Origin of the sequence: Microbulbifer sp. TB1203 (genome assembly GCF_030997045.1) — a bacterium.
Lineage (GTDB): Bacteria > Pseudomonadota > Gammaproteobacteria > Pseudomonadales > Cellvibrionaceae > Microbulbifer.
The window spans coordinates 4,668,789-5,130,161 of the sequence record NZ_CP116899.1 but is presented as its reverse complement, the minus strand read 5'-3'; the positions used below and the strand labels follow the sequence as shown (position 1 = coordinate 5,130,161).

Genomic DNA, 461,373 nt, shown 5'->3' with positions numbered 1-461,373 from the left:
TGGCAAACTTATCCCGCTGTTCAATGCGCAGCTTGATGCGCGCATCCAGCTCGCGGAACTTGTGGTCGATACCCGGCAGCAGCGGCTCGTAGTAGGAGCGACGCAGCTCGATAATATCCTCGTAAGCGGTCAGGCTGCCGAGCCAGCTCTCGTTGCGCTCGAACAGGTCGTTGAGATCGTGGTAATTGCGCAGGAACTCCTGGTAGTCGTTGGACGCCATCAGATCCAGCAGGTAATGGGTTTCCGGTGCACCGGGCAGATTGCGCAGGGCCACCACCCAGTTCTGCACCTGGTCCGCCTCCTTGCGGCGCAGCGCCTCAAGAAATTTGCCCTCGCGAATACTGATGATGGAGTTGCTCAACACATCGATTTCATGGCTGAAGGTTTCCAGCGCGCGTCCGTAGTTGATCGCCGCTGTACTGTGCACGTCCAGCTTGCCGTAGGCATAGGGCACGGCGAGCAGCGCCTCCTGCACCGCTTCGTTGGTAGACTGGCGATCCTGCAGCAACTTCCAGGGCACCAGCGCGCGATCAAAACGGCCGGCCCGGGCCTCGACCCAGCCGGCCCCCAGCAGCGCCTTATTGGAAAAAGGCCCCTCCAGGTGCACCCGGTCGAAATAGGGCCTGGCCAGTTCCAGCTCGCCCGTCTCCATCAGGTGATAACCCAGCAGCAGGTTGGTCTTGTCCGACAGTGCCTGTCTGGCCGGATCGGAGCTGCCGGTCTTGCCCAGCGCGGTGAGTTCAAGCACACCCCGCTCCTCCTGGCCCGCTTTCATCTGCGCAATGCCCAGGTTGTACTCCACGAAGCCTGCCAGGGAGGGCTCGCCCTTCAGGTCCTTCAGCAACTCCACTGCTTCCTCGAAACGGCCCAGCTCCATATACACCCGCGCGCGCAGGAATTGCTCTTCCGCACGCACGCGCTCGGGCACCCGCCCCTCGATCATCTCCAGGGCATGCAGGGCATTTTGCGGCTGCTGTTTGTGGTACTGGATTTTCGCCAGCCGATAGGCCGCTTCGTTGCGCACCGGCTGGGGCACATTGCCCTTCAGCACAGCTTCGATTGCGCGACCGGCCTCGCGGTGCATACGGTAGGAGAGTTCCAGGTCACCGACGGAGAACTCCGCCTGGCCGTAGTGGGTGGTAAAAGGGTCCAGTTCCGGCTCATCCAGCCGGCGGTACTGGTTCAGCTCGGTGTCCAGAGCGACGATGGCATCGAAGTAGTTTTCCTGATAGGCCTGGAATAGCGCCTGGCCGAAAAACAGATCCCGGAGGTTTTCCTTCTCGCGTACAGGAGCGGCTGCTGCGGAGGAGGTCCACAACGCAAAGGAAAGCGTGCACAGCGAAGACAGCGCGACGCCGAGCGGAGTCGAAACCAGACGCGGCAGCATTGTTTACCAGTCCTTGAAATTGATCGCGGACTCGGCCCCGGCAATTTTGATTTCGACAAATTTGGGCCCAACCTCCTTGTCTACAGTGTAATCAGCACTGGCCCGATACTCCTTCCCTGACGCCGACTTGCCGATAAAGCTCACCTCCAGCGGGTGGCTGCCGGTCTGTACATTGCCGGTGTAAATACGCTGTACACCGCCTTTCTGCAACGCTTCGATTTCCCGAAAGGTATACAGGTGGTGGGCGACAATTTCGTTATTCAATTTGAGTTCCACAGCTTCCAGGCTGAAAGCGGCATCGCCCGCCAGGGAGACAAAGAAGGAAGCCTGGGTATTGGAGGGGAAGAGCAATTTCTCTTCCAACTGCGCCAACTCCGCAGTGAGGTCGATCACATCTTTTTTGACGTCCTGAATCTGTTCATCGAGCCCGCGGATCTCGTCACGGCTCACACCTTGGGCAAAACAGACAGACGCCAGCAGCATCAGGATTGTTATTTGTAGAATTCTACCCATATCGCCTACCTCTAACAATGAACGCCCTTGCCCCCTATAGCCGTTCCGGGGTGTATAAAAGGGCTTTTGATCCCCATCGCTGCCTGCGGGATTGTATTGCAATCGGGGCACAGCCAAATGTGAGGCAGGTCAAATCTTACGCAATCCGGCGCGCCAAATTGTTCCCCGCCCGAGCAAAAAAACTTGTAGCGGCGGTTTATTTCAGCCGAATGTTAGCTGCCGCAGCATGGCACCTGCTGCAACCTTAAAAAGTGATGGCGTGCGCAATTGGATGGAACAAACTTCCAAAAATATGAAGTTATGTAGAAAGAAAAAGAGAAGTCCGAAGGGCTTGTTGCAACATGCCCACAAGCAGGATGGGAGAGAGCGGTGCGTCCGCTGGTCCGGCTCTGTGTTTTGGTGGCTGGCTTAGCCGTAGGGCGCACCCTGCGCACCGAATACAATCCGGAGCCGCCGCAAAAAAAAAGCCGGCTCTCGGAGCCGGCTTTTCAAGATGGTGCCCAGGGCGGGACTTGAACCCGCACGAGCTAGGCTCACTACCCCCTCAAGATAGCGTGTCTACCAATTCCACCACCTGGGCAAAAACTGTTACTGCTGCTGGTCGTCAGCCTCAGGGGCCTCCTCTTCAGCGGCCGGAGCCTCCTCTTCAGCGGCCGGAGCCTCCTCGGCACTCGGCACCTCATCCGCCGGCTGGGCATCCAGTTGCGGAATATCAGCGCCGGTTTCCGGCGCATTCGCCTCCGGCACTTCCGGCACGTCGCCGGGCTGTTCCACCACCACCGCGGGAATCTCCGGCAGGTCTTCGTCGATATTGGCGTCCGCACTCTGCCGCGCCAGTATAGCGAGACCAAAACTGGTCACAAAGAATACGGTGGCCATAATGGCGGTCAGGCGGGAGAAGAAGTTACCGCTGCCCGCGCTGCCGAATACCGTGCCCGAGGCCCCTCCACCGAAAGAGGCTCCCACTTCCGCGCCTTTGCCCTGCTGCAGCAAAATCAGACCGATAATGCTGAGCGCGGTCAGGACGTGTACGACTAAAACCAATTTTTCCATTGACAGGAAACCTGTTTTCCCCGGGTTCTATCAACCCTGTTGTTCAAAGTTCTGTTTCCGCCGCGGCCTCATTGTGCGGCGCGGCAGATCCTGGAGAATTCTTGCGCATCCAGCGAGGCCCCCCCCACCAGTGCGCCGTCGATATCCGCCTGACCAAAAAGCGCTGCGGCATTGCTGCTCTTGACGCTGCCGCCATAGAGTATTTGCACTTTGGTCCCGGCCCTGCCCAGACGGTCGCGAATAAACCGGTGGACCTCCTGCGCCTGTTCCGGAGTGGCTGTCATCCCGGTACCGATGGCCCAGACCGGCTCATAGGCGACCACGGCATTTTCCCAGCAGTCACCGCCATTGAACGAGGCAACCGCTTGCAGCTGCGCATCGATCACTTCCAGAGTGCGCTCCTGCTCCCGCTCTTCCAGGGACTCGCCCACACAGAGAATCGGAATCAGACCCGCGGACCGGGCGGCGCCGAACTTGCGCGCCACCAGCTCACTGCTCTCTCCGTAGAGGGAGCGTCGCTCCGAGTGACCCACGATTACATAGCGGACACTCCAATCCTCCAGCATGGACGCGGATACCTCCCCGGTGAAGGCGCCGCTGGCCCGCTCACTGAGGTTTTGCGCTCCTACTGCGACCCGCTCTCCCGCCTTCTCCGCCAATAGCGGCAGGTAGGGGAAAGGAGGACAGATAGCCACCTGGGCACCGACCCCTTCCAGGTCGAGGCCCTTGAAAAACTGTTCGGCGAACTCGCGGCTGCCGTTCATTTTCCAGTTGGCTGCTACCAGCGGCGTACGCATACGTGCTCCTTCCAAGGGGCGCAAATCTTAGCGGCATTGGCGGGGGATGTAAATGATGAATGCGCGGTAGAACTCAGTTCTGTAGGAGCGGCCCATAGCCGCGATGAGAGTCCGCTGCCCGCAAGGGGCCGGGATCGCGGCCATAGGCCCGCTCCTACTAGATAGAAGACGAATTCGCACTCATATCATTCATTTACCACCTGCCCGCTCAACCGCCGTGGCGATCTGCATGGCCAACTGCTCCACCTGAGCGGCTTTCTCTCCCTCCACCATGACGCGGATCAGGGGTTCGGTGCCGGAGGGGCGCAACAGTACGCGACCGCGGTCCGCCAGCTCCCCTTCCACAGAGGCAACGGCGGCGACCACATCCGGGTGTTCGAGCACACCGTCGCGGCTCACCAGACGGACATTGATCATGTGCTGGGGCAGCATTTTCATGCGCCCCTTGAGCTGGTGCAAGGGTTCATCAAAATCGCGGATCGCGCGCAATACCTGCAGCGCGGAAACGATGCCGTCACCGGTGGTGGTGGCGTCGGCGCAGATGATGTGTCCGGAAGATTCGCCGCCCAGGGCCCAGCCGTTGTCGCGCATCATCTCCAGCACATAGCGGTCACCCACTTTCGCGCGGGCAAAAGGGATCCGCCGTTCCCTGAGCGCCAATTCGAATCCGTAGTTGCTCATTTGGGTACCCACCACACCGTTGCAGCCGCCCAGGAATTGCTGGCGGTGCATGGCAATGGTGAACAATAACTGGTCGCCGTCCACCAGTTCGCCATTTTTGTCCACAAAGAGTACCCGGTCGCCGTCGCCATCGAAGGCGATACCCAGGTCGGCTCCCTGTTCCAGCACCGCCTTCTGCAACTGCTGCGGCTTGGTGGAACCGCAATCCAGGTTGATATTGATCCCGTCCGGGCTGACACCGATGGAGGAAACTTTGGCCCCCAACTCACGAAACACCTTTGGGGCGATATGGTAGGTGGCGCCATTGCCGCAATCCAGGACCAGACTGATCCCCTCCAGGGAGAAGCCCCAGGGTGTAGAGGCCTTGCAGAATTCGATGTAGCGGCCGACGGCGTCGTCGATCCGCCAGGCTTTGCCCAGGTCCTCAGAGGTGATCATCGGGAGCTCAAGCGCCGCTTCGATATCCAGTTCCACACAATCCGGCAGTTTGCCGCCCTCGGCACTGAAGAACTTGATGCCATTGTCCTGGTAGGGGTTGTGGGAAGCGGAGATCACGATACCCGCCTGGGCGTGGAAGGTACGGGTCAGGTAAGCGATGGCGGGGGTGGGCATGGGCCCCAGCAGCCCCACGTCGACGCCGGCACTGATCAAGCCCGCCTCCAGCGCGGCCTCGAACATATAGCCGGACACGCGGGTATCTTTGCCGATCAGGATGCGCGAGCGGCCGCCGCCTTTCTGCACTCCCAGGACCTTGCCGGCGGCGTAGCCGAGGCGCAGCATGAATTCCGGAGTGATGACTCCCTCACCCACCCTGCCGCGGATGCCGTCGGTGCCGAAATATTGTCTTGCCATCAATTACTTCTCTCTCATCCTTTTCCGGCGTGCACAGCACACCGTGTAGCTACCCTGTTTTAAATCAACTTTTCATTTGCTCGTCATGCCGGCCATCCAGTCCGGTAGCGCCTGGATTCCGGCCTGCGCCGGAATGACGAAGCGCGTACACGAGCCGCGCCCCAGGAATTATTGCGGATTGTCCACCAGTTGCTGCAGGCGCAATACGTCCACCGTGGCCGCCACGTCGTGCACTCTCAGTATCCGCGCGCCTCGCTGGGCGGCGAGCATAGCCAGGGCCAGGCTGCCGGGCAGGCGCTGGTCCACTTCCCGGTCCAGCAGGCGGCCGATCATCGACTTGCGCGATAATCCCACCAGCAACGGGATATCCGATGGCGCCAGTTCGGACAGGTTCCGCAACAGGGCCAGATTGTGTTCATCGGCCTTGCCAAAGCCGAATCCGGGATCGAATATCAGCCGCTGCCTGGCAATGCCCGCCGCTTCACAGGCTCTCTGGCGTTCCCGCAGGTAAGCGGCCACTTCCTCCACCACGTCACCGTAGCGGGGGTCTCTCTGCATGCTGCCCGGCTGGCCGCGCATATGCATCAGGCACACCGGCAATTCGGTGGCCGCCGCCGCCTCCAGGGCGCCGGAGCGCTCCAGGGCGCGCACGTCGTTGATCAGCCCGGCCCCGACCGCCGCAGATTCGCGGATGACTTCGGGGGTACTGGTGTCCACGGAAATTACCACATCCAGCTCAGCGCCGATGGCCTCCACCACCGGCACTACCCGCTCCAGTTCTTCCGCTCCGCTGACCGGCGCGGCGCCGGGGCGCGTGGACTCGCCACCTACGTCGATGATCGCCGCGCCCTCGCGCATCATCTGCTCGGCGCGTCTGAGCGCCAGATCCATATCCAGGGCGCCGCCGGCATAGTAGGTGCCGCCGTCGGAGAATGAATCGGGGGTGGTGTTGAGTACGCCCATGACGACCGGGTGGGACAGATCCAGGGTGTGTTTGCCGCAAATTATTTTCATAAGCAGATACAAAAAACGGAACGCTGAATGCGGAGTGGATTATCCCATTCCGCATTCCGCATTCATCATTTATTGATCAGTGTCCGGAGAGGGGACCACCCACGGGGTTGCCCTTGTCGGCGGCGGGGTTCTTGTCGGTTTCCTCTGCGGGGCCACTGCCGCCGCTGAAATCGTTGTCGTGCCAGTCCCGCGGCGGGCGCACCTTGCGCCTCGCCATCAGGTCGCTCACCTGCTCGGCATCGAGAGTCTCATATTCCATCAGCGCATCTTTCATCGCCTCGAGGATATCCCGGTTCTCCTCAAGCAGGTTTTGCGCCCGCTCGTAGCAACTGTCGATAATGCGGCGTACCTCGGCCTCGATCTCATAGGAGGTCTTGCCGGATACAGGGTTGCCGGCGCCGGGCTGACCCCTCTCGTCCTCGCCGTAGTGCAGCGGGCCGAGCTTTTCCGAAAGGCCCCACTTGGTGACCATATTGCGCGCCAGTTCGGTGGCCCGCTCGATGTCGTTGGAGGCGCCTGTGGTCACACCGTCCACCCCCAAGGTCATCTCCTCGGCGATGCGCCCGCCGAACAGGGAGCACAACTGGGACTCGATGGCGCGCTTGGAAATGCTGTACTTGTCCTCCTCGGGCAGGAACTGGGTGACGCCCAGGGCCCGGCCGCGGGGGATGATGGTGACCTTGTGCACCGGGTCGTGTTCCGGTACCAGCCGGCCGATAATCGCGTGACCGGCCTCGTGGTAGGCGGTGTTGGTCTTTTCCTTCTCGCTCATCACCATGGATTTGCGCTCGGCGCCCATCATGATCTTGTCGCGGGCGCGCTCGAACTCGTCCATGGTTACGGTGCGGCGGTTGGCCCGCGCTGCAAACAGCGCGGCCTCGTTCACCAGATTGGCCAGGTCGGCACCGGAGAAGCCGGGAGTGCCGCGGGCGATGGTCTGCGCGGACACCTTGTCGTCCACCGGTACCTTGCGCATATGCACCTTGAGGATCTGCTCCCGGCCGCGGATATCCGGCAGACCGACGAATACCTGGCGGTCGAAGCGGCCCGGGCGCAGCAGCGCGTGGTCGAGAACATCCGGGCGGTTGGTAGCGGCGATGACGATCACACCCTCGTTGCCCTCGAAGCCGTCCATTTCCACCAGCAGTTGGTTCAGGGTCTGTTCGCGCTCGTCGTGCCCACCGCCCACGCCGGCACCGCGGTGGCGGCCCACGGCGTCGATCTCGTCGATAAAGATGATGCAGGGGGCTTGCTTCTTGGCCTGCTCGAACATATCCCGAACCCGCGAGGCGCCCACACCCACGAACATCTCCACGAAGTCGGAGCCGGAGATAGAGAAGAAAGGTACCTTGGCTTCGCCGGCGATGGCTTTGGCGAGCAGGGTCTTACCGGTGCCGGGAGGGCCCGCCATCAGCACACCTCGGGGGATATTGCCGCCCAGGCGCTGGAACTTGGACGGATCGCGCAGGAATTCAACCAGTTCCTGCACATCCTCTTTGGCTTCGTCTACGCCCGCCACATCGGCAAAAGTGGTCTTGATCTGGTCCTCGCCCAGCAGGCGCGCCTTGCTTTTGCCGAATGCCATGGGCCCGGAACGGCCGCCGGCGCCACCTTGCATCTGACGCATAAAGAACATGAACACGGCGATAATGATCAGGATCGGGAAGCTGGCCACCAGCAACTGCTGCCAGATGCTGGGAGACTCCGGCTCGCGGCCCACGAACTGCACATTGCTGCGCACCAGTTCGTTGGTGAGCTCATCGTCGATGATCTGCGGCTGGATGGTCTTGAAGCGGTTGCCATCGGCCTTTTCGCCGGTAATCACCAGGCCGTCCACCACCACGCTCTTGATCTGCCCGGCCTGCACATCCTGCACAAAGTCGGAATAGCTGAGGGACTCATCCCGCGACTGCGGCTTGAAGTTCTGGAAGACCATCAGCAGCACCGCCGCGATAATCAACCACAGTACGAGATTCTTTGCCATATCGTTCAAAAGGATCGCCCTCTTGCCTTCGTTTATCCGGCTCTTCTGGCCACCGCCGGTGGCGGCCTGCGGGACCTGCGGGAGCAAAGGTCCACCAACGCCGGTTCAATTGCATTCACACCATTATAGGCATGCGTATCTGTATCTCCGCGCCCGCCCCTGGCGAGAGGGTTCGCGAAGCCCTTATACCATATCGGGAGCTGAGGTCAGAAATAACCGAATGTCTCGCCTGTCGACACTACCCAAACAACGCCTAAGCCCGACAGGACTACTAGCCTTTGAAGCCCCGCGCCACTACATAGACCTCCCGTGAGCGAGGCCTGGAGGCGCCGGGCTTGCGGGTCACCACACTGGCGTAGCTGGCGCGCAGATCGCGAATCAACTGGTCGAAGCCCTCGCCCTGAAACACTTTGGCGACAAAGCCGCCACCGGGTTTCAGCACCTGCCGTGCCATATCCACGGCCAGTTCCACCAGGTACATGGACGCGGGCTGGTCCACGTCCCGCACTCCACTCATATTGGGGGCCATATCGGAAATCACAAGGTCCGCCCGGTCCCCGCCCAGCCGCTCCAGCAGCTGGTTCAGCACCGATTCCTCGGTAAAATCGCCCTGCACAAACTCCACCCCGGCAATCGGGTCCATGGCCAGGATATCCGAGGCCAGCACCCGCCCCTGGTGACCCACCAGTTCCGCCGCCACCTGGGACCAGCCCCCCGGCGCCGCCCCCAGGTCCACCACCGTCATACCCGGCACAATCAGCCGGTCCTTTTTTTGCAGTTCCAGCAGTTTGTAGCTGGCGCGGGAGCGGTAGCCGTCCTTCTGTGACTGCTTGACGTACTGGTCATTGAAATGCTCGCGCAGCCAGCGGTGGCTGCTCTTGGATCGGCCCATTACAATACAACGCTTAAATAAGGATGGAGTATTGTATGCCTTTAACCGCCGACCGCAAAAAAGCCCTGCGCACCCTGGGCCACAACCTCAAACCCGTGGTCACCGTTGCCGGCAAGGGGCTGACCGAAGGCGTACTGGAGGAGCTGAACCGGGCGCTGGAGGATCACGAGCTGATCAAGGTGAAACTGGCGGTGACCGACCGGGAGCTGCGCCACCAGGTGATCGGCGAACTGTGTGAGAAGAGCGGCGCCGAGCTGGTGCAGGAGATCGGCAAGATAGCGCTGATCTTTCGCGCCGCGGAGAAGCCCGACGCCAGGCTTTCCAACCTGTTGCGGTGACCCTCCTTATCCTAATCCCATGTAGGAGCGGCCGTTGGCCGCGACAAATTTGTCTGGAACAAATTTGGACGCCGAAGGCGCCCGGAAGGGTGAGCGCCAAGGATGGCGCGAATCAGCGGCGCCCCACTTAGCAAGACCGATCGCGGCCAACGGCCGCTCCTACAGTGGGTAGTGATGGTGCCCAAGTAACCTCTAACCGTCGGCAGGTACGCACGTCGCCTGCACAAGCTCCCAGCGCTCCCCGTCGGACTCCCGCTCCAGCCAGCAGCGCTCGCCGCTGAGCAGCAGCCGGAATTTCTTTGGCCGATCCATATCGCGCCCTTGAAGGGGGCGCTGCTGCAGGTTCTGCGGTGGGTTGCGCTCGATAATCAGGGTGCTCTCGCGGGTGAATACATCCTCTGCCAGGGTCACCGGCACGCCGTGCAGAGCTTCACTGACCAGACGCTGAAGTTCGGCACGGCTTTCGGGCGTAGCCCCGGCGATCAATGCCGGCTTCTCCCCACCCCGGGCTGGCTGCGAATTGCAGGCGACAAGCAGGGCCAGAACGGCCATGGACAAGGTCATATTTATCGCTTTCATACCATCACCTGCTCATCAGCATAATGCGATTCTGCCGCCAAGCGGATTTGGCAATGCGTCCGTCACTGGCGGAGAGACGAGTTCCAAATGCCGCTTCAGTGGAAAAGCTGCTGGCCGAGAAACTGCCGCAGCTCCCCTCCTCGATATAGTTTAGCGCTGTGGCCAAACGCCCCTCGCCGGTATCACCGAGGGGGCGGCTGAAATCGTCTCCCACCTCACAGCCGCGCACTACGGCCTGTCCATCGTCGAAGTTGCTGTTGGGCATAAAGCCGTCGGAGTAATCGCCGAAGCCCTTGTCATTTACCCCGCGGAATTGGATGGTGAAATAAGTGATGCCGCAGTTGTCGGTGGGATAGAAGCCGTAGGGCTTGCCGCAGGTGCCCGCACCTATCTGCACCACCTCAATATCCACACCGCGCAGGCTGTTGATAATCGCCTCGCTGGCGGAGCAGGTGTTGGGGCCGGTGAGCACGAAGACACGTTCCAGATTCAGGGTGGGTAGCGGCTGGTTTTCCGACATCGATGACAGACCGAGCGTAACATCGATAAAGGGTATAGGGTCCAGCGGCTCGCCGGTGACCGGATCTCGGGTGGGGTGCTGATCATTGAACTCCAACTGCTCGAAAGTCTTTCCGGCAGTGGTCTCACCACCGGCAATCATATAAGCCAGTTGGCTGGCAATCGCCAGGTAGCCGCCGCCGTTGTAGCGCAGGTCCAATACCAGCTCCTGAATATCGCCGCCCGTTTTCAGTTCGTTGACCGCATCGACCAGCCCTTTCTCTGCAGTGGCGATATGGTCGTTGAACAGTATATAGCCTACTCGCTCTCCCCCGGAGGTCTCCAAAACATTCACATTCTGCACTGGTTCCGAAGTAACGGCACTCGCGGTCAAGGTAACGGTAGCGGTGGTGCCATCCAGATACTCGACCAGGAACTCGTGGGCTTCGCCACTCGCGGAGGGAGAGAACGCGGCATTGAGAGCGTCAACGCTGGCCTGGTCGTCCGCGTTGACCGCATCCACGCCGTCCACCGCCAACACCTTGACGCCGCGGGAGATCCCCGCCGGCCAGCTGCTTTCGCTATCGCTGTAGGCCGCCAATATCTCCCGCCCCGGCGCGGCGGACTGGAGGATCGCCCACCGGAAGCCGTAGCCCACCGAAACTCCGGACTGTGACTGCTGGTTCCACTCATCCGTGAGCATCCAAAAATGGAAGTTGTCTTTCGCGGCCCCCGTGGGACTTAAGCCGTCGGTTTTAAGCACCTCAAAATATTTGGTGGGATCGACGTAACCGGCCGGGTCGCGGTCCTCGATTTCGTCGTACCAGAGATAGGTATTGTGGCTCCAGGAGCGCAGCCAGTTGTTTTCGTCGAGCACCGAGCCCGCCACATCCAGATAGGGTTTATCGGTGCTGGGATCGGTACCGGAGCGCGGCGAGGCGCATTGGTTGGCGAAAGTGTCCGCACTCTGAAAGACACCGGACTGCCAACCTACCGGGGGGGTATTGTCGCTAAGGGTGGTGGTTTCATTACTGCTGCCACTGCCGCTGCCACAGGCGGCAAGGATAGAGGCACTCAGGACAAAAAAAGTCGACAGACTCAAGCGGCGGAAGGCAACTCCCATGATCCGGGGCTCCTTGTACTTATTGAAGCCGCCAAGATTACCATTCCCTCCGCCGCCGGACGACAGACCTAACCTGTCAATTTACCCAACACCGCCTGCAAACTGTCCTTGGCATCCCCGAACAGCATCCGCGCGTTTTCCTTGTAGAAGAGCGGGTTGGCTACGCCGGCATAGCCTGAGGCCATGGAGCGCTTGAGTACCACCACCTTGCCCGCTTTCCACACTTCCAGCACCGGCATGCCGGCGATGGGGGAGCCGGGCTTTTCAACCGCGTCCGGGTTGACGGTGTCGTTGGCGCCGATCACCAGCACCAGGTCGGTATCGGGAAAGTCGCCGTTGATCTCGTCCATCTCCAGCACTATGTCGTAGGGCACATTGGCCTCTGCGAGCAGCACGTTCATATGCCCGGGCAGGCGGCCGGCCACCGGGTGGATGCCGAAGCGCACCGTCTTACCCGCTTTGCGCAACTTGTCGGTGATGTCGCTCACCGCCTGCTGGGCGTGGGCCACGGCCATGCCGAAGCCGGGGGTAATCACGATGCTGTCGGCCTCTCTCAGGTCGTCCGCCAGTTCGTCGATGGAGGTTTCACGCACTTCGCCGTCGATATCCCCCTCCACTTCCGCACTGCCGTCGGAGCCGAAGCCACCGAGGATCACGCTGATAAAGGAGCGATTCATACCGCGGCACATGATGTAGCTGAGGATGGCACCGGAGGAACCCACCAGCGCGCCAACCACGATCAGCAGGTCATTGCCCAACATAAAGCCGGTGGCCGCGGCGGCCCAGCCGGAGTAGCTGTTGAGCATGGAGATCACTACGGGCATATCGGCACCGCCGATGGCGGCGATCAGATGAATACCGAGCAGTAATGCGATGGCGGTCATGATCAGCAGATTGATCACCGTGCCCGGGGAGAGGTCCGCCGGCACAAACAGCGCGCCCAGTACCACGGTCGCCACCAGCGCCAACAGGTTGAGCCAGTGCCGCGCGGGCAGGGTCAGCGGTCTGCTGGAAACCAGCCCCTGCAATTTACCGAAGGCCACCAGAGAACCGGTGAGGGTGATCGCACCGATGAATACCCCGAGGTAAATTTCGGTATTGTGCACAATATGTTCGGCACCGGTGAGCCGTACCCGGGGATCGAGAAAACCGCCCCAGCCGATCAGCACCGCCGCCAGGCCAACAAAGCTGTGCAACAGCGCCACCAACTGCGGCATCTGCGTCATCTCTACCCGCCGCGCCAGCGACAGACCGATCACCGCACCCACTACCATCGCCAGCGCCACCATCCAATAGGCGCCGGAAACGATAGCGGCAATGGTTGCGATAATCGCCACCGCCATACCGACCATGCCGTAGATATTGCCGCGGCGCGCGGTCTCGTGGCTGGACAATCCTCCGAGGCTCAAAATAAACATCACCGCGGAAAAGAGATAAGCCATGGAAATCATACCGTTCATTGTCTTTCTCCTTTTTCCTTAGCGACGAAACATTTTCAGCATACGGTAGGTCACGAAGAAGCCACCGAAGATGTTGATGCTTGCCACCAGTACCGCGACGAAAGCGAGCAGGGTCACCAGGCCAGAGCCAGTGCCCCCCACCTGCAACAGTGCGCCCACCACAATAATGCCGGAAATGGCGTTGGTGACACTCATCAGCGGCGTGTGCAGCGCGTGAGTTACATTCCAGATCACCTGCCAGCCGACGAACACCGCCAGAACGAATACGGTGAAATGGGATACGAATTCTGCCGGCGCCACCCGTCCGAGAGTCAGCAGCAGACCGCCCGCCACCAGCCAGAAAACCAGCAACGACAGGGGCGATTTTTTCTTTTCAGGTTTTTTCTCCGCTTCCACCTGAGCCGCCGGCTCGGGTTTTTTCTGCGGCGCCGCGGAAACCTTGGGCGGGGGCGGCGGCCAGGTAATTTCGCCCTCCTTCACCACGGTCGCACCGCGGATCACCTCGTCGTCGAAATCGATGGCGATCTCACCATCTTTTTCCGGGGTGAGCTCGCTCAGCAGGTGAACCAGGTTGGTCGCATAGAGGCTGGAGGACTGGGTGGCCGCACGGCTGGGCAGGTTGGTGTAACCGATAATGGTTACGCCACTTTTTTCCACCTTTTCACCGCTTACCGTGTAATCACAGTTGCCGCCGTTCTCCGCCGCCAGGTCCACAACCACCGAACCCTCGGCCATGCTGTCCACCATGTCCGCCAGCCACAACTTGGGCGCGGGCTTGCCGGGGATCAGCGCAGTGGTAATAACGATGTCCACCTCTTTGGCCTGCTCGCGGAACAGGGCCATTTCCGCGGCGATAAATTCCTCGGACATTTCCTTGGCGTAACCGCCGGTGCCGGAGCCCTCCTCCTCGATTTCAATAGTGAGGAATTCCGCTCCCATGGACTCTACCTGCTCGCGCACCTCAGCACGGGTGTCGAAAGCGCGCACTATGGCGCCCATGCTTTTGGCAGTGCCGATGGCGGAGAGTCCGGCCACGCCGGCGCCGATCACCAATACTTTGGCCGGCGGTATCTTGCCCGCAGCGGTAATCTGCCCGGTAAAGAAACGCCCGAAATTGTGTGCAGCCTCGATCACCGCGCGGTAACCGGCAATATTCGCCATGGAACTGAGAGCATCCATTTTCTGTGCGCGGGAAATGCGTGGCACGGATTCCACCGCCAGTGCGTTAATATTTTTTTCGGCCAGTTTTTTCAGGAGCTCGGGGCTTTGCGCGGGCTTGAGAAAGGCGACCAGGGTCGCCCCCGAAGGGATCAGCTCCAGTTCATTGTCGGTGGGCGCCTGTACCTTGAGTACCAGGCCTGCCCCGTCCAGACAGCTTTTAATATCTTCACGAATTTCCGCACCGGCCTCGCGGTAGGCCTCGTCGGTAAAACTGGCCGGGGCACCGGCCCCCTTTTCCACCGCCACGGAAAAACCCAGATTGCGCAGGCGCCCCACAGATTCCGGCGTGGCGGCCACTCTCGCTTCACCCGCCGCGGATTCTTTTGGTATCGCTATAATCACCGCTGTGCTCCCTCCAATAACTGTCATTTAGTTACAAATTAAACTAATCCCTGTTATTACTACTTCAAAAAATAATTGGTCAGACCAGATTGGCGAGAGTGTAAACGCCCTCGAAGAAGATGAAAAGCAAATTCATTAATAACGGCAATTGGTAGGACTTATAACATGTAGTACAAGCTGTGGGATCTGAGGCCTTCGCATCGCGATCGGTGCCCAAAGAACAACAATATGCTGTCGGGGGCCGCCGCCACACACCATCGTCCTCTACAGCCCCTGCAAACTCCCCGCCTTGAACTGTGCAAAAAGTGATTGCCCAGGTTTCAACTGTAACTTTTTGTAGGAGTATTTGGAGATCTCCGCCCACAGTTTCCGGCCGCCACAGTCCAGGTGCAGACGCACGCGGCCGTCGTACAGGGGGCCGCTGTCCACCAGGGTTACCGGCAGGCAGTTGAGCAGGCTGCTCGGTGAGGGCCGGCCGACGGAGAGACTGATATCCGCTGCGGAAAGCATCGCACGCACAGTCTCCCCGGCGCGGTAGCGCCCGTGGGCACGATCGGCGTAGAGAACTTGGCCCTCCAGGTCGAGAACCAGCAGCTGATGCTCCGGCAGGAATTCACGCACCCGCAACATCAAATGGCTACGGGCAGCCGAAAGGGGATTTTCGCTGTGGAGAGACGCCGGTGGTTTTTCTGCAACGGTCACTCTCCCTTCAGTCACGTGCACAAAGCGCTCCGCAAGCAGTTGCAACTCATCAGCATCGTGACTTACCCATAAAACCAGCGCCGGATTGTCACGCCAGAACTTTTTCAGAGCGGGGACGATACGCTGAATACGCAATGGCATATCCACCGCGGATAACGGTTCGTCAAAAAATTGCACTGGAGCGTTGTTCAGCAACTGGCGCAACAGCGCCACCCGCTGTGCCTCCCCCCCGGACAGCTGCTCCACCGGGCGCGACAGCAGCGGCTTCAGGGCCAGAGCGTCCAGCAGCGCCTCCCGCTCCGGCTCCCGCAACGGGCGTCGGCAGTAGCGCTCTGCCAACTGCAGGTTCTGGGCGACCGTAAGATTGGCGAACAGCCGCGCCTCCTGAAAACCCAGGGACAGGGGTCTCCGGTGTAGCGGCAGGGAGAAACGCCGGCCCTGCCAACGTTGACCGCACCAGCAGACAGAGCCCCGGGCCGGCATCAGCCCCGCCAGCGCCGAGAGCAGCGCGCTCTTGCCCGCACCGGAGGGACCGCAAACCCCAACCACCCCGGACACCGGCAATTGCAAATCGGCAGGTGCTGTGTGGACCCGGGTACACAGGCCCTCGACAACCAGACCTTCGGTGCCCTCCGCCAGTGCGGCTTTTATCGCAACCTCGCTCAATAACGTAGTCACGGCCTCGCCTCCAGCGCGCTTTCCACAGGCGATTTCCGGCTGGGGAGCAGCACACCGGAGAGGCGCCCACCCCAGTAACGGCCCAGCAATAACAGCAGAACGGAGAGCAGCAACAGCACCAGTGCCAGGCGGTGGGCGCCGCCGTAATCGAGATTCTCTACATGTTGGTAAAGCGCTACGGAGACTACCTGGGTCTCTCCGGGAATCGCGCCGCCGATCATCAGTACCACGCCGAACTCCCCCAGGGTGTGGGCAAAGGTCATGGACAGAGCTACCACCAGTGCCGAGCGGCAAGCCGGCAGTACCACAGAGCGCAGGCGCGCCAGGGGCGGCATGCCGAGCCCCGCGGCCGCCTGGGCCAGGGGCAGCGCGCGCTGGTCGAAGGCGGCCAGCAGCGGTTGCACCATAAACGGCAGCGAGTAGAGCATGGAGGCCGCCACCAGACCTGGGAAGGAAAACACCAGCGGCCGATTAAACAGCTGTTGCCAGAGCGCGCCCAGCGGCTGGTTGGGGGACAGCAGCAACAGCAGGTAAAAGCCCAGCACCGTCGGCGGCAACACCAGGGGCAGTGAAAGCACCACTTCCAGCAGCGGGCGCAGCCGTCCGCGACGGTTGGCCAGCCACCAGGAGAGAGGAATACCCAGCAGTGCCAGCAACAGAGTGGTCATCCCCGCCAGCTTGAGGGTCAGCAGAAGCGCCTGCCAGTCTGTTGCGGAGAGATTCAGATTCATGTTCCAGCCGCCGGGGTGCTGGCCACCGGGGCACTGGCCGCCGAAAAATAACCCAGTTCCCCCAGGCGCTGCTGGGTTTTCGGGGCCAGCAAGTAGTCGGCGAATTGCTGTGCCAGCGCTTCGCTACGGCTGCTTTTCAATATCACCATCCGCTGTTCCAGGGGCGGGTAGAGATCCTCCGGAATTGCCATATAGTCGCCCCCCTTGCCGGAGGCCAGCGCCAGGCTCATCGGAATCAGCCCCAGTTGCGCGTGCCCCTCCCGCAGGATTATTTGCGCGTGCCCCACATTGGCGGCGTAAACCATCTGTCCGCGCAGGTGGCGCCACAGCTTCAGCCGGCGCAGCAGCCGCACGGCGGCATCTCCGTAGGGGGCCAGTTGGGGATCGGCAATCACTATTTTGCTTCGCCAGTTTTCCAGCAGCAGGGCCAAATGGGGCGGCGCAATCTGCGCCGCGGGCACGAACCCCGGGAGATCCGCCCCGCTCTCGGTGCGCAGCAGGCTGCGCTCGATCCACAGCGCCAGTCGGCCCCGAGCATAGGTGCGGTAGCTGCCCGGGGCTATCAGGCCGTCGCGCTGCAGCAGGCGCGGCCGCTCGCTGTCGGCGGCGAGAAAAATATCGTAGGGGGCGCCCTCACGGATCTGGCTGTACAGCATGCCGGTGGCGCCGCTGGCGATCTCCAGCCGGCAGTGACAGCTCTTCTCGAAATCCGCGCGCAGGACTTCCAGTGCCGGGCGGAAATTGGAGGCGGTGGCGATACGCAATTTCGGTTGCGGCGGCTCGCTGCAGGACAGCAGAAACAGGCAGCAAAAAATTCCGAGGAACAGGTTTTTTACCACTTCTCCAGCGCCTCCCGGTCGCTCTCCCGCGCCTCCACCCAGCGTTCGCCGCCCGGACCTCTCTCTTTTTTCCAGAAAGGGGCGCGGCTCTTCAGCCAGTCCATGATAAAGGCACAGGCATCCAGTGCCGCCTGGCGGTGTTCCGCGGTGGCCCCCACAAAGACGATATCCTCGCCGGGGTCCAAGGGGCCGATCCGGTGCACGATGCGCACCCGGCCGAGCTGCCAGCGCCGACACGCCTGTTCGGCGATATCCCCGAGCACCCGTTCGGTCATACCAGGGTAGTGTTCCAGCTCCAGCCGGTTGACGCCGGTGCCCAGGTTAAAATCGCGCACCGATCCCACAAACATCGCCGCGGCGCCGTCGCGGGTATTCTCCGCGCGCAACTGCGCATACTCCGCGCCCACATCGAAAGCCTCCAGCTGCACCGCTACCGAGACAGCCATTTTTCAGCCCCCGGTGACTGGCGGAAAGAAAGCCACTTCGTCGCCGGCCGCCACCGGGCTGGCCGCCGTAGCGAGATGCTGGTTGAGCGCCATCTGCAGGCTGGCGTCCATCAGCGCCCGCCGCCATGGATCGCCGCGCTCGCTCAATTTCTCGCGCAGATCCGCCAAGGTCTCGAGGCCCCCGCTGTCCACTTCCAGTGCGGCGCAATCGAGCTTTTCCCGCAGCCCGGCGAAAAACAAGACCCTGATCACCAGTACTCCTCCTCCAGGTCCGGCGCCCGTCGCCAGTGACCCAGCTTGCCGCCGCTTTTTTCCAACAGGCGAGTGGGGCCGATCACCATGGCCGGGTCCACCGCCTTGCACATATCATAGATAGTCAAGGCCGCCACCGAAGCCGCCGTCAGCGCTTCCATTTCCACTCCGGTGCGCCCGGCCAGGCGGCAGAAACTGAGAATTCTGACGCTGAGGGTCTCGCGCTCCAAAACAAAATCCAACTGCACCTTGGTGAGCGCCAGTGGATGGCAGAGGGGGATCAGGTCGGCAGTTTTCTTCGCCGCCTGGATGCCGGCTATCCGCGCGGTGGCCAGCACGTCGCCCTTTTTATTCTGTCCCGCGAGCATTTGTTCAAAGGCATCCGCACTCATCTGCACGCAGGATTCGGCGCGCGCACTGCGCTCGGTCACCGACTTGTCGGTGACATCCACCATACTGGCCTCGCCGCGCCGGTTGAGGTGCGTCAGACTCATTACTGTGCCCTCCCCTTCAGGTGCGCGACGAAATTGCACGGCCGGTGCCGCGAATCCAACTGTTCGCGGAGGATGTTTTCCCAGGCGGTGCGGCAGGCGCCGGTAGAGCCGGGCATACAACAAATCAAGGTGTTGTTGGCAATCCCGGCCAGGGCGCGGGACTGGATGGTGGAAGAGCCGATCTCCTCGAAGGAGATGGCCCGGAAAAGTTCACCGAAGCCCTCCACCTGTTTGTCGAACAGCGGCGCCAGCGCCTCCGGCGTGGAATCGCGGCCACTGAAGCCGGTGCCGCCAGTGGTCAGGATCACTTGTACCCCCTGCTCGGCGATCCATTGGGAAACCTGGGCGCGCAGCTGATAGATATCGTCGGGAACAATTTTCTTTTCCCACAGCTGGTGGCCCGCAGCCCCGACAACTTCAGCCAGGTATTGACCGGAGGTGTCCGTCTCTTCGGTGCGGGTATCGGATACCGTGAGTACGGCGATGGTTAGCGCTGTGCCTTTTTCTGTCTGCTGCATTGAAATTCTCTCAATTTTCAAAAATAACCGTAGCTACTCATTCATAGGGAATGTGCACTGGCTTAAGCGAACCACCCTGTAGGAGCGGCGGGGCGGCCATCCGACATGCCCGCGATCGGGCTCTGTTCGCGGGCATGTCGGATGGCCGCCCCGCCGCTCCTACAGGGATGAGCAGTTACAAATAACCGTTGTAGTAAATACCAGTATTTGATGGGCACGCCCGCTACGCGAGCTTTGCCCATCCTGCAAAGTTACAAAAGCCTCTCCGCTCCGCAGATTTCTGCAAACTCCTGCGGGCGATTTACATTCAGGTGCCAGTTACCCGGCGGCATTTCCAGCTGCCGCCCTCCCGATTCCCTGATCAGCGCCTTTATCGAGGCCTCATTTCCCGGCGTTATGGCCCCTTGAAGGTAATCGCGGCCGGATTCATCCAGGCGCAGCCAAAGCGGCAGATAACAGCGGCCAAAACAGAGTGCTCTCTCTCCGCTTCCAACCCCTTCGGCGCAAAGTTGTTCCAACTGCTCGGCCCCCAGCAGCGGCATATCCACCGGAATGGCCAGCAGCGCATCGCAGGCTATTTGTTCCCGGCGGAGGTGTTCGGCCACGGAATGAAGGCCGCCCAAGGGACCGCGGGCAACGGTGCTATCGGCAATGCCGCCGGAACGATTTCCGCTGACCAGCGGTGGCAGGAACTCCACGTTTCGGGCCCGTAGGTTGCTCAGCAGCGACTGCGCCCGCTGCAACAGGGTCTGCCCGCCGGGCAATTGCAGCAGCGCCTTGTCCCGTCCCATTCGGCGGGACTGGCCGCCGGCGAGCACCACGGGGCAGACTTTCATCCCGCTAACCACCGAGCATCGCCAGGTTGCGCGTGGCTCCCACCCGCTCCTGCTGCAGATAGTGACTGGGTGCCTTTTGTGTCACCAGCGCGCGAATTCTCTCCGCGAGCACCTCGGTATCGCCGCGGCGGATCTCCTCGAGCAGGTCCATGCCCTGTTCCGCAAACAGGCACAGGTGCAGGCGGCCCTGGGCGGAAATCCGCAGGCGGTTGCAGCTGCTGCAGAAATCCTCGCTGTAGGGGGTAATCAGGCCGATGCGTCCGCGGTAGTCGGGGTGGCTGTATTCCCGCGCCGGGCCGGCGTCGCGCTCGCGGGGCAGCAGTTGCCAGCCGTCGCGCACCAGTTGCCCTTCGATGGTCTCGCCGCGCAGGTGGTTGCTGGCAAAGAATTCCCGGTTGTCCCCGGTGCGCATCAGTTCGATAAAGCGGAGAGTGACCGGTGTGTCCCGGAGCCAGCGCAGGAAGTCCCGCAGGCGCCGCCCCGCACCGTCGCAGAGCAGCACCGCGTTGACCTTGGTGGTCACGCCCAGTTCGAGGGCGCGGTCGATTCCTTCGAGCACCTTCGGGAGGCAGTCGTGGCCGGTAATCCGCGCGAATTCGTCCGGCTGCAGGCTGTCGATGCTGATATTGAGCTGATCCAGACCCGCCCGCCGCCAGCCATCGATCACCCTGGGCAGCTTATAGCCGTTGCTGGTCACCGCCACACGGCGGATGCCGGCGGTGCCTTTGGCAGCGGCAATGATTTCCGGGAGGTCGGCGCGCAGGGAGGGCTCTCCGCCGGTCAGGCGCACTTTCTGCGTGCCCAGGCTGGCAAAGGCGCGGATCACCGTCGCCGTTTCGGCGGCGGTGAGGTGAGGGCTGTCGTCCGCCGCGGTGTAGCCTTCCGGCAGGCAGTAGTTGCAGCGGAAGTTGCACACATCGGTCACGGACAGGCGCAGGTAATAGAACCTGCGCCCGAGATTGTCTTCTAGCATCAAACGCCTTTCCAAGTTCGGGAGGCCGACGGATTTCTCCGCCGACCCTGGTGAACCGGGCAGACCGGTTCACGGCCAACAAACCCTATTCGGAGAACTTAGGTTTGAGGGCTCGGTGTTTGTGGATGTTTGTTTCTATCGGTTTGGATGTCCTGAGCTGGCAGCCTCCGGGAGAACGCTCAAGTTCGGGTTCAAAATCTACATCAAAATTCAACGCAATCATCATGCCACCGGTTCCCGCACCCTCACAAGGCCCAAAACAAGGCAGGGGCATCCAGGGTGCACCAAAAACTGGCCGCCACATTGCCTCCTGCACTACGAATGTGCAAAAGCCACAGATCCCGCTAAAGGTAGCACAGCCCGCCACCGGCGGTTTACCTGGAAATTGCATTTGGCACAGCTTTTGATTGCTTTTCCCCAGCGGCAAGAGAAAGCCCGGCGGCATTCGGTGTCACCGGGTTATTGACTCCGAACTGCTGGCACCGGACTGCAGCGACCGGTCACTGACAATAAGACACTGAATAGCGATGAATAAATCTCTCGGCATAATGCTGGTCGACGACCACCCCGAACGGGCGGAAATGGTCTGTGCCCAGTTGCGCTCGGCCGGCTATCGACTGCTGGCCCAGCTCAATAGCGCCGAGGGGCTACTCCTCCATGTGGAGAGGCACCGGCCGGATATCGTGCTGATCGATATCGAGTCCCCGGACCGCGACATCCTCGAAAGCCTGGCGATCATCAACCGCCAGAATCCCACCCCGGTAGCCATGTTCTCCCCCCGCGGCGACGCGGGCTTTATCGCCCGCGCGGTGGAGGCCGGCGTGAGCGCCTATATGGCCGAGGGCATCAGCGCAGAACGGGTGGCGCCGGCGATCGAGATCGCCATGGCCCAGTTCCGCAGCTACCAGCAATTGCGCCAGTCCCTGGAGCGCACCCGCCAGCAACTGGACGAACGCAAGGCCATCGAGCGGGCCAAGGGCCTGCTGATGGCCAAAAAGAACCTCAGCGAAGAGGCCGCGCACAAGACCCTGCGCAACCTGGCCATGAGCAGTAACTCCACCATGCGCGTGGTGGCGGAGCGAATTATTCAACATCTTCAGCCCGGAAATTGAGCCTTCAGCCCCAAAAAATTGAGCGACCCATGCCTACTTCCCTGAGCCCGGAAAAGAATCACCTCAAGCTGCTCTACTTGCGCCTCACCGACAGCGCGCCGCTGATCGTCGCCCGGGAAATGGGCTTTTTCAGCCGCTTCGGGCTCAAAGTGCAACTGCAGCGGGAGACCTCCTGGGCCACTCTGCGCGACAAGCTGATCGGCGGCGCCGCCGACGCCGCCGCTATGCTCGCCCCCATGCCGCTGACCCTGACACAGACCCTCCCACAGTGCGGAGAACGGCTGCTGAGCGGCCTGATCCTGAGCTGCAACGGCAACGCCATCACCCTTGCGGAATCCCTCTATCGCAAGCTGCCACTGCCGGCGGGTGATTGCGACGGCGGGCGGGTCGGCCAGGCGCTGAAGGAATACCTGCGCGCGCGCCCAAGTGGCGAAGCGCCGCTGCGTTTCGCCACCGTATACCCATTTTCCAGTCACGCACTGCAGCTGCGCCACTGGCTGCGCACCGCGGAGATCGATCCGGACCGGGATCTGCAGCTGCTGGTGCTGCCGCCGGAACAGATGGTGGACAACCTGGAGCGGGGGGAAATCGACGGCTATTGCGTGGGTGAACCCTGGAACACCATGGCCGCGCGCAGGGGCATCGGCGCAATCGCCACCCCCTGCAATACACTGCTGCCCGCCATGCCGGAGAAGGTACTGGCGGTCACCGAAAGCTGGCACAACGCCCACCCGGTTGCCCACATGGCCCTGCGCGCCGCACTGCTGCAGGCCTGCCGCTGGCTGGCAGAGCCCGCCCAACGCCGGGACGCCACCGCGCTGCTGGCGCGGGAGGAATACCTGGGGCTGCCGGAAGAGGTGGTGGCACCGTCACTGGCGGATCAGCTGTATCGCCGCAGCGATTCCGATGCCGCGGCCAATACCGGCTGGCACCTGTTCGCCGATGGAGACTACGGCAGCCCCACGGAGGAGAAAGCAGCACAGCTGCTGGAACTCTGCCGGGAATTCTCCCAGGTAAATGCGCAGGCCGCGGGGGCATTCCGCCCGGAGCTGTACCGGCAGACTGAGGAGTTCCTGCAGCGCCAAAAGTGATGGCACGTAATTTGAATACCAAACCCACATGACGATTTGCGTGTAGGGGCGGACCTTGTGTTCGCCCCTGTGGCAAAAAATCAATGAACGGACAACGAAGTCCACCGGCAGCGGCCCCAGGCCGAACCCCGTGGGCTTTTTTTATGCCCGCGGCAAAATCGAATAAAAGGAAACCACCATGTCCAGCGATACCCTGAACCTGTTTTCCTTCCGCGGGAAAACCAAAATCCTCCACCTCACGTGGGTGGCCTTCTTTATCTCATTCTTCGCCTGGTTCAGCCACGCGCCACTGCTGATGGCCATTGCCGACAGCCTGTCGCTCACCCCGGACCAGGTGAAAACCCTGCTGATCCTCAATGTGGCGCTGACCATCCCTGCGCGCATCGTGATCGGCATGCTCACCGACAAATACGGCCCGCGCCTCACCTATTCGCTGCTGCTGGCGGTGGGCAGCGTGCCCTGTTTTATCTTCGCGCTGGCGGACAGCTTCGTGCAGGCCGCCGTGGGCCGCTTCCTGCTCGGCTTTATCGGCGCGGGCTTTGTGGTGGGTATCCGCATGGTGTCCGAGTGGTTCCCGGCGCGCCAGCTGGGCACCGCCGAGGGCATCTATGGCGGCTGGGGCAATTTCGGCTCCGCCGCCGCAGCCATGACCCTGCCCACCGTCGCGCTGATTTTCGGCGGGGACGACGGCTGGCGCTACGCCATCGGCCTCACCGGTTTGATGGCGCTGGTGTACAGTTTTATCTACTACGCCACGGTCACAGACACCCCCAAGGGCTCCACTTATTTCAAGCCGAAGAAAATCGGTGCCATGGAAGTGACCAGCACGGGGGATTTCGTACTGCTGCTGGTAATGAAAGTGCCCATGTACGCGGCGCTGGCGCTGCTCACCTGGAAGCTCTCCACGGGCGTCAACATGATCTCCAGCTTCTGGGCCACTGTGATTTACTGTGGCCTGGGACTTCTCTATCTGCTCGACGCCAGAAAAACCTGGAGCATCAACCGCGAGGTATTCACCAATCCGCCGGCACCCATCCACCGCTACAAATTCAAACAGGTGGCGGTGCTCAACCTGCTCTATTTCGCCACTTTTGGCTCCGAGCTGGCGGTGGTCTCCATGCTGCCCCTGTTCTTTTCCGAAACCTTCGAGCTGGACCCGGTCAAGGCCGGCCTGCTGGCCTCCGGTTACGCCTTCATGAACCTGGTGTCGCGCCCCGCCGGGGGGCTGTTCAGCGACCGCTATGGACGCAAGTCCACCCTGCTGATCCTGGTTGTCGGCCTGGCGCTGGGCTACTTCACTATGAGCCAGATCAACGCACAGTGGCCCCTGTACCTGGCGGTATGCGCGGCGATGGCCTGCTCCTTCTTTGTGCAGGCGGGCGAAGGCGCGGTGTTTGCGGTGGTGCCGCTGATCAAGCGCCGCCTCACCGGCCAGATCGCCGGTATGACCGGCGCCTACGGCAATGTCGGTGCGGTCTTCTACCTCACCGTGCTGAGCCTGGTTTCCTACCAGGCCTTCTTCCTGGTGATCGCCGCCACCGCGGTTCTGGGCTTCGCCGCCACTCTTCTGATGGAAGAACCCGAGGGGCATATGGCCGAAGTACTGCCGGACGGCAGCGTGTCGCTGATCGATGTCGCTTAAGCTGGACGCACCGAGCCGTACCACCGTCGAGGCCCTGGAATTCTCCAGCGCCTCTCTCGCCGGCCGCCGCGAGCACAACGACGATGCCTGCGCGACCTGCGTGCCCGGCGGTGTCGAACTGCGCTACCGCGGCGCCCTGGCCGCGGTGGCCGACGGCGTCGCCTCCGCGGAAGCCGGTGGCGCGGCAGCGCGCGCGGCGGTCAGCGGCTTCCTGTCTGACTACTACAGCACCCCGGAAACCTGGACCATAAAACAGGCCGCGGCGCGGGTGCTGCAATCCCTGAACGGCTGGCTCCATCGCCAGGGAGGCGGCGGGGAGATAGCCCAGGGCTGGCTCACCACTTTCTCCGCGGTCATCTTCAAGGGCGCCAGTGCCCACCTGATCCATATCGGCGATTCCCGCATCCACCGGCTGCGCGACGGCAGGCTGGAATGCCTCACCCGCGACCACAGCCGCGCCCTTGGCCCCGGCCGGACCTTTTTGAGCCGCGCCCTGGGAATGGACGCCCATGTGGAAGTGGACTACCGCCGCGAACCCCTGCACCCCGGGGATATCTACCTGCTGACCAGCGACGGCGTGCACGAACACCTGCCCCCGGCGGCGATGGCGGAAATCCTGCAGCGCGGGGATGACGATCCGGCCCGGGCACTGGTGGACGCCGCTCTGGCCGCGGGTTCCGGCGACAACCTGAGCGCGGCCGTGTGCCGGGTTGAGCGGGTGGCCCAGCCGGAGGGAGACGACCTGCTGGCCCACAACCGCCAGCTTCCCTTTCCCCCGGACCTGCGCCCGGGCAACAAACTGGACGGTTACCTGATCCTGCAGGAGCTGCAGGCGAGTCCCCGGAGCCAGCTGTACCTGGCGCGGGACACGGAAACCGGCACTCTCTGCGCGATAAAAACCCCGTCGGTGAACTTCGCCGACGACCCGGCCTATATCGAGAGTTTTATCGCCGAGGAGTGGACCGGCCGCCGCCTGGACCACCCCGGCATCATCAGGATTCATCCACCCAAACCCGAGCGGCAGTTTCTCTACCATGTAATGGAGGCGATCGACGGCCAGAACCTGCGCCAGTGGATGCAGCTGAACCCCCGGCCGGAGTTGGAGCAGGTGCGCGACTTTATCGGCCAATTGGTCAGCGCCCTGCGCCGGCTGCAGCGGATGGAGATTATTCACGGAGATCTGAAGCCGGAAAACATCATGCTGACCAGGGACGGTCGCCTGAAACTGATCGATCTGGGCGGCGCCAGCGCCGCGGGCCTGGCGGAACACCTGCGCTTTCGCGACGGCACGCCACCGGGCAGCAAGAACTACGCCGCCCCGGAGTACTTCTTCGGCGACAGTCCCAGCCACCGCTCGGACATCTTTTCCCTGGGCGTGATCACCTACGAATTGCTCACCGGTCACTATCCCTACCGGGAGCGTTTCGGCAGCCGCCACTACCAGTTGAAAAGCTACGCCGGCCTGCAGTACACCAGCGCCCGGCAGCACCGCGCCGATATCCCCGAGTGGATAGACGGCGCCCTGCAAAAGGCCTGCGCTCCAGACCCGCGCCATCGCTATCCGGCGCTGTCGGAATTCGTGCACGACCTGCACACCCCCAATGCGGAGTTCACCGCGGGAGAGGACCGCCCTCTGATGGAGCGCAATCCGCTGCTGTTCTGGCAGCTTGTCGCGCTGTTGCTGCTGCTCTCGCACCTGCTGCACTTGCTTTGAATGCCGGGAGCGCCGAGCCCCAGCTCGGCTTGCGGGCCGCAGGCCCGCCTGCAAGTCCCATCGCGGCCAACGGCGGATGGCCGCCCCGCCGCTCCTACAGATGGAGGTGGCGGGCACCATTCGGGGGCAAATAACTTTAATGCGCACCAATTTATTGCAAAACGGCCCGACATATCGCCCCGGCGTCCCGCAAAACCTCATAAAACCCCGGTTGGCACAAACCTTGAATATCTACCGATACCAACACAAAAATTTATCCCCCTAACGAGGCAACGGCGCCTGGACTCTTCGGCAGAAGAGGAAGCGCCTGTGCCACGCCACCGCGCCTTCCCTGCCGAAAATTCAGAACAAGATGGCAGGACTTATGGTTAAGCAAAAACTGATCGTGATCGGCAACGGCATGGTGGGCCACCACTTCCTCGAGCAACTGGCCGAGCGGCCGGAAAAGGCTCTCTTCGACGTCACCGTCTTCTGCGCCGAACCCAGGCCCGCCTACGATCGGGTGCACCTGTCGGAGTATTTCGCCGGCCGCTCCGCCGACGACCTGGCGCTGGGCAAGGTTGAACAGTACCGGGAGTGGGGCTTCGAGCTGCTGCTGAATGACACCGCCGTGTCCATCGACCGGAAGAACCAGACCGTCACTTCCACCAGCGGGGTCACTAAGCCCTACGACCGCCTGGTGCTCGCCACCGGCTCCTACCCCTTCGTGCCGCCGATTCCCGGACACGAACACGAGAAATGCTTCGTCTACCGCACCCTGGAAGACCTGGACGCAATCCGCAATGCCTCCCAGGGCGCCAGCATCGGCGTGGTGGTCGGCGGCGGCCTGCTCGGCCTGGAGGCGGCCAACGCACTGAAGGAACTGGGGCTGGAAGCTCACGTGGTGGAATTCGCCCCGGGGCTCATGTCGGTACAGCTGGACGAGGGCGGTTCGGAACTGCTGAAAAACAAGATCGAGGACCTGGGCGTAACCGTACACACCAGCACCGCCACCGAACTGATCGAGGAGGTGGACGGCCGCCTGCGCATGCAGTTCAAGGGAGAGCGCGAACTGTTTACCGATCTGATCGTCTTCTCCGCCGGTATTCGCCCCGAGGACAAGCTGGCCAAGTCCGCCGGTCTGCAACTGGGCGAGCGCGGCGGTATCTCTATCGACGAGTCCTGCCGCACTTCCGACGAAAATATCTTCGCCATCGGCGAGTGCGCCCTGTACAACAATTTCATCTACGGCCTGGTGGCCCCCGGCTACACCATGGCGCGCAGCGCGCTGGCGCAACTGTGCGGCGAGACCAGCGAAGTCTTCACCGGCGCCGACATGAGCACCAAACTGAAACTGCTCGGCGTACAGGTGGGCTCCATCGGCGACGCCCACGGCCGCGCCGAGGGCGCCGCGGCAATCACTTTCGTGGACGAGCAAAGCGGCATCTACAAGCGCATGATCACCGACGGTGAGGGCAAAAAGCTGCTCGGCGCGGTACTGGTGGGCGACACCGGCGACTACGACCAGCTGCTCCAGTACCACCTCAACGATATAGAGCTGCCAGAGCACCCGGAACAGCTGATACTCCCGGCCGCCGACGGCGCCGCCCCCGCTCTCGGTGCCGGCGCCCTCCCCGCCACTGCCACCATCTGCTCCTGTCACAATGTGAGCAAGGGCCAGATCGTCGACGCGGTACAGGGAGGCTGCTGCTCCCTGGCCGAGGTCAAGGATTCCACCAAAGCCTCCACCGGCTGTGGCGGCTGCGCCGCGCTGCTGAAAAACGTGGTGGACGAGGAGTTGGCGGCCCTGGGCGTGGAAGTGAACAACAATATCTGCCCCCACTTCGCCTTTACCCGGCAGGAGCTGTTCCACATAGTCCAGGTGGAGCAAATCAAAACCTTCCCCGAATTGCTGGAAAAGCACGGCAGCGGCCGCGGTTGTGAACTCTGCAAGCCGGCGGCGGCATCGATCTTCGCCTCCCTGTGGAACGAGCATATCCACAAAAAACCGCACGTGGGCCTGCAGGACACCAACGACACCTTTATGGCCAACATGCAGAAAAACGGCACCTACTCCGTGGTGCCGCGGGTGGCCGGCGGCGAGATCACCCCGGACAAGCTGATCGTGCTGGGCCAGGTGGCGAAGAAATACAACCTCTACACCAAGATCACCGGCGGCCAGCGCATCGACCTGTTCGGCGCGCGGCTGGAGCAGCTTCCGGAAATCTGGCGCGAACTGATCGACGCCGGCTTCGAGACCGGTCACGCCTACGGCAAATCCCTGCGCACGGTGAAATCCTGCGTGGGCAGCACCTGGTGCCGCTTCGGCGTGCAGGACAGTGTGGGCATGGCACTGGAAGTGGAGAACCGCTACAAGGGCCTGCGCTCGCCGCACAAGATCAAGATGGCGGTGTCCGGCTGCACCCGCGAGTGCGCCGAAGCGCAGAGCAAGGACGTGGGGGTTATCGCCACCGAGAACGGCTGGAACCTGTTCGTGTGCGGCAACGGCGGCATGCGCCCGCGCCACGCGGATCTCTTCGCCACCGACCTGGACGACGAAACCCTGATCAAATACATCGACCGCTTCCTGATGTTCTACGTGCGCACCGCCGACAAGCTGCAGCGCACCTCGGTGTGGCTGGAAAACCTGGAGGGCGGGCTCGACTACCTGCGCGAGGTGATCATCGATGACAAGCTGGGAATCTGCGAGGAGCTTGAGGCGCAGATGGCCAATATCGTCGGCACCTACCAGTGCGAGTGGAAGACCGCCATCGAGGATCCGGAAATGCTCAAGCGCTTCCGCCAGTTCGTGAACACTGACCAGGCGGACGAGAAAATCGTCTTCGTGGAGGAACGCGGCCAGCCTCGCCCGGCGCGGGAAGAGGAAATCGTAAAAATTGCCGAGCCGGCCTAATGGTGCACTGAAGGGGTGGAAGGGCGGCCCCGCTGCCGGGAACCGGTTGCGGGACACACCGTGAATCCATCCCTGGAGGCTTGTCGGTCGGGTCCCTCCGACCGACAGTCCCGCAACCGGTTCCCGGCATCGAGGCCTTCGCATCCAACACCCCGTCATTCCGGTGAAGGCCGGAATCCAGGATTGCGGAGTGCCATGCCGGATACGACTTCCGCCGGTAGAACAAATAAATATTTCTGCTGCTTATTTTTCAGGAGCAAACCATGACCCAAGTTGCCATAACCCACCCCCAGTGGCAGCCGATCTGCAAGCGATCAGATCTGGTTGCCGATTCCGGTGTGTGTGCCCTTGTGGGCGATTCCTCTCTGGGTAACAACAGAAGCATCGCCCTTTTTTTTCTTCCCGACTGCGAGCCCGAGCTGTACGCCCTGGACAACTGGGATCCCTTCTCCAAAGCCGGCGTTATCGCCCGCGGTCTCGTTGCGGAAGTGGACGGCCAGCTCACGGTTGCCTCGCCGCTGTACAAGCAGCATTTTCGCCTGAGCGACGGCGTCTGCCTCGAGGACGAGAACGTTAAGCTGAACAGCTACCAAGTCGCCTTTGACGGCGACACCGTGTGCATCGCCGTCGATCTCTGAACATGGCGTTACTCGAGCGCTTTCGCGCACAGAAAACCTGCACCACCTGCCCCTACTGTGGTGTGGGCTGCGGTGTAACAGCCACCGTGAAAAACCGCGGCGATGAGCAGGCGGCATCGGTCGCCGGCGACGAGCAGCATCCGGCCAATGCCGGCCGCCTGTGCGTCAAGGGTTCCGCCCTGGCGGAAACCCTGGGTGAACACGGCCGCCTGCTGCGCCCGCGCCTGCGCGGCAGGGAGTGCGACTGGGACAGCGCCATGGATTTCATGGCGAGGCAGTTCAAACGCACCATCGCCGAACACGGCCCCGACTCAGTGGCCTTTTACCTGTCCGGCCAGTTGCTTACCGAGGACTACTACGTCGCCAACAAGCTGATGAAAGGTTTTATCGGCAGCGGCAATGTGGATACCAACTCGCGCCTGTGCATGTCCTCGGCGGTGGCCGCCTACAAACGCGCGCTCGGCGCGGACGCGGTGCCCTGCTGTTACGAGGATCTGGAAGAGGCGGAACTGGTGGTGCTGGTGGGCTCCAACGCCGCCTGGACCCACCCGATACTCTTCCAGCGCATGCAGGCGGCAAATGCCAAGCTGGTGGTGATCGACCCCCGCGCCAGCGCCACCAGCGAGATGGCGGACCTGCACCTGGCGATCACCCCCGGCAGCGACGGGGCGCTGTTCAACGGCCTGCTGAATCACCTGTCCGAGGTGAATTCCCTTGACAGGGAATTCATAAACAATCACACGGAGAACTTTGCGCAGGCTTTGGACGCCGCGCGTGAGTGGACGCCGGAAAAAACCGCTGAACACTGCGGCCTGTCCCACGACCAGTTGATGGACTTTTTTACGCTTTTTTCGCGCAGCGAAAAAACGATCAGCTTCTACTCCCAGGGCATCAACCAGTCCAGCAGCGGCACCGACAAGAACAACGCGATCATCAACTGCCACCTGGCCACCGGGCGCATCGGCAAACCCGGCGCCGGGCCCTTTTCCATCACCGGCCAGCCCAATGCCATGGGCGGGCGCGAGGTGGGCGGGCTGGCCAATATGCTCGCCGCGCATATGGATTTCACCCCGGAAAATATCGACCGCGTGGGGCGCTTCTGGCGCTCGGGCTCCATGGCGAACAAGCCGGGACTGAAAGCGGTGGATCTCTTCCGGGCGATCGAAAGCGGCGAGATCAAGGCCGTCTGGATCATGGCTACCAACCCGGCGGTGAGTATGCCGGATGCCGGGCGCGTGGCCCGCGCACTGGAGAAATGTCCGTTGGTGGTGGTCTCCGATTGCGTGGCGGACACCGACACCGCCCGCTGTGCCGACCTGCTGCTGCCCGCCACCACCTGGGGGGAGAAAAACGGCACCGTAACCAATTCCGAGCGGCGCATCTCCCGTCAAAGATCCTTCCTGACACCACCCGGCGAGGCTCGGCACGACTGGCAGATAATCTGCGACCTGGCCACGCAGATGGGCTTCGGCGAAGCCTTCGCCTACACCCATCCGGTGGATATTTTCCGCGAGCACGCCGCCCTCTCCGGTTTTGAGAACCAAACCGGAAAACCGGGCAGCCGGGCATTCGATATTTCCGCGTTGGCGAATCTCAGCCAGCGCGAATACGACCAGCTGCAACCGGTACAGTGGCCGGTCAACAGCGCCAATCCGGAAGGAACCCAGCGGTTGTTCGCGGACGGGCGCTTCTATACCGCGAGCGGCCGTGCGCAATTTGTGCCGGTGCAGCCGCGCAGCCCCGAGCAGAAACGCAGCGCCGAATACCCGCTGTGGCTCAACAGCGGCCGCCTGCGCGACCAGTGGCACACCATGACCCGCACCGGCCGCGCGCGAAAATTGCTGGACCACAGCGAACTGCCGGAAATACAGATCAACCCGCGGGATGCCAAACAGTGGCATGTCGACGACGGACAACTGGTGGAAGTGCGCAGCCCCCGGGGCATCCTCTGCGGCCGCGCGGCGCTCACCGGGGCGCAAAAAGCCGGGGAACTGTTCGCCCCCATTCACTGGAGCGAAACCCTGGCACACCGGGCGCGAGTCAGCGCGCTGGCGGAACCAGTCACCGATCCCTACTCGGGCCAGCCGGAGTTCAAGCAGCTTTCGGTGCGGCTCAAGCCGTTGCCCGTGCACAGCTACGCCAGCCTGCTGTGTCGCCGGGAAAGCGCCGAACGCATTCAGCAGTGGCTGCCGGAGGCGGACCTGGTACACTGGTACCGGGTCCCCTGCAGCGGCGGCTACCGCTACGAGCTGGCGCTGCGCGAAGCGCCGGACTGGCGCGCACTGGGCGAGCAACTGCTAGGGCGCAACGACCTGCACTGGCAGCAACTGCGACTGCTCCAGGGGGAGCGCTGGCTGGCCTACGGCCAGCAGGTGGACCTGCTGGTCTTTACCGGTGGGGATTGGCGCACCCTGCCGGACCGCCAGGTGCTGGAGAACAGCCTGGAACAACCGCTGCCCAAGGAACCCGCGCAGCTACTGCAGAATATTCCCCCCGGTGCGCAGATGGTGTGCAGCTGTATGCAGGTTTCCCGGCAACAGATCCAGGAAGCCATCGAACGCGGCGTCGACTCGGTGGAATCCCTGGGCGAGGAACTGGGCTGCGGTACCAACTGCGGCTCCTGCAAACCGGAAATCGCCGGGCTGTTGCGCAAGCTTGCAGAGCAGGCCGCCTGAAAGCCGGGCGTTCCATTCCGTAGGGTGCGCCGTGCGCACCGACAAGCCTGCGGTGCGCACGGCGCACCCTACGCGGGACCCGGTCCCGGGTCCCGAACAGTATTGCATTTCCCCCCAAGCGCGCTAAGGTCCCCCCATCCGCAACAAAAAGATAAAACACCATGACCACCGATATCTGCCGGCAGAGCGGCCTGATTTCTGTTGAGCTGGCCCGCGAGCAGTTGCTGGAGGCCATTGCCCCCCTGAGCGAAACCGAAACCCTACCCCTGGACCAGGCCTGCGGCCGCGTGCTGGCGAAACCGGCACAGGCGCAGCTGGACCTGCCCCCCTGCGACAACTCGGCGATGGACGGCTACGCGCTTTGCGGCGAGAGCGACACTCCCCTGCAACTGGTTGGAAAAAGCCTCGCCGGCCATCCCTTTTCCGGCGCGATCGGCGCCGGCGAGTGCGTGCGCATCACCACTGGTGCGCCGCTGCCCACGGGCGCCGACCGGGTGGTGATGCAGGAACAGGCGGAACTAAAGGGGGATAGGCTCACCCTGCACACGGCCCCGAAAACCGGAGAGCATATCCGCCGCCGCGGGGAGGATGTGCGCAGCGGAGAAACCCTGCTGGACACCGGCGCCGCTCTCAAGGTGCCGGATATCGCCCTGCTTGCCGCCGCCGGCGTGGCGCAGGTCACGGTTGTGCGCCGGGTGCGCGCCGCGCTGCTCTCCATCGGCGACGAGCTGCGCTCCCTGGATACCCCCGCCGCGGAACTGGGCGAGGGAAATATCTACGACAGCAACCGCATCGCGATAAAAGCGGCGCTCGCGCAATTGAACCTGGACATCGTCGATCTCGGCTGCCTGCCGGACGAGCCGCGGGCGATCCGCGACGGATTTCTCGCCGCGCGGGAGAGCGCGGACATTATCGTCACCAGCGGCGGCGTCTCCGTGGGCGAAGCGGATTTTACCCGCACAGTGCTGGAGGAACTGGGCCAACTGGAGCTGTGGCGCCTGGCGATCAAGCCCGGCAAGCCCTTCGCTTTCGGTCACCTGCCCCGGGAGAACGGCCGGGCACTGTTTTTCGGCCTGCCCGGCAATCCCGTTTCCGCCCTGGTCACCCTCTACCAACTGGTGCTGCCGGCGCTGGAAAAATTGAAAGGCGTGAGCGATGAAAATCGCCAGCCGCCGATCCAGTGCCGCGCGCGGCTGCTCAACCCCATCGCCAAAAAACCCGGGCGCCTGGACTACCAGCGCGGTTATACCTGGCGTGACTGCGACGGCCAGCAGGTGGTGCAGAGCACCGGTGTGCAGGGCAGCCATATCCTCTCCGGCTTCTCCCGCGCCAACTGTTTTATCGTGTTGCCGCGGGAAGGTGGCAATTGCGATACCGGGGACTGGGTCACCATCGAACCTTTCAGGGCACCACTGGTGTAGAACGCTATGTTAAAGATTCAACATATCGACCATATCGTGCTGCGCGTCGTGGATTTGCAGGCGATGATGGATTTTTACCAACTGCTCGGCTGCACCCTGGAACGCACACAGAAAGAAATCGGCCTCTACCAGCTGCGCGCCGGCAGCAGCCTGATCGACCTGGTGCCGGTGAACCAGAAACTGGGACGCGCCGGCGGCGCGGCGCCGGGCAAAGAGGGGCGCAATATGGACCACCTTTGCCTGCGCATAGAACCTTTCGACGCGGAGCAGATACTGCAATACCTGCGCGACAACGATATCGAACCCGGGCAGGTGGAATCCCGCTACGGGGCCGAGGGCGAAGGGCCGTCGATCTATGTCAGCGATCCGGAAAACAATGTAGTGGAACTCAAGGGGCCGCCCTGGGAAAGTTGAAACCCTTCCGTTCAGGAATTTTCGTAGGGTGCGCCGTGCGCACCGGGAAATTGGAACCTGCACCGGTGCGCACGGCGCACCCTACGGCACCATAAACTCAGGCAAGGAGGAAGTGAAAATGCACAGCGAAACGGTTGAATACACGGTGGACGGGGAATCGTTTATCGGGTACCTGGCCTACGACAACAGCATCGACGGCGAGCGTCCGGGCATTCTGGTAATTCACGAGTGGTGGGGCCACAACGATTTCGTCCGCGAGCAGGCCGACCGGCTGGCCGCCCTGGGTTATACCGCCTTTGCGCTGGATATGTTCGGTTCCGGCAAGCAAGCGGACAATCCCACCGATGCCGCAGCGCTGATGAACGGCGTTCTCGAGACTCCGGGGGCCGTCAAACAGCGTTTCCACACCGCTCTGGACCTGCTGCAGAAACACGAAACCGTCGACGGAACGCACATCGCCGCCCAGGGTTACTGCTTCGGCGGCGCCGTGGCACTGGACATGGCTCGGCTGGGGTTGGACCTGAAAGGCGTGGTCAGCTTCCACGGCACGCTGGACAGCGATATCAAGGTAGAGCCCGGCACCATCGAGGCGGAAATCCAGGTCTATGTCGGCGGCGCCGACGATATGATTCCAACGGATCAGGTGGCGGCCTTTGTCAAAGAGATGCAAACCGCCGAGGTGAAATTCCAGCTGACCAGCTACCCGGGCGTCAAACACGGTTTTACCAACCCCGCCGCCACCGGCCGCGGCGAAAAATTCAGTATTCCGTTGGCCTACAGTGAAACCGCGGCGAGGGATGCCTGGGATGGCGCGGTGAATTTTTATCGCAAGTTGTTTGGCTGAATCTTTCCTGTAGGGGACGAATCTTGTGTTCGCCCCTTGGCGGGCCCGCGACCCCACTTGCCGAGCTGGAGCTCGGCGCTCCCAGGTGCGGAGCTGGAGCTCCGCGGTCCCGGGACGCTACTGATCACCGACCAGATACTGCGGTCCGCTGCCTCTCTCTCCCGCCACGTCCTCCGGGTTGCGCAACGGGCAGCTGTCCATGGACAGGCAACCGCAGCCGATACAACCCTCCAACCGATCCCGCAATAAAGTCAGCTGTTCGATACGCGCATCCAAATCCTCGCGCCAGCGCGCGGAGAGCTTTGTCCAATCCCGGGCGTTGGGCGTGCGCCCGTTCGGCAGCGTATCCAGCGCCTCGCGGATTTCCGCCAGGGGAATGCCGGTTCGCTGCGCCACTTTGATAATACCCACCCGGCGCAATACATCGCGGGCGTAGCGGCGCTGGTTGCCGGCGGTGCGCCAGCTTTTGATCAGCCCCTTGCTCTCGTAGAAATGCAGGGTGGAAACCGCCACGCCACTGCGCTCGGCCACCTCGCCCACCGTGAGCTCACGGCGCAGTTTCGGGTCCTGGCAGGTGCTGCCACCTCCTTTCTTCTTAGTCATCTTTCTACCCATGCCATAGCGAAAATTTATCGTCACAGCGATTGACCTAAAGTTAACTTGAGCTTTTACACTGCGCGGCGTTCGTTTGCAACCTCTGGGAGAAAACCATGCACAACAGGATTCACCTCGCCGTGATTTACGGCAGCACCCGCGAGGGCCGCCTCTGCGACACCATCGTCAATTGGCTGGCCGCCCAGTTGGAACAGCGCGGCGGCTACACCCTCGACCTGATCGATCCCGCCGCCGGCACCGCCGGTCTACGCGGACGCCTCGACAGGGCCGACGCGTTCATAGTCGCGACCCCCGAGTACAACCACGGCTATCCGGCACCGCTCAAAGCCCTGATCGATTCCGCCAACGCGGAGTGGCAGGCCAAGCCGGTGGCCTTTGTCAGCTACGGTGGCATCTCCGGCGGATCGCGCGCGGTGGAGCAGTTGCGCCAGGTATTCGCCGAACTGCATGTGGTCACCCTGCGCGACTGCGTGAGCTTTATCAACGTCTGGGAGCAGTTCGATGATCGCGGCCAACTGCGGGACGCCGCCCGCGCCGAGCGCTCCCTGGCGCGCATGCTGGCGCACCTGCAATGGTGGGCGACTTCCCTGCGCGAAGCGCGCGATCATCACCCCTACGGGGAGATCGCCGCGTGAAGGTGTATCCATCGGCCGGGATTTTATCGAGTTCAGCGGCCACGGTGTCGCCCTGTGCCGCGGGACACTACTGCGCCTGGCCGCACTCAATGTGATGTCCGAAACCCAATTTATTCACGCACCGAGGATCGAAAAATGACTGAGCCATCCGAAAATTCCAGGATCTATCGCCTGGACAAATTCGTCGTACCCAACCCGGCCCGCGGGGAATTTCTCGCTCGGGTCCGGGAGACCCACCAGTTGTTAAAGGAGCTGCCGGGATTTATCCGCGATTTCCTTATGGAGCGCTCCCACACCGATGACAGTTTTATACTGGTGACATTGGTGGAGTGGCAGGATGAAGAATCCATCCGGAACGCCCGCGCGGCGGTGAGGGATATGCACCGGAAAACGGGGTTCGATACCCGCGAAATCCTGGCGCGCCTTGGAATCGAGGCCGATATCGGCAACTACAAAATTGCCGGTGACTGATCCGTCAACGGCTTGCCGCAAGAGACTCTCCAACAGTCTGGTAGCCGGGAGTTTTCGCGGCGCGGGGCTTAGCAAACTACCCCGGATTTGAGGTAGCATGTCGAATTGCCCTGGAAATAGACGACCAAGCGGTTGGGGCAACTTTATTTGAGGAAGGAAGCACAGTGGAACCGATTATTTCAGTCAAGGGGCTCGGCAAGACCTACGCCGGAGGTTTTACCGCTCTTAAAAATGTAGACCTGGATATCCGGCGCGGGGAGATCTTCGCTCTGCTGGGGCCGAACGGTGCCGGCAAGACCACCCTGATCAGTATTGTCTGCGGTATCGTCAATCCCACCAGCGGCAGCGTTATCGCAAACGGTTACGATATCCAGCGCGACTACCGCCTAGTGCGCAGCGAGATCGGCCTGGTGCCCCAGGAACTGGCCACCGATGCATTCGAAAGCGTTTGGGCCACGGTAAATTTCAGCCGCGGCCTGTTTGGCAAGGCCCCCAACCCCGCCTATATCGAGAAGCTGCTGCGCCAGCTTTCCCTGTGGGAGAAACGGGACAGCAAGATCATGGCGCTGTCCGGCGGCATGAAGCGCCGGGTGATGATCGCCAAGGCTCTATCCCACGAGCCCAAGATCCTGTTCCTCGACGAGCCAACCGCCGGGGTGGACGTGGAGCTGCGCCAGGACATGTGGGAGATGGTGCGCGAACTGCGGGAATCGGGAGTGACCATTATTCTCACCACCCACTATATCGAGGAAGCCGAGGAGATGGCCGACCGGGTGGGCGTCATCAATCACGGTGAAGTGATACTGGTGGAGGACAAGCGCACCCTGATGCAGAAGATGGGGGAGAAGGAACTCAGCCTGCATCTGCCGGAACCGCTGGACAAGGTGCCGGAGATCCTGGCGGACCTGCCGCTGACCCTCAGTGCCGACGGCAGCCAACTGGTCTACCGCTTCGATATCAAGAGCAGTGATACCGGCATCACCGAGTTCCTGCGCCGGCTGAATGAGGCCAATATCGATTTCCGCGACCTGCACACCCGGGAGAGTTCACTGGAGGAGATTTTCGTCGGCCTGGTTCGGGGCAAACATGCAGAGAGTGAACAGCAGTTAACCAAGGAGGCTCAGGAATGAACTGGTATGGCATTCGCGCTATCTACAAGTTTGAAATGGCGCGCACCTGGCGCACCCTGATGCAGAGTATCGCCTCACCGGTGCTGTCCACCTCGCTCTACTTTATCGTGTTCGGCGCCGCTATCGGCTCGCGTATGGGGGATATAGACGGAGTCAGTTACGGGGCGTTTATCATCCCCGGGCTGATCATGCTGTCGCTACTCAGTGAGAGTATTTCCAACGCCTCCTTCGGGATTTTCTTTCCCAAGTTCTCCGGCACCATCTACGAGGTACTCTCGGCGCCGGTATCGGCGTTCGAAGTGGTCGCTGGCTATGTGGGAGCGGCGGCTACCAAGTCGATTATCCTCGGCCTGCTGATCCTGGTCACCGCGCGCTTCTTCGTCGACTACGAAATCGTGCACCCCTTCTGGATGCTGGGCTTCCTGGTGCTGACCGCACTCACCTTCAGCATGTTCGGTTTCATCATCGGAATCTGGGCGGACGACTTCCAGAAACTGCAGGTGATACCGCTGATGGTGGTCACTCCGCTCACCTTCCTCGGCGGTGCCTTCTACTCCATCAATATGCTGCCGGAGCTCTGGCAGAAGATCACCCTGTTCAACCCGGTGGTCTACCTGATCAGCGGCTTCCGCTGGGCCTTCTACGGAGTCTCCGACGTGAACGTGGGAATCAGCCTGGGGATGACGCTGTTGTTTCTGCTGTTATGTATGACCGGGATCTGGTGGATTTTCCGTACCGGCTACCGACTCAAAACCTGATTTATCGGGACTCTCATCAGAATCGTGCTGTAGGAGCGGGCCATGCCCGCGATCACGGGGGCGGCAAACACCGATCGCGGGCATGGCGGATGGCCGCCCCGCCCCTCCTACATTCAGGCGCTGTAAGCGCGCAAAAAAACTTTCACCACCTTTTCCACGCGCTCGCGGATTTCCGCTTCCGTGGGTGCGTCGCAACAGCCGATCAGCACCCGCATGTGCTTGCATCCCTGCAGCATGCCGAAGAAATACTCCGCCGCCGCCGCCGGATCGTCCACCTGCAGCAGCTCCAGTTCCGTGGCCCGGCGCAAAAAGCGCTCCATTTCCGTCAGGGTGCGCTTCGGGCCAGCCTCAAAGAACAACCGCGCCATCTCCCCATCCTGCGACGCCATGCCGCACATCAGGCGAAGCAGGCGGACGGCATCCTCGCTGTCAATCATGGCCAGGAAGGCCGCGCCGATGCCGTTCAGCATCTCCTCCACCGGCCCGCCCTTCTCCAGGGTAAACATCGGAAACGGCAACTGATTGACGCACTTGGATTCAACCGCCGCGGAAAACAGGCTCTCCTTGTCGGAAAAGTGGCTGTAGACAGTGAGTTTGGACACCCCCGCCTCTGCGGCCACCGCATCCATACTGGTGCCGGCAAATCCCAGGGACAGAAACAGCTCCTTGGCTGCATCGAGGATGGCCTGGCGCTTGGCCGGGTCTTTGGGGCGGCCGCGGGATGCGACCGGTGAAGCCTGTTCAGTCATAACTCTTCCATATACTGGACTCACGAGTTCAATAAAATTACTATACTGCCCAGTATAGCATTACCGACCAGCGCTAACGCCCGTTTTACCACCGGCACCTTCGGTGCCGCGTATATCAGCACAAGGAATGGGACTCCTTTATGTACCGATCACTACTGCTCGCAACACTGCCGCTCTGGCTGGCACTCACCGCCTGCTCGCCGGCGGAACCAGAAAAAGACGAGGAAAAACCGCGCCCGGCGGTGATGGTTCACCCGAGGGTCGCGGGGGCACTGCATGAGGTGTTCCCCGGCGAGGTTCGCGCCCGCTCCCAACCGGCCCTGGCCTTCCGCATCGGCGGCAAGATCAGCCGGCGCCTGGTGGATGTAGGCGACCGGGTCGAGCGGGGCCAGCCCCTGGCGGAACTCAACGCCGAGGACCTGCGCCTGGAACTGGACAGTGCCCGCGCAAGACTCACCTCCGCGGAGGCGGAACACCGCCTGGCCAGCAGCGAACTGGAGCGCTACCGCGCTCTGCTGCAGCGCCAGCTGGTCAGCGCCTCGCAGTTCGACGCCGTCGAGAGCCGGTTCGATGCCAGTGCCGCCCAGCTCAAGCAGGCCCGCGCGCAACTGGATGTCACCCGCAACCAGGCCGGTTATGCAGTGCTGAAAGCCCCCCAGAGCGGTGTTATCGCCCAACGCCTGGCGGAAGCCGGACAGGTGGTCGCCGCCGGCCAGGCCGTATTCGAGCTGGCCGTGGACGGCGATCGCGAAGTGCGTATCGATCTGCCGGAGCAGGCTATCGGCCGTTTCAAAGTCGGCCAGGCGCTGGCGGTGGAACTCTGGTCGCGGCCGGGCCAGCTCTTCCCAGCGCATATTCGCGAACTGTCCCCGGCGGCGGACGCTGTCTCGCGCACCTATGAGGCGCGGGTGGCCTTTGACAACGAAAAGGCCGGCGCCGAACTCGGGCAGAGCGCACGGGTATTCGTGGACGGCAAATCCTCCCGGGGTGCCCTGGCACTGCCCATGTCCGCACTCACCGCCGACGGCGACCAGCCCTACGTGTGGGTGTTGGATCCACAGCAATCGACCCTGCACAAGACACGGGTAACCGTGGGCCCCTACGGCGAGGAGCAGGTGCCGGTACTGGCGGGCCTGCAGCCCGGCGACTGGGTCGTGGCCGCCGGCACCCATCTGCTGCGGGAAGGTCAGCGGGTGCGTCCGGTGGACAGAATGAATCGCCCGATCGATCTCGACAGATCCCTGGCCCAACAGCAGTAAATCAGACTCTGTGGGTTACCACTTAACTCTCCAGGCCGGGTGGGATATCGCTTTCCGGGACACGCTGTGAATACATCCCTGTACGCTCGTAATCGGCATCCATGCCTCATACGGTCCCGGAAAGCGATATCCCACCCGGCCTCACACCAAATCTCGCACAATTCAGCCAGGAACCAACTGCCATGGGTTTTAACCTTTCCGAGTGGGCACTGAAAAACCGCCCGCTGGTGCTCTACGCCATGATCCTGCTCGGCCTGCTGGGCACCATCTCCTATACCCAGTTGGGCCAGAGCGAGGACCCGCCGTTCACTTTCAAAGTGATGGTGATCAACACCCTCTGGCCCGGCGCCAGCGCCGAGGAGGTATCCCGCCAGATTACCGAGCGGGTGGAAAAAAAGCTGATGGAAACCGGCGACTATCAGCGCATCACCTCCTTTTCCCGTCCCGGCCAGTCCCAGGTGTTGTTTGTCGCCCGCGACGATATGCACTCCAGCAAGATCCCCGACCTCTGGTACCAGGTGCGCAAAAAGGTCGGCGATATCCGTCACACACTGCCGGCGGATATCCAGGGCCCCTTCTTCAACGATGAGTTCGGCACCACCTTTGGCAACATCTACGCCCTCACCGGAACCGGCTTCGACTATGCGCTGAAGAAAGATTACGCCGAGCGTCTACAACTGGCGCTGCAGCGGGTGAAGGACGTGGGCAAAGTGGAGCTGATCGGCCTGCAGGACGAAAAAATCTGGGTAGAACTCTCCAATACCAAACTCGCTTCCCTGGGCATTCCCATGTCCGCGGTGCAGGCCGCTCTGCAAGCGCAGAACGGTGTGGCCGACGCCGGTTTTGTGGAAACCGCGAGCGACCGCATCCGCATCCGCGTGAGCGGCCGGTTCCGCTCGGTAGATGAAATACGCCGCTTTCCGATCAGCGTCGGGGGGCGCACCCAGTCTCTGGGCGATATCGCCGAAGTGCATCGCGGCTTCAGCGACCCGCCGCAGCCGCGCATGCGCTTTATGGGCGAGGATGCCATCGGCATCGCCGTGTCCATGAAGTCGGGCGGCAATATTCTGGAGCTGGGGGGAAACCTCGACGCCACCTTCGCCGAACTGCGGCGCGACTTGCCGCTGGGACTCGAACTGCGCAAGGTCTCCGACCAGCCGGCAGCGGTGGAACGCGGCGTGGGCGAATTCCTGCAGGTGCTGGCGGAGGCGTTGCTGATCGTGATGCTGGTGAGTTTTTTCTCCCTCGGCGCGCGCACCGGGCTGGTGGTGGCGCTGTCGATACCGCTGGTGCTGGCGATGACTTTTGCGCTGATGCACTACTTCGGCATCGGCCTGCACAAAATCTCCCTCGGCGCCCTGGTACTGGCCCTCGGGCTGATGGTGGACGACGCCATCATCGCGGTGGAGATGATGGCGATCAAAATGGAGCAGGGCTTGAGCCGCATCAAGGCCGCCGGTTTCGCCTGGACCAGTACCGCCTTTCCGATGCTCACCGGCACCCTGATCACCGCCGCCGGTTTCCTGCCCATCGCCACCGCGCAGTCGGGCACCGGCGAATACACCCGTTCCATTTTCCAGGTGGTGACACTGTCGCTGCTGGCTTCCTGGATCGCCGCGGTGGTCTTCGTGCCCTATCTCGGCGACAAGCTGCTGCCGACCCTGGCGCGCCGCGACGGCAGCGGTGAAGCGCACGACCCCTACGACAAACCCTTTTACCGGCGCTTCCGCCGGCTGGTGCTGTGGTGCCTGCACCACCGCAAAACCGTTATCGCCCTGACCCTGGCAGTCTTTGTCGGCGCGCTGCTGCTGTTCCGCTTCGTACCGCAACAATTCTTTCCGTCCTCCGCGCGCCTGGAGTTGATGGTGGACCTGAAACTGAACGAGGGCGCCTCGCTGGAGGCCACCGAACGCCAGGCGGCGCGCCTGGAAGCGCTGCTGGAACAGAATGAACTGGCGGAGAACTATGTCGCCTATGTGGGCACCGGATCCCCGCGTTTTTATCTGCCCCTGGACCAGCAGCTGCCGGCCGCCAGCTTTGCCCAGTTCGTGGTGCTTACCCGCAACATTGAGGAGCGCGAACAGCTGCGCAGCTGGCTGATCGACACCCTGCGCGAACAGTTTCCCACCCTGCGCAGCCGCGTCTCGCGGCTGGAAAACGGCCCGCCGGTGGGCTACCCGGTGCAGTTTCGCGTGTCCGGGGAACATATTGCCGAGGTGCGCGAGCTGGCGCGGGCGGTGGCGGAAAAAGTGCGCGCAAACCCGGCGGTGGCCAATGTACATCTGGACTGGGAGGAGCCCAGCAAGGTGGTGCGCCTGGACGTGGACCAGGCGCGCGCCCGCGCCCTGGGCGCCAACAGCGCCGATCTGTCGCGCGCGCTGGAGAGTTCCCTCTCCGGTATCGCCGTGAGCCAGTATCGGGAGGACAACGAGCTGATCGATGTGCGCCTGCGCGGCGACAAGCGCGAGCGCCGGGCCCTGGGGCAGTTGGGCAACCTGGCGGTGCAGACCGATGGCGGTCGCAGCGTGCCGCTCAACCAGGTGGCCACACTGGACTACGGTTTCGAGGAGGGCGTTATCTGGCACCGCGACCGGCTGCCCACGGTGACGGTGCGCGCCGACATCTACGGCGAGCAACAGCCGGCCACCGTGGTGAATGAAGTCTGGCCGCGGCTGCGGGATATCCGCGCGCAGTTGCCGCCGGGCTACCTGCTGGAAATCGGCGGCAGTGTGGAGGAATCCGCGCGCGGCCAGGACTCGGTGAACGCCGGCATGCCGCTGTTCCTGCTGGTAGTGTTCACGCTGTTGATGCTGCAGTTGCGCAGCTTTTCCCTGTCGACCCTGGTGTTCCTCACCGCGCCCCTGGGCATTATCGGCGTGACTCTGTTCCTGCTGGTGTTCCGTCAGCCTTTCGGCTTCGTGGCCATGCTCGGCACCATCGCCCTGGCGGGTATGATCATGCGCAACTCGGTCATTTTAATAGACCAGATACAGCAGGATATAACGCAGGGGCGGACTCCCTGGGACGCCATTGTCGAGTCCACGGTGCGCCGTTTCCGGCCCATCGCACTGACGGCACTGACCGCAGTGCTGGCGATGATCCCATTGTCGCGCAGTGATTTCTTTGGTCCCATGGCGGTGGCGATCATGGGCGGGCTGATCGTGGCCACTGCACTGACGCTGCTGTTTTTGCCGGCGCTCTACGCGGCTTGGTTCCGCGTGCGCGAGGGGGAAATGCCGGAGCCGGCGCCACGGCGGAATTTCGCCGTCGGTTTCGCACAACTGCGCAAGCGTCTGCTCATTCTACGGGACTGAACTGCGCCTTGTAGGAGCGGCGGGGCGGCCATCCGCCATGCCCGCGATCGGTGTTTGCCATACCTCGATCGCGGGCATGGCCCGCTCCTACTCCCGGCTCCCGGCCAATGAGTCGTAGACTATTCCGGTCCACAGGTCCGGCTGCATAAAGCCCTGGCCGTACTGCTTATCGAAATCCTCGGTGGGCCGCGCGGCTATGACTTCTTCGCGGCTCTTGCCCTGCTGAATCAGCGCCAGGATCTTCCCGCGCAGGGTCACCATGGCATCGCGGTACTTTTGCAGACTGGCCTTGTCTGCCAGCGGGCCGTGGCCGGGGATAATTTTCGTCTGGTCGTCGGCCAGTTTCAGCACCCGCTCCGCACTGGCGATCACACCATCGAAGGAGCCGCCGGAGGAGAGATCAATAAACGGATAAGTGCCGTTGAAAAAGGTATCGCCCATGTGGATGACGTTGGCGTTTTTGAAGTGCACGATGGAATCCCCATCGGTATGCGCCGGGTCTACGTGCTGAACAATCACATCGTCGCCGTTCCAGTGGAAGGCGGCGGCGTCGGTGAATGTAATCACCGGCAGCGCCGCATCCGGCGAGGCGGGTACCTCGCGGCCGAATGCCTTTATAAACTGGTTGGTGCTCATGCGCTTGCGCACATTTTCGTGGGCGACAATCAGCGCACCTGTCTCGCCCAGTGTTTCATTGCCGCCGGTGTGGTCACCGTGCCAATGGGTGTTAATTACAAAACGCAGCGGCTTGTCGGTGAGCCCCGCCACCGCTTTCTGGATCTTTTCGGAGAGCGGTGCAAACTGGTCATCCACCATAAAGGCGCCGTCCTCCCCTGCGAACAGGGCGATATTCCCCCCGGCGCCCTGCAGCATATACAGATTGTCAGCCACTTTTTTACTGCTGATCTCCACACCGGAAAAGTCATGTTGGGCCACCACATGGTCGGCTACAAGAAATAGAAATAAACCCAGAGTAGAAAGAATCCTGTTCATTATCGTCCTCCTGAAGTTTCCCGCTCCCGCAACAGGGAGCGCAGTATGTCCGGCCTGTCGGTGACGATGCCGTCCACTCCCAGGTCGATGTAGTGGTGCATATCCACGATATCGTTCACCGTCCACACCGACAGGTGCAGTTTGCATCTGCGCGCTGCGCGCAAAAAACCCGGCGAAAATACCTTGATTCCGTAGTAGCGCATGGGCAGCTGCATGGTCTGGTAACCCGGCTTCAGCAGCCATTCCAAATGCAGCAGTTGCGCGGCGTAAAACAACAGTGCATCCAGGATGGCAGCACCGGTGGCCACCCCGGGGCAAAGCCGACGAAATTCACCGATTACCCGTTGATGGAAAGAGGAGACGATCACCCGGCTGTGGCGGTCGAAACGCCGGATGCTGTCGCACAGGGCCTGCGCCGCCTTCGCATCGTTGTTTTTCAGTTCGATAATCACCGGCATCTCCGGCAACGCGGCGAATACCTCGTCGATGGTGGCTACACGCAGCGGCTGCCGGCGGTAGGGGTAGTTCTCACCGTCCGGGCTCCAGTTGTACGCTATATTCAGCCGGCGCAGCTCCGCCAGGGTCATCTCCGCGATAGCGCCGCTGCCATCCGTAGTGCGGTCCACGCGGGTATCGTGCATCAATACCAGATGGCCGTCGGCGGTGAGACTCAGGTCCAGCTCCACCGCATCCACCCCCAGTTCGGCCATTTTCTGCAGATACAGCAGGGTGTTGCCCGGATACAGACCGCGGCCCATGTTGTCGCCGTGGGCGATTACCATCGGGCCATGTCTTTTGAGCAGGTTGAGCTTCGAGGGATGGGACATCGGTTACCGGAAATTATTTGCAGTGTTCCCCTGTAGGAGCGGCCCATGGCCGCGATCGGTCTCTGCCGTAGCACAAGCCGATCGCTGCCATGGGCCGCTCCTACAGGGGGGATATTCGCATTCTGTCAAGGCAGGATTTTTTCCAGCCGCTCCAGGTCGTTGACCACCCGCCAGCTCCCGCCGCTCTGCTCCACCTTGCTCTGCCACTGCTCCAGGCGCCCCAGGTATTCGGTGGGGTCGACGTTGTCGCTGCTCAGTTTGGTGACATTCAGGGCTACCAGGTCGAAACCGTTCAGCTGCAGGGGGATATCCCGGTTGTACCCCTCTTTGATCTCCTCCTTGAGGTCGGAAAAGATCAGGATGGTCTTGCGTCCGGGCTCCTTCTCATTCAGGTATTCCACCGCCTGCAACAGGCCGCCGGTGATATCGGTGTAGGCGGCGGGCTCAGTTTCCGCCACAAACCGGTCGACAGCCTGCTGGAAGGCCCGCTTCTGTTTGTTGGTGACACTGGGGCGATCATCAAAGGTGACCTTGGCCTTGATGTTTTTCTCGCTGAAACTGCCGGTGTTGATACTGGCCACGGCGAAGGTGTCGCCGGGATTCATTCTCGCCAGGGTGAAATTGATCACCTGCCGGGCCTTGTCCAGCTCCCGGGTATAGGTACCGGAAGTGTCGATCAGCATGTATACGCCCTGGTTGCGCGCCACCGGCTCGCCGCAGGCGGCGAGCAGCAGGCAGCAGAGGATGCCCGTCAGTCTTTTCATTGTACTTTCTCCGCAGTTGCCGATTGGGCGGACTCCCGCCAGCTGAGGTATTTGCTCTCCAGCCACAGGGGGAAGAAAATCAGGATATCGTAGAGGCGCACCAACATGCCGCCAGCTCGCAGAGAGGCGGTGCCGGCGAGGCGCAGCACAACCGACAGCAGGCGCAGCGCAAAGCCGACCAGTACGCCGATCACCGTGCGCGCGGAGGCGATAAAGTTTTCCAGGGGAATGGCCACGAAGGTGAGCGCAAAAGGCAGGATAAAGCCCATACCCATCTGCGCCGCGGTGGTGATCCAGTAAACGCCGGTGGTGGCGGCAGCCACTTCCTCGCCCCGGAGCTGGGCGCTCACCGCCAGGTCCTCCTGCATCAGTATCTCGCGCATAAACGCCAGCCCCGCCTCCACGGTGGCGAGGAAGAACAGCAGCACGAAGGCCGCCCACATCATGCGCATGCGCAACTTGTCGCTGAGCGCGCCGATCACCGGGAACAGCCGGGTGATACGCAGGCACTCCATGGCGAACAGGCCCATGGTGATCTCCACCAGAATGATCACCAGCGCGGAGATATCGGCCACCTTGAAATTGCCGATATAGCTGGTTCCGCCGACCATTTCGGTCATCGGCCGGGCGATCAGGTGGAAATTGATCAAGGCGCCGCCCACAGCAATGGCCAGCACAAAGGCGGAAATAAAGAACTGGCTGAGGGAGGAGGAGGAGAGCATGCGCTGGGCGCGGTCGCTGTCTCGCAGGATTTCCTCGTAGTGTTCCATATGGCCGTCGAGCACCTTTGCGCGGCGGTTCACCGAATCGACACTCTTGTTGACCCGCCCCAGGGTGGAGAGGATGGATCGCCAGTGGGGCATCATGCGCCTGAGCAACTGGTGTCGCACCCTGGCGGACTCCCGGTAGGCTTCCAGCGCCTTGGACTCCGCCTTGCGCATAGAGTGGTGGATGGTTTCCAGCACATCCCCCACCACCGGGTCCTGCTTGGCGGGAATATCCGCCACCGCCTTGATCGCCTTGGACCAGTTGGTGGGCTCCGGCGGTACTTCGGCGCTGCGCACGTAGTCCTCATCGATGGCGGTAAGCTGTTCGCAGAGTTTGCGGTGCAGGGCCGGGTACTGCGCCAGCTCCTTTTTCATGACGCTCTCGATGCGGTCGAACTCGCGCTCGATATGCCGCTCCGCCGCCTCGCGCCCCGCCGCCAGCAATACCTCCCGGTTGCGTTGCTGCAGGCGGTTTTCCGCGCCAGCCACCGCATTGGCCCCCAGGCGCAGGGACTGGTGAAAGAAGCGCGCCAGGGCCAGGATGCCCTGGTGCACCGGCCTGCGCGCCACAAACAATCCCACCAGCCCCAGCACGAACCACAGCCAGAGCGGTAGGCTATCCAGTAATCCGGTCACGGTGTGCCCCCTCAATGTGGATGGGTGTGCCCGCCATCCTACCAGCAGCGGGCGGCGCAATCGCCCCCCTGTTCACACTTCTGATGGCCGGACGTGTGGAACCGCCCTGGATGGCGGTCTTCAGCCCAAATTGACTGGAGTAATCTGGCGCAGAAGCCCAGTACCAACTTCTATCTCCGTAGGGTGCGCACGGCGCACCCTACGCGAGTCCCGGGTCCGGGTCGCCGACACCTCAATCCAGCCGCTTGCGGAAACGCGCGATGGCCAGGGTCATCATCAGTGCGATAAAGACCACCAGCGCCAGCACGTCCGGCCACAGTTCCAGCAGCCCGGCACCGCGCAGCATCACGCCGCGGATCAGGCGCAGGAAGTGGGTGAGCGGCAACACCTCGGCGATCCACTGGGCGATATGGGGCATGCCGTCGAAGGGGAACATAAAGCCGGAGAGCAGTATCGAGGGCAGGAAGACGAAGAAGGTCATCTGCATGGCCTGGAACTGGGACTGGGCGCGGGTGGAAATCAGCAGACCCATGCTCAGGTTGGCGAGGATCAGCAGTATGCCGGCCCAGTAGACATCCAGCACACTGCCGCGGATGGGCACGTCGAAGAGCAGCATGCCAAGCAGCAGGATCAGGCTGGTCTGCACCAGGCCGATCAGGCCGTAGGGCAGCACTTTGCCGATCATCAGTTCGGCGCTGCTCACCGGGGTGGCGATCAGCAGTTCCATGTTGCCGCGTTCCCGTTCGCGCACTATGGCCACCGCGGTGAACATCACCATGGTCATGGTGAGGATAATACCGATCAGTCCGGGGACGATATTGATCGCGGAGACGCGCTGGGGGTTGTAGAAACTCACCACTCTGATCGGCGTTTCGGGAAGCGGCACGGAGGAATTCCGCGGCACGCCGGGCACATGGACCAGCGGCATCTGCGCCAGCTGCGCGGCGGCGCTCTGCACCACGGTATCGCTGCCGTCCACCAGTACCTGCACCGCCTCGCTGCCCTCCTCCAGACGGCGCTCGAAATCCCGGGGTATCACCACCCCCACGCTGATCTCGCCCCGGCGCAGCATGGCCATCAGTTGCTCCGCGCTGGTCGCATCCACTACCGGCTCGATTATCCCGGTGGCGAGCATGTCCATCACCACTTGGCGCGAACCGCTGGTGCTCGCTTCATCGGCGATTGCTGCGGGCAGGTGGCGCAGGTTGAGGTTGATGGCATAGCCGAACAGGATCAGTTGCATGATCGGGATGCCGATAATCATTGCCAGGGTGGTGCGGTCCCGGCGCAATTGGCGCACCTCCTTGACCACCACTGCCAGCAGTCGCCGCGAATTCACGATTGTTCCTCCTCCCTAGTGTCCTGTCTGGTATTAAATAGTGATATCAGAGCCCCCCAGATTGTTCACAGTTAGGCGCAGCTCGCAGGGAATGGTCATTCCATTTTCAAGAGCTGCAACGCAGCTGTGGGCAATCTGGGGGGCTCCCTTCGGGCGGGCCGCTAAGCAGCCATCTGCGGCGTTGCACTTGCTTGACGTAGATGACTACGCCGGCCCAAGTGCGCCTAGCACCTGGCCGCTTAGCGACCCGCTGATATCACTATTTAATACCAGACAGGACACTAGTTTCCCTGTAGGTAACCGCGACGAACACATCCTCGAGACTGGGCTCCGTGGGTTTCGCCTCGGCGCTCAATCCTTCCCGTTCAAAGGCTTCATTGATGCGCGCCGTATTGTCGTCCACCTTCTCCAAGAGAACCCGCAAGCTGTTGCCGATCTGCGCTGCGCTGATAACCCCCGACACGCCGAGCAATATCTCCTTCGCGCGGCGCGGGTGGCCTGTGCGCACCTCCAGCGTGCGCCCCCGTAAGGAGCCGGTCAGATCCGCCGGGGAGTCGTCCGCCACCAGCACTCCCCTGTCCAAAATCGCCAGGCGATGGCAGCGCTCCGCCTCGTCCATATAGTGGCTGGAAACCAGCAGGGTGGTGCCGGCGTCCGCCAGTTCGAACAGTTTCTCCCAGAAATCCCGCCGGGACTCCGGGTCCACGGCGCTGGTGGGCTCGTCGAGAAACAGCAGTTCCGGCTTGTGGATCACCGCGCCCGCCAGTGCCAGGCGCTGCTTTTGCCCGCCGCTCATGGTTCCCGCCAGTTGGTCGGCGCGGTCGCTGAAATGGTATTCCTCCAGCAGCTCGTCCACCCGAGCCGTGGTGTCGCGGCGCGACAGGTTTTGGATCGCGGCGAGAAACTCCAGGTTTTCACGCACCGTGAGATCGGTAAACAGGGAGAAGTGCTGGGTCATATAGCCGATGCGCTTGCGCAACGCGTCGGCCTCATCGGGAATCTTCAAGCCGAGTACTTCGATATCCCCCTCGGTTGGGGTCAGCAGGCCGCACAGCATGCGGATGCTGGTGGACTTGCCGGAGCCGTTGGGGCCGAGAAAGCCGTATACCTGCCGGCGCTCGACGGTGAGATCCATATCGTTCACCGCCACCAGGTCGCCGAACTTCTTTGTCAGGCCGCGGGCACGGATCGCCGGCTCGGATTCGCTCATTGTGCGACGTCCGGAAATTCCGCCGTGTTCCCCGCCCCGGAAGAGGCGGTGTGGGGAAACTCCGCACGCAGCGGCAGTCCGGCGGGCAGTTTGACAGCATCCTGTCCCAGCTGGATTTCCGCCAGGTAGCTAAGCCGCGCCACATCGTCGCCGGTGAGGGCATAGTAGGGAGTGAAGACCGGCTCATTGCGGATCATCCGCACCCGCCCACGAAAAGGTTTTTCTCGTCCCTGTAAAAAGACCTCGGCGCTGTCACCCACCTGCACATCCGCGCGCAGCGGTTCGGGGATATACACCCGGGCGTAGGGCGTGTCCCCCACCAGCATAATCGCCAGCGCACCGCCCACTGGCGCCTCGTCCCCCAACTTGAAGGGCAAGTCATCCACCAGGCCGTTTCTGGGTGCCTGCACATCGAGTTTCTCCAGCAGCACCGCTTGCGCCTCCGCTTCCGCCCGGGCCTGGAGCAGGGCGGCCTCTCCCTGGGCGATCTGTTCGCTGCGAGTACCCCGCTCCAGTTCCAGCAGCGTCGCCTGGGCGGATTCCACCTGTGCGGTAGCGGCGTCGGCGGCGGCCTTGGCGCTGTCGATCTCCTGCTGGGAGACATAATCCTGGCGGCCCAGTTCATACAGGCGACGGTAATGGTCCCGCGCCTCCTTTTCCTCGGCGAGGGCGGCGGCCAGGCTCGCCCGGGCGCGCTCGATCTCCTCGATCCGCGGGCCCACCCGCAGCTCCTTGAGTTCCGCCTCGCGCCGCTGTACCTCCGCGCGGGCTGCATTCAGTTGCGCGCGGGTGCGGCTGTCGTCCAGCTGCAGCAGGAGTTGCCCGGCACTGACCCGCTGCCCCTCGCGCACCTCGATGCTCACGATCTTCTCCGCCGCCGGCGCCGGCAGCCCGATGCGGTCCCACTCCAGGGTACCCAGGGCCTGCTTCGGCTCGGGCTGGCAGGCGCACAACAGCAGTGTGGCGGACAGGACGGAAAACCCGACGCCCTTCATGGCTTCAACTCCAACCCCCGCTGCAGCAGCGCCAGGGTGTGCCGCTGCATATCCTCACCGGTGATATCGTCCGCATCCTGCAACTGCCGCCAGATAGGCGCACCGGCGGCGGGAAACAGGGTCAGGCCGATCAGGGAGACCAGTAGCAGTCGGGGGTCCAGGGCGACATTCAGTTTCCCTTCCTCCTGGGCGGTGGCAAACCGGGCAGTGAAAAGGCGGGCCACTTCCTTCAGGCGGTCGATCATCAATCCTCGCAGGGCTCCTCCCTCGCACAATACTTCCCTCACCCAGAGCGGCGGCCACCAGGGATTCTCCACTACCACCTCGCCCATGGCGGAGATAAAAGTATTGATCAGCGCCGCCACATCGCCGCCGGCAGAAGCCAGTTTTTCCTGAACCTGGTACATCAGCGGCATTATCCGTTCCTCGATCACCGCCTGTCGCAACTGCTCCCGGTTGCCAAAATAGTAGTGCAATAGCGCCGGGGTGACGCCGGCCTCATTGGCGATGGCCTTGAGGGAGGTAGCTGCCACCCCTTCGCGGGCATAGCAGGCCAGCGCCGCATCGATCAGCGCCGGGCGAAGCTCGGCGGAGTCGCGTCCCGGGCGGCCTGGAGGCCGCTTATTGGCCGTGCTTCTGGATGCCATGAATCCCATCTCCAACAGGTAAGTAATTATAATTTAATTAATGATTTAATTAAATTCAAGGGTCACGAGGATCGAGGTAGGAAGTTTCACGACTGGTGGTCTGAGCAATTATTTTTCCAGTGTATGACCAATTTCGGAAAAAATGCTAAAGCGTCGGGAGAAATTGAAAATATTTCCAGATTAAATGGAAGGCGAGTAGGCCAAGGGAGCCGTCACCAATGGCGTAGAGCCCCCTTGGCAGCTCAATGAAGTAAGTACTTACAAGATAAAAGCAATACTACTGCGGAAGAAGTTATGAATAGAAACTCCCCACCCAAAATGCGTCTTTCCCCTCGGAGACTTACCGGCTGGAGGGCCCTGCTCCCGGGGCTGACGCTGGTGCTCCCCGGCCTCGCCTGTGCCGACTTCGGCCTGAGTACGAGCACAGACTTTTATACGATCGATACCGATGCCGGCCTGGTCTTCAAGGTGCGCCGGACGGACAACGGGGTCAGCACCCAGTCCGCCGGCGATATCGCTTCCCTGGTGTACGAGGGGTCCGAATACCAGAACCAGAGCCGGGGCTCCCAGGTCAACGCGGGCTTCGACTGGCTGTATTCCGGCACCTCCTCGGTGGCGGTGAGTGCATCGACCATAGGCAGCGACTTTATCAAGGTGACCGTCGAGGCTGGGGATCTCACTCACTACTACATGGCCCGCCGCGGCTTCCCGCATATTTACATGGGGACCCACTTCACATCGGAGCCGAATGTTCACAACCATGTGCGCTACATCCTGCGCCTGAGTTCCGCGCTGCTGCCCGATGGCCCCGAGGCTTCCGACCTCCGCGGCACGGTTTCAACCGTCGAGTCATCGGATATCTTTGCCCTGGCCAACGGCGAAACCCGCTCCAAGCACTATTCCAACCAGCGCCTGAAAGACTGGACCCATATCGGTGCCACCGGTAACAACGTGGGTATGTGGGTGGTCCGGGACGACCACGAGGGCGGCTCCGGCGGCCCCTTCTACCGCAGCCTGCTCAACCAGGCCACGGATACCGACCAGGAACTGACCTATATCGTCAATTACGGCCAGGCCCAGACCGAGGACTTCAGGACCGGCATCCTGAACAGCTACACCTTCGTGGCGACCGGAGGAGAAGCCCCCGGCGAGCGGCCCGATACTTCCTGGTTTGCCGATATGGGTTGCGGGGATACGCCGCGCCGTCTGAACGCGGCCGGGTAGCGGGCGTCGGGATCAGCGGCATGGACCCGAATTACGATTACACCGTGGGCTTCACCAGCGGCACCGCGCAGTACTGGACCGATGCCGGCTCAGACAACGGTTACTACAGCCGCGCCGGCATGCGCCCGGGCACCTATAAGATGACCATCTATAAAGACGAATTGGAGGTCTACACACGGGAGGAGGTGACGGTCACCGCAGGTGAAACAACGATTCTTCACAGCATTTCCATTGCGGATGATCCCAGCGGCGATCCTGCGATCTGGCGCATCGGCGATTGGGACGGCTCGCCACAGGAGTTTCTCAACGGCGACAAGCTGACGAAGATGCATCCGTCCGATGTACGGATCGAGACCTGGGACCCGGCCAACCATATGATAGGGACATCAAGTGATGCGGAATTTCCCGCGTATATGTGGAAGGAAGTCAACAACAATCATGTCGTCTACTTCAAATTGAACAGCGATCAGATCGAATCCGCCCACACCCTGCGCATCGGGCTGACCTGCGCCTTTGCCGGCGGGCGGCCCAACATTGCGGTCAACGACTGGACATCCGAGTTCCAGTCGGCATCGAGCCAGCCCAGGAGCCGCAATCTGACCACCGGCAGCTATCGCTGCAACAACGTCACCTATCCCTTTGAGATCCCCGCCACTGCCTGGAAGCAGAATCCCGGGGAGTGGAACCGGTTGGTAATCTCTGTGATCAGTGGCTCGGGTGGCTCCGGATTTTTGTCGGCGGGTTACAGTGTCGACAGTATCGATCTGCTCGAATAATTGCAGGAGGTCTCGCAGCGGGCCTGAGGCCCGCTTGTGGAACTGGGATCAGATGTGCTTGACCTGGTCGATCTCGTACTCGACCGCGCCGGAGGGGGTGTGCACTTCCACTACATCACCCTCCTCCTTGCCGATCAGGGCGCGGGCGATGGGGGAGTTGACGGAGATCTTGTGGTTTTTCACATCCGCCTCGTCGTCGCCGACGATCTGGTAGGTGACCTCCTCATCGGTATCCGTATGGATAATGCTCACGGTAGTGCCGAAGATCACCTTGCCGCTGGGCTCGATGGATTTGACATCGATCACCTGGGCGAAGGACAGCTTGCTCTCGATATCGCGGATGCGCCCCTCGATAAAACCCTGCTTTTCGCGGGCGGCGTGGTACTCGGCGTTTTCTTTCAGGTCACCGTGTTCGCGGGCCTCGGCGATGGCCTGAACTACGGCCGGGCGCTCGACTTTTTTCAGCTTTTCCAGTTCGGCACGCAGTGCTTCGGCGCCCTCTACGGTCATTGGTACCCGGTTCAAAACGGAACCTCCGAATTTATTCATTAGAAAACCAGGCTTCGCCTATGGGTAAAGCCTGGCCGGTATTTCGAAAATTTGATTTTGCGTCCTTGTAGGAGCGGGCCATGCCCGCGATCGGCCTATGCTATCCACAGACCCGATCGCGGGCATGGCGGATGGCCGCCCCGCCGCTCCTACAAAAAGGCGCAAGCCTTATTCCGGCAGCTTGACCACCTGCTGGTGCAGATCCTGCAGGCGGCGCACCTTGAGCGGTTCGCCGATCTGCATCGCCAGGGCCATTGCCTTGGCCGCGGCCAGCGTGGTGGTGTAGCACACCTGGTGGTTCTCCGCGCTGCGGCGGATATCCGCGGAATCGCGAATGGCCTGGCGCCCCTCTGTGGTGTTGACCACCAGGGCTATCTCGTCGTTTTTGATCATATCGACGATATGGGGCCGGCCCTCGCTCATCTTGTTGACGGTTGTAACGGGAATATCGCTCTCTTGCAAGACCCTGGCGGTGCCACGGGTGGCGACCAGCTCGAATCCGAGCCCGGCCAGGTCCCGCGCAACACTCACCACCTCAGGCTTGTCGAAGTCGCGCACGGAGATAAATACCTTGCCGGACTCCGGCAGGGTGTCGCCGGCGGCGAGCAGGCCCTTGTCGAAGGCCTCGGCAAAGGTCTCGCCCACGCCCATGACTTCGCCGGTGGATTTCATTTCCGGGCCGAGGATGGGGTCCACTTTGGGGAACTTGTTGAACGGGAATACCGATTCCTTGACCGAGAAGTAGTCCGGCACGATTTCCTTGGTAAAACCCTGTTCCGCCAGGGTGGTACCCGCCTGGCAGCGCGCGGCGATCTTGGCCAGGGAGGTGCCGATGCACTTGGATACGAAGGGCACGGTGCGCGAGGCGCGGGGGTTCACCTCGATGACATAGATCTCGCCGTCCTGGTAGGCCAACTGGGTGTTCATCAGTCCCATCACGCCCAGTTCGCGGGCCATGGCCTTGACCTGCTCGCGCATGCGGTCCTGCACTTCCGCCGGCAGGCTGTAGGGCGGCAGCGAACAGGCGGAATCCCCGGAGTGAACGCCGCACTGCTCGATATGCTGCATGATGGCGCCGATCACCACATCCTGGCCATCGGATACCGCGTCGATATCCACCTCGATGGCGGCGTTGAGGAAGTTGTCCAGCAGCACCGGGGCCTCGTCGGACACCTGCACCGCCTCTTTCATGTAATTCAGCAGTTCATCTTCCTTGTACACGATCTCCATGGCGCGGCCGCCGAGCACGTAGGAGGGGCGAACCACCAGCGGGTAGCCCACTTCCTTCGCGGCCTGGATCGCCTCGGAAACCGAGCGCACTATGGCGTTCTGCGGCTGCTTGAGCCCCAGGCGCATAATCATCTGCTGGAAACGTTCGCGGTCTTCCGCGCGGTCGATCTGCTCCGGAGTGGTGCCGATAATCGGCACCCCTTCGTTGGCCAGGTAGCGCGCCAGGTTCAGCGGCGTCTGGCCGCCGAACTGCACGATCACCCCCACCGGCTTCTCCTTGCGCACGATTTCCAGCACGTCCTCCAGGGTCACCGGCTCGAAGTAGAGGCGGTCGGAGGTGTCGTAATCGGTGGAGACGGTCTCGGGGTTACAGTTGACCATGATGGTCTCGTAGCCATCCTCACGCATCGCCAGCGCGGCGTGCACGCAACAGTAGTCGAACTCGATACCCTGGCCGATGCGGTTGGGACCGCCGCCGAGCACCATGATCTTCTTCCTGTCGGACGGATTCGCCTCGCACTCCTCGTCGTAGGTGGAGTACATATAGGCGGTGCTGGTGGAGAACTCGGCCGCGCAGGTATCGACGCGCTTGTAGGAGGGGAATACGCCCAGCTTGTGGCGGAATTCGCGCACGGTTTTCTGGCTGACGCCGAGCAGGTCCGCCAGGCGGCGGTCGGAGAAGCCCTTGCGCTTCAGGTAGCGCATCTGCTCGGCGGTTAGCGCCGAGGTGGGCATGGAGCGCAGGGGCTTCTCGATCTTGATCAATTCCTCGATCTGCACCAGGAACCAGGGGTCGATGGCGGATACTTCGTAGACTTCCTGTACGCTCATGCCCATGCGGAAGGCGTCGCCCACATACCAGATGCGCTCGGCACCGGGCACCGAGAGCTCGCGGCGCAGGCGCTCCTGGGCGCCGTCCTCGTTCGGATCTATCTTGCTCTCCAGGCCGAAACTGCCCACTTCCAGCCCGCGCAGGGCCTTCTGCAGAGACTCCTGGAAGGTGCGGCCGATGGCCATCACCTCGCCCACGGATTTCATCTGCGTGGTCAGACGCGCGTCCGCCTCGCCGAACTTCTCGAAGGTGAAGCGCGGGATCTTGGTAACCACGTAATCGATGCTGGGCTCGAAGGAGGCCGGCGTGGCGCCACCGGTGATGTCGTTCTGCAGTTCGTCCAGCGTGTAGCCCACCGCCAGCTTGGCGGCCACCTTGGCGATCGGGAAGCCGGTGGCCTTGGAGGCCAGCGCCGAGGAGCGGGATACCCGCGGGTTCATCTCGATCACCACCATGCGCCCGGTTTCGGGACAGACGCCGAACTGCACGTTGGAACCGCCAGTCTCCACACCGATCTCGCGCAACACCGCGATGGAGGCGTTGCGCATCAGTTGGTATTCCTTGTCGGTCAGGGTCTGCGCCGGGGCCACGGTGATGGAGTCGCCGGTGTGCACGCCCATGGGATCAAAGTTCTCGATGGAGCAGACGATGATGCAGTTGTCGTTCCTGTCGCGAACCACCTCCATCTCGTACTCTTTCCAGCCGAGCAAGGATTCGTCGATCAGCAGTTCGTTGGTGGGCGACAAGTCGAGGCCGCGCTTGCAGATTTCCTCGAACTCGGGCCAGTTATAGGCCACGCCGCCGCCGGAGCCGCCCATGGTGAAGGACGGGCGGATGATCACCGGGAAGCCGAACTGCTCCGGCACCTTCTTCGCCTCCTCCAGGGAGTGCACGATCTTCGCCCGCGGGGTCTCCAGGCCGATGGCGCGCATGGCCTTGTCGAAGAGGTCGCGGTCCTCGGCCTTTTCGATCGCGTTCTTGTCGGCACCGATCAGTTCCACGTCGAACTTTTCCAGCACGCCGTGCTTGTCCAGATCCAGTGCACAGTTGAGCGCCGTCTGGCCGCCCATGGTGGGCAGGATGGCGTCCGGGCGCTCCTCCTCGATGATCTTGGCAACGGTGCGCCACTCCACCGGCTCGATGTAGGTGGCGTCCGCCATGGACGGGTCGGTCATGATGGTGGCGGGGTTGGAGTTCACCAGGATCACCCGGTAGCCCTCCTCGCGCAGCGCCTTGCAGGCCTGGGCCCCGGAATAGTCGAATTCACAGGCCTGGCCGATTACTATCGGGCCGGCGCCGATAATCAGTATGCTTTTGATATCTGTGCGTTTTGGCATCTTTCTTCCGTTTCACACCGGCCTGTTAACCGGTAGGTCTCAAAAATAAATTCGCGTACTGGCGGCCTGCGAGAGGCTTTGCAAATTGCGCCTAGCGGCGCGCCTCCATCAACTCGATAAACTGGTCGAACAACGGCGCCATATCGTGCGGGCCCGGGCTGGCCTCCGGGTGCCCCTGGAAGCTGAACGCCGGTTTGTCTTTCAGGCGGATACCCTGCAGCGTGCGGTCGAACAGGGAGACGTGGGTCACTTCCACATTCTCAGGCAGGCTGTCCGCATCCACCGAGAAGCCGTGGTTCTGGGCGGTGATCATCACCTTGCCGGTCTGCAAACACTGTACCGGGTGGTTGCCCCCGTGGTGGCCGAACTTCATTTTTGCCGAGCGGCCACCCGCCGCCAGTCCCAGCAACTGGTGGCCGAGGCAGATGCCGTAGGTGGGGATGCCCACCTCGAGAAATTCCCTGATCGCGTCGATGGCGTAGTCGCAGGGCTCCGGATCGCCGGGGCCGTTGGACAGGAAGATGCCGTCGGGGTTGAGCGCCAGCGCCTCGGAGGCCGGGGTTTCCGCCGGCACCACGGTGACGTCACAGCCCCGGTCCACCAGCATGCGCAGGATATTGCGTTTGACGCCATAGTCGTAGGCCACCACCTTGAAAGGCTGCTCCGGTGCGGCCCTATGGCCCGCGCCCAGCTCCCAGGTGCCTTCGTTGAATGGGTAGCTCTGCTTGGTGGACACCACCTTGGCCAAATCCATGCCCTTGAGGCCGGCGAACTCCTGCGCCTTGGCCAGCGCCGCTGCGCTGTCGATGTTTTCCCCGGCGACAATGCAGCCGCTCTGGGCACCGCCGTCGCGCAGAAGGCGGGTGAGGCGGCGGGTGTCGATATCGGCAATGCCGACGATATTGCGCTCCCGCAGGTATTCGTCCAGCGACTGCTCCTTGCGGAAGCTGCTGGCCAACAGCGGCAGGTCGCGGATCACCAGGCCCGCGGCCCAGATTTGGTCGCATTCCTCGTCTTCCGCATTGGTGCCGGTATTGCCGATATGGGGATAGGTGAGAGTCACTATCTGTCGGGCGTAGGAGGGATCGGTGAGGATCTCCTGGTAGCCGGTCATGGAGGTATTGAAAACCACTTCGCCAACGGCGCTGCCGTGGGCGCCGATGGCGCGCCCGTAAAATTCGCTGCCGTCTGCAAGTATCAGCAGAGCTGGCGTGGTGTGGGGCATCAGGGGCTCCGGCGTGGGGGCGGCTTTATTCAAATTGATCTCCAGTGAATGCTGTTTACCCGAGATGTGCCGCATTTGCGGACGCCACGGCCGGTGAAGCTGCCTTCGGCAGGACGCAGGCGTACCCTATAAAAAAGCGAGATGGCCTCTCAGCTCATCTCGCTTTTTTAAAAACTTTGTTCACGCGCGGCTCTCGTTGTGTGACCGGCGGAGGACCCGCCAAACGGGCGCAGATTCTACGCGATTTTTACCGTTCGCGCCAGTGGGCCGTACCGGGCGTATGGCCCGCTCTACTCAGGCTCCCGACTCAGGCGAAACAGGCTGTTGCCCAGTTTCAGCTCCGCCCGGTCGAGCATGGTCTTGTTCAGTTGCAGGGCGATGGTATCGCCGTTGCCGGTAAAGCCGATGATACCGCCGGCGGCGGCGAAACGCTCGATATCGCTGATGGTGAGGACGGGGAAGAACTCCAGGGCGCCCACTGTCTTCATCAGGCTTTCCCTTTCCATGTTCCCCAGCACCACTATCTGGCAGCTGCGCGCCCGCAGCAGCTCGCCCAGGTTCACCTGCTCCAGCTCCACGCGACGCCCGTTCACCCGCTGGTGCTTAAGGCGCTTCGCCAGGGGCGCGCGCAGACGGTCATCCCCCATAACACAGATACGGAAAGGGGCATCGGTGCCGGAAAACACCTGGATGGGCCACTGCAGATGGTGAGCGAAGTGAACGATGTAGTCGACCATCACCCGGCGGCCGGCTTCGGAATCGGACAGCAGGGTGGCGGCGCGACTACCGGTGGCGGCTACCGCCGCCAGCAGTACCGCCAAGTGGAGGAACACCAGGCCGGAGATACGCAGGTAGAAGCGATATTTCCTAGGAATCATACCTTTGAGCCCCGTTGACCATCCTGGAAAACAGTCGTTGCGCCGGGCACTTTGCCGCGGCGCTCTCAAAGGTTAGTACCGGCGAGAGGGCGTCGCCATCAGGGGAGAGGGGGCTGGGTCTCCTGCACCGCCAATGAGCGCCATTTGAGCGCCTTTTCAATGGCCAGGATCATGCTGCCGGCCACGTCCTTGCGGGTGGCGCTCTCGATGCCCTCGAGTCCCGGCGACGAATTCACCTCCAGCAGCAGCGGTCCCTTCTTCGAACGGATAATGTCCACCCCGGCCACCTTGAGCCCGAGGACTTTGGCGGATTTGACCGCCAGGCGCTTCTCCTCGGCGGTGACCTTGACCACTGAGGCAGTGCCCCCCTGGTGGATATTGGCCCGGAACTCGCCCGGCGCCGCCTCCCGCTGGATGGCCGCCACTACCTTGTTGTCGATCACGAACAGGCGCAGATCGCGCCCCTGGGCCTCGCGGATAAACTCCTGTACCAGCAGGTTGGCCTTTAGGGATTTGAAGGCGTTGATCACCGACTCCCCCGCCTTGCGGGTTTCCGCCAGCACTACGCCCCGGCCCTGGGTACCCTCCAGCAGCTTCACGATCAGCGGCGCGCCGCCCACCATTTCGATCAGTTCGTTGGTGTCCACCGGCGAGTTGGCGAAACCGGAAATGGGGATATTCAGGCCGTTCTGCTGCAACAGTTGCAGGGAAAACAGCTTGTCCCGCGACTGGCTGATGGCCGCCGAACCGTTGAGGGCGAATACGCCGATGCTCTCGAAGTGGCGGGTGAGTGCACAGCCGTAGAAGGTCTGACTGGGGCGAATCCGCGGGATCACCGCGTCCAGGTTGTTGAGGATGCGCCCATCCCGGTAGTGCACTTCCGGCTCTGTGGGGTCCAGTTTCATATAGCACTGGCGGATATCCAGGAAGCTCATGCGGTGGCCGCGCTCGGCACCGGCCTCCATGATGCGCTGGTTGCTGTACAGGTCGGGATTGGAGGCGAGCACGCCGATACGCAGGCCGGTGCCGGCGATATGGTGCTCGTCGCGGTAGTACTCCTCCAGCTCGCTGGCGGGCAGGTCCCCGAGGCAGAAGCTCTCCGACGGGTCCACCAGCATGCGCCCGAGCATCGCCTCCCGTCCGAGCAGCATGCGATAACCCATGGTGTCCCGGTTGGTAAGGGTCAGTTCGATATCCCACACACTGCCGCCGACCGCGAGCGCGGTGCGGATCACCGGGCGCTTTTCGCTGTCACCGGAGGAGCTGCGCACCATGCGCTTGTCCAGTACCCGCGCTTCGCAGCGCACCGACGGGCGGCGCAAATGCTGCAGCGGGTGCGCCTCGAAGCTGACCCAGGGATCGCCGTCGCGCTTGAAAGTCTGGATATTGTAGGCGTGCAGGGACGAGGTCTTCGCTCCCGAGTCCACCCGCGCCTTGATCGCGGGGATACCCAGACCGGGGAGGCTGCACCACTCTTCACTGCCGACGATTAGTTTTTTTTCCAAGTTCGATTTTCCGTTACAAATAGCAAAGTCAGGGCGGGCTCGTGCCATCAGACGGCCGGCGATGGGCACGCTGCACTTTGTCCATCCTACATTTCCCGCTGCTACAGGCCCAGCACATCGCGCATATCGTAGTGGCCGGGCTCGCGGCCCGCCAGCCCCTCCCCTGCCAACCAGAGCGCGGCGCGCACCGCCCCGCGGGCGAACGACAGGCGGCTGCTGGCCTTGTGGCCTATCTCCACCCGTTCGCCATCCGCAAGGAACATCACCGTGTGATCCCCCACCACATCGCCGCCGCGCACCGTGGCAAAGCCGATGGTATCCCGCGGCCTCGCGCCGGTCTGGCCCTCGCGGCCGTAGACGGCGACCTTCGACAGGTCGCGGCCCAAAGTTCCGGCGATCACCTCGCCCATGCTGAGCGCGGTGCCTGAAGGGGCGTCCACCTTGTGGCGATGGTGGGCCTCGACGATCTCGATATCCGCGTCTTCACCCATCACCCGCGCGGCGGTCTCCAACAGCTTAAAACAGAGGTTGACCCCGGTGGAGAAATTGCTGGCCAGGCACAGGGGAATGGACTGCGCGTGCGCCAGTACTTCAGCTTTCTGTGCCGGGTCGAAACCGGTGGTGCCGATGACAATGGGTTTGCCGCGGGCGGCACAAAAGTCGGAGTTGGCCAGGGTGGCGGCGGGAGCGGTAAAGTCAATCAGCACGTCGAAATCCGCCTGCGCCAAGTCGCCCACAATCGGCAGGCCACTGCGTCCCAGACCGGCGACTTCGCCGGCATCGGCGCCCACAAGACTGGACTCGGGCCGCACGATTGCCGCGGACAGCTCCGCCGCATCCGACTGCGCCAACGCCTGCGCCAGTGCGCGCCCCATGCGCCCACCAAATCCCGTTACTGCAACTTTTATCGCCATGATTTTTCCTCCCGTCCAGCCGAAGCCGCGGATTCTACCCCGGCAGGTAAGGATAGCTGTAGTGGTATTGCGGGAGATACGAGGGAGGAAAGAGATGTAGGGCGAGCCTGTCGGCTCGTTGCCGAGCTGGAGTTCGGCGGTGACTCGCACCATCCATGGCGCTCGCCCGCTTCGCGGGCGCCTACGGCGTCCAAATCGGCAATCCTGCCGATTTGTCGCAGAGGGCGGGCCTGCGGCCCGCTTGCCGAGCTGGAGCTCGGCGTTCCCAGGGGAATCAGAGTTTCATATCGCCAAAGAAGCTCTTCACTCCCTCGAACCAGCCGGTCTGGCGGGGGGAGTTTTTCTTTTCGCTCAGGGTGTCGGCGAATTCCTGCAGCAGTTCCTTCTGTTTCGCGGAGAGGTTCACCGGGGTCTCCACCACCACGCGGCACAGCAGGTCGCCGGGGGCGCCGCCGCGTACCGGGGTGACGCCCTTGCCGCGCAGGCGGAAGAGTTTGCCGGTCTGGCTCTCCGGGGGAATCTTCAGTTTGACCTTGCCCTCCAGGGTGGGCACTTCCAGTTCCCCGCCCAGCGCGGCGGCGACAAAACTGATCGGGACTTCGCAATAGAGATTCTTGCCGTCGCGCTGGAACAGCTCGTGTTCGCGCACCACCACCTGCACGTAGAGGTCTCCCGGAGGGCCGCCGTCCGGGCCCGCCTCGCCCTCGCCGGAGAGGCGGATGCGGTCGCCGCTGTCCACGCCCGGCGGCACCTTGACCGAGAGGGTCTTGGTCTCCTCCACGCGGCCGCGGCCATGGCAGCTGCTACAGGGATCGCTGATGATGGTGCCGCGCCCGCGGCAATTGGGGCAGGTCTGCTGCACCGAGAAGAAGCCCTGCTGCATGCGCACCTGGCCGACACCGCCGCAGGTGCCGCAGGTCTGCGGCCTGGAGCCCGGCTTGGCACCGGAGCCATGGCAGGTTTTACATGAGGCCAGGGTGGGTACGCGAATCTTGACCGTGGTGCCGCGCACTGCGTCTTCCAGGTCCAGCTCCAGGTCGTAGCGCAGGTCGGAGCCCCGCGCCGGCCCACCGCGGCGGCCGCCGCCGCCACCGAAGATATCGCCGAATACATCGCCGAAGATGTCGGAGAAACCGCCAAAACCGCCGGCCCCGCCGCCGCCCATCTGGCCCTCCACGCCGGCGTGGCCGAACTGGTCGTAGGCCGCCTTTTTCTGCGGGTCGGACAGTACTTCGTAGGCCTCGTTGGCCTCCTTGAATTTGTTCTCCGACTCCTTGTCGTCGGGGTTGCGGTCCGGGTGGTATTTCATCGCCACCCGGCGGTAGGCCTTTTTAAGGTCTTTTTCCGACGCGTTCCGATCGACGCCGAGGATTTCGTAATAATCGCGCTTCGACATAAAAATGGTGTTCTTTTTTAACGGCATAAGGCGCGGCGGTAATGCATACCGCTGCGCCTTTCTATTTTCGTTGTAGGAGCGGCCGTGGCCGCGATCGGCGGTTCATTTCACTGCCGATCGCGGCCAGCGGCGGATGGCCGCCCCGCCGCTCCTACAGGGTGGAGGACAGGATTGTGATTACTTGTCCTCTTTCTTGTCTTCCTTCACTTCCTCGAACTCGGCATCCACTGCGTCGTCACCGCCGGACTTCTGCTCTCCACCCGCGCTGGCACCGGCGGCGCCCTCGGCGGCCTGAGCCTGCTCGGCGTACATCTTCTGCGCCACCGGACCGGAAGCCTCGGTGAGCTTGGTGGTCGCGGCTTCCATGGCGGCCTTGTCGCTGCCCTTCACCGCCTCTTCCGCTTCGGAGATGGCGGCTTCGATCGCGGACTTCTCCTCCGCGGTGGCCTTGTCGCCGGCCTCTTCGAGGGTCTTCTTGGTGGCGTGGATCAGGCCATCGAGGGTGTTGCGCGCCTGCACCAGTTCCTCGAACTGCTTGTCCGCCTCCACATTGGCCTCGGCGTCGCGCACCATCTTGTCGACCTCTTCCTCAGACAGGCCGGAGGAGGCCTTGATCACAATGGATTGCTCCTTGCCGGTGGCCTTGTCCTTGGCGTGCACATGCAGGATACCGTTGGCATCGATATCGAAGGTCACCTCGATCTGCGGCACGCCGCGGGGCGCCGGCGGGATGTCGGCCAGATCGAAGCGGCCGAGGGATTTGTTCTGCGACGCCTGTTTGCGCTCCCCCTGCACCACGTGAATGGTCACCGCGGTCTGGTTGTCGTCTGCGGTGGAAAACACCTGGGATTTCTTGGTGGGGATGGTGGTGTTCTTGTCGATCAGCGGGGTGGCCACACCGCCCATGGTCTCGATACCCAGGGTCAGCGGGGTCACGTCCAGCAGCAGTACATCTTTCACATCGCCAGACAGCACCGCGCCCTGGATGGCCGCGCCGATGGCCACGGCTTCGTCCGGGTTGACGTCCTTGCGCGGCTCCTTGCCGAAGAACTCGGTGACTTTCTTCTGTACCAGCGGCATGCGGGTCTGGCCGCCTACCAGGATGATCTCGTCGACGCCGGAGGCGGACAGGTCGGCGTCCGCCAGGGCAATTTTCAGCGGCTCGATAGTGCGGTTGACCAGTTCCTCCACCAGGCTCTCGAGCTTGGCGCGGGTCAGCTTCACCACCAGGTGTTTCGGGCCAGTGGCATCGGCGGTGATATAAGGTAAGTTCACCTCGGTCTGCTGGCTGGAGGACAGCTCAATCTTGGCCTTCTCGGCGGCCTCCTTCAGGCGCTGCATGGCCAGCGGGTCGCCGGACAAGTCGATGCCCTGCTCCTTTTTGAACTGCTCCGCCAAGTAGTTGATCAGGCGCAGGTCGAAATCCTCGCCGCCGAGGAAAGTGTCGCCGTTGGTGGACAGCACCTCGAACTGCTTCTCGCCGTCCACATCGGCGATCTCAATGATGGAGATATCGAAAGTGCCGCCGCCCAGGTCGTAGACCGCCACTGTACGGTCTCCGCCCTTTTTGTCCAGGCCGTAGGCGAGCGCCGCCGCGGTGGGTTCGTTGATGATCCGCTTCACGTCCAGGCCGGCGATACGGCCGGCGTCCTTGGTGGCCTGGCGCTGGGAGTCGTTGAAATAGGCGGGCACGGTGATGACCGCGGCCTCCACCTTCTCACCGAGAAAGTCCTCGGCGGTCTTCTTCATTTTCTTCAGCACTTCGGCGGAGATCTGCGGCGGGGCCTTCTTGTCGCCCTTCACTTCCACCCAGGCGTCGCCGTTTTCGGCTTCCACGATGCTGTAGGGCACCATCTTGATGTCCTTCTGCACCACGTCGTCCTTGAAGCGGCGGCCGATCAGGCGCTTGACCGCGAACAGGGTGTTCTGCGGGTTGGTCACCGCCTGGCGCTTGGCGGACTGGCCCACCAGGATTTCGTTGTCCTCGGTAAAGGCGACCACGGAGGGGGTTGTGCGGTCGCCCTCGGCGTTCTCGATCACCCGCGCTTTGTCGCCATCCAGTACCGCAACGCAGCTGTTAGTGGTACCCAAGTCGATGCCGATAATTTTTGCCATCTGATTCATTCCTCGTTTGCGGTTCACGCCGGCGCCTCGAGGAGGCCTGCCGCGTTTGTATTTTGGGATGCCAGCTATATTGGTGCCGGCCCTAGGATTTCAAGGGACTTTCCATCCACCGATCAAAGATGCTCCATGCATTTTTTTGACCGTCGCCCGTGAAATACTGGCGCAGATGCGCGAATCTGCTGGCATTTCACGCGCTCGCGCCGGCCTGTGGCCGCGGCGGCACATCCATGTGCCGCATTTACCAGCTACCAGCTGTTCACGGCGCCTTGCTCACCACCACCATCGCCGGGCGCACCAGGCGGCCGTGCAGGCGGTAGCCCTTCTGGAAGACCTCCAGCACCGTATTCGGCTCCACATCGCCGTTGGGTACCTGGGTCATGGCCTGATGCAGCTCCGGGTCGAAAGGCTCACCGGCGGGGTCCACGGTTTCCACCGAGTACTTGGCCAGGGTGTCCACAAAGGATTTGTGGGTCAGCTCTATGCCTTCCGCCACCGCTTTCTGAGTCTCGTTTTCGGTGTCGATGGTGGCGAGGGCCCGCTCCAGGTTGTCCACCACCGGCAGCAGGTCCTGCAGCAGCTTCTCGACGCCGAACTTATGCGCCCGCTCCACATCCTGCTGGGCACGGCGTCGGGCGTTCTGCGCCTCCGCCTGGGCGCGCATGGCCAATTCTTTCTGGATCGCCAGCTGTTCCTGCAGGCCGATGATTTCCTCGTGCAGGGCATCGGCGCTCTCGACCTCGGCATGCAACGCCTCCTCGGCCGCGTGCTGCTCCTCCTCGGAGGGGCGCTCCACCTCGGCGGCAACCGCCTCTTCCTCTGCCACTGTAGGCTCCTCGGTAAGCGCCTCCGGCGCCTCCTGTCGGTTCTGATCTTCTTCGCTGCGCTCTCTGGCCACTGCTCTCTCCGTCGCGTCGACTGTCAGTTGAATGGATTTCCCCCAAAATGCCGAGGTGGGCTCGGCTCCCGGGCAGTGCAGGCCTATATGGGGGCTAGCCCCTATAGTTCAAGTGGGCTTTTAACGGCAGAGTAATCTCCACCGGCAGCGGTAGCGGGAAAACAACGATTACTGTATAAATAGCCACTAATTGGCAGACGCCAAGTAAGAACAAGAACGGCTACAGAGCTATCTTTTATGTTGCTGCACCTGTCTATCAGCCAATTCACCCTGGTGGACCAGCTGGAGCTGGAATTCGGTACCGGCACCAGTGCGCTGACCGGCGAAACCGGCGCCGGCAAGTCCATCACTCTCGATGCCCTCGGCCTGGCGCTCGGCGACCGCGGCAATGCGGAGCTGGTGCGCGCCGGCAGCCAGCGCGCGGACATCTCCGCCACCTTCGATATCGGCGACCACCCGGCGGCCGCGGCCTGGCTGGAGGAGCAGGAGCTGGACGCCGGGCGCGAGGTGATCCTGCGCCGCACGATCGGCGCCGACGGACGCTCGCGGGCCTATATCAACGGCCAGCCGGTAACCCTGCTGCAGCTGCGCGCCCTGGGCGAACAACTGATCGATATCCACAGCCAGCACGAGCACCAGTCGCTGCTGAAAAAAGACACCCACCGCCGCCTGCTGGACGAGTTCGCCCGCGCCCAGGAACTGGCTGCCGAAACCCGTATCCACTTCAAGTCCTGGCGGGACCAGTACCGCCGCTACAGTGCCCTGGCGGACAGCGCCGAAGAAACCCAGGCCCGCCGCGAACTGCTGGAATACCAGTTGCAGGAGCTGGAGCTGCTGAACCTGCAACCGGCAGAGATAGAGGCGCTGGAAAGCGAACAGCGCCAGTTGGCCAACGCCGGCCAGATACTGAACGGCGGCTACCAACTGGCGGCGCTGCTCAGCGGCGGCGAGGGGGATATTGCCGAACAACTGCACCGCGCCCTGCAACTGCTCTCCGCCATGCCAGAACAGTCCCCGACACTGGCGGAGGTGGCGCAGATGCTCGACACCGCGCGCATCCAGGTGGACGAGGCCGCCGGCACCCTGTCGCGGCATATCGACCGCTTTGAGATGGATCCGGAGCGCCTGGCGGAAATCGAGGAGCGCCTCAGCGCCATCTACCAGGCGGCGCGCAAACACCGGGTACAGCCCGACGAACTGCCGGCGCTGCAGCAGCAGCTGCAGGCGGAACTGGACGATATAGGCACACCGGACGCGCTGGACAAGCTCGCCGCCGAGTGCGAAAAGCTGGAGGCCCGCTATCGCGAGGCCGCCGGCAAACTGACCCGGCTGCGCGAGCGGGCCGCCACCGAACTGGCGGAGGCGGTGAACCGGCAGTTGGCGGAACTGGCCATGCCCCACGCGCGGGTGGAGCTGGCCCTGCAACCGGTGGAAAAGCCCACCGCCAGCGGCCTGGAGGAGGTGGAGATACTGATCGCCACCAATCCCGGCCAGCCCCCGCGCCCGCTGGGGAAAATCGCTTCCGGCGGCGAACTGTCCCGGGTCAGCCTGGCGATCCAGGTGATCACCGCACAGACCTCACGCACCCCGACCCTGGTATTCGACGAAGTGGACGTGGGCATCGGCGGCGCCACCGGCGATGTGGTGGGGCGCCTGCTGCGCCAGTTGGGCGAGACCCGCGACGGCCGCGCCGGCCAGGTGATCTGCGTGACCCACCTGGCCCAGGTGGCGGCCAGGGCCCACCGCCACTACCTGGTGGAAAAGCACAGCGACGGCGATGCCGCCTTTGTGGCCCTGCGCGAACTGAAAAGCGGCGAGCGCAGCGAAGAGGTGGCGCGCATGCTCGGAGGCGAGACCACGGCGCAGTCCCTGGCCCACGCGGAGGAAATGCTGGCGCGCAGTTGAACCCCGGGACTGTCTGGAAATACCCTCTTTCAAATTAAATTTTCATTGACTCGTCATACCGGCGCAGGCCGGTATCCAATCCAGAGGCACCTGGATTCCGGCCTGCGCCGAATAACGAAAGCGCAATGTAGGAGCGGCTCATGGCCGCGATCTGGCTCTTCGCCGACACACCGAACTATGATCGCGGCCATGGGCCGCTCCTACAGAGGATCTGATCCTTTGGCGCCATCTATTTTCCGCTTGCCGGCCTTTGTATACTGGGCCCGCCAACGGTAATTTCGACTCGATCCATGCAACGCACGATTTTCAATACCCCCGTTGTCACCCCCCTGCTGCGCCTGCTGGCCAGGCTGCTGATCAAACTGCACGGCTGGCGCGTGGTCTGCGACCGCCGGGCGCTGGCGTTGAAAAAATATGTGCTGATCGGGGCACCGCACACCAGCAACTGGGACGGCTACTACTTTATTCTCGCCGCACTGAAACTGGGGGTAACCCCGCATTGGATGGGCAAAGACAAGCTGTTCCGCTTTCCGCTGGGGCCGGTTATGCGCTGGTTCGGCGGTATCTCCGTGGATCGCAGCAGGGCCAATAACCTGGTGCAGGCCACGATCGACAAGTTCAACGCGAGCAAATCACTGATCGTGGTGGTGCCGCCGGAGGGCACCCGAAGGCGCGGGGAGCGCTGGAAGACCGGCTTCTACCATATCGCCCGCGGCGCCGCGGTGCCGGTGGTGTGCGGCTTTATCAATTTCGCCAAAAAGGAAGTGGGGATGGAGAAGGTGCTGGAGATGGGGGAGAATCTGAAGGCGGAACTGGAGCGCTTTCGCGACTACTATGCCGACAAGGTCGGCAAGTTCCCGGAACGCTACACGCCCCCAGCCTGATGCCGGGAGCGCCGAGCCCCGGCTCGGCATGCGAGCCACAGGGCCGCACGGGCGAACACTGGATTCGTCCCTACGAGCCCTTTTTCTTCACGTAGAGCACCAGACTGTGCCCGGTGAGCTCGTAGCCGTGTTCATCGGCGATCTGCTGCTGCAGCTTCTCGATTTCCTCGTTGTGGAATTCGATCACCTTGCCGGTATCGGTGCACACCATGTGGTCGTGGTGGTCGCCGCGGTCCAGCTCGAACACCGAGTGGCCGCCGTCGAAGTTATGACGTATCACCAGCCCCGCGCTCTCGAACTGGGTGAGCACCCGGTAGACCGTGGCCAGCCCCACGTCCTCCCCCGCATCCAGCAGCATCTTGTAGACATCCTCCGCGCTCAGATGTTGTTCGCTGGCACTCTCCAGCAGCTGCAGAATCTTGACTCGCGGCAGGGTGACCTTGAGGCCGGCCTTGCGCAGTTCCTGATTTTCGTTAGACATGAATCGATCTTTCCCGGCGGTATTCATTTGACTGTGTTTGACAGTGGGTGAGGCGACCGCCTTCGGGCGGCCTGTGCGCCCGCGGGCACTTCGGGTATTATCCACGCGGAACGGATACAGCGGAACCCCAGGCGGCCGGCCAGTCGCGGGCCGTCTATGCTTGCCGCAGCCGGCCGGGGAACTTTCCCCGCTGGCAGGCGCCTATTCTGTTTAGCCGTAAACATCGGAGAATGGGCGATCAGTCCGCTGACCACAAAATCCCTTATGGAGCAATGAATGCCGTCTACCGTGAGATCCCTCGCCATCGCCTGCCTCTGCGCCCTGCTCGGCGCCTGCAGCCTGTTCAAGTTCCCCGGGGTGCACCGCATCGAGGTGCAGCAGGGCAATATCATCACCCAGGAGATGGTAGATCAACTGAAGCCCGGAATGACGCGCCGCCAGGTGCGCTTCGTGCTGGGCACTCCGCTGCTGGAAGACACTTTCGAGCCCAATCGCTGGGATTACGTAAACCGGGTGCGCTCGCCGAAAAACAAAGTGACCCAGAAGCGCTTTTCCGTCTACTTCAACGGGGACATTCTGATCGCCACCAGCGGCGACTGGCAGCCGGCCGGCTGGCCCTAACGCGGATTATTGTCGGCGTAAGTTAGTCCCGCCGCCCCTTGCGGGCCGCCAAAACCCCGAACAAAGCGCGGGATTTTGGCCCTGCAGGCTGGCCTCTATGGCTGTTTCTGCTCCGCCAGTTTTCTGGCCTTTTCCGCGCGCTGCTTGCGCGCCTCCTTGGGGTCCGCGATCAGCGGCCGGTAGACTTCCACCCGGTCTCCCGGCTGCAGTTCGTACCGGTCCGCCGGCGCCAGGCCCTTGGTACCCAGGGCCTGGCCGAAGATACCCAGCTTGGCGGTCTCCGGCTTCACCTCCGGATACTCCTCCGGTATTCCCGAGCGCACCAGCGCCTCCTGGGCGGTGGTGCCGGGCTTGACCAACATGCGGATCAGGCGCTGCTCGTGGGGCAGCGCGTAGACCACTTCCACGGCGATGGTCTTATCTGTCATGTCGGTCATGGCGTTTTTCCATAAATTTGCTCTGCGCGGACGCACATAACGTCCACCATCTGGTTGGCCAGATCGCTGAGCAGCTTGCCGGCCGCGGCACCGACCAGACGACTTTTGAAGCTGAATTCCAGAGAAAAAGTCACTTTACAGGCGTCCGGCGCCAGCGGGGTGAAGCGCCACTCGCCGGAGAAATCGGAAAAGGGGCCCTCCACCAGGGTGAGCGTCATACCCTCGGGCCGCCGCAGTTGGTTGCGGGTCACGAAACTCTGGCGCAGCCCGGCGCGGGCCAGTTCCAGGCGCGCCTCCAGGGTGTCCTCGTCGCTGTACAGCACTTCGGCCGCCCGGCAACCGGGCAGGAACTGGGGATAGCTGGCCACGTCGTTGACCAGGTCAAACATCTGTTCCGCGCTGTACATCACCAGCGCGCTGCGCTCTATCTGAGCCATTGTTCTACCACACGAATATTCATCACAACCTGGAAATATGGAGTGCTGTCCCACAAAAACGCAATTTTGCCAGCGGGCGCTACTCAAGCAAGGCAAATCCTGCAACAATCGCGCTTTTGACTGGAACGGCCAAAGAGCCGGGCAAACCTACACCACAAGAATAACAGGCAAGCGAGGATACTATGTCCGCAGTGAGAGAGCATTTTGGGTCGCGGCTGGGCTTTATCCTGGCGGCGGCGGGTTCCGCCGTGGGGATCGGCAACCTGGTGGCCTTTCCGGTAGCCGCCACCAAGAGCGGCGGCGGTGCCTTTTTGCTCGTGTACGCACTCTTTGTCTTCCTGATCTGCCTGCCGGTGATGATGGCGGAACTGGCCCTGGGCCGCAGAAGCGACAGGGACCCTGTGGGCGCCTACCGCCAGCTTTCCGGCAGTTCCCGCCTGTGGCACATTCCCGGCTGGCTGGCATTGATCACGCCGTTTATGATCGCGATCTTCTATCTGGTGGTCACCGTGTGGATTCTGGGCTACCTGATCGGGACACTGCGGGGCAATCTGGATCAACTGGCCACCGAGGCATACTTTCTCCAGTTCATCAATTCCCCTGTGGTCTTCTTCTATCTGGTGCTGCTGATGCTTGGTATCAACGGTATCCTCGCCCTGGGGGTCAAGGACGGCATCGAGCGCGCGGCCAAGACCCTGATGCCGATGCTGTTCGTGATGCTGCTGGGGCTGGTGATCTTCGTACTCACGCGGGAGAACGCGGCGCTGGGGCTCAAGTACTACCTGATCCCGGACTTCGCCAAGCTCAACGGCGAAGTGGTGAGCAAGGCCATGGCCCAGGCCTTCTTCTCCCTGTCCCTGGGCATGGGCATCATGATCACCTACGGCTCCTACATGAAAAAGCAGGACTCAATACCCGGCTCCGCCAGGGCCGTGGCCATCACCGACACTCTGGTCGCCTTTACTGCCGGCCTGCTGATCCTGCCCAGCGTGTTTCACTTCAACCCGCAAATCGACCCGGCGGAGCTGAGCGATTCCTCCGCGGGCATGATCTTCCTGTTCCTGCCGAAGATATTCCTGGCCCTGCAGGACAGCGTGGGCTACGCCGGCGCCAGTGCCGTGGCCGCCGCCTTCTTCTTTCTGGTGCTGGTGGCCGCAGTGACCTCGCTGGTTTCCATTATCGAGGTTCCACTCGCCACCCTGCGCGACGAGTACTGCATGTCCCGTAAAAAGGCCATCTACACCGTAGGACTCGTACAGTTCGTATTGGCCATCGGTTGCGCGGTATCCTTCGGCATGGCCGACTGGCTCACCCAGTTCGTGCAGCTGACGGGCGAGAACAAATCCTTTTTCGACCTGGTGGAGATTATCTTCTACGACACCATACTGCCCCTCAATGGCTTCCTGGTGTGCCTGTTCGTGATCTACAAATGGAAGAAAATCAACTTTGATCAGGAACTGCAGATAGGCGACCCCGGCTTTGCCGGCTCCCTGTCTCAGAAATACATCAACTTCTCCCTGGGCACCTTTATCCCACTGATACTGCTGTTGATTTTTATCAACACCGTGGCCCTGAAGTTCTTTGGACACAGTTTTATTTAGTTGTATTTATGGCCAAAAAGAAAAAGGCACCGACCTCCAATACCATCGCCCTCAACAAGAAGGCCCGCCACGATTACTTTATCGAAGAGAAGTTCGAGGCAGGCCTGGAGCTGCAGGGCTGGGAGGTAAAGAGCTGCCGCGAGGGCAAAGCCCAGCTCACCGACAGCTACGTAATCTTCAAAGGCGGCGAGGCCTGGCTGCTGGGCGCGCGCATCCAACCGCTTCCCAGCGCCTCCACCCACTTCGTCACCGAGCCGGACCGCACCCGCCGGCTGCTACTGAAGCGGCGCGAGTTGCACAAACTGATCACCGCCGTGGAACAGAAGGGTCACACCATTGTGGCTACCGCGCTCTACTGGAAAAAGCACCTGATCAAGTGCGAGATAGCACTGGCCAAGGGCAAGGCCAAGTACGACAAACGCGAAACCGAAAAAGAGCGCGACTGGGACCGCCAGAAACAGCGGGTATTACGCAGCGACAATCGCTAGCCCGCGCTTTCAATTTCGAAGAAGAATAACGACGAGATAAGCTATGAGTGCACCGCGAGGACAATTCAGTTCCAATGTCGGCTTCCTGATGGCCGCAGCGGGCTCCGCCGTGGGCCTGGGCAATATCTGGGGTTTTCCCACCAAAGCCGCCAGCAACGGCGGCGCCGCCTTTGTGGTGGTCTACCTGTTTATGGCCTTCCTGCTCGCCTACCCGGCACTGATGGCGGAACTCACCATCGGCCGCCACGCGCGCCGCAATATGGTCCAGGCGTTGCGCGGCATCGCCCGCGGCCCGGTGACCCGCTTTCTCGGCGGCCTGACCGGGTTCGGCGGCATTCTCGTGGCCTCGCTGATCCTCAGCTTCTACGCCATCGTCGCCGGCTGGATGGTGGCGCACCTGGCGGCACCCTTCGCCACCCTGGCCGGCGCCGGCGGCGCCGCGGACTGGCTCACCGGCGACAGCGCCCTGCGCAATCTCACCGCCACCGCCATCTTCAGCGGTCTCACCATGCTGATTATCGCCAGTGGTGTGGAGAAGGGGATCGAGCGCTGGTCCACCCTGCTGATGCCGTCGCTGATCCTGCTGCTGCTGTTGCTGATCATCTATGTGCTGGCCCAGGACGGTGCGATGGAGGGCCTGGAAGTCTATCTGATGCCTGACTTCAGCCACCTGTCGCCGCAGCTGATGCTCTCCGCCATGGGCCAGGCCTTCTTCTCCCTTTCCCTGGGCGTGGGCACCATGCTGATCTACGGCTCCTACCTCAGCCGGGAAGAGAGCCTGCCGCGCCTGGGTGCACTGGTAACCCTGATCGACGTGGGCATTGCCTTTACCGCCGGCCTGCTGATCCTGCCGGCGATGTACGTGGCCCAGGAGGCGGGCACCCAGATCTTCTCCGAGAGTGGCGAACTGATCGCCGGCCCGGGGCTGATCATGCAGGTACTGCCGGCCCTGTTCGAGACCATGGGCACCGCCGGGCTGTTCGTGGCCATCGCTTTCTTCGCGCTGATGGTGATCGCTGCCCTCACCTCCTCCATCTCCATGCTGGAAGTCCCCGTGGCCTTCGCCATCGAAAACCTGGGCATCGGGCGCCGCCTGGCCACCCCGCTGGTGGGGCTCGCAATCTTCGCCATCAGCAGCCTGATCATCTTTAACTTCGACGCCCTGTTCGGACTGGTGGTCAGCATCAGCACCGAGTACGGCCAGCCGATACTGGGCGTGGCCCTGTGCATCTTCGCCGGCTGGATCTGGCGGCGCGACCAGTTGCTGGCGGAATTGGAAAAGGGCCACGAGAACGTGGAACAGACCCTGTTCTGGAAGGTCTGGCCCTGGTATGTGCGCATCGTCTGCCCGTTGCTGATACTGGCGGCCTTCGTCCAGTCAGTTTTCTAACCCGGGAGCGCCGAGCTCCAGCTCGGCAAGCGGGCCGCGGGCCCGCTCCCGACTACCCATCCACAAATAGCCCCCCGGCACCTGTTGCCCCACCCCCGATTTTGGTATACTTCGCCTACACGAATGTGTTTCTTATCGGGGATGACTTGGATTCGACGCCGGTGACGAAACCATGGGTGCATGCCGTGATGGCAGCCAATCACGTAAATCCAAAGCTGCAATTTATTAGTTGCCAACGACGACAACTACGGTGCCCAACTGGCTGCGTAAGCAGCCCGTGAAGCACTACTAAGGGTTCGCCCTTAGCGGCCTTCGGTAAGGTTCCAGTACCGCGCTGCAGGCTGTCATACAGAACTGGATCGCCCTGAACCGTGCCTGTCGGGGATCGGCTAAAACTTTCACAGGCTCGCCAATTACGTCTTGCCCGTCGGGCTGTATGCGGCTAAATCAATTGACGGAACTAAGCATGTAGAGCCTCTGGCAGAGTGCTGACGGACGCGGGTTCGACTCCCGCCATCTCCACCAATCAACAAAAAGCCCACCCCGGAAGGAGTGGGCTTTTTTGTTGAATTGTGCGGCGGCAGCTGCACAGTCTACCCGTCGCGACAGTTGATAGAGGCACCGTTTTGACGTACATTACATTCATCTCAACGGCCCCTTGCGGAGGCGATTCACCATGAGTGCGACCACAGACGCCAAACAAGACCGGATCAACCTCCGGTTGAAGCACAATGCCAAGAAAGTGCTGGAGCGCGCCGCGAGCTTCGAAGGCAAAACCGTCAGCAACTTTATCCTCACCAGTGCCCTGGCCCGTGCCGAGAAAACCATTCAAGAGCATGAAATGATGAGCCTGAACGCCCGGGATTCCGAGGCCTTCTTCAACGCATTGAACAAACCGGTCCGCTTCAACAAAAAACTGGCAGCCGCCCTCAAAGAACATGATCGGCGCACTACCGGGAAATGACCGACTACGCCAGCCTCGTTATAACGCCACTGAACAATCACCACGACAGGCCCGGCTTCCACTGCGGCAATACCTCCCTGGATGACTACATCCGAAAGCAGGCTCGACAGGATGTGAAACGCCGAGTCAGCAAGGTGTTCGTGGCGACAGAAGAGAGTCACCCGAGCACCATCGTGGGTTACTACACCCTTTCCACCCTGTCGATTGAACTCAATCAACTGCCGGAGAATCTCGCCCGCAAGCTACCCCGCCACCCGATTCCGGCCGCTTTACTCGGCAGACTGGCGGTCAGCCAGGCCGCGCAGGGGCATGGGGTGGGCCGAGTGCTGTTGGCCGATGCCTTAAAGCGCACGCTGGCCGCGAGCGATGAAATCGCCATCTATGCCATGGTGGTCGACGCTATCGACGAAGATGCACAAAGTTTTTACGAACAGTTCGGATTTGCGCGGCTCGCTACCGATAGTCGCCGCTTGTTCCTGCCACTAAAATCTCTGTGACTGCTCCCCGCCCTATCTGCGGGGCTTCCAACTGCACGGGTAACAACCGGCGAGCAACCAGGTTCACGCGAGCCCTCAGCGGCAGAGACCAACAGTCCTTCGGCCTTAAGTTTTAAAGTACCCTCTACAAAAAAGCCCACCCCACAAGGGGTGGGCCTTTTTGTGCATGGGATAAGATTTGCCGCGCCCAGAAATGACAAAGGCTCCACTAAGGGAGCCTGATCACAGCTTCGGCAGAGCTTGTCATCGCCGATTGCCGAGCGTGGCGAGGCCAAGGCGATGGTAGTTACCAGCAGCCGCAAGGAGGCGGTGCGCTATAAGCTGGCCTTTGACAAATATGTGCGGGAAAAGGGTTACAAGAACGTCAGCGCCATGGTGGCCTTCTCCGGCGAGGTGATCGACAAAGAGCACAGCGCGGAGCCATTTACCGAGCGCAATATGAATCCCGGCCTCAAGGGCCGCGATATGCGCAAGGCTCTATTGCGATACCTGGCGTATCGTCGATATGGAAATGTGGGACGCGGACTACCTGGACATGGAAGTGCGCGCCTTCCTGACCATCCATCGCGATCTCACTGGCAAATTCCAGTTCGGGCTGGTGGGCGGCGAACTGGACGGATATCTGGAAGCATTGGGCGATGAAACTCGCTTCGATTTCTCCTGGTCCGGGTTCGACGAAATGGATCCTGTCAGCGGGCGCGGATGGCTGCTTCTCGATGGCGATACCGCTCGGGGCCGTTTTTATTTTCATTTGGGGGACGACTCGGGTATCACTGTCGAGCGCCGACACTAACCACTGCACACTGGTAACAGACGCATCATGATTATATTCCACAGCACCTGCTTCCCCATCGGCTTCCTCATAACACAGGCCGGGGCCCACCGGTCCCGGCCGGAAAATGAGGAAACCCCATGTACCACCGAGACAGACACAAACGCGCCCTGCGGCGCCACCACCGCGCGCGGCTGAAAGCCAAACGCCTGTATTACTATGGCGGTTATATCGGCACGCTACGACCGCAGCAACGCCGTCGCCATCTCGGCATCCTGGCTCGCACAGCCAAGCTCTGCAGCTGCTGGATATGCGGTAACCCCCGCCGCTACTTACCGGCTGAGCGTACGAACCAAGAGCGCTGCATCGCCGAGCGGGAGCGTTGCGGCTGGGCGGAACTTTACCGCGACTGAGCCGCACTGACCGAGCTGCGCCCATAGACCTGCCCGGCGAAAGTGCTCACGCGCGGCGGGTAGCGCACTGTTCGACTCCCTCCAACCCCCTCCAACCCCCGCCCACTCCGAAAGGAGTGGGCTTTTTCGTTGATCTGTGAAGAGGTGGTTCGATTAACATGCGCAGTGTGTTAGGACGGCCATAGGCCTCCCTGATAGGGGTGCATAGCACCAAATCTCTCCATCATCCCTACCCCGCTCAGTCCGAACTTCTCTTCCAAAAGATCGAAAAAATCGTGATAGGGCACATGTATTCCAGCAAACAACTTGCAGCGAATGGCTCAAGCAACCTAGGATAAGCCCGCTACACAACTGCAGGTTATCGATAGGCTGAGGAAATCTGAGGAGACAGGGACTGTGATACAACGGGTTCTGATTATCGGCGGTTATGGAAACTTTGGCCGTTTTATTGCCAAACGCCTGGCGCGCAACGCGGATGTCCAACTGATTATCGCCGGCAGGAACCGGGAAAAGGCCCATGCCCTGGCTGGTCAGCTCGACGCGATCAATACCCCCGAGGCAACCCAGATTGATATCACCTCGGGCTTGGCCGACAGCCTGGAGCAGATTGCACCGGATATCGTGATCCATACCTCTGGCCCTTATCAGCTGCAGGATTATAAAGTTGCCAAAGCCTGTATTGACCATGGGTGCCACTATATCGATCTCGCCGATGGCCGGAATTTCGTTAACGGTATCGCAGAACTCGACCGGGCGGCGAAGGAACGTAAACTGCTTATTTGCAGCGGCGCCAGTTCCGTTCCAGCACTATCCTCCGCCATCATCGACCAATATATCGATGAATTTGGGACACTGGAGCGCATTGAATATGCGATTGCAACCGCACAGCTGACCAATCGAGGACTCGCCACCACCCTGTCGGTTCTGAGCTACGCCGGAAAGCCATTCAAAACCTTGATCGAGGGGAGGATGCGCGATGTCTATGGATGGCTCGGTTTGCGCTTTCGCAAGTTCCACGGCCTGGGGAGCCGGCCGTTGGGAAATTGCGATATCCCTGACCTGGATCTTTTCCCAAAACGCTATCCGTCGCTAAAAACCATCCGCTTTCGCGCCGGCCTGGAACTCAAACTCCTTCACCTGATCCTCGCAGCCATGTCGTGGCTGGTGAGCCTTCGGCTCTTTCCTTCACTTTCCAGGATGGCGCCGCAACTTCTGAAAATTTCCAGGCTGTTCGATATTTTCGGCGACGACGGCAGCGGCTTTTATATGGAACTGACCGGAAGAACTGCCGAGGGAAAGACACGGCGGATCTTATTTGAAATCGTGGCCCGGCACGGCGACGGCCTGTATATTCCCTGCATCCCCGCCATTCTAATGACCCAGAAGTTGATCCGCGGTGAAACCACCGATACCGGCGCTCATCCCTGCATAGGCTTTATCGACCTCGACGAGTATCTCGCCGGGCTCTCGGACCTCAATATTCAATGGCAAACAAGTCGCCACAACCTTTAAAATCTGTTTTTCAGATATGACGACTCCGAAAACTTCTGACAAGATTACTTTACGGTACGCCAGTGTGGGGACGCGATGACACCAAATAACAATTTTGGCCCAGGCCAAACCGTCTCTTTCGGTATCCCCGATGAGAAAGGCAACAACAATGCCCAAGTGATGGGAGATGCTTGCAGCTAATTTCGTTTTTTTAGCTATATTTGATTCTGACTGCGCCACCTATCTATAGATAAATAGGCGGCGCCCCCTGAGCACAGCTAGTCGTCAACCAGGGGATTGCTGCCGCCAGCAAATTCGTAGCGATTACTGACGCCATCCCCATCGGGGTCTTCACTGCCATCCAGCGCGCTGAATTGGTTGAAGCCGTAGTTTGACTCCCAAAAATCAGGCATGGAATCACGGTCGCTGTCCCTGCTATAAAGCGGACTAAGCGGATAGCGGTCCAGGTTGTCATTGACGCCGTCGCCATCGGAATCGGCACTATTCGGGTCGGTACCCAATTTGAACTCCTGCAGCGGAGTCAAACCGTCAGTGTCTCCGATATAGGGATCGTTGGCATCCCAGGCCCCAAACTGGTCCAGCCCGTTGGCCAACTCCCATTCATTGGGCAGGCCGTCCCCGTCCGCATCCAATCGATAGCGATTGTCCACCGGGGCAAAGTCCTCGCCATCTGCAATACCGTCAGCATCCGAGTCGGAAGCTTGCGGATCAGATCCTATTTCGAACTCGGAAAGATTGCTGAGCCCATCGCCGTCGAAATCCTCAACGGCGTCGTGCGGGAATTCGTCGCTGAGAAATTGATATTGCAGCTCGAATGCGCCGGGCAGGCCATCGCCATCCTGATCGCTGTGGTAACTGGCGTTCAGCGGCCACAAGTCCATTCCGTCGGCGATACCATCGCCGTCGGTATCCGCCAGATCTACCCGGCTTCCGACCAGATACTCCTGCAGGTTTGAAAGCCCGTCAGCGTCAAAATCCGCGGCCGCGTCTGCCGGGTTGAACGGAGAGAGGCCATGGGATTCCTCCCATGCGTTGGGCAGGCCATCGCCATCGTCATCCCGGGCTTTCGTCGGATCCAACGGCCATTGGTCTTCGCCGTCCGGTTCACTGTCGTTGTCGGTATCCGGGTTGTGGGGACCGGTGCCCTGTTCAAACTCGCGGCGGTTGCGCGCGCCGTCGCCGTCCGGGTCTTCGCCGCCGTCGTAGGTGTTGCTGTCGTTGAAGCCGTACTGCATTTCCCAGGCTTCCGGCATGCCGTCACGGTCGCGGTCGAAGCGGTATTTGAAGTCCAGTGGGTAGCGGTCTGTACCGTCCGGTTCGCCATCACCATCTGTGTCGTAGTTGCGAGGATCGGTGCCCAGCTGGTATTCCCGCAAGTTGCTCAGGCCGTCGCGCTCGTCGTCAAGGCCGGCATCCAGGGGGTCGTTGTCGTTGAAGCCGTGTTCCCACTCCCACTCATTCGGCAGGCCGTCGCTGTCCTGGTCCAGAGTGTATTTGGGATCGGTCGGCTCCGGGTCTTCGCTGTCCATTGGGCCGTCGTGGTCGCTGTCGGGCTCTTCCGGGTTGGTGCCGGCAGTGTATTCCTGAAGGTTGCTGAGGCCGTCTCCGTCGAAGTCTTCTGCCGCGTCTTCCGGGTAGCTGTCGTTCAGGAAGGGGTATTGCTGTTCGTAGGCTTGCGGCAGGCCATCCTGGTCGAAGTCGTACTTGTAGGCGGCATTCAACGGGACGATGTCTTCGCCGTCCGGCACGCCGTCGAAGTCGCTGTCGTGGAGGTCGAGGCGGGTTCCGGCCCGGTATTCTTCCAGGTTGCTGAGGCCGTCGCCGTCCTGGTCCTGTTCGGCGTCCAGGGGATCGGTTTCATTCAGGCCGTGGGTGATTTCCCAGGCGTCGGGGATGCCGTCGCCGTCCATGTCCCGCGCTTTGCTGGGATCGAGCGGCCACCAGTCGAAGCCGTCCGGTTCGCCATCGGCGTCGGTGTCTGGGTTGTGGGGATCGGTGCCCTGTTCAAACTCCCGGCGGTTGCGCGCGCCGTCGCCGTCCGGGTCTTCGCCGCCGTCGTAGGTGTTGCTGTCGTTGAAGCCGTACTGCATTTCCCAGGCTTCCGGCATGCCGTCACGGTCGCGGTCGAAGCGGTATTTGAAGTCCAGTGGGTAGCGGTCTGTACCGTCCGGTTCGCCATCACCATCTGTGTCGTAGTTGCGAGGATCGGTGCCCAGCTGGTATTCCCGCAAGTTGCTCAGGCCGTCGCGCTCGTCGTCAAGGCCGGCATCCAGGGGGTCGTTGTCGTTGAAGCCGTGTTCCCACTCCCACTCATTCGGCAGGCCGTCGCTGTCCTGGTCCAGAGTGTATTTGGGATCGGTCGGCTCCGGGTCTTCGCTGTCCATTGGGCCGTCGTGGTCGCTGTCGGGCTCTTCCGGGTTGGTGCCGGCAGTGTATTCCTGAAGGTTGCTGAGGCCGTCTCCGTCGAAGTCTTCTGCCGCGTCTTCCGGGTAGCTGTCGTTCAGGAAGGGGTATTGCTGTTCGTAGGCTTGCGGCAGGCCATCCTGGTCGAAGTCGTACTTGTAGGCGGCATTCAACGGGACGATGTCTTCGCCGTCCGGCACGCCGTCGAAGTCGCTGTCGTGGAGGTCGAGGCGGGTTCCGGCCCGGTATTCTTCCAGGTTGCTGAGGCCGTCGCCGTCCTGGTCCTGTTCGGCGTCCAGGGGATCGGTTTCATTCAGGCCGTGGGTGATTTCCCAGGCGTCGGGGATGCCGTCGCCGTCCATGTCCCGCGCTTTGCTGGGATCGAGCGGCCACCAGTCGAAGCCGTCCGGTTCGCCATCGGCGTCGGTGTCTGGGTTGTGGGGATCGGTGCCCTGTTCAAACTCCCGGCGGTTGCGCGCGCCGTCGCCGTCCGGGTCTTCGCCGCCGTCGTAGGTGTTGCTGTCGTTGAAGCCGTACTGCATTTCCCAGGCTTCCGGCATGCCGTCACGGTCGCGGTCGAAGCGGTATTTGAAGTCCAGTGGGTAGCGGTCTGTACCGTCCGGTTCGCCATCACCATCTGTGTCGTAGTTGCGAGGATCGGTGCCCAGCTGGTATTCCCGCAAGTTGCTCAGGCCGTCGCGCTCGTCGTCAAGGCCGGCATCCAGGGGGTCGTTGTCGTTGAAGCCGTGTTCCCACTCCCACTCATTCGGCAGGCCGTCGCTGTCCTGGTCCAGAGTGTATTTGGGATCGGTCGGCTCCGGGTCTTCGCTGTCCATTGGGCCGTCGTGGTCGCTGTCGGGCTCTTCCGGGTTGGTGCCGGCAGTGTATTCCTGAAGGTTGCTGAGGCCGTCTCCGTCGAAGTCTTCTGCCGCGTCTTCCGGGTAGCTGTCGTTCAGGAAGGGGTATTGCTGTTCGTAGGCTTGCGGCAGGCCATCCTGGTCGAAGTCGTACTTGTAGGCGGCATTCAACGGGACGATGTCTTCGCCGTCCGGCACGCCGTCGAAGTCGCTGTCGTGGAGGTCGAGGCGGGTTCCGGCCCGGTATTCTTCCAGGTTGCTGAGGCCGTCGCCGTCCTGGTCCTGTTCGGCGTCCAGGGGATCGGTTTCATTCAGGCCGTGGGTGATTTCCCAGGCGTCGGGGATGCCGTCGCCGTCCATGTCCCGCGCTTTGTCGGGATCGAGAGGCCACCAGTCGAAGCCGTCCGGCTCGCCGTCGTTGTCGGTGTCCGGGTTATTCGGATTGGTAGCCAGTAAGAATTCGTAAAGGTTGCTTAAAGAATCGCCATCAGAATCCATGCTGGCGTCACTGGGATTGTGATCATCAGCTCCGTTCATGGACTCCCACATAGCCGGGATTCCGTCAAGATCCTCATCCCTGGTGTATTCCGCATCCAAAGGAAAACGGTCCTGGCCATCCCAGATACCGTCCATATCTGAATCGTCCAGTCGGGGATCGGTCCCCTGGTTGAATTCATTCAGCGGCGAGACTTCGTCATTGTCACCGTCATAGGGATTCACGATATCGTAAGGATTGGAAGGCGAGAACCCGAATTGCACTTCCCATTCATCAGGCGCGCCATCGCTGTCCTGGTCCCATTGGTATCGAGGGTTGGTAGGCGCTACATCCTCTCCGTCAATTATCCCATCAAGATCCGAATCCGGATTTTCCGGATCGGTGCCCAGTTCGAACTCCCGAAGCGCAGTTAACAGGTCGCCATCAATATCGTCCTGTGCGTCACCCGGATAGTTTTCATCCAAAAAGGGATGCTGCTGTTCGTATTGGTCAGGTAAGCCGTCCCCGTCAAAATCGTGCTTGTAGGCCGGATTCAACGGCCATACATCCAGGCTGTCGATCTCTCCGTCCCTGTCGGTATCGGCCAGGTCGATGCGGGTGCCCAGCTGAAACTCCTGGAGATTAGTCAACTGATCGCCGTCGAGGTCGGATTCCGCATCGCCGGGATCCACAGCCGACAATCCCCGTGCCTGCTCCCAACCATCAGGCAAGCCGTCGCTATCGGCATCATGAGCATAGCGGCCATTGGTCGGCCATGGATCCTGGTCATCGTTAACACCATCCCAGTCCGTATCTTCACGTTCTGGATTGGTCAGAAGCTGGAATTCAGCCAGGTTGAGCAGAAGATCCATATCCCGGTTTGTCTGGGCATCGCCTGCATAGGAGGCATCCAGGCCGTACATAATCTCCCAGTAATCTGGCATGCCATCCGCATCGGAATCCGGTTCATCCGCATAGGACCAGTTACTAAACAGTGTGATCGCAAAGAGTGTGGAAAAAGTGGAGGAAAAAAAGAATGAGAAGAATCGATTGACGAACGAATGGTCCATGGCCTACAGCCCCCAAGTCCTTAAGTATCTTTTATAGATTTCCTGTCAAACTGCACAGGGGCGCAGCCCGGTACAGAAGCAAGGTCGGCTACTATATATCAATGGGGGTCTGCAGAGAAAGAAATTGGATGAAGTGACAGAAGCAAACCAAGCACTGCAATATTTAATTCACAGCATTTGGCCAGTAGTACGTTTTTCAAACCCACATATCAGAAACTATCGATTAGCAACAAAGCACACAGCAACAGCCAAGCCGGGAAACTGCTAGCACTTTCAAGCTGAGGCCGATCACTCCTGCTATCGAACACTTTGCTGAGCACAGTAAACAAGCATCCTCTTACCTCGACCTACTTCTTCATGGAGGAGGTTATGCAGGAAGTTGACAGACATCTGCAGTTGGCCCCTTCATGACTGGGCCAACTCCGCCTTCAAGGCCAATTCGCTCAGACAATGGAGAACCAGGCACTCTGCGAAGCGAGCGTGGAGAATATTAGTCGCACCGGGCCAAGTATAAGCTCTTATTCCAGCGGCGCCCGCACTATGCCACTGCCCACATCCTCTTCTTCAGCGTCTTCGGCCAACGGTGCGCGGTCTGCGCGGGCAACCAACTGCGCGAGCAGCGCGCCGCTCTCAATGCCACCGTTTTGCCGCTTGAGTTTTTCCGCCCACAGCGCCGCCACGCCGGCGGTGTGGGGGGTGGCCATGCTGGTGCCGCTCATGGACACCAGGCCGCCGCCCGGCCGCGCGGAGATCACCCCCACGCCGGGGGCGGACACGTCCACTTCGGTGTTTGAAAACGAGGCCACGCGCAGGCCGTCAGTTCCCTGTTGCAAAGCGCCTACAGCGACGATGCCAGTGCCCGCCGCCGGCGGGGCCACGGCGATTTCGAACTGGGGCCTGTTGCTCTCATTGCCGGAGGCGGCGACGATGATCGATCCATGGCCGAAGGCACCGATGGAGTTCACGAAACCGGCCAGTTCATTGAATAGATTGACGTTGGCGCGGTACTGCTCAAGGGCGATGGAGGTGGCCGGGTTGACGTCCAGCCCCTCGCGGTGCACGAGCTCGTCGACGAAGCCCGGGAAGTCGATACCCAGGGACATGGAGATTACATGGGCGCCCTCCTCGATCGCCCATTGAATGGCATGGGCGATACTCGCGGAAGAGCCGCCGCCCGGTCCCAACACCTTGCCAATCAGCGCGCGCCTGACCCCGGGTGCTACACCGATGCGCAGGCCGTTCACGTTGCGGCCGAAAATGGTCCCGGCACAGTGGGTTCCGTGGCCGTGCTGGTCGTCGTCACTGCCGTCGGTGAAGTTCCTGCGCACCAGTTCCACGCCTTGAAACGCCGGGTGGTCCGGGTCTATGCCGGTATCGAGCACCGCCACGGTGACGCCGTCGCCACTGAACGGCGACTCCGGCGCGCCCACCGCCCTCACGCCCCAGGTCTCCCCACCGGCCTGGGGGTCCGCTACCGCCCCGGACTCGACGGGCTCTATGAGCTTCATCGGCATGGCTCGCGCTATGGCCCGGGTACGCGGGTCGTGCCGCAGGCTCGCGTGCTCGGCCTTGCTCAGGTCCACCTCGGTCAGCGACAGGGTCTCAACCGGCGCATGTGCGATGGCGACCCCACCCATGCTCGCGCTGGCAGGGATCACCGCGCTGGAACTCTGTAATACGATAAATCGCTCGGACATGACCACTCCTCCCGGAAGCTGTGTAAGAACTCCAGCAAGCATAAGAGCCCCTTTCCCCAACAGGGGAAAATGAGCGCCCATTTTTGGCCCCGGCCAGGGGCAGCTATGCTGAGCGGGAACACGCCGATCTGGTCACGGAAGAATTTATGCAGGGCATTGGCGCGAGGCGCGGGCGGCGCGCCATCTGGGGCTGGGCTCTCTATGACTGGGCAAATTCCGCCTTCGCCACCGTGGTGCTGGCGGGATTTTTTCCGCTGTTGTTCCAGGATTTCTGGAATACCGGGGCGTCGCCGGAAGTGACCAACCTGCGTTTGGGCTGGAGTAACTCCGCGGCTTCGCTGGTGATTGTTCTGAGCGCGCCACTGGTCGGCGCGCTGGCGGACGCTGCCGGGGCACGCAAGCGCCTGCTATTCCTGTTTGCATTGTCCGGGATGGTTGCCACCGCTCTGCTATCAGGGGTGCCAAGTGGCGCTTGGCTGGCGGCATCGCTGCTGTTTGTCTGCGCCACAGTCGGCTTTATGGGGGCCAACCTGCTGTACGACGCACTGCTGACCAGTGTGGCGCCGCAGGAACAGTGGCACACGGTATCAGGACTGGGGTACGGGTTGGGATATCTCGGCGGCGGGTTGATGTATCTCGGCTGTGTGGTCGCAGCACTCAGGCCGGAAGCCTTTGGCTTTGCCGACAGCACCCAAGCGGCGCTGGCCGCATTTGTGGCCACCGCGCTCTGGTGGGCTGTGTTTTCCCTACCGCTGCTGTTGCTGGTGCCGGAGCCTCCGGCCGTCGGCGCAGCGGGCGGTGGTTCGGCCTGGCTTCGGGGGGTCGCGCAGCTGCGCAGCACCCTGGGCAATCTGCGCCGCTACCGGTCGGTATGTATCTTCCTGCTCGCCTACTGGCTCTACATCGATGGCGTGGGCACGGTGATTCGCATGGCGGTGGCCTACGGTCGCGCACTGGGCTTCGAGCGCGACCAGTTGATCACCGCGCTGCTTCTGGTGCAGTTTATCGGCTTCCCCGCGGCCATTGCCTTCGGCCATCTGGGCCACCGCATAGGTCCGCGGCGGGGCATCACTATCGGTCTGGCGGTATATATCCTGGTGTGTATCTGGGGCGCACTGATCCGCTCGCCCTGGGAATTCTTCGCAATCGCAATCCTGGTGGGACTGGTGCAGGGTGGTGTGCAGGCGCTGAGTCGCTCCTGCTACGCGCTATTGATCCCCGCCCACATGAGCGGCGAGTTTTTCGGCTTCTACAACCTGATGGGTAAGTTCGCCGCACTGATCGGCCCACCGCTGTTTGGGCTCTCCGGGGCTTGGTTCGGCGACGTGCGCTATTCGATGTTGGCGGTGATTCTGTTGTTTGTGGCGGGCGGGGTGGTGCTTTGGAGGCTGCCGGACTCGGCGTTTGGGAACAAGCGGTCTTTATCGGACTCCTGACAAACTTTCGATCAATCTATCTTGCATGGGAGGCTGCCTGAGGCTTTCCTCTCCCGAACCTCATGTCATGTCGAAATAATGATAAAATTTCAACATGAAGGCTGGACATGTCGACGGCATCGACATAAGCCGCATCAAGTGTCGAAATTTACAAGAAATTTGAACATGACAATTGATGAAAGCTGGGACCCCGCTCGGCCGTACAATCAGCTCCCGCCGCTGCCCCCGGCCACCGAACTGGAAAACACAGAGGTCCTCAAGGCCTGTATCCCCGCGCGCGCCGCTTTGGCAGAGCTGAAACAGGCGGCCGAGCTGCTGCCCAACCAGGCGCTGCTGATCAACACCCTGACGCTGCTGGAAGCCAAGGACAGTTCGGAAATCGAGAATATCGTGACCACCAGCGACAAGCTGTTCCGCTACGCCGGCGAAGAGAGCCAGGCCGACCCCGCCACCAGGGAAGCCCTGCGCTGCCGCACCGCCCTCTACGAGGGTTCCGGGCACTGAACCATCGCCCACTGAATACCTCCACCGCAGTGGCCGTCTGCTCCACCATCAAGGGCACACAGATGGATATCCGCCGGGTTCCCGGCACCACCATCGCCAATACGGCCAACGGCGAGATCATCTACACACCGCCCGCCGGCGAAGCTCTGATCCGCGATCTCCTCGGCAACTGGGAGCAGTTTATGCACAGCGAATCCTCAAAACTGGATCCGCTGGTCACCATGGCCGTAGCCCACTACCAGTTCGAAGCCATACACCCCTTTATCGACGGCAACGGCCGCACCGGGTGCTGAATACCCTCTACCTGATCGAAAAGGAGCTGCTGACCCAGCCAATCCTGATCTACAGCCACGAACTGGTGCAGATCCTTTTCGAGCAGCCCTACTGCCGCATCCACAACCTGGTGGACGTCGGCATCGCCCAGCGCCAGACCGCCTCCAGCTACCTGAAAAAACTCGCCGAAATCGGCGTGCTCAACGAGATCCAGGCCGGCAAGGAAAAACTGTTCGTGCACCCGAAACTGATGCAATTGGTCACCACCGACAACGACCACTTCAACCAATACAATACCCCATAGTCCCCCCGGGACCGCGGAGCTCTTTGCCCGGAGTGCGTTGAAGACGAACCAGCTCCGCCCCTGGGAACGCTGAGCTCCAGCTCGGCACCGCCTGCAAAGCAGTCGCAAAAAAACGAAACACTGAGACAGGGGGTGAGCTTGGGACCATCGCCCACAGTACTGCGCGCCATGACTCCGGAGGAGGTTGCCGAGCTGGAGCTCGGCGCTCCCAGGTTGGAACCTTCAGCACGCTTTTGGTAAAGAGCTCCGCGGCCCGGAGGTGAGTTCTAGGCAGGCTCGGCCGCTGCGGCGCCCTTGCCCGCGGGAATAACCCGCCGACCATAGGCCGCCAGCAGGAAGCCGATCGGAAACATCAGCACGCCGTAGACGGCGGAGGGAATCGACATCTCGCTGGAGTGCAGCAACGTCAGTGTCACCATCAGGCCGAGGGTGCCGTTCTTGACGCCCAGTTCGGTGGCCACCGCCAGCGCTTCGCGCCGGGACAGGCCGGTGGCGCGGCTGGAGAGCAGCCCCAGCGCTATGCCCAGCAGGTTGAGCAGTACCGCCGAGGGCCCGGCCTGAATCAGCAAATCCAAGAAGCGGTCTCGAATCCCATAAATGACTGCCGCCACCAGCACCGCCAGCACCAGGCCGCCAAAAATACTCACCAGCCCCTCGGCGCGGCTCGCCAGTTGGGGCAGAAAAGCGCGCATTACCATGCCGATGGCCACCGGTAGCAGAACTATTGCGGACAGCATGGCGACGGTCCTACCGAACGGCAGTACGATTTCCTGCTGGGTACCAAAGTAAGTCTGCAGTGCGTAATTGGTGAAGAACGGCAGGGTCAGAATAGTGATCATGCTCGCGGAAACCGTCAGCACTATCGACAGCGCCACATTCCCGCGCGCCAGCAAGGTGAACAGATTGGAGGTGGTGCCGCCGGGACAGGCGGCGATAACCACCAGCCCGACTGCTATGGCCGGCGGCAGGCCCAGCGCCCAGCAGAGGGCGAAGGCGACCAGCGGCATCACCAGGATTTGCGCAATGGTTCCAACGATCAGCCCGGTTGGTTTCACCGTCACCTGGTGAAAATCCCGGGCGGTCAGGGTCATGCCGATACCGGTCATGATGATAAACAGGGAGATCGGCAGGCCGATCGAGATCAATGGTCCTGATTCCACACCGGCCTCCTTTAAGGCATTATTTTAGTAACTACTCACTCACAGGAAACCTGCATTGGATTAAGGGAATCACCCTGTAGGAGCGGGCCATGCCCGCGATCGGCCTCTGTTCGCGGGCATGGCCCGCTCCTACAGGGGTGAGCAGTTACTTTTTTATTCGCAATGAAAGTTAGCACAGCTCGGCGGAAAGCGCCGCGGCAGCTGCCCCACTCGTCGAGGCGACCAATGGCTCGAGCGGATTCAGTCCCGAACCACTGGACCAACCTAATTTGGTCGGTGAATACTCCCTCCATTGTCAGGGATTGGAACCTGCCCTGGCTCCCCGATGAACGCCGGGAGCAGCTGTCGGCCTTTTTCTCCCGGGAGGAAATCCGCAACAGACTGCAGCGGGAGCTGGAGACCTTTGTCGCAAGCGGGCCGAGCAAGCGCCTGGGTGTGTATTTTGAAAACCTCTGGAGCTTTGCCTTCACCCACCACCCCCACTACGAATTACGTCAGCGCAATCTGCCTTTGCGCCACAGCGGCCGCACCCTGGGCGAACTGGACTTTGTGGTGCGGCACCTGCCCACCGACAGCACCGAGCACTGGGAGCTGGCGATAAAGTTTTATCTGCAGGTGGATAATGACCGCTGGGTTGGCCCGGGCCTGCACGACCGGCTGGATATCAAACTGGCGCGGATGCGCGATCACCAGCTGCCGGTGATCGAACAGCCGGCGGCGAAAAAAATCCTGCAGCAGCAGGGCATTCTGATCGAGCGCCAGTGGACACTGATGCCCGGCCGTCTGTTTCGCCGCCTTGGTGACAGGAACCAGCCGCTGGACGCAGACATCAATCCCACCAGCCATTGGTGGGCGGCGCCGAGCGAGTTCCGGCAACGTTTTGTCACCGAAGCCTACCACTGGGTGACACTGCCCAAACAGGGCTGGCTGGCGGATCGGGGCTACCGGGTTTTGCAATCCCGCTCCTGCGCGGCGCTCGCGGAAATACTCGAAAGCGAAGGACTGCACAGACCGCTCTGCGTCGCAGGGCTCATCGGTGGCCGGGAGCGGACCCGCGGCTTTATCGTGCCCGACGGCTGGTATCAATCCGCACTGGATACCCTTCGATAGCCCGTCGGGAGGATTGACAGCTACCCCTTTATCTTTATAATTTTCAGAAATTTCTGAAACTTAAGAAACCCATGAAGCTGACCAGCCAGGCCCAGGCCTTCGTATTGCATTTTGGAGAGATGGGCAGCCGCTGGGGCTTCAACCGTACCGTCGGGCAGATGCTGGCGCTGCTGACCATCCAATCCGAGCCTCTGAACGCAGACCAGCTGGCCCAGGCGCTGAAGATCAGCCGCGGCAATGTGAGCATGGGACTGAAGGAACTGCAGGCATGGCGCCTGGTGGAACTGCATCACTTACCCGGGGACCGGAAAGACTACTTTACCGCCGCCGGCTCCATCTGGGATATGGCGCGCACCGTGTTCGAGGAGCGGCGCAAGCGCGAGCTGGACCCTACCCTGTCACTGTTGCGCCAGCTGCTGCTGAACGACCCTCAAGACGAGCAGGAAGCCCGGGCGCAGGAAAAGATGCAAGAGGTGTACGACCTGCTGGAACTGTTGGACCGGTTTGCCAACACTTTGAGCAGGCTGGAGCAGAAGGACCTGCTAAAACTGATGAGGCTGGGATCCGGGCTCAGCAAGCTGCTTGCGCTCAAAGGTAGAAAGAGCTGAGGGGTAGATCCTGGGTCCCCTCTCCCCCGGCCCCTCTCCCCAGAAGGGAGAGGGGAGCACACAAGTCCCGACCACGATACCGCAGAGGTCTTTATGCTGGACACCCTGATACTGTCGAGAATTCAGTTCGCAGCCAATATCAGCTTCCATATTCTCTTCCCCGCCATCACCATCGCCCTGGGCTGGTTTCTTTTCTTTTTCAAATTGCGCTTCGACCAGACGGACAATCCGGTGTGGATGCGCGCCTACCGCTTCTGGGTGAAGGTATTCGCGCTCAACTTCGCCCTGGGCGTAGTCAGCGGCATCACCATGTCCTTTCAGTTCGGCACCAACTGGCCGGGCTACATGGAAACCGTGGGCAATATCGCTGGGCCGCTGCTGGGTTACGAGGTGCTGACGGCGTTTTTCCTGGAGGCGACCTTCCTGGGGATTATGCTCTTTGGGATGAACCGGGTGCCGAGCAAGGTGCACACCTTTTCCGCACTGATCGTGGCCATAGGCACCACCCTGTCCGCCTTCTGGATTCTGGCGCTCAACTCCTGGATGCAGACACCGGCCGGCTTTGAGATGCGCGATGGCGTAGCCCATGCCGCAAACTGGCTGGCAGTGATCTTCAATCCGTCTTTCCCCTACCGGCTGACCCATATGTTGCTGGCCTCCGGCCTCACCGCGTCCTTTTTTGTCGCCGGGCTCTCCGCCTACCGCATCCTCAAGGGCGACGAGAAACGGGCGCCGCGCCTGGCGCTGAAAACCGGATTGATAGTAGCGGCAATCCTCGCCCCCATTCAGGTATTTGTCGGCGACCTGCACGGGCTCAACACCCTGGAACACCAGCCGCAAAAAATCGCCGCCATGGAGGGGATCTGGGAAACGGAAACGAGCGTCCCCCTGCTCCTGTTTGCGGTACCGGACGAGGAGACCAGGAGCAACCATTTCGAAATAGCCCTTCCAAAAATGGCCAGCCTGATCCTGACCCATACCCTCGATGGCGAAGTCCAGGGGCTCAATGATTTCGAAGACAACCACCCGCCGGTGGCGCCACTCTTCTACGGCTTTCGCATTATGGTCGGCGTCGGCGTGCTGATGCTGCTGACGGCATGGACCGGCTGTTGGCTTCTGTACCGGCGCGGGGAACTGCCCCGCTGGATGCTCAAGGTGGTGGTGGCGATGACCTTCTCCGGTTGGCTGGCCACCCTCGCCGGCTGGTATGTCACCGAGATAGGGCGCCAGCCCTGGCTGGTGACCGGAGTGCTCAGAACCGCCGACGCGATAACGCCGGTGCCGCCATCCAACGTGGGCTTTTCCCTGGCTCTCTACCTGACAGTCTACGTGGTGCTGATGTGGGCCTATATCCACACCCTGCGGGTGATGGCCCTGAAATCGGTGGAAGTCGAGGAATTCGAAACGGCGGAGCCTATCCGCGGTGGCAACCTCACCAACCTGCCGCAATCCGCTGGAGACAACACACAATGAACGAACTCACTGCAAGCGAATGGCTGCCGGTTGTTTTTATCGGCTTGATGGGGCTGGCGATATTGCTCTACGCGGTGCTCGACGGCTACGACCTGGGCGTGGGAATTCTGCTGCCCATGGGGGAGGAAGACGAGGCGCAGCGGGACACCATGATCGCCTCCATCGGCCCCTTCTGGGACGCCAACGAGACCTGGCTGGTGCTGGCGATCGGACTGCTGCTGATCGCCTTCCCCATCGCGCACAGTTTTATCCTGACCCACCTGTATATTCCGGTGGCGATCATGCTGCTGGGGTTGATACTGCGCGGGGTCGCGTTCGACTTCCGCGCCAAGGCGGCAGTGAACCACAAGCTCGCCTGGGACCGCACTTTCAAGATCGGCTCGCTGCTCACCACCCTGACCCAGGGCTATATGCTCGGCCAATATGTGATGGGCTTCGAGCCCGGCTGGCCGTCGCAGCTGTTTTCCGCGCTGAGCGCGCTGGGTGTGACCGCGGCCTATAGCTATATCGGTTCCGCGTGGCTGATTATGAAAACCGAGGGCAAACTGCAGAGCCGCGCGATTCGCTGGACACACCTCGCCGGGCGCGCGGCCTTTGTCGGTGTGGTTGCGGTCTCCCTGGTCAACCCGATGGTCAACCCCGGCGTATTCGACCGCTGGTTCACTTTTCCGCTGGTGATGTTTGTGCTGCTGATTCCGATGCTGTGCTTTTTCGCCTTCGGCGCCAACGAGATTCTGCTCCGGCGCCTGCCGAAGGTGGATGACCGGCACTGCTGGATTCCCTTTGTGAATGTGCTGCTGATTTTTCTTCTGTCTTTCACGGCCCTGGCGTTCAGTTTCTTCCCGGAAATCGTGCCGGGTAAAATCACCATCTGGGAGGCCGCCAGCGCCACCGAATCGCTGATATTTATCCTGGTGGGCGCGGTGATCGTGGTGCCCCTGATACTGGCCTATACCATCTATGCGTATAGGGTGTTCCACGGCAAGGCGACCGAGTTGCACTATCACTGAGCTCAGTGGTCCGAACTAAGCAGGGGACAACGATACCCTTAGGATGGGCAAAGCGCAGCGTGCCCATCACTGGCCGCCTGATGGGCACGCTGCGCTTTGCCCATCCTACGACTTCGGTGCGCCTGGGACCCACTCTAAATGAGAAGAATTATCACTTAGCTTAGTGTGAAGGTTTGCCTGCCCCGACTGACGCCTGATTGCGTCGACAGGCGGGCGACCCCTCGGGCACACTACCATTGACTGGCGGCCCCCATTTCCAGCCAAAGGAGATGCCTCCATGCCGACGATAACTGCCCACACCCTCGAACACGACTTCCCCGAGTATATTGAGACCATCAAACGCCTGGCTGCCGAGGACTTGGGGTTCAGAATCGACAGACGGGAGTACGAGCGGCTCGACAAGGAAATCCGCGGCCTGCAGGAGAGTGGCATCGGCACCGACGACGAGCACTACAACAGCCTCAAGAAACGGCGCGCCTACCTGAAGCAGCACCTGTACCACCTTATCGCCAATGGCGCCGCGGGCCAGCCAGCTATCTGAGAGACAGGTTCTGCCCGCCCCTGGGCCGGCTCAGCACCGCTGTAGGAGCGGCCGCTGGCCGCGAACGGGTTCGCAGCCCGTCGCCGGCAGCCACTCTTAGAGCCTGTTTGCGATCTACGGTGCTGCACGTCCAGCGCGGGGTCGGGAGGGGTGCCTCTTTCCGGGACACGCTGTGAATACATCCCTGTACGCTCGTAATCGGCATCCCTGCCTCATACGGTCCCGAAAAGAGGCACCCCTCCCGACCTGGAGAGTTCTTCGCGAGATTCTAAACAGGCTCTTACAGGGGCAGAGGTAAAAAGGCGTTACGCCTTTTCCTTCACCAGCGCCTCGTCCATTTCCGTGGCGCGGCGGAAGGCATCGCGGTCGGCGGCGCGGGCGGCGTAGTCGACTAGCTCCGGGCGCTTCTCCAGGGTGCCGAAACTGATCCCCCAGTTGACCTGCGCCCCCACATACACGTCCGCTGCGGTAAAGCGTTCGCCGGTCACATAGGCGTTGGTCTTGAACCAGTGGCTCAGGTTGTCGACCACGGCGGCGTAGCTGCCATAGCCCGCCATCATCTGCTTTTCCGGCTCAGGCTCCACACCGAATACCTTGAGGTCGGTGATCGCGGCTTCCATGGGACCGGCGACAAAAAACAGCCAGCGGTAATAACTGGCGCGCTCCTCCGGCCGCGGCGCCAGGCCTGCCTCGGGGAAAGTTTCCGCCAGGTAGGCGCAGATAGCAGCCCCCTCGGTTACCACCTGGTCCCCGTGGCGAATAGCGGGCACCTTGCCCATGGGGTTAATGGCCAGATACTCCGGTGATTTCATGCTGCCGCCGTACTCCAGTATTTCCGTGCTGTAGGGCACCCCCGCTTCTTCCAGCATCCAGCGCGCGATGCGGCCACGGGACTGGGGGTTGGTGTAAAGAACGAGTTCCTTGGTCATTGGGCTTTCCTCCATTGATGAATTGCTGATGCTAACAGCAGGCACCAGTAAAACATGCGGACTATTACCGGTAATAGCTGCGCGACGGGCAACCCGTCGCAAAAACCCATCCCGCTGTCGACAACGACGGCGCGGTTCAGCACACTGTGCTCACATCCTGCAACAGGGGTCTTCGATGAAACTCTACTTCACCCACGCCTCCCCCTACGCCCGCAGCGCTCGTATCGCACTGCGCGAGCACGGCCTGGAAGAAAAACTGCGCGAAGAGGTATCCCATCCCTTCGACAACGCCGGCGAATTTATTGCCAGCAACCCGCTGGGCAAAGTGCCCTGCCTGATCGCGGACAGCGGCCGGCCGATTATGGACAGCGAGGTGATCTGCGCTTATCTCGATAGGGAACTGGGAGACGGCCGGCTGGGACAGCCGATGGAGAAGGACTGGGAACTGAAAACTTTCTACTCCGTCTGTTCCGGCCTGATCGATACGTTGGTGCTGTTGCGGGTGGAAAAAGGGCGGGACCAACAGGGGCTGAAATCCGACTTCTGGTGGCAGCGGTACCAGGCCGCCACCGCGCGCACTCTCGATTACCTGGCGGAACATCTCGATCTACTGCCAGAGCAACTGACTCTGGCCCATATCAATCTGGCCTGCGCGCTGGCTTATGCGGATTTCCGCCACCCGGAGATCGACTGGCGCAGCGGGCATCCGCGACTGGCGGAGCTTTCGGACAAGCTGGAGAGTCGCGACAGTTTTGTCGCGACCAGGTTGCGGGAATAAACCCTTCTTTTGTAGGAGCGGCCCATGGCCGCGATTGATGCTGGGGCCTTCCCGAAATTCAATCGCGGCCATGGGCGGATGGCCGCCCCGCCGCTCCTACATTGACGATATAGAGGTCACAAGAGGTAATAAACCGCGACTAACCGCTATGCCGCTGCCGCCATTTGGCAAATTTTTTCAACACCTTGTGCGGGTGTTTGGTGTACCAGCCGTAGCCCAGATTGCGCTCCAGGGACAGCTCCCGGACATCGTAATACACCTTGCCGTCGCGATCGCCGAACACCGGCCTGTTGTCGCCGCCGGGTTCGTAAAAGCGCGCCCACAGGGGGTTGGCATCCGCATCCGGCACCAGCTCCCGGTAGTCGTGCTGCCCCTTTTCCCAGCGGTAACCGAGAATCTGGTTTTCCGCGAACCACTGGTGCGCGCTCTCTATGACCTTCCTGACATCGTCGGTCGGTTCTTTCAGCTCCATCAGAAATAGCACCAGCTCCGCGCTCTCCGCGGTCGACAGGGCCACCGGCTCGAAGGCCCGGGCGGCCGCGGGTGCCAGTGTCTGCGGATCAAGCTGGGCGCCCCAGATGGTGGCGCGGCCATCGCTGACAACCTGGGCGTCCACGATCATCTGCAGGCCCCGCTGCAGGCTGTCCGCGGCGCGCTCCCGCAGGGGCGCGGGCAGGAAGTCCAGCCCCTCCTCCCCCCGCGCGGCGGCGCTGACGATTTTCAGCAGGTCGCACACCACCTTGTCGTTGAAGGTGATCAGGTCGTGGTACTTGCCCCGCAGTGGAAAGGACTGGGGCCAGCCGCCGCTGGGGTATTGCGCCAGCAGTATCAATTGCAGCGCCCGCTCGGCGGCTTTCGCGTAGCGCTCGTCTCCGGTCGCTTTGAAGGCGCTGGCCATCACCCAGAACTGGGTGCTGGTGGCATTGTTGTCGAAGGTGGGAATATAGTTCTTCTCGGTGCCGTAGGCCTGGCCCGGCCTGCGCGGCTCGGTGCTCATATCGGTGCGCTTGGACCAGCCGCCGGACGGGGTCTGGTAGCTGAGCACGATATCCGCAATGCGCCGCCCCTCTGCGGTGCGGTAGAAGTCCACCTTCTGCTTCGGGTCGAAGCCGAAGTACTTGGCCTTAATGGCCGCTGCCGGCTTCTGCAGCCCGGCGCGGCGCAATTCTGATGCCATCTGCTGCTGGTCCATCTCGCGCAGCTGCCGGGACAGTTCCCGATAGTCGGCCATGGTTTCGGCGGGCCGACGTTCGTCCGGGGTTTTCGCATTGCAGGCGACGGTTGCCAGCACCAGTAATCCGACCGACAGAAGCCTGTACGTTTTCATGGTTCGGGTTCTTATCTCTTCTCGCGGGGTTTATCGCTGCGCCGCAGGGGGCACGGTATTGTCAGGCAACATTATTGCACTGGTCAGGCCAATGTTTCCAGCGCAAATTCCGTCTGGGGCCCAATCCCACCTATTGGCGAGCCAGGATTCTGCCCCCGGGCGCCGTCTGCCAGAGCCCCGCTTCCGCCCAATTCGCGTGATCCGAAGTGATACTGCCCAGGCCGTCCACCTGCAGTGCTATCTCGCGTGCTCCGCGCAGCGGCAGCAGCACCTGCCGCGGGGGCTGCCAGCCGACGGCGCCACTGGACCAGACGGTGCGGTCGTCCAGAAGGACACTGAAGCGCACACTGCCGCTCTCGCCGGCGCGGTCCAGCCCGTAGTAGCTGTGGAAGAAGTTTGCCCCCTCCGGAATGCGGTAGGCTACTTTCGAGAAGGCGTGTACCCCGAGCCCCTTGTCAAAATTCCGGCCGTAGATGTTCAGCGGATCGTTATTGACGCTGGCGTCGCGGCTCAAACGCCCCCAGTCCTGGTGGAAGTACGACTCCTTGATATCGCTGAGGTAGACACGCCCCAGGCGGTCGAACTCCACCCGGTTGAGGCTGTGGAGCTGGTAAACCTGCACAGTCATAAAACCGCCCACCACTGCGGCGGCTATGGCACCTCCGTGAGGTATCTTCACGGAGGTGGGCAGGCGGAGCCCCAGCCCCAGAGTTGCCAGGGCAAACAAGGTGAGAACAACTACCAGCCAGGAGAGCTGCCGCCAGATGGCATCGCCCTCCAGGGGCAATACCAGCAGTATGTTGCAGGCGCCAGCGTCGCATAAACAGCCCCGCCAGCACCGGCAGGATGACGATGGCCTGGAATTTCCACAGCAGCGCCAACGCGAATGCGGCACCGGCAATAAAAAAACGCGCGCGAAAGGCGTACACCAGGGACAGCCACATGGGCAGGAAGGGCAAAAGATCCACCTGCCCCCACACTGGACCATCCAGCAGCAGCGCCGGACTCGCCACCACAGCCCAAAACACCGGACTCTTCAACGGCTGTACATTTCTCTCGCACAGCGAGCGCTCCACCCGGTGACAGAGCCACAGCTGTGTGACCAAAACCGGCAGCAATACAAAAAACTTCAGCTATACGGGGGAAACCGGTGGATATTCAAATCCGGCAAAGTCGAATATTTTTGCCAGCAGCCAGAACCAGTGCAGTAGCAGGGGTGGGTAATTGGCCTGGGCATGTTGGTAGCCCTGGGCCATCTGCTGCATCCAACTGGTCCAATACCCCAGGTCGCTGCCGTGGCCGTTCCAGTAGAGAGCACAGATGAAAAACAGGGAGCCGAGAGGCAGGGCCCAGCCCCGGGATAGCGGTGAATATTCCATTTCGTTTTGCTTATTGTTTTAAGCCTGGGGAAAAGCCTTGCGGGCTCGTTCCATTCCTAGAACGGGGATGTTATCACGACAGTTTGTTTGCGCTAACACTTCATCAGTCAAAGAAAGGGATATGACGCCAGGCAAAAAAAAGCCACCGGTTTCCCGGTGGCTTTCGCTAAGATCCCACACCGCGCAACTTGACCAGTTCGTTCATCAGGCCGTCCAGGCCACCGTAAACGGAGATCCGGTCGATCTTGCCGGTCACGCGCTCCAGCGCTTCCAGTTCTTTCAGCCGCACCAGGGTCGGATTGTTGTCCATCATCTTCGCGGTGTTGTGCAGCGCTCGCATCGCCTGGGTTTCCTCGCGGCGGCGGATCAGGTTGGCCTCCGCCTCCTTTTCCGCCTCCACCACCCGGTTCAGGATCAGCTTCATTTCACCGGGCAGGATGATGTCCTTGACTCCGACGTCGACCAGCTCGATACCCGAGGCCTGCAGGCCCCCGGCAACCGCCTGGCGGATCTCGCTGTTGAGCGCGTCCTTGTTCTCTAGCAGTGTATCCAGCGGGCGGGTACCCACCGCCTCGCGCAACGCCAGTTGCAAAACGCGGTAGATATGCGCGCTGTAGTCACTCAGGGTTTCCACGGCGGTGCGCGTATCCACCACCCGGTAGCCGGCGGACAGGTTTACCCGCAGGGAAACCCGATCGCGGGTCAGGATTTCCTGGCCATTGACCTCCATCGCCTGCAGGCGCAGATCCACCAGCTTCACCGACAGGTTGCGGCCGTGCTTCCAGAACGCGTAGCTGCCGGGCTCCAGCATCTTTTCCAGCTTGCCGTTGACCTGCAGCAGGCCCAGATGGCGGTCGGGAACCTCCACGTAGTGCAGCAGCTCCTGCGCCTTGCGCAGCAGGCGCATCGGCAATCCCTTGCCCAGTAATGCGACCAGGTGGGGAGCGACTGCCGCCTCGGCATCGATATCGATCGATTCCACGCGCATCGCATCGATTCCCTTCCACAGGGTCAGGGCGCTGGCCGGGCCCAGCAGTTCCGCCAGTTTGCCGTCCCGGTACACCAGCGCCACCTCCCGGTCGCCGGTCTCGTAATGGGCCAGGTGTTCCGCCAGCGATGCGTACTCGCGCAACAGGTATTTGATATTCGGCCGCGACATCACCAGTTCGGTGGCATCGTAGTGCTCGACCGCAACGTTCCCGCCGAACAAATTGATCCGGTGGCGGCCGGGCATCAGCAGCGACTGGTAGCGTCCGCGCCGGAATAACAGCGCGCGCTGGTTGTCCGCTACATCGATAGTCTTCCAAAGTTTCATAACATCTCTCCTTGAAGATCGCGCCTCCGGTAAGCCCGAAAGCAAAAATAAAGAGGGAGCCACCTGCCCGCGGCGGGGCCGCCGGTTTGTGCCAACCGGGCGAACGACAGCACTCCCCGGTGCTGTCTCTCGGGCATCGGCCGTCGCACATCGCACACCTCCTGTGTGTACCGCCTCCTGGCGCGCTGTGTTTCCGGCTTACTCGCGTCGCGCGGCGGGCAGACCCGCCGGCGGCGACGTCGTGGGCAGCGCATCGCGCAAACTGCGCGCGATGCAGTGGCCCCCTGGGTGGATATTCTGCATGCGTGACAGGCATGTGGGGATTCGAACCCCGGCCTCCCGGCCTTCCCGAAGAGTCGATTTGGAGTCGACGTGGCTGCTATCGCGGGAGTCGAACCCGCGACCAACGAATACAAATTCGCTGCTCTACCTCTGAGCTAGATAGCAAGGTGCCTATCGCATCGGCCGCGATCGGTACACGGCCAGCCAGGGGCCGCCGCGCCAGCCTGGAGTTGGACCCAGTGCCGCTGTTCGCGCCGATTGTCGATAAACGCGGTAACGGGCGGTTCCCCGCCCAAAAATCAAAAAACCCCGATCGGATCACCGAACGGGGTTCAGAAAAACCACACAACCGGCGACCTGCGCCGGTCACCCAGCGCGCTATAGAAAATAGTTATCAAATTCCCGGTACGGATTTTCTGTCACCGGGAGCTGCCTTCTCACAGGCAACACAAATCCACAGTGGGCAAAATCACTGCCCGCGGGCTCTGTGTACGGATAAAGATCGTTACACCACACGGTTGCACTCCGGATTTTGGGCAAAAAAAAGCCCGGAAATTGACTTTCCGGGCTTTTGGAATCCACTTGGGTTTCCCATCTCCGGAAAGGCCAACGCCTTCCCGAGAGAAAGCGCACTAAACGAAATCTTTTCGCACAGGCCACTGCGCCGCGAAATATTCGCAGCAAAGCGCTGTATTTGGTTTTCCTAGCATCAATGGCATTTCAGTGCTCAAAAATAATCTGTTCGTTGAGAGGGCGCGCATATTACGCTCCTCCATCAGACTGTCAATAGTTTTTTAAAAACACCTGAAAAAAATTCTTTGTGACAACAGGGAGAGATTTTTTTGGCTGGCTGCAGAAGATCTCAAGTCTCGTCCTCATGTTCAGATCGCCATCCACAGCGCCACACCACCGACAACCAGCAGGGCGACCGCCCAAATCAAATCAAAATTGATCCACTTTTGCCGCAGTACACTCAGGCCAAGCTTGCGGTAAACAATCCAGGCGACGGCCCCCATCACCAGCAACATCGACAGGGTATGGGCACCCACCGCCAACAACATGGCCCCTCCCTCGGGCATCGCCGGATGCCCGCCGGCATGATGGGATTTCTGTTCCGCCGCCACCCCCAGCAGCGCGGGAATGACCATCAGACCGGCGCCATGGGCCGTAGCCATCAGAAATGACCACAACAACAGGTCGCGCATCCCCACCTTCATGCCGACCCAACGCGGGTGGCGATAGTAGTTGAACAGTTTGTAGATGCCGAATCCCAACAGCAGTACAGCGGTTAGCCACTGCAATCTGTGGAATGAGATCACCTGCAGTCCCGCAAGCACGATCAACACTACGGCGACAATCGCCGCGGCGTGTCCGATCGCAATGGGAAACAGTGATATCCAGATGACCCGCCCGCTGTGTTGCTGCAATCCCAGCGACAGGGCAAACAGCCAGCCCATTCCCGGGTTGAGCCCGTGAAAGGCGCCGAGGGCAATCATGACCAGCCAGGGGCTGAGTCCCTCAGGAAGGGAAACAGTATGAGTCGGTAGAAGCGTCTCCACCTTCCAGCCTTACCTGGTGTACGCGGGTTTTCCCGAAGTCGATGAAAAAATCGGGATCCAGTTCCATCCCTCCAGATGGATCGACATTCACCTTGACCATCCAGCCCGTCATCTTGTCGGGATAAAACTGGTCGTCCCAGGTGCTGTAGAGCGAATTGGTGAAATAGACCCGGCGCCCGTCGCGGCTGATCTCCACCATCTGCGGCGCACCGAGCAATTGCCTGTCCGCTTTGGGGTGCCCCTTCCTGGCGACGATTCCACCGATCTCCACCTTACCCGTGAGCCGGGGATTGAAAGGATCGGACACATCGTACTGGTGCAGCTCACCGGTGCCCCAGCAGGACACGTAGAGGAAGCGGTCGTCGAGGGAGAGATCGATATCCGACACCAGCGGCGGCACCGCCTTGAACGGCTTCAGCGCTTCGGGCAGGGGTTCCTCATCCGCCGGCACCGCGGGAATGGAAATGGTTTTCTTCATTTTCCACTCACCGCCCTCGCGATACCAGGTCCATACGGATGCGGACAGATCCTCGGTACTGATGACGACTCCGGCAAAACCGTAGTCCTTGGTCGGGTCGTGGGCCGGGCGCAGTTCCAGCAGCATCTGGTGTTCGGCGCCTATATCGATGCTCTGGGCAAGGCGTCTTTTACGCAGGTCCCAGAAATGGATGCGGTGGCCGTACTTGTTCGCCAGCAGATCCTCCGGCACCAGGCCGTTTTCAAACTGCGATGGCTTTCCCCACTCGCTGCTGATCAGCACATCTTCCGCCAAGTGCCACCAAAAGTCGTAGGCCAGTTCCTGATCGCCGCGGTGCAGCTCCCAGGGGCCGACAACACTGAAGCTGAAATGGTCCAGCATGAAAATACCGCCGGGACCTTCGTCCCCCTTGGCCGAGCCCATGGCGGAGATGTAAATCGCGTCCGGCCCGCAGTGCACTGTGTGCGGACGGCTGTAACCGGACTTGCCGATGACCTCCTCCGGCTCCAGGGTTTTTACAATGTGCGGCTGCCGGGGATCCGGCTTGGTGTCGATGATATAGATACGCGAACTGCGCAGCCCGGGCACCACCAGGTAGCGCCGCTCCAGGTGCGGATGCGGCGCAAACGGACATAGTGCCGAACTACAGGCGTTCCAGCCGAAATGATGCAGTTCGTCGCCGACATAGGGCAACTCCAGCTCGCCAACCACCTGACTGTAGGTCGCGGAATCCGGGTCCAGGTCGACCACACAGATGGCGTCGGGTTTTTCTCCACCGTCCGGATTAAGCGCCGCCACATAGGCGTGGCGCTCGGGCGGCGCCTGCATTGCCATTTTGGCCGAGGGATAGAACGACGGGTCGGGTTTCCACAGCGCCATGGAGACAAACCTCCCTGAGAAATTTGAGATAGCGAAAAATAGCGGTGAGGTTTGCAGTATAGGAACAGCTGATGATCGCTGATCGCGAGGAGAAGTCGATAGCGGGAATTGCGACGCCTTTCTTTCCGCCGAAAATTTGCAGAAGGGGCAATCAAGACTACAAAGGGCAGGCGGAATAAAATCCCGCCGTCTATAAAAATCCGGGCACAGACCTCAATGGCACTAAGTTAAGGACTCGGGCGGTCCTGCTACCGGGGGCTTTTTGCGGGACCGTTGGAGGCATGGATGCCACGCCGAGCGTACATGGAGGTATTCGCAGCGTGTCTCGCAAAAGCCATCGGCAGCAGGGTCGCCCAGTTGATTGATTACTGTGCTGCACCCTTCAGCTGCCGATCGAAGAAACTCTTGATCATGCTGTACTGGTGGATACCCGTCTGCTTGCCGCGCAGGCTGTGTTTCTTACCCGGGTAGGTCATCAATTCAAATTGTATGCCCTTGTCCTGCATCACCTTGATCAACTTGGTGGTATTGGTAAACAGCACATTGTCGTCCGCCATGCCGTGGTAGATCAGCAGTGAGCCCTTGAGGCCATCCACATAGGGAAATACCGAGGAGGCCTCATAGGCTTCGCCGTCCCTGTTGGGATTGCCCATATAGCGCTCCGTGTAGTGGGTGTCGTACAGGGACCAGTCGGTAACCGGCGCTCCGGACACCCCGGCCTTGAAATAGTCGCCGGCCTTGAACATGGTCATCAGCGCCATATAACCGCCGTAGCTGTGGCCATAGACACCGATGCGCTCCGCGTCCACATAGGGCAGTGTGCGCAGAAATTTAACTCCGGTGACCTGGTCTTCCACTTCCACCGATCCCATGCGTTTGAAGATGGGATCTTCAAACATTTTGCCGCGATTGGCGGAACCGCGATTGTCCAGGGTGAACACGATATAGCCCTGTTGCGCCATATATTGGTTAAAAGGCTTGTCCCAACTGTTGGTCACCAGCTGCACGTGGGGGCCGCCGTAGAGATAGACCATCACCGGGTATCGTTTTTTCGGGTCGAAGCCGCTGGGTTTGTACATGCGGTAGTAGAGCTTGTGGCCCTCGGGCGCATCGACAGAACCAAACTCGGGGCGGATCCAGTCCTTTTTGTATGGGAACAGCGGGTGGCCTTCCTTCACAGCGTTCTCTTCCAACCAGGTGATGCGCTCACCGCTGGCCCTGTGCAAGCTCACTTGGGGTGGGGTATCGATGCTGGAAAAGTCGTCCAGATAGCCGGAGCCATCCTGGGCAAACTCGATGCGGTGCATGCCGCGGCGGCTGGAGATCTTCTGCGGCTTCTCCGGCGTCTCGGTATGCAGGGCCGCCGCGTAGAGGTGCCGTTCCAGCGGCGTATCCATACGCCCGGTAAAGTAAACCCGGCCGTTCTTTTCGTCGACGGCGGCGAGAGCGTCGACACTCCACTCGCCCGCGCTCAGGGGGCGGATCAGTTTGCCGTCGAGATTGTACAGGTACAGATGTTTGTAGCCGCTGCGCTCGGAGGCCCAGACAAAGCGGTCGCTGTCTTCCAGGAATTTCAGGTCACTGTGCAGGTTGATCCAGGTATCGCTGTTTTCCTTAACCAGGGTGCGGGTTTTGTTGCCGACGATATCCACCAGGCGCAATTCCAGGGTCTGCTGGTCGCGGCTCTGCCACTGGTAGCTGAGCAGGTTGTCCCGCGCCCAATCCACGCGCGGAATATAGATGTCTTCGTCTTTGCCCAGATCCAGCCAGCGGGTCTCACCGGAGTCGATATCCAGCACTCCCAGTTTGATTTTCACGTTGGGGCGGCCGGCGGCGGGATAGCGCTGCCGGATCATGTCGATGCGGTCCGCATAGATTTCGCTGCGGGTCACTTCGTCCACCGGTGACTCGTCCACCTGCAGGTAGGCGATATGGCGGTCGTCCGGCGACCACCAGTAGCCGGTCATGCGGTCCATTTCCTCCTGGGCGACGAATTCCGCCATGCCGTTTTTGAGCGGCCCCTCGCCGTCGCGGGTTAGCTGGCGTTCTCTGCCAGTTTTCAGGTCGACGATAAAAATATCCTGGTCGCGGATAAAGGAAACATAGCTGCTCTTGGGCGACACACGAACGTCGGTTTCGAAGGCCTCGGTTTCCGTCAGCCGCCGCACGGATTTTTTTCCCAGATCGTAATAATAGATATCGCCGGCGAGGGGGAACAGCAGCGATTTACCGTCGTCGGACCAGGTGTACTCCATGATGCCGCTGCCGTAGATACGCTGGCGTTCACGGCGGGCCTTCTCTTCATCGGAGAGCACCTCCTCTCCCCGGTGGAGGGAATCGGAATCCACCAGCATGCGGGTCTCGCCGTCGTCGATATGGTATTCCCAGAGGTCATAGCGGTTGTAATCGGTTTCCCGCCCCTTGAGGAAAGTGACCCGGCTGCCGTCCGGAGAGTATTCCAGGGCGCGGGGCGAGGTACCGCTCAGGGCGGGATCGGAGAATATTCTCTCGATGGTGAGCTGTTCGGCAGAAGAAAAACCGGCAAAAGTGCAGCCCAGTAGAAACAGAAGCTTTCTTCTCATGGGGAATCTCGTTTTACGGTGAACGGGGGTTGAGTGTTTCGAGAGATTCTAATCCGGAGGCAAGGACGGTGCCAGCCGAGAAGGTGGCTGACGGGGCCGACATAGGGAAAGTACTAATAAGGCGGAAGGGAAGGATATACCCTTCCCTTCCGACCCGGTAGTAAGTGGGCGAACACAAGATTCGCCCCTACGGCGGCCATGGTGGCAATTGGTAAAAAATTCCCTTTCTGGGAGATTACTCTCACTGGGTTGAAATAATTTTTTATTCAACCCGCCAAAGGGAAATCTTGAAGCCCACTTAACCCCTGAGCAGGAAATCCGCATGAAAGCGCAGGTGCTGTTCGATAAAGCTGGCGATAAAGTAGTAGCTGTGATCGTAACCGGCGTGGTGCTCGACCTTCAGCGGATAGCCACTGGCTTCCGCTGCGCTCTGCAGCGCGTGGGGTTTCAATTGCTCTTCCAGAAATTCGTCCGCATTCCCCTGGGAAACCAGCATGGGAATCCGCTCCCCGGCGCGGCTTAGCAGCACCGTCGCGTCGTACTCTTCCCACAGGGATTTGTCCGCTCCCAGGTAGGCGGCAAAAGCCTTTTCTCCCCAGGGGCAGGCGATGGGATTGCAGATGGGGCTGAACGCCGAAATCGATGTGTAGCGCTCCATATTTTTCAGACCGATCACCAGCGCACCGTGCCCCCCCATGGAGTGGCCGGCGAGGGCGCGGCGGTCGTTCACCGGAAAGTGCTGTTCCACCAGTTCGGGCAGTTCTTTCAGTACATAGTCGTACATGCGGTAGTGATGCTTCCAGGGCTCCTGGGTGGCGTTGACATAAAAACCCGCACCCTGCCCCAGATCGTATCCCGGATCGTCCGGCACATCCTCGCCCCGGGGGCTGGTATCCGGGGCCACGAGCACAATGCCCAGTTCCGCAGCCATACGCTGAGCGCCGGCCTTCTGCATAAAGTTTTCATCGGTGCAGGTGAGGCCGGACAGCCAGTAGAGCACCGGGAAATTGGTATCCTTCTCGATCTGCGGCGGCAGGTAGACCGCAAAGCGCATATCGCACTGCAGGGTTTCCGAGTGGTGACAGAATTGTTTTTGCCAGCCGTCGAAAGATTTGGTGCTGCTGACAGCTTCGAGTTTCATCTGCGTCCTTCCTTATGAATCGTAGTGAATCACGCTGCGGATACTTTTTCCCTCGTGCATCAGTTCGAAGGCTTGGTTAATTTCCTCCAGGGGCATGGTGTGGGTGATAAAGTCGTCCAGCTTGAATTCCCCCGCCAGGTAGCGCTCCACATAGCCCGGCAGTTCCGAGCGCCCTTTTACACCGCCGAAAGCGGTGCCGCGCCACACGCGACCGGTTACCAGTTGAAACGGGCGGGTGCAGATTTCCTGGCCGGCACCGGCCACGCCGATAATCACCGACTCCCCCCAACCCTTGTGGCAGCATTCCAGCGCCGCGCGCATTACGTTTACGTTGCCGATACATTCGAAGGAGTAGTCCACGCCGCCGTCGGTCAGTTCGACGATCACTTCCTGAATCGGCTTGTCGTACTGCTTGGGGTTGATGCAGTCGGTGGCGCCGAGTTTGCGCGCCAGATCGAACTTGGATTCGTTGATGTCGATACCGATAATCCGCCCGGCGCCGGCCATCGTTGCCCCGATCACCGCGGATAGACCGATGCCGCCGAGGCCGAATATCGCAACCGTCGCCCCCGGCTCCACCTTCGCGGTATTCATCACCGCGCCCATGCCCGTGGTGACGCCGCAGCCCAGCAGGCACACTTCCTTCAGCGGCGCCTGGGGATTCACCTTGGCCAGGGCAATTTCCGGCAACACCGTGTATTCGGAAAATGTGGATGTGCCCATGTAGTGATAGATGGGCTGGCCGTTGATGGAAAAGCGCGTGGTGCCGTCGGGCATCAGCCCCTTGCCCTGGGTTTCGCGGATTTTCTGGCACAGGTTGGTTTTGCCGGACTTGCAGAATTTGCACTCGCCGCACTCGGGCGTGTACAGCGGAATCACATGGTCCCCCACCTGCACGCTGGTGACCCCCTCACCCACGGACTCCACGATACCGCCGCCCTCGTGGCCGAGAATGGCCGGGAAGATTCCCTCGGGGTCCTCGCCGGACAGGGTAAAGGCATCGGTGTGGCACACGCCGGTGGCCACCAGTTTGATGCGCACCTCGCCCTTCTGCGGCGGCATCACCTCGACGGTTTCGATGGAGAGCGGCTGACCGGCCTCCCAGGCCACAGCGGCCTTGCATCTGATCACCTGATCCTTCATGGAAGCTCCTTACACGTACCTTATGGCCTTTTTCGGCCACCATACCAGATTAACAATTGTTAACGCATCTTAACCCAACACCCCGCGCCGGCTGTGGTCTGATAGACAAATCCATGGAACGACGGGAATAAATAATGAGAACTCTTCTACTGGTCGCCTGCGCGGCGCTCGCCGCCGGCTGCAGCTCGGCTCCGAAGATGCCACCGGTATTTTCCGAATCCCTGATCACCGATATCAGCGAACAAGGCAACCGTTTCTTTACCTACAAGGCGACCCTGAGCATGGAGCAGCAGGGACGCGGCGGGCCCGGAGGCGGTATGGGCGGCGGCCCGGGCAGAGGCCGGGGCGGCACACCGGGCGGCATGGGCGGCGGCCCCGGCGGTACGATGGGCGGCACACCGGGCGGCGGAATGCAAAACAGGATGCGCGGCAACCCGGAAGAGACGGCAAAGGAGCGGCTGGAGGAAATCCTCGCAGAAACCCGCTACTGCCCCAACGGCTGGTTTGTGATCGAAGAGACTTTCGATAGGGGCTCTGCAGAAATTCGCGGTGAATGCAGGGCTGTTTCAAGCAAGAAGGAGACAATCAATGGGTGAAGAAAGCACCTCCATGGACCTGAGCCGCCGCCGCGCACTGGCCGCCCTGGGCGGCCTGACTGGCGCCGCAGTACTCGTTGCCTGTGGCAACAGCAGCTCATCCGGGAGCGACAGCGGCTCCACGGAATCCAGCAGCAGTTCAAGCAGCAGTAGCAGCTCGAGCAGCAGCGGCGGTACCAGCGGCACAGGTTCCTGTACGCTGATTCCCGAGGAGACCGAAGGCCCCTACCCGCTGCAGGCGGTGCTGAGCAATTCCGCCATGGTGCGCTCGGATATCACCGAGGGCAAAACCGGGGCGCCCCTCAGCCTGGCGCTGCAACTGGTGGATGTAAACAACAACTGCGCGCCCATCACCAATGCCTCCGTCTACATATGGCACTGCGACAAGGACGGCCTCTACTCCGGCTATTCACAGCCGGGTGGCGACACCCGCGGCGAGACCTTCATGCGCGGCATCCAGGATGTGGACAGCGAAGGCATGGTACTGTTCGAGACCATCTACCCCGGTTGGTATTCCGGGCGCATCACCCATATCCACTTCCAGGTGTTTCTGTACAGCAGCTCCACGGCAACAGCCACCTCGCAGATCGCCTTTCCCCAGGATATTACCCGCGAGGTCTACGATTCCGAACTCTACGCGGGCCGGGGGCAAAACACCTCGGTAACCAGTTTCTCCGAAGACAATGTGTTCAGCGACGGCACTGGCTACCAGATGGCGGAAATAGAGGGGGATTCGGAGAACGGTTATGTGGCGACACTGACCGTGGGTATAGCGGTTACTTAGTTGGCCCGAACCTTGCCTGCTTGTATCGGTAAAGAGGTAACTGCAACCAGGTAAAGGGGAGCCGAGCGATGAAAAACAACCACTGGCTGATGACTTCCGATGCTCTGACCATCCTGCGCCGGCTGCGCAGGCGACTGCAGGCGGAATTTGATATCTGCCTGCGCTTTTCCGATGACAACCTGGAGCAACAACTGGGACGGGCAAAGGCGAAATCCGCGGACAGTGAAACCCGGCAGTTGATCGGTAAGCTCGAGGAAATTCGAGGCAGGCCCTTCCTCACCGGGGATGAGGCCCCGCCCCGCCTGTACCGAGGGCAACTAATACTGAACGAGCCGCGCCAAAAGAATATCTACGAACTGATCTACGGCGAAGAGCTGGCGCGGCACGATTCGTCTCGACGACACAGGTCTTCACCCGTAAAAATGTACCGGGGCCAGAGGGTGTACCAGGACCCCCGTGGATGGCGCAAGGCCAAAACTTAATGGCACCAGGTTAGGCCTGAGCGGCCCCGCTACTTATTCCCGGCCTCAGAAGCGCAAGTTGGGGCTATCTGGCCCCACGAAACTCTCTAGGGCCTGTTCATATCCTTACAGATGACGGGTTTCCGCCGGCTCGCACCACCAGTTGTCGTTGCGGCCATCGAAATATTTTATCGGCGCCTCGATCAGCTCCCGCGGTTCCACATCGTCCAGCGCGGCGAGGTTGATGGAGACATAATCGCCGCCGATCTCTTCCACATATCCCCGCCCGAAGGGCCTGATGCCGCATCGTTTGCAGAACAAATGGTGCCCCACCCTGCCGCCGAACTGGTAGTCGCTGAGTGATGCCTCCCCCTGCAGCAGGCGAAAATCTCCCGGCGCGACGATGGCACCCCAGCCCCGCTGTTTGGTGCAGATGGAACAGTTGCACTTGCCGGTTCCGGCACTCAGATCCAGATCCACTTCAAATTGCACTTCACCGCAATGACAGCTGCCCGAGTAGGTCTTTTTCATCGTTGGGTCTCCCTGGCTCAAGGATGGAATCAATGACGGGCACACTGTAGCGGCCATTTAGGATATATTCGGCCCTAAAAGACGGAAAAAAATCTCCCAGAGGCGCAACAAAAACCCATGTCAAACCCCACCACCCGCGTACTCTACCTGCTGGAACTACTGCAGAGCCGCGGCCAGCTCAGCGGTCGCGAGCTGGCGGATCAACTGGGCGTGGACGGGCGCACCCTGCGCCGCTATATCACCACCCTCGAAGACCTGGGCATTCCCATCGTCGCGGAACGGGGCCGCTACGGCGGCTACTCGCTGGTGGCCGGCTTCAAGCTGCCGCCGATGATGTTCACCAACGAGGAGACCCTGGCCATTTCCCTGGGGCTGCTGGCGGCGCGCGAGCTGGGCGCCCGCGAGGCGGCGCCGGCGGCGGAAAGCGCGCAGGCGAAACTGGAAAGGGTGATGCCGCAGAATCTCAAACAGCGCCTGCGCGCCCTGAGAGAGACGGTCACCCTGGACTTCTCCCCCCAGGCCATCGCCGACAGCGAACTGGTCGCCACCCTCGCCGCCGCGACCCAGTCGCTGCACAGCGTGCAGTTCAGTTATCTGGACAACCGCGAACAGCAAACCCGGCGCAACTTCAACCCCTACGGCCTGGTGTTCCGCCGCGGCCGCTGGTATGCCGTGGGCCACTGCCACCTGCGCGACGCCATCCGCTCCTTCCGCCTGGACCGCATGGGGAAACTGCAGCCCCTGCAAATGCCCTTTCAGCGGCCGCGGGATTTCGACGCCGCCGACTACCTGAAGCGGAGCCTGGCGGAAATCCCCCGCGCAATCCCGGTGGAACTGCTGCTGCGCACCGATCTGCCCACCGCCAGCGCCGAACTGGACGGCCATATGGGGATACTCACCCCCATGGACGACGGCGTGCTGCTGCAAACGCGCACCGGCTGCCTCAAATGGTTTGCGCGCCAGCTGACCAGGCTGCCATTCGAGTTTTCCATCCAGCGGCCACAGGAACTGAAAGAGGAGCTGGGCGCGCTGGCGCGGGAGCTGCTCGCGATCGCCGGGGAAGCTTGAGGCGGCGGCTATACTCGCTGTTGTTACCAACGGGCACATGGAAGTCGCCTTGCGCCACACCGCTCTGCTCCTGCTGATCACCTGCCTGAGCGCCTGTTCCGGGCAGGCGGTCTTTCCCGATCCCCCGCCCAGGGCCGGCAGCTACCATTTGGACCCGCCCGCGGACGCGCCCCTGGCGCGGATCACCGGGCGCCTCACGGCCGTACACCGGGGCCTGAGTGGAGTCTACCCGGTGACCTCGGCGCAGAACGCGCTGGCGGTGCGCCTGGCAGCGATTCGCTCCGCGCGGAGCTCCATCGATATCCAGTATTTTATTTTCCGCCGCGACGAAACCGGCCTGCTGCTCACCCGCGAACTGATCGAGGCCGCCAATCGCGGGGTGCGCGTCCGCTTCCTGCTGGACGATTTCACCACCGGCGACGCGGACAGGGTGCTGGCGTTGCTCGACCTCCATCCCAATATTCAGATCCGCCTGTTCAATCCCTTTCCCCACAAAGGGCCGCGCGCACTGGAACTGCTGGCGGATTTCCCCCGCCTGCACCGGCGCATGCACAACAAATCCCTCACCGCGGACAACCGAATCAGTTTTATCGGTGGGCGCAACCTCAGCAACCAGTATTTCGGCATTGATAAGACCATCACCTTCGGCGACCTGGACCTGCTCGCCATCGGTCCGGTGGTATCGGACATCTCCCGCCAGTTCGACCTCTACTGGAACAGCCGCTACAGCTTTCCGGTCAGCTCGGTGATCGACTACCGGCCGACACTCGCCCAGCAGCAGGATTTCGTGGACGAATTGAACACGAACGCGCAGCAACTGCTGGCCAGCGACTACGGCAGGAGCCTGGAACGCTCACCGGTGATTCGCACCCTGAGTGAGGACGACGGGCTCTGGTATTGGGGGAAAACGCTGGCCGTCTACGATCCACCAGACAAGATAACGCTGGCGCCTCCGGAAGCCGGCCGCTACGCCGAGCGGGACTTGCTGTGGCGCATCAACGCCGCGAAACAGCAGCTGATCATCATCAGCCCCTATGTACTGCCCGGCCCCGATTACCTGGGACAATTGATCGCGGCGGCACAGCGGGGAGTGGAAATTCATATCCTTACCGCGTCGCTGTCGTCCAGCGATATGGTGTTGGTACATGGCGCCTACCGCAAATACCGCAAGCCGCTGCTGGAGGCGGGCATCCATCTGTACGAGATGTCCAACGCACGCAAGTATAAGCTGGACAACTGGCAGCAGGGCTCCCGCTCCCTGCTGCACGCCAAGGCGTTCGCAGTGGACAAGCAGACGCTCTACGTGGGGTCGCTCAACCTGGACCCGCGCTCCATCTACCTGAACACGGAACTGGGCCTGCTGATTGAATCACCGCAGCTGACGGGCAAAGTAGCGGAAAATTTTATCGAAAATATTCCCCACCACGCCTACCGGCTGGAACTGCGCAATGGCAGGATCTACTGGCACCGGGGGGACGGCGAGGTACTGTCCCGCGATCCCGGTGCCAGCTTGTTGCAGAGATTGGGTTCGAGAATCGGCAGCTGGCTGCCGATCGAACATCTTCTTTAGCGGTACTAGTGGTGCGCCGAAACCGAGGAGGCGAACTCGGCGGCCTGCTGGGGAGGCGCTGAGTGGGTAATATCTCCCAAGCTCAGTATACCCACCATGCGCTTCTCGCTGTTCATCACCGGCATGCGACGCAACTGGTTTTCCTCCATCTTCTGGAGAGCGGCATCCAGGTCGTCGTCCTCCCAGCACCAAGCGACTCCCTCGGTCATCACATCCCGGGCGGTCAACGAGGACAGATCACGCCCCTCCGCCACACCGCGGCAGCAGATATCGCGGTCGGTCACCATGCCGATGAGCTTGTCATTTTCACCGATCGGCACTGAGCCGATATCCTCGTCACGCAGGATCTTTGCCACTTCTGGCAAGGATGAGTCCGGAGAACACCAAGTGCACCCTTTGTGCATTGCTTGCTTGACTTTCATCACATACCTCCTACTTCAGTTATATAACCCGCAGTGTAGGGTCGGTGGCGAGCATCGCCACCTCCCCGCGGGAACACTCCCTTCCGCACCCGTCAGTGGATTTCAATGCGGTGACTGCGCGGTACCGCTTCTTCGCGCTTGGGTGCCTTCAGGGTCAGGACACCGTCTTTGAAACTTGCATCGATCTCGTCCTCACTGACATCGGAGCCGAGATTGAAGCTGCGCATGAATTTGCCGTAACGCCGCTCCTGGCGAATCACCCGGCCTTCCTTTTCCTCTTTCTCCTCGCGATGCACCTCGGCCTCCAGGGTGAGCACACCGTTTTCCAGGGTCACATTGATATCGTCGCGACTAACGCCGGGAAGTTCGGCGCTGATTTCGTAATTCTTCTTCGTCTCACGCACGTCGATACGCGGAGAGAAAAAGCCTTCCTTGCCTTCACCTATGGTGCGCACAGGGGACATAAACTGCTCGAAAATGTTGTCCAGGTCGAATAGCGATCCGCGTGGTACAAGGCTCATGTTGTAGATCTCCTACTAGTAAATGAAAAAAACCCGCACCGCGGCTCCGGCACGATTCCCCGGAAACCACGATTTAGTGTTTCGTCAATAAGTCTAGAGAAAGGGACGCCACTCGGTAGCGGGAAGATGAAAAAATTTCCTGGAGTATCTGCGCAGCGGGCGACTACGGCCGATGCCAGTTCACAGACTATTGCCTTATAAAAAACTGGCTCCTGATAACTCCCGGCTCACAGCCATTAATGGCTCCCCGGCAACAACGGTTTCAACTAGCCCGGATATTGCTGAGCGTGCAGAGATCAAGCGAGGGCGCGGCCAGCGATGGTGGGTAGCAAATTGTCACCCCGGGAATTGTTTGAAAATCATAGCGTTATACAAAAAAAAGAGCGGCGTGGTGCAATATCCGGGCTAGCATTAAGGGGAGAACAACCGAGGAAATTCTCATGGCACTTGCATGGGTAATCGTGGCCAATCAGTCCCGCGCACGCCTGTTTGAAGCCCAGAAGCGGGCCGGCGCCCTCACCGAACTGGAGACACTGATCCACCCGGAGACACGCCTCAAGGGCCGGGACATCGAGAGCGACGCCCCCGGGCGCGCCTTCGACAGCGGCGGCGAGGGGCGCCATGCCATGGGCAACTCCCCAGAACTGCACCGTCGCGCGGGGCAAACCTTCGCCCGCGAGATCGCCCACGCCCTGGAGCGGGGGCGGCAGGAGGGGCGCTACGAAAAGCTCTACATAGTGGCGGAACCGCAAATGGTGGGCAGCCTGCGCGATGCTCTCAAGCCGCCCACCCTGGCCACCATCGCCGGCGAAACCGGCAAGAACCTGGTGAGCTGCGAGGCGGAGGAGATCCGCGCGCAGTTGCCGACTTGGCTCTGACCGTTCCGCAAATATTGATTTGTACCCCGCGGATTGTAAATATGTCCCAACTATCGACTACAAGAATTACGGGACACGGCAATGCTGAGACTCTTCGAGATCAGGCGGGGCGCTATCGCCGAGCAGCCCGCCGACACGGGTGCCACTGAAAAGCAGCTCGCGGAGGCCGTATGGGTCGACCTGCAGGAGCCCCAGGAGGAAGAGCGCAAACTGTTGGAACAGCTATTGCGCACCGAGCTGCCGGAGTCTGAGGATGTGGAGGAGATCGAGGCATCGGCACGCTACTACATAGACCATGCCGGCGTTCACATACACTCCCTGTTCCTGACCCAGAGCGAGGGCCGCCACAATACCGCCAGTGTGGCCTTCATTCTGCAGCCACAGCGACTGCTCACCGTGCGCGACAGCGACCTGGCGGACTTCCGACTGCTGCGCATGCGCGCGCGGCGCGGCCAGGTGGAGGCGCACAGTGCCCAGGAGCTGTGCGTACTGGTGTTCGAGCAGAAAGTGGAAAACCTGGCGGACGCCCTGGAGGATATCCACCTCAAGTTGGGCGAGGTCAGCCACCTGGTGCTGGAGGACGAGGCCGCGGAACTGGAGGATGCCATCGATCAACTGGCCAAGCTGGAGGACAGCAACGGCAAGGTGCGCCTGTGCCTGATGGACACCCGCCGCTCCATCACCTTTTTACAGCGCCATATCAAGATCGACAACGAACTGCAGGAGACGGTGCGGGACATCATCCGCGATATCGACACCTTGATGGCCCACACTACCTTCCTGTTCGACAAGATCAACTTTCTGATGGACTCCACCCAGGGGTTTATCAATATCGAACAGACCAACATCATCAAGATGTTTTCCATCGCCGCGGTGGTCTTTCTGCCCCCCACTACCGTGGCCAGCATCTACGGAATGAACTTCGAATTTATGCCGGAGCTGAAATGGCTGCTGGGTTATCCTTTCGCTCTGGTACTGATCGTGCTGTCCGGGATAGCGCCCTACTGGTATTTCAAGAAAAAGGGGTGGTTGTGATGGAGGCGGCATAGAAGTCGTCATACTGGCGCAGGAACGTCATGCCGGACTTGATCCGGTACCGGCATCCAGTTCAGTTGTAGGATGGGCACAAATCGGCAGGATTGCCGATTTGGACGCCGCAGGCGCCCGCGAAGCGGGCGAGCGCCATGGATGGCGCGAGTCAACGGAGCGCAGCGACGTGCCCATCTTTCCGGCCTTGATGGGCACGCTACGCTTTGCCCATCCTACAAAAACTGTCCTGCCAATCCTTAACTTAGTGTTCGGCCTGTAAGAGGTCGATCACAGATTGGCGATCTCGACCATCATCGCCGTGTACATCTTCAGATTGAGGCGGAACTGCTCCTCGGTGAGGAACTCGTGCTCGGAGTGGCCGCTGTAAGCCACCCCCGGCATGGAGGGGCCGAAACTCACCGCGTTGGGCAGCAGCTTGGCATTGGTGGAGCCGCCGATGGCGACGGGGCCGGCGTCCTCCATGCCCGTATAGTGGCGAAACACCGTCAGCAACGGCTCCACATGGGGAGCGTTTTCCACCCGGTAAGGTTCTCCCAGGTCCACCTCCACTTTACCCAGCGCGATATCGCGGCGCTTCTGCCATTCACCCAATGCCTTGTGGATTTCACGGTCCAGCTGTCCGGCGCTTTTGCCGGTGGGGCGGCGCAGGTTGAGATGGGTGATCAATCCGCTGTCGTCCTTCTTGACCATGGTAACCGCCGCGGTCATCGGCCCCATAAAATCGTCCGTATAGGCGATATCGCCGAATTGCTCCGCGACGATGCCGGTACCCACCAGATCGTTCAGGTAGTGCACGGTGGTGCCGGCGGCATTGGCGGGCCACTCGTACACTTTTAGCGCGTCGGCGAGAAAGGCGATGGCGTTGATGCCGTGCTCCGGCTCGGAACTGTGGGTGGCCTTGCCCCGCGCGGTGATCTCCAGCGCGGCGTCCCGCGGCTCAAAGGTGTAGCGGACCTGCGGCTGCCCATCCGCACGGGCGCGTATTGCCCGCACCAGCTCTGGAGTGGCGTTGATCACCCTGGCGTGGGCCTCGTCCGGCACCTGGCTTCGGAAATAGCCGCCGTAGAATTCGTCCAGGTAGGGGCGGTCACTGTGCTCCACGGTTTTTGGCGCCGCGGTGACGCGCACCTCGCTCCAGCCTTTTTCCGCGGTCACCACCGGGTAGCTGGCATCGATGGTGATGTTGTACTCGGGCATGTCGTAATCCTTCAGGAAGGCCTTCAACGGCTCCCAGTCGGACTCCTCCGCCAGGTAAACCAGCAGTTCGATACGCCGCTTCATCGGCACGCCCCGGTCCTTGATCGCCTTCATCGCGTAGAGCGCGGTGGCGATGGGACCCTTGTCGTCCTCGGTGCCGCGGCCGATCAGTTTGCCCGGTTCGCTCTCGCGGTCGAGTTCGAAAGGGCTCCTGGCCCATTTGGAGGGATCCGCCGGCTGCACGTCGCCGTGGGTGACGATGCCGATTTTCCGCTCCCCTTCACCCAGGGCGACCACCACCACATGGCCGTGATCCTGATACTCCAGGCCCAACTCCCCCGCCTTGTCGCGCAGGGCCCGCTTGAAGCCGGTAAATTCCCGGTTTTTCTCAAACGCCAGGTCCTCCCGGGCGACGGTCTGGAAACGCACCAGTTCCGCCAGGGTCCCGGTCATCGCCGGCTCGTACTTTCGCACTGCGTAGTCGGCGGTATCGCGGGCCTCCCGGGACACATCGGCCGCGGCGGCCCCAGTGGCCAGAGACGCGATCAACAACAGCAAAAACCGCGAGACAGGGGAATAGCGTTTCACAGCCGGCTCCTTTTTCAAATTATTGAAATCGGATTCTACTCGCCACCTGTGGATAAATCCTGCGCCGGCAACACTGGTCGTCGCGGTTCCATGGCCCTCCGTCTCAACTGCTAAAATAAGCATGAAAAGCGCCACGCCGGGAAACCGCCAATGGGACAGACAACTTTCCACCGCAGACAGTGGCTGAGCATACAACAGGCGGTAAACCACCTGAGCGCCGTGGCGGAGGAACCGCTGACCAGCGCGGATCTCGCCGACCTGGCCGAGGACTATCAACTGGATCTCTACTGGTACCGCCCCGGCCAATTGCTCACTTATACCGACGGCCGCGGTACCCGCGAACTGGATAAGCCCCTGCGCCTGTGCCCGGAAAACCACAGCGACTGGCAGGCGATCGCAGGCATTTTGCGCCACCGCCCCGCCCTGCCCGCCTACGAACAGGACACCCCACTGCTGGAAGATGCGGAGGGCAACCGCCTGCGTATCACCTTCGAGCGGAGTCAGCGCCCCGAGCCTTTCAGCAGTCGTTGGTATCCCACTTTTGCCGAGCTGGTGGTGAAGCGCAGCCAGTTGGAACAACTGGAGCCGCAGATATTCTCCCCCCAGGAAACGGATAGTGAACTTAAACCACACCTGCTGCTCAATATGATCTGGGAGCTGGAACAACTGGCCTTGGACGGCTCGAAGCCGGGGCTCTCCCCCGCCCGGTTGGCAAGGGAACTGGCGCGCCGCAACGGGGATATCGACCGCAGTGCCGCGGAACGGGTACTGGCGGCGGCGGAGCGGGAGGGGGCGCGGCAGGCGTACTGATCCGCTTTTCCCTTGGTGGGAACGGCTCCCGGGACCGCGGAGCTCCGGCTCCGCACGCGGGCCGAAGGCTCGCCCCTCTCCCCCAGCCCCTCTCCCGCGGGCGGGAGAGGGGAGCAGGTACAAAAATCGGCTATCCTGCCAATTTTTGATTCGCCACTTCCTTGTGGCTCACCCTCCGGGCGCCTTCGGCGCCGAAATTGGCTATCCTGCCAATTTTTCGATAGGTTCGTTCAGGTTTTTTTACTGTTCCATTGCTTCGGAGTTTTTATAATGGGCGCTTCCGGACAATAGGGGGAATGTCGTGCCAGCCAAAAACAGCAACACGGAATACGGGTGGGTGGCCATTGCCCTGCACTGGTCGATGGCTCCCGCCATTATCGGGATGTTCGCCCTGGGCTGGTGGATGCGCCAACTATCCTACTACGACCCCTGGTACCGCCAGGGTCCGGAACTGCACAAGGGCATAGGCATCATCCTGCTGGGGCTGCTGCTGGTGCGCCTGGCCTGGAAATTCATGAACCCCAGTCCGGCGGCGGAGGCCGGAACCCCACGCTGGCAGGAAACACTGGCGCGCCTGGCTCACAGTGTCATCTATCTGTTGCTGCTGGCGATCATGTTATCCGGTTACCTGATTTCCACCGCCGACGGCCGTCCCATCGACGTGTTCGGCCTGTTCGAAGTGCCGGCGACGATCCGCGGCATCGAGAGTCAGGAGGACATTGCCGGGCTGGTGCACGAGGTGCTCGCCTGGAGCCTGATGGCCCTGGTGGCCCTGCACGCGCTGGCGGCACTGAAACACCACTTTATCGACCGCGACGCCACCCTGCGCAAAATGCTTGGGCGCGGTGCCGCAATCACCAACTCCAACCCCAACCCCGCAACCGCAAAATAAAGGGAGCAACCAATGAAAAAACTCACCGCACTGCTGTTTGCCGCGCTGATCGGCACGACCGCCCAGGCCGCGGATTACAAGATCGATACCAGCGGCGCCCATGCATTTGTCCAGTTCCGCATCAAGCACCTGGGTTACAGCTGGCTGTACGGCCGCTTCGACAAATTCGACGGCTCCTTCTCCTACGACGAAGAAAACCCGCAATCCTCTTCCGTAGAGGTGAAAATCGATACCACCAGCCTCGACAGCAACCACGCCGAACGCGACAAGCACCTGCGCGGCTCCGATTTCCTCAACGTCGCCAAATTCCCCACCGCGACCTTCAAGAGCACCGCCTTTAAGCCCCTGGGCGACGGCAAGGCCGAACTGACCGGCGACCTGACCCTGCGCGGCGTCACCAAGGAAATCACCATCGATGTGACCAACATCGGCGGCGGCAAGGACCCCTGGGGCGGCGAGCGCCAGGGTTTCAGCGGCACCACAGAGTTCAAGCTGAAGGACTTCGGTATCGACTATGATCTGGGACCGGCGTCACAGACCGTGGAAATGATTTTGGATGTGGAAGGCGTTAAGATTTAATAATGAATGCGGAATGATGAATGCGGAATGTGGTCAACTCCTTGATTCCGCATTCCGCATTCCGCATTCCGCATTCCGCATTCCGCATTCCGCATTCCGCATTCCGCATTCATGAAGTGCGTCCCTGCACTTCACCCGCTTCGCGGGCAGCCTTCGGCTGTGCAAATCTGCTCCCGGCAGATTTGTCCACCCTAGGCCCCGACGCTCGATAATTTCGCCGGAGCGGACAGGCCGCAGAGCCGACCCACGCCGTATACCAACCAGGCGCTCACCACCGCCGGCAAAACTTCGAAGATGGTCGCATTGAGCCCGGACATGCGCCAGCCAATGGCCACCGCGCTAGCCACCAGTACCATCGCGATGGTCAGCGACTCCCGGGGTCGCCCGCCCAGCGCATAGACCACCAATAGACCACCAAAGGCAGAGCCCAGCACGCCCCAGGCGAACAGCACCAGGTTGAATACATTCTCCTTGGCGAACAGGGCGATCAGCAGAGAAGCCCCCACCACCACCAGTGTGGCGACGCGGGCGGTGCTGTAGCCGTGCCAGCGCGAGGGCATCAGGTCCCGGGACAGACAGGCGCTACAGCTTAGTATCAGCGAATCCACAGTGGAAATGGTGGCCGCAAAGAGCCCCGCCAACACCAGGCCGGTGGCCGCCGGATGCAGCAGCACCTCCGCCATCACCGGCAGGGCCAGTTCCGCGTCCAGCTCACCGCCACTCATCACCAGGGACGGGCCCACCGCGCCCAGGTCCATCAGCAGGCGCGCCATCATGCCCACACCCACCGCCAGGATGTAGAAGGCCACGAACCAAAGATAGTAGTAGATGCGCGCCCGGCGAATGCTTTTCACATCATTGCAGGCCATAAAGCGCACCATCACATGGGGCTGACCGATCACCGCCGCCCCGGCAAAGGTCCAGCCAATCAGGAACAGCAGGGCACCGTTCCAACCGCTGACAGCGGATTCGACGGGGAAAAACTGAAAGAAACTGGGCGAAACCTCGTGCAGACCGGTCCAGGCCGGCTGCCAACCACCGACGGTGGACACCGCCGCAACCAGCATCACCGCCATTGCGACGATCATCACCACCGATTGTGCGGCGTCGGTCCACACCGAGGCCCGCAAGCCGCCGGAAAAACCGTAACAGAGCACCATCACCGCGCCGATAACCGCGCCGGTGCGCAGATCCCAGCCAAACAGGGCCTGCAGGGCCTTGCCGCCGGCCTTAAACTGGGCGGCAGCGTAAACGCCCAGCAAAGCCACGGCGATCAGTGCGGTCACCACCTTGAGGAGCTGGAAATTTTCCCCGCCCCAGCGGGACAACAGCTCAGGGATGGTGAGGGTGCCGCGCTGCTCGGTCATTTGCCGCACCTTGCGCGTCACCATGGTAGCGGCCATCCAGTCCCCCAGAATCCAACCCACCATCATGGTGAACGCCGGCAAACCGGTGGCGTAGGTGTAGCCGATCACCCCGATGAACATAAAGCCGGAATTATTGGTGGCCACCGCGGAAAGACCGGTGAGCGAAGGCGGCACGGAACTGCCGGCGAGCAGGTAGTCGGACTGTTTCTTGGAGCGGACCAGCACCGACGAAAAGCCAATCAGGAGAAACATCAACAGGAAACCGAGAAAACTGGCAAGCAGCATGGGATAGCGACCCCGCAGGTTAAACCTTCCTCCGCCCCCCGGAAACACAGGGGCCGGGCAAAGGCTTTAATTATTTTTTAGAAACCTCGTATCTCCGCGTCAGGATACCAGCTAAGGAACCGCTGAATACGGCGAAGGCCGGAGCCCAGAGAAATCGCCGTGTTCTGGATTCCGGCCTTCGCCGGAATGACGATATTCAGAGGCTTCCCAAGACGTGGAATATCTCAAGCCGCGCATATTGCATCGCCGTGTTCATAAACCTCCACCAGCGCGTGGTGCAGGCTTTTCACTGCGACTTCATAATCGCTTTCATTCACCACAAACTGCATATCCACCTGGCGCATGGACTGGTGCACCGCAAGGATACTGATACCGGATTGCGCCAGCGCCGCCACCGCGCGCGAGAGCATACCGGGCACCTTCATATCGCTGCCGATTGCGGAGACCACTGCCACCTTGCGCACCTGGATATCGCAGTCCGGATACTGCTCGCAGATAGCGCTGCGAATACGCTTTACAGTTTTCAGGTTGTTGGCCAGAAAATGCGTAATGGTATTGGCGTTGGTGTCCTTGGTAACCACGCTGCCTTTAAAGCGCCCGATGATTTCGTTGATGGTGCGATCATAGGCCGTCATACTGCCCATCATGTCCTGGTCGAAACATTCCACCGCATAGATATTCTTGCGCCCGGCAATAATCTCCACGCAGGGGGTTTCGCTGACATAGTCGCCGGTCACCAGGGTGCCGCGGTGTTCCGGCTCAAAGGTGTTCATCACCCGCAGCGGGATTTCCTGCTGACGCAGCCCTTTGGCAGCGCGGGGGTGGATGGCTTCCATACCCAGGTTGGCCAGTTGGTCCGCCACGTCGTAGTTGGTGCGGCCGATGGGCACCGCCTGATTTTCCCCCACCAGGCGCGGGTCGGCGCTACTCAGGTGGTATTCCTTGTGAATGATCGCCTCGCGCGCACCGGTGATCACCGCGATGCGGCTGAAGGTCATCTCGCTGTAGCCGCGGGCGAAGGTTTTCATCAGTCCCTCGCGCGTATGTGCATAGCCGGTGACAATGGGCAGTTCCCTGGCGAGATCGATATCGCGGAAGGCGCGCTCGATGCGCTCGTCCAGGGTCAAGTGATCGCTGTCCCGCCAGCCGGTGAGGTCGACGAAGCGCGCCTCGATGCCCTCCTGGCGCAACAGCTGTGCCGTGTTCCAGGCGCTGTGCGTCTCACCCAGGCTGGCGAGCATCTCGCTGACGGTATCAAGATGGCCCTCGAGGGCAAAGTGACCGTGCTGGCAGAGCCGCTCCAGATCCGCAAGGCAGCGCTGCGTGTCTTCCAGGCGCTCGCCGATAAACTCATTGGCCTTGTCGCGCAGCGCCGGATCTTCAAACAGCGCGGCGTTGATTTCGCCCATGCGCTCGCGCAGGCCGTGCACGGCTTCCGACCAGCTGCGCTCCTCCTCGGCACCGGCAAACAGGGCGAAGACACCCGGGCGCCCGGATTTCTTGTGTTCCAGCAGCATGTCGGTGATGCCGCCGTAGGCGGAGACCACGAAGATACGCTGGTAAACCCCCTCGCGATCCGCCCGGCCGTTCTTGAGAATGATGTTGTCGCGAACTGCGGCATAGTCACTCATGGACGTGCCGCCGATTTTTTCCACCGTGTGTAGTTTCATGGTTTCCCTGTCGATGTCGTTTCGAACTCTATTGTCGAACCGCGCCGCCAGCGGGCGACCCGGCCTATACAACATCTGTCATTTTTTGTCGGAGATTTCTTCTGCTTCCAGTTCGTAGGCGCCGCTGGCATTGTGTACTTCCTTGCCGTGCAACGGCGGGTTGAAGACACAGGCCATCTTCATTTCCGTTTTGGCGCGCAGGATATGCTTGTCGTTTTTATCCAGGATATAGATAGTGCCCGGCTGGATGGGGTAGACCACACCATCCGCCACCGTCTCCACCTCGCCCTCGCCGGAAATGCAGTACACCGATTCCAGGTGGTTCTGGTAATGCAGGTTCAGCTCGGCACCTTCATAAATGGTGGTGATATGGAAGGAGAACCCCATATTGTCGTTTTTCAGCAGCAGCCGCGTGCTCTCCCAACCTTCGGAAACCACACGGCGGGCTGTTTTTTCTGCGTCCTGTAAATTCCTGACAATCATTACTACTCTCTCACAAGCTCAAAAAGTTATTAAAAGGCCCAATAAGCACGGCCAGCGCACCTATTGGTCCAATAAATTCTAGCGAGGGTTTATCGCCCTTCCGAATCAGGCTGCGCCGGCCAGTGTGTCTTTTTTCTCACTGTTTTCGTCGCCGTCCTCGGCAAAGAAATCGTGCTCCTCCGGTACGTCCTGGCCTTTCAGTACCTTGGCCACCGCCGCCTCGACAATATCCAGCGCCTTTTTCAGGTTGTCGTCACTGATCGTCAGCGGGCACAGGGTTTTCACCACGTGGTCGTCGGCGCCGCTGGTCTCGATCACCAGTCCGTGCCGGAAGGCTTCACGGGTGATCTGTCCGGCCAGGTCGCCGTTCACGCAGTTTAGCCCGCGGAACATGCCGCGACCGCGGGTGGTGAGATTGCCGTCGCCGTAGTTGTCCACGATTTTTTCCAGGCGTTCACCGATGTAGTCGCCCTTGCGGAGCACTTCCGCAGCGAACTTGTCGTCGCTCCAGTAGTGATCAATCGCCGCCGTGGCGGTGACAAAGGCCAGGTTGTTGCCGCGGAAGGTGCCGTTGTGCTCGCCCGGTTTCCACTGGTCCAGCTCCGGCCGCATCAACACGACTGCGAAGGGCAGGCCGTAGCCGCTGAGGGATTTGGACAGGGTGACAATATCCGGCACTACCCCCGACTCCTCGAAGCTGAAGTAACTACCGGTACGGCCGCAGCCCGCCTGGATATCGTCGATGATCAGCAGCACGTCGTGTTTCTTGCACACTTCGGAAAGATTGCGCAACCAGGTGGTGGTGGCCGCGTTGATACCGCCCTCGCCCTGCACGGTTTCGACAATCACCGCCGCCGGGTGGTCAACGCCGCTGGAGGAGTCGGACAACACCTTGTCCAGGTAGGCAGTGGTGTCGATGTCGTCGCCCAGGTAACCGTCGTAGGGCATGCGGGTCACACCGGCCATGCTCACGCCGGCGGCGCCGCGGTGGTGGGAGTTGCCGGTGGCGGCCAGGGACCCGGCGGTAACGCCGTGGAAGCCGTTGGTAAAGGAGATGATGTTCTCGCGCCCCTTGTACTTGCGCGCGATTTTCATCGCCGCCTCCACCGCGTTGGTGCCGGTGGGGCCGGTGAACTGCATGACGTAGCTCAGGCCGCGGGGCTGCAGGATCTTCTCGTAGAAGATCTCCAGGAAATCGCGCTTGGCCGCAGTGTGCAGGTCCAGGCCGTGGGTGATGCCGTCGCGCTCGATATATTCCAGCAGCGCCTTCTTGAATACCGGGTTGTTGTGGCCGTAGTTGAGCGTGCCGGCACCGGCGAGGAAATCCAGGTACTGGTTACCCTCCTCGTCGTACAGGTACTCGCCCTGGGCGCGGTTGAAAATGCGCGGAAAGGCGCGCGCGTAACTCTGTACTTCCGATTCGATCTCGTCAAAAACTTTCATGATGGCAATCCTTGTTGGTGAGTTTGGAGGATTGAATAGGTAAAGGGGCAGGGGGTCACCCGGCGCCCTTGGCCGCGCCGGTGAATGGGCCTATGCGCAGCAGGGTTTCGCTGTCGTGACGGCCGCGGAAATGGCGATCGCGATCGAACAGCACGGACTCCTCGCAGCCGGCGTCGAGTTTGCGCGCCAGGCCGCGGAACAGCGCCCAGGAAGCGCGGTTGTCGGGGGTGATGGTGGTTTCCAGGAAGCGCACTTCGGCGCAGCAGGGGCGGCCCAGGATCTCCCGGACCATACGGCCGGCGAGACCAAGCCCGCGAGCCTCGGCGGCGACCGCCACCTGCCAGATAAACAGGGTGTCCGGGCGTTCGGGCACCCGGTAGCCGGAGACGAAACCGACCAGCTTGCCATCCAGCTCAGCGGCGACGCTGGTGTCGGCGAAATGGCTGGCCTGCAGCAGGTTGCAGTAGATGGAATTTTCATCCAGGGGTGGGCAGCGGCCGATAAGCGCGTGAACCGCGGCGCCGTCTTCACTGAGGGGCCGGCGCAGCAGGAGCTCTGCCCCTTTGGCGCTGCGCCGCGCCTGGACCTCTCCTTCCGTGGCTTCTCCTTCAGCCCGTTCTTCCCTCGCCTGGCTGGTGGCTGTTGTTTGGCTGATGGCTCTCGTTTGGCCGATAGCTCTCGCTTTGCTGTTGGCGCTCAAATCGATACCTTTAGTTGTCAAATGTTTATTTAAAGGCCAAAAAGTAGATTTTTCCGTCCAAATCCCACTTTTTAGGTCATATTTGGCCTTTAATGCATAAAACTATTTACTACTCTAAATAATTTTTTGCATAGTACTCTAACTAACGACCAAATCGCAAGACGGAGTTCCATGCAAACTGATCACAAGTCACGCAGATTGACCCCATCGGGCAACGCCGCGGAAAGCAGCGCCCATGGGCGGACGCGGGACGAGACAATTGACAATCGCGACCAGGCCCCTAAAGTCGGCCACAGGCGATTCTCCCGCCGCGACCTGCAGAGCCTGCTTTTAATGGACAAGATTGAAGAAGTACTGATTACCCTGCGTCGGCTGATTCGCGCCACCGACCTCCACTCCAAGCAACTGGTGAAAACCGCCGGCCTCACCGCCCCGCAATTGCTGCTGCTGCAGGCGATCCGCGAGAAGGGCCAGGTCACCATCGGCGCCCTGGCCAAGGAAATCAGCCTCAGCCAGGCGACGGTCACTACCATTCTAGACCGCCTGGAGAAGCGCGAACTGGTGTACCGGGAGCGCTCTTCGGAGGACAAGCGCAAGGTCCACGCCTATCTCACCGATAAGGGCGCGGATATCATCCGCGACGCCCCCACCCCCTTGCAGGAGCACTTCGTGCGCCAGTTTCGCGACCTGCGCGACTGGGAGCAGTCGATGATCATCTCGTCGCTGCAGCGGGTGGCACTGATGATGGACGCGGAACATATCGACGCCTCGCCGGTGCTGGATGTCGGCGACCTGGACCGCAAGGACAGCCGCCAGTTGCCGTCGGAAAAGGAAGAAGCCGACGACGGAAATTAACTCCCATTCCAGACAATTGACTGCCCGGACAATGGCCGGTCCCGACAAAGGGAATATTCGATATTGCACACAATGATTTGCGCGCCAGCGCAAGTTTCCGGCAAAATTCCCCCGCTCTGCACTCAATCGTTGCAATCGACCGGAACTTCGGTATAAATGGGCGAACAACACTAAAAGTGGCCGCCAACTATAGAGTTAGCGCTCACTATTCAAGACAGGGCGCAATAACAACACCAAAGCGCTGCTAACTACGCTTCACTGCATGGGGCCTGGGCAGTGGTTTAGCGCGCGCGGAAGACGCCTGGCGAAAAACAACCGATAGCCACTATCGGCTCCCGACGGTTAGCCTGCGGCAACCGCCCGCCTCCCGCCATTGCACCACCTGTCTGTTTCGATAAAAAAACTGGGGCGAAGGGACCGACAACATGGCATGCCTGCAACACCCTGACAGGGAGCAGCCCGTTTACCTGATGGCGCACCACACCATCGGCCGGCGCCAGGGCGCCGTGGACACACGGATCACCAGCGCGGAAATTTCCGGCATCCACGCCGCCATTCAGTGGACCGGCACCCACTGGAATATTCGCGACCTGAGCCGCAACGGCACCTGGGTCAATGACCAGCAGTTGGTTCCGGCAAAAAATTACCAGCTCCAACTGGGGGACAAAATCACCTTCGGCCGCGCCGACAATCCACTGTGGACAGTGGAAAACCTGGACGCGCCCGAAAACCTGCTGATCGACCTGCGCACCGGCGAAGCGCAATACCTGGAGCGGTATCACCTGTTGCCCGACGAGCGGGACCCGCTGGCCACCCTGCATCTGAACCCCGTCACCGGCCAGTGGCTGTACGAACTCACCGGCAATTCCAACGGCAACGAAAACGCCCGCGTCGTCAAACACGGCGACCGCATCGACTGCGGCCGCCACGGCTGGCAACTGTTTCTCGCCGACAATCAGGGCACCACCAAGGAACTGTCCCTGGAGCAGTTGTCGATCGCGGACTTCAAACTGCGCTTCATCTCCAGCTACCACGAAGAACACGTGCAGATGCAGCTGATCCGCGAGAAAGTGAAAGTCCCGCTGCCCGGCCGCTCCCACCACTACCTGCTCCTCTATCTGGCCCGCGCGCGCATCAGGGACATAAAAAGGGGGCTGGACCCGGAATTCCAGGGTTGGATTCCCATCCAGGTGGCCACCCAGGAACTGGGCCTCACCCCAAACAGCATGAATATGCAGCTCTTCCGCGCGCGTAAGCAGATCGCCGAATCCCTGCCGGACGCCATCGACACCTCGTCCCTGGTAGAGCGGCGGGCCTGGGAAATCCGCCTGGGCTGCGACCAGTTCGAGATCTATAAGGGGTCCCAACTGGAAGCTCACACGAGCGGGGCGGAGACAGTCAATGAACAGTGAACAGCATGAACAGTAAGAGTAACTCTATCGATAACTGATCATTGGTCACTGACAACCGCCATGCCAACAGAACAACCACCTTTCTACATCGGACGCTACTTGGTCACCGGCCGTCTCGGCTCCGGCGGCATGGGTGTGGTCTACCTGGCCACGGACGAACGCCTGGGCCGCCAGGTGGCCATCAAGCGCCTGGTGAAGAATCCCAGCAGCAGCTCCGCGCACCTCAGGATTCGCCAGGAAGCCCTGCTGCTGGCGCAGCTCAACCACAGCAACATCGTGCAGATCTACGATGTGGTGGAAGAGCGGAACGACGTGGCGCTGGTGATGGAGTATGTGGACGGCTGCTCGCTCACCTACTGGCAGCGCGAGCGCAATCCGGGCCTGATCCAGAAAGTCCGGCTGCTCAAGCAGATCTGCAACGGCCTCTCCCGGGCCCACAGTATCGGCATCATTCACCGCGACCTGAAAGCCGACAACATCCTGATCGACAGCGACAATACCGCCAAGATCGGCGACTTCGGCATCGCCAAGAACTGGCGCGAAACCAGCGACCTCACCCGCGAACAGCACATCGCCGGCAGCTGGGGCGCCATGTCGCCGGAACAGGCCCAGGGCAAACCGCTGGACAACCGCAGCGACCTCTTCTCCCTGGGTGTGCTCGCCTACCAGCTGCTGTGCGAACAGAACCCCTTCGGCGACTGCGAAAGCCCCTATGTGCTCGTCGACCGCATCGTCAACAGCCAGCATCCGCCGGCATCGAAACTCAATCCCGAACTGCCGGCGGCCCTGAGCCAACTGCTGGATCGGCTGCTGGCCAAGGACCAGACCCAACGCCCCCTGAATGCCGCCTCGGTGGCTGCGGAGCTGGAGGCCATTGCAGTGAGCCTGGAAAACCGCAGATCCGGTTTCAGTGGCAGCCGTACGGTGACCATTACCGCGGAAGATTACCACCGCCGCCGGCAACGCAAGCCCGTCACCGGCAGGGCCTGGATCGGTATCGCGGCGGCCGTCGCCGGCCTGCTGCTTACCGCCGCCGCACTCGCCCTTCTGCTGCCGAAGGTCTCTTCAACCAGCGACGGAAAATATATAGCCCTGATATCCCCGGCAGCCATGCCCGAACAGAGCCGGGAAGCGCGCCTATTGGTGCAGAGCGCCCTCAACGCCATCAAACACGGGCTCTCCAACCGGGACGGTCTCTACCTGGTGCCCTATTCGGAATCCCAGGCATTGCGCGGCCAGCCCCTGGAGCGCCAGGCCCAGGCGCTCAACGCACAATTGCTGCTCAACCCGGACATCTCCTGCGGCCCCACCCTGTGCGATCTCTCCCTGGAGCTGATCGACAGCGAAGGGCTGTTTGTCGTGGCTCACCGCAGTCTTTCGCTGAACCTGAACGGCATCAAGGGAGGCTTCGAGCAGACGTTGCAACAGGTCAACTACCTGCTGCCCAAATTCCCACCCCGCGAGAGGGATCCGAACCTCAGCATCGGGGAAGAGGACTACCGCCGCTACCTGGAACTGGAAACGAACAGTTTCGATTACCGCACCGCCGAAGTCACCGAGGAAACCCTGGATGCCCTGGAAGAGCTGCGGGAAAAGGCCCCGCTCTTCCCCCCCATCTATGAGCTCTACGGCAAGCTGGCCTACGACCACCGCTATACCAATCGCAACACGGACTCCATCGAGCGGTTGGACAAGTTCCTCGCCAAGGCGCCGGCGCAAATCGCCGGCACAGCGGAAGTACTTGGGGCACGGCTGTTCCTGGCCAATGCGCGCTACGACTGGCAGGAAGCCGGGCAGGTCCTGGCACAGCTGAAAATGATCATGCCGGACCCGGCCCGCTACTACTATATGGAAGCCGTCTACCACCACCTTCGCGGCGACTACGACCAGGCGCTGAATGCCGTGGACAAGGCCCTGGCCATGCGTACCAGCACCACCCACCTGATGCAGAAGGCAGTGACCCTCAGCTACGCCGGAGAAATGGAGGCGGCCAAACCCTACCTGCAACGAGTCCTGGAAACCGACAACAACTACACCGACGCGACCTCCCTGCTCGCCGCCAACGAACTGGACATGGGCCGCACGGGAGAGACCATCCGCCTGCTCGGCACCGTCAGCCCCGACCGCCTGAGCGCCCTGGACCTCTACAACCTGTGCACTGCTCACTACCTGGAAAAAAACTACGTCGAGGCCGACCACTGCTTCGACGAACTCTACATCGCCCTCCCCAGCGACGTGGAACCGCTGCTCTACCGCGCGGAAATAGCCCGGGAACTACAGCAACCCGAAAAAGCCCGACAGCTGAGCGAGCGCGTCGTGGAACTGAACAGGGACCGCGAGGGCTGGGACAACCAGCTGATATTGGCGCTGGCCTACGCCCAATTAGGACAACCGGAACGCGCGGTGGAAACCCTGTTCAAGATCCGCCGCGACGCCCCGGACGATATCTACGTCAATCACATACGCGCACAGATTTACATCACCACGGAGGACCTGGTCTCCACCAAGGCCCATATCCGTAAAACCCTGGAATTGGGGCAGTCGCCCATCTGGTACCACACCAGCCGCTTCGCGAAGGTCTGTACCCATAGCGGCTTTGCCGATCTGTACAAGGAATACCCGGCCCTCTGCCCAGGGGGAATACAAAACACCCAGGTAGCGAGACAATAGAAAAATCCGACTGTAGGAGCCTGCTGGCACGCGATCAAATCGCCCGAAGCGATTCGGCGCAGCGAAGTCTGACCGAAGGACCGAGCACAGGCATGCGCTCGGCAAATGCAAAAATCCGGGCAAAGTGCGACAATACGCGCCAGCCTGCAGACACCCATAAGGCCAACACCGTAGGATGGGCAAAGGAGCGCAGCGACGTGCCCATCAACCCCCGAAAAAAGAATAAACACCCATGGAAACCGCCGAACCGGAACAGATACAGTTAGGCCGCTACCGGCTGGGCCGCACCCTTGGTGCCGGCGGCATGGGCGTGGTCTACCTGGCGCAGGACACCAAACTGGACCGCCCGGTGGCCATCAAGAAGCTTCGCCGCGACGCCACCAGCGCGTCTGCCCGCGGCCGCATCCAGTCCGAGGCCCAACTGCTGGCCAAGCTCAACCACAGCAATATCGTCCAGCTTTACGACGTACTGGAGGAAGACGACGGCATCGCCCTGGTGATGGAATACGTGGAAGGCACCACCCTGCGCGAGTGGATGCGCGAGCGTATCGCACCGCTGCGGGAAAAGATCGGCCTGCTGATGCAGATCTGCAACGGCCTGGGCGAAGCCCACGCCCTGGGCATCATCCACCGCGACCTCAAGCCCGACAATATCCTGATCACCAATAACGGCGTAGCCAAGATCACCGACTTCGGCATCGCCAAATCCCAGGACCAGCAGGATCTCAACCTCACCAAGGAAGATCACGTGGCCGGCACCCTGGGCGCCATGTCCCCGGAACAGATCCAGGGCAAACCCCTGGACCTGCGCAGCGACCTGTTCAGCCTGGGCACCATCGCCTACGAACTCCTGTGCGGCACCAAACCCTTCGACGCCGGCGAGGGGAACTTCCTGGCCCTGGCCGGCCGGGTGATCAACGAACCCCATACCGCACCACAACAGGCCTGGTCGAAAATCCCCGAGCCACTGGCCGTGCTGCTGGACAAACTGTTACACAAGGACCCCACCCAGCGGCCGGAGAGTGCACAGCTGGTTTACGATGCCCTGGAATTTATGTACCGCGTGGGAGAACCGGATGCGGATACTGAGGAGTTCTCTGCCACTATCACCCAGCTGCTCAGCAAGCCGCGCAATAATCACTGGCGTAAGGTTGCCGCGTTTGCCGTGGCGGTTGTTGTAATCGCGGGTGGTGTTTGGGGCTGGAGCTATCTGAATCGGCTGGAGCCGCAGTATATTGCCGTGCTGCCCGCGCAGATTGAGGGGGAGGCGCCGGAGCTTACTGATACCTTGGTGCGGCAGGCGCTGTCCGGCGCCGTGGGACATCTGAAAAGCAGTGCCTTGGTGGCTTTTACCCCTAAGCCCGAGGACGACCTGGAAGCACAGATCAAATCCCTGCGGGAGAAGGGCGTAACCGACGTGCTGGTTTCCTATCTGCACTGCGCGCGGACCCGCTGTGAAATCGAAATACAGCGGTTGGGCGCAGCCGACGATCTGATCAGGAACCAGACCAGTTTTGCATTTTTGCCACAGAAGCGGCAGGAGTCTGAGTATCAGATCAGCGAGGCCAGTGCGCATTTGTTTGAGCAGGCCTATCTCAAGCATGAGACTGAACAAGGTTTGATGAGTGATAAGGATTATCGACGCTATCTGGAGATAGTGGCACGAGCGGACAGTAAGGATCTAGAAGAGAACGATCTTAAAGTAATGGAGGAGTTGGTGTTGCGGTATCTGGATAACGCCAACCTCTACCGAGCGTATACCAGTGTAGCAACAAACCTCTATGTTACTTCAGATAATTTTAATTATATCCAGTCCGGACTAACGGTACTGGAGCGCGCCAAGCTTCGCAATATAGATGAGACCACCACTCTCGAACTGGAGCTTTGGCTGCGCAGCTATGATAACGATCGAGCAGCATTTAACAGACTCCTAAGCAGGCTGCTAGAACTGGATTACCCTCCAGCACAATTGCTCAACAAGTATGCACGCTTTTTGTATATGCAAGGAGAATACAAGGACGGAATTCAATATGCCCATAAGGCAGCAAAACTAAATCCATCCGCAGAAAATTTCTATCTAGTTGCGATGAATCAATTCGGCAGCGGCGATTACCAGCAGGCAGAGCAGACCCTAAATAGTGTCATTACACGCTTCCCTGAACACTGGGCATCTTATGCCACTCTGGGAGCAATCAATATCGAAATGGGAAAATATGTGGCCGCAGAATCAGCCATAAACAGTATTCCGCTTCATCTACGCAACTGGAGAACGCATTCTAATCTGGGGGTAGCTTATTTTCTACAAGAACAATATGATTTGGCTCTAAGCTCATATACTAACGCAATGCAAATGGCACCCAACAACCTATTACCGATATATAACCTCGCCGAGGTACATTTAATGAAAGGAGATAAAGAAAAAGCTGAGAAGTATTTCCGTAAAATAGAAAAATTAACAGCTGAAAAATACGGCATTAGAGAGAGAAGCTACCGCTCAGTTGCTCAAGCTTACTTGGGTAACATTTCGGAAGCAATCACTCTAGCTCATCAACTTAGCCGAGAGGCACCAGATGATACATACGTGAAATACTATTCTGCTCAAATTTATATACTGGCAGGAGAATTTCGCTCAGCCAGTTACCATATTGAACAGCTGTTAGTGCAAGGAATGGGAGCAGATTGGTTTTCCCTACCGGTCTTTCACCAACTGTGCCCCCATCCAGAAATATCCAAAAAGGTGGTTGAAGCTCTCTGCCACTAATTCCTATTGGGGCTCAATTTCCACTCTTGGATCTGCAGATTTAAACTTCCTACCATTATATCTCGCCACCCAACAATACTTGTACTCGCGGCGGCACCCATCCTCCTTATGCTTGGGATCCAGGTCCACATACAAAACCTGCGCATTATCCTCATCAATAAAGGCCTGAAACTCACAACGGCAACGGCGCTGCGTCGGCCGCTCACAGAACTGGATACCGGGCAGGCGCCTGCGCCCGCAAGACTTCCAGTCCCACTCCCAACCAGCTCCCTCAAGGGTAAACTTCAACTCCGCACAGCCATAGCCATGCCCTGATCCCTCAATACTCTTGAACACCGCCACAATATCGTCGATCAGATTTCCGCCGGCATCCTCGATCGCCCAGACCTTCCCCTCATCCGCCACTGGCTTGACGGTAAACTCATAGGTTACCAGTTCCCCACTATTTACATCGATGGTTTTTGTTTGTGCTGGATTCAGCATTGGGTATTCCTCCCTAGTATCAATATTATTTTCGCGCACTGGGAGCGCGCTTGTGTTTATTGTGCCCTGTCAAAGGGCAAAACGACAGGACCACCGCTTTGGACAGCCGGAGGCTACCCAAAGGGTGAGCGCACGGATGGCCCGAATCACAAAACGGCACGACCGTCGTTTTGGACAGCCGAAGGCTGCCCGCAGGGTGAGGGCCATGGATGGTCCGAATCAAAAACAGCCGGCAGCAACCGTGTCACTGCCGGCTCAAAATGATGGTCCCAACCATCAGACGGTTACAACAACACTATCAAGAGCGAAGGGAGCATCCGTGCCCCGCGGCCAGGCCCATTCCCAAGCTGGGCAGACGTACTCTGTGTATACCCAGCCGGCCTGGCAATTCAGCTGGCGCTGAAGGGCTTCCTACCCGAGCCGCGCCGCGTACGGCACGGCATCCAGTCCATCGGATGCGGTTGAGGAGTGCCCATAGACCGGCCGTCTGCACACCACGGCGGCGCTATGGCCCTCAACCCGGAGCGCTACTTTACGGATAAACCGATAACAGGTCGATCACACGCCATTACACGCCATTACAGGTTTGGCGTCTTTTTAACCACTCACAGCCGGCGAACAATCTTTTGTAGGATGGGCAAAGCGAAGCGTGCCCATCAGTGGCCCCAACCCAGGACGATCGACACGCTTTCGCTTTACCCCTTAACAAGGAGCCGCTTGTATATCGCCCGCGCACTGCTGCAGGGTGCCGAACTGGTGTGCTGGACAAAGAGCTGCCCGAAAACCCTGCGCCTGGGATGGCTGGGAAAAGAGGCGCGTGCGCACCCTGCCGGTGATTTACGTATCCCTGATTAACAGGGGCCACTGGGATCATTTCACAGTTTCGTTTTTTGACGGCCGGCAGGGGTGACTCGGCCGGGCAAAGCGGGTAGTCTTTTGTGGTGAGTGCGCCGGCAACCCCTTTTTTCAGGGAACGCGGGCAGCTCAGGTATCTATCCAAACCAAAAACGAAAGGAGAGACGTTATGAAAGCCAAGTCTCAAGTGAAAGCCGGCCCGAGAGTAGAAGTAGATCCGCTATAAGCTCAGCCACTGCACAACCACTGAAACTCAAATCTCATAGAAAAGGAAAATTGCCATGAAAGCCAAATCTCAGGTAAAAGCTGGCCCAGAAGTAGCAATAGAGCCGGGCTAAGCACCGCTCCAGACCGGCTATTGAAGGGCGATCCGGCAGTTGCCGGATCGCCTCAACCCCGTCCTCCACATCTCCCCAGACTTTCCGACATTTTACCCCTTCCCCACAAGGCCGAATGCTATTGCTGCTTCCATCCCACCGAAATAGCGCCCAAACAAAAGCGGCCGCGCCCCACCAGTAAACCGTTAACGCGCTGGGGTCAGCAGATTCATGTCACTGGATACGATCACCTGCTTGCAAGATTCTGGACACCCACCAAACAAAAAGCATATGGAAGATTCTGGACACCCACCAAAGATTCTGGACACCCACCAAACAAAAGAAGATTCTGGACACCCACCAAACACTGGACACCCACCAAACAAAAAAGATTCTGGACACCCACCAAACAAAAAGCATATGGCGCCAGCCCTATTGCAGCCTGTCCAGATCTGCGCAAAATACTGGTTATCCATCCAACTACATAGATAGCCACCTATGGGACTCCCGCGCAAAGCACTGATATCCCTTGAAGCCACTCCTTACTACCACTGCATCTCCCGCTGCGTGCGCCCGCCTTTCTGTGCGGGCGAGACGAGCGTACCGGGCAATGCTTCGAGCACCGTCGTCAATGGATCGAAGACAAGATGCTGGAATTGTCCCGGATATTCGCCTTGGACATCGGTGCCTATGCGGTGATGAGCAATCACTACCATGTGGTACTCCACGTGGACGCGGCGCAGGCTGCCGCCTGGGAGCTGCGCGAGGTCGTGGAGCGTTGGCACCAGCTGTGCAAGGGTTCTCCGCTCTCCAATCGCTTCGCCCGCAATGAGGCCCTGGATGCGGCTGAACTGGCAAGGCTTGCCGAGTTGGCGGAGGTCTGGCGGGCACGGCTCATGGATATCAGCTGGTTTATGCGCATGCTGAACGAGACCATCGCCCGCGAGGCCAATCGGGAGGACCAGTGCACCGGCCGCTTTTGGGAAGGCCGCTTCAAGTCCCAGGCACTGCTGGACGAGGGGGCTCTGGCTGCCTGCCTGGCCTATGTCGATCTCAACCCGATTCGCGCGAAGATGGCCGAATCGCCGGAGACATCGGACCACACTTCCGTCCAGCGGCGCATCAAGGCCGCAAAAATTCGCCGGCAACCGCAGGCCCTGTTTCCGTTTGTTGGCAACCCCCGAGAGCCCATGCCAGCAGGGCTACCCTTCAGGCTACAAGACTATCTGGAGCTAGTGGATTGGACCGGGCGATGTCTGCGTGAAGACAAGCGCGGGGCCATCTCCGAACAGCTGCCGCCGATTCTCGATAGATTGCAAATAGATCCCCGGCACTGGCTCTATCTCAGCCGTAATTTTGAGAGCCGTTTCAAAACGCTGGTGGGCTCCGCCCATGCCCTTCGCCGCGCCTGTGCACAGCTCGGCAAGTGTTGGGCACAGGGAGTCCGAGACTGCGAACGCTATCTCTCTCCACCCACCGTTCCCTGAGCTTTTGCTTTTCCTGTAAAGAACGTCTTCGCAGGTTTACGCGAGGCTTAGCGGCATCTCGGCGATGCTATTTGACACCGCTGCGCAAAACCTGTCCGGCCCGCCGTCCAATCACCAATCCCATGATTCTCGGAACCTGGACAACGGTAGCTTCCAACCTATTTCCCGAACTGTGAGACGAACCCTTGGTATCCGAGACGGACTGTGGGTATTCGGTGAGGTGAACTTCGGTGGATGGTGAGTGTGCTGTGAACTGCTTGCGAATTATCAGTTTTGCCACTCCGCTTCAAAACCCGATCTTTGCCAGCGCAGCACCCTATCAGCTTCTCACTCGGCTTCGGCTATAAAGAGAAAAGGCAGGACAGCCGTTTTGTACAGCCGGAGGCTGCCCGCAGGTGAGGGCCAGGGATGGCCCGAATGAAAAATGCCGGCAACACAAATCACTGCCGGCTCAAAATGATGGTCCCAACCATCGGACGGTTACAACAACACTATCAAGAGCGAAGGGAGCATCCGTGCTCCGCGGCCAGGCCCATTCCCAAGCTGGGCAGACGTAGGCTCTGTGTATACCCAGCCGGCCTGGCAATTCAGCTGGCGCTGAATGGCTTCCTACCCGGGCCGCGCCTGTGCGGCACGACATCCGGTCCATCGGATGCGGTATCGAGGAGAGTCCATCCATAGACCGGTCGCCTGAACAACTGAGCGACGCTGTGCTCCTCAACCCGGGCGCTACTCTACGGATAAACCGATAACAGGTCGATCACACGCCATTACACGCCATTACACGTTTGACGAATTTTCAACCACCCCCTTCTCTGTAGGAGCGGCCCATGGCCGCGATCAGCCTCCCCAACACCCACAACCTTCCATTCTGAGACCAAGTTTAGCCACAAACTTTGCCTTACCATCGCCATCAAACAGAGCAACCATAAGACACGGACATGTCGTACTTGAACATTGAGAATCGGCAGGGGGTACGCTATCGCGTAAGAGAAGGATGGTACTATCCGCCGCATCTCCCTCAGGGCTTCACTGAGCATTTTGTCGACCTGCCATTGCTGCAGAGTTTCGACGATGCGGTGCTTGAGCAGGTCTGCCAAAAGTTTCTCGGCTTCGCCCAAGCGCTCCCCGATCCTACCAATCCCCATTACCGACGCCAGTTTGAAAGTACCCTCCCGTTCGATCCCTACGCGGGTGCGCCGGCCTTTTTCAGCGACCCGGGGAAAAGAATCTACCTCGCCCTGGCCCAACAGCGCCTGATCATCGAGGAAAATCCCCCCGGCGAAGACGAACTGGCGGAACAGCAATCCCAGTTGCTGCAAAAGATACGCATGGCCCTCCGACAGATCATCGCCCAGGAAAGGGCCGAGGCCGCCCAACATGCGCAGAGGCTGGCCCAGGAATCCCGCGTCAACCGCGCCCTCATCTACACCGGCGCCTTTTTCAACGGCCTCTGGAACGCCGGCGTCGACCTCGCCAAGTGGGCCAAGGAAGTCAATGACGTCATCAACCCCACCCAGCGCCTTCTGCGCAGCATGCACGCCAGCCACCGTGCCCTGCAGCGCAGCCGGGAAAACGGCGAGAACATCCTCACTGCCTATGTCGATGAACACCTGAAGGGAGAAAAGCGCGAGCTGGTGCAAGCTCTGGGCTTCGATCCCACCGCCATTACCCAGGAACAATTCGATCAGGCAATGGAAATCGCCGATCTGGTTTGGGAAAGTCCGGCCCTGCGGGCGGAACTCATCCGTTTTGCCAAGGACTACGTCAACGCCCAGCACGCCATAGAGCTCACCAACCTCTCCGGCAGCGCCGCCTTCGAGATCCTGTTCACCATTGTCCTGGCCGCCGTCACCGCCGGCGCCGGCCTCGCAGCCAGCGCCGCCAGCCAGGCCAGGCACCTTGCCAAGTTCCGCAAGGTGGGTGACTTGTTGATGGAGTTTGCGAAGCAGGTCAAGAAGGCCAAGCAACTATTGCGCCGGAGTACGACCAGAGGAGACAGTGGGCCAAGCCGTTCATTTGATGACCTCCCTGTTGACGAGGTTGTAGATAGCAAAAAAATCGTTGATGAACCGAATCATCCAGCTAGAATAGAGGAAACTGCAGAAGCTGCGGGTAATCTTGCATTTCCAACGACAGATGCAGTGCCCGTTGACGGAGCCCGGGCCATTGATCTAGGGCAAAGTTATGAAGCTGGAGTCAGAGAGCTATATGGTGAAGTGCCATTTAACCAACGACAATATGAAGCTTTTGTAGATGGAGACTGGGTCTCAGGAGTTGCGGATAATGTTGTAACTATTGATGGTAAAAATACAGCAATAGAAGCAAAGTTTGTTGACAATTGAGCCGAATCACTGAGAAATCCTACCAGCTCCAATGGGGCCAAGCCTTGGGCATTGTCCGAACAACAACAAATGCTTGATCAAGCCAGAAAATACAGTGCAGCGTTTGATAATGTTGTCTACCATACAAACAGTGTTGAACTCGCAACATATTACTCAAATGTATTCTCTAAGGCTGGGATCAACAACTTTAAGTTTGTTATCACGCCGGTAACACGATAGCGGATTTTACATATGCAAAGCAAAATGGAAAAAATTCTAGGTTTAGGCTCCATGGACAAAGAAAGAAATATACCTGGAACGTCTATTACAGAAGGAAGGGAGTACAAATATATAAGCTGCAACAACAAAATAGATATATCAGCTTTATTTAAGAAAGTCGTTCGGGAAATAACCCCTCCGATTGCTAAAAGCGGCGGTGTAATAAATGAAGGCTGCAGAATAACCTTACCTTCTGGAGAGTGTTACTTTGCTGTTTCTTACAAAGGCGACATTAGTGGGTGGCGCCAACAGATTGAACGAGGAGCTGACGCTTTAGGATTGTTAGTAGCAGAAATTTCTCAAGATAAGCTCATACTTAGTGACGGCAATAAAGTTTTATTATCAGAATGCAAAATCCAATTTGGGTAGTGTTCAGAATTCTGTGTCATTTCTTTACCATACGCAAAAAAGAGATGACTCATGACCAAACCTACATTCGACATGGATGCCGCTGTCAAGGCGCTGCGTGAGGGCAAAGACCTCAGCGGCAAAGACGGCATCCTGACCCCACTGATCAAACAACTCACCGAAGCTGCCATGAAGGCGGAGCTGGAGGAGCACCTCGCCAGCGAGGACAAGCCCAACCGCAAGAATGGCACCACGTCCAAAACTATGAAAAGTCCCGCTGGCAGCTTCGAGCTGCAGGCGCCGCGGGATCGGGCTGGCACCTTCGAGCCGCAGATCGTCAAGAAGCACCAGACCCAGCTTACCGACGAACTAGAGCGCAAGATTATCGCCCTATTTGCTCTGGGTAACAGCTACCAGGACATCCGTACACACATTGCCGAAATCTACGGAATGGAACTCTCCAACGGCACCATCAACGCAATCACAGACAAGCTGCTGCCCGAGCTTCAGGCATGGCGTGAGCGCGATCTGGAGGCCGTCTATCCCATCGTCTGGCTGGACGCCATCCATTACAAAATCAGGGAAAATGGCCGCTATGTCAGCAAGGCCATCTACACCATTCTTGGCCTGAACATCGAAGGCAAGAAAGAGCTGCTGGGGCTCTATCTGTCCGACCAGGAGGGCGCCCATCACTGGCTGAGCGTACTTACCGACCTCCATAACCGCGGGGTCAAGGACATCCTGATTGCCTGTGTAGACGGCCTGAAGGGCTTCCCTGAAGCCATCGAGAGCATCTATCCCAACACCGAGATCCAGCACTGCATCATCCATCAGATCCGCAACTCGATGAAATACGTCGCCTCAAAAAATCAGAAGGTCTTCATGGCCGACCTCAAGTGCATTTACAAAGCGGCAACGCTCACTGCCGCCGAGAGCGCCCTGGACGAGTTGGAGGCCAAGTGGGGCGATAAGTACCCAATGGTGATCAAGTCCTGGCGCAGCAAGTGGCCGACCCTGTCGGCCTACTTCAAATACCCGGATTACGTGCGTACGGCGATTTACACCACCAACGCCGTCGAGGCTGTCCACCGCCAGTTCCGCAAGCTGACTAAGACCAAAGGCGGCTTTGCCAATGAGAACAGCTTACTCAAGCTGCTCTATGCCGGTATACTGAAAGCCTCCGAGCGATGGACGCATCCGATTCAGAACTGGAACCTGACGCTATCACAGCTGACGATCCACTTCCCGGACCGCCTGGAGAAATACATCAGCCTGTGAGACTATTTGGCTGACACAGAGTTTTGAACACCCTCCCAATTTGATTAAGTCTTCACCCGCTATTAAAAGCTTAGCTACTTCTCTCTTTTTGGGCCAAGGAAGTCAACAACGTCATCAACCTCACCCAGCACCTTCTGCGCAGCATGCACGCCAGCCACCGTGCCCTGCAGCGCAACCGGAAAAACGGCGAGAACATCCTCACCGCCTATCTCGATGAACACCTGAAGGGGGAAAAGCGCGAGCTGGTGCAAGCTCTGGGTAGGAGCCGCCATAACCGCCTGGACATCGCCTTCAAGGTCGGAGAGGACTTCAGGGGAGAGGTTCCGGCTCTGCTGGTGATGAACGAGCGGAAAGTCTTTGACATGCTCGACTCCGACCTGAACCAGGACGGCGAGTTTCTACCCCGTGACTTACCGATGGCAGAACAGGATATATCTTCAATCCGCGCAGGCGCCCTACTCCGCCAGGTCCTTGGCTTATCCGGAAGTAAAAAGGCCGGCAGCAACCGAGTTACTGCCGGCTCAAAATGATGGTCTCAACCATCGGACGGTTACAACAACACTATCAAGAGCGAAGGGAGCATCCTGCCCCGCGGCCAGGCCCATTCCCATACTGGGCAGACGTAGGCTCTGTGTATACCCAGCCGGCCTGGCAATTCAGCTGACGCTGAATGGCTTCCTGCCCGAACCGCGCCTGTGCGGCACGGCATCCGGTCCGTCGGATCAGTGTCGAAGAGTGTCTGTCCCTAGACCGGCCGCCTGAACAATCGAGCGACGCTGTGCTCTTCAACCCGGTCGCTACTCTACGGATAAACCGATAACAGGTCGATCACACGCCATTACGCGCCATTACAGGTTTGGCGCCTTTTTAATCACTCAAAGCCAGCGATCGATCTTTTGTAGGATGGGCAAAGCGAAATGTGCCCATCAATGGCCCCGCCACAGGATGATCGACACGCTTCGCCCTGCCCAGCCTACCAAGGAGCCCCCTGTATATCGCCCGCGCGCTGCGGGGCGCCGAACTGGCGGTGCTGAGCTACCCGGAAACCCTGCGCCTGGCGATGATTGGATTAACCAAGCACGCGCGCACCCGCCAGTGATTGCGTATCCCAGATTGACAGGGTGACTCGGCCGGGCAAAGCGGGTAATCTTTTGCGGTGAGCACGCCAGCAACCTCAGTTTTCAGGGATCGCGGGCAGCTCAGGTATCTATCATCCAAACCAAAAATAATAGAAAAGACGCCATGAAAGCCAAATCTCAAGTAAAAGCCGGCCCCCAACTGCGAATCCACGGTACACCGTAACTCAGATAAATGGAGAAATGCTATGAAAATTAAATCCCAGGTGAAATCCGGCCCGGAACTGGACATCCACGATAAACCGTGAACTATATAAAAGGAGAAATGCCATGAAAGCCAAATCCCAGGTGAAAGCCGGCCCGGAACTGGACATCCACGGTTGACTTCTCAAACCGTAAACCAGATAAGAGGAGAAATGCCGTGGAAACCAAATCTCAGGTAAAAGCCGGCCCAGAACTAAAGATCAAAACTTGATCTCTCAAACTGCAACCCATATAAAAGGAGAAATGCTATGAAAACCAAGTCCCAGGTAAAATCCGGCCCGGAACTGGAGATCCACGGTTAACCCCTCAAACCACAAATAACAGGAGAGGCGCTAATGAAAGCAAAATCCCAGGTAAAAGCCGGCCCAGAGCTGCAGATTCAAGATTGACCTATCAAATCGCAAACCAGACAAAAGGAGAAATTCCGTGAATGCCAAGTCTCAGGTGACAGCAGGCCCTGAATTGAAGGTCCGAGATTGATCTCTAGAACTGCAAACCAGCTAAAAGGAAAAATCCCGTGAAAACCAAATCCCAGGTAAAAGCTGGCCCGGAACTGGAAGTCCGAGATGATTGATCTCTGACGCCACAAATCAGATAAAGGAGAAATGTCGTGAAAACAAAATCTCAAGTAACAGCCGGCCCCGAACTGCGAATCCACGATACACCGTAACTCAGATAAATGGAGAAATACTATGAAAATTAAATCCCAGGTGAAATCCGGCCCGGATCTGGACATCCACGATAAACCGTGAACCAGATAAAAGGAAAAATGTCATGAAAATCAAGTCCCAAGTAAAAGCCGGCCCCGAATTGGACATCCACGTTTGATTCATCAAATCTCGAACTGGGTAAAAGGAGAGATGCCGTGAAAACCAATTCTCAAGTGAAAGCAGGCCCGGAACTGGAAGTCCAACAAAAATGACCTTCCGATCCGCAAACCAGACAAAAGGAAAGACGTTATGAAAATCAAATCCCAGGTAAAAGCCGGCCCAAAACTTGACGTCCAAACCGGCTATTGAAAGGTAGCCCGGCAGTTGCCGGGTCACAGCCTCCATTCTTACACCGCCATAGACTTTCCAGCATATTTGCCTCTTTCCCTACAAGGTCGACCGCTATTACTCCTCCCATTCCACCGAAATAGCGCCCAAGTAAAAATCGGGCATGACTGTGATCGGCCTGGCTGACGTAGCGAACACCGATCGCGGCCATGGGCCACTCCTACAGGGCCCGGAGCCCAAAACAGCAACCGGAATCCCTGCGGCCCCGACGGGAAGTAGTAGACAACAACTGGCGTAAGCCCTGCACAGGACGTGCCCATCTTTCGGGCGTGGATGCCACGACTTATGACGAGTTCGGTGGGATATAGAGTCGGTGCAAAGTCGGACACTTATTCTGGAGTCTTGCACTGATCGGATGAGGAAGGTTGAGGAAGCCCTTGGCTAGTCGGAAATAAAAAAGCCGGCAGCAAGCAATCTACTGCCGGCACAGTTGATGGTCCCAACCATCGGACGGTTACAACAACACTATCAAGAGCGAAGGGAGCATCCGTGCCCCGCGGCCAGGCCCGTTCCCAAGCTGGGCAGACGTAGGCTCTGTGCATACCCAGCCGGCCTGGCAATTCAGCTGGCGCTGAACGGCTTCCTGCCCGAGCCGCGCCGCACTCGGCACGGTATCCGGTCCATCGGATAAAGCGCTGAGGAGTGTCCATCCATAGACGGCCCTTAACAACCGGGTGGCAACGCCGCTCCTCAACCCTGGGCGCTACTCTACGGATAAACCGATAACAGGTCGATCACACGCCATTACACGTCATTACAGGTTTGGCGAGTTTTCAACCAGAACCTGTCATTTAATCTCTCTGTAGGAGCGGCCGCTGGCCGCGATCGACCTCACTTCCGTAGTGCTGCCGATCGCGGCCATGGGCCGCTCCTACAGATTCGTCCATCAGTGCTATTATTCCGCCGGGCAATGGTAAAAAATCCCCCTCTCACTTAGAATCCGGTCCTTTGATGAGCACAGCGAAGCCTGCCCCAATGGCCCTCGCCATCCGGGGCTCGGAAACGCCGCGCATAACCGCAAAGTAATTAAAGAACGCACGCCCCATGATTGGCAGGCCCCAAAAGATACACAGTTCCGTTTTTGACGGTCGACAGGGAGTGACTCAGCAGGCCAAAGCGGTTAGTCTTTTGCTATGAGTACGCCAGCGACTCTGTTTTTCAGGGGTTCTTGCGGCTCGGGTGTGTATCCAAACCACAAACCAACCCAATAAAAGGAGGGACGCCATGAAAGCCAAGTCTCAGGTAAAAGCCGGCCCGGAGCTGGACATTCAACTTTGACATCTCAACCGCAAACCAGATAAAGGGGGAGTGTCGTGAAAACCAAATCTCAGGTAAAAGGCGGTCCGCAACTGGAAATCCAAGACGATTAACTCTCAAGTCACAAACCAGATAAAAGGAGAACGCTATGAAAGCCAAATCCCAGGTAAAAGCCGGCCCGGAACTGCAGATCCACGGTTAACCTATCAAACCTCAAACCAAGAATAACCGGAGGGGTGCGAATGAAAGCCAAGTCTCAAGTGAAAGCAGGCCCGGAACTAAAGGTCCACGATAAACCGTAAACCAGATGTAACTACTCACCCCCTGTAGGAGCCTGCTTGCAGGCGAATAGGAACGGAGCTCCGTAGCCGTTCGCCTGCAAGCAGGCTCCTACAAGGTGCTTTCCTTAAATCAATGCGAGTTCGCCATGGGGGAGTAGTTACAGCCAGATAAAGGAGAAACGCCATGAAAACCAAATCCCAGGTAAAAGCCGGACCGGAACTGAACGTCAATAATTGACTTCTCGAACCGCAAACCAGACAAAAGGAAAAACCCCATGAAAGCCAAATCTCAGATAAAAGCCGGACGTAGATTCCCACTTTCCCAATTCCCGCCGAAGCCATAACGGCAACTCTCGAAGCTTTCTGCTTCTTGTAGGAGCGGCCCATGGCCGCGATCGGTCTGGCTTACGTAGCACACATCGATCGCGGCCATGGGCCGCTCCTACAGTTTCTTCCATCAGTGCTTTTATTGCGCCGGGCATTGGTAAAAAATCCCCCTCTCACTTAGAATCCGGTCCTTTGCCGGCGCTTCCGGCGAATCGACGAAGAATAAAAACGCCGCTTCACTATGGAACTCCAGCAGTACCCGGATGAGTACGCCCTTTCTACACACCACCCGCGCCCTTAAGGCCGACGGCACCCGTCTACAGGCGGTGGCCGCTGCTATCGGCCTGCTGCTGTTCGCAGCCTGGGGACTGTGGTTTTTTACTGCGGGAATCACCGTCTATAAGGTCAGCGGCGAAGCCAGGCTGCAGCAGTTCGGCAATACCGTCCAGCTCAGCGCTCCGCAATCGGGGCGGGTAGTCGCGATACACCGGCAACTGGGCGATACCGTGGCCGATGGCGATGCCCTGCTGCAGCTCGACACCTCGGCGCTGGACCTGGGCATCGCCGGTGAAAACCGGGTGGCCCAGAGCCTGGAGCAACAACTGGAATCCCTTCGGCGCGAACAGGAACTGGTGGACAACAACTTCCAGCGCGACAGCGCCGCACAGCGGGAGCAGCTCGCGCTGTTGCGCGAGCGCCATGCGCTGCTGGAGAGCAACCTGGAAATCCAGGCGAATATCACCGCCCGCTACGAGAGCCTGGCGGCCAAACAGCAAGGGGCACAGCTCGATTACCTGACTGCCAAGCGCAGCCAGCAGCAGATGGCTGCGGATACCCTGGAAACAGAGGCGGAGCTGAAAGCGGCGGAGGAGCGGCTGGTGCAACTGGACGCGGACCATCGACAGTCCCGGGCGGAACTGGCCCGGCGCCTGGCGGCCACGGAACAGGAACTGGCGCAGGCGGACACCCGGATGCGCCAGCAGACGCTGACCGCGGATCAATACCACCTCCGCGCGCCCATCGGTGGCGTGGTGGCCTCCCTGGCGGATATTAACGTGGGTCAAATGCTCGAGGCCGGCGCAGTGGTTGCCAGTATCCAGGCTCCGGGAGAAATCCGTGTACAGGCGCAGTTCGAGCCCGCCGCGGCACTGGGGCATATCCGCCCGGGGCAGCGGGCCCGGGTGCGCCTGGACGGTTTCGCCTGGACCCGCTACGGCGAACTCTCCGCGCGGGTGGAGCGGGTGGCCGCGGCGGTGCAGGACGGCCGCGTGCTGGTGCAACTGGTGATCGACGGGGACGCCCCGCCCGGGCTGCCGGTGCAACACCACCTGCCGGCGGTGGTGGAAATCGTCACCGCCCGCAAGGCCCCTTACCAATTGCTGTTGCAGCGGGCCGGGGAGTGGATGGCCGGCGAAGGCGGCAATCCACCGGCCGCCGGAGCGCTGTAGATGAGCAAACCCCGCCGGCTGGCGCCGGAGGTCATCCAGACTTCCAATATGGACTGCGGCCCCGCGGCCCTCAAATGCCTGCTGGAGGGCTTCGGCGTCAACGCCCACTATGGCCGCCTGCGCGACGCCTGCCAGACGGATGTGGACGGCACCTCCATCGACACCCTGGAGGAAATCGCCGTGCAGTTGGGGCTGGACGCCGAACAGCTGGTGGTGCCCGCCGACCACCTGCTGCTCGACGATATCCACTACCTGCCCGCCCTGGTGGTGGTGCGCCTACCCAACGGCAACACCCATTTCGTGGTGGCCTGGCGCCGCCACGGCAACCTGGTGCAGGTGATGGACCCGGCCAGCGGCAGGCGCTGGCTCGGCGCCCGCCGCTTCCTGAACGAACTCTACACCCACACCATGGAGGTGCCCGCAGCGGACTGGCGCGAGTGGGCCGGCGGCGAGGAATTTGTCACCCCGCTGCGCGAGCGGATGCGCAGGCTCAAAATCCCCCCGGACCTCGAACAGGAACTGTGCCGCCGGGCCCTGGCCGACGAACACTGGCAGCCCCTGGCCTTCCTGGACGCCGCGGTGCGCATGCTTGCCTCCCTGACCGGCTCCGGCGCGCTGAAGCGCGGCCGGGAGGCGGGCCAACTGCTGGATGGCCTGGTGCGGCAGTTTGCCGAAGACAGCACCCGCGCAGTTCAACTGGTGCCGGAAAACTACTGGTGCGTGCGCCCCCAGACACCGCCCGGCGAACAGGCGGCTGAAAACGAGGACAGCGAGCCGACCCTCGCCTTCCGCGGCGCCGTGCTGGTGCGGGTCAAGGGCCACCTGGGCCGCGAACGGGCGCAGGCGGAATCCGAGGATTTGCGCAAAGCCCTCGACGAAAAGCCGCTGCGCCCGCTGCACCAGCTCTGGCAACTGCTGCGCGACGACGGCCTGCTGGCCCCCGCGGTAGTGGCGCTGACCATGCTCGCCTCGGTGCTGGGGCTGATGGCGGAAGTGCTGCTGTTCCGCGGGCTGATCGATATCCACGGCGAACTGGCCACCGCTCCCCAGCGGCTGGCCGCTATCGGCCTGGCACTGGCCTTCACCCTCACCCTGCTGCTGGTGCAATATCCCGCGGCCAGGGTGCAGCTGGTCCTGGGCAGGCACCTGGAGAGCCGCTTCCGCATGCGCCTGCTGGAAAAGCTGCCGCGGATACCCGACCACTTCTTCCACAGCCGCCCCGTCTCGGATACCGGCGAGCGCAGCCACCGGGTGTTCGCCCTGCGCGACCTGCCGGTGCTCGGCGGGAGCATATTGCACAAAACGTTCTCCCTGGCCGCCACCGCCGCCGGCATTATCTGGCTGGCCCCTTTCGCCGCGCCGCTAGTGCTGCTGATGACCGCGGTGCAGGTGGCGATTCCACTGGTATTCCAACCCGCGCTCAGGGACCGGGACATGCGCGTGCAGACCCACGCCGGCGCCCTGGGCCGCTTCTATATGGATGCACTGCAGGGGATGGTGCCTATCCGCACCCACGGGGCGGAAACCGCCGTGCGGCGCGAGCACGAACAACTGCTCACCGAGTGGGCCCGCGCCGGCCGCTCCTTCCTGCGCTTCCAGCTCTCCGGCCAGGCGGTACAGCTACTGGTGAACACCGTGCTTTCGGCGGTGCTGGTGCTGGGTTGCGTTTCCACCGGCGGCGCCGGGCCCTATCTGCTGCTGCTCGTCTACTGGATACTCGCCCTGCCGCCACTGGGCGAGGAGGTGGCGGCGCTGATGCGCGAGTACCCGCGGCAGCGCAACACCCTGCTGCGCGCGCTGGAACCGCTGCAGGCCGCTGGCGAAGAAGAACCGGAAGCGGTCAAGGGTGACGGAGAGGGTACAGAAGAGGAGCGCTGGGATGGACCCGCGGAAATCCGCTTTCACAAGGCGAGCGCCCGCGCCGCCGGGCAACTGATCCTGCAGGATGTCGATCTGCATATCGCACCCGGGGAACACCTGGCCGTCGTCGGCGAGTCCGGTGCGGGCAAGTCCAGCCTGGTGGGCCTGCTACTGGGCTGGCACCGCACGGCGGGCGGCCGCGTCCTGGTGAACGGCGGGGAGCTGCGGGGCGAACGGCTGGCGCAGTTTCGCCGGCACTGCGCCTGGGTGGACCCGGCGGTGCAACTGTGGAACCGCAGCCTGCTGGACAACCTGCGCTACGGCGGCGATGGCACCGCGCCCCTCTACCCGGTGTTGCGGCAGGCGGACCTGCTGGAGCTGGTGGCCAATCTCCCCGAGGGACTGCAAAGCGGCCTGGGCGAAAGCGGCGCGCTGGTCTCCGGCGGCGAGGGCCAGCGGGTGCGCCTGGGCCGCGCCCTGGGTAGGGAAGACCCCTGCTGCGCCATTCTTGACGAACCCTTCCGCGGCCTGGACCGCCACCAGCGCCGACGCCTGCTGGGCAATGTGCGCCGCTTCTGGCAACACTCCACCCTGATCTGCATCACCCACGATATCGCCGAGACCCAGCACTTCTCCCGGGTATTGGTGGTCGCCGACGGCCGCATCGTCGAGGACGGCCCGCCGGCGGAACTGGCCGCCCGGGAGGATTCCAGATACGCCCGCCTGCTGGCCGCGGAACAGCAGATGTGGCGCAGTTGCTGGGAGAGCGGAGACTGGCGGCAGCTGCGCATGGAAAACGGCCGCCTGGAGGAAACGGCGCCCGCGCCGGCTGCGCCGCGGGAGGAGATTCACCATGGCGACTGAACCCGGCAATACCCTGCGGCAACTGTGCTGGCCGGAGGACCAGTTGGAGGCGGCCCTGCAGGCCCTGGCGCACAGGGCCGGGCTGGACAGCGGGGAAACCGCCCCGGAAGAGCCTGGCGGGAGCGCCCCGACTGCCGATATCGACGGCCGTATCCAGCAGGGCGCGCAGCGCATCGGCCTGGAGGTGGAGGCGGTCAGCGCCGGCTACACCGAGCTGTCGCAACTGCTGACCTCCGCGGCTCCCGCACTGGTGCGCCTGCGCTTTGCCGGGGAGGACCGCTTTCTGGCCCTTTGCGACGGCGGGCGCCGACGGCTGCGGCTGCTCACCCCGCAACTGGAAACCCGCCGGGCTTGCACCCGCGACGTGATTGCGCAACTGACCGGCGATCTGGAGAAGCCCCAGCGCCAACGCATCCGGCAACTGCTGGAGAACGCCGGCATCGCCGAGGGACGCCGCGCCGGGGCCGCGCGGGCGCTGCTCGACGAGAGCCTGGCCCACGAATCCATCGGTGCCTGCTGGCTGTTGCGCCAGCCCCCCGGTTTACCCCTCTGGCGACAGATGCGCCAAAAGGGGCTGCACTGGAAACTGGCCGGACTGATCGCCTCCCATGCCTGCCAGTACCTGCTGTTCCTGCTGGGCTGGTGGCTGATCGGCGTCGCGGTGCTGGCAGGCAGGGCGGACCCGGGCTGGTTTGCCGCCTGGGTGCTGTTGCTGTTCACCCAGATTCCCTTCGCCCTGCTCACCACCCGCCTGCAGGGCATCGTCTCCGTGGAGACCGGCACCTTGATCAAAAAGCGGCTGCTCGCCGCCGCCCTGCGCATGGCACCGGGGAAAATCCGCCATATGGGCTCGGGGCAAATGCTGAGCCGGGTGTTCGACGCGGAGAATATCGAATCCGACGCGCTGCACGGGGGTTTCCTGATCCTGCTGGCGGTGGTGGAACTGGGCCTGATGGTACCGGTGCTCGCCCTCGCCGCCGGCGGTGCTTTCCACCTGGCGACCCTCGCGGTGTTTTTGCTGTTCGCCGTCGCGCTGTGCCGGCGGCAATTCCTGCTGCGCAGCCGCTGGACCGACCGCCGCCTGTCCCTGACCCACGGCCTGATCGAGAAGATGGTGGGCCACCGCACCCGCCTCGCCCAGCAGCCGCCGTCGGACTGGCACCGGGGCGAGGACCGCGAACTGGGCGGTTACCTGCAGAGCGCCATAGCGTCCGACGATGCCATGACCCGGCTGGTGGCGCTGCTGCCGCGCAGCTGGCTGGTGCTGGGTATCGCCGGGCTCATTCCCGCCTTCGCCGGCGGGGCGCAGGGCGGCGCTCTCGCCGCCAGCCTGGGCGGCATTCTGCTCGGCTACCGCGCGGTACTGAAGGGAATGCACGGCTTCACCAACGCCCTGAACGCGACGATCGCCTGGCGCAACATGCGCGAGCTGTTCGCGCTGGAGATGGCACACGCGAAAACGCAATCCCCCATTCCTTCCGGCCGGCCGCCGGCGGAACGCGGGCAGCCATTGCTGTATGCCCGGGGGCTGCGCTTCAAGTACCCGAACAAGGAACGGCCGGTCCTGCGCGACTGCGGCCTGAGCGTCGCCACCGGCGACCGCATATTGCTGCAGGGCACCTCCGGCTCCGGCAAATCCACCCTCGCCAACCTGATCACCGGCCTGCATACCCCGGACGACGGCCTGCTGCTGTTGCACGGTTACGACAGAAGCAGCCTGGGCGCGCACCAGTGGCGCAGGCTGGTGGCCTCGGCGCCGCAGTTCCACGAAAACCACGTGCTGGGTGAATCCTTTCTGTTCAACCTGCTGATGGGCGATTGCTGGCCGCCGCGCAATGAAAGCGTCCAGCGGGCCTACGTCATCTGCCGAGAGCTGGGCCTGGAGCCGCTGCTGCAAAAAATGCCCGCCGGCATGCTGCAGACCGTGGGCGAAATGGGCTGGCAGCTCTCCCACGGCGAACGCAGCCGTCTGTATATCGCCCGCGCGCTGCTACAAAACGCGGAGCTGGTGGTACTGGACGAAAGCTTCGCCGCGCTGGACCCGGAGAACCTGCGTCTGGCGGTGGACTGTGTTAAAAAACACGCGCGCACCCTGCTGGTGATCGCCCATCCCTGAGGCGCGACTGCGAACCCGGCTTATGCCGGGCAGTACGCGACCCAATAATTGCCGCTCGACTTTGGCTATGAACGACCACGTCAATTACGACAACATCCCCGACGTGCGGGACGGACTCACCCGGAAAGAGCGGGCGATACTATATTGCCTGCAACAAGCCCAAAAGGAATTAAAGGGGAGAAATGTCCCGACCATCATGCTGTACGGACGCGTGGTGGAGCTGGTCGATATCAGCGAGGCGGAATTTCAGGAAATCCTTTCGCGATTTACCGGGCTGACAAAATTGTCGGGCGAATATTGACTTCCCCCTTCACCGATCAGACTCCCACGCGGCTTTGGCTAGCCGGTAGTGATCAGGCCACTGCCGGCACAAGCGATAAGGAACTGCCCCTGAACCGGGAATTCTGTCACTGACGCACCACTCGGCACACGGTAGCATTACCGAACCGGAAACGAGGGAGATCATCGTGAAGCAATATTGGGTAGTGGCAGGGATAATGGCATTGGCGGGCTGCCAGAATATGGATGCCGTGTCCCCCTGGATCGATGTGGGCAATCAGGTGGCCAGGAACGCGGGCTATGATACCGATTCCAGGCTCGCCAGCGGTATCAAGGAAACCCTGCACACCAGTACCGACCGCGCCAGCAGCCGGCTGTCACAGAGGGGTGCATTCAACTTGCAGCTCCCGGCAGCCGCCCGGCCCGTGGCCAACAGCCTGCGCCAGTTCGGGTTTGGCAGCTATGTGGACCAACTGGAAACCGCCATGAACCGCGGCGCGGAGCAGGCGGTGGCCGAAGCCGCACCGGTGTTCAAACAGGCGATTACCAATATGACGGTCAATGATGCCCTGGGCATTATCCGGGGCGGTGACACCGCCGCCACAAACTACTTCCGGGTACAGACCGAAAGCGCGCTGCGCCGGCGCTATCAGCCGATCGTGGAAAGCAACCTGCGCAAGACCGGTTTCTATGACCAGTACAAGAGTATGCTTGCGGTCTACGATAAATTGCCCATCGCCAACAAGCCCGGTATGGATCTGGAACGCCATGTGATCGACAGCAGTATGGCGACGCTTTTCAGCCGTATTGGCGAAGAGGAGGCATTGATCCGGAGAGACCCCGTTGCCCGGGGCAGCGTGCTGATCGGGCAGGTGTTTGGGACGAGATAGAAGGAGTAACTCAGGGTTCTCAATTCGCCTGGCAGACCGCTGGGCGGCACCCCGCCATCCTTGGCGGTCACAGCAGGCTCCTACAGGAGGACTCTGCTTGACGAATAAGCCGCTTCTCCTTGTAGGATGGGCAAAGCGCAGCGTGCCCATCTTCCGGCCCTTGATGGGCACGCTGCGCTTTGCCCATCCTACAAAAATTGCCCTGACCGCCCTTAACTTAGCGCCATTCAACTCCCACCCCACAACGACAAAACGGCAGGGCCGCAGGCGCCCCAATACCTGGAGCGGCCGGACCAGCCGTTTTGCACAGCCGGAGGCTGCCTGTAGGGTGAGCGGTTCGGCGTTCCGAGCCAGGAATGGCGGCTCGAATGACAAAACGGCGGGACAGCCGTTTTGCACAGCCGAAGGCTGCCCGCAGGGTGAGCGGTTCGGCGTTCCGAACCAGGAATGGCGGCCCGAATGACAAAACGGCAGGACGCCGTTTTGCACAGCCGAAGGCTGCCCGGAGGGTGAGGGCCAGGGATGGCCCGAATGACAAAACGGCAGGACAGCCGTTTTGCACAGCCGAAGGCTGCCCGAAAGGTGAGGGCCAGGGATGGCCCGAATGAAAAATGCCGGCAGCGAAAACCCACTGCCGGCAACAAATGATGGTCCCAACCATCAGACGGTTACAACAACACTATCAAGAGCGAAAATGGAGCATCCGTGCCCCGGCCAGGCCCTTCCTCACACTGGGCAGACGTAGGCTCTGTGTATACCCAGCCCGACCTGGCAATCCAGCTAGCGCTGAATGGCTTCCTACCGAGCCGTGCCTCCCTCGGCACGGCGTCCGGTCCTTCGGATCCGGTGTTAAAGAGTGTCTTTCCTTAGACCGATTCCCCCTATAACCACCGGGTAAACCGCCGCTCCTCAACACTGGCGACTACTCTACGGATAAACCGATAACAGGTCGATCACACGCCATTACACGCCATTACAGGTTTGGTTGATTTTTGATCAAGCCAGTAATTAGCTGCGGTCAATTGCGCAGCCGGAGGAGGGGTGCACAAAAAGGTTTCAACTGTTACAGTTAAAACTATAACAATAAACAACCATTTTTGAGGACAAATATGGATAGTAATCTGCAAGATGCAAAAGTTCTCTCCCCCCGGCGCAACAGCAGTAATGCGACGACCACCGCGGAGCTGGCCCGCGAGCAGCTGCAGCATTTTTCCATTGACCCGGGCTCGGAGCACGGCCGTCTGCTGCTTGACACCGCAGAACTGCTCTACCGCGCCCAGGGCAACCTGAGCGAGTTGTGGGCCCAGAGCGCGACCACACTGCAGAAACTGGACCGCTCCGACAAAGTCGCCTGGTTCAACGCCAAACGCTTTATGAGCTTCCAGTTGGCCAAGCTGCTGGACACCCTGCAAAACCCCCTGCGCGCCAGTTTCCAGAGCCTGCAGGGGAGCGGCGATTTCAATGTCGCCACCCGCGGCGGCTACCCGCTGTTCGACAACATCCCGGCGATCTTCTCCGCCACTCCCGTGATCGCGCGCACCGCCACCTATATCTACGCCTGCACCGAGTGGGTGGACGACGCCTTCCGCGGCCGCGAGCCCAGCCACGATATCTACTCGCGCCTGCTCAACCCCACCTCCATCTCCCTGGCCAACGCCATTGTCGACCTGGAGTGTGGGCCCGAGTCGGCGGACTACCTGGCGTGGAATTTCAACTCCGGCATGGCGGCGATCGACGCACTGCTGACCAACCAGCTCTCCCACGGCGATATCCTGATCGTCTCGCGGCATATCTACGGCGGCGTGCACCAGTTGCTGGTGGATCACTACGGGCGCCGGGACAAAATGGCCATTGAGCTGGTGTGGTTCGACGGCACCGGCGCGGGGGAGTTCGAACGGTTGCTGCAGCATACGTTGAAGTCCCACGCCGAGAAGATCAGCGGCGGCGCGCGGGTGCATGCCTACCTGGAATCCCCCTGCAATCCCCACGGCACCATGCTGGACGTGCCGGGCATCTGTGCCGCCGCGCACCGGCACGATATCCTGGTGAGCCTTGATTCCACCCTCGCCACGCCTTTCCTGTACCGGCCGCTGCGCCGCAAAGACAAGGCGGAGCGGCCGGACTTCGTGGTGCACTCCTACACCAAGGATATCGGCGGCACCGGCGGCACCACCGCCGGGGTGGTGATCGGCGAGAATCACCGCATGTTTATCCCCAAGGGCGACAGCGCCAAGGGCGTGAGCTGGGACCGCTGCCTGTTCTGGGACGTCTACTACATCAAGGGCGCCTTCCTGGACGCGGACAAGGCCTGGGAGGTGCACAACGGCATGCGCACCCTGGAGATGCGCATGCTGAAGAAGTGCATCAACACCCTCTGCCTCAGCCACTTCTTCGCCAGTCATCCGGAGATCCGCGTCAACAGCCACGCGCTGGAGGAACACGACAACAGCGACCTGCGCCGGCGGCTGCTGCGCTACGGTCTGCCCACGCCGCTGTTCAGTATCGATATGGAGGCGGCCGGGCTTCCCGACGAGGCCTTCAAGCGCTTCTTCGACGCGTTGGAGCCAGCTTTCGGGCAGATGGTGAGCCTGGGCCAGACCAATACCATGGTCCTCTGCCCGGCGTTCACCTCCCACTCGGAGCTGTCTCCGCAAGCCCTGCGCGCGGCGGATATCCATCCCACCACCATCCGCATTTCCGTGGGCGACGAGAATATGGCCCAGTTGGCGGCACAGTTCATCTCCTGCGCGAAGCTGCACCTGGACCCGGTGCGCCCGGGATTCAGCGAGGGTTTTATGTCGCCGGACGAAGCGGACGGGATGTTTGCGCGCTTCTACCTGGACTGCCATCGCAAGGTGGCGGAGGAGTTTCCGCGGATTGCGGATTATCTGTAGGAAAGCCGCGACAGCTCTCCCCCTGTAGGAGCGGCCCATGGCCGCGATCTGATTGCACTACGAAGTGAGATCGATCGCGGCCATGGGCCGCTCCTACAGGGTCATTGATCATTGGCCGCCGACCACTTACCATCCCACCTTTCTGCCCATAAATTAATCAAAAAAGAGACAGCCCCTGCGCATGCGCCTGCTTACCCTGTTGTTCTGCTGTTTTACCGGTTTCGCCTCGGCGCAAAGTTACGAAAAGCTCTACAGCGACTATCGCGAGAGCCTCTACCAGATCCGCCTGATCGAAAAGTCCTCCAACTCCAAGGCGGCCATCGGTTCCGGCTTCCAGATCTCCGCCGACGGCCTGGTCGCGACCAATTACCATGTGGTGGCGGAGGCGGTGCGCAAGCCGGAGAAATATCGCCTGCAGTACCTGTCGGTGGACGGCAACCGGGGCGAGCTGGAGCTGCTGGATATCGATGTGGTCAACGACCTGGCACTGCTGCGCCAGGACAAGCCCGGGCCGGAACATATCAATCTGTCCCGGCACGCCCCCAGTCACGGAACCACCATCATCTCCCTGGGCAATCCCCTGGATCTGGGCATGACCCTGGTGCCGGGTACCTACAACGGCATTGCCGCCGGCAGTTTCTACGACCGTATTCACTTTTCCGGCTCGATCAATCCCGGCATGAGCGGCGGGCCGGTGATCGATGCCAAAGGTGAGGTGGTGGGGATCAATGTGGCCACCGCCGGCAACCAGATCAGCTTCCTGGTGCCGGTGGATAAGCTGATCGCGCTGCGGGAGCACTACCAGCGGCAGGACGGCCGCCCGGTGGACCTGCAGGCCGCTACCCACCGGCAGTTGCTCGACAACCAGCAGAAAATCATCGACTCCGTACTGGAAGCGGAGTGGAAACTGCGCCCCCTGGGGGATGCCATGGTGGTGGGGGAGATACTCCCCTCCATCCAGTGCTGGGGCAACTCCGAGGAGGACGAGGACAACCCGGTCAAGCGCATCGACAAGGGTTGCACCGGCCAGGACGTGATCTACCTGTCGGAGAATTTCAACACCGGCCGGGTGGAGTACGAGTTTTTCTGGCTGGAGGCGGACGACCTGCTGCCCTCGCGTTTCTACAGCGAATACGAAAGCCAGATGAGCAGCTTTTACCCCGGCAATATGGCCGGCGAGGACGACGTCACCAACTTCCGCTGCCGCCAGGGCTTTACCTCCCAGGAGCGCAAAGTTGGGAAATCCAAGGCCGATAACGACCGGCAGCCGGTGCGGGCCCGCACCAGCTACTGCGTGCGCCGCTACCAGCAGTTCCCGGACCTGTACGATGTTTTCTTCCTGAGCCTTACCGTGGACCAGAAGGACCGCGCCCTGGTCAGCCACTTCACTCTGTCCGGATTTACCGAGACGTCGGCGACCGCCTTTTCCGAGAAGTTCACGAGCGAGATCCAATGGCACTGATTATCGAAGAACTCAACCGTTCCCAGCGGGTACAGGCCCGCTATCGCATGGACGGCGAGCGTTTCACCCTGGGGCGTGCCTACCATAACGATGTCATCCTCGACGACCCCCACGCCGACCCCCGCCACGCGGAGGTGGTGCGCGACGAAGACGGTGGCTACACCCTGCGGGACCTGCACAGCGCGAACGGCAGCCAACTGCTCGGCAACAACCGCGACAAATCGGTCAAGGCGGGTGCCTTCAGCGAGCGCGCTATCGAATCCGGCGACGAGATACAACTGGGCAAGACCCATCTGCGCTTTACCGACAGCGAGGCAAGGGTGGCGCCGGCGCTGCCGCTGCACTCGCTGGAGAGACTGTTCGAGCGGCTCTCGCACCCGGCGGCGGCCTTCGCACTGCTGTTCACCGTGGGCCTGTCCACCCTGGCGATCAGCTACCTGGGCTATGCGCGCAGTTACGAGTGGACTCTGGCGGCGAACCTGGTGGCGGGCAGTGTGGTGGGCCTGCTGGTTTATGCGGCGGCCTGGGCCTTTATCGGCCGGGTGGTGCGCCACGAGACGCGATTCTTTACCCACCTGTCGATCGCCGCCCTAGGAGCCCTGCTGTATGCGACCTGGGAGTGGTTCGGCGGCCTGCTGGATTTCAACTATGCCCTCGGCAATTGGAAGGGCGTGCTCGACCTATTGGTACTGGCACTGCTGCTGCCCGCCATGCTCTGGTGCGCCTGCTTCCTGGCCATGAACCTGTCCCCGCGCTGGCGCTGGGGCGTGGCACTGCTGCTGCCCTGGAGCTTTCTCGGCCTGGGAATGGCCGAGGATATCGGCGGGATGCGCGATTTCAACGCGCTGCCGGAGATCTCCACCGAGATCAAGTACGAAGACATGTTGTGGCGCGAGCCGGTGCCCATGCAGCAGTTTATCGCCGGTTCGCCGGCACTGTTCGATATTCCCCTGGATAAAAAAGCCCGCGATGAGGACGAGGCTGAGGATGAGGTGAAGGACGCGCCGAAACAGCAAACTCCCACCGGGCAGGAGACGGAGACAGAGTCTTGAGCAATCCCTTCTGGAGCCCCGAGCTGGCACAACTGGAACCCTATGTCCCCGGGGAACAGCCCCGCGGCCGGCTGATCAAGCTGAACACCAACGAGAACCCCTACCCGCCCTCGCCCCGCGCGCTGGAGGCGCTGGCGGACGAACAGTTGGCGGAAGCCCTGCGTCGCTACCCGGACCCGGAATCCACCGAGCTGTGCACTGCCATCGCCGGGCAGTACGGCCTCGACAGCGGCCAGGTGTTTGTCGGCAACGGTTCCGATGAAGTGCTGGCGCACAGCTTCTACAGCTTCTTTCGCCGTCCGGAACCACTGCTGTTCCCGGACATCACCTACAGCTTCTACCCGGTCTACTGCCAGCTCTACGGCATCGACTACCGCACGCCGCCGCTGCGGGACGACTTCAGCCTGGCGGTGGAAGACTACGCCGGCCCCGCCGCCGGCGTAATCCTGCCCAACCCCAACGCCCCCACTGGTCGCTACCTGTCGCTGGAGGAGATCGAAAGGTTGCTGCGGCTGCAGTCCCAGCGAGTGGTGGCCATCGACGAAGCCTATATCGACTTCGGCGGCGAGAGCGCGGTGCGCCTGATCGGCGATCACCCAAACCTGCTGGTTATCCGCACCCTGTCCAAATCCCATGCCCTGGCCGGACTGCGCCTGGGTTATGCCCTGGGACAGCGGCACCTGATCGAGGGACTGGAGCGCACCAAGAACTCCTTCAACTCCTACCCCATCGACAGCGTCGCCCAGCGCGTGGCACTCGCGGCGGTGCAGGACAGCGCCTGGCTGGCCGACAGCAGTGCCCGGGTGATCGCCACCCGCGAACGGGTGGTCGCAGCACTGACCGGGCTGGAGTTTGAGGTAGTGCCGTCCAAAGCCAATTTCATCCTTGCGCGGCCGCGGGGCATCGGCGCGGAAGACCTGTACCGCGAACTGCGCCGGCGGGATATCCTGGTGCGCTATTTCAACAAGCCGCGCATCAGTGAGTACCTGCGCATCTCCATCGGCACCGATGGGGAGATGGATGCGCTGCTGGCCGCCTGTGCGGAGATAATAGGCTCACGGACTGGGTAAGCCGGGGCCCTGTTTATCGGGACCCGGAATGATGATGCGCTGTAGGAGCGGGCCATGCCCGCGATCAGGGTTTCCGTTTTTTTCAGACACTGATCGCGGGCATGGCCCACTCCTACAAGATCTCTTCAAATCCCCTACGGCTAACTGCCACAATGTTCGAACGGACTCTCCCAGGAACTGCTTCCGACCGAGCCGCCCCATTTCACACAGTCGTTCGACGCGGACTGCTTGATCGGTCCGGCGTAATAGCTGAAATTGCCGGAGTCGGTCGTCTTGGTGTCGCCCTCGACTTGCAGGGACGCCGACACCGGCGACGGTGAGCCGATATTGGAGGTCTTCATTGTCACCACGCAGTTCTGGCCGCTGTCTCCGTTCCACAGCAGGTAGATTGTTCCGCCGCTGAGCGTGTGCGAGTTGATCACGCTAAAGCCGCTCCCGCACGCATCGTCCGGTGTGTAGGGATTGCTAGCGCCACCATCATCGCCGCCACCGTCACCGCCATTGAGCAGGCTGTGGTAACTAGACCAGTTCCAGTAAATGCCGGGGTCGACATGATCATTACCACTGTAGTGCTGGTGGCCCTTGATGCGAATACTGGTGGGTAGCACCACAACACCTCTATGCGACGGGCCGTCGTAGGCCGACGAACAACTGATACCGCTGTACTTGCTACACAGGTTTCGCACCAGCGCGGCCGACGAACGGTACATGGCGCTGGTATACCAGGCACTATTGTCCGCAAAGGCTTCATGCTCGATACCTATGGTGTAGTCATTGTGGCCGCCGAGGACGTGCCAGGCGCGGTGTGCCTCGCGCACCATTTGAGTCACCTGGCCGTCGGACGAACGGATGACGTAATGCGCGCTGACTCCGGCCACAGGGTTCTTGAACCAGGAAATAGCGCCGGCGTAATTGCCGTCGGTGGTATGAATGGCCACCCCGCTGACCGCACTGTCGCGCCGGGCGGTATAGTTGGATGAATGAGCCGGGTTCCAGATTGCCGGGCCGTAATCGGTGCTTTGTACCGCCAACTCGGTCTCGGCGTCGCGCTTCACGATACCGGTTGTCGGGTCAATGGTGGCACCGCTGGCCTCAATATGGTCGCGGCTCACATCCAGGCGCACGAATGGCGCTCGCATGCTTACCAGCGTGCTGGTGTCAAACGCCTGTTTCCAGGCCACCGGAATTTTCGGCACCACGGCGCCTTTGTTCTTGACGCCGCGGTCCAACGACTGCAGCACATCAAAAGCGAAGCTGTCGCGGGCGAAGTCATCAACTGCAGACTTTTCTTTCTCGGATGGAAAACCGGCAAAACGTGCCAATATCGGCGCCATGTCTTCCGGGGTTTTGATCACCGCGGCTTGCCAGTAAATTTCATCGGCCAACAGCGCCGCGGCGGCGAGAATGTTCATACGCGGGTCGGCGATGATCGCGGCCCGATCGACCAGGAGCAGGCGCGCGGCCTCGCCGACCTGATCGACAAAGCCATCGCCGCCATACAAACCCATCACGCCGTAGGCCGATGGCATACGGTGATGCGGCTCCTGTTTCTCCGCCGGCGCCAGGTGCTGCCATCGGCTTTTGGACCAGGCAATTGCTTCCAGTATGCCGCGTGGAATTTCCGGGTACCGCGCGTAGGCTTCAGCAAAATACTGGGGATAAGCGGCGCGCGCTTCGACGAGTTGCTGTTCCTCGAGCGCCGCCATCTCGGCCAATTCGCGATTCATCTCCTGCGCCGATGCAGCAGCCGTCAATGACATCAAACCGGCCGCCAGCGCTCCCAGCATAGTGTTTCGTAACATGGTGTTCTCCTTTTCCTTATTTTTGGAGACGTGCCGTATTGGCACGGATTGCACGCCGGCCGAGCGCGTTGCAACTGCTTGACCGGCGCCTGCATATTGGCGCGTACGGCGTGACACAGCAGTTTTACTCTCCCAGCGAAGTTGTGACGGATCTGCATTCTCCTGTTTACCGCCTTACTTCTTGACGCAGCCCGCCATCAGCAAGCACACCGTAGAATAATTTATAAATAATAACAATGCCAAAACGGCATAATTTATTCACATTTTGAATATTTTATTCGTTGCGCTGGGGCGGATGGCGGCTATTTCAACCAGACGCACGGCTGCATCGCGGAATTGCGGCAAGGCGCCGAGACAGGGGAATGTCCTCGGAAAATCAAAGCTCGGGCAAAGCAGGAAAATGCCGGGATTTATTGGGTTGACGAGACAGGTATCGGGAACGATTGCCAACACGAGCGGATAAAAAGGAGGCTCTCGCCCCCTTTTACTCCCGATATTTACTGCCAGCTTGGATTTTTATAATCTCCTCCCGGGGAAGCAGGGTACACCGGTATCAATTCCTTTCCGGTTAGCACGTCTTGCTGATCTGAAACGGTGTAGTTGCTTAACGGTTCGCTGTCCGTGGCGACTTTTGCCATCCCGCCTTCTTGCCACGGAAAATTTCTCATCAGTACGGCGTATCCGCCGTCACCGTCCATATCATCCTCCCAGGTTACCGTTATATTGGAACCCTTAAGATCTACTGCGGGCCGATATTGATGTCCGGTACCGTCACTATTAACGGTAAAGTCAGCTTTGTGCTGGGAACCGCTGCTGTTGAACGAGCGTGCGTAAATCTGGTTGTAATCGTTTTCGTCATTATCATCCTCAAACGCAATGACAAAATTACCCACGGCATCCACGCCTACACCCGGGGCCCGCTGTTGGCCGTCGGCGGTGGAATTGACCGTGAAGTCGTGAAGCCGCTCTCTGCCGTCGGCATTAAAGGCCCGGGCGTATATCTGGTAATAGCCGTTGCCATCCTTGTCATCTTCCCAGACCACGATAAAGCGTCCGAAAGAGTCCATGGCTATATCGGGCGCGCTTTGATCACCAGTGGTAACGCTGTTAACGCTAAAATCGCTGATACGTTCGGTGCCCGACGGATTGAAACCACGGCCGAGGATAGTGAAGTTATCATCATTTTCCTGGTCGTCTTCCCAAACAACCACAAATTCTCCATCCTCCCCCATGGCAACAGCAGGGTTATACTGTTGACCGGCAGCTACCGAGTTCACCGTGCGGTCTGAAAACCGCTGACCGCCTTCAGGACTAAAACCTTTCGCCTTGATTTGGAAATAACCATTGCCGTCCCTGTCGTCCTGCCACGCAACAACGAAATTACCACTTGCATCCATGGCCACCGCCGGCGCGCGTTGTTGCCCCGCGGATATACCGCTTACCGCCATGTCGGAAAACCGTTCACTTCCATTTGCATGGAAGCCACGCACATATATTTGATAATTTCCGTTATTGTCCTGGTCATCTTCCCAGACAACAACAAAATTACCGCTCTCATCCGAGGCCACCGAAGGGCTGAGTTGTTGTCCGCCGGCAGCAGAGTTGACGGTAATGTCATTGAACAGAGCATTGCCGTCACTGTCGAAGGCGCGCGCATGGATCTGATAATAACCGTTGTTGTCGCGATCGTCCTGCCACACCACAATTGAATTTCCATTCTCCAGTGAGACTATTTGCGGGCGGACATGGTTCCCCTGAAGACTGGTGTGGGTTTTGCGATCTTTGTATTGCGGATCGCCTATGCTATAGGAATAGCCGGGAATACTTTGCATATCATACGACAGATCAAAATTCATTTGATTGTGTCTGTCGGCAGTGGGGTTGGAAATTCTATTGTAATTCAGGTAAAACTGCGGCCTTCCCCCGGAGAATATACTGGTATTACCAGCTTCCACGCTCAGCGTTTCTACGCTAATTTTATTTTCATCAGGTTTGAACGTGAGCACCCGCAACCAGCCATTGCCGAGGGCGGTCCCATTGCCAAGTACAGGCTCAGATTGAAAGTCAGTTAATATCTCATGAACCACATTGCCGTTCTGACCGACCCTCTTGTTGTAAGATGTGCCTTGAATATGACCGCTGACCATTAAGAAAATATTACTGTGACGCTGCAAGAGCTCTTCCCATAGGTCGATCCCTTCCCGGCCTTCCACATTGTAGTGATCAGCCCAACCCGTTGTGTGATCGCCATAGGAATTTTGATAGCAATGTGTGGCCACAATAACGCGGTGATTGGGGTGCTGTTGAATGACCTTGTTTGCCCAGGTTACCACATCCTTACGCGGCGCAAATTCCAGGCTGACCACCAGGAAATCCATTCCTTTGGCACTGAAATACATATAGTTGTTTTCGTTGGTGGAATTAAATGCACCCCCATACCAGGACTTGCCGGCATATCGCTGTGGGCCAAAGTAATTCACGAACATGGATTGTCTTGCGTGTATTGCCTTGCTCGGATAGAAATCGTGATTGCCCGGGGTCATACTGAACGGTATCTGGGCGTTATCCAGGAGGGCGTGTGCCTGATCCGCAACCTGCCACTGTTCCACGACATCGTGTTGGGTGATGTCGCCCAGGTGCGCGACGAACTGGATATTGCGTGCCTGCTTTTGATTAACGATCCATTGGGTTTGATGCCGGTAAACGCCGTAGGAGGGTTTTTCCGCATAGTTTTGCGTATCCGGAAGCAGCACGATAGAAAAGTCTTCAGCGGCGTGTGCGTTAATCGCGCTTACTGAAAATAACAGCAATGCACAGATACCTGGAAATAAAAATTTAATAGGTTTCATATAGACTTGTCCGCTAGTTATGTGCACGGTGACCTGCGATTCACCTGCGCCCAGACTGAACAATTGACTGCGCGAGGTGCCGAGTTCTGCAAGGATGCGGCGGGGACGATGCCCCGCCTGTTTCTCTGCGCTGCAGGCCTAACTGCCGCAATGCCCGAAGGCGCTCTCCCAGGAACTGCTCCCGACCGAGCCGCCCCATTTCACGCATTGGTTTGACGCCGACTTTTTGACGGGTCCGGCGTAATAGCTAAAACTGCCGGAATCGGTCGCCTTGGTGCTGCCCTCGACTTGCAGGGACGCTGACACCGATGACGGTGAGCCGACCTTGGAGGACTTTATCGTCACCACGCAATTCTGTCCGCTGCTTCCGTTCCACAGCAGGTAGACCCTCCCGCCGGTGAGTCCGTGGGAGTCGATCACGCTGAAGCCGTTCCCGCACACCTCGTCCGGCGTGTAGGGGTTGGCTCCGCTCCCGCAGTTGTTCGAGCTGGTGATGGCCTTCTTCTGGCCCCGAGAAACGGTAACGCCCTCGACGGTCGGCGAAGTGTCCACCGCGCCGTTGGAGAACCTCTGCTCATAGTGCAGGTGCGGCGCTCTGCTGCCGCCGGTCGAGCCAACCGTGCCGATCTGGGTGCCGCGGCTGACTGGCATCGATTGGCCGGGGCTGCGCACCTGTGTCGACAGGTGCGCGTACCGTGTGCGGGTGCCGTCGTCGTGCCGGATCTCGACCCAGCGGCCATAGCTGGTGCTGCCCGCGTTGTAGAAGTAGGCGGTGCCGCCCGCCGTGGCCCGCACGGGCTCACCGTTGATCGCATCGCCGCCGTAGTTCTGCCAGTCGATCGAACCCTTCGGATTGTGGTCGGGATTGCCAATCCAGTTGTTGGCGTTGAAGGTCTTGTTGCAATTGAATGGGCTCTTGTGGGTTGCGGCGGCAGCCGGCAATGACATCAAAACAAAGGTCGCCAACGCTCCCAGCATGGTGGTTCGTAACATGGTGTTCTCCTCTTCCTTATTTTTTGGAGATGTGCCGCACAGGCACCTGCGGATTGCACGCCGGCCGAGCGCATTACAATTGCTCAACCGGCACCTGCGCGGCGCGATGCAGCAATTTTGCTCTCCCGGCGAAGTTGTGGCGGATCTGCATCCCTTTCTGTCTACCACCTTACTTCTTGACGCAGTCAGCCATTTGCAATGACACCGTAGAATAATTTATCCATAACAACAACACCAAAAAGCATAATTTATTCACATTTTGAATACTTTATTCCCGCCCAGAGTGGACTGCCGACGATTTTTTGCACTATTAGTGATCCGCTGTGTCTTTGCCTGCCACCTTTACGGAAGAAGAGCGCCCTGCAAAATCCGTCCGTGAATTGGCGGATGGCGACTATTTCAACTGGCGCGGGGGAAGCGGGTAGGTTTCAGGTGGCAGGGGGGAGTTCGGGGCAAACGGCCCGTTCTACTTGAAAGGCCGTTCTACTTGAAAAAAGGGAGGGCTTATTTTCCAATACCTCTAATTCACCGGCACACGACAACACCCTGTCAGCCCGGTCACACCGTCGGCACCGGAAAGCACCACATCGATCCGACGCGGATAGTCGCGATCGCTCATCCCGTCCGAACAGCGCTGGTTGGAAACCACGGCGGTGATACTGCTACCCTCCCCCGAGGCGATGACAAAGTTCGTACCCGGTCCAACACCGGCGAAGCCGTCCGCTTTAACGAGGCTCATGACACGCTCCTCAGCGCCGGCGGCACTGTAGGTGACCGATTTCCGGTCAATACGGAGACTCCAGAACGGCTCCGTGCCAGCGCACAAGAGCCCCGCAGGGAGCGCCGAGTCACCAATCGGCGACATCTGAATGGGTTCGAGATAATCGGCAGAGGCCCAACCCATGCCCTCGCCGATGATCACCCGGGCCCAGCCCTTGTCGATGTCGAGAACCTCCACGGGCTGCGCGCCCGGTTCGAACTTGCCAACGATCTCCGCGCTTGCGGTCGGCGCCGACCTGATATTGAGAGCGTCGTCCGCCGCCACTCCGGTAACCCGGTAATAGCGTGGATCGGTGTGAACGGGCTGGGCGAAGGCGGCGGTTGCCGCCCAGCATGAGATGAGAACAGCCGGAATGATCGGGGGTAGACGCGACATGACCAAGCCTTCACTTTCAGTGAACAGTCTTTTCACTCTATCACGCTTTTCACAGTCACGATGGGGCCGCAGCTCTAGGCGGAACTGCACCGGCGCGATATCCTGCACCACTTCAACAAACGGCGCATCGGAGTACCTGCGCATCTCCATCGGCATCAACGCAGAGATGGCCGCCTGCACGGAGATACCCGGTTCACCGACAGAGAAAGGGAACCCCCTATAATTATCGGGACTCGAAAGAGACACGAGGTGCGCCGCATGCACCGCCAAACCCGAACGGTGCGCACAGCGCATCCTACGAAGTTGTAGTTTGAGTACCAATGTATCGATCCCTCACTGCTATCCTGTTGACCGCCGCGCTGGCTTCCAGCGCCACCGCCAACCCCTGGGAAAGGGTCTCGCGCCCCTCCTCCCAGGCCTCCGCCAGCATCGGCACCTACACCAACGGCTGCCTGAGCGGCGCCGAACAGATGCCCCTGCGCGGCAAGGGCTTCCAACTGGTGCGCACAGGCCGCGACCGGCACTACGGCCACCCGGCCACCATCCAGTTCCTCAAGGATTTTTCCGCCCGGGTTGCGAACAACGGCTTGGGCCGCCTGCAGATCGGCGATATGTCCATGGCCCGCGGCGGGCCCTTCAGTTCCGGCCACCGCAGCCACCAGATGGGGCTGGATATCGACATCTGGTACTCCCAGGACTGGCGCGCCGCCGAGCGCCCGCTGAGCCCCTGGGAGCGCGACAACATCTCCGCCAAGCCGCTCGCGGATGCCCGCAATCACCGGCTGATCGAAAAGAACTGGGACGACAGGGTTCCGCAAATACTGCGCCTGGCTTCGGAAGACGCGCGGGTGGAGCGCATCTTCGTTCATCCCACCATCAAGCGAAAGCTGTGCAGCATCGCCGGCGATGACAACGAGTGGCTGCGCAAGGTGCGACCCTGGTGGGAACACAACTATCATTTCCATGTGCGTCTGACCTGCCCCGAGGGCGATGAATACTGCAAACCCCAGCGGCCGGTGCGGGGCGATCCCTGTGGCGACGACCTGGACTGGTGGTTCAGCGACGAGTTCTACGCACTGCTGCGGGGCGAGGCGCCGCCGCCGAAAGAGCCGCGAAAAGAACCGGAAAAACCGCCCATGCCTCAGCAGTGCGAGCGCGTGCTTGCGGCCCCCTGAGAAGAAATTGATTTATCATTGGGATGCGCCGCGCGCACCGTTGAGAGCACACGCCAAAACCGTGCGCGGCGCACCCTACGAGACGAGAAAGGTATGAATTCCCCAAACCCCATCAACACCCTGCTGATCTGCGGCGGCGGCGGCAGCGAGCACGAAGTCTCCTTGCGCACCGCAGACTTTATCCAGCATCGCCTGGCCGAGGTGCCGGATATCGCCCTGACTCGTGTAGAGATGGACGCCAACGGGCGCCTCACCGGCAGCGGCGGTGAAGTCTTCCAACTGCGCCAGGACCACCAGTTGTACCGGGAAGACGGCAAAGCCCAACCGGTGCACTATGTGATTCCGTCGATCCACGGCTATCCCGGTGAAACCGGCGACCTGCAGTCCCAACTGGATCTGTTCGGCATTCCCTACTATGGCTGCGGTCCCGAGGCGAGCAAGATCTGCTTCAACAAGATCACCACCAAACTCTGGCTCAGCGCCCTGGGTGTAGACAACACGCCCTACCAGTTCCTGTGCAGCAGTGAGGCGGAGGAGACCGCCAAGGCCGCCATGGCACTGCAGGAGTGGGGGCAGGTGTTCGTCAAGGCCTCCAATCAGGGATCGTCAGTGGGCTGCTACAAGGTGAGCTCGACGGAGGAGCTGGAGCGGGCGCTGGACGAAGCCTTCCGCTACTCCCCCTATGTGCTGGTGGAGAAATGCCTGCGCGTGCGCGAACTCGAAGTCGCGGTCTACCCCTACGACGGCGAACTGGTGATCACCCCGCCGGGGGAAGTGTGCCCGCCGGAGGACGCCTTCTACAGCTATGAGGAGAAATACAACGACGCCAGCCGCGCGGTCACCCATGTGGAGGCACAGGGGTTGAGCGACGCGCAGCTGGGCTGGATCAGGGAGGCCTCCCGCCGCGCTTTTATCGGCCTGCAGTTGAAGGACCTGTCACGCATCGATTTCTTTCTCACCGAGGAAGGCGATATCTATCTCAACGAGGTCAACACCTTTCCCGGCATGACGTCCATTTCCATGTTCCCCAAAATGATGGAGAACACCGGCCACGACTTTTCCCACTACCTGAGCAGTTTGATCCGCAAAGCAGTGAGATCACAGTGATCACCGATCACTGAATATCGATCAGCCCGCCTGCAACCACCCCTCCTGGCGCCGGCGGGAAAACTGCCCGCGTAAAAACTCCATCTGGTCGCCGCGTATCCGCTCGTTGTTGATCAGCGCCAGGTATTCTGCGGCATTGGGGCAGAAGGGCAGTGCCAGCAATTCCAGATCGATCTCCTGCAGCAGCCGGTTGCCCTTGTGCTGGTTGCAGCGCCGGCAGGCTGTCACCACGTTCTCCCAGACATCACGGCCGCCGCGGGATACCGGCTGCACATGGTCGCGGGTCAGCTCCCGCTTGGGAAATCCGTTGCCACAATACAGGCAGGTGTGCAGATCGCGGGAAAAGAGCGCGCTATTGGTCAATGGTGGGCGCCGGCGCGGCCGTGCCATACGCTCGCCGCCGCAGGCGATAATCGCTGCCAGGTCCAGACTGGATCGCTCGCCGAGGCGGTTGATGCCACCGCGCACAGTGAGCACCACCCCACCGAGGGACCAGGTCACCAATTCCCGCACATACAGGCAGGCGGCCTCCTCCCAACTCAACCATTCCAGCGGCTGCCCCGCCAGATTCAGGCGCAGAATTCTCGCTTGCATCGGCTCAACTCCCCTTCTTGAAACTCTGGGGGCGAACTCAGTGTTCGCCCAAAAACAAAGGCCCTGCCGGTAGTCCGGAAGGGCCTTCTGTAGAAATTCACGAGTGTCGAACAGCATACCCGCCAGCGGTGAGGGGGCTGTATCAGGGCAGGTATGTACAGAGCTGACTTACTGAATGCATCATCCTCCACCGGCTCGGTGGAAATATGGCCGGATTGCTCTGATTAAAGCGGAAAATTGTTACATTTTCCAGACAGGAATTGCGCCGGTGATACAGGTAAAAAATAACAAAACGGCGGTTCCGCCGTTTTGTGCAGCCGGAGGCCGCTCGAAGAAAGGATCAGGGAAAAGTCCACAGGGCGCACATCAGCACCTTCAGCTGACCGAAGGGATGAGGTGAATCGTTGCCCAATAAAACACCGTCCGGGCAATCCCGCCCGAACGGTGCGTCTCACAGGATGGTGCCCGTTTCCCTCGGGCGAGCGGCACAATCCTTTTATCCTTTGCCGCGGTTTGCAGTCCCTTTGCATCCCTGCACTTTCATTATGGTCAGGGACGGAAAAAAAAGTAGAGGCAATCGGCTGAATTTCTTGTGCGAGATATCTCACAAGCCTGCGATATATCCCATGGGGGATAAGCGGCGGAGACGGGAGGCGCCTGTTGTGGTAAAACTGGCGCGGCATGGGAAGAGCGACAACTATAGCCACAAATATTACGAGATCAATCTCAAATCGTGAAAAGCCTGTTGAAATATACGCTTATTTTTCTTGTAGCGTTGGGCGCTGGCGTGTCCACCATTATATTCTTCGCGCCGGGCGTCAGCGTGCCCTGGAAACAACTGACGGGGGGCGCTGAAACTGATCCCCAAACGGTGGATAGACGGTTACACACTCCCGCTGGTTTTCGCGTGGAGCTTTTTGCCGACACTGTGCCCAACGCCCGCTGGTTGACCGTCACCCGCCGTGGCGACGTAATCGTTTCCCAGCCCCGACGCGGACAGGTGGGCCTGCTCCGGGCAGACCGCGATGGGGACGGCCGCAGCGACGGCCAACGGGTACTCATCGACGGACTGAGCCGCCCCCACGGCCTGTTCCTGCACGAGGACTGGCTGTATATCGCCGAGAGCAACGGCGTCGGCCGCGTACCCTTCGATCACTCCGACGGCCGCCTGGCCGGCAGCTACCAGAAAATCGTCAGCGGCCTCGGTGACGAGGGCAACCACTGGACCAAGACCATCGCTATGGGGCCGGACGGCTGGGTCTACCTCTCCAGTGGTTCCACCTGCAACGTCTGCGAGGAGAAGGACCCTCAGCGCGCCACCATCATGCGCTTCAAACCCGACGGCAGCGACCTGGAAATCTACGCCACCGGCCTGCGCAACAGTGTGGGCTTCGACTGGTCCCCGATGGACGGAGGTCTCTACGCCACCGACAACGGCCGCGACTGGCTGGGGGACGACTTTCCACCCGACGAACTGAACCTGGTGGAAAAAGGTGTTTTTTACGGCTGGCCCTACGCCAACGGCGACCGGGTGCCGGACCCGCATTTCACCAAAGACGGAGAGGGCAGTGCCGACGCCGGCGAGGAAATCCAGCGCAAGATCGAGAATTCGCGTCCGCCGGTACACAACTTCCCAGCCCACAACGCCGCGCTGGGCATCCGCTTCCTGCGCAGCCCGGCACAGCCCCGGGACTACCGCGATGCGGCGCTGGTGGCCCTGCACGGCTCCTGGAACCGCAGCACCAAGGACGGCTACAAAGTGGTCTCTCTGCACTGGGACGATCGCGGCAATATCGAACAGCGGGATTTCCTCTGGGGCTTCCTGGATCGCGAGCGCGATGAAGTCAGCGGCCGCCCTGTGGCCATCGCCGAGGACGCCAACGGCAATATCTATATCTCCGACGATTACGCCGGCGCCGTCTACCGGGTCACCACCGGGTCGCGAAATGCTTTTGCCGCTGCGGAGCGAAAACCGCGGATAAAAGCTCCCCACAAACCCCTGGCCATCGACAGCGGCGCGGCACAACGGGGCGAGGAACTGTATCAGCAGCACAACTGCGCCCAATGCCACGCCGAGCAGTTGGTGCTGAAAAACCTGGCGAAAAAATACACTCTGCATAGCCTGGCCAACTACTTCGACACCCCCACGCCGCCGATGCCCAATTACGGCTTCAGCAGCGCGCAGAAGCGCGCCCTGGCCCACTATCTGCTTTCCCTGGAGGCGAGCAATTGACCCCTTATGCGCCAGCAGCTAAGGTTGCCGCGCACTGTTAAGCTGGCGAACTTTATTGCCGGGCTAATAATGCGGCACAGGGATGTGCCGCCGCCGGCCGCAGGCCGGCGCGAGCCCCGAAATACCAGCAGATCCGCGCATCTGCGCCAGTATTTCGGGAGCGACGATCAAATAGATCAGGACGATCTATTTGATCATTGGGTGATAAGTTGGAGCTAATGTCCCATGGCGGTAAAAAAGAAGCCGGCAACCTTTGAGCAGGCACTGGAAGAATTGGAAGAACTGGTGGAGCGCCTGGAAGCGGGCGATCTGCCCCTGGAGGAGGCCCTGGCGGATTTCGAGCGCGGGGTAAAGCTCACCCGCGAGTGCCAGCAGAAACTGGCCAGTGCCGAGCAGAAGGTCAAGGTGCTGATGGAAGAGAGCGGCAGCATCCGCGAACTGCCCTTCGACGAGGATACCGCGGGCGAAGAGGAAGAAGCCTGAGTGTCCGGCACATCCTATCCCGCGGAACTGCAGAGCTTCCTGCGCTGGTGCGCCGAACGTGTGGAGACCCGCCTGCAGACGGCGCTGGCACCGGCCACCTCCGGCGCGGAAAAACTCTTCGCCGCCATGGGCTACGCCGCCCTGGGGCCGGGCAAGCGCCTGCGCCCGGCACTGGTCTACGCCTGCGCGGGCACCGTCCGCGCGGATAGCTTCTCCGCAGAAAGCTGCGACGCGGCCGCGGCGGCCCTGGAGTGCATCCACGCCTACTCTCTGGTACACGACGACCTGCCGGCCATGGACGACGACGACCTGCGTCGGGGCCGGCCCACCTGCCATATTCACTTCGACGAAGCCACCGCCATCCTCGCCGGCGACGCCCTGCACACCCTGGCTTTCGAATTGCTGCTACAAAGTGAGGCGGCCGCCGACCTCAAACTGCAGCTGATCCGCGAACTGGCCTGTGCCGCCGGCAGCCGGGGCATGGTGGCGGGCCAGGCCATCGACCTGGACTCGGTGGACAAACACCTCGACCTACCCCGACTCGAACAGATGCACCGCCTCAAGACCGGCGCCCTGATCCGCGCCAGCGCGCGCATCGGCGCCCTGCTCGGCGGTGCCGACGAAGCCCGGCTGGCGGCGGTCAGCCGCTATGCCGAGGCCATCGGCCTGGCGTTCCAGGTACAGGACGACATTCTCGACGTCACCGCCGACACCGCCACCCTGGGCAAGACCCAGGGCGCCGACGCCGCGCGCAACAAGCCCACCTACATCTCCCTGCTGGGGCTGGAAGGCGCGCGCGCCAAGCTGGAGGACCTGCACCGGGAGGCGCTGGAAGCCCTGGCCGAAGTGGACGGTGACAGCGACCTGCTGCGACAGCTGGCGGACTATATCGTCCAGCGCGGTCACTAATTGAATGCGGAATGCGGAATGCGCGCCCTGATATCGCGCTAGCCGGGACGCGCGCCGGCCGCGAACCCGCCTGGTAACCGCCCAAAGTCCAACCGCGGCCAAGAGCCTCTCCCATGGCACTGGGCCAGATCGCGCATTCCGCATTCCGCATTCCGCATTCCGCATTCCACATTGGTTTGCTTCTCCCCGCCACAGGCATACAATCCCCCTCTTACATATCCGTTGCAATTGATACGTTTGATGTTCGACGAAATCCCACGCACACGCCCGCAGACGCCGCTGCTCGACGCCATCGATGAACCGGCGCAGCTGCGCGCCCTGGACGAGCGCCAACTGCCGGAGCTGGCCCGCCAGCTGCGCGAGTACCTGCTGTACTGCGTCGGCCAGACCGGTGGTCACTTCGGCGCCGGCCTGGGGGTCGTGGAACTGACCATCGCCCTGCACTACATCTACAACACCCCGGAAGACCGGCTGGTGTGGGATGTGGGCCACCAGACTTATCCCCACAAGATTCTCACCGGGCGCCGCGAGCAGATGCTCAGCATGCGCCAGCAGGGCGGCCTGTCCGGTTTTCCCAAACGCAGCGAGAGCCCCTACGACACCTTTGGCGTGGGCCATTCCAGCACCTCCATCAGCGCCGCCCTGGGCATGGCACTGGGCTCTGCGGACGACCGCAGGGTCGTCGCGGTGATCGGCGACGGCGCCATGACCGCCGGCATGGCTTTCGAGGCGCTGAACCACGCCGCCCACACCGGCAAAGACATGCTGGTGGTGCTGAACGACAACCGCATGTCCATCTCGAAAAATGTCGGGGGCCTGGCCACCTATTTCGCCAAGATCCTGGCCAGCAAAACCTACCTGTCCATGCGCGAGGGCAGCCGCAAGATACTCTCCGTCATTCCCAAGGCCTGGCAGCTGGCGCGGCGCACCGAGGAGCATGTAAAGGGCATGATCACCCCGGGCACCCTGTTCGAGGAGCTGGGCTTCAACTACGTGGGCCCGCTGGACGGCCACAATGTGCACGACCTGGTGCAGACCCTGCGCAACCTGCGCAGCCAGCGCGGACCGCAGCTTCTGCATATCGTCACCACCAAGGGCAAGGGTTTCGGCCCCGCCGAAGCGGACCCGGTGGGCTACCACGCGCTGAACAAGCTGGAACCGGAGCCCAAGGTACAGGTGGCCCCCTTCCCGAGTGAGGGGGGCGGCGAGCGCAAGCCGCCCAAGTACCAGGAGGTGTTCGGCCGCTGGCTGTGCGACGCCGCCGAGCGGGATGACCGACTGGTGGGCATCACCCCCGCCATGTGCGAGGGCTCGGGCATGGTGGAATTCGCCGAGCGCTTTCCGGAGCGCTTCCACGACGTGGCCATCGCCGAACAGCACGCGGTCACCCTGGCCGCCGGCCTGGCCTGCGAGGGACAGAAACCGGTGGTGGCCATCTATTCCACCTTCCTGCAGCGCGGCTACGACCAACTGGTGCACGATGTGGCCATCCAGAACCTGGACGTCACCTTCGCCATAGATCGCGCCGGCCTGGTGGGCGAGGACGGCCCCACCCACGCCGGCAGTTTCGACCTCACCTATATGCGCTGCCTGCCGAATCTGGTAATCGCCGCTCCCAGCGACGAAAACGAGTGCCGCCAGCTGCTCTATACCGCCTACCGCCACAGCGGTCCGGCGGCGGTGCGCTATCCGCGGGGCACCGGCACCGGGGCGCAGATCGAGGAACAGATGACCGAATTGCCGCTGGGCAAGGGGCAACTGGTGCGCGAGGGTGCCGGCGTGGCCATTCTCAGCTTCGGCACCCTGCTGACCCCGGCGCTGGCCGCGGCGGAGAAGCTCGGCGCCACGGTGGCGGATATGCGCTGGGTCAAGCCGCTGGACGAGCAATTGATCGACGAACTCGCCGCGAGCCACCACCTGCTGGTCACCCTGGAAGAGAACGCCGTGGCCGGCGGCGCCGGCAGCGCGGTGACGGAATACCTGAACCACCGCGGCACCCAGGTACCGGTACTGCAACTGGGCCTGCCGGACAGCACCATTGAACACGGCAAGCACAAGGACCTGCTCGCCGGCATCGGCCTGGACGCGGCGGGCATCGAACGGCAGATCCGCCGGAGGTTGCGGGACTCGGGCCTCGGGGCTCTGGACTCGGGAAACAAAATCCAGAAACTGCTGTAACGCCCTCCCCTGGGAGCGCCGAGCTCCAGCTCGGCAACGGGCCGCAGGCCCGCCCCGGGAACGCGGGCACAGCCCGCACCTCAGTTTTACCAATTACACGGGGAGCACCATGACCAACCTCGCCAAATCCCTATTCTTCTCCACCGCCCTGCTCGCCGCCAGCGCCTCGGCTATGGAGCAGAATGCCTTCGACCAGGCCTTCGACGCCCTGCCGAAGAGCGATGCCAGCGCCCAGCTGAAAGCTCTGCAAGACCTGCGCTACCGCTGGATCATGGAGAGCTTCCCGGAGAACGCCACCTACGAAGGCTACCGGGGCCAGGACAACCGCTGGACCGACGCATCCATGGACAGCATCGAGCGTCGCCGGGAACAGACCCGCCGCCTGCTCGCCGCCAGCCGCCATCTCGACAGCGAAAGCTTACCCGCGGCGGAGCAGTTGGACTACCAACTGCTGTACCAGGACCTGCTGATGGAGGTAAAGGGCTTCCAGTTCCCGGGCCACCTGCTGCCGGTCAGCCATATGGACGGCATCCAGCGCAACGTACCCAGTGTGCTGAACAGCATGGCCAAACGCACCGCCGCCGACTACGAAACCATTCTCACCCGCCTGGAGAAACTGCCGGCGCTGATACAGCAGACCCAGGCGCTGATGCGCGAGGGCCTGGAAAGGAAAATCACCCCGCCGCAGATTACCCTGCGCGACCTGCCCGGCCAGATCCGCGCCCTGGTGCCCGAGGAGCCGAAGGACAGCCCTCTGCTGAAAGCTTTCAACGAAATGCCGGCCGGCATCTCCTCCGCCCAGCAACGCCGCCTGCAACAGCGGGCCCATGCGCTGTACCAGAGAGACCTGGTGCCCGCCTGGCGGAACATGGCGGAATTCGTCGAGCGCGAATATATCCCCGGCGCCAGGGTGGACACCGCTTTCACCAGCATGCCCGACGGCCTGCGCTGGTACGCGCACCAGGTGCGCGAAAACACCACCACCACCCTGAGCCCGGAGGAAATCCACCGCATCGGCCTGGCCGAGGTGAGGCGCATCCGCGGCCAGATGCAGGCGGTCATTGAGAAGACCGGCTTTGACGGCAGTTTCGAGGAATTCACCGAATTCCTGCGCACCGATCCGCAGTTCTACCACACCAGCAAGGAAGAACTGATGCGGGGCTACCGGGATATCGCCAAGCGCATCGACGGCGAGCTGCCGGCCCTGTTTGGCACCCTGCCGCGCCTGCCCTACGGGGTAAAGCCAATCCCCAGCTACTCGGAGAAATCCCAGACCACCGCCTACTACATGCCCGGCTCCAATGAAGCCGGCCGCGCCGGGATCTTCTTTGCCAACACCTACAACCTGCCCAGCCGCCCGAAATGGGAGATGGAAGCACTGACGGTGCACGAGGCTATGCCCGGCCACCACCTGCAGATCGCCCTGGCCCAGGAGCAGGAAGGCCTGCACCCGCTGCGCCGCAACGCCGGCTACACCGCCTACGTGGAGGGCTGGGGCCTCTACTCCGAGAGCCTGGGCAAGGACCTGGGCCTGTACCGGGACCCCTACAGCGAGTTCGGCGCCCTCACCTACGATATGTGGCGCGCGGTGCGCCTGGTGGTGGACACCGGCATGCACCAGCTGGGCTGGAGCCGCGAAGAGGCCATCGAGTTCTTTATGAACAACAGCGCCAAGCCCAGGCACGACATTACCGTGGAAATCGACCGCTACCTGGTGTGGCCGGGGCAGGCCCTGGCCTACAAGCTGGGCCAGCTGAAGATCAAGGAGCTGCGCGCCAAAGCGGAGCAGCAGCTGGGCGAGCGCTTCGATATCCGCGCCTTCCACGACCAGTTGCTGTCGAGCGGCGCAGTGCCACTGAACGTGCTGGAAGCGCGCATGAACGGCTGGATAGAGACGCAGAATGCCAAGGCCGCCGGCACCCCGGCCAAGGCAATTGTGGCAGGCCAGGTCAGCGCAGGCTGACGCGTAGGGGCGAACCTTGTGTGCCTCCTGTTTGCGGGTCGATAAAACTTTGACGCCGATGCGAAGGCCCTGATACCGGTGGATTTTTGCGGGACTGTCTGCGAGAGGGACCTCGCGGACAAGCCTACAGGGATGTATTCACGGCGTGTCCCGCAAAAAGCCACCGGTAGCAGGGCCGCCTCTCAGTTGGCTGCTGGGTTCCAGAGCCCCAGCCGTTACCCCTCCCGAGCCAGCTCGCCGTGCAGCGACTGCCGGCAAGCGCCCAGCGACGGCACCAGGCCCAGTGCCAGGGTACCGAGCAGCACTGCGCCCAGTTGCGCCAATGTCTGGCCTCCCTGAGAGAGACCGTCCAGATAGATCCCGTACTGCGCCGCCAGCGGCCGGGCCAGCCACAGGGCTGTGCCCAGGGCCGCGATTGCGGTGCCAGTCCCCAGCAGCAACACCAGCAGCGCCTCCGCCTGTACCAGTGCGAACAGGTACAGGGGACCCGCACCCACCGCCCGCAGCAAAGCGATTTCCCTGCGCCGCTCGCGCATAGAGGCGAGCAGCATGATACCGAGCCCCAGCAGCGAGGCCAGCACCACCAGCGCCGAGATGGCCAGCAGGATATTCTCCACCCCGCGCAGCTGTTGCCACAGCTCCGCCAGCGCCGCGCCGGGCAGTATCGCCATCAGCGGCTCCCCGCGGAATTCGTTGATCTGCCGCTGCACCTGAAAGGCCGCAACGCGGGAGTCCAGGCCCAGCATAAAGGCGGTGATGCTGCCGGGCGTCAAATCATCTCCGGCAGCGGGGCCGTCCGTTGCGCCGGGCCAGTGCCGGTGAATCGCCTCCACCGCTTCTAGGCTGACATACAGCGCCCGGTCCACCGGCGTACCGGTGGGCTCGAGCACGCCCACCGCGGTAAACGGCCGGTCCCCATGGTCGCTGAATCCGGCCCGGCCCAGGCCGTGGGTGAGCACCAGGGAATCGCCGCGCCGGTAGCCGAGCTGTTCCGCCACCTCCGCTCCCAGTACCGTGTCGTAGAGCCCGGCAAAGGGGCCGCCGCCGGCGAAGGCCAGCGGCCGGCCCCGCCCGTAGCGGTAGCGGGTGAAAAACTCCCGCGAGGTGCCCACCACCCGGTAACCCCTGTGTGAATCCCCCAGGGAAATGGGAATGGTCCAGGCCACCCGCGGGTGCCGTGCTATCTCCCGGTAGCTGTCCCAGGAAATATTGCGGGTGGCACCGCCGATATGGAAAACCGAGTAGAGCAGCAGGTTCAGTTGCCCGCCGCGCGCCCCCGCGATCAGGTCCACACCGGAGACGGTGCGGTTGAAGCTGCTTTTCGCCTGGCTGCGCACCTGCTCCACGCCCAGTAGCACGAACAGGCTGACCGCCACCGAGAGCACCGCCAGCAGCACGCTGCCCCTGCGGTGCGCCAGACTCTGCCAGGCGAGTTTAAGAAACACCGGCCGCCTCCCGCCCCGTCTCCCAGGCGCGATTCAGCTCGCGCATGTCCGCGACCAGCGGAAAGTGCCGCGCCAGCGCGCCGTCGTGGCTGACGAAAATCACCGTGCTGCCAACCCCATCGCAGACCTCCAGCAACAGCTGCACGAAGGCGTCGCGGGCCTCGCTGTCCAGCGCCGAGGTGGGTTCGTCCACCAGCAACAGCTGCGGCCCGTTGACCAGTGCCCGGGCGATCGCCACCCGTTGCTGCTGGCCGACGCTCAACTCGGGAACCTTCCTCGACAGAAGTCCCTCCCCCAGTTTCAGCTGCGCCAGCAGCCCCCGCGCCCGCTCGCGGACATCCCCGGCGGCGCCACCCCCAAAGGTGGCAGCCAGACGGATATTGTCCAGCACGCTCAAGTAGGGAATCAGGTTGAACTGCTGGAACACCACACCGATATAGCGCGCGCGAAAGCGGTCCCGGTCGCGGCCGCCGAGCGACCCCAGCGGCCGCCCCAGCAGTTCCAGCCGCGCCCCCGGCGCCACCAGGATTCCGGCGAGCAGGTTGAGGAGCGTGGATTTGCCGGAACCGGAGGGGCCGCGCAGGAATACCCGGCCGCCCCGCGGCACCGACCAGCGGGGAATATCCAGCACCGCGGGGCCGCCGCCGTAGGCGAAACGCAGTTGTTCGACGGCGACGGCATCCGCCGCCAGTTGCGCGACTGGTGCATTCATCCGACACCTCGGGTTCCGGGAAGAACCAAAGATGATATATCATATCTACATTCCGGCAACCCTATTTCCCAGCACTATGTATGCACCCGGCCTGAAATTCGCCTCCTTGTTGCTAGCCGCCGCCGTGCTGGCGGGCGCCTGCAGCAAGCGGGAGGAAATCACCACTGCGGAACCGGCCGCCGCCGGGGCGGCGCAGCAATCCCGGCCCGCGGACGCGGTCTACCGGGAAGTGGAATGGGCGGACCTGATCCCCGAGGACGACCTGGACGCGCTGCTCAATCCCCCGGACTACCTGGAGAATATCCCCGAGGGCTCCGCGGAGGACGAAATAGCGGGGAAACTGTCCGGCACCGAAAACCGGGCCGCGGAGGACCGCTACCAGCAGGCGCTGGCCTCCACCCGCATCAAGCCGGAATTCGACCGCCAGCGGGTGCGCATCCCCGGTTTTGTGGTGCCGCTGGAGTTCGACGAAGAGCAGACCATCACCAGCTTCTTCCTGGTGCCCTACTTCGGCGCCTGCCTTCACCTGCCGCCACCGCCGCCGAACCAGATCATCCACGCCAGCTTTCCCAAGGGGATGCAGGTGGAGTTTCTGTACGACCCCTTTTACGTGGAGGGGGAGTTGCGTACGTTGCGCAAGGAAAGCGAGCTGGGTACGGCGGCTTACAGTATGACAGTGGAGCGGATTTACGTTTATGAAGACTGAACGTCAGAAATAGCATTCGTAGGCAAAGCGCAGGCAGAAAAACTGCTCCATGCGTTTTCTGCATGCCCGCCATCCCTGGCGGGCTCGTGCCCATCAAAGCCACGAAAGATGGGCACGTCGCTTCGCTCCTTTGCCCATCCTACTGAATTCAGCGACTCGTCATACCGGCGCAGGAACGTCATGTCGGACTTGATCCGGTACCGGTATCCAGTTCAGTGGCCCCTGGGTTCCGGCCTGCGCCGGAACGACGAAAGCGCAATGTAGGGACGAACCTTGTGTTCGCCCTCCGCGGACCTGCGGCCCGCTTGCGGAGCTGGAGCCTTCAGCGCCCCATAAAAACAGCTCCGCGGTCCTGGGTCCCGAAAACTATAACCCCATCTCCCGCACCAGGTGCCCGGCGCCATCCACGTGTTCCATCACCCACAACATATAACTCACGTCCACGTGGATGGCGCGGGTGCTGTCGGTGAAGTCCCAGTCGGCGTTGATGCTGTCGTAGGTGCCGTCGAATACCAGCCCCACCAGTTCACCGCGGCCGTTCATGGTGGGCGAGCCGGAGTTGCCGCCGGTGATATCCACGGTGCTCAGGAAATTCACCGGTACCGAGTCCAGCCGCTCGTCGTAATAGCGGCCGAAGTCCCGCTTGTCGATGGCGCTGAGTAGCGCCTCGGGGGCGTCGAAGGGTTCCTCGCCGGTGTATTTGGTTTTGACACCGCGCAGGGTGGTGAAGGGCACGAAGCTGTCCGCGCCGTCGTTGCCGTCCGCCGCCGCAGTCACGGTACCGGCGGGCGGGGTGTAGCCTTTCACCAGACCGTAGGTGACGCGCAGGGAGCTGTTGGCATCCGGGTAGACCGGTTTGCCCTGCTGGCGGTAGTAGTCGATCAGCAGCGCCATGTACTGCGGGCGCAATTGCGCGAAGCGCCCTTCCATGGATTTTTCCCGCTGCTCCAGAGCGAGCATGTCCTCGTGCACGGCCACCGCCAGTTGGATAAAGGGGTCGTCGCTTTCGGCGAAATCCGCGGGCGCTTTGCCGATCCAGGCGAGGCGCTCGTCCGTTTCCCCGAGGCGGGTGTTCGCGTACATCTTATCGAGCATTGCCTCCAGGTCGGCATCCTCGCCGTCGATTTCCAGGAAATCGTCGAAGCTGGCAATGCGCTGTTCCTCCGGTAGCGCCAGGTAGCGCTCCAGGAAGTAGAGCCATATCTGCCTGTCCACCGCCGGGTGGAAGCTGCGCTCTATGCGCCGCATGCCCTCGGTAAAGCGGGTCAGGTCCCGCTTTTGGTAACCCGGTTCGCGCTCCGCATCCGGCTTTTCACTTTCCACCGCCAGCCGATAGAGCTTGCGTGCCGCGCCCAACATGGCGGAGCGGTCCATGTAGTTGAGCACCAAATCCCGCTCGCGGGTGGATTGCTTTTCCGCTACCAGTGCGTCCAGGTCGTCGATGGTGGATTGGTATTTCTCGCGGCGCTGCCCGTCCGCCTCCACCCAGGACTGCAGGTCTTCCTCCAGCTTGCGCTTACGCTGCAGCAAGTCGCTGCGCCCGTAGCCCTCCATCATGCCGGTGAAGTTCTTGGCGTAATTGTTCAGCCCCGCCACCAGGCTGGCGTATTTCAGTTCCGCGTCCTTGTTGCCGGCGGTGGCCGCGGCGATGGTTTGCGACCACTCCTCCAGCACCCGTTGCATGGTGGGGTAATACCAGTCGAAATTGCTCTCCACCTCCTGCGCGGTGCGATAGCGGTTGGTGCGCCCGGGATAGCCGGCCACCATTACGAAGTCTCCCTCCTCGGGCCCCTTCGCCGCCACCGGCAGGTAATGCTTGGGTTGATAGGGCACATTGTCTTCGGCGTAGTCGGCGGGTTTGCCGTCCTTGCCTACGTAGGCGCGGTAGAAGGCGTAGTCGCCGGTGTGGCGCGGCCACATCCAGTTGTCGATATCGCCGCCGAACTTGCCGATGGAGGACGCGGGTGCGTGTACCAGGCGCACGTCGCGGATTTCCAGTTGCTTGACCAGGTAGTAGTCGAGGCCACCGTAGTAGCTGTACACCTCGCAGCGGTGGCCCGGTTCCTTTTCGCACTCCGCCACCAGCGCCTTCTGCGCATCCTCGATGGCCTTGAAGCGCGCGGCGCCGTCCATATCGTCGGACAGGCGCTCGTTCACCCTGCCGGTTACCTCGTCCATGGCCACGGTCACGTAGACGCGCGAACCGGGGGCCGCGGGCAGTTCCTCGGAGAGATCACCGGCGAGAAAACCGTTCGCCAGCAGGTCCCGCTCCTCGGTGGAGTTGTAGGAGATGGAGCCGTAGGCGCAGTGGTGGTTGGTGACCACCAGCCCCTTGGGGGATACGAAAGACGCAGAGCAACCGCCCAGGCTGATCACCGCGTTCATCGGGAAGTCGGTGAGCTTGGTCATGCCCGCCGGGTCCAGCTCCAGGCCCAGGCGACTCAGCTCATCCGCCAGTTCCGGCAGCTGGTGCGGCTGCCACATGCCCTCGGTGGAGTCGGTTGCCACCGGCGCGGGGTCATTGGACTCGGCGCAACCGACGAGCAGCGCCGCGGCCGCCAGGGCGAGGAGATATTTTATTTTCATGGGTACTCCAGTTTTTAAAAGCACTTATCCAGGAATCAACGAAATTATGCGCGGGGTTGGCCGGCGAATGAGTGGACTGAACTCCAGCACTTCGCCTTTTCGCGACAGTTTTGCAAGCACACCGCAGCCCCTCTTTATGATATAAAGTATCATATTGTAGCGCCGGCCCGTCAGTGGCATCACGCCATTGGGGAGCTTATTGATCCGGGACGATCGAATCGCCAAGGTACTCACTGAAATAATCCAACAACAGACTCACCTTCGGCGACAGGTGGCGATTGTGGGGATAGAGGGCCCAGATGCCGTCGTCAGCCTCGCGGTAGTGTTCCAGCAGGGAAATCAAACGGCCCGCTCCCAGGTGCTCGCGCACATAGTAGCCAGGCAGCTGCACGATACCGATCCCCTTCAGCGCGGCATCCACCAGCGCCCAGCCGCTGTTGCAACGGATACTGCCGCTGACTTTGATATTCCGCGGCCGATTTCCCTCCTGAAAGCGCCAGTAATCCAGCGTCCCCGGCAGACAGTTGTGCCGCCCCAGTTCCGACAGACTGTGGGGCTCGCCGCGGGAGGACAGGTATTCCGGGGAGGCGCAGACGTACAGGGTTCGCGACGCGAGCCGCCGCGCCATCATGCTGGAGTCGTCCAGCTTGCCCAGCCGGATGGCGAGATCATAGCCCTCCGCCACCAGGTCCAGCTTTTGATTGGTCAGGTGCATCTCCACCTGCAGCTCCGGGTAGCGCAGCGCAAAGTCGTTGACCAGTGGGGCCAGGGTCGTCTCCCCGTAGGTAACCGGCGCCGTCAGCCTGAGCCTCCCCCTGGGCACCTGCTGCAGGTCGGTAATGGCGCGCTCCGCCTCCTCCAGCCCGTCGAGCACCTGGCGGCAGTGCCGGTAGTAGACCTGCCCCGGTTCGGTCACCGAGACTTTGCGGGTAGTGCGATAAAACAGCCTGGTCGACAGCCTGGCCTCCAGGGCGCTGACCTGGCGGCTGACCTGAGCCGTGGAAATCCCCAGCCTCCCGGCCGCGCCGGTGAAGCTGCCGGCCTCGGCAACAGCCACAAATTCGCTGACCCCTTCCCAACTGACCATCGTTCCCCCTCCCCCGGAGGCATACCTGATTGTTACCAAATAGAAAATATAAATTTCAGAATACTGTGATTATAAAGGATATGGAAACAGATAGACTCGCCTCCGACCGGCGGTACCGCCGCCAAACAAAGGAGGAATGCGCAATGACCGAGATGATCAAGTCCAGAGCCGCCGTGGCCTGGGGCCCCGGACAACCGCTGTCTATCGAAGAAGTCGATGTAATGCCGCCACAGGCGGGCGAGGTGCTGGTGCGTGTGGTCGCGTCCGGTGTCTGCCACACCGATGCCTTTACCCTGTCCGGGGACGATCCGGAAGGCATCTTCCCGTCGATTCTCGGGCACGAGGGTGGCGGTATCGTCGAGGCGGTGGGCGAAGGCGTGACCAGCGTCGCGGTGGGCGACCACGTGATCCCGCTGTACACGCCGGAGTGCGGCGAGTGCAAATTCTGCCGGTCCGGCAAGACCAACCTGTGCGGCAAGATCCGCGAGACCCAGGGCAAGGGCCTGATGCCGGACGGCACCACCCGCTTTTACAAGGATGGACACCCCATCCACCACTATATGGGCTGTTCCACCTTCTCCGAATACACGGTGCTGCCGGAAATCTCCCTGGCCAAGGTCGACAAGGCGGCGCCGCTGGAGGAGGTCTGCCTGCTCGGCTGTGGCGTCACCACCGGGATGGGCGCGGTGATGAACACCGCCAAGGTCGAAGAGGGGGCCAGTGTCGCCATCTTCGGTCTGGGGGGTATCGGCCTGTCGGCGGTGATCGGCGCCACCATGGCCAAGGCCGGGCGCATCATCGCCATCGATATCAACGAGAGCAAGTTCGAGCTGGCGCGCCAGTTGGGCGCCACTGACTGTATCAACCCGAAGGACTACGACAAGCCGATCCAGGAAGTGATCGTCGATCTGACCGACGGCGGCGTGGACTACTCCTTCGAGTGTATTGGCAACGTCGACGTCATGCGCTCGGCGCTGGAGTGCTGCCACAAGGGCTGGGGGGAATCGGTGATCATCGGCGTGGCCGGCGCCGGCCAGGAGATCTCCACCCGCCCCTTCCAACTGGTCACCGGCCGGGTCTGGAGAGGGACCGCCTTCGGCGGGGTCAAGGGCCGCTCCGAGCTCCCCGCTATCGTCGAGCGCTACCTGAGCGGTGAGTTCAAGCTGAACGATTTCATCACCCACACCATGGGCCTGGACAAAATCAACGAGGCCTTCGACCTGATGCACCGCGGCGAGAGCATCCGCTCGGTCATCCATTTCGACCAGTGACCGGAGTTGGCGATGACCATTGAAAACCTGAGCAGCAATCGGAGCTACGGCGGCTGGCATAAGCAGTACCGCCACCAGTCCGAATCCCTCAACTGCGAGATGCGCTTTGCCATCTACCTGCCCCCGCAAACGGCCTTGGGCGAGAAGGTGCCGGCGCTCTACTGGCTGTCCGGACTGACCTGCACCGACGAAAACTTTATGCAGAAGGCCGGCGCCCAGCAGTTCGCCGCCCGCCTGGGGATGGCGCTGGTGGCCCCGGACACCAGCCCCCGGGGCGAAGCGGTCGCCGACGACGAAGGCTACGACCTGGGCCAGGGAGCGGGCTTCTACGTCAACGCGACCGAAGCCCCGTGGAGCCGCCACTACCGCATGTACGACTATGTGCTCGACGAACTGCCAAAGCTGGTGGAATCATTGTTTCCGGTCAGCGGCGAGCGCGCCATCGCCGGCCATTCGATGGGCGGCCACGGCGCACTGGTGCTGGCGCTGCGCAACCCGGAACGCTACCGCTCGGTATCCGCGTTCAGCCCCATCGCCAATCCGGTCAACTGCCCCTGGGGCAGGAAGGCGTTTACCGCCTACCTGGGCGGGAACACCACGGACTGGGAGGAATACGATGCGAGCCTGCTGATGCGCCGGGCAACCGCCAAGGTGCCGGCGCTGGTGGATCAGGGAGAGGCGGACGACTTCCTGGCCGAGCAGTTGAAGCCGGAGATGCTGGAAGCGGCGGCCGCGGCCAGCGACTACCCGCTGCAGCTGAGGCGCCGCGAGGGCTACGACCACAGCTACTACTTTATCGCCAGCTTTATCGAAGAGCACCTGCGGTTTCACGCGCGGTACCTGGGCCTGTAGCGCCCGGCAATTTCTATGCCGGGCCAGGGGATGTAGGGTGCGCCGTGCGCACCGGCTGGGCGTCACCGGGGCCCCGAGCCACATTCGGTGCGCGCGGTGCACCCTACGGCAGGAGCCTGCTGGCGGCCGGGTTTAACGATCGATCTCCAGGGCATCCAGCCAGGCGGACTCCAACTGCTCCCAATCCCCGCGCTCGCGGTCGATCACCTCCACCCGGCTGTCCAGTGTATCGTCCAGCTCCACCACACTGAGCACCGCGTCCGCCTTGTTGAAGCCGAATACGCCCCGCTCGGTGATAAACACCCCTTTCACCCGCTCCGCGGCGGCGCCGCTGATCAGGGAAAAGAGTTCGTCGAAACGGAACACCAGCGCCGGGGCGAAGCGCCAGCCGCAACTGTGGTGGTCCTCGCCGCTGTTCTCCAGGCGCCGGTAGCCGCACTCCGGCAGCGGTTCCTCTTCCACCGGGGGGGGCGGCGTGTGGCCGTGACCGTGACCATCCGGCGGACGGAATCCGCTCGGGGCCCGCAGCCATTCCAGTTGGATGCGCCCCTGCTCCACCGCTTGCAGCGGCTTGCCCGCGGTATTTTCCCCGAGGGCGAGGAAGCGGCGCAGGTTTTCCAGGTCCTGGGAGCCGTAGAGATCCGCCTTGTTGGCCACCAGCAAATCCGCCACATCCAGTTGCTGGCGGAAGGTATCGCTGCGCAGGTAACGTTCGTCCGCCAGGTTGCGCGCATCCACCAGGGTGAGGGTGGCGCGCAGGTCCAGCACGCCGGCGCGCACCGAGTCGGAGAGGGCGCCCAGCACCTCCCGCGGGTGGCCGAGGCCAGTGGGTTCGATCAGCAGCCGCTGGGGCCTGGCCCTGGTGAGCAGCTGGTTCAGGGCCACCTGCATGGGCAGGCCGGCGGCGCAGCACATGCAGCCGCCGGGCACCTCGCGGATAAAGATGTCCTCTCCCTCCCCCGCGCCGAACAGGCCGCCGTCTATGCCCACCTCGCCGAATTCGTTGACCAGCACCGCCCAGCGCTCGTCCCGCGGCTTGCTCTCCAGCAGGTGGCGGATGGCGGTAGTCTTGCCGACGCCCAGGTAGCCGGTGATTACATTGGCGGGGACCCGGCGGATCTCCTCGCGCGCCGGCATCTAAGCCGCACTCCGCGCGCAGTCCTCGCACAGGCAGTCCAGCTCCAGTTGCGAAGTGAGCAGGCGATAGCCGGAACCCTCCACGGTGTCGCGCAGCGCGGCGATCACCTCCGGCTTGATACCGATTTCCCGCACTTTGTTGCAGCGGCTGCAGATCAGGAACTGCGGCGTTTCGTGGCGGTGGTCGCAGGCGATGTGGCCACAGGCCAGGTATTTGTTTTCCGAGTTGAGCTTGTGCGCCAGGTTTTCCGCGGCCAGGAAATCCAGCATGCGGTACACCGACATGGCGGGGATGGACTCATCGTAGTCGCGGCTGTACTGGTCCGCGATCTCGTAGGCGGAAAGCGGGGTCTTGGCGCGCAGCAGAATGGCGAGAATATTCCTGCGCTTCTCTGTGAGCCGGGCCCCGGAGGCGCGGCAGCTCTGCTCCGCCTTGCCCAGGGTCTGTTTGAGTTCGGATGCTTTCATGGATTATTTCAATTGCAGCTGGTTGTTTCGCGCAGTGAGCGAGGTGGCGCCCTGCCCCTCCGGGGTCAGCCATTGCACGGCGATCCTGTGAATACCGGGGAAACTCGTAAACAGCGCCACGCCGATGGTATCGAGCCGGGCCAGATTATCACACTGAAAACGATAGCTGGCGCGGAAGCTGGCGTGTCCCCCCGTCTGGGAGCCCTGGGGCACCTCCACATCGGCCTCCAGCAGGCGGCAGCCGGCGCCTTCCGGCAGCAGGAAACGGTCGGCGCCAGCGAGAGTCCGGCCGGCCTGTTCCAGCAACGCCTCCTGCTGCAGATTCACCGGGCGGTGCTCGAACCCCACCAGGTTCGCCGCCGGCGACTCGAATTCGGCATAGAGGCTGTCCCCCTCAAGGGCGATATGAAGTCGCGCCTCGCCGTGCACATGGGCACCGCCATCGCCGATGGCCGCCCCGGCGAAGAGAAGTGCAGTAGCGAAAACAGCCATCTTCTTCATTGCCACCCCCTAGTCCGCAATCGGCTGGCCGCACAGCAGGCGCCGGTTCACCCAGTGGGACGCCACCAGCAGACCGGCACCGCCGACGCTGGCCAGCAGCTCCCAGGTGCCCTCCAGGCAGAGCGCGACCGCCAGCAACAGCAGGCCCGAGAAGCCGGCCACCATCACCGCCGGGCGCCGGTGGCGGCGGCAGGCGCCGGGAAAGCTGGACAGGGCCAGCAGCAGCACCGGCAACAGCAACATCAGGTGGACCAGGCGGTCCTCCAGCAATGCGCCCAGCACCCCGAAACCGCCCAGGGCCAACAGCGCCGGCGTCAGCAGGCAGTGGGCCAGGCACAGGCCGGAAACAAACATCCCCGCGGCGTCTCTCACCGGTAATCCTCCAGCTCAGTTTGGCGCTCAGCGCGGGGCTGCGGCACCCGGCTTGCGCACTTGCTTCAAGCAATTTTATGATAGGCTGAATGATACGTTATATCATAGCCTGCTCAACCAAATCCAACCAGGTACACCGTCGATGCCCCCTTCCCCAATCAGCGAGCGAAAACTGCTGCAGATGCCCGCTTCGGACTATATGAACGAGCACCAGCTGGTCTTTTTCCGGCAGCGCCTGCTGGAGCTGAAGGCAGAAACCCAGGCGGAGATAGAGTCCGGCAGGCGGGCCATCGCCACCGCGGAACTGGCCGCCGCCGACGAACTGGACCGGGCGGCCGCGGAGGAGGAGAACCGCCAGCGCCTGCGCTTTACCGAGCGCAAATACCTGCTGCTGCGCAAGATCCACCGGGCACTGGAGAAAATAGAGGACGGCAGTTACGGCTACTGTGAGATCAGCGGCGACCCCATCGGCCAGCAGCGTTTGCTGCTGCGGCCCACCGCGGAGCTGTCTTTCGAGGAAAAGGCCCGGCAGGAGGAACTGGAGCGCAACTACATCAAGCGGAGGAAATGAAGGGCAAAAAAGCAAAAGCCGGCATTACGCCGGCTTTCTTATCGGACTGCTGCCAGTGCATCACCTTTCTCGACTGACGGCAACCTGATGGTTTGAGTATAGACGCTGCGGAAAGTTCCGCCCGCAACACCAGACTCGATACCAAGCATCGCCCGGCGGCGTTGCCGGCCCGTGACAGTTTCGTGAAGAATTTGTGACCGCCAAGTGAGAATGCCGGGCTCGTCAGGTCACCCCTGCTCTTCGTCGTCCTCGAACAGGTGTCCCAACTTGCCTTTCTTGGTGGAGAGGTATTTCACATTGTGCGGGTTACGCCCGGTCTCATGCGGCAGCCGCTCCACCACTTCGATGCCCAATTCCTCCACCGCCTTCACCTTGCGCGGGTTGTTGGTCATCAGGCGAACGGACTTCACCCCCAGGTATTCCAGCATCGACTTGAGGATCGAGTAGTCGCGCATATCCGCACCGAAACCCAGTTGCTCGTTGGCCTCCACGGTATCCGCGCCGCAGTCCTGCAGGTGGTAGGCGCGGATCTTGTTGAGCAGGCCGATGCCACGTCCCTCCTGGCGAAGATAGAAGATGGCCCCGCGCCCTTCGATGGCAATGCGGTGCATGGCGTGTTGCAGCTGGGCGCCGCAGTCGCAGCGCAGGGAAAAGAGTGCATCGCCGGTCAGGCACTCGGAGTGAATCCGCGCGAGCAGAGGCTCCCCGGTGTCCATATCCCCCATGGTGAGCACCAGGTGCTCCTTGCCGGATTCAGTGTCCTCGAACCCGTGCATCGCGAACATGCCCCAGGGAGTGGGCAGTTTCGAGGATTCCACATAGCGAATGGTCAAATCTTTACCTCTCAATTTGGGTTGACGCCGCATGCAGGGAAGTGGCGGCCCTGCTACCGGTAGCTTTTTGCGGGACACGCCGTAAATCCATCCCTGGAGGCTTGTCCGCGAGGTCCCTCTCGCGGACAGTCCCGCAAAAAGCTACCGGCATCAGGACCTTCGCATCCCGGACATCACATAATTCGGCGACATTGGTGCCGCAACCGCACCTCAATTTCGCGCGCGCAATATCAGAACTCCGCGCTGCTGCTCCATATCCACCCGGCTGAGAAAGCTGTTGCCCAGCAGGGTGATCTGGGGGAAATCATCCGTGTGCACCGTGGCGTCCACGCTGTGCAGCTTGATGCCACCGATGGTGACGCTGTCCAGTTTCAGCCGGTAGGCCTGGGTAACGCCGTTGGCGGTGCTCACCCGGATCGGCTGGGCCCGCTCCAGATCCAGGCCCAGGCGGCGCGCGGTGGGGTAGTTGAACGCGATGCTGGTGGCCCCGGTATCCACCATCATCGATACGCGGCGGCCGTTGACCCAGCCGCTGGTGCTGTAATGTCCCCGGCTGTCCGGCATCAGGCGCACCTCCGCGCGCTCGGCCCGTTGGTAGCTGGCCGCCACCGGCGCGTCCAGGGTCAGTTTTTGCTCCCGGCCATCGATGCGTACCCGCGCGTAATCGGTAGTGGCCTCCAACAGCTTCACCCCTTCGGGGGATTGCTGCCCGCTCTTCAGCAGGCGCTGGCGGCCATCGATCTCCAGCATGGCGCTGCTGCCGAACAGGCCCTTGAGCTGCACCTGCTGGGCCGGGGCGGCCAGCGGTGGGGTGAGACAAAGGACGGTGAAGAATATAGCGAACAGTTTTTTTCCCATCGGCGTTCCCTACCCGATAACCAGAGCGGTCAACTGCAGTACCAGTGCCGCGTACACGGCGGCCAGTATATCGTCGAGCATAATACCCACACCACCGTGCACCCGGCGGTCCGCCCAGCCGATCAACTGCGGCTTGGCGATATCGAACAGGCGGAACAGCGCGAAACCGTAGAGCGCCCAGATCCAGCCCGAGGGAGCCATAAACATGGTAAGCCAGTAGCCCACCATTTCGTCCCACACGATACCGCTGTGGTCGTGCACTCCGAGTTTTTTCGAGGCCGCTTCGCAGAGATAAAAACCCAGCAGCGCAGCGGCCACCACTACCGCCAGGTAGACGACGGGAGTCAGCGGCTGCAGCAGCAGCCAGACAGGGATCGCCGCCAGGGTGCCGAAGGTGCCCGGCGCCCTGGGTGCCAGGCCGGAGCCGAAGCCGAAGGCCAGCAGCATGGTGGGGCTGCGCAATAAGTCGGAAAAGCTTGGCTGTTTCATTCCGGGGCTCTACTAATCCCCTGTAGGAGCGGCGGGGCGGCCATCCGCCATGCCCGCGATCGATCCGACTTCGTAGCCCAGTCCGATCGCGGGCATGGCCCGCTCCTACAGGGTGAAAATCAAAAGTGTTGGTAACCTGCCCGGGCCGGGGACCAGGGCTGGCCATCCAGCCAACTGCGCACCTCGGGATTGCCCTCCGCCGGCACAATGGTTCCTATGCGCGCGATATCCAGCCCGAGTTTTTCCAGTGCGGACCAGTGTTTCTTCGGAACGGTAAAACACAACTGGTAATCGTCGCCGCCGGTGGCGGCCAGTTCCAGGGCCCCGCTTTCTCCGGCCAGTTGCCGGGCCAGCGGTGATACTGGCACCGATTCCATATGGACGTCCGCGCTGACACGGCTGCAGTTGCAGATGTGTCCCAGGTCCGCCAGCAGGCCGTCGGAAATATCCACTGCACTGCCGGCCAGTTCACCGACCGCCGCGGCCAGGGCCAGTTGCGGCTCGGGAAAGTAATAGGCCCGCCGCGCCGCTTCTTCCTCCTGCCCCGCGGCAACCCGTTGCCCCAGCACCACCGGCAGCGCCGCCGAGGCTGCGCCCAGCGGGCCGCTGACATAAATGCCATCGCCAACCCGGGCCCCGTCGCGGCGCAGCGGTAATTTGCTGCTGCCGGTGACCTGGATGGTAATCGACAGGGGCCCGCGGGTGGTGTCGCCGCCCACCAGGGAGATGCCGAACAGCTCCGCTGTCTCCAGCAGGCCGCGGGAAAATCCCCGCAGCCAATCCACATCACTCTCCGGCAGAGTCAGCGCCAGGGTGAACCACAAGGGCCTGGCATTCATCGCCGCCAGGTCGCTGAGATTGACCCGCAGCGCGCGAGCGGCGATGGCTGCCGGGTCCGCGCTCGCGGGAAAGTGCCTGTCGGCAACCAGGGTATCCACACTGGTGGCGAGCAGTTCTCCCTCGGGCGGCTGCAGCAATGCGCAGTCGTCGCCGATTCCCAGCACCACCCCCGGGCCCTGGGGCGCACGGGCGAAGTAATCGCGGATAATTGCAAATTCGCCGGGGCCGCGCACGGAGTCGTTACCGCCCGTCGCCGCTACTTTTTATCTGCGGCGACTTCCGTCGCCCGCAGATCCGCAGCGGTCTTGTCGAGGATCCCGTTAATGAACTTGTAGGAATCCGTGGGGCCGAATTTCTTTGCCAGCGCCACCGCCTCGTTTATCACCACCTTGTAAGGTACGTCGATGCGGTTTTTCAGTTCGTAGCTGGACATGCGCAGCAGCGCGCGGGACACCGGGTCCAGGCCGTCGATGGCGCGGTCCAGGTGCGGCTCGAAGGCACCCTCCACTTCGTCGAGTTCTTTCGCCACACCGTGGAGCAGATCGTGGAAGTAGTCCACATCTGTCTTGCTCATATCGTTGTCGGTACGGAACTCGGCCTCGATAGTGTTCAGGCTGGCGCCGGCCATCTGCCACTGGTAGAGCGCCTGCATGGCGTAGTGGCGCGCCTTGCGGCGGGTCGATGCGGTAACTGTCATAAATTCATTCCGGCCTTTCACTTTCCGGTAGGTACTCTGTAGGAGCGGGCCCCTGGGAACGCCGAGCTCCAGCTCGGCAACGCGGGCGCAGCCCGCGCCGTGGATTAAGCATTCTTTCAGAAGCGGGCCTGAGGCCCGCAAGCCGAGCTGGAGCTCGGCGCTCCCAGGGTCGCGGGCATGGCCCGCTCCTACAGGTTCTTCGCAAACCCTGGATTATATTTTTCCGAGCAGGGAAACCATTTCCAGCGCGGTTTCCGCCGCTTCGCAGCCCTTGTTGCCCGCCTTGGTGCCGGCGCGCTCTATGGCCTGCTCGATGGAGTCCACGGTGAGCACGCCGAAGGTCACCGGCACGCCGCTGTTCAGGGACACCTGGGCCAGGCCCTTGGTGCACTCGCCGGCGACGTATTCGAAGTGCGGCGTGCCGCCGCGGATCACCGCGCCCAGGGCGATGATCGCATCGAAATTTCCGCTGTTGGCCAGCTTCTGCGCGGCCAGGGGAAACTCAAATGCGCCCGGGGCGTAATAGATGGTGATGTCCTCGTCCTTGATGCCTTTGCGGCGCAGTGTGTCCAGGGCGCCGCTCTTGAGGCTTTCCACCACAAAACTGTTCCAGCGGCTCACCAGCAGCGCGTATTTGCCCTGGCAGTTGGTGAAATCGCCTTCGATTACTTGGATATCGCTCATAATTTCTTTTCTATCGCGTAGGATGGACAAAGCGCAGCGTGCCCATCAATTTTCGCATGATGGGCACGCTGCGCTTTGCCCAATCCTACAAACAAACTATTCCTGGTCGATGTTCAGATATTCTTCCACTTCCAGGTCGAAACCGGAGATGGCGCTGAACTTGAACGGCGCGCTCATCAAGCGCATTTTGCGCACATTCAGATCGCGCAGTATCTGGGAGCCGGTGCCCACCTGCTTGTACACCAGGTCCTGGCTGGGGCGTTGCTGCTTGCCACTGATCAGCCAATCGATGCTCTCCTCGATCTCCTCGGTGGTCTCGTTGTGGCAGATCAGCACCACCACGCCCTTGCCCTCCTGCGCCACCCGCTGCATGGCGGTGCGGAAGGTCCAGGGGACAAATTTCTCATCGCCGCGCCGGATGCCGAGCACGTCGCGCAGGGTATTGCCCACGTGCACCCGCACCAGGGTCGGTTCCTCCGGGGCGAGATTGCCTTTCACGAACGCGAAGTGGCGCTCGCGGCGGGCCTTGTCCAGGTAGGTGCGCAGTTTGAATTCGCCGAACTCGGTGTGCACCTGACGCTCGTTGGTGCACTCCACGGTTTTTTCGTTGAGGGCGCGGTAGTTGATCAGGTCGGCGATGGTACCGATCTTCAGCTTGTGCTTTTGCGCAAAGGCTTCCAGGTCCGGGCGGCGCGCCATAGTGCCGTCCTCGTTCATGATCTCCACGATCACCGCCGCCGACTCGAAGCCGGCCAGGCGCGACAGGTCGCAGCTGGCCTCGGTGTGGCCGGCGCGGCTCAGTACACCGCCGGGCTGGGCCATGATCGGAAAAATATGCCCCGGCTGCACGATATCCTGCGGCTTCGCATTGCGCGCCACTGCAGCGCGCACGGTGCGCGCGCGATCGGCGGCGGAAATACCGGTGGTGACCCCCTCGGCCGCCTCGATGGACACGGTGAAGTTGGTGCTGAACTGGGCGCCGTTGTCCCGCGACATCAGCGGCAGATCCAACTGCTCGCAGCGCTCCCGGGACATGGGCATACAGATCAGACCGCGGGCGTGGGTGGCCATAAAGTTGATATCCTCGGCGCGCACCTGCTCCGCGGCCATCACCAGGTCGCCCTCGTTCTCGCGATCCTCGTCATCCATCAGGATCACCATCTTGCCCTGGCGGATATCGTCGATCAGTTCTTCAACCGTATTTAATTCCATAAAACTCTCGTGTGTGTTTGATGGGCACGCTTCGCTTTGCCCATCCTACGATACAACTTCGCCGGAATGACGCCGTAGAAAGGATTCCTAAGCCTTGTAAAAACCGTGCTTGGCCAGAAATTCCACCGTAAGGCCATCGCTCTCCGGCTCGGCAGCCTTGTCGCCCAGCAGCAACCGCTCCAGGTAGCGCGCGATCAGGTCAACCTCCAGATTGACCCGGGTGCCGGCGGCATAGTCGCCCATAATCGTCTCCCGCAGGGTGTGCGGCACTATGGTGAGTTCGAACTCGCCGCCTTCCACCGCGTTGACCGTGAGGCTGGTGCCGTCGACGGTGATCGAGCCCTTGTGGGCGATATATTTTGCCAGCGCATCCGGCGCGCGCAGGCGGAAACGCTCGGCGCGGGCCTCGGACCTGCGCCATAGCACCTCACCGATACCATCCACATGACCGCTGACGATATGTCCGCCGAGGCGGGTCTGTGGGGTCAGGGCCTTTTCCAGGTTCACCCGCTCGCCCCGCTTCCACTCGCCGACGGTGGCCACCGCCAGGGTCTCCGCGGAGACGTCCGCCCAGTAGCCGTCGCCGGGCAGGTCCACCACCGTGAGGCAGACGCCGTTGGTGGCGATACTGTCGCCCAGCTGTACGTCGGACAGGTCCAGCTTGCCGGTTTTGACCCGCAGGCGCAGGTCGCCGCCCTGGGGCCTCAGTTCAGCGATTTCGCCGATGGCTTCGATAATTCCGGTAAACATCAGCGTTCTATATCGGTTGTGGCTGTAATGCGCCAGTCGTGCCCCACTGCGCGCATATCGGTGATCGTTACTGGCAGCACCGAACCCATACGCTCGATGGGCAGCTCGAACAGCGGCCGGGCGGTGCTGCCCAACAGCTTCGGGGCCATGTACACGATCAGTTCGTCCACATGGCCGCGGTAGAGAAACTCGCCGGAGAGGGTGGCGCCGCTCTCGATCAGTACCTCGTTGCACTCGCGCCGGACCAGTTCCGCCAGCAGTGCACTCAGGTCCACACGGCCGTCGGCACCCGCCGGCAGGGTGAGCACTTCCGCACCGGCAGCCTGCAGGCGCTCGCGGCGCGCATTGTCCGCCCCCTCGGTGGTGCAGATCAAGGTGGGGGCATCCCCCTGCAGAATAAAGGCGTTCGCAGGGGTGCGCAGGCGGCTGTCGACGATCACCCGCAACGGCTGTACCTCTTGCACCATGATCATTTGGGCCGCACTTTCCGAGGCGAGCAGCTCCAGGGCCATTTCGTCGGCGCGCACGTTCAGGTTGGGGTTGTCGAAGCGCACCGTCTCCACCCCGGTGACCACCGCGCAGCTGCGCGCGCGCAGCCGCTGCACGTCGGCGCGCGCGGCGGGACCGGTGACCCACTTGGACTCGCCGCTGGCCATGGCGGTGCGGCCGTCCAGGCTCATGGCGGATTTGATGCGCACCAGCGGCAGACCCAGGGCCATGCGCTTGATAAAGCCGGGGTTGAGGGCTCGGCACTGCTCTTCAAGCAGTGGTCCCTCCACCTCGATGCCGGCATCGCGCAGCCTCTGCAACCCCTGCCCGCCCACCGCGGGGTTGGGGTCCTGCATACCGTAAACCACCTTCGCCACGCCGGCCTCGATCAGGGCGTCGGCGCAGGGGCCGGTGCGGCCGCTGTGGCTGCAGGGTTCCAGGGTGACGTAGACAGTGGCACCGCGGGATCGCTCGCCGGCGTCGGTGAGCGCCTCGATCTCCGCGTGGGGCAGGCCGGCGCGCCGGTGCCAGCCCTCGCCGAGGATCCGGCCGTCGCCGTCGGCGATCACGCAGCCGACCCGGGGATTGGGCATGGTGGTGTAAAGGCCGCGCTCCGCGAGCTGTACCGCCCGCGCCATCAGTTCCCGGGGCAGCATATCAGCGGGTCTCCGCGGGTTTCCGCGTCAGCCGCTCTATCTCCTCGCTGAACTCGCTGACGTCCTCGAAGCGGCGGTAGACGGAGGCGAAGCGCACATAGGCCACCTGGTCCAGCTCGCGCAGCTGTTCCATCACCAGTTCGCCGATGGCGCGCGCGGGCAGTTCGCGCTCGCCGGTGGCCTGCAGGGCGTGCTTGATCTGGGCCACGGCGGATTCCACCCGCTCGGTGCTGATCGGGCGCTTTTCCACCGCGCGCTGGATGCCCGCGCGCAGCTTCTCCTCGTTGAAGGGTTCGCGCTGGCCGTTCTGCTTGATCACCCTCGGCAGCAGCAGTTCGGCTGTCTCGAAGGTGGTGAAGCGCTCGTGGCACTGGAGGCACTCGCGCCGGCGGCGCACCTGGTCGCCCTCGGCGACCAGGCGGGAATCGACGACTTTGGTTTCTTCTGCGGCGCAGAAAGGACAGTGCATGGAGGGGAGGCCCTGTAGAAAAATTGCGCGCAGTTTAACACAGTCCGCAGGGTGCGCCGCGCACACCGCCCTGCACAGCGGTGCGCGGCACACCCTACGGAAGTGCGATTCAGCTTTTTTGGTAAACCGGGTACCTGGCGCAGATCTCCAGCACCTTCTCCTTCACCTCGGCGATCACCGGCTCGGCATCGCCCTTCTCCAGCCCGTCCAGCACGTCGCAGATCCAGTGGGTGAGCTGCTTGGTTTCCTCCACCCCGAAACCGCGGGTGGTGATCGCCGGGGTGCCGACGCGCAGGCCGCTGGTGATAAACGGCGAGCGGGGGTCGTTGGGCACGGCGTTCTTGTTTACGGTGATATTGGCGTTACCGAGGGCCTCGTCGGCGTCCTTCCCGGTGTACTCCTTGCCGATCAGATCCACCAGCATCAGGTGGTCGTCGGTGCCACCGGAGACGATGTTGATGCCGCGGTCGAGGAAGGTCTCGGCCATGGCGCGGGCGTTCTCCACCACTTTCTTCTGGTAGGCCTTGTACTCGGGGCTCATGGCCTCCTTGAAGGACACCGCCTTGGCGGCGATCACGTGCATCAGGGGGCCGCCCTGGCCGCCGGGGAATACCGCGGAGTTGAGCTTCTTCTCGATCTCCTCGTTGGCGCGCGCCAGAATGAGGCCGCCGCGGGGGCCGCGCAGGGTCTTGTGGGTGGTGGAGGTCACCACGTCGGCATGGGGGATGGGGGACGGGTACTCGCCCGCGGCCACCAGACCGGCCACATGGGCCATATCCACCATCAGGTAGGCGCCCACCTTGTCGGCAATGGCGCGGAACTTCGCCCAGTCCATCACCCGGCTGTAGGCGGAAAAGCCGGCCACGATCATCTTCGGCTTGGTTTCCAGGGCCAGGCGCTCCACCTCTTCGTAGTCCACCTCGCCGGTCTCCGGGTTGAGGCCGTACTGCACCGCGTTGTACATCTTGCCGGAGAAGTTCACCCGCGCGCCGTGGGTCAGGTGGCCGCCGTGGGCCAGGCTCATGCCCAGCACGGTGTCTCCGGGGGCGCACAGGGCCTGATAGACTGCCGCATTGGCCTGGGAGCCGGAGTGGGGCTGCACATTGGCGTAGTCGGCGCCGAACAGCTCTTTCGCCCGCTCTATCGCCAGCGTCTCCACCTTGTCCACATACTCGCAGCCGCCGTAGTAGCGCTTACCGGGATAGCCCTCTGCGTATTTGTTGGTCAGGCTGGTGCCCTGGGCCGTCATCACCAGCGGGCTGGTGTAGTTCTCAGAGGCGATCAGCTCGATATGCTCTTCCTGGCGGCGGTCCTCTTCCTGAATGGCTTCCCAGATCTCCGGGTCGAAAGAAGAGAGCTTGGTGGATGAATCAAACATGGTATTCCCTCGGTAAAGCGGGCTGAATTCAGACTAGATGAAACTGGCGGTTTGAAAAGGCGCGCATTGTACACCAAGGTGGGGGGCTGTGCGCCAAGGCGCGACCGGGCGGCCGCGCCGGGGGCAGGGATCAGAAGGACAGGATCATAGTCCCGGACCAGAAGTTCACGTCCTCTTCGATCAGGGTGTATTCCAGTTCGACATTGGTGTTGGGGCCGAAGTTGAAGCCCACGCCGGCGCCGAGGGAGACACCGGTGTCGTCGCCGAAGAAGTCGATATCCTCGTGCAGGATGCCGGCGCGGCCCTTGAAGTAGATATTGCCGTAGGAACGGTAGGTGCCATAGAAGGCGAGGGTCTGGATATCCACATCGATATCTCCACTAAAGGCATCGGCCTCGCCGCTAATGATCGAGTTGGTGTATTCCCCTTCAAAGCCCCAGCCGGAAGCAAAGGTATAGCCGGCGCGCAGGCCGAGATTGAAGGGGTCATCGAAATTGGAGCGGTCAATGGTCATCAAACCGGCGGTTCCGCCGAAGTAGCCGCCTTCGGCGTTGGCTGCGGAAGAACAGGCCAGAGCCAGCGCAGCCAGCCCTTTTGCAAAAGTACGCATAGGTACCCCCAATTGTTGTTTACCGGAAAAATTGCGCGGATTCTATCCGCCTATCTTGCGGAGGAACAGTTCACGGGTCACAGATGTGCGCGATAACTTCAGCAAGATCCGACCGCTTGATTGCAATTTTTGTCCAGACGCCAAAAACCTCGAGAAGCCAGCTAAGTTTACCGGCAACCGTTTCCGCGAGGTTTTTTTATGTCTCCGCGTATTGCCCTGCCTTTCTTTCCGCTTCTTCTGGCCGCCTGCACCGCCAATCCTCCCACAACGTCGATTACGGTCAGCGGCACACTGGTGGAGGCCGGCGGCAAATACTATTTACAGAGCGCGGAAACCCGGTATCACCTCAACTGGATGCCGCAACTGCGTTACGGCAAATACCTGGGGCGCGAGTTGGTCGTGCAGGGCAGTGTTCCCGAACAGTGCGCCCAGGTCTGGCAGGACGCAGTGATCAAAGTACACGGCGGCGCTGAGCTGGTGGATTGGCGGGAGGTGGACTGGTCCACCTGCATCGCCGCCGAGCGGGTGAGCCTGGTCACCGAAGAGGGCGAGCAGTTGGTCTACGATTGGCGGGAAATCAATATGGAGGATTATTATTTTTAGCGACCCGGGACTCGCAAGATTGTGTAGGAGCGGGCCATGCCCGCGATCGATCCAGCTTCGCGGAATAGTCCGATCGCGGGCGTGGCCCGCTCCTACGATGACCTGTCGTCATCCCTTCCCCGCCGGCCGCCGGAACAGGTTCTGAATACTGGAGAAATCCAATCGCCGGTTCTCCTCGCTGCTGCCGTGCAGCTGGTAGAGATTTTTCGCCAGCGCGCCGAGGGGTGTGGAAGAGGCGCTGCCGGCGGCGGTGTCCATCGCCAGTCCCAGGTCCTTGAGCATCAACGCCACCGAAAATCCCCCGGCGTAACCACTTGAGGCGGGCACGCCGTCCATCACCCCCGGATAGGGATTGTATTTTTCCAGTGACCAGTTGCCGCCGGAACTCGCGCGTATGATCTCGGAGAGCACCTTGGGGTCCAGGCCGTTGTCCACCCCCATCTGCAGCGCCTCGGCGGTGCCGATCATATGGATGGCAAGCAGCATATTGTTACAGATCTTGGCGATCTGGCCGGCGCCGGCGGAACCGGCGTGGAAGACCCGGGAGCCCATGGCCTCCAGCAGCGGTCGTGCCACCACCACCGCCTCAGCGTCTCCTCCGCACATAAAGGACAGGGTGCCGGCGGCCGCCGCCGCGGTGCCGCCGGAGACCGGGGCATCGATGGCGCGGATATCCCGGCTGGCCGCGGCGGCGATCAACTGGCGCGCGTCGTTGGCAGAGATAGTGGAGCTGTCGATGACCAGGGTGCGCGGATCGAGCGCCTGCAGCAGCCCTCGCGCCCCCAGGTAGAGCCCTTTTACCCCATCGCCGCTGGGCAGCATGGAAATGACCACATCGGCCCCCTGCGCCGCCTGCTGCGCGTTCTCCCCGCGCTCACAGCCGTTTTCAACCGCGTGTGCCAGCGCCGATTCGGACAGATCGAAAGCGGTGACCCGGAAGCCGGCCTTGACCAGGTTGACGGCCATGGGGCCGCCCATATTGCCGAGACCGATAAAAGTGACTTTCTCCATTGTGTTAACTCCCTTTTGTTATGGTTTTATCTCCCTGTAGGAGCGGGCCATGCCCGCGATGGCACTAGCTACGAAGCTGGTACGATCGCGGGCATGGGCGGATGGCCGCCCCCCCGCTCCTACAAGTCAAAGAGCGGATTCTGCGCCCATGGAGAGACGAAGCATTTCTCCACCTCTTCCGGGGTAATCTCCTCCAGGCTGGCCGGCTGCCATCTCGGCTCGCGGTCCTTGTCGATCAGCAGGGCGCGCACACCCTCCCTGAAGTGGCCGCTGGCGCAGAGGTTGACCGCCAGCACCAGCTCCATGCGGAACACTTCGGCGAGGGACAGGTGGCGGCCCCGGCGCAGTTGCTCCCAGACAACCCAGGGCGTCAGCGGCGAACCCGCCGACAGGGTGGCGGCGGCCTTTTGCAGCCAGGGGTCCTCTCCTTTATAGCCGGCAATGGCCCGGCAGACCTCCGGCAGGCTGGCGTAGTCGGTGAGCGCCTGGATCTGGTCGTAATGCTCCCACAGCACCGATTTCGGGCGCTCCTTCCGGGGCAATTCCAGCTCCTTGAGACAGTCGCTCACCAGGCGATGATCGGACTCCGCCGAGGCGGTAAACGGCAGCGCTTCCAATCGCTCCAGCGTGGCCATGCTGTCACCGCTCGGCAGCAGGCGGTCCGCCAGCCCGGCAAACAGTGCATCGGCGCCGTTGAACTGGGCTCCGCTCAGGCCCAGGAAGAGGCCCAGGCGGCCGGGCATGCGGTTCAGGAACCAGCTGCCACCCACGTCCGGAAGCAGGCCGATGGTCACCTCGGGCATGGCCATGCGGGTGGTGTCGGTGGCGATGCGGTGGCTGGCGCCGGCCATAATGCCGATGCCCCCGCCCATTACTATGCCGCTTCCCCAGACCACGACGGGTTTCGTATAAGTGTGGATTTTGTGGTCCAGCCGGTATTCGCAGGAAAAGAACTCGGTGGTGTAGTCGTAGCGCGGCGCCTCGCCGTAGCCGCTGGACTCCCGGTACAGGCTCACCACATCGCCGCCGGCGCAAAACCCCCGGTCGCCGCTGCCGTCTATCCACACACAGGCCACGCTGTCATCCGCGGCCCAGTCGTCCAGTTGCCGGGACAGCAGCCGGATCATATCCAGATTGAGCGCGTTCAGTGCCTTGGGCAGGTTGAGGGTGGCGACTGCCAGGGCGCCGCGGCGGGAAAAGAGTACCGGAGAGTTCTGGTCCATCTTTCTCTCTATGGGGTAAAAAATTCCAACGCAGTTAAACATAGATAGGCACCCGCGTCAGCTGTGCCGCCCGCGGCTGGCCGCCCGCGACGGATTATCGGTGGGCTTTTTGGCCGAAAAGCGCCCGGTTGCACTTTTCCATCAACCTGATAAGTTGCGCGCAAATTCTGACCGATTCCAACTCTGTTTACTGGAACCTTAAATGGCCGAATACGTATACACCATGAACCGGGTGGGCAAGGTAGTGCCGCCCAAGCGCGAAATCCTCAAGGACATCTCTCTGTCCTTCTTCCCCGGCGCCAAGATCGGCGTGCTGGGCCTGAACGGCGCCGGCAAATCCACCCTGCTGCGCATCATGGCCGGCGTGGACCAGGACTATAACGGCGAGGCCCGGGCCATGCCCGGGATCAAGGTGGGCTACCTGCCCCAGGAGCCGCAGCTGGACCCGGCCAAGAACGTGCGCGGCAACGTCGAGGACGGCATGCGCGAGGCCATCGACGCCCTCGCCGGCCTGGAGCAGGTCTACGCCGACTACGCCGAGCCGGATGCCGACTTCGACGCCCTGGCCAAGAAGCAGCAGCAGTTCGAGGACATCATCCAGGCATGGGACGCGCATAACCTTCAGCACCGCCTGGAAGTGGCCGCCGACGCCCTGCGCCTGCCGCCCTGGGACGCAGACGTGAACAACCTCTCCGGTGGCGAGAAGCGCCGCGTGGCCCTGTGCCGCCTGCTGCTGTCACGCCCGGACATGCTGCTTCTGGACGAGCCCACCAACCACCTGGACGCGGAGAGCGTCTACTGGCTGGAGCGCTTCCTGCACGACTTCAACGGCACCGTGGTGGCCATCACCCACGACCGCTACTTCCTCGACAATGTGGCCGGCTGGATCCTGGAACTGGACCGCGGCCACGGTATTCCCTGGGAGGGCAACTACACCACCTGGCTGGAGCAGAAGGAAAAGCGCCTGGCACAGGAGCAGCGCGGCGAGCAGGCCCGCGCCAAGGCCATGCAGAAAGAACTGGAGTGGGCGCGCCAGAATCCCAAGGGCCGCCAGTCCAAAAACAAGGCGCGCCTCTCGCGCCTGGAGGAGATGCAGTCCCAGGATTTCCAGGCCCGCAACGAGACCAACGAGATCTACATTCCGCCGGGCGAGCGCCTGGGGGACAACGTGATCGAGTTCGAAAACGTGAGCAAAGGCTTCGGCGACCGGTTGCTGGTCGACAACCTGTCCTTCCGCGTGCCCAACGGCGCGATCGTGGGCATCGTCGGCGGCAACGGCGCGGGCAAATCCACCCTGTTCCGCATGATCAACGGTACCGAGCAGCCGGACAACGGCAATATCAAGATCGGAGAGACGGTACAGGTCGCCTACGTCGAGCAGGGCCGCGAAAACCTGGACGACAACAAGACCGTGTGGGAAGCCATTTCCGACGGCCACGACATGCTCAGGATCAACAACTACGAAGTGGGCTCGCGCAACTACGTCGGGCGCTTCAACTTCAAGGGCAGCGACCAGCAGAAACGCGTGGGCGAGCTCTCCGGTGGCGAGCGCGGCCGTTTGCACCTGGCGTATACGTTAAAGCAGGGCGCCAACGTGCTGCTGCTGGACGAACCCTCCAACGACCTGGACATCGAAACCCTGCGCGCGCTGGAAGAAGCCCTGCTCAACTTCCCCGGTTGCGCCCTGGTGATCTCCCACGACCGCTGGTTCCTGGACCGGGTGGCGACCCATATCCTCGCCTACGAGGGCGGGAGCGAAGCGGTCTTCTTCGAGGGCAACTACACCGAGTACCACGAGGACTTCATCCAGCGCAAAGGCGAGGAGGCCACGCCGCACCGGATGCAGTACAAGAAACTCAAAACCTGATAAAAACAAAGCCCGCGCAATGCGGGCTTATTTATGCCGGGACCGCCGAGCCCCAGCTCGGCAAGCGGGCCGCAGGCCCGCCCCGGGACCGCGGAGCTCCAGCTCCGCATCCGACCCTGGGAACGCCGAGCTCCAGCTCGGCAAGTGGGCCGCAGGCCCACTCCGGGACCGCGGAGTTCGGGAGCGCCCGCCGCCAGTTCCGCAAACGGGCCCCAGGCCCGCCCCTATGACGTCAACCAACAACAAAAACACATGCATATCTCCGCCCTCTACCACTTCCCCGTCAAATCCCTGCAGGGCCACCGCTGCGAATCCCTGACACTGGACCGCTTCGGCGCCGTCGGCGACCGCCGCTGGATGCTGGTGGACAGCGACAACCAGTTCGTCACCCAGCGCCGCCTGCGCGCCATGGCCAGACTGCAGGCCACTGTCACCGGGGCCGGAGTCAGCATCCGCAACCAGAGCGGCGACCGTATCGAGGTATCCCGGCCGGACAGCTCCGCCCCAACGCGCCAGGTGCGCGTCTGGAGAGACACCTGTACCGCCCGCGACGCCGGCGACAGCGCCGCCGAATGGCTGAGTGAGCAGTTGCAGACCCCAGTGCGCCTGGTGGCCATGGGCAGCGAATACCGCCGCCCCCTGCCACCGCCCCGCGACGGTATCCAGGTCGGCTTTGCCGACGGCGCGCCGCTGCTGCTGATCGGCCAGGCCTCCCTGGACGATCTCAACCGGCGCCTGGAGGAACCGGTATCCATGCTGCGTTTCCGCCCCAACCTGGTCATCGAAGGCGCCGCGCCCTTTGCCGAAGATGACTGGCGCCTGATCCGCATTCACACAGCGGGGGGGCCCCTGGAACTGGAGGGCACCCACCCCTGCTCTCGCTGCGCCATTCCCGGACTGGACCCGGACACCGGCCGGCCCACCAAGGAACCGTTGCGCACCCTGGCGCGCTACCGGCGCGGGGAGGACGGCCAGGTCTACTTTGGCCAGAACCTGGCGCCGCGCCTTAGCGACCCGCACGGAGCCACCATACACTTGGGGGATAGAGTGGAAGTGGAATAAGTTTTAGCAGGCCCAATATGAGCATTACCCGCTACTGCGCGGAATTGCTGGAGGCCGCCAGTCGATACCATGTTCGTTATGGCGACCGTCTCGCCAACCATCTACCGATGGTGCTGATCGCCCTGGACAAGATGGGCGCCAGCCGCAGGCAGTTAAAGCGCGCCTTCGAACGCTGCGTCCCCTTCCTGGAAAGACCGCAACTGCCACCGCCAGCCCCATCCGTCCGTATCGCCGAATGCCGCAACCGGGAGGAGCTCTACCCCAGCGCCCTGCGCTACTACGAGTTGCAGATGAAGGAACACGACATCGAGGAGTGCCTGCGCCGCGAACTGCCGCCGCTGCTCCCGGCCATCGCCACCGCCGCCTTCCATCCGCTGATCCGCACCGCCTATGGCATAGACGCAGAGCACCAACAGGAAATCGCTACCGGGTTGGCCTACTGGAACCTGGAATACCACACGCTGCTGGCCAGCAGGGAACAGATCCCGATGCCCGCCAGGGAAATACCATCGCTACTGGCAGAGCGCTATCCGCTGATCTCCCTGGCGCCGGGAAATATTTCCGACCATATGTTTTCGGTGACGCAGCAGCACGGGTGGCTGGACACCCCCATACAACCGGAGCAATTGGGGCTGGAGGATATTGCACGGGTGGCCATTGATGCCTATCGGGGCACCGGGGATTTCACCCTGTTGCACGGGGTAACCGGATGCCATGCGCTGCGGCTGGTATTGCCCTATTGCCTGGATCCTGAAATTGCATTGCGATATTTTTGGACAGGATTTGTGGCGGCTTATTTAAGTACGGGGCCGAAGGAGATCCATGTGCCGACGGAAACCGGAGATATTCCTAGCTGGAAGGCAATCAGGAAAAAAGCCCGCCTCAGCAGCGACGATCATGTGGTGAAATTGACTTACAGCTGCTCCCAGGAATTTGAACAATACGGTCTTGAAGATTATCTGTATGCGGCGGCCCGCGCCGTTGACCCTATGGAAAAACCCCGGGCCGCCTGATCCTTACATCCTCAAAATTCCGTTAGAAGCTTACCGATCCCACCCGCTCGCCAGGGCACCAGTTGGCGTAATCCCACCCATTTCCCCAAAGCCAATGGGTGAACAGCCACCCATTCCGACACTGGCCCGTGGTCTGTTTTTCTTGCTAATACTTTGATTTTTATAGAGAAAAAGAGAAATTTCAGCAGCTGGTATGGCTCTTGCTCTTATCCACAGTACCCAGGCGCCATAACAACGCAAATGCGCCGGGTATCTAATAACAAATACCAGGAGAGCAATGATGAGAATAATTCGCCTGCCATTGGCCCTGAGCACCACTTCCCTCTGCCTGCTGGCCGCCGCCCCCGCCTTCGCGGACGAAGGTTTTTGGGAAGGCGGCGGCGTCAACGCCAAGATCCGCGGCATCCACTTTGATCGCGACTACGAAAATGACAGCAAGAACCGCGAACAGTCGGCTATGGGCCTGGAACTGGGTTACAGCTCAGGCTACCTGGGAAACCTGATCGGCTTTGATGTGACCGGCTACCACGTGCAGGAACTGGCCTCCTCCGGCGCGATGAGCAATGACATTCTCACCCGCACCAACAGCGGCGAGTTGGACGATGCTTTCTCCAAGATCGGTCAGGCCTACCTGAAACTCAACGTCGCCGACCGCGTGAGTGCCAAGATCGGCCGCCAGGTGGTCAAGACCATGCTGCTCTCCTCCTCCGGAACGCGCGCCATTCCCAGTTCCTACAACGGCGTCAGCATCAATGGAAAGCTGGCCGATTTCGAACTCTACGGCGTGCGTGTCGATCAGTGGTCCAGCCGGCACGATGATCACTTCGAAGGTTTCCGCACAGATATTACCGAAACCGGTGCCATCGACTATATCAGCGTCTTCGGCGCTAAATATCAACACGGCAACTTCACCGCCGAGCTCGAACAGCTGAACAGCAAGAACTACCTGCAAAAACGCGGCCTGCGCCTCGGTTACCAGCTGCCGCTGGGGGATTCCAATCTCGAGCTGAGCGGTGGTTATTTCACTTCCGACGACGACGGCGAACTGTTCGCAGTCAATGCCGAGAAAGGCGAAATGGATTATGTCGACGGCGTCGAGCCGGAGAACCACGCTCGCGCTGCCTATGTCGATGCGGAGTGGAAGCGCGGCAACCTGACCCTTGGCGGAGCCTTTACCGCGATTCGCGACGATGTCTGGCTCGAGGACAACTTCTCCGGCGACCACGGCCGCAACCCCTTTCCCACCCGCTCGGTCATCGCACCCGACCTGACCGGGAAAAATGAAGATATCTGGCAGCTGCGCACCGCCTACAACTGGACGGACCTGGTTCCCGGACTCACCACCAAGCTGAGTTACACCTACGGCGAAGGTGCAGAGAACACCGTGGATAAGTCTCTCGGTATAGCCGACGAGTGGTATACAGAGCTGGATGTCAAATGGAGCCTACCCAACGTGAAAGGCCTGAGCCTCCGCTGGATTGCCCACGACTACCACTCGGATGAAACGGGCACGGTCGCGCAGGTCAAAGAGGACGAATTCGATAACCGCTTCTACATGGACTACGTCTACAAATTCTGACCGGCCCCGCAACCATAGCAATAAACAACGCGATAGAGAGGAAACATTATGTTCATTCGCAACCTGATCAAAGCAGGCGCAGCCACCGTGTTGTGCGCCTTCAGCCTCACAGCATTTTCCGCCCCGATCGAAATCAAATTTTCCCACGTCGTGGCAGAGAATACTCCCAAGGGCCAGATGGCCATTCACTTCAAGGAACTGGTGGAAAAACGCTTCCCCGGACGGGTGTCTGTCCAGGTATTTCCCAATGCCCAGTTGTTCGGCGACAACAAGGTACTGGAGGCTCTTCTGCTGGGTGACGTGCAACTGGCTGCGCCCTCGGTATCGAAATTCCAGAAATTTACCGACCAGCTGCAGGTGTTTGATCTGCCGTTTCTGTTCGAGGATATGGAAGCAGTGGACCGCTTCCAGCAAAGCCCGGCGGGCCAGAAAATACTGGGTTCGTTGGGGAAAAAAGGGCTGGTCGGTCTCGGCTACCTGCACAACGGTATGAAACAGCTGAGCGCCAATTCCCCCATCCGTGAACCCCGGGATGCCGAGGGCAAGAAATTCCGCATCATGACCTCGGACGTGCTCGCTGCCCAATTCGAAACCGTCGATGCCATTCCCGTGAAGAAGCCTTTCTCCGAAGTATTCACCTTACTGCAGACCAAGGCTATCGACGGGCAGGAGAACAGCTGGTCGAATATCTACTCCAAGAAATTCTTTGAAGTCCAGCCCTACATCACCGAAACCAATCACGGAGTTCTCGACTATCTGGTGGTCACTTCCGCCGAGTTCTGGCAAGGCCTGCCGGACGACTTGCGCCCGGAAATCAAGAAGGCACTGGAGGAATCCATCGCCTATGGCAACAAGATAGCTGACCTCAAGGACCAGGAGGACAAAGAGGCCATCATCGCCTCCGGCCAGACCAAAGTGTTGCCGCTGACCGCCGGCCAGCGTGAGCAATGGGTAGAGAGCATGCGGCCGGTATGGAAGCAGTTCGAAAAGCAGATCGGCCGGGACCTGATTGCCGCCGCGGTAGCGTCCAATCAATAACTGTGTATTTCCGTAAATTGAGAACGTAGGGTGCGCCGCGCGCACCGGGAAACACCGGAGCCCGCACCAACGCAAACGGTGCGCTTGGCGCACCCTACGGTACATCCTAACTGCAATTTACAGATGTCAATTGAAATTTCTGCCGCAGGGCGTGCTGTCTTGAGGTTTTTAAACCATGATTATAAAAAAATTTATCGAGCGTCTTGAAGAAGGGTGCATCAGCGCACTGCTGGTTGCCATGACCCTGCTGGTCTTTGTCGAAGTCGTGTTGCGTTTCGGACTCGGCGTCGGCGTTATGTGGATCGGAGAACTCACCCTGACGGTATCAGCCTGGTTCGTGCTTTTCGGCATGTCCTACGGCCTAAAAATCGGCGCCCATATCGGCGTGGACGCCCTGGTGCGTCTCCTCCCCCGCACCGGGCGCCGCATTTGTACCGCCATCGCCGTACTGATCTGCCTGGCCTACTGCGGCCTGCTTATGTACGGGGGATGGGTTTACGTGGGCAAACTGCACATGATCGGATTGGAAATGGAAGACCTGCCCCTGCCGAAGTGGTCGGTCACCAGCATACTGCTGTTCGGGTTCGGCCTTATGGCCCTGCGCCTGTTACACCTTTTGTGGGAAGTTATCCGCGGTACCGCTGACGGCTTCAGCCGCACCGACGAAGTGGAAGAGAGTCTGCAACTGGCAGACAAGGAAGACATCACCCCCGACCGCCCCTCCCCGAAACTTAATGCCGCACTGGCCGAGGGAGCCTGAACATGACTATTGCAACTCTTTTCCTGGTACTGTTCATCTGCATGCTGCTGGGCATGCCCATTGCCATTGCCCTGGGGTTTTCCAGCGTATTGACCATCCTGATATATTCCAACGATTCCCTGGCATCGGTCGCGCTGAAATTTTTTGAAGCCACCTCCGAGCACTACACGCTGCTCGCCATTCCGTTCTTCATTCTGTCATCGGCCTTCCTGTCCACCGGCGGCGTGGCCCGCCGGATGATCAATTTCGCGATGGACTCGATCGGTCATATTCGCGGGGGCCTGGCAATGGCTTCCGTTTTGGCCTGTATGCTCTTCGCCGCCGTATCCGGCTCTTCCCCCGCCACGGTAGCGGCAATCGGCTCCATCGTCATTGCCGGCATGGTGCGGGCCGGCTATCCGGAAAAGTACGCCGCCGGTGTGATCGCCAACGCGGGAACCCTGGGCATCCTGATCCCGCCATCCATCGTCATGCTGGTCTACGCCGCTGCCACAGAGGTCTCGGCCGCAAGGCTGTTTATGGCGGGGCTGATACCCGGACTGATGATGGGGGGCATTCTGATGATCGCCATCTATATACTGGCGCGCATCAAAAAGCTGCCTTCGCGCCCCTTCCCCGGCATCGGCCAGCTCTCCCGCTCCGGCATCAAGGCCCTGGGCGGCCTGATGCTGATCTTCATCGTGCTCGGCTCCATCTATGGCGGCGTGGCTAGCCCCACCGAAGCGGCTGCCGTGGCAGCCGTATACGCCTTTTTGGTGGCCGTCGTGGGCTACCGCGATATCGGTCCTCTCAAGGGGGTCCCCTGGCGGAAGGCGGGAGAGCCCTTTAGCCGGACGCTGGGTCGCAATATCGGCGGCATCGCCCTGGCCCTCCCCCGCGCCAGCACGGACGAAGAGGTCAGGAAAGTACTGCTGGACGCCGCCAAAGTCTCCCTGATGCTGCTGTTTATCATCGCCAACGCCATGTTGTTTGCCCATGTGCTGACCACGGAGCGTATCCCCCACGCCATTGCCGAGGCCATTATCCAATGGGGGCTGCCGGCCTGGGGCTTTCTGATCATCGTCAATATCCTGCTGCTGATGGCCGGGAACTTTATGGAACCTACGGCCATTCTGCTGATTCTGGCCCCGATCCTGTTTCCAATCGCCACCCAGTTGGGAATCGACCCCATCCACCTGGGAATCATCATGGTGGTAAACATGGAGATCGGCATGCTGACACCGCCAGTGGGCCTGAACCTCTTTGTGACCGCCGGTATTACCAACCGGGGGATCGGCTGGGTGATCAGTGCCGCCACTCCCTGGCTGGCATTATTGCTGCTGTTTCTGCTATTAATCACCTACGTGCCGCAGATCTCGCTGGTGCTACCCGAGTATTTTGGCTATTCGGGGGCTGGTTGACCCTGCCAGACCGACCGGTGGCCAGCTTGGCGGTGTTTCAGCCGACATCCCGAGTGAAGCCACCGGGCTTGCTTTTGACATATAACGGTGACGAAATTCATGATCGACCCATTTCGCCACCATCAATTGAAAACGGCCAGAGTGACCAGAACCAGCACTTACATTCTCCGCACTGTTGTCACCGCCCTGGCAGTGGCGGGATTTCTGCTGACGCTGTTTATCACCCAACGCCTGGGCACCGCCGCGGCGTTTCGGAGACTGCAGTGGGAATCGGACTTTCAGCTACAGAACTTCACCGCTTATCTGGAAGGCGCATTGGGCAGATACGAAGCCATCCCCCAGGTGCTTTCCACCAACACCCTGCTTCAGAACCTGCTGCAGAAGCCGGCTGCCTCGCTACAGAGTGAAGCAAATATCTATCTCCAGGAGGTTGAAGGTATTACCGGGGCATCCGATATTTACCTGATGGACCTGAAGGGCGACGTCGTCGCCGCCAGCAACTGGCAAAAGCCTACCAGCTTTGTCGGTAAGAACTTTTCCTTTCGCCCCTACTTCACACAGGCCAAAAACGGATTTTTCGGCCGCTACTACGCTCTCGGCACCACTTCCGGATTGCGCGGCTATTACTATGCCGCTCCATTAACTGCCGATAATGATGTGATAGGGGTCATCGTCACAAAGATAAACATCCAGAACCTGGAAAGGGAATGGCTGCGCGCCGCCAGAGGCGGCAACTTCAAATACCTGGTAATCGATAACAACGGGATTATTTTCTTTTCGTCCGAACCCGACTGGATGCTGCATGCTCTCTACCCGCTAACAGCGGACCAGCGGCGAGAGCTGGCCAAAAATCAGCAGTATGCGGGAACGGCTATAGGTCAGCTGGACGTAACTGAAGCGCGGCCGACAAGCTTTCCCTCCCGTAGGGGGTCTCAATTGCTCGATTTCGGAAGCACCCAAGAGGGGAGGACCCGTTTTCTGGCCCAATACAAGTCCATGCCCGTAGTCGGCTGGCGGGCCATGACATTGACAACCCTTGAAGAAGTCCGGCGTCAGCGCTTTATCCTGCTATTGACCGCTGCGGCCTGCTACTTGCTCGTGGTCATGATATTGCTTTACCTCCGCAAGCGCGCCAAAACCCTTAAGTTGCTGCGTCGTTCCCGCCATGAGCTGGAGCGCCTGGTCCGCAAACGCACAGAGGCGCTGACAACCACCAACCGGCGACTGGTTGCCGAAGTGGAGGAGAAGGAAAAGGCGCGGCTTATGTTAAAGCATGCCCAGGACGAATTGATACAAACCGCCAAGATGGCTGTAATCGGAAGTCTGTCGGCCAGTATCAACCACGAACTCAACCAACCGCTGGCCGCCCTGCGCAGCTATGCACAGACCGCGGTCACACTCCTGGACCGGGACAATACTGACAAAGCCCGGGAAAACCTGTTGCAGATCAATGCCCTCAGCGAGCGTATGGGCAAAATTATTGCGCAGTACAAGGAGTTCTCGCGAAATAGCCCGGGCATGCTCAGCCCCATCGACCTGCGCGAAAGTGTGCGGGGCGCCATGACTATTATGCACAGGGCATACCAGAATGCAGGGATCTCTTGCCAGCAGTATTTTCATGACGAACCGCTTATCGTACTCGGGGATATGGTCCGACTCGAACAGGTTATCGTTAATGTCCTGTCGAACGCCATGCAGGCCATGGAAAATCAGGATCAAAAAATGCTTAATATAGAAGCCTGGCGTGAGCATGACCGGATCATTATCGAATTCCGCGATTCCGGACCCGGCATTATTGAGAGCAACCTGAACCGCATATTCGAGCCCTTCTTCACCACCAAGAGCGAAGACCGGGGCCTGGGCCTGGGACTGTCCATTTCCTACCAGATTATCGAATCCATGCGGGGCGAATTGAGCGCGCGCAACCACCCCGACGGGGGAGCAATCTTCCGTATACAACTGCCCGCGGCCAAAGCCAATAAACAGAGAGGCGAGAATCAATGAATACAGAGCCCACCACCTCGCCGGGCGGCCCAATCGCCTATGTAGACGATGAGAAGTATATCCGCGACGCGGTCAGGCAGCTGTTGGAGCTACACGACTATACGGTGGAAACCTTTGATTCAGCCGAGAAGGTGCTTCCGAAGCTGACACCGGAGTGGCCCGGAATCCTGATCAGCGATATCAATATGCCGGGCATGGACGGTCTCGCGCTGACAGAACACACACTGAAAATCGATCGGGGACTACCGGTGATACTACTGACCGGCCACGGTGATATCTCCATGGCGGTCAACGCCATCCGTAACGGCGCATACGATTTTATTGAAAAGCCGTTTGATAACGAACACCTGCTGGAAGTCGTGCACCGGGCGCTGGAAAAACGCCAACTCACACTGGAAAACCGTAAACTCAAGGCGGAGGTGGAGAACTTCGCCGCCCCCGGCCCCTGTATTCTCGGCAATACCCCCGCCATTCGCCAAATGCGGGAACTCATCCACCGGGTACTGGACACCCCCGCCGACATTCTGTTGTTTGGCGAGACCGGGACCGGCAAGGACCTCGTAGCCCGCTATCTGCACGACCACAGCGCCCGCCGGGACAAGAATTTTGTTGCCATCAACTGCGGCGCCCTGCCGGAAAGTATCATTGAGAGCGAACTCTTCGGCTACGAGGCCGGCGCCTTTACCGGCGCCGACAAACGCCGCATCGGCAAATTCGAGTACGCGAACGGCGGCACCCTGTTTCTCGATGAAATCGAGAGCATGCCGTTGACGCTCCAGGTAAAGCTACTCCGCGTTCTGGAAGAGCGCCAGGTTGAGCGCCTGGGAAGCAATCAGCAGATTTCCCTGGATATCCGTGTCATTGCCGCCACCAAAGAGGATCTACTCGCCCTGAGCGATTCCGGAAAATTCCGCCGCGATCTCTACTATCGTCTCAACCTGGTCACCATCCCCATACCGCCATTGCGGGAGCGCAGGGAGGACATTCCACTGCTGTTTCAACACTTCGCCGTGGTCGCATCGGCCCGCCATCACCGGGAGCTGATTCCCCTGAATGCGGAAAGCATGGCCCGGCTGAAAAGCCAGGAGTGGCCGGGTAATGTGCGTGAATTGCGGAATCTGGCTGAGCGGTATGTTCTGCTGGGCGCGAGCGCGTTGAATAGCGCGCCTCCGTTCAGTGATCCACAGGAGGATCTCCACGGTCGCCAGACCTTGCAGGAGCGCGTCGAACAGTTTGAGCGAACCCTGATCGAAGAGGCATTGCAGCGCCACCAGGGTTCTATCAAGGACAGCATGGTAAGTTTGGGGCTGCCTCGTAAGACGTTGTACGACAAGATGAAGAAATATGGCTTGGATCGGAGGGATTTTATTTCCAATACAGGAGAATGACGGGAAATTGACAAAAAAGGGAGACAAAGTCTCCCTAATTGATAAAAATATTTAAGTTATTTCTGCTCTAAGTAATTTAACTCTTAAAAAGACACCCGTGTTCCCAAGTAGAATCGACGGGGTTCAACCCACTCGACAGATTCACCGAAGGCATACACACCGTCGCCAGCCGTCAGATCTTGTTCGCGAATACCGGCCTGATCGTCAAATACATTGAAGATGTCCAGAAAAAATTCGGCTTCGTATCCGCCAAACTGGTAAGTGTACTTCACACGTGCATCCAGAGTGCCATAGGAATCAGCAACATTATCGCCAACGGAGTCTTCAGCCACCCAAACCGATTCAACATCGCCATATTCATACGATTCTCCGAGGTCAGGCAAATGACGTCCCGCAACAGACCAAGTATTACTGTAGCGCAGGCCTGAGTTCCAATTGTATACAAGACCCAGTTCAATACCGTTCTCAAAGAAGTAGGAGCCAGCGACTTTAAACAGGTGTTCGATATTACCCGGCTGATCGCCCCACATTCCAGGTGCCCGGGGATCCAACCACACTACATCACCTTGGAAGTCCGCGTTACCATCAGAGTTGGAGTTACCCTTTGCCAAGTTATAGGTGTAAGAAGCCAACATCTGCCAGCTGTCGCTGCGACGCTTGCGGAAAGTGAATTCCACCCCCTGGTACTCCCGTTCACCGCCTTTCAGTGTGGCAATCACATAGTTAGAGTCTGGAATTTCGTCGTAGCCAAAGTATGATAGCGGCAGAGTGAATTCACCCAGTGCAGGATCCGTGTACAGCCCGAGATCATAATCCTCCAGCAGGTCTTTTGTTACCCTGTTGGTATAGGTGACCTCGGCGCTCATGTCATCACCAAATGACATGGAGTAACCGAGTAGAAACTCATCGGTATACGGGGTCTTGGTGGTAGGTGCAAAGAATGCATCCTGAGTCTGGCTACCGCCGCGAGTACGGTAGGTCAGCCAGCGATCACCCACAAAGATCTGCTCGTCACGGATAGAGCCGGTCAAGGTACCCGCAAAAGAAGTCATATCAGTACGAATAGGATCGTAGTAACGACCGTAGAAGCCCCATGCCTTGCTACTACCATCGCCGTTGATGTCATAAGTTATACCGAAGCGAGGAGCAAACTCGTAGTCGAAGGTAAAGATACTGGAACCGTCACTAGCGATGTGCTCCCACTGCTCAGCACGTACACCGACGTTAACCGTCCACTTGTCATAATTCCAACTATCCTGAATAAAAAATGCATCACCTTTGGTTTTCAGCGAATAAGGCGCGGTCTCAGCCTGGTTAATGCGATAGACATTAATCGTATCTCCAGGGTTGCCAGCGGAACTGCTGAAGGTCAGTGCTTCAAGTTCAGCGTTGCTGATGGTGCCATCGGTATTGGTATCGAGAAGCCCGTAGTAATATGCTGAGTCCGCACTTTCAGTCATGGCGCCAATGATACGGGCGTAGTCATCAGGTACGACTTCAACTGAACCAGTCCAATTCCCGCCGGTCAGTTCGGCCAGAGTAGTGCCGCTATTGGGCATGGCGATCGAGGAGTACTGGGCGCCGTCACCAGTGTAGATTGAGTTAAGGGAACGCTCATTTTCTGTATAGGAATAGCCGGCCTTGAGTTCGTGGGACCCCCAATTGGTATCCAGAAAGTATTCGAAAGTAGCAGCCCATGTATCTTTGTTGCGGAACTGGATACTATCCAAGCCGTACCCCCCACGGTTAAGATCAGAAAGACCCGGATTTCCACCAAGATAAGCGACATCATTTCGCGTTGATTTATCTGCAGCTATCGAACTAATTTCGCCCTCATGACTTGCAGCTTCAAGCGTCAAAAGCATGTTGTCCCAAGAGTGGGAGTACTCAATCTTGTAATTATCACCGCCCTGACGCTGAGCGCGATCACGGTTGTTTAGGGTGTCAGACAATCGAGAGCCGCTAATATCCGTCGGATCGTTAAAGAAGGTAGCAATGAATTTGTCATTCTCTGTTGCCTGCCAAGTCAGCTTTGCAAAGCCCAGTTCTTGCTCATTCTTAACAGTACGCTGGAACTCGCCAGTATTCGGGTTAAAGACATCGTCTTCCCGCTCCTTGATTTGATAGGAAGTAAAGAACCACAGCTTGTCCTTGATAATTGGCCCCCCCATGGTAAAGGCGCTATCAAAGGTTGAGAAGCTGTTGCCTTCTACATGTTTGTTGTCAGCAACTAGGCTGTCATTCTGAGTGTAGTAGTTCACAGAACCATGGAATTCGTTACTACCTGATTTGGTTATCACCCGGGAAACTAGACCTGCTCCACCCTCATATTCAGCCGGCATGCCACCGGTAAGAACGTGCTGCTCTTGAATAATCTCGGAGTTGACATTGGCACCAAAAGTACCAGTCACATTATCGGTTACATTGACGTTATCGATGTAGTAGAAGTTATCAGAGGAGGAACCGGAAGTACGGCCTCTGGAATCCACCGCATCGGAGTAGTTTACGCCGGACTTGGAGGAGGGGTTACCACCAATAGACGGCTTGGTCCCCGGCGCCAGCTGCAGATACGACTGATAGTCGCGTCCCGTCGGCAGGGATTCAGTCAAATCCAGGGTGATATCCTGGCCGACAATGGTAGATGAGGAATCAATCATCTGTATCTGCTGGCCAGTCACAAGCACTTCTTCGATACTATCCCCCACCGCATTGAGTTCATAGTTAAGTGCAAAACTTTGGCCGGATACCACGAGCACGTTCTTATTTTTGACGGGCTGATAGCCTGCGCTGCTAATCTCTACTTCGTATTTGGCTGAGGGATCCAGTCCAAGCAGCCTGATTTCACCATTTTCGTCAGTTACGCCCTTTTTGGTTGTCAGACTCTCAGGTGTATGGACGGCTATCTCAGCCCCCGCAATAGGGTCGCCTGTAGAATCCGTTACAGTAATGCGCAAGGCACCAGTATCGGCAAAAGCAGCCCCACAATAAGTGGCCAAACCGATAGTTGCTGCCAATAATTCCTTCTTGAGCTTATTTTTCATTATGATTCTCCTATTGACTAGATCATTGGAAATTAAATATGCGCATCACCACGCGCCAGTTCGAAAGCCGCCACCCCAAGTAGCCACTTATTTCCCAATACATATATCTCAACGAACCAAATTATCTTTACCTGACTTATTTTTGCGAAGATGATCACATTACCAAGAGGTTTATCAATTTTGTGCAACTGTCGAATTACTCGATCAGGTAGAACCAAAATCCATAACCAACTGTTTTACAAAGATTTTCTATCTCTTCGAACAACCGCGAGGAAGCAACCGTGGCCCTTACCCCCTCCACCATGATCCCCCTCGGCAGCCCTATGCCTGACTTCTGCCTTTCCGACCCGGCTGGAAATATCCATGACAGTCGTGACTTTCAAGACCAACCTATACTGGTTGCCTTTATCTGCAACCACTGCCCCTATGTAAAACACATAGCTCCCGCCCTGTCCGAATTTGCACGGGAGTACCGCGAGGCGGGTCTGAGTATTGTGGCAATCAATAGCAATGACTTCGCAAACTATCCGGAAGATAGCCCGAAAAAAATGCAGGAGGAAATCGCCGCCCGCGGTTATGTATTCCCCTACCTGGTGGACAAAACCCAGGAAGTGGCACGAGCGTTCGGTGCAGCCTGTACGCCGGATTTCTTTTTGTTCGATAAGGACAGGAAATTGGTTTACCGGGGACAATTCGACGACAGCCGGCCAGGTAATAATGAGCCGGTGAATGGGCGGGATCTGCGTGCGGCAGTGGATGCGGTGCTGGCGGGGGAGCGGCCGGCGGAGAATCAGGTTCCTTCGATGGGCTGCAATATCAAGTGGAAATGATTGTGTAGGGGCGGCCCATGGCCGCGATCGGGGGATTGGTGCCGGCTGCAAGCCTGATCGCGGCCATGGGCGGATGGCCGCCCCGCCGCTCCTACAAGGGACGGACAGAGGATTACCGACGCAGGAATTCGATCATCCACCTGGCCACGGCGCTCTCGTGGATATCGTTTTGCAGGGAGGTTTTGCCCTTTTCCACCGTTTCATCGCCGAATACCTCGCGGCGCAGTTCCATCAGGCTCTTGGAGTAGGGCTTGGTGAATTCCGGGTGGGCCTGGAAGGTGAGCATATGCTCGTCCACCTGGACCATGGCGTAGGGGCAGAAATCGCTGGAGGCCAGCACCTTGGCGCCCGGAGGGAGTTCCTCCACCTGGTCCTGGTGGGTCACCAGCAGGCTGAAGCTGTCCTGCGGTTCGGACATCCACGGCGGGGTTTCCTGCATTTCATAGCTGTGTACACCGATGCCCCAGCCCTTGTCGGACTTGCGGGTTTTGCCGCCTAAAGCGTGGGCAATCAGCTGGTGGCCGAAGCAGATGCCGATGGTGGGCTTCTTGGCCTCGTGCAGTTTGCGCACGAATTCCATCAGCGGCGGAATCCAGGGCTTGTCCTCGTAGACGCCGGATTTACTACCTGTGATCAGGTAGGCGTCCACTTCGTCGATATCCTTCGGATAGTGGCCGCGTTGTACTTCGTAGGTTACAAACTCCAGGCCCGGGTCCTGGGCGCGCAGCAACTCGGCGAACATCTCCGGGTACTCTCCGAATTCGCCCACCAGTTCCTTGCGCACGTCGTCGGTTTTCAATACACCAATTTTCATTATCACACCGCTGGTTTGACTGCTGAGTCCCCAGATTATGACATATCCCCGGCGATATTTTCCTGTCGTGTTTTCCTCTTCCGGGACGGATAGATGGGATCGCAAGCCGGACGATTACGCGGTGAAAAGCCGTTCGGAATCACAAAGGGGGCGCCTCGCGCCCCCGGTGAAGACAACCCGGATCAGAAAAATCCCAGCGGATTGGTGTCGTAACTGACCAGGAGGTTCTTGGTCTGCTGGTAGTGTTCCAGCGCCACCTTGTGGGTTTCGCGGCCAATACCGGATTTCTTGTATCCGCCAAAGGCCGCGTGAGCCGGGTATTGGTGATAGCAATTGGTCCACACCCGCCCGGCCTGGATATTGCGCCCCATACGGAAAGCCAGGTTGATATCCCGGGTCCAGACGCCGGCGCCCAGTCCGTACTCGGTGTCATTGGCGATGTCCAGGGCTTCCTGTTCCGTTTTGAACGTGGTAACCCCCACCACCGGGCCAAAGATCTCCTCCTGGAAGACGCGCATCTCGTTGCTGCCCTTGAGCAGGGTGGGCTGAACGTAAAAGCCGTCTTGCAGGTCACCGCTCATACTCTCGGCGCCACCGCCCACTAATACCTCCACGCCCTCCTGCTTGCCTATGTCAATGTAGCTCATGATCTTGTCGAACTGCATGCGCGAAGCCTGGGCGCCGATTTGCGTGTCGGTATCGAGCGGGTTGCCCTGCCTGATCGATTTGGTGCGCTCAATAACGCGGGCGATAAAATCGTCGTAGATGGATTCCTGGATCAGCGCCCGGGAGGGGCAGGTACACACCTCACCCTGATTGAAAAACGCCAGTGCCATCCCCTCCACACACTTGCTGATATAGCTCTCTTCCTGCTGCAGGATATCGGCAAAGTAGATATTGGGTGATTTTCCGCCCAACTCTACGGTAGAGGGAATAATGTTTTCGGCCGCGCACTTGAGGATATGAGAGCCCACGGGAGTGGAACCGGTGAAGGCTATCTTGGCGATACGCGTGCTGGTGGCCAGCACCTCACCCGCTTCGCGGCCGAAGCCGTTTACGATGTTGAGCACCCCGGCGGGCAACAGGTCGGCGATCAGTTCCACCAGAACCAGTATCGATGCCGGTGTCTGCTCGGCGGGTTTCAACACCACGCAATTGCCCGCCGCCAGTGCCGGTGCCAGCTTCCAGGCCGCCATCAGGATGGGGAAGTTCCAGGGAATGATCTGCCCCACCACACCCAGCGGTTCGTGGAAATGGTAGGAAACCGTATGGCTGTCCACCTCTGCAAGGCCGCTCTCCTGGGCGCGAATACAGCCGGCGAAATAGCGGAAATGATCCACGGCCAGGGGTATGTCCGCGGCCAGGGTCTCGCGCACCGCCTTGCCGTTGTCCCAGGTTTCCGCCACTGCCAGCATTTCCAGGTTCTGCTCTATGCGATCGGCGATGCGCAGCAGGATATTGGCCCGGTCGGTAACCGAGGTACGCCCCCAGCTGTCCCTGGCGCCGTGGGCGGCATCCAGGGCCAGTTCAATGTCTTTTTCGCCCGAGCGGGGGATCTCGCAGAATACCTGACCGTTTACCGGTGAAATGTTCTCAAAGTAGCGGCCCTCCACCGGCGCCGCCCAGTCCCCACCGATGAAGTTCTGATAGCGGGATTCGAAAGTGACCAGAGCCTTATCCTGGCCAGGCTGGGAGTAAATCATCGCGGATATCCTCTATTGCCATTCTTATAGTATATTCGGAACCATATCCTGCCAGTCGGCAGGCACTGCTTTATGGCTAATTTAAACCCTGGAGCGCAGGCAGGCTTTCCCGTGAGTCCAATCCAGTTGCCTGTGAGTCCATGACACGGAAAATAACGACAATAAACCGGTGATGAGTATGCTGAAGCCAATTCGCGAGCCCCGCGAGCTGATCGAGAATCGGGTGTCTTTCGCCGGCCCCAATGCGGAACTGAGTGTCTACAGCACCTATATGCCAGCGGAACGTGTGAATCTGCACGCGGGTGAACTTCTGTACTGCGGAATGCTCAGCGGAAAGAAAATTCTCCATGGGCCCAGCGGTTACAGCGCGAAATTTTTACCGCGGGAATCATTTGTCATGGCTCCCGGAGAAGACATCGAGATCGACTTCCCCGAAGCTGCCATGGGCAGCCCCACCAACTGCCTCACCATTGAAATTGACAGGAAACGGGTGGATGAGGTCTGTGCCCAGTTGAATAAAACCGCGCCTTTGCTCAGGGACTTCGAAGACTGGCACTATCGCCCAGATACTGTCATCCACACCCCGCATACCCAGGCCACCCAGGCCCTGCTCGAGCGGATGATGACCGCCTTCAGCGAGGAGCTGCCGGACCGAGACCTGCTGATCGACCTAGGGATCAGCGAGCTGCTGGTGCGCATGCTTCGCCAGCAGACACGGAGCTTCCTGCTCCGCGCCTGCGCCCTGGCGCCGGACGCCAACGGCCTTAGCGCTGCCGTGCACGCAATCCAGGCGGACCTCGCCGCCCCGCTGGATATCGACCAGCTGTGCAAAATAGCCTGCATGAGCCGCAGCCGTTTCTTCAGCGAGTTCAAAAAGCACCTGGGCTGCACCCCAGCGGAGTTTCAGCACCAGCTGCGCATGCAAAGCGCCTGCGAGCGCTTGAAAAGCGGAGAGCCGGCCAAGCGGATCTGCTTTGATCTGGGTTATTGCAACCAGAGCCATTTCAGCCGAAGGTTCCAGCACCAATTCGGTTTGAGTCCCAGCCAGTATTGCCAATTGCACCGCCGCCGGGCGGTAAACTGAACGACACCGAGGTTCTCAACAGGCCCTAAGGCCCGGCACAAGGAACCTGCATTGACTTAAGCGAGCCACCCTGTAGGAGCGGCGGGGCGGCCATCCGACATGCCCGCGATCGGGTTCTGTTCGCGGGCATGGCCCGCTCCTACAAGTCTTTCAGTATCTCCCGTGCCGCATTGTGCCCGGGCACGCCGGTGACACCGCCGCCGGGATGGGTTCCGGAACCGCAGATATACAAGTCCCGGACGGGCGTGCGGTAATCGGCATAACCCATAAATGGCCGGTTGCTCCACAGCTGGTCCAGCCCCAGGGCGCCGTGGAAGATATCCCCGCCCATCAGTCCAAACTTGCGCTCCAGGTCCAGGGGTGAATGAATCTGCCGTGCAATCACCGAACGCTTGAAATTGGGGGCGTAACGCGCAACCGTATCGATAATGGTGTCCGCAGCCGCTTCGCGGTGATCATCCCAGCTCGCGCCGTCCGGTAACTGCGGGGAAAACTGCTGGCAGAACAGGCTCGCCACATGCTGTCCGGGTGGTGCCAGCGAGTCGTCGACCGTGGATGGAATCAGCATTTCCACAACAGGTTCCCTGGACCAGCCGAACTGCTTTGCATCAAAATACGCCTGTTCCAGGTAGGCCATGCTGGGCCCGATTACGATACCGGACTGGTGGTGGCGTTGCAGATCGGTTCCGGGGCGACAGGTGAAATCCGGAAGCTCGGACAAGGCCACATTCATGCGAAAAGTGCCGGAAGCCACTTTATAGCCCCGCACCCGGCGGCGAAACTCTTCACTCAAATGCTGTTGAGCCACCAGTTGTGAAAACAACAGTTTTGGACCGACGTTTGAGACGACCTTTGCCGCGGACAACTTTTCGCCATCCGCGAGCCGCACTCCCACTGCACGGCCGCCTGCGATCAACACTTCCTCCACCGCCGCGTCCGTGCGCACATCCACGCCGAGTTGCTGTGCCTCTTTGAGCATGGCCTGGGTAATGGCACCCATACCGCCGACGGCGTGTCCCCAGGCCCCTTTCTCGCCATTTACCTCACCGAAAACATGGTGCAGCAGTACATACGCAGAACCGGGGGTGGTCGGTGCGCCGTAGTTGCCGACGATGGAATCAAACGCAAAAGCGGCCCTGACATGGTCGTTCTCAAACCACTCGGCCAGCACATCGGCCGCGCTCTTGGTAAACAAATCCAGCACATCCCGACTCTGCGCCATATCCAGTTTTCTGGCCCGCAGGCCAAAGCCACCGGCGCGCAACAGATCCGTCAGCCCCCCGCCAACGTTGGGCGGTGTGCGCAACAGCTCCTCGCGCAAGAAATCCGCAACCGTTTCCAGCATCCCGTAGAAAGCGGGCAGCGCCTCCGCATCCTTTGGCGATAAGCGGGCGATCTCCGCCTGGGTGTCGGCAAAATCGCGGTGAAAAGAAAGGCTGTCACTGTCGGACAGGGGGAAGAAATTGGATTGCGGGCGAAGTTTTATCTGCAAGCCGTGTTCGCGCAGGCGCAAATCTTCAATAATTTTCGGGTTCAGCAAACTCACCGTGTAGCTGGCCACTGAATTGCGGAAGCCCGGATGAAACTCCTCGGTAACCGCAGCGCCGCCAACGATCGATCGGCGCTCCAACAGCGTTACCTTTTTATCTGCCCTGGCTAAATAACAGGCACAAACCAGACCATTGTGGCCGCCGCCGATAATAATGATGTCGGTCATAAGATTCTTGTTTTCCCTTTAGGGAACCCCAAAATAAGTCCAATTCGCCACTCCGGCGACTCGCTAGAGCAGCGAAGCTCACGTCGGCGTCCAGGGAAATCACCGTATTCTGGATTCCGGCCTTCGCCGGAACGACGATATTCTGCGGTTCCTTAGTGGACTCGCTTGCCCTCTACCCAGGTCTCCAGCACGCGGGTTTTCCACAATTCCTTCGGGTCGATGGCGAAAATATCCCTGTCCACCAGGATAAAGTCAGCGGCCTTGCCCGATTCCAGGTTGCCGATCACCTTCTCCTGGTGTGCGGCATAGGCGGCGCCCAGGGTAAAGGCGTGCAGCGCTTCGATCAGGGAAATTTTCTCCCGCGGAATCCAGCCGCCCTCGGGTTCGTTGCCGGTGTTCTGCCGGGTGACCGCGGCGTGAATACCGAAAAAGGGATTGACCGGCTCCACAGGAAAATCGGAGCCGGCAGCCAGCGGGATACCCAAATCCAGAAAAGTGCGCCAGGCGTAGGCACCCTCGAGACGCTCTTCGCCGAGGCGGTCTCCGGCCATATTCATATCGCTGGTGGCGTGAATGGGTTGCATGGAAGCGATGATATCCAATTGCTCGAAACGCGGAATATCCTCGGGCGCCACGACCTGGGCGTGCTCTACGCGGTGGCGGAAATTCCGCAAGTCGTCGCCGGCATATTTCCCGAATTTATCCAGGACAATGCGGTTGGCGCGATCGCCGATCGCGTGCACATTGATCTGAAAACCCCGCTCCAGCGCGCTGGCAAAATATTTATCCAGTTCGCGCTCGCTATGCAGCAACAGGCCGGTGGCTTGCGGCCGGTCCCGGTAGGGTTCCAATAGTGCGGCGCCGCGGCTGCCCAGGGCGCCGTCGGCGGAGATCTTGATGCTGCGGATAAACAGACGGGATTCCGCAGTGCCCACGGAGCCGGCGTTCAGCAACTGCGCAAACTCGTCCGAATCCACCGCCAGCATCGGGTAGACCCGCATGGGAATGGCGTCGCGCTCGGCGAGGGCCCTATAGGCGCGATAGGTATCGCCATCGATACCCGCGTCGTGGACACTGGTCAGGCCGTTGGCCAGGGAGATTTCAAACGCCGCACCCAGTGCCGCTTCCAGTTCCCTCTGCGACGGCGCGGGAATGGCACGCTCCATCAGGGACATGGCGTTATCCACCAGGATGCCGGTGGGTCGGCCGTCGGCGTCTTTCAGTATTTCTCCGCCCGCCGGCACCGGGGTATCGCGGTCGACACCGGCGGCGCGCAGCGCCGCGGAATTCGCCCATCCGGCGTGGCCGTCCACCCGGCGCAGCCACACCGGGCGGGCGATTTCCAGCGCATCCAGATCGGCGGCATTCGGCCACTGGCCACCGGACCAGAGTACCTGGTTCCAGCCGCGCCCGGTAACCCACTGGCTCCCGTTTCGGGTGGCCGCGAATTTTTTGACCGCCTCAAGGGTTTCCGCAAACCCCATATCGCGAAGATCGATTTCCCGCTGCAGTAACCCCAGTGCCTGCATATGCCCGTGAGCGTCGATCAAGCCAGGCAACAGGGCGCGGCCACGGCCGTCGATTGCCTCGGCGCTTTTATAGCGCTGGGACAGATCGGCCGCCTCCCCCACTGCCAGCACCCTGCCCTCGCGAAAAGCGATTGCGGAAAACTTTTCCACCGCGGGTTTTCCGGAATCCCCTTCGATGATATGGGCGCCCCGAATATTGTGCAGCAGGACGGTATCGCAGTGGGCAGTAAGGGGTAGCAGCAGGAAGAAGAGAAAAAAACGCGGAAGGAATCCAGCCCCCATGGCATTCACCTTATCGTTATGATTGATATTGGGTGTCCGCCATTAAAGCGCAACCGACCGCTCTCTTCCAAGCCCCCTATTGCGCGAGTCTCTGCAGGTACTCAGCCTCCAGGCGTGTGTGTTCAGACCAGAAGCTCGGGGGTGATTCCCCACGCAGTTTCGCGCCCAGGATATCCAGGTGGGTATGCCAGCCGGCGGAGACACTGAGCGTTTCGTCGCGGGATTGCAACCGGCTGTGGGTCACCACCAGCAGGACTTTGTCTCCCCTGGGCTCCAGATCAAAGCGGACTTCGGATGCCTCACCGGCTGGACTGCCCCAGCTGAGGGTGAGCTGTCGCGGCGGATCGCAATCGATAACCTCCCCTCGCAACTTCGCCTCTTCGGCGATATCCGCATATTTGTCCGACGCCCGGTCGCCGCTCTGCGACAGCTCGCTGTTGCGGAACACCAGCTCCAGCGGCGCTCCGCTTCGCTTCTCCAGCTCGCCGGCGGCCAGCCACTGGCGGCGCTTGTCGGAATCCACCAGATATTGCCAGACCCGCTCCAGCGGCCCCGGCAACAGCCGCTCGATACGCAGGGTGTCGGCGGCGGTCATAACGCCATAGTCTTCCATCTTTCTCTCCTTCTTCCTCTCAGAAATGCGAGTCATTCATTGCTCGCCCGTATTCCCGGTATTCTCCGCCTCCAGTAGCGCTTCCAGGCCATCCAGCTGTCGGTTCCAGAATTGTTCGTAGTGGCGCAACCACTCCATGCCGCCGTGCATCGGGCGCGCGTCCAAATGGCAAGTATGGGTTCGCCCCCGCACCTCACGCCGTACCAGCCCGGCGCGCTCCAGCACCCGGATATGTTTGGACGCCGCCACCAGCGACATTTCAAAGGGCTCCGCCAGTTCGCTTACAGTACCGGGCCCATCGGCCAGGCTGCGCAGTATCGCCCGCCGGGTGGGGTCGGCGAGGGCGCGAAAAACGGCGTCCAACTGTTCACTGCGATTATTAACCATGTGGTTAACAGTAATTGCTCTTAACTCAATTACAAACCTTTCGGTTAAATATTGGCGCGAATTGGAACACGCGATATTCTCCGCCACTGACGGATACTCTGGGAGTTTTGCCTGGCCCAGTAGCGACAAACAAAGTGTTTTTGATAAAAAACACATTACCGATCGAGCCCCGCCGCAGGGCTGTGCCTTGCACCGTTATTTTTAAATGGTTATCTTGTTTTTCTGTCGCTGAATAGCAGCGTCAGACCTGGACGGCACTAAGTTAGGCGGAAGATCCGAGCCCCTGTAGGATGGGCAAAGCGTAGCGTGCCCATCAAGGCCTCTAAAGATGGGCACGTCGCTTCGCTCCTTTGCCCATCCTACAAGGGACTTCTGCTTAACTCAGCGCCATTCGCGTCAGACCTCTGATAGGAAATCACTTCAAATAAGGATCATTATTTCTTTTTCCGAGCCCTATCAATTCTCTATCGGTGAACTCCCTTTTCCGGGAGAAGCTTCACTGTTTCAAGTGCGGGCAACTCGCAATGAGCCCGTTCAATTGCGCATATGCCCTGTTTTGGTTCACACCGGCATATCGTCCACCAATTTACAAACATAAAAAGTACAAGCATAAAAAGGAGCTGGCCATGTACTCGCCAAATACCGCTTACTTCACGCCGTTTTCTAAACCACCGCGTCTTCTTTCCCTGTGTATTGCCCTCGCAGCTGCACCGGTGCAGGTTTTTGCCCAGCAATCGGTTGTCGAGGAGGTCACGGTCACCGCACAGAAGCGCCAGCAATCGATGCAGGACGTCTCCATCGCAGTCAGCGCCTTTTCCGGCGACGCCATCGACAAGATGGGATTCGAAGAGGGCCTGGATATTACCCAGCAGGTGCCCAATATGAATTTCTTCGCCATTTTTGGCGAGGCCTCCAGTCCCTCGGTCAGCCTGCGCGGGGTCAGCCTGGTCAACTTTTCCGATTCCTGGGAATCCCCGGTCTCCATCTATGTGGACGACGTCTACCGCGGCAATCCCGCCGGTTCGGCGATTCAGCTTTTCGACCTGGAGCGGGTAGAGGTGCTGCGCGGCCCCCAGGGCACCCTGTACGGGCGCAATACCACCGGCGGCCTGGTGCACTATGTCTCGCGCAAGCCCACCGAAGAGTTCGAGGCCAGCGCCAGTGCCAGCTACGGCAGTTATTCCGAGCGCATTATCGAAGGCTCCCTCAGCGGTCCGCTCAGCGACAGTGTTCGCGGCCGGGTTGCGATCAAGAGCACGCAAAACGATGGCTGGCAGACCAACACCGTCAACGGAGATAAATTAAACGATACCGACAGCTTTGGTTACCGCACCCAGCTCGAATTCGATCTCGGCGACAGCGGCGGCTTGCTGCTCAATGTGCACGGCAGCGAGGCGGACCAGCAGTCCGTGGGCTTCGCCCATATGGGCTACCTGGAAGCGCCCGTGGAGGGTGCCGCCACCTGCTCCATTTCCCGCATCCAGGACGGCGAGTGCACCAGCGCCACTTTCGGCATGACCGGCGCCGAAGCGGCCGGTGGCAGATTCGATCCGGAGCATGTTGCCTCCAGCGCCAGTGACGGCATGGCGACAAAGATCGACACCTTCGGCACCTCCGCCACCCTGGACTGGGAATTCGACGCCTTTACCCTCACCTCCATCACCGCCTACGAGGAGCTGGATAAATTCCTGCAGGACGACGGCGACGGCACACCGGTGATCTGGTTCGACGAGCAGTACGCGGTGGACGCGGAGCAGTACACCCAGGAATTCCGCCTGGACGGTAGCACCGAGCGCACCATCTGGGTAACTGGCTTCTACTACTACAAGGACGACCGCGGCCTGGTCACCGAAGCCCCCACTACCGCCGATGGCCTCTGGCACCGGGAGATAGTGGCGCTGGACAGCGAGTCCTGGGCCCTGTTCGGCCAGGTGGAGTACGACCTGAACCCCGAACTGACCCTGGTTACCGGCTTGCGCTACACGGAGGAAGAGCGAGATTTTAAACAGGATTCCAGCCCGAGCTTTTATCAGCCGCTGTCGGTGGAAGACGACCTCTCCGAGAGCGCCACCACCGGCCGCATCGGCCTGGACTGGCGCCCCAGCGACGCCACCCTCGCCTACGCCAGCCTGTCCACCGGCTTCAAGAGCGGCGGCTTCTCCGGCAGCTACAACGCCTCCCTGGAGGCAACCCGACCGGTTGAAGCGGAGGACATCACCAACTTCGAGATCGGGGTAAAAACCACCCTGGCCAATCGTTTTCGCGTCAACGCCGCCGCATTCAATTACACCATCAAGGACTACCAGGCACAGGTATTCCTCACCGTCGCCGAGGGCAGCGTAATCACCAACGCCGGCGACGTGACCGGCACCGGCGCGGAGATCGAGATCACCGCACCCATCACCGACAACTTCGAGGTTATCGCCGGTGCCGGCTGGCTGGAAACGGAATTCGACTCCGAGCAGTTCTTTATCGTCGCCGGCGACAACTACACCCTGGACGGCAACGAACTTCCCTCCGCACCGGAATTCACCTACAACCTGATGGCCCGTTACTACCTGAGCCTGGAGGATTCGGGAGAGCTGGTTTTCCAGGGCGACTACGCCTGGCAGGACGACCACTACCTGCAGATCGAAAACGACCCCTACTCAAAACACGACAGCTATGGCCTGGCCAATGCCAAAATCAGCTGGCACTCGCCCTCGGACAGCTACAGCGTGGAGGCTTTCGCGCGCAACCTGACCGACGAGCGCTATTTCACCTACCAGAACACCCTGGGCAGCGACTGGGGATACGGCGTCTGGGGCCAGCCGCGCACCGCTGGACTGCGGATGAATTGGAAGCTGTAAGCTGCGGGTAGGGAAACACCATCGGAGCCCGTTTCCCGGGCTCCAATGCTCTTGGTGAGGAGGGTATTACCGCGACATCGGCCACACAGATTCAAAACAGGTCGGGAGCCTGCTAAAGTCTTGGGAAATAACATCAGGGAATCCCCATGTGCGCCGACTCATTCTGTGCCTAGCGCTGGTTTCCTCAGCATCCGCCACCGCCCAGTTTTCCCCCTTCGGAAGCTCCGTCGTTCCCAGGCCTCCCGAGCCCACCGCCTACGGCCTGGAAATTATCCGCGCAGAGGACTGGCAGCCGGAGGAGAAAGGGGAGGAGGAAAGTGGCGCAAGCGAGAAGAGTCCCGACAGCCCCGATAACCTTGGGAGCATTGAGAGTATTGCCCGCTACCAGGCGCTGATCGAACAGCTGGAGATAGCCCATGGCCCCTACGCCGACGGACTGTCGGAGGCAGTGGCGGGATTGGCGCACAATTACCAGAACCTCGGCGAACACCAGCAGGCTGTTGACGCCTTCAAGCGCTCCATCCACCTCACCCGCATCAGCCAGGGCCCCTTTACCGACGAACAGATCCCCCTGCTGGACAGTCTGCGGGAGTCCCTGTTCGCCGACCGCAAGCTGCTCGAACTGGACCGGCTGCAGGAATATATCTACCTGGTGCACAGGCGCGCCCTGGCCCCCGGCGACCCCCGCCTAGAGCAGGCCACCCGCGACTACGTGGAATGGCAGCGCTCCGCCTACCTGCAGGACCTGGGCGACGACGGCTCCCGCCGCCTGCTCACCCTGCACCAACTGTACGACGACGCCATAGCGGCCCTGAGGGAAGGCGAGGCGCCGCAGAGTATGCGGCGACCCCTCCTGCAAGGTGCCCTGCAGGTGGCCTACCTGATGGCGCTGGACAGCCTGGGGCAGCAACCGGAGATCCGGATACAGATCCGCCAGAGCAATATCCCCGCGCCCGCCTATAACTCGGAACAGGAGCGCCTTCAGCTTTTACAGGAAAGGAGTTATCGCCACGGCCTGCGGGTTGCCAAGGACCTGGTGGAAGCCAGCGGGGAAGAGGCCCCCGCCGTTCGCGCCCGGGCCCTGGTTGCACAGGGGGACTGGTACCAGTGGCAACATCATCGCGGCCGCGCTGAAAACATTTACGCCGAAGCCTATGCCCTGCTCGATGACCCCGATGAACGCCGGCAACTGTTCGGAGAACCCACCGAGCTGCCGGATAATTTTGCCTTTCTTCCCGATATCGAACTCACACAACGCACGCCGCGCGGCCGCGCGCAGGTGCGTTTCACCGTCGACCGCTACGGGCGGCTGCGGGATCTGGAGCTGCTGAGCCTGGAACCGAAAGACGATCGCGGAGCGGAAACCGCCCTGCGGAAAATGTTGCGCGACCTGCGTTTTCGCCCGCGACTGGAAAACGGCGAGGCGGTGGAAACTTTGTCAATAGAAAGGGAGTATATTTTTTTCGATAGCCCGTAAATCTATTATTCATATTGCGTTCAGGGTTCGCATGAATAAAATACGCTGCCTATCTGGAAAGGCTTTGTATAAGGAATATTTTTATGAAGACCAAAACCCTGTTCCCCCTGCTCCTCGCCTCCGCCGTCACCGCGGCCCACGCAGAGGAATACCAGTCCATCACCGACTTTGATTATTCCCGTACCGAAATCGGCTCCTTCAAAACGGACCAATACACTCTCGGCTCCACCTATTACTTTACCCCCAGAATGACCATGGGGCCGCTAAAGGAATTTGAATATATCAACAGGAGCAGCAATGTCTTCGGCGGCTACTCCTATTTCGATACCGATTTCGACAATGTCGACTCGGCCATCGTCGGCGGTGAGTATTTCGCCGGCAACCTATTGGTCGGCGGCGCCTACCAGAACACCGAGGACCAGGAGGCCTATTACGCCTCCGTCGGATATCTCGCAAGCCCCGATCTCCTGTTTCGGGTCGACGCCGAGAAATTCGAGGACCAGGACACCGACTACTTTGCCTCCGCGCAATACAATCACCGGCTGGGCGGCAGCGACTACCTCGGCTTTACCCTGCGCGTGGACGACGATCTCGACTACCGGGAACTCTCCTCCAAGTACTTCGCCGAGTTCGGCCGCGGCAGCTATATCGCCCTCAGCCTGAACTACGCGAGCCTGGACGGCGACTATGTGAGTGTCGGCGGTGACGATAACACCTGGAGCACCAAGGCCGATTACTACTTCAACAAGGCCACTTCCGTCGGCCTGGGCTACGACAAGGACGACAATTACCTGGTGGACTTCAGCCACTTCTTCCAGGAAAACATCGCCCTCGAACTGGCCTATTCTTCGAACGCCGACGATTCCGACCTGGATACCTATACCCTGGGACTTCGCGCCCAGTTCTAAATAGCATCTCCCAATAACGTAGGAGCGGCCGTTGCGCTCCTACGGCGCATTGTCGTCGTTCCGGCGCAGGCCGGAACCCAGGTGCCACCGGACCGGACTGGATACCGGCCTGCGCCGGTATGACGAGAGCTTGATTTGAAACAGAGTATTTACAGCAGGTCCAGCGGTACGAAATCCGCCACCCCGTCGCGCCAGCGAAACTCACAGGAGACACCGTAGACATCGCCGATCAACGCCGGGGTGAATACGTCCTCCGGTGTACCCTGGGCAACCAGCCGACCCTGCTCCAGCAACAGGATGCGGTCGCAGAAGCGCGCGGCCATGGGGAGGTCGTGCAGGGCGAGCACCACCGTTTTGCCCGCATCGGCCTGGCGGCGGAAAGTGTGCATCAGTTGCAGCTGATGGCGGATATCCAGTGCCGCGGTAGGTTCGTCGGCGATCAGCAGCGGCGCTTCGCCCACCAGCAGGCGCGCCAGCTGTACCCGGCGTAGCTCGCCACCGGAGAGCCGGGTCACCGGCCGCTCGGCGAGTTGCTGCGCGTCCACCAGCTGCAGCGCCGCAGAGACCCGCCGCTCGCGGTCCTTCGGGCGCCCCCAGGGCAGCAGTCCCAGGGCCACCAGATCCGCGGTGCGCAGGCTCCAGGCCGGGGTTTCCGCCTGGGGCAGATAGGCGCACAGGCGCGCCATTTGCGCGGGGGAAATCCGCTCAGCGGGTTGGCCGTCCAGCTCTATATGACCGGCGCTGAGGGCGAGCACACCCGCCAGGGCCTGCAACAGGCTGCTCTTGCCGGCGCCGTTGGGGCCCACTACCGCGGTCAACTCAAAGGGTTTGAAGACACAGCTGATTTCGCTCAGCACCGGCCGGCGCTGGCGTTCAAGGCCCAGTTGCAGACAGGAGACTTCCAGTCGTTTCACAGTTGCTGCCCCCGGCGCGCGCTGACGATCAGCCAGAAAAAGAAGGGCGCACCGATAAAGGCGGTCACCGCGCCGATACGCAGCTCTTGGGCGCCGACAAAATTCACCACCAGGATATCCGCCAGCAGCAACAGCAGCGCGCCGGCCAGGGCGCTGGTCCACAGCAGCCTGCCCGGGTCCTGCCCCACCAGCGGCCGCATCAGGTGCGGCACCACCAGCCCGATAAAGCCGATGGTGCCCGCCACCGCCACCGCCGCGCCCACCGCGGCGGCGATGCCCAGCAGAATCGACAGCGGGTAGCGGCGGCCGCGATACCCCAGGGACGCGGCGCTGTCCTCCCCCAGGGACAACGCGCGCAAATAGTTGCGCGCGCTGAACAACAGTATGGCGCCGAGCAGGACAAACGGCAGCGCCAGCAGCAACTGGTCCCAGCCGCGGTTGGCCAGCGAGCCCAGCAGCCAGAAAACGATTTCCTGCATCGCGAACAGGCTCGGCGCATAGTTCAGGGCCAGCGCCATCAGCGCAGACAGGAAGGCGTTGATGGCCACCCCCGCCAGCACCAACTGACCCGCGCCGGCGCCCCGCCCGGCCAACAGCCAGACGCAGCCCACCGCGCAGAAGGCGCCGGCGATCGCCAACGCCGGCAGCAGCCAGCCGGACGGCCAGGCGGAACCCCAACTAGCCTGTAAGGCGGAACCATAGTAGAGCAGCAGAATAGCGGCCAGCGCCGCGCCGCTGCTCACCCCCAGCAGCGCCGGCTCCGCCAGAGGGTTGCGCAGCATGCCCTGCATGGCCGCACCGCCCATGCCCAGCGCCGCCCCCACCAGGACCGCCAACAGCGCGCGGGGCAGGCGCAGCTGCCACAGAATCACCGCATCGCTGCTCTCGCTGCGCCAGCCCTGGGTCACCGCCGCTCCCAGGTCGATGGATACGGGTCCGCTCACCAATGCGGCGACCAGTGCCAGCGGCAGGGCCAGGAGCAAAAGGGTGAGGGCTAATTTATCGCTGCTCGACAAGTGACTTTCTCTTTTCTGTAAGCTGCTGCAAAACGTCCGCCGCCACCAGCGCCGGGCAGAATCCCAGTTCCGCCGGCAGAGTGTAGACCCGGCCGCTGTCCAGATAGGTTTTGAGCACCGGGTGGCGCGCGGCCAAATGGGCGATGGCGAAATCCTTTTCGCCGCCGTACAGCACCAACAGGTCCGGCCGCGCGGCCACCACCTCTTCGAGACTGACGCGGCCAAGCTGCTCCACGCCCTGTTTCGCGGCCAGATTGGCAAAGCCGGCGCGCTCGAGCAGTTGGTGCTCCAGCATGCCGCTGCCGTAGGTGATGTTGTTGGCGGACAGAATCAGCGCGCTGGCCCCTGCCCGCGGCACCGGTTGGGCGAGCAGTTTTTCCAGCGTCTGTTTTTGTTTTTTCAGCGGCGCATTGTGCCCCAGCGTCTCTTCCAGTGCACTCAGCTGATCCAGCAACTGCTCCAAACTGTAGGCATCGGGAATGGCGACCACATTGAATCCCAGGTCGCGCAGCCGCGCCGCCGCGCGCTGGGCCCCGAACTGGCCCACCAGGATCAGATCCGGGTCCAGCTGCAACAACTCCTCGGCCCGACCGCGGTTTAAATACACATGCGGTGGCAGCGGCGCCTTGCGGTAGTGATCGTCGGCGGAGAGCCAGGTGACCGAGGCGATTTTTTGTGGAGGCAGCCAGTTGAGCAGGATCTGGTCCAGGCAGAGGTTTAGGGAGGCGATGCGGTTGTGGGCGGTCGCGGGTTGGGTAAGCAATAAGAGAATCAGCAGGAGGATTTGCTTCACGGTGTTTTTTCCTGCCGCTGTTGTTGCGGAGCTGGAGCTCCGCGGTCCCGGGCGCTGGACCAGTGCCAGTCTTCCGGTCTGGAGCACAGACCGGCCTTCACAGGATTCCGGTGGATGTAATCGATCACCTGTTCAAAGTGCTGTTGATCGCGGATAAACCTGTCCCAATAATCCGGCATCCAGAGTTTCCTCCCGGGAACGCGGAGCTCCAGCTCCGCATTTTTCCGCAGGGCCCAACGAGCGGTAAAGGACTTCCAGGATTGCACGATTTTGCTAAGCGGCTCCTGAGGTTCAATCAATACATGAACGTGGTTGGGCATTATGCACCAGGCGATCAATTGGTAGCGCATCCCATCAAACTTCAGCAACGCCTGCTCCATTACCCGGGCCATTTCCGGATGCCCCAGCGCGCAACAGCCGTAACCTGCATCCAGCCATTGATCAATTCGTTTCCTCTTGACAGATTCCAGATTGCGCACTGATTTTAATTGTTTCAACTCACACTCAAGTTGTTCAAGTTGGTTTTTCGGCAATGAGTCAGCCAAGCGAAATGTAATAAATTGCAATGCGTGAATGCTGTCCAAATGGGGCAGATAGCCTCTCGAATACCAGCCTTTGGCACTTTCCCCGGGACCGCGGAGCTCCAGCTCCGCATCTTTGTTCTCAGAATCGTCCATTGCCAAATTTCCCTCCCTGGTTTACTGGAAAACATGAAATGCGGAGCTGGAGCTCCGCGATCCCGGGGATCAGCTCATCTCAATCGCAGACAGCGCCTCCGCCAGGGTCTTAACCGGCACCATCTCCACGCCGGGAATATCATTCTTCAAGCGGTTGGCCGCGGGCACTATGGCCTTGCGGAAGCCGTGTTTGGCGGCTTCGCGCAGGCGTTCCTGGCCGGAGGGTACCGGGCGGATTTCGCCGGCCAGGCCCACTTCGCCGAATACCATCAGGTCCCGCGGCAGCGGGCGGTTGCGGAAGCTGGAGACCACCGCCATCAGCAAGGTGAGGTCGGCACTGGTCTCCACCACCTTGACCCCGCCCACCACGTTGATAAACACATCCTGGTCGCCGACCAGGATGCCGCCGTGGCGGTGCAGTACCGCGAGCAACATATTCAGGCGGTTCTGGTCCAGGCCCACGGCCACCCGGCGCGGGTTGCCCAGGCTGCTGTCGTCCACCAGCGCCTGCAGTTCCACCAGCAGCGGTCGGGTGCCCTCCCACACTGCGGTGACCACCGAGCCGGCGGCCACCTCTTCGGCGCGCTGCAGAAAAATCGCCGAGGGATTGGAGACCTCTTTCAAGCCCTGCTCGGTCATCGCGAAGACTCCCAGCTCGTTCACCGCGCCGAAGCGGTTTTTTTGCGCGCGCAGGGTGCGGAAACGGGAGTCGTGGGTGCCCTCGAGCATTACCGAGCAGTCGATGATGTGTTCCAGCACCTTGGGGCCGGCCAGGCTGCCGTCCTTGGTGACGTGGCCCACCAGAATGAGCGCGGTGCCGGTCTGCTTGGCGTAGCGGGTCAGGTAGGCGGCGCTCTCGCGCACCTGGGCCACAGAGCCGGGGGCGGACTGCACCTCGCTCATATGCATCACCTGAATGGAGTCCACCACCATCACCTTCGGCTTGACCTGGCCGGCGGTGTGGCAGATACGCTCCACGTCGGTCTCGCTGAACATCTGCAGATGCTCCGCCGGCAGGCCCAGGCGCTTCGCGCGCATGGCCACCTGCTGCAGGGACTCCTCGCCGGTGACATAGAGCGCGGGCATGGCTCCGGCCAGGTGGCACAGGGTCTGCAGCAGGATGGTGGATTTGCCGGCGCCGGGGTGGCCGCCGATCAGCACCACCGAACCCGGCACCAGGCCGCCGCCCAGCACCCGGTCCAGTTCGCCGGCATTGGTGGGGATGCGCGGCAGTTCGCTGAGGTCGATCTCCGAGAGCTTCTGCACCCCGCTGCCGCCGGCGGCGCCGGCGTAGCCTGCCTGGGCATCGGTAAAGTTGGCCGCGCGACTGTCCTTGTGCTCGGGGCCCAAGCGCACTTCACTGAGGCTGTTCCAGGTGCCGCAGGCGCTGCACTGGCCGGCCCACTTGGAATAATCGGCGCCGCACTCATTGCAGACGTACGCGGTTTTGCGTTTTGTGGCCAAGCTTGTCCCCTCCTTATCCTCTCTCCCCGCAAGTGGTAGGGAGGAGTACCCAAATCGCGCCAGTTTACCGGCTTTCGCCCACACCCGCCGCTCTGCTATATTGGCCAAACCATGAATAAAAACCGCCTGCGCTCCAAGCTGATCACCGTCGCCGCCCTGCTGGCCCTCTTGCTGCAGGTGCAGATGGTGTTCGCCTGCGAGATGATGGAGCACTCCGGGCCGGTGTCCGAGTGCTGCTGTGATGACATGGCGCCGGGCGGCCAAGAGCCGGACTGCGACTGCTGCACCCTGGACAGCCGGATCTCCCTGAAGGCGGAAGCGCAGGACCAGCAGGCGGTGCTGCCCGCGGCGCAATTGGCGTTGGAGCTGCCGCAACTGACCGCGGTACCGCCGGGCCAGTGGCCGCCGATACCGCCGCCGCTGTCCACCGCATACCCGAAATCCCAATCCGACCCATCCCATCCCGGCGGCCGCACTTGGCTGGCCACGCTGCGCCTGCGCATCTGATCCACTCCTGCCGTTGAACCAACTGTTTCCCGTGTAAAAGGGCGCGGCCGCGCGCCCTGCTGTTCAAAAACAGTGTTCGAGGAGTGAACCCTTGCTTACCCCAAAATTATTGCCAGTACTGGCCCTGGCGGCAGCGCTGCTCTCTCCCGCCACCCGTGCCCAGAGCGACTGCGACGCGCCCCCGGCGCCGGGCAGCGAATCCCTGGTAAAACGGGCATTGGCCTGCAATCCCGGTCAATTGGCCCTGGATGCCCGGGTGCGCGCCCAGGCCGAACGCACCGCCGCCAGCGGCCACCTGGACGATCCGAAGCTGATGCTGGGCGTCGCGCCCAGGACCCTGGGGCAGAATGAAGTGCGGAAAGGCTACGTGGTCGAGGTCAGCCAGGCCCTGCCCTGGCCCGGGGTGCTCGAGCTGCGCCGCGCGCTGGAGGAGGCCGGCACCGACAGCCGCGCCTTCGAGTACGACCAGGGCGCGGTGCAGCTGGCCCTGGCGCTGCGCCTGGCCTACGCCGACTGGCACTACCGAGAGCGGCTGATCGCCATCAACCGCCGCCACCAGTCCCTGTGGCGGACCTTCGTGGACAGCAGCCGCGCGCGCTACGCCGCAGGCAGCGGCGGCAAGGCGGCGGTGCTGCAAGCCAGGCATGAGGAGCATCAACTACATCTCGATGAGCTCGCGCTCACCCAGGCCGTCGCGCGGGACAGGAGCCGCCTGGCCCGCCTGGCCAATATCGATCCCGGTGAACTGTCCACCAGTACCCCTCTGCCGCAGCGCGAACCGCCCGCGGGCTCTCTCACCCTGGCCCTCGACAGCCTGGACACCCAGCCGCAACTGCAGCGGCTGGCCGCCGAGGAGACGCGCAAGAGCCGCGAATTGGAACTGGCGGAAAAGGACCGCTACCCCAACTTCTCCGTGCTCGCGCGCCACAACAACCAATGGGCCAACCCGGACCAGCGGTTGTTTGTCGGCGTGGGCTTCAACCTGCCCCTGGATATCGGCGGCAAACGCTCCGCCCGCGAGCGCAGCCTGGAGGCGGAGCGGCTGGCCGTCGAGTGGCAGCGCCGGGACGCGGCGCTGGCCCTGGCGGACGCACTGCGCCGGGCCGAGAGCCGCCACCGCGAGGCCAATGACATCCTGCATATGTACAGAGAAGAGCTGCTGCCGCTGACGGAGGAAAGCCTGGTTACCGCGCGCGACGACTTCGCCGCCGGCCGCGGCGACTTCCTGACCCTGCTGGTGGCGGAACGCAACCTGCTCAAGGTGCAGCGGGATTTGGAGGCCGCAGAGCGCGACCGCTTCGCGGCCCTGGCGCAGCTCACCGCCGCCGCGGGGTTGGTGATGCTGGAAGATTGGAACCTGCTCGCGGGAGGTGGGAAATGAACTTCCGCTGCAAACACGTCGGCAATTTGCCCCCTGTAGGAGCGGCGGGGCGGCCATCCGCCCATGGCCGCGATAGATCCCTCCACATGGCAGACGCCGATCGCGGCCATGGGCCGCTCCTACAAAGACACAAGCGAAAAGAACTCGAAGGAAACAGCCTGTGAATAAAGGCAAATACCTGGCGGCCGCCCTGGCGCTGCTCGCCGTAGCCCTGCTCTCCTACTGGGCACTGCAAAGCCAGCGCCCGGCAAAAACCGCCGCGGAATTTATCGAGGCCGGCCCCTTTCGTATCGCCGTGTCCATCGACCCCGAGCGGCCGCGGGTGGGGGAAAACAAAATCCGCATAGAAGTCCTCGACGGTAAAGACAACCCGGTCGAAGGCGCTCAAGTGCGCGCCGTGGCGGAGATGCCGGCCATGGGCGCCATGCCCGCGATGCGCGCCCAGGCGGATATCGAGGAGACTTCCGCCGGCGTCTACGAGGGTGAGTTCGAACTGTCCATGGAGGGCGCCTGGCCCCTGGCGGTGGATGTGGCCACCGGCCACGACAAGCACGTGGACCTGGTGTTCGATATGACCACCAGCCGCACCGGCCTGCGCCTGACGTCAAAGCCGGGAAAATCCGATACCGCCTACTACACCTGCGCCATGCACCCCTCGGTCAAGTCCGCCGCTCCGGGCACCTGCCCCATCTGCGGCATGGACCTGGCGCCGGTGAGCCGCGAGGAGCTGGGGAGCGGCAGTGTCGCAATAGACGAGGGCCGCCGCCAGGCCATCGGCGTGAAAACCGGCACTGTGGTGCGCAGACCCTTCGCGCTGCCCCTGCGCCTGCAGGGCCAGGTGGCCTACGACGAGACCCGCCTGGCGGATGTCAGCCTGCGTTTCGACGGCTGGATCGGCAAACTGGATGCGGATTTCGAAGGCAAGCAGATCGCCCGCGGCGATGTGCTGTTTACCGTCTACAGCCCGGAACTGCTGGCGCTGCAGGACGAGTACCTGCAGTCCAGCAAACGCGGCGGAACCACCGAGGCGGTGGCGCGCAAACGCCTGCGGCTCTGGGGGCTGTCCGCGCGCCAGATCCAGTGGCTGCGCGAGCAGGGGGAAGCCCGGGACTACGTGCCCATCTTCGCTCCGCAGAGCGGCGTCATCATCGAAAAAAATATCGTCGCCGGTTCCGCGTTCAAAAAAGGGGAAAAGCTGCTGCGCCTGGCGGACCTGCGCCGCGTGTGGGTGGAAGGCTTCGCCTACGAGGACCAGCTGCCGCTGCTGCGCGCGGGCATGCCGGCACGGGTGCGCCTGACCAATGTGCCCGGCGCGGAAATGTCCGCCGAGCTGATCCAGTTGGACCCCTTTCTCGACCCAAAAAGCCACAGCGCCCGCCTGCGCCTGGCGCTGGACAATCCGCAGGGGCACCTGCGCCCCGGCCTCTTCGCCGATATCGAAGTGCGCGCCGACCTGGGTGAACTGTTGCTGGTGCCCCGGGATGCGGTGCTGGTTTCCGGCGACAAGCGCATCGTGTTCCTGGATCTCGGCAACGGCCGCCTGAAACCGGTCGCGGTGCGCACCGGCTACAGCGACGGCGACCATATCGTGATCCGCTCGGGCCTCGAGGAGGGAGACCGCATCGTCACCTCCGGCGTTTTCCTGATCGCCGCCGAGAGCCGGCTCAAGTCGGGGATGCAGCAATGGTAGGCGGCGAATCCAGGGGGGCCATCGCGCGACTGATCGCGCTCTGCGCCGGCAAGCCCGGCATCACCCTGGTGCTGGTGGCCCTGGCCGCGCTGGCCGGCTACCGCGCCATGACCAAGGTGCCCCTGGACGCGATACCGGACCTGTCCGACGCCCAGGTGATCATCATGACCGAGTGGGCCGGGCGCAGCCCGGACCTGGTGGAGGACCAGATCACCTACCCCCTGTCCACCGCACTGCTGGGCCTGCCCAAGGTGAAGTTCGTGCGCGGGCAGAGCTTCTTCGGGCTCAGTTTCGTCTACGCCATCTTCGAGGATGGCACCGATATCTACTGGGCCAGATCCCGGGTGCTGGAATATCTGAACCAGGTGGCGGACCAACTGCCGGAGGGCGTGCAACCGACCCTGGGCCCGGACGCCACCGGGGTGGGCTGGGTTTTTCAATACGCACTGGTGGACAGGAGCGGCAAACACAGCCTGGCGGATCTGCGTTCACTGCAGGACTTCAAGCTGCGCTACTGGCTCACCTCGGTGGAGGGCGTGGCGGAAGTGGCCTCCATCGGCGGTTTCGAAAAGGAGTACCAGGTACATATCGACCCCTACCGCCTGGCCACTTTCGATATCCCCCTGGCCAAAGTGATCAGCGCCATTCGCCGCAGCAACGGCGACACCGGCGGGCGGGTGCTGGAGATCGCCGGCCACGAGCATTTCGTGCGCGGGCGCGGTTATATCGACGACGTGGACGACCTGGCACAGGTGGTGATCGGCATGGATGCCAACCGGATACCGGTAACCCTGGACCAGGTGGCGGATATCACCCTGGGCCCCGCAATGCAGCGCGGCCTCGCGGAACTGGATGGCGAGGGGCAGACGGTGGGCGGCATCGTGGTGATGCGCTACGGGGAAAACGCGCTGGCGGTGATCGAGCGTGTCAAACAGCGCCTCGAAGAAGCCAAAGCCGGCCTGCCCGAGGGCGTGGAACTGGTTGTCACCTACGACCGCTCCGAGCTGATCCTGAGCGCCATCGACAACCTCAAGCACACGCTGATCGAGGAAATGCTGGTGGTGGCGGCGATTATCGCGCTGTTCCTGCTGCACGCGCGCTCGGCGCTGGTGGCTGTCATCACCCTGCCGGTGGCCGTGCTGTTGGCGTTCATTCCGCTGTCCCTGCAGGGGCTCACCGCCAATATCATGTCTCTCGGCGGTATCGCCGTGGCCATCGGCGCGATGGTGGACGCGGCGGTGGTGATGGTGGACAACATCCATAAAAAACTGGCCGCAGGCGCTCACAAAAAACCGGCCGCGGGGGGCGACGATCGGCGGCGGCTGATCGTCGAGGCCATGCAGGAGGTGGGCCCCAGCATCTTTTTCTCGCTGGTGATCATCACCATCTCCTTCCTCCCGGTATTCGCGCTGGAAGCCACCGAGGGCAGGCTGTTCAAACCCCTGGCCTACACCAAGACCTACAGCATGGCCTTCGCCGCCCTGCTCGCGGTGACCCTGATCCCCGCGCTGGCGGTGCTGCTGATCCGCGGCAAAGTCCGCACCGGAGACAACCCGGTCAACCGCGCACTCACCAACACCTTTCTCCCCGCCATCCGCTTCTGTGTCGCGCACCCCCGGGAGGTAGTGGTAGCGGCGCTGCTGGCACTGGCGCTTACCGCAATTCCGCTGAAGCAGCTGGGCTCGGAATTTATGCCGCCGCTGAATGAGGGCAGCATCCTGTATATGCCCACCGCCCTGCCGGGCATGTCCATCACCCAGGCGGGCGATGTGCTGCAGCGTATGGACGCGGAACTGAAATCCTTCCCGGAGGTGGAGCGGGTGTTCGGCAAGATCGGCCGCTCCACCAGTGCCACGGACCCGGCGCCCCTGTCCATGGTGGAGACAGTGGTCACCCTGAAACCCAAAGACCAGTGGCGGCCGGGACTCGACTGGGACGAACTGATCGCGGAAATGGATGAAAAACTGCGCTACCCGGGTATGCCGAATATCTGGTGGATGCCGATCCAGACCCGCACCGAGATGCTCGCCACCGGCATCCGCAGCCAGCTCGGCATCAAGGTATTCGGCGACAACCTGCAGCAGATAGAGGAGACCGCGGTGGCCATCGAAAAGGCTCTGCTGGAAGACGAGCGCACCGCAGGCGAAACCCGCAGCGCTTTCGCCGAGCGCCTCACCGGTGGCTACTTCCTCGACTTCGATATCGACCGCGAAGGCGCCGCCCGCTACGGCCTCAACGTGGAGGACGTGGAGGACGTGATCGCGGCCGCCGTCGGCGGCCTGACCGCCACCCGCACGGTGGAGGGCCGCGAGCGCTACCCGGTACTGGTGCGCTACGCCCGCGACTACCGGGATTCCCCCGAACAGGTGGAGCAACTCCTGGTACCCACCCCCGGCGACAGCTGGGTGCCGCTGAGCCAACTGGCAGATCTGGAACACCGCCGCGGCGCGCCCATGATCCGCAACGAGGACGGCCAGTTGGTGGGCCTGGTTTTCGTGGACCTGAAGGGCGGGCTCGGCGTGGCCGATTACGTAGCGCGGGCCAAACAGGTGGTGGCGGAGCGGGTATCCCTGGTGCCCGGCCAGCGCCTGGGCTGGGCTGGGCAGTACCAGTACTTCGAACGCGCCAAGGCGCGGCTCGCCTGGCTGGTACCGATGACCCTGCTCGCCGTATGCCTGCTGCTCTACCTGCACCGCGGCCGCATGTCGGACACCCTGTTCGTACTAGCCGCCGTGCCCGTGTCGCTGATCGGCGCCTTCTGGCTGCTGTGGGGGCTCGATTACAAACTCAGCGTGGCGGTGTGGGTCGGCGCCATCGCCATGGCCGGGCTGGCGGCGGAGATGGGGCTTTTGATGCTGCACTACCTGGACCATGCCCTGGAACAGGCCCGCCGGCGCGTACCGGACATGAGCCGGGAACTGTTTCTCGAGGAAGTGGCCCAGGGCGCCGCCCACCGCATCCGCCCCATGCTGATGACCAGCCTGACCCTGCTGATCTCGCTGGTTCCGGTGATGCTCAGCGGCGGCACCGGAGCCGACGTGATGAAACGCATCGCCGCGCCAATGGTGGGCGGCACCCTGTCCGCGCTGGTATTTGTGCTATTGGTAATGCCGGGAATCTTCGTACTTTGGAAATGGAAAACCACGAGGAAAAGGTAATGAATCCGTGCACAAAGTTACTGGCAAAACTGGTGGCGCCGCTGACACTGCTGCTCGGCGCCAGCGCCGCGAATGCGCAGCCCGGCGATATGATGATGATGTCGATGGGAGGCTGGGGCGTCGCGGTCTGTGTGATATTCGGGATACTGATTTTCGTCGCGCTGGTACTGGCGATACTGGCGCTGCTGAAATACCTGTTCGGCAGAAAACCCTGATCGCATCGCCCCCTACCCTGTAGGAGCGGCGGGGCGGCCATCCGCCGCTGGCCGCGATCGATCCCTGCCAATAGCCAAGTTGGACTGACCGCCATGCCCACACGGCTGAAGCGCTTCGCGCGGGAAATGAAACTGCAGCTGCGGGTACTCTACCTGGCGAGTCGCGATCCGCGCACGCCGCTGGTCGCCAAGCTGGTGCTTCTAGCAATAGTCGCCTACGCCCTCAGCCCCATCGACCTGATTCCGGATTTTATCCCCGTGCTCGGCTACCTGGACGACCTGATCCTGCTTCCGCTGGGCATCTGGCTGGCGATACGGCTGGTGCCGCCGGAACTGTGGCGGGAATTGCGCGCCCGCGCGGAAGCGAAGCCGATTTCCCTGCCGAAAAACCGCCGCGCTGGCGCTTTTATTGTGATTTTCTGGATCGCCGCACTCGCCGCACTCGCCTACTGGATTCAGCAGAGGTTTTTGTCCGGCGCATAACGGTCAACAGCGTCACCACATCCGGCACCTCAGAAAACCCCGCCAACCAGTCCCAGTGCAACCACGAACAATAGGCCAGCCACAATGCGGCGAATGGCCGGCATGGTTATTTTTTTCAGCTGGTAGTTGCCCAGCAACGCGCCGAGGAATGCGGCCAGTACCGCGGCGACCAGCAATGGATAGTCGAGTTTGCCGAGGAATTTCCTAAGTCTTTCCTACGGCCCTGCGTCTCGCGGATCAGATGCCGTGCCTGACGGCAGACATCACTTCGCCGGGGCGGCCTGAAGGAACTCGAACGGGGTGGCTTCCGCGAAGTGTTCTGCGGCATTGCCCGCGTAATACTTGCCGCCGGCAATCGCCAGCTTCTTCGCCGGGGCGCCTTTTGAGAGATCCAGATCTGCCATCGGTACCCAGAACGCATTCGGGGTCGTGGACGAATCGAAGTAATAAACCTTGTTCTTCTGATCAGCGACCGTGCGCCACAGGGTGGAAGCGATGTTCGGCGAACCGGGCGTGGTGATGCCCAGCGGTACGCTGACCGCGCGCATCACCGACATCACCTCGGCGATTGCCTGGTGGGCGTAGGTTTGCTCGGGGACCGCCGAAATGAAGTTCGGATCAGTCTTTACGGGAACCGCTCCGAGCAGGAACGAGGCGCGGGCGAAACGGTCGGCGGCGCTGTTGGTACCGGGCAGGAACTTGAGCCCACCGATCTTCTCCCAGTAGCTGTTGAGCGCCAGCTGCTGATCGTAGCTCGGCGAGTTGGTCATCACCGTGTACTGTTTGCCGTGATGAATGACGAGATCGCCATCAAGGTATTCGAAGATCGCCGAATCGCCGGAAGGATCGGAGATGGAGAGATGCAACTCGGCGGCGGAGCCGTTCGGCAGGTTCGGCGCGATGATGCGGAACGGCTGCGCCCGCAGCGCCTCTACCGCTTCGGCGACCGTCGCGTAATTGTCGAGCACGTACTGTGCCCACAGGCCGATCGACATTGGCGGCTTATCGCCTTGTTTGCCGTAATCAGACTCGGCGAGATAGAGCAGGTTGGCGACCAGTCCCTGATCGTTCATGCCGTCGGCGCTGGCGATATTGTAGGCCGAGGCGATAACGCTGCCGTATTTGGACACCCATTTCGGCGAATCCGGGCCGGCCGCGCCGTTGCGCGCCATACCGCGCGGAAACGCCCAGAGGTCCGTCTGCATATCCTGCATCCAGTCCATCGAGCGGCCGGTGATCACCATGTCGTCGGACCCGGAGTAGAGCGTGCGGGTGCAGGCCTGGGCCACGGAGGGCAGCACCGCCGCGGTCGAGAACAGGGTTAGCGCAACCCAGGACAGGGACTTCATCTTTTTCAAATGCATGTTCCTTACTCGTCTCCATTGAGGCGCGTCGCAGGCGCCCATTGAGGGAAAAGTATAGGAAGAATAAATGCCATTTTGCCCAGGTCCGGCGGTAGTTTTCCGTCAACTGTCGCCGTTTCGCCGCCTGATCGCCCTGCGTGCCCCCTGAATTACTTGTATCAATCGTCGTCCTACTCGTCCCAAGCCGGCGCCATACGCTCGGCCTGCTCTTCACGAACGTCATCGATGACGGCCATCAGGTCCCCGACGTCGACGCTGCTCGTGTCATGCTCGAAATGCCCGGTGAGGGCGCTGTCCGGGTGCAGTTCACCCGCCTCATAAAGCGCCCAGATTTCCTTGCCGTAATCGGTCGTCAATAGTTCCGGGGCAAAGCGGCCGAAATAGGCACACATATTGTCGACATCGCGTTCCAGCATCATGGCGGCATTGTTGTTGCCGGCTGCATCCACCGCCTGGGGCAAATCGATGATCACCGGGCCGTGGCGGTCCACCAGCACGTTGAACTCGGAAAGGTCGCCATGTACCAAGCCGGCACACAGCATGCGCACGACGTCGGCCATCACCTGGCCATGGTAATCGCGGGCCTGCTCCGCGCTCAGCGTGACGTCATCCAGCCGCGGGGCGGCGTAGCCCTCGTCGTCGGACACCAGCTCCATCAGCAGCACGCCATCGACGAAGCCGTATGGCTGGGGGACGCGCACGCCGGCCGACGCCAGCCGGTACAGGGCATCGACCTCGGCACTCAGCCAGGCCTGCTCCTGCTCTTTCTGGCCGTAGCGGGTCTTCTTCGACATCGCCCGGGCGCGGCGGCTGTTGCGCATCTTGCGGCCTTCCTGATACTGCACCGCCTGTTTGAAGCTGCGCTGCCTGGCTTCCTTGAAGACCTTGGCACAGCGCAAGTCGCCGCCGCAGCGCACCACATACACCTGTGCTTCCTTGCCGCTCATCAACTGGGCGATGACCTCGTCGATCATGCCGTCGTCGACCAGCGGTTGTAATCTCTTGGGTACTTTCATGATTCTTGGTAATCAGTCCTCTCTAGTTCAGGTTCTATTGAAAATCGCCGAGCCAAGCGCAGGCCTTTTCAGGTGACTCTACGGGCGCGGAACGAGCGCCCCTTGAGCTTACCCGCGCTCAGTTTCTGCAGTGCGACCCTGGCCGCGTCCTGAACCTTGATCTTGCCCACCTCATCGCTGGCGATGCCATCCTCCCCGGTCGGGGCACTGAAACCGTGCTCGCCCAGGATATTGGCGACCTCCTGGGTCTCGCGCTTGGTGTCGCAGAATACCACGCTGGACTCGGAGAGATAGGTGAGCAGCAAGCCTCGAACCGCGCTGGCTCGTCCACCACCCGATGGAAGTGCTGACAAATGCTGGAACTACCGTGGGTCAAGGCGACTTTCACCGTCACCGGCTCGCATATGAGGCGCTCGGCGATCGGGCGGATATGCCCTCTAGGTGGCACTGAATAAAGGTCTGACGGACGGACGGTGTCTCGCCAATAAGGCCCCCAGCGCGGCCTGGAAGCCCATATCGAGCATACGGCCGGGTGGCACCGCTGCAAATATCATCATAACCTGATTATTCAACCACAGGCAGATTCCCAGCCACAGGTGAACCCAATGCGCAGCAGGATAAGTTCTGCGGGGTGCGCTGCTGTTGCTGTGCGCCGGCACGATCGGCGCCTCTATCGGGATGGAGCTCCGCATGTCACAGAAACCCACATCATCCCCAGCCGCGCTGCCCGGCGCCGGGCCCCAGGGCGAAACCCTGCGCAGGGATATAGCGGCGGCCTACCGCAACAAGGGGGCGGACTACCGGCCGCGCACCCGCCATCTGAACGAGGATGGCTCGGCCAGATACACCAACCGCCTGCTCCTGGAATCCAGCCCCTACCTGCTGCAGCACGCCCACAACCCGGTGAACTGGTACCCCTGGGGCGAGGAGGCCTTCGCCGCGGCGAAAAAACTCGACCGGCCAATCCTGCTCAGCGTGGGCTATTCCACCTGCCACTGGTGCCATGTCATGGAGGAGGAATCCTTCGAGGACGAGGAAATCGCCAAAGCCATGAATGAGCACTATATCGCCATCAAGGTGGACCGGGAGGAGCGGCCGGATATAGACGCGGTGTATATGAGCGCGGTGCAGGCGCTCACCGGCCGCGGCGGCTGGCCGATGACCGTGTGGCTGACACCGGAGGGCAAGCCTTTTCACGGCGATTCCTATATCCCGCCCCGCGACGGCGACCGCGGCGCCCGCTACGGCTTTCTCACCCTGCTGCGGCAACTGGCGGAAATTTACCACCAGCAGCCGCAGAAGGTGGCGCAATCCAGTGAGGGACTGACCCGCGCGGTCAAACAGATACTGGCGCCGCAAACCAGCGGCGAGCTGCCGAAGGCGGAGCTGCTGCAAACCGCGGTAACCCGATACCGGCAGGTGTATGACCCGCAACACGGCGGTATCGAGGGTGCGCCCAAGTTTCCCAGCGGCCTGCCGGCCCGGCTGCTGCTGCGCCATTATCGCCATAGCGGCGACAAGACCGTACTGGAGATGGCCACCAACACCCTGGAGAAAATGGCCGCCGGCGGTATACGCGACCAGGTGGGCGGCGGATTTCACCGCTACTCCACCGATGCCCGGTGGCTGGTGCCGCACTTCGAGATAATGCTCTACGACAATGCGCTGCTGGCGATCGTCTATCTGGAGGCCTACCAAGTCACCGGAGACACGCAGTTCAAAACCGTGGCGGAGGATATCCTGCGCTATGTAAAGCGGGATATGACGGCTCCCGGCGGCGCCTTCTATTCCGCCACCGATGCCGACAGCCCCACTCCGGAAGGGCACCGCGAGGAGGGTTGGTTTTTCACCTGGACACCGGCGGAGATGGACGCGGTGTTGAATGAAGAAGAGGCACTGCTGGCAAAAAGCTACTACCAGGTCAGTGAAAAGGGCAATTTCGAGAAGCGCAATATCCTGCACGCGCCCGAACCGCTGGCGGCCATTGCCGGTGAACTGGAAATTCCGGTTCATCGCGCGCAACTACTGCTCGCCTCGGCCCGTGAAAAACTTTATCAAGCCCGCGCCCAACGCCCGGCGCCCATCCGCGACGAGAAAATCCTCACCGCCTGGAACGGCCTGATGATCTCCGCCTTCGCCCGGGCTGGGCTGGTGCTGAACGAGCCGGACTACACCGAAACCGCAAAAACCGCAGCCGCTTTCCTGCTCGACAATCTGTACGAGGGCGGCCGTCTCTACCGCAGCTTCAAGGACGGCCGCGCGCGCCACAACGGCTACCTGGAGGACTACGCCTTCACCATCGCCGCGATGCTCGATCTCTACGAGGCCAGCGGCGAACTCCGCTGGCTGCAACAGGCGCTGGCGCTGGACGAAACTCTGGGGAAACACTACGAGGACAAGAAGCGGGGCGGCTTCTTTATGACCAGCGACGACCACGAAAAACTCCTCGCCCGGGAAAAACCCGCCTTCGACGGCGCCGAGCCCTCGGGCAATTCCGTGGCCCTGCTCAACCTGCTGCGCCTGCACGAATTCACCACCGACGACCGCTTCCGCCAGCGCGCGGAAAAGGGCCTGCGCGACTTCGCCGGCAGCCTGGAGGCCACCCCCCTGGCCCTGTCGGAAATGATGCTGGCCCTGGCCTTCTATCGCGACAGGGCCAAGGAAATCATTATCGTCACCCCGGAGGGGGAGAAGGACAGCGCCGCGCCCATGCTCGCGGAACTGCGGCGCACCTTCCTGCCCAACCGGGTACTCGCCGTGGTGGAACAAGGCCGCGAACTGGCGCGCCAGACGAAGCTGATCCCACTGCTGGAAGGCAAGAAGGCACTGGCCGGCAAGGCCACCGCCTATGTGTGCGAGCAGGGCGCATGCGAACTGCCGGCGCAGGACAGCGCGGTCTTCTCCCGACAGATCCGCAAGGTCGAGCCCCTGTGGAATAGGGATTGATGCGGTCGGAAACCTTCGCCCAGACTAATAATTTCACACGAAAAGTGACGAAATGGTCTCAATATCTACACTTTAGATGTAACGGGCCGTTCTCCGGCTACTATGAATTATTCGGGACCTCCCGGTCTACCTGGCCAGGGGGGACGCCGATGACTTCCAATCCATATCGAACAGGAGTACAAACATGAATCGCAAGCTGACCCCCGCTTCCCTGGCCCTCGCCCTGAGCGCCGCGGTAGCGATCGCCGCCCTCCCATCCTGTGACCGCAGAGGCGACGAAAAAGGCACGGAAAGAGGCATGGAAAACGGGATGCAGAAAGGCCGGGAAAACGGCATGTCAGATATGAAAGATAAGGAAAACATGGAGAAATGCTACGGCGTGGCCCTGGCCGGCAAAAATGACTGCAAAGCCGGCCCCGGCACAACCTGCTCGGGCTCCTCCACCAAGGACTACCAGGGCAACGCGTGGAAATACGTGCCCAAGGGCACCTGTGAGCAAATCCCCTCCGCCACCTCGCCCACAGGCAAGGGCCAGCTCGAGGAGTTCGAGGAGAAGAGTGCCTAAACCGGACAGGGAGCGCTACAAACGGCAGCAGATCCACTTTCACATTGCAGCGCTCGCTCTCCAACGCCTCACCTCCAACAGGTGGTTCGAATAGTTGCTGAGGGTTTTCTGGGCCACTCCGAGAACCACCTCCAGCGCCTGCTCTGAGCTATAGCCTGCGTGAAGGAAGCGGCGATAGGCGGGATGGTCACGCACCTCGCCTCGATCGCTCACCACCGCGCCGGTAAACTCCTCCAAGGACGTGAGCTTTTCGTCCCCGGGAGACTCCTCTGCCCGCAAAGCGGTGACTGGGCATAGAGACCGGGTGGACCGCTCACACCAATGAATACCTGCAAACCCTGCACCGCAATATCGACGCCGCAATATCTACGCCGCCTTATTAGTAAGTCAGCGCCAATCGGAGTGAATCCTCCAGTCGGTTATTTCGAGCACCGCCGGCCGCCGCCAGGCGCACGCGCGGTTGTTTTTCAGGGCTTCCTTCCGAAGTCGCGGTGAGGAATCGCCGATGCGGGGCGCCCCGATAAAAATTGTCGCCAAACTCATGCAGTTGTAGGCCATGCCTATTTGGCTTTCCGCCGCCGTCCATTAGTATGCGCCGCTCGAATTTGGGGGATACCATGACAACGGCACAGAGAATCTACCGGGCGATCGAGTTCTTCAGTACCAAGGAGCCACACTACAGCCAATTCAAAATGACTTTCCGCGAAGCTGTGGTCGATCACGGCGTTCCGGTGGCGAACGCGGGAAAAATGGCCGAGGTTGCCGCAGAATCACTGCGCAGGCATACGGATCGGGATTACCACCTGGGAATGGCTCAGATCATCGCTTGTGACAGGCGGTTCGATCGCGCAATGAATGGAAGCGTCGAAGCCTTTCAGGCGATGCATAAATACATGTCCTACTACCTGGATTACGCCGAACTGCAGCAGGCCAGGGTGGCTAACTGACATTTTCGGTCCTGCAGCTTTCCGAATAGATGCAATTCCACGCCAGACCTTGACGATGGCGGTCCAGTAGTATCCCCTGACGGCGACATTTTTCATGGCCCGAATTTCCTAAAGGATCGTCATTCCGGCGAAAGCCGGAATCCAGAGACTCTCGATTTCTCTGGACTCCGGCCTGCGCCGGGTGACGAAATGAATTTATCAGAGGCCTAATGATCGGTCTGGCACCTAACATAAGGCCCAATATTGTCCGGTGAATCCTTGTCCGGGCAGGCTTCAGCCGTACGCTTCCCCTATGCTCACTGGCTGAACCCTTCCCGGAGCCACCAGAGATGGAACTCAACGAAAAACAACGGCAGCAGTGCGAATCCAGCCGGTGGGATTTCAGCGACCTGAAGGCCCTGTTCCTGAACTGCACTTTGAAGCTGTCCCCCGAGCTCTCCCATACCGACGGCCTGATCGCGATTTCCCGGGCGATTATGGAAAAGAATGGCGTTTCCGTAGAGGTGATCCGCCCCGTTGACCGAAATATTGCTTTCGGCATCTATCCCGACATGACCGAGCATGGCTGGATAAAGGACGAGTGGCCCGGGCTCTACCGACAGGTTAAGGAAGCGGATATTCTGGTAATCACCACCCCGGTCTGGCTGGGTGAAAAGTCCTCCGTCTGTACCAGAACGATTGAGCGGCTCTACGCGAATTCAGCGGAGCTCAATGAGAAGGGCCAGTACGCCTATTACGGCCGTGTCGGCGGCTGCCTGGTCACCGGCAATGAAGACGGTGCCAAGCATTGCGCAATGAATATTCTCTATTCATTGCAGCACCTCGGATTCGCAATCCCCCCGCAGGCGGATGCAGCCTGGGTCGGCGAAGCCGGGCCCGGGCCATCCTACCGGGACCCGGAGTCCGGCGGGCCGGAAAACGACTTCACCAACCGCAACACCACCTTCATGACCTGGAACCTGATGCACTTGGCGCGGCTGCTCCGCGACAATGGCGGTATCCCTGCCCACGGCAACCAGCGTTCGGAGTGGGAGGCAGGCTGCCGGTTTGACTATCCGAATCCGGACTACCGGTAAACTGTTGAGACAGGCGCCGGCAGGAGCGCAAACCCACACAGGCAAACCACCTTTTCCAGTCATCCGTCGCTTGGTCGATAGGCTTCGCGCAACATTGGCAGGCTAAGCACCACCACGCTGAAAGGCGAAAACGACGACGTCCGCTACCGGCGCTATCCAGCGGCGCTCGCCCCCGGCCGCCCTGTTGATCCAGATCAAGCCTCGAAAAGTCCTCCGCGCTACCATCGTCCGCGACCTGAACCGGCGCCAAATTTGCGGTTTCAGGCACTCACATTCCCAACCCACACCTAACGGAAGCCCATCATGCCCTTACATCTTTTCTCCAAAGCAGTGCTGGCATTCGCCCTCATTTCCGCACCCGCGCTGGCTGCCGAGCATAAGATCCAAATGCTCAACCAGGGCCGGGACGGCATGATGACCTTCGAGCCGGCCTATCTCGCCGTGCAGCCGGGGGATACCGTGATATTTCTGCCTACCGATGCCGCGCACAACTCTCACTCCATCCTCTCCCCTGAAAATGGCACCAGTTGGAACGGCGGTATGGGCGAGAAAGTCACCGTCACCCTGGAGCAGGAGGGCATCTACCTTTACCAGTGTGATCCCCACCTGGCCCTGGGCATGGTGGGCGTTATCCAGGTGGGGCAGGCGAAAAACCTGAGCGCGGCGCAACAGCAGGCACAGGCCATAAGCGGTCGGATTGCCGTAAACAAGGACCGTCTAAACCGATACCTGGAGAAAGTGGAATAAGGAATTCGAACCGGCGGTGGCCGTGCCGCAGGAAGCAGGGCTGCAAACCTTTCGTGGAAAATGCCGGTAGCGGCAACTCAAAGACTGCCGAAAGCAAAACAGGAATAGTTCTTGCCCCCGATCATATCGCGGAAGGTCCCCCATCCCCTGTCGTCCCCCGCGGCGCCAGCGGCGACCATCAGGGGAAGCAGGTGGTCCGGGCGCGGATGGCTGGCGCGGGCGCCCGGCGCCGAGGTCCAGTCGCAGAGGTGGGCATCGCGGTCGGCGGGAGGCAGGGCGACGGTTTCGTGCAGCCATGCGTCGAACTCGATCGAAGCCCAGCCGTCGCCCCGGAAAATATCGCGCAGGTTGTGGTAGCTACTGCCGCTGCCAAGGATCAGTACGCCCTCATCGCGCAGCGGCGCCAGGGCCGAGCCGATCGCCAGGTGCTGTGCCGGGTCCAGGTTATCCTTGAGAGAAAGCGTAGCCACCGGCAGCCGGGCTTCGGGATCGATAATCATCATCGGTACGAACACCCCGTGATCGAAGCCCCGGTGCTCATCAGCGCCAGCGGCGATACCCGCGCTCTGCAGCAGCTCTAGTGCACGCCCGGCGACTTCGGGCGCACCGGGAGCCGGGTACTCCAGCTGATAGGTATGTGGGGGGAAGCCGTAGTAGTCGTAAATCATCGGCGGTGCCGCGGACAGACTGACGGTGGGAATCCGTTCCTCCCAGTGGGCCGAGACCACCAGCACCGCCTCCGGGCGCGCGGACAGCGAGGCGATCAGCCCTGAAAAATAATCCCTGAACCGGTCATAGGCGTGCGCGCCGAAGGGCTCCGGAAATTCCATCCAGAAACAGGGACCTCCGCCGTGGGTCAGGTAGAAGACGGGTTGGCGTGTCATATCTGTAATCCTGGGAGTAGCGGTTGGGTATACAGGCGGGGCGCCCTACGGGCAGGTTGCGGGAGCGGTTCAAACGCAGGGTCAGCTCCCCTCCGGTTCGGAGACCTTGGTAAGGAAGCGGTAATCCCCGCCCTCCTCCAGCAGGTAAAGACTGTAGGGCTCAAACCCATCGCCGGAATACATGCCCGGGCTGCCCACCGGCATGCCGGGCACCGCCAGGCCGATGGTGCCAGGGGGCGGATTCTCCAGGTACTCGCGGATATACCTGGCCGGCACATGGCCCTCGAATACGTACTTGCCGTTCCACACTCCGGTGTGACAGCTGCGCATTCCCTGCGGCACGCCCAGCCTGTCCCTGACCTCCGCCAGGCCGTGGGTGTAACTCTGGCCGCGCGCCGCCAGTCCATTCCGCCTCAGGTGATCCATCCAGCGACCGCAGCAACCGCAGAAAGCCCCCTGGTGCACCACCATGGTATCTTCGGCGGAATTCGCGAGCGGCTGGCTGCTGCAGGCGCCGAGCAGCAATGTCAGAGCGGCGGGCAGGAAACTGAAGAGAAAGCGCTTGCACATAAAGGGCACCCTGGCGGCGGCTTATTGTGATGGGCGAAGTATAGCAGGGGCATTTTTATCGGCCGCTTGTCCAAGCGGAGTAGCTGTACAATAGCTCACTGGCAGACCTGGGTGTAACAGATTTCGGGGATCGCACGACCAATGGAGAAACCATGACTATCGACAACACCGCTGGCGAGCCGGTGCGGGACACAGCGACCCAGGCACTGGCCGACGACGCCTTTCTGCGGGAACTGCGCGAGCAGATGCACCGCTTCGCCAGCGTGCAACTGGGCGACGCGCACCTGGCGGAAGACGCGGTACAGGAGGCGCTGATGGGCGCGATGAAAAACGCACGCTCCTTCGGCGGGCGCTCGGCGTTGAAATCCTGGGTGTTCGCCATTCTCAAGAACAAGATCGCCGACATACTGCGCAGCCGCCACCGTCTGGTGGAGGCCAGCAGCCTGCTGCGCGAGGGCGAAGGGGAAAGCGACTTCGACGAACTGTTCGACCAGCGCGGCCACTGGCACACCCAGGAGCGCCCCGCACACTGGGCAGATCCCGAATCGGCAATACACGACAAACACTTCTGGCGGATCTTCGAAACCTGCCTCAACCACCTGCCGGTGCGCCAGGCGCGAGTGTTTATGATGCGGGAATTCATTGAACTGGAGAGCCACGAGATTTGCGACGCGACGGAAATCAGTGTGAGCAACCTCAACGTGATGCTGCACCGCGCCCGCCTGCGCCTGCGCGAATGCCTGGAAAATAACTGGTTCTCCCGGGGAGAGGAACGATGATGAACTGCCGCCGGGCTACACGCCTGCTGTCCGAAGCCCAAGAGCGCAAACTTTCCTTTAAAGAACGCAGCGCGCTGAAACTACACACCTTAATGTGCACCGGCTGCAGAAACTTCGAAAAGCAGATGCACAGCTTGCGCCGCATCAGCCGCAGCTTTGCTCGCGGCGCTACAGATGAAGACTCCTCCCGGCACCCGAAAAAAAAGAAAACAGACAAATCCTGACAGTCACCGGGAGCATCCGTGATTTCACCGAGGCGCTGGGGAGACTAGTGGTTCCACAAACAGCGGATGTCGCGCGCCCCGCTTTCGCGCAGCTCCCAACCGACTGCCCGTGGCCTCTTCACGCATAGCACAACCATTCGACAGAAGCACCTGCTCCAGTCCCTGCAGCCCCCTCGACTCATTGGTGACAGTGCTCGAAACACTGTCCAGTACCTTGCTCCCGCGCCATAGAAAGCCCCGGCATACGCAATGGAAGACAGCATTTGTGCCGCGGGACTTGTGTCAAGCCCGTGTTCAGAAGCCAGTGGCTCTTGTTCATCGGTAAACGATCTGTAAGTGGTTGACTTTACAGGGGGTAATACTGAGACTTGGAGCCACGAACATAAAAGAACACCAGCGCACCGGGCTCGTTTTACTTTGAATCCATAGTAAAAATATTACCTATCCAATTGATTTTAATAGAAAAACTTCTCTATGATGGATTTGGCGCCAGCGTACAAGCCTGGTGATAAAGAGCCAGTGGCTCGTGAATAAAACTGTTAAGTGCAATAAGAAATGAATACCGAAGAAATACTCATAAAGTTCGAAAAGCTTGAAAAACAGCAAAGTATTATCCGATGGGTAAGTGCCGTTTCGGGTTTAGTAATAATTGGAATGGCGGTTTACCTGATCGGAGATCATGATCTTGGATATAGAGATAATTTTAGTTTAGGAAATGCAATCATGCCGATAGGAGCCGCTTTGCTGGGGTTTACAATTTTCAGTTGGTCTGGTAGTCATCGCATAAACTTCTAAGACAGATTGTCCTAAACATTCGAGGTTCCGGTGGCCGCACTTAACCAGGCCAGGCTGGCGGACGGTTTACGCAACGCGCTTTGCGCTAAAAGCGCTACAACCGTCGCAGCTGGCAACGTTAAGCAGCACAGCACCAAGTCGCGGTGACTGAGCCACAGATCAGCAACGTTGTTTCTCTTCTCTGGAGGGTGATGTGATGAACAAGAAACTCGCTGCCGGTTCCGGAACTGGTCTTGTGGTTGGTGCCCTCATCGGCATAGTCGTCGACCCGATGCTTGGAGCCAACGGCATGGCAATCGTTCTGGGAGCCACATTTGGCATACCCCTTGGCGCAGGAGTTGCCTTTGCTACTAACAAGAACGGCAATGACCATACCAGCTAGCCACCGTCATCAAGGGCACGCTCAGGCATTCAAGATGTCAGAAACAGCTACGACCAAATCCCCAGCCACTGGGATAGCGGCCAATTCCCACGGGAAAACGGCATCGCCCAACATGAGAGGGCTATCGCTTTCACTGACCTGCTAAAGATCCTCACAGGACTCAATCCCGGCGGTGTTGCTGCCTTCACCGTCGGCGGCACCGAAAATCCCTCGGAGACGACAAATTCTCATATGGGTCCACCGATGTACCATAGCACTGTAGGGATTCCACGAACCTTGGAGCTTGTCACAGAGGCTGGCTCGGTGTGCAGACATTTGGAGTACGATCAGTATCCAGAACTACATGCCTATATCATTTGCCAGCGTAAAGGCCGGGAGGGAAGATAATTCTACGCTTAAAATGACGATGCAGTGAACAACACCAACCGTCACACTGATGCTGACGTTAACCGATTAAGGAGATATTGCCTCATGCCCATCGAAGTTTGGTTTACCTTCGCTATCGCGTCCACAGCCTTACTCACTATACCTGGACCGACGATTTTGACTGTGGTCAGCTACTCAATTGCGCAAGGCCGAAGTGCAAATATACCTCTCGTCGCTGCTGTAGCCTTAGGTGATTCAACAGCTCTCGTTTTTTCACTTCTCGGCCTCGGCGCAATATTGTCAACTTCGGCCTTTTGGTTCACGGTAATCAAGTGGATTGGTGGGTTGTATCTACTTTACATGGGTATAAGACTCCTCCGCGCAGGTATATCATCGACGGAGGCTGCCACACCTGTCGCATCAGGATCGCGCTGGAAGCTGTTCGCCAACACCTACCTTGTTACAGCATTAAACCCAAAGGGCATAATTTTCTTCGTCGCCTTTTTACCCCAATTTATCACCCCTAGTGCGAATGCTGGACAACAGCTTTGGATACTTGCGGCCACCTTTGTGGGTTTAGCGACGCTCAATGCAACCTTGTATGCCATGTTCGCCGCTTCAGCGCGCAAAGTACTTACTTCTCCGCTCGCTCAGCGCCGCTTCAACTTTGTTGGTGGGTCATTGCTTTCGTCAGCAGGGGTGTGGGCCCTGCTTGCTAAGCGCCCCGCGTAAAAGCGGCTAACCAGTGCAGGCATAGCGACGCCCTTTACATTGCGCCTTCGGCTCCATTCCAAGGTCGCGCGCACTGCAAACGTTGGATATTCAAAGGAGAAATGCAGATGGCACAGGTAAACCGCAGCATGGATTGTGGCAACTCGCCTAAAAACAAGATGGTGGAAGATATCGCTATCGCGTTGGACACTCGAGACACCGATTTTCTTTCTTCCATTCTCGATTCTGAAGCTGTATGGAGTTATGTGGGCGGCACCGCGACGACCTCAGAAGCCATCCTGGATCAGGTTGGCGTGATGAACAAACCGACCAGCCTGACAGTTGATCACGTTATGTCCCACGGAAAGGTGGGCGCCGTCAATGGGAATGCCAAGCGAGGGAAAAGTGAACAACGATTCTGCCACGTCATCGAGTTCACCTCAGTGAAGTGCAATCGAGTTCGCCGAATCGAGTCATATGGTGACTGAGGTGGTGTGGGCATCTAATAATTTGATTAATTATATGCGTAAAACACGCCACGCCTCTGCTGCTTGGGTTATACAACTCAATTCCTGCCGCATGTGAACGCAGCAAATCGCGGTCATGGTATCGGATTTATGATTCCAGGTGTTTCAAAATCAACCCAAATACATCGGTGGGTTCCAATACGTCAGATTCAAGGAGTTGCTTTTCCTGCGTGACCAGCAAAGGCCGGTCCAAGCGGTCTTTACTGATCCGCCCATGTGAACCTTTCACCAGTGTCGCATCCAGCGGAATGACGTCCATCAAATAGCGAAAGCCGAGTTTTTTCTTCAGCAGCTTGCCCGCCACTTTTAACGGCAGTAACGGGATGTTCGGATCGGCGAATGTTTCCACCGGGTCATAGCCGGGCTTGCGATGGATATCGACGCAACGAGCATAGTCTGGTGCCTTGGCATCATCCAGCCAGAAGTAGTAGGTGAACCAGGATTGGCTGTCGGCCACGGCCACAAGCTCACCAGCGCGTGGATGGTCCAGGTGATATTGCTTTTTACCTTTATCATCGAGTACTTGTTCGATACCAGGTGTGTGTTCCAATATTTCTTTTACTACCGGGATATCGCCGGGATTTTGCACATACACATGGGCCAGTTGGTGATCGGCGGTGGCGAAGGCCCGGCTTCCGCCGGCGTCAAGGGTTTCCAGACCCAACTCGTTTTTTACCTGAATGTAGCCGTTTTCCCGCAGTATGCGGTTGATGTGAACCGGCTGACTGACGTCGGTGATGCCGTATTCTGACAGCAGAATGACATGCGCATTCTGGTTTTCGTAGTAAGTGATCAGGTCACGGCAGACGTCATCTATTTCGCGCAGTTCATTGCTGATTTTGTCGAAGTTGATACCGCAGCGTTGCAGGTTGTAATCCAGGTGCGGCAGGTAGATCAAGGTCAGGGTTGGATTTTTCCATTGGTCGACTTTTTTGCTGGCATCGGCAATCCAGCGCGTGGAAATAATGTCGGCCTTGGGGCCCCAGAAGGAAAAAAGCGGGAATTGGCCTAATTCCTTTTGCAATTCATCGCGCAGCTCCATCGGCTGGGTGTGGATGTCCGGCAGTTTTCTGCCGTCGGCCGGGTAAAGAGGGCGCGGCGTAACGGCATAGTCCACCGAGGAATACATGTTGTACCACCAGAACATATTGGCGCAGGTGAAATTCGGGTCGCGTTTGCGTGCTTCCTCCCAGACCTTTTCCGCCTGCACCAGTTTGTTGGACTGCTGCCAGAATCTGACTTCGCTCGTGTCGCGAAAATACCAGCCATTGCCGACGACGCCGTGTTCGCTCGGCCATTTTCCGGTGAGGTAGGTGGATTGCGCGGAACAGGTCACGGCGGGCAGCACTGGGTTGATGGAGGCTTGTTGGCCCCGCGCGACCCATTCCTGCAGAAAGGGCGTATGTTCGCCGATAAGACGGGGGGATAGAGCGACGACGTTGAGTACGACCGTTTTTTTCATTGATAGCTTTTCAGGTTTTTTTCATGCTTTGGCAGCCGCTGCCGGACCCAATTCAGCTCCCGCACGATGGCGTCTTTTACATTCATCTGCAGGTCTTGCGGCAGCACATTCCAGGTATAAGTTTCCACCTCCAGGTGCCGACACAGCCGTTTTTCACGGAGGTAATCGAGCGTGTCGATAATATCCTGCTGAGTGGACGCCAGCGATCCATACTCCGCGAGAAACACCGGCACATGGAAATGGGTTCGCCATTCCTCTTCCCGGGCCGGGCCACCGGGTTGAAGGGATTCGAGGGCATCGGCCAGGTCCGGCCAGGCGGTTTTTGTTCCGTCGGCATCGCGGGCCATCACCTGATGAAGGTAGACGGATTCGGCAAACGGCTGCAGCAGGGTTTTTATCCGTTGGTTCTGTTCTACGTCGTTTTCCAGTCGGACTTTCAACGCGGCGCTGATCTGCACCTTGCCGATGCGAATGCCCGCCTCCTCGAAGCGGTTCAGGGTTTCGCGGGGGGCTTCGTGCACCACGGCGAAATGACAGATGTCGTAGCAAAGCCGGATGCGTTCACGCAGACATTGCTCAGCCGCCTCCGGTGTCATTTGATACTGAGACTGCAGATGCAGTCCGCCCACAGGGATAAGCCAATCCCGATAGTAATCAATCACGTCGGAGGTGTTTTCCAGCAAACCGTCCGGTTCGGGCTCGATGTCCAGGTGCAGGTCTTTTCCGCTCTCCCGCCCGAGTTCGTGCAGGTATGCGGCCACTTCCGCCAGTTGCAAGCTTGCCTGCTGCTTGAGTTCGTTCGCCTGGCTTTCGTTATGCCAGTATTTGTAGGAAAGCGGTGAAGTGGAAATACCACCTTCGGCGCCGTCCGGAAGCAAAGCCGCGAGCAGTGCAAATAATCTGCGGGTATAGTCGAGCCGTTCTAAGCTTCCCCAGTCAGGCACGTGGACCCGATCTTTAACCGCCTGGTCGTGGAATTCGCCGTAGGGAAAGCCGTTCAGCGTGAACACGTAGCAGTCCTGCGCTTGCAGCCAGCGTTGCAGTTCGGTCAGCGCGCCTTTTGTTTCGGCCAGTTCGATGCTTGCCTGGTTTGACAGGCGCAGGCCGATGCCAAAGGGTGCCGTCGGTGAAACTTCCCGTTTGATGGCGGGGAGGTAACGCTGCAGGTTGGCGAATACTGCCGGCCAGGTTTCGCCGGGGTGAATATTGGAACAATAAGTCAGTTCGTAGCCGTTAACTCGCATAGCAGCTGAGCCTTTCGCTGCCAATTGAGGTTCTCAGCCGGTCTATCGCCTCGGTCACAAGGGCGGTATCCATCTCATGAACTTCGAAGCCGCGGCCGATCTCTTCCTGCAGGGTGATGGTCAGCTTGCCGCCCAGGTGCTCGTGAAATTCCTGCAAGCCGTTGAGTAACTCAGGATGTTCCAGCGCCGGCACGTAGATATCGAAGCCCAGCGCGGTGAGCAGGTTGAGGACCCGGGTTACTCCCTCCGGATGTAAATGGCCCTTGAGGGCGGAGTAAGTGGTATCCAGGGCGATGCCGACGGCCACCGCCTCGCCGTGCCGCATTTCGTAGCGGGTCAGGTGCTCCAACTTGTGCGCGGCCCAGTGACCAAAGTCCAGCGGCCGGGACGAGCCCATTTCAAACGGGTCTCCGCCGGCGATGTGTTGCATGTGCAGTTCAGCGCAACGGTAAATCAATTCCACCATCGGCTCGAGTTCGCGTGCGGCGAGTCTTTTGGCATTGACCTCCATCCAGTGAAAGAAGGCCACATCCTTAATCAGCGCCACCTTGACGGCTTCGGCCATGCCGGCCCGCCAGTCGCGGTCATCGAGGGTTTGCAGGAAGGTGGTGTCGTTGATCACCGCGTACGGCGGGGCGAAGGTGCCCAGGTAGTTTTTCTTGCCGAAGGCATTTATGCCGTTCTTGACGCCCACGCCCGAATCGTTTTGTGCCAGCACCGTGGTGGGCACCCGGATATGCCGAACGCCGCGGTGGGCGATGGCGGCGGCGTAGCCGGTCATGTCCAGCACCGCCCCTCCACCGATGCCAATCACATACGAGTGCCGGTCAATACCATGAATGTGGGTGGCCTCCAGAATGGCATCGACCCAGGTTTGCTGATTCTTGACCTGTTCGCCGCCCGGAACGAGCAGTGGCGCACAGGGAAGCTGGAACTGATCGGCGTGCGCCTCGGCATAGGAACGAATTTGCCGGATGAGTTCAGGGTGGGCGGACGCGACCCCTTGATCCAGCACGAACAAAGTTTTCGGTTGGGTGGCGCCGCCGCCCAACAAGGAGGCGAACAGGGGGTTGTTCTGGTCGAAGACCTTCTCGGTAAAATGTACTTGGTAACGAAAAGGGACGGAAAAATTCTGCTCTATCGGCTTTTTCATGCTGCGTCGCTTTTTACAGGTATCGTTCTTCGCCCCGAAATCAGGTTCGGATAAAGCAGGCTATGTTACCGCAAACATTTTGGCAAGCCAGAGTGACAGGGGAAGCAGGGCCAGCACCATAATTCCGTACTGCCAGCCGGCGAAAATACCGGCCAGGGTTGAGTTGAGTACGATCAGCGAGAGGACGCCGGCTTTTACGGCTTTGCCCACCAAGTGGGGCTCCAGGGTCTTCCAGGCTCTGGCCAGGGGAGGAAAAATCAGCGCGGCCAGCAGCAGCACGAATGGCGCGGCCTGCCAGCCGGTCGGTATTACCACGGCGAGTGTGACAAGCGCGGCCAGAACTGCCAGGTAAAGCGCGGCACCGCCCGCCAGCGCTCGCCGGTTACCGCCGTGCACTTCGCCGCGGCTGACAGTGGTCACTGCCGCGATATAGACGACGGGTACCAGACCCAGTGGCCAGACATCGGCCAATGCTGCCGGTACCGCACTGGCGCCCAACAATAAATTGCCACCCCGGCACAGGCCCATGTTGACGGGGCCGAACCAGCTCCGGTGCTTGCCCCAGGCATCATAGGTAACGGCCAGTGAAGCCACGGCGGCGGCGATAATGCCGCTGAGCGGCGAGACGATGAATGCAGCTCCGATTCCGGCGGCCAACAGGAGAATCGCCAGGGTTCCGGCGCTGGCGACCGATGCCAGCCCGCAGGGGATAGGCCGCTCCGGCCGTTCACGCGAATCCAGGTCGGCATCGAACACGTCATTGAAAACAATACCGCCTCCGTACAGCCCCACAGTGGACAGGCAGAGCCAGAGCAAGGCGCTGAACGAGGGGGAGACACCACCCTGGGCGCCCAGCGCTACCTGGCCGGCGGCGCCGCAAATAGCGAACCCGGCTAAAATATCCGCTACCGCGGTTACGATGTTAGCGGGCCGCATCAGGCGCAGGTGAGCGACGATGCGCGCCATGCCGTTATCTGCCGGTTCCGTTCGGGTTTTCCGCATGGAGTCGGTGGTCACATTAGTTCTCCACGATGTCTGATGACTTGTAACCCACTTTGGGAGACTGGCCGCGCAAGACCGAATTACCCTCGAACAGCTCGCGTTGGTCGACAGGGTCCGCCTCCAGCCAGTCGGCTTCCTTGATTTTTCCGCTCTGGCCATAGGCCGTGAGGGCGTTCTGGTAGGTGACGAGCTGGATATGGTCGTCCGGAATGCCTTGCTTCTCCATCAATGCGGCGGTTTTGGGTACCGACAGGGGATCGCTGACACCCCAGTCCGCCGAGCTGTCGACAATGATGCGTTCCGGGCCGTAGCTGCGCACAATTTCCACCATGCGCTCACTGCCCATTTTGGTATGGGGGTAGATGGTGAAAGCAGCCCAGAATCCCCGATCGAGCACTTCCTGCACGGTTTCTTCATTGTTGTGGTCGATCACCACCAGGCTGGGGTCGATACCGTGCTCTTCGCACACATCCATGCTGCGGCTGGTGCCTTTTTTCTTATCGCGGTGGGGGGTGTGGATCATGACTGGCAGTTGGACGGTTTTTGCCAGCTCCAGCTGCAATCGGAAATATTTATCCTCCGCAGCTGTCTGGTCATCGTAGCCAATTTCGCCGATGGCCACTACGTTTTCCTTGCCCACGTACAGGGGCAGCAGCTCCATCACCTGTTCTGCAAGGGGTTCGTTGTTGGCTTCCTTGGAGTTGAGGCCCATCGCGCAGTAATGGCGGATGCCGAATTGGCTCGCACGGAACCGTTCCCAGCCCACCAGGCTGCTGAAGTAGTCCTGGAAGGCTCCCACCTGGGTGCGGGGCTGGCCGAGCCAGAAGGCCGGCTCGATAATGGCTACAATACCCGCCTCGCGCATGGCCTGGTAATCGTCAGTAGTGCGCGAGGTGACGTGGATGTGGGGGTCGATAAAACGCTTTTTATTCTCTGTCATGGTACGTCTCAGCTTGATGGTTTCGGATCTGTTTGGCAGCTGCGCTTATAGTACGGCTCAGAGCGCAGTGCTGTGACTTTGTTTGCCCACCTTTTCCCAGTTCAGTTCTCCCGATTCGATTTTCGCTTGAATTTCCGGATAGTCTTCCAACCGCTGCCTTGCGGTTGGCAGGGAACTCATATTGCATGCCAAGAGAATCGCCTCCCGTTCGAGCGGGGTTCCCTCTATCAGCACACGCTGTATATCGCCCACGTGCTTTTCCTGTAAAAACGGACCGACGAAGCGCCACAGCTCGGGAGTGATGTTCCTGCCGGCAGCCCAGCGCTCGTGGGCATATTCGATCAGTGCTTGCGCCAGTGTCGGGTTGGCCCGGTGATCCGCTCCCTGGATTTGATACAGAGGACGTTGCAGGAATACGGCTTTGAGCAACAGTTGGTTCCAGGCAGGCTCGTCGAGGTATTCGGCGGGATAGGAATTATGCAGGGCTACGGCATCGAATACGGTCGTCATATTGGTCCGCAGTCCTTCCGCAGCCCGCAGTTTCAATAAGGCCGGGTTGGGCACCAGGGGCAGCGCGGCATAGAGCGCTTCCTGCTCATGCAAGTCGGCGGTTTCGAAAAGCTTGTCGAGGGTGGCGAGCCATTTGTCCGGATTGTCGTGCGGATAAAGTAGCAAAAGATACGCCCGCGCTGCCTGCAAGCAGTTCCAATGCCCGGGACTGAAGCCGGGACGCAGTTCACATGCACGTGCCGCGTCTTGCCGGTTGACGTATAGCGGCGCCTTGTCAAAAAATCGGGATGCGGTACTGAACGCTAGATAGAACCCTGACGGTGAATCGCCGCTGATACCGGATTGCTGTTGTTCCAGCCATGCGATGGAATCCGCCTTTGATTGCCTGCCAAGCATGGCGTGGAGGTACTTTGCGATTTCGGCTAATTTATCCATATCAAGTAACTTCCGTTACGGTCCTGTACCGCTTGACCTGCAAGATCAGCGGATTGGTAGCAACCCTTTGCGGTGACGGGGCCGATCGTCAGCAAAACCGGCCGACCCGGAGCAGCGTCAACGATTCCCGGGCCATTCTGATTTTGCAATAGCGGCGCGCTTCTGCCGACTGTTTGCCCTGCTCCTGCCACCTTTATGCAAGCGCACAAACTTGCTCAAGGATGCGCCGGAACAGGCTAATGGGAGGCTCAGATGCTATAAGGTAACTACTTGAAAATAAAGGAGAAGGTTGGCACAAAGTGGTAGGGATGTTTGGTGTGAGACATCCACCCCACCCTGCGAAGCCGACCTTCAGCGGGAATTTTAACCGTCCAGGTGCTCAACAACAACGCTACTTCACCTTGGCTCGGGTGTTCATTGGTTGGTTGTTTTCCCGGGGCTTGACTGCATGCCCTTGACACACAGCAGGTGCCCATGCTGAAAATGTTGGTGTCAGCCAAGGCTTGTGTAAGTCATGCTAAAGAAACTGTCCCACGTTTTGGCTACTGCTTTGGGGTTAATCCCGTTGTCCCCAGGCTTTATTTACTGGTGGGACGACACCAAAAGACAGCGTGCTTGCTGTTAATCAGGAGAGTGGGGCAAATGAAGAAGGTCGATCTGAAGAAAGATCTGCAGCAGTTCTACAAAGCGTCCGCTAAGAATGTTGTGCAGGTTGAGGTCCCTACGTTCAGATTTCTTATGATTGACGGAAAAGGAGATCCGAACACTTCCCAGGAGTATGCACGGGCTGTAGAGGCATTGTTTTCTGTGTCCTACACGGCCAAGTTTATGGTCAAGAAAGGCCCACAAAATCTCGACTATTCAGTCATGCCGCTCGAAGGGCTATGGTGGGCGGACGACATGTCGGCCTTCGTCGCCAACGACAGAGAAGACTGGAAGTGGACGATGATGATTATGCAGCCCGATTTCGTTGCAGATGAAGTTCTCGAAGCGGCTATTACTGCGGTCCGCATTAAAAAACAGCTTCCCGCCATCGACCAGCTGCGCCTGGAGGAATTTTCTGAAGGCCGTTGTGCTCAAGTGCTGCACGTTGGCCCATTCTCAGAAGAGGGGCCAACGATTGAGAACCTGCATGCGTTCATCGATTCCCGATCAGGCCTCACCGGAAAGCACCATGAGATTTACTTGAGCGATATACGGCGTGCAGATCCGAGTAAGTGGAAAACGATCATTCGCCAGCCGATGCAATGACAGTTAACCAGCCGCTGAACGGGCGACAGCGACGTGCCCACCTTCGGGCCTCTTTCATTGCGTGACAATCACCGGCGTCCCCACCGACGCATATCGGAAAAACTTGGTCGCCATTCCCGGAGGCATGCGCACGCAGCCGTGGGAAGCGGGGTGGCCGGGCACATCCCCGGAAGCGTGGAAACCGATGCCGCCGTTGAAGCGAATAAAATAGTTCATCTTGGCGCCTCTGTAGTAGGTGCCCGGCGGGCGGCGGTGTCGCCTGGTGTCCACGTCGGAGCGCACCACCTGGTGCGTGTTCCTGTCCACATAGCTACCGTAAAGGGTGGACCGGTGACGAAGCTTCTTTCCCAGCACCCGAAAGTGGCCAGTCGGTGTTCGATAGCCTGGTCTGCCGGAAGAGACACGCGATACTCCCACCAACTCGTTCCCCTTGTAGAAATAGGCCCGCTGCTCGCCCAGGTCGACCCGGATCGTCGGCGCCCCTGGCACGCTGGCGGCGGCCTGTTCGTCGAACCAACTGGCCGTGGCATCGGCAGGGAGCGGTGTCAGGGTGAAAAAACACAGCACCAAGCCGGACAGAAACAGGGCGTATCCTCTTTTCTCGCGCATAGTTCCACCTCTGCTGTCGAGCGTAAGATGGTGTCGCGCGTATGCTTAGATGGAATGCTTCTTTCCGCGGCGGGTTTTATGGAGAATCGGCCTTGGAATCATTTTCCCAACACAACCGGTGGAAATCGAATTCCCCGCTCAGGCTGGGCTTGATCACGGAAAAGTAGGGTGAGACATCGAAATCCCGCGGCGCGAACAGACTATGGTGGCGCAGTCGCAGGAGTTCCTTGTGACAGCCGTCGCAGTCCTCGACGACCCGGTGGAATGGCAGTATTGGATAGCGGATCGACTGAAAGGCCTCGGCGATCAGGGTGGAGCAGATGGCCCGGGTGGGGTCGCCGCTGCCCAGGGCGATCATGTCGCGGCGGACATGGGAAGGCACCGGCGGCGTGGGCAAAAGGTAGCGCGCCAGATCGAAGAGGTTGCGCAGGTCGTATTGATAGCCGATGCGTTCGCTGACGAATTCGGTCACCGCGCGACGCTCGGCGTCGCTGAGCCCGTGAGCGCGGCAGATCCGCGTGTGCAGCCCGTTGAAAGCCTGCAGGCCAATGCTGCGCACGCCGTCCACGGTGTCCGCCTCCACGAAGCAACTCTCTTCCGGCCCGCCAACAAACAGTACGGCGTGGGACCAGGTGGACTGGGTCAAATATTTGATCGCAGTGCTGATACGCGAATTGCCCTCAACCAGCACCACGTCCGCCGGTTGCAGGCAGCCGCGCAGCAGGTCCAGCGGCGTGGCGCCGGCCACGCTGTGTATATGGCGCGGCTGGCTGAGATAGCGCGCCAGGCCCGTGCCCAAGCGCTGCAACAACGCATTCATTTACGTCTGAAAAACCAGTGATCCAGCGAGACTACGCCCGCCCCGCGGGCCATCAGGTAGATTAGTACCGTGGCCCAGACACCATGGGTGGGATAGGCGTCCGGAAAAACGAAAATTTCGATAACCGCGGTCATTATCAATAGGGCCAGCGCGGCGAAGCGCGTACCCAGGCCGAGCAGCAACATCATGGGAAAGATATGCTCTGCGGTGGCAGCCATCACCGCGGCGGTCTCCGGGGGAATCAGCGGCAGTTGGTATTCGTTGCGGAACAGGTCCACCGCCGAATCGGAGAGTTTCGGCCAGCCCAGCTTGAACACGCCGTGCACGATATCGATGTCGAGCCCCGTCACCTTGGTCTGCCCGGACAGCCAGAAGACCGCGGAGATGGAGAAGCGCCCCAGCAGGGCGATAAAACTGTGGGGAATCCGCTCGCACCACTCAATCAGTTTTTTCATCGCAAGTTAACCGTCATTATCACCGACAGTAGGGTGCGCCATGCGCACCGCATTACCGAGCGGCGCACCCTACACCGGATCACTGTCCACTGTAGTCACCATCCCCCACCGCAACAGCGCCGCCAGGCAGCGGCCCAGATCAAATTCGCGATCTCCCCCGGCGGCCTCCGCCGCCTCGCCAAAAGAGTCGCCGCGGGCAAGCGCCTCGACAAAATCGCAGTCCCCCGCGCACATGGGCAACAGCCGCACTTCCAGGCCGCTGCGCAGTACCCAGCCGCACTCGGCGGCAAAAGGGTCCACCTGGGAGATATCCAGTTCGCCCCGGTGCGCGTCCCACAGGGAAAAGACCGCGAATTCCGAGCGCAGGCAGCGCAGTGAGGGGTGCACCCCCAGGCGCAGCGCGGGCAGGCACTCCGGTTCCCGCAGCGCCGCCTCCAGCACCTGCGGCGCCGCCGGATCGGCGTCGGCGGCGTGCAGTGCGACCAGGCAGTGCATTTCCAGGCGCGCCATATCTGCCAGGTAGGGAACGCTCGCGGCGGGTGGAAAATCCTCCACGAATTCTGCGAATCCCTCGCCGTAGCGCGCCAGCAGAGTCGAGCGCGGCGGCCGCGCACACACGAACTCGCGGCCCATGGCGTGGAAGAATTCCTCGCCCACCAGTTCGCAGGTGACCGGGAAGGTCTGCGCCAGGGATTCCACCAGCGACACCACGACGTTGTTGCGGTAGACGGCGAAGCGCTGTCCCGGGTCGGAGCCGTTCCAACTGGTCAGGTCCGGGGGTGTCGGCGCTTCCGGGTCCAGCAGTGCGGCTGCCCAGTGCTCCTCCACGGTCAGGCCTCCCGCACCGCGCAGGCACTCAGATAACCCTGCGCCCGCGCCGCCTCCGCGCACAGGGTCTCGAGTGGCGGAATAGCGTTGTCCCACTCGATCAGCGTGGGCAACGGGCCGGTCCGCTCCAGCACCGATTCGTAGGCCTGCCACACCGCCCGGTCCACGGCGCTGCCGTGGCTGTCGATCAGCAGTGGGGCGCCCAGACTGTCGCGGTCGCGGTAAAACCCGGCCAGGTGAATCTCACCCACCGCGTCCAGCGGCAATGCGGAAAGGAATGCCTCCAGGTCGCGGCCGTGATTGATGCAGGAGATATAGGCATTGTTCACGTCCAGCAGCAGGCCGCAGCCGCTGCGCTTTACCAGTTCGTCGATAAACTCCGCCTCGCTGTAGCTGGTGCCGGAGAACTCCACATAAGTGGAGGGATTCTCCAGCAGAATCCGTCGGCCGAGCGCTTCCTGCACCTGCTCGATATGCTCGCACACGCGCTCCAGGGTGCGCCGGTTGTAGGGCAGCGGCAGCAGGTCATTGAAAAAAGTACCGCCGTGGGAGGACCAGGCCAGGTGCTCGGAAAAGACCGCCGGCCGGTAGCGGTCGAGCAGTGCGCGCAGAGCCTGGAGGTGACCGCGGTCCAGGGGCTCCTCGCCGCCGATGGACAGGCCCACGCCGTGCACCGACAGTGGGTAGCACGCGCAGACCCGCTCCAGATAGTGGTGCATTGGGCCGCCCGCCACCAAGTAGTTTTCCGCGTGGATTTCAAAGAACCCCAGCGGCGGCGTTGTATCGAGCACCTGCCGGAAGTGTTCGGGCTTGAGGCCAACACCGGCCGCCACTGGGAGGCTCATCGGTGATCAGCCCTTCTCCTGGAACGGCTGCAACTGGCCCTTGCCGGTGGGGGAGGTGGGTGACGGTATCTCCTTGCAGGTGCCCTTGGGCACATACTTCCAGGTATTGCCCTGGTAGTTTCTCTTGGAGGAGCCCGCGCAGGTGGTGCCGGGGCCGTCGGCGCAGTCGTTCTGGCCGGCCAGGGCCACGCCGTAACACTTCTCCTTGTCGCCTTTGTCCTTGTCGCCTTTGTCCTTGTCACCGGCCGCAAGTGCTGGGGAAGCCGCCAGGGTTACCGCGGTACTGAAGGCAAGCGCCAGCGCAGCCGAGGTCACTTTGCGATTCATATTCGTCTCCAGTGTCGGGAGTAAAGTCGATCGGTGCCTTAGCGAGTGGCCTTTCCCTCTATCGCCGCCACTGCGGCGATTTCACCCATGCAGCTCCCTGCAGAACAACCCGCCCAGGAAGTATAGCCAGCCACTTTTGGAATACCGGACATTTATAGGGGAGTGGCCATGGGAGTTGTATTACGACGGCGGACACCGGCTTATGCACTGGGCCATTCGTCCCAATTAACAGAATAATTCCATGTGCCGAGGACTCGCCCGAACACTACTATGACTCTCGTTGTTTGGCCGCCGGCGGGCAGGCGACGGCCGCTCCCTGTGCTTCGGGAATATTCCTTGACCTGCCCACTCAAGGCGAAACGGACAGCGGCCATCGAGACCACTGCTCCGCGCAGGCAGACACACACTACTGCAATAAAGACGACGGTCTGGACAACTGCGAACAGGGCTGCAATTGCTGTCCCGAACCTGCGCCTGGCGGAAATCCTGTTGGACCCGGATTACCGCCCCGACTGGGCGAACTGGCAGGCCGCCGCCAACGCGGATCACCGCGAACCCTGTAGCCGATCCTATTTCAATGGCCAACAGCCCGCGCGAGCAGGGTTCTCCGCTGGTACTCAACGTGCGTATCCAGCCGACACCGGAAAATTCACTGCCGGCGGGGCGGGCTCGGGGCTTGATCGCATTTGACGACTTCGGCAGCTGAGCGGCCTCTACTACACTGACTGCCGGGAAATGAATTCAGGGAAGAAACGGTGGCCCATCGGCGAAAGGGAACTCGCGCGCCGCACCTGTTCCTGGCCGTAGCGCTCGGGGTGGCGGCCTGCACGCCGCTGCCCGCGGACCTGGGGCGGAGCCAGGTGGTCGATCAGGTGCGGGCGCGGGGCCGGCCGGCAGAAGCTGTGGATCCAGAGCTGGTCCCCACGCTGGTATCCGAACTCGGCGCCGCGCCGCTCACCGCAGACAGCGCCATGCAAATCGCGCTGATCAACAACCCGGAAATTCGCGCCCACTACGCCAAACTGGGCATCGCCGCCGCCGATGTGTATCGCGCCGGGCGCATCCGCAATCCGGTCTTTTCCGCTGCGGTGCTGGATTCCAATCGCGCCGGCGACGTGAGCCAAAACACCTACAGCCTGGTCGTCTCCCTTTCCGATCTGATTACCCTCCCCGCCCGCAGACGCCTGGCAGAGGCGGAATTCGCCATAGTGCAGCGGGAAATCGGCGCCGAGCTTCTGCAACTGGCGGCGAAGGCGGAGGAGGCCTTCTACCATTTTGTCACCGCAAAACAAGTGGCCGCCATGCGCGCACAGGTGGCCAGGGCCGCCGACCTTTCGCGGCAGCTGGCGGAGCGCTATTTCCAGGCCGGCAACCTGACCCCGCGCCAGCTGGCGCTGGAAAATGCGGCGGCCGCGGAGGCGCAGATAAACTCACTAGAGGCGGAGAACGCCGCCTTCGCCGCGCGCACCAAACTGGCGGCGATTCTCGGACTTTCCGTCGCTGGCGACTGGGATGCGCCGACGCAGCTGGCACTGCCGGTGGCCCGGGAGGACGAACTGCACCAGCTGTTGCTGTTGGCGCGGGAAAACCGCCTGGACTTGGCCGCCGCCATCGCGCGGACCGATCGGCTGGCGGACAAGCTCTGCTATAACAACTGGCGGCGCTGGCTGGGCGAACTGGATATCGGCGTAGAGTACGAACGCGAGACCGACGGCGCGCGTCTGCTGGGTCCCACCCTCGAGTGGGAGATCCCCATTTTTAACCAGCGCGGCGACCGACTGCTGGAGGTGGATGCCGAACTGCAGAAGGCCATCAGCGAAGTCGCGCGGCTGATGCTGAACACCGACAACGGCGTGCGCCTAGCCTACGTCGGCACACAGAATGCCCGCGCGCGGGTGGAGGTGTACAGGACCCGTCTGGTGCCTGCCCGTATGGAGGCAGTGGCCCAGGCGCAGTTGGAGGAAAACTTTATGCTGATCGGCACCTTTGAACTGCTGCTCAGCAAGCAGCGGGAATACGACGCCTTCCAGGGATACCTGCAGGCGCTGGGTGATTACTGGGTGGCTCGCGCTGCGCTGGCGGAAGCCGTGGGCCGGCGCCTGCCCAGCAGCGACAGCATCGCCCTCGGAGCCGTGGATCCCCACGAATACCTGCGCCCGGCGGCCGGCGGAATGCGCGGAATGGACAGCGCCATGCCCGGCGCGCGGAAAGAGGCGGAAAAGCTCCCACCCCACCATGCAGAGGATGCTCAGGAGGCGCCGGAAGATGCACATCGTCACCACTGAGCGGCGCAGCAGCGGAGACTCAATATGATTTCGCGGCGGAGATTTTTGCAGGCCGGCGGCCTGGGTTCACTGGGTGCGGCGCTCGCCGCGCAGGCAACAGGGGACGACGCCTATCCGCCGGCCGCAGCGCAACCGAAAGCCGCAAGAGTGCCCGTTCATGCGCCGGTGCGCACCCTCAACGGCTGGACTCTGCCCTATGTAATGAAGGACGGGGTCAAGGAGTTCCATCTGGTGGCAGAGGAGTTCGAACACGAGTTCGCCCCCGGCACCGTGGCCAAATGCTGGGGCTACAACGGCACCACCCCCGGGCCCACCATCGAGGCGGTGGAGGGCGACCGGGTGCGCATACTGGTGACCAACCGCCTCGGGGAGCACACCACCATCCACTGGCACGGCATCATTCTTCCCAGCGGCATGGACGGTGTGGGCGGCGTGTCGCAGCCACATATCCAACCCGGCGAGACCTTCGCCTACGAGTTCACCCTCAAACAGCACGGTACCCATATGTACCACCCCCACGCGGATGAGATGGTGCAGATGGCGGCGGGCATGATGGGAATGTTCATCATCCACCCGCGGGAACCGGAACCGGTACCGGTGGATCGCGACTACTGCCTGCTCCTGCACAACTGGATGGTTCACCCCGGCACCTACCGGCCCGACCCATCGGTGATGGTGGAGTTCGACCTGTGGACCTTCAACAGCAAGGTGTTCCCGGCCATCGATCCCATAGTGGCGCGCACCGGCGAGCGAGTGCGGATACGCATGGCCAATCTGTCCATGTGGAACCACCCCATTCACCTGCACGGAGCCCAGTTCTATGTCACCGGCTCCGACGGCGGCCGCTGGCCCCGCTCCCAGTGGCGCAGCGAGGCCACCGAAATCGTCGCCGTGGGCCAGACCCGCGATATCGAGTTCACCGCCGTCCCCGGCGACTGGGCCTTCCACTGCCATATGGCCCACCACACCATGAACGCCATGGGCCACGAGATCCCCAACCCCTTGGGCGTGGATCAGAGCGGCGTTGCGGACGAAATAAAAAAGATGTTGCCGGGCTTCATGCCCATGGGCCGCTACGGTATGGCGGAACACCAGGAGCACACAGAGATGGGCCTCCCGGGACCGGAAAACACCCTGCCGATGTTGGTGGGGGTGGGCCCCTACGGCAATATCGAGATGGGCGGCATGTTCACCCTGGTCAAAGTGCGCGACGACCTGGAGCCGGGGGACTACCGCGACCCCGGCTGGTACAAAGCGCCGCCCGGCACCGTGGCCTGGCGCGTGAGTCGCGATCCCGATTTCGGCGAGCCGCCGCGCCGGTCCGGATGAGAAGCCCGCCTTGCCAAGACGGCCGCTGGCCTCTAGGATAACGCGGGTTTCGACCAATCGATTTTTCCTATGCGCACACCGGCTGCCATGACACTGCTGCTGTTGCTGCTCCTGGCCATCGCCGGCCGGGCGCTGGCGGCGCCCTGTGCCGAAATGGATAGTCACGACGAGGCAGTACAGGCCCCCGCCGAGTCTATGCTCGGCATGGACCACAAGATGCACTGCGACGAAGCAACGGTGACCAGTCACTGCAGTGAGACCACTACAACCGGCGAGAACACCGACTGCGACCAGACCTGCGGCTGCTGCCCCGGCCACTGCGCTGGCGCCCTGCCCGCCGGTGACCTCCAGGCCGCCGCGCCGCTGCGCAACACCCCGGCCACCGCCTACGCGGAAATCAACTCCTCCCCCGAGCCCGAAACCGCCATTCGCCCACCGATCCACCCCTGATACGGGATTGGTGCGCCCGTCGCTGGCACCTTTCTTTATTTCCTGACCCCGCGCGCCCGGAAAACGGCTGCGCCTGTCCAATGACCTGAAATGAGGCCATTCCATGAACCGTAAACTGTTCGCCGCCTGCCTGGGCGGCCTGACTCTGCTGGCACTCTCCGCCTGCGCTGAAGACAACTCCGCCGACAATGCCGCCGCCGTCGAACTGACCACCTACAAAAGCGCCACCTGCGGCTGCTGCAAGCTCTGGGTAAAGCACGCCGAAGACCTCGGCTTTGCCGTTACCGCCCGCGATGTCGACGACCTCGGCGCAGTGAAAAGCCGCCACGGCATAGAACCCGAATTCCAGTCCTGCCACACCAGCGTGACCTCGGACGGTTACGTTTTTGAAGGCCATATCCCGGCAAAGCTGGTCCGCCGCTTCCTCCAGAACCCGCCCACCGGCGCCCGCGGTCTCGCAGTGCCGGCCATGCCCCTGGGCAGCCCGGGCATGGAGTACGAAGACAAATTCACTCCCTATCAGGTATGGCAGCTCAACCGGGACGGCAGCCGGGAGGTCTACGCCGAGATCACCACCGCCGCGGAACAGTTCTGAGGTCAATATAAATGGAGAAACCGAATAACGGCAGAATCCAATTGCCACAACTGTCCCGGCGTACTTTTGTTACCGGCCTCGCCGCAGGCGCTGTTACTGGCGCCGCCGCCAGCGCCCTGGCCCTGCCGAGCGGCCTGCGCGCCGCTTCCCCGCGACCGGAACCCCGCCAGGCGGTGCAGACACTGCGCGGCAATCACTTCGACCTGGGCATCGGCTACACCAGGGTAAACTTCACCGGCCGCGAGCGGCAGGCCACCACGGTCAACGGCAGCTTGCCGGCGCCGATCCTGCGCTGGAAAGAGGGGCAGAAGGTCACCCTGAATGTCACCAACAACCTGGCCCACGACAGCTCCATCCACTGGCACGGCCTTATCCTGCCCACCGATATGGACGGCGTACCCGGCCTCAGCTTCAACGGTATCCAGCCGGGGGAAACCTATCGCTACGAGTTCCAAGTCAAGCAGAGCGGCACCTACTGGTACCACAGCCACTCCGGCTTCCAGGAACAGACCGGTCTCTACGGCGCCATCGTAATCGACCCGGCGGAGCCGGACCCGGTGGCCTACGACCGCGAATACGTCGTACTGCTGTCCGACTGGAGCGACGAATCGCCGCTGGAGATCTACGGCCACCTGAAAAAGGAAAGCCACTACTACAACTTCCGCCGACGCACCGTGGGCGACCTGTGGAGCGATATCCGCGAAAAGGGCGTGGCCCGCACTTTCCGCGAGCGCGGAATGTGGAACCGGATGCGCATGTCCGATACCGACATCTCCGACGTGACCGGCTACACCTACACCTACCTGATGAACGGCCAGACCCCCGAAGATAACTGGACCGCGCTGTTCAAACGCGGGGAGAAAGTGCGCCTGCGCTTTATCAATGCCGCCGCCATGACCATCTTCGATGTGCGCATCCCAGGCCTGAAGATGACCGTAGTGGCCAGCGACGGCCAAAATATCGAGCCGGTCACCGTGGACGAATTCCGCATCGGCGTGGCCGAAACCTACGACGTGATCGTCGAACCCGCGGACGACCGCGCCTACACGCTGTTCGCACAGGGCATCGACCGCACCGGCTTCGCCCGCGGCACCCTCACCCCGGAATTGGGCCTGTATGCGGAGGTACCGCCCATGGACTATGCACCGGTGTTGACGCATCGCGACATGGGGATGGGACACGGGGACCACGGTTCCCCCCGGGAGCGCGGAGCTCCAGCTCCGCATACGGGCCACGGGCCCGCCGCAAGCTCCGGGGAAATGCACGGCGGCATGGATCACAGCCAGCACGGCGACATGGGCAACATGGATCACAGCCAGCACGGCAGCATGAATTCGATGGATCACAGCCAACATAGCCCGGGTTCCGATACCAACTACACCCCGTACGGCGGCCGCGGCAATCTGGGCGGTATGCAGGGCGTGTGGTTCACGGAGAACCTGGGCCGCGCCGGCCACGGCAGCAACAAACCCATAGTGCACCTGCCCAGCGAGTTCGCCTACACGGTGGACATGCGCGCGGATCAGCCCATGGATGGCCTGAACGACCCGGGCATCGGGCTTCGCGATCACCAGCAGCGCTACGGCCGCCGCGTTCTCAACTACGGCGATCTGCGCAACCTCACTCCGACTATCGACAAGCGCGAACCGGAACGGGAACTGCAACTGCACCTCACCGGCAATATGCACCGCTATGTCTGGTCCATGGACGGCATCCAGTTCAACGATGCCGAACCGCTGATGCTCAAGTACGGCGAGCGGATTCGCATCACCCTGGTCAACGACACCATGATGACCCACCCCATCCACCTGCACGGCATGTGGAGCGAACTGGAAACCGGCGATGGGAATCGTATTCCGCGCAAGCACACGATACTGGTGCAGCCGGGCGCCAAGATCAGCTACCTGGTCACTGCGGACGCCTACGGCCGCTGGGCCTACCACTGCCACCTGCTGTTCCATATGCCCGGCATGTTCCGCGAAGTGCGCGTGGTCTGAGGAGATAGAAGCAATGAAAAAATTTGTTTTACTGGCCGCGCTGATCGCATCTGGTGCCAAGGCGCAAACCGCCTATCAGGACGGCGACAAGCACGAAGACGCCGATATCCCGGATCATGTGATGGATCACGAGAAGCTGTTCACCATGGGCAAGCTGGACCAGTTGGAAGTGCGCGAAGAGGATAGCGATGCGCTCAAGGGCGACCTCTGGTTCGGCGGCAACCGGGACAAGCTGTGGCTCAAGGGGGAGTTGGAACGGGAGAACGGCGAAACCGAGAACGCGGAACTGCAGGCACTGTACAGCCGCGCGGTGGCGCCCTTCTGGGACCTGCAGATGGGTCTGCGCCATGACTTCAGGCTGGAAGACGGGCCGAGCAAGAACTGGGCGGCCATCGGCTTCCAGGGGCTGGCGCCCTACTTCTTTGAAGTGGACGCGACGCTGTTTGTCGGCGAGGGCGGCGACAGCGCCATGCGCCTGGAGGCCGAGTATGAACTGCTGTTTACCCAGCGATTGATTTTGAGCCCGGAAATTGAACTCGATTTCTACGGCCAGAACGACCCGGCCACCAACACCGGCTCCGGCCTCTCGGACATGGAAGCCGGCCTGCGCCTGCGCTACGAAATCACCCGCCAGTTCGCGCCCTATATTGGCGTACACTACGAGAAGAAATTCGGCGAAGCGGCTGGTTTTGCCCGCGCAAAGGGAGAAAGTGTCAGCGACACCACCTGGGTGCTCGGCCTCCGCACCTGGTTTTGACCGCTCCTACACCCATAACAAATGCTCAGGAAATAAATCATGAAAATTTTTACCCCCACCCTCTTGATAATCACTTTATTGCTCACCCAAGCGACCCATGCCCACGACCCAAGCCAGCACAAAGACAAGTCAGAAAAACCCCAGTGCGCCGCACTCAAAGACATGGACATGGAAAAAATGGACAAACAGGATCCGGTCACCCAGGCACTGATCAAAAAGTGCATGAAACAGCTGCACCCGGAAGAAAAACCCGAAACAGAAAAATAACGGAGCCGACAATGACGGCGATAAAAACCCTCTTGCTCACCGCGATTGCCCTCTGCCTCGGCTTCGTGGCCTTCATCTACTCCGGCACCTACCCGGCCGGTGCCGACGTGCCGCACACGGCATTTACCCACTGGGCACTGGAAACCCTGCGCGACAGATCCATCGAGCGCGCATCGAAGGATATACAGGTACCAGACCTGGACGACCCGGAACTGCTGATCGAAGGCGGCCCGGATTACAACGAGATGTGCGTCGGCTGCCATTTGAAACCTGGTGGAAAGGAGAGCGAACTCAGCCAGGGCCTCTACCCGGCGCCACCCAATCTCACCAAGCGCGCCGGCGATCCCCGCCGCCAGTTCTGGGCGATCAAGCACGGCATCAAGGCCTCCGGCATGCCCGCCTGGGGCCCCACCCACGACGACCAGCGTATCTGGGCCATGGTGGCCTTTCTGCAAAAACTGCCGGAGTTGACGCCACAGCAGTACCAGATACTCACCGCGCGGGACGAAGAGGTCCCCGGCCACCATCACTGACCTGGAAAAACACCATGCAAAAATTATTCAAGGCTCTCTGCGCTTCGGGATTCTCAATTTTGCTGAGCGCAATACCTCTTGCCGCCACCGCCCACGGCGACAAGCCCTACGGAGAAAAAGACCCGGCGATGTTTTCCGGCATGGAAACCGGTGCAGGAAAAACCGTACAGGAATTCCATCGCGCGTTGCGCGAAGGCGACGAGGATGCCGTACTGAGTGTACTGGCGGACGCAGTGGTTATTTTTGAAGGGGGATCGGTAGAGCGCTCGGCACAGGAATATGCCGGCCACCACCTGCCAGCGGATATCACCTTCCTGAAACAGATGGACGTCTCCCAGCAGGAACTGCAGGTACGGGAGGGGGAGGACCTGGCCTTCTCCTACGGGCGCTCACGGCTGCAGGGAGAGTACAAGGGTAAATCGCTGGACCTGCAGAGCATGGAAACCCTGGTACTCAAACGCATCGGCGATGAGTGGAAGATCGTGCACGTGCACTGGTCGAGCAAGTAAAACGCTGGAATCTGCGTTGCGGGAGCCTGCCCTGCAGGCTCTCACAGGAAGCTCCCTGACGCCGAAGCCCCGGGGAATCATCTTTGCACCGCAATGTAATATCCGGGCTGGCGCGCCCGCATACGCCGGCTCATTAACCAAAACCCACCCCATCCAGCGGACTCGTCACACCCCGTTCATGAGCGCCGACCACATGGGTATAAATCATGGTCGTATTGATATCGCTGTGTCCCATCAGCTCCTGAATACTGCGGATATCTGTACCGGCATGCAGCAGGTTGGTGGCAAACGAGTGCCGAAAGGTATGGCAACTGGCCTTTTTGTGAATCCGTGCCTCGGCCAGCGCCCGCGCAACCGAACGGCGAACCTGTTGCTCGCCCAGATGGTGACGGCGAACCACCTGGCTGCGCGGGTCCAGCGCGCGATTGGGCGCAGGGAACACATACTGCCATGCCGAGCTTACCGGTGCTTTCGGATACTTCTTCGCCAGCGCGCCGGGCAAATACACCGCCCCAAAGCCCTCGCTCAAATCCTGCTGGTGCAGAGCCAGCGCCAGCTGGACCTGCGCGCGCAGCGGCTCCACCAGCGTATTCGGCAACAAGGTGCGGCGCCATTTCTCCCCCTTCGCCTCGCGCACAAACAGGCACCCCTGCCCGAAATCCACATCCTGTACCCGCAAGCGAACCGCCTCCATCACCCGCAGCCCCGAACCGTACATCAGGCTCGCCGCCAGCTTGTGATCCCCGCGCATCAGCGACAGTACCCGCACCGCCTCCTCATGGGTGAACACCGTGGGCAACCTGCGCCCCTTAGCCGTTCGGTTGAACTTCAACTCCCCCAGCTCCCGCCCCAGAAACTGCTTGTACAAAAACACAACCGCATTCAGCGCTGTCTTCTGCGTATTGATTGCAACCGATCGATTATTAGCCAGGTGACTCAGCCACACCTCCACCTCCGCCGCCCCCATCGTCTCCGGATGACGCTTGTCGTGAAAGCGGATGAACTCCCGAATCCACCCGCAATAGCTCTTCTCCGTGCGGTAAGCCATATGCCGCGCCCGCATAAACGCCCGCAGCCGGTCCATTAAACGGACGGGCTGGGCTGGTAAAGGGACTGGAACATCAATCATCTGCGACTCCTTGCCTGATGCATGAAGGTTGTGCTGGCTATATATACAGTATTGGCGGCACGAGCGCCAATGGGAAAATGATCACCGAGGCCGATATCTCAGCGCAGAATCCGCAATTGCCAGAAATCACAATAGAAACAAGTGGTTACACTTCCCCTCTGGAAATGGGATAGGAGGCGCGGTGATCACTTTGCCAAAAGCGGGAGCCATACAAGAATCCTCTACAACCTTGACCTCGCGGGGCTTTGCGGGCATTCTGTGCGAAATTTCACCAAGAGATATCGGCCTGGGGCAAAGTGGCCTTGGAGGCCACTATATAAATGTTATTGTTCTGGCCCGCAGAGCCGCCGCCAAGTAAACCTTTGTGTACTTGGCAGGAAAATGAAAAACATCCAACTTCGTAAAGCCTGGATCTCAAGCACTGGATTTACGAGACGATTTTAATTGCCTTCAGAGGCATCCATCCTAAAAGTTGGATGGAGGCGGCGGGGGTAGTAAGGTGGAGCGTTCTGGTCTGGATAATCGCAAGATCAAAAGAAGGTGGTGCGTTGTACGCAACAGTGCCACTCAAAGTATGTTTGTTTTTACCGGCTGAAAGTTTGGTGCGCTGTAGCAATTTTCTGTCTAAAGCGCGTCAACAATAACAAGGCCAAGCAGTTCGCTCCGGGCCTTCGGCCCTCCGCGGGACGCCCAACGCTGTGCACCTTTTGCGCGGTCGCTGCGCTCCCATTATTGCGCAAAAGGCGCACAACGTTGGTCGCCCCTGTTGGCGGCGTTAGCGTTTTTTTAGAGTGTCGCCGCTTTTTAAATGAAAATGAGCGGTCGGCATTGAGAAGAAAGTACTGCGTTTCAAAGTACAATCGCTGAAGCGCTGGCACAAAATGTTTTCGTTTAGAATTCGGTAGTACTGATTCTAAAGGCATTTCCTGGAAGCGGCTCGGAGAGTCGGTGCCAGGTTCGGAGCGGTGGTTGCGGAAAGTTTGCGTTCCAAGCTGAGTCCGCTGCGTAATTCGGTGGGGTTAAGTGGTTGCGGCCAGTCCGTTCTCCGTAGAGATGTTCGGAGTTTCATCATCGCGCTAACAATGCGTTGCAGGGGACGGCTAACTTTGTGCACTTTATTGCGCGGTCGCTTCGCTCCCATTTTCGCGCAATCAAGCGCACAAAGTTAGCCGCCCCTGAACGCGGCGTTATTGTTCTGGCCCGCAGAGCCGCCGCCAAGTAAACCTTTGTGTACTTGGCAGGAAAATGAAAAACATCCAACTTCGTAAAGCCTGGATCTCAAGCACTGGATTTACGAGACGATTTTAATTGCCTTCAGAGGCATCCATCCTAAAAGTTGGATGGAGGCGGCGGGGGTAGTAAGGTGGAGCGTTCTGGTCTGGATAATCGCAAGATCAAAAGAAGGTGGTGCGTTGTACGCAACAGTGCCACTCAAAGTATGTTTGTTTTTACCGGCTGAAAGTTTGGTGCGCTGTAGCAATTTTCTGTCTAAAGCGCGTCAACAATAACAAGGCCAAGCAGTTCGCTCCGGGCCTTCGGCCCTCCGCGGGACGCCCAACGCTGTGCACCTTTTGCGCGGTCGCTGCGCTCCCATTATTGCGCAAAAGGCGCACAACGTTGGTCGCCCCTGTTGGCGGCGTTCAGGCTGTAGAAAAACTCTTAAAACCCAGCGTTTTTTGGTAAAATTTGACCCTCAAAGGGAGGGGATATGCCAAATTTCAGAAAATACAGCTACAGCCAGGACGCCATGGTCGTCATTAACTTCGAAGACCAACTCCAGCCTGGCACTTTCGAGTTCACTCTCCACCGTTTGATCGACGGGCGTATCGACCTCTCCCCCTTCTACGACAAATACAGCAATGATCAGGGCGGCAGAGCCGCTTACGATCCAGCGATTCTGCTCAAGATCATCCTGTTTGCCTACGCCAAAGGCATCACCTCCAGCCGCGAGATCCAGTGGCAATGTGAAAACAACATCATCTTCAAAGCCCTCTCCTGCGACGCCGTCCCCCACTTCACCAGTATCGCGAGCTTTGTCAGCGGCTACCCCGACGCCATTGAGTCTGTCTTCGAGCAGGTACTGCTTGTCTGCGACCAGCAGGGCCTACTGGGCAATGAACTCTTTGCCATTGACGGCTGCAAGATGCCCTCAGACGCCTCCAAAGAGCATTCCGGCACTTTCAAAGAACTGGAACAGAAGCGAGACAAAATCCAGAAGAAGATCCGGCATTGCATCGAAGAGCACAAACGGCTCGACGGGCGAAAGCCCAAAGAGCGAGACCGAAAGAAGCAGCTCGCCCAGGCCACTGAAACCCTCCAAAAGCACTTCGACAAGATTGATCAGTTCCTAAAGACGGCAACCCCAAGGAAGGGGCAAGGAAAGAACCAGAAAGAAGTAAAGAGCAACATCACCGATAACGAATCCGCCAAAATGACCACCAGCAAAGGCACAATACAGGGCTACAACGGTATTGCCGCCGTCGATAAGGAACACCAGATCATTGTCGAAGCCCAGGCCTTTGGCTCCGGCCAGGAACAGCATACGTTGAAGTCGATTCTGGACGGTATCAGAAAGCGGTATCGTGATACCGGAATCCATGACGATATCCTCAAAAGTCAGGTAATCGTAACCGCAGATACCGGGTTCTCCAGTGAGGAGAATAATGATTATCTCCGCAAAGAGAACATCAACGCCTACATCCCTGACAATAAGTTCCGATCCAGAGACAAAGCTTTCTCTAAGCAGAAAAAGAAGTATGGTAAGCGGAATCAGTACAATGCCAAAGGCCAGAAGAAGATCATCCCGGCCAGCGAATTTCAAATCGATGCCAAGAACAAGATCTGTATCTGTCCGGCCGGAAAGTCTCTTTGGTTCGTTGGTGAATCTCGACCTGTCAAAGGTAAAAGAAAGCTGGTCTTTGAAGGTAACCTGACCGACTGTCGCAGCTGCCAACTGAAAGACCAGTGTATGCGCAATCCAAGTGCCGCCGACACAAGGGAGGGGCACGGTCGCCAGGTATCGATTACAGTGACCAATGGCCACACCGCGACAGATTGGATGAAGCGACGCATCGACAGCCAGGAAGGAAAGGTGATCTACGGGCACCGAATGTCCGTGGTGGAGCCGGTATTTGGCAATACAGGCACCAACAAGGGCCTAAATCGATTCACGTTACGCGGCCTGGACAAGGTCCAGGGGCAATGGAGGATGTTCTGCTTGGTGCATAACATTGAAAAGCTGATGAATTATGGAGCGATTCACTGAGCCAGAAGGCTCTTGACGAAGCCTCTCGATTGACTGCGCAGATTGGATGACTATATGGAAGGACTGTGTTTAAATCGGGCTCAATGATCAATCAAAATATGGCTGGAAGAGCTGATTCTCCGAAATAGTTTTTCTACAGCCTCGTTAGTTGCGACATGAAGTTGCATAAATATATGTTGTAATTCGAGGTTTTTCGCAGTTGACGAGTTCGTGCACTACTGGCGAATTCAACAGAAAAGTTTTCGAAAGCGCAACCTGGTGTTCTACCACCAGTATCCTACCCACCATGCGAAACGGATTTGGTATGAAGCGCTGGGGACAATGAACCCTGTTAAGAGGAACCGTGAGGGGAATCGGAACTGCCAGTGTCAGGCGGTCGGGGGCTAGGATGGAGTGACATGATGAACATATGTGAAGAATCGTTGACGTCCCGTGAGACGCCAGATCTGCCAAAGACACTGATAGGCAGTCACCAAAACGGTAAGCAATCTCGGTCGTAACCTTGATAACGTGGGTTGCGCGTAGACACCGCATTGCCGGGATACAGATTCCATCTAACTCGCTCGTTAAGGTATTTATGCAGAACATGGCAATGTCGTAGAGCCTTCACGGAGGAAGAAGGTAGCCAGTGATGGAGCCGGAGACTCTGCGTCCATGAGATGGGGGAAAAAGCGAATGATTTTCTGTAATGGAGAATATACGGATTCAAGATTTGTCCGGCACGAAAGTGAGCAGACGTCCCCTCGGTGCTTTGTTGCGAGAGAATTTGCAGAATGGATTTTATGAAGGAAGGCAAATGATGGCTGAAAAAGCTGGTGCACCTTCAAGCGATGCCCAACGATGGCTGGCGATTGACTGGCCGGAAGTGGAAAAGCACGTTTATCGACTGCAAGTGCGTATCGCAAAATCTATACGCGAACAGCGGTGGGGTAGAGCTCGCGCTCTGCAACACCTGTTATCGCGCTCGTTTGCAGCGAAAGTATTGGCTGTTAAACGGGTCATATCCAATAAAGGAAGCCGCACAGCGGGTGTTGACGGGGTGCTCTGGACGTCACCGGGTCAATACTGGCGTGCGGCGCAAAAACTAAGGACAGCCGGTTATCGAGCGCAACCGCTGCGCAGGATCTATATTCCGAAAAAGAACGGCAAACGCCGCCCTTTAGGAATACCTACCCTTCACGACCGGGCAATGCAAGCGCTCTATGCGCTGGGGCTTAAGCCGATTGCGGAAACCACGGGAGATAAACATTCCTACGGATTTCGAGAGAAGCGCAGCCTGCACGATGCCTGCAAGCAAGGTTTTATTGTTCTGGCCCAAAGGACCGCAGCACAATGGGTTCTGGAAGCTGATATCAAAGCCTGCTTTGATCGCATCAGTCATGAATGGTTGTTGACGCATATCCCGCTGCCCAAGCGGGTGTTAAGGCAATGGCTTAAAGCGGGGTATATGGACAAGGAAGCACGCTACGAAACGGAAGACGGCACCCCGCAAGGTGGCATTATATCGCCGATCCTGTGCAATATGGCACTAGACGGTTTGGAAGAGTTGGTCGTTCCTGCCTCGCGCAGTCGCGGGCGCAGTAAACTGCACGTCATTCGATATGCAGACGACTTCATTATTACAGGGAAGAGTCCAGCTGCTCTGGAGGAAGAGGTTCGGCCAAAGGTTGAACGTTTCCTGGCAGAGCGCGGATTACAGCTCTCAGAAGAGAAAACGCGCATCAGTCATATTGAGCAAGGCTTCAACTTTCTGGGCTTTCATTTTAAAAAGTACCGAAAAACCTTGCTGATCCAGCCTCAAGACGGTAAAACCCGAGAGTTGCTTATGAAGGTGCGAGGCGTGCTGAAGCAATATCGCGGCATTCCGTTTCACGCCCTACTGGCAAAACTCAACGCTGTGATCAGAGGCTGGGCCTATGCGTATCGACACGTGGTAGCAAAAGAACGCCTGAGTTACGTCGACGACAAGATCTATCCACTGGTGAAAAAGTGGCTTCAAAGGGAACACCGATCTAAGACGTGGGCATGGATCAGAAAACGCTACCGTGAGCGCTTCAAAGGTCGTATTGAGTACGGGTGCTACTATCCGACAACGTCGGGTCCAAAACTCATACGGTTGTTCAAGGCCAGTGACCTGCCGATTCGGTATCACAGCAAGATACGCAGTGATGCCAATCCATATGATCTGGAGGACAGCGATTACTTTGAAGCGAGAGCCAAGAAGCAGCGGGTGAATGCACGACGGGATCGAAGGTTCCTGAACAGCTCGTCGTATGAGAAACTGGCCGCCTAAATGGAGGCCATATTGGATATGAATAGGTGGGTCGCTTGTGCGGCCTTCAAAGGGCTTGAGCTGTATGATGGGAAACTATCACGTACAGTTCTTATGGGGCGAAGGGCCGCAAGGCCCTTAGCTACCAGGTGCGTTAAATCAGAGTTTAAGCAATGGTAAAAGGAAATTGTAACTGTGGGGCGGTGTCGTTTGAAATAAACAGAGAAATTTCAGATGTATTTATATGCCACTGCTCAATTTGTCGCCGATCGACCGGAAGCATGGGAATCGCTGTTAGCATCGTAGGTAAAGCTGATTTTAAGTGGTCGAAAGGTAAAGATCATGTCCGTCTATGGTCAAAGCCAGAACATGATTGGCAAACGAGTTTCTGTGAGATTTGTGGCTCTCCGGTTCCCGGTGAAAACGATGAAAAGAATATGTATGTTCCTGTAAGCTTAATATCCACGGATACCACTAATCTTAAAGTAGCACATCATCTTTTTGTTGGCTCCAAAGCTGAGTGGGAAGAAATTGGGGATTCAGGTAAACAGCACGTTGAGGGCTATAGTGGGTAATCCGCCTAACAAGGCGCTGCTGAGGGACAGTTTACTTTATGCACCTTTGTGCGGCTCACTTCGCTCGCATTCTCGCACAAAGGTGCATAAAGTAAACTGCCCCAGAGCGCAACGTTAAGTTTAAAACATGACTATGCAAGAAGATTACGAAGGGTATACAAAAGAATCTAGTAAGCTTCTCCCAAAGCTGGAAGGAGCTACCTTGCATACCGTCTTGATCAATGTGGTAGATCCAGAATTTAACGTAGTTTACCTTGGCACTTCGAATGGAGTGTTTGCGTTGCAGGGGGAAGTTGGCGGCGAATATCTTGGTGTTCATGAATGCCCTGATTTGCCTGAAATTACAAATCAAGACGGCTACATTATCTGCAAGCATCAACCCTTTGAGCGATTTGTCGGCAAAACCATCGCACAAGCTAGGCAAATAGGCGACGTCTGGAATGGCCACGGATATGAGTTGGCATTCTCCGGCGAAGAAAATCATACGATGATTGTTCAGTCCATTTATTGTGGCGTAGAGCCGAAAGAACTCAGTGACTGCCTTCGTCTCGGAGTTGGCGTTTATGAAAATCAATGGGCAAAAACTTAACAAGCGCATGTTGTCGGACTGGTTTTCCGCTGCGCTCCAAACCAGCCGCAAATGCGGGCGTTAGCTGCATGAGAAAATAGTTCAGTGAAAAAAGTAAACCTAGATGGACAGAATCTAATTTTTCTAAATCAAGATGACATTTCTCATATATTAGAAACAGGTTCCTTTGAAGGAGATAAACTTTTTCATCTAGAGACACTCTCTCGTGCACTTCATGAATATCGAGAGTACAGAGGCGTTGAAGTCGCTTTAATGGGAGCGAAAGGCCGCTACCAGTTAATTTGCTTTATCACCATCGCTGGAGAAAAGCATCGAGTTCACATCGAAGATGTAATATGCGAGCACTGCGACAAGAGAAGCGGAATATCGGGAACCCCAGGCGTATGGGATCTCTACTTTTTCTGTACAGATCCACGTGACATGTGGAAGAGGGCAATGGCCTTACCGGTCAAAAAATGTGTACATTGTTCAGGCTCATTAAGCCTTAGGCATACTATATGGTTCGAGCATGAGGAACGCAGCTAACCAAGCGCTGCAGGGGACGGCCAACGCTATGCACCTTTGTGCTGGTCGCTGCGCTCCCATTTTTGCACAAAGGTGCATAGCATTGTCCGCCCTTGAGCGCGGCGTTATGCAAAGAGGATAGCATCATGAAAATTGAATCGTCATGGGTATTCGATTGCTTGCCTGAAGATATTTATCCTAATTTCTTCCACGCAACGATGGATGATAGCTATCCACTAGCATTCCGTCTTGGCATTCCAAAACCACTTAGCTGCAAAGTTCTCGAGGGTGAGCCCAAAATTGGGAATACAAGACAATGTACTACTGATAAGGGTTATATCCGACAAAACATCGTCGAACTAGAAGAAAATCGGAAATTAGTCTACCAAATGAAAGAAAGTGACGTTTGGTGTAAAAATTGGGTTAGCTTCCTGCAAGACAGCTTTATCTTAGAGCCAATAGAAAATAATAAAACAAAGGTTACTCGCATAACTGTGTTTCACGGTGTTAAAAATATTCCTATACTGAGCACGGTAGCACTTTGGTTTTCACTCAAGCAAGCCCACAAGTATGCTTCTAAAAACTGGCGTAGGTTAGCTACATGTGAAAAATCACAACGTACAGGTCAGGCATATGCATAACATGGCCAGGCACAGCGACGGCTTTTCCGTTACGGCTTCGCCTCCACTACAAAGCCGCGCGTGCTGGCGGTGTTATTTGCGACATGAAGTTGCATAAATATATGTTGTAATTCGAGGTTTTTCGCAGTTGATGAGTTCGTGCACTACTGGCGAATTCAACAGAAAAGCTTTCGAAAGCGCAACCTGGTGTTCTACCACCAGTATCCTACCCACCATGCGAAACGGATTTGGTATGAAGCGCTGGGGACAATGAACCCTGTTAAGAGGAACCGTGAGGGGAATCGGAACTGCCAGTGTCAGGCGGTCGGGGGCTAGGATGGAGTGACATGATGAACATATGTGAAGAATCGTTGACGTCCCGTGAGACGCCAGATCTGCCAAAGACACTGATAGGCAGTCACCAAAACGGTAAGCAATCTCGGTCGTAACCTTGATAACGTGGGTTGCGCGTAGACACCGCATTGCCGGGATACAGATTCCATCTAACTCGCTCGTTAAGGTATTTATGCAGAACATGGCAATGTCGTAGAGCCTTCACGGAGGAAGAAGGTAGCCAGTGATGGAGCCGGAGACTCTGCGTCCATGAGATGGGGGAAAAAGCGAATGATTTTCTGTAATGGAGAATATACGGATTCAAGATTTGTCCGGCACGAAAGTGAGCAGACGTCCCCTCGGTGCTTTGTTGCGAGAGAATTTGCAGAATGGATTTTATGAAGGAAGGCAAATGATGGCTGAAAAAGCTGGTGCACCTTCAAGCGATGCCCAACGATGGCTGGCGATTGACTGGCCGGAAGTGGAAAAGCACGTTTATCGACTGCAAGTGCGTATCGCAAAATCTATACGCGAACAGCGGTGGGGTAGAGCTCGCGCTCTGCAACACCTGTTATCGCGCTCGTTTGCAGCGAAAGTATTGGCTGTTAAACGGGTCATATCCAATAAAGGAAGCCGCACAGCGGGTGTTGACGGGGTGCTCTGGACGTCACCGGGTCAATACTGGCGTGCGGCGCAAAAACTAAGGACAGCCGGTTATCGAGCGCAACCGCTGCGCAGGATCTATATTCCGAAAAAGAACGGCAAACGCCGCCCTTTAGGAATACCTACCCTTCACGACCGGGCAATGCAAGCGCTCTATGCGCTGGGGCTTAAGCCGATTGCGGAAACCACGGGAGATAAACATTCCTACGGATTTCGAGAGAAGCGCAGCCTGCACGATGCCTGCAAGCAAGGTTTTATTGTTCTGGCCCAAAGGACCGCAGCACAATGGGTTCTGGAAGCTGATATCAAAGCCTGCTTTGATCGCATCAGTCATGAATGGTTGTTGACGCATATCCCGCTGCCCAAGCGGGTGTTAAGGCAATGGCTTAAAGCGGGGTATATGGACAAGGAAGCACGCTACGAAACGGAAGACGGCACCCCGCAAGGTGGCATTATATCGCCGATCCTGTGCAATATGGCACTAGACGGTTTGGAAGAGTTGGTCGTTCCTGCCTCGCGCAGTCGCGGGCGCAGTAAACTGCACGTCATTCGATATGCAGACGACTTCATTATTACAGGGAAGAGTCCAGCTGCTCTGGAGGAAGAGGTTCGGCCAAAGGTTGAACGTTTCCTGGCAGAGCGCGGATTACAGCTCTCAGAAGAGAAAACGCGCATCAGTCATATTGAGCAAGGCTTCAACTTTCTGGGCTTTCATTTTAAAAAGTACCGAAAAACCTTGCTGATCCAGCCTCAAGACGGTAAAACCCGAGAGTTGCTTATGAAGGTGCGAGGCGTGCTGAAGCAATATCGCGGCATTCCGTTTCACGCCCTACTGGCAAAACTCAACGCTGTGATCAGAGGCTGGGCCTATGCGTATCGACACGTGGTAGCAAAAGAACGCCTGAGTTACGTCGACGACAAGATCTATCCACTGGTGAAAAAGTGGCTTCAAAGGGAACACCGATCTAAGACGTGGGCATGGATCAGAAACGCTACCGTGAGCGCTTCAAAGGTCGTATTGAGTACGGGTGCTACTATCCGACAACGTCGGGTCCAAAACTCATACGGTTGTTCAAGGCCAGTGACCTGCCGATTCGGTATCACAGCAAGATACGCAGTGATGCCAATCCATATGATCTGGAGGACAGCGATTACTTTGAAGCGAGAGCCAAGAAGCAGCGGGTGAATGCACGACGGGATCGAAGGTTCCTGAACAGCTCGTCGTATGAGAAACTGGCCGCCTAAATGGAGGCCATATTGGATATGAATAGGTGGGTCGCTTGTGCGGCCTTCAAAGGGCTTGAGCTGTATGATGGGAAACTATCACGTACAGTTCTTATGGGGCGAAGGGCCGCAAGGCCCTTAGCTACCAGGTACCTAAGAGAAAGTATGAACCATGGAACAAAAACATCGCGACGCATTCATTCGAAGCTACAGGACAATGGACAGTTCTGAGCAATCTGAGAGAGCGCGAAAAATGGCGTTGCACTTTGCTGCTGCATTTTCATTTCGTGTCGGTGCCAGCAGTGCGCTAAAGAGTACTAGCGGTGTTTTGCTGCCGCCAATTGGGCACTACTATTCCCTATTTCATATGTCCATGGTGCTGTGTTGGCTGAATCCTCTAATTGACACGAAAAAGCTTGAGCGCATCAGGCATTCCACTCTGAAAGGGTTGATCGAAACATACTACTGCTCTAAAGGAATTTTAAATCAGTCTTTTTTTGATCTGATGAACGAGTTACAAGAAGAGAGGGAATGGCTAAATTACCGATTTGGTGAGTTCCCTTATGATTTTAAAAATAAGGTCCTAGGTAATGAGCAAAAAATAAATCGTGAGTTTAAGGTCGCGATTGACATCGTGAAAGAGGTTGACAATGCCACTGCCAAGGATGCCAATTTGCTTTCTTATATTCAAAGAAGTATAGGTGATTCATTTGGAGATGATGTCCTAAATACCTACCTAAGCGCAGCAGAAAGCGGAAAAGTGTGGGATGCATTTTTACATCACCAACTAACCACATAGGTATAACAAGCGGCTCATGTGCGACCTCCGTTCCGTCGGCCTTTTTTTGTGGTGGGTACCACAAAAAAAATCCAACTGCACTCCGGCGCCATAGCCGGGCGTTAGGCATATCGATATGGGCACCTGGAATCCTGGAAGTTTTGAAAATGATGCAGCGGCTGATGCTGTTGAATATCTTTTAGAATGTGATGGCTACAGGTTAATAGAAGTCTGGGTCAAAGAATGCCTAGATGCATATGAAAATGACGACACAATTAGTGTTGATTTGTGTAGTTCTGTAATTGTAGGGGCTGAGGTGGTAGCCGCTTTAGAAAACAGATCTGCAGCAGACATGCCAAGGAAACTCGCAAAGTGGATAAAGAAGTATCAGCCAAAGGATCAATTACGGCTAAAGCAAAAAGTCAACTTTGCTTTATTCTTTGCTACCGAACATTCAAAATCTGAACTTAAACAGTTATGGAAAGAAAAGGGAGATATGCCCTGGAGGGCTGCAGTAAACGAATTAAAAATACGCACGGAGTACATCAAAAGTGGTATTGAATCGGGATGGTTAAAATTAAACGAAGATGGTAAACCTGTCTTAAAAATGCAGATAAAAAAGTAATCTTAAAAGTGCCTAACAAGGCTAGCCAACACCGGCAGCGCAAAAAACGCGCTGCCTCGACTCACTACGCGATGCTCCGTTCGCGGTTGCTAGCGGCGTTAGTGTGATTAAAGCCATGAAAAAAACAGGATGGACCAACTTCCTAGCCAGCTGCTTGGTGATATCTACCCTGAGCGGTATTGGAAACGCATTAATTATGCTTAGAGATGAACAGTGGCAGGCAAAGGCGCTTGCCGCTTGCGTATTTGCATATGTCATTTGCGCAGCAACGGCGGCTTTTTCGTTGTTTGCAGGAAAGGGTTGGGCCCAAAGAGCTGTCGGTGTTTGGGCTTTCGCTCTAGTTTTACTGATTGTACCTATGCAGCTCTGGGTTACTGGTGCTCCGGCATTGTATGTTTCGGTTACAGTAGCTATCGTAGGTTTTTTGCTATTTAAAACTTACAAGTATGTTGGACGTTGCGCCAGCACACACTAACCATGCGCAGCACTACACAGCCTTCGGCTGTCGGACGCTCGCAAGCTCGCGCCGGTGTGCGCGGCGTTATTCAAGGAAATTAATGAAAAAATATCTATTGTCCTTTACTTGTATTGTGGTCGGATGTGCCGGATACAACCCAGGCTTTGACTTGCGCCCAAAAACTGGGATGGAAAAGCCTATTTCGGATTTCGATAGTGATAGAAAAGGTTGCATAGCAGCTGTCAATTCCATTTTTGGAAACTCTATAGGTGGTCCAACTGGAGCAGGACGGCCAATATTAGATGATCCAAAGGGTAAATCCCCTAGTGAATTACAGAATCTAGCGATTAGGCGAAAAGCCGAGTCAAATGAACAGGAGCTTGTTTTTAAACATCAAGAAATGAAGAATACCATGTACCTGAACTGCATGGACTCACGTGGGTGGGCTAAGTCAGCATAACAAGGCTAGGCTGTACGCTCCGGCGCTACGCGCCTCCGCGGGACGGCCTACGCTATGGCTGCGCGCATAAACAGCGTAGGCCGCCCCAGCTAGCAACGTTCAGGCTGTAGAAAAACTCTTAAAACCCAGCGTTTTTTGGTAAAATTTGACCCTCAAAGGGAGGGGATATGCCAAATTTCAGAAAATACAGCTACAGCCAGGACGCCATGGTCGTCATTAACTTCGAAGACCAACTCCAGCCTGGCACTTTCGAGTTCACTCTCCACCGTTTGATCGACGGGCGTATAGACCTCTCCCCCTTCTACGACAAATACAGCAATGATCAGGGCGGCAGAGCCGCTTACGATCCAGCGATTCTGCTCAAGATCATCCTGTTTGCTTACGCCAAAGGCATCACCTCCAGCCGCGAGATCCAATGGCAATGTGAAAACAACATCATCTTCAAAGCCCTTTCCTGCGACACCGTCCCCCACTTCACCAGTATCGCGAGCTTTGTCAGCGGCTACCCCGACGCCATTGAGTCTGTCTTCGAGCAGGTACTGCTTGTCTGCGACCAGCAGGGCCTACTGGGCAATGAACTCTTTGCCATTGACGGCTGCAAGATGCCCTCAGACGCCTCCAAAGAGCATTCCGGCACTTTCAAAGAACTGGAACAGAAGCGAGACAAAATCCAGAAGAAGATCCGGCATTGCATCGAAGAGCACAAACGGCTCGACGGGCGAAAGCCCAAAGAGCGAGACCGAAAGAAGCAGCTCGCCCAGGCCACTGAAACCCTCCAAAAGCACTTCGACAAGATTGATCAGTTCCTAAAGACGGCAACCCCAAGGAAGGGGCAAGGAAAGAACCAGAAAGAAGTAAAGAGCAACATCACCGATAACGAATCCGCCAAAATGACCACCAGCAAAGGCACAATACAGGGCTACAACGGTATCGCCGCCGTCGATAAGGAACACCAGATCATTGTCGAAGCCCAGGCCTTTGGCTCCGGCCAGGAACAGCATACGTTGAAGTCGATTCTGGACGGTATCAGAAAGCGGTATCGTGATACCGGAATCCATGACGATATCCTCAAAAGTCAGGTAATCATAACCGCAGATACCGGGTTCTCCAGTGAGGAGAATAATGATTATCTCCGCAAAGAGAACATCAACGCCTACATCCCTGACAATAAGTTCCGATCCAGAGACAAAGCTTTCTCTAAGCAGAAAAAGAAGTATGGTAAGCGGAATCAGTACAATGCCAAAGGCCAGAAGAAGATCATCCCGGCCAGCGAATTTCAAATCGATGCCAAGAACAAGATCTGTATCTGTCCGGCCGGAAAGTCTCTTTGGTTCGTTGGTGAATCTCGACCTGTCAAAGGTAAAAGAAAGCTGGTCTTTGAAGGTAACCTGACCGACTGTCGCAGCTGCCAACTGAAAGACCAGTGTATGCGCAATCCAAGTGCCGCCGACACAAGGGAGGGGCACGGTCGCCAGGTCTCGATTACAGTGACCAATGGCCACACCGCGACAGATTGGATGAAGCGACGCATCGACAGCCAGGAAGGAAAGTTGATCTACGGGCACCGAATGTCCGTGGTGGAGCCGGTATTTGGCAATACAGGCACCAACAAGGGCCTAAATCGATTCACGTTACGCGGCCTGGACAAGGTCCAGGGGCAATGGCGGATGTTCTGTTTGGTGCATAACATTGAAAAGCTGATGAATTATGGAGCGATTCACTGAGCCAGAAGGCTCTTGACGAAGCCTCTCTATTGGCTGCGCAGATTGGATGACTATGTGAAAGGACTGTGTTTTAATCGGGTTCAATGATCAATCAAAATATGGCTGGAAGAGCTGATTCTCCGAAATAGTTTTTCTACAGCCTCGTTATGCCAAAGAGCTAATCAGAAATGTATAAATTCACAGAAATCATAGGCGCAGTATTGGAGAGTATCACCGAGAGTGACGCCGCATATGTGGATGCTGACGATAGTGGTCAGGTTTTGAACATCAAAGGCCAATCTCTAGCCTTTGATAAGGGTTGGTTTGTTATTGAGAATTCTCATACTGTTGTGGGCGCGCCTAGCCTTAATGCACTTATCGGCTCGATGATAATTGATGCTTTTTCAAACGACGATGAAATACACCTGAAGTTTGATAACGGTGCAGCTGTCTCAGTCTCATTGAAAGATGGCGATTTTATTGGGCCAGAGGCCGCAAGCTACGCACCCAAACAAGGTGAAATAATTGTATTCAACTAAACCGCATAACAAACGCAGGCAGTTTGCTCCGGGCCTCCGCGGGGCGCCCAACGCTGTCAAAACAGGGCAGAATTCACGTAGGAGCGCGTTTTTTGGCGAAATATAACCAGAATGAAAGACTGGAGTTTTCTACAGCCTCGTTAGCTAGGCAGTTGAATCCGACATATTCGCTGGAAAACAAAAAGAGAACTTTGCATTCTTATTGTTAATGTCTGACTTAATTTAAAGGTGACCATATGGAAGATAACTTAATACAGGTTGGCGGCCAATATTTTGTTGGCTGGGGAACACTGGCACTCATTAACTGTGTGCTTGCGCAAGGCAAAAATAGAAGCGGACTACTCTGGTTTATAATTTCTCTATTTATTGGTCCAATAGCAACCTTTCTGTTGGCAGTTTTAGAAAAGCCAAAAGAAAAATGATTGAAATTGACCTGCGTGATGGAAAGCTGGATGGAAAGTTTGATCCATCAGCGGGGAAAAGCTGTCCGGATTGCGGCCATCAGATAAAGAGATCCCGACCAAACTGCTTTTGGTGTGGTGCCAGTCTCCAAGGTATCGGCTGATCTCTGTTTGTTTACAAGGCAACGCAGCCACGTCATATTTTCTACACGGTCGCTGCGCTTCCTTTTTTTTCGTGCAAAAAGCACCCAAATCAAGCCGTGTCTGATTGCGGTGTTACAGGTCAAATAATAGCCGCAAATGCGGGCGTTGATAATTACTTACAGTCATGAGAAATCTTCTGTTTTCATTAGTATTTTTCCCGTTAAGCTCTCTGGCCAATGAAATCCGGCCATTCGAATCTGACGGGTGTAGCTCTTTTCCAAATGGTAGCCTTGAACACAATGAATTATGGCTGTCGTGCTGTGTTGTTCATGACTATGCTTACTGGAAAGGCGGCACATACCAAGATCGCCTGGCTGCAGATAAGGCGTTAGAAGCTTGCGTATCTGCTGTAGGAGAGCCAGAGATTGCTCTTCTTATGCTCGCTGGTGTTAGAGTCGGTGGCACTCCATATCTTCCCACCAGGTTTCGTTGGGGGTATGGCTGGCCTTTTCCAAGAGGCTATAAGACATTAACTGAAGACGAAATAATGCAAATAAAGGTAATGGAAGATGGTCATTAACAAATGAAAGGAGGCTCTGAATGACCGACCTGATCCTCACGACCTTCGATTGGGTTCCCGAGATGCCGCGGGGCTATGTGCGTGACATACGTGTACGTTGGGCACTGGAAGAGGCCGGATTGCCCTATCGCGTCAATGGCCTTGTCGACCCTGACGCTGCTTTCTCCTGACCCTAGGAATTCCCGCGACAAGCGCGTAATTGCGATGTTAGGCGGTTCAAGATTATCTTTTCAAAGTTCCGGAGCACCAAAAGATCCATGCCAGGAATGAATAGGCCGTATATCCGAGTCGCCGTGGTCTGGACAGCGATGCTGGCGATCTGGTTGACGTTGCACGCCTTGCGCTATTGGGTGTATGGCGAGGGGTACACGCTCTCGGGTCACATCCAGAGCGCGCTGCTCGCGACTCTTCTGGCGGTGCCCATGGTGATGACCGCGCGGCGATGGCTCGACGGCGGCACACTGGCAGGTCTGGGATTGCCGCTGTCGCTGAACGCGGCGGCGAAGCCATTCGCCATCGGCGCGTTGAGTTTCCTCGCTCCCTTGGTCCTGGGACTCGCAGTCGTACTCGGTTTCGGCTGGACAACCATCACCCCTGTTGCTGCATTGGGGGAGATCCTGGCCTTCGTGCCACTGCTTGTGGTTCTGGTGTTTCTTTACGAAGCCCTTCCCGAAGAACTCGCGTTTCGGGGCTACCTCTACCGGGCGCTCGCTGAACGACACTCACGGATCCTCGGCGTCATAGGGCAAGCACTGCTATTCGGCCTGTGGGGAACAATCCTTTGGGCGATCAGGCTGGACACGCTGCCCTTCGAGCGGCTGATGCTGTTCACCACCATCGGGTTCGTGCTCGGCCTTGTCCGTGTGGTGACAGGCTCAGTTTGGGCGTCGATTGGATTGCACACGGCTTTTCAGACTGTTGCGCAACTCTTGCTCAATGAGGAGCGAGGATACTTCGCCATTACTGGAACGGAACCCCTACAGCTCGTCGCGCTGGGCATGGTGCCGTTCGCGCTGGCAACGATGATCGCCGAACGTGCTTCCCGACGCGAGGTGGCGTGGCGTGAGTTGGAAGACGGAAAATCGCCTACACCTCAGAACTAAATCCATCGGGAACATATTCGAGGATATCCCCTGGCTGGCACTGCAATACCTGACAAATCTGATCAAGTGTCGAGAATCGCACGCCCTTGACTTTTCCCGTACGCAGTAGCGATAAATTCTGTTCGGTAATGCCGATTTGAGCGGCCAATTCTTTGCCACGAATTTTCCGTTTAGCCAGCATGACATCCAAGTTAACGACAATAGACACTGAAAACCTCTAGATGAACTGCCTGTTTTCGCGCTCGAGTTTACTGCCCTTGACCAGTAGATCACTCATCACCCACAGAATCATGGCTAATGCGATCACCTTGATTTCACTGCTGCCCATAGAAATTGAGAGCATCTTCTGGCCCGCAGGATGATTCATCGATAACAGTAAACTGGAAAGTGCGAAATGCAGCGGCTTGGCAAGTGCCTGTGCAAACAGGAAGATCGAGAACAGCCGCAGGTCACGGCTATTATCCGGGTTAAAGAGTTCCCCCTTCGCAAAGTTGGTGAATGCGCGGTGCAGGAAATAGAGGCCACCCAGGCCAATGGAAAGGTAGAACATGGTCAACAACCACAAGCTGTACCATTGCACTGTGGAGACCGTCTGCCATTGTATCGGCAAATTCAGGTTACTCTTGGCTATGGCGGCAAAAGCATCAATATCGACGAAGAAGAACAAGGCGATTACAGGGGCAAGAACAAGTATTGCCAGACAGCCTCGGGCGATTAACAGGGAGAAGTATCGGACCATGTAAACCCTCTTGACATAGTTGTTTAACATTACTAAATTATCGTTTTACGATAATTTCGTCAAGAGGATTATTTTCAATGACTGTTCGCTTATTCGCCACCACCATTTTGGCGTTGTTTTCACTGCAGACGACCTATGTATCCGCGCTTACTATGGAGGAGTTTTCCAAAATCTGTGAATCATCCCCCGGTGCGTGCAGCGACCATCCAGTCCTGCAAGCCTATGTCGGTGGAGCGCTGGATCTGCTCGCAACCCTCGACGAAGAGACGGATTACCTGGAGAAACTGTATTGCAGAGAACCGAAAGAGATATTCGACGTGTCGGCCATTATCCGCTTTATGCAGGAACATGGTGAACAATACGGCAAGCGCAATGCCATGCTGCTATTGGTTCGTTACTTTGAAGAAAATGGCGGCTGTCAACCATGAACAGGTTACTGATATTGTTATTGTTGTTGGGGATCGCAGCATGCAGCAATAGAGCGATATATGACAATATGCGCATCCATCAGCGTAATGAGTGCCTCAAGGAACCGCCATCACGCCATGAGGAGTGCATGGAGCACGCAAATAAATCCTACGAGGAATATGAGCGTGAGCGTAGAGAACTGTTAGAAAAATAGACTCTGACGATAAGAAAAAAGATGGCGGTTTTGGTAGTTGGGCGCCAGCGGGTCTGCCGGGCGAACAAGAATGGAACTCCGTAGTCGTTCGCCTGCGAGCAGGCTCCTACAAGAACCGGTTAACTAAACAGTACTGGCTCAAGGAGCGGTTTCCAGCTTCACCACCCTTCAGGCGCGGTAGTGGCTGGCCAGATGCGCGAGATTGTCCAGCTCGCACTCCTCGCTGTAATGAATCATCGCCCGAAGAATCCTATCCGCCATCCCATCGCTCAAATCGCCAGTTTCCCCGGCAATTACCGCCTCGATATCGCGCAAGGAAACCTGTATCAGGTCGTAGGCCACGGCTATCTCGTCGCCACTGATTTCCACGGATTCGATACCCGTCAGAGACTCTATAGCTTCCCTGACCTCGGGTAGCCGCTGCCTGTCGACCGGCTCAACCAGTTTGATCCTGTGGGATTTTCGCACCACCTTGCCCCGCTGTTTTTCCGAGAGGCCGTGGGTCGGATCGCCCACATACAGGTGAGGCCATTTTTTGAAGCGCTCCCGGCAGTGCTCCGAGCAGAAGGCATAGCGGATATGGAGGTGCGTCCAGGCGTGGGAATTCTCCGCCACCGTCGCGCCGCAAACCGGGTCCCGCCGCAACATCAGGTTCAAATCCGTCATTATTATCGTCCCGGCGTAGCAAAGATCAGACCAGTCGATTGTATACCCAGGCCAACAGCCAACCGATAAAACCCGCGACGATAACCCAGGCGATCAGGCCGATAAAGACTCCCACGGCGGTGATGTGCCACCCCACCCTGGAGATATCCATATGCAGCATATCGCCGGATATGCTCATCGTTATGCCAGGGAGAAGCATCACCAGCAGGCTGCACAGCAGCCAGGCAATGCCGAAGCTGATTCCGGCAGCGATACCGAATTTACAGGCGTGTAATTTCATCTCGAGACTCTCTTTTCTATAAAATGAAAACCGATCGTTTCGATCCGCAGGATAGCTACATCTCCTGCATCCGGTTGGCACCCTGGCTCATCTGCCTGGCCGCTTGCTCCTCCAGCGATTCCAGCTCTTCCATCAGCTCGCGGGTGGCCTCAATGTCCGCCCTGGCGTGGAGGTAGCGGTAGAGGTCGATCACCTGCTCGTGCTGGTCGGTGATAACGCCCATGATTTCATCCGGTTCGAGATCCTGGAAAGGCGCGTCGCAGTGCGCGCTGTGCAGAATCGGATGCTTTTCCATGTAGTCGTAGCACCAGGTATTCAGCGCTCTTGTTTCCGCGGTTTCCACGAACCCGGAAACTATCTGCGAAAGCTCCTGCTCGTGCTGCGCCAGATAGTCGAGCAGCAGCTTGGCGCGGGAGTTCTCATTGTTGAGCGCGCAATGGCGCAAACAATCGGATAAATTCCTGTGGAACTCCCGGGTCCACACCAACACATCCTTCAGGGTTTCAACTTGCATCACCGCTCTCCAGTGATGATGTGGAATTTGACGCAGAGTTCGGTCGCACAAATGCCACGCCTTCAACAAATTGTAGCAACCGCAGCGACTAGTCTATTACTCTTCAAACGATGGCCACCGTCGGTAAAACGTGCCGGGGAACCCCCTTATGCCGCAACACTCGCACTCTTCCGAACAGGATTCCCGCCACCGCTCCGACAGGGAGGACAGCGCCACCTACACCTGCCCGATGCACCCGGAAATCGTGCGCAGCGAACCCGGCGACTGCCCTATCTGCGGGATGGCGCTGGAACCGCGCAGCGCAACTGCCGAGGAGGAGAACCCGGAACTGAAGGATATGCGCCGGCGCTTCTGGATCAGCGCCCTGCTAACGGTTCCGGTGGTGCTGCTGGCAATGTCCAAGTTCATCCCCTTCCTGCCGCTGCACGAGTGGATTCCGCCCGGGATCAGCGGCTGGCTGGAAATGATATTGGCGACACCGGTAGTCCTCTGGGGCGGCTGGCCCTTCTTCGTGCGCGGGGTGCGCTCGGTGATCACCTGGAATCTCAATATGTTCACCCTGATCGGCCTCGGGGTGAGTGTGGCTTATTTCTACAGTGTGATTGCGCTGCTGTTTCCCCACTACTTTCCGCAGTCCTTTCGTGAGGAGGGCGGCATGGTCGGCGTCTATTTCGAGGCTGCCGCAGTGATCGTCACCCTGGTACTGCTCGGCCAGGTGCTGGAACTCAGGGCGCGCAGCGCAACCAATGCCGCCATCCGCGCACTGCTGGAGCTGGCACCGAAAACCGCGCGGCGGATCAACGACGACGGCAGCGAGGAAGACGTTCCCCTGGATCGGGTAAAAACCGGCGACAAGCTGCGGGTGCGCCCCGGCGAGAAAATACCGATCGACGGCGTGGTACTGGAGGGCCGCTCCAGCGTGGACGAGTCGATGATCACCGGCGAGCCGATTCCGGTGGAGAAGACCGAGGGAGAGAAAGTGATCGGCGCCACCGTCAACAGCACCGGCGGCCTGGTGATCGAGGCGGAGCGCGTGGGCACCGAGACCCTGCTCGCGCAAATCGTGCAGATGGTGGCAGAGGCGCAGCGTTCCCGTGCGCCCATCCAGAACCTGGCGGATCTGGTAGCCGCGTATTTTGTACCCGCAGTCGTGATCATCGCGCTGATCAGCTTTGCGGTCTGGATCACCATCGGTCCGGAGCCGCGCAGCGCCTACGCAATGATCAACGCGGTGGCGGTGCTGATCATCGCCTGCCCCTGCGCCCTCGGCCTGGCCACCCCCATGTCGATCATGGTGGCCACCGGCAAGGGCGCCAAGCTCGGCGTGCTGTTCAAAAACGCCGAGGCGATCGAGACCCTGCGCCGGGTGGACACCCTGGTGGTGGACAAGACCGGCACCCTGACCTTGGGCAAGCCGCGGCTGGTCAGCGTCGAGCCCGCGGGGAATTTCGACGAGGAATCGCTATTGCGCATGGCCGCCTCCCTGGAACGCGGCAGCGAACACCCCCTGGCCGCGGCCATAGTGCGCGGCGCCGAGGAAAAGGAGATCGAACTGGCGAAGGCCGAGGATTTCGACTCGATCACCGGCAAGGGCGTGCGCGGGCGCGTGGACGGCAAATCCGTGGCGCTCGGCAACAAAGCGCTGATGGAAGACCTGGGAGTGGATATCGACGGCCTGCTGCACACCGCCGAATCCCTGCGCGCCGAGGGCCAGACCGCGATGTTCGTTTCGGTGGACGGCGAGGCCGCAGGGTTAGTGGGCGTCGCCGACCCGATCAAGGATTCCACCCCGGAAGCCATCGAACTCCTGCACAAAGAGGGAATGGAAATCGTGATGATCACCGGCGATAGCCGCACCACCGCTGAAGCGGTGGCGCGCAAGCTGGGTATCGACAAGGTATTCGCGGAGGTGCTGCCCAACGAGAAGGCGGAGTCCATCAAACGCCTGCAGGGAGAGGGACGCATCGTCGCCATGGCCGGCGACGGCATCAACGATGCACCGGCGCTGGCACAGGCCCAGGTGGGTATCGCCATGGGCACCGGCACCGACGTGGCCATGGAGAGCGCCGGGGTAACCCTGGTCAAGGGCGATCTGCGCGGTATAGCGCGGGCCCGGCGCCTCTCCCACGCCACCATGCGCAACATCAAGCAGAACCTGGTTTTCGCCTTCGTCTACAACGCCACCGGCGTGCCCATCGCCGCCGGTGTGCTCTACCCGGCCTTCGGCCTACTGCTGTCGCCGATGATCGCGGCCGCCGCCATGGCCGCAAGCTCGGTGTCGGTGATCGGCAACGCGCTGCGCCTGAACCGCAGCGATGTGTGATTTGTAGGATGGGCAAAGCGCAGCGTGCCCATCAGCGCGGCTGAAGATGGGCACGTCGCTGCGCTCCTTTGCCCATCCTACGAAGAAATCACTGAACACCGGGATACCCGGCCACAGGAGATAAATCTGGTATGGCCCGCCCTCTTCGCGAACAGCAAGCACTCGCGGTCAACCTCGGCAGTTCATCGCTGAAAGTGACCGGCTTTGCCCGCGAGCGGAACCGCCCCTGGAAGCGCCTGCTGTATCGCAATTGGCCGCTGTCGGAGGCGGACCCGGGAGAGATCGCGGAACGGCTCACCGGTTCGGGAATTCGCGAGGATCAATTGCTGTGCATCGCCCACCGCTATGTGCACGGCGGCGCTCTGCTCTCCCGCAGCGCGGCGCTGGATGGTGATCTGCTCAAGCGACTGGAGTCCACTGCGGCGCTGGCACCGCTGCACAATCCCCCGGCGCTGGAATGGATGCGCGAATTCCTGCGCCTGTTTCCCTCGGCAACACAAATTGCCGTTGCCGACAGCGGCTTCTTCGCGGACCTGCCGGAAGCCGCCCGGCGCTACCCGCTGCCCGCGGAGCTGGTCGCCGAACACGCACTGCGCCGTTACGGCTTTCACGGCCTGGCGCACGGTGCCATGTGGCGCCGCTGGTGCGAAATCACCGGGCGCAGCCGCGGGCGGCTGATCACCCTGCAGCTGGGCGCCGGCTGTTCCGCGGCGGCGATCAAAGACGGCAAGCCACTGGCTACTTCCATGGGTTTCACCCCGCTGGAGGGACTGGTGATGGGCCGGCGCGCCGGCGACCTGGACCCGGGGCTGCTGCTCTATCTTCATCAGACAGCCGGGCTCGAAGCCGCAGCACTCGACGAGATGCTGAACCGCCGCGCGGGGCTGATGGCCCTGGCGGGCAGCGACGACATGCGCGCACTGCTCGCGCGCGACGACCGCAAGGCAAAACTGGCGGTGGATATTTTCTGCCGGGGAGTGCGCAAATATATCGGCGCCTACCTCGCGGAACTGGGCGGTGCCGACGCGCTGATTTTTTCCGGGGGCATCGGCGAGCACCAGCCCCGGGTGCGCGCACAGATACTGGCGCCGCTGGAACCGCTCGGCTTTCCCCTGGATGCCACAGCCAATGCGGCGGCGACCTCGGGGGAGGCGGACATCGGCACCGCGGGTGCGGATATCCGCGTGCTGCCCGCAGACGAAGCGCGGGAACTGCTGCTCAGCGCCGAACAACAACTACAGGGAGGTGACTCGTGAATTCGACACCATCGCGCGGAGACCATCAACAGCACCGGGACGAACGCCTGGCGCGCAGTTACCGCGGGCACGACCGGGAATTTGCCGCCTGGGCGGAGGGCATCGAACTGATCCGGCACCGCGCCGACACCCAGGTCAAGGTGTTCCGCCTGGCCTGCGACCTGGAACAGCGCGGCGTGGTGGCCGACAGGGCCGAAGTTTTCCGCCTGCTGGCCGCAGCCGACCGGCTGACCCGCGCGGCCATGTGGCTGGTAGTGCACATGACCTACGCGAAACAGGTCTACGCCGACGGCCGCACCCTGGCCGTCGGGGACTTCAAGGCGGACCCCCAGGGCCACACCGGTGGCTCACTGAACATGGTGCCCGCCTATATCGGCTACCTGGCGGCCAATGCACTCGGCGGCATCACCCGCAGCTGGCTGATGGGCCAGGGCCACTGCGTGGCCGCGATCGACGCCTGCAACCTGCTGGTGGGCAATATGGAAGAGGCCCACACCGCCCGCTACGCCTGGACCGATGCCGGGCTCACGCAGTTCGTGCGCGATTTCTATTCCTACGCCATCGACGCCCGCGGCCGGCCCGCCTCGCCCCTCGGCAGCCACGTAAACGTAAATACCGCAGGCGGTATTTCCGAGGGCGGCTACCTGGGCTTCGCCGAGCTGCAGTACGTGCATATGCCGCTGCCGGGGGAACGGCTGGTGGCCTTCCTCAGCGACGGCGCCTTCGAGGAACAGCGCGGCGGCGACTGGGCGCCGCGCTGGTGGCGCGCGGAGGATTGCGGACTGGTCACCCCGATCATGATCGCCAACGGGCGGCGCATCGAGCAGCGCTCGACCCTGTTCCAGCAGGGCGGCGTGGAGTGGTTCGCGGCGCACCTGCGCCTGAACGGATTCGACCCGCTGCTGATCGACGGCAGGGACCCGGCCGCCTTCGCCTGGGCCATTCTGGAGGCGGAGGAGCGGCTGCTCGGCTGTGCGGATGCGGTGGCAAACGGCTCCGGCGGCTATCCGGTGCCGCTGCACTACGTGATCGCCGAGGCGCCGAAAGGCTACGGCTTTCCCGGCGCCGGCACCAACCGCGCCCACGGGCTGCCGCTTCAGGGAAATCCGGCAGAGGACAGCAGCGCCCGCCGGGAATTTATCGATGCCGCCGCCAAACTGTATGTGGAGACAGAGAGCCTGCACCGCTCGCTGCCCTATTTCACCGCCCACGCGGCGCAGGGCCGGGCGCTGGAAAAAGACCACCCGCTGCACAGGCGCAGCGTTACCCTGAAGCACGCCCCCGAACCGGACTGGCTGCCCGCCGGCGGCCGCGAATCGCCGATGGCGGCCCTGGATGGCTATTTCGTCGCACTCGCCGATGCCAATCCCGAGTGGCGGGTGCGCGTGGGCAACCCCGACGAACTAAGTAGCAACCGCTTTTATCGCACCCTGGAGCGCTTCCGCCACCGGGTCTTCCAGCTGGAGGCCGGCAGCGACGAGGCCATCGACGGCGCGGTGATCACCGCCCTTAACGAGGAGGCGGTGGCCTGCGCGGCGCTGGGCAACAAGGGCGGCATCAACCTGGTGGTGAGCTACGAGGCCTTCGCGGTGAAGATGCTCGGCATCATGCGCCAGGAGATCATCTTTGCCCGCCACCAGAAAGAGGCCGGAACGCCGCCGCAGTGGCTGTCGATCCCCTTCCTGCTCAGCTCCCACACCTGGGAAAACGGCAAGAACGAACAGTCCCACCAGGACCCCACCCTGTGCGAGGCGCTGCTCGGCGAGATGTCCGACACCGGCGTGGTGCGTTTCCCGGTGGATGCCAACAGCGCCCTGGCCGCGCTGACGGACTGCTACCGACGGCACGGCGAACTGCATGCGCTGGTGGTGCCGAAACGGAAATTGCCCGTGCTGTTGGACCAAGAGCAGGCCCGGCGCCTGGTCCGCGACGGCGCCCTGCGCCTGCGCGGCAACGCGGACGCACCGGTGCGCCTGGTGGCCGTGGGCGCCTACCAGCTGCAGCAATGCCAGCTGGCCTGGCAGCGGCTGTCGGAGTATGGCGTCGATGCCGCGCTGGTCTGCCTGCTGGAACCCGGGCGATTCCGCCGGCATTTCCGCGACGAACTGGAGCGGCAGGCCGGCGCGGACGCCCAGCTCGCGGCGGAGCTGTTCCCCGAAAACGCAACCGCCACCCTGGTCGCCAGCCACACCCGGCCCGAAGCCCTCGCCGGGCTGCTGCCGGTCAACGCGTTACTGCTCGGCTACCGCAACCGCGGCGGCACCCTGGATACCGAGGGCATGCTGTTCGCCAACGGCTGCAGTTGGCTGCATCTGCTGGTCGCGCTGGCCGGCGCTCTGGACGTTCCACTGTCCAAATGGCTGGGCACGAACGAACTGGCGGCCCTTACCGGCAGTGAAGATCCGCGTCCCCTGCTGCGCGTGGGGGAAGTCGCCGCCGGGGGGCGGCTCTGACGTTGCGGAGTTTCCCTTCGCTCCTACCATCCGCATGCGGAGCTGGAGCTCCGCGGTCCCGGGAATCCCGAGTGACTCGCGCCATCCCTGGCGCTCGTCCTGCGGGCGCCTTCGGCGTCCAAATTCGTTCCCGGCGAATTTGCCCCCAGTGTTATCATCCCGCCCATGAAACACCCCCTGCTCCCGGAAAGACCCCTGTGCATCTCCCCCACCCTGGCCGCCACCCTCGGTCTGGAGGAGGCGGTATTGCTCACCGCCCTGGGGGATCTGCTGCCGTTCCTGCCGGTGGAGCCCCATCCGGGGCGGGACTGGTACACCGCCGAGGGCGAACAGCTGCAGCAGTTGCTGCCCTTCTGGGAGCCGGCGGATATCCAGCGGGTGGCCACCAGCCTGCGCAACCAGGGTACGCTGCTGCTGGGCGCGGCGCCCTACGGCAGCAGCCACACCCTGAAATTTTCCCTCGGCGGCGGCGACGGTCGCGCGGCCGAGACCCCCGCCCGCCGCAGCGCCAACACCATTTCCCCCAGTTGGCAGCCGGACCGGGAAACCCTGGCGCGCATCGCCCAGTTGGGCGTGCCGGAGCACTTTGTGCGCGAGCAGCTGCCGGAGTTCGTCACCTACTGGCGCGAGCGCGGCGAGTCCCGCCACTCCTTCGGCTCCCTGTTCCTGAAACAGGTGAAGAGCAAGTGGGAAGCCTACCGCGCCACCACCCAGCGCAAGCAGCCGCTGCCCCCGGGCTGGCAGCCGGACGGGGAGACCCTGCGCAAACTGGCGGACGAGGGCGTGCCCAGCACCTTCGTGCAGCGCTGCCTGCAGCGCTTCGTGGACTACCACCGCTCCAGCGGCAAGCACTCCATCTCCTGGGAGCTGGAGTTCAACGACTGGGTGTTGGGGGACTGGGAAAAACAGGACACGCCCTTTATCGAAAAGGCCAAACCGGTGGCCATGAGCCGCGACTGGCAGCCCAGCGAACACACCTGGGAGCAGCTGCGCCGCCTGGCCATCAACCCCGCCTTCGCCGCCGAGCTGCTGCCGGAATTTATCTACAAATGGCTCGAGCGCGGCGGCCACAGTGCCCGATGGGGCGAACTGTTTATCGAATACGCGCGCGAGGAGTGGGCCTACTACTGCCAGGGGATCGAGAAGAACCCGGTGGCCAAACCCATTACGCGCAACTGGCAACCGGGGGCAGACTGCTTGAGTCACCTGGTGAACCAGTGTGAAATAGACCGCGACTTCGCCCTCTCCCTGGTACCGGAATTCCGCATCTACTGGCGCGACCAGGGCGCCGCGCGCAAGAGCTGGGACGCCGTTTTCGTGCGTCACGCGCGCCACCAGTGGGCGGAGCGCAACAAGCTGGCAATAGGACACGCATATGGCAAGCCACAAAACACCGCTGACTCGACAAACCAGCGCACCCGCGACAGGTCCATCGGCGACATCCTCACAGACACAAACTGGTAGTGAGCTGAACGAGAAAAAGCGCGTGATCAACGAGGTCTTCGCGCTGTTCAAACTGAATTACCACAACCAGTTCAGCGCCGCCTTTCCCGACACCGACACCCTGCACCACGCCAAGCGCCTGTGGCTGGAGGCGCTCTCCGCCTTTGCCCCGGAGCAGATCATGGCCGGCGCCAAGCGCGCCATACTGCAGAGCGAATACCTGCCCACCGTGCACAAAATGCTCACACTCTGTGCGGCGGGTGAAAACGGCCTGCCGGAACCCCGCGCCGCCTACCGCGAGGCCTGCAACGCCCCCAGCCCCAAGGCCAGCCACAACTGGAGCCACCCAGCGGTGTACCACGCCGGGCGCGAGGCCAACTGGTTTTTCCTGGCCAACAACCCGGAATCCGTAGCCTACCCGGTGTTCGCCGAGCACTACCGCAAGATCTGTGCGCGGGTGCTGGAAGGAGAACAACTGGCGCCGCCACGACAGGAGAAACTGGAACAGAATCCCGGGAAACCCCTGTCCAAGGCCGAGAATGCGAAAAAGCTCGCGGAATTGCGTGCGGAATTAAAGCTGTAATACTTTTACCTTGTAGGAGCGGGCCATGCCCGCGATCAGCCTCAGACGCTGGGGTAAGCCGATCGCGGGCATGGCCCGCTCCTACAAAAGAGAAAAAAATAATTCACAACAACCCAGCAGGTAACGCCATGAACAGGCAACTCTTTCTGCTAGTGGTACCCGCCCTGGCGCTCGCCGCGCCGACACAGGCCGATTTTTATTCCCATCGCTACACCGGCGTCAGTTACAGCGACCTGGATATCCAGGGTTTCTGCGAGGCCGGCAACCAGTTTGTGCAGGGCCTGAACAATCCGGAGCGCGCAGCGACCACCGGCGGCTGCAGCCAGGGCGGCAGCGGCTGGAAAATCTACGGCGGCTGGCGCTGGAAACCCGAAGTAGCGGTGGAACTCAGCTACCAGCAGCTCTCGGACAACCAGTTGGATTTCCGCCTGGATTTCCCCACTGGCGAATACCTGGAAATCGGGGACGAGATCGAAACCCAACTGATCAACGCCTTCGCCGTGGGCCACTGGCCCATCGGCGGCGGCTTCAGCCTGTTCGCCAAAGCCGGGGGCGGATTCTGGGCGTCGAAACTGTCCGAAAGCCAGTCCGGCGAGCTGCTGTTTATCTTCGAAAATGAAGAGGGCGAGATAGAAGAAGAACTGATAGCCGTCAGCGGCAGGGTAGAGGAAAGGGACACCGGCTTCCACTGGGGCTACGGTGCCGGTATCAGCTACCGCTACCAGAACAACTGGACCATACGCGCCGAGTGGGAGAGTTTTTCCGATGTGGGCAGCGAGGATTTTCGGGGGGGCTTTGATGTGGAGACGGCGTCTTTGGGGTGGAGTATGCACTTCTAAGCGAGATTGATCGCGGGCATGGCCCGCTCCTACAGGGATATTTTTAACTCCTTGTAGGAGCGGGCCATGCCCGCGATCAGAATAGGTAAGGACACCAAATGCCCGAATACAAACCCGGACATCAGGCACTGCGCAAAGGTCGAATATCCATATCCAATCAGATCTATCTGGTTACCACTACAACATATAAGCGGGAACCCATTTTCAAAGACTGGAATGCTGCTCGCCCGGCCTGTACTTGCTTTGAAGATAAGTCGATATTGAAGGACTCTCAAATTCTCTCTTGGGTACTGATGCCAGACCACGCGCCTTGGCTTTTACAATTGGGAGAGGATTCCAAACTAAGCATACTGGTCAACCGAATAAAGTCCGCCAGTGCCCGACTTGTCAACAAGACATGCTCTTTCAAGGGGCCTTTGTGGGATAAAGGTTTTCACGATCGCGCACTGCGCAAAGAGGAGGATTTAGTAGCGGCAGCATGATACTTAGTGGCCAATCCATTGCGTGCCGGTTTGGTTAAAAATATCGGAGATTATCCATACTGGAATGCCATTTGGCTGTCTTGATCGCGGGCATGGCCCGCTCCTACAAAGATATTTTTTACCCCCTGTAGGAGCGGGCCATGCCCGCGATCGATAAAGATATTTTTTACCCGTGTAGGAGCGGGCCATGCCCGCGATCGAGCTTGGGCTCACTGCAATTCCAACGTCTCAGCAATATCCCCCCAGGAAACCAGCTTGAAGTTCTGCGCCGCGCTGGGCATGCGGTTGCGGCCGTCCTGTACCACCAGCAGGCCGGCGGGGTAGTCCGGGCCCAGGGGGGCGCCGGTGACTTCCAGGCCGTCGGTCTCTGAGCTGCCGTCCAGGGTGCGGTCCAGGTTGATATCCACGAGGAAGTTGCCGATAAATTCACTGCCGTCGCGGCTGAACAGCGCGTAGCTGTTGTTGCCCTGGCTGGAAACCACCAGGTAGCCGCGGTCGCCGCTACGATAGAGACCGATACCCTCGACATCCGCCACCAGGCGCTTGCCGTCTGTGGCAGCCACCAGTTGCGGCTCGGCACTGCCGGCCAGGAATCCGGCGATATCCAGGCGCCATACGCCGCGGTCCTCTTCGCCGAAAAACAGCGTGCGGCGCTCGTCGTCCACCACGCAGCCTTCCACCTGGCTGCCCACTTTCAACTGGGCACGGGGCTGCAGTTTCCAGTCGAGGCCGTTTTCACCGAGGTGGATTTCCGCCAGGTGCAGGTCACCATCCTTGTCGGATATCCACGTCAGCACCTTGTCCCCCTCCCGATACAGGCATAGGCCGTAGGGGTCGTCCAGTTCCATCTCACGCAGACCCAGGCTGTCCACATTGCCCCCCGCGGTAATGCCGAAAAGGCTGATACCCGGGGTGGTGCGGTTGGACGCGGCGGCCAGGGCGGCGTACTTGCCTCCATTTACCGGTCGCAAATCCACATTGTTGACCCGGCCCACCGGAAACTGCTGGAGCAGCTTGCCGGAGAGGCTGTAGACATTCAGGCCGCTCTTCTTGTCTGTGCCCAGGATCAGGCTGGCGGCGGCGTCCCGCGGGTTGACCCAGATGGCCGGGTCGTCTGCGGCGTCGCCACCGGAGGCCACCGGTTCCGTCTGCGCCCTGGCGGGCACCCTGGGCATTTTCGCCGGCGCTCCCAGCGCCTGGATTTCCGCGGTCGGCTGCGGCAGTTCGACATCGTAGCGTTGCAGAATGTCGCTCTCCTCTTCCAGCGCCAAGAGCGCGCCGCCCTGCACCGCCACGGACACCGGCTGAATGTTCGCCAGCAGCTTTGAGAAAACCGGCGTTCTCTCCTGCGTATTCAGGTTGTAGGCCAGGGCCCGCCCGCCGGCGGTAAGCCACAGATTGCCATCGGCGCCCAGCCAGAAGCCGCCGAAAGCCTCGCCCAGATCCGCGGCGGGAGCGAAGACACGACGCTCTTCATCCTTTTCCGCATCCGCGTTCAGGCTCCAGATTCCCAGCGGCGGCTGCGCCACCAGCAGCAGGCCTCGGCCATCGTCCACCGCGCAGCTGTTCACCTGCTCGCCGAAATACAGCGGGCGCACCTCGGTAAACAGCCAGGCGCCATCCCGGGGGTGCACCACATATTCGCGACCGAGGCCGGTCTCGTCGATGGCGAACAAATGGGTGCGCCCGGCCTGGCGGGAAAAACACAGCGCCGCCTGCGGTGCATTGCTCCGCTGGGCGCCCAGGTATTTCAGGCCGGGCCGCTGAGTGCCGGCATCCAACGCCAGCTGGCGCAACTGTATTTCGCCGCTGTGATCGTCGAAGACCGCCACTAGCCAGCTGCCGTCGTCCAGGGCCTGCAGTGCAAAACGCTCGACGCTGCCGCCGTCCAGTGCCGCCGCCTCGTCGCCATTGCTGTCGATCAGGACCAGGCCGCGCACTTCACTGGCCAGCAGCAGGTACTCTTTGCCACCCAGCATTACCGGCGCCAGTTGGCTGGAAACCACGTCGGAGAGCGGAATTTCCTGCACCGGCTCCAGCGGGCGGGAAGCAATGCCTGCCGCATCAGGCAGCCGGTCGCAGGCACTCAACAGGGCGCCGAGCGCGCACAGCAATACGGTTTTCTTGAAAATTTCTCGCGCCATTTTTTTAATCTTTACAGAATTTGTGATGACAAATTTACGCCATTTTTATGGCAAACAGATGACTGTCTGAAGATAGCAAAAACCCGGCTCCCTTGTGGGAACCGGGGCGACGGGGCCACCGGAATACCTGCGGCTCTAGTAAGCCGCGCGCCAGGTCACAGTGTAGGTCGGGGTACTCTCCTCGTACTGGATTTCATTGACCGGTTCACCGTAGTCGCGAATGTACTCGATCTTTTCCTGATCCAGCAGGTTGGTGCCGCTGAAACGCAGCACGGAGTTTCGGTTGATATTCCACTCGACAAAGAGTTCCAGGTTGCCATCGTATTCGGTCACCACATACTCCTCAAACTCGGTGGCCAGGGACTCGCTGCGTTTTTGGTAGGAGACACCCGCGCCGCCGAAGCCCGGGATATCCTGGGTCAGGCTGACGTTGTAGACGGAATCCGGCTGATTGCGGAAAGTGCGCTCCTCCCCGGTAAATGGGTCCTCAATCTCCGAATCCAGATACGCATAATTGGCGTAGAAACCGGTGTTCTCCAGGCCCACAAAGGCGAGCGGCATGGAAATATCAAATTCGACACCCCGGGAGTTGCCGCTGCCGATATTCATCGGGGTAAAGATGGTGCCGCCGCCGTCCGGATAGGGCACGCCGGTATCCGTCAGCTCAATCACGTCGTCGATATCGCGGTAGAAAAAGTTGACTCCCAAGATGCCGCGGCCCGGCAGGCGGTGCTCAAGGCCCAGGTCGAACCCCCAGGCCAGTTCGGATTCGAGATCCGGGTTGCCCACGGTCAGGTCTTCATCGTCCGGTGTTTCATCCTCTTCGAAGGGGGACACCAGGTCGAACTCCGGGCGGCGCAGGGTGCGGGCCACGGAAGCGATAACGCGGCTGTCCCCGGTTACGTCCCAGCGCAGGCTCAGGGACGGCAGCAATTCATTGCTGTCATGAGAGGCACTGCCGTCTTCATTGGATACATCCCGCTCGTAGATGTCGTAGCGCAGGCCGCCCTCCAGGCTGATGTTGTCCGCCATCTCCAGGGTCAGCTTGGTGTAGGGCGCGATGCGTGTCTCTTCGATCTCCGCGTCCACATCGAAGAATCCGGTCTGCAATCCCGAACGCTCGTTGCGGCTGTAAGCGATACCGGATTTCAGTTCGGAATTGCCCAGCATCGCGGTGTAGCTGCCCTCGAGGGAATAGCTGTCGTCCTCGATATCCAGGCGCTCGTCGTTGGTCTCGACTCCCAGGGAAACGCCGTCCTCGAATTCCTCCTCGGTCTCGAAGTTGACGGTGTCCTCCTCGAAGTGGGAAAGGGCCGCAGAGAGCTCCAGCTCCCCGCCTCCCAGCATGGTGATGTAGACGCCGTCCAGCCCCCAGCTGGTCTGGTCGATCTGCTCTTCCTGGGTTTCGACCGCCACCAGGTCGCCATCGGTGCGGCTGACCGCGGTACCCTCATATTCGTCGACGATTTCATTTTCCTGGCGGTCGGTGTAGACGTAGTAGCCTTTGAAACGCAGCTCGGAACCCTGCGGAAGCTGGAAGCCCAGGGAACCGTTCAGGGAGCTGTCGGTGCCGTCGCGGGTATCCTGCTCGAAAGCGTAACCTTCCAGGGCACGCTCATCGTCGAAGTACTCCTCGATCTTCTGCTTGGGATTGCGGCGCTCCTGGACGTTGGCGCCGAGCCAGAAGTCGTAACCGTCGCCGGACTGGGCAATGGCGGCGGCGCCGGTGTAGCGGGATTCCTTGTCGTCATCCGCGTAATAGGTGGTGCCCAAACGAGTGCTGACACCGTCCAGCTGCGCACCATCCTTGAGGATGATGTTCAGCGATCCGGCCACCCCCTGGGAAGTCATATCGGCGGAAGGCGAGCGGATGATCTCGACACGCTCCACCAGTTCGGAAGGAATACGGTCGACAAAGAAAGTGCGATCCGCCCCCTGGCCGGGAATGGAGCGGCCGTTGATCAGCACTTCGGTGTATTCGGCGTTCATACCGCGCAGCTGGACGGCGTCGTATTCCAGCACGTCGGAGGTAAAGGTGACACCCGGGGTGCGCTTCAGCATTTCACCCACGGTCAGCGGCTCGAAGCGCTGGAAAAAATCCAGGTCGAAAGAGAGGGTCGGGTTGATATCGTTGGTTCTGTCCCGGTAGACATTGGTGCCGGTGACGATAATCTCTTCCACATTGCCAGCGGCCATTTTTTTGACGCCAGCCTCCGCGGCATCTTCAACCTGAGCGGCGGTATTGACGGAGATAACGGCGGCGGCGAGCGCTGTCAACGGCATGGCCAGCATGCGCGAATTGATCGCTTTATGTTTCATAGAATTCCCATTCTGGCGGTGGTTTTATCGAATGGGGCGCAGGCTAGTGAATAGATGTGACTGTTGCATTACGATTTTTTTAAATTTGTAACAGTAAAGCCCTACTATTCTGGAGAACGGAAAAAACACGATCGGAGAAAAGCCGTGGAGAAGACACTGAAAAACCCTGAGCGACGCGCGCTGCTAAAAACCCTGGGCGCGGCCACCGCCGCCAGTGCCGGCGTCGGACTGCTGCCGGGCTGCGGCCGCGAAAAAAATAGCGGGAAGGAAAACCTGGCCTTTGCCGAAGTTCCCCACGGCCTCGACGACCGCCACCACCTGCCGGAAGGTTACAGCGCCGATATCCTGCTGCGCTGGGGCGATCCCCTGACCGCCGACGCGGGCCCCTTCGATCCCGGTGCGCTGGACGCCGCTGAACAGGAAAAGCGCTTCGGCTACAACAACGACTTTATCGCCTTTATGCCCCTGGACAATGAGGCCGGACCCGGGGACGGCGAACGCCACAGCGCCAGCGGCAACAGCGAGCGCGGCCTGTTGTGCGTCAACCATGAATACACCCAGCCGCACCTGATGTTTTCCGGCTACAGTGGCGAATACAGCGTCAGCGCAACGCACGCCGCGGTGGAGCAGGCCGCCTGCGGTCACACGGTAGTGGAAATTGAAAAGACCGCGGGCGGCTGGCGCCCGGTAATCGGCAGCCCCTACAACCGCCGCATCACTCTGAACACAGAGATGGATATCGTCGGCCCCGCCGCCGGCGACTCGCGCCTGCAGACCGCCGCCGACCCCAGTGGCGCGCGGGTTTTCGGTACCGTTGGCAACTGCGCCGGCGGCAAAACGCCCTGGGGGACGGTGCTGATCGCCGAGGAGGGATTCGGCAGCGCCTTTCAAGGCGACCCGGACAATATCGCCGACCCGGTGGAAGCGCGTAATCACCACACTTTTGGCATAGCGCCGGACAACCGCAACTGGGGCGAGCACGACCGCCGCTTCGATATCGCCGTGGAGCCCAACGAGCCCAACCGCTTCGGCTGGATGGTGGAACTGGACCCCTACAATCCGGCGAGCAGACCGCGCAAGCTCACCAACCTGGGGCGGTTCGTGCACGAGGGCTTTACCCTGGTGTGCAAGCCGGGCCAGCCCGTCGCCGCCTATGGCGGCGACGACGGCATCGAGAAGTGCGTATACAAGTACGTATCCCGCCACCCCTACCGGCCCGGTGACTTCGCCCACAACCGTCGGTTGCTGACCGATGGCACTCTGTACGCGGCACGCTTCGACGAAGACGGCAGCGGTCGCTGGCTGCCGCTGGTTTTCGGCGAGGGACCGCTCACGGAGGGAAATGGCTTTCGCAACCAGGCGGACGTGCTGATCGACGCGCGGCGCGCGGCAGAACTCGCCGGCGCCACCCCCATGGACCGCCCGGAGGATGTGGAGACCAACCCGGTCAACGACTGCACCTACGTAATGCTGACCAAAAACAAAAAGCGCGATGCGGATGAGACGGACGCGGCCAACCCTCGCCCGCACAACACTGCCGGCCACGTGCTGGAAATCGTCCCGCCGGGGGAAAACGGCCGGCGCGACCACACCAGCGACACGTTCAAATGGAACACCTTCCTGCTCGGCGGCAATCCCAATGCGGAAGACCCGCGGGAGCGCGGCGCCTACGGCGAACAGCAGCCGGGCAGTATTTCCGCCCACGGCTGGTTCGCCTGCCCGGACAATGTGGCCTTCGATAGCCGCGGCAATATGTGGGTCGCCACCGACGGCTGCGAGAGCTTCGGCTTCCACGACGGCCTCTGGGCCATGGCCACTGAAGGCGAGCGGCGCGCGCTGCCCAAACATTTCTTCGGCTGCCCCCGCGGCGCGGAACTCTGCGGCCCGGAGTTCACTCCGGACGGGAAAACCCTGTTCGTCTCGGTGCAGCACCCGGCAAGCGGCGGCGACTCCACCTTCGACAACCCCATGCACCGCTGGCCGGATAAGGATCCCGCGCTGCCGCCGCGGCCGTCCGTGCTGGCGATCCATCGCAAAGACGGAAAAGTGGTGGGTAGCTGAGCCCCAGGCGCACTCATCCTGTAGGAGCGGGCCATGCCCGCGATCGATCCAGCTTCGTAACACCTATCGATCGCGGGCATGGCCCGCTCCTACAAAGAGAGGTCGAACCATTGCCTGAAGGCTTTGCGGCCTTTTCCGGTAAGCACCACCGCCCTCGAATCGGCTTGGCGGCGAATCCAGTCGCTATCGAGGAAATGGCGCAGCAGCGCCGCGCCGAGGGCTCCGGCCAGGTGGTGCCTGCGCTCGCTCCAATCCAGGCACAGCCTGGCGTAGCTGCGCCTGCCGCACTGCAGTCCCCGCCAGTCGATCCCGAGTCGCGCAAACAGTTCCTCCCCGGAGGACGACAGGGACAACTGCGCGGTGCGGGTCTCCAAGTGCCCTCTTTCACTCAGGCTTTCCAGCAGTTCCACGCCAAGCCGGCCCGCCAGGTGGTCGTAACAGGTGCGCGCGCACCGCTCCGCCGAATGGGGTTCCCGCTCTCCCCGCGGAAGCTGATGCCCCAGGACCATCAGGCTCTCCAGCACCGAAGCCACTTCTTCGCAACGCAACTGGAAATACCGGTGGCGCCCCTGGCGCTCCAGGGACAGGAGGCCGCCGTCGGTCAGTTTTGCCAGGTGCGCACTGGCGGTCTGGCGGGTAATACCGGCCCGGTCCGCCAGTTCAGAGGCGGTGCGCGCGCGCCCGTCCATCAGCGCGCTGAGCATCAGGGCGCGGGCGGGGTCGCCGATCAGCGCGCTCACTGAGGCAATGGGTGGTGCATCCACAGTTCGTTCCCCGTCGAATTATCGATCCGGCACCATGGTGTACTGTCAGCGGCGTGCAGTAAACCTGGAGAACAGCCATGCCCATTACCTGCTTTATCCGCTACGAAATAGATCCCCACAAAAAATCCGCCTTCGAGCAGTACGCCCGCAACTGGGGCCAGGCGATTCCCCGCTGTGGCGCCGACCTGATCGGTTATTTCGCGCCGCACGAGGGGTCGACCACCACCGCTTACGGAATCTACAACGTGGACAGCCTTGCCGCCTACGAGGCCTATCGCGCGCATCTGGCGGAGGACCCGCTTGGCAGGGAAAACTACCGCTTTGCCCAGCGGGAGAAATTCCTGCTCAGGGAGGAGAGAATATTCCTGCAACTGGCATCGGCGCCCCACGCGCCTTTAGTGAAACCGGGGGTGGAACCGTGATCGCGGTTATTTTCGAGGTATGGCCAAAGCCGGAGCACAGACAGGATTACCTGGATATGGCCGCCGAACTCCGCCCGCTGCTGGAATCCGTCGAGGGATTTGTTTCCATCGAACGCTTCGAGAGCCTGAATGAGCCGGGCAAGATTCTGTCCCTGAGCTTTTTCAAGAGTGAGGAGGCCGTCGCCGAGTGGCGTCGGCGTGAGGAGCACCGGCAGGCGCAGATGCTGGGGCGCGGCGGTTACTTTGCCGATTACCGCCTGCGCGTGGCGGAAGTGATACGGGATTACGGGAAGCAACGGCGGGAACAGGTACCGGAGGACAGCCGTGAGATTCACGGCTAGCCCGCTCAGACAACGAAGAACTGCTGTATCCCCACCAGCACATTGGTGGTAGCTACCGAGGCCAGGATCAGCCCCATCACCCGGCTGACAATGCTGGCCCCGGCATTGCCGATCCAGCGGTAGATCCAGTTGGCGGTGAGCAGCAGCAACAGCACTATGCCCAGCACCGCCAGCATGGCGGTGGCAATTCTCACCTGATGAACGGGGTCAAAGCGGTAGTTGTCGGTGAGCACCACCGCAGCCAGCATGGCCCCGGGGGAGGCAATGGACGGCACCGCCAGCGGGAAGATGGCGGTTTCATGACCCTCTTTCAGGATATCCATTTCCTGCTCCGGCTTGCCCTCGCCGAAGATCATGGTGAGTGCGAACAGGAACAGCACCACACCCCCGGCCACCTGGAAGGCGGACAATGGCACACCGATGGCTTCCAGCAGGTACTGGCCGGCAAACAGGAAAAACAGCAGTATGCCGGTGGCCACTGCCACCGCCAGCATTGCGATCTTGCGCTTCTGCCACTCGCTGTGCAGGCTGGTCACGGCGATAAATATCGGCAGGGTGCCCACCGGGTCGATCACCGCGAAGAAAAAGACAAAGCTATTGATCCATTCGCTCAAGGGGGCGCTCCCGGCTGCCGTGCTAGTATCCGGTTAATGTATCTGGGAGGGTCTTCGGCCCGCGAGCTGGGGTTCGGCGCTCCCGGTAAGTTCCGAGTTTAGTGTATGACCAATCACTCCCCCACTGCCCGGCGTATTGCCAAGACGATTCTCAACGGCTTCGACGCCTACTTCGCCGACTTCCAGAACATCACCCTGGGGGCAAAGGCACGCTTTGAACGGGCCGCCTGGCAGGAGGCACACCGGGCTAATAAGGAACGCATCGACATCTACAAAACCAAGGTCAACCAGGTGGTCAAACTGGTGCACTCGGTGACCAGCAAGGACACCAGTATGCTGGAGCTATGGCACGAGGCGCGCGCCACTTTTGCCCAGCTGGTGGCCAACCACAGCAACTACGAGATTGCCGAGACCTTCTTCAATTCGGTGTTCTGCAGCCAGTTCCACCACGCGCATATTCACGACAGCAACCTGTTCGTCAAACCCTCCCGCCCGCCGGACGACAAGCCGCTGCGCGACTACAGCATCTATATCAGCTACAGCGGCCACGACGGCCTTGAGTACATGATCGAGGACATCCTCGACGACTACGGTTTTTCCATCCCCTGGGAGGACAAGGAGCGGGATATCGCCAATATCTGCGCATCGCTGCGCGCGGCCCCCCTGGCGCACCTGGAGAATGAGAAGGATCTACGGGTGGATATGCTGGAGTCGGTGTTCTACCGCAACAAGGCGGCCTACCTGGTGGGGCGCATGATGTTCGGCGGCGAAGTGATCCCGCTGATCCTGCCCTGCCTGAACAACGGCCGCGGCGGGATTTTCGTGGATACGGTGATCTATGACCACGACTCCACCAGTATCATTTTCAGTTTCACCCGCTCCTACTTCATGGTGGACGCCCCCATCCCCTCGCGATTCGTGCGCTTCCTCTCCACCATCATGCCGCAGAAGACCCGCTCGGAGCTGTACAACTCCATCGGCTTCCACAAGCACGGCAAGACGGAGTTCTACCGCCACATCCTCGCGCATATGAAGGTGAGCAGCGATAAGTTCGTGATCGCCCCGGGCATCAAAGGCATGGTGATGTGCGTATTTACCCTGCCCTCCTACCCGGTGGTGTTCAAGGTGATCAAGGACAAATTCGACCGGCCGAAAACCGTTACCGAAGAAATCGTCCGGGAGAAATACAAGTTCGTCTCCCGTTCCGACCGGGTGGGACGCATGGCGGACACCCAGGAGTACACCAACTTTATCTTTTACCGGAACCGATTCAGCGAAGAGCTGCTGGAGGAACTGCAGAAACTGGCGCCGTCCAAACTGGAAATGGACGAGAAGTGGGTGATCATCAAGCATCTGTATGTGGAGCGGCGCATGCAGCCCCTGAATCTCTATCTGCAGGATGCCAGCGACCAGGAGACCCGCGCGGCCATGGAGGAGTATGGCAACGCCATCAAACAGCTGGCGGCGGCGAATATCTTTCCCGGCGACATGCTTCTGAAAAACTTCGGCGTCACCCGCCACGGCCGCGTGGTCTTCTACGATTACGACGAGCTCTGTCCGCTCACCGAGTGCAACTTCCGCAAACTCCCCGAGGCCCACACCCTGGAGGATGAATTGTCGGACCAGCCCTGGTACACGGTGGGCGAGGCGGATGTTTTTCCGGAGGAATTCCCTCTGTTTTTCTCCGGTAACCCCATCGCGCGCAAAGCGTTCGAGGACCAGCACAGCGATCTCTATGACTGCCGCTACTGGCAGCGGTTGCAGGACCGGATTCGCGCCGGGCATATTGAGAGCGCCTTTCCCTACCGGCGCAAATGGCGGTTCAAACGACGCCGTGCCGGGGCGCCGCAGAATCCGTGATTTCGGGTTTGCGGCTATAGTGGATAGAGGACTGACGGCGCCCAAAGGGAGAGGAGCAAACGGTGCAATTTGACGGCCTGGCGGCAATACTCGGCGTACTGGCGCTGCTTTCAGCCAGCGGCTGCGGCCACCTGCCCAGCGAGCTGGCGCCGCCGGAGAAAAAAGAAACCGAAACGCAAAAAAAAGAAGCCGTAACGCAAAAAAAATCCGTAGCGCAAAAAGCCGCCGCCCACGCGCATGTAGCCGCCCGGCCCCACACTGTCAGCTGCGACACCCCCGCGAGGGATTTCCGCAAGATTCACTTCGACGACCTCTACATCACCACCGGAGACCCGAACAACCCCTTCCGCGTTTCCGAGAAAGCCCCGGCCCAATACGATATCGCCGCCTATGTCTGGGGTTCCGACAGTTGCGTACAGGCCGGCACCTGCAAGGGCGGCGACCACTACTGGCTGATAGGGCGCGGCCCCGGAGACGACTTCCGCACCTGGGTGACCACCCCCCAATACCCGCGTATCACCGTGCAATCGGAATGCCGGCAGAGGCTGAAGGTGGGGGAGAAATACCGCTTTTCATTTAGCCGCGGGAAGCTCGTAGGTTTCAGCCGCTGAATCCAGCACGAGGTGCCCATCACGTTTCCCGGGGGATGATGGGCACGCTGCGCTTTGCCCATCCCACGAATCCGAATTTCCCGGGTCCCGCTTTTTCAAAAACCGGTAAATCGCATCCTGTGCCCGACAACCTCTGTCCGTGTTATTGGCAATACGCGTATTGCTCTGCTGTGCGTCCAGTACCCGAGCCTTGCGGTTGTCGCTCCATTGCAGCTCCATGATTTTCTTCACCGTCTCCCGGTGCCCGGGGCTGTGCAGCGGGAAGGTCACTTCCAGCCGGTGATCCAGATTGCGGGTCATCAGGTCCGCCGAGGACAGCCATACCTGCTCGTCGCCGCCGTTGTGGAAGATATATATCCGCGCGTGCTCCAGGTATTTGTCCACCAGGCTGATCACCCGGATATTTTCCGAAAGTCCCGGGGTCTCGCACACCAGGGCGCACATGCTGCGCACGATGATACGCACCCGGACACCGGCGGCGCCGGCGCGGTAGAGCCGCTCCACCACCTGTGAATCCACCAGGTTGTTGCACTTGAAGAAGAGTTCCGCCCTTTCCCCCGCCCTGGCCGCGGCTATCTCCCGGTCTATGGCCCGCAACAGCGTTGGGCGGTTGGAGTATGGGGAGACCGCAATGTGTTTATAGCTGGGGCGCAGGTGGGTGTACTGCAGGAATTCGAAGACGTTGTGCACATCCTCCCCCAGTTCCGCATCGCTGGTGAGCAGACTGAAGTCGCAGTAGAGGCGCGCGGTGTTCTCATTGAAATTGCCGGTGCCCAGGTGGCTGTAGTAGCGCTTCTCGCCGTTCTCCTCGCGGAGGATGGAGATCAGCTTGCAGTGCACCTTGAGCCCGGGCACGCCGTAGATTACGTTCACGCCGGCGTCGCGCAGTTCGTTGGACCAGTGGATATTGGCCAGTTCGTCGAAGCGCGCCTGCAGCTCCACCACCGCGGTGACCTTTTTCTGGTTGCGCACCGCATTGACCAGCGCAGCCACTACGCGGGAGTTTTTCGCCACCCGGTAGAGGTTGATGCGGATCTCCCGGACCTGCGGGTCCAGTGCCGAGGAGGCGAGCAGGTTGGTGATCACGCGGAAGTCGTGGTAGGGGTAATAAAACAGCCGGTCACCGGCGCGCAACTGGTCGAAGATACTCTCGCCGTCGGGCACGGTGGGCAGCGGGGCCAGGGGTTTGTAGCAGTGCCGTGAAGAATCCGCCGGGAATCCCATAAAGTCTTTAGAATTGTGATAGCGCCCGCCCGGGGTGTAGCTGTCGTAGCGACCCATCTTGAGCTTTTTCTTCACCAGGCTCAGCAGCGCTTCCGGCATGCTGGCGTCGTAGGCCAGGCGCACCGGGTCCGCCTGTTTGCGCTTCTTCAGGGACTTGGCCACCCGGTCGACAATATTCGGGGTGATCTCCTCATCCAGCTCCAGCTCCGCATCGCGACTGATCTTGAACATAAAGGCCCGGGCCTTCTCGATCGGCAGCAGGTTGCGGAAGACGTCCGCCAGGCAGGCGCGGATGATGTTTTCGAGAACGATATACACTTTTTCCTGCTTCCCCTCCCGGGGAGGGATTACCACGAAGCGCGGCAGGGTGTCGGTGGGAATCTCCAGCGCGGCAAAGCGCTCGGACCCGTCCTGCAGTTGCAGGTAGACGGCGAAGTAAATACTCGCCTCATTGAGCAGCGGCATGGTCTCCCGGTCGTCGATAAAGAAGGGCTCCAGTTCCGGCTGCACTTCCCGGTGGAAGTACTCCTCCACAAACAACCGCTGGCGCTCGCTCAATTGCTCTTCGTTGATCAGGTGGATATGGTGCTTGTCCAGGTCCGCCAGCACCTTGGTGTAGGCGACGAAGGAGTGGCGCTGCAGGCGCAACACCTTTTCGTTGATGCTGGCGAGGAGTTCGGAGAAGTGTTCCTTCTTCTTTCCCCCCTTGGCAAAAGTGGCCAGACGGCGCACATCCGCCACGCGCACACGATAGAATTCGTCCAGGTTGTTGGAAAAGATACCGAGGAAGCGCACCCGCTCGATAATGGGCACACTCTCGTCCTCCACTTCCTGCAGCACACGTTCGTTAAAGGAGAGCCAGCTTAGCTCTTTGGGGTACAGGGGCGTATTATCTGCCATTCAAACAACTGTTGTCCGGAAGTAAGTTCTAGATGGCAGTTTGCTACATTTCAGTGACAGTTTATTGACAGGGATGTCCATGCCGGAATCCGAACGCTATGCCGCCCTGGACCTGGGCTCCAACAGTTTCCACCTGCTGCTGGCGGAGTTTCGCGACCAGCGCATGGTGCGCCTGCACACCGATCGCGCCATGGTGCGCCTGGCGGAGGGGCTGGACGAGGAGCGCAACCTGGACCCGACGGTGGCGGAGCGGGCACTGGAGGCGCTGCGCCGCTTCCGACCGGTGCTGTCGGAGTTGCCCCTGGACCATATCCGCGTAGTGGGTACCAACACACTCCGCGCGGCCGGTAACGCCGACGGATTTATGGAATCGGCGGAGGCCATTCTCGGCGCGCCCATCGAAATTATCAGTGGCATCGAGGAGGCGCGGCTCATCTACAGCGGAGTAATCGCCGCCGCCAGTGGGCCGCCGCGGCTGCGCTGCGCCGTCGATATCGGCGGTGGCTCCACCGAGCTGGTGCGCGGGCGCGAGGTACCGCAGCAGTTGCAGAGCCTGTACATGGGTTGTGTGTCCTTCAACCGGCGCTTTTTCCCCGAGGGTGTTATTTCCGATAAATACACCAACCACTTCGAGCGCGCTTTTCGCGCGGCGCGCGCGGAACTCCAGGAACTGCAACACATGGCGGAAGGCGCCGAAGTGATGGGCGCCTCCGGCACGGTGAAGGCGGTGGCCCGGGTGCTGAACGACGGCGAGCTGGGGGATATCGAGCGGGAACCGCTGGAACGCCTGGCGGCGCAGGTGGCGGCGGCCGCGCACAGCGACCAGATCCAGCTGCCCGGCCTGGGGGCAGAGCGGCGGCCGGTATTCGCCGCCGGTCTGGCGATTCTGCATGCCATCTTCCGCGAACTGGACATCCAGCGCATGCGGGTGTCTCCCTACGCGATCCGCGAGGGCATGGTGCACGACCTGGCCGGGCGCCTGCACGGCGGCGACCGCCGCGCGGATACCGTAGCTGCGCTGATGCGCCGCTGGCAGATAGACGGCGCCCAGGCCCGGCGGGTGGGCGACAGTGCAGGGGAACTGCTTCGGCAACTGCGCCCACACAGCGACGGAGACCAGAGGCAACGCCTGCGCTGGGCGGCGCAGTTGCACGAGATCGGCCTGGCCCTGTCCCACAGCGATTTCCGCAAACTCGGCGCCTATATGATCGAGCACGCGGACCTGGCGGGTTTCTCCCACAGCGAACAGGAATACCTGGCCCACCTGCTGCGCAACCAGCGCGGGCGCATCAAACCGCCGCGGGAACACTACGGCTTCCACCCCAACCCGGACCTGCTGCTGTGCCTGCGCCTGGCCTGTATCCTGCACCGGGACCGCACCGACCGCAGCCCGGACGGCCTGCGGCTGAGTGCGGGGCTGGACCGCTACCGCCTGCAGGCCGATCGGGACTGGCTCGACGGCCACCCGGCCATCGAGGAACTGCTGTACCAAGAAGTGGAACACTGGCAGGATCAGCCGCTCCCACTGGAGTTGGACGAGGCCTGAGCCCGGGCCCCATTACAATCAATGCCTCTAAGGCAATTCCGGTCTGTACCGTAGGGTGCGCCATGCGCACCATTCGAGAGCCGGTGCAGTCGCGCCTCCCCGGTGCGCACGGCGCACCCTACAATCGCTATCTATAGAGATGTCCCCATGAAACTCAGCGAAGTCACCCTCAGCCACCACTACGCCGACCTGGGCGACGCCTTCGGCACCCGGATCGACCCCACGCCTTTCGAGAATCCTCATGCGGTGCATGTAAATCCCGCGGTGCTGCAACTGCTGGGTATCGACGAATCCGAGGCGGACAACCCGGAGTGGGCGCAGTTGGGTTGCGGAAAAAAACTCTTTTCCGGCAGCCACCCCTTCGCGATGAAATACACCGGACACCAGTTCGGCGTCTACAACCCGGACCTGGGCGACGGCCGCGCGCTACTACTGGGAGAGATCGACAACAACGGCGAACTGTGGGAGCTGCATTTAAAAGGCGCCGGCAAAACCCCCTACTCCCGTTTCGGCGACGGCCGCGCGGTGCTGCGTTCCACTATCCGCGAATACCTCGCCGGCGAGGCACTCACCGGCCTCGGCATCGCCAGCACCCGCGCCCTCTGCCTGGTGGGCAGCGACGAGCCGGTGGTGCGGGAAAAAATCGAGAGCGGCGCCATGCTGATCCGCGTGGCCAGGAGCCATATCCGCTTCGGCCACTTCGAGCACTTTTTCTACACCCACCAGTTGCAGGCGCTGCAGCAGTTGATCGAATTCACCTGTGCGCGCTTTTTGCCGGAAGCACAGTCGCTGCCCGCCAGCGAACAGGCGGAGGCGCTGCTGCGCTACACGGTGCGACAAACCGCAAAACTGGTGGCCGGCTGGCAGTCGGAGGGCTTCGCGCACGGTGTGCTGAACACCGACAATATGTCGATCATCGGCGACACCTTCGACTACGGCCCCTACGGCTTCCTCGACGACTACGAACCCGGCTTTATCTGCAATCACTCCGACTATACCGGCCGCTACGCCTTCGACAAGCAACCGGGGGTGGCGCTGTGGAACCTGAACGCCCTGGCCCACGCGCTGTCGGCCTTTGTGAGCACGGAGAAGCTGCGCGACTGCCTGGAGGCATTCCAGCCGCGCCTGACTGAAGACTACGCCGCGCTGATGCGCGCCAAACTGGGGCTGCAACAGGAAGAGGAAAGTGATCAGCAGCTCTGTGCCGACCTGCTGCAGCTCCTGGAGAATTCCGCCGCCGATTACACACTGTTTTTCCGCGCCCTCAGCCACTACCGCGGCGAGCGCCCGGCGGTGGCATTGCGCGAACTGATCCCGGTGGGCGGGCACGAGGCCCTGGACCATTGGCTCGACCACTACGACCATCGCCTGGAGAGAGAGAACAGCGACTGCCAGCAGCGCAACAGCGCCATGCTCACCGCCAATCCCAAATTCGTGCTGCGCAACTACCTGGCGCAAAAGGTTATCGACGCCGCCGAGGGCGGCGACTACCGACCCCTGCGCACCCTGCTGGATCTGCTGCAGAGCCCCTTCGACGAGCACCCGCACTGCGAAACCTGGGCCGCGGCGCCGCCGGAATCCGGCAAGCATATGCCGATCAGTTGCTCTTCGTAGGGTGCGCCATGCGCACCGATAATGCCGAGCGGTGCGCATGGCGCACCCTACGCCAGTCCCAACAGCTAAACTGAGAAGTGTTTCCGCCCAACGTATATGACCTGGCGTAACATTCTGGTCACAACCAGATGAGGGTAACGAGATGCTGAGAAATTTCCTGATTGCCGCCTGCTGCCTGACGTTTGCCCTACAGGCCAGCGCCCAGGACGCCCTGGGCAAATGGCGCACCATCGACGACGAAACCGGCCAGGCGAAATCCATCGTGGAGATCTACCAGATGGGCGGCAAATACTACGGCCGCGTGGTGGACCTGCTGAGGAAGCCGGACGACACCCTGTGCGACAAGTGCCCCGGAGACCTCAAGGGCAAGCCCATCGTGGGCATGGACGTGATCACCGACATGGTGAAAACGGGCAACGAGTACGAGGGTGGCAAGATTCTCGACCCCAACACCGGCAAGGTCTACGACTGCAAATTCTGGGTTGAGGGGGAAGACCAACTGAAAGTGCGCGGCTACCTGGGTTTCTTCTACCGCACCCAGACCTGGTACCGGGTCGAATAAGCCGGGGCCCGGGCTCGCCACCTAAACTGTGGTCCACCCGTTTGCGGGCCTCGCTCATTCCGCCAGCACGACCCGGCCGCCCCTGGCGCCGCTGGCCCGCGCGGCCACCAGCTTGCCGTCCTCGGTGGTGTCGATACTGACCCGGGCGCTCATCCCCGCGCGCAGCGTCGGCGCCTCTTTGGCCGGGTAGAGGCGCAGACGCACCGGTATCCGCTGCACCACCTTAGCCCAGTTGCCGCTGGCGTTCTGCGGCGGGATCAGCGCGGAGTCGCTGCCACTGGCCGGGCTGAGGCTGACCACCTGCGCCTGCCAGCGGAAATCCGGGTAGGCGTCCAGGATCACCTCTGCCTGCTGGCCGGCGCGCACCCGGGCCAGTTCGGTTTCCTTCAGGTTCGCCTCCACCCACACGGACTCATCGCTCAGCATATTGATCACGCCGATGCCCACCGGGGCCATCTCCCCCGTCTGGGGGACTTCGTTGGCGATCACGCCGTCCACCGGTGCAACGATTCTGGTGCGGGACAGCCGGTAGCGCGCCTTGTCCAGCTGCGCCTGGGCCACTCTCAAGCCGGCCTGCTCCTCCAGCGGGAGCAGCGGGTCACCGCCCAGTTCTGCGCGCAGGCTGGCGAGTTTTTCCGTATTGATCACAATCTGCGCCTGCGCCCGCGCCAACTGCTGGCGCGATTCATCCAGATGCGCCTCCGACAGCGCCGCCCGCCCGAGCTTTTCGTTGCGCGCCAGCCGGCGGCCGTAATAATCGGCGTCCTGTTGCGCCTGGCGCAGGGCCGCCTCAGCTTCCGCATAGTCGGCGCGGCGGGCCAGCAGTTGGTTTCTCACCTGCGCCAGGTGCGCCTCCGCCTCATCCACCGCCAGTTGAAGCGGTGTGTCGTTCAGGCGCACCAGCAGGTCCCCGCGCCGCACTTCCTGGTTGGCCCCAACCGCCACCTCGGCGATGATGCCACTCACCTCGGGAGCCAGGGAGAGCTTGTCCACCTTCACGTAAGCGTTTTCCGTTTGCACCCTGCCCCAACCGCCGAACAGGCACCAAACGGTTACCGCGACCGCCGCGGCGATGCCGACAACAAACCCCAGGCGACGCGCGGGCACTTTCCCCAGTTTTTTTACCACCTCAAATGCTCCTCACGAGTTCGCCAGGCTGATGGACGCCACCTCCTTGCGCTCCGCCTGCTTCCGGCCCCTCCCTATGAGGGGCGCTGATTATAAGCATGCCTATACTGTCGCAATGTGAAGCCGCCAGCATTTGTAGGAGCGGCCCATGGCCGCGATCAGGCTGCAGAAACCCTGGCGGGCCTGCGGCCCGCGTGCCGAGCTGGAGCTCGGCGTTCCCAGGGGCCCGGCTCCCACAAAAAAAAGGGGCGAACACAAAGTTCGCCCCTATAACTCGCTTTCGTCGTTCCGGCGCAAGCCGGAACCCAGATACCGCCAGACTGGATACCGGCCTGCGCCGGCATGACGAGTGAATGAAAACTCGATTTCCCAGGCTAGAACATTTATTTTTCCACCACTTCCACCTTGTCCACCTTCTGGAACCCCCGCGGCAGCTTGTTGCCGCGGCGGCCGCGCTCGCCGAGGTAGTGGTCCAGCTCGGAGATTTTGATCTTGGTGTGGCGCTTGCCGGCGTGGATCACCAACTGGTCACTGCCCTCCAGCACGGCAACACCCACCACGATTTCCTCGCGGCTGGCGGCGCGCGCCGAGGGGATATTGATGATCTTGTTGCCCTTGCCTTTGGCCAATTCCGGCAGTTCGGAGACGGGGAATACCAGCATCCGCCCCTCGCTGGTCACCGCCGCAAGCAGTGCCTCTTCCGGGTTTTCCACCACACGGGGAGGCAGCACCCGGGCGTTTTTCGGCAGGGTGAGCATGGCCTTGCCAGCCTTGTTGCGCGACTGGAGGTCGGCGAACCTGGCCACAAAGCCATAGCCGGCGTCCGAGGCGAGCAGTACCCGCTGATCGTCAGCGCCCATCAGCAGCCCCTCGAAGGTGGCACCGGAGGGCGGGTTGATACGCCCGCTCAGGGGCTCGCCCTGCCCCCGCGCCGAGGGCAGTGTGTGGGTGGCGATGGCGTAGCTGCGCCCGGTGCTGTCCAGCAGCAGCGCCGGCTGGTTGCTCTTGCCGCGGGCGGCGAACTTGAAACTGTCGCCGGCCTTGTAGTTGAGGGAAGTGGGGTCGATATCGTGGCCCTTGGCGGCGCGAATCCAGCCCTTGTCCGACAGCACCACAGTAATGGGATCGGAACTGAGCAGCTCCGCCTCGCTGAAGGCTTTGGCCTCCTCGCGGGCGACGATGGGGGAGCGGCGCTCATCGCCGAACTCGTCCGCCGCCTCCAGCAGTTCCTTCTTGATCAGGGACTTCAGGCGGCGCGCGGAGCCCAGGGTTTTCTCCAGTGTGTCGCGCTCCTTTTCCAGCTCCGCCTGCTCGCCGCGGATCTTCATTTCCTCGAGGCGCGCCAGTTGGCGCAGCTTGGTGTCGAGGATGTATTCCGCCTGCACATCGGTAAGTTCGAAGCTGTCCATCAGGACTCTCTTCGGCTCGTCGTGGGTACGGATAATCTCGATCACTTCGTCGATATTGAGGAAGGCGATCAACAGGCCGGCCAGCAGGTGCAGGCGTTTCTCCACCTTGTCCAGGCGGAACTGCAAGCGCCGGCGGGTGGTGACGGTGCGGAAGCTCAGCCACTCGCCCAGGATCTTGTCCAGGGATTTGACCTGCGGGCGCCCGTCGATACCGATCATATTCATATTGATGCGGTAGCTGCGCTCCAGGTCGGTGGTGGCGAACAGGTGGTTCATTACCGCATCCGCGTCCACACGGTTGGACTTGGGCACTACCACCAGGCGGGTGGGGTTTTCGTGGTCGGATTCGTCGCGCAGGTCCGCCACCATCGGCAGTTTCTTGGCCTGCATCTGCGCGGCGATCTGCTCCAATACCTTGGCGCCACTGGTCTGGTAGGGCAGCGCGGTGATCACGATATCGCCGTCCTCCCTGCTCCAGAGTGCGCGCATCTTGACCGAGCCGCGACCGGTCTCGTAGACCTTCCGTATATCCTCTCGCGGGGTGATGATCTCCGCTTCGGTGGGCATATCCGGGCCCTGGATATACTCGCAGAGCTCCGCCACCGTGGCCTTGGGGTTCTCCAGCAGCGCCACGGTGGCATCCACCACCTCGCGCAGGTTGTGCGGGGGAATGTCCGTGGCCATACCCACGGCGATGCCGGTGGTGCCGTTCAGCAGGATATTCGGCACCCGCGCCGGCAGCACTGCCGGTTCGTCCATGGTGCCGTCGAAGTTGGGCTGCCAGTCCACCGTGCCCTGGCCCAGTTCCGACAGCAGCACTTCGGAGTACTTGCCCATGCGCGATTCGGTGTAGCGCATGGCGGCAAAGGATTTGGGATCGTCCGGCGAGCCCCAGTTGCCCTGGCCGTCCACCAGCGGGTAGCGGTAGGAGAAGGGCTGCGCCATCAGCACCATGGCCTCGTACACGGCGCTGTCGCCGTGGGGGTGGTACTTGCCGATCACGTCGCCCACGGTGCGCGCGGACTTCTTGTACTTGGCGCTGGCCTTCAGCCCCAGTTCGCTCATGGCGTAGACGATACGCCGCTGCACCGGCTTGAGGCCGTCGCCGATATTGGGCAGGGCGCGGTCGAGAATCACGTACATGGAGTAGTCCAGGTACGCCTTTTCTGTGTATTCCTTGAGCGGCAGGCGCTCGCTGGCCTCGAAAACGGAGGTGTCGGTCATACAGCGTCAGTCTCGTTATTCTGCTCGGAAGAGGCGGATTATGGAGGCGATTGGCGAACGGTTCAAAGAGGGGGTCATCCGGATTCACCTCCGATTGCCGACGCCGGGCTGTCGGGCAGCTCGCCGAGCAGCCAGGATCGGAACTGTTCGACCTTTTCCAGGTGCTCCTGTCTGCCGCTCAGCAGGTAGTAGCCAAACCCCGGCAGGCGACACTCGGGCCGGTGGGGTTGCAGCCAGCCCTGGTGAACGGCGGACTCCACCAACAGGTTGCTGGCAAACGCCAGCCCCTGGCCCGCCAGCGCCGCCTGGATCACGTGTAGCTCCTGGTCATAGCTGTACTGCACCACTCTCTTTCTGCGCGGGGCGAAGCGGCGCAGCCATTGCCCGGCGGTAATCGGCGGCAGCTCGGGACTTTTCCATTGGGTTTCCAACAGGGTGACCGATCTGCCCGATTCCAGGCGGGCGATGGCATCGGCGGTACCGTAGAGACCGAAGTTTTCACGCAATAGAAGTTCGGCTTCCCCCCCGGGCTCCCGCCCGTAGCGAATGGCGATGTCCACATGCCGGTCCCGTTTCAGGTCGACCGGTTGCTCGTCGGTCTGCACCACCACCCGCAAATCCGGGTATCTGTCGTAAAAACTTTGCAGCCGGGGCACCAGCCACAGGGCGGCGAAGGCGCTGGTGGTATTGACGGTGAGTGCCTTGGGCTGCCCGGAGATTTCCTCGATAGCGCCCGCCAGGGTCTGCAGTGACAGGCGCGCGGCATCGGCCAGCCGGCTGCCGGCACCGGTCAGGCGCACCGCGCGGGTCCGCCTTTCGAACAGGCCCACTCCCAGCTGCGTTTCCAGGTTGCGAATCTGGTGAGACACCGCAGTGGGGGTGATATGCAGTTCCTCCGCCGCGGCCTTGAAACTTCCCAGGCGCGCAGCGGCCTCGAATACCCGGATGCTGTTCAGATTGCCCAACCGGCGGTGCATGACCATTCCTACAGATGAATAAAATTCATTTATTAGTGAAAAAGCATCCTTTGTCAATACGTGCCTCTGAAAGCACAGTTATCCCACAGACGCAATCAAGTCCGTGGAGGAAAAGATGAAAAGCATCCTGAAAATAGCTGCCAGTGCCCGCCAACTGAATAATGCGGAGGGAAAGTATCGCTCTCTCTCACGCTCGCTTTCGGAGTATTTCTGCAAGCGTTGGCGCCATCTCAATAGTGAAACCTTGTTTATCCATCGGGATGTGGGCGCTGAGCCTCCCGCTTTTATCAGCGAAGCCTGGATAGCGGCTGCCTTCGCCCCGGAATCCCGGCGCAGTGCGGAACAGCGGGAGCTGCTCGCCCTGTCCGACCAATTAATCGACGAGGTGGCACAGGCGGATCTGATTCTGATTGCCACACCGATGTACAACTACGGCATGCCCGCCAGCCTCAAGGCCTGGTTCGATCAGGTGATCAGGATCGGCAAGACCTTTTCCTTCGACCTGGACCGAGGCGATTTCCCCCTGGAACCAATACTTTCGGGGAAAACCCTGGTGTTGTTGTCCTCCAGCGGCGAGTTCGGTTTCGAGCCGGGTGGAATCCGCGGGTCCATGAACCACCTCGGGCCCCATCTACGCACCCTTGGCCGCTATCTGGGAGCGGAGGACTTCCACGAAATCCGCATCGAATACCAGGAGTTCGGCGATCGCCGGCACCAGGAGTCCGTGGAGTGGGCATACCGCGCAGTGGACAGACTGGTGGAAAAACTGAACGGGAAAATACACCCGGCGACCAGTGGCAGTATTTAACGGTTATCCGCCGCTAGGGTTTTCCGCAGGTTGTGGTACCTTCCACCTCCTGAAAACAAAAACCCCCATCGGATAAGGAAACCGTCTATGCCCGTCCTGTTCGCCTTTCTGCATCACCTCACCGCCTTCGCCCTGGTGGCCGCGATCGCGATCGAGCTGGTTCTGCTGAAGCAAAAGTTCACCCTGGAGAGCGCGCGCAAACTGCAGGTGGTAGACCGGGTGCTGGGCATCTCCGCGGGAACGCTGCTGGTGGTGGGCCTGCTGCGGGTGTTCTACTTCGAGAAGGGAGCCAGCTACTATTTCGCCAACGGCGCCTTCCACGCCAAACTGACCTTCTTCCTGCTCGCTGCTTTCCTGTCCATCTACCCAACCATCCGCTTTATCTCCTGGAACAAGGCACTGAAACAGGGGCGACTGCCGGAAGTCAGCGACGGGCAGCTGCGCACCATGCGCCGGGTGGTTCACCTGGAACTGGCGGCGATCGCGGTGTTACTGCTGGCTGCGGCTATGATGGCGAGGGGAATTGGCTATTTTGGCTAACGCCCCTCTCCCGATGCGCCAACTAGTGTGGTGTAAGGTACTAATTGTATATATCAGCGGGCCGCTAAGCGGCCAGATGCAAGGCGCATTTGCGCTGGCGTAGTTGTTCTACGTCAAGCAAATGCAACGCCGCAGATGGCTGCTTAGCGGCCCGCCCGAAGGGAGCCCCCCCTCTTCACCAATAGAGAGGGTCCACAGCTGCGTTGCCGCTCTTGAAAAGGGCACGCCATTCCCTGCGAGCGGCGCCTAACTGTGAACGATTTGGGGGGCTCTGATATACACAATTAGTACCTTACACCACATTAGAGAAGAGCCGGAAACCCATTGGCATCGAAACTCCACCTCAACCGCGTCGCCGTCGGTGCGCTCGAAGATATCGACCTGACCCTGGCGCCGGGGGAGATCGTCTGCCTGTCCGGCGCCTCCGGTGCCGGCAAAAGCCGGCTGCTGCGGGCGATCGCTGACCTGGAACCCCACGGCGGAGAGATTCGCCTGGGAGAACAGGAGCAGTCCTCAATACCCGGCCACCAATGGCGGCGGGCGGTAATGATGGTCCCCGCGGAGAGTGCCTGGTGGTTCGATACGGTGGGCGAGCATCTGGACAAGCCGATGCCCAAGGCGCTCCGCACACTGGGCTTCAGTGAAGAGACCTCCAACTGGCCGGTGGCCCGCCTGTCGTCCGGTGAGAAGCAGCGCTTGGCCCTGGTGCGGGCTTTGTCCCGCGAACCCCAGGTGTTGCTGCTGGACGAGCCCACCGCCAATCTGGACGATGAGACCACCCGGCGGGTGGAGGAATGGCTGCTGTCCCTGATTCGCGAGCACCACCACCCGGTATTGTGGGTGGCGCACCGCGAAGACCAGATCCGGCGCGTGGCCCGGCGGCACTTCCGCATCGAAGGCTCACAACTGGTGGAGCGGGAGCTGCGGGAATGAACGTGATCGACCTGTCCTGGTGGCAACTGGCCCTCACATCGTCACTGGTGTTGGCGCTGGCCGCCTGCACTCATATTGCCCGCCTGGGGATTGGCAAATCCCTGCTGATCGCCGCGGCGCGCACCGCCATCCAGCTGGCACTGGTGGGCATGGTGCTGGAAGCGTTGTTCGCGGTGGGCAGCCTGCACTGGGTGGCACTGATGGGGCTGGTCATGCTGCTGCTCGCCGGGCGGGAGGTGATGGCGCGGCAGAAATACCGGCTGCGCGGCGGTTGGAGCTTCGGCATCGGCACCCTGTCCATGTTTATCTCCGCCTTCAGCGTCACCGTGCTGACCCTGGTGGTAATCATAGGTCCCAGCCCCTGGTACGAACCCCAGTACGCCATTCCACTGCTCGGCATGCTGCTCGGCAATACCATGACCGGCGTGGCCCTCGGCCTGGACCGGCTCACCGAAAGCGCGCGGCGCTCCCGAGATATCATCGAAAACCGGCTGATGCTGGGCGAGACCTGGACACAGGCCTGCGGCGATTTCCGCCGCGAGGCTATGCGCGCGGGGTTGATGCCGATTATCAACTCCATGGCCGCGGCGGGCATCGTCTCCCTACCGGGCATGATGACCGGCCAGATCCTCGCCGGCAGCCCGCCGGCGCTGGCGGTGAAATACCAGATACTGATTATGTTCACCGTCGCCGGAGGCACCGGCTTCGGGACTTTCGCTGCCGTTGCCATCTGCTCGCGGCGGTTGTTTGACCGGCGGGAGCGGTTGCGGATGGATCGGTTGTGTGAGGGCCGCGGCGATTAGGTTCCCAGGCAAAGGAAACCTTATTATTGACTCGGCGGCATGTGTTCAGTGGACGCCAAGAGCGGCCCCCTGGAACGAAAGATCAGACATTGAGATGTTGCTCAATGATTGAGTCGAGCTGCTCAACCGAAGCCTCCTCCGGCAATGACTCCATATCCTGCGAAATCTCCGAGAGCTTGCCTTGTAAAAACCGCTCCTCAAGTATTGAAACATCCGGGCGCTTCCTGAAGAGCATTGCCTCTTGGGAGATGGCTGCCTCTGGAAGGCTCGCAGATGCCCAAGCCCCTATACGCACACCGGCGTAAAGAATTCGTGCCTGCCTCGGACTACAACCTCCGGCGTGGCAGGCATGATAGAACATTACGTCTGCTTCCTTACGGGAAATTTCCGGCGTTTCGCACGCGACATCATGCACAATTGACGCCCGCCGGTAATCGTCCGTGTACGGACTGCCAACCATGGACCAAAGCGATCTCGGGATACTGGCGCCGTTCACTGTTGAGCCTTTCGGCGCCAACCACACACGCCCCACCGGGTCGGTGAAGGAAAAGTCTTCAAGTAACTCCATATCCCTGTCATTTCCGTTGGTATCGACAAGCCACTCGGTTTTCGGATTGCCGGAGAAGGAACCGTGATTTGCCATAGCATGCTCCCGGCATGGATGTTGGTCGCAGAGGCTACATATAGTAGTGGGTTTGAGTCGCAGTCATGGTGTTAGCGGCAAACATTGTCGTTAAAATGCCCGGCATCTGAGCTCGGCGACATCGGGCCAAAGTAGCGGAACAGGCGCAAAGTGGTAAATTTGATCTTGACCTAGAGTGCACTCCAGGATGTTTAATTTCGCTCAAGGCGATAAGAACGCCCTAGCCCAGCAAGGCCAAGGAGCTCAGCCATGTCACGGAAAAACGACCTGCATCTGCAAAACAAGCTCGCTTTACAAGAAGCTTTCGCCGCTCTGGCCACGGGAAACCGCGGTCCGTTCGGTGCGTTGATGGACGAAGACGCCAGCTGGACAATCATCGGCACGACCGCCTGGTCCGGCACCTATCGCGGCCTGCGGCAGATTCGCGATGAGTTGCTGGGCCCGCTGTTCGCCCAGTTCGCGGATACCTATACCTATACCAATACCGCCCATCGCTTTATTGCGGAAGACGATTATGTGGCAGTTGAGTGTCGCGGCAGAGTTTCCCTTCGCTCGGGCAAGCCCTATAACAATACCTACTGTTACATTTGCCGCTTCGAAAACGGCAAGATAAAGGAGCTGACCGAGTATATGGATACGCTACTTGTCGAGGAGGTTCTCGATGCGCCAACACGCCGCTGAGCGATCGCGCTCCCGGCTTCGCATCGGGGAGCTCGCCGCACGCTCGGGGAAGAGCGTGCACGCCATTCGCTGGTACGAAAGCCAGGGACTTATGCCCGGCGTACGTCGCGACACCGGCGGACGTCGCGTTTACAGCGAGCATCACGTCGGCTGGCTGGAACTGCTCGGGCGCCTGCGCTGTACGGGCATGTCCATCAAGGACATGCACCGCTATACCGCCCTGGTCGAAGAGGGTACGGATACCCTCGATCAACGCCAGCGACTTCTGCAGACTCACCGACTGCAGGTTGAGGAACACATTGCGGAATGGAACCATGCCCTCGAAATGATCGACCGGAAGATCGGATTCTATGCTCACTGGATCGAATCCGGTTCCATGCCCACCGCCGATTGGCTGTCCGAAGAGCGGACGAAGGCAATGGAACCGTGTGTGCAATCCGGCGAAAGCGAAACCTGACTCATTTCTGCCAGGCTCGAACAGAAGCCTGGGCGACCCGAAATCAGAAATTCCAGTCCACGGAAAACTGCAGCGAGTTATCTGCACCCTTGTCCCCGTTGTAGCTGTAGTAGGCCAGCGTGCCGGAAATCGCATCGCTGAAACCGAAGCGTGCGAAGGGTTTGAGGTAAGTAGTGCTCTCTATATCCACATTTTCACTGTAGCAGTCACTGCAATAGGTGATACCGCGGTCGATATCGAAATAGCGGTAACCTGCGTTGAGGCCCAGTACAAAATTGCCGGCTTCGGAGAGCGGAAGCTGAATGCCGCCATCGATATAGATTGAACCGGCATCAATGCTTGAGTCTTCGGTGGATTCGTCGCCAGTCCAGTCGTTTTCCACCCGCTGGGAGAACTCGTCTTCGTCGTCAATAATAAAGAAACTGACTCCAATGTTGAAATTGAACAGGCCCTTCTCGCCCGCATAGCCGACACCGATACCAAAGCCGCTGTCGGAAATACCGCTGGCGGCGGCAATATCGGGATCGAAATTGATCAGTTCCGCGTTGACGCCCCAGCGGCTCTTATACAGCGACGGCGCCATATCTCCCTGCGCCGCCACAGTGGAAGCGGCCATACACGTCAACACCCCCAAGGTCAAGCTGCTGATTTTATGCACGTTTTATTCTCCTTTTAAGAGTGTGACAAAAAGCTCGCCGCGATTAAAAAGGGGCGGTGCTTACAAGTCAAGGGCAAACGACAGAGGAGCGCAGGCCCTCTAAGGCCCGAACAAGCTAGAATAAAGGTGCTCAAAGCACCACCTCATGGTGCTGCACAGTTTTCTCATAACGTAACATCAGCTCTTGAACCTCACCGGGAACTACCGCTCTTTCGAATTTCTCACCTGCAAAACTTTTCACGTCTTCAAGAGACTCAAACCAGAAAATAGTCGTAAACTCGACTTCATTTTCAGATTCACGCCTGAGCAAATCGGTACCTTTGTGGCCTCGAACTCCCCGGGTAACTTTAGGAAGAACCTTGCTCTTGAAAAGCTCCTCATATTTCCGGGAATTCTCTTTCGTTGTCCACCCTTTCCATACTCTTGCGATCACTAAAAACCCTCTATTTCAGAATATTTACTGTAAAGCACAGCGGCGGCATGTTTGGGACGCTCAACACCGAGCGTTAACTGCGACTTGTTAATTGTATACCTCAATGTACCATTTGGGTTTCATACGTCCGAAGTCACGACGGATGTGCGATTTCAAACTTTTCTTGGAATCCAGTACGAAGGCCTGATCGTCTTGCCTGGAAAATACAACCCAATGCCAGAAAGGCTTTCCTCCTTCTATATGCCATTTGATTGCAAGCAGGGCTTTCGCTGGAAGGCGATCCCAAGACTCAAACGGAACTTCCACAGCCGATGTGGAAATTTGGAGAGCAGACAGGATCTGCCGCACATACCCTGTGTCTGACCACAAGGTTTTATCCTCGGCGTAGATCCCCAAACTGTTGGCCACTCGCTTGGCTTCAGCGTAAGCTACACCTGCAAGAGCGGCACTCGCCGCTATTCCACAGCCTGACATTTCCTCTTGGACAACTGGTTTCATGTGTTTTGCCAATTAACAGAGCAGGTGTCGCATGCAGTTTGATCATAAACGTTAGAATTTTATGAACCCCTGTCGGGGGGACTGGAAATCAGGCCAAACTAAACCGTAAAGTCAGCAAACTCATCGTATACTTTTACTGAAATGCGTTCTCCCAAACTGCGCATTTTCTGCATTTCCTGCGGGTTTTCTCTTTTCCAGAAGGCTTTCCAATCTTCAACTGTGTCCCATCGGGCTATGGTCAGGATCTTACCCGCACCGCCTTCCTCCTGAAGCAGAAAACTGCCTCTCGCCCCCTTGACACTGTCATGAATATTGCTTGCTTTTATTTCAACGCAGGCGGACGATTCGGAGGCACCCTTCGATATCAGGCGCACGCTGTTTTATCTCGCCTGCCATTGATTATTATGCATTGGGATATAAAAGATCACGATACCCCCAAACCAATGTACCGTATACAAGCGTTACCAGCACAACAATACTTAGATATCTGAGATTTCGTGGAAGCGTCAACTCTTCAGTGGATATCCGGGTGTTCCTCCCGCGTCCGGCTGATCAACCCACCCGCTCTGAGCGTTGCAATCTCCTCCTCCGAGAGATCGTGGCGCAGGGTGATCTGCTCTCCGGAGGACAGGTTCTTGAGCTGCACCGGCTGGTCCTCCACCAGCTGGTCCACCGGGTTGTCCAGTTCCAGTTCGGCGTCCTGTTGCAGTTTGTCGTAGTCATCGGGGTTTTCGAACAACAGTGGGATTATGCCGAAATTGACCAGGTTGCGCCGGTGGATGCGCGCCATGCTCTTGGCGATCACGCAGCGCACCCCCAGGTAACGCGGCGTGATGGCGGCGTGCTCCCGGCTGGAGCCCTGGCCATAGTTTTCTCCACCCACCACGAAGCAGTCGCCTTTCAGGTCTATGGCGCGTTGGTAAAAATCTTTGTCGATACGAGAGAAGGTGTAGCGGCTGATTTCGGGAATATTGGAACGCAGCGGCAGTATCTCTGCACCGGCGGGAAGTATTTCATCGGTGGAGACATTGTCGCCGGTCTTGAGCAGCAGCGGACCTTTTAATATTTTTGGCAGCGATTCGAAGTCCGGTAGCGGCTTGATATTGGGGCCCTTTTCCAGTTCCACGACCTCTATCAGGGAAGAGTCCATCGGCGCCAGCAGCAGCGGGCGCATATCCGGCAGCTGTTCCGGCTCGGTAAAAGACGGGTAGTCCATATCCATATCGCGGGGATCGGTGATCTCGCCGCGGAGCGCGCTGGCGGTGGCGGTCTCCGGGCTGCACAGGTAGACCTGGTCCTCCACGGTGCCGGAGCGGCCGGGGAAGTTGCGCGGCACGGTTCGCAGGCTGATGCGCCCGCTGGCTGGCGCCTGCCCCATGCCGATACAGCCGCCGCAGCCGGTCTGGTGCAGGCGCGCGCCGGCTTCCAGTAATTTCGCCAGTTCTCCGCTGCGGCTGATTTCCTCGAGCAGCTGGCGCGAGGTGGGGTTGATATCGAAGGAGACGCCGTCGCCCACCCGCCGGCCGGCGACCATCTGCGCGGGGATGACAAAGTCCCGCAGGCCCGGGTTGGCGGAGGAGCCGATATAGCTCTGGTAGATGGGCCTGCCCGCCACCTCGCGCACCGGCACCACTTTGTCCGGACTGGATGGGCAGGCGATCAGCGGCTCCAAAGTGGAAAGGTCGATGGTGTCGGCCTCGTCATAACTGGCGCCATCGTCCGCGGCCAGTTCGACGAAATCCGCCTCCCGTTGCTGTTGCCGCAAAAATGCCCTGACCGCGCGATCGGCGGGAAAGACACTGGTGGTTGCCCCCAGTTCCTGGCCCATATTGGCGATCACGTGGCGGTCCATGGCGGTGAGTTTATCCAGGCCGGGACCGTAATATTCGACAATTTTATTCACGCAACCCTTCACCGTCTGCCGGCGCAGCATCTCCAGGATAATATCCTTGGCGCTCACCCAGGGGGGGAGTTCACCCTCCAGCTTCACCCCGAGAATCTTCGGCATCTTGGTGGAGAAAGGTATGCCTGCCATGGCCAGGGCCACCTGCAAACCGCCGGCGCCGATTGCCAGCATGCCCATTGAGCCGGCGGCACAGGTGTGGCTGTCGGAACCCAACAGAGTCTTACCGGGGATGCCGAAGCAGCACATATGCACCGGGTGACTGACGCCGTTGCCCGGGCGCGAATACCAGACGCCGTATTTGCGACAGGCGCTCTGCAGGAACAGGTGATCGTCGGCGTTCTTGAAATCCGTCTGCAGCAGGTTGTGATCCACGTATTGCGCGGAAATTTCGGTCTTCACCCGCGGCAGGCCCAGGGCCTCGAATTCCAGCATCACCATGGTGCCGGTGGCATCCTGGGTGAGGGTCTGGTCGATCACCAGTTCGATCGGCGCGCCGGGCTCCAGGGAGCCGCTGGCGAGATGGGGTTGGATAAGTTTCTGCGCAAGATTCATGGCCATAACTATTTTCTTCCGTAGGATGGGCAAAGCGCAGCACTCCCATCTATGCCCGTCTGATGGGCACGCTGCGCTTTGCCCATCCTACAAAAAACAGCATCTTCAACAGCTTTAATTGGAAAGCTCCACCCGCGGCTCCTCGAAATCGCGGCCGTTGTAGTCCGGCGCGCACTGGATGAATTTGTCCGCGGTAATGCCGGAGTTCAACAGGAAAAGTTGCACACGCTGGCTGCGGCGATCGGCCAGCTCTTCCAACTCCTCGTGTATCTCGGTGGGCGGGAAGCGATAGAAGGTTTCCCGCGCCTTGCGGCTGCCACGCATGCCAGGCGTACTGGCGGGATACAGCGCAATCCAGTCCCGGGCGGTGGCGACACCACAGATGCCCGGGCGTGCCTCCGGGCGTTCTCTTAATGTAGACACCACATCCGCCAGGTGCTCCCTGGCCTCCATGCTCAATTCGTCACTGCCCGGGGCAAAGGGCACCGGTTTGAAGCGCACGGCGCGAAAACGCTCCCACGCCAGGCGCGCGAGGGTGTAGAAGCCCAGTGGCGTAAAGTAGCTGAACAGCGCCTCCATGATGGCACGTTGCAGAAGGTCGCCAAAGATAAAGCTGAAGGAGAATTTCGGGTCATAGAGATCGCCGGTTATCGGCATGGAGAAACGCACATTGCCCTTGCCGTCGCGCAACAGCGCCAGGGCGATATTCAAGGGAATGAGCGTTTTCTCCACTGGCAGGGAATCCCCGTCGCGCACCCGGCGCACTTTGATTTTGTTCAGCACGATTTCGGAAAGGGCATCCACCTTGTTGTCCACGATGCGAATATCCATCGTGGCGTCCACCTGCCCCTGCAGGATCTTGTAGCCCAGCAGGTTGGCCATATAAGGGCTGGCGGGAATCAGGTTGACGTTTTTGAGATAGCCCGTCAGGTTGGCGTCCCATTTCCGGGTGTCCTTGTAGTCGATAAACCCCGCCAGCTGCACTTCCCCCAGGCCCCCGGGGCGGGCATTCACCAGCAGGATGGCCGGCGGGTGCAGCGGGTGACTGCTGGCGTTGATCAGGCGCAGGTTGATCTCGCGCACCGGCAACCGGCTGCGGAACCGGCCCAGGTGATCGATCCAGGTTAACATGCCACTGTCGATATTGACGTCGCCGATGCGGTAGCGGAATTTCAGTTTTTCGGTGACCGCTTCTCCCGCCCTGGCCAAGGTCGGCATTTCGCCGGTAAGGGCCGCCACCTTTCTGCGCAGGGGAAACTCCCCCAGGCGGTCGCGAACCAGGATCGCCTTAGGCCGCACCATATCGACGCTGGCAATATCCAGGTGGTCTCCCACGCGGTCATAGTGCAGGCGATCGACCCGCAGCAGCTCCACTTCGCCACTCCAGGCGTGGTGCCCGTAGTCCGGTGCATCTTCGGCGCGGCCGAAGAATGCGACCCCGCCGGCCTCTGCATACTGGAAGCGCAGCTGCCGTTCGCTGGCAAACAGCTGTTCCACCCAGACCGAATCCCCGCGCACCAGCCGTTCCCCGCCGGCGCTCAGGATCCGCGGCTGTTCCAGCCGGATAGAGTCCAACGCCAACCCCCCTCCATCGCGGCCGCGATAGTTTCCACGGGTTTCCAGGCTGTCCGCCGCCACGCAGTGATCCACGCGACTGATGTAGCCGCGGGGAATGCAGCCGCTGATACCGCTCATGCGCAAATCGTCGGCGGAAACCTCCCCGGCGCCGAAGCGAAGAACCCCCGCGCTCAGGGATTCCAATTGCAGTAGCTGGGCCTGCCCCTTCGGGTAGTCCGCCTGGATCAACCGCGCACCGTCGATAACCAGCCCGTGCAATTCGATGATCCGCCCGGCGGGGGTATCCACGCGCTCGATGCCCTGCAGCCGCATGGGTCCCAATTGATAGCAGGGTGCCAGCCGCGTATCTCCCAGCCAGCCGGCCGGCAGGCAGCCGCTCAGGCCGGATAGGCTGCCGATCGACAGGCCGTCGCCGCCGTAGGTGAGTTGGTCCAGTTGAACCCGGGCAAATTCCCAGGGCTCGCCGGACCGATTGCCGATCGACAGGTCCGCCAGCACGATGGAGCCGCCGAAGGAAAATGGTGGCGCCAGTGACAGCCTTTGTGTCCCCGGCAGATAGAGATCGCCCAGCCGGATACAGGAATCCCCCACCGGCGCCTTCGCCGCCTCCGCGACCTGTGCGGCCACCTGTTCCACGGGTCCGACAGGACAGCCCTGGAAATCGTGTATCCGCAGATCCGTTACCCACACCACAGGGCCACCGTTCCAGCGCAACTTTTTCCAGCTCAAACGCTGCAGCCCAACCTGTGCGTATTCCCCCTCCTCCTGCCACAGGGCTATCGCCTCCGAATTCAATTCCCCCAGTTCCAGGCGCGCCACCGCGGGGGTCAGGCCGATGCGGCTGACGCCGGCAAACTGCAGGTCCTCCGCGGCGATGCAATCCGCTATCCCCCAGGCCCGCGCGTTTTCAGGCAGGAGGGTCCAGAGTCCGCAGGCCAGCAGCTGGTGCACTTCCAACCCGTAAAGCTCCAGCGCATCCGGTGTCAGCGACAGTCGCGCCACTTCGACAGCTTCGATGCGCCAGAGGGGTTCCGCCACCGGCGCCACTTTCAGCAATGTGCGCCCCAGTGTCAGTCCGGGGGCTTCTTCCGCCCCCACTGTGCGCAAATCCGAAGTGGAAATGCAACGGGGAAGGCCGGAGCGCAGGGTGAAGTCCTGGGGCAGGCAGCCGTGCAGTTGGGCGGCGGAAACATTTTTTATTTTCAGGCGCGTCGCCTTTGCGGTATCGCGCAGCCAGGCGATTTCCAGCCGCGGCGCCAGGAATTTCTGCACATCGATAACAACCTGGTTTTCCTGTTCTGTGAGGAGTATCCGTCGCGCCAGGGTACCGTTCAGATTTGCCGACACCTGGCGCCGGTCTATCTGCACTTGAAAGTTCTCGCCCAGGCGCACGTCGGATAAATCCGCACAGCGAATATCGAGCACCGGGGAGGCAACCGAAGACGGCAGGCAACCATTGAAGCCCTCCAGGGAGAAATACGGCAGGAAAAAATCCGCACTGCGGTTCCACTGCAGATAGCGGACCCGCGCCTCGGGCACCCGCAGGCCGGACAGGCTGAATAAATCGCCGCCCGCCAGGGTTTTCGTCTCCGCCCGATCCAGGGTCAGCTCCGCCGCAATCAGGTCCACTCCGCCTCCCCAGGCGACTTTCAATGGCTGGTGCTGACGCAGGTTGAGCAGGTCGAAACAGCCGGGCATTTGCCGCGGCTCTTGGTACAGCAGCCGCGCCCAGCTGTGTGGCAGGCAACCCTGCAAACTGCTGAGGGAGAGGCGCTCCAACTGCAGGTTGGGCCGGCGCACATCCGGCACCTGCGCCGCGCCCCTGTCATCCGCGGCCCGCTCGTCCGGCAGCAGGCCTTTCTCTCCGCCGTCGTCGGCCTCGGCTGAAGCGAGAGAGGTCGCGGACTTGCGCGGCCGGCTGTCGTCGATCCAGGGGTTCTCGGTATCACTCTGGCGACGGAAATAACCGTGACCGGTGTGCAGTTGTCGCAGCAGCAGTCCGCGATCGCCATTCAGCCGATCCGCCAGCAACATGCGCTCCAGCCACAGTTCACCGAGGATAAGGAAGCCGTCGTCACCGTCGGTCCAGGCGAAATTCCCCACCCCGGAAAGGCGGCGCACGTCCGCGCACAGGGAGCGCAACCGCCGCGGCAGGAGCGCGTCCGGCAGGCAGCCGGAAAGAAATTTCAGGTCGAAATCCTGCAGCCGCAGCGGCGAGCCGGACCCGGACAAGCTGATATGTTGCCAGCGCAGTTCCCGCACCTGCAGTTGCGGCTGCCCCTCGCGCTTCAGGCTGAACTCAGCCAGCGTCAACTGGCCGCTGTCAAAGCCCCAGGGCTGCCCCTCGCGCCGCGAGGCGAAGCGGATCTGCAGCGGCTCCGGGGTGCGCAGGCCGGCCATACGCAGGCAGAAGTCATCCGTTTTCCACAGGCTGCCGGGAATACAGCCGCTGGCACTGCCCATCTCCAGGCCGCGGAATTCCAGGCTGCGTTCTGCGCCCGTATAGTTGAGTTCGCCGATCAGGGTGTCATTCAGGGTAAGCGGGTTGCGCACATCGCCGGCCCGATCCAGCAGCCGGGTCTGCTGCAGGCGGCCGCCGGTGGTGTGCACATTCAGGCGCTGGCTCCAGTCGAAGACCACCGGCTCGGGCAGTTGCAGGGTGCCGGCGCGCACGCAGTAGTGGTGTTCGCGATTGCGCCACGCCGACGGACACCAGTCGAAGGCGGTGGCGCCGGCACGGTGCCAGGTGAGTTTCTTTTCCTCGCGGGTATAACGGAAGCGGTTCATGGCCAAGGTGTCCGCCCGCCAGTTGGGGTAGCGGCGATTGCTGTGGCGCAGCAGGATGCCCTGGCCGCTGGCCCTCTGCCACTGCGCCCGGGCCTCGGGGCCGAAGGAAAACAACAGCTCGCCTTCCAGTTGCAACTTCCGCGCTGCGCCGCAGTGGCCGATCACCCGGCGCAGGCCCGGCCGCACTTCAGCCCAACGCTCCGGCGGACAACTGGCGAAGTGCTCGGCTTCGAGCCGCGCGGCGGTGATACGGTTGCCCGGGTGTTTGAACAGCGCCTCCTCCAGGTCCAGTTTCACCAGCGCGGTATTGGGATCGCCGTCTCTGCCATCTCTCGCCAGCAGGTTGCGCAGGTGCAGCCGGTCGGCACCGATCGTCAGTTGCAATGGATCATCACCGCGGCGCAGCACCCGCACCAGGAAATCCTGCGCGCGCAGCTCGGTGAAATCGATACAGGTGGGCGTCTGCCACTGGGGCCTGTGGCGGTAGCAGAGCCGGCTGTCGTGGACGCGCAGGCGTTCGAACAGCAGGCGCAGGTCCCGCTGTGCAGGGGGTACCGCCCCCAGTCTCAATCCACCGATCTCCCAGAAGCGGCGCCCGTCCTCCCACCGGGATTCCAGGTCCATGTGCGCGCCGTCCAGGTACGCCTCCTGCAATTGCATGCGCCCGCGCAGCAACTGCCACCAGCTGTAGTTGAGCATCAGCTCCCGCGCGCGGAAACCGCGCCCGCGATCGTTTTTTATTCGCACCCCATGCACATAGAGACTCAGCGTGGGGATGGATACATACAGATGATCGATCTGCGTCTCCATGCCTCGCTGCCGCAGCCAGTGCTCGATGCTCTCCCGCACCAGGATAGAGGCGGTAATGGAAAACAGCCCCAGCAGCAACAGCCCAACCACCAGCCACCGGAACAGGCGCTTGAATGGAGCGATAAACTGGGAAGACTGCATTGGCATTATTGGTAAACAGCGCTGAAAATGAATTTGGCGAAACAGGGGGCTGCAGCGGCGCCCACTAATTAAAGACCAGCGCCACGGGGATTTTTGTAAGCTGACGCGCAATAATGCGCGTAGTGTGGTGTCTCGTACTAAATGGTCATATCAGCGGGCCGCTAAGCGGCCAGATGCAAGGCGCATTTGCGCTGGCGTAGTTGTTCTACGTCAAGCAAATGCAACGCCGCAGATGGCTGCTTAGCGGCCCGCCCGGAGGGAGCCCCCCAAAATGCCCACAGCTGCGTTGCAGCTCTTGAAAATGGAATGACCATTCCCTGCGAGCTGCGCCTAACTGTGAGCATTTTGGGGGGCTCTGATAGGACCATTTAGTACGAGACACCACACTAGGCCGGTTCGGCCATTAGACTGCCTATTAATTGATCATTACTATCCGCGAGAGACCATGCAGGAGTACCCCAATTACCAGGATATCGTCCTGGTCGGCGGCGGCCACGCCCACACCATAGTGCTGCGAATGTGGGCCATGAACCCGCTGCCGGGGGCGCGCCTGACCCTGGTCTCACCGCAAATGCAAACCGCCTACTCCGGTATGTTGCCGGGGCTGGTGGCGGGCCACTACCGCACAGATGAAATCCATATCGACTTGGCGCGCCTCTGCCGCGCTGCCGGTGCGCGCTTTATTCAGGCCAGCGCCCGGCACATCGACCTGCATCAGCGCAGCATTTCCCTGGCCGATCGCCCGGAGTTGGAATTCGACCTGCTGTCGCTGGACGTGGGCGCCACCCCCGCGCGGGATATCCCGGGCTCGGAACTGGCGATTCCGGTAAAACCTGTCGGCGACTTCCACCGCCACTGGCAGCAGCTCCAGGAACAGATGCGGAACAGCGGTGCGCCGCTGAAACTCGGCGTGGTGGGCGGCGGCGCCGGTGGCTGTGAACTGGCGATGGCGGTATCCCACACCCTGGGGGATCGTGCCGAAATACACTTGGTGCACAACAGCGACCGCCTGCCGGAGCAGTACCCGCCACTGGCGCGCACACTGGTGTCGCGGGAAATGGACAGACTCGGGATACAGGTGCACCGCAACTGGCCGGTGGCGGAAATCACCGGCGGCGGATTGCGTAGCGAAGACGGCCGCACCCTGGCGCTGGACCGGGTGCTGCTCTGCACCCAGGCCAGCGCGCCGACCTGGCTGGCGGGTAGCGGCCTGGCCCTGGACGAGCGCGGTTTCGTACTGGTGGATGAAAAACTGCGCGCACAGGGTCGGGCAAATATTTTCGCCGTCGGCGACGTGGCCAGCTTCGCCGAGCAGCCGCTGCCCAAGGCCGGAGTCTACGCGGTGCGCCAGGGCCCCGTGCTGTTCCACAACCTGCGCGCGGCGCTTATCGGCAAGCCGCTGAAAGGCTTCCGGCCGCAGAGACATTTCCTCAGCCTGCTCTCCTGCGGCGGCAAGCGCGCCGTGGCCGTGCGCAACGGCCTCGCGGTCGCGGGCGGCGGCCTGTGGCGCTGGAAAAACCATATCGACCGCGCTTTTATGCGGCGCTTCAGTGAATTGCCCATGATCATGGAACCGCCGCGGCGCCCGCGGGAAATCATCGGCGAACGCAGCGGTATCGCCCTGGAGAAAATGCGCTGCAGCGGCTGCGGCGCCAAGGTGGGCGCCCAGGTGCTGAACCGCGCCCTGGAAAAACTACCGCCGCAGCAGTCCCCATACTTGCGCCGGGGCGCGGGGGACGACGCCGCGGTGATGGACCTGCCCCACGGCAAACTGTTGGTGCAGAGTTCGGATCAGCTCCGCGCGCTGGTCTCCGACCCCTGGCTGTTCGGCCGCCTGGCGGCGCTGCACGCGTTGTCGGACCTGTTCGCCATGCACGCCCAGCCCGTCGCTGCGCAGGCGCTGGTCACCCTGCCGCTGGCGACGGCGGAACTGGCCCGGCGCGACCTGCAGCAGTTGCTCGACGGCGCGGCCCTGGAACTCAACCGCCACCACTGCGCCCTGAGCGGCGGACACACCGCCGAGGGTGCGGAGCTGCAACTGGGTCTCACGGTCAACGGCATCGCCGACCCGGAGCAGTTGTTGGAAAAGACCGGCGCCAGCCCCGGCGATTGCCTGGTGCTGAGCAAACCGCTGGGCGTGGGCACCCTGTTCGCCGCCGAGGGGCTGGGAAAAGCGCGCAGCCGCTGGCTGCAGGAAGCATTGCAGACCATGCTGCAGAGCAACGCTGCCGCCGCGGAAATCTTCGCCCGCCACAGCGCTCGCGCACTCACCGATATCACCGGCTTCGGCCTGCTCGGCCATCTACTGGAAATGCTCGGCCTCGACTATGCCGGCGGCGGGACGGGTCCCCTGGGCGCGACCCTGATTGCGGAAAACCTGCCGCTGCTGTCCGGCGCCGCCCACTGCGCGGAACAGGGCTGGTTGTCCAGCCTGCAGCCGCAGAATGCCACCGCCTATGGCAGCGTCGACAACCCCGGCGAGTGGGGTGCGCTGCCCCACTGGGCGCTGCTCACCGATCCGCAGACCTGCGGCGGATTGCTCGCCGCGATACCGGCCGCCCAAGCGGAGAAATGTGTACGCGCGCTGCAACTGGCGGGGTGCGAGCGGGCGGCAATTGTCGGCGTGGTGAACACCGCCGGTGGACGGCCAATACGACTGGCCCGAAAGGTGGACTGGCAGCAGCTGGCCGCGCAAAGTGAAACCATCTTGTAGGAGCGGCGGGGCGGCCATCCGCCATGCCCGCGATCGAGGAGACGGCAAACATCGATCGCGGGCATGGCCCGCTCCTACAGGGTGCCCGCGCAAATTGCCAATCGCGCACCGCTGGGGGATACTGGCGCCACCACAAAGCGCCGACAATCCGGCGACGATAAAAACGCAGCGATGGTCTTTCACAGATTGGGGAATCGGTTTTTAGCAGTCGACAGGAAGACCTTATGAAGAAAATTGTTATCGTCGGCGGCGGCGCCGGCGGCCTGCAGCTGGCCACCCGGCTGGGCCACTATTTCTCGCGCAAACGCCAGCGCAAATCCCCCGCGGCACACGTCACCCTGGTGGACAGGAATCGCACCCATATCTGGAAACCCCTGCTGCACCAGGTAGCCACCGGCGCGCTGGACTCCAGCCTGGATGCGCTCAATTACCAGGTGCACGCCCGTGGCAACGGCTTCGATTTCCAACTGGGCAGCCTGCACAAGCTCGATCGCAGCCGGCAGGTGATCGAGTTAAGCCCGGTGCTGGACAGCGAGGGGCGCCAGTTGGTACCGGCGCGTGAACTGGAGTACGACTACCTGGTGCTGGCCCTGGGCAGCCAGAGCAATGACTTCCACACCCCGGGGGTACGCGATCACTGCGTGTTCCTTGACAGCAGCGAGCAGGCGCGGCGATTTCACCGCCTGCTGCTGGACCGCTTCCTGCAACTGGAAACCCATGTCACCGACAAGATGCAGATCGCCATTGTCGGCGGCGGCGCCACCGGTGTGGAGCTGGCTGCGGAACTGATGGACACCACCCGGCAGATGGGCCATTACGGCCATATCGCCCGCCGCGCCCTGCAAGTCACCCTGATCGAGGCCAGCCCCCACCTGCTGCCCGCACTGCCGCCGCGCCTGGGCAACAACGCCGAGCGGGAACTCAGCCGCCTGGGCGTGCGGGTGATGACCAGTTGCGCCGTGTCGGAGGCGAACAGGGAGGGCTTCGTCACCGCGAGCGGCGAGGAAATTCCCGCGTCCATCCGCGTCTGGGCCGCGGGAGTAAAAGCCGCAGACTTCCTGGCCCAGTTGGACGGCCTCGCCACCAACCGGCTCAACCAGATCGAAGTCACCGCGGATCTGCAGAGCGTCAGCGATCCGCATATCTTCGCCCTCGGCGACTGCGCCGGCTGCACCGACAGCGCCGGCCAGAAGGTGCCCCCGCGCGCCCAGGCGGCACAGCAGATGGCAGGGGTTGCCGAGTACAACCTGATCGCAGCAATCGAAGGGCGCCCGCTGAAGGAATTCCGCTATCGCGACCGCGGTTCGCTGGTCTCCCTCAGCAAACACACCGCGGTGGGCAACCTGATGGGCGCGCTGGTCAAGGGCAGCCTCACCATCGAGGGGCGTATCGCCGGCTTCGCCTACCGCTCCCTGTATCGCATGCACCTGGCAGCAGTGCACGGCTGGGCCAAGGCAATGCTGATCTACCTGGTGGGACGGGCCAACCGCTTTGTGAAGCCGCCGTTGAAAATGCATTGACTGGAGCGCGGAGCTCCATCTCCGCACGCGGGCCAAAGGCCCGCTTTTGGTGGATGCGCTACGCTTATCCACCCTACAAAACTGTTCAAGTCGTCATACCGGCGCAGGCCGGTATCCAGTCCGGTGGCTTCTGGGTTCCGGCCTGCGCCGGAACGACGAAGGGGGGGCGAACCTTGTGTTCGCCCGACCCCCGCCGCAAAATCCACAACCATGAACTACCACCGCATCGTAATCCTCACCGGCGCCGGCATCTCCGCCGAATCCGGCATCCGCACCTTTCGCGGCGCCGACGGCCTGTGGGAAAACCACCGCCTGGAAGACGTGGCCACTCCCGAAGCCTTCGACCGCGACCCGGAGCTGGTACAGCGCTTTTACAACGAACGGCGCCGGCAATTGCTCTCTCCAGAAATAGCCCCAAACGCCGCGCACCTGGCGCTGGCGGAACTGGAGCGGGAATTCCCCGGCGATTTCCTACTGGTCACCCAGAATATCGATGACCTGCACGAGCGTGCCGGCAGCCGCAACCTGATTCATATGCACGGGGAATTGCTCAAAGCGCGTTGCGGCAATACCGGCAGCCTCTACCCGATCCGCGGCGACCTGCGCACCGGCGATCCATGCGACTGCTGCGGGATGTCGGGCAGTCTGCGCCCGCACGTGGTCTGGTTCGGGGAAATGCCGCTGGAAATGGAGCGCATCTACGATGCGCTCAGCGGGTGCGATTTATTTATCAGCATCGGCACCTCGGGCAATGTGTACCCGGCGGCGGGCTTTGTCGAATGCGCCAACGCCGCCGGCGCCCACAGTGTGGAACTGAACCTGGAGCCGGGCAGCGTGCGCGATGCCTTTCACGAGCACCGCTACGGGCCGGCCTCGGCAGTGGTGGTGGGGTTTGTGCGGGAACTGCTGGAGAATCCCGAATAATCGTCGATGCTGATACCCCCGAAGACGGCTATGACCCCAATCCCCGGTGAAAGGACGGGGACCCGGTAGTAGTCGAGCAGGAACAACAGCCCGTCTTCTACGGTTTCATACTCGTAAGTCATTTCAAAGTTGGACGCGGTATGGCCGTTGTCCTCCCCCTCCCTCTCCGAGCGCTCGCTCAGCAGGTTGCCGTCGGGGCCGTAGGTATAGCTATCGGTGGTGCGGGAGAGCAGGCTGCCATCCTCGGCAGTGGAGGTTCTCACCCGCTGTTGAAGCTGGCCGTTGTCGTGGTAGTTGTACTCGGTGACGCTGTCCCGGGGCTCCCACAGACTGGACACACTGAGATTCTCCGCGTCTACTGTCGATCTCACCAGACGGCCGCCGCTGTATTCATAGCTGTAGGTGGTGCGGGAATCCACCGTCCCGTCCGCGCCGAAGTCGATTTCGGAAATGCGGGAGAGCATCCGGCCGCTGTCGTCGTATTCGTAGCGGTTCGCGGTGCGATTTTCGACGGTGCCGTCCGCATCCATATCCGTCTCCGCGCGCTCGCTGGCAACCCGATCCGCACTGTCGTAAGTCCGCGTCAGGCTGTAGCGGTAATCGACAATGCCGTCCGCCACATCGTCGCCGTCCACCTCGTCGGTCCAGTCCAGCAGGCGCCCCTCGCCGTCGTAGCTGTTGCTGCGCACCGCCCGCCTGTTGGCGACACCGTCGCCGTTGTCGTCGTCCTCCCAGGTTTCGGAGAGAAGATTGCCGGTATCGTCGTAACTGCGACGGATACTTCGGCGCACTTCTATTTCGCCGTCGGCGCCGTCATCCCACTGGTAACTGCTTTCCAGCAGGTTGCCGCCGCCGTCGTAGCGGTAGCTGTAGGCCGAAATGGTATCCACGATATCGTCCGCGCCTTCGTCCCTCTCCCGGGTATTGGAGGCTGGATTGCCGCCGGTGTCGTACTCCCGGGAAGTGCGGGAAACAGTCTCGGGGCTGCCGTCTCCATCGCTGTCGCTGCGGCTCTCCGAGTGGGTGAGCCTGTGGGCCGCGTCGTATTCAGATTCGGAAACAATTTCGAAGTCGCCGTCCGCATCATTGTCGTAGCGGTCCCCGGTCAGGCGCCCCTGCCCGTCGTAATCCTGGGCGAGAATTGAATCGACGCTTCCATCGTTACCGAAGTCACTGCGGCGCAGCACCGGCAGATGGGCCGGCACCTGAATGCCCTGGGTTCGGTACAGGTAGGGAAGCGGCACGGCGACCGGGACACTGTAATCGATCGCAAAGATGGTCTTCAGTGCGGTGAGCGTGTCGGGGCCCCGCTCGGAGGGAAAAGTGTAGAGGTTTTTGTCGAAGTTCAGACCGGTATCCGCTAGCTGTTGGTCCCAGCCGGAAGCATCGATGCCATTGTCCAGCCGACGGTCGTTATCCAGGGTGACCAGCAGCATGGCGATATTGGCAACCCGGTCGAAATCGCTGATCACTTCCGTATTCGCCAGCTCCGCGCGCAGTGTCACTTCGCTGGCTGGAGGCTCCAGCCGGTAGAGATCGAACAGATCGATGCGCTCCGCTGCCAGGGCGGAGCCCAGGGTGATGCCTCCCAGGGAAAAGGTGACTGTTTCTCCCTCCCGGTAGATAAACCCGCCCCCGCTATCGGTAAGACCTGACTGGCTGGAGGTCTGGTAGCGCACTCCCTCGACGGCGCCTTTCATAAAGACACCGGAGAGAAGATTACCGCTCTCGTCACTGCCGCCGGTATCACAGGCGCCCAGCGCGGAGAAGATCACCGCCATTGAGAGACGTTTGCAGGCCGCCGCAGGCCTCGTGGTTCCGATCCTTTTCATTATCGTGCTTCCTGTCTGTCGGTTGACGCCTACGTCTCGAAGAGCGGAACCATGCTACATGGAAGCAAAAGACATTTGTAGTTGGATGAAAGGAGGAAGGGGATGTCGCGGCCGCGGCCGCGACATGGGGAGCAGGAGGGACTAGATCTTCCAGGTCTTGACAGTTTCCAGGTCGTGCTCGGCAATCCAGTCATTCAGCTGCTTGGGATTGCGCTTTTTCTTTTCCACGGTGGCGCCGGTGTAGGGGTTGCGGTAGTGGCCGGTCTCCAGCTTCGGTTCACTGGATTTGGCGGCGACCGCGCGACGGGTGCGACGGGGGGAATCGCCTTCGCGTTTCAGGGAACGGGCAACACGGGATTTGAGGGTCTGGATATACTCCGGCGCATCCTCCTGGTTCAACTGGCCCACCAGCCAGTTCACCATTTCCTCGGCGCGTGCCACGAAGAATTCCTCCTCCGCCATATCGTATTCCGCGGCCAGGTTTATCAGCGCCTTGTCAAAAGCGATGACGCCCTGCTTTTTGCGCTCGACCTGCTCCCTCTGTTGTTGCAGCTCTTCAATTTTTGCCTGATGCTCGGCGATTTGTTGTTCAATTTGATCGTATTCCTGAAACATTCAATAAACCTCAACTGCTGTTATCAAACACAGAGATAGTAACTGTGCCGCAAAACGGCACAGGGTTTGGGCTCCGGGAAACCGGACGATATAAATTGCTTAATAACACTTTATCCGGTTTTTATCGGATAAGAAGTGTAAATATCGCGGTATATAACATGTGAAACTAAATTTGCAGCCAAAACGACTGAAATCAGTATACCGGTAACTCCTTGCGAGCCCGGGGAGCCCCGGTATTACAGAGTCTGCGCGGAACTTCGGCAGAGGTCGCGAATAATAAGCTTTCACCGGTAAATATCAACCGATATTTGGCTATATCGCTATAATCAGCGCCCTGGAGACGATTTGGTGAACATCCGCCACTGGCCTATGCTTTTGAATGCAACCGCTCTCCAGATTCAGGTTTTGTGCCTATGTCCAAACCCCGCAATATCCATCATATGCCCACCCTGGCGGCACTGATGACTCCCTTCCCCTACCATATCGATATAAGCGCCACCGTGGAGGAAGCGCTGGCGCTCATGGAGGAGCATGGGGTACATCACCTGCCGGTCACCCGCGACGGCGACCTGGAGACGGTTATATCGCGGCGGGATATCGAAAGGGCCAATGCCCCCGGCCACCGCCTGGAGGAACAGCAGCTGTATGTGCACGATCTCTGCGCCCGCCGCCCCTATATCGCCGATATTCACGACCCCCTGGACAGGATACTGCTGGCCATGGCCGACACGGGCATCGGCTCCGTGCTGGTGATGCGGGAGGGGGAATTGGCGGGAATTGTTACCGTCACCGACGCCCTGCGCTTCTGCGGCGAATACCTGGCGGACCTGGCGCGGCAGGAAGACGACTCCGTCGCCTGAAGAAATCCTCTGTAGGAGCGGCCGCTGGCCGCGATCGGCCTCCAACCGCGGCCAACGGCCGCTTCTACACCCGACCACCGCCTGCTACAGCGGCCATACCCACAACAGCATCGGAATACCGACCAGCATCACCAGAATCTCCATCGGCAACCCCATACGCCAGTAATCGCCAAACCGAAAACCGCCGGGTCCCAGGATCAGGGTATTGTTCTGGTGTCCGATCGGGGTCAGGAAGGCGCAGGATGCGCCTATGGCCACCGCCATCAGGAAGCTGTCCGGGTTGGCCTCCAGTTGCGCCGCCGCCCCCAGTGCGATGGGGCACATCACCGCGGCGGTGGCGGCGTTGTTCATAAAGTCCGACAGGGTCATGGTGATCACCAACAGCAGCGCCAGGGCCACCACCGCGTGCCCCCGGACGATATGCTCCAACATGCCTTTGGCGAGCAGTTCGGCGGCGCCGGTGGACTCCATCACCCCCGCGACTGGAATAAGAGCCGCCAGCAGCACAACCACCGATCCATCTATGGCCCCGTATACCTCGCGCAAGGGCAGTACCTTGAGCGCCATGAACGCCAGCACACAGGCGGAGAAGGAAATGGCCGCCGGCAGTAACCCGAAGGCCGCACCGGTCACCGCAAGAGCCATGGCCAGCAGGGCGACGGCGGCCTTGTGCTTGTGGGGAATGTTGATCGAGCGCTGCGCCAGCGGCACGCAACCCTGCTCGCTGGCAAAGTTGTTCAGGCGCGCATCGGTGCCCAGCATCAGCAGCGCGTCGCCGGCGTGCATCGGCGTCGAGCGCAGTCGGCGCACCGAGCGGCGCCCCTGGCGGGAGAGCGCCAGCAGGCTGATCTCGTAGTGGGTGCGGATACGCATCGCCTCCACCGAGCGGCCCACCAGGGGGGAGTCGGGCATCACCACCAGTTCGCGCAACTGAGCCTCGCTGTCCGCGGAAGGTTTGGATTCCTCCTTGTCGTCGGATTTCGACTGCTTGTCGGGCCGCAACCGACTCGGGGAGGATTCCTCCTTCTTCTTGCTTTCCTCTTCCTCCTCCTGGGATTTCTCCCCCTCCAGTTTTAGTCCCAGGGTGGAAATCACCGAGGAGAGGGATTCGGGCTCCGCTTCGATCACCAGGATATCGCCTTCGTACACCGCCCTGCCCGGCGAAGCCACCGACAGTCGCCGCTCGTTGCGCACCAGGCCCACCACCTGGGCGTCCGCCTCCCTGAGGATCTCCTCGATCTCCGCCAGGGATTTGCCGGCGGCGGAACTCTTCTCCTCCACCACTGCCTCCGTCAGGTAGGTACCGGTATCGAAAGTGGCGGCACCGGCCTGGGGGCGCATGGGCACCAGCCGCCAGCCCAGCAGCGCCACAAAGGTCACCCCCACCAGGGCTACCGTGAGCCCCACCGGGGTGAAATCGAACATGCCGTAACTGCCCGCCCCAACGCTGGCGCGGAAGCCGGATACGATCAGGTTCGGCGGAGTGCCGATCAGGGTGGTCATGCCGCCGAGGATGGTGCCGAAAGAGAGCGGCATCAGGACCTTGCCGGGCGGCAGCTGGCATTTGCCCGCCACATCTGCAGCAACCGGCATCAGCAGCGCCATGGCGCCCACATTGTTCATAAAGCCGGACATCACCGCACCGACGGCGGCGAGAACACCGATGGCGAGGGTGGGGGAATCGGTTTTGGGCATCAGCCGCTGGGCCAGCATGTCCATTGCCCCGGTACTTTGCAGCCCCCGGCTCAGGATCAGCACTGAGGCCACGGTGACCACCGCCGGGTGGGCAAACCCCATAAAAGCGTCGGCGGGTTCGAGAAGACCGACGAATACGCAGGCAAACAGCGATGCCAACGCCACCATATCGTGACGCCAGCGGCCCCATATAAACGACCCCACGGTGGCGGCGAGAATGGCGAGGATAGTGAACTGCTCTGCGTTCATTCAGTGTTAACAGGTCCTGGGAATCCGCAACGACTGCTATTCAGGGTAAACTTGCCGGCAACTTTTTGGAGATTGAATTTGCGCCAGAACGATTACCGCCAGCTTTTTTTGCTCGACACACCGCTGATGGACGTGCGCGCACCGGTGGAATTCGCCCGCGGCGCCTTCCCCGCCGCGGAAAACCACCCGCTGCTGGACGACCGCCAGCGGGAACTGGTGGGCACCGAATACAAGCGCTCCGGCCAGCAGGCGGCGATCGAACTGGGCTGGAAACTGGCCACGCCGGAAGTGCGCGCCCAGTGCCTGTCCAACTGGAGCGACTTCGTGCGCCGGCACCCGGACGGCTGCCTCTACTGCTTCCGCGGCGGCCTGCGCTCGCGCACCGCACAGCAGTTGCTGCGCGACGAGGGCATCCACTACCCGTTGGTGGAGGGCGGCTACAAGGCCATGCGCAACTTCCTGCTCGCGGAGCTGGAACAGAACTGCGCACAGCTGCCGCTGGTGGTGATCGCCGGCCGCACCGGCAGCGGCAAGACGGAGCTGATCCGGCGCGCCGCGCGCATGGTGGACCTGGAAGGCATCGCCCGCCACCGCGGCTCCAGCTTCGGGCGGACCGGACAGCCACAGCCGGCACAGATTGATTTTGAAAACTGCATCAGTATCGACCTGCTCAAACTGACACAGACCGCCGGCCCTGTGTTTCTGGAAGACGAGAGCCACCTCATCGGCCGCTGCGCCCTGCCTCTGCCGTTGCAGGCGGCGATGCAGGCGGCTCCCCGCGTACTGGTGGAGGAGCCGGTGGAAGCGCGCGCCCGGCGTATCGTCGAAGACTATGTGGCCGGGGCCCTGTCGCGCTTCGACGGCGCGGCGGCACTGGGGGAGGAACTGCGCAGCAATCTAGGCAAAATCCAGAAACGCCTGGGCGGCCTCCGCTACCAGCAGTTGGACGAACAATTGCGGGATGCCAATCTCGAACTGGAGCGAAGCGGTAACGCAGACACCTATATCCCGCTGGTGACGGCGCTGCTGCGCGATTACTACGACGGCAGTTACGACTACCTGATGAGCAAGCGCGAGGGGGAGATTCTGTTTCGCGGCGGTTTTGATGAGGTGGCGGAGTGGTTGGCTGAACGGTAGGGGGTTTGCTCCCACCCACAAAAATTTAACCTCCGGCGGGCCCAGGGCCCGCAAGCCGAGCTGGGGCTCGGCGCTCCCGGCTAGGATTTAAGGGGAATCCGCCGCAAATGAAAGCGCCGCGACAGCAACCAGTCCCTCAATCGCCGCGGTATCCAGCGAGCCATCCACGGCAGCAAGCGGCTCTTGTTGCCCAGGCGCACCAGTGCCGGCGGTCGCTTGCGCAACAGTTCAGCGGCCAGCTTGCGCGCCAGGCTGCTGGCCAGGGTGGCGTTCTGCTGCGATTCTTGCGCCCGCGCGCGCACTGCCTCCTCCTGGCGCTTGTACCAGGAGTCCGGGGCCAGCAGACCGTGCAGGGAAGTCTCCGCGTGGCGGCCGAACTCCGACGCGATGGCTCCCGGCTGCACTGTCATCACGCGGATGCCGAAAGGTTTCAGCTCCAGCCGCAGCACTTCGGATAGCGCGTGCAGCGCTGCCTTGGAGGCGCAGTAGGCGCCGGAAAAAGGCGTGGGCATCACCCCGGATACAGAACCGATATTGCAGATAACCCCGCGCCGTTCGGATTTCATCAGCGGCGCGCAGGCGCGGATCAGCGCCATGGGCGCGAATACATTGGTGCGAAACTGGCTCTCCAGGGAGCGGGTGTCCAGCTCCAGCAGCGGGCCCATCTGCCCGTAACCGGCATTGTTTACCAGGATATCCAGGCGCCCGTAGGCGGCCTTGAGCGCGTGCACCACGCGGTTGATATCCGCCTGGGAGTTGACGTCCAGCGCCTCGGTGGCGATACCCAGGTCCGCCAGTTCCTGCAGGCTCTCCGGGCGCCGCGCGGTGGCGATCACGATGGTGCCGCGGCGGTGCAGGGCCAGCGCCAGCTCGCGGCCGATACCGCTGGAACAGCCGGTGATCAGCGCCACCCGGTCCGGCACCACATAGCCGCGGCCGATCTGCGCCAGGCTCTCGGCGGCGAAAGCGCGGTCGGACGGGCGGAATCGGGATACGGGCGGTTTGTTCACGGGAAGGGCTCTCTACTCCGCTTTGAAGTGGGGATTTTCGATCAGGCCGAAAATGTTGCCGTAAGGGTCGAGAAAAGTGGCCATCAATATGCCCTCACCCACCTCCACAGCCTCGCTGTGCTGGCGCGCGCCGAGGGTGTTGAGGCGCTCCACCTGGGCGGCGATATCCCCGACACCCCAATAGGCCACCACACCGTCGGCGCGGCCGATCACATTGCGCGCATCCGGATTCAACCCCAGCTCGAAACCGCCCACATCGAACCCCACATAGCATTCGGAATCGAAATAGGGCTCCCGCTCCAACAGCCGGGTGTACCAGGCCCTGGCCTCGGCGATATCGGCGACACCGTAGACGACGGTGCGCAAGCCGAGAAATGGTCCCATCCTGAGACTCCTCGCGTTTTCGTTTTTATCCCAACTGGCGCGCTCTCTGGCGCGGCCTACTGCAACTCCTGCTCCAGTTGTTCCAGCAGGTCCAGCGGCTCCAGTTCGATACCTTCCAGTTCATCGTTCCAGTTGATGCCCACCAGCAGTACATCCTCGTGCATGCCGGTGAGCCAGTCGTCCATAAACTCTTCCAGGTCGATGGCTACGGCGTGGTAATCGGCCCAGTCGCCATCGGCGTGCAGTTCGGCAAATTCCCGCTGGGACCAAAAAGGCATTACCTCGGTGCGGGGATATTTTTCCGACTCGCACAGTGCGAAGCCCTCTTCGCCCTCCAGCGCCCAGACGCAGCCCTGCTCCGCGCACTCGGGCAAAAAGCGCGCGCAGTTGTCTTCGAAATCATTGCTCAGGGATTCGGCTTGCATGGCGGCACCTCGGGAATTTGAGAGGAGTTTACGCCAGAATGCGGGCGCTCGCGAGCGGACGCCCAACTCAGGCAAAGGGCAAGCGCAAGGTTTTCTCCTACAGGTGCAACCGGTGGCCGTTGTCCCGCAGCCAGCGGCGCAATTCCCGATAGCGCGGACAGACACTCTCCACCAGATGCCAGAAAGCCGGGCTGTGATTGTGGTGGCGCAGATGGCAGACCTCGTGGGCCACCAGGTAATCCACCACCGCCTCAGGCGCCAGGCACACCAGCCAGTTGTACTGCAGCTCGCCGCGCACACTGCAGTGGCCCCATTTGCTCTTGGTGCGGCGCACGCGCACCGAGGAAAACGCAAGCTCCAGCCGGTCGGCAAACTGATGCGACTTTTCCTCCAGCAGCGCCAGGGCCTCCTTTTGATAGAGCCGCTGCAGTGCGGTTTGCAGCTGGGATTCATCAGGCTCGCGATAGCGGGTGTACAGGGAAATGGCGCCGGCGGCGATACCGCTGTGGGCGCTGTTGCGCGCGCGCACCAGGGGATAGCGCGCCCCCAGCCAGGGAAAGCTTTCGCCAAAGGCGTAGCGATGTTGCGGAATCTGCGCCGCGCGCTCCTCGGCGCGCAACAGTTGGGTGCGCACCCAGTGGATATTCTCCCGCAGGAACTGGTGCCCGTGGCGCGCGGCGCAACGCTCGGGAATGCGCACCTCCACGCCGGATTCCGCCAGCACCAGCCCCAGGCGTCTGCGCCGCGGCGAGCGCACCAGGCGATAGGGAATATTTTCGAAAACGAACTCCGCGCTCATTGCCCCCCGTTCACCCCGTGCGCCACCACCGCCATGGTAATCCGGGAAATGCAGCTGAGCTTGCCGCGGGGATCGGTAATGCGGATTTCCCACACCTGGCTGCTGCGGCCGAGATGCACCGCGCGCGCGATGCCGGTCACCGTGCCCTCCGCCACCGGACGCAGGTGATTGGCATTGATCTCCTGGCCCACGCAGTAAAACCTGTCCGTATCCACCACCAGGTTGGCGCCGAAGGAGCCCAGGGTTTCCGCCAGCACCACGCTGGCGCCGCCGTGCAGTATGCCGAACGGCTGGCGGGTGCGCTCGTCCACCGGCAGGGTGCCCACCAGGTAGTCATCGCCCAGTTCGGTGATCTGCAGGCCGATATATCCCGGCATGCAATCGGCGGCGCTCTGGTTGAGCTGTTCGAGGGTGGGGGTCGTATGCCAGATTGCCATTGTTTATTTCCCGTTATTCAGGTGACTTGGCACCCTGTAGGAGCGGCGGGGCGGCCATCCTCCGTTGGCCGCGATGGGCCTCCACTACGAAGCGAGACCGATCGCGGCCAACGGCCGCTCCTACAGGAGGGAATCCTTACACTCGGTCAGTACATAAGGCCGAAGCCAAAGCCGGTAAAGCGGCTCAACGCCAAATCCAGCCTGCGCAACTCCCGCACCAGGGCGCGGCGGCGATGTTTGAGTCGGTGGATCTGATCTTTGTCTTTCGCCTCCGCCAGCGCAACACGCACGCTGTGGAGGTCCCTCTCGGTGCTCTCGTAGCGGTCCACCAAACGGCGGTATTCCAGCTCTATCTGGTAGGCGGCGAGGCCGCGCTGGTATTCCGCCATAAACAGGTCCGCGGTGGGGCCGGTGCAGACGCCCTCGTAGCTGTTGCCGCGGCGCCCCTGGTAGTAGCCGTTCTCCGGGGTGCAGTACTGCTCCACCCCCTCCTCGTGGCCGCGCAGCCAGGCCTCGCTGTCCACCCGCTCGCCGTACTCCTGGCACTTCTGCGCTATCTGGTAGACCAGCCCCTGGCTGCGGCCGCGGGCACCATCCTGCAGCCCGCGCTCGTACCAAAGGCCCGAGCGACACTCGTCTTCGGAAACCACTGCGCAGCCGGCCAGCAGAACGGGCAGCAGGATCAACAGGCGCAGGCTGGGACTGTTCATGGTTTTCTCCGCTTTCGCGCCATTATCCCCGCTGTCGATAAACCGCAACTGAATCAACCGAAGCGCTTGTCCGCAACAAAAGGATTGCTGCGTCGCTCCTCGCCGAAGGTGGACATGGGGCCGTGGCCGGGGATAAAGCGCACTTCGTCGCCCAGCGGCCAGAGCTTTTCCGTGATCGAACGGATCAGAGTGTCGTGGTCCCCCTTGGGAAAATCGGTGCGGCCGATGGAGCCGGCGAAGAGCACATCCCCCACCAGTGCCAGCCCACTGGGACGGTGGAAAAAGACCACGTGGCCGGGGGTGTGGCCCGGGCAGTGGTAGACCTCCAGTTCCTCGTCGCCCACCGTTACCCTGTCCCCCTGCTCCAGCCAGTGATCCGGAGTGAAGGTCTCCACCGGCGGAAAGCCGAACATCTGTGTCTGCAGCGGCAGTTGTTCGATCCAGAAACCGTCCTCCCTGTGTGGCCCCTCAACCGGCAATTGCAGCTGTTTGGCCAGCTGCGCGGTGCCACCCACGTGGTCCAGGTGGCCGTGGGTGAGCAGTATCTTTTCCAGCTTGAGCCCGCGCTCCTCCACCGCCGCGAGGATGCGCTCGATATCCCCGCCCGGGTCCACCACCGCGGCGCGCTTGCTGTCATCGCACCAGAGCAAGGTGCAGTTCTGCTGGAAAGGGGTGACCGGAACGGTGTGGAATTGCAAGGACATAGGCGCGACCAGGACTTCGGGGATTTGTGCGGAATTACCCGGGGATTATACCGTGACCGCAGCGCGGCTTCTCGCCGGTGGCGCCCCGCGCCGCGCGCGGGTCTTCTGCAACAGCTCGCGCAGGTCCTCCAGCAGTTGCTGCTGCACCAGCTCGCTGCTCCAGTAGCCGTCGTGAGCCACCAGTTGCGGGCCCCAGTTGGCGGCGCTCCAGTCCGCCAGCGGGCGGGTCTCGTAATCGCGGTACACCGCCTGATTGTAGGAGGGGCTCAGGGGTTTCAGGGGCCAGCCGAAGAGATCGTCCGGGTGGTAGAAATTCTTCCAGCGGAAGTTGTAGCCACGGGTGTCGGCGGTGACCGCCTGGATCTGGTCCCGCCCCATCCCCGCGCACCACAGCGGATTGGGGGCGCCCAGGGTGTACCAGTGGCTGAGGGTTTTGAAACGCAGGAACAGATCCCGCGCCGAGCCTTTGTGCACGCCCCGCGGGCCGCCGTCCCGCCAAATGCCGCAACTCACACTGGGGCGCTGGGCATCCCAAAGATAATTGGAGAGGATGGTGCAACCCACCGAGTGACTGAGCAGCACCACCGGCGCATTGTCGGAAGCGGCCGCCGCGGCCCTTTCCAGGGTGCTGTACACCGCCTGCTGGGCCTTGTCGTAGTTGCCGCCGCGCTGCTGGATATCCCCCAGTTGCGCGGCGCTTTCGGCCAGCCCGTAAAGCATGAATTTGCGCGCGCGCAGGAAATCCATATCGCGCTTCTGCATCGCCTCGAACACCCGATCGATATTCCCCTGCAGGTGCCCCTGGCACAGGATGGTGTCGCAGTGAATGCGAGACCAGTCGCCCCCCAGTTTTTCGCGCAGCGCCGCGAACAGCGGCTCGGCGAAACGCTCGTCCACCGTCCCCATGCCCGGCGCCGCCAGAATGACTATATCGGCCATATTCGCCTCATTTTTATTGTGCCGCGACACCCCGGACAATGGGAACAGCGTCGCCGAATTGAGCGAAACTACCACCTCACCTGCGGTTTGGAAAGAAAGTACGCCCCACCGGGGGAGGAGGTCACACAGCGGTAGCCAAGGCAGACTCAAAGTGCATAATTGCGCCTGTACAAAAAACAAACACCCGACTCAGCGATGCTACTAGCCTCAAAATACAGCCTGCCGGACTGCCCCGAGCACACCCTGGCGCGGCCGCGCCTGCTGGCACTGCTGGAACAGTGCCACAGCGACCAGTTGCTGCTGGTCACCGCGCCCGCGGGCTACGGCAAAACCACCCTGGTGTCCTCCTGGGCCGCGGCCCAGGAGGACCCGGTGGCCTGGTTCTCCCTCGATTCCGGCGACAACGAACCCGGCCAGTTCTGCCGCTACCTGGTGGAGAGCGTGCACCGCGCCACCGGCAACGGCGTGCCGGAAACCCACCAATTGCTCGCCGCCCAGCGGCGCCCGGACCCGGCGCTGGTGATCAGCCAGCTGCTGGCGGAACTGCGCGGGCTGCCCAGCGAGCTGCGCATCGTGCTCGACGATTACCACCAGATCGACAGCGAGGCGGTGCACGACGTCACCCGCTTCCTGCTGCGCCACGCCCCCGCGGGCATCGGCGTGGTGCTCACCAGCCGCAGCCAGCCGCCCCTGGGCCTGGCCGCACTGCGACTGCAGGGCCGGTTGCGGGAAATCGGCACTGAGGAACTGGCGCTGACCGTGGATGAGACCGCCCAACTGCTGCAGCAACGGCTGCCGTTCGAGCTTGGCAGCGACCGTATCGGGCAGTTGCACCAGTTGAGCGAGGGCTGGCCGCCGGCAGTGCAGTTGTTCGCGCTGTCGGTGCGCGACCGCGAGGAGGTGGACCGCTACCTGGGGGAACTGGAACAGGGCCACAGCCATATTCTCGACTACCTGGCGGAAGAGGTGCTGGAACGGCTGGAGCCGCAACTGCGGGAACTGCTCGCCTGCACCTCCATCCTCACCCGGATCGACGCCAGGCTGGCGGAGAACCTCAGCGGCCTGGACGGCGGCCAGCAACTGCTGGAGCAGGCGGCCCGGCGCGGGCTCTTCCTGCAGGCCCAGGACTCCAGCCGCCAGTGGTTCCGCTTCCACCCGGTGTTCGCCCGCTTCCTGCAGCGCCAGCTCACCGACAAATCCCGCCTGCAGCAGTTGCACAGGACCGCCAGCGACAGCTGGCAACAGCTGGGCCAGCCGCTGGAGGCCCTGCGCCACGCGCTGGCAGCGGAGGACGGCGAGCGGCTGCAACAACTGCTGGCGGAACAGGGCGAACAGTTCCTGCGCGAGGGCCACAACCGCGTGCTGTCCGACTGCCTGGACTGGCTGGGCGCGGACACACTGCACCGCAACGCCCGCTTCACCCTGCTCGCGGCCAGGATGGCGCGGGACAATTTCGAATACGACCAGTGCGAGAAATACCTGGCCGCCGCCGAGAGCTGGCTGCAGCGCGAGGACCCGGCCCAGTGGCGCGAATACGAGGGCGCCTTCGCCACCATGCGCGCCCAGGCGGCGGTCTCCCGCGGCCAGACCCTGGTGGCCAAGGAATACGCCGAGGAGGCCCTGGGACTGCTGCGCCCGGAGCAGCGGGGCGAGCGCACCGCGGCGCTGCTGGTCACCGGCGAGACCAGCTTCTGCCTGGGGGAACTGGAGCGGGCCATCGCCTATATGCAGGAGGTGGAATCCCTGGCCAGCGCCGAGGGAGACTACCCCAGTGCCGTCTGGGCCACCTGCCAGCAGGCCGAGATCGCCATCGCCCAGGGCCTGCTGAAAAAGGCCGCCGCGCTGCAGGAGCGCGCCCACCGGCTGGTGCAGGAGCACCATTTGTCCGGCCTGCCCATCTCCGAATTTATCTGCCGTCTCCGCGGCCAGTTGCAGTGGGAGCGCGGCGAACTGGACGCCGCGGCCAGATCCGCCCGCCGCGGCATGCAGATCAACCGCAAGGTGGGGGAGCGCTGGCTGCTGCCGGAGTACACCCTGCTGCTCAAGGTGGCCCAGGCCCGCGGCGAGAAGGACGAATCCCTGGAGTGGCTGGCGCGCATCGACCGCCTGCTCGCCGGCGAGCGCTACCACCGCGACTGGGTGGCCAACGCCGACGCGGCGCGGCTGCGGGCCTGGCGCGCGCTGGGGGACAGGGAAGCCATCGCCGCCTGGCTGGAACAGGCCCAGCCGGTTGTGGACAGGCCCGCCAACCACTTCGAGCAGTGTCACGGGCGCAACCATGTGCGCGCGCTGATCGAAGTGCACCGCTGGTCCGATGCCAACCGCCTGCTCAGCCGCCTGCAGCAGGTGGCGCGGGAGTGCGGCCTGGTCACCGACACCCTGCGCAATCTGGTGCTGGAATCCCACCTGCTGTGGCTGCGCGAACAGCGCGACGGCGCGCTGCAAGCCATCGGCGAGGCCCTCGACCTGGCCGCCGGACGCGACTTCAGCGCCAGTTTCCAGATCGGCAAGACCCTGATCGTAATCCTGAAGGCGTTCCTCGAGAGAGAACCCGGCGAGGAGCAGGCCGCGCGGGCGCGGGAACTGATCCGCCTGGCCCAGCAGCAGCCGGAGCTGGACGGCGGCATCCGTATCGAGCTGGACGAGACCATCATCCGCGAGATCCTCGACAGCGACGCCGTGCCCGACTTCCTGCGCCACTCGCCGCTCACGCCGCGGGAGTGGCAGGTGCTCAACGCCATCCACTCCGGCCTCTCCAACGAGCGTATCGCGCGCCACTTCAAAGTGGCGCCCAGCACCATCAAGACCCATATCCGCAGCCTGTACCAGAAGCTGGACGTGAAGGACCGGCAGGAGGCGATTGCACTAGCGGAGCAGATGCTGCGCTCCGTGCAAGACCAACCCTAACCCGGGAACGCGGAGCTCCAGCTCCGCATGGGGGCCGGAGGCCCGCCTCCACAGATATTCTATTTCCCCGTGCAGGAGCGGCCCATGGCCGCGATCGATCTTTCCCGGCTCTCTGGAATCCGATCGCGGCCATGGGCGGATGGCCGCCCCGCCGCTCCTACTGGGAGTGGTGATCCAAGCCCGCCACTGCGCCCCCTCCCCCCTGCGCGGGGAGGAGGCAGCTCCCGGCTACCGGCGCCATACTCAGCCTATCCTTGGAAGGTGCGGCCCCTGGCCGCTCCGGGGCCCCGAGTCCCGGGTCCCGATGGTCACGAAATAAGAAAGGCAGTAATCCATGAGTGGCAACGACACAGAGTGGTGGCGCAACAGCGTCATTTACCAGATCTACCCCCGCAGCTTCTGCGACGCCAACGGCGACGGCATCGGCGATCTGCCGGGCATTAGCCGCAAGCTGGACTATGTGCAGTCCCTGGGTGTGGACGCTATCTGGATATCGCCGTTCTTCAAATCGCCGATGGTGGACTTCGGTTACGACGTTTCCGACTATCGCGACGTGGACCCTCTGTTCGGCTCCCTGGCGGATTTCGACCAACTGATCGTGGCCGCCCACAGCCGCGGCCTCAAGGTGATCATCGACCAGATTCTCAGCCACACCTCCGACCGGCACCCCTGGTTCGAGGAGAGCCGCGCCAGCCGTGACAACCCCAAGGCCGACTGGTACGTATGGGCCGATGCCAAGGCCGACGGCACCCCGCCGAATAATTGGGTCTCCAATTTCGGCGGCTGCTCCTGGCACTGGTGTACCCGCCGCCGCCAGTACTACCTGGCCAATTTCCTGAAAGAACAACCGGACCTGAATCTGCACAACCCGCAGGTACAGGAGCAACTGCTGTCAGACCTGAAATTCTGGCTCGAACACGGCGTGGACGGCTTCCGGCTCGATGCGGTGAACCATCTTTTCCACCACCAGTCGCTGCGCGACAATCCGGCGCGCCCGCTCCAGTTGGACGAAAAAGGCCTGCCGCCGGTCAATCATTATCAGTACCAGTGGCACGTATATGACAAGTCGCAGCCGGAAAACCTCGACTTCCTGCACCGCGTCCGCCAGTTGATGGATCAGTTTCCCGGCACTGTCACCATGGGCGAAGTGGGCGACGACAACACCCACAAGATCATGGCCGAATACACCACCGGTGATCGCCTGAACATGGCCTATTCCTTCGACCTGCTGACCGAAGAGAGCAGTGCCGAATTCCTGCGCAATACGCTGGAGAAAAACCGCGACGTGATCGAAAAAGGCTGGCCCTGCTGGTCCATCAGCAACCACGACGTGCCCCGCTCCATCACCCGCTGGAACAAGGGCTTCAATGCGGAGCAGGCCCTGGCGCGCGCGCCGCTGTTCCTGCTGATGCAGCTGACCCTGCGCGGCAGCGTGTGCCTGTACCAGGGCGAGGAACTGGGCCTGCCGGAAGCGGAAATCGCCTTCGAGGACCTGGTGGACCCCTATGGCATCAATTTATGGCCGGAATTCAAGGGCCGCGACGGCTGCCGCACCCCCATGCCCTGGTTCAACAGCGGCGAGATCAACGCCGGCTTCTCCAAAGTGAAACCCTGGTTGCCGGTACCGGAAGAACACCACCGCAAGGCGGTGAGCCTGCAGCAGGACGATGCCCACTCCACCCTGAACCAGTTCCGCGCGCTGATCGATTGGCACAGGCAGCTGCCGCCGGAACTGGCCACCGCGCAACAGGAAGTAGTGGATACGCAAAACGATCTGCTGGTGTTCTGCCGCCGCGCCGGAAACGGGGAATTCCTGGTGGCGCTGAACCTGGGCAAAGACGAAGAGACTTTTGACCTGCCGGTGGAATTTGCCGATGCGGAAGATATCACTCCGGCGCTGTTTGCCGGCGAGCGCCGGGACGGGAAACTGGTATTGCCGCTGGCGGGTGCGCGGGTGCTGCACCGCAAAAAGAACTGAATTAAGTAGGATGGGCAAAGGAGCGCAGCGACGTGCCCATCAAACGCCGGTAGATGGGCACGCTACGCTTTGCCCATCCTACAAACAAGCCTTTGTACTTTTGCTCTCTCCTCCAATGACGAGCTTCGTCGCCGGCCCTGTGCCGGCTTTTTTTGTAATTACTTCCCAGTCTCGGCCGCGATAAGCGTCTCCCCGATACGGGGCAGGGTCTTGGCGGGCCCGTCTTCGCCCTTCAGGGTGAGCTGGGAAATATAAGCGCCTTCGATAAGCAGGTAGAAGGCGTCCGCCAGGATTTCGGGATCGCGCGCGCCTATTTCCCGACACAGGGCGAGTAGGCGTTCGCGAATCTGGATTTTGTTCTCCACGATCACCGCGCGCCCGGGGTGGCCCTCCTCGTGTAGCTCGACCACCGCATTGTTCATCGGACAGCCGCGCAAGCACTCCTCGCAATCGCGGCTGAACGCCTCCATTAACGCCATAAGCTGCGCCTTTGGTTCATCGGCATGGGGAGCCAGCACACTGTCCCACCACTCCCAGAACTCGCGGTCGTGATCGCGCAAGCACTCCGCAACCAGCTCATCCTTGGAGTTGAAATTGCGATATAGCGTCATCTTGGTGGCATCGGCTTCGGCGGCGATGCTCTCCACGCCCACCGCGCGGATGCCGTAGCGGTAAAAAAGATCCTTGGCCGCCTCGAAGATGCGATCCCGCGCCGGACGGCGGCTTTCGGAAGCGGCGGATTCAGTTTTGGCAGCGCACATTGCATTTACCCTATTGACCTGTGAGTTACCGGTCAGTAACATTTTGAATGTTACCGATCAGTATCATCACATTGTTCCGAGAGCGGGCCCCCGAGTCAAGGGCAGCCTGCCCCAAGGATGAAGGAGTTTCCTATGAATTATCGCAACCGCATCGCGCCGCTGGCCCTGTTGAGTGCAGTTGTCGGCCTTGGGACCATGCTCGGCGCCTGGAAGTACGGCGCCCTGCAACAGGCCGAGGCGGCTTCCGCAACCCAGCCCGAACCGATGGAAACCGTAACCGCGGTAACCGCTGAACAGCGCGAACAGCGGCCCACCACCACCGCCGTCGGCACCGTGCTGGCGCTGCGCTCCATCAGCTTGCGCAACGAGCTGGCAGGCGCGGTGCGCCGGGTGAACCTGACCCCGGGTGCCATCGTCGAGGCCGGCACTCCCCTGGTGACGCTCGACGTGTCTGTTGAAGAGGCCGAACTGGCGGCGCACCGGGCCGAGGCCCAATTGGCCGAAACCGTGTACCGACGCCTGACGCGACTGCGCAAAACCGGGGCCACCTCCCAGGACGAAGTGGATCGCGCCAAGGCCGAGCTGGACGTGGCCCGGGCCGAAATCCGCCGCGCCGAGGCGGTTATCGAACGCAAGACCATTCGCGCTCCCTTTCGCGCCCGGGTCGGTCTCGCCGACGTGCACCCGGGCCAGTACCTGAGCGAGGGCACACTGCTGACCACGCTGCAGGGTGTGGGCGACGGCGTGCACGTGGACTTCACCGTGGCCCAGCAGGTGGCGGAACAACTGCGCGAGGGAGACACGCTGGAAATCCTCTCCGGTATTTCCGCGCAGCCGACCGAGGCCAGGGTCGTCGCCCTGGACGCGCGCATCGATCCCGAAACGCGCAACGCCGCGGTGCGCGCACGCATCGACGGCGCCGAGCGGATGCCCGCACCAGGCGCTTCAGTGCAGGTGCGGGTACCCGTAGGGCCCGCCCGCCTGGCAGTCACGGTCCCGGTGAGCGCCCTGCGCCGCGGGCCGGAGGGCGACCAGGTGTTCGTGATCGAGCGGGACGCCGAAGGCAACAGCCGCGCCCACCTGCGCCGGGTTCAAGCGGGCACCGTGCTGGGTGACAGCGTGGTGGTCGAGGGCGGCCTGGAGGCAGGCGAAGCCGTCGCGGCGGCGGGTTCCTTCAAGCTGTACGACGGCGCGCTGGTGGCAATCGCGGACGCCCAGTTGGCCAGCAACTGACGGCGGCAATGACAAGAGACACAAGGATCAAGGAAAACTTCCCATGCGTGCGTTTACCGATGTTTTCATCCGCCACCCGGTGCTGGCGCTGGTAGCCAATCTCCTGCTGCTGGTAGTCGGCTGGCGGGCCCTGTCGTCGCTGCCGGTGCAGCAGTACCCGACCCTGCAGAGTTCCTCGGTGATAGTGACCACCGTCTACACCGGCGCCGGCGCAGAAACAGTGCGCGGCTTCCTCACCACCCCCATCGAGCGCGCCGTCGCCGCCATCAGCGGGGTGGACCATATCGATTCCACCAGCCGCGCCGGGGTGAGCACGGTCACCGTGCACCTGCAGCTCAACCACGACAGTACCGCGGCGCTGGCCGAGGTCACCGCGCGCCTGCAGCAGGTGCGCTCAGAACTGCCGGCGGAGGCGGAGCCGCCGGTGGTAGAGGTGCAGCGGGCCGACCGGCCCTACGCCACTTTCTATTTAGGTTTCACCTCTTCCGAACGCTCCGTGCCGGCGCTGACCGACTGGCTGTCGCGCACACTGCAGCCGCAGCTGTCGACCCTGGAAGGCGTGCAGCGGGTCACCTTCGAGGGCGCGCAGCAAGTCGCCATGCGGGTGTGGATAGACCCGGACCGCCTGGCGGCGCTGAACCTCTCCCCCGGCGACGTGCACGCCGCCCTGCGGCGCAACAACTATCTCGCCGCCGTGGGCCGCACCAAGGGCGAGCTGGTACAGGTGAACCTGCTGGCCAACACCGACCTGCGCTCGGTGGAGGAATTCGCCAACCTGATCGTCGCCGAGCGCCAGGGCGCCACCGTGCGCCTGCGGGACGTGGCCCGGGTGGAGCTGGGCGCGGAAGAAGCGGAAATGGTGGCCAAGTACAACACCCAGGAAAACGTCTATCTGGGAGTCTGGCCGCTGGTGGGCTCCAATGAACTGGAAGTGGCGCAGCGGCTGAAGGACGAGATGGAGCGCATCCGCCCCACCCTACCCCAGGACGTGGAGATGCGCCTGGTGTGGGACGGCACCATGTTTATGCGCGATGCCCTGGAGGAGATCAACAAAACCCTGGTGGAGACCATCCTGATCGTCGGCCTGGTGGTCTACCTGTTTATGGGTTCGATCCGCACCGCGCTGGTGCCGCTGATCGCCATGCCGGTGTCCCTGGTGGGCGCCGGGTTGGTGATGTACTGCGCCGGCTTCAGCCTCAACCTGCTGAGCCTGCTGGCCATAGTGCTGTCGGTGGGGCTGGTGGTGGACGACGCCATCGTGGTGGTGGAAAACGTCGAGCGACACGTGCGCGCGGGCAAATCGCGGGTGGCGGCGGCGCTGGCCGGCGCGCGGGAATTGCGCGGGCCGGTGATCGCCATGACCATTACCCTGGCCACCGTGTATACCCCCATCGCCTTCCAGGGCGGTCTAACTGGAGCGTTGTTCCTGGAATTCGCCATCACCCTGGCGGCCGCGGTGGTGGTGTCCGGTTTCGTCGCCCTGACCCTGTCGCCGGTGATGAGTTCGCGCTTCGTGCATCCCCACGGCAAGGAGGCCTGGCTGACGATTCGCGTCAACCGCATCTTCGACGCGGTGAGCCGGTTCTACGCCCGCGCATTGGATTCCGCCCTGTCCATGCGCTGGGCAGTGGTGGCGGCGGCGCTGATCGTGACCGCGGGCGCCTGGCCGCTGCACCACTTCTCGAAAAAGGAACTGGCGCCGGTGGAGGACCAGAGCCATATCAGCCTGTTCTTCGAAGCCGCGCCGGACTCCACCCTGGCCGCCACCAACCGGCACTCCCAGGAAGTGGCCAAGGCCATCACTGCCCTGCCGGAGACCGATTTCAATTGGTCGCTGACCTCGGCCTGGGGCGGCTTCGGGGGCCTGGTTGCCAAAGACTGGACCGAGCGCGAGCGATCCACCGCGGAGATGTTCGGCGACGTCTACGCCGCGGTGTCCCAGATTCCGGGGCTGCGCGTCTTCCCCAGCCTGGATGCGCCGCTGCCCACCCCGGGCATGTACGACGTGGAAATGGTGCTGCTCAGCGACGCGCCGCTGGAGGAAATGCAGGCGCTGGCCCAGCAGGTGATCAACGCCGGCTGGGCCAGCGGCAAATTCCTGTACGTGGACAGCGACCTCAAGATAGACCTGCCCGAAGCCCGCGTGGTGCTCGACCGGGAGCGGGTGGCCGACCTGGGCCTGGACCTGGCGGGCGTGGCCCAGGAACTCGGCACCCTGCTCGGCGGCGGCTACGTGAACCGCTTCAACTACTACGACCGCAGTTACAAGGTAATTCCGCAGGTGGGCGACGAAGACCGGGCCACCTTGTCGCCGCTGCTGGACCTGAAGATCCGCGGTCCCGGCGGCGAGTTGGTGCCGGTCTCCACCTTCACCCGCATCGAGACCACCACCGCGCCCCGCGCCCTGCACCGCTTCCAGCAGCGCAACGCGGTGCGCATCTTCGGCGGCGTCAGTGCCGGGGTCACCAAGGAGGAGGGACTGCGGGTACTGGAAGAGGCCGCTATGAGCGCGGGCGGCGCGCACACGGTGATTGACCACGCCGGCGAGTCGCGCCAGATCCGCCAGGAGAGCGGCACCCTGGCCGCCACCCTGGGCTTTGCGGTGCTGCTGATCTACCTGGTGCTGTCGGCCCAGTTCCAGAGCTTCCGCGATCCGCTGATCGTGCTGCTCGGCTCGGTACCGCTGGCCATCTCCGGCGCGCTGCTGTTCACCTTTATGGACTTCACCACCCTGAATATCTACTCGCAGGTGGGTCTGATCACACTGGTGGGGTTGATCGCCAAGAACGGCATCCTGATCGTCGAGTTCGCCAACACCCTGCAAAGCCGCGGCCTGGCCAAGATGGCGGCGCTGCGCGAGGCCTCCCTGACCCGCCTGCGCCCGGTGCTGATGACCTCCGCCGCCACTGTGTTCGGCCACCTGCCACTGGTGCTGGTCTCCGGACCCGGCGCCGAGGCGCGCAACAGCATCGGCACCGTGCTGGTCACCGGCATGGTCCTGGGAACCCTGTTCACCCTGTTCGTGGTGCCGGTGTTCTACTCGCTGATCGCGACCGAGCGCAAGCCGGAAACCGATCCGGAGGAGGCTACCGCCGCTCACGAGCCTACCAAACTGGCCCTCGCCTGACGATTTCGACGCGCTTGTCGGAGTCTGCATCCCTCGCCGGCCTTGTGCCGGCTTTTTTATTCCCTATCCTCAATCCCCATGGCAACCGGGAGAGAAGCCGTATGAATGTTAAGGAATTTGCCAGGCGCGCGGGCATCAGCCCGCACACTGTCCGCTACTACGAAAAGATCGGGTTGCTGCGCGATATCCGGCGCTTTCCCAACGGCCACCGCGACTTTTCCGAAAAAAACATCTCCTGGATCAGCTTTGTGCAGCGGCTGAAGGAAACTGGAATGCCCTTGAAGCAGATCCACCGCTACGCCAACCTCAGGGAACAGGGTGAATCGACCCTGGAAGAGCGACAGACGCTTCTCGAACAGCACGCCGCCACACTTGAAAAAAATCTCGCCGAACAGCAGCGCCATCTGGACAAACTCCGTGAAAAAATCGCTCTCTATCAGTCCGCGATAAGCGGGCATAAAACCCCCTTGACTTAGAGTCGACTCCAACCTTTAGGCTGCTGCTGAACCTATCGACGGGAGCAGCGGCCAGTGAAAGACGAGAATCCATCTCCTGGCAATCGCGGAAGAAGAGACTTTCTGCGCACCGCGGCACTGCTGACCGCAGTGGCCTGCGGACACAGCAGCCTGGCCGGTTGTGAACCCATTCAATCTTCACATCTTTGGGAGCAAAACATGAATGCGGACAACAACGAGCGATTTCAGCGAGGCTGGGAAAAACTCAGGGAAATCGACGGGGAGGCGGGTGAGCGGGTTATCGAATCCCTGAAAAGTATCGCCCCGGACCTGGGGCGCTACACCATCGAATTTCCGTTCGGGGATATCTACAGCCGCCCCGGGCTGGACCTGAAATCGCGGGAGATCGCCACCGTCGCCGCACTGACGGCCATGGGCAATGCGGCGCCGCAGTTGAAGGTGCATATCCATGGGGCGCTGAATGTGGGCTGTACTCCTCAGGAGGTTATCGAGGTCATTATCCAGATGGCCGTCTACGCGGGTTTTCCCGCCGCACTGAATGGAGCTTTTGCGGCTCGGGAGGTATTCGTGGAGCGCGGGCTGATCGAGGGTTAGATTGGCGCACAATGGTCTTAAGTTGCCGCCTTGTACAAGGCCGTCAGTCTGTCGGCGGTGGCCTCGTCGGCCGGGAAGAAGGATTCAATGGCGAGTTCCGACATGGTTATATCGAGCGCTGTCCCGAACACGGTTGTTGTGCTGATAAGAGACAAGACGCCCAGCCTTGTGGAAATCTGCAGCGGGACAGCGATTTTGCCATAGTTCGACTGCTCGCTTGACCGAAAGGGTTTCGACCCCGGTGGCATTGGATAGGTTTTCAATTCCTCTTGCAGAGCCATCAATGTCGAATCAGCAGTGACGTCAATTTGATTTGCGAGCCGGACGAGGATGTGTTCGCGCCATTCGCGAAAGTTCACTATTCGCGACGCCAGCCCCTGAGGATGCAGGCTGAGACGTAGAACGTTGGCCGGCGTCTGCACCAGTGATTCATCGACCCCTTCAAGCAGTTGCGGGACCATACGATTGGCATAAACCAGCGTCCAGTGCCGATCGACAGCCAGCGCCGGAAACGGCTCATGGCCTTTTAGTATCCGCTCCACGGCACTATGCGCCGCGTGAAGCTCAGGGTCATCCGCGGCTCGCTCCCGGTAAACCGGTGCGAACCCGGCAGCGACCAGCAGTTTATTGCGTTCCCGCATCGGAATGGAAAGTCGTTCGGACAGACGGATGATCATATCGCGGCTTGGCACACTGCGACCGGACTCAATAAAGCTCAAATGCCGCTGGGAGACCTCTGCTTCGGCCGCAAGAGCAAGCTGGCTCAGCGACCGGCGTCGGCGCCACTCGCGAATCAGAGGACCGATCGAATTGGATGCAGTGTTCATATTCGAACAGTAACACGCCAAATTGCTGGCTCCTATTACTTCTAACGTAATCGATTTCCCTTCATGGAAGTTAGATAGTTGACGGCAGAAGTTCGAAAGAAGTGTTATTCATCCTTCACGAGGAGGCTTTATGCCAAATGCCAGACTTCCCATTTCCCTTCGCCAGATTCTGCTTGCCGACGCCGTGACATGCGCCGCTATGGGTATCCTCCTTACACTGGCCCACGATTCCATTGGCAGCCTGACACAGATCCCGGAGCTATTGCTGATTTATGCCGGCTTCAGTCTGTTTCCCATCGCTGTTTTTATGTTGCTGGTCGCTTTGTTTTGGCTCCACCGCCCCCCGGCTGTCTGGTTAGTGATCGCGGGGAATGGACTTTGGGTGGCCGGGAGCCTGGCGCTCATTTCCGGATTGATCTCAGTGAATATTTTCGGCATCGCTTTTATAGGTATACAGGCGCTTGCCGTTGCAGCCCTTGCCTGGCTCGAGTTCGTCGCACTGAAGGGCGCCCTTCGCGATTCCGGACAAGCTGTATAAGAGCCTGTCTGGAATCTCGCGAATACCTTTCCAAGTCGGGAGGAACGTCTCCCGGTAACGATAGGAGCACCACTATTAATCCGGCAATTTTTATTGTCGGGTTAATATTCCTTTCCCTCGCCGAACTTGTGCCGGTTTTTTTTGCGGACATCAGGAACGTGAAGCTTTTGTTGAGTAGCGCAGCTTCTCTTCACGGCTCAGTACCTCGACAAAAGCACGCACTTTTGCCGGACGAAAGCGAGCTGATGGAAAAACAGCATGAATGCCCCCGGCGGGAAGAGACCATTGCGGCAGTACCTGCAGCAGGCGCCCGGCTTCGAGATCGTCTGCAACCGCATAGTCCGGCAGCACTGAGAGGCCCGCGCCCTGGCGTACGGCTTCGCCCACCGCGAGGGTGGTATCCAAAAATATGGACGCCTGCACACTGACATTCCGGCGCTCGATCTCGTTCAGGGAAAAACTCCAGCGCAAGGGGTCGCGCAGGGCCGTATTGGCGACAAAAGGCAGTCCGGCAATATCCGCCGGACCAGTGAGCCGTTCAATCTCGGATCGCATTGCCGGTGGGGCGACCAGCAGCTGGCGGAAGGTTCCGATTTGTCGGGCTTGCAAATTGGATTCATTGAGCCAGCCAACACGAATCGAGAGTTCGATATTGCTGGACATCAGGTCGAGTGTGCGATCACTCAAGACTGCATCCACTTTGCAATTTGGGTAACGTTTGGCAAACACGGCGATAGCCGGCACCACCACGCTGATCCCATAGTCGAAGGGCGCTGTCAGCCGCAGGGTACCGGCGGGCTCCCCCTGCGCTTCGGCCAATTCACCGAAAGCATCTTCCGCTTCACGCAAAATGGCGGCGCAGCGCTGATAAAAGGCTTGTCCTGCCTCGGTAGGCTGCACTTTGCGTGTAGTGCGAACCAGGAGCGAAGTTCGAAACTCCTTTTCCAGACGGGCAACCTGCTGACTGACCACGGCCTTGGTGATACCAAGACGCTCCGCCGCGGCGGTGAAGGAGCCCGTTTCCACGACCGCGGCAAAGTAAACAAGGCGCCTCAGGTTTCCCAACTCTCCCAAGCCGGCTTCACTTTGATTGTATGTTTTTGACATACAGATTGTGTATCACGTGTGCATTTAAAGATCAATGCCTCTTCCCTATGATGGGCGCCGTCAATAGAGGAATTCGCCATGAACACGACCCTTCGCTATTTGTTTGATCCCCTGTGTGGCTGGTGCTACGGCGCCACACCGGCCCTGTCTGCTGTGGAGGAAGTTCCGGGCGCAACCATTGAATTGCTCCCCACCGGCCTGTTTTCAGGCGAGGGCGCGAGACCCATGGACGACGATTTCGCGGCCTATGCCTGGAGCAACGACCAGCGTATTGCCCACCTCACGGGGCAGAGCTTCACGGAGCGCTATCGCGAAGAGGTGCTCGGAGATCGCCGGCAATTTTTCGACAGTGGCCCCACCACCGTAGCGCTGACCGCGGTGTCACTGACGGCCCCGGCACGGGAACTGGAAGCCCTCAAGGCGATACAGCGCGCGCGCTTCGTCGACGGCAAAGACATAACTGACTTGAAATTGCTGGCCTCCCTATTGGCTTCACTCGGCCTGGATGAGGCCGCCGCGATGGTGGAGTATCCCGATGCAGATCTTCTCGAAGCGAATCGAATCCGCATTAACCGGGCAGGAACTCTCCTGTGGGAACTCGGTGCGCGCGGTGTGCCGGTTTTTGTCGCCGACACCGGGAAAGAGCGCCGGATGCTGCAGTCAAGCGCAATCTACTCCAACCCCCGAGCGTTGATTGATCAGTTAAAAGCTGCTTGAACAACAATCATTTGGCCTACAGGCCCGAAAACCACCCGCAGTTCCACTTCATTGTATAGAGAGGAAGAAAATCATGAAGACAAGACGCGATGTTCTCAAGACGATGGCCGCAGCCGGCGTTGCAGCGACCTTTATCGGCAGCGGGAGTACCCTGGCCGCAGAAACCAGTCTGAACTGGAAGCATTTCCCGGCCGGCGAAAACGGCTTCTTTCGTGCCCCGGTATTGATCACCGGCGCTCGCGAAGCCGTTCTTATTGACGGTGGCTTTACTTTTCCCGACGGCAAAGCGCTGGCTGAAGCGATCGAGGCTACCGGGAAGACGCTGACCACCATCTACATCAGCCAGAGTGATCCCGACTATTACTTCAGCCTCGCTCCGGTCAAGGCGGCATTCCCCGATGCACGCGTGATAGCCGCTCCCGCGACAATTGCTGCGATCAAGGGCAATGTTGACAAGAAGCTGGCCACCTGGGGGCCACAACTCCAGGAAAACGGCCCCCAAACCATGGCTGACATAGTACTGCCGGAAGCTTTCGATGGTCGCACGCTGAGCCTGGAAGGCGAGACCATCGAGATCATCGATGCCGATGGCCTGGCCAACCGCCGTTATCTCTGGGTACCCTCGCTCAATGCCATCTTCGGCGGCGTCATGGTTTTCTCGGGTGTGCACGTATGGACGGCAGACACGGCTAGCACGGAGGCTCACGCAGACTGGGTGAAGAATCTCAACGCCATGGCAGCGCGCAAACCGGCCACCGTGATTCCCGGGCATCTGGCTCCCGGAGCGGCAACCGACGTCTCTGCAATTACCTATACCCGGGACTACCTCCTGGCCTTCGAAGAGGAGTTGGCCAAGGCGGCTGACAGCGCTGAACTCATTGCAGCAATGACCAAGCGCTATCCGGACGCCGGCATGGGCATCGCCCTGCAAATCGGCGCCAAGGTCGCCAAGGGCGAAATGAAGTGGGGCTGAGCGCCATCACCATCTGGGAGCCGCTGCTCACCGCCTGACCCAGGTACCGCTCCAGCATGGACTTCTGCCGTAGCAGGAGATAGAGTTGATTAGCGACCAAATTACGTATTGGTCACTCGTTGTCAATCTTCGAGGCCGGCGGTAAGCTGCACCCCATGAGCAAAGAAAACACCTATCCAGTTTCGTCCCGCGGCCCGGCCGATCACGATGTGCGCGATCAGGTCGTCGCCGCGGCCACCGAGTACTTCAGCCGTTACGGCTACCAGAAGACCACCGTCTCCGATCTCGCCAAGGCCATCGGCTTTTCCAAGGCGTACATCTACAAGTTCTTCGAGTCCAAGCAGGCCATCGGCGAGATGATCTGCGCGAACTGCCTGCGCGAGATCGAAACCGAGGTCCGGGCGGCGGTCGACGAGGCCGATCGGCCGCCGGAGAAGCTGCGGCGGATGTTCAAAGCGATCGTCGAGGCGAGCCTTCGCCTGTTCTTCGAGGATCGCAAGCTCTATGAGATCGCGGCCGCGGCGGCTTCCGAGGGCTGGCAGGCGGCGCGCGCCTATGAGGAACGCGTCCAGCAATTGCTTCAGGACATCCTGCAGGAGGGCCGGCAGGCGGGGGATTTCGAGCGCAAGACGCCCCTCGATGAAACCGCGGCGGCGATCTATCTCGTTATCCGCCCCTATCTCAACCCGCTGCTCCTGCAACACAGCTTCGATTACACCGAGGAAGCACCGGCCCAGCTGTCGGGTCTGGTGCTCCGCAGCCTATCGCCATGACGTATGGATCACCCATAGAACAGTGACTGTTGACTAATTTGGTCACCAGACTCATAGTGAGAGCCCTGACTGGTTCACCAAGGGGACTCTCATGCTCTGCCGTCGCCTCGTTTCATCCGCCGTCCTCTGCGCATTGCCGTTTGCGCTGGTCGCCTGCGGCGAGAAAACGCCACCCGATCCGCGCACCGAAGCGCCGCTGGTGCGGGTCGCCACCGTCCAGGGGACATCCTCTACATCGCGCTCCTTCACGGGGACCGTAGCCGCCCGGGTCCAGAGCGACCTGGGCTTTCGCGTCTCCGGCAAGGTGCTGGAGCGGCTCGTGGATACGGGGCAAACCGTCCAGCGCGGCCAGCCGCTGATGCGCATCGACCCCGTCGATTTGAAGCTCGCAGCGCATGCGCAGCGGGAAACGGTCACCGCTGCGCGGGCCCGGGCCCATCAGACAGCGGAGGATGAGGCCCGATACCGCCGCCTGCTGGGAACCGGCGCGATATCGGCTTCGGCCTACGACCAGGCCAAGGCGGCGGCGGATGCCGCCGAGGCGCAGCTCAGGGCGGCCGAGGCCCAGGCCGAAGTGGCCCGCAATGCGACCCGCTATGCGGAGCTGCTGGCCGATGCCGATGGGGTCGTCATGGAAACGCTGGTGGAACCCGGCCAGGTGGTCAACGTCGGCCAGGTGGTGGTGCGCCTGGCCCACGCCGGACCGCGCGAAGCCGTGGTCCAGTTGCCGGAAACCCTGCGCCCCGCGATCGGTTCCGCCGGGCAGGCCAGGCTCTTCGGCAAAGAAAATGTGACCGTTCCCACCAGGCTGCGGCAGCTCTCGGATACCGCGGACCGCCAGACCCGCACCTTCGAGGCGCGCTATGTGCTGGAGGGAGAACTGGCCGAGGCGCCGTTGGGCACCACCGTCACCATCCGGATTGCTGACGGAAATCCGTCCGCGCAGGGCGGCTTTCGGGTGCCGATCGGCGCCCTGTTCGACGCGGGCAAGGGGCCGGGCGTGTGGGTCATCAGCGGCGAGCCGGCCGAGGTTCACTGGCGAGCGGTCGCGGTCCTGAGCCTGGATGACGATGGCGCGCTCGTCGCCGGGCTCAACCAAGGCGAGCGTATAGTCGCGCTCGGCGCCCACCTGCTGCGCGAAGGCGAGCGGGTGCGGGTGGCCGGCCAGGCCGCGGCAGAGGGAGCCCGCCCGTGAAAGAACATCGATTCAACCTGTCGGCGCTCGCCGTACGCGAGCGCGCCGTCACCCTGTTCCTGATCTTCCTGATCTCGCTGGCCGGGCTCGTTTCCTTCTTCCAGTTGGGCCGCGCGGAAGACCCCGCCTTCACGATCAAGGTGATGACCATCGTTACCGCCTGGCCCGGGGCCACCGCGCAGGAGATGCAGGACCAGGTGGCCGAGAAGCTCGAAAAGCGCCTGCAGGAGCTGCGCTGGTACGACCGCGCCGAAACCTATACCAGGCCCGGCCTGGCCTTCACGACCCTGACCCTGCTCGACAGCACACCGCCTTCGGAAGTGCAGGAGCAGTTCTACCAGGCCCGCAAAAAAGTCGGCGACGAGGCCATTGAGCTTCCGACCGGCGTGATCGGGCCCATGGTCAACGACGAATACGCGGACGTCACCTTTGCACTGTTCGCACTCAAGGCCAACGGCGAGCCGCAGCGCCTGCTGGTACGCGATGCGGAGACGCTGCGCCAGCGGCTGCTGCACGTGCCGGGGGTGAAGAAGGTCAACATCATCGGCGAGCAGTCCGAGCGCATCTATGTGGAGTTTTCCCATGAGCGCCTGGCCACGCTCGGCGTCAGCCCGCAGCAGGTGTTCGCCGCGCTCAACAGCCAGAATGCCCTGACCCCGGCCGGCTCGGTGGAAACCCAGGGACCGCAGGTGTTCATTCGCCTGGAGGGCGCCTTCGACGAATTGCAGAAGATCCGCGATACGCCGGTGGTGGCGCAGGGCCGCACCCTGAAGCTGTCGGACATCGCCACCGTCAAGCGCGGCTATGAAGACCCGACGACTTTCCTGGTTCGCAGCGGCGGCGAGCCGGTCCTGCTGCTGGGCATCATCATGCGCGACGGCTGGAACGGGCTCGACCTGGGCAAGGCGCTGGACGAGGAGGTGACTGCGATCAACGCCGAGATGCCCCTGGGCATGAGCCTGACCAAGGTCACGGACCAGGCCGTCAACATCAGCGCCGCGGTCGATGAGTTCATGGTCAAGTTCTTCGTCGCATTGCTGGTGGTCATGCTGGTGAGTTTTTTGAGCATGGGCTGGCGCGCGGGCCTCGTCGTCGCCGCGGCCGTGCCGCTGACACTGGCGGTGGTCTTCCTGGTGATGCTCGCCACCGGCAAGAACTTCGACCGCATCACCCTGGGGTCGCTGATCCTGGCGCTGGGCCTGCTGGTGGACGACGCCATCATCGCCATCGAAATGATGGTGGTGAAGATGGAAGAGGGCTTCAGCCGCGCCGCTGCCGCCGCCTACGCCTGGAGCCTCACCGCGGCGCCGATGCTCTCGGGCACGCTGGTCACGGCGGTCGGCTTTATGCCCAACGGCTTCGCCCGCTCCTCCGCGGGCGAATACACCAGCAATATGTTCTGGATCGTCGGCATCGCGCTGATCGCGTCCTGGGTGGTCGCCGTGGTGTTCACGCCCTACCTGGGCTTCAAACTGCTACCTCACCTTAAGAAGGTCGAGGGCAAAAAAGTCGAAGCCGGCCACGCCGCTATCTACGACACGCCGCGCTACAACCGCTTGCGCCGGGTGCTGGCGCGCGTCATCGCACGCAAGTGGCTGGTCGCTGGCTCGGTGGCCGGTCTCTTCGTCCTCGCCATACTCGGCATGGGCGTCGTCAAGAAGCAGTTCTTCCCGATATCCGACCGCCCCGAGGTGCTGGTCGAGGTGCAGATGCCCTATGGCTCTTCGATTACGCAGACCAGCGCCGCCGCGGCGAAGGTGGAAGCCTGGCTGGCCGGGCAGGAAGAGGCCAGGATCGTCACCGCCTATATCGGCCAGGGCGCGCCGCGCTTCTTCTTAGCCATGGGACCGGAGTTGCCCGATCCGTCGTTTGCCAAGATCGTGATCCGCACCGACAACCAGGAAGAGCGCGAGGCGCTGAAACACCGGCTGCGCCGGGCCATCGCCGACGGCCTTGCCCCCGAGGCGCAGGTGCGCGTCACCCAACTGGTATTCGGCCCCTATTCGCCCTTCCCGGTCGCCTACCGGGTCACCGGCCCGGACCCGGAGAAACTGCGCGCAATCGCCGCTGAAGTGCAGGGGGTCATGGACGCCAGCCCGATGATGCGCACGGTCAACGCCGACTGGGGCACGCGCACGCCCAGGCTGCACTTCGCCCTGCAGCAGGACCGTTTGCAGGCTTTGGGCCTGACCTCCAGCGACGTGGCACAGCAACTGCAGTTCCTGCTCAGCGGCGTGCCGGTCACCGCGGTGCGCGAGGATATTCGCACGGTGCAGGTCACCGCCCGTTCGGCAGGCGACGTCCGGCTCGATCCGGCCAGGATCGGCGACTTCACGCTGGCCGGCGCCAACGGGCAGCGCATCCCGCTGTCGCAGGTGGGCGAGGTGGAGGTGCGCATGGAGGACCCGGTTATGCGCCGGCGCGACCGCATGCCGACCATCACCGTGCGCGGCGACATCGCCGAGGGCCTGCAGCCGCCGGATGTCTCGACCGCCATCACCCGGCAGCTCCAGCCCATTGTGGAAAAACTGCCGGGCGGCTACCGCGTCGAGGAGGCCGGCTCCATCGAGGAATCGGGCAAGGCGATGAAAGCCATGTTGCCGATATTCCCCATTATGCTGGCGGCCACCCTGCTCATCATTATGTTCCAGGTGCGCTCCTTCTCCGCGATGGTCATGGTGTTCATGACCGCCCCGCTGGGGCTGATCGGTGTAGTGCCAACTCTGCTCCTGTTCCAGCAGCCGTTCGGCATCAATGCGCTGGTCGGCCTGATTGCACTGTCGGGAATCCTGATGCGCAACACGCTGATCCTGATCGGGCAGATCGAGCACAACAAACAGGTGGGACTGGATCCCTTCCGCGCGGTGGTGGAGGCCACCGTGCAGCGCGCGCGGCCGGTGATCCTGACCGCGCTGGCGGCGATCCTGGCCTTCATTCCGCTCACGCACTCTGTGTTCTGGGGCACGCTCGCCTACACGCTGATCGGCGGCACCTTTGCCGGGACGGTTCTTACCTTGGTGTTCCTGCCGGCCATGTATTCCATCTGGTTCAAGATCCAGCCCGGCAGCGGCGGCAGTCCGGCCCGCGAGGACTGGGTGCCTTCAGTGGGACTGGAGGACAGGACGCCTCCCGTGAAACAGATACCACATCCTGAATTTACCTGATCGAGAGAAACTGCCATGTCTAAATCGAGAGAAACTGCTATGTCTAACTCAACTGTTATCGTGATCACCGGCGTGTCATCCGGTATCGGACGTGCCACCGCGGAGAAATTTGCCAGCCGGGGTTGCCGGGTGTTCGGCACCGTACGCAACACGGCAAAAGCACAGCCAATATCGGGTGTCGAGCTGGTCGAGGTGGATATCCGCGACGAGGCGTCAGTTCAACGTGGAATCCAGACCATCATCGCCCAGGCCGGGCACATCGACGTGCTTGTCAACAGTGCAGGCGTGACCCTGCTCGGCGCGACGGAGGAAACGTCGATTGCCGAAGCCCAGTCGCTGTTCGACACCAACGTACTTGGCATCCTGCGCACGGCACAGGCGGTACTGCCGCACATGCGCGAGCAGGGATCTGGTCGCATCGTCAACGTCAGCTCGGTGCTGGGCTTTCTCCCGGCGCCCTACATGGGGCTCTATTCGGCATCCAAGCACGCGGTAGAGGGACTGTCCGAGACCCTGGATCACGAGGTGCGCAAATTCGGAATTCGCGTGGCGCTGGTCGAGCCCTCCTTCACCAAAACCAACCTGGATATCAATGCGCCGCAAACGGCCGCCAAAATCCCGGCCTACGACGCTGAACGCAGTGTCGTTTCCCAGGCCATTCAAAAAAATGTGCATAAAGCACCGCAGCCCGATGGGGTCGCCAGCACCATTGTCGATGCCGCTTTGGGCTCATGGAAAATGCGGCGCACGCCCAAAGGCGAGGCCTCGCTGCTGCGCAAATTGCGCCGTTTCATGCCCGCCGGCCCGGTGGAGAAAGGCCTGAGGAAAGCATTTGGACTAGCCTGAAAACACAGCGGCGCCCGTTGCGAGACGCCGCCCCTGTGGAAAGCGAGGTGAGACGATGAGTGTCGGCAATGCAGCTCGAATCGTGGTGACGGGAACGGGTACCGTCGGGCCACTGGGGTGCGGTACGGAAATAGTCTGGTCCCGCCTGTTGGCGGGGCAATCCGGTATCCGCGCCCTGCCCGCCGACCTGGCCGACGGCACCGGCGTCGCCATCGGCGGACAGGTGCCGACGCTGGCGGAGGACGCGCAGGCCGGCTTCGACCCCGAGCGCAGCATCGCCGCCAAGGAGCGCAAGAAGATGGATCGCTTCATCGAGTTTGCGCTCGTCGCCGCGCAGGAAGCCCTGGCGCAGGCGGCCTGGCAGCCTACCGACGAGAAACAGCGCCAGCGAACCGCCACCGTCATTGCCTCCGGCGTCGGCGGCTTCGGCGCCATCGCCGAGGCCGTGCGCACTACGGACAACCGCGGGCCGCGCCGGCTGTCACCATTCACCGCGCCTTCGTTTCTCGTCAATATGGCGGCCGGGCACATCTCCATCCAGCACGGCTTCACCGGGCCGCTCGGGGCGCCGGTGACCGCCTGCGCGGCCGGGGTGCAGGCCATCGGCGACGCGGCGCGGCTGATCCGCAGCGGCGAAGCGGATATCGCCGTGTGCGGCGGCACCGAGGCGGCCATCCATCGCGTCACCCTCGGAGCCTTCGCCGCGGCGCGCGCGCTGTCCACCGGATTCAACGACCGCCCCTCGGAAGCGTCGCGCCCGTTCGACCGCGACCGGGACGGCTTCGTCATGGCCGAGGGCGCCGGCCTGCTGGTGATCGAATCGCTGGAACATGCGCTGGCGCGCGGCGCACGTCCGTTGGCAGAGCTGGTCGGCTACGGCACCAGCGCCGATGCCTACCACCTGACCGCCGGCCCGGAGGATGGCAGCGGCGCCCGGCGCGCCATGCAGCAGGCGCTGCAGCAGGCCGGCATTGCGCCCGACGACGTTCAGCACATCAACGCCCATGCGACCTCCACACAGGTCGGGGACCGGAGCGAGCTGGCCGGCATTCTCTCGGTGTTCGGGACAGGATCGGGTGCGGCAATTACCTCGACCAAATCCAGTACCGGCCACTTGTTAGGCGCCGCTGGCGGCATCGAAGCCATCTTCACCATCCTGGCGCTGCGCGATCAAGTGGCCCCGCCCACGCTGAATCTCATCAATCCCGACGAGGCGGCCGACGGCCTCGACCTGGTCGGCCCGGCCGTGCGGAAAATGCCGATCCAGTACGCCCTGTCGAACGGGTTTGGGTTTGGCGGAGTCAATGCCAGCGTAGTGTTTCGCCGTTGGGAGTCTCACCGATGAGCCCGCTGCCTCGGGAAGACTCCAGTCATGCATGAAAGCGTGTGGGTGTCCAGGCAACTCGGCCGTCCCGTCATCAAGGCCTTTCATAATGCTCCGGCGTATTCGCTCGCGGAGCTCGGTCGTCCGGGGAATCAATCCAATTAAAATTATTCGTTTCTCTTCTTTCCAGCATGCCCCTAAGCTTTTCGCAATCGGACCATTGCCGCAGAAAAGAGGAGAAACCCAATGAAAGCGATCGGCTACTACAACTCCCTGCCCGTCGACGACGAGCAGTCCCTAGTCGGCCTGGAACTGCCCAGGCCCTCACCGGGGCCGCGGGATATTCTGGTCAAGATTGAGGCAGTGTCGGTCAACCCGGTGGACACCAAGGTGCGCGCCAATGCCGCGCCGCCGGAGGGCAACGCGCGCATCCTCGGCTTCGACGCCGCCGGCACGGTCGAGGAAGTGGGCGCCGAAGTGATGCTGTTCAAAAAGGGGGATCAGGTCTTCTACGCTGGCGCCATCGACCGGCCCGGCAGCAACAGTGAATACCAACTGGTGGACGAGCGCATCGCCGCGCGCAAGCCGGAATCCCTGTCTTTCGCCGAGGCCGCCGCCCTGCCGCTGACTTCCATCACCGCCTGGGAACTGCTATTCGACCGGCTCCGCGTCCCCTACGGCATAAAAACCCAAAACGATGCCCTGCTGATTATCAACGGCGCCGGCGGGGTCGGTTCCATCCTGACCCAGCTCGCCCGCCGACTGACCGGCCTCACGGTGATCGCCACCGCCTCGCGCCCGGAAACCGTCGCCTGGTGCCAGTCCATGGGCGCGCACCATGTGATCAATCACCACAACCCGCTGGATCGCGAGCTGAAGGAAATCGGCATTCCCCGGGTGCGCTATGTCGCCTCCCTAACCGGCACCGAACAGCACCTGCCGGCCATCATCGAACTGCTCGAACCCCTGGGCGCTATGGCGGTGATCGACGATCCGGCGACGCTGGATATCAAGCCCTTCAAGAGCAAAGGCCTGTCCGTGCACTGGGAATATATGTTTGCCCGGCCGGTTTATCAGACAGCGGATATGATCGAGCAACATCGCCTACTCAGCGAGGTCGCCGCGCTGGTGGACGCCGGCGTGCTGAAGACCACGCTGAAGGAAGAGCTCGGCACCATCAATGCCGCCAACTTGCGCAGGGCACACGGGAAGCAGGAGAGCGGGCGCTGTATCGGCAAGAATGTGCTGGCCGGCTTCTGAGTCACCAGCGCTGCCCGCGGCAGAAATTTTTCCTCTGAATTTTTGGGGCCGGTGTGAATAAGGCCGGCCCCGTCACGAATAGAAAGGGCAGGTATCCGAAGTGCGCTTCTTCAATGGTGATTGAGCGAGACTGCCGCTGGGCCTATCCGGTCAGGCAACCTGCTTATCCGGACAGTGAAATTATTTAGTGGTGGTGTTCCATCCAGTCTTCCGTACCGCCCTCATAGTCGAGGACATGACGAAACCCGGCCTTGTCCAGTTTTTTGGCGGCTTCCGGCGAAGCAGGGCAGTCGAAGTTCGCACAATACACTACCACTTCACGGTCCTTGCCACCGGCGACTTTTTCCACTGTTTCGACGAAGTCCTCGCTGTCTTGGGGAATGTTGATGGAAGTGCGGATATGTTCCTTTTTGAATTCTTCCCGGGGAAGGACATTGATAAGCACAAAATCCTCCTTTTGGGTTTCATTCATACGTTCCAGATCCTCACGGGTGATGGCCTTCATAAGTTGCTCCTTTGACTGTTTTAGTCCCGCCGGCAATGGAGCCGGCACCTGATCCAACATCGCTCCGCTGAACAGAGTTGGTAAATCAGTGTGGCACAGGCTCTCTTTCCCGCAGGGCTTCTAACGTCTTTCCTTGCTACCGGGACAAGATGCAGCGCCTGTTGGCCACGGCCGATCAACCGCTCACCGGCACCACCCCGCCGCCACGTTTTTCCACCCAGCGCCCGGCAAAAAACACCAGCAGGCCGCCGAGAGCCAATACCGTGCCCACCAGCCCGGTGGAGGACCAGGCGAAACCGGCCTTCACCGTCACACCGGCCAGCCAGGCGCCCAGCGCGTTGGCCAGGTTAAAGGCTGCATGATTGAGAGAGGCGGCCAGGGTCTGGCCACCCTCGGCCACGTCCATCAGCCGCGTCTGCAGCGGCGCGCCCAGGGCCATGCTGGTCCCCACCAGGCCGACGAACAACATCCCCAGCCACAGGGTATTGGCGGCGAAGTAAAACAGCCCCTGCACCGCGGCGCACCAGATCAGAATCAGCGGAATCGCACGCAGCAGATCCCAGTCCGCCACCCGCGCGCCGATCAGATTGCCGAGGATCCCGCCCACTCCGAACAGCGCCAGTACCAGCGGCCCGAGGGACTCGGCCATACCCGCCTGCTCGGTGAGGGTCGGCATCACATAGCTGAAAATAGCGAACATGCCCCCGAAGCCGACCCCGGCAATCCCCAGAGTAAACAGTACCCGGTGCTTGAGCAGCGCCGACAGCTCGCGCAGCGGACTGGCCTCCGGGTCCTGAGGCTGCACCGGCACAAAGCACCACACCAGCAGCGCGGTGAGCAGCGCTATGGCACCCACCGCAGTGAAGGCCAGCTGCCAGCCGAACAGGTTGCCGGCCCAGGTGCCCAGTGGCGCGCCGATCAGAATCGCCACCGTCAGGCCGCTCATCACCCGCGCCACCGCCCGCGCCCGCTGGTGCGGCGCCACCGCCGCCGCGGCGACCAGCGCGGCCACGCCGAAATAGGCCCCATGGGGCAGGCCGGCGACGAAACGCAGCGCCACGAAGGACCAGAAGCCCGGCGCCAGCGCGCTGGCGATATTGCCCAGGGCGAAGACAATCATCAGAACAATCAGCAGCGCCCGCCTCGGCACTCGCGCGGCCAGCACGGAAATAATCGGCGCGCCCACCACCACCCCCAGGGCATAGCTGCTGATCGCATAGCCCACATCCGGTGGCGCAACGCTCAGATCGGTGGCCACCCGGTTCAGCAGGCCCATAATCACAAATTCACTGGTGCCGATACCGAAACCGCCCAGGGCCAGGGCGAATTCGGCCAGCCCGGAACGGGAGGCGGCGCCGGAACGCTCGTCGAGCGCGACGGGTATAGCGGGAATAGCGGGAGACGGGGAGGACATCTGGAATTCCTTACATCGGAGTGAACAACGGCGAAAAGCGCGGACCCAATTCCGCAACATTCTTGCGATATTTGTGCCAGCCTGTCATCACCCCCCAACAGGAGGGGATGAGCTGCTCGATTGGGGGGGCGGGAAATTACCACGTCGCAAACAGAGACGGGAGAGCCTTCGTCTGTTTTTGTCCGGTGTGGCGTTTTTGTTACAGCAGCCGAAGGTCGATCGACTCCGCCATCGCCCGGTACCCCTCGTCTCCCGGATGCAGGTGGTCGCCGGAGTCATAGGCGGGCAGGAAACGGGAGGGGCGCTTCGGGTCCCTGGTTATCGCATCGAAATCGATCACCCCGTCGAACTCCCCGGAACTGCGAATCCAATGGTTGACCGCCCGCCGCACCTTTTCTTTTTCCGCGGAGTAGTAACCCGCCATCGGGGACTGGTCCAGGGCGCCCTCGAAGGGCGTCAGGGTGGCGCCGATAATCCGCACACCGCGAATATGTGTCCGGGTAATCAACTGCCGATAGGCGGCGATCAACCGCTCCGCAGCGGGAACTTTTTTCTCCGGCGCCAGTGCCGAGCCCGGCCAGCCGATATCGTTGATTCCCATCAGAACAATAACGGTCTCTACACCCGGCTGGGCCAATACGTCCCGCTCGAAACGGGCCAGGGCATTCTCTCCCATAATGTTGTCGAGCAGGCGCGCGCCGGAAATGCCCCCGTTGACCACCGCGATATTTTTCTCCGTCAGGCGCGCGGCGAGAAAATCCGGCCAGCGGTGGTTGGCGTTCAGGCTGGAGGCATTGCCATCGGTGATTGAATCGCCGAAAGCCACCACCGTGCGCGCTTCCTCAGCAGCATCCACCAGGATGCCGCTGAGGAAAATCCGCGTATTGGTCGTTTCCGGGGCTTCTATCTCTTGAGCGTCCACTTGGTTGCCCGCACCGATATAGGCAGTCTGCAACCCGTCCCAATGAAAGGTTTCCGGCGGCGTCGGCTCGGGCAGGAAGACACTGATCGCGAGTTGCTGCAGTGGCGTCACCGCCAGCTCCACCGGGTCGCTGACCACTTCGGCACCCGCCGGAATCATCGGCGACTTGTCACCGGAAAATGCCAACGCGTGACCAGAGCCGGGGACAACCTCCGATTCATCGCCGGCCAGCGCCAGGTGTGCGGCACCGATGCGCAGGGGCCGGGAACCGTACTTGTTGGACAGCACCACCCGCACCCTCTCGCCGCCAATGCTAACCCGCGCCACCTGGCGCAGAGTCTGGTTCCACAGGTGGAAGGGGGTATTGGTGGGCAGGGCGAAGTCGCCGTTCCAGCGCGGCTGCGGGCTGGCGGTCCAGGTGGCAATCCAGTTTCCTTCGCTTTCCCCTGAGGCCTGCGCCAGCGATACGGCAAAAAACATCCAGACCAGGAGCAGGCCAAGAAAACGGCGCTGCGGGGCACTGTGTTTATTAAATTCCATCAAATATTCTCCGTTGTCATTGTCAGGCGATGGTCTCCACCACGCCCCCGTCCACCCGCAGGGCCGCACCGGTGGTGGCGGAAGCCTGGGGCGAGACCGCGTAAACCACCATGTTCGCCACCTCCTCTACCGTCGCCGGACGCTGGATAATGGAACTGGAGCGCTCCTCTTTCACGAAGTTCACACCGGCTTCCTCGATCGACACGCCGGCCATTTTCGCATCCTCCTCCAGCATTTCCCCAACGCCTTCGGACAATGTCGGTCCCGGCAGTACCGCGTTCACGGTCACCCCGGTGCCGGCTAAGCGTTTGGCGAGGCCGCGGGAAACGGCCAGGTTGGCGGTTTTGGTAAAACCGTAGTGGATCATGTCCCCGGGAATATTCAGCGCCGATTCCGACGAGAGGAAAATCACCCGTCCCCAGTTCTTTTCCAGCATCCCCGGCAGATAGGCCCGGGACAGGCGCACCCCGGAGAGCACATTCACTTCGAAAAAGCGCGTCCACTCCTCGTCGGGTATTTCGAAAAAATCCTGCAGCTGGTAGATACCCAGGTTGTTGACCAGAATATCCGCCGTGGGCTCGGCCTTGACCAGCGCCGCACAACCGTCTGCGGTGCCCAGGTCGGCGGCCACACCGCGCACCTCGGCATCGGGAAAATCCTTCTTCAGCGTGGCGACCGCGTCGTCCACTCCCGGCTGATTGCGGCCGTTGATCACCACCGCGGCGCCGCATTCGGCAAGGCCCCAGGCAATGGCAAAGCCGATACCCAGGGTGGAGCCGGATACAACGGCGGTTTTTCCGGAAAGATCGATTTTCATAAAAGCTCCTATTCAGTTCTTATCCGCATGGACAGGTTGAGTAGTAATTACCGGTGATTTTTCCAGCCGCAAGCTCCACAGCGCGGTAACAGTGGCGGCCAGCGGCACCAGCGCGGCCACCCAGGCGAGCGCGTGCAACCCCAGGTTGGAATCGATCACCGCGCCGCCCAACCAGGCGCCGATGGCGTTGCCCAGATTGAACGCGGCGATATTGAAACTGGAAGCCAGGTTCTGGCCGGCCCCCTCGGCTTTGGACAGCACCCACATCTGCAGCGGCGGCACGGTGGCGAAGGCGGCGGCACCCAATAGGCCAACAGAAATCACTGCGAAAATTTTGCTGTGCACGGCAAAAGTCATCAGACCCAACACCGCCGCCAGCACCAGCAGGCTGCCGATAACCGAGGGCACCAGCCAGCGATCCGCCAGACGCCCGCCGAGCAGGTTGCCGGCGATCAGCCCGGCGCCGAACACCAGCAGGATCGGCGACACTGCTGCGTCGGCAAAACCGCTGATCTGCGTGAGGATGGGAGCAATATAGGTGAACACCACGAACATGCTGCCGAAGCCCAGCACTGTGGTCAGCAGACCCAGCAACACCGGCGCCCGCACCAGTGCGCGGAGGTCAGCGCGCCAGTCCGGCGCCGGAGGTGCGGACCGGTCCCCCGGTACAAACAGCGCGATCACCGCCAGGGCCATCAGTCCCACCAGGGTTACCGCCCAGAAGGTGGCGCGCCAGTTGAACGCCTGCCCCAGCCAGGTACCGAAGGGCACGCCGAGAATGTTTGCCACCGTCAGGCCGGTGAACATGATTGCGATCGCCGAGGCTTTTCTTTCCGGTGCCACCAGGCCGGTGGCGACAATGGAGCCCACACCGAAAAATGTGCCGTGGGCAAAGGCGGTCACCACCCGCGCCAGCATCAGGATTTCGTAGCCGGGTGCCAGGGCGCAGGCGGCATTGCCCAGGGTGAAAACCGCCATTAGCACCAGCAGCGTACGTTTGTGCGGCCAGACGGCGGTCAGCGCGGTCATCAGCGGCGCCCCCAAAACCACCCCCAGAGCGTAGCCGGAAATCAGCATGCCGGCTGCGGGAATGGACACCGACAAGTCGGTGCTCATTTCCAGCAACAGGCCCATAATCACAAATTCGGTGACGCCGATACCGAAGGCGCCGGCGGTGAGCGCCAGCAGTGCCAACGGCAGGCGCGGGGCCTTGCCGACAGCTTCAATCATAGTTTGCTCCTTCTCATGGGTGACTCGATGCGCACTATTGTGATGTCGCGGGACGGAGCTGATAATTAGCGCAATCTATAAAACACTTTCAAACAAAATTTGAAGATGTCCAATCTCAACGACCTGCGCTTGTTTGTCGAAGCCGCCCGGCTGGGCTCACTGAGCGCCGCCGCGCGCAGCCTGGAGCGAACCCCGGCGGCGGCCAGCGCGAGCCTCAAGCGGCTGGAAAAGGAGTTGAAGGTGCGCCTGGTGGAGCGCAATACCCGCAGCCTGCGCCTCACCGCGGAGGGACTGCTGTTTCGCGAGCGGGTCGCCCCCGCGCTGGCGCTGCTGGAAGACGCCCGGCAGTCGGTGCACCGCGACTGCGCCGACGTCAGCGGCGAGATACGCCTGACCGCGCCGGTGGACTTTGCCCGCCAGTGGCTGCGTCCGCTGACGGACGAATTCCAGGTTCTGCACCCGCAGGTGCGCTTCACCCTGCTGGTCGGCGACACGATGCGCGACCTGGTTTCGGAACCCCTTGATCTCGCCCTGCGCTACGGCGAACTGCCGGACTCGGCGCTGGTGGCGCGCCGCGTGATGGCCAACCGCCGCTTGGTGGTGGGCGCCCCGGAATATTTTGAACGGCACGGCCGGCCAAGCCATCCCCAGGACCTGCTTGCCCACAACTGTGTCATCTACCTGAGTCAGGGCCAGCCCTATCGCCGCTGGCTTTTCCAGCGTCGCAGCGAAACCGTGGTGGTGGAAGTGAGCGGCGACCGCATCTGCAACGACGGCGCACTGGTGCGCGAGTGGGTGCTGGACGGCGCCGGCCTGGCCTATAAAAGCGAGCTGGATGTGCGCGGGGATATCGAGGCCGGCAGGCTGGAGCCGGCGTTCAGAGACTGGCAGGGCAGCTCAGCACCGCTGAATGCGGTGTATCCCGGTACGGGGCCCAGACCGGTGCGGGTGCGGCGGTTTGTGGAGTTTTTAACGGATCGTTTGGGAGAGTAAAGTGAAATTCTGGCGCTGGGAGAAAGGCAGGCAGAATACCGGCTACGAGAAATTACTTCTTCTGGCGGCACGCTGGCCAATCCCCTTTGACCTCTACCTGCTGCGATTCAGGGAAGGGATATGTATTCCACCGCACACGGATCCTGTGAAATCCGGAAGACACTACCGGCTCAATATCGTGGTTAAGAAAGCGAAGGCAGGTGGAGAGTTTTTATGTGACTCGCCGATCTATGAAAGCCCGCGAATAAAATATTTCCACCCGGATATATCTGAGCACTCCGTCAGCAAAGTGCAATCGGGCACACGGTATGTGCTCAGCCTCGGCTGGGTTCGCCGAAGCTGAGGACCTTTCCCGGCAGAACTCCTGCCTGCAGGAAAGGTTTCGTAAGCCGCCGGTCAACCGGCCTGTTGCAGCGCAGCGGGGTCCATCCACACAACTTCCCAGATATGGCCGTCCAGGTCCCGAAAAGCGCGGCCGTACATAAAACCGTGGTCTTCAGGCTCTCTGAACGCGCTGCCGCCCGCTGCGGTGGCTTTACTGATCAATGCATCGACCTCTTCCCGGCTGTCAGCGGACAGGCAGATCAGCACCTCAGTGCTCTTGCCCGTGTCACAGATCTCCATACCCGGCGTAAAGCTGCTGAACTTCTCACGGGTGAGCAGCATGACGAAAATACTGTCGCTGATAACCATGCAGGTTGCAGTTTCGTCGGTAAACTGGGCATTGAAGTCGAATCCGAGCCGGGAAAAGAACTCGATGGATTTTCCCAGGTCAGCGACGGGCAGGTTTACAAAAATCTTTTTGGACATCTCTATTTCTCCGTTGAGGTCGGTATTTGTTTGAGTTTGTACCCCCTAGTCGGACAGACGGGTCCGCAATCGACATAGCAGAAAGATTTTTCCCGCCGGGAACCCGGGGCCGCTTTCCTCGTATCCGCCCATCCCAAACCGGTTGACACCTCCCAACATTGTTCCTATTGTGCTTAACAAATAGTTATTTTGCATGCAAAGTAATACACAATAAAAACAATCAGTTGCTGCTCCGGAGAACCCACTATGATGCTCCCGTCATCATCGGCGCAAGCCCGCCTGCCCAGTGGCCTGGAGGTCGCCGCCCTCACCGTCGCGTTGATCGCCACCATCTACGTCTTCCTGAACCTGCTGGCGCTGCCGATCCAACTGGCGCTGTTCACTGCCTGGTTTATCGCCATCGCCCTGGGCCTGCGCCTCGGTCACAGCTATGCGGCACTGCAGCGGGGCCTGATCGACGGTATACACAGCGGCATGGAGGCGGTGCTGGTGCTGATCGCCGTGGGCGCGCTGATCGGCAGTTGGATACTGGGCGGCATAGTGCCCAGTATCATCTACTACGGCCTGTCGCTGATGAGCCCGCAGTTGTTCCTGCCCGCGGCCTTCCTGATCTGCGCCGTCACCTCCCTGGCCACCGGTACTTCCTTCGGCACCGCCGGCACTGCGGGTATCGCGATGATCGGTATCGGCCACAGCTTCGGCATGCCGTTGCCGCTGGTGGCGGGCGCGGTTATTTCCGGCGCTTACGTGGGAGACAAGTTATCGCCCCTGTCCGACACCACGGTGATGACCGCCTCCCTGTGCAAGGTGGACCTGGTGGAGCACATCAAGTCCATGCTCTGGGTGAGCGCGCCGGCCGCCGCCGGCGCTGCTCTGCTGTTCCTCGCCGCGGGGCTCTTCTATACCGCCGGCGACGCCGACACCGCGCGCGCCGATGAGGTCATGGCCGCATTGCAGAAACAGTTCAATATCGGCTGGCCGATGCTGCTGCCGCTGGCGGCGGTGATCGGCCTGCTGCTGAAACGCTACCCCTCGATACCGGTGATCAGTTTCGGCGCCGCCCTCGGTGCCGTCTGGGCCGTGCTCTTCCAGCAGGAACCGCCCCTCGACGCGATCAACAGCACCTACTACGGCAGCGCGCTGCACTCGGAAACGGAATTCCTCGACACCCTGCTCAACCGCGGCGGCATCGAGTCCATGCTCGGGGTCATAGTACTGATCCTGTTCGCCCTCGGCCTCGGCGGTCTGATGAAGCAGATAGGCCTGCTGGAGGTGATCTGCCGGCGCTTCCTGCACTGGGCCGACAGCCCGGGGCGCCTGACCCTGTCCACTTTGCTCGGCGGCTTCTTCGGCAACTTTTTCGGTGGCGCAGCCTATGTCTCGCTGATCACCGCCAGCACCCTCACAGAACAGAACTACCTGCGCCAGGGCATAGACCGCCGCGTGCTGTCCCGCAACACCGAGGCCGGCGGCACCATTACCACGCCCATGGTGCCCTGGTCCGATGGTGGTGTGTTTATGGCCACCACCCTCGGCGTCGGCACCCTGCACTACCTGCCCTTTCTCTGGTACCACCTGCTGGTGCTGGCCCTGTCCGCCCTTTACGGCTACACGGGTATCGCGATCTGGCGCGGCGGGGCAGATGAAGCGAAACCGGTAACCCCACGCACGGCGCCCCTGTACGGGCGCGATATCAGGCCAAACTAAAAAGGAGAAGAAAGAATGTACAGACTCCGTCTCTGCCTGGCCCTGCTCCCACTGCTGTTCCACAGCCTGAGCACCGCGGCACCGGCCATGGAACTCCAGCAGATCATCGACGGCTGGTACGAATACGAACTGCAGAACGACCCGGCCCGGGCTTACAGCATTGGACGCGAAGTGGAGGACGACAGGCGCCTACCGGACGTGAGCGCCGCGGCGCAGCAACAGCGCCTGCAAAAAGCCCAGGCCACCATCGAAAAATTGCGCCGCCTCGACAGCGAGTCCCTCGACAAACAACAGCGCATCAGCCGCGATATCCTGGAATACGAACTGCAGAACACCATCGCCAACCTTCGGTTCGGTGCTTACCAGATTCCTTTCACCTCCGATTCCGGCTTCCTGGTAGGTCTCGCCTTCCTGCCGCGCAACCTGCCGTTTCGCAACACCACCGACTATGAATACTACCTGCAGACCCTGGAGGGGATTCCAGCCTATATCCGGCAGAACATCGCCAATATGCGCGACGGTCTGAAGCGCGGCTTCACCATGCCCGCGACCGTGCTCGAAGGCTACGAGGACAGTATCCGCGCGCATATCGTCGAGGACCCGCGGCAGAGCGTCTACTACACGCCGCTGCAAAAGTTTCCCGCAAACGTAACCGCGGCCGTCCGCGAGCGCTTGCAAAAGCGCGCACGCAAAATCATTGCGGAAAAAGTGGTACCCGCACACAGCACCTACGAAAAATTCTTGCTGGAAGAATACAAACCCGGCGCCCGCAAAAGCATCGCCGCCACCGAACTGCCGGACGGCCGCGACTACTACGAACAGCAGGTGCGCTACTACACCAGCCTGGATATCGGGCCCGAGGAAGTGCACGGGATCGGATTGGGGGAGGTGGCGCGCATCCGCGCGGAAATGCAGAAAATCATCGATGACCTCGGCTTCGAGGGCAGCTTCGCCGACTTCCTGCAATTCCTGCGCACGGACTCGCGCTTCTACGCCGAAACTACCGAGGAACTGCTGAAAGAAGCCGCCTACATCGCCAAGCGCATGGACGGCAAACTGCCGTCCCTGTTCGGCCGCCTGCCGCGCCAGCCCTACACGGTGGAACCGGTGCCGGACGCCATAGCCCCGCGCTACACCGGCGGCCGCTACGTTGAGGCGCCGATCGGAAGTTCGCGGCCCGGCGCCTACTGGGTCAACACCTACGCCCTGGACAAACGGCCGCTCTACGTGCTGGAAGCGCTTACCTTTCACGAGGCCGTTCCGGGCCACCACCTGCAGGTGGCCCTTACCCAGGAACTGGAAGCGCTGCCGGAATTCCGCCGCAACCTGTATATCTCCGCTTTCGGCGAGGGCTGGGGGCTATATAGCGAATACCTGGGCGAGGAAGCCGGTTTCTACCGCGACCCCTACAGCCGCTTCGGCCGCCTCACCTACGAAATGTGGCGCGCCGTGCGCCTGGTGGTGGACACCGGCATGCACTCAATGGGCTGGAGCAAGGAGCGCGCGATCCGGATGATGGAGGATAATACCGCCCTGTCGAAACACGAAGTGCGCACCGAGATAAACCGCTACATCTCCTGGCCCGGCCAGGCCCTGTCCTACAAGATGGGCGAGCTGACCATACTCCATTTTCGCGCCAAGGCGGAACAGGCGCTGGGGGAAAATTTCGACCTCCGCGAATTTCACGACCGGGTGCTCGGCAACGGCGCGGTGCCACTGCGTATTCTGGAAGGCGAAATAGACGAATATATTGCCGAGCGATCTCGGGCGCTGCAGGCGAGAAACCAGTAGGCCCGACTTTCCATAAGCAGCCTCACTTTGCGGGTCTTCTCACCGGTATCCATACCGGCGGAAGTTATTCTGCCCGGGCGATAGCCCCGGGATGGCCACACCTTCGCCGGAGAGCCAACTCGCAGGCTAGGCCCACCCCCCAAAACCGTCTTATTGACAAAGTCGAAGTGATGTGATTCAGTCGTTCCCAGTTTCGAAACCGGGAACGACCAATGAAATCCCAAGACAGCCTGTTGCTGCTCTTCTACGTGGGGGCACTGCTGAGGCACCCGAAAGCCCGGGCACTTCCCTTCGCCGGACGTCCCCCTGAGGAGGCCCGGGAAGGGCCCGCTCCCGTCTATCCCGACGCAATCACTCTTCCGGAGAGTGATTACTCGCTGGCGCAAGTCGGCAGCGTTTTACACATCAGCAAGGCCGAACTACACCGCAGCCACAATCGCCTGCAAGATGCCGCGCTGCTGAAACTCGTCGACAAAAGGCCGCCCGCGACCGGGCAGTGGATCAATTTTCCCAACGCCAAGGAGTGGATTCTCTACGGTATCCGCTATGCACACCCCGCCCGGCGTGAGGGATTCGGTATCGGATTGCCCACCGGCTTCAACTGTCCGCTGCTGAAAGACCTGCCTCTGCTGCCGCCGGAACCCGCCAATGTGCTGGCAGGCCCCTCCAGCCCGGCTGCCGAGGAACGGGAGGGAGTAATCATCAACCCGCTGGACAAGCGCATTGCCCGCGGCCTGGAACTGTCCCCCGAACTCTACCTGCTGCTCGCCCTTGTCGACGCCATACGCATCGGCGGCCCGCGCGAGCTGCGCTATGCCAGGGAGGCACTGGAAGGGAAACTGATGAACGGCGCCAATATCCAGGAGCGGGCTTATCGTGATGATCAGAAATATTGAAATCATCGCCTTGGTGGCGAAGCGCCTCGGGAACCTGAACAACCAAGTTGTCTATCTGGGCGGCGCCACAACGGCGCTGATGGTGCCCGAGGGGTTTTCGAGGAGCAGTAAGGCAGACGAAGGACGTCGACATCATTGTCGATGTGGCGGCAATCGGGGAATACCACCGCCTTGTGGAAAAAATCCGCCGGGTCGGATTCACTGAGGATACCGGCGCAAAGGCACCGATATGCCGCTACCGCGCCACGGATATGCCCGATCTCCTGCTTGACGTCATGCCTACGGGCCCCAATATTTTAGGCTTCAGCAATCGTTGGTACCCACAGGCACTGGCCACTGCCAAGCCGTACAAAGTGAAGGGAGAAACGATCCAGCTGGTAATCCCAGGCTACTTTCTCGCAACGAAATTCGAGGCTTGGCTCGGTCGCGGCAATAGCGATATTTTTGCTCACGATATGGAAGATATCGTATTTGTGCTCGAGCACCGGCCCACAATAGCCGAAGAGCTGGAGCATGCTCCCCCGGAACTCAAAACCTACCTCGGTGAGCAGTCGGCACACCTACTGGCAACGCAGGTCGAATACTACCTGGAAGGAATGACCGATTCCCGCGCCGGCGCACGCAATGTCCTCAATAATCTCGTTCGCATGCGTCAGTTCGCCGGGAGGTAAACCTATTTCACCTTCGCCGGATTAACGGTTCCGCGGCGGCTGCGGAGCCCTCTTTCCCCGCGCGCCAATAGCCCCGGACGCGGCGGCCCGCAGGATGCGGCGGAAAGTTGGGCATTCCATATGGCTGGGCGCGGGGCAGGCGGCGGCGTGACGCAGGCCGTCGCGCATGGCGCTCAACTTGCGGATGGTCCCGTCCAGCTCCTCGGCCTTGTCCGAGAGCATCCGCCGGTCGATGCTCGGCCGTCCGTCCGGTGCAAACATCAGCGCTATCTCGTCGAGGGAAAAGCCGGCGTCGCGCCCCAGGGCGATCAGCGCCAGCCGCTCCAGCACGCCGGGATCGAACAGGCGGCGCAGCCCCCGCCTGCCGACGGAGGTGATCAGCCCCTTTTCCTCGTAGAAGCGCAGCGTCGAGGCGGGCATGCCGGACCGCTGCGCCACCTCCGCGATATCCAGGTCTCTCATCGTGTTGACCTCAAGTCGACTTGAAGTGGCACAGTGCAGCTTTTCGGCTCTTGAAAGCAAGCAAAAGGAGGCAATCATGGATGTCGATGACGAACAGGCAAAGCTTTGGAACGGCCCCGCAGGGCACGCCTGGGTCGAGTTGCAGGTGCTGCTCGACCGGGTGCTCAAGCCCTTCGAAGACCTGCTCGCCGGGGCGGCTTCCGCCGCGTCCGGGACGAATGTGCTCGACGTTGGCTGCGGCACCGGCAGCACGACCCTGGCCGCCGCGCGGGCGCTGGGAGCGAAGGGCCGCTGCACCGGCATCGATATTTCTCAGCCGATGATCGCCGCCGCCCAGGCCCGCGCGGAACGGGAAAGTTCGACGGCGCGTTTCATCTGCGCCGACGCGCAGACCCACCCTTTCGAGCCCGAGGGCTTCGACATGATTATTTCGCGTTTCGGAGTGATGTTTTTCGACGATCCCGTACGGGCCTTTGCCAACCTGCATCACGCCGCAAGGGACGGTGCCGAACTCCGTTTTATCGCCTGGCGGAGCGCCGGGGAAAACCCGTTTATGACGACGGCCGAGCGCGCCGCGACACCGCTGCTGCCGGACCTGCCCGCCCGCCAGACAGATGCCCCGGGGCAATTCGCCTTCGCGGACCGGCACCGGGTTGGCGCCATCCTGGAGGAGAGCGGCTGGGCCGATATCGACATCCGGCCGATCGATGTGGCCTGCACCCTGCCCGGGAAGGAACTGGTCCCTTACCTGAGCCGGCTCGGTCCCGTCGGCCTGGTCCTGCGGGAAACGGACGAGCGAACCCGCGCCAGGGTCATCGAAAGGGTCCGCGCAGCCTTCAATCCCTATGTATACGGTGCTGAAGTCCGCTTTACCGCCGCCTGCTGGATGGTCTGTGCCCGGGCGCCAGCCGCATCAGAGGGGGCGGCCAATGGCTGAGAAGTTGGACTACCTGATATCTGCCCTTATGGTCGGAGCGGGCGCGACGGCGGTAATGGATATTGGGGCAGTGGCCCGCCAGCGGCTATTTGGCATTCCCCCGTTGGACTACGCCCTGGTCGGCCGTTGGCTCGTCTACCTGGCTCGCGGGCGTTTTCGCCACAAGTCCATTGCCGCCTCACCGCCTGTGATGGGCGAGCGTCCGTTCGGGTGGATCGCCCATTACCTGATCGGCATCACTTTCGCGGCCGCTCTGCTGGGTATCTGGGAACTCGATTGGGTCTGCCGCCCGACGATCGGCCCCGCGCTGATCGTCGGGATCGGCAGCGTGGCGGCCCCCTTCCTGCTGATCCAGCCGGGCATGGGCGCCGGCGTCGCCGCCAGCCGCACACCACATCCCGCCAAAGCCCGCCTGCAGAGTCTCCTGACGCACGGAATTTTCGGACTCGGGCTTTACGCAGCCGGCTGGGCTACAAGTCTGCTGACCACGCTTTTGGGGCGGAATTTTTGTTAATCCAGGTACGCGGGAAACTCCGGCAGTGCGGCGAAATCCTCTGGCGCGTGCTGAATCACGAGCCGCGCCTTGTGTTTTTCGATCAGTTTGCCGATCCGCGCGAAAGAGGCGAGCGTCTCCGCGCGGCTGGTATTGATCGCCGGAATTCGCCCGTGACGAAAATTGTCGCGGGTGTGATAGAGATCCCCGGACAGGATCAGCGTGCCCGCCTTGGCCAACTGCAGCATCAGCACCTGGTGACCCGGCGTGTGGCCGGGCGCGCGCAGTATGCGCACGGAGCCATCGCCGAACACGTCGTGATCCAGGTCGAGCAGTTGCCTGTTCTTGCCGTCGATCACTTTCAGACTGTCCGGGTTCACGCCGAAAGGTGTCGGCGAACCCAGCGCCCAGTCCGCACCGCGGCGGTTGAGCAGAAAAGTGGAATTCGCAAACAGCGACGCGTTGTTGGTGTGATCGAAATGGAAATGTGAGAAAGACACAAACTCTATATCTACCGGCACCAGCTTCAGCTGTTGCAGCTGTGCGCGCAGGGAAACCGGAACCCTGGCGGTAATGCCCTCGGCGATCTCGACTCCGCCGGCCTGCCCCGCCAGGTGATCCCCCAACCCGGTATCCCAGATCAGGTCGCCCTTCGGGTGCCGCACCAGAAAGCAGGGCACCGCCATGTGGCCGGGGGTACCTGCGTAGGCGTCAGTGTCTTCGAACAGCGCCATGCTCTCCAGGGAGAGCGAACCGCAGTCCATTGCGTAGAGACGAAGGCTGGAAGACGCCGCCGAGGCCGGCAGGGAAATTAACAACGAAAGCGCAAAGAAGAAAAACAACTGGGAAATTACCGGGTAGTGCATGAAACCTCCAAACCTGTGCTCGGGCTCGATAAGGATTCCCAGAGTACCGTTGATTAACGCTCCCCAGTTGCGATACTTTTTCTCATCATTGTTTCCAAAATTTCCACAATGAGGCTTTTATGGCGGATCACCTGACGGGTATCTCAGTCTTTGTGGAGGCGGTGGAGGCGGGTAGCTTCTCGGCCGCCGCCGAGCGCCTGCACCTCTCCCGCTCCGCGGTGGCCAAGACCATCGCGCGGCTGGAAGAACGGCTCGGTACCCGCCTGTTCCATCGCACCACCCGCAGCCAGTCGCTCACCACAGAGGGACAACTGTACTACGAGCACTGCAAACAGGCACTGCAGGAACTTCGCGCCGGCGAAGCCCTGCTCGAATCCGGCAGGAAGACAGTGAGCGGCCGCCTGCGGGTCAGCATGCCGGTACTCTTCGGCCGCTACTGTGTGGCCCCGGTGCTTACGGAACTCGCCAGGCGGCACCCGGAATTGGCACTGGAGCTGTCGTTCAGCGACCGCAATGTGGCATTGATCGAAGACGGCTTCGATCTCGCTGTGCGCAGCGGCCGCCTGGCCGGCGAGGGGCTGGTCAGCCGCAGAATCGCACGGCACCGTATGAGCCTCTGCGCCGCCCCCGCTTACCTGGAGGAGCGCGGCACGCCAGACACACTCGATGATCTCCGCTCCCACGACCGCATTGTCTACCAGAACGCCGGACGCCGGCGCAGCTGGCTGTTCCCGCGGGAAAACGATAGGCCGATGGAGATAGAGCCGGAGGCTCGACTGTACTTCGACGACCTGGAAGCCATCGCCGACGCGGCCGCCACCGGCATGGGGCTCGCCTGGCTGCCCTCCTGGCTGATTCAGCCGCGCCTGCAGACGGGGACACTGGTGCCGGTGCTGGAGAAGGTTCCCCCGTTTACCATCGACATCCACGCACTCTGGCCGCAGACACCGCGCTTGCCTTACCGCATCCGGGTGGCCATCGACGCGCTGGTGGAAGCCCTCCCGGGCTACGCGGCAACGACCATCTGAACTGCCATCATTTTCAACCTCCCGATCGACCTTTGCGGCTCGTGTGGAATGCCATGAAATAGCAATATTTCATGCGGCCAGTTACTGCCAGAGGGAGATGAATCGACAACGGGAGGGAAACATTCTGCAGTAGGATATTGTCAGCGCAAAAACTATGACAACCACCGAGGAATATGCCATGGAATCAAAAAATAAGGCAAACGCAGGACTCTCCCTTTTAATCCTGTGCATTCTTTGCCTCGCAGCCGCAGCCCCCGCAGTACAGGCAAAGGCCGACAACGGGGCGGCTCCCCTTATTGAAAAGCCCCCGGTAGTCCACCAACTGCGTATCTACGAAATACCCAGGGAGAACAAGGACGTCTTCCACGACCGCTTTCACAAGCACGCGATGCGGATCATGGACAAATACGATTTCAATATCGTCTCCATATGGGAGACCGAATACGACCAAAAAACCGAGTTCGCCTATCTTCTCGAATGGCCGGACGAGAAAACCATGAAAGCGCAGTGGGAGAAATTTATGGCAGACCAGGAGTGGAAGGATATCAAGAAAAAAACCGGCAAGGCCCACGGGCGCTTTGTGAACGCCATCGAAGACCGAAAACTGACCCTCACCAGCTACTCTCCCAGTAAGGTTCTGAAACACTAAGTTAAGCAGTTTTTACTCGCGTAGGGTGGATAAGCGAAGCGCATCCGTCCTATAAAAATACGCGGGCACCGCTAATACGCAAAAGCCCCGGATCGACCGGGGCTTTTGTTTGACAGCGGGACTATCACCAGTTGCGCTTATCAAGCTTTTTTCACAAACTCCGACTTCAGTTTCATTGGACCGATACCGTCGATCTTGCAGTCGATATCATGGTCGCCCTCCACCAGGCGGATGTTCTTGACCTTGGTGCCCACCTTGACCACCGATGACGAACCCTTCACTTTCAGGTCCTTAATAACGGTAACGGTATCGCCATCCTGCAGCAGATTGCCGTGCGCATCCTTGAACACCTTGCCGCCCTCGGCTTCCTCCGGTGCGGCGTCCTTGGACCACTCGTGGGCGCACTCGGGACAGACGTAGTTTACGCCGTCGTCGTAGGTGTATTCGGAACCGCAGCTGGGGCAGTTGGGCAGATCGCTCATGGCGGAATCCTGGTAAATCACTCACAAAGAGCAGGGATTTTACACTATCCCACCGGTTCCCAGGCTACTTTTTTATCCCGAAACAGTGCTCCTCAGCCGGAAAGGCCCCAGTCCGGACCTCCCGCTCAAACTCGACAAACACCTCCCGAATCTGCACACGGGTCCATCATTTCCGCCATCGGCTTGGTATAGGCAGTGAGGGAAACGATACTACCGCTGCCTTTCATGGAACGGATTCTGGTGGTTGTAATCCTGTCGCCGGATGTATGGGTGCTCATAAATCTTCCAACCTCGTTGCCTGCTATATCTTTTGCTTTATCAACCCTTGCGTTTCCGTGTCGAAAACGATGATTCCCTCGCTTTCACCATCCAGCTGGCCCACAAGCAGCCCCTGGTCATTCCAGACCGCCGATTGCCCCGCACACTCGATGCCATCCGCCTCTCCAATGCAATTGGATACCAATACCGTCATCGAGTAGCGGTCGGCTATTTCAGGCGACCTTTCCGCAGCCTGTTTAACTCCATTTGCTGAATTTGCCACGCTGGCGATATAAATCCTCGCGCCATTTGCGGCGGCGGACTCCGCGTGCTCGGGAACCAACATTTCATAGCAGATTGCCAGTGCGGCCTTGGGATTTTCACCTATGGAACCGGTAGATTTGCCACCGCTGATAAAGAAGGCCTCTTCACCGGGATGCAGGTATTGTTTTAAGTAAAGCAATCTCGGCCTGCCCGGCTGAAAAACAAGCATACCAATATAGATACCAGTGTCACTTTTTATCGGCGCTCCGACACCAATAGTGACTTTCCTCGTATCGGAAATTTTCTGAAAATCGTCAAAGCGGCTGTCTTCCCGGTCGACGGCCAGCTCTCTGGCCAGGGCCGACTGGTAGCCTGTCAACGACAGTTCCGGGAAGACAATGATTTCGGCCCCTATGGATACAGCCTGATCGATAATCGTTCTGTGTCTATCAATATTGGCCTGGATATCGCCCTTGACAGACCTTGTCTGAGCCATACAAATTTTCACTGCATCCTCCGGGGTTGGTACGCATTAATTATCTGTTCGGGAAAATCATGAAGTCGACATAGGTCGCGCCGATCTTCCCGCTAAATTTTTGAGATGGTTTCCAACAAGTTGGCCGTACCCAGGGGATCGGTAACCATTGCATCGTGCCCCGTCGCCAGTTCGTATACCGGCCACCCCGCATCCCGGGCCCGCCGATGACACATGTCGACGGATTTATAAGCGGGGGCGGTGCAGGCCACATAAGCGATTGGCAAGCCGCTTCCTACCGGGCCTTTCAGAGCGAGGGCATCGCGGTAGGTGGCGAGTGGGTGTGGCGTGAGGCGCCCGTTTACAAACGCCACGTCCTCTGGCCTGGCAATTCCAAGATTCGCCACATCGCCGGCGGGCAGTGCGAGACAACCGTTGATCTCGACAGCCGCAGCAACACGCACTTCCACCACCGCCTTTGGCAATAGATCGAACGCGGCCTCACCCTGTTGCAGGATGGCTGCATCCAGGAAAACCAGCTTTGAGATCCTTTCACGTACAGCGTCCGCAGCGCCGATAACAGGGACGCCACCATAGCTATGGCCGACAAGGATCACCTGCCGGAGATCCTCCCACACCAGATGGTTGATCACATCGTCGATATGCAGCGCCAGATTCACTGATGTCGACAACAGGTGCGACCGCTCGCCCAGGCCGGTCAGGGTGGGCGTGGTAACCCTGTGGCCCCGGCCGCGGAGAATATCCACCACCCGGGACCAACACCAGCCCCCGTGCCAGGCGCCGTGAACGAGTACAAAAGTCAGCCCCTGGGCGCCTGTCATCATGTACGCTCTCCCTGCGCTATTAACTTACCGTACACTCCATGACCTCCAGAAGATTCTCCGCAAAATCCCTGTAATCCCCGCGCTTGGTAAATCCCACCAGCAGTCCCTGAAGCACTTGCTCCGTTCTCAGGTAGTGCTTGCTCAGGGCCGGTGCCTCAAACCTGTTACACTTCGGCCAGTTATTACACAGGCTTATGCTGGGTATCCTCTCCCGGGGTAATGAAGATCACCCTGGCCTTCGCAGCAATTTTTGCGGTATGCCAGACACCCTTCGGAACAATGATGTAATCCCCGGAATTTTCCAGCGTACGTGATTCCTCTCCGGACTCCAGCTGCAACAGGAAGTGCACCTTTCCGGACAACAAAATGACCACCTCATCTCCTTTCGGGTGCATTTCCCATGTCGCCCAGTCTTCACCAAATTCATAAGCTGAGATCAGCTCATGCCCTTTGAACCCGTCGTACTCCCTTCCCAGCCGCTCATACAGGGATGAATCATTGTTCTCCACCGCTGCCTGCTTCTCCGGAGAGATTACAACAAAATTGTCGAAGATTGATCGTATCGTATCCTGCATTTCATGGCCTCCTTGTTTTTGCATATGTTCCGACATAAACCGCCCGACTGCACCTTTTGCGTCCGGGCGGGATCTATTGAGAAGAACGAATAACCACCGCCAGGCTTTCGACGGCCATAGTGAACTAATTTAAATTACACTTAAGTAGATCATTGAGATGGGCTCCGACTCTTCGGTATTTTTTGTGGAGAGGGTCCCAATGCATCAGCCTTTCAGAGATATTACCTCTCATATCCCGGTTAGACAAAATGGCCATCGAGCTTCTCCCCTATTGACGCTACGGGCCTGACTTCTTTTATTTAATTGACGCTACGGGCCTGACTTCTTTTATTTATTGGTGTCATCCTGCTTCAGTTCTACCGCGCCGGGAACCTTTTTTCAGCAGGTTTGAAAAGCACGATAAAGTTGAATGAGCATCCAGTTAATTGGCAAAAACTTAGGATTATTGATCCCCTACCGCAGAGCGGCGAGGGCCGGAAGTGGCGTCCGCAAGCCGGCTTGGCCGCCGCAATCCCGGCCCGACGGCGGCCAGCAGGGCGCCGCAGACGATCAGCGCGCTGGAAATGGCCAGGACCCAGCTGGATTCGGCGTAACCCGCCAGTACCAGCAGCAGCGTCGATATCAACGGCGCGCCGTAGGCGAGCACGCCGAGCAGGCGCAGGTCGCCGCGCTTGATGCCGTAATCCCAGGTAAAAAATGCAATGCCCACAGGGCCCAGCCCCAGGCCGACAATCCCCAGCCACTGCATGCTCCCCCGGGGCCAGACCCAGGTCTCCCACAGCAGGTGACAGGCGAGGCCGAGTGCGGCAGTGGCGGCGCAGAAGCCACCAACCGCATCCGTCGGCACCCGGGCCAGCAGTCGGCTGGCTACCGAGTAGGTGGACCAGATCAGCGCGCAGCCGATGGCCAGCGCGTAGCCCGGCCAGTAGCGCCATTCGAAACCACCCTCGCCACGGTCCAGCAACAACCAGCAACCGGCCAGCGCCATCAGTGCGCCGGCGATATGCATTGCGAGTAATTTCTGGCCCGGCAGCAGGGCGGAGAACATCACAATTAACAGCGGCCACAAATAGGCCAGCAGGCTCACTTCCACCGCCGGGGCCAGCGCCATGGCGGCGAAATAGCAGGCGTGGTAGCCGAAGAGACCGCCCACCCCCAGCAGCCATGCGCGCGGCGGCTGACGCAGTAATTGCATTGGCGAGGGGCCGAGCAGCAACCCCTTCACCAGCATCAGCAGCCAGGCGATGCCGAAGGTCATCGCCAGTAGCTGAAACGGCGGAATGCGGTTTTCAGTTAACTGGGTCAACAGCGCGAGCGTACCCCAGAGCAGGATCGAAATACCGCCGATAACCGTAGCCTTTCCTCGATACACTCCGCTGACTCCACAAATTTCCCAAGAGCGTCAGATTAGGGCAACCGAATGGAAAGCACTTTGGCGAAATGGCAGAAGATTTTGCTCAGCAGGCAGAAGACGAACGGAAATAGCGCGGCGACCTGCCGAAGTGGCGGCGGAAGCGGTCGCTGAAGGCGGCGAGATTGCTGTATCCAACCCGCTCGGCTATGCGCTGCACACTCAAACTCCCGCTCTCCAGCAAAGTCCAGGCCAGCCGCATGCGGCGCTCCGTTTGGTACTGCAAGGGCGTCATACCGAAACAATTCTTGAACAGCTCAGACAACCGGCGCGGGCTCAGGTGGGCGATCGCGGCCAACTGTGCAAGCAATAGCGGCTGGTCCAGGTGCTCGTCTATCCAGGCCCGAGCGGCCTGGACCCGTCGGTCTATTTGCAGCTCCCCCCCATAGCGTTCGGTCAGCAACTGTACCAACAACAGCATCATCTGATGCTGGACGCGGGAACCGGAGCGGGAGTGCTCCAGTTCGGATCTCAGGAAGACAGTGTAGTGGCCAAGGGCCCTGTCCAGCGGGATAAAGGCGGGCAGCCGCTCCAGTTCCGGTGCCAGCGCGAAAGGGATATCGGCAACGATAAAGCAGTTGTCATCGCTGGTCGCGGCAAAAGCGTGATCCTCACCGGCGGAAATGAGTGCGCCCTGCGCCTCGCTGACCCTGCCCTCGCACCCGCCGATGCTGGTCAGCAGTGAGCCGGCCAGCGGCAGTACCAGTTGGTGGTAGTCGTGGTGATGCCGCCGGGTTTCCCGGTCGTAGCTGCGCAGGTCGATTAGTGGGCTGGACATGGGCGGATCATAGCACCCGCCTGAGCTGACCAGGTATCCGCTCTAACCGAAACTGCTCTCATTCCCATTTGATGTAATCGCGCCTCCCCCTCCACCCTACCATCGTTCCCACTTGCTCCCGCTGCGGCTGGGGCGGGCCCATTTCGCGGTACAGGCCGGGGCACACCGGCAAACCGCCTTTGGGGAAAATCACTGCCTGTTGTCACGTCGCCGAGCGCGCCGCAAAAGTGCGCGCGGCGGTCAGCACTCGCAAATCGCTGTTTCTGCAAGCTTGCTTGCAAGGCTGTTGTAAGAGAGGTACGCCATGCAAAAACGCTCATCGCTTCTGAAGAAATGTTCATTCGCGGGTGTCCTGCTGCTCGGCGGCTCACTGCTGCTGAGTTCCATAGCACAGGCCGTCGACTACGGCTACGGCCCCAATCCCTATACTTCACGCCAGCAGTCGTACAACCCCTACGCGCGCCAGCAGGCAACACGCAATGGCTCCGCCTTTTGGCGGTCCGACGTACTGGGCGGCACGCCGCATATCAAAATAGTGCTCAGTGAGCAGAAGGCCTATTTCTACAAGGGAGGCCGCCTCGCCGGGGTATCTCCGGTTTCTTCCGGCATGCCCGGCCACCGCACGCCCACTGGAAACTTCCGCATCAGTGAGAAAAAATTGAACCACCGCTCCACTTTGTACGGGCACTACGTGAGCCCGCGCGGCTATGTGCTGAGGAGCAATGTGAACGTGCGCCGTCACCGTCGGCCCCCGGGAGCGGTTTTCCGCGGTGCCTCCATGGACTACATGATGCGCTTTAACGGCGCCTACACCATTCACGCGGGGCACGTGCCCGGTTATCCCGCCTCCCACGGCTGCATCCGCCTGCCCTGGCATATGGCGCAAATCTTCTTCCGCAACGCGAGTGTGGGCACCCGGGTCAGCGTTGTACATTAGCGGGGAGGGGGAACTCACAGGATTGTTGCGGGGGCGGGCCTTGCGTTCGCCCCCGCAAAACTTTTCGCCATTCGGCTCAAGCCTGATACGGGCCAATGGAGCCTGAACTGATACTTACAATGCCGTCCTGGCTTTCTCCTGCGTTTTCCCGGTTTGCCCCAATTCCTCAAAATACTTTTTCGCCGCGCGGTTCACACGGCCCGCGAGCAGCAACGTGGAAGTCATGGTGGGCACTGCCATGATCGCGTACATACCGATAATGATATTGTTCACCGCGCTGAGCGACGCCACCGCACCGATCACCACCAGCAGCAGATAGACCGGCGTGTAGTAGCGTTGGTAAACCCCGCTGAACAGGAAGTTCAGGCACTTCACCCCGTAATACCAGTTGGCCACGATGGTGGTGAACGCCAGCGGCACCACCATCATCAACAGCAACAGCGGCCCCCAGTGCCCGAACACCTGGGAGAAGGCGCCGGCGGTGAGGGTGACCCCTTCGATACCCTCGCTCAGCTCCCAGGCGCCGCTGAGCAGAATCACCAGTGCGGTGCAGGTGCAGATCACCAGGGTATCCACAATCGGCCCCACCATGGCCACCACCCCCTCGCGGATCGGCTCGTTGGTCTTGGCCGCGCCGTGGGCCATGGACTCGGTGCCGATACCCGCCTCGTTGGAAAAAGCCCCGCGGCTGATACCGATTTTTATCACCGTGCCCAACGCGCCCCCGGCTACCGCCTGGCCGCTGAATGCATCGGAAAAGATCAGTGCAAAAGCGGCGGGCACCTGCTGCCAGAAGGCCCCGATCACCACAAACGTCATCGCCAGGTAGAACAGCACCATGGCCGGCACCAGGCGCACCGCCAGTGCGCCGATACGCTGGATGCGCCCGACGATCACCACCGCGGTCAGTGCCGCCAGCACCACGCCGATGGAAAAGTTGAAAGCCAGCGCGTCTTCCGCGCCGATCCACCCCAGAGGCAGGGCAAAGGACTCGCGCAGCAATTGCACCGCCTGGTTGGCCTGGAACACCGGCAGCGCGCCGCAGAGTCCCGCCAGGGCGAACAGCAGCGCCAACGGCATCCAGCGCCTGCCCAGCCCCTCGCGGATCACATACATGGGCCCGCCCTGCAGTTCGCCGGCGGCATCGCGGCCGCGGTACATCACCGCCAGGGAGGCAGTGTAGAACTTGGTGGCCACCCCCACCACCGCGGTCACCCACATCCAGAAGATGGCCCCCGGCCCCCCGGTGCTGATGGCCAGCGCCACCCCGGCGATATTGCCCAGGCCCAGGGTGCCGGAGAGCGCCGTGGACAGCGCCTGGGAGTGGGGTACCTGGCCGGGGTCGTCGCTATTGTCATAGTGGCCCCGCAGCAGCGCTACGCTGTGGCCGAGATGGCGGTAGGGCCTGCCGCGGGAAACAATAAGCAGGGTCACGCCCCCGCCCACCAGGAGTACCAGCAGTGGGGTTCCCCAAACAAAGGAAGCGAAATCGGCGAGGGCGGAGTCAATGGTGGCGAGTAAAGGCATCAAATTAGTGATCACACAGGAAAAAGGGGTCGAAATTGACATTCTCCGGACAAGCGGGACCGGGTACAAGACCTTGCTCCGGTGGGATCAACCCCCAGCCAGACTTAGGGCAAGAGGAGGCAGCTCCACTGCGAAAAACCGGAGCCGACCACTTTTTATACAATTTTTCGCTAAATAGCTGGTCATCCCCTTCAGATTTGTGTAAAAAATAGCCAAAAAAGAGTCTCTTTCGTTCCAACACCCAAGCCCAGCAAAAGACAAGAACCTATTTAGCATATTATTGCTATAAATATTGTAAACGTTTACATTGGATGTTAACGTTTTCACATACGGGATCGGAAGGGCCTCCGAGAGTCGTACGAAAAGGAAAAAAATAACTTAGAAATCAATAAGTTAAGGCAACAAGCCGAAAAGCGCCCGAGAACCCGGGCGAGCGTAGAAAGCCGTTTCAAAATAATAAACGCTTGCGTACTTACAGCGATGATGCCCACAACCAGACCCAAACATATGCCCTCGGGTGAAAGGCCCGACCGGCACACCGCCCAGCGACAGCACCTCTGCGCCGCTGTCGCGGTCTGTATTTTTCTGGGAGGCATCGTACCGGCGCAAGCGTCGCAACAGGCGCTGGAGGGCAGCAGCTCTCTCCCCACCCTCTGGTTCGACAGGCCCGCCCAGGACTGGGAGCGCGAGAGCCTCCCCATCGGCAATGGCGCCATGGGCGCAGCGGTCCAGGGTGGCATCGCCGTCGACCACCTGCAGTTCAACGAAAAGACCCTGTGGACCGGCGGCCCGGGAAGCGAAGGCTATGACTTCGGCCTGCCCCGGGAGCCGCAAACCAAAGCCCTGGAACAGGTGCGCGAAACCCTCGCCCGCGAGGGCGCCCTCTCCCCGAAGGCGGTGGCCGCGGAACTCGGCCGCGAAGTGACCGCCTACGGCAACTACCAGAGCTTCGGCGAGCTACTGCTGCAATTTCCGCAGAAGGAAGAAGAAGCCTCCGACTACCGCCGCGAACTGGATATCGCCAACGCGGTTGCCCGGGTCAGCTACCGCTCGGGCGACACCAACTATACCCGGGAGTATTTTGCCAGCTACCCGGACCGGGTAATCGCCGTCCACCTGCGCGCCGACCGCAAGGGCAAAATCAGCTTCAAGGCCAGCCTGCGCCTGCCCGACAACCGCAGCGCCGAGCTGACCACCGCGGATGGACGAATCACCGCCAGCGGCCAACTGCACGACAACGGCCTGCACTACGAAACCCAATTGCGGGTGATCGCAGAGGGCGGCAAAGTCTCCCGCAACGGCAATGGCATCAGTGTGACCGGCGCCGACAGCGCCACCCTGCTGCTGGCCGCGGGCACCGACTACGCATCAGATTACCCCCACTACCGGGGCCCCAATCCTCACAGGATGGTGGAGGCCGGCATCGGCCGGGCGAGCCGCAAAGGCTACCCGGCCCTGCTGGCCGACCATATCGCCGACCACCGCGCCCTGTTCGACCGCGTCCAGCTGAACCTGTCTTCTGCAGGAGCGGCCCCCCTGGGAACGCCGAGCTCCAGCTCGGCAAGCGGGCCGCAGGCCCGCCCATCGCGGCCAACGGCCGCTCCTACACAGGAGCCCATCGACCAGTGGCTGGAAAACTACGGCAGCGGCGACGAAGCCGCCGACCGCGCCCTGGAAGCACTGTATTTCCAATACGGCCGCTACTTGCTGATCAGTTCCTCCCGGGACGGCTCACTGCCGGCCAACCTGCAAGGGGTATGGAACAATTCCGCCACACCACCGTGGAACGCCGATTACCACGTCAATATCAACCTGCAGATGAACTACTGGCCCGCCGAGGTCACCAACCTGGCGGAAACCACCGGCCCCCTGTTCGACTTTATCGACAGCCTCCGGGAGCCGGGCGAACTGGCCGCGGAAAAACTGCTCGACGCGCGCGGCTGGACCCTGTTCCTCAACACCAATATCTGGGGTTTTTCGGGAGTCATCGCCTGGCCCACCGCCTTCTGGCAGCCGGAGGCCGGCGCCTGGCTGGCACAACACTATTACGAACACTACCTGTTCTCCGGCGATCTCGACTTCCTGCGCGAGCGCGCCTACCCGGCCATGAAGGGCGCCGCGCAGGTGTGGCTGGACACACTGATACCGGACCCGCGGGACGGCCTGCTGATGGTCAGCCCCAGCTACTCGCCGGAACACGGCGACTTCACCGTCGGCGCCGCCATGTCCCAGCAGATTGTCTTTGATCTGCTGAGCAATACCCGCGACGCCGCGGAACTGCTCGGCGACGCCGCATTCGCCCGGCAACTGGACGACACCCTGGAAAAACTCGACCCGGGCCTGCGCATCGGCTCCTGGGGCCAGTTGCAGGAATGGAAAGCGGACCTGGACGATCCGGAAAACCACCATCGCCACGTCTCACACCTCTTCGCCCTCTATCCCGGCGACCAGATAGCCCCGACCCCGGAACTGGTCAAAGCCGCCCGCACCTCTCTGGAGGCCCGCGGCGACGCCGGCACCGGCTGGAGCCGCGCGTGGAAAGTCGCCCTTTGGGCGCGGCTCGCCGACGGCGATCGCGCGCACAGGATTCTCGCCGCGCAACTCAGCGAAAGCACCCTGCCCAACCTGTGGAGCACCCACCCCCCGTTCCAGATCGACGGCAACTTCGGCGCGACCGCCGGTGTCGCGGAGATGCTGCTGCAATCCCACGCGGGGGAAATCCACCTGCTGCCGGCGCTGCCCCAGGCCTGGCGCAACGGCTCGGTGACCGGCCTGCGCGCCCGCGGCGACGCTACCGTGAATATGCAGTGGCGCGACGGAAAATTACTGCGCGCGCGCATCCACAGCGGCCGCTCCGGCGAAATCCGCCTGCGCCTGCCGGCAGGTGGCAAATTTATTGTGCGCCGCGAGGCGGACAACAAAGTTCTCAGCCCGCAAGGCGAAGGGGAAGTTAATACCTTTACCGCGCAGGCAGGGGAAACCTATCTCCTGGAAAACGGCGAGGTCCCGCAACAACCGGCGGGCTCCAAAGCCGCGGGGAGATAGATTTAGTAGAAGCAATGGAAAGTGTCTTAGGTTATAAATTGACCGATTGACAGGAGAGAATAAAATGACCGATAACAATAAACGCACCAGCACATTTACCAGAAAGAAACTGCCGCACTACATCCGTCTCGCATCAGGGGCCTCCCTGCTGGCGATGGGTGCGGCCATGCCAGCCTTCGCGCAGGACAGCGAAGCGGACGAAGCAGAATACGATGCGACCCTGGAAGAGGTGGTGGTTACCGGGCAGCGGGCGAGCATCAGGTCCGCCCAGGACCTCAAGCGCGACGCAAGCCAGATCGTGGATTCGATCGTCGCCACCGATATCGGCAAGCTGCCGGACCGCAGTATCTCTGAGGCCCTGCAGCGGGTACCTGGCATCACGGTGACCCGTTACGACAATATGGGTGACCCGGAACACTTCGCCGGCGAGGGTTCAGGTGTGGCCATTCGCGGCCTCAGCCAGGTACGCGCGGAACTGAATGGCCGTGAAGTCTTCTCCGCCAATGGCGGCCGCACCCTCAGCTTCGATGACGTGCCGGCGGAACTCATGTCTGGGGTGGACACCTACAAGAGCCCCACCGCGGATATGATCGAAGGCGGCCTGGGCGGCGTGGTCAACCTGCGCACCCGCATGCCTTTTGACAGTGACGGCCAATTGATGAGCGCCACTATTAAGGGTAACTACGGCGATCAGATCGAAGAGACTAACGGCGAATATTCGGCTCTCTATAGCAACCGCTGGGAAACCAATCTTGGCGAATTCGGCTTGCTAGTGGATGTATCCTCCTCAGACCTTTCCAGCCGCGCCGATAATATCTACACTCGCGCCTATCAACCTCGAGATGACATTGAGGAAGGTAAAACCGTTTGGGTGCCGCGCGGTGTGGACTGGCGCCGGAACGACTACCAGAGTGAGCGCGACGGCCAGTACCTGGCCCTGCAGTGGGCTCCAAACGATGATACCGAGGCCTACTTCACAGCCTTTCATTCCAAGCATAAACGGCGCTGGGACGAAGCAGGCTTCTTCACCGACGTTGGTGGCGGCCTTGGTTCCTTCCTGCCCAGCAAGGGCGCGGACGACTGGACCTACGACAGCAGTGGCGTGATGAAATCCGGTACTCTGACTACCGCTCAGGGCAACGGCGTGCCCTTCGGTACCAGCACCTACTCTTCCGACAACACTTCGGACACTAGCGATTTCGCCCTCGGCGTCAAATGGCAGGCGACAGAGCGTCTCTCCGTGAATACTGACCTGCAATACGTCAAGTCCACTACGGAAACTGAGAACTATCTTATTGGGCTGGTGACCTATCCGGATACCCTCCGCGTGGACAACCTGGGCGGCGCCCCATCCATTTACGTGGATGACGACTTCCTGAGTGATTTTACCAACTACAGCTACGGTCAAATGCAGTCGCAGCCGTTCGACAATGAAGCCGAATCCAAGGCCGTACGTCTGGATCTGGAATACGATTTCGAAAACAGCATAGTGCGCTCGGTGCAGGCCGGTGCCCGCTTCAGCGAAAAGTCCAGCGACAATCGCGAGGGTTTCAGCTGGGCTGCGCGCTACCAGCCGTGGATGGCGGGTTGGTATCACCTGGATGGAGATTACGATACCCCGGAGGGGCTGGTAGCGACTACCGCTGACCTCCCAACAATCAGCGATCCATCGAATCTCGTGGCCTTCTCCTACGGCGACTTCCAGCGCGGCGACGTGAATGTTCCAGGCTCCGCCTACATGATAAACCCCAGCCTGCTGCGCGACTTCCGCGCAACCACCGACAGCATCGTCGCCAACACACCCGGCGGCGCCGCTGCAGTCAACTGGGACGCGCTGGATTTAAACTCGGCGGGCAATATCAATACCCAGGATGAGACCACCCAGGCCATTTACGCGAAGGTGAATTTTGCCTTCGACGACCTTGCCATGCCCGTGGACGGCAACCTGGGAGTACGCTATGTACGCACGGAAAACGTCGCCCATGGCCAGCTGAGCTTTCCGACCTTTGAGGTACCGGGTAGCAGTGAGCGCCCCTATTATCAGGACGAGCTTGCCTACGACGCAGAGAACAAATACAGCCACGTACTACCCAGCCTGAACTTGCGTCTACACGCCACCGACGACCTGCTACTTCGCTTCGCCGCGTCAAAGGCCATCTGGCGCCCCGCATTTAGCGATATGAGAGCACTGATGAGCTTGTCGGCAGACTGGAAGGAAGGGATAACACCACCCACAGATGCGTCCGGGTTTGATCCAAGTATGATCTTCTTCTCGCTCAGCTCCGATGGAAACCCCTTCCTAGAGCCGATGAAGGCCAACCAGTACGACCTGTCCGCCGAGTGGTACTTCGACGACAACGGCGGTATGGCGCACCTGAACCTGTTCTACAAGGATGTATCCGACTTCTTCCGTACGGTAACCGAAAATACCAGCATCGAGGGCTTCGACGTCGTCAGCAGCTGGAAAGGTAACGTCGGCACCGCCGATATCCAAGGTGCGGAAGTGGGCTTCACCAAGTTCTTTGACTTCCTGCCGGAACCTTGGAACGGCTTCGGGGTGCAGGCCAACTACACCTACATCGACAGCAGCACCGATGTACCGGACGAAGTGGAGCCTCTCAATACCGACGGTTCCACTTACGGTGACCTGCCCTTCGAGGGGCTCTCCAAGCATGCTTACAACCTGGTGGGCATGTACGAGAAAAACGGCCTCTACGCCCGCTTGGCCTGGAACTGGCGCAGCGAGTACCTAGTGGCGGTCGGTCCCAATGGCTGGAACCACGGAAATGAGAACTGGCGCCTGCCTATCTACAACGATGACTACGGCCAGTTGGACCTCTCCTTGGGCTACGACATCACCGACAACGTCTCGGTCAACTTCGAGGCGGCCAACATCACCAAGGAAGACACTGTCGGTCTGATGGACCAGGGGGATATCGGCATGCGCCACGCCTACACCTACTCCCAGGATGTACGTTATGCAGCCAGTGTTCGCGTAACTTTCTAAAAGTGTAATTGCGCTTGTGGGGCTCACTTGAGCCCCCTTTTTAATACTCAATGACTGAACACTTAGCTAACTGATGCAGCCATAGAAACCTACTCGCAGACGATTATTCAAGAGCCGGTAATGATGATCTGCAAGATATAACCACTTCATTAAATGCCAAATGTGTTATTGGAACCGAGGCTAATCAATAATGAATAAATACTTGGCACTTCTGACAATTTTCCTTAGTGCCTGTACCCCTTCACCAGAGGTTGAAAAACCTATTCCCCAACTGGTGGATAACAACGGCCGCTACGCCCTGATGGTCGATGACGCCCCCTACCTGATCCTCGGCGCCCAGACCAACAACTCCGCCAACTACGCCGCGGCACTGCCCGACGTCTGGCCGGTGGTGGAAAAAATGAAGGCCAATACCCTGGTCATCCCCGTGGCCTGGGAACAAGTGGAGCCCGAAGAGGGCGAATTCGACTTCTCCTTCGTGGACACGCTGGTAAACCAGGCCCGGGAAAGGGATGTGCGGCTGGTGCTGCTCTGGTTCGCCACCTGGAAGAACAATGCCCCGCACTATGCCCCCGAATGGGTCAAGCTGAACAACGAGCGCTTCCCCCGGGTGATTACCGAAGACGGCAAAGTCCTGAATTCCCTGTCGCCGCATTTCCGGGAAACCCTGGAGGCGGACAAGAAAGCCTTCGTTGCCCTGATGCAGCACCTGAAGGAGATCGACCGGCAGCGCACGGTGATCATGGTGCAGGTGGAGAACGAGGTGGGCACCTACGGCTCCGCGCGGGATTTCTCCCCCACCGCAGAGGCGGAGTTCCAAAAGCAGGTACCGGAAAAACTCCTCGCCGACGTGAACAAGAAGCCCGGCGACTGGAAATCCGTTTTCGGCCGGGATGCGGACGAATTCTTCCACGCCTGGCATATCGCCCGTTACGTGGACGAAATTGCCGAGGCGGGCAAGGCGGTCTATCCCCTGCCCATGTACGTGAACGTGGCCCTGCGCAATCCGTTCAGTCCGGGCAAGCCGGGGAACTACTCCAGTGGCGGCGCCACCGACAATGTGCTGCATATCTGGAAGTCCGCGGCGCCCAATATCGACATGATCTCCCCCGATATCTATTTCCGCGACCACAAGACCGTGGCCCGGGTGATGGACCTGTACAGCCGCGCGGACAATCCGCTGTATATCGCCGAGATCGGCAACGACCAGCCCTACGCCCGCTACTTCTTCACCGCCCTGGGGCACGGCGCGCTCGGATTCGCGCCCTTCGGCATGGACTACACCGATTATTTCAACCACCCGCTGGGCGCGGCGAAGATGGACGACGAGACCATCGCCCATTTCTCCGAGCTGTACGGGCTCTTCGCGCCCATGGCGCGGGAGTGGGCAGAGATCAGCTTCCGGCAGCCCACCTGGGGCGTATCTGAGCCGGTGGATACCCACAAGGACAAAAAGCTGTGGAATGCCGAGGTCACCGAGGGCGAAGACGGGGACAATAACGGCGAAGCCTACACCCAGCGCCTGGATCTGGGGGACTGGACAGCCGAGGTCACCTACGGCCGCCCCATGTTCTGGATAGATCCGCCCAAGGGCAACACCCCCTCCTCCGGCGGTGCCGTAATCGCGGAACTGAACGAAAACGAATACCTGGTAACCGCCTTCCGCGCACGGGTGACCTTTTCCCCCTCTCGGGAACTGGACGGCGAGCAGTTTACGATGGCGCGGGTGGAGGAAGGCCATTTCGAAAATGGCAAATGGGTTTTCGAGCGAGTCTGGAACGGCGACCAGACCGACTGGGGACTGAATTTCACCAGCAAGCCGCATGTATTAAAGGTCAAGCTGGCGACTTATAAAACAAATTGATGTGAGGCTCCTACAGGGGATACACCGTAGGATGAGCACAAATCGGCAGGATTGCCGATTTGGACGCCGAAGGCGCCCGAAGGGCGAGCGCCATGGACGGCGCGAGTCCAAGCGCAGCGTGCCCGTCAAGTGCAGTTGATGGGCAGGTCGCTCCGCTCCTTTGCCCATCCTACAAGAGATACCCCATACAAAAATTACGTGATAGAACAGATTCGATAACAACTTAAAATTAGATACGGAGAGAACCATGCAAAAACCCAAAATGAGCACACGGCCGCTCTTGGCCCTCGCTCTGTTCCCCTGGCTCTACGCCTGCGACGGCACGCCAAAGGAAACAGAAAGTACGACGGCAAAGAATTGGCAACAGACCGCCGATGGCGCGGTAGTCGAGCTGGCGGATGGCGAATTCAAGCGGGTGCGCCTGCAGGTGATCGACGACGACATCATCCGCGTAACCGCTACACCGCAGACGAGTTTTGCCAATCTGCCCGATAACCTGATGGTGATCGCCGAGCCGCAGAAAACGGCATTCTCCGTAGCGCAGCGCGACGACCGCCTGGTGATCAAGACGGAAGAAATTTCCGCGGAGGTCTCCCTGGCGAATGGCGCGGTACAGTTCAAAGACGCACAGGGCGAAGTGCTGCTCGCCGAGGCGGAGCGCAGCCTGGCCCCGGTGCAGGGTGATCCCGGTGCGGTGGATGCGGATTCCTATTCGTTCCGCCAGCAGTTCCAACCGCTGCCCGATGAAGCCTTCTACGGCCTGGGCCAGCAGCAGGACGGCCACGTGAACTACGCCGGCAAAAATATCGAGCTGACCACTTACAACCTGGAAATCACCATTCCCTACCTGGTTTCCAGTCGCAACTACGGCCTGCTGTGGAACAACAACGGTATCTCCCGCCTGGGCGATCCGAAGCCGCCGCAGCCGCTGTCCGCCGCCTTCGAACTCTACGATGCCAAGGGCAACAAGGGCGGCCTCACCGCGCGCTACTACGACGGCGACGAGCTGAAAATGGAACAGGTGGTAGCGGACCTCGATTACCAGTTCCTGTCTCACGCCAGCGTGCGTGAAGTACCGCTGCCGGAAGAAGTGGCAGAGGCGAAAAACTTGCGCATAGAGTGGGAGGGCAGCATCTCGCCGAAAACCAGCGGCGAGCACGAATTCAAAATGTACTCCAGCGGCTACGCCAAGCTGTCCCTGAACGGCGAGCTGCTGCTGGACCGCTGGCGGATGAACTGGAATCCCTGGTACCACAATGCCGAAGTGGACCTGCAGGCAAACACAAAATATCCATTGAGCCTGGACTGGACCCCCGGGGGCGGCTACTTCCGCCTGCTGCAGCACGCCCCCCTGCCGGCGGCGGAAAAGCAGCGGCTGTCATTCGCCTCCGATACCGGCAAGGCGGTGGATTACTACTTTGTCGCCGGCGACAGCAAGGACGACGTGATCTCCGGCTATCGCGAACTGACCGGCAAGGCCACCATGCTGCCCAAATGGGCCTTCGGTTTCTGGCAGAGCCGCGAGCGCTACAAGTCCCAGGATGAACTGCTGGGAGCGCTGGAGGAATACCGCGAGCGCAAAATCCCCATCGACAATATCGTACTCGACTGGTCCTACTGGCCGGAGGACGCCTGGGGCAGCCACGATTTCGACAAGGCGCACTTCCCCGATCCGAAAGGCATGGTCGACCGTGTCCACGAGCTGAACGCCAATATCATGATTTCCGTATGGCCCAAGTTCTACCCCACCACCGAGCACTACAAGGCGCTCAATGCCAAGGGCTGCATGTTCAACAAGAACATCGAGGAAGAAAACCTCGACTGGATCGGTTCCGGTTACCTGAACAGCTTCTACGATGCCTACAACCCCGAGTGCCGGGAAATCTACTGGGGCCAGATCCGGGACAAACTCAACACTCTCGGTTTCGACGCCTGGTGGCTGGATGCGGTGGAGCCGGATATCCACTCCAACCTCAACTTCGAACACCGCAAGGACCTGATCACCCCCAACGCCCGGGGCACCGGTGCCGAGGTCTTCAACGCCTACGCGCTGCCCCACGCGGAGAGCGTGTACCAGGGCGAACGCGAAACCGACGGCCACAAGCGCAGCTTTATTCTCACCCGTTCCGGCTTCGGCGGCATCCAGCGCACCGGCTCGGCGATCTGGAGCGGCGACGTGGTCTCCCGCTGGTCCAACCTGAAGGAACAGATCGCCGCGGGCGTGGGTGTCGGCATGGCGGGCATGCCCTACTGGACCTTCGATATCGGCGGCTTCACCCCCGAAGACCGCTTCCGCCAAAACGGCAGCGTCACCGTCGGCCACTACAGCGAAATGGCGGAGAGCGAACAGCAGGAGTGGCAGGAACTCAACCTGCGCTGGTTCCAGTTCGGCGCCTTCACCCCGCTGTTCCGTGCCCACGGCCAGAATCCCTACCGGGAAATCTACAATGTCGCCGATGAGGGCAGCGAGACCTACGAGAGCATGGTCTGGTACACCCAGCTGCGCTATCGCCTGATGCCCTACATCTACACCCTGGCCGGCGATGCCCACCACAAGGACGGCACCATGATGCGCGGCCTGCCGATGGACTTCGACGATCCCAAGGTGCGCGATATCAACACCCAGTACCTGTTCGGCCCGGCACTGCTGGTGAACCCGGTATATGAATTCGGCGCGCGCAGCCGCGATGTCTACCTGCCCGCGAGCAGCGACTGGTATGACTTCTACAGCGGCAAAAAATACCGCGGTGGCCAGAGCATCGACGCCGAGGCCCCCTATGCGCGTATGCCGCTGTTCGTGAAAGCCGGCTCCATCATCCCCACCGGCCCCGCGATCCAGCACACCGGCGAAAGCCTGAATGCACCGCTCACCCTCAACGTGTACACCGGTGCGGACGGCAGCTTCGAGATCTACGAGGACGACGGCAAGAGCTACGGCTATGAAAACGGCCAGTGGTCCCGCATCCCTCTCAGCTACGACGACGCCACTGGCACCCTGACCATCGGCGAGCGCATCGGCAGCTTCAAGGGCATGGCGGAAAAGCGGCAGATCAAAGTCCGCTGGATCACCGAAGGCCAGAGCGCGGCGGACTTCGACGCCGAGCCGGCGGAGGCAGTGGAGTACAGCGGAGAAAAGCTGGTCCTGAAAAAATCGGCGTAACCCCCTGGGAGCGCCGAGCTCCAGCTCGGCATTGCGGGCAAATGGCCTGCTGAAACTGTGAAGTCGCCGGCTGCGCCGGCGTTGCCGAGCTGGAGCTCGGCGCTCCCAGGACCACGGCCATGGCCGCTTCTACAGAAAAGTACCGGCTGCGAAATGCGAGCAAAATAATGGCAGCGACACCTATCAGACAAATCACCATCGTCGGCGGCGGCACCGCCGGTTGGATGGCTGCCGCCGTACTCGTACACCACTACCGCGAACACCAGTTGCGCATACAGCTGGTGGAATCCGAGCAGATCGGCACCGTGGGTGTGGGCGAAGCGACGGTGCCAGGCATAATCCGCTTGAACCAATATCTGGGCATCAAGGAGAGCGAATTCATCGCCGCTACCGGTGCCACTTTCAAACTGGGTATTGAGTTTGCCGACTGGTACAAACCAGGGGAGAGCTTCTTCCACCCCTTTGCCGATTTCGGCGCGCCCGTTGGCAAGCTGCCCTTCTTCCCCTGTTGGCTGAAACTGCACAAGTTGGGCCGTGCGGCACCACTGGAAGACTACTGCCTTTCCGCCGCCATGGCCAAAGCCGGACGCTTCGCCCAGACCGACGACGAGGCCACCAATCCACTGGCCCTGTACAGCTACGCCTACCACTTCGATGCCACGCGCTACGCGCGCTTTTTACGGAATTACGCCGAAGAGCGCGGCGTGGAGCGAATAGAGGGCAAAGTCGTAGAGGTGCGACTGAATCCCGACAACGGCGATATCGATAAATTGCAGCTGGAAGGAGATCGACAACTGGGGGGCGACCTGTTTATCGACTGCTCCGGTTTTCGCGCCCTGCTGATCGAACAGGCGCTGGGCACCGGCTACGAGGACTGGAGCCACTGGCTGCCGGTAGACAGTGCCGTGGCGGTACAGAGCGAGCGCCGCGGCGAACCTCCGCCCTACACCCGCGCCACCGCACTGGCCGCCGGCTGGCGCTGGCGGATTCCGCTGCAACACCGCACCGGCAACGGCTACGTCTACTGCAGCGCCCATGCCGGCGACGAGGAGGCGCGCAACACACTGCTTGCAGACCTCGACGGCGAGCCCCTGGGTGAGCCCCGGGTGCTCCGCTTTACCGCCGGTATGCGCAAACGCTTCTGGCATAAAAACTGTGTCGCCCTTGGCCTGGCCTCGGGTTTTATCGAACCATTGGAGAGTACCAGCATCTCCCTGATCCAGACCGGAGTGGAAAAGCTGCTGCAATTCATGCCCGACCTGGTTCCGAATACCGAGAAAATTGCCGAAGCCAACCGGCTGAACCGGCTGGAATACGAGCGCATCCGCGACTTCATTATCCTGCATTACAAACTCAGCGGACGCGACGATACCGAATTCTGGCGGCAGCTGCGCGCAATGCCGGTGCCCGACAGTCTGCAGGCCAAGTTGGAGGCATTCAGCGAAGACGGTCGACTACTCGTCTACGAACAGGAGTCGTTCAGCGAAGCGAGCTGGCTCGCCATCTACAACGGTTTGCACTTCCGTCCCCGGAGATACCTGCCGGATGTGGACCAACTGGATACGGAGCAGCTGGCACAACTGTTGGAGAAAATGCGCCGCGCCGTAGCCTTGGGCAGCGAGCATGCACCGCGCCACGAGGAGTTTCTGGCACAACTGGGTGCAAAATAAATCGACCGGTAAGAGCTCCCCTGGGAACGCCGAGCTCCAGCTCGGCAACGCCGGCGCAGCCGGCGCCTATACATTGAACGGGCCTGCGGCCCGTATGCCGAGCTGGAGCTCGGCGCTCGGCGCTCGGCGCTCGGCGCTCGGCGCTCCCAGGAGCAGTCTGCCCAGGAAAATATGAACAAGAAATGTTTAAGAGATTATTAGCTTCAATTCTTCTGATCATCACCGCTAACGGCGCCATCGCCGGAGGTGGCTATCAATGGCGCAATATCACCGTCGGTGCCGGCGGCTTCGCGCCGAATATTATTTTCAGCGAAGCCGAGGAGGGCCTCGCCTACCTGCGCACCGATATGGGCGGAGCCTATCGCTGGGATAAAGAAGCCCGACGCTGGATACCGCTGCAGGACCAGATGGCGGAATCCAGCTATTTCGGTATCGAGAGCATCGCCGCGGACCCGAAAAACCCTGAAGTGGTGCATATGGCCGCGGGCATGTACAAGAGAAACCCGGCGGCCATGCTGCGCTCTTTCGACCGCGGTGAAAACTGGGAAGTCCTTCCCGTGCCTTTCCGTATGGGCGGTAACGAGGACGGCCGCGGCCTGGGGGAGCGGCTGGCGATAGACCCTGAAAATACCGATAGCCTGTATTTCGGTTCGCGCCACGATGGCCTGTGGCGCTCGCGGGACCGCGGCGCCAGTTGGCACAAGGTGGAGAGCTTCCCCCGCGCCGGACTGGGCATACCCGAGAAGCGCTGGGCCACCAATGCCGGGATCAGCTTTGTAATCTTTGCGCAGAGGGCGATTTTTGTCGGTGTGGCCGATAAACGAAACGCCGGCCTCTATCGCTCGGACGACGACGGCGAAAACTGGCGCAGGGTGGAGGGCGGTCCCGCCCTGCTACCGGTGAAGGCGGCAGGGGGCGGAAACCATTTGTATATCGCCCACAGCGACAATATCGGCCCCAACGGCATCGAGGCCGGCGCCGTTTACAAACTGGATATCCGCAACAGCCATTGGACCGATATTACTCCACCGCCACAGGCGGCGGAGGGCGGCTTTATGGGCCTCAGTGCCAGCCATCAGAATCCGGACATCGTCGCCGTATCCACCATCAACCGCTGGCGCCCGCGGGATACCATCTACCTCTCCCGCGACGGCGGCAAAAGCTGGCGGGAACTGGAATCCCGCAGCACACGAGACGTGAGCGCCACCCCCTATCTGTACTGGGGCAATGAGGATTCGGATTTCGGCTGGTGGATCGCCGGCCTGGCGATCAATCCCTTCGACGAAAAGGAAATTGTCTACACCACCGGCGCCACCGTTTACCGCACGCAAAATGCCAATGCAGACAGGTTGCTGTGGCGCCCCTGGGTAAAGGGCATTGAACAGACCGCGGTGATCACACTGGCCAGTCTGCCCGAAGGCCCCGAACTGCTGTCCGGTTTCGGCGATATCAGCGGCTTCGTACACGAGGACTTCGATCGCTCGCCGCGGCGGATGCTCACCGGCCCGCTGTTCGCCAACACCAACAGCATCCGCTATGCCGCCCAGTCCCCCAATATCGTGGTGCGCAGCGGCACCCCGCCACATCGGGCAAAGGGGCCGGCACCCACCCTGGCCTGGTCTGAAGACCACGGAAAAAGTTGGCAGCCGCTGACGGTACCGCCGCTGGACTTCGGCGACGGCTCCAGGCGCTACGACCTGAGCGGCGACAACGCCATCACCGTCTCCGCCGACGGCGACATTTTTGTATTTATGGCCCCGGTACCGCAAATCAGCCGCGACCGCGGCCGCCACTGGACGGCGGTAAAAGGCCTGCCACTGCAGCTGCGTCCGGTGGCCGACCGGGTCAACGGAAAAGTCTTCTACGCGCTGGATTTCGCCAGCGGCAAAATCTTTGTCAGCCGGGATGGCGGAGCCACTTTCTCCCCACAGAACACCCGCGGCCTGCCCGGGGATCTACGTGCAGACGCACCCACCAACCGCGAACAGGCATGGCCGCTGTTGGCCGCGCCGGGGCGTGAGGGCGAATTGTGGCTGGTATCGGGGAAGGGCCTCTACCACTCCACCGACAGCGGACTCAGCTTCAACGCAGTAAAAAGCGATATCGCCGTGGAACAGATGGATTTCGGCAAAGCCGCACCGGGGAAGCAGGGGCCGGCACTCTTCGCCATCGGCAGCCGCGACGACCTTCGCGCTATCTGGCGCTCCGATGACGGCGGCCGCCACTGGCTGCGGATCAACGACGAACGGCACGAATACGGCCGACGCTTCCGCGCCGTCGCCGGCGACCCGCGTCACTTCGGCCGCGTCTATGTGGCCACCGATGGGCGCGGCATAGTGATGGGCCAGCCCGCGCGCTTGTAAAGCACTGCTTTATGCGCGGGCTGGCGCCCCGCCATGGATGGTGGGCCGGGCTTGGATAAACGTGGACACGTCGCGCCATGGATGGCGACACCTTGCTCAAAGCCAACGCCAAATGCCCGCAGCGGGATCAGGCAAAGTGTTCAGAACAATAACTGTAGAAGGTGAGAACCATGCAACTAGCAACCGTCGACCTGATGATCTTTATCGCCTATGTGGCGATGCTGATCACCATAGGATATCTGGTTTCCCGCGAAAAAAGCGGGCACCAGAAAAACACCCAGGACTACTTCCTCGCCGGCAAGGGCCTGCCCTGGTGGGCGGTGGGGGCCTCGCTGATCGCGGCCAATATTTCCGCGGAGCAGATTATCGGCATGTCCGGTTCAGGCTACGCCATTGGCCTGGGCATCGCCTCCTATGAGTGGATGGCGGCGATCACGCTCATCTTAGTCGGCAAATATTTCCTGCCGGTGTTCGTGCGCAAGGGCATCTACACCATGCCGCAGTTCCTGGAGCAGCGCTACGACCAGCGCGTGAAGCTGGTAATGGCCATCTTCTGGCTGGGCGTCTACACCTTCGTGAACCTGACCTCGGTGCTGTGGCTGGGGGCGCTGGCGATCAACGCCATCGCCAGGGTGGAGCTGCTGTTCGGGTTGCTTTTCCTGGGCCTTTTTTCCGCGGCCTATTCCCTCTACGGCGGGCTCAAGGCGGTGGCACTGACCGATATTATCCAGGTGGTGCTACTGATACTGGGCGGGCTGATGCTGTCCTACCTGGCACTGGATCTGATCGCCGATGGCAAGGGCCCAATCGCCGGCTTTGTCGAGCTGACACAGCGAGTGCCGGAGAAGTTCGACATGATCCTGTCCAAGGACAACCCCAACTACATCAGCCTGCCGGGCCTGTCAGTGCTGCTCGGCGGCATGTGGATAGTGAACTTCGCCTACTGGGGCTTCAACCAGTACATCATCCAGCGGGCGCTGGCCGCGAAATCCATTGAGGAGGGCCAGAAGGGCATCGCCTTCGCCGCCTACCTGAAGCTGCTGATGCCGCTGATCGTGGTGCTGCCCGGTATCGCCGCGGTGCTGTTGATTCCGGACCTGGAGCGCCCGGACCAGGCCTACCCGCAGTTGATGAACCTGATGCCGGTGGGCTTCAAGGGCCTGGTGTTCGCGGCGCTGGTGGCGGCCATCGTCTCCTCGCTGGCCTCCATGACCAACAGCATCGCCACAATTTTCACTATGGATATCTACTCGCACTACCAGCCCGAAAAGAGTGAGCGCCACTATGTGAAAGTGGGCCGGGTTGCCAGCCTGGTGTCGCTGGTGCTGGGCATGGTCTGTGCGCAGCCGCTGCTGGGCCAGTTCGAGCAGGCCTTCCAGTATATCCAGGAATTCACCGGCTTCTTTACCCCGGGCATCGCGGTGCTGTTCGCGCTCGGCGTCTTCTGGCCGCGCGCCACCGCCAACTCGGCACTGGTGGTCGCCATTGGTTCGGCGGCCTTGTCGCTGGCGCTGAAGCTCGGGTGGCCGGCGCTGCCGTTTATGGACCGCATGGGCCTGGTATTCCTGATCTGCCTGGCGCTCGCCGTGAGTGTGTCTCTGTTGGAAACGCGCCGCGACCTGGTGATTAACAGCGGCGGCGGTGACACCGTCGCGCTGGGCGAGATCAATTTCTCCACCACCCAGGGTTTCAACCTGGCGGCGCTGGGGATCACATTGGTGCTGACCGCGCTCTATGCCACTTGGTGGTAACCGGACTGGTGGGCGTAATACTGTTGAGTTAAGAATCGGCACCCTGTAGGAGCCTGCTTGCAGGCGAATAAGAACAGAACTCCGTAACCGTTCGCCTGCAAGCAGGCTCCTACAGGGTAACCTGGCTCAACAGTATCGCCACCAGGCGTGCCCATCTGCCAGGACGGAAAGAATAAAAAAGTAAAACCTTTTGTAGTTGCACCGCACATCGTGGAAGTGCGGCGTAGAGGTACCCCTCCTCCACACCCAAAAAATAATTAACAACGCGATATGAGAGGAGTTTACCGATGAAAAACCCATCGTCATTGTCGAGGTTTTCCTGGCCTGCACTATTGAAGGCCTGCGCGCTGTCCCTGCTGACGTCCACCGCCAGCGCTGCACCGGCAGAGGAGTACAACTGGAAGAATGTGCGTATCGACGGCGGCGGCTTTGTGCCGGGAATTATTTTCAACCGCACCGAGCCCAACCTGATTTACGCGCGCACCGATATCGGCGGCGCCTATCGCTGGGATGAGAGCGCACAGAAATGGATTCCCCTGCTGGACTGGGTCGGCTGGGACAAATGGGGCTGGAACGGGGTGATGAGCATGGCCACCGACCCGGTGGACCCGGACCGCGTCTACGCCGCACTGGGCCTGTACACCAACGGCTGGGACCCGAACAATGGCGGCATCGCCCGCTCCACCGACCGCGGCACCACCTGGCAGGTCACTGAACTGCCGTTCAAGGTGGGCGGCAATATGCCCGGCCGCGGCATGGGCGAGCGGCTGCGCATCGATCCCAACGACAACAGCACCATTTATTTCGGCGCGGAAGGGGGCAACGGGCTCTGGCGCAGCACCGATTACGGTGTCACCTGGTCCGAAGTGAGCAACTTCCCCAATCCCGGTACCTACGCTCAGGACCCCGGCGATCCGAACAATTACCTGAACCAATTGCAGGGAGTGGTATGGGTAACCTTCGACTCCACCTCCGGCAGCCCGGGCCAGGGCAGTGACGTCATCTACGTGGGCGTGGCGGACCTGGGTGAATCCCTCTACCGCTCCACCGACGGCGGCGCCACCTGGGAGGCCATTCCCGGCGCGCCCAGCGGATATATCCCCCACAAAGGGGTCTACGACGAAGTCAACGGCGTCCTCTATGTAGCCACCAGCGATACCGGCGGCCCCTACGACGGAGAGGCCGGCGCGGTGTGGAAATTCGACGCGGCGACGGAGACCTGGACCGATATCACCCCGACCGTTGGCGGCGATCCCTACTACGGCTTTTCAGGCCTCACCATCGACCGCCAGAATCCGGACACCATTATGGTGGCCTCGCTGAACTCCTGGTGGCCGGACATGATCCTGTACCGCAGCACCGACGGTGGCGGCACCTGGACGCGCATCTGGGACTGGGGCAACTATCCGGAGCGCACAAAACGCTACACCATGGATATCAGCAGCGTGCCCTGGCTCACCTTCGGCCAGAATTCGCAACCGCCGGAGGAAACCCCCAAGCTGGGCTGGATGAACGAGTCGGTGGAAATCGATCCGCATAATTCAAACCGCTTTATGTACGGCACCGGCGCCACCATTTACGGCTCCACCAACCTCACCGACTGGGACAGCAACGGTATCATCACCATCCGTCCAATGATCGCGGGATTGGAGGAGACCGCGGTGCTCGACCTCGCCAGCCCGCCCAGCGGCACCGCGAATATTTTTTCCGCGCTGGGTGATATCGGCGGCTTCAAGCACCTGGACGTGGATGCGGTTCCGGACCTGATGTACACCGCACCCTACCTGACCAGCACCACCGGCATCGACTTCGCCGAACTCGATCCCAACACCATGGTGCGCGTGGGCAACGCCGACGAGGCGCATATCGGTATTTCCACCTCCGCCGGCGACAGCTGGTGGCAGGGGCAGGAGCCGGGCGGCGTGACCGGCGGCGGTAATGTCGCCATGAGCGCGAACGGCGGAAATATCGTGTGGAGCCCGGAAGGCGCGGCGGTGCACTACTCCACCACCCTCGGCAGCTCCTGGACCCAGTCCTCCGGCGTACCCCAGGGCGCGCGGGTGGAGAGCGACAGGGTAAATCCGAACAAGTTCTACGCCTTTAGCGGCGGCACCTTCCATGTCTCCATCGACGGCGGCGCCAGCTTCTCGGCCACCGCCGCCAGCGGCCTGCCGGACAGCGGCAAGTTTGTCGCCGCGCCTGGCCTGGAAGGTCACCTGTGGCTCGCCGGTGGCGGCGTCGGCGGCGATGCAACGGTTACCGGGCTTTGGCGCTCCACGGATTCCGGTACCAGCTTCAGCAAAATCGCCAGTGTCGAGGGCGGAGTCAATATCGGCCTGGGCGCCCCGGCGAGCGGTGCGAATTACCAGGCCCTGTACCTGGTGGGCACCGTCGACGGCGTGACCGGAGTCTTCCGCTCCACCGACGAGGGCCAAAGCTGGGTGCGCATCAACGACGACCAGCACCAGTACGGCAATATGGGCGAAGCCATTACCGGCGACCCGCGCATTTTCGGCCGGGTTTACCTGGGCACCAACGGCCGCGGGCTGCTGTACGCAGATCCGGTTGGCGGTGGTTCCAGCTCTTCGTCCAGCAGTTCGAGTTCGTCCAGTTCGTCGAGCAGCTCCAGTTCGTCCAGCAGTTCCAGCTCGTCCAGCAGCTCGAGCTCCAGTTCCAGCTCGTCCAGCAGCTCGAGCTCCAGTTCCAGCTCGTCCAGTTCCAGTTCGTCCAGTTCCGGCGGCGGCAGTAGCAATTGCGAGTATATCGAGGGCGACCACTGGGGGGCGGGCTTTACCGGCAGTATCCGCATCACCAACAACGGCAGTGCGGAGATCGACGGCTGGGAAGTGAACTTCAGCTACAGCGGCAGCAGCCGGCTGACCAACACCTGGAACGCCAATGTCAGCGGCAGCAATCCCTACACCGCCAAGTCATTGGGATGGAACCGCAAGATACAGCCCGGCGCCTACGCCGAGTTCGGTTTCCAGGGAGAGAAGGACAGTAGTGAACCGCTGGAGATCCCCGCGATTTCCGGGGATGTCTGCCAGTAAACCAAGGGGGTCGGGGTCGCTACGCCGGCCCCGTTGCAACAATGAAATTTTTTAAGGATGGGCGCGAGCCCATCCTTAAAGAGAAAATAACTTAGGAACTTCTGAATAAGTCCATTTCGTCACTCCGGCGCAAGCCGGAGTCCAGGAGAGCAGCCGATTCCGGCTTGCTCCGGAACGACGTTAATCAGAGGTTGTTCAGGTGCGCAACGGCAGCTCTTTCCAGAGATGTCCTGCTGTAATAATCGAGAGGTAAATAATGCTTTCCCGGCCTATATTCGCATTCTTTCTCCTGGCCCTGTCCGCGGCGGCTTTCGCCGAGCCGACCGAGATCCGCTATCTCAGCGGCACCGACAAGGACCACACCATCGACTGGCAATTCAAGGTCAGCGGCGGTCGCAACAGCGGGCACTGGACGACTATTCCGGTGCCCTCCAACTGGGAGACGCAGGGCTTCGGCAGCTACCGCTACTGGAGCGACTGGGAGGAACCGGCCGCGCCGGACCGGGAGGGCTTGTACCGCCACACTTTTTCCGTGCCCGCCGACTGGCAGGGCAAAAACATTGAAATCGTCTTTGGTGGCGCCATGACCGATACCGAGGTGCGTATCAACGGCGCCCCCGCCGGCCCGGTCCACCGGGGCGGTTTTTACGAGTTCCGCTACGATATCGGCGAACACCTGAACTACGACGAAGACAACCTGCTGGAAGTCAGGGTCACACGCTATTCCGACGACGCATCCATCAATCTCGCCGAACGCCGCGCGGATTTCTGGATGTTCAGCGGCATCTACCGGCCGGTGTGGCTGGAAGCCAGGCCGGCGGAGCATATCCGGCGCGCGGCACTGGATGCCGGGCACACCGGCGATTTTCGCGGGTCGGTTTTTCTGGGCGGCATCGACAGCGCCGATTCCGTGCGCGCGGAGATCACCACCCTCGATGGCAAGCGCATAGGCCGGCCGTTTTCGGTAAAGGTTTCTCCGGGCCAGGAACAGGTTTCCGTGGAAACCCGGGCGAAAGGTATCCTTCCCTGGAGCGCGGAAAAACCCCACCGCTACAAAGCCATCTTCGAACTCCGCAAGCACAATAAAACCCTGCACCGGGTGGAGGAGACCTTCGGTTTCCGCACCGTCGAAGTCCGCCCGCGGGACGGACTCTATGTCAACGGCCGCAAGGTGCGCCTGAAAGGCGCCAACCGCCACTCCTTCTGGCCCGACTCCGGGCGCACCACCAGTCCGGAAATCAGCCGCCGGGACGTGGAGCTGATGAAGGATATGAACATGAACGCCGTGCGCGTCGGCCATTCCCCGCCGGACCGGCATTTCCTGGAAATGACCGACGAACTGGGACTCTATGTGATTGACGAACTCACCGGCTGGCAGGACGCCTACAGCACCGAGGCGGGCCGGCCGCTGGTGAAGGAACTGATCCTGCGCGATCACAACCACCCTTCGGTGATTATCTGGGCCAACGGCAACGAGGGCGGTTGGAATACGGAACTGGACGGGGACTACCACCACTGGGATACCCAGCGCCGTCCGGTGATCCACCCCTGGGAGTTGTTTGGCGGCATCAATACCGCCCACTACGAGCGCTACGACTGCTGCACCGGCCACCTGTTCGGCGGCAACGAGGTATTTATGCCCACCGAATTCCTGCACGGCCTCTACGACGGCGGCGCCGGTGCGGGCCTGGACGACTGGTGGAAACGCATGCTGCAAAACCCGCTGTCCGCCGGCGGCTTTATCTGGGCCCTGCTCGACGAGGGCCTGGTGCGCGACGATTGGGACGGAGCCATCGACACCGCGGGCAATTCCGCGCCCGACGGTATCCTCGGGCCTTACCGGGAAAAAGAGGGCAGCTTCTTCGCCATCCGCGAAATCTGGTCTCCGGTGTATTTTCCGCAGAGCGAGCAGAGCCGTTTGCCGGTCGGTTTCGACGGCGTCTTGCGGGTCGAAAACCGCTACGACTTCACCAACCTGCGCGAACTGGATTTTCGCTGGGCGCTGATCGATTATCCCGGCCCGGCGCAAACGGCTGCTCACAGGGTAGCGGCCCAGGGTGCAGCCAGCTCGCCCGATGTGGCCCCAGGGCGCTCCGGCAGCCTGCGGCTGGCACTGCCAGAAGACTGGCAGTCCCGGGATGCACTGGCCCTGTCGGCGACGGATCCCAGCGGCCGGGATATCTACACCTGGACCTGGATGATCACCCCGCCCGCGGCGATGGCCGAGCGCATAGTCAAGAGCGACAGTGAAGGCGTTGTGACGGCAGAGGAAACCGAATCACAGATCCGCCTCGGCACCGACGACCTGCTGCTGTCAATCGACAAGAATACCGGGCGCCTGGCCGGCGTCAGCCGCACCGGGAAAACCCTGTCCCTGGGCAACGGCCCGCGGCTGGTTTCCGGAAGCGGAAAGCTGTCGAGCATTGGCTTGCGACAGGAGAACGGTGCACAGGTCGTCAGCGTCCAATACGAAGGTGAACTGCGCCGGGTCGAGTGGCGCCTGCACCCGGGCGGCTGGCTGCAGCTCGGCTATGCCTACCAGTTCCCCGGGCAAATGGAGACGGACTACCTGGGCGTAACCTTCGATTACCCGGAGGAAAAGGTCACCGGCGTCCGCTGGCTGGGCCGCGGTCCCTACCGGGTATGGAAAAACCGCCTCAAGGGCGTGACCTTCGATACCTGGCACAAAAACTACAACGACACGATAACCGGCCAATCCTGGGATTACCCGGAATTCAAGGGCTTCCACCGCGACCTCTACTGGGCGCAACTGGAAACCCGCGAATTGCCCATCACCCTGGTCGCCACCGGGGAAGACACTTTCCTGCGGCTGTTCACCCCGAAGGAAGCCAAAGACCCCATGCAGACGAGTGTCGAGTTTCCCCCAGGGGATATCTCACTGCTCAGCGGCATAGCGCCCATAGGCACCAAGTTCCATCCGCCGGAGGCACACGGTCCCCAGGGCGGTCCCAACCGGGTGCGCCGCCTGGGGCAGTGGTACCAGGGAGAGGTTTTTCTGTACTTCGGTGCCCTTCCCGAATAAGTGCCTGATAAAAACTGTAAATTTTCAGGGAAAAACACGAAAAGACCATGAAGACATATTTCATACGCGCACTGCTACTGATCCTGCCCATCGCTCTCCCGGGATGCTCGGCAGAAAAGTCCCAAAGCGAAGTGCCACAACGGTTTGACTACTCCGCTGTTGAGCCCCGGCAAGGCCCACCGGCAGAAGCGGTTGCCGATATCGACCAACTGCTCCAGTCGTTCGTCGATGAGAAAAAGGCCAGCAGCGTGGCGGCCTTCGTAGCGAAAGGCGGCAGGGTCCTCTACTCCAACGCCGTTGGCTGGAAGGACGTTGAGAACGGCGTGCCCGCGACCGTTGACGACTATTATGTGCTCTTCTCCCAGACCAAGGCGGTGGTTACCGTTGCCTTTATGACCCTCGTCGAACAGGGGCTGGTATCCATCGACGACCCGGTGGCCAAATATTTTCCCGAAATCCCCGACGAGGTGGTGACCGCCATCCACGAGGACGGCACCTACGAAACACGCCCCGCCGCCACCCCATTGACCTTCGTCCACCTGATGTCGCATACGTCCGGGCTCGGCGCCGGCCTGGCCGGCGAGCTTCAAAGGGCCGACCGGCAAACGGACTTCCGCCCCGTCGGCTTCGGCGGCGCGCCCCCTGGCTTCACGCCCCACGGCCAGCATAGCGGCGGTGGCGATTACCATGCCAGATACCTCGAGGAGGAGATGCTCGCCCTGGCTAAATACCCCCTCGGCTTCGATCCGGGCAGCGATTGGAATTACCACGTCAGCAGCAATATGCTCGGCTACCTGATCGAGCGCATTTCCGGAATGCCGCTGCGGGAGTATGTCAAAAAGTCCGTGCTCGAGCCGCTGGGCATGGACGACACTGACTGGTACTACGAGCCGGAGGCAATCGATCGTTTCGTCAAGGCCTACAATGCCGTGGACGGCCAATTGCAACCGGCCACCAACATCTACAGCCAGGGGACGGTGAGCACGCAACAGAGCTACAGCGAAGGCGCCATCGGCCTGAACGGCCCGATCGGGGACTACGCCAGGTTCTGCCAGATGCTGCTCAACAAAGGGGAGTTCAATGGCAAGCGCATTTTAAAGCCGGAAACCGTGGAATTGATGACCGAGATCAATCGCCTTCCCGCTCAGCATTCCGGCGCGGAGGATTTTCAGTTCGGGTTGGGATTCGAACTCCATAATGCTAAAAAACCGGTTCCGGAAGTGTCGAATACCGCCTATGCCTGGGGAGGCATGCTGGGAACGGCCTATATCATTGATCCTGAGAAAGACATGATTGCTCTCTTCTACCTGAACATGTTCCGGCACGATCCCCTTTACCCCTTGTTTCTCAGCAAGGCGTATCAGCTTGTCGATGGCTCGGGACCAGGTTAATAACAGTGCGAAGAAAAGTTACCTTCCTCCCAAGTAAGAGATAAAAACATGCAAGGCATAACTTCCGGGTTTTCGTCGCGGGCACAACAGGAACGCCTCCTTCTCGTCGACGCCCTGCGCGGCTTCGCTCTGCTGGGGCTTTTCCTTGTGCACTGCCTGGAGTATTTCGATCTCTACTGGATCGATCCCACCCCCACGCCGCTACACAAGGTAGTATTTTTCCTGTTTGCCGGTAAGGCCTACGCTGTCTTTGCGACGCTCTTCGGCTTGAGTTTCTTTATCATCATGGACCGCCGGGGTATCGACTTCGCCGGCCGCTTCCTGTGGCGCTTGCTGCTGTTGCTGATGCTGGGCACTCTGCACTCCCTGATCTACATGGGGGATATCCTGCAAATACTGGCGCTCATTGGCCTCGGGCTGCTGCTGGCAAACCGCCTCAGCAACAAAATCCTTGTCGTTCTGGCGGCCCTTTGCATTGCGCAGTTGCCGGGCATCTATCAGTCCCTGGCGGCGCTCGCCAACTCGCCCGGCGCCAATGACATGCCGCGCCATTGGGCCATGTACGGGGAGGCCTTCGAGGTGATGAAGGACGGCAGCCTGGGACAACTGCTCGCCCACAATGCTTGGAAAGGCATGTTGACCAAATGGATGTTTTTCATTGAATCCGGCCGCGGTATTCAACTGGCCGGGCTCTTTATGATCGGCCTGCTGCTGGGACGAACAGGTTTTTTTGCCGATCCGGACCGCTATGCCCGCCAGCGGCGGCTGGCGCTGGGATGGTCGCTGGCGATTTCACTGGTGCTGTTGGTGCTGCAACAGTACCTGCAACAACTGCCCGAGGATGCATTCCAAGGCCGGGGCATGGCCGGATACTATATCGGACAGACATTGGACTCCTACGTTTCCACTGCGCTCACGGCATTGGGCATCCTGGTGTTTGTCCATTTGTATCGGAAAAACCTGCCACGCCGCCTGCTCAACCTGCTCGCGCCCTGCGGCCGCATGAGCCTCAGTATCTATCTCATACAGGCCCTTATCTGCGTTCCTCTTTTCTATCCGTTTGGCCTCGGCTGGTACCAGGGCATTGGCCAGGGCGGCGCCCTGCTCATGGGCCTGGCGATATTCGCGGCGCTGACCACCTTCGCCCATTTATGGATGGACCGCTTTCACTATGGACCCGCAGAGTGGATATGGCGGGCGGGAACCCTTACCACCGTGAAGGTTCCATTTCTCCGCCAACAGTATGCGCGCGAGGCGATTGGCTAGTGATAGGCTTGGAGCCGGCGGTGCTCACAGTGCTCATGTACTACTTGTACACTTCGCTTGCTGCGCTCCGACGGCCACCAACATCACACTTTCAGCTTAATTTAGTACCATTCGTATGAGAGGCTAATTGTTTCATTCCTTTATAGCCCTGGCGAATGGTGCTGATCGGATCATCGGTATGATCCCGCTCCACAAAGCCGTGCTCAAGTCCCGCAATGTCCGCAGCGGCGAAAATCCGGCGGAAGTCGATAACGCCCTGACCAACATCGGCAAAGTTACCATTCTCGTCCATGTCCTTGACATGCCAGAGTCGGAATCGCCCGGGATGCTTGCGAAAATAGTCCAGAGGATCTTTCCCGGCTTTGGCAGTCCAGTAGAGATCCAGCTCCATATAAACATACTGTGGATCGGTTTCAGCCAGAATGACATGGTAAGGAACCTGATCGTCCACTTTGTCGAATTCAAATGCGTGGTTATGGTAGGCAAATCGGAGTCCGGCCTTGGAGCAGCGTTCACCCAGGATATTGAACTGTTCAGCCAGGCGCTTGTAGGTATCGATACCGGTGCCCCGCTGCTCATCATTGAGATAAGGCACGACTATGTACCTGTGCCCCAGAATCTGGGCCGCTTCTATCAGGGATTCAAAATCTTTTTGCAGACTTTCCAGCGGCGCATGGGTTGATGGCGCGACGAGCCCTTCGCTATCCAGTATCTCGCGCAGCACTTTGGGCTTGTGGTCGAAATACCCGGCAAACTCGACCTCCCGGTAACCAATACTGGCCGCGAGTTTGAGCGTTTCTGGCACACTTTTGGCCATTAAGTCACGCAGAGTGTATAGCTGCAGGCCTATTTTTTTCTGAGGTGTGGACTTGGCCAGGGGACTCAGCCCCGGAATTGCCATCAACCCCAGTCCTGTGCCCAAGCCAAGCCCTGCGCCCAAACCCAGCAATTGGCGCCGGCTGATTAACGCGCCTTTCTTTGATCCCGCTTTATTATTGTCAGTCATTGCAATGTCTCCTCGATTGAAGCTGGCCCTGTGCTGGCCCTGACAACCAACTCAAATGGCAAAATAACCTTCGGAGCCTTTTTGATCCGACCCTCAAGTAAATCAATCAACAACGACACGGCTGTACTGCCGAACTCCTCGGCGGGCTGGGCTATCGTTGTCAGGGGTGGGTCGCTGAATGGCGCGAAGGCAATATCGTCAAACCCTGCGACCGAGATATCGTCGGGCACCCTGAGGCCGCTTTGCTTGATACGCTGTAGGGCGCCTATGGCCATTTCGTCGTTTTCGCAAAAAATTGCCGTGGGTCTCTCATTGAGATCGATTAAAACACCGGCGGCCTTGTGGCCGGAATGCAAGGTAAAGTCACCGGGACATAAAAGGCTTTCATCAAAAGCTATTCCAGCCCCCTCCAATGCGTCGCGATAGCCCGCAAGGCGGTCACGGGTCAATGGGCTGCTCTTAGGCCCCTTGATGACCGCAATGCGCCGGTGACCCAACTGGAGCAAGTGTTCGGTCATGGCGCGCGCCGCCGCGCGATTATCCAGAGCGACCGTCGGAACCGTTGTGTCGTCCAGCACTTCACAGGCATTAACCATCGGCAGCGCAGCGTTACCGCCAGCATCTTCTGCACGGAAGGGGTTGTGAGCTCGCAACTGAATGACCCCATCCGCCTGGAACGTATGCACCATCTTCGCGTATCCCTCTTCCATTTCCGGATTGCCGAAAGTGTTGCACAACAAAATGGAATAGCTCCTTTTGTGGGCCGCCTCTTGCATCCCGCTGATAACCCTTGCAAAAAACAGGTTGGCTACGGTCGGCACAAGCACTACCAGATTCCCAGACTTGCCTGAGCGAAACTTTGCCGCCATTAGGTTTGGCCTGTAATCGAGCTTCTTGATTGCCGATAGAACCTTGTTGCGGGTTTTCAAGGAAACAAGCTCCGGCTTTTGCAAGGCGCGTGACACCGTGGCCACAGACACCCCCGCCAGTTTTGCGACCTCTCGATTGTTTGACATCCCCCCCCTCCACGGACGCCTGCCATGCAGGACACTACTTCTCAAACACCGGGATTGTATCCGGTATCATAAGTATGCGCCAACCCTGCCCAGGAACTAACCAAAATTTCACTTTCCGTGCCAACTAACGACGATATTGCGACAAAATGTGCCGAACTGCACAGAAAGCATTTTCTATCTTGTATGTATCCGGATACATTGTTATGTTGACGGCCTCAAATGTATTCGGATACATTTTGCTAATCAAGCAGCATTTCTCCAAGGTGAAGTGGTCTAAGGAGCCCTATGAAAACAGATCAGAATAAAGTACGTATGGGCATGATAGGCGGCGGCGAAGGTGCCTTTATCGGCGCCGTCCACCGCTGTGCCGCGGCACTGGACGCCAGGATCGAACTGGTGTGCGGCGCCTTCAGCCGCGATCCCGACAACAATCGGCGCACAGCAACCGATCTCGGGTTGGCAGTTGACCGCACCTACAACTCCTGGCAAGCGCTCATCGAGCAGGAGGCCCAGCGCCCGGCGCCTGAGCGCATGGAGATGTTGGTTATCACAACCCCCAACCATTTGCATGTACCCATTGCTTTAGCGGCGATCAACTCCGGTTTCCACGTATTTTCCGAGAAACCCGCCGCCGTTTCCCTGGGGGAGGCCCAGCAGTTGGCCCAGGCCCTGGATGCGTCCAACTGCCTGTACGGCCTTGCGCATACCTATCTGGGATACCCCATGGTGTGGCAGGCGCGGGAGATGGTGCGCGAAGGCATGCTCGGTACCCTGCGCAAGATCTACGTGGAATATCCCCAGGGCTGGCTCAGCGAAAACCAGGAGGCCCAGGACAACAAGCAGGCTGCGTGGCGCTGTGATCCGTCACTGGCCGGCGCGAGCGGTTGCATGGCCGACATCGGCACCCACGCCTTTGGCCTGGCCGAATTCATCGCCGACCAGCAGATTACCTCCCTGTGCGCCGAACTGAATACGCACCTCCCGGATCGCCAGCTCGACGACGACGGTGCCGCCCTCTTCCGCACCCGGAATGGCGCCAGCGGTGTACTGATCGCCAGCCAGGTCTGTGCTGGCGAGGAGAACGCGTTAAAAATCCGTGTATATGGCGATAAAGGCGGTCTGGAATGGCAACAAATGTCACCCAACAGCCTGGTCTATCGCCAGCTTGGCCAACCTATGCAGGTGCTCCGCGCCGGCGTCGACCAGCCGGGCCTGAGTGCCGAGGCGTTGCGGCGCTGCCGGCTCCCGGGCGGCCACCCCGAAGGCTACCTCGAAGCCATGGGCAATCTGTATCGGGATTTTGCGGCCGCTATTCGCAGCGGAGCGGCAGGCTCTGCACCTGGTGTCCCCGGCATCTCGGCCGGCCTGCGCGGTATGGCGTTTATTGAAACCGTCGTCGCCAGCCGGGAAAGCGACGCCAAATGGATTGAATTGCCCAATGTAGGCTGAAGACCGATAACGATAAACGAGGAGCATTGACATGACAGGTATCAAGGGGCCAGCGATTTTCCTGGCCCAGTTTATGGCGGATGAGGCGCCTTTCAACCGCCTGGATACCATTGCCCAGTGGGCCGCATCCCTAGGCTATAAAGGCATCCAAGTCCCGACCAGCAACACTCAGTTTTTTGACCTGAAGAAAGCGGCAGAAAGCCAGGCGTACTGCGACGACATGCGCGGCATCTGTGCCGAAGCCGGGATAGAAATCACCGAACTGTCCACTCATCTTCAAGGGCAGTTGGTGGCGGTGCATCCGGCCTATGATGAGCTGTTCGACAACTTCGCCCCCGCCGCCCTCGCGGGCAATCCCAAAGCGCGTACCGAGTGGGCCATCGACCAGTTGAAGCTGGCGGCCAAGGCGAGCCAACGGCTGGGACTAAAAGCGCACGCCACCTTTTCCGGCGCCCTGCTCTGGCATCTGGTCTATCCCTGGCCCCAGCGCCCCGCCGGCCTGGTTGAGCAGGGTTTTGCCGAGTTGGCGCGGCGCTGGCGACCGATTCTGGATGCCTTCGATGAGGCCGGTGTCGACGTCTGCTACGAAATCCACCCGGGAGAGGACCTGCACGACGGCGCCTCCTTTGAAAGATTTTTGGCAGCGGTGGACAACCACCCGCGGGCCAACATTCTTTTTGACCCCAGTCACTTTGTCTTGCAGCAACTCGACTACCTGGATTTTATCGATCGCTACCACGACCGCATCCGCATGTTTCACGTCAAGGATGCGGAGTTCAACCCCACCGGCCGCGCCGGCGTTTATGGCGGCTATGAAGACTGGGTGAATCGCCCGGGCCGATTCCGCTCACTGGGTGATGGTCAAGTGGACTTCAGAAGTATTTTCAGCAAGCTGACCCAATACGATTTTAAAGGCTGGGCAGTGCTCGAATGGGAGTGCTGCCTGAAAGACGCCGAACAGGGCGCGGCCGAAGGCGCGACTTTCATAAAGGAACGAATGATCAACAAGGCCGCTCGCTCGTTTGACGACTTTGCCGGCGGCAATACCAGCGAGCAGCGCAACCGCCGGATACTGGGTATTGAAAATTAGAAACAGGAAGGAATAGCACTAAGTTAAGGCCTGGGGCGTGCCTGCTGCCAGGGCTTTTTACATCACACTTACGGCTTAACTTAGTGCCATTCAGAATAGGACATTTCTAACAAAAAGTGTGGGCAACCATGAATATTATAAAAATACGTCTCAGCGCTATGATGTTCCTCCAGTTTTTCATCTGGGGAGGATGGTTCGTCACCCTGGGCACATTCCTGGCCCATAACCTCAATGCCACCGGCAGCCAGACCGGTATGGCCTTTGCGACCCAATCCTGGGGCGCCATCATCGCCCCTTTTATTGTCGGGTTGATCGCCGACCGATACTTCAATGCCGAGCGCATACTTGGCATCCTTCATCTGGTGGGTGCAGTGCTGATGTATCAACTCTATCGAGCCGAGAGCTTCGGTAGTTTTTATCCCTTTGTACTGGCCTACATGATTCTGTATATGCCGACCCTCGCTCTGGTCAACTCAGTGGCATTCCGGCAAATGAATGACCCGGCCAAAGACTTTGCCAAAATTCGGGTGTGGGGTACCGTCGGCTGGATTGCCGCAGGGCTCATCATCAGCTATGGCTTCTCCTGGGATTCCCAGCAGGCCATTGCCGCGGGCCTGTTGAAAAACACTTTCCTGATGTGCGCCCTGGCATCCCTGATTCTGGGTATCTTCAGCTTTACCCTGCCCGCGACACCGCCCGCCGCTGCGTTGGGTGAAAGATTGACGCTTCGCGATGCACTGGGGCTGGATGCCCTGGGCCTGCTGAAAGACCGCAACTTTGCGCTCTTCTTCCTTTCTTCAGTACTGATCTGCATTCCCCTGGCATTCTACTACCAAAACGCCAACCCCTTCCTGACGGAAATTGGCGTTGAAAATGCCACTGGCAAAATGACCATTGGCCAGATTTCTGAAGTACTTTTTATGCTGGTGCTGCCGATATTCCTTAAACGCTTCGGCATCAAGTTGACGCTGCTGATCGGCATGATCGCCTGGGCACTGAGATACGCATTGTTCGCTTTCGGCGATGCCGACAACCTTGTATTCATGCTAATCCTCGGCATTGCTCTGCACGGCATCTGTTACGACTTCTTCTTCGTCTCGGGCCAAATCTACACAAACTCCAAAGCCGGCGAAAAATTCAAGAGTTCCGCCCAAGGCATGATTACCCTGGCTACCTATGGTGTCGGCATGCTCATTGGGTTCTGGGTGGCAGGGCAAATTACCGAAAAGTTTACCGTGGCGGATGGCCATCTGTGGCAAAACATCTGGCTGTTCCCTGCGGCCTTTGCGCTGGCAGTTTTTGTGCTCTTTACACTGACATTCAACAAAGAAAAAGCACATGCTGACGAGGGATTGTTATCACAGGGCTCCACCGAGCGAGGCTAAGTAAAAATGACTTTCAACCCGAACCGACGCACCATGCTCCGCAACCTTGCCGCAGGCACGCTGGGGGCTACCGCGATGAGCGCGCTGAGTGCGAACACCCAGGGCAGTCCAAAAATTCCAGAGCCCTTTAAGCTGAAAGGCAACATCAATCACTCCGTCAGCCGCTGGACCTATGGCGAGCTCTCCCTTGAGAGGCTATGCATGGTGATCAAGGACCTGGGCTTTGCCGCCATTGATCTGGTGGGCCCGAAGGATTGGGCCCTGCTCAAACGCGAGGGGGTTGACTCCTCCATGTGTAATGGTGCGGAAATCAGCCTGGAGGATGGTTGGGGTGATAGCCGATTTCACACTCAGCTGATTGACAACTATCGCAAGCATATCGACCTGGTGGCAGATGCCGGCTACCGGAACCTGATCTGCTTCAGCGGCAACGCCCGTGGGATGGACCCGGAAACAGGGCTGAAAAATGCTACCGAAGGCCTCAAGAAAATTCTTTCCCAAGCGGAAAAGCGCGGCGTAATCGTGCAAATGGAACTGTTCAACAGCAAAGTCGACCACCCTGACTACCTGTGTGACAACTCCGCTTGGGGAATAGAATTGTGTAAACGACTGGACTCTCCCAATTTCAAACTTCTCTACGACATTTACCATATGCAAATCAGTGAAGGGGATATTATCCGGACCATTCGCGATCATCATCAATACTTCGGTCATTACCACACAGCCGGTGTTCCAGGACGCAATGAAATAGATGACACACAGGAACTCTACTATCCGGCCATTGCCCGCGCGATCAAGGAAACCGGCTTTGACGGCTACATTGCCCAGGAATTTATCCCTACCAGAGGGAATATCGAGGGTAATATCGAATCATTGAAATCAGCAATACAAATCTGCGATGTCTGATTAATAAAGGCGCCCCGAAATCCAGACATTCAATTTACAACATAAATAATACGGCACAAGAGGTATGACCATGGCGAATAATAATCATTACGACGCTATCGTGGTTGGCTCTGGCATCAGCGGTGGATGGGCTGCCAAAGAGCTTACCGAGAAAGGGCTCAAAGTCCTGCTGCTTGAACGCGGACGCAATATAGAACACATAAAAGATTATAAAAATGCGCACAAGGAAGCCTGGGACTACCCGCACCGGGACACACCAACCCAGAAAATGAAGGAGGAGGAACCGGTACTGAAGCGCGAATATACGCTGAACGAATCCACCTCCGGCATGTGGGCCAGCCACAAAGATTCTCCCTATGTGGAAGACAAACGCTTCGACTGGTTTCGCGGTTACCATGTCGGTGGCCGGTCACTGCTGTGGGGGCGCCAGAGCTATCGCTGGAACCGTCTGGATTTTGAAGCCAATCTGCGCGAGGGCATCGCCGTCGACTGGCCCATTCGCTACGATGACCTGGCACCCTGGTACGACTATGTCGAACGCTTTGCCGGTATCAGTGGCAACCGCGACGGCCTGGATGTCCTGCCGGACGGCCAGTACCAGCCCGCATTCGAAATGAACTGTGTGGAAAAGGATGTCGCCGCCCGAATCCGAAAGGCCTTCAAGGGCGATCGTCATATGATTATGGGGCGCACCGCAAATATCACTCAGCCCAAAGCGGAACAGGGCCGGGTAAACTGTCAGGCCCGGGCCAAGTGCTGGCTGGGTTGCCCCTTCGGCGGCTATTTCAGTACCCAATCCTCCACCCTGCCGGCGGCCATGAAGACCGGCAACCTTACCCTCCGCCCCTATTCCATCGTGACCCGCCTGCTATATGACAAAGACAAGAAGCGCGCCAGCGGCGTCGAAATTATCGATGCGGAAACCAACCAGACTTACGAATTCACCAGCAAAATCGTTTTCCTGAACGCCTCCAGCTTCAACTCCACCTGGGTGCTGATGAACTCCGCCACCGATATCTGGCCCGATGGCCTGGGCAGCAGCAGCGGCGAGCTGGGTCACAATGTGATGGACCACCATCTCAATGTGGGAGCCCGCGGCGAAGTGGAGGGTTACCGGGACAAGTATTACTTCGGCCGCCGCCCGACCGGTATCTATGTACCGCGATTCCGCAACTGGAACGGTGACCAACGCGATTATCTGCGCGGCTTCGGCTACCAGGGCGGTGCCAGTCGACAGGGCTGGAGGAGAGACGTAGCGGAGCTGAGCATTGGCGCCGATCTCAAGGATGCTCTGAGCGAGCCGGGTAATTGGGGAATCGGCATGGGCGGCTTCGGCGAGATGCTGCCCTACCACGACAACCGGATTTACCTGAATCACGACGTCAAAGACAAGTGGGGATTGCCGGTACTCGCGATGGATGTGGAGATCCGGGAGAACGAAATCGCCATGCGCAAGGACATGATGCAGGACGCCGTGGACATACTGGAAGCCGGGGGCGCAAAGGATGTACGCGGATTTTCCGGCGAATATGCCCCGGGCAAGGGCATTCACGAGATGGGAACCGCGCGCATGGGACGCGATCCCAAGACCTCCGTACTCAACGGTCACAATCAGGTCTGGGATGCGCCGAACGTGTTCGTTACCGACGGCGCCTGTATGACTTCCGCATCCTGTGTAAACCCGTCGTTGACCTACATGGCACTCACCGCCCGGGCAGCCAACTACGCAGTGGAAGAACTGAAAAAAGGTAACCTTTAGCCATGAACAGACGCGAACTGTTAAAAATGATTGCCGCTGCCACAGGCGCGGCCTTTGTCGGTGGAAGTGGACTGCTGGCAGGTTGTACACGCAGGGAGCCTGCGGAAGAATACCGCTTTGACGCTACCCATGTGGCGCTTCTGGATGAGGTTGCCGAAACCATTATTCCACGAACAGATACACCCGGTGCGAAGGATGCGCAGGTGGGGCAGTTTATGACAGTTATGGTGAACGACTGTTATACCCCGGAAGAGCAGGTCGTTTTTCACCGCGGTATAACGCAACTGCAGGCCGCCAGCCTGGAATCCTACGACACCGCTTTTATGGACTTGAGCCCGGAAAACCGGCACAGCCTGATCTCGCAACTGGACCGTGAAGCCAGGCTGCATAATGCGGGGCAGACCACTCCGCACTACTTCACCATGATGAAGCAGCTCACCCTGTTCGGATTCTTTACTTCAAAGCCCGGCGCCACCGAAGTGCTTCGTTATGCCGCAATACCGGGCCATTTTGATGGCTGTATCCCTTATACGGAGGGGGATCGAGCTTGGGCTACCTGATCAGGAAATACAATCAAATGATAAACAATCCCCTCCGACGCTTCAGATCAACGGCCTTTGCCATGGCCATCCCGTGTGTTTTCGCCGTATCCTGCGATGCGGAGTCAACAGACAAAGCACTGGAACCCTGGCAACTCGCCGAAAAGTCAGAAGTATGGGAACCGGTTCCCAAGGCCGTGAAAGCGCCATCGAACGCTCCGCCCTCGGACGCCGTCGTATTGTTCGACGGTAACGATTTGTCGCAGTGGGAATCCGCGCAAGGCGGAAACGCCGAATGGGCCCTGAAGGAAGGAGTCCTGACCGTAGTGCCAGGAAAGGGTGATATCCGCACCAAGCGCGCATTCTGTGATGTGCAATTACACCTCGAATGGCGCACTCCCACCCAGTTCGGTGATCGCAAGGGTCAGCAGCGTAATAATAGCGGCGTATTCCTCCAGGAACGTTATGAGGTGCAGATTCTGGATTCCCATGAAAACCCGACCTATTCCAACGGTCAGGCCGCTTCAATTTACAAGCAGCACATTCCCCTGGTGAATGCCACGCGACCGCCGGGGGAATGGCAGACTTACGACATCATTTTCAAAGCACCTCGATTTGAACACAAGAAGCTGATCGATCCGGCGACTATCACGGTTCTACACAATGGCGTGCTGGTGCAGAATCATATGGAGATACTGGGTAAAACCGTGTGGATAGGCGAACCCGAATACGAAGTTCACGACTGCGCACCTATCGTCCTGCAGGACCACAACGATTTTGTGAGTTTCCGCAATATCTGGGTACGGGAACTGTGAGCGGGCTGCGAGAGCGGCCTGCAGGTCCGGCAGAGTCTTGACCAGACAAACTAACCACGCAGCAGCCCTGCCGCGTTCTCGATATGCAAACTTCCGAGAGAAACCGAATGAAAGAAAAACTTTTGATTGGCGCCGCCTGTATGGCGCTACTCATGTCCTGTGCGAAGGAAAATAACCAGATGTCCCAGGCGGGCGCCGATGGCTCGGCCAGCTTTTCGTGGTTTGAATATACCGGGGACGACGAGGTGTTCAAGACGCCCCTGGCGGACGACGAGTATCGCAACCCGATTCTGGCGGGCTATCACCCGGACCCGAGTGTCGTTCGCGTGGGCGAGGACTATTACCTGGTCAATTCGACTTTCGGTTTCTTTCCCGGCATTCCCGTGTTCCACAGCCGCGACCTCGTCAACTGGACCCAGATCGGCAATGCCCTGCACAGGCCGGAGCAGGTTTCGTTTGACGGACTTCCGCTGACTAATACCGGGGTCTATGCGCCGGCGATCGAGCATCGCGACGGCACCTTCTATGTGATCAATACCTGTGTCGGCTGTGGTGGCAACTTTGTCGTCACGGCGAATGATCCGGCGGGCCCCTGGTCGGATCCCATCTGGATGCCGTACATGGGTGGCATAGACCCCTCCATCTTTTTCGATGACGACGGCAAAACCTATGTGGTGCACCACGGTGAGCCGGAGAACAAGCGCTACCCCGCCCACACCGACATTCGGGTCGTGGAGGTGGACCCGCGCACCTTTGAGCCGCTGTCCGAGGACGTGCAGCTGGTGGACGGTGGCGAAGTGCCCCAGTGGAATACGGATTACCTGGAAGGGCCGCACATCTACAAGGTGAACGGTACCTACTACCTGTCCGCTCCGGGCGGCGGCACCGGGTATTATCACCAGCAGCTGCTGTTCAAATCCGAAAATATTTTTGGACCCTATGTCGCCAATCCCGATAATCCGGTACTGACCCAGTACGGCCTGCCCGATGACCGGGAGCACCCGGTCACTGCCACCGGCCATGCCGATATGTTCGAGGACACAAATGGGGACTGGTGGGCCGTGTTCCTGGGTACCCGGGTCTACGACCTGGCTACACCGCCTCAGGACCCGGGCAATTTCCATACGGGCCGGGAGACATTCATGTTGCCGGTAAGCTGGGAAGAGGGCTGGCCGGTTATCCTGGAAAAAGGCCGCGCACTGCCCTATGCGGTGAAGAAGCCCAAGCTGCCGCAAGACAAGCCCGCCGCGCGCGCAATGACCGGAAACTTTTCCGTGCGCGAAGAGTTCACTGAAAATGCTCTTGGCCCACACTGGCTCTTCATTCGCACGCCGCACTCCCAGTGGTGGAGCACAGGGTCCGGTACCCTGGATTTGAAGGCGAGGGAAGACCGCATCGGCGATCGCAAGCAACCCTCATTCGTCGGCCGCCGGCTCGCACATATGAAGGCCTCATTTGGAACTGAAATGCGCTTCACCCCCCGAAACGAGGGAGAGGAGGCCGGGCTGCTTGCACTGCAAAGCGACGACTATTTCTACGCTTTCGGCCTGGGCAGGAACGCATCCGGTGATACTGTGCTTCGAGTCCGTAAAAAGGCGGGCAAGGATGATGCAGCCAGAGGCGAGACCATTGCCGAAACCAAGGTTCCGCTTGAACCCGGTGTCCCGATTCACCTGCGCATGGACGTGGACAAGGCCGAGCTGGACTTTGCCTACAGCCTGGATGGAAAGAAATATTCGCTGGTAGTCGATAATGCCGACTCGAAAGTCCTGACCTCCGCAATGGCCGGCGGGTTTGTGGGTGCGGTCGTGGGCATGTACGCGGAGGGCGATGCCGACCAATAGTCGCTCAGCGACTTTTAGCTTTTGACAATCAGCTGCCCACGGCCAGCAGGCCTTTAGCGGTAATGCCAGCGCGATCGTAATAGGACGGAGCTGGTTTCCGCAGACTGGCCGCGTTGGAGGAACACGCCCCGGCGCTATTGAGCCGCGGGATCTCCAGGAAAGATCTGGCGCTATTTGTGGAGCTGGGGCAAAGGATACTGGCCAATTCCCCCGTTTCCTAGAAGCGGGGGCACCACCGCTCCCGCTGGCGGCGTCGCGGTGCCCGACATCCTAAAGTAGCCCCGGAACGCTCCAGCGGCAGCCAGACAGCCGCACGCCACTTGGTGCAGGCTATTGCTGAAGGTGCTCATCCACAAACGCCACCATGGCCTCCATTGCCTTCAGGCGAGTCTCCCCTTGCAACAGGTGGTGGTTTTCGTCGTCCAGTTTGATGAACTCTACCGGCTTCTTCGCGCGCTTGAGCTTTTTGTACATGGTTTTCGACTGTTTGATGGCCACCGTCTTGTCGTATTCGCCGTGGATCAACAGCACCGGTGCGCGAAAGTTTTCCGCGTGTTGCGCCGGCGACATGTCATTCAGGTTCTCTTTGGAGGTTTCGCCCTTGGCGATGGCATTTTCCCAGAAGGCCACCGCCCAGTGGTCGCTGCCGTGCTCGCGCTCTTCGTATTTGAGCATATCGCGCAGGTCAGCCACGCCGTTGATGGAGACCACGCAACGGTAGAGTTCCGGTGTGAAGGCGCCGCCGGCCAGGGCCGCGTAGCCGCCGTAACTGGCGCCGGCGATGCAAACCCGCGCGGGGTCGACGATGCCCTTTTCCGCGAGGAAATGCACCGCGTCGGTGACGTCATCCTGCATCTTGCGCCCCCACTCGCCCTGGCCCGCCTTGTAGTGCGCCTGGCCGAAGCCACGGGAACCGCGGAACTGCGGCTGTATCACCAGGTAGCCGCGGTTCGCCAGCGCCTGTGCCATCCAGTCGAAACCGATATGGTCGTAAGCCCCCGGGCCGCCGTGGGGCATCATCACCGCGGGCAGGTTTTTCATGTTGCCCAGCTTGTCCCGCGGAATGGTCAGCAGGGTGGGGATCTGCAGGCCGTCGCGGGCGCGGAAGGTGACCTTGCCGATGGGGTGGATATTCGCCTCGGCGATCTGCGGGCGCGCCGCAGCCAGTTGCGCTGGCTCCGCATCCCTGCTGAATTTGTAATAGTTGCCGGAAAAGCTGGACCCCTCCACATAGACGATCAGGTCTTCCCAGCCGTTGCTCCAGTCACGCAGCCACACGGATTGCTCGGGGAAAATCGCCTGGATTTCCGCCATGCGCCGATCCAGTTTCGTGTCGAAGAACTTGTAGCTGGGCGAGAAGCCGGAATAGCGCACGCCCCACACGACCCGGTCGAGGCCGGTGATGACCTGCTCGATATCCGCATCCGGGCGTCCGAAGCCGGCATTGTGGATTTTGCCATCCACCAGCGACAGGGTGAAGTAGTCGTCGCGGCCGGTATCTGCGTTGCTGCCCAGTATCACCAGGGACTCCCTGTCCGGGGAAATCCCCACGATGGAAATTTCCGGCACCTCCGTGTCCCGGCTGTAGATTTCCTTCCACTTGTCGCCCTGCCTGGCCAGCAATCTGTGCCTGTTCTTGCGGTTGCTGAAAATCTCGTGAGCGATGACCTCCCCCTGCCTGTCCACGAAGAAATCCAGGGAGCTGTTCTTGCCCTTGAAATGCACCTTTGGCCGTCGTGGAGAATCCAGCTCCACCCGCAGCAGGTCCATATCGGGATTCCGGTCGTGCCTGTCTTCCGGCACATAGGCGGGCATATACACGTATTTTCGGTCCGGGGACAGGCCGACGATGCGCCCCATCCCACTCTGGCCCGGGTAGATCACATCGCCAGGCGTAAGCAACTGACGCAGTTCATTCCGGCGCAGGTTGTAGGCGTAGGCGGTGCTCAAATCCAGCTCATCGCGGTAGCCGAATAAGTGGCGCACCTCGGAAACCACCAGAATCAATTCATCCTCAGTGGCAAAATACAGTTGGTGCGGGGTGATCTCGCTGACGTCCAGTGCCGCCAGGCGCTTTTTTTCTTTCAATGAGATAACGACGACAAGATCGCGCTCACCGTCCGTATTGCGGAAGGCGATCATATCGCCACTCGGCGAAATGCTCATCATGCTGATATTGGGTAGTGCGCCGTATTCGTGCACGGAAAGTTCCGCCTGCTCGGCGGCATGGGAAGGGAGATACCAGCAAAAGCTCAATAGAAAGACCACGGCAATTTTCAGTGGTCGCAATATGGAATTGGTCATCAATACGTATCCTTATTATTGCTGCCAAGCGCCTGTCCACAGGCAACGGCATCCAACCGCCTAGGATAACCAATTTGTATCAGGCTGTCCGCCTGGAAGGAACGAAACCGGTATCACCCGGCGGAAACAGCCACCGGCGTCTGTTGGGCTACCCCTCCCGCATGAGGGAAACGACACGCCAACCGGGCAGTCCCGGGAGTACCTGAATCCCGGCGGAGCATACATTTCGGCCAGTCCGGCGCTAAAGACAGCATGTGCCCGGTACCCACAGCACCTCGAGACCGCTATTGGCGGCGTTGTCTACCTCATTCGATCGGGGGTCCTGCCCCCTCAAATGTATCCCGCTACAGTGTAAGCGGAGATGGGTGATGCCGATAAATGACTCCTCTACTATTCGCAATGGCCTATAAATCTTTTAACGATTTGTCAAGGAAACATCATATCGGAAGACAGAAACATCTATGATGATATTGACAACAAAACAGACTTGCGCAATGTGGCACTTACTACCGGGTCGGAAGGAAAGGATACCCCTCTCCCGGGACACGGGCTGGGCGCCCCCCTTAAATACATCCCTGTACGCTCGTAATCGGCATCCCTGCCTCATACGGCCCCGGCAGAGGGTATCCCTCCCTCCCGCCTTATTAGTATGACTACGAAGTGGAAGAGCGCGCGTCCAGATTCCACCAGATAGTCAAGATTCCGAAAGATGCGGAGAATGTTCAGTTTCGAGAAAAAGACCTTCCGGGTGGAACCCTGCAAGATGTCCACTGACTCATTTAATCTATTTTTCGATTTGGGTTTTGCCTGTCGTTCTTTTCTTGTCTCGATATTTTCCAAATGACAGAAGGAAATGGCGGAAAACTGATTCCAAAGAAAGGCTAAATCGGCCATCCCCTCTAAACTGATTGCGGGAGAATGCATTACAAGCACCCCAAAACTTTCCCAGTTAACCTAATTTACGGAAATTTCATCATGGCTAATCATACACTGCTCTCGGCTTCCTCTCTTGAGGGAGACCAGGTAAAGAACCGCCAGGGCGAAGACCTTGGAAAAATCAAAGAGATCATGATCGACACGGAAACCCACAACGTCGCCTATTATGTTCTGTCTTTTGGCGGCATCATGGGTATGGGTGATGACCTGTTTGCCATACCCCCGGAAGCCATGCGGGTGGATACCGCAGATGAGTGTTTTATCCTCAATGTAGACAAAGAGCAGCTGAAAAAAGCTGAAGGCTTTGATAAGGACCATTGGCCGGACATGGCAGATCCCAAGTTCCGCAGAAATATTTACCAGCAGTACGGCATCTCCGAAGGGGCTTCGCGCCGCCACTAAGCAGTGCCAGGTTCCCCCGGAAACGGGGGAACCCCTGCTTTCCTCGATTCCAGCTGATCCGGCATTGCCATTACGCGAACAGGAGGGCGCATGTCCGGGGATTTCCACAAACAGCAGCGACAGAGACCACCGCAAAGCCAGGAAAAACAGCCCGGCCGGGAAAGCGTCATGAAACCGCGCCCGGTGTTTATCCGCGACAACTACCGCGGCAGTGACAAGCTATAGGGCAAAGTGGCCCTGATTACCGGTGGCGACAGCGGTATAGGCCGCGCAACGGCGGTGCACTTCGCGCGTGAGGGAGCGGATATCGCCATCGTTTACCTGAATGAAGATGAGGATGCGAAAGAGACCAGGCAACTGGTGGAGCAGGAGGGACAGGAATGTCTGCTGCTTGCCGGCGATATCCGCGACGAGGATTTCTGCCGCGACAGCGTAAAGCGCACCACCGATAAGTTCGGCCGACTGGACATACTGGTCAATAATGCGGCGCAACAACATCCGACCGAGGATATCAGAGGAATATCCGCGCAGCAGCTACAGGACACCTACGCTACAAATCTCTTTAATTTTTTCTATTTCACCAAGGCGGCGCTGGAACAACTGCCGGATGACGGGGTTATCCTGAATACCACCTCGGTAACCGCCTATCGCGGCAGCGATCACCTGATCGACTACTCCAGCACCAAGGGTGCGATCACCAGCTTCACCCGCTCACTGGCCAAATCCCTCGCCGGCAGGGGAATCAGGGTCAACGGCGTTGCACCGGGCCCTATCTGGACACCGCTGATTCCGGCTACTTTCTCACCCAGTGAAGTCGAGGACTTCGGTGGCGACACGCCGATGGGGCGCGCCGGACAGCCATGCGAGGTGGCCACCTGCTTTGTATTCCTGGCCAGCGAGGATGGGTCCTATCTCACGGGGCAGGTGATCCATCCCAACGGCGGCGGCTTTATGGAAACCTGAGTTTGCCCCGCATCCTCAACTTTTGGAGGTCTGTTTTTCCCCGGAGGTTTTCACCACGGTAATCGGCGGCCGCCGCCGGGGCGGGGCGTCCGATTGCCGGCGCACCAGGGTGAAATCCAGCAACAGGTGGCGGCACTCATTCTCGGCGCCGGCGCGTCGGGCGCGTATCTTCTTGATCAGCAGGTCCACCGCGGCGCGGGACATTTCGATAATCGGCTGGTGGATAGTGGTGAGCTCCGGCCAGATGGTAGTGGCCAGGGCGGTGTCGTCGAAGCCGCACACAGAGAGGTCGCCGGGCACGTCCAGCCCGCAGCGATGGGCCACGGCAACGGTGGCGGCGGCCATATCGTCATTGCTGGCGAAAATGGCCGTGGGGATGGTCTCGAGCCCGAGCAATTGCTCGGCGGCGTCCAGGCCGGAGCGGTAGGTGAACAGGCCCTGGGCGACCAGTTCCTTGGGAGCCGGCAGTCCCGCTTCATGCAGGGCATCCCGATAGCCACTGAGGCGCCGCTCACTGGCCACCTGATTGGTGTCACCGACAATAAAGCCAATCCGCTGGTGGCCCAGGGAAATCAAGTGCCGGGTCATGGCGTGGGCGGCCCGGTAATCATCGATGCTCACCGCCGAGACATTCTTCTTCTGCAACTCACCGCTGGCGATCGCCACCGCCGGCGTGTCGCTGGACTCCAGCGCGTCCAGTACCTGCGGCGAGTCGGACAACGGGGGCGGCAGCAGTATGCCCTCCACACCGCGAGATACCAGCCGATAGGCCACCTCTTCCGCGTCCAGTTCCACGTCGCATTTTTCAACACTTAACTGGACATTGTGGCGGCTGGCCTGTTCCAGGCCGCCCACCAGGAACTCGCTGAGATAGGCGGCACTGGGGTTGCTGTAGAGCAGGCCGATATTGATCTGGTTCGCACCCGCCAGGCTGCGCGCCGCCCGGTTGGGCGTGTACCCGAGTTCGTCGATAGCGGCGTTCACGACCTCGCGAGTGCTGGCCCGCACATTGCTCTCGCCATTGATCACCCTGGACACCGTCATCGGCGATACCCCGGCGCGGCGAGCGACGTCGCTGATAGTGGGCATCTTGTTGTTGCGGTGGTTGTTGCGTTGGCGGCGGGTCTGCTTCTGTTTCACTGTGTCACTGGCCTGCAGGTCTTATATCAGCCCTGTATAACTGATTCAGCCGCAACAATAAAGCGCAGTCGCCAATTGCCCCAGCTTTACATACCGCTCGAAACGCCGGAGACGGGGCCAAAGTTTATATGGCCGTTGCAGTGCAGCCACTCGCTGAACAAACCCCCACCGCAGGAGCCGTCCCAGGCACCGGTATTCTCGCTCTGGTCCTCGGCCTGGCGGGCCTGACCATTGACCTCCACATAGTCGACCTGCACGTCGCGGTCGCCGTTGTCATTGGTAAAGGCCACCAGGACATCGCCGCTCAGCGCTGTGTGGCGGTGTAGTCCTGCATACCGGTGGTCAGTGTCCAGCTCTGCACGTCGCTGCCGCCCACCCGCAATGTGATCGATTCCTGCGCAATGGCACTCTGAGCGCAACGGTCCCGCGACCACCCCGACCCGCTATGTCTATGGAATAGTTTCTAGAGTTCCTCGCGGCCGTCCGCCTTGCAATAGCGGTCGATAAAGTCCTGGTGGTCGGGCAGAGAAGATACCGCCCTGGCAATGGCCGAGCTGATGCCGCTCTGCAGCCGGCGCATTTCCCCCTCGGCCATCAGCCGGGGAAGCGGGTGGTAGCTTTCTGGCATCAGGCCTTGTCCGAGCATCACCTGGACCCAAGAGTCCACGCGGAACAGTTCGCTGTCCGCCTGAAAGGCATGAGCTCTCTCCTGGAACAGGCGAATGCGATGGTCCAGGGATTCGGGGATTTGCATGTTTTTGCAATAGTGCCAGAAGGGGCTGTCCTCCCGCTGGGTCACATGGTAGTGGAGCACGATAAAATCGCGGATTTTCTCCAGTTCATCCCGGGAGAGTTCGTTGTACTCATCGACCAGTGAGCGGGTTATGCCGTCGAAAGGAAACAGCTGCATCAGCCGCGTTGCCCCGGTGACAATCAGGTGGATGCTGGTGGACTCCAGCGGCTCCAAAAAACCGCTGGCCAGGCCCAAAGCTACACAGTTTTTATTCCAGACCTTGCGGCGCCTTCCGGTTTTGAATCGGATCACCCGAGGCTCGGTGATCGCCTCGCCGTCGATGTTTTCCAGCAACTGCGCTGTCGCCTCGTCATCGGACTGATAGCGGCTGCAATAGACCAGCCCGTTACCCACCCGCTGTTGCAACGGTATGCGCCATTGCCATCCGGACTCGCGGGCGATGGAACGGGTGTAGGGCAGCGCCGGCCCCTTCGCTTCTGTCTGTACCGGCACGGCGCTGTCACAGGGCAACCAATGGGACCAGTCCTCGTAGCCGGTTTTCAGGGTCTGCTCGATCAACAAGCCGCGAAAACCGGTGCAGTCGATAAACAGGTCTCCTTCGACTACCTGGCCGTCCTCCAGCAACAGCGATTCGATAAAACCAGAGTCGGCGTTTTGTCTGACCTCGCGGATTTTTCCCTCGACGCGTCTGACCCCGAGGCCCTCGCTGAAGCGACGCAGGAATTTCGCGTAGCGTCCCGCATTCAGATGATAGGCAAAATTGATCTCCGACTTGGGCGAAGTTGCGAACTTTCCCGCTTCCGCCGCCTGCAACTCGAAACAGAAGTCTCCCAGTTCGGCATCAAAACCCATTTCCCGGCCACGCAGCCAGAAGTGGTGAAAGTCGCACAGCCAGGCGCTGGTTCCGATTCTCCCGAACGAGTGGATATAACGATCGCCTTGCCGGCCCCAGTTTTCAAAAGCGATACCCAGTTTGGCGGTGGCCTGGGTGGCCCGCATGAAATCCTGTTCGTCGATGCCCAGCAGTCGGTGGAAGGTTCTCAGGGGCGGAATGGTGGCTTCCCCCACGCCTACAGTGCCAATCTGCTCGGACTCAACCAGCGTGATATCCAGCAATTCGCCCAGCTTTTTCGATAGGGCTGCTGCGGCTATCCAGCCTGCGGTGCCACCCCCGGCTATCACCACTCTGGATATCCTGCCCTGCAATTTATTATCTGTCTTTGTATTCATTTCTCGTCCGAGTGGTAACAGCCAGAAGCCTTTATCTATTCAGTTTTTGCAGCAGCATTGCCCGCAACTGTCTGGATTTGATTTCATCCAATTCTCCCAGCACCCCTCGCGCATGCTCGGGGAGGTGCTCTCCCGCCAGCTCGGACGGGCCGAAAACATAGTAGTCAAACAACTGCTTCCAACCCTCTTTTTCGTGCTCGGGCTTGTCGCGCAGGCTTAGAATCCCGTGGTACAGCGCATTCATACCGGAGCCGGTGTACATGGGAGCGTCATCCCACCAGTAGTTCACCAGCACGTTAAAAGAGCTGAAACTCTCCACATGGTGCATCCACATACTGGGGATATAGACCGCATCGCCCGGCTCGAGATCGGCCACCTGCCCCACCGCCAGGGCATCGCGAAAGCGGGGATACTTTTCAAAGTCCGGGTTATCGAAATCCACAATGCTGATGGCCTGGCCGCCTGGTGTCAGGTCCAGGGGTCCAAAATACAGGTTCTTTATCTGGCTGGGGGGAAACAGGGTAAAACGTCTGCGCCCAGCGATGCAGCAGGCGATATTGTCCAGGGCGTCATAGTGACAGGTGGCGATAGAGCGGGTCCCGATCCATATTTTCATCTGGGGAGGAGATACCGGATATGGTCTCTCTTTTCTGGGTATCTCCAGATCGTTCTCTTCCCGGAGCCCGGGGAAGTGACTGTCAATGGATGTCGAGGAAATATAATAAGAGGGCCGCCCCGGATCTTTTTCGGCCTTGAGGATCAAGGAAAGGGCTTCATCGATTTGCGCTTTGACGGTGTCATAGTTCAGGGATTTCAGGTCATCATTATAAAAATACCTGCCATCAATTCCTGGGTGACCAACGTTGATCAGCGCTGGCTTCCCGTTATAGTACGACTTCAGGTATTCCACCGCAGCATATGAAGATTTCCCGGCTTCTCCAACCAGTTTCCAGTCTTTCACCAATCCTTTGATAACGACAGGTTCAGCAGAACAAAGTATTTCTTCCGGAATTTCACCCGGCGCGCAATTTTGAATCGTTTTAGTCTGCTTTGTTATCCCGGTCATGCTGAAAACTCACTACTGACAACTGCCGCTCTTCCCACATTATAAGCGCGCGTTCTTCATATCAATCAGCTTTTTGATATTTGACAGGGAAGCCAGGATCAGGAAAGCCCCCTGTAAATAACCCGACAGGTTCAGCGACCTCAAAGAGTCGCCGCTCAGGTTTGCCAGCTTTTCCTCACTGATTGTGTAATAGCCGCTCAGTTGGTGTTTGTCGCCATTTTTCAGATCAATATTGATGGTTATCGGTTCGATCAGCTCAAGCTGGTCGAAAGCGTGGAACATGGCCTTGCCAACCTCCGCTCCCTGGTGAATGGTGCGCAGGACTTCTGAAATATACTCAAGATAGGGACTGTTTCCTCCAAACTGCCGGAACAGCGGCTCACCCTCGGTTTCACTCACCTTTGGGCTGCCCAGATCCACATAGATCATCGGCGCACCTTCCGCCTCATCCTCCTGCTCCTGTAGACCGACGATAAACGGCCCCCTCGTCACAACAGCGGGGATATAGGAGGCACTCCAACCATTGCCTGTATCACAGAGAAAAAGATTCTCGTCTTTTTGAATACCCAGTAAAGCAACAGCTTGGTAGTCACCGGTTTGTGGATCTCGACTCAACAGTATGGGGTATTCCCGCTGCACGTCGGAGAACTCGGTGGGAAAGGTCATTACCGCCGCCTTTCCATCTCCCAGCTCGCTGGAGTAGCGGTCGACCACCTTCAGGTTTTGATGTTGCACATTGTTCAGAAGCACATAATTAGCCATAGAACCGTCTTTTATTGTTATACCAAAGGTTTCTTGCAGCTTTCACCGCTGTTTAATACAACCATACTACACCTGTATCGCCTTTTTAAATAGAAAAAAAGCCGCTGAAACCAGCGGCTTTATAAGCATATCAGACTAACTCAAAAGTACATGACGATCAGAACTTATAGTGGGCACCCACTTGATAACGGGCGCCTAGATCATCCATAAACCTGACCATGCGTTCGTTGCGGTTGTACTGCTTGATATCCTCACCGGTGACGTTGATACCTTCAAAAGCCACCGACAACTGATCATTGACCTCGTAGCTGACATTCAAGTCAATCTGTGAGAACTCATCTATGTATCTCGGGTTCCTGGAGCTGCCCTGGTTAACGGCGGTCAGGAATTTATCGCGCCAGTTGTAGGCCAGACGCGCCTGAATGCCGTAGTTTTCGTAGAGCAGAACCAGGTTGGCAGTGTCACTCAAACCGGTAAGCGCGAATTGGTTTTCAGTCGGCAGGCCGAGATTATCAAAGCCCACGTCACCGCGCACGATGGTGTAGTTGGCCTGCACGCCGAAACCAGTCTCGCCGAAGAAGTGCTGCACGGCAAATTCGGCACCGTAGATCTTGGCTTGCCTGTTGTTGATCGGCTTGCTGGTGGTGAACACCATTTCCGGGTCGCCCTCTTCGGGAGTAACGTCCCAGCCGTCGGTTTCACCGAGTAGCAGCAGCTGCTCGTTGGTGCCTTCGAAGACGCCGTTGGGGAAGATATCCGGGTTGTCCGTAATCGCTTCCGGGTGCTCCATCAGCACGACCATGGCATAGAGGTTGGTGTCGTCGGTGGCGAGACCCAGATCATCCAGCGCCGCTGCAGCCGCCTGCACACGAGGGCCATTGGTCTGGTCCAGGATGCCAAAGGTCTCTTCCTCCTGGCCAATGCCGATAAAGTTGTCCACGCGCTTCTCGAAGAAGCCGACGGAAGCAAAACTTGAGTCGCCGTAATACCACTCCAGGGATAGATCCAGATTGTCGGATTCCAGCGGGAGCAGGGACGGGTTGGATGAGGTCGCTGTCGGTGTAGCACCATTAAAGGTGGAACCGTCGGTGCCGAAGCCACCCGGCGCCACTCTCAGGTCACCATAGCCGGCACGTGCGATAGTCTTGCTGTAGGAGAAACGGCCGACGACATCTTCAGTGAACTCGAGACTGAAATCCAGGCTCGGCAGCAGATTGTCGTAGCTGTTCTTCTCCGACCATTCCACAGTTGCACCCGCCGGCCCCGAAGAGAAGTCATTGTTGTTTTCCCAAACGAGATAGGGAATCGGGTTGACCAGCGACTGCGAACTTACGTCGGTAGTCTCATAGCGGGCACCAGCGAGGAAGTTCGCCGGGAAGGCTCCCAACTCCGTAGACAGAGCCACCTGGAAGTAAGCGGCCGTGGTTTCCTCTTCCAGGATATCATGGGAGGAGTTGGTATCGGCGACGCACAGGCAGGTACCCGGATAGAGGGTATTGGCGTACCGGGTCAGTTCCACCGCGTCGCCGCGGAAGCCGACTGCAGGGCTGCCATTTACGTTGAAGTCTTCAAATTCATCCTGGACGTCAATGACCCGGAACATATCGGCCGGGAATTCTCCCGGGTTGGCGATACCCCAGTTACCCAGTGTCTGGTTGACGCCGGAGGTCTGATAGGCATCCATTTCGATGGAGCGGGACTCGACGCCGAAATCAAAGCGGCCATTGTCGAACTCCCACTTGCCGTCGAACTTGAACTGGGTGACGTCGTTGGTGGAACCGGAACCGCGCACGCGCAAGATCGACGAACCTATATTGTCCGCAGTCAGGGCATTATTGGGAACGCTGGTATCGAAGCTGTAGGTGGGCGTACTGCCGGAAAAGTCCAGGGTCTTTGATCCCACGGTCGGTGAGCCGAGGCCGATGGCCACCTCACCGCTCTTGTCCGGGCCTGTGGGCAGGCTCTTCATGGTGGAGTCGTGCACGTCGAAGGCCAGGGTGAGGCTGTCGTTGACCTCGAATTCGAAATTAAAGCCCAGGGAGTCCAGGGTATCGCTCTGGGAGCGGTATTGCTGCTCGTAGCCGATATCCACGGTACCGGTATAGTTTTCCGAGATACTGATCGGCGTTGCGATTTCGGAATCGTCGAACACGATCCGGGACACGTTGGAGCCATTCTGGATCCAGTTAGTGATCTCGCCACGATGCTCTTCGATATCGTTGTCGGCGTAGGTGTAGTCCAACGTGGCAGTCATCTTGTCGGTGGGCTTGAACTGCAGCGTCAGCTGACCATTGAGACGCTCCCGCTGGGTATCGGAGAAAGCGTAGCGGAAGTCGTTGGGACGCGCGTAGAGTTGCCCCTCCGCCGGCGCATTTACAATCTCGGCTTTATCCGCGTCGGGCACCCCGCCCTGGCTGTAGAGATCGTCCTGTCCCCAGACACCGATATTCCAGTTGTTGACGGTAACGCCGGAGTAGCCGGAGTCGCGCTTCTGCTGGCTGATGGCCAGCGCCGCTCCCCAGGTCTCCTCCTCATTGGTCCAGCTGACGATTCCGGAGAGTTCCGGCGTCACATCGTCGTTGTAGCGATTGGTGGTATCGTGCACCGCCTTGGCGCCGATGGTGGCTGTGAAGCCCGGATTGTCCAGCGGCCGCATGGTCTTGATGTTGATCGTTGAACCAATGCCGCCGGTGGCGATGTCCGCCTTGCTGGTCTTGTAGACCTCTACCCCGCTGATATTTTCCGAGGCCAGGTTGGCAAAGTTGAATGCGCGGCTGCCGCCGGAGCGGGTAGTACCGTCGGAGCCACTGCCGCCGCCGTAGCTGGTACCAGTGGGCATGGTGCGGCCGTTCAGGGTGACCATGTTGTTTTCCGGACCGAAGCCGCGCACGGTCACTTCGGACCCCTCACCGTTCACCCGGTTGATGGAAACCCCGGTAATCCGCTGCAGCGACTCGGCCAGGTTGGTATCGGGGAATTTGCCGATATCCTCGGCGGAAATCGCATCCACCACACCGGAGGATTCGCGTTTGATATCCATTGAGCGCTCCAGGGAGGCGCGGATACCGGTGACGGTAACCTCTTCGAGCGCGCTCTGCTCCTGGGCCAGGGCCTGGTGGGAACCGATGGCGGATGCCATCACGGTGATGATGACTTCGGACAGCTTGTTTCTTTTATATTTGTACATGGGGCTCCTCTCATCGCACCGCCGCTGCCAACCTCCACGGCTATACATCCATGGACCCAGGGCCGGCGGTGCTTGATTGATTATTATTCAATTATCAATTTTATGGTAACGCTACCATACGTTAGAAATACGTCGTTCGACCGGCGATGTCAAGTTATTTCATCTCCTCTCTCCCGGATTTCATTTTGCTCTGTGCTGTCGGGTTGCCGTTGATGATTACCGCCGCCGTAACCGACGGCCCCACTTTACGCAGACGGCAATACCGACACTTCCTGAACGGTCATTTTGTTATTATTAAAATAGGGTCTTTTGGATATCGTTGACCCAGAAGCATTCTCTGGCAGAGACTTTGTCTTCATCGTCCTTATTTGCGCTGTATCACAATCTTGGACGTACAACTTTGCGTGGGGCGGGAAGTTTGACCCTCAAAGGATAGCTACCAGGGATGGGAAGAAGGGAATGTTAGCGCTCAAAATTTACTGAAACGGTCACCCTTCCGATTCACCAGCCAAGCTTGGCATTGCGAAACGTCGGTCATACGTTTGAATGATCAAGATTAAACTGACCTAGCCAATAAAATTGTCGATTTTCTCGTTGAGCATATACAGCGCCGCGGAGGCTACTCGCCGGCGTCCGCGGGCGTCTCGTCCGGCGATCCGGATACGTCCTCGAAAGTGACCCGGAAGGCGGTGGCCTTGCCCGTATCGGGATCGAGATGGCAATCGAAGAGGAATTCCCTCCAGTCGTTTCCGAGGCGCAACTCGCCTCGGCCCGACAACAGCCGGTTGCTGGACAGCGTCAGGGTGCCCTGATCCTCGGTGCCGAGGAAGACCCGGTCCGTTCCCGGGACCCGATTCCTCAGTGTCTCCAGGGCCAGCGGCTGGCACATGATCTCGGCCACCTTCTTCGCGTTGCTCCACTTCGAGGCCAGTTGGCGCCCCTCGGCGGACTTGAACCCGGCGATCTGCTCCTCCACCACCCTGGCCTGTGCCGCGGACAGTTGAGGTTCCCCGACGGTCTTATCGGCAGCTCTGCTGTCCCACGAGGAAAGAGCGAGAACCGCGAGCAGGGGCAGTGAAAAACGGAAAACGGCGGTGGGGGCGTGGAGCATGTCCCTGTCTCCTGACGGCGTGGAACAAGTGGGTCCCGGTGCCATGGATTCGAGGTCCGGGGCCAATGGCGCTAAGTTAAGGGTCGGCAGGGCAATTTTCGTAGGATGGGCAAAGCGCAGCGTGCCCATCAAAGCCCCGGAAGATGGGCACGTCGCTGCGCTCCTTTGCCCATCCTACAAGGAGAAGCGACTTATCTTAGTGCCATTCAGGTCTGGGACGATTTCAGCCTAGCAGCGCACTCCCCGGCCCACAACCGAACCCGCCCTCGACTGCCGGTATCCCCAACCATTTCGGCGCCAGCCCCCTATAACAGTCACCGACCCGGATGGCCCAGCGACTGTGGAAAAGCGATGGACCGGTAGTACTCCAGCGAGTGCTCCGGGGGGCGCACCCCCGCCGGTAATTTGCGGCCGGACACCTCGCGGAAGTAGGCGATACTGGCGTCCCGCCACCAGCGCGCCTCGCGCTGTTGGATGCGCAGGAAACTGTCGGTCTCGGCAAAGCGCTCGGGGTCCACAAAGGGCTTCAGTTCCGCCCAGGTGGCCTGCATCGCCTCCACTTCCGCCACGCCGCGGTCGTAGCGGTGAACCAGTTCCTCCCACAGGATGCGGCCGGAACTGGTGGGGTAATCCCAGGGCAGGTGGTGAAACCAGAGCAGGTATTCCTCCGGGACTTTTGCCCGGCTGCCGAAGCGCTCGGCGACGGGCGGTGCATACTGGGCGACGGCGTCGCTGCCCTCGGCGGTGCGATCGAAGCCGATACCGTTTTTGTCCGCGCGGTGGTAGTAGACCGGGTTCCACTCCGGCTGGGGGAGTTCGGAAACCCAGGGAGCGGGGCCGTAGTGATGATCGGTGCCCATCAGGTGCGCAAGCCCGAGGGGCGTCATGTAATCCACTGCGGCTTCCCGCGAGCGCATCATCATTTCCGCCGCGGCG

General features: G+C 60.6%; 401 protein-coding genes, 2 tRNA genes, 1 other RNA gene, 1 pseudogene and 1 riboswitch (2 of these 406 running past the window's edge). Of the genes and pseudogenes, 217 read left to right on the top strand and 188 right to left on the bottom strand.

Going from position 1 to position 461,373, the window contains the following annotated elements:
• The 9 genes from PP263_RS21790 to rlmE form a co-directional block, all read right to left on the bottom strand.
• On the bottom strand, positions 1–1,387 hold the 5' portion of the coding sequence (locus PP263_RS21790; protein WP_308366186.1) for a tetratricopeptide repeat protein. 632 nt of this gene lie to the left of the window's left edge; 1,387 of the gene's 2,019 nt are visible here — the first part of the coding sequence; its start codon is at positions 1,385–1,387; its stop codon lies beyond the left edge, outside the window.
• A gap of 3 nt (positions 1,388–1,390) precedes the next feature.
• The gene (locus PP263_RS21785) at positions 1,391–1,900 is read right to left on the bottom strand and encodes a hypothetical protein (protein ID WP_308366185.1); all 510 of its coding nucleotides are present in this window, start codon (positions 1,898–1,900) and stop codon (positions 1,391–1,393) included.
• A gap of 494 nt (positions 1,901–2,394) precedes the next feature.
• A tRNA-Leu gene (locus tag PP263_RS21780) sits at positions 2,395–2,480 on the bottom strand.
• 8 nt (positions 2,481–2,488) lie between these two features.
• On the bottom strand, positions 2,489–2,953 hold the full coding sequence (secG, locus tag PP263_RS21775) for a preprotein translocase subunit SecG (protein ID WP_308366184.1): 465 nt from the start codon (positions 2,951–2,953) through the stop codon (positions 2,489–2,491).
• A gap of 68 nt (positions 2,954–3,021) precedes the next feature.
• Positions 3,022–3,750: a triose-phosphate isomerase gene (gene tpiA / locus PP263_RS21770; protein WP_308366183.1), complete on the bottom strand. Its 729-nt coding sequence runs from the start codon at positions 3,748–3,750 to the stop codon at positions 3,022–3,024.
• A gap of 189 nt (positions 3,751–3,939) precedes the next feature.
• Complete coding sequence (gene glmM / locus PP263_RS21765; RefSeq protein ID WP_308366182.1) at positions 3,940–5,283, bottom strand: phosphoglucosamine mutase; 1,344 nt, start codon at positions 5,281–5,283, stop codon at positions 3,940–3,942.
• Between the two features lie 168 nt (positions 5,284–5,451).
• Positions 5,452–6,297: a dihydropteroate synthase gene (gene folP, locus PP263_RS21760; RefSeq protein ID WP_308366181.1), complete on the bottom strand. Its 846-nt coding sequence runs from the start codon at positions 6,295–6,297 to the stop codon at positions 5,452–5,454.
• A 76-nt stretch (positions 6,298–6,373) separates the two neighbouring features.
• Positions 6,374–8,281 (bottom strand): ATP-dependent zinc metalloprotease FtsH, encoded by a 1,908-nt coding sequence (gene ftsH / locus PP263_RS21755; RefSeq protein ID WP_308366180.1) that lies wholly within the window; start codon positions 8,279–8,281, stop codon positions 6,374–6,376.
• 271 nt (positions 8,282–8,552) lie between these two features.
• Positions 8,553–9,173, bottom strand: a complete 621-nt coding sequence (rlmE, locus tag PP263_RS21750; RefSeq protein WP_308366179.1) for a 23S rRNA (uridine(2552)-2'-O)-methyltransferase RlmE — start codon at positions 9,171–9,173, stop codon at positions 8,553–8,555.
• Positions 9,174–9,208: 35 nt separating this feature from the next.
• On the opposite strand from rlmE, the gene PP263_RS21745 reads away from it, so the two are divergent.
• On the top strand, positions 9,209–9,511 hold the full coding sequence (locus PP263_RS21745; RefSeq protein WP_308366178.1) for a YhbY family RNA-binding protein: 303 nt from the start codon (positions 9,209–9,211) through the stop codon (positions 9,509–9,511).
• 192 nt (positions 9,512–9,703) lie between these two features.
• Here PP263_RS21745 and PP263_RS21740 read toward each other — a convergent pair whose 3' ends face one another.
• The 13 genes from PP263_RS21740 to moaA all read right to left on the bottom strand — a co-directional run bounded on the left by PP263_RS21740 (position 9,704) and on the right by moaA (position 21,203).
• On the bottom strand, positions 9,704–10,090 hold the full coding sequence (locus PP263_RS21740; RefSeq protein WP_308366177.1) for a hypothetical protein: 387 nt from the start codon (positions 10,088–10,090) through the stop codon (positions 9,704–9,706).
• A 4-nt stretch (positions 10,091–10,094) separates the two neighbouring features.
• On the bottom strand, positions 10,095–11,711 hold the full coding sequence (locus tag PP263_RS21735) for a S41 family peptidase (RefSeq protein ID WP_308366176.1): 1,617 nt from the start codon (positions 11,709–11,711) through the stop codon (positions 10,095–10,097).
• 68 nt (positions 11,712–11,779) lie between these two features.
• On the bottom strand, positions 11,780–13,171 hold the full coding sequence (pntB, locus tag PP263_RS21730; protein ID WP_308366175.1) for a Re/Si-specific NAD(P)(+) transhydrogenase subunit beta: 1,392 nt from the start codon (positions 13,169–13,171) through the stop codon (positions 11,780–11,782).
• 18 nt (positions 13,172–13,189) lie between these two features.
• A complete protein-coding gene (locus PP263_RS21725; protein ID WP_308366174.1) occupies positions 13,190–14,761 on the bottom strand; it encodes a Re/Si-specific NAD(P)(+) transhydrogenase subunit alpha in 1,572 nt (523 codons plus the stop codon).
• 237 nt (positions 14,762–14,998) lie between these two features.
• Positions 14,999–16,114 carry an ATP-binding cassette domain-containing protein gene (locus PP263_RS21720; RefSeq protein WP_308366173.1) on the bottom strand — a complete coding sequence of 372 codons (1,116 nt, stop codon included), beginning with the start codon at positions 16,112–16,114 and terminating at the stop codon, positions 14,999–15,001.
• On the bottom strand, positions 16,111–16,845 hold the full coding sequence (modB, locus tag PP263_RS21715; RefSeq protein ID WP_308366172.1) for a molybdate ABC transporter permease subunit: 735 nt from the start codon (positions 16,843–16,845) through the stop codon (positions 16,111–16,113). Before modB ends, PP263_RS21720 begins: the two co-directional genes overlap by 4 nt.
• Entirely contained in the window at positions 16,842–17,684 is an 843-nt protein-coding gene (gene modA / locus PP263_RS21710; RefSeq protein WP_308366171.1) for a molybdate ABC transporter substrate-binding protein, read from the bottom strand. The genes modB and modA overlap by 4 nt, the downstream gene beginning before the upstream one ends.
• Complete coding sequence (moaE, locus tag PP263_RS21705; RefSeq protein ID WP_308366170.1) at positions 17,678–18,130, bottom strand: molybdopterin synthase catalytic subunit MoaE; 453 nt, start codon at positions 18,128–18,130, stop codon at positions 17,678–17,680. The genes modA and moaE overlap by 7 nt, the downstream gene beginning before the upstream one ends.
• Before the next feature lie 3 nt (positions 18,131–18,133).
• Positions 18,134–18,382, bottom strand: coding sequence for a molybdopterin converting factor subunit 1 (gene moaD / locus PP263_RS21700; protein ID WP_308366169.1), 249 nt, complete (start codon positions 18,380–18,382; stop codon positions 18,134–18,136).
• On the bottom strand, positions 18,379–18,876 hold the full coding sequence (gene moaC, locus PP263_RS21695; RefSeq protein WP_308366168.1) for a cyclic pyranopterin monophosphate synthase MoaC: 498 nt from the start codon (positions 18,874–18,876) through the stop codon (positions 18,379–18,381). Before moaC ends, moaD begins: the two co-directional genes overlap by 4 nt.
• Complete coding sequence (gene moaB / locus PP263_RS21690) at positions 18,876–19,394, bottom strand: molybdenum cofactor biosynthesis protein B (protein WP_308366167.1); 519 nt, start codon at positions 19,392–19,394, stop codon at positions 18,876–18,878. The genes moaC and moaB overlap by 1 nt, the downstream gene beginning before the upstream one ends.
• Positions 19,395–19,645: 251 nt before the next feature.
• Positions 19,646–20,230 carry an NTP transferase domain-containing protein gene (locus PP263_RS21685; protein ID WP_308366166.1) on the bottom strand — a complete coding sequence of 195 codons (585 nt, stop codon included), beginning with the start codon at positions 20,228–20,230 and terminating at the stop codon, positions 19,646–19,648.
• A 4-nt stretch (positions 20,231–20,234) separates the two neighbouring features.
• Complete coding sequence (moaA, locus tag PP263_RS21680) at positions 20,235–21,203, bottom strand: GTP 3',8-cyclase MoaA (RefSeq protein ID WP_308366165.1); 969 nt, start codon at positions 21,201–21,203, stop codon at positions 20,235–20,237.
• Positions 21,192–21,333, bottom strand: a riboswitch (molybdenum cofactor riboswitch). Its footprint overlaps the gene before it by 12 nt.
• A gap of 397 nt (positions 21,334–21,730) precedes the next feature.
• On the opposite strand from moaA, the gene PP263_RS21675 reads away from it, so the two are divergent.
• The 10 genes from PP263_RS21675 to PP263_RS21630 all read left to right on the top strand — a co-directional run bounded on the left by PP263_RS21675 (position 21,731) and on the right by PP263_RS21630 (position 35,647).
• Positions 21,731–22,315: an ANTAR domain-containing response regulator gene (locus PP263_RS21675; RefSeq protein WP_246394330.1), complete on the top strand. Its 585-nt coding sequence runs from the start codon at positions 21,731–21,733 to the stop codon at positions 22,313–22,315.
• 29 nt (positions 22,316–22,344) lie between these two features.
• On the top strand, positions 22,345–23,406 hold the full coding sequence (locus tag PP263_RS21670) for a CmpA/NrtA family ABC transporter substrate-binding protein (RefSeq protein WP_308366164.1): 1,062 nt from the start codon (positions 22,345–22,347) through the stop codon (positions 23,404–23,406).
• A 178-nt stretch (positions 23,407–23,584) separates the two neighbouring features.
• Positions 23,585–25,048: a NarK family nitrate/nitrite MFS transporter gene (locus PP263_RS21665; protein ID WP_308366163.1), complete on the top strand. Its 1,464-nt coding sequence runs from the start codon at positions 23,585–23,587 to the stop codon at positions 25,046–25,048.
• Complete coding sequence (locus PP263_RS21660; protein ID WP_308366162.1) at positions 25,038–26,762, top strand: protein kinase; 1,725 nt, start codon at positions 25,038–25,040, stop codon at positions 26,760–26,762. Before PP263_RS21665 ends, PP263_RS21660 begins: the two co-directional genes overlap by 11 nt.
• A gap of 364 nt (positions 26,763–27,126) precedes the next feature.
• Positions 27,127–29,655: a nitrite reductase large subunit NirB gene (gene nirB, locus PP263_RS21655; protein ID WP_308366161.1), complete on the top strand. Its 2,529-nt coding sequence runs from the start codon at positions 27,127–27,129 to the stop codon at positions 29,653–29,655.
• Positions 29,656–29,918: 263 nt separating this feature from the next.
• Positions 29,919–30,293: a nitrite reductase small subunit NirD gene (gene nirD, locus PP263_RS21650; RefSeq protein WP_308366160.1), complete on the top strand. Its 375-nt coding sequence runs from the start codon at positions 29,919–29,921 to the stop codon at positions 30,291–30,293.
• A 2-nt stretch (positions 30,294–30,295) separates the two neighbouring features.
• Positions 30,296–32,968 carry a nitrate reductase gene (locus PP263_RS21645; protein WP_308366159.1) on the top strand — a complete coding sequence of 891 codons (2,673 nt, stop codon included), beginning with the start codon at positions 30,296–30,298 and terminating at the stop codon, positions 32,966–32,968.
• 161 nt (positions 32,969–33,129) lie between these two features.
• On the top strand, positions 33,130–34,389 hold the full coding sequence (glp, locus tag PP263_RS21640; protein ID WP_308366158.1) for a gephyrin-like molybdotransferase Glp: 1,260 nt from the start codon (positions 33,130–33,132) through the stop codon (positions 34,387–34,389).
• A gap of 6 nt (positions 34,390–34,395) precedes the next feature.
• Positions 34,396–34,803 carry a VOC family protein gene (locus PP263_RS21635; RefSeq protein WP_308366157.1) on the top strand — a complete coding sequence of 136 codons (408 nt, stop codon included), beginning with the start codon at positions 34,396–34,398 and terminating at the stop codon, positions 34,801–34,803.
• Between the two features lie 118 nt (positions 34,804–34,921).
• The gene (locus PP263_RS21630) at positions 34,922–35,647 is read left to right on the top strand and encodes a dienelactone hydrolase family protein (RefSeq protein WP_308366156.1); all 726 of its coding nucleotides are present in this window, start codon (positions 34,922–34,924) and stop codon (positions 35,645–35,647) included.
• Positions 35,648–35,764: 117 nt separating this feature from the next.
• Here the strand turns inward: PP263_RS21630 and soxR are convergent, their stop codons facing one another.
• Positions 35,765–36,250 carry a redox-sensitive transcriptional activator SoxR gene (soxR, locus tag PP263_RS21625; RefSeq protein WP_308366155.1) on the bottom strand — a complete coding sequence of 162 codons (486 nt, stop codon included), beginning with the start codon at positions 36,248–36,250 and terminating at the stop codon, positions 35,765–35,767.
• Positions 36,251–36,357: 107 nt separating this feature from the next.
• On the opposite strand from soxR, the gene PP263_RS21620 reads away from it, so the two are divergent.
• From PP263_RS21620 to PP263_RS21605, 4 genes are all read left to right on the top strand, one after another.
• A complete protein-coding gene (locus PP263_RS21620) occupies positions 36,358–36,897 on the top strand; it encodes an NAD(P)H-dependent oxidoreductase (protein WP_308366154.1) in 540 nt (179 codons plus the stop codon).
• A 135-nt stretch (positions 36,898–37,032) separates the two neighbouring features.
• Positions 37,033–37,368, top strand: a complete 336-nt coding sequence (locus PP263_RS21615) for an antibiotic biosynthesis monooxygenase (RefSeq protein WP_308366153.1) — start codon at positions 37,033–37,035, stop codon at positions 37,366–37,368.
• A gap of 164 nt (positions 37,369–37,532) precedes the next feature.
• Complete coding sequence (locus tag PP263_RS21610) at positions 37,533–38,498, top strand: ABC transporter ATP-binding protein (RefSeq protein WP_308366152.1); 966 nt, start codon at positions 37,533–37,535, stop codon at positions 38,496–38,498.
• Positions 38,495–39,256, top strand: a complete 762-nt coding sequence (locus PP263_RS21605) for an ABC transporter permease (RefSeq protein WP_308366151.1) — start codon at positions 38,495–38,497, stop codon at positions 39,254–39,256. The genes PP263_RS21610 and PP263_RS21605 overlap by 4 nt, the downstream gene beginning before the upstream one ends.
• A 113-nt stretch (positions 39,257–39,369) precedes the next feature.
• Here the strand turns inward: PP263_RS21605 and PP263_RS21600 are convergent, their stop codons facing one another.
• The gene (locus PP263_RS21600; protein ID WP_308366150.1) at positions 39,370–40,005 is read right to left on the bottom strand and encodes a TetR/AcrR family transcriptional regulator; all 636 of its coding nucleotides are present in this window, start codon (positions 40,003–40,005) and stop codon (positions 39,370–39,372) included.
• 140 nt (positions 40,006–40,145) lie between these two features.
• Here PP263_RS21600 and PP263_RS21595 point away from each other — a divergent pair, with 140 nt between their 5' ends.
• Together PP263_RS21595 and PP263_RS21590 are read left to right on the top strand one after the other, a co-directional pair.
• Positions 40,146–41,264 carry an efflux RND transporter periplasmic adaptor subunit gene (locus PP263_RS21595; RefSeq protein WP_308366149.1) on the top strand — a complete coding sequence of 373 codons (1,119 nt, stop codon included), beginning with the start codon at positions 40,146–40,148 and terminating at the stop codon, positions 41,262–41,264.
• A gap of 182 nt (positions 41,265–41,446) precedes the next feature.
• Entirely contained in the window at positions 41,447–44,578 is a 3,132-nt protein-coding gene (locus tag PP263_RS21590; RefSeq protein WP_308366148.1) for an efflux RND transporter permease subunit, read from the top strand.
• A gap of 87 nt (positions 44,579–44,665) precedes the next feature.
• Here PP263_RS21590 and PP263_RS21585 read toward each other — a convergent pair whose 3' ends face one another.
• The 8 genes from PP263_RS21585 to PP263_RS21550 form a co-directional block, all read right to left on the bottom strand.
• Positions 44,666–45,571 (bottom strand): MBL fold metallo-hydrolase, encoded by a 906-nt coding sequence (locus PP263_RS21585; RefSeq protein ID WP_308366147.1) that lies wholly within the window; start codon positions 45,569–45,571, stop codon positions 44,666–44,668.
• Positions 45,571–46,398: a glycerophosphodiester phosphodiesterase gene (locus tag PP263_RS21580; RefSeq protein WP_308366146.1), complete on the bottom strand. Its 828-nt coding sequence runs from the start codon at positions 46,396–46,398 to the stop codon at positions 45,571–45,573. Before PP263_RS21580 ends, PP263_RS21585 begins: the two co-directional genes overlap by 1 nt.
• Positions 46,399–46,523: 125 nt before the next feature.
• Positions 46,524–47,162 carry a VWA domain-containing protein gene (locus PP263_RS21575; RefSeq protein WP_308366145.1) on the bottom strand — a complete coding sequence of 213 codons (639 nt, stop codon included), beginning with the start codon at positions 47,160–47,162 and terminating at the stop codon, positions 46,524–46,526.
• The gene (locus PP263_RS21570; protein WP_308366144.1) at positions 47,159–48,565 is read right to left on the bottom strand and encodes a hypothetical protein; all 1,407 of its coding nucleotides are present in this window, start codon (positions 48,563–48,565) and stop codon (positions 47,159–47,161) included. The genes PP263_RS21575 and PP263_RS21570 overlap by 4 nt, the downstream gene beginning before the upstream one ends.
• 232 nt (positions 48,566–48,797) lie before the next feature.
• A complete protein-coding gene (locus tag PP263_RS21565) occupies positions 48,798–49,904 on the bottom strand; it encodes an ABC transporter permease (protein ID WP_308366143.1) in 1,107 nt (368 codons plus the stop codon).
• Positions 49,905–50,163: 259 nt separating this feature from the next.
• A complete protein-coding gene (locus PP263_RS21560) occupies positions 50,164–51,114 on the bottom strand; it encodes an ABC transporter ATP-binding protein (protein WP_308366142.1) in 951 nt (316 codons plus the stop codon).
• Positions 51,111–52,109: a biotin/lipoyl-binding protein gene (locus PP263_RS21555; RefSeq protein WP_308366141.1), complete on the bottom strand. Its 999-nt coding sequence runs from the start codon at positions 52,107–52,109 to the stop codon at positions 51,111–51,113. The genes PP263_RS21560 and PP263_RS21555 overlap by 4 nt, the downstream gene beginning before the upstream one ends.
• Complete coding sequence (locus PP263_RS21550) at positions 52,106–52,756, bottom strand: TetR/AcrR family transcriptional regulator (RefSeq protein ID WP_308366140.1); 651 nt, start codon at positions 52,754–52,756, stop codon at positions 52,106–52,108. Before PP263_RS21550 ends, PP263_RS21555 begins: the two co-directional genes overlap by 4 nt.
• Positions 52,757–53,050: 294 nt before the next feature.
• On the opposite strand from PP263_RS21550, the gene PP263_RS21545 reads away from it, so the two are divergent.
• Both PP263_RS21545 and PP263_RS21540 read left to right on the top strand, forming a co-directional pair.
• Positions 53,051–53,980 (top strand): rhamnogalacturonan lyase B N-terminal domain-containing protein, encoded by a 930-nt coding sequence (locus tag PP263_RS21545; protein WP_308366139.1) that lies wholly within the window; start codon positions 53,051–53,053, stop codon positions 53,978–53,980.
• 20 nt (positions 53,981–54,000) lie between these two features.
• Positions 54,001–54,756, top strand: a complete 756-nt coding sequence (locus PP263_RS21540; RefSeq protein ID WP_308366138.1) for a polysaccharide lyase family protein — start codon at positions 54,001–54,003, stop codon at positions 54,754–54,756.
• Positions 54,757–54,804: 48 nt separating this feature from the next.
• On the opposite strand, the gene greA is transcribed toward PP263_RS21540, so the two are convergent.
• The 10 genes and pseudogenes from greA to grpE form a co-directional block, all read right to left on the bottom strand.
• Entirely contained in the window at positions 54,805–55,281 is a 477-nt protein-coding gene (gene greA, locus PP263_RS21535; protein WP_308368660.1) for a transcription elongation factor GreA, read from the bottom strand.
• Between the two features lie 192 nt (positions 55,282–55,473).
• A complete protein-coding gene (gene carB, locus PP263_RS21530) occupies positions 55,474–58,704 on the bottom strand; it encodes a carbamoyl-phosphate synthase large subunit (RefSeq protein ID WP_308366137.1) in 3,231 nt (1,076 codons plus the stop codon).
• A gap of 91 nt (positions 58,705–58,795) precedes the next feature.
• The gene (carA, locus tag PP263_RS21525) at positions 58,796–59,929 is read right to left on the bottom strand and encodes a glutamine-hydrolyzing carbamoyl-phosphate synthase small subunit (RefSeq protein ID WP_308368658.1); all 1,134 of its coding nucleotides are present in this window, start codon (positions 59,927–59,929) and stop codon (positions 58,796–58,798) included.
• Between the two features lie 290 nt (positions 59,930–60,219).
• Positions 60,220–60,807 (bottom strand): YfiR family protein, encoded by a 588-nt coding sequence (locus PP263_RS21520; RefSeq protein ID WP_308366136.1) that lies wholly within the window; start codon positions 60,805–60,807, stop codon positions 60,220–60,222.
• A gap of 98 nt (positions 60,808–60,905) precedes the next feature.
• Positions 60,906–61,826 (bottom strand): 30S ribosomal protein S6--L-glutamate ligase, encoded by a 921-nt coding sequence (gene rimK, locus PP263_RS21515; protein ID WP_308368656.1) that lies wholly within the window; start codon positions 61,824–61,826, stop codon positions 60,906–60,908.
• Between the two features lie 84 nt (positions 61,827–61,910).
• Positions 61,911–62,360: pseudogene (locus PP263_RS21510) on the bottom strand (ATP-dependent zinc protease); the annotation flags it as partial.
• A 53-nt stretch (positions 62,361–62,413) separates the two neighbouring features.
• Entirely contained in the window at positions 62,414–63,226 is an 813-nt protein-coding gene (dapB, locus tag PP263_RS21505) for a 4-hydroxy-tetrahydrodipicolinate reductase (RefSeq protein WP_308366135.1), read from the bottom strand.
• A gap of 274 nt (positions 63,227–63,500) precedes the next feature.
• Entirely contained in the window at positions 63,501–64,622 is a 1,122-nt protein-coding gene (gene dnaJ, locus PP263_RS21500) for a molecular chaperone DnaJ (protein WP_308366134.1), read from the bottom strand.
• Between the two features lie 177 nt (positions 64,623–64,799).
• Positions 64,800–66,737, bottom strand: coding sequence for a molecular chaperone DnaK (dnaK, locus tag PP263_RS21495; RefSeq protein ID WP_308366133.1), 1,938 nt, complete (start codon positions 66,735–66,737; stop codon positions 64,800–64,802).
• A 265-nt stretch (positions 66,738–67,002) separates the two neighbouring features.
• A complete protein-coding gene (gene grpE, locus PP263_RS21490; RefSeq protein WP_308366132.1) occupies positions 67,003–67,641 on the bottom strand; it encodes a nucleotide exchange factor GrpE in 639 nt (212 codons plus the stop codon).
• 237 nt (positions 67,642–67,878) lie between these two features.
• Here grpE and recN point away from each other — a divergent pair, with 237 nt between their 5' ends.
• Both recN and PP263_RS21480 read left to right on the top strand, forming a co-directional pair.
• Positions 67,879–69,546, top strand: coding sequence for a DNA repair protein RecN (gene recN / locus PP263_RS21485; protein WP_308366131.1), 1,668 nt, complete (start codon positions 67,879–67,881; stop codon positions 69,544–69,546).
• A gap of 290 nt (positions 69,547–69,836) precedes the next feature.
• Positions 69,837–70,430 (top strand): 1-acyl-sn-glycerol-3-phosphate acyltransferase, encoded by a 594-nt coding sequence (locus tag PP263_RS21480; protein WP_308366130.1) that lies wholly within the window; start codon positions 69,837–69,839, stop codon positions 70,428–70,430.
• Positions 70,431–70,500: 70 nt separating this feature from the next.
• On the opposite strand, the gene fur is transcribed toward PP263_RS21480, so the two are convergent.
• Positions 70,501–70,911 (bottom strand): ferric iron uptake transcriptional regulator, encoded by a 411-nt coding sequence (fur, locus tag PP263_RS21475; RefSeq protein WP_308366129.1) that lies wholly within the window; start codon positions 70,909–70,911, stop codon positions 70,501–70,503.
• Positions 70,912–71,187: 276 nt separating this feature from the next.
• Here fur and PP263_RS21470 point away from each other — a divergent pair, with 276 nt between their 5' ends.
• The gene (locus PP263_RS21470; RefSeq protein ID WP_308366128.1) at positions 71,188–71,532 is read left to right on the top strand and encodes an outer membrane protein assembly factor BamE; all 345 of its coding nucleotides are present in this window, start codon (positions 71,188–71,190) and stop codon (positions 71,530–71,532) included.
• A gap of 95 nt (positions 71,533–71,627) precedes the next feature.
• On the opposite strand, the gene PP263_RS21465 is transcribed toward PP263_RS21470, so the two are convergent.
• Both PP263_RS21465 and PP263_RS21460 read right to left on the bottom strand, forming a co-directional pair.
• A complete protein-coding gene (locus PP263_RS21465; protein ID WP_308368655.1) occupies positions 71,628–71,960 on the bottom strand; it encodes an RnfH family protein in 333 nt (110 codons plus the stop codon).
• 5 nt (positions 71,961–71,965) lie between these two features.
• Positions 71,966–72,406 (bottom strand): type II toxin-antitoxin system RatA family toxin, encoded by a 441-nt coding sequence (locus PP263_RS21460; protein WP_308366127.1) that lies wholly within the window; start codon positions 72,404–72,406, stop codon positions 71,966–71,968.
• 182 nt (positions 72,407–72,588) lie between these two features.
• Here PP263_RS21460 and PP263_RS21455 point away from each other — a divergent pair, with 182 nt between their 5' ends.
• From PP263_RS21455 to PP263_RS21415, 9 genes are all read left to right on the top strand, one after another.
• Complete coding sequence (locus tag PP263_RS21455) at positions 72,589–74,007, top strand: sodium-dependent transporter (protein WP_308366126.1); 1,419 nt, start codon at positions 72,589–72,591, stop codon at positions 74,005–74,007.
• Between the two features lie 8 nt (positions 74,008–74,015).
• Positions 74,016–74,495 carry an SsrA-binding protein SmpB gene (gene smpB, locus PP263_RS21450; RefSeq protein WP_308366125.1) on the top strand — a complete coding sequence of 160 codons (480 nt, stop codon included), beginning with the start codon at positions 74,016–74,018 and terminating at the stop codon, positions 74,493–74,495.
• A 43-nt stretch (positions 74,496–74,538) separates the two neighbouring features.
• Positions 74,539–75,885 carry a sodium-dependent transporter gene (locus tag PP263_RS21445; protein WP_308366124.1) on the top strand — a complete coding sequence of 449 codons (1,347 nt, stop codon included), beginning with the start codon at positions 74,539–74,541 and terminating at the stop codon, positions 75,883–75,885.
• 137 nt (positions 75,886–76,022) lie between these two features.
• Positions 76,023–76,410, top strand: a transfer-messenger RNA (tmRNA) gene (gene ssrA, locus PP263_RS21440).
• 151 nt (positions 76,411–76,561) lie between these two features.
• On the top strand, positions 76,562–76,849 hold the full coding sequence (locus PP263_RS21435) for a DUF1778 domain-containing protein (RefSeq protein WP_183456399.1): 288 nt from the start codon (positions 76,562–76,564) through the stop codon (positions 76,847–76,849).
• Entirely contained in the window at positions 76,846–77,346 is a 501-nt protein-coding gene (locus PP263_RS21430) for a GNAT family N-acetyltransferase (RefSeq protein WP_308366123.1), read from the top strand. The genes PP263_RS21435 and PP263_RS21430 overlap by 4 nt, the downstream gene beginning before the upstream one ends.
• A 505-nt stretch (positions 77,347–77,851) precedes the next feature.
• Positions 77,852–78,139, top strand: coding sequence for a hypothetical protein (locus PP263_RS21425; RefSeq protein WP_308366122.1), 288 nt, complete (start codon positions 77,852–77,854; stop codon positions 78,137–78,139).
• 119 nt (positions 78,140–78,258) lie between these two features.
• A complete protein-coding gene (locus PP263_RS21420; RefSeq protein WP_308366121.1) occupies positions 78,259–78,531 on the top strand; it encodes a hypothetical protein in 273 nt (90 codons plus the stop codon).
• 396 nt (positions 78,532–78,927) lie between these two features.
• Positions 78,928–80,043, top strand: a complete 1,116-nt coding sequence (locus PP263_RS21415; protein WP_308366120.1) for a saccharopine dehydrogenase NADP-binding domain-containing protein — start codon at positions 78,928–78,930, stop codon at positions 80,041–80,043.
• Between the two features lie 257 nt (positions 80,044–80,300).
• Here the strand turns inward: PP263_RS21415 and PP263_RS21410 are convergent, their stop codons facing one another.
• Both PP263_RS21410 and PP263_RS21405 read right to left on the bottom strand, forming a co-directional pair.
• The gene (locus tag PP263_RS21410; protein WP_308366119.1) at positions 80,301–84,848 is read right to left on the bottom strand and encodes a hypothetical protein; all 4,548 of its coding nucleotides are present in this window, start codon (positions 84,846–84,848) and stop codon (positions 80,301–80,303) included.
• A 518-nt stretch (positions 84,849–85,366) separates the two neighbouring features.
• Entirely contained in the window at positions 85,367–86,545 is a 1,179-nt protein-coding gene (locus tag PP263_RS21405; RefSeq protein WP_308366118.1) for a S8 family serine peptidase, read from the bottom strand.
• An 83-nt stretch (positions 86,546–86,628) separates the two neighbouring features.
• Between PP263_RS21405 and PP263_RS21400 the strand changes: the two genes are divergently transcribed.
• The 4 genes from PP263_RS21400 to PP263_RS21385 all read left to right on the top strand — a co-directional run bounded on the left by PP263_RS21400 (position 86,629) and on the right by PP263_RS21385 (position 89,062).
• Positions 86,629–87,981, top strand: coding sequence for an MFS transporter (locus PP263_RS21400; RefSeq protein WP_308366117.1), 1,353 nt, complete (start codon positions 86,629–86,631; stop codon positions 87,979–87,981).
• A gap of 165 nt (positions 87,982–88,146) precedes the next feature.
• Positions 88,147–88,485 (top strand): Fic/DOC family N-terminal domain-containing protein, encoded by a 339-nt coding sequence (locus PP263_RS21395; RefSeq protein WP_308366116.1) that lies wholly within the window; start codon positions 88,147–88,149, stop codon positions 88,483–88,485.
• Positions 88,486–88,514: 29 nt separating this feature from the next.
• Positions 88,515–88,778 (top strand): Fic family protein, encoded by a 264-nt coding sequence (locus PP263_RS21390; RefSeq protein WP_308366115.1) that lies wholly within the window; start codon positions 88,515–88,517, stop codon positions 88,776–88,778.
• Complete coding sequence (locus PP263_RS21385) at positions 88,772–89,062, top strand: hypothetical protein (protein WP_308366114.1); 291 nt, start codon at positions 88,772–88,774, stop codon at positions 89,060–89,062. The genes PP263_RS21390 and PP263_RS21385 overlap by 7 nt, the downstream gene beginning before the upstream one ends.
• 266 nt (positions 89,063–89,328) lie before the next feature.
• On the opposite strand, the gene PP263_RS21380 is transcribed toward PP263_RS21385, so the two are convergent.
• Entirely contained in the window at positions 89,329–90,222 is an 894-nt protein-coding gene (locus PP263_RS21380) for a bile acid:sodium symporter family protein (protein WP_308366113.1), read from the bottom strand.
• A gap of 276 nt (positions 90,223–90,498) precedes the next feature.
• Between PP263_RS21380 and PP263_RS21375 the strand changes: the two genes are divergently transcribed.
• From PP263_RS21375 to PP263_RS21355, 5 genes are all read left to right on the top strand, one after another.
• Entirely contained in the window at positions 90,499–91,332 is an 834-nt protein-coding gene (locus PP263_RS21375) for a DUF1853 family protein (protein WP_308366112.1), read from the top strand.
• 71 nt (positions 91,333–91,403) lie between these two features.
• Positions 91,404–91,940 (top strand): MarR family transcriptional regulator, encoded by a 537-nt coding sequence (locus PP263_RS21370; protein WP_308366111.1) that lies wholly within the window; start codon positions 91,404–91,406, stop codon positions 91,938–91,940.
• A 93-nt stretch (positions 91,941–92,033) separates the two neighbouring features.
• On the top strand, positions 92,034–93,413 hold the full coding sequence (locus tag PP263_RS21365) for a cytochrome ubiquinol oxidase subunit I (protein ID WP_308366110.1): 1,380 nt from the start codon (positions 92,034–92,036) through the stop codon (positions 93,411–93,413).
• On the top strand, positions 93,410–94,423 hold the full coding sequence (locus tag PP263_RS21360; RefSeq protein WP_308366109.1) for a cytochrome d ubiquinol oxidase subunit II: 1,014 nt from the start codon (positions 93,410–93,412) through the stop codon (positions 94,421–94,423). Before PP263_RS21365 ends, PP263_RS21360 begins: the two co-directional genes overlap by 4 nt.
• Before the next feature lie 277 nt (positions 94,424–94,700).
• Positions 94,701–94,964, top strand: coding sequence for a YdcH family protein (locus PP263_RS21355; RefSeq protein WP_308366108.1), 264 nt, complete (start codon positions 94,701–94,703; stop codon positions 94,962–94,964).
• 305 nt (positions 94,965–95,269) lie between these two features.
• Here the strand turns inward: PP263_RS21355 and PP263_RS21350 are convergent, their stop codons facing one another.
• Positions 95,270–95,893: a glutathione S-transferase family protein gene (locus PP263_RS21350; RefSeq protein WP_308366107.1), complete on the bottom strand. Its 624-nt coding sequence runs from the start codon at positions 95,891–95,893 to the stop codon at positions 95,270–95,272.
• Positions 95,894–96,068: 175 nt separating this feature from the next.
• On the opposite strand from PP263_RS21350, the gene PP263_RS21345 reads away from it, so the two are divergent.
• On the top strand, positions 96,069–96,671 hold the full coding sequence (locus tag PP263_RS21345; RefSeq protein WP_308366106.1) for a glutathione S-transferase family protein: 603 nt from the start codon (positions 96,069–96,071) through the stop codon (positions 96,669–96,671).
• A gap of 139 nt (positions 96,672–96,810) precedes the next feature.
• Here PP263_RS21345 and pelA read toward each other — a convergent pair whose 3' ends face one another.
• The 5 genes from pelA to PP263_RS21320 all read right to left on the bottom strand — a co-directional run bounded on the left by pelA (position 96,811) and on the right by PP263_RS21320 (position 101,139).
• The gene (gene pelA, locus PP263_RS21340) at positions 96,811–97,998 is read right to left on the bottom strand and encodes a pectate lyase (RefSeq protein ID WP_308366105.1); all 1,188 of its coding nucleotides are present in this window, start codon (positions 97,996–97,998) and stop codon (positions 96,811–96,813) included.
• Between the two features lie 130 nt (positions 97,999–98,128).
• Entirely contained in the window at positions 98,129–98,785 is a 657-nt protein-coding gene (locus PP263_RS21335) for an NPCBM/NEW2 domain-containing protein (protein ID WP_308366104.1), read from the bottom strand.
• A gap of 346 nt (positions 98,786–99,131) precedes the next feature.
• A complete protein-coding gene (locus PP263_RS21330) occupies positions 99,132–99,377 on the bottom strand; it encodes a hypothetical protein (RefSeq protein ID WP_308366101.1) in 246 nt (81 codons plus the stop codon).
• Positions 99,378–99,543: 166 nt separating this feature from the next.
• On the bottom strand, positions 99,544–100,692 hold the full coding sequence (locus PP263_RS21325; protein WP_308366099.1) for a slipin family protein: 1,149 nt from the start codon (positions 100,690–100,692) through the stop codon (positions 99,544–99,546).
• 373 nt (positions 100,693–101,065) lie between these two features.
• Positions 101,066–101,139 (bottom strand) — tRNA-OTHER (locus PP263_RS21320).
• Between the two features lie 74 nt (positions 101,140–101,213).
• Between PP263_RS21320 and PP263_RS21315 the strand changes: the two genes are divergently transcribed.
• Positions 101,214–101,681 carry a hypothetical protein gene (locus PP263_RS21315; RefSeq protein WP_308366098.1) on the top strand — a complete coding sequence of 156 codons (468 nt, stop codon included), beginning with the start codon at positions 101,214–101,216 and terminating at the stop codon, positions 101,679–101,681.
• A 174-nt stretch (positions 101,682–101,855) separates the two neighbouring features.
• Here the strand turns inward: PP263_RS21315 and PP263_RS21310 are convergent, their stop codons facing one another.
• The 5 genes from PP263_RS21310 to PP263_RS21290 all read right to left on the bottom strand — a co-directional run bounded on the left by PP263_RS21310 (position 101,856) and on the right by PP263_RS21290 (position 108,744).
• Positions 101,856–102,470 carry a hypothetical protein gene (locus PP263_RS21310; RefSeq protein WP_308366097.1) on the bottom strand — a complete coding sequence of 205 codons (615 nt, stop codon included), beginning with the start codon at positions 102,468–102,470 and terminating at the stop codon, positions 101,856–101,858.
• 22 nt (positions 102,471–102,492) lie between these two features.
• On the bottom strand, positions 102,493–103,890 hold the full coding sequence (locus PP263_RS21305) for a selenium-binding family protein (protein ID WP_308366095.1): 1,398 nt from the start codon (positions 103,888–103,890) through the stop codon (positions 102,493–102,495).
• 365 nt (positions 103,891–104,255) lie between these two features.
• The gene (locus PP263_RS21300) at positions 104,256–106,472 is read right to left on the bottom strand and encodes a S9 family peptidase (protein ID WP_308366094.1); all 2,217 of its coding nucleotides are present in this window, start codon (positions 106,470–106,472) and stop codon (positions 104,256–104,258) included.
• Positions 106,473–106,770: 298 nt separating this feature from the next.
• On the bottom strand, positions 106,771–107,613 hold the full coding sequence (gene fghA, locus PP263_RS21295; protein WP_308366093.1) for an S-formylglutathione hydrolase: 843 nt from the start codon (positions 107,611–107,613) through the stop codon (positions 106,771–106,773).
• Positions 107,614–107,625: 12 nt separating this feature from the next.
• The gene (locus tag PP263_RS21290; protein ID WP_308368654.1) at positions 107,626–108,744 is read right to left on the bottom strand and encodes an S-(hydroxymethyl)glutathione dehydrogenase/class III alcohol dehydrogenase; all 1,119 of its coding nucleotides are present in this window, start codon (positions 108,742–108,744) and stop codon (positions 107,626–107,628) included.
• Positions 108,745–108,890: 146 nt separating this feature from the next.
• Between PP263_RS21290 and PP263_RS21285 the strand changes: the two genes are divergently transcribed.
• The 3 genes from PP263_RS21285 (at position 108,891) to PP263_RS21275 (ending at position 110,618) form a co-directional block, all read left to right on the top strand.
• Positions 108,891–109,352, top strand: coding sequence for a hypothetical protein (locus tag PP263_RS21285; RefSeq protein ID WP_308366091.1), 462 nt, complete (start codon positions 108,891–108,893; stop codon positions 109,350–109,352).
• The gene (locus PP263_RS21280; RefSeq protein ID WP_308366090.1) at positions 109,345–110,136 is read left to right on the top strand and encodes an intradiol ring-cleavage dioxygenase; all 792 of its coding nucleotides are present in this window, start codon (positions 109,345–109,347) and stop codon (positions 110,134–110,136) included. Before PP263_RS21285 ends, PP263_RS21280 begins: the two co-directional genes overlap by 8 nt.
• A gap of 68 nt (positions 110,137–110,204) precedes the next feature.
• Positions 110,205–110,618, top strand: a complete 414-nt coding sequence (locus tag PP263_RS21275) for a hypothetical protein (protein ID WP_308366089.1) — start codon at positions 110,205–110,207, stop codon at positions 110,616–110,618.
• A gap of 105 nt (positions 110,619–110,723) precedes the next feature.
• Here PP263_RS21275 and PP263_RS21270 read toward each other — a convergent pair whose 3' ends face one another.
• Positions 110,724–111,128, bottom strand: coding sequence for a GFA family protein (locus tag PP263_RS21270; RefSeq protein WP_308366087.1), 405 nt, complete (start codon positions 111,126–111,128; stop codon positions 110,724–110,726).
• A 117-nt stretch (positions 111,129–111,245) separates the two neighbouring features.
• On the opposite strand from PP263_RS21270, the gene PP263_RS21265 reads away from it, so the two are divergent.
• Positions 111,246–112,196, top strand: coding sequence for a YafY family protein (locus PP263_RS21265; RefSeq protein WP_308366086.1), 951 nt, complete (start codon positions 111,246–111,248; stop codon positions 112,194–112,196).
• A 49-nt stretch (positions 112,197–112,245) separates the two neighbouring features.
• The gene (locus PP263_RS21260) at positions 112,246–113,766 is read left to right on the top strand and encodes a phospholipase D family protein (RefSeq protein ID WP_308366085.1); all 1,521 of its coding nucleotides are present in this window, start codon (positions 112,246–112,248) and stop codon (positions 113,764–113,766) included.
• A gap of 5 nt (positions 113,767–113,771) precedes the next feature.
• Here the strand turns inward: PP263_RS21260 and PP263_RS21255 are convergent, their stop codons facing one another.
• Both PP263_RS21255 and PP263_RS21250 read right to left on the bottom strand, forming a co-directional pair.
• Positions 113,772–114,170, bottom strand: coding sequence for a CBS domain-containing protein (locus PP263_RS21255; protein ID WP_308368653.1), 399 nt, complete (start codon positions 114,168–114,170; stop codon positions 113,772–113,774).
• Positions 114,171–114,280: 110 nt separating this feature from the next.
• Positions 114,281–114,709, bottom strand: a complete 429-nt coding sequence (locus tag PP263_RS21250; RefSeq protein ID WP_308366084.1) for an Hsp20/alpha crystallin family protein — start codon at positions 114,707–114,709, stop codon at positions 114,281–114,283.
• 440 nt (positions 114,710–115,149) lie between these two features.
• On the opposite strand from PP263_RS21250, the gene PP263_RS21245 reads away from it, so the two are divergent.
• A complete protein-coding gene (locus tag PP263_RS21245) occupies positions 115,150–115,587 on the top strand; it encodes a host attachment protein (protein WP_308366082.1) in 438 nt (145 codons plus the stop codon).
• 81 nt (positions 115,588–115,668) lie between these two features.
• Positions 115,669–116,622: a magnesium/cobalt transporter CorA gene (gene corA, locus PP263_RS21240; RefSeq protein ID WP_308366081.1), complete on the top strand. Its 954-nt coding sequence runs from the start codon at positions 115,669–115,671 to the stop codon at positions 116,620–116,622.
• Positions 116,623–116,904: 282 nt separating this feature from the next.
• Here corA and PP263_RS21235 read toward each other — a convergent pair whose 3' ends face one another.
• Positions 116,905–118,422, bottom strand: coding sequence for a dipeptidase (locus tag PP263_RS21235; RefSeq protein WP_308366079.1), 1,518 nt, complete (start codon positions 118,420–118,422; stop codon positions 116,905–116,907).
• A gap of 150 nt (positions 118,423–118,572) precedes the next feature.
• Here PP263_RS21235 and PP263_RS21230 point away from each other — a divergent pair, with 150 nt between their 5' ends.
• The 3 genes from PP263_RS21230 to PP263_RS21220 all read left to right on the top strand — a co-directional run bounded on the left by PP263_RS21230 (position 118,573) and on the right by PP263_RS21220 (position 120,703).
• The gene (locus PP263_RS21230; protein WP_308366077.1) at positions 118,573–119,232 is read left to right on the top strand and encodes a hypothetical protein; all 660 of its coding nucleotides are present in this window, start codon (positions 118,573–118,575) and stop codon (positions 119,230–119,232) included.
• A 301-nt stretch (positions 119,233–119,533) separates the two neighbouring features.
• Positions 119,534–120,124 (top strand): cytochrome b, encoded by a 591-nt coding sequence (locus PP263_RS21225; protein WP_308366075.1) that lies wholly within the window; start codon positions 119,534–119,536, stop codon positions 120,122–120,124.
• A 12-nt stretch (positions 120,125–120,136) separates the two neighbouring features.
• Positions 120,137–120,703, top strand: coding sequence for a YceI family protein (locus PP263_RS21220; protein WP_308366073.1), 567 nt, complete (start codon positions 120,137–120,139; stop codon positions 120,701–120,703).
• Between the two features lie 191 nt (positions 120,704–120,894).
• On the opposite strand, the gene PP263_RS21215 is transcribed toward PP263_RS21220, so the two are convergent.
• The 5 genes from PP263_RS21215 to ectA all read right to left on the bottom strand — a co-directional run bounded on the left by PP263_RS21215 (position 120,895) and on the right by ectA (position 126,651).
• Positions 120,895–122,355 carry a sodium/proline symporter gene (locus PP263_RS21215; RefSeq protein WP_308366072.1) on the bottom strand — a complete coding sequence of 487 codons (1,461 nt, stop codon included), beginning with the start codon at positions 122,353–122,355 and terminating at the stop codon, positions 120,895–120,897.
• Positions 122,356–122,579: 224 nt separating this feature from the next.
• The gene (locus PP263_RS21210; RefSeq protein ID WP_308366071.1) at positions 122,580–124,025 is read right to left on the bottom strand and encodes an aspartate kinase; all 1,446 of its coding nucleotides are present in this window, start codon (positions 124,023–124,025) and stop codon (positions 122,580–122,582) included.
• A 78-nt stretch (positions 124,026–124,103) separates the two neighbouring features.
• Positions 124,104–124,508, bottom strand: a complete 405-nt coding sequence (locus tag PP263_RS21205) for an ectoine synthase (RefSeq protein ID WP_308366070.1) — start codon at positions 124,506–124,508, stop codon at positions 124,104–124,106.
• Between the two features lie 105 nt (positions 124,509–124,613).
• Positions 124,614–125,951, bottom strand: a complete 1,338-nt coding sequence (gene ectB, locus PP263_RS21200) for a diaminobutyrate--2-oxoglutarate transaminase (protein WP_308366069.1) — start codon at positions 125,949–125,951, stop codon at positions 124,614–124,616.
• A 55-nt stretch (positions 125,952–126,006) separates the two neighbouring features.
• The gene (ectA, locus tag PP263_RS21195; RefSeq protein WP_308366068.1) at positions 126,007–126,651 is read right to left on the bottom strand and encodes a diaminobutyrate acetyltransferase; all 645 of its coding nucleotides are present in this window, start codon (positions 126,649–126,651) and stop codon (positions 126,007–126,009) included.
• A gap of 333 nt (positions 126,652–126,984) precedes the next feature.
• Between ectA and PP263_RS21190 the strand changes: the two genes are divergently transcribed.
• The 4 genes from PP263_RS21190 (at position 126,985) to PP263_RS21175 (ending at position 134,349) form a co-directional block, all read left to right on the top strand.
• On the top strand, positions 126,985–127,506 hold the full coding sequence (locus PP263_RS21190; RefSeq protein WP_308368651.1) for a MarR family transcriptional regulator: 522 nt from the start codon (positions 126,985–126,987) through the stop codon (positions 127,504–127,506).
• A 425-nt stretch (positions 127,507–127,931) separates the two neighbouring features.
• Positions 127,932–128,918 carry an FHA domain-containing protein gene (locus tag PP263_RS21185; RefSeq protein ID WP_308366066.1) on the top strand — a complete coding sequence of 329 codons (987 nt, stop codon included), beginning with the start codon at positions 127,932–127,934 and terminating at the stop codon, positions 128,916–128,918.
• Between the two features lie 60 nt (positions 128,919–128,978).
• Positions 128,979–131,588 (top strand): protein kinase, encoded by a 2,610-nt coding sequence (locus PP263_RS21180; protein ID WP_308366065.1) that lies wholly within the window; start codon positions 128,979–128,981, stop codon positions 131,586–131,588.
• A 232-nt stretch (positions 131,589–131,820) separates the two neighbouring features.
• On the top strand, positions 131,821–134,349 hold the full coding sequence (locus PP263_RS21175) for a protein kinase (RefSeq protein WP_308366064.1): 2,529 nt from the start codon (positions 131,821–131,823) through the stop codon (positions 134,347–134,349).
• Positions 134,350–134,352: 3 nt separating this feature from the next.
• On the opposite strand, the gene PP263_RS21170 is transcribed toward PP263_RS21175, so the two are convergent.
• Positions 134,353–134,832, bottom strand: a complete 480-nt coding sequence (locus tag PP263_RS21170) for a hypothetical protein (RefSeq protein ID WP_308366063.1) — start codon at positions 134,830–134,832, stop codon at positions 134,353–134,355.
• Between the two features lie 717 nt (positions 134,833–135,549).
• On the opposite strand from PP263_RS21170, the gene PP263_RS21165 reads away from it, so the two are divergent.
• The 6 genes from PP263_RS21165 to PP263_RS21140 all read left to right on the top strand — a co-directional run bounded on the left by PP263_RS21165 (position 135,550) and on the right by PP263_RS21140 (position 142,250).
• On the top strand, positions 135,550–135,687 hold the full coding sequence (locus PP263_RS21165) for a hypothetical protein (RefSeq protein WP_308366062.1): 138 nt from the start codon (positions 135,550–135,552) through the stop codon (positions 135,685–135,687).
• Between the two features lie 964 nt (positions 135,688–136,651).
• Positions 136,652–137,491: a transposase gene (locus PP263_RS21160; RefSeq protein ID WP_308366061.1), complete on the top strand. Its 840-nt coding sequence runs from the start codon at positions 136,652–136,654 to the stop codon at positions 137,489–137,491.
• A gap of 950 nt (positions 137,492–138,441) precedes the next feature.
• On the top strand, positions 138,442–139,836 hold the full coding sequence (locus PP263_RS21155; RefSeq protein WP_308366060.1) for a hypothetical protein: 1,395 nt from the start codon (positions 138,442–138,444) through the stop codon (positions 139,834–139,836).
• Positions 139,837–140,067: 231 nt separating this feature from the next.
• The gene (locus PP263_RS21150; RefSeq protein WP_308366058.1) at positions 140,068–140,463 is read left to right on the top strand and encodes a hypothetical protein; all 396 of its coding nucleotides are present in this window, start codon (positions 140,068–140,070) and stop codon (positions 140,461–140,463) included.
• A gap of 51 nt (positions 140,464–140,514) precedes the next feature.
• A complete protein-coding gene (locus PP263_RS21145; protein ID WP_308364866.1) occupies positions 140,515–141,720 on the top strand; it encodes an IS256 family transposase in 1,206 nt (401 codons plus the stop codon).
• Positions 141,721–141,863: 143 nt separating this feature from the next.
• Positions 141,864–142,250 (top strand): hypothetical protein, encoded by a 387-nt coding sequence (locus tag PP263_RS21140; RefSeq protein WP_308366057.1) that lies wholly within the window; start codon positions 141,864–141,866, stop codon positions 142,248–142,250.
• 1,481 nt (positions 142,251–143,731) lie between these two features.
• On the opposite strand, the gene PP263_RS21135 is transcribed toward PP263_RS21140, so the two are convergent.
• Positions 143,732–144,106 carry a hypothetical protein gene (locus PP263_RS21135; RefSeq protein ID WP_308366056.1) on the bottom strand — a complete coding sequence of 125 codons (375 nt, stop codon included), beginning with the start codon at positions 144,104–144,106 and terminating at the stop codon, positions 143,732–143,734.
• 2,140 nt (positions 144,107–146,246) lie between these two features.
• Here PP263_RS21135 and PP263_RS21130 point away from each other — a divergent pair.
• The 9 genes from PP263_RS21130 to hisC all read left to right on the top strand — a co-directional run bounded on the left by PP263_RS21130 (position 146,247) and on the right by hisC (position 159,918).
• Positions 146,247–147,431 (top strand): HlyD family efflux transporter periplasmic adaptor subunit, encoded by a 1,185-nt coding sequence (locus tag PP263_RS21130; protein WP_308366054.1) that lies wholly within the window; start codon positions 146,247–146,249, stop codon positions 147,429–147,431.
• Positions 147,432–150,155 carry a cysteine peptidase family C39 domain-containing protein gene (locus PP263_RS21125; RefSeq protein ID WP_308366053.1) on the top strand — a complete coding sequence of 908 codons (2,724 nt, stop codon included), beginning with the start codon at positions 147,432–147,434 and terminating at the stop codon, positions 150,153–150,155.
• Positions 150,145–152,271, top strand: a complete 2,127-nt coding sequence (locus PP263_RS21120) for an ABC transporter ATP-binding protein (RefSeq protein WP_308366052.1) — start codon at positions 150,145–150,147, stop codon at positions 152,269–152,271. The genes PP263_RS21125 and PP263_RS21120 overlap by 11 nt, the downstream gene beginning before the upstream one ends.
• 67 nt (positions 152,272–152,338) lie before the next feature.
• Complete coding sequence (locus tag PP263_RS21115; RefSeq protein ID WP_308366051.1) at positions 152,339–152,572, top strand: hypothetical protein; 234 nt, start codon at positions 152,339–152,341, stop codon at positions 152,570–152,572.
• Positions 152,573–152,738: 166 nt separating this feature from the next.
• Positions 152,739–153,440, top strand: coding sequence for a DUF4197 domain-containing protein (locus PP263_RS21110; protein WP_308366049.1), 702 nt, complete (start codon positions 152,739–152,741; stop codon positions 153,438–153,440).
• A 1,109-nt stretch (positions 153,441–154,549) separates the two neighbouring features.
• Positions 154,550–156,334 (top strand): PLP-dependent transferase, encoded by a 1,785-nt coding sequence (locus tag PP263_RS21105; protein WP_308366047.1) that lies wholly within the window; start codon positions 154,550–154,552, stop codon positions 156,332–156,334.
• Between the two features lie 181 nt (positions 156,335–156,515).
• On the top strand, positions 156,516–157,796 hold the full coding sequence (locus PP263_RS21100) for a serine protease (protein WP_308366045.1): 1,281 nt from the start codon (positions 156,516–156,518) through the stop codon (positions 157,794–157,796).
• Entirely contained in the window at positions 157,787–158,848 is a 1,062-nt protein-coding gene (locus PP263_RS21095; RefSeq protein ID WP_308366044.1) for an FHA domain-containing protein, read from the top strand. The genes PP263_RS21100 and PP263_RS21095 overlap by 10 nt, the downstream gene beginning before the upstream one ends.
• Positions 158,845–159,918, top strand: a complete 1,074-nt coding sequence (hisC, locus tag PP263_RS21090; protein ID WP_308366043.1) for a histidinol-phosphate transaminase — start codon at positions 158,845–158,847, stop codon at positions 159,916–159,918. Before PP263_RS21095 ends, hisC begins: the two co-directional genes overlap by 4 nt.
• Positions 159,919–160,058: 140 nt before the next feature.
• Here the strand turns inward: hisC and PP263_RS21085 are convergent, their stop codons facing one another.
• The 4 genes from PP263_RS21085 to PP263_RS21070 all read right to left on the bottom strand — a co-directional run bounded on the left by PP263_RS21085 (position 160,059) and on the right by PP263_RS21070 (position 166,898).
• The gene (locus PP263_RS21085) at positions 160,059–161,720 is read right to left on the bottom strand and encodes a peptidoglycan recognition family protein (protein WP_308366042.1); all 1,662 of its coding nucleotides are present in this window, start codon (positions 161,718–161,720) and stop codon (positions 160,059–160,061) included.
• A gap of 497 nt (positions 161,721–162,217) precedes the next feature.
• Entirely contained in the window at positions 162,218–164,569 is a 2,352-nt protein-coding gene (locus PP263_RS21080; protein WP_308366041.1) for a metallophosphoesterase, read from the bottom strand.
• A gap of 138 nt (positions 164,570–164,707) precedes the next feature.
• On the bottom strand, positions 164,708–165,562 hold the full coding sequence (locus PP263_RS21075; protein ID WP_308366040.1) for a M23 family metallopeptidase: 855 nt from the start codon (positions 165,560–165,562) through the stop codon (positions 164,708–164,710).
• Between the two features lie 520 nt (positions 165,563–166,082).
• Positions 166,083–166,898, bottom strand: coding sequence for an SH3 domain-containing protein (locus PP263_RS21070; protein ID WP_308366039.1), 816 nt, complete (start codon positions 166,896–166,898; stop codon positions 166,083–166,085).
• A gap of 140 nt (positions 166,899–167,038) precedes the next feature.
• Between PP263_RS21070 and mepA the strand changes: the two genes are divergently transcribed.
• Complete coding sequence (mepA, locus tag PP263_RS21065; protein ID WP_308366038.1) at positions 167,039–167,893, top strand: penicillin-insensitive murein endopeptidase; 855 nt, start codon at positions 167,039–167,041, stop codon at positions 167,891–167,893.
• A 93-nt stretch (positions 167,894–167,986) separates the two neighbouring features.
• Positions 167,987–169,000, top strand: a complete 1,014-nt coding sequence (locus PP263_RS21060) for a D-alanine--D-alanine ligase (protein ID WP_308366037.1) — start codon at positions 167,987–167,989, stop codon at positions 168,998–169,000.
• A gap of 21 nt (positions 169,001–169,021) precedes the next feature.
• Here the strand turns inward: PP263_RS21060 and PP263_RS21055 are convergent, their stop codons facing one another.
• Positions 169,022–169,594 carry an HNH endonuclease gene (locus PP263_RS21055; protein WP_183456552.1) on the bottom strand — a complete coding sequence of 191 codons (573 nt, stop codon included), beginning with the start codon at positions 169,592–169,594 and terminating at the stop codon, positions 169,022–169,024.
• 787 nt (positions 169,595–170,381) lie between these two features.
• On the opposite strand from PP263_RS21055, the gene PP263_RS21050 reads away from it, so the two are divergent.
• The 5 genes from PP263_RS21050 to PP263_RS21030 all read left to right on the top strand — a co-directional run bounded on the left by PP263_RS21050 (position 170,382) and on the right by PP263_RS21030 (position 177,360).
• Positions 170,382–171,827, top strand: coding sequence for a PQQ-dependent sugar dehydrogenase (locus PP263_RS21050; RefSeq protein ID WP_308366034.1), 1,446 nt, complete (start codon positions 170,382–170,384; stop codon positions 171,825–171,827).
• A gap of 225 nt (positions 171,828–172,052) precedes the next feature.
• Positions 172,053–172,310, top strand: a complete 258-nt coding sequence (locus PP263_RS21045; protein WP_183456555.1) for an exodeoxyribonuclease VII small subunit — start codon at positions 172,053–172,055, stop codon at positions 172,308–172,310.
• A complete protein-coding gene (ispA, locus tag PP263_RS21040; RefSeq protein WP_308366032.1) occupies positions 172,311–173,219 on the top strand; it encodes a (2E,6E)-farnesyl diphosphate synthase in 909 nt (302 codons plus the stop codon). It abuts the gene before it with no gap.
• A gap of 240 nt (positions 173,220–173,459) precedes the next feature.
• Complete coding sequence (dxs, locus tag PP263_RS21035; RefSeq protein ID WP_308366030.1) at positions 173,460–175,397, top strand: 1-deoxy-D-xylulose-5-phosphate synthase; 1,938 nt, start codon at positions 173,460–173,462, stop codon at positions 175,395–175,397.
• A 109-nt stretch (positions 175,398–175,506) separates the two neighbouring features.
• Positions 175,507–177,360: a DUF885 domain-containing protein gene (locus PP263_RS21030; RefSeq protein ID WP_308366029.1), complete on the top strand. Its 1,854-nt coding sequence runs from the start codon at positions 175,507–175,509 to the stop codon at positions 177,358–177,360.
• Positions 177,361–177,575: 215 nt separating this feature from the next.
• Here the strand turns inward: PP263_RS21030 and PP263_RS21025 are convergent, their stop codons facing one another.
• The gene (locus tag PP263_RS21025; RefSeq protein ID WP_308366028.1) at positions 177,576–178,805 is read right to left on the bottom strand and encodes an FtsX-like permease family protein; all 1,230 of its coding nucleotides are present in this window, start codon (positions 178,803–178,805) and stop codon (positions 177,576–177,578) included.
• A complete protein-coding gene (locus PP263_RS21020; protein WP_308366027.1) occupies positions 178,795–179,517 on the bottom strand; it encodes an ABC transporter ATP-binding protein in 723 nt (240 codons plus the stop codon). The genes PP263_RS21025 and PP263_RS21020 overlap by 11 nt, the downstream gene beginning before the upstream one ends.
• A 31-nt stretch (positions 179,518–179,548) precedes the next feature.
• Between PP263_RS21020 and PP263_RS21015 the strand changes: the two genes are divergently transcribed.
• Positions 179,549–180,223: a DUF3299 domain-containing protein gene (locus tag PP263_RS21015; protein WP_308366026.1), complete on the top strand. Its 675-nt coding sequence runs from the start codon at positions 179,549–179,551 to the stop codon at positions 180,221–180,223.
• A 366-nt stretch (positions 180,224–180,589) separates the two neighbouring features.
• Here the strand turns inward: PP263_RS21015 and PP263_RS21010 are convergent, their stop codons facing one another.
• Both PP263_RS21010 and PP263_RS21005 read right to left on the bottom strand, forming a co-directional pair.
• On the bottom strand, positions 180,590–182,809 hold the full coding sequence (locus PP263_RS21010) for a S46 family peptidase (protein WP_308366025.1): 2,220 nt from the start codon (positions 182,807–182,809) through the stop codon (positions 180,590–180,592).
• A gap of 196 nt (positions 182,810–183,005) precedes the next feature.
• Complete coding sequence (locus PP263_RS21005) at positions 183,006–183,896, bottom strand: LysR substrate-binding domain-containing protein (protein ID WP_308366024.1); 891 nt, start codon at positions 183,894–183,896, stop codon at positions 183,006–183,008.
• Positions 183,897–184,048: 152 nt separating this feature from the next.
• On the opposite strand from PP263_RS21005, the gene PP263_RS21000 reads away from it, so the two are divergent.
• Together PP263_RS21000 and fghA (PP263_RS20995) are read left to right on the top strand one after the other, a co-directional pair.
• Complete coding sequence (locus PP263_RS21000) at positions 184,049–185,167, top strand: S-(hydroxymethyl)glutathione dehydrogenase/class III alcohol dehydrogenase (protein ID WP_308368650.1); 1,119 nt, start codon at positions 184,049–184,051, stop codon at positions 185,165–185,167.
• A 12-nt stretch (positions 185,168–185,179) separates the two neighbouring features.
• A complete protein-coding gene (gene fghA, locus PP263_RS20995; protein ID WP_308366023.1) occupies positions 185,180–186,019 on the top strand; it encodes an S-formylglutathione hydrolase in 840 nt (279 codons plus the stop codon).
• 132 nt (positions 186,020–186,151) lie between these two features.
• Here fghA (PP263_RS20995) and PP263_RS20990 read toward each other — a convergent pair whose 3' ends face one another.
• From PP263_RS20990 to PP263_RS20975, 4 genes are read right to left on the bottom strand one after another with little or no spacing between them, the layout of a single operon-like run.
• A complete protein-coding gene (locus PP263_RS20990) occupies positions 186,152–187,156 on the bottom strand; it encodes a GTP-binding protein (RefSeq protein WP_308366022.1) in 1,005 nt (334 codons plus the stop codon).
• Positions 187,157–187,624, bottom strand: a complete 468-nt coding sequence (locus PP263_RS20985; protein WP_308366021.1) for a transcriptional repressor — start codon at positions 187,622–187,624, stop codon at positions 187,157–187,159.
• 3 nt (positions 187,625–187,627) lie between these two features.
• Positions 187,628–188,125 carry a DUF2796 domain-containing protein gene (locus PP263_RS20980; protein ID WP_308366020.1) on the bottom strand — a complete coding sequence of 166 codons (498 nt, stop codon included), beginning with the start codon at positions 188,123–188,125 and terminating at the stop codon, positions 187,628–187,630.
• Between the two features lie 9 nt (positions 188,126–188,134).
• Entirely contained in the window at positions 188,135–188,497 is a 363-nt protein-coding gene (locus PP263_RS20975; RefSeq protein ID WP_308366019.1) for a MerC domain-containing protein, read from the bottom strand.
• A 142-nt stretch (positions 188,498–188,639) separates the two neighbouring features.
• Between PP263_RS20975 and PP263_RS20970 the strand changes: the two genes are divergently transcribed.
• A complete protein-coding gene (locus PP263_RS20970; RefSeq protein ID WP_308366018.1) occupies positions 188,640–189,068 on the top strand; it encodes a TraR/DksA C4-type zinc finger protein in 429 nt (142 codons plus the stop codon).
• A gap of 227 nt (positions 189,069–189,295) precedes the next feature.
• On the opposite strand, the gene ribA is transcribed toward PP263_RS20970, so the two are convergent.
• The 12 genes from ribA to PP263_RS20910 all read right to left on the bottom strand — a co-directional run bounded on the left by ribA (position 189,296) and on the right by PP263_RS20910 (position 199,033).
• The gene (ribA, locus tag PP263_RS20965; RefSeq protein ID WP_308366017.1) at positions 189,296–189,901 is read right to left on the bottom strand and encodes a GTP cyclohydrolase II; all 606 of its coding nucleotides are present in this window, start codon (positions 189,899–189,901) and stop codon (positions 189,296–189,298) included.
• Between the two features lie 210 nt (positions 189,902–190,111).
• Positions 190,112–190,759, bottom strand: a complete 648-nt coding sequence (locus PP263_RS20960) for a TIGR02281 family clan AA aspartic protease (protein WP_308366016.1) — start codon at positions 190,757–190,759, stop codon at positions 190,112–190,114.
• A 9-nt stretch (positions 190,760–190,768) separates the two neighbouring features.
• On the bottom strand, positions 190,769–191,248 hold the full coding sequence (locus PP263_RS20955; RefSeq protein ID WP_308366015.1) for a phosphatidylglycerophosphatase A: 480 nt from the start codon (positions 191,246–191,248) through the stop codon (positions 190,769–190,771).
• 119 nt (positions 191,249–191,367) lie between these two features.
• Positions 191,368–192,321: a thiamine-phosphate kinase gene (gene thiL, locus PP263_RS20950; RefSeq protein ID WP_308366014.1), complete on the bottom strand. Its 954-nt coding sequence runs from the start codon at positions 192,319–192,321 to the stop codon at positions 191,368–191,370.
• 23 nt (positions 192,322–192,344) lie between these two features.
• A complete protein-coding gene (nusB, locus tag PP263_RS20945) occupies positions 192,345–192,785 on the bottom strand; it encodes a transcription antitermination factor NusB (protein ID WP_308366012.1) in 441 nt (146 codons plus the stop codon).
• 213 nt (positions 192,786–192,998) lie between these two features.
• A complete protein-coding gene (gene ribE / locus PP263_RS20940) occupies positions 192,999–193,469 on the bottom strand; it encodes a 6,7-dimethyl-8-ribityllumazine synthase (protein ID WP_308366011.1) in 471 nt (156 codons plus the stop codon).
• A 96-nt stretch (positions 193,470–193,565) separates the two neighbouring features.
• Positions 193,566–194,681 (bottom strand): bifunctional 3,4-dihydroxy-2-butanone-4-phosphate synthase/GTP cyclohydrolase II, encoded by a 1,116-nt coding sequence (ribBA, locus tag PP263_RS20935; protein WP_308366010.1) that lies wholly within the window; start codon positions 194,679–194,681, stop codon positions 193,566–193,568.
• A gap of 87 nt (positions 194,682–194,768) precedes the next feature.
• Positions 194,769–195,431, bottom strand: coding sequence for a riboflavin synthase (locus PP263_RS20930; protein WP_308366009.1), 663 nt, complete (start codon positions 195,429–195,431; stop codon positions 194,769–194,771).
• The gene (ribD, locus tag PP263_RS20925; RefSeq protein WP_308366008.1) at positions 195,431–196,576 is read right to left on the bottom strand and encodes a bifunctional diaminohydroxyphosphoribosylaminopyrimidine deaminase/5-amino-6-(5-phosphoribosylamino)uracil reductase RibD; all 1,146 of its coding nucleotides are present in this window, start codon (positions 196,574–196,576) and stop codon (positions 195,431–195,433) included. The genes PP263_RS20930 and ribD overlap by 1 nt, the downstream gene beginning before the upstream one ends.
• A gap of 1 nt (position 196,577) precedes the next feature.
• Entirely contained in the window at positions 196,578–197,045 is a 468-nt protein-coding gene (nrdR, locus tag PP263_RS20920) for a transcriptional regulator NrdR (protein ID WP_308366007.1), read from the bottom strand.
• Between the two features lie 109 nt (positions 197,046–197,154).
• Positions 197,155–198,423, bottom strand: a complete 1,269-nt coding sequence (glyA, locus tag PP263_RS20915) for a serine hydroxymethyltransferase (RefSeq protein WP_308366006.1) — start codon at positions 198,421–198,423, stop codon at positions 197,155–197,157.
• Positions 198,424–198,553: 130 nt separating this feature from the next.
• Positions 198,554–199,033: an outer membrane beta-barrel protein gene (locus PP263_RS20910; protein ID WP_308366005.1), complete on the bottom strand. Its 480-nt coding sequence runs from the start codon at positions 199,031–199,033 to the stop codon at positions 198,554–198,556.
• 198 nt (positions 199,034–199,231) lie between these two features.
• Here PP263_RS20910 and PP263_RS20905 point away from each other — a divergent pair, with 198 nt between their 5' ends.
• Positions 199,232–199,636: a hypothetical protein gene (locus PP263_RS20905; protein ID WP_308366004.1), complete on the top strand. Its 405-nt coding sequence runs from the start codon at positions 199,232–199,234 to the stop codon at positions 199,634–199,636.
• Between the two features lie 108 nt (positions 199,637–199,744).
• On the opposite strand, the gene mmsB is transcribed toward PP263_RS20905, so the two are convergent.
• Positions 199,745–200,647, bottom strand: a complete 903-nt coding sequence (mmsB, locus tag PP263_RS20900; RefSeq protein ID WP_308366003.1) for a 3-hydroxyisobutyrate dehydrogenase — start codon at positions 200,645–200,647, stop codon at positions 199,745–199,747.
• Between the two features lie 119 nt (positions 200,648–200,766).
• On the bottom strand, positions 200,767–201,870 hold the full coding sequence (locus PP263_RS20895; protein ID WP_308366002.1) for an enoyl-CoA hydratase/isomerase family protein: 1,104 nt from the start codon (positions 201,868–201,870) through the stop codon (positions 200,767–200,769).
• A gap of 202 nt (positions 201,871–202,072) precedes the next feature.
• Between PP263_RS20895 and ettA the strand changes: the two genes are divergently transcribed.
• The 9 genes from ettA (at position 202,073) to PP263_RS20850 (ending at position 213,981) form a co-directional block, all read left to right on the top strand.
• The gene (gene ettA, locus PP263_RS20890) at positions 202,073–203,737 is read left to right on the top strand and encodes an energy-dependent translational throttle protein EttA (RefSeq protein ID WP_308366001.1); all 1,665 of its coding nucleotides are present in this window, start codon (positions 202,073–202,075) and stop codon (positions 203,735–203,737) included.
• A 252-nt stretch (positions 203,738–203,989) separates the two neighbouring features.
• A complete protein-coding gene (locus PP263_RS20885; protein ID WP_308365999.1) occupies positions 203,990–204,799 on the top strand; it encodes an MOSC N-terminal beta barrel domain-containing protein in 810 nt (269 codons plus the stop codon).
• A gap of 17 nt (positions 204,800–204,816) precedes the next feature.
• Positions 204,817–205,812, top strand: coding sequence for a questin oxidase family protein (locus PP263_RS20880; protein ID WP_308365998.1), 996 nt, complete (start codon positions 204,817–204,819; stop codon positions 205,810–205,812).
• A gap of 277 nt (positions 205,813–206,089) precedes the next feature.
• Positions 206,090–207,391: an OprD family outer membrane porin gene (locus PP263_RS20875; RefSeq protein WP_308365997.1), complete on the top strand. Its 1,302-nt coding sequence runs from the start codon at positions 206,090–206,092 to the stop codon at positions 207,389–207,391.
• Between the two features lie 48 nt (positions 207,392–207,439).
• The gene (locus tag PP263_RS20870; RefSeq protein ID WP_308365996.1) at positions 207,440–208,429 is read left to right on the top strand and encodes a TRAP transporter substrate-binding protein; all 990 of its coding nucleotides are present in this window, start codon (positions 207,440–207,442) and stop codon (positions 208,427–208,429) included.
• A gap of 175 nt (positions 208,430–208,604) precedes the next feature.
• On the top strand, positions 208,605–209,189 hold the full coding sequence (locus tag PP263_RS20865) for a TRAP transporter small permease (protein WP_308365995.1): 585 nt from the start codon (positions 208,605–208,607) through the stop codon (positions 209,187–209,189).
• Between the two features lie 2 nt (positions 209,190–209,191).
• The gene (locus PP263_RS20860; RefSeq protein ID WP_308365994.1) at positions 209,192–210,589 is read left to right on the top strand and encodes a TRAP transporter large permease; all 1,398 of its coding nucleotides are present in this window, start codon (positions 209,192–209,194) and stop codon (positions 210,587–210,589) included.
• A gap of 99 nt (positions 210,590–210,688) precedes the next feature.
• Positions 210,689–212,593, top strand: a complete 1,905-nt coding sequence (locus PP263_RS20855) for an ATP-binding protein (protein WP_308365993.1) — start codon at positions 210,689–210,691, stop codon at positions 212,591–212,593.
• The gene (locus PP263_RS20850) at positions 212,590–213,981 is read left to right on the top strand and encodes a sigma-54 dependent transcriptional regulator (RefSeq protein ID WP_308365991.1); all 1,392 of its coding nucleotides are present in this window, start codon (positions 212,590–212,592) and stop codon (positions 213,979–213,981) included. Before PP263_RS20855 ends, PP263_RS20850 begins: the two co-directional genes overlap by 4 nt.
• A gap of 83 nt (positions 213,982–214,064) precedes the next feature.
• Here PP263_RS20850 and PP263_RS20845 read toward each other — a convergent pair whose 3' ends face one another.
• Positions 214,065–217,022, bottom strand: a complete 2,958-nt coding sequence (locus PP263_RS20845; RefSeq protein ID WP_308365990.1) for a TonB-dependent receptor — start codon at positions 217,020–217,022, stop codon at positions 214,065–214,067.
• A 281-nt stretch (positions 217,023–217,303) separates the two neighbouring features.
• Between PP263_RS20845 and PP263_RS20840 the strand changes: the two genes are divergently transcribed.
• Positions 217,304–217,852, top strand: coding sequence for a thioredoxin family protein (locus PP263_RS20840; RefSeq protein ID WP_308365989.1), 549 nt, complete (start codon positions 217,304–217,306; stop codon positions 217,850–217,852).
• A gap of 112 nt (positions 217,853–217,964) precedes the next feature.
• On the opposite strand, the gene PP263_RS20835 is transcribed toward PP263_RS20840, so the two are convergent.
• On the bottom strand, positions 217,965–218,666 hold the full coding sequence (locus tag PP263_RS20835; protein ID WP_308365988.1) for a gamma-glutamyl-gamma-aminobutyrate hydrolase family protein: 702 nt from the start codon (positions 218,664–218,666) through the stop codon (positions 217,965–217,967).
• 182 nt (positions 218,667–218,848) lie between these two features.
• Positions 218,849–220,369, bottom strand: coding sequence for an aldehyde dehydrogenase family protein (locus PP263_RS20830; protein WP_308365986.1), 1,521 nt, complete (start codon positions 220,367–220,369; stop codon positions 218,849–218,851).
• A 178-nt stretch (positions 220,370–220,547) separates the two neighbouring features.
• Here PP263_RS20830 and PP263_RS20825 point away from each other — a divergent pair, with 178 nt between their 5' ends.
• Positions 220,548–221,453, top strand: a complete 906-nt coding sequence (locus tag PP263_RS20825) for a helix-turn-helix domain-containing protein (protein WP_308365985.1) — start codon at positions 220,548–220,550, stop codon at positions 221,451–221,453.
• 139 nt (positions 221,454–221,592) lie between these two features.
• Here the strand turns inward: PP263_RS20825 and PP263_RS20820 are convergent, their stop codons facing one another.
• From PP263_RS20820 to PP263_RS20805, 4 genes are all read right to left on the bottom strand, one after another.
• Positions 221,593–223,170, bottom strand: a complete 1,578-nt coding sequence (locus PP263_RS20820) for an NAD(P)/FAD-dependent oxidoreductase (RefSeq protein WP_308365984.1) — start codon at positions 223,168–223,170, stop codon at positions 221,593–221,595.
• 152 nt (positions 223,171–223,322) lie between these two features.
• Positions 223,323–224,981 carry an amidohydrolase gene (locus PP263_RS20815; RefSeq protein WP_308365983.1) on the bottom strand — a complete coding sequence of 553 codons (1,659 nt, stop codon included), beginning with the start codon at positions 224,979–224,981 and terminating at the stop codon, positions 223,323–223,325.
• A gap of 76 nt (positions 224,982–225,057) precedes the next feature.
• On the bottom strand, positions 225,058–225,594 hold the full coding sequence (locus tag PP263_RS20810; protein WP_308365981.1) for an SRPBCC family protein: 537 nt from the start codon (positions 225,592–225,594) through the stop codon (positions 225,058–225,060).
• Between the two features lie 36 nt (positions 225,595–225,630).
• The gene (locus PP263_RS20805) at positions 225,631–225,981 is read right to left on the bottom strand and encodes a metalloregulator ArsR/SmtB family transcription factor (protein WP_308365980.1); all 351 of its coding nucleotides are present in this window, start codon (positions 225,979–225,981) and stop codon (positions 225,631–225,633) included.
• A 626-nt stretch (positions 225,982–226,607) separates the two neighbouring features.
• Here PP263_RS20805 and PP263_RS20800 point away from each other — a divergent pair.
• From PP263_RS20800 to PP263_RS20790, 3 genes are all read left to right on the top strand, one after another.
• Complete coding sequence (locus PP263_RS20800) at positions 226,608–228,830, top strand: TonB-dependent receptor (RefSeq protein WP_308365979.1); 2,223 nt, start codon at positions 226,608–226,610, stop codon at positions 228,828–228,830.
• A 148-nt stretch (positions 228,831–228,978) separates the two neighbouring features.
• On the top strand, positions 228,979–230,307 hold the full coding sequence (locus PP263_RS20795; protein WP_308365977.1) for a hypothetical protein: 1,329 nt from the start codon (positions 228,979–228,981) through the stop codon (positions 230,305–230,307).
• An 83-nt stretch (positions 230,308–230,390) separates the two neighbouring features.
• On the top strand, positions 230,391–231,215 hold the full coding sequence (locus PP263_RS20790) for a putative porin (RefSeq protein WP_308365976.1): 825 nt from the start codon (positions 230,391–230,393) through the stop codon (positions 231,213–231,215).
• A gap of 149 nt (positions 231,216–231,364) precedes the next feature.
• Here the strand turns inward: PP263_RS20790 and PP263_RS20785 are convergent, their stop codons facing one another.
• The 5 genes from PP263_RS20785 to radA all read right to left on the bottom strand — a co-directional run bounded on the left by PP263_RS20785 (position 231,365) and on the right by radA (position 236,079).
• A complete protein-coding gene (locus PP263_RS20785) occupies positions 231,365–232,129 on the bottom strand; it encodes an ABC transporter ATP-binding protein (protein WP_308365974.1) in 765 nt (254 codons plus the stop codon).
• Positions 232,126–233,145 (bottom strand): iron ABC transporter permease, encoded by a 1,020-nt coding sequence (locus tag PP263_RS20780; protein WP_308365973.1) that lies wholly within the window; start codon positions 233,143–233,145, stop codon positions 232,126–232,128. The genes PP263_RS20785 and PP263_RS20780 overlap by 4 nt, the downstream gene beginning before the upstream one ends.
• Positions 233,129–233,938 carry an ABC transporter substrate-binding protein gene (locus tag PP263_RS20775; RefSeq protein ID WP_308365972.1) on the bottom strand — a complete coding sequence of 270 codons (810 nt, stop codon included), beginning with the start codon at positions 233,936–233,938 and terminating at the stop codon, positions 233,129–233,131. Before PP263_RS20775 ends, PP263_RS20780 begins: the two co-directional genes overlap by 17 nt.
• Positions 233,935–234,615, bottom strand: a complete 681-nt coding sequence (locus PP263_RS20770) for a transposase (protein ID WP_308368649.1) — start codon at positions 234,613–234,615, stop codon at positions 233,935–233,937. The genes PP263_RS20775 and PP263_RS20770 overlap by 4 nt, the downstream gene beginning before the upstream one ends.
• Positions 234,616–234,684: 69 nt before the next feature.
• On the bottom strand, positions 234,685–236,079 hold the full coding sequence (gene radA, locus PP263_RS20765; RefSeq protein WP_183456653.1) for a DNA repair protein RadA: 1,395 nt from the start codon (positions 236,077–236,079) through the stop codon (positions 234,685–234,687).
• A 111-nt stretch (positions 236,080–236,190) separates the two neighbouring features.
• Between radA and PP263_RS20760 the strand changes: the two genes are divergently transcribed.
• From PP263_RS20760 to PP263_RS20735, 6 genes are all read left to right on the top strand, one after another.
• Entirely contained in the window at positions 236,191–236,586 is a 396-nt protein-coding gene (locus tag PP263_RS20760) for a hypothetical protein (protein ID WP_308365969.1), read from the top strand.
• Between the two features lie 91 nt (positions 236,587–236,677).
• Positions 236,678–237,967 (top strand): TolC family protein, encoded by a 1,290-nt coding sequence (locus tag PP263_RS20755; RefSeq protein ID WP_308365967.1) that lies wholly within the window; start codon positions 236,678–236,680, stop codon positions 237,965–237,967.
• Between the two features lie 160 nt (positions 237,968–238,127).
• The gene (locus PP263_RS20750; RefSeq protein ID WP_308365966.1) at positions 238,128–239,657 is read left to right on the top strand and encodes an efflux RND transporter periplasmic adaptor subunit; all 1,530 of its coding nucleotides are present in this window, start codon (positions 238,128–238,130) and stop codon (positions 239,655–239,657) included.
• Positions 239,651–242,815, top strand: coding sequence for a CusA/CzcA family heavy metal efflux RND transporter (locus PP263_RS20745; RefSeq protein WP_308365964.1), 3,165 nt, complete (start codon positions 239,651–239,653; stop codon positions 242,813–242,815). Before PP263_RS20750 ends, PP263_RS20745 begins: the two co-directional genes overlap by 7 nt.
• Positions 242,815–243,030 carry a hypothetical protein gene (locus tag PP263_RS20740; RefSeq protein ID WP_308365963.1) on the top strand — a complete coding sequence of 72 codons (216 nt, stop codon included), beginning with the start codon at positions 242,815–242,817 and terminating at the stop codon, positions 243,028–243,030. Before PP263_RS20745 ends, PP263_RS20740 begins: the two co-directional genes overlap by 1 nt.
• A gap of 93 nt (positions 243,031–243,123) precedes the next feature.
• Positions 243,124–243,513 (top strand): YkvA family protein, encoded by a 390-nt coding sequence (locus tag PP263_RS20735; protein ID WP_308365962.1) that lies wholly within the window; start codon positions 243,124–243,126, stop codon positions 243,511–243,513.
• A gap of 29 nt (positions 243,514–243,542) precedes the next feature.
• On the opposite strand, the gene PP263_RS20730 is transcribed toward PP263_RS20735, so the two are convergent.
• The 4 genes from PP263_RS20730 to PP263_RS20715 form a co-directional block, all read right to left on the bottom strand.
• Positions 243,543–243,689: a hypothetical protein gene (locus PP263_RS20730; protein ID WP_308365961.1), complete on the bottom strand. Its 147-nt coding sequence runs from the start codon at positions 243,687–243,689 to the stop codon at positions 243,543–243,545.
• An 87-nt stretch (positions 243,690–243,776) separates the two neighbouring features.
• Positions 243,777–244,862 (bottom strand): linear amide C-N hydrolase, encoded by a 1,086-nt coding sequence (locus PP263_RS20725; protein WP_308368648.1) that lies wholly within the window; start codon positions 244,860–244,862, stop codon positions 243,777–243,779.
• Between the two features lie 185 nt (positions 244,863–245,047).
• On the bottom strand, positions 245,048–245,893 hold the full coding sequence (locus PP263_RS20720; RefSeq protein WP_308365960.1) for a PA4780 family RIO1-like protein kinase: 846 nt from the start codon (positions 245,891–245,893) through the stop codon (positions 245,048–245,050).
• Between the two features lie 68 nt (positions 245,894–245,961).
• Positions 245,962–246,198, bottom strand: a complete 237-nt coding sequence (locus tag PP263_RS20715; RefSeq protein WP_308365959.1) for a hypothetical protein — start codon at positions 246,196–246,198, stop codon at positions 245,962–245,964.
• Positions 246,199–246,583: 385 nt separating this feature from the next.
• Here PP263_RS20715 and PP263_RS20710 point away from each other — a divergent pair, with 385 nt between their 5' ends.
• The 5 genes from PP263_RS20710 to PP263_RS20690 all read left to right on the top strand — a co-directional run bounded on the left by PP263_RS20710 (position 246,584) and on the right by PP263_RS20690 (position 252,174).
• On the top strand, positions 246,584–248,839 hold the full coding sequence (locus PP263_RS20710; RefSeq protein ID WP_308365958.1) for a thioredoxin domain-containing protein: 2,256 nt from the start codon (positions 246,584–246,586) through the stop codon (positions 248,837–248,839).
• 184 nt (positions 248,840–249,023) lie between these two features.
• Positions 249,024–249,404: a DUF2282 domain-containing protein gene (locus PP263_RS20705; protein ID WP_308365957.1), complete on the top strand. Its 381-nt coding sequence runs from the start codon at positions 249,024–249,026 to the stop codon at positions 249,402–249,404.
• 617 nt (positions 249,405–250,021) lie between these two features.
• Complete coding sequence (locus PP263_RS20700; protein ID WP_308365956.1) at positions 250,022–250,351, top strand: hypothetical protein; 330 nt, start codon at positions 250,022–250,024, stop codon at positions 250,349–250,351.
• Positions 250,352–250,680: 329 nt separating this feature from the next.
• Complete coding sequence (locus PP263_RS20695; RefSeq protein WP_308365954.1) at positions 250,681–251,427, top strand: NAD(P)H-dependent oxidoreductase; 747 nt, start codon at positions 250,681–250,683, stop codon at positions 251,425–251,427.
• A gap of 303 nt (positions 251,428–251,730) precedes the next feature.
• The gene (locus PP263_RS20690; protein WP_308365952.1) at positions 251,731–252,174 is read left to right on the top strand and encodes a pseudoazurin; all 444 of its coding nucleotides are present in this window, start codon (positions 251,731–251,733) and stop codon (positions 252,172–252,174) included.
• A 77-nt stretch (positions 252,175–252,251) separates the two neighbouring features.
• Here PP263_RS20690 and PP263_RS20685 read toward each other — a convergent pair whose 3' ends face one another.
• Positions 252,252–253,058 (bottom strand): class III extradiol ring-cleavage dioxygenase, encoded by an 807-nt coding sequence (locus tag PP263_RS20685; RefSeq protein WP_308365951.1) that lies wholly within the window; start codon positions 253,056–253,058, stop codon positions 252,252–252,254.
• A gap of 81 nt (positions 253,059–253,139) precedes the next feature.
• Complete coding sequence (locus PP263_RS20680; protein WP_308365950.1) at positions 253,140–253,628, bottom strand: DUF411 domain-containing protein; 489 nt, start codon at positions 253,626–253,628, stop codon at positions 253,140–253,142.
• Positions 253,629–253,780: 152 nt separating this feature from the next.
• Between PP263_RS20680 and PP263_RS20675 the strand changes: the two genes are divergently transcribed.
• The 6 genes from PP263_RS20675 (at position 253,781) to PP263_RS20650 (ending at position 257,373) form a co-directional block, all read left to right on the top strand.
• Entirely contained in the window at positions 253,781–254,407 is a 627-nt protein-coding gene (locus PP263_RS20675; protein WP_308365949.1) for an RNA polymerase factor sigma-70, read from the top strand.
• A complete protein-coding gene (locus PP263_RS20670) occupies positions 254,404–254,631 on the top strand; it encodes a zf-HC2 domain-containing protein (RefSeq protein ID WP_308365948.1) in 228 nt (75 codons plus the stop codon). Before PP263_RS20675 ends, PP263_RS20670 begins: the two co-directional genes overlap by 4 nt.
• Positions 254,632–255,186: 555 nt before the next feature.
• Positions 255,187–255,426 carry a hypothetical protein gene (locus PP263_RS20665; protein WP_308365947.1) on the top strand — a complete coding sequence of 80 codons (240 nt, stop codon included), beginning with the start codon at positions 255,187–255,189 and terminating at the stop codon, positions 255,424–255,426.
• A 196-nt stretch (positions 255,427–255,622) separates the two neighbouring features.
• Positions 255,623–255,808 carry a hypothetical protein gene (locus PP263_RS20660; RefSeq protein ID WP_308365946.1) on the top strand — a complete coding sequence of 62 codons (186 nt, stop codon included), beginning with the start codon at positions 255,623–255,625 and terminating at the stop codon, positions 255,806–255,808.
• Between the two features lie 471 nt (positions 255,809–256,279).
• A complete protein-coding gene (locus tag PP263_RS20655) occupies positions 256,280–256,906 on the top strand; it encodes a LysE family translocator (RefSeq protein WP_308365945.1) in 627 nt (208 codons plus the stop codon).
• 107 nt (positions 256,907–257,013) lie between these two features.
• Positions 257,014–257,373 carry a hypothetical protein gene (locus PP263_RS20650; RefSeq protein ID WP_308365944.1) on the top strand — a complete coding sequence of 120 codons (360 nt, stop codon included), beginning with the start codon at positions 257,014–257,016 and terminating at the stop codon, positions 257,371–257,373.
• Positions 257,374–257,500: 127 nt separating this feature from the next.
• Here the strand turns inward: PP263_RS20650 and PP263_RS20645 are convergent, their stop codons facing one another.
• The 6 genes from PP263_RS20645 to PP263_RS20620 are packed head-to-tail and all read right to left on the bottom strand — an operon-like array spanning position 257,501 to position 264,158.
• Positions 257,501–258,874, bottom strand: coding sequence for an alkaline phosphatase family protein (locus tag PP263_RS20645; RefSeq protein WP_308365943.1), 1,374 nt, complete (start codon positions 258,872–258,874; stop codon positions 257,501–257,503).
• Positions 258,871–260,118: a metabolite traffic protein EboE gene (gene eboE / locus PP263_RS20640; protein ID WP_308365942.1), complete on the bottom strand. Its 1,248-nt coding sequence runs from the start codon at positions 260,116–260,118 to the stop codon at positions 258,871–258,873. Before eboE ends, PP263_RS20645 begins: the two co-directional genes overlap by 4 nt.
• Complete coding sequence (locus tag PP263_RS20635; RefSeq protein ID WP_308365940.1) at positions 260,108–261,271, bottom strand: 3-dehydroquinate synthase; 1,164 nt, start codon at positions 261,269–261,271, stop codon at positions 260,108–260,110. Before PP263_RS20635 ends, eboE begins: the two co-directional genes overlap by 11 nt.
• A 60-nt stretch (positions 261,272–261,331) precedes the next feature.
• Positions 261,332–262,288 (bottom strand): UbiA-like protein EboC, encoded by a 957-nt coding sequence (gene eboC, locus PP263_RS20630; protein ID WP_308365939.1) that lies wholly within the window; start codon positions 262,286–262,288, stop codon positions 261,332–261,334.
• Position 262,289: 1 nt separating this feature from the next.
• Positions 262,290–263,213, bottom strand: coding sequence for a TatD family hydrolase (locus PP263_RS20625; protein WP_308365938.1), 924 nt, complete (start codon positions 263,211–263,213; stop codon positions 262,290–262,292).
• 57 nt (positions 263,214–263,270) lie between these two features.
• On the bottom strand, positions 263,271–264,158 hold the full coding sequence (locus PP263_RS20620) for an EboA domain-containing protein (RefSeq protein ID WP_308365936.1): 888 nt from the start codon (positions 264,156–264,158) through the stop codon (positions 263,271–263,273).
• A 642-nt stretch (positions 264,159–264,800) separates the two neighbouring features.
• Here PP263_RS20620 and PP263_RS20615 point away from each other — a divergent pair.
• The gene (locus tag PP263_RS20615) at positions 264,801–265,409 is read left to right on the top strand and encodes a GyrI-like domain-containing protein (protein WP_308365934.1); all 609 of its coding nucleotides are present in this window, start codon (positions 264,801–264,803) and stop codon (positions 265,407–265,409) included.
• A 54-nt stretch (positions 265,410–265,463) separates the two neighbouring features.
• Here the strand turns inward: PP263_RS20615 and PP263_RS20610 are convergent, their stop codons facing one another.
• The 6 genes from PP263_RS20610 to PP263_RS20585 all read right to left on the bottom strand — a co-directional run bounded on the left by PP263_RS20610 (position 265,464) and on the right by PP263_RS20585 (position 269,293).
• On the bottom strand, positions 265,464–266,018 hold the full coding sequence (locus tag PP263_RS20610; RefSeq protein WP_308365933.1) for a L,D-transpeptidase: 555 nt from the start codon (positions 266,016–266,018) through the stop codon (positions 265,464–265,466).
• A 76-nt stretch (positions 266,019–266,094) separates the two neighbouring features.
• Complete coding sequence (locus tag PP263_RS20605) at positions 266,095–266,838, bottom strand: YiiX/YebB-like N1pC/P60 family cysteine hydrolase (protein ID WP_308365931.1); 744 nt, start codon at positions 266,836–266,838, stop codon at positions 266,095–266,097.
• Positions 266,835–267,293 (bottom strand): DoxX family protein, encoded by a 459-nt coding sequence (locus PP263_RS20600; protein ID WP_308365930.1) that lies wholly within the window; start codon positions 267,291–267,293, stop codon positions 266,835–266,837. The genes PP263_RS20605 and PP263_RS20600 overlap by 4 nt, the downstream gene beginning before the upstream one ends.
• A gap of 69 nt (positions 267,294–267,362) precedes the next feature.
• Entirely contained in the window at positions 267,363–268,121 is a 759-nt protein-coding gene (locus PP263_RS20595; RefSeq protein ID WP_308365929.1) for a DNA-binding domain-containing protein, read from the bottom strand.
• Between the two features lie 2 nt (positions 268,122–268,123).
• Entirely contained in the window at positions 268,124–268,966 is an 843-nt protein-coding gene (locus PP263_RS20590) for a DUF692 domain-containing protein (RefSeq protein ID WP_308365927.1), read from the bottom strand.
• A 6-nt stretch (positions 268,967–268,972) separates the two neighbouring features.
• A complete protein-coding gene (locus PP263_RS20585) occupies positions 268,973–269,293 on the bottom strand; it encodes a DUF2282 domain-containing protein (RefSeq protein ID WP_308365926.1) in 321 nt (106 codons plus the stop codon).
• 577 nt (positions 269,294–269,870) lie between these two features.
• Here PP263_RS20585 and PP263_RS20580 point away from each other — a divergent pair.
• The 10 genes from PP263_RS20580 to PP263_RS20535 all read left to right on the top strand — a co-directional run bounded on the left by PP263_RS20580 (position 269,871) and on the right by PP263_RS20535 (position 278,015).
• Positions 269,871–269,999, top strand: coding sequence for a hypothetical protein (locus PP263_RS20580; RefSeq protein ID WP_308365925.1), 129 nt, complete (start codon positions 269,871–269,873; stop codon positions 269,997–269,999).
• Positions 270,000–270,048: 49 nt separating this feature from the next.
• Complete coding sequence (locus PP263_RS20575; protein WP_308365924.1) at positions 270,049–271,578, top strand: TolC family protein; 1,530 nt, start codon at positions 270,049–270,051, stop codon at positions 271,576–271,578.
• A gap of 24 nt (positions 271,579–271,602) precedes the next feature.
• Positions 271,603–272,907, top strand: coding sequence for a copper oxidase (locus tag PP263_RS20570; protein WP_308365923.1), 1,305 nt, complete (start codon positions 271,603–271,605; stop codon positions 272,905–272,907).
• Between the two features lie 69 nt (positions 272,908–272,976).
• Positions 272,977–273,357 carry a hypothetical protein gene (locus tag PP263_RS20565; protein WP_308365922.1) on the top strand — a complete coding sequence of 127 codons (381 nt, stop codon included), beginning with the start codon at positions 272,977–272,979 and terminating at the stop codon, positions 273,355–273,357.
• A gap of 103 nt (positions 273,358–273,460) precedes the next feature.
• Entirely contained in the window at positions 273,461–273,952 is a 492-nt protein-coding gene (locus PP263_RS20560; protein ID WP_308365921.1) for a DUF411 domain-containing protein, read from the top strand.
• Between the two features lie 11 nt (positions 273,953–273,963).
• A complete protein-coding gene (locus PP263_RS20555; protein ID WP_308365920.1) occupies positions 273,964–275,949 on the top strand; it encodes a copper resistance system multicopper oxidase in 1,986 nt (661 codons plus the stop codon).
• A gap of 13 nt (positions 275,950–275,962) precedes the next feature.
• Positions 275,963–276,706 (top strand): copper resistance protein B, encoded by a 744-nt coding sequence (locus PP263_RS20550; RefSeq protein ID WP_308365919.1) that lies wholly within the window; start codon positions 275,963–275,965, stop codon positions 276,704–276,706.
• 39 nt (positions 276,707–276,745) lie between these two features.
• The gene (locus PP263_RS20545) at positions 276,746–276,973 is read left to right on the top strand and encodes a hypothetical protein (protein ID WP_308365917.1); all 228 of its coding nucleotides are present in this window, start codon (positions 276,746–276,748) and stop codon (positions 276,971–276,973) included.
• Positions 276,974–276,984: 11 nt separating this feature from the next.
• Complete coding sequence (locus tag PP263_RS20540) at positions 276,985–277,506, top strand: cytochrome c (RefSeq protein ID WP_308365916.1); 522 nt, start codon at positions 276,985–276,987, stop codon at positions 277,504–277,506.
• Positions 277,507–277,520: 14 nt separating this feature from the next.
• A complete protein-coding gene (locus PP263_RS20535; RefSeq protein WP_308365915.1) occupies positions 277,521–278,015 on the top strand; it encodes a nuclear transport factor 2 family protein in 495 nt (164 codons plus the stop codon).
• A 133-nt stretch (positions 278,016–278,148) separates the two neighbouring features.
• Here the strand turns inward: PP263_RS20535 and PP263_RS20530 are convergent, their stop codons facing one another.
• Complete coding sequence (locus tag PP263_RS20530; RefSeq protein WP_308368647.1) at positions 278,149–279,099, bottom strand: integron integrase; 951 nt, start codon at positions 279,097–279,099, stop codon at positions 278,149–278,151.
• Between the two features lie 1,753 nt (positions 279,100–280,852).
• Here PP263_RS20530 and PP263_RS20525 point away from each other — a divergent pair.
• From PP263_RS20525 to PP263_RS20445, 17 genes are all read left to right on the top strand, one after another.
• Positions 280,853–282,409 carry an IS1182 family transposase gene (locus PP263_RS20525; RefSeq protein WP_308364408.1) on the top strand — a complete coding sequence of 519 codons (1,557 nt, stop codon included), beginning with the start codon at positions 280,853–280,855 and terminating at the stop codon, positions 282,407–282,409.
• Positions 282,410–283,205: 796 nt separating this feature from the next.
• Entirely contained in the window at positions 283,206–284,702 is a 1,497-nt protein-coding gene (gene ltrA, locus PP263_RS20520) for a group II intron reverse transcriptase/maturase (RefSeq protein ID WP_308365914.1), read from the top strand.
• A 152-nt stretch (positions 284,703–284,854) separates the two neighbouring features.
• Entirely contained in the window at positions 284,855–285,256 is a 402-nt protein-coding gene (locus tag PP263_RS20515; RefSeq protein ID WP_308365913.1) for a GFA family protein, read from the top strand.
• Between the two features lie 127 nt (positions 285,257–285,383).
• Positions 285,384–285,845, top strand: coding sequence for a hypothetical protein (locus tag PP263_RS20510; RefSeq protein ID WP_308365912.1), 462 nt, complete (start codon positions 285,384–285,386; stop codon positions 285,843–285,845).
• Positions 285,846–285,929: 84 nt separating this feature from the next.
• The gene (locus PP263_RS20505) at positions 285,930–286,370 is read left to right on the top strand and encodes a hypothetical protein (protein WP_308364407.1); all 441 of its coding nucleotides are present in this window, start codon (positions 285,930–285,932) and stop codon (positions 286,368–286,370) included.
• Positions 286,371–286,495: 125 nt separating this feature from the next.
• Positions 286,496–286,990, top strand: a complete 495-nt coding sequence (locus PP263_RS20500; protein WP_308365911.1) for a hypothetical protein — start codon at positions 286,496–286,498, stop codon at positions 286,988–286,990.
• A gap of 724 nt (positions 286,991–287,714) precedes the next feature.
• Positions 287,715–289,151, top strand: a complete 1,437-nt coding sequence (gene ltrA / locus PP263_RS20495) for a group II intron reverse transcriptase/maturase (protein WP_308365910.1) — start codon at positions 287,715–287,717, stop codon at positions 289,149–289,151.
• A 210-nt stretch (positions 289,152–289,361) separates the two neighbouring features.
• Complete coding sequence (locus PP263_RS20490) at positions 289,362–289,988, top strand: hypothetical protein (RefSeq protein WP_308365909.1); 627 nt, start codon at positions 289,362–289,364, stop codon at positions 289,986–289,988.
• A gap of 115 nt (positions 289,989–290,103) precedes the next feature.
• Positions 290,104–290,592, top strand: a complete 489-nt coding sequence (locus PP263_RS20485; protein WP_308365907.1) for a DUF4259 domain-containing protein — start codon at positions 290,104–290,106, stop codon at positions 290,590–290,592.
• A gap of 103 nt (positions 290,593–290,695) precedes the next feature.
• Positions 290,696–291,067, top strand: coding sequence for a hypothetical protein (locus tag PP263_RS20480; protein WP_308365905.1), 372 nt, complete (start codon positions 290,696–290,698; stop codon positions 291,065–291,067).
• A gap of 82 nt (positions 291,068–291,149) precedes the next feature.
• Entirely contained in the window at positions 291,150–291,509 is a 360-nt protein-coding gene (locus PP263_RS20475) for a hypothetical protein (RefSeq protein ID WP_308365904.1), read from the top strand.
• Between the two features lie 167 nt (positions 291,510–291,676).
• Entirely contained in the window at positions 291,677–293,233 is a 1,557-nt protein-coding gene (locus PP263_RS20470; RefSeq protein ID WP_308365903.1) for an IS1182 family transposase, read from the top strand.
• 167 nt (positions 293,234–293,400) lie between these two features.
• Positions 293,401–293,751: a hypothetical protein gene (locus PP263_RS20465; RefSeq protein WP_308365901.1), complete on the top strand. Its 351-nt coding sequence runs from the start codon at positions 293,401–293,403 to the stop codon at positions 293,749–293,751.
• 236 nt (positions 293,752–293,987) lie between these two features.
• Positions 293,988–294,173, top strand: a complete 186-nt coding sequence (locus PP263_RS20460; RefSeq protein ID WP_308365900.1) for an antitermination protein NusB — start codon at positions 293,988–293,990, stop codon at positions 294,171–294,173.
• A gap of 307 nt (positions 294,174–294,480) precedes the next feature.
• Complete coding sequence (locus PP263_RS20455) at positions 294,481–294,876, top strand: FAD-binding oxidoreductase (protein WP_308365898.1); 396 nt, start codon at positions 294,481–294,483, stop codon at positions 294,874–294,876.
• 20 nt (positions 294,877–294,896) lie between these two features.
• Positions 294,897–295,046 (top strand): hypothetical protein, encoded by a 150-nt coding sequence (locus tag PP263_RS20450; RefSeq protein WP_308365896.1) that lies wholly within the window; start codon positions 294,897–294,899, stop codon positions 295,044–295,046.
• Positions 295,047–295,184: 138 nt separating this feature from the next.
• Entirely contained in the window at positions 295,185–295,979 is a 795-nt protein-coding gene (locus PP263_RS20445; RefSeq protein ID WP_308365895.1) for a CPBP family intramembrane glutamic endopeptidase, read from the top strand.
• Here PP263_RS20445 and PP263_RS20440 read toward each other — a convergent pair.
• Both PP263_RS20440 and PP263_RS20435 read right to left on the bottom strand, forming a co-directional pair.
• Positions 295,963–296,187 (bottom strand): helix-turn-helix transcriptional regulator, encoded by a 225-nt coding sequence (locus PP263_RS20440; protein WP_308365894.1) that lies wholly within the window; start codon positions 296,185–296,187, stop codon positions 295,963–295,965. The two genes, PP263_RS20445 and PP263_RS20440, sit on opposite strands and share 17 nt — an antisense overlap.
• 9 nt (positions 296,188–296,196) lie before the next feature.
• Positions 296,197–296,718 carry a DUF2975 domain-containing protein gene (locus tag PP263_RS20435; RefSeq protein ID WP_308365893.1) on the bottom strand — a complete coding sequence of 174 codons (522 nt, stop codon included), beginning with the start codon at positions 296,716–296,718 and terminating at the stop codon, positions 296,197–296,199.
• A gap of 77 nt (positions 296,719–296,795) precedes the next feature.
• Here PP263_RS20435 and PP263_RS20430 point away from each other — a divergent pair, with 77 nt between their 5' ends.
• Positions 296,796–297,146: a hypothetical protein gene (locus tag PP263_RS20430; protein ID WP_308365892.1), complete on the top strand. Its 351-nt coding sequence runs from the start codon at positions 296,796–296,798 to the stop codon at positions 297,144–297,146.
• 362 nt (positions 297,147–297,508) lie between these two features.
• Here the strand turns inward: PP263_RS20430 and PP263_RS20425 are convergent, their stop codons facing one another.
• Genes PP263_RS20425 through PP263_RS20415 form a run of 3 tightly spaced genes read right to left on the bottom strand, consistent with a single transcriptional unit; the run spans position 297,509 to position 298,800 of the window.
• Complete coding sequence (locus PP263_RS20425; protein ID WP_308365891.1) at positions 297,509–298,006, bottom strand: hypothetical protein; 498 nt, start codon at positions 298,004–298,006, stop codon at positions 297,509–297,511.
• A 25-nt stretch (positions 298,007–298,031) separates the two neighbouring features.
• Entirely contained in the window at positions 298,032–298,286 is a 255-nt protein-coding gene (locus PP263_RS20420) for a DUF5676 family membrane protein (protein ID WP_308365890.1), read from the bottom strand.
• 55 nt (positions 298,287–298,341) lie between these two features.
• Complete coding sequence (locus tag PP263_RS20415) at positions 298,342–298,800, bottom strand: ATPase (RefSeq protein WP_308365889.1); 459 nt, start codon at positions 298,798–298,800, stop codon at positions 298,342–298,344.
• Between the two features lie 229 nt (positions 298,801–299,029).
• On the opposite strand from PP263_RS20415, the gene PP263_RS20410 reads away from it, so the two are divergent.
• From PP263_RS20410 to PP263_RS20380, 7 genes are all read left to right on the top strand, one after another.
• The gene (locus PP263_RS20410; RefSeq protein ID WP_308368646.1) at positions 299,030–301,123 is read left to right on the top strand and encodes a copper-translocating P-type ATPase; all 2,094 of its coding nucleotides are present in this window, start codon (positions 299,030–299,032) and stop codon (positions 301,121–301,123) included.
• A 131-nt stretch (positions 301,124–301,254) separates the two neighbouring features.
• Positions 301,255–302,379, top strand: a complete 1,125-nt coding sequence (locus PP263_RS20405) for an acetate kinase (RefSeq protein ID WP_308365887.1) — start codon at positions 301,255–301,257, stop codon at positions 302,377–302,379.
• The gene (locus PP263_RS20400) at positions 302,376–304,832 is read left to right on the top strand and encodes a xylulose 5-phosphate 3-epimerase (RefSeq protein WP_308365886.1); all 2,457 of its coding nucleotides are present in this window, start codon (positions 302,376–302,378) and stop codon (positions 304,830–304,832) included. The genes PP263_RS20405 and PP263_RS20400 overlap by 4 nt, the downstream gene beginning before the upstream one ends.
• Before the next feature lie 165 nt (positions 304,833–304,997).
• A complete protein-coding gene (locus tag PP263_RS20395) occupies positions 304,998–306,296 on the top strand; it encodes a DnaT-like ssDNA-binding domain-containing protein (protein WP_308365885.1) in 1,299 nt (432 codons plus the stop codon).
• Positions 306,297–306,318: 22 nt separating this feature from the next.
• Complete coding sequence (locus PP263_RS20390) at positions 306,319–306,858, top strand: replication protein P (RefSeq protein ID WP_308365883.1); 540 nt, start codon at positions 306,319–306,321, stop codon at positions 306,856–306,858.
• Between the two features lie 128 nt (positions 306,859–306,986).
• Positions 306,987–307,697: an outer membrane beta-barrel protein gene (locus PP263_RS20385; RefSeq protein WP_308365882.1), complete on the top strand. Its 711-nt coding sequence runs from the start codon at positions 306,987–306,989 to the stop codon at positions 307,695–307,697.
• Positions 307,698–307,795: 98 nt separating this feature from the next.
• Positions 307,796–308,179: a transposase gene (locus PP263_RS20380; protein ID WP_308365881.1), complete on the top strand. Its 384-nt coding sequence runs from the start codon at positions 307,796–307,798 to the stop codon at positions 308,177–308,179.
• Between the two features lie 209 nt (positions 308,180–308,388).
• On the opposite strand, the gene PP263_RS20375 is transcribed toward PP263_RS20380, so the two are convergent.
• A complete protein-coding gene (locus PP263_RS20375) occupies positions 308,389–310,323 on the bottom strand; it encodes a phytase (protein ID WP_308365880.1) in 1,935 nt (644 codons plus the stop codon).
• A 135-nt stretch (positions 310,324–310,458) separates the two neighbouring features.
• Positions 310,459–312,642: a TonB-dependent receptor gene (locus tag PP263_RS20370; RefSeq protein WP_308365879.1), complete on the bottom strand. Its 2,184-nt coding sequence runs from the start codon at positions 312,640–312,642 to the stop codon at positions 310,459–310,461.
• A gap of 144 nt (positions 312,643–312,786) precedes the next feature.
• On the opposite strand from PP263_RS20370, the gene PP263_RS20365 reads away from it, so the two are divergent.
• A complete protein-coding gene (locus PP263_RS20365) occupies positions 312,787–314,703 on the top strand; it encodes a PhoX family phosphatase (protein ID WP_308365878.1) in 1,917 nt (638 codons plus the stop codon).
• 89 nt (positions 314,704–314,792) lie between these two features.
• Here the strand turns inward: PP263_RS20365 and PP263_RS20360 are convergent, their stop codons facing one another.
• Positions 314,793–315,467 (bottom strand): winged helix-turn-helix domain-containing protein, encoded by a 675-nt coding sequence (locus tag PP263_RS20360; protein WP_308365877.1) that lies wholly within the window; start codon positions 315,465–315,467, stop codon positions 314,793–314,795.
• A gap of 77 nt (positions 315,468–315,544) precedes the next feature.
• Here PP263_RS20360 and PP263_RS20355 point away from each other — a divergent pair, with 77 nt between their 5' ends.
• Complete coding sequence (locus PP263_RS20355; protein WP_308365875.1) at positions 315,545–315,889, top strand: NIPSNAP family protein; 345 nt, start codon at positions 315,545–315,547, stop codon at positions 315,887–315,889.
• Positions 315,886–316,230: an antibiotic biosynthesis monooxygenase gene (locus tag PP263_RS20350; RefSeq protein WP_308365873.1), complete on the top strand. Its 345-nt coding sequence runs from the start codon at positions 315,886–315,888 to the stop codon at positions 316,228–316,230. Before PP263_RS20355 ends, PP263_RS20350 begins: the two co-directional genes overlap by 4 nt.
• 5 nt (positions 316,231–316,235) lie before the next feature.
• Here PP263_RS20350 and PP263_RS20345 read toward each other — a convergent pair whose 3' ends face one another.
• Positions 316,236–316,844 (bottom strand): MarC family protein, encoded by a 609-nt coding sequence (locus tag PP263_RS20345; RefSeq protein WP_308365872.1) that lies wholly within the window; start codon positions 316,842–316,844, stop codon positions 316,236–316,238.
• Positions 316,845–316,949: 105 nt separating this feature from the next.
• Here PP263_RS20345 and aceK point away from each other — a divergent pair, with 105 nt between their 5' ends.
• Positions 316,950–318,704 carry a bifunctional isocitrate dehydrogenase kinase/phosphatase gene (gene aceK / locus PP263_RS20340; protein ID WP_308365870.1) on the top strand — a complete coding sequence of 585 codons (1,755 nt, stop codon included), beginning with the start codon at positions 316,950–316,952 and terminating at the stop codon, positions 318,702–318,704.
• Between the two features lie 62 nt (positions 318,705–318,766).
• Positions 318,767–319,315: a hypothetical protein gene (locus PP263_RS20335; protein WP_308365869.1), complete on the top strand. Its 549-nt coding sequence runs from the start codon at positions 318,767–318,769 to the stop codon at positions 319,313–319,315.
• Here PP263_RS20335 and ppk1 read toward each other — a convergent pair.
• Positions 319,277–321,439 carry a polyphosphate kinase 1 gene (ppk1, locus tag PP263_RS20330; protein WP_308365868.1) on the bottom strand — a complete coding sequence of 721 codons (2,163 nt, stop codon included), beginning with the start codon at positions 321,437–321,439 and terminating at the stop codon, positions 319,277–319,279. The genes PP263_RS20335 and ppk1 overlap by 39 nt on opposite strands.
• 79 nt (positions 321,440–321,518) lie before the next feature.
• Here ppk1 and PP263_RS20325 point away from each other — a divergent pair, with 79 nt between their 5' ends.
• From PP263_RS20325 to PP263_RS20315, 3 genes are all read left to right on the top strand, one after another.
• Positions 321,519–322,985, top strand: coding sequence for a Ppx/GppA phosphatase family protein (locus tag PP263_RS20325; RefSeq protein ID WP_308365866.1), 1,467 nt, complete (start codon positions 321,519–321,521; stop codon positions 322,983–322,985).
• 147 nt (positions 322,986–323,132) lie between these two features.
• Positions 323,133–324,599, top strand: a complete 1,467-nt coding sequence (locus tag PP263_RS20320; RefSeq protein ID WP_308365864.1) for a protein adenylyltransferase SelO family protein — start codon at positions 323,133–323,135, stop codon at positions 324,597–324,599.
• Positions 324,600–324,741: 142 nt separating this feature from the next.
• Positions 324,742–325,161, top strand: coding sequence for a DUF2147 domain-containing protein (locus PP263_RS20315; protein ID WP_308365863.1), 420 nt, complete (start codon positions 324,742–324,744; stop codon positions 325,159–325,161).
• Positions 325,162–325,215: 54 nt separating this feature from the next.
• Here PP263_RS20315 and PP263_RS20310 read toward each other — a convergent pair whose 3' ends face one another.
• From PP263_RS20310 to PP263_RS20300, 3 genes are all read right to left on the bottom strand, one after another.
• Entirely contained in the window at positions 325,216–326,289 is a 1,074-nt protein-coding gene (locus PP263_RS20310; RefSeq protein WP_308365861.1) for an HlyD family secretion protein, read from the bottom strand.
• Positions 326,290–326,672: 383 nt separating this feature from the next.
• On the bottom strand, positions 326,673–328,922 hold the full coding sequence (parC, locus tag PP263_RS20305) for a DNA topoisomerase IV subunit A (RefSeq protein ID WP_308365860.1): 2,250 nt from the start codon (positions 328,920–328,922) through the stop codon (positions 326,673–326,675).
• Positions 328,923–328,996: 74 nt separating this feature from the next.
• Complete coding sequence (locus PP263_RS20300) at positions 328,997–329,899, bottom strand: LysR family transcriptional regulator (RefSeq protein ID WP_308365859.1); 903 nt, start codon at positions 329,897–329,899, stop codon at positions 328,997–328,999.
• 115 nt (positions 329,900–330,014) lie between these two features.
• Here PP263_RS20300 and PP263_RS20295 point away from each other — a divergent pair, with 115 nt between their 5' ends.
• The 4 genes from PP263_RS20295 (at position 330,015) to fetB (ending at position 332,983) form a co-directional block, all read left to right on the top strand.
• Positions 330,015–330,707, top strand: coding sequence for an NAD(P)H-dependent oxidoreductase (locus PP263_RS20295; protein WP_308365858.1), 693 nt, complete (start codon positions 330,015–330,017; stop codon positions 330,705–330,707).
• Positions 330,708–330,794: 87 nt separating this feature from the next.
• On the top strand, positions 330,795–331,247 hold the full coding sequence (locus PP263_RS20290; RefSeq protein WP_308365857.1) for a DUF2214 family protein: 453 nt from the start codon (positions 330,795–330,797) through the stop codon (positions 331,245–331,247).
• A 324-nt stretch (positions 331,248–331,571) separates the two neighbouring features.
• A complete protein-coding gene (locus PP263_RS20285; protein WP_308365855.1) occupies positions 331,572–332,180 on the top strand; it encodes an ATP-binding cassette domain-containing protein in 609 nt (202 codons plus the stop codon).
• Positions 332,177–332,983: an iron export ABC transporter permease subunit FetB gene (gene fetB, locus PP263_RS20280; RefSeq protein WP_308365854.1), complete on the top strand. Its 807-nt coding sequence runs from the start codon at positions 332,177–332,179 to the stop codon at positions 332,981–332,983. Before PP263_RS20285 ends, fetB begins: the two co-directional genes overlap by 4 nt.
• A gap of 82 nt (positions 332,984–333,065) precedes the next feature.
• On the opposite strand, the gene PP263_RS20275 is transcribed toward fetB, so the two are convergent.
• Positions 333,066–333,626 (bottom strand): DUF1353 domain-containing protein, encoded by a 561-nt coding sequence (locus tag PP263_RS20275; protein ID WP_308365853.1) that lies wholly within the window; start codon positions 333,624–333,626, stop codon positions 333,066–333,068.
• Between the two features lie 249 nt (positions 333,627–333,875).
• On the opposite strand from PP263_RS20275, the gene PP263_RS20270 reads away from it, so the two are divergent.
• Together PP263_RS20270 and PP263_RS20265 are read left to right on the top strand one after the other, a co-directional pair.
• Positions 333,876–334,307, top strand: coding sequence for a nuclear transport factor 2 family protein (locus PP263_RS20270; RefSeq protein WP_308365852.1), 432 nt, complete (start codon positions 333,876–333,878; stop codon positions 334,305–334,307).
• A complete protein-coding gene (locus tag PP263_RS20265) occupies positions 334,288–334,764 on the top strand; it encodes a MerR family transcriptional regulator (RefSeq protein WP_308365851.1) in 477 nt (158 codons plus the stop codon). Before PP263_RS20270 ends, PP263_RS20265 begins: the two co-directional genes overlap by 20 nt.
• A gap of 43 nt (positions 334,765–334,807) precedes the next feature.
• On the opposite strand, the gene PP263_RS20260 is transcribed toward PP263_RS20265, so the two are convergent.
• The 6 genes from PP263_RS20260 to PP263_RS20235 all read right to left on the bottom strand — a co-directional run bounded on the left by PP263_RS20260 (position 334,808) and on the right by PP263_RS20235 (position 344,127).
• Positions 334,808–335,422, bottom strand: a complete 615-nt coding sequence (locus tag PP263_RS20260; protein WP_308365850.1) for a hypothetical protein — start codon at positions 335,420–335,422, stop codon at positions 334,808–334,810.
• A gap of 130 nt (positions 335,423–335,552) precedes the next feature.
• Entirely contained in the window at positions 335,553–335,855 is a 303-nt protein-coding gene (locus tag PP263_RS20255) for a hypothetical protein (protein ID WP_308365849.1), read from the bottom strand.
• Positions 335,856–335,942: 87 nt separating this feature from the next.
• Positions 335,943–336,353: a hypothetical protein gene (locus PP263_RS20250; RefSeq protein WP_308365848.1), complete on the bottom strand. Its 411-nt coding sequence runs from the start codon at positions 336,351–336,353 to the stop codon at positions 335,943–335,945.
• 98 nt (positions 336,354–336,451) lie between these two features.
• Positions 336,452–336,727, bottom strand: coding sequence for a hypothetical protein (locus PP263_RS20245; RefSeq protein WP_308365847.1), 276 nt, complete (start codon positions 336,725–336,727; stop codon positions 336,452–336,454).
• Between the two features lie 140 nt (positions 336,728–336,867).
• Entirely contained in the window at positions 336,868–338,817 is a 1,950-nt protein-coding gene (locus tag PP263_RS20240) for an aconitate hydratase (RefSeq protein WP_308365846.1), read from the bottom strand.
• Between the two features lie 108 nt (positions 338,818–338,925).
• On the bottom strand, positions 338,926–344,127 hold the full coding sequence (locus PP263_RS20235; protein ID WP_308365845.1) for a DUF748 domain-containing protein: 5,202 nt from the start codon (positions 344,125–344,127) through the stop codon (positions 338,926–338,928).
• A gap of 445 nt (positions 344,128–344,572) precedes the next feature.
• On the opposite strand from PP263_RS20235, the gene selD reads away from it, so the two are divergent.
• From selD to cobB, 3 genes are all read left to right on the top strand, one after another.
• Entirely contained in the window at positions 344,573–346,840 is a 2,268-nt protein-coding gene (gene selD / locus PP263_RS20230) for a selenide, water dikinase SelD (RefSeq protein WP_308365844.1), read from the top strand.
• Positions 346,841–347,064: 224 nt separating this feature from the next.
• Positions 347,065–348,360: an NAD(P)/FAD-dependent oxidoreductase gene (locus PP263_RS20225; protein ID WP_308365843.1), complete on the top strand. Its 1,296-nt coding sequence runs from the start codon at positions 347,065–347,067 to the stop codon at positions 348,358–348,360.
• A gap of 210 nt (positions 348,361–348,570) precedes the next feature.
• Positions 348,571–349,284 carry a Sir2 family NAD+-dependent deacetylase gene (gene cobB, locus PP263_RS20220; protein WP_308365842.1) on the top strand — a complete coding sequence of 238 codons (714 nt, stop codon included), beginning with the start codon at positions 348,571–348,573 and terminating at the stop codon, positions 349,282–349,284.
• Here cobB and PP263_RS20215 read toward each other — a convergent pair.
• Together PP263_RS20215 and PP263_RS20210 are read right to left on the bottom strand one after the other, a co-directional pair.
• Entirely contained in the window at positions 349,221–351,116 is a 1,896-nt protein-coding gene (locus PP263_RS20215) for a hypothetical protein (protein ID WP_308365841.1), read from the bottom strand. The two genes, cobB and PP263_RS20215, sit on opposite strands and share 64 nt — an antisense overlap.
• 141 nt (positions 351,117–351,257) lie before the next feature.
• Positions 351,258–351,731 (bottom strand): hypothetical protein, encoded by a 474-nt coding sequence (locus PP263_RS20210; protein ID WP_308365840.1) that lies wholly within the window; start codon positions 351,729–351,731, stop codon positions 351,258–351,260.
• Between the two features lie 413 nt (positions 351,732–352,144).
• On the opposite strand from PP263_RS20210, the gene PP263_RS20205 reads away from it, so the two are divergent.
• Entirely contained in the window at positions 352,145–352,591 is a 447-nt protein-coding gene (locus tag PP263_RS20205; protein WP_308365839.1) for a CBS domain-containing protein, read from the top strand.
• 84 nt (positions 352,592–352,675) lie between these two features.
• Here PP263_RS20205 and PP263_RS20200 read toward each other — a convergent pair whose 3' ends face one another.
• Entirely contained in the window at positions 352,676–354,535 is a 1,860-nt protein-coding gene (locus PP263_RS20200; protein ID WP_308365838.1) for an SLC13 family permease, read from the bottom strand.
• Positions 354,536–354,613: 78 nt separating this feature from the next.
• Between PP263_RS20200 and mnmH the strand changes: the two genes are divergently transcribed.
• Positions 354,614–355,672, top strand: coding sequence for a tRNA 2-selenouridine(34) synthase MnmH (mnmH, locus tag PP263_RS20195; RefSeq protein ID WP_308365837.1), 1,059 nt, complete (start codon positions 354,614–354,616; stop codon positions 355,670–355,672).
• Between the two features lie 80 nt (positions 355,673–355,752).
• On the opposite strand, the gene PP263_RS20190 is transcribed toward mnmH, so the two are convergent.
• The 8 genes from PP263_RS20190 to PP263_RS20155 form a co-directional block, all read right to left on the bottom strand.
• Positions 355,753–356,682, bottom strand: coding sequence for an SDR family oxidoreductase (locus PP263_RS20190; protein ID WP_308365835.1), 930 nt, complete (start codon positions 356,680–356,682; stop codon positions 355,753–355,755).
• A 12-nt stretch (positions 356,683–356,694) separates the two neighbouring features.
• Positions 356,695–357,066, bottom strand: coding sequence for a VOC family protein (locus tag PP263_RS20185; protein ID WP_308365834.1), 372 nt, complete (start codon positions 357,064–357,066; stop codon positions 356,695–356,697).
• 56 nt (positions 357,067–357,122) lie between these two features.
• On the bottom strand, positions 357,123–357,491 hold the full coding sequence (locus PP263_RS20180) for a DUF2750 domain-containing protein (RefSeq protein ID WP_308365833.1): 369 nt from the start codon (positions 357,489–357,491) through the stop codon (positions 357,123–357,125).
• A 97-nt stretch (positions 357,492–357,588) separates the two neighbouring features.
• Positions 357,589–358,290 carry a SprT family zinc-dependent metalloprotease gene (locus PP263_RS20175; protein WP_308365832.1) on the bottom strand — a complete coding sequence of 234 codons (702 nt, stop codon included), beginning with the start codon at positions 358,288–358,290 and terminating at the stop codon, positions 357,589–357,591.
• Positions 358,287–358,727, bottom strand: coding sequence for a hotdog fold thioesterase (locus tag PP263_RS20170; RefSeq protein ID WP_308365831.1), 441 nt, complete (start codon positions 358,725–358,727; stop codon positions 358,287–358,289). The genes PP263_RS20175 and PP263_RS20170 overlap by 4 nt, the downstream gene beginning before the upstream one ends.
• Positions 358,728–358,873: 146 nt before the next feature.
• Complete coding sequence (locus PP263_RS20165) at positions 358,874–359,437, bottom strand: DUF2799 domain-containing protein (RefSeq protein ID WP_308365829.1); 564 nt, start codon at positions 359,435–359,437, stop codon at positions 358,874–358,876.
• Positions 359,438–359,490: 53 nt separating this feature from the next.
• The gene (locus tag PP263_RS20160; RefSeq protein WP_308365828.1) at positions 359,491–360,141 is read right to left on the bottom strand and encodes an MBL fold metallo-hydrolase; all 651 of its coding nucleotides are present in this window, start codon (positions 360,139–360,141) and stop codon (positions 359,491–359,493) included.
• Positions 360,142–360,186: 45 nt separating this feature from the next.
• Positions 360,187–361,080, bottom strand: a complete 894-nt coding sequence (locus tag PP263_RS20155) for a hypothetical protein (protein WP_308365827.1) — start codon at positions 361,078–361,080, stop codon at positions 360,187–360,189.
• Positions 361,081–361,275: 195 nt separating this feature from the next.
• Between PP263_RS20155 and malT the strand changes: the two genes are divergently transcribed.
• Both malT and PP263_RS20145 read left to right on the top strand, forming a co-directional pair.
• Positions 361,276–363,987, top strand: coding sequence for an HTH-type transcriptional regulator MalT (malT, locus tag PP263_RS20150; RefSeq protein WP_308365826.1), 2,712 nt, complete (start codon positions 361,276–361,278; stop codon positions 363,985–363,987).
• Positions 363,988–364,321: 334 nt separating this feature from the next.
• The gene (locus tag PP263_RS20145; RefSeq protein ID WP_308365825.1) at positions 364,322–365,965 is read left to right on the top strand and encodes an alpha-amylase family glycosyl hydrolase; all 1,644 of its coding nucleotides are present in this window, start codon (positions 364,322–364,324) and stop codon (positions 365,963–365,965) included.
• A 158-nt stretch (positions 365,966–366,123) separates the two neighbouring features.
• Here PP263_RS20145 and PP263_RS20140 read toward each other — a convergent pair whose 3' ends face one another.
• Positions 366,124–366,726, bottom strand: a complete 603-nt coding sequence (locus PP263_RS20140) for a TetR/AcrR family transcriptional regulator (protein WP_308365824.1) — start codon at positions 366,724–366,726, stop codon at positions 366,124–366,126.
• A 132-nt stretch (positions 366,727–366,858) separates the two neighbouring features.
• Here PP263_RS20140 and PP263_RS20135 point away from each other — a divergent pair, with 132 nt between their 5' ends.
• From PP263_RS20135 to PP263_RS20120, 4 genes are all read left to right on the top strand, one after another.
• The gene (locus tag PP263_RS20135) at positions 366,859–367,959 is read left to right on the top strand and encodes an efflux RND transporter periplasmic adaptor subunit (protein WP_308365823.1); all 1,101 of its coding nucleotides are present in this window, start codon (positions 366,859–366,861) and stop codon (positions 367,957–367,959) included.
• 43 nt (positions 367,960–368,002) lie between these two features.
• Positions 368,003–371,086 carry an efflux RND transporter permease subunit gene (locus PP263_RS20130; protein ID WP_308365821.1) on the top strand — a complete coding sequence of 1,028 codons (3,084 nt, stop codon included), beginning with the start codon at positions 368,003–368,005 and terminating at the stop codon, positions 371,084–371,086.
• 101 nt (positions 371,087–371,187) lie between these two features.
• A complete protein-coding gene (locus tag PP263_RS20125; RefSeq protein ID WP_308365820.1) occupies positions 371,188–371,562 on the top strand; it encodes a MerR family transcriptional regulator in 375 nt (124 codons plus the stop codon).
• 54 nt (positions 371,563–371,616) lie between these two features.
• Positions 371,617–372,156, top strand: a complete 540-nt coding sequence (locus tag PP263_RS20120) for a carboxymuconolactone decarboxylase family protein (RefSeq protein WP_374693680.1) — start codon at positions 371,617–371,619, stop codon at positions 372,154–372,156.
• Positions 372,157–372,173: 17 nt separating this feature from the next.
• Here PP263_RS20120 and PP263_RS20115 read toward each other — a convergent pair whose 3' ends face one another.
• The gene (locus PP263_RS20115) at positions 372,174–372,983 is read right to left on the bottom strand and encodes a helix-turn-helix transcriptional regulator (protein WP_308365819.1); all 810 of its coding nucleotides are present in this window, start codon (positions 372,981–372,983) and stop codon (positions 372,174–372,176) included.
• Between the two features lie 130 nt (positions 372,984–373,113).
• Here PP263_RS20115 and PP263_RS20110 point away from each other — a divergent pair, with 130 nt between their 5' ends.
• Positions 373,114–373,521, top strand: a complete 408-nt coding sequence (locus tag PP263_RS20110) for a hypothetical protein (protein ID WP_308365818.1) — start codon at positions 373,114–373,116, stop codon at positions 373,519–373,521.
• 150 nt (positions 373,522–373,671) lie between these two features.
• On the opposite strand, the gene PP263_RS20105 is transcribed toward PP263_RS20110, so the two are convergent.
• Complete coding sequence (locus PP263_RS20105; protein ID WP_308365817.1) at positions 373,672–374,628, bottom strand: LysR family transcriptional regulator; 957 nt, start codon at positions 374,626–374,628, stop codon at positions 373,672–373,674.
• A gap of 78 nt (positions 374,629–374,706) precedes the next feature.
• Here PP263_RS20105 and PP263_RS20100 point away from each other — a divergent pair, with 78 nt between their 5' ends.
• The 8 genes from PP263_RS20100 (at position 374,707) to PP263_RS20065 (ending at position 384,880) form a co-directional block, all read left to right on the top strand.
• A complete protein-coding gene (locus PP263_RS20100; protein ID WP_308365815.1) occupies positions 374,707–375,345 on the top strand; it encodes a DsbA family protein in 639 nt (212 codons plus the stop codon).
• A gap of 73 nt (positions 375,346–375,418) precedes the next feature.
• Complete coding sequence (locus PP263_RS20095; protein ID WP_308365814.1) at positions 375,419–376,318, top strand: MBL fold metallo-hydrolase; 900 nt, start codon at positions 375,419–375,421, stop codon at positions 376,316–376,318.
• A gap of 155 nt (positions 376,319–376,473) precedes the next feature.
• Entirely contained in the window at positions 376,474–377,091 is a 618-nt protein-coding gene (locus tag PP263_RS20090; RefSeq protein ID WP_308365813.1) for a TetR/AcrR family transcriptional regulator, read from the top strand.
• Positions 377,092–377,182: 91 nt separating this feature from the next.
• Positions 377,183–378,286: an efflux RND transporter periplasmic adaptor subunit gene (locus PP263_RS20085; RefSeq protein WP_308365812.1), complete on the top strand. Its 1,104-nt coding sequence runs from the start codon at positions 377,183–377,185 to the stop codon at positions 378,284–378,286.
• Positions 378,283–381,450 (top strand): efflux RND transporter permease subunit, encoded by a 3,168-nt coding sequence (locus tag PP263_RS20080; RefSeq protein ID WP_308365810.1) that lies wholly within the window; start codon positions 378,283–378,285, stop codon positions 381,448–381,450. The genes PP263_RS20085 and PP263_RS20080 overlap by 4 nt, the downstream gene beginning before the upstream one ends.
• Before the next feature lie 39 nt (positions 381,451–381,489).
• Positions 381,490–382,296: an oxidoreductase gene (locus tag PP263_RS20075; protein WP_308365808.1), complete on the top strand. Its 807-nt coding sequence runs from the start codon at positions 381,490–381,492 to the stop codon at positions 382,294–382,296.
• A gap of 55 nt (positions 382,297–382,351) precedes the next feature.
• Positions 382,352–383,641, top strand: a complete 1,290-nt coding sequence (gene fabF, locus PP263_RS20070) for a beta-ketoacyl-ACP synthase II (protein WP_308365807.1) — start codon at positions 382,352–382,354, stop codon at positions 383,639–383,641.
• A gap of 225 nt (positions 383,642–383,866) precedes the next feature.
• On the top strand, positions 383,867–384,880 hold the full coding sequence (locus PP263_RS20065; RefSeq protein WP_308365806.1) for a zinc-binding alcohol dehydrogenase family protein: 1,014 nt from the start codon (positions 383,867–383,869) through the stop codon (positions 384,878–384,880).
• Positions 384,881–385,064: 184 nt separating this feature from the next.
• Here PP263_RS20065 and PP263_RS20060 read toward each other — a convergent pair whose 3' ends face one another.
• The 5 genes from PP263_RS20060 to PP263_RS20040 all read right to left on the bottom strand — a co-directional run bounded on the left by PP263_RS20060 (position 385,065) and on the right by PP263_RS20040 (position 390,308).
• Positions 385,065–385,385: a rhodanese-like domain-containing protein gene (locus tag PP263_RS20060; RefSeq protein ID WP_308365805.1), complete on the bottom strand. Its 321-nt coding sequence runs from the start codon at positions 385,383–385,385 to the stop codon at positions 385,065–385,067.
• A 175-nt stretch (positions 385,386–385,560) separates the two neighbouring features.
• Complete coding sequence (locus tag PP263_RS20055; protein WP_308365804.1) at positions 385,561–386,799, bottom strand: MFS transporter; 1,239 nt, start codon at positions 386,797–386,799, stop codon at positions 385,561–385,563.
• A gap of 199 nt (positions 386,800–386,998) precedes the next feature.
• A complete protein-coding gene (locus PP263_RS20050) occupies positions 386,999–388,261 on the bottom strand; it encodes an SGNH/GDSL hydrolase family protein (protein WP_308365803.1) in 1,263 nt (420 codons plus the stop codon).
• Between the two features lie 22 nt (positions 388,262–388,283).
• On the bottom strand, positions 388,284–389,078 hold the full coding sequence (locus PP263_RS20045; protein ID WP_308365802.1) for an SDR family oxidoreductase: 795 nt from the start codon (positions 389,076–389,078) through the stop codon (positions 388,284–388,286).
• A gap of 12 nt (positions 389,079–389,090) precedes the next feature.
• Entirely contained in the window at positions 389,091–390,308 is a 1,218-nt protein-coding gene (locus PP263_RS20040; RefSeq protein ID WP_308365800.1) for an MFS transporter, read from the bottom strand.
• Positions 390,309–390,413: 105 nt separating this feature from the next.
• On the opposite strand from PP263_RS20040, the gene PP263_RS20035 reads away from it, so the two are divergent.
• Positions 390,414–391,301, top strand: coding sequence for a LysR family transcriptional regulator (locus PP263_RS20035; RefSeq protein WP_308365798.1), 888 nt, complete (start codon positions 390,414–390,416; stop codon positions 391,299–391,301).
• Position 391,302: 1 nt separating this feature from the next.
• Positions 391,303–391,644 (top strand): hypothetical protein, encoded by a 342-nt coding sequence (locus PP263_RS20030; protein WP_308365795.1) that lies wholly within the window; start codon positions 391,303–391,305, stop codon positions 391,642–391,644.
• A gap of 53 nt (positions 391,645–391,697) precedes the next feature.
• Here the strand turns inward: PP263_RS20030 and PP263_RS20025 are convergent, their stop codons facing one another.
• The gene (locus PP263_RS20025) at positions 391,698–392,111 is read right to left on the bottom strand and encodes a VOC family protein (protein ID WP_308365793.1); all 414 of its coding nucleotides are present in this window, start codon (positions 392,109–392,111) and stop codon (positions 391,698–391,700) included.
• 246 nt (positions 392,112–392,357) lie between these two features.
• On the opposite strand from PP263_RS20025, the gene nhaC reads away from it, so the two are divergent.
• The 4 genes from nhaC to PP263_RS20005 all read left to right on the top strand — a co-directional run bounded on the left by nhaC (position 392,358) and on the right by PP263_RS20005 (position 397,176).
• The gene (gene nhaC, locus PP263_RS20020; RefSeq protein ID WP_308365791.1) at positions 392,358–393,818 is read left to right on the top strand and encodes a Na+/H+ antiporter NhaC; all 1,461 of its coding nucleotides are present in this window, start codon (positions 392,358–392,360) and stop codon (positions 393,816–393,818) included.
• Between the two features lie 15 nt (positions 393,819–393,833).
• Complete coding sequence (locus PP263_RS20015; protein ID WP_308365789.1) at positions 393,834–395,609, top strand: DUF885 domain-containing protein; 1,776 nt, start codon at positions 393,834–393,836, stop codon at positions 395,607–395,609.
• A gap of 212 nt (positions 395,610–395,821) precedes the next feature.
• The gene (locus PP263_RS20010) at positions 395,822–396,505 is read left to right on the top strand and encodes a hypothetical protein (RefSeq protein ID WP_308365787.1); all 684 of its coding nucleotides are present in this window, start codon (positions 395,822–395,824) and stop codon (positions 396,503–396,505) included.
• 173 nt (positions 396,506–396,678) lie between these two features.
• Positions 396,679–397,176, top strand: coding sequence for a hypothetical protein (locus PP263_RS20005; protein WP_308365786.1), 498 nt, complete (start codon positions 396,679–396,681; stop codon positions 397,174–397,176).
• A 21-nt stretch (positions 397,177–397,197) separates the two neighbouring features.
• On the opposite strand, the gene PP263_RS20000 is transcribed toward PP263_RS20005, so the two are convergent.
• Complete coding sequence (locus PP263_RS20000) at positions 397,198–397,638, bottom strand: helix-turn-helix domain-containing protein (protein ID WP_374693679.1); 441 nt, start codon at positions 397,636–397,638, stop codon at positions 397,198–397,200.
• A 76-nt stretch (positions 397,639–397,714) separates the two neighbouring features.
• Here PP263_RS20000 and PP263_RS19995 point away from each other — a divergent pair, with 76 nt between their 5' ends.
• Both PP263_RS19995 and PP263_RS19990 read left to right on the top strand, forming a co-directional pair.
• Positions 397,715–398,575 carry a methyltransferase domain-containing protein gene (locus PP263_RS19995; RefSeq protein ID WP_308365784.1) on the top strand — a complete coding sequence of 287 codons (861 nt, stop codon included), beginning with the start codon at positions 397,715–397,717 and terminating at the stop codon, positions 398,573–398,575.
• On the top strand, positions 398,568–399,089 hold the full coding sequence (locus PP263_RS19990) for a DUF2938 domain-containing protein (RefSeq protein WP_308365782.1): 522 nt from the start codon (positions 398,568–398,570) through the stop codon (positions 399,087–399,089). The genes PP263_RS19995 and PP263_RS19990 overlap by 8 nt, the downstream gene beginning before the upstream one ends.
• Here PP263_RS19990 and PP263_RS19985 read toward each other — a convergent pair.
• Entirely contained in the window at positions 399,086–399,934 is an 849-nt protein-coding gene (locus PP263_RS19985) for an N-acyl homoserine lactonase family protein (protein WP_308365781.1), read from the bottom strand. The genes PP263_RS19990 and PP263_RS19985 overlap by 4 nt on opposite strands.
• 119 nt (positions 399,935–400,053) lie before the next feature.
• Between PP263_RS19985 and PP263_RS19980 the strand changes: the two genes are divergently transcribed.
• Together PP263_RS19980 and PP263_RS19975 are read left to right on the top strand one after the other, a co-directional pair.
• The gene (locus tag PP263_RS19980; protein ID WP_308365780.1) at positions 400,054–400,962 is read left to right on the top strand and encodes a LysR substrate-binding domain-containing protein; all 909 of its coding nucleotides are present in this window, start codon (positions 400,054–400,056) and stop codon (positions 400,960–400,962) included.
• Between the two features lie 178 nt (positions 400,963–401,140).
• Positions 401,141–401,611: an NIPSNAP family protein gene (locus PP263_RS19975; protein WP_308365779.1), complete on the top strand. Its 471-nt coding sequence runs from the start codon at positions 401,141–401,143 to the stop codon at positions 401,609–401,611.
• Between the two features lie 140 nt (positions 401,612–401,751).
• Here the strand turns inward: PP263_RS19975 and PP263_RS19970 are convergent, their stop codons facing one another.
• The 6 genes from PP263_RS19970 to PP263_RS19945 all read right to left on the bottom strand — a co-directional run bounded on the left by PP263_RS19970 (position 401,752) and on the right by PP263_RS19945 (position 406,699).
• On the bottom strand, positions 401,752–402,093 hold the full coding sequence (locus PP263_RS19970; RefSeq protein WP_308365778.1) for a zinc ribbon domain-containing protein YjdM: 342 nt from the start codon (positions 402,091–402,093) through the stop codon (positions 401,752–401,754).
• A 301-nt stretch (positions 402,094–402,394) separates the two neighbouring features.
• Positions 402,395–403,111, bottom strand: a complete 717-nt coding sequence (locus tag PP263_RS19965; RefSeq protein ID WP_308365777.1) for a carbon-nitrogen hydrolase family protein — start codon at positions 403,109–403,111, stop codon at positions 402,395–402,397.
• 92 nt (positions 403,112–403,203) lie between these two features.
• Positions 403,204–403,935, bottom strand: coding sequence for an alpha/beta fold hydrolase (locus tag PP263_RS19960; protein ID WP_308365776.1), 732 nt, complete (start codon positions 403,933–403,935; stop codon positions 403,204–403,206).
• A gap of 182 nt (positions 403,936–404,117) precedes the next feature.
• The gene (locus PP263_RS19955) at positions 404,118–404,510 is read right to left on the bottom strand and encodes a cupin domain-containing protein (RefSeq protein ID WP_308365775.1); all 393 of its coding nucleotides are present in this window, start codon (positions 404,508–404,510) and stop codon (positions 404,118–404,120) included.
• A 442-nt stretch (positions 404,511–404,952) separates the two neighbouring features.
• The gene (locus tag PP263_RS19950) at positions 404,953–405,882 is read right to left on the bottom strand and encodes an EamA family transporter (RefSeq protein WP_308365774.1); all 930 of its coding nucleotides are present in this window, start codon (positions 405,880–405,882) and stop codon (positions 404,953–404,955) included.
• 85 nt (positions 405,883–405,967) lie between these two features.
• The gene (locus tag PP263_RS19945) at positions 405,968–406,699 is read right to left on the bottom strand and encodes an AraC family transcriptional regulator (protein WP_308365772.1); all 732 of its coding nucleotides are present in this window, start codon (positions 406,697–406,699) and stop codon (positions 405,968–405,970) included.
• 304 nt (positions 406,700–407,003) lie between these two features.
• Between PP263_RS19945 and PP263_RS19940 the strand changes: the two genes are divergently transcribed.
• Entirely contained in the window at positions 407,004–407,636 is a 633-nt protein-coding gene (locus tag PP263_RS19940) for a L,D-transpeptidase family protein (protein ID WP_308365771.1), read from the top strand.
• A gap of 114 nt (positions 407,637–407,750) precedes the next feature.
• On the opposite strand, the gene PP263_RS19935 is transcribed toward PP263_RS19940, so the two are convergent.
• Positions 407,751–409,163, bottom strand: coding sequence for an alanine/glycine:cation symporter family protein (locus PP263_RS19935; RefSeq protein WP_308365770.1), 1,413 nt, complete (start codon positions 409,161–409,163; stop codon positions 407,751–407,753).
• Between the two features lie 507 nt (positions 409,164–409,670).
• On the opposite strand from PP263_RS19935, the gene PP263_RS19930 reads away from it, so the two are divergent.
• The 11 genes from PP263_RS19930 (at position 409,671) to PP263_RS19880 (ending at position 434,773) form a co-directional block, all read left to right on the top strand.
• Positions 409,671–412,208: a glycoside hydrolase family 95 protein gene (locus tag PP263_RS19930; RefSeq protein ID WP_308365768.1), complete on the top strand. Its 2,538-nt coding sequence runs from the start codon at positions 409,671–409,673 to the stop codon at positions 412,206–412,208.
• Between the two features lie 64 nt (positions 412,209–412,272).
• Positions 412,273–415,215 (top strand): TonB-dependent receptor, encoded by a 2,943-nt coding sequence (locus PP263_RS19925; RefSeq protein WP_308365766.1) that lies wholly within the window; start codon positions 412,273–412,275, stop codon positions 415,213–415,215.
• Positions 415,216–415,417: 202 nt separating this feature from the next.
• Positions 415,418–417,079: a DUF5597 domain-containing protein gene (locus tag PP263_RS19920; RefSeq protein ID WP_308365765.1), complete on the top strand. Its 1,662-nt coding sequence runs from the start codon at positions 415,418–415,420 to the stop codon at positions 417,077–417,079.
• 247 nt (positions 417,080–417,326) lie between these two features.
• Positions 417,327–420,239 (top strand): TIM-barrel domain-containing protein, encoded by a 2,913-nt coding sequence (locus PP263_RS19915; protein WP_308365764.1) that lies wholly within the window; start codon positions 417,327–417,329, stop codon positions 420,237–420,239.
• A gap of 167 nt (positions 420,240–420,406) precedes the next feature.
• Positions 420,407–421,909 carry a tryptophan 7-halogenase gene (locus PP263_RS19910; RefSeq protein WP_308365762.1) on the top strand — a complete coding sequence of 501 codons (1,503 nt, stop codon included), beginning with the start codon at positions 420,407–420,409 and terminating at the stop codon, positions 421,907–421,909.
• Between the two features lie 182 nt (positions 421,910–422,091).
• Positions 422,092–424,272, top strand: coding sequence for a hypothetical protein (locus tag PP263_RS19905; RefSeq protein ID WP_308365761.1), 2,181 nt, complete (start codon positions 422,092–422,094; stop codon positions 424,270–424,272).
• A gap of 170 nt (positions 424,273–424,442) precedes the next feature.
• Positions 424,443–426,023, top strand: coding sequence for a sodium/sugar symporter (locus tag PP263_RS19900; RefSeq protein ID WP_308365760.1), 1,581 nt, complete (start codon positions 424,443–424,445; stop codon positions 426,021–426,023).
• Between the two features lie 287 nt (positions 426,024–426,310).
• Positions 426,311–429,073 (top strand): cellulose binding domain-containing protein, encoded by a 2,763-nt coding sequence (locus tag PP263_RS19895; protein ID WP_308365759.1) that lies wholly within the window; start codon positions 426,311–426,313, stop codon positions 429,071–429,073.
• A gap of 256 nt (positions 429,074–429,329) precedes the next feature.
• The gene (locus tag PP263_RS19890) at positions 429,330–432,116 is read left to right on the top strand and encodes a glycoside hydrolase family 2 TIM barrel-domain containing protein (protein WP_308365758.1); all 2,787 of its coding nucleotides are present in this window, start codon (positions 429,330–429,332) and stop codon (positions 432,114–432,116) included.
• 47 nt (positions 432,117–432,163) lie between these two features.
• Positions 432,164–433,507, top strand: a complete 1,344-nt coding sequence (locus PP263_RS19885; RefSeq protein WP_308365756.1) for a serine hydrolase domain-containing protein — start codon at positions 432,164–432,166, stop codon at positions 433,505–433,507.
• A gap of 48 nt (positions 433,508–433,555) precedes the next feature.
• On the top strand, positions 433,556–434,773 hold the full coding sequence (locus PP263_RS19880) for a DUF418 domain-containing protein (RefSeq protein WP_308365754.1): 1,218 nt from the start codon (positions 433,556–433,558) through the stop codon (positions 434,771–434,773).
• Positions 434,774–434,864: 91 nt separating this feature from the next.
• Here the strand turns inward: PP263_RS19880 and PP263_RS19875 are convergent, their stop codons facing one another.
• Positions 434,865–435,779, bottom strand: coding sequence for a sugar phosphate isomerase/epimerase (locus PP263_RS19875; protein WP_308365753.1), 915 nt, complete (start codon positions 435,777–435,779; stop codon positions 434,865–434,867).
• Positions 435,776–436,795, bottom strand: a complete 1,020-nt coding sequence (locus tag PP263_RS19870; protein WP_308365752.1) for a LacI family DNA-binding transcriptional regulator — start codon at positions 436,793–436,795, stop codon at positions 435,776–435,778. The genes PP263_RS19875 and PP263_RS19870 overlap by 4 nt, the downstream gene beginning before the upstream one ends.
• Before the next feature lie 285 nt (positions 436,796–437,080).
• Between PP263_RS19870 and PP263_RS19865 the strand changes: the two genes are divergently transcribed.
• From PP263_RS19865 to PP263_RS19830, 8 genes are all read left to right on the top strand, one after another.
• Complete coding sequence (locus PP263_RS19865) at positions 437,081–438,244, top strand: Gfo/Idh/MocA family oxidoreductase (protein WP_308365751.1); 1,164 nt, start codon at positions 437,081–437,083, stop codon at positions 438,242–438,244.
• A 31-nt stretch (positions 438,245–438,275) separates the two neighbouring features.
• Positions 438,276–439,334, top strand: a complete 1,059-nt coding sequence (locus PP263_RS19860; RefSeq protein WP_308365750.1) for a sugar phosphate isomerase/epimerase family protein — start codon at positions 438,276–438,278, stop codon at positions 439,332–439,334.
• A gap of 128 nt (positions 439,335–439,462) precedes the next feature.
• The gene (locus PP263_RS19855) at positions 439,463–440,719 is read left to right on the top strand and encodes a nucleoside permease (RefSeq protein ID WP_308365748.1); all 1,257 of its coding nucleotides are present in this window, start codon (positions 439,463–439,465) and stop codon (positions 440,717–440,719) included.
• Between the two features lie 6 nt (positions 440,720–440,725).
• Positions 440,726–441,625 carry a TIM barrel protein gene (locus PP263_RS19850; RefSeq protein ID WP_308365747.1) on the top strand — a complete coding sequence of 300 codons (900 nt, stop codon included), beginning with the start codon at positions 440,726–440,728 and terminating at the stop codon, positions 441,623–441,625.
• A gap of 70 nt (positions 441,626–441,695) precedes the next feature.
• Positions 441,696–443,384, top strand: coding sequence for a GMC family oxidoreductase (locus tag PP263_RS19845; protein ID WP_308365745.1), 1,689 nt, complete (start codon positions 441,696–441,698; stop codon positions 443,382–443,384).
• A 2-nt stretch (positions 443,385–443,386) separates the two neighbouring features.
• Positions 443,387–443,944 (top strand): gluconate 2-dehydrogenase subunit 3 family protein, encoded by a 558-nt coding sequence (locus tag PP263_RS19840; protein WP_308365744.1) that lies wholly within the window; start codon positions 443,387–443,389, stop codon positions 443,942–443,944.
• Positions 443,932–444,738: a DUF1080 domain-containing protein gene (locus tag PP263_RS19835; RefSeq protein ID WP_308365743.1), complete on the top strand. Its 807-nt coding sequence runs from the start codon at positions 443,932–443,934 to the stop codon at positions 444,736–444,738. The genes PP263_RS19840 and PP263_RS19835 overlap by 13 nt, the downstream gene beginning before the upstream one ends.
• Before the next feature lie 107 nt (positions 444,739–444,845).
• Positions 444,846–446,582, top strand: coding sequence for a glycoside hydrolase family 43 protein (locus PP263_RS19830; protein WP_308365742.1), 1,737 nt, complete (start codon positions 444,846–444,848; stop codon positions 446,580–446,582).
• Between the two features lie 330 nt (positions 446,583–446,912).
• Here the strand turns inward: PP263_RS19830 and PP263_RS19825 are convergent, their stop codons facing one another.
• Positions 446,913–448,886, bottom strand: coding sequence for a prolyl oligopeptidase family serine peptidase (locus PP263_RS19825; protein WP_308365741.1), 1,974 nt, complete (start codon positions 448,884–448,886; stop codon positions 446,913–446,915).
• Positions 448,887–449,861: 975 nt separating this feature from the next.
• On the opposite strand from PP263_RS19825, the gene PP263_RS19820 reads away from it, so the two are divergent.
• The 3 genes from PP263_RS19820 (at position 449,862) to PP263_RS19810 (ending at position 451,187) form a co-directional block, all read left to right on the top strand.
• The gene (locus PP263_RS19820; protein WP_308365740.1) at positions 449,862–450,224 is read left to right on the top strand and encodes a PRC-barrel domain-containing protein; all 363 of its coding nucleotides are present in this window, start codon (positions 449,862–449,864) and stop codon (positions 450,222–450,224) included.
• A gap of 90 nt (positions 450,225–450,314) precedes the next feature.
• The gene (locus tag PP263_RS19815; protein WP_308365739.1) at positions 450,315–450,449 is read left to right on the top strand and encodes a hypothetical protein; all 135 of its coding nucleotides are present in this window, start codon (positions 450,315–450,317) and stop codon (positions 450,447–450,449) included.
• A gap of 6 nt (positions 450,450–450,455) precedes the next feature.
• Positions 450,456–451,187, top strand: coding sequence for an SDR family oxidoreductase (locus tag PP263_RS19810; RefSeq protein ID WP_308365738.1), 732 nt, complete (start codon positions 450,456–450,458; stop codon positions 451,185–451,187).
• Between the two features lie 15 nt (positions 451,188–451,202).
• On the opposite strand, the gene PP263_RS19805 is transcribed toward PP263_RS19810, so the two are convergent.
• From PP263_RS19805 to PP263_RS19770, 8 genes are all read right to left on the bottom strand, one after another.
• Positions 451,203–452,327, bottom strand: a complete 1,125-nt coding sequence (locus PP263_RS19805; RefSeq protein WP_308365736.1) for a LacI family DNA-binding transcriptional regulator — start codon at positions 452,325–452,327, stop codon at positions 451,203–451,205.
• A gap of 86 nt (positions 452,328–452,413) precedes the next feature.
• The gene (locus tag PP263_RS19800) at positions 452,414–452,617 is read right to left on the bottom strand and encodes a hypothetical protein (protein ID WP_308365734.1); all 204 of its coding nucleotides are present in this window, start codon (positions 452,615–452,617) and stop codon (positions 452,414–452,416) included.
• Positions 452,618–452,790: 173 nt separating this feature from the next.
• Positions 452,791–454,311 carry a tryptophan 7-halogenase gene (locus tag PP263_RS19795; RefSeq protein WP_308375591.1) on the bottom strand — a complete coding sequence of 507 codons (1,521 nt, stop codon included), beginning with the start codon at positions 454,309–454,311 and terminating at the stop codon, positions 452,791–452,793.
• Positions 454,312–454,342: 31 nt separating this feature from the next.
• Positions 454,343–455,377: a cupin-like domain-containing protein gene (locus PP263_RS19790; RefSeq protein WP_308365733.1), complete on the bottom strand. Its 1,035-nt coding sequence runs from the start codon at positions 455,375–455,377 to the stop codon at positions 454,343–454,345.
• Positions 455,378–455,416: 39 nt separating this feature from the next.
• Positions 455,417–456,139 carry a SapC family protein gene (locus tag PP263_RS19785; protein ID WP_308365731.1) on the bottom strand — a complete coding sequence of 241 codons (723 nt, stop codon included), beginning with the start codon at positions 456,137–456,139 and terminating at the stop codon, positions 455,417–455,419.
• A 157-nt stretch (positions 456,140–456,296) separates the two neighbouring features.
• Positions 456,297–459,326, bottom strand: a complete 3,030-nt coding sequence (locus PP263_RS19780; protein WP_308365730.1) for a TonB-dependent receptor — start codon at positions 459,324–459,326, stop codon at positions 456,297–456,299.
• 619 nt (positions 459,327–459,945) lie between these two features.
• Positions 459,946–460,437, bottom strand: a complete 492-nt coding sequence (locus tag PP263_RS19775; RefSeq protein ID WP_308365729.1) for a hypothetical protein — start codon at positions 460,435–460,437, stop codon at positions 459,946–459,948.
• Positions 460,438–460,751: 314 nt separating this feature from the next.
• Positions 460,752–461,373: the end of an alpha-glucuronidase family glycosyl hydrolase gene (locus PP263_RS19770; RefSeq protein WP_308365728.1), read on the bottom strand. Its footprint extends 1,631 nt past the window's final position; the window shows 622 of its 2,253 coding nt (coding positions 1,632–2,253); its start codon lies off the right edge, out of view; it ends in the stop codon at positions 460,752–460,754.

What these genes read in the sequence shown, in the direction of transcription:
- PP263_RS21445 (WP_308366124.1), top strand. Translation starts at nt 74,539, where the DNA reads ATGAGTGCACCGCGAGGACAATTCAGTTCCAATGTCGGCTTCCTGATG.
- moaB (WP_308366167.1), bottom strand. Translation starts at nt 19,394, where the DNA reads ATGCAGCAGACAGAAAAAGGCACAGCGCTAACCATCGCCGTACTCACG.
- PP263_RS19910 (WP_308365762.1), top strand. Translation starts at nt 420,407, where the DNA reads ATGGCAGCGACACCTATCAGACAAATCACCATCGTCGGCGGCGGCACC.
- aceK (WP_308365870.1), top strand. Translation starts at nt 316,950, where the DNA reads ATGACCAATCACTCCCCCACTGCCCGGCGTATTGCCAAGACGATTCTC.
- PP263_RS20880 (WP_308365998.1), top strand. Translation starts at nt 204,817, where the DNA reads ATGAGCATTACCCGCTACTGCGCGGAATTGCTGGAGGCCGCCAGTCGA.
- PP263_RS20790 (WP_308365976.1), top strand. Translation starts at nt 230,391, where the DNA reads ATGAAGACCAAAACCCTGTTCCCCCTGCTCCTCGCCTCCGCCGTCACC.
- PP263_RS21355 (WP_308366108.1), top strand. Translation starts at nt 94,701, where the DNA reads ATGCCGACGATAACTGCCCACACCCTCGAACACGACTTCCCCGAGTAT.
- PP263_RS21325 (WP_308366099.1), bottom strand. Translation starts at nt 100,692, where the DNA reads ATGAAACTTTGGAAGACTATCGATGTAGCGGACAACCAGCGCGCGCTG.
- PP263_RS20930 (WP_308366009.1), bottom strand. Translation starts at nt 195,431, where the DNA reads ATGTTTACCGGAATTATCGAAGCCATCGGCGAAATCGCTGAACTGAGG.
- moaE (WP_308366170.1), bottom strand. Translation starts at nt 18,130, where the DNA reads ATGGCTGTCTCGGTAGCGGTGCAGCTGGAGGCTTTCGATGTGGGCGCG.
- PP263_RS20455 (WP_308365898.1), top strand. Translation starts at nt 294,481, where the DNA reads ATGAGAAATCTTCTGTTTTCATTAGTATTTTTCCCGTTAAGCTCTCTG.
- PP263_RS20590 (WP_308365927.1), bottom strand. Translation starts at nt 268,966, where the DNA reads ATGAGCCTCCCAGTGGCGGCCGGTGTTGGCCTCAAGCCCGAACACTTC.
- rlmE (WP_308366179.1), bottom strand. Translation starts at nt 9,173, where the DNA reads ATGGGCCGATCCAAGAGCAGCCACCGCTGGCTGCGCGAGCATTTCAAT.
- dapB (WP_308366135.1), bottom strand. Translation starts at nt 63,226, where the DNA reads ATGGCGATAAAAGTTGCAGTAACGGGATTTGGTGGGCGCATGGGGCGC.
- PP263_RS20905 (WP_308366004.1), top strand. Translation starts at nt 199,232, where the DNA reads ATGTCTCCGCGTATTGCCCTGCCTTTCTTTCCGCTTCTTCTGGCCGCC.
- PP263_RS21180 (WP_308366065.1), top strand. Translation starts at nt 128,979, where the DNA reads ATGCCAACAGAACAACCACCTTTCTACATCGGACGCTACTTGGTCACC.
- PP263_RS20805 (WP_308365980.1), bottom strand. Translation starts at nt 225,981, where the DNA reads ATGGTTAATAATCGCAGTGAACAGTTGGACGCCGTTTTTCGCGCCCTC.
- PP263_RS21430 (WP_308366123.1), top strand. Translation starts at nt 76,846, where the DNA reads ATGACCGACTACGCCAGCCTCGTTATAACGCCACTGAACAATCACCAC.
- PP263_RS21740 (WP_308366177.1), bottom strand. Translation starts at nt 10,090, where the DNA reads ATGAAAGCGATAAATATGACCTTGTCCATGGCCGTTCTGGCCCTGCTT.
- PP263_RS21120 (WP_308366052.1), top strand. Translation starts at nt 150,145, where the DNA reads ATGGCGACTGAACCCGGCAATACCCTGCGGCAACTGTGCTGGCCGGAG.
- PP263_RS20825 (WP_308365985.1), top strand. Translation starts at nt 220,548, where the DNA reads ATGCTGAAGCCAATTCGCGAGCCCCGCGAGCTGATCGAGAATCGGGTG.
- PP263_RS20170 (WP_308365831.1), bottom strand. Translation starts at nt 358,727, where the DNA reads ATGGCAATCTGGCATACGACCCCCACCCTCGAACAGCTCAACCAGAGC.
- PP263_RS21395 (WP_308366116.1), top strand. Translation starts at nt 88,147, where the DNA reads ATGACAATTGATGAAAGCTGGGACCCCGCTCGGCCGTACAATCAGCTC.
- moaC (WP_308366168.1), bottom strand. Translation starts at nt 18,876, where the DNA reads ATGAGTCTGACGCACCTCAACCGGCGCGGCGAGGCCAGTATGGTGGAT.
- PP263_RS21175 (WP_308366064.1), top strand. Translation starts at nt 131,821, where the DNA reads ATGGAAACCGCCGAACCGGAACAGATACAGTTAGGCCGCTACCGGCTG.
- PP263_RS21635 (WP_308366157.1), top strand. Translation starts at nt 34,396, where the DNA reads ATGTTAAAGATTCAACATATCGACCATATCGTGCTGCGCGTCGTGGAT.
- PP263_RS21575 (WP_308366145.1), bottom strand. Translation starts at nt 47,162, where the DNA reads ATGAAAAGACTGACGGGCATCCTCTGCTGCCTGCTGCTCGCCGCCTGC.
- PP263_RS20555 (WP_308365920.1), top strand. Translation starts at nt 273,964, where the DNA reads ATGGAGAAACCGAATAACGGCAGAATCCAATTGCCACAACTGTCCCGG.
- PP263_RS20215 (WP_308365841.1), bottom strand. Translation starts at nt 351,116, where the DNA reads ATGAAAAGGATCGGAACCACGAGGCCTGCGGCGGCCTGCAAACGTCTC.
- fetB (WP_308365854.1), top strand. Translation starts at nt 332,177, where the DNA reads ATGAACGTGATCGACCTGTCCTGGTGGCAACTGGCCCTCACATCGTCA.
- modB (WP_308366172.1), bottom strand. Translation starts at nt 16,845, where the DNA reads ATGAATCTGAATCTCTCCGCAACAGACTGGCAGGCGCTTCTGCTGACC.
- PP263_RS20060 (WP_308365805.1), bottom strand. Translation starts at nt 385,385, where the DNA reads ATGAAGGCCATCACCCGTGAGGATCTGGAACGTATGAATGAAACCCAA.
- nirD (WP_308366160.1), top strand. Translation starts at nt 29,919, where the DNA reads ATGACCCAAGTTGCCATAACCCACCCCCAGTGGCAGCCGATCTGCAAG.
- PP263_RS21255 (WP_308368653.1), bottom strand. Translation starts at nt 114,170, where the DNA reads ATGCACAAAGGGTGCACTTGGTGTTCTCCGGACTCATCCTTGCCAGAA.
- PP263_RS19955 (WP_308365775.1), bottom strand. Translation starts at nt 404,510, where the DNA reads ATGCAGGATACGATACGATCAATCTTCGACAATTTTGTTGTAATCTCT.
- folP (WP_308366181.1), bottom strand. Translation starts at nt 6,297, where the DNA reads ATGAAAATAATTTGCGGCAAACACACCCTGGATCTGTCCCACCCGGTC.
- PP263_RS20835 (WP_308365988.1), bottom strand. Translation starts at nt 218,666, where the DNA reads ATGAAAATTGGTGTATTGAAAACCGACGACGTGCGCAAGGAACTGGTG.
- ltrA (WP_308365910.1), top strand. Translation starts at nt 287,715, where the DNA reads ATGATGGCTGAAAAAGCTGGTGCACCTTCAAGCGATGCCCAACGATGG.
- PP263_RS21210 (WP_308366071.1), bottom strand. Translation starts at nt 124,025, where the DNA reads ATGAAACTACACACGGTGGAAAAAATCGGCGGCACGTCCATGAGTGAC.
- PP263_RS21020 (WP_308366027.1), bottom strand. Translation starts at nt 179,517, where the DNA reads ATGAATGCACCAGTCGCGCAACTGGCGGCGGATGCCGTCGCCGTCGAA.
- PP263_RS20680 (WP_308365950.1), bottom strand. Translation starts at nt 253,628, where the DNA reads ATGTGCAAGCGCTTTCTCTTCAGTTTCCTGCCCGCCGCTCTGACATTG.
- PP263_RS20145 (WP_308365825.1), top strand. Translation starts at nt 364,322, where the DNA reads ATGAGTGGCAACGACACAGAGTGGTGGCGCAACAGCGTCATTTACCAG.
- PP263_RS20610 (WP_308365933.1), bottom strand. Translation starts at nt 266,018, where the DNA reads ATGCGCGAGAAAAGAGGATACGCCCTGTTTCTGTCCGGCTTGGTGCTG.
- PP263_RS21520 (WP_308366136.1), bottom strand. Translation starts at nt 60,807, where the DNA reads ATGATTCCTAGGAAATATCGCTTCTACCTGCGTATCTCCGGCCTGGTG.
- soxR (WP_308366155.1), bottom strand. Translation starts at nt 36,250, where the DNA reads ATGACTAAGAAGAAAGGAGGTGGCAGCACCTGCCAGGACCCGAAACTG.
- PP263_RS20635 (WP_308365940.1), bottom strand. Translation starts at nt 261,271, where the DNA reads ATGAAAAAGCCGATAGAGCAGAATTTTTCCGTCCCTTTTCGTTACCAA.
- PP263_RS20845 (WP_308365990.1), bottom strand. Translation starts at nt 217,022, where the DNA reads ATGAAAAATAAGCTCAAGAAGGAATTATTGGCAGCAACTATCGGTTTG.
- PP263_RS20895 (WP_308366002.1), bottom strand. Translation starts at nt 201,870, where the DNA reads ATGGACCAGAACTCTCCGGTACTCTTTTCCCGCCGCGGCGCCCTGGCA.
- PP263_RS20800 (WP_308365979.1), top strand. Translation starts at nt 226,608, where the DNA reads ATGTACTCGCCAAATACCGCTTACTTCACGCCGTTTTCTAAACCACCG.
- PP263_RS20015 (WP_308365789.1), top strand. Translation starts at nt 393,834, where the DNA reads ATGTACAGACTCCGTCTCTGCCTGGCCCTGCTCCCACTGCTGTTCCAC.
- PP263_RS19935 (WP_308365770.1), bottom strand. Translation starts at nt 409,163, where the DNA reads ATGCCTTTACTCGCCACCATTGACTCCGCCCTCGCCGATTTCGCTTCC.
- PP263_RS20620 (WP_308365936.1), bottom strand. Translation starts at nt 264,158, where the DNA reads ATGGATAAATTAGCCGAAATCGCAAAGTACCTCCACGCCATGCTTGGC.
- PP263_RS20645 (WP_308365943.1), bottom strand. Translation starts at nt 258,874, where the DNA reads ATGAAAAAAACGGTCGTACTCAACGTCGTCGCTCTATCCCCCCGTCTT.
- PP263_RS20115 (WP_308365819.1), bottom strand. Translation starts at nt 372,983, where the DNA reads ATGAACACTGCATCCAATTCGATCGGTCCTCTGATTCGCGAGTGGCGC.
- PP263_RS21170 (WP_308366063.1), bottom strand. Translation starts at nt 134,832, where the DNA reads ATGCTGAATCCAGCACAAACAAAAACCATCGATGTAAATAGTGGGGAA.
- secG (WP_308366184.1), bottom strand. Translation starts at nt 2,953, where the DNA reads ATGGAAAAATTGGTTTTAGTCGTACACGTCCTGACCGCGCTCAGCATT.
- PP263_RS20690 (WP_308365952.1), top strand. Translation starts at nt 251,731, where the DNA reads ATGCCCTTACATCTTTTCTCCAAAGCAGTGCTGGCATTCGCCCTCATT.
- PP263_RS21660 (WP_308366162.1), top strand. Translation starts at nt 25,038, where the DNA reads ATGTCGCTTAAGCTGGACGCACCGAGCCGTACCACCGTCGAGGCCCTG.
- PP263_RS20250 (WP_308365848.1), bottom strand. Translation starts at nt 336,353, where the DNA reads ATGAAACCAGTTGTCCAAGAGGAAATGTCAGGCTGTGGAATAGCGGCG.
- cobB (WP_308365842.1), top strand. Translation starts at nt 348,571, where the DNA reads ATGAACTACCACCGCATCGTAATCCTCACCGGCGCCGGCATCTCCGCC.
- PP263_RS20090 (WP_308365813.1), top strand. Translation starts at nt 376,474, where the DNA reads ATGAGCAAAGAAAACACCTATCCAGTTTCGTCCCGCGGCCCGGCCGAT.
- PP263_RS20160 (WP_308365828.1), bottom strand. Translation starts at nt 360,141, where the DNA reads ATGTCCTTGCAATTCCACACCGTTCCGGTCACCCCTTTCCAGCAGAAC.
- PP263_RS20075 (WP_308365808.1), top strand. Translation starts at nt 381,490, where the DNA reads ATGTCTAACTCAACTGTTATCGTGATCACCGGCGTGTCATCCGGTATC.
- PP263_RS21220 (WP_308366073.1), top strand. Translation starts at nt 120,137, where the DNA reads ATGAAAAAACTCACCGCACTGCTGTTTGCCGCGCTGATCGGCACGACC.
- PP263_RS21030 (WP_308366029.1), top strand. Translation starts at nt 175,507, where the DNA reads ATGACCAACCTCGCCAAATCCCTATTCTTCTCCACCGCCCTGCTCGCC.
- PP263_RS20355 (WP_308365875.1), top strand. Translation starts at nt 315,545, where the DNA reads ATGCCCATTACCTGCTTTATCCGCTACGAAATAGATCCCCACAAAAAA.
- PP263_RS20650 (WP_308365944.1), top strand. Translation starts at nt 257,014, where the DNA reads ATGGCACAGGTAAACCGCAGCATGGATTGTGGCAACTCGCCTAAAAAC.
- PP263_RS21285 (WP_308366091.1), top strand. Translation starts at nt 108,891, where the DNA reads ATGAGAACTCTTCTACTGGTCGCCTGCGCGGCGCTCGCCGCCGGCTGC.
- PP263_RS20870 (WP_308365996.1), top strand. Translation starts at nt 207,440, where the DNA reads ATGTTCATTCGCAACCTGATCAAAGCAGGCGCAGCCACCGTGTTGTGC.
- PP263_RS20515 (WP_308365913.1), top strand. Translation starts at nt 284,855, where the DNA reads ATGGTAAAAGGAAATTGTAACTGTGGGGCGGTGTCGTTTGAAATAAAC.
- PP263_RS21105 (WP_308366047.1), top strand. Translation starts at nt 154,550, where the DNA reads ATGGATAGTAATCTGCAAGATGCAAAAGTTCTCTCCCCCCGGCGCAAC.
- PP263_RS20475 (WP_308365904.1), top strand. Translation starts at nt 291,150, where the DNA reads ATGAAAAAATATCTATTGTCCTTTACTTGTATTGTGGTCGGATGTGCC.
- PP263_RS21665 (WP_308366163.1), top strand. Translation starts at nt 23,585, where the DNA reads ATGTCCAGCGATACCCTGAACCTGTTTTCCTTCCGCGGGAAAACCAAA.
- PP263_RS21670 (WP_308366164.1), top strand. Translation starts at nt 22,345, where the DNA reads ATGCCTACTTCCCTGAGCCCGGAAAAGAATCACCTCAAGCTGCTCTAC.
- PP263_RS20855 (WP_308365993.1), top strand. Translation starts at nt 210,689, where the DNA reads ATGATCGACCCATTTCGCCACCATCAATTGAAAACGGCCAGAGTGACC.
- PP263_RS21310 (WP_308366097.1), bottom strand. Translation starts at nt 102,470, where the DNA reads ATGATTGCCCTCGGCGCCTTTCACGGGCTCAACCCGGGAATGGGCTGG.
- PP263_RS20010 (WP_308365787.1), top strand. Translation starts at nt 395,822, where the DNA reads ATGAAATCCCAAGACAGCCTGTTGCTGCTCTTCTACGTGGGGGCACTG.
- PP263_RS19905 (WP_308365761.1), top strand. Translation starts at nt 422,092, where the DNA reads ATGTTTAAGAGATTATTAGCTTCAATTCTTCTGATCATCACCGCTAAC.
- PP263_RS21420 (WP_308366121.1), top strand. Translation starts at nt 78,259, where the DNA reads ATGTACCACCGAGACAGACACAAACGCGCCCTGCGGCGCCACCACCGC.
- PP263_RS20140 (WP_308365824.1), bottom strand. Translation starts at nt 366,726, where the DNA reads ATGTGCGCTGCCAAAACTGAATCCGCCGCTTCCGAAAGCCGCCGTCCG.
- PP263_RS21725 (WP_308366174.1), bottom strand. Translation starts at nt 14,761, where the DNA reads ATGACAGTTATTGGAGGGAGCACAGCGGTGATTATAGCGATACCAAAA.
- mmsB (WP_308366003.1), bottom strand. Translation starts at nt 200,647, where the DNA reads ATGGAGAAAGTCACTTTTATCGGTCTCGGCAATATGGGCGGCCCCATG.
- PP263_RS20000 (WP_374693679.1), bottom strand. Translation starts at nt 397,638, where the DNA reads ATGAGAGACCTGGATATCGCGGAGGTGGCGCAGCGGTCCGGCATGCCC.
- PP263_RS20675 (WP_308365949.1), top strand. Translation starts at nt 253,781, where the DNA reads ATGACTATCGACAACACCGCTGGCGAGCCGGTGCGGGACACAGCGACC.
- PP263_RS19930 (WP_308365768.1), top strand. Translation starts at nt 409,671, where the DNA reads ATGCCCTCGGGTGAAAGGCCCGACCGGCACACCGCCCAGCGACAGCAC.
- PP263_RS21125 (WP_308366053.1), top strand. Translation starts at nt 147,432, where the DNA reads ATGAGCAAACCCCGCCGGCTGGCGCCGGAGGTCATCCAGACTTCCAAT.
- PP263_RS21270 (WP_308366087.1), bottom strand. Translation starts at nt 111,128, where the DNA reads ATGAAAAAGACCTACTCGGGCAGCTGTCATTGCGGTGAAGTGCAATTT.
- malT (WP_308365826.1), top strand. Translation starts at nt 361,276, where the DNA reads ATGCTACTAGCCTCAAAATACAGCCTGCCGGACTGCCCCGAGCACACC.
- PP263_RS19870 (WP_308365752.1), bottom strand. Translation starts at nt 436,795, where the DNA reads ATGTCAAACAATCGAGAGGTCGCAAAACTGGCGGGGGTGTCTGTGGCC.
- PP263_RS19960 (WP_308365776.1), bottom strand. Translation starts at nt 403,935, where the DNA reads ATGATGACAGGCGCCCAGGGGCTGACTTTTGTACTCGTTCACGGCGCC.
- PP263_RS21330 (WP_308366101.1), bottom strand. Translation starts at nt 99,377, where the DNA reads ATGGAATATTCACCGCTATCCCGGGGCTGGGCCCTGCCTCTCGGCTCC.
- PP263_RS20085 (WP_308365812.1), top strand. Translation starts at nt 377,183, where the DNA reads ATGCTCTGCCGTCGCCTCGTTTCATCCGCCGTCCTCTGCGCATTGCCG.
- ltrA (WP_308365914.1), top strand. Translation starts at nt 283,206, where the DNA reads ATGATGGCTGAAAAAGCTGGTGCACCTTCAAGCGATGCCCAACGATGG.
- glyA (WP_308366006.1), bottom strand. Translation starts at nt 198,423, where the DNA reads ATGTTTGATTCATCCACCAAGCTCTCTTCTTTCGACCCGGAGATCTGG.
- PP263_RS20425 (WP_308365891.1), bottom strand. Translation starts at nt 298,006, where the DNA reads ATGACGGATTTGAACCTGATGTTGCGGCGGGACCCGGTTTGCGGCGCG.
- PP263_RS21595 (WP_308366149.1), top strand. Translation starts at nt 40,146, where the DNA reads ATGTACCGATCACTACTGCTCGCAACACTGCCGCTCTGGCTGGCACTC.
- PP263_RS20510 (WP_308365912.1), top strand. Translation starts at nt 285,384, where the DNA reads ATGACTATGCAAGAAGATTACGAAGGGTATACAAAAGAATCTAGTAAG.
- PP263_RS20470 (WP_308365903.1), top strand. Translation starts at nt 291,677, where the DNA reads ATGCCAAATTTCAGAAAATACAGCTACAGCCAGGACGCCATGGTCGTC.
- ftsH (WP_308366180.1), bottom strand. Translation starts at nt 8,281, where the DNA reads ATGGCAAAGAATCTCGTACTGTGGTTGATTATCGCGGCGGTGCTGCTG.
- PP263_RS21580 (WP_308366146.1), bottom strand. Translation starts at nt 46,398, where the DNA reads ATGTCCCATCCCTCGAAGCTCAACCTGCTCAAAAGACATGGCCCGATG.
- PP263_RS21685 (WP_308366166.1), bottom strand. Translation starts at nt 20,230, where the DNA reads ATGAAAGTCTGCCCCGTGGTGCTCGCCGGCGGCCAGTCCCGCCGAATG.
- PP263_RS20155 (WP_308365827.1), bottom strand. Translation starts at nt 361,080, where the DNA reads ATGGCCGATATAGTCATTCTGGCGGCGCCGGGCATGGGGACGGTGGAC.
- PP263_RS21605 (WP_308366151.1), top strand. Translation starts at nt 38,495, where the DNA reads ATGAACTGGTATGGCATTCGCGCTATCTACAAGTTTGAAATGGCGCGC.
- PP263_RS20655 (WP_308365945.1), top strand. Translation starts at nt 256,280, where the DNA reads ATGCCCATCGAAGTTTGGTTTACCTTCGCTATCGCGTCCACAGCCTTA.
- recN (WP_308366131.1), top strand. Translation starts at nt 67,879, where the DNA reads ATGTTGCTGCACCTGTCTATCAGCCAATTCACCCTGGTGGACCAGCTG.
- PP263_RS19775 (WP_308365729.1), bottom strand. Translation starts at nt 460,437, where the DNA reads ATGCTCCACGCCCCCACCGCCGTTTTCCGTTTTTCACTGCCCCTGCTC.
- PP263_RS19995 (WP_308365784.1), top strand. Translation starts at nt 397,715, where the DNA reads ATGGATGTCGATGACGAACAGGCAAAGCTTTGGAACGGCCCCGCAGGG.
- PP263_RS20525 (WP_308364408.1), top strand. Translation starts at nt 280,853, where the DNA reads ATGCCAAATTTCAGAAAATACAGCTACAGCCAGGACGCCATGGTCGTC.
- PP263_RS20990 (WP_308366022.1), bottom strand. Translation starts at nt 187,156, where the DNA reads ATGCCGGCGCGCGAGGAGATCCGCCGGGTCCCCGCCAATGTAATCACC.
- ribD (WP_308366008.1), bottom strand. Translation starts at nt 196,576, where the DNA reads ATGCTGCCCCGGGAACTGATGGCGCGGGCGGTACAGCTCGCGGAGCGC.
- PP263_RS20445 (WP_308365895.1), top strand. Translation starts at nt 295,185, where the DNA reads ATGCTGGCGATCTGGTTGACGTTGCACGCCTTGCGCTATTGGGTGTAT.
- dnaK (WP_308366133.1), bottom strand. Translation starts at nt 66,737, where the DNA reads ATGGCAAAAATTATCGGCATCGACTTGGGTACCACTAACAGCTGCGTT.
- dnaJ (WP_308366134.1), bottom strand. Translation starts at nt 64,622, where the DNA reads ATGTCGAAGCGCGATTATTACGAAATCCTCGGCGTCGATCGGAACGCG.
- PP263_RS20065 (WP_308365806.1), top strand. Translation starts at nt 383,867, where the DNA reads ATGAAAGCGATCGGCTACTACAACTCCCTGCCCGTCGACGACGAGCAG.
- PP263_RS21555 (WP_308366141.1), bottom strand. Translation starts at nt 52,109, where the DNA reads ATGAAGGGCGTCGGGTTTTCCGTCCTGTCCGCCACACTGCTGTTGTGC.
- PP263_RS20265 (WP_308365851.1), top strand. Translation starts at nt 334,288, where the DNA reads ATGCGCCAACACGCCGCTGAGCGATCGCGCTCCCGGCTTCGCATCGGG.
- carA (WP_308368658.1), bottom strand. Translation starts at nt 59,929, where the DNA reads ATGCCCCACACCACGCCAGCTCTGCTGATACTTGCAGACGGCAGCGAA.
- PP263_RS20095 (WP_308365814.1), top strand. Translation starts at nt 375,419, where the DNA reads ATGAAGACAAGACGCGATGTTCTCAAGACGATGGCCGCAGCCGGCGTT.
- PP263_RS20865 (WP_308365995.1), top strand. Translation starts at nt 208,605, where the DNA reads ATGATTATAAAAAAATTTATCGAGCGTCTTGAAGAAGGGTGCATCAGC.
- PP263_RS21675 (WP_246394330.1), top strand. Translation starts at nt 21,731, where the DNA reads ATGAATAAATCTCTCGGCATAATGCTGGTCGACGACCACCCCGAACGG.
- PP263_RS19975 (WP_308365779.1), top strand. Translation starts at nt 401,141, where the DNA reads ATGGAATCAAAAAATAAGGCAAACGCAGGACTCTCCCTTTTAATCCTG.
- mepA (WP_308366038.1), top strand. Translation starts at nt 167,039, where the DNA reads ATGTATCGATCCCTCACTGCTATCCTGTTGACCGCCGCGCTGGCTTCC.
- PP263_RS19880 (WP_308365754.1), top strand. Translation starts at nt 433,556, where the DNA reads ATGCAAGGCATAACTTCCGGGTTTTCGTCGCGGGCACAACAGGAACGC.
- PP263_RS20985 (WP_308366021.1), bottom strand. Translation starts at nt 187,624, where the DNA reads ATGAAAGCATCCGAACTCAAACAGACCCTGGGCAAGGCGGAGCAGAGC.
- PP263_RS20585 (WP_308365926.1), bottom strand. Translation starts at nt 269,293, where the DNA reads ATGAATCGCAAAGTGACCTCGGCTGCGCTGGCGCTTGCCTTCAGTACC.
- PP263_RS21370 (WP_308366111.1), top strand. Translation starts at nt 91,404, where the DNA reads ATGAAGCTGACCAGCCAGGCCCAGGCCTTCGTATTGCATTTTGGAGAG.
- PP263_RS20200 (WP_308365838.1), bottom strand. Translation starts at nt 354,535, where the DNA reads ATGAACGCAGAGCAGTTCACTATCCTCGCCATTCTCGCCGCCACCGTG.
- PP263_RS20720 (WP_308365960.1), bottom strand. Translation starts at nt 245,893, where the DNA reads ATGAAAGTACCCAAGAGATTACAACCGCTGGTCGACGACGGCATGATC.
- PP263_RS20320 (WP_308365864.1), top strand. Translation starts at nt 323,133, where the DNA reads ATGAAACTCAGCGAAGTCACCCTCAGCCACCACTACGCCGACCTGGGC.
- PP263_RS20725 (WP_308368648.1), bottom strand. Translation starts at nt 244,862, where the DNA reads ATGAAGTCCCTGTCCTGGGTTGCGCTAACCCTGTTCTCGACCGCGGCG.
- PP263_RS20295 (WP_308365858.1), top strand. Translation starts at nt 330,015, where the DNA reads ATGAAAAGCATCCTGAAAATAGCTGCCAGTGCCCGCCAACTGAATAAT.
- PP263_RS20100 (WP_308365815.1), top strand. Translation starts at nt 374,707, where the DNA reads ATGAACACGACCCTTCGCTATTTGTTTGATCCCCTGTGTGGCTGGTGC.
- PP263_RS21185 (WP_308366066.1), top strand. Translation starts at nt 127,932, where the DNA reads ATGGCATGCCTGCAACACCCTGACAGGGAGCAGCCCGTTTACCTGATG.
- PP263_RS21745 (WP_308366178.1), top strand. Translation starts at nt 9,209, where the DNA reads ATGCCTTTAACCGCCGACCGCAAAAAAGCCCTGCGCACCCTGGGCCAC.
- PP263_RS20530 (WP_308368647.1), bottom strand. Translation starts at nt 279,099, where the DNA reads ATGGACCGGCTGCGGGCGTTTATGCGGGCGCGGCATATGGCTTACCGC.
- PP263_RS20885 (WP_308365999.1), top strand. Translation starts at nt 203,990, where the DNA reads ATGCATATCTCCGCCCTCTACCACTTCCCCGTCAAATCCCTGCAGGGC.
- PP263_RS21540 (WP_308366138.1), top strand. Translation starts at nt 54,001, where the DNA reads ATGGACCCGAATTACGATTACACCGTGGGCTTCACCAGCGGCACCGCG.
- PP263_RS20275 (WP_308365853.1), bottom strand. Translation starts at nt 333,626, where the DNA reads ATGGCAAATCACGGTTCCTTCTCCGGCAATCCGAAAACCGAGTGGCTT.
- PP263_RS19990 (WP_308365782.1), top strand. Translation starts at nt 398,568, where the DNA reads ATGGCTGAGAAGTTGGACTACCTGATATCTGCCCTTATGGTCGGAGCG.
- PP263_RS21100 (WP_308366045.1), top strand. Translation starts at nt 156,516, where the DNA reads ATGCGCCTGCTTACCCTGTTGTTCTGCTGTTTTACCGGTTTCGCCTCG.
- PP263_RS21080 (WP_308366041.1), bottom strand. Translation starts at nt 164,569, where the DNA reads ATGAAACCTATTAAATTTTTATTTCCAGGTATCTGTGCATTGCTGTTA.
- PP263_RS21140 (WP_308366057.1), top strand. Translation starts at nt 141,864, where the DNA reads ATGCACGCCAGCCACCGTGCCCTGCAGCGCAACCGGAAAAACGGCGAG.
- PP263_RS20685 (WP_308365951.1), bottom strand. Translation starts at nt 253,058, where the DNA reads ATGACACGCCAACCCGTCTTCTACCTGACCCACGGCGGAGGTCCCTGT.
- PP263_RS21425 (WP_308366122.1), top strand. Translation starts at nt 77,852, where the DNA reads ATGGAAATGTGGGACGCGGACTACCTGGACATGGAAGTGCGCGCCTTC.
- PP263_RS20770 (WP_308368649.1), bottom strand. Translation starts at nt 234,615, where the DNA reads ATGGACGATTCTGAGAACAAAGATGCGGAGCTGGAGCTCCGCGGTCCC.
- PP263_RS20460 (WP_308365900.1), top strand. Translation starts at nt 293,988, where the DNA reads ATGGAAGATAACTTAATACAGGTTGGCGGCCAATATTTTGTTGGCTGG.
- PP263_RS21350 (WP_308366107.1), bottom strand. Translation starts at nt 95,893, where the DNA reads ATGACCAAGGAACTCGTTCTTTACACCAACCCCCAGTCCCGTGGCCGC.
- PP263_RS21470 (WP_308366128.1), top strand. Translation starts at nt 71,188, where the DNA reads ATGCCGTCTACCGTGAGATCCCTCGCCATCGCCTGCCTCTGCGCCCTG.
- PP263_RS20810 (WP_308365981.1), bottom strand. Translation starts at nt 225,594, where the DNA reads ATGGAAGACTATGGCGTTATGACCGCCGCCGACACCCTGCGTATCGAG.
- PP263_RS19940 (WP_308365771.1), top strand. Translation starts at nt 407,004, where the DNA reads ATGCAAAAACGCTCATCGCTTCTGAAGAAATGTTCATTCGCGGGTGTC.
- PP263_RS21250 (WP_308366084.1), bottom strand. Translation starts at nt 114,709, where the DNA reads ATGAGCCTTGTACCACGCGGATCGCTATTCGACCTGGACAACATTTTC.
- PP263_RS21130 (WP_308366054.1), top strand. Translation starts at nt 146,247, where the DNA reads ATGAGTACGCCCTTTCTACACACCACCCGCGCCCTTAAGGCCGACGGC.
- PP263_RS19985 (WP_308365781.1), bottom strand. Translation starts at nt 399,934, where the DNA reads ATGCACTACCCGGTAATTTCCCAGTTGTTTTTCTTCTTTGCGCTTTCG.
- PP263_RS19925 (WP_308365766.1), top strand. Translation starts at nt 412,273, where the DNA reads ATGACCGATAACAATAAACGCACCAGCACATTTACCAGAAAGAAACTG.
- PP263_RS20240 (WP_308365846.1), bottom strand. Translation starts at nt 338,817, where the DNA reads ATGGCCATGAATCTTGCGCAGAAACTTATCCAACCCCATCTCGCCAGC.
- PP263_RS20740 (WP_308365963.1), top strand. Translation starts at nt 242,815, where the DNA reads ATGAATCCGTGCACAAAGTTACTGGCAAAACTGGTGGCGCCGCTGACA.
- PP263_RS20235 (WP_308365845.1), bottom strand. Translation starts at nt 344,127, where the DNA reads ATGCAGTCTTCCCAGTTTATCGCTCCATTCAAGCGCCTGTTCCGGTGG.
- PP263_RS20135 (WP_308365823.1), top strand. Translation starts at nt 366,859, where the DNA reads ATGAATTATCGCAACCGCATCGCGCCGCTGGCCCTGTTGAGTGCAGTT.
- PP263_RS21145 (WP_308364866.1), top strand. Translation starts at nt 140,515, where the DNA reads ATGACCAAACCTACATTCGACATGGATGCCGCTGTCAAGGCGCTGCGT.
- PP263_RS19945 (WP_308365772.1), bottom strand. Translation starts at nt 406,699, where the DNA reads ATGTCCAGCCCACTAATCGACCTGCGCAGCTACGACCGGGAAACCCGG.
- PP263_RS20315 (WP_308365863.1), top strand. Translation starts at nt 324,742, where the DNA reads ATGCTGAGAAATTTCCTGATTGCCGCCTGCTGCCTGACGTTTGCCCTA.
- PP263_RS20205 (WP_308365839.1), top strand. Translation starts at nt 352,145, where the DNA reads ATGTCCAAACCCCGCAATATCCATCATATGCCCACCCTGGCGGCACTG.
- PP263_RS20550 (WP_308365919.1), top strand. Translation starts at nt 275,963, where the DNA reads ATGAAAAAATTTGTTTTACTGGCCGCGCTGATCGCATCTGGTGCCAAG.
- PP263_RS20955 (WP_308366015.1), bottom strand. Translation starts at nt 191,248, where the DNA reads ATGAAACAGCCAAGCTTTTCCGACTTATTGCGCAGCCCCACCATGCTG.
- PP263_RS20375 (WP_308365880.1), bottom strand. Translation starts at nt 310,323, where the DNA reads ATGGCGCGAGAAATTTTCAAGAAAACCGTATTGCTGTGCGCGCTCGGC.
- selD (WP_308365844.1), top strand. Translation starts at nt 344,573, where the DNA reads ATGCAGGAGTACCCCAATTACCAGGATATCGTCCTGGTCGGCGGCGGC.
- ribE (WP_308366011.1), bottom strand. Translation starts at nt 193,469, where the DNA reads ATGAGCGATATCCAAGTAATCGAAGGCGATTTCACCAACTGCCAGGGC.
- PP263_RS21055 (WP_183456552.1), bottom strand. Translation starts at nt 169,594, where the DNA reads ATGCAAGCGAGAATTCTGCGCCTGAATCTGGCGGGGCAGCCGCTGGAA.
- PP263_RS21345 (WP_308366106.1), top strand. Translation starts at nt 96,069, where the DNA reads ATGAAACTCTACTTCACCCACGCCTCCCCCTACGCCCGCAGCGCTCGT.
- PP263_RS21005 (WP_308366024.1), bottom strand. Translation starts at nt 183,896, where the DNA reads ATGGTCAGTTGGGAAGGGGTCAGCGAATTTGTGGCTGTTGCCGAGGCC.
- PP263_RS20970 (WP_308366018.1), top strand. Translation starts at nt 188,640, where the DNA reads ATGCCCCCTTCCCCAATCAGCGAGCGAAAACTGCTGCAGATGCCCGCT.
- PP263_RS19860 (WP_308365750.1), top strand. Translation starts at nt 438,276, where the DNA reads ATGACAGGTATCAAGGGGCCAGCGATTTTCCTGGCCCAGTTTATGGCG.
- PP263_RS20210 (WP_308365840.1), bottom strand. Translation starts at nt 351,731, where the DNA reads ATGTTTCAGGAATACGATCAAATTGAACAACAAATCGCCGAGCATCAG.
- PP263_RS19895 (WP_308365759.1), top strand. Translation starts at nt 426,311, where the DNA reads ATGAAAAACCCATCGTCATTGTCGAGGTTTTCCTGGCCTGCACTATTG.
- PP263_RS21590 (WP_308366148.1), top strand. Translation starts at nt 41,447, where the DNA reads ATGGGTTTTAACCTTTCCGAGTGGGCACTGAAAAACCGCCCGCTGGTG.
- PP263_RS21015 (WP_308366026.1), top strand. Translation starts at nt 179,549, where the DNA reads ATGATATATCATATCTACATTCCGGCAACCCTATTTCCCAGCACTATG.
- PP263_RS21410 (WP_308366119.1), bottom strand. Translation starts at nt 84,848, where the DNA reads ATGGACCATTCGTTCGTCAATCGATTCTTCTCATTCTTTTTTTCCTCC.
- PP263_RS20850 (WP_308365991.1), top strand. Translation starts at nt 212,590, where the DNA reads ATGAATACAGAGCCCACCACCTCGCCGGGCGGCCCAATCGCCTATGTA.
- dxs (WP_308366030.1), top strand. Translation starts at nt 173,460, where the DNA reads ATGTTCGACGAAATCCCACGCACACGCCCGCAGACGCCGCTGCTCGAC.
- PP263_RS21305 (WP_308366095.1), bottom strand. Translation starts at nt 103,890, where the DNA reads ATGGCGCTGTGGAAACCCGACCCGTCGTTCTATCCCTCGGCCAAAATG.
- PP263_RS21455 (WP_308366126.1), top strand. Translation starts at nt 72,589, where the DNA reads ATGTCCGCAGTGAGAGAGCATTTTGGGTCGCGGCTGGGCTTTATCCTG.
- nirB (WP_308366161.1), top strand. Translation starts at nt 27,127, where the DNA reads ATGGTTAAGCAAAAACTGATCGTGATCGGCAACGGCATGGTGGGCCAC.
- PP263_RS21205 (WP_308366070.1), bottom strand. Translation starts at nt 124,508, where the DNA reads ATGATTGTCAGGAATTTACAGGACGCAGAAAAAACAGCCCGCCGTGTG.
- smpB (WP_308366125.1), top strand. Translation starts at nt 74,016, where the DNA reads ATGGCCAAAAAGAAAAAGGCACCGACCTCCAATACCATCGCCCTCAAC.
- PP263_RS19900 (WP_308365760.1), top strand. Translation starts at nt 424,443, where the DNA reads ATGCAACTAGCAACCGTCGACCTGATGATCTTTATCGCCTATGTGGCG.
- fghA (WP_308366023.1), top strand. Translation starts at nt 185,180, where the DNA reads ATGACCATTGAAAACCTGAGCAGCAATCGGAGCTACGGCGGCTGGCAT.
- PP263_RS21560 (WP_308366142.1), bottom strand. Translation starts at nt 51,114, where the DNA reads ATGAGCGAATCCGAGCCGGCGATCCGTGCCCGCGGCCTGACAAAGAAG.
- PP263_RS20710 (WP_308365958.1), top strand. Translation starts at nt 246,584, where the DNA reads ATGTCACAGAAACCCACATCATCCCCAGCCGCGCTGCCCGGCGCCGGG.
- PP263_RS19980 (WP_308365780.1), top strand. Translation starts at nt 400,054, where the DNA reads ATGGCGGATCACCTGACGGGTATCTCAGTCTTTGTGGAGGCGGTGGAG.
- PP263_RS19875 (WP_308365753.1), bottom strand. Translation starts at nt 435,779, where the DNA reads ATGACTGACAATAATAAAGCGGGATCAAAGAAAGGCGCGTTAATCAGC.
- PP263_RS21095 (WP_308366044.1), top strand. Translation starts at nt 157,787, where the DNA reads ATGGCACTGATTATCGAAGAACTCAACCGTTCCCAGCGGGTACAGGCC.
- PP263_RS21300 (WP_308366094.1), bottom strand. Translation starts at nt 106,472, where the DNA reads ATGAGAAGAAAGCTTCTGTTTCTACTGGGCTGCACTTTTGCCGGTTTT.
- PP263_RS20180 (WP_308365833.1), bottom strand. Translation starts at nt 357,491, where the DNA reads ATGCAAGCCGAATCCCTGAGCAATGATTTCGAAGACAACTGCGCGCGC.
- parC (WP_308365860.1), bottom strand. Translation starts at nt 328,922, where the DNA reads ATGACCGACACCTCCGTTTTCGAGGCCAGCGAGCGCCTGCCGCTCAAG.
- PP263_RS20225 (WP_308365843.1), top strand. Translation starts at nt 347,065, where the DNA reads ATGAAGAAAATTGTTATCGTCGGCGGCGGCGCCGGCGGCCTGCAGCTG.
- PP263_RS21215 (WP_308366072.1), bottom strand. Translation starts at nt 122,355, where the DNA reads ATGCTGCTTGCCAGTTTTCTCGGTTTCCTGTTGATGTTTCTCCTGATT.
- PP263_RS21265 (WP_308366086.1), top strand. Translation starts at nt 111,246, where the DNA reads ATGTCAAACCCCACCACCCGCGTACTCTACCTGCTGGAACTACTGCAG.
- PP263_RS20535 (WP_308365915.1), top strand. Translation starts at nt 277,521, where the DNA reads ATGCAAAAATTATTCAAGGCTCTCTGCGCTTCGGGATTCTCAATTTTG.
- PP263_RS20760 (WP_308365969.1), top strand. Translation starts at nt 236,191, where the DNA reads ATGAATAAAAACCGCCTGCGCTCCAAGCTGATCACCGTCGCCGCCCTG.
- nusB (WP_308366012.1), bottom strand. Translation starts at nt 192,785, where the DNA reads ATGACAGTTACCGCATCGACCCGCCGCAAGGCGCGCCACTACGCCATG.
- PP263_RS20665 (WP_308365947.1), top strand. Translation starts at nt 255,187, where the DNA reads ATGAATACCGAAGAAATACTCATAAAGTTCGAAAAGCTTGAAAAACAG.
- PP263_RS21075 (WP_308366040.1), bottom strand. Translation starts at nt 165,562, where the DNA reads ATGTTACGAACCACCATGCTGGGAGCGTTGGCGACCTTTGTTTTGATG.
- PP263_RS20290 (WP_308365857.1), top strand. Translation starts at nt 330,795, where the DNA reads ATGCCCGTCCTGTTCGCCTTTCTGCATCACCTCACCGCCTTCGCCCTG.
- PP263_RS19840 (WP_308365744.1), top strand. Translation starts at nt 443,387, where the DNA reads ATGAACAGACGCGAACTGTTAAAAATGATTGCCGCTGCCACAGGCGCG.
- PP263_RS21160 (WP_308366061.1), top strand. Translation starts at nt 136,652, where the DNA reads ATGCTGGAATTGTCCCGGATATTCGCCTTGGACATCGGTGCCTATGCG.
- PP263_RS19790 (WP_308365733.1), bottom strand. Translation starts at nt 455,377, where the DNA reads ATGACCGGGATAACAAAGCAGACTAAAACGATTCAAAATTGCGCGCCG.
- PP263_RS20820 (WP_308365984.1), bottom strand. Translation starts at nt 223,170, where the DNA reads ATGACCGACATCATTATTATCGGCGGCGGCCACAATGGTCTGGTTTGT.
- PP263_RS20565 (WP_308365922.1), top strand. Translation starts at nt 272,977, where the DNA reads ATGCGCACACCGGCTGCCATGACACTGCTGCTGTTGCTGCTCCTGGCC.
- PP263_RS20450 (WP_308365896.1), top strand. Translation starts at nt 294,897, where the DNA reads ATGACCGACCTGATCCTCACGACCTTCGATTGGGTTCCCGAGATGCCG.
- PP263_RS21360 (WP_308366109.1), top strand. Translation starts at nt 93,410, where the DNA reads ATGAACGAACTCACTGCAAGCGAATGGCTGCCGGTTGTTTTTATCGGC.
- PP263_RS20435 (WP_308365893.1), bottom strand. Translation starts at nt 296,718, where the DNA reads ATGGTCCGATACTTCTCCCTGTTAATCGCCCGAGGCTGTCTGGCAATA.
- PP263_RS20165 (WP_308365829.1), bottom strand. Translation starts at nt 359,437, where the DNA reads ATGAACAGTCCCAGCCTGCGCCTGTTGATCCTGCTGCCCGTTCTGCTG.
- eboE (WP_308365942.1), bottom strand. Translation starts at nt 260,118, where the DNA reads ATGCGAGTTAACGGCTACGAACTGACTTATTGTTCCAATATTCACCCC.
- PP263_RS21280 (WP_308366090.1), top strand. Translation starts at nt 109,345, where the DNA reads ATGGGTGAAGAAAGCACCTCCATGGACCTGAGCCGCCGCCGCGCACTG.
- PP263_RS19815 (WP_308365739.1), top strand. Translation starts at nt 450,315, where the DNA reads ATGTCCGGGGATTTCCACAAACAGCAGCGACAGAGACCACCGCAAAGC.
- PP263_RS19795 (WP_308375591.1), bottom strand. Translation starts at nt 454,311, where the DNA reads ATGAATACAAAGACAGATAATAAATTGCAGGGCAGGATATCCAGAGTG.
- PP263_RS20050 (WP_308365803.1), bottom strand. Translation starts at nt 388,261, where the DNA reads ATGGAATTTAATAAACACAGTGCCCCGCAGCGCCGTTTTCTTGGCCTG.
- moaA (WP_308366165.1), bottom strand. Translation starts at nt 21,203, where the DNA reads ATGCTAGAAGACAATCTCGGGCGCAGGTTCTATTACCTGCGCCTGTCC.
- PP263_RS20040 (WP_308365800.1), bottom strand. Translation starts at nt 390,308, where the DNA reads ATGATTGAAGCTGTCGGCAAGGCCCCGCGCCTGCCGTTGGCACTGCTG.
- PP263_RS21615 (WP_308366153.1), top strand. Translation starts at nt 37,033, where the DNA reads ATGACTGAGCCATCCGAAAATTCCAGGATCTATCGCCTGGACAAATTC.
- PP263_RS20615 (WP_308365934.1), top strand. Translation starts at nt 264,801, where the DNA reads ATGAAGAAGGTCGATCTGAAGAAAGATCTGCAGCAGTTCTACAAAGCG.
- PP263_RS20500 (WP_308365911.1), top strand. Translation starts at nt 286,496, where the DNA reads ATGAAAATTGAATCGTCATGGGTATTCGATTGCTTGCCTGAAGATATT.
- PP263_RS20540 (WP_308365916.1), top strand. Translation starts at nt 276,985, where the DNA reads ATGACGGCGATAAAAACCCTCTTGCTCACCGCGATTGCCCTCTGCCTC.
- PP263_RS20580 (WP_308365925.1), top strand. Translation starts at nt 269,871, where the DNA reads ATGGCCAACAGCCCGCGCGAGCAGGGTTCTCCGCTGGTACTCAACGTG.
- PP263_RS20175 (WP_308365832.1), bottom strand. Translation starts at nt 358,290, where the DNA reads ATGAGCGCGGAGTTCGTTTTCGAAAATATTCCCTATCGCCTGGTGCGC.
- PP263_RS20025 (WP_308365793.1), bottom strand. Translation starts at nt 392,111, where the DNA reads ATGTCCAAAAAGATTTTTGTAAACCTGCCCGTCGCTGACCTGGGAAAA.
- PP263_RS20570 (WP_308365923.1), top strand. Translation starts at nt 271,603, where the DNA reads ATGATTTCGCGGCGGAGATTTTTGCAGGCCGGCGGCCTGGGTTCACTG.
- PP263_RS19820 (WP_308365740.1), top strand. Translation starts at nt 449,862, where the DNA reads ATGGCTAATCATACACTGCTCTCGGCTTCCTCTCTTGAGGGAGACCAG.
- PP263_RS20545 (WP_308365917.1), top strand. Translation starts at nt 276,746, where the DNA reads ATGAAAATTTTTACCCCCACCCTCTTGATAATCACTTTATTGCTCACC.
- PP263_RS20055 (WP_308365804.1), bottom strand. Translation starts at nt 386,799, where the DNA reads ATGTCCTCCCCGTCTCCCGCTATTCCCGCTATACCCGTCGCGCTCGAC.
- PP263_RS20910 (WP_308366005.1), bottom strand. Translation starts at nt 199,033, where the DNA reads ATGCGTACTTTTGCAAAAGGGCTGGCTGCGCTGGCTCTGGCCTGTTCT.
- PP263_RS20815 (WP_308365983.1), bottom strand. Translation starts at nt 224,981, where the DNA reads ATGGGGGCTGGATTCCTTCCGCGTTTTTTTCTCTTCTTCCTGCTGCTA.
- PP263_RS21600 (WP_308366150.1), bottom strand. Translation starts at nt 40,005, where the DNA reads ATGACTGAACAGGCTTCACCGGTCGCATCCCGCGGCCGCCCCAAAGAC.
- PP263_RS20370 (WP_308365879.1), bottom strand. Translation starts at nt 312,642, where the DNA reads ATGAAACATAAAGCGATCAATTCGCGCATGCTGGCCATGCCGTTGACA.
- PP263_RS20270 (WP_308365852.1), top strand. Translation starts at nt 333,876, where the DNA reads ATGTCACGGAAAAACGACCTGCATCTGCAAAACAAGCTCGCTTTACAA.
- PP263_RS19785 (WP_308365731.1), bottom strand. Translation starts at nt 456,139, where the DNA reads ATGGCTAATTATGTGCTTCTGAACAATGTGCAACATCAAAACCTGAAG.
- PP263_RS21115 (WP_308366051.1), top strand. Translation starts at nt 152,339, where the DNA reads ATGAACGACCACGTCAATTACGACAACATCCCCGACGTGCGGGACGGA.
- PP263_RS19780 (WP_308365730.1), bottom strand. Translation starts at nt 459,326, where the DNA reads ATGTACAAATATAAAAGAAACAAGCTGTCCGAAGTCATCATCACCGTG.
- PP263_RS20490 (WP_308365909.1), top strand. Translation starts at nt 289,362, where the DNA reads ATGGAACAAAAACATCGCGACGCATTCATTCGAAGCTACAGGACAATG.
- PP263_RS19830 (WP_308365742.1), top strand. Translation starts at nt 444,846, where the DNA reads ATGAAAGAAAAACTTTTGATTGGCGCCGCCTGTATGGCGCTACTCATG.
- fghA (WP_308366093.1), bottom strand. Translation starts at nt 107,613, where the DNA reads ATGAAACTCGAAGCTGTCAGCAGCACCAAATCTTTCGACGGCTGGCAA.
- PP263_RS21245 (WP_308366082.1), top strand. Translation starts at nt 115,150, where the DNA reads ATGGCACTTGCATGGGTAATCGTGGCCAATCAGTCCCGCGCACGCCTG.
- pelA (WP_308366105.1), bottom strand. Translation starts at nt 97,998, where the DNA reads ATGAAAACGTACAGGCTTCTGTCGGTCGGATTACTGGTGCTGGCAACC.
- PP263_RS21230 (WP_308366077.1), top strand. Translation starts at nt 118,573, where the DNA reads ATGGGACAGACAACTTTCCACCGCAGACAGTGGCTGAGCATACAACAG.
- PP263_RS19850 (WP_308365747.1), top strand. Translation starts at nt 440,726, where the DNA reads ATGACTTTCAACCCGAACCGACGCACCATGCTCCGCAACCTTGCCGCA.
- ectB (WP_308366069.1), bottom strand. Translation starts at nt 125,951, where the DNA reads ATGAAAGTTTTTGACGAGATCGAATCGGAAGTACAGAGTTACGCGCGC.
- PP263_RS20325 (WP_308365866.1), top strand. Translation starts at nt 321,519, where the DNA reads ATGCCGGAATCCGAACGCTATGCCGCCCTGGACCTGGGCTCCAACAGT.
- PP263_RS20860 (WP_308365994.1), top strand. Translation starts at nt 209,192, where the DNA reads ATGACTATTGCAACTCTTTTCCTGGTACTGTTCATCTGCATGCTGCTG.
- tpiA (WP_308366183.1), bottom strand. Translation starts at nt 3,750, where the DNA reads ATGCGTACGCCGCTGGTAGCAGCCAACTGGAAAATGAACGGCAGCCGC.
- carB (WP_308366137.1), bottom strand. Translation starts at nt 58,704, where the DNA reads ATGCCAAAACGCACAGATATCAAAAGCATACTGATTATCGGCGCCGGC.
- PP263_RS20560 (WP_308365921.1), top strand. Translation starts at nt 273,461, where the DNA reads ATGAACCGTAAACTGTTCGCCGCCTGCCTGGGCGGCCTGACTCTGCTG.
- PP263_RS20670 (WP_308365948.1), top strand. Translation starts at nt 254,404, where the DNA reads ATGATGAACTGCCGCCGGGCTACACGCCTGCTGTCCGAAGCCCAAGAG.
- PP263_RS21190 (WP_308368651.1), top strand. Translation starts at nt 126,985, where the DNA reads ATGGACAAGATTGAAGAAGTACTGATTACCCTGCGTCGGCTGATTCGC.
- PP263_RS20735 (WP_308365962.1), top strand. Translation starts at nt 243,124, where the DNA reads ATGCCCACACGGCTGAAGCGCTTCGCGCGGGAAATGAAACTGCAGCTG.
- PP263_RS20465 (WP_308365901.1), top strand. Translation starts at nt 293,401, where the DNA reads ATGTATAAATTCACAGAAATCATAGGCGCAGTATTGGAGAGTATCACC.
- PP263_RS21550 (WP_308366140.1), bottom strand. Translation starts at nt 52,756, where the DNA reads ATGGCATCCAGAAGCACGGCCAATAAGCGGCCTCCAGGCCGCCCGGGA.
- PP263_RS20110 (WP_308365818.1), top strand. Translation starts at nt 373,114, where the DNA reads ATGCCAAATGCCAGACTTCCCATTTCCCTTCGCCAGATTCTGCTTGCC.
- PP263_RS21645 (WP_308366159.1), top strand. Translation starts at nt 30,296, where the DNA reads ATGGCGTTACTCGAGCGCTTTCGCGCACAGAAAACCTGCACCACCTGC.
- PP263_RS19970 (WP_308365778.1), bottom strand. Translation starts at nt 402,093, where the DNA reads ATGAGCGATCTGCCCAACTGCCCCAGCTGCGGTTCCGAATACACCTAC.
- PP263_RS21785 (WP_308366185.1), bottom strand. Translation starts at nt 1,900, where the DNA reads ATGGGTAGAATTCTACAAATAACAATCCTGATGCTGCTGGCGTCTGTC.
- PP263_RS20395 (WP_308365885.1), top strand. Translation starts at nt 304,998, where the DNA reads ATGAAACACCCCCTGCTCCCGGAAAGACCCCTGTGCATCTCCCCCACC.
- PP263_RS20410 (WP_308368646.1), top strand. Translation starts at nt 299,030, where the DNA reads ATGCACCCGGAAATCGTGCGCAGCGAACCCGGCGACTGCCCTATCTGC.
- PP263_RS21405 (WP_308366118.1), bottom strand. Translation starts at nt 86,545, where the DNA reads ATGTCCGAGCGATTTATCGTATTACAGAGTTCCAGCGCGGTGATCCCT.
- PP263_RS19845 (WP_308365745.1), top strand. Translation starts at nt 441,696, where the DNA reads ATGGCGAATAATAATCATTACGACGCTATCGTGGTTGGCTCTGGCATC.
- PP263_RS20380 (WP_308365881.1), top strand. Translation starts at nt 307,796, where the DNA reads ATGCCCGAATACAAACCCGGACATCAGGCACTGCGCAAAGGTCGAATA.
- fur (WP_308366129.1), bottom strand. Translation starts at nt 70,911, where the DNA reads ATGTCTAACGAAAATCAGGAACTGCGCAAGGCCGGCCTCAAGGTCACC.
- pntB (WP_308366175.1), bottom strand. Translation starts at nt 13,171, where the DNA reads ATGAACGGTATGATTTCCATGGCTTATCTCTTTTCCGCGGTGATGTTT.
- PP263_RS21060 (WP_308366037.1), top strand. Translation starts at nt 167,987, where the DNA reads ATGAATTCCCCAAACCCCATCAACACCCTGCTGATCTGCGGCGGCGGC.
- PP263_RS20875 (WP_308365997.1), top strand. Translation starts at nt 206,090, where the DNA reads ATGATGAGAATAATTCGCCTGCCATTGGCCCTGAGCACCACTTCCCTC.
- PP263_RS20695 (WP_308365954.1), top strand. Translation starts at nt 250,681, where the DNA reads ATGGAACTCAACGAAAAACAACGGCAGCAGTGCGAATCCAGCCGGTGG.
- PP263_RS20130 (WP_308365821.1), top strand. Translation starts at nt 368,003, where the DNA reads ATGCGTGCGTTTACCGATGTTTTCATCCGCCACCCGGTGCTGGCGCTG.
- PP263_RS21620 (WP_308366154.1), top strand. Translation starts at nt 36,358, where the DNA reads ATGCACAACAGGATTCACCTCGCCGTGATTTACGGCAGCACCCGCGAG.
- PP263_RS21085 (WP_308366042.1), bottom strand. Translation starts at nt 161,720, where the DNA reads ATGTTACGAAACACTATGCTGGGAGCGCTGGCGGCCGGTTTGATGTCA.
- PP263_RS20405 (WP_308365887.1), top strand. Translation starts at nt 301,255, where the DNA reads ATGGCCCGCCCTCTTCGCGAACAGCAAGCACTCGCGGTCAACCTCGGC.
- PP263_RS20125 (WP_308365820.1), top strand. Translation starts at nt 371,188, where the DNA reads ATGAATGTTAAGGAATTTGCCAGGCGCGCGGGCATCAGCCCGCACACT.
- corA (WP_308366081.1), top strand. Translation starts at nt 115,669, where the DNA reads ATGCTGAGACTCTTCGAGATCAGGCGGGGCGCTATCGCCGAGCAGCCC.
- PP263_RS21480 (WP_308366130.1), top strand. Translation starts at nt 69,837, where the DNA reads ATGCAACGCACGATTTTCAATACCCCCGTTGTCACCCCCCTGCTGCGC.
- PP263_RS20300 (WP_308365859.1), bottom strand. Translation starts at nt 329,899, where the DNA reads ATGCACCGCCGGTTGGGCAATCTGAACAGCATCCGGGTATTCGAGGCC.
- PP263_RS19915 (WP_308365764.1), top strand. Translation starts at nt 417,327, where the DNA reads ATGCAAAAACCCAAAATGAGCACACGGCCGCTCTTGGCCCTCGCTCTG.
- PP263_RS20600 (WP_308365930.1), bottom strand. Translation starts at nt 267,293, where the DNA reads ATGAAAAAACTGATTGAGTGGTGCGAGCGGATTCCCCACAGTTTTATC.
- PP263_RS20385 (WP_308365882.1), top strand. Translation starts at nt 306,987, where the DNA reads ATGAACAGGCAACTCTTTCTGCTAGTGGTACCCGCCCTGGCGCTCGCC.
- PP263_RS21000 (WP_308368650.1), top strand. Translation starts at nt 184,049, where the DNA reads ATGATCAAGTCCAGAGCCGCCGTGGCCTGGGGCCCCGGACAACCGCTG.
- PP263_RS19865 (WP_308365751.1), top strand. Translation starts at nt 437,081, where the DNA reads ATGAAAACAGATCAGAATAAAGTACGTATGGGCATGATAGGCGGCGGC.
- ribBA (WP_308366010.1), bottom strand. Translation starts at nt 194,681, where the DNA reads ATGGAATTAAATACGGTTGAAGAACTGATCGACGATATCCGCCAGGGC.
- PP263_RS21010 (WP_308366025.1), bottom strand. Translation starts at nt 182,809, where the DNA reads ATGAAAATAAAATATCTCCTCGCCCTGGCGGCCGCGGCGCTGCTCGTC.
- PP263_RS19965 (WP_308365777.1), bottom strand. Translation starts at nt 403,111, where the DNA reads ATGGCTCAGACAAGGTCTGTCAAGGGCGATATCCAGGCCAATATTGAT.
- PP263_RS20035 (WP_308365798.1), top strand. Translation starts at nt 390,414, where the DNA reads ATGTCCAATCTCAACGACCTGCGCTTGTTTGTCGAAGCCGCCCGGCTG.
- PP263_RS21735 (WP_308366176.1), bottom strand. Translation starts at nt 11,711, where the DNA reads ATGGGAGTTGCCTTCCGCCGCTTGAGTCTGTCGACTTTTTTTGTCCTG.
- fabF (WP_308365807.1), top strand. Translation starts at nt 382,352, where the DNA reads ATGAGTGTCGGCAATGCAGCTCGAATCGTGGTGACGGGAACGGGTACC.
- nhaC (WP_308365791.1), top strand. Translation starts at nt 392,358, where the DNA reads ATGATGCTCCCGTCATCATCGGCGCAAGCCCGCCTGCCCAGTGGCCTG.
- PP263_RS19885 (WP_308365756.1), top strand. Translation starts at nt 432,164, where the DNA reads ATGAAGACATATTTCATACGCGCACTGCTACTGATCCTGCCCATCGCT.
- PP263_RS20745 (WP_308365964.1), top strand. Translation starts at nt 239,651, where the DNA reads ATGGTAGGCGGCGAATCCAGGGGGGCCATCGCGCGACTGATCGCGCTC.
- nrdR (WP_308366007.1), bottom strand. Translation starts at nt 197,045, where the DNA reads ATGCACTGTCCTTTCTGCGCCGCAGAAGAAACCAAAGTCGTCGATTCC.
- PP263_RS19825 (WP_308365741.1), bottom strand. Translation starts at nt 448,886, where the DNA reads ATGACCAATTCCATATTGCGACCACTGAAAATTGCCGTGGTCTTTCTA.
- PP263_RS20705 (WP_308365957.1), top strand. Translation starts at nt 249,024, where the DNA reads ATGAATCGCAAGCTGACCCCCGCTTCCCTGGCCCTCGCCCTGAGCGCC.
- PP263_RS20485 (WP_308365907.1), top strand. Translation starts at nt 290,104, where the DNA reads ATGGGCACCTGGAATCCTGGAAGTTTTGAAAATGATGCAGCGGCTGAT.
- PP263_RS19890 (WP_308365758.1), top strand. Translation starts at nt 429,330, where the DNA reads ATGCTTTCCCGGCCTATATTCGCATTCTTTCTCCTGGCCCTGTCCGCG.
- PP263_RS21465 (WP_308368655.1), bottom strand. Translation starts at nt 71,960, where the DNA reads ATGACAGATAAGACCATCGCCGTGGAAGTGGTCTACGCGCTGCCCCAC.
- PP263_RS21365 (WP_308366110.1), top strand. Translation starts at nt 92,034, where the DNA reads ATGCTGGACACCCTGATACTGTCGAGAATTCAGTTCGCAGCCAATATC.
- PP263_RS21545 (WP_308366139.1), top strand. Translation starts at nt 53,051, where the DNA reads ATGAATAGAAACTCCCCACCCAAAATGCGTCTTTCCCCTCGGAGACTT.
- ettA (WP_308366001.1), top strand. Translation starts at nt 202,073, where the DNA reads ATGGCCGAATACGTATACACCATGAACCGGGTGGGCAAGGTAGTGCCG.
- PP263_RS20700 (WP_308365956.1), top strand. Translation starts at nt 250,022, where the DNA reads ATGACAACGGCACAGAGAATCTACCGGGCGATCGAGTTCTTCAGTACC.
- ppk1 (WP_308365868.1), bottom strand. Translation starts at nt 321,439, where the DNA reads ATGGCAGATAATACGCCCCTGTACCCCAAAGAGCTAAGCTGGCTCTCC.
- PP263_RS21150 (WP_308366058.1), top strand. Translation starts at nt 140,068, where the DNA reads ATGCAAAGCAAAATGGAAAAAATTCTAGGTTTAGGCTCCATGGACAAA.
- glmM (WP_308366182.1), bottom strand. Translation starts at nt 5,283, where the DNA reads ATGGCAAGACAATATTTCGGCACCGACGGCATCCGCGGCAGGGTGGGT.
- PP263_RS20105 (WP_308365817.1), bottom strand. Translation starts at nt 374,628, where the DNA reads ATGTCAAAAACATACAATCAAAGTGAAGCCGGCTTGGGAGAGTTGGGA.
- PP263_RS20045 (WP_308365802.1), bottom strand. Translation starts at nt 389,078, where the DNA reads ATGAAAATCGATCTTTCCGGAAAAACCGCCGTTGTATCCGGCTCCACC.
- PP263_RS20420 (WP_308365890.1), bottom strand. Translation starts at nt 298,286, where the DNA reads ATGAAATTACACGCCTGTAAATTCGGTATCGCTGCCGGAATCAGCTTC.
- PP263_RS20980 (WP_308366020.1), bottom strand. Translation starts at nt 188,125, where the DNA reads ATGAAGAAGATGGCTGTTTTCGCTACTGCACTTCTCTTCGCCGGGGCG.
- PP263_RS20605 (WP_308365931.1), bottom strand. Translation starts at nt 266,838, where the DNA reads ATGAATGCGTTGTTGCAGCGCTTGGGCACGGGCCTGGCGCGCTATCTC.
- PP263_RS20430 (WP_308365892.1), top strand. Translation starts at nt 296,796, where the DNA reads ATGACTGTTCGCTTATTCGCCACCACCATTTTGGCGTTGTTTTCACTG.
- PP263_RS20660 (WP_308365946.1), top strand. Translation starts at nt 255,623, where the DNA reads ATGAACAAGAAACTCGCTGCCGGTTCCGGAACTGGTCTTGTGGTTGGT.
- PP263_RS20830 (WP_308365986.1), bottom strand. Translation starts at nt 220,369, where the DNA reads ATGATTTACTCCCAGCCTGGCCAGGATAAGGCTCTGGTCACTTTCGAA.
- PP263_RS20415 (WP_308365889.1), bottom strand. Translation starts at nt 298,800, where the DNA reads ATGCAAGTTGAAACCCTGAAGGATGTGTTGGTGTGGACCCGGGAGTTC.
- PP263_RS19855 (WP_308365748.1), top strand. Translation starts at nt 439,463, where the DNA reads ATGAATATTATAAAAATACGTCTCAGCGCTATGATGTTCCTCCAGTTT.
- PP263_RS20625 (WP_308365938.1), bottom strand. Translation starts at nt 263,213, where the DNA reads ATGACAGAGAATAAAAAGCGTTTTATCGACCCCCACATCCACGTCACC.
- PP263_RS21460 (WP_308366127.1), bottom strand. Translation starts at nt 72,406, where the DNA reads ATGGCTCAGATAGAGCGCAGCGCGCTGGTGATGTACAGCGCGGAACAG.
- PP263_RS21435 (WP_183456399.1), top strand. Translation starts at nt 76,562, where the DNA reads ATGAGTGCGACCACAGACGCCAAACAAGACCGGATCAACCTCCGGTTG.
- PP263_RS20185 (WP_308365834.1), bottom strand. Translation starts at nt 357,066, where the DNA reads ATGGGACCATTTCTCGGCTTGCGCACCGTCGTCTACGGTGTCGCCGAT.
- PP263_RS21585 (WP_308366147.1), bottom strand. Translation starts at nt 45,571, where the DNA reads ATGAACAGGATTCTTTCTACTCTGGGTTTATTTCTATTTCTTGTAGCC.
- PP263_RS21045 (WP_183456555.1), top strand. Translation starts at nt 172,053, where the DNA reads ATGGCGGTAAAAAAGAAGCCGGCAACCTTTGAGCAGGCACTGGAAGAA.
- PP263_RS20960 (WP_308366016.1), bottom strand. Translation starts at nt 190,759, where the DNA reads ATGGGAAAAAAACTGTTCGCTATATTCTTCACCGTCCTTTGTCTCACC.
- PP263_RS21275 (WP_308366089.1), top strand. Translation starts at nt 110,205, where the DNA reads ATGAAAAACAACCACTGGCTGATGACTTCCGATGCTCTGACCATCCTG.
- PP263_RS21630 (WP_308366156.1), top strand. Translation starts at nt 34,922, where the DNA reads ATGCACAGCGAAACGGTTGAATACACGGTGGACGGGGAATCGTTTATC.
- glp (WP_308366158.1), top strand. Translation starts at nt 33,130, where the DNA reads ATGACCACCGATATCTGCCGGCAGAGCGGCCTGATTTCTGTTGAGCTG.